Origin of the sequence: Methylocystis sp. MJC1 (genome assembly GCF_026427715.1) — a bacterium.
Lineage (GTDB): Bacteria > Pseudomonadota > Alphaproteobacteria > Rhizobiales > Beijerinckiaceae > Methylocystis.
Window position 1 is genome coordinate 788,271 of sequence record NZ_CP107558.1, and the last position, 454,712, is coordinate 1,242,982.

Below are 454,712 nucleotides of genomic sequence, written 5' to 3' on the forward strand. Positions count from 1 at the left end.
AAGCGACTTGACGCCGTCCGTATTCAGCAGCGTGGCGCCCATGGCGCCGCCCAAAATCACGAATTTGTCGTGATCCTTGGCGAATGCCACGGCGACCTTCGGCGCCGCCACCGGATCGTCCGAATAGGCGATCAGGGTCGGCCCCTTGAGCAAGGGGCTGATGTCGGCGACGCTCGTGCCATCCAGAGCGATCTTGGCGAGGCGGTTCTTGGCGACCTGAACGGTTGCGCCCGCTTCGCGAGCCTGCTTGCGCAGCCTCTGCATCTGGGCGACGGTCAAGCCGGAGTAGTGCGCAACGACAACTGCGCCGGCCTTCGAAAAGACCTGCTGCAGCTCCGCTACGGCTTCTTTTTTCTCCGCTCTATCCACGGTTGCTCTCTTCTAACAGGCGGGAAACCCCGCCAGTTGCGACATGCCGCCCGCGGGAAAGCAGGCGGCGCCGTAGATCCTGTCCCCGAAACGAAGCGCCAGCTGGCGAACCGCTCCGGTTGAAGGGGCGCGAACCAAATTCGAAGGACGGTGACGTTTCCGCCAGCGGCCAAAAAATTCCGGTTTCCCCGTCTGTGCAGGCCGCCTTCGGACGACAGATTGCTCTGAGGCCCTCCGGGCGATTGAGCCGCTTGGAGCTGTGGACAACTCCGCGCCGGCGCCGGCAGTCTCGGACAGGACATGGCCGGACAGGACGCGAGGCTACAGCCCCGGGTCCGCCGGCCTATCCACCGTCTTTCCCTGCATGCCATTGACAAAGCCGAGGTTCGGACGGAAGCTTCAAAACTGAAATCGGGGCCGATTGCGTGTCTAGCCCCGGAACGGCCTATTTAATGGGGCCGCGCGCGTTTGCCAAGAGATAAATTTGGGGTTGTCCGGGCGGATGATGTGATTACCGCCGCCCAGGCGCGAACTCCATGCGTATGCGCCCCGAGCGGGCGCGGAACATATTCCCGCCGTACCCCATTGCTCGGTTGGAGGCGCTGGCTTTCGCCGCGTGGCTCCTGCCAAGGGTTCCCTTTTCGCCTTCGGCCGCAATCCCTGGATAGCTCGCGCCATGTTGGCCCCGCATCGGCCCGAAAGAGGCGAGGCAGAGATTATAGGCGTTGGCGTCCTTGATCGCCTCGCAGTCGTCTATCTTGCGCGGACCGGCGAGGGCGGGAGACGCCAGGAAAAGGGCGAGGATAGCCAAGAGAACGTCGTTGCGAGCGAAGCGAAGCAATCCAGGGGTGGCGCGCCGGCTCTGGATTGCTTCGTCGCTGCGCGCCTCGCAATGACGGCGGGGATCTTCGTGCTCGCTGGACCTCACCGCAGCGTCGCCCCAGTCTTCTTGCTCGCCTCGGCGACGATCTTCTGCGCGACGGCCTCGATCTCGGCGTCGGTCAGCGTCTTTTCGCGCGGCTGGAGCGTTACGGCGACGCCGACGGACTTCTTGCCCTCGGGCACGCCGACGCCCTCATAGACGTCGAAGACGCTGACATCCGTGATGAGCGTTTTGTCTGAGCCCGCCACAGCCTTGACGAGATTGCCCGCCGGCGCCGAGCGGTCGACGATGAAGGCGAAGTCGCGCGAGAGCGGCTGAAGATCGGAGAGGTCGAGCTTCGGCTTGATCTTGGTCGGCTTTGCCTTGGGGGCCGGCAGCACGTCGAGAATGATCTCGAACGCTGCGATCGGTCCCTCGACGTCGAGCGCCTTCAGCGCGCGCGGATGCAATTCGCCGAAATAGCCGACGACGGCCTTGGGGCCGAATTGCAGCGTCGCAGAACGGCCCGGATGGAACCAGGCTGGCCCGCCGGGGACGACCTGCAGGCCGCCGGTCGCCACGCCAAGCGCGCCCAGGAGCGCCATTACATCGGCTTTGGCGTCGAAGGCGCCGGCGCGCTGCGCGGGTGCGGACCAGTGCCGGCCGGCACCAGCAAGACCGCGGCGAATGCCGGCGGCGGCGAGGCGTTGGCCCTTCTCCGAGGGGTCGATGAAGATTTGGCCGACCTCGAAGAGGTCCTGGTCGCCCAGCCCGCGCGCGGCGTTGCGATGGGCGGCGGCGACGAGCCCCGGCAGCAGGCTCGGGCGCATGTCGGAAAGATCGGCCGCGATCGGATTGGCCAGCGCCAGACCCGGCGTCCCGCCGCCGAAAACTTCCGCTTGCTCCTTGGAGACGAAGGACCAGGTGACGGCCTCGACGAGCCCCTGCGAGGCCAGCGCACGGCGGGCGTTGCGGGCGCGTTTCTGCATCAGCGTCAGCACGGCGGCCGCGACGCCCTCTGCGCGCGGCAGTGGCGTCGAAGGCACATTATCGACGCCATAGATGCGGACGATCTCCTCGACGATATCCGCCTTGCCCTCGATGTCCGGCCGCCACGTCGGCGCGGTGATATTGGCGCGCTCCGTTCCGGTCTTTTCGACGGTGAAGCCCAGGCGCTCGAGAATGGCGGTCGCCTCCGCTTGCGTCACGTCGACGCCCGCGAGGCGCTGCGTCTCGCTCCAGGGGAAATCCACGACGCGCGCGTTGCGTGGGACCGCGCCGGCGATAACGAGCTGAGAAGCCTCGCCGCCGCAAAGCTGCAAGACGAGCTGCGTCGCGAGCTCTATTCCCGGGAGAGCGAAGTCGGCGTCCACGCCGCGCTCGAAACGGTAGCGCGCGTCGGTGACGATGCCGAGCTTGCGGCCTGTGTGGGCGATGTTCTGCGGGTCCCACAGCGCCGACTCGATCAGCACGTCGGTCGTGTCGGCGCTGCAGCCGGAAACCTCACCGCCCATGACGCCAGCGATGGATTCGACGCCATTGTCGTCCGCGATGACCACCATGGTCTCGTCGAGCGCATGCGTCTTGCCGTCGAGCGCGAGCAGCGTCTCACCGGCGCGCGCGCGCCGTACGGCAAGATTGCCCTTCACCTTATTGGCGTCGAAGACATGCAGCGGGCGAGCGCGGTCGAAGGTGAGAAAATTGGTGATGTCGACGAGCGCATTGATGGGACGCAGGCCAATCTCGCGCAGACGCTTTTGCAGCCACGACGGACTTGGGCCGTTCTTGACGCCCTTCACCAGGCGCAGGCCGAAGAAGGGCGCGAGATGTCTGTCGTCTTCCGTGAAATCGAGCGTCACTCCGACGGGGCAGGGGAACTTGCCCTCGACAGGGAGAATGTCCTTCTCCTTCAGCACGCCGAGCCCCGCCGCCGCGAGGTCTCGTGCGACGCCATAGACGCCGGCGGCGTCGGGACGATTGGGCGTGAGGTTAATCTCTATGACCGGATCGTCGAGCCCCGCCCATTGCGCGTAGATGGCTCCGACCGGGGCGTCCTCGGGCAGCTCGATGATGCCTTCGCTTTCCGTCGCAAGGTCGAGCTCCTCGAAGGAGCACATCATGCCGAGCGACTCGACCCCGCGAATGACGCCCTTGCCCAGCGTGATCTTTTTGCCTGGAATATATGTGCCCGGGGCCGAGAAGACCGTCTTGAGGCCGGCGCGCGCATTGGGCGCGCCGCAGACGACCTGCACCAGATCGCCAGCGCCTGTATCGACCTTGCAGACGCGAAGCCGGTCGGCGTTCGGGTGCTGCTCCTCCTCGGCGATTTGCGCGATGGTGAAGGCTTTCAGCTGCGCGGCGGGATCGTGCACATGCTCGACTTCGAGGCCGATGCGCGTGAGCGTCTCGACGATCTCGGCGAGCGTGGCGGAAGTGTCGAGATGCTCTTTGAGCCAGGAGAGGGTCAGTTTCATTGTGCCAAATTCCGGTTTTGCGTTCTGCTGGCCCGCCTAGGCTTGCTGATCAGATTGACCGAGAGCAATCGCTTGGTTGCTTCGTCGAGGGTGCGAATCTTTTCTACAGCGTCTCTGGCGCCTGCAACCAATCTACGCACTTCATCTCTGGAATGGCCGGACCATTCTGGGTCGTAATCGGCGCTCTCGCGCGCCTCTTGAAGTTCGAGTATCACGGGGCTGAGATGCTTGACGATTGATCCGAAGGCTTTCTCGTCACGCGCCTGCTGAAAGACTCGGCGCACGGCTTCATGGTCGAGAGCTCGATGTATGACGCGGGACGCCTGCCAATCGATACGAGTTCCAATAAGCGTATCTGCGCACATCCATGCGAGCGTATTGAAGACCGCGTAATATGCCGACGACATAGCGCGCCGTAGGCTGGCTTGTCGTGGCTTTCCTTTGTCTCTTCCCGCGAGTTCTTCCGCAATGTCGAGGAGGTCGTCGATCATCAGTGAGAACGCGTCGAATGTGGCTCGAATGATTCGTCTTCCACAGAGACGTCCTCGGGATGCGTGAATTTCATGTAAGGGAAGCGAGAATCCCTGATTGCCAATAGCGCATCGCTCACGGCAACTCTTGCGTCGATTGACTTATCCGTCGACAGCGGCTGGTCGCTTCGCTTCATAACGACTTCCAGGAACAAAGCTTCTTCGTCAGCGTGATTGAGCTCCTCGCGAATCACCACATGGTCTATCGCAGAGGGGCCGAGCGTTTGAATGAGAGCCCGTTCGATTGCGCATCTCGTCGAGGCTGAGACAGTCATTCGACTTTTCCTCTTCTGCTCAACCGCTCAACCCGCCCGCGAGCGTCGGGAAGTCCAGTGGCCTGAACCCATAATGCTCCAGCCAGCGGGTGTCGGCGTCGAAGAAGGCGCGCAGGTCCGACATGCCGTATTTCAGCATGGCCAGGCGGTCGATGCCCACGCCGAAGGCGAAGCCCTGGTATACGTCCGGGTCGTGCCCGCAGTTGCGCAGCACATTGGGATGCACCATGCCGCAGCCCAGAATCTCCATCCAATCCTCGCCCTCGCCGAAGCGGATTTCGCCGCCCTGGCGCCGGCACTGCACGTCGACCTCCATCGAGGGCTCGGTGAAGGGAAAGAAGGAGGGGCGGAAACGCAGCTTCACGCCCTTCACCTCGAAGAAGCTCTTGAGGAACTCCTCCAGCACCCATTTGAGGTGCCCCAGATGCGTCGATTGGTCGATGACCAGCCCCTCGACCTGATGGAACATGGGCGTATGGGTCTGGTCGAAATCGCAGCGATAGACGCGCCCCGGGCAGATGACGCGGATCGGCGGCTTTTGGGAGAGCATGGTGCGCACCTGCACCGGGCTCGTATGGGTGCGCAGCAGCTTTTTCTCGCCCGCCTCCGGAGAGAGGAAGAACGTGTCCTGCATCTCGCGGGCGGGATGGCCCTCGGGGAAGTTCAGCCTGGTGAAATTATAGTCGTCGCTTTCGATATCCGGCCCCTCGGCCACCGCGAAGCCCATATCCGCGAAAATGACCGAAAGCTCGTCCATCACCTGAGAAATCGGATGGATGCGACCGCGCTCCAGCGGGCTCCGCGCCGCGGGGAGCGTCACGTCGAGCGTTTCGGCCTTGAGCCGCGCCTCCAGCGCCGCCTCGGCGAGCGCGGCGCGGCGGGCGGCGAGCGCCTCGGTCGCCTTGTCCTTCAGCGCATTGATCTTGGCGCCTTCGGTCTTGCGCTCCTCGGGCGACATTTTGCCGAGCGTCGACAGCAGCGCCGAAATCGCCCCCTTCTTGCCGAGCGCGGCGAGACGCACGGCCTCGAGCGCCGGCTCGTCAGCGGCCTCGGCGATCTGGCGGAGCGTGTCTTCTTCGAGTTTCACGATGTCGGTCATGTCGGCGCGTCTGTTTGCGGAATAGGCGGTAAGCGCCCGTCATTGCGAGCGAAGCGAAGCAATCCAGGGCGGCGATGGCGACCCCTGGCTTGCTTGGCGGCTTTCCCCTCGCAATGACGGCGGAAGCCAGAGCCTGCCCCGCTGCCTGAAAGATTTCACAGGCCTTCTGCCACGCGCGGGGGCTTCTGTCGAGGCTAGAGCGCATTCCGCAAAAGTTGACAGACTTTTGCGAAAAGAATGCGCTCCAGCTTTTTGAATCTGCGCGCTTTCTAATCGCTCGCATGATTCCATGCGAGCGGAAAGCGCGCTAGGTCGTCGCCCTCGGCCGGTGGGCGAAAAGCTGGGCCAGGGCCGAGGAGGCGACGCGCGACTTCACGTCGTCGGCGCGGCTGGTCAAAACAATGGGAACACGGGCGCCCAGCACGATGCCCGCCGTGTCGGCGCCAGCCAGAAACACCAGCTGCTTGGCCAGAATATTCCCGGATTCCAGGTCGGGGGCGACGAGGATGTCCGGATCGCCCGCCACCTCGGAGACAATGTGCTTGGCATCGGCGGCGTCGCGGGAAATGGCGTTGTCGAAGGCGAGCGGGCCGTCGAGGATCGCGCCGGCGATCTGGCCGCGGTCCGCCATCTTGCACAATGCGCCGGCTTCCACGGTCGAAGGGATTTTCGGCTCGACCGTCTCGACCGCCGAGAGGATAGCGACCTTCGGGAGCGCTATGCCGATGGCGTGGGCGAGGTCGACCGCATTGCGCACGATGTCGCGCTTGATGTCGAGCGTGGGGCCGATATTGATCGCCGCGTCGGTGACGAGCAGGAGCTTATGATAGGTCGGCGCGTCGATCACGAAGACATGGCTAATGCGCCGATCGGTGCGCAGCCCCGTGCCGTCGCGCACCACGGCCGCCATCAGCTCGTCGGTGTGCAGCGCGCCCTTCATGATGGCGTGAAGCTTGCCGCGCCGCACCAGCTCGACCGCCTGATCGGCCGCTGCGTGGCTATGCGGGGCCTCGACGATGTCGACGTCCTCGAGCGAGACGCCGGCCTCGCGCGCAGCCGCCTCCATTTTCTTGCAGGGGCCGATCAGCGTGGGCACGATCAGCCCCTTGTCACGCGCGGCCAGCGCGCCTTCGAGCGACGGCCGGTCACAGGGGTGAACCACCCCCATGCGGATCGGCGGCAGGGATTGAGCGCGCGTGACGAGCTCTTGCAGCAGCGCCCCGCGCGGCCGGGCAAAGACGGCGCTCCATGGCGGAGGGGCTTTGCCGCTGTCGCACTCGCTCATCTCTTTCGCCCTCTCAGATCGCCGGGTCGCGCGCCAGCCGCTCGGTGAAGAATTTCGCCGCCCGCGCGTAGGACTGGTCGTTGTCGCCGCGGAAGTCGAATCCTTGATGAAAGATAAGCTCGCCAGACGACACCCGCGTGATGGAGACGCCCAGGCTCAATATCAGCGTGCTCACCTTGTTGACGAGGCCGGTCATCACGAGGTCGGCCCCGGCCTCCTTACCGAGCGCTGCGGCGCAATTGCAGGTGCGAATATAGGTCTGGGCCAGGGTCCGATCGAGCGCCTCCTGCACGACTGCGCGGTCGACGATCTCATAGGTTCCCTGCGCCGCGAGCCCCGAGGCGATGGCGTTGCGCACATCCGTGAGCCGCCGCGCGTGATCGGCGCGCTGGTCGATGGGCTCGTTGGAGGTGTCGATAATCTCGAAATCGAGGACGAGAAGACGTTTCCCGGTTTTGATCCCAGCTTGCGCCCGGGCGGCGAACGGAAGAAGCGCCGTCGCGGCGATGAGCCGCCGCCGGTCGAGCATCATCCTTTGGCTCCATATTTATGCAGATGCGCGCCATGCGCCGAGAGCCAAGCTTCGGCGCGATCCGTGTCGGAACAAAGGCGACGCGCGAGCGACCAGAATCGCGGCGAATGGTCGAGATGCACCAGATGCGCAACCTCATGGGCCGCGAGATAGTCGAGCACGAGAGGCGGCGCCATGATCAGCCGCCATGAAAAATTCAGCGATCCCGTCGAGGAGCACGAACCCCATCGGCTCACCGGATCGCGCAGCCCGACGCCGCGAGGCGGCAGCTCCAGCGCCGACGTGTGCCGCGCGACGGCGTCTTCGAGGTCCCGCCGCGCCTCGCGCTTGAAGTGATCCTGCACGCGCCGGTGCACATGTTCGGCTTGGCCCGCAACGCAAATTGCGAGCTGCGTCTCGACATCGTCGCGCTCCTCCACCCACACCGTGCCGCGCCGCTCGGGCAAATGAATGATGGCGTGATCGACTCCGCGCAGCGGAATGAGAGAGCCATGCGCGAAAGGAATCGTTGCCGGGAGCCGGTTCAATCGCGTGGCGATCCATCCGGCGTGGCGCTGGGCGAAAGCGCGCGCCTCGCGAATCGATGCGCGGCTCGGCATGGTGAGAACCGCGTCGCGCGCGGCGAATCGAACCCTTAGGGTAAAACGCCGCGCGGTGGTCGCGCGGCGCAAGGCGACGACGATGGTTTCGCCGGCGTGTTCAAGTGTAATGAGAGACGAACCCTTGCCGGAGGGGCCGTCGCGCAAAAGGCGAAGCATGCGAACATGCTAGCGAAAGGCTGCGTGAGTCGCGAGTTCGAAAAACGCAACTACCGCAAAAAATTTGCTTGGCGTAGACTTGCGAGTCGTCCTGCGCCACGGTGAGGCGCGTCACAGGTAACGCGCGAGTTCCTTCGCCGCTTCCTCGGGCTTCCGGTTGACGTTGAAGGAGGTCACGAAGCGGCCGTTCTTATCCATAAGATAGACGACCGTGGTATGATCCACGGCATAGTCTTCATCCTTGCCGGGCGCACGCTTCGCGTAGATGCGATAAGAGCGCAGCATCGGTTCGAGCTGTGCGCGGGGGCCCGTGAGGCCGGTGATGCGCGGATCGAAACTGGCGAGATAGTCCTTCAACACCTCCTGGGTGTCGCGCTCCGGATCGACGGTGACGAATAGCCCGCCGACCTTCGCGTAGGAACCGAGCGCGCGCAAAATCTCGGACATCTCGAAGAGCGTCGTATGGCACACGTCTGGACAATGCGTGTAGCCGAAGAAGATGAGATAGGGCTTGCCGAGCAAATCCTTCTCATTGATCTGCGCGCCCGTCTGCGACGTGAGCTGAAAAGGACCGCCGATGGCGGACGCCGGCGGCGCGGGAGGCGTGTTGCTCGTCACGGCGACAAAGACGCCGAAGACAAGGGCGAAAACAGCGCCAGCGCCGATGAGCAGGCCTTTCGAGACGCCCGGGCCGCTCGCCGCCTTTTTATCGCCGCGCTTGTTCCTGCCGTTCCCTCTCACCGACCCTCTGGACATGCGTGCCTTCCCTGCGTCTTTTTGGCCGTCTCTTGCGGCGGTTTCTTCTGATTTTGAACTCTTGCGCCAGTCGACAAAAACGATATGCGCTCTTCCACGTTATGCGTGTCACTGCATGGATCGAAGCCGCGCGCCGAGAGCGCCGTCTTCGGCCTCCCCGCGAGGCGTCGCGGCAGTCTCTCCTGCGATGACGGCAGGATGGCCTTGAGTCCAAACAGCGCCGCTGGCTCTTCTTCTCCAGATTGACCGCGGCTGCAAGCTAGAGGGTTGCCGGCCGCGGCTTCGGGCGCTTGCCGCATGCGCCCGGTCGTGCAACGGCGAACCTCTCCGATAACGAATTTAGCTCGCCGGCGCGCATTCGCCAAGCCACGGCTTTTGATCGTCGGCGGTTATGCTGCATTGCGGCGCGGATGCGGGAAGCTCGGGAATGATGTAGCCTCTTTCGCCATTGATTCCCAGTGAAAGCGGCGCCTCATGACCGGAACGAGTGAAAGCTGTCCCACCGCCGTCCCCGGCAAGATTCTCGTGGGCGCGACACATGGGCAGCATGCTCGAGCCTATCGCTATCTGACACTGTCGCTCGGTAATCGCCATGGCCTCATTTCCGGCGCGACCGGCGGTGGCAAAACGGTGTCGTTGCAGCTCCTCGCCGAAGGCTTCTCCAACGCGGGAACCGCGGTCTTCCTCGCCGATGTAAAGGGCGACCTCTCGGGCCTCTCCCAGCCCGGCGACTCCAAGCCTGCTTTCGTCAAGCGCGCCGAGGAAATCGGCCTCGACTATCAGCCGGATCGCTTTCCTGTCGTCTATTGGGACGTCTTCGGCGAGCAAGGGCACATGGTGCGCGCCACCGTCTCGGAAATGGGCCCGCTGCTTATTTCGCGCCTGCTCGACCTCAACGACACGCAGGAAGGCGTCATCAACATCGTCTTCAAGGTCGCGGACGAGCAGGGGCTTTTGCTCCTCGATCTGAAGGATCTTCGCGCCGCGCTCGCCCATGTCGCCGACAACGCAGCCGAATTCAAGGTGAAATACGGCAATATCGCACCGGCGAGCGTCGGCGCGATTCAGCGCCAGCTTCTCGTGCTGGAGACGCAGGGCGGCGACAAGTTCTTTGGCGAGCCGCCGCTGGAGATTACCGATTTCATCCGGACGGATCGCGACGGACGCGGCGTGGTGAACATTCTCGCCGCTGACAAGCTGATGCGCGCGCCGAAGCTCTACGCCACTTTCCTTTTGTGGATGCTCTCGGAGCTTTTCGAGACGCTTCCCGAGGTCGGCGATCAGGACAAACCCAAGCTCGTCTTCTTCTTCGACGAAGCGCATCTCCTTTTCGACGATGCGCCAAAGGCGCTGCTCTCGGCGATCGAGCAGGTGGTCAGGCTCATCCGCTCGAAGGGCGTCGGCGTCTATTTCATCACGCAGAATCCGCTCGACGTGCCGGATACCGTGCTGGGCCAACTCGGCAATCGCATTCAGCACGCGCTGCGCGCCTTCACGCCGCGCGACCAGAAAGCGGTGCGCGCGGCGGCCGAGACCTTCCGCAAGAACCCGTCCTTCGACACGGCGGACGCCATTATGCATCTTGGCGTCGGCGAGGCGCTCGTCTCCATGCTGGGCGACAAGGGCGCGCCGGAGATCGTCGACCGCGTGCTAATCGCGCCGCCCGCCGCCCGCGTCGGGCCCGTGACGCCGCAAGAGCGCGCCGCCGTCATGGGCGAGAGCAAATTCTCCGGCAAATATGACACGCCCATCGACCGCGACTCGGCCTACGAGACCCTGCAAGGGGGCGGACAAAACGCCGCAGGCGGCGGCTTGATCGGGACCATCGGCGGCGTGTTGGGCAAGCTTTTCGGTTCGGCCAAGGGACAGAAGCTCTCGCCCGCCGAGGCCGCGCTGCGCTCGGCGGTCCAAAGCGCGGCGCGCACAGCGGGAAATCGCATCGCCAAGGAAATCTTGCGCGGCGTCCTGGGCGGCATCACTAAATAGAATCTTAAGCTTCGCGAAGTGTCGGAACCTCCCCGGCGACGCTTTCGCCGGGCCTTTATTACGGAATCTTAATCCCGACTTTAGCGAGTTGTCACGTAGCAGTCATTTTCCTGCCCGGCGTTTCCGGCCTATACTATCCTTGTTGCGATCGGCGAATGCGCGATCGACCATCGCGGGCTTGCCGCCCCGGGAGCCCGTCAGGGGAGGGACGAATATGGCGAATGCTTTGCCCATCGTCGCGGAAGGCGGGCTCGCCCGCTACCTTGCCGAAATCCGCCGGTTCCCCATGCTGGAGCCGCAGCAGGAATATATGCTCGCCAAGCGTTGGCGCGAACATGAAGACCCGAAGGCTGCTCAGAAGCTTGTCACCTCGCATCTGCGCCTCGTGGCCAAGATCGCCATGGGCTATCGCGGCTACGGCCTGCCGATCGGCGAGATCGTCTCCGAAGGCAATGTCGGCCTGATGCAGGCCGTCAAGCGCTTCGAGCCGGATCGCGGCTTCCGCCTCGCCACATATGCGATGTGGTGGATCCGCGCGTCCATTCAAGAATATATCCTGCGCTCATGGTCGCTCGTCAAAATGGGCACCACCGCCAGCCAGAAGAAGCTCTTCTTCAACCTCCGCAAGGCCAAGAGCCGCATCTCCGCCTTCGAGGAGGGCGATCTGCGGCCCGAGAATGTCGAGAAGATTGCGACGCGCCTCGGGGTCTCGCAGCAGGACGTGATCGAGATGAACCGCCGTATGGGCGGCGACGCCTCGCTCAACGCGCCGCTGCGGGAGGAAGGGGAAGGCGAATGGCAGGATTGGCTCGTCGACGACAGCGACGACCAGGAGCGCGTCCTCGCCGCGCAGGAGGAGAGCAGCAATCGCTTGAAGGCGCTGCGCGGCGCGCTCGACGTGCTCAATCCGCGCGAACGCCGCATCTTCGAGGCGCGCCGCCTCGCCGACGATCCGGTGACGCTCGAGCAACTTTCCGAGGAGTTCGGCGTCTCCCGCGAGCGCGTGCGGCAGATCGAAGTCCGCGCCTTCGAGAAGGTGCAGGCGGCGGTGAAGTCCGGCGTGGCGCGGATCGAAGAAACCCACGCAGCGGCGATGTGAGGGGGCGCGAGCCCCTTCACCCGCGCTCTCCGTCACTGCGAGCGGAGCGAAGCAATGACGTAAGCGGCGCTAGCCGCAAATCCCCTTCAGCGCCGCCCACTCTTCGTCGCTTAAAAGCGGCGTCGCCGTCTCGCCCTTGTCGGCCGCCTCGAGCGCCTCCAGCCGATCCGCGCTGAGCGGGTGGTCGTGAAGAATGCTCAGGGGCCCGCCGTCGTCCTCCCCCGTGATCCGCACCAGCAATTCACCCATGGGTTTCGCGGGCCGGCCGAGCGCGCCGAGGGTCTTGGCGGCGAAGGCGTCGGCCTGGGCCTCGTTTTCGCGCGAATGGGCGGCGTTGAACAAGGAATTGCCGACGACGACCATGGCCGAGGCCTCGGTCACGTCGCCGAAGACCAGGCCGACAAGCATGGCCGTGCCGCCTGTCTCTATGATGCGGCGCAGATGGTCGCGGTGTTCCAGATGGCCGAGCTCATGGGCGAGCACGCCGATGACTTCGTCCTGCGACCAGGCTTTATCCAACAAGCCCGAGAGCAAGTAGATCTTGCCGCCGGGCAAGGCGAAAGCGTTCGGGGTCTTTGACGAAAGGACCTCGATCGTCGCGGGCAGGCGCAGATGGGCGGCGGCCTCGAGGCGGCGCGAGACTTTCTGCAAGGCCTCCATGCCCTTGGGCGTTTGGCAGCTTTTGCCCGGGAAGGTCTTGCGCGCTTCTTCGTCGGCGCCCGCGCCGAGCTTCTTTTCCCACGCCACGGGAATGGCGGGGGCGATGAGATCGGCCGTGCGCGGCACGCCGCCCCAGAGGAAGGCGCCCAGCATCACGCTTGCGGCGAGGCCATAGATGAGCCTCTTGCGCCCCTCGGGATTGGGCGTCTCCCTCTCGCCCAAGAGCAGGAGGCAGTGGCGCACGACGTCGGTCTGCGTTTGCGGATCGTCCACTTCGAGCCGGGCGCCCTTCGGCCCGCCGAGCGCCATGAGGCGCATGACGCCGCCGGGCGGCGGCACGCGGCGCACGTCCGCATAGGGCCAAGCCGCGAGCAGGACGCCGTCTTCCGTGATTTCGAGCGCGGGGCCGAAGACGAGCTGGACGGCGCGGCGTCTTTCAATAGAGCCGTCGAAATAGCTGGCGTTGCCGGTCGCTTCCGTCGTCACGCGCCCTCCTCGACCAAAGGCTAGCACCGTAAGAGCCAAAGACAAAACGCGGCGCTATATGGAGAAGCGAAGCGCTGCAGGAGATTGGTGATGTCGCATTGGCTCATTGCCGGCGCGAGCCGGGGCATTGGTTTGGAGCTGGCGCGCCAGCTCGCGCTGAGGGGTGAGCGCGTGAGCGCGAGCGTGCGGAGTGAAAACGGCCGCGCGGCCTTACAGGAGGCGCTGGAGCCACTGGGCGACAGGGGGCAAATTCTCATCTTCGACACGCGCGACGACGCACAAATCCGCGAGGCCGCCGCGGAGGTGAGCGAGCCGATCGACGCGCTTGTCGCCAACGCCGGCGCCTATGGGCCGCAGCGCCAATCGGCGCTCGATATGGATTTCGACGGCGTGCTCGATCTCGTCAACGTCAATACGCTCGGGCCTTTGCGCGTCGCTCAGGCGTTTTTGCCGCTCATCAAGCAGGCCGAGCGGCCGCGCATCGCGATGATCTCGAGCGTCTTGGGCTCGATGGCGCTGGAAGGGACCTTCAACGTCGGATACCGCATCTCGAAAGCCGGGCTCAACAAGATCGTCCAATGTCTCGCCGACGATCTGAAGCCCGAAGGCATTCCAGTCATTTCCATGCATCCGGGCTGGGTGCGCACCGATATGGGCGGGCCCAACGCGCCGGTCAGCGCCGAGGACAGCGCCGCGGGCATTATTGGCGTCATCGAGCGGCTGACGCTCGCGGATACGCGCAGATTCGTCGATTACAAGGGCGCGGAAATCGACTGGTGAGCGCGGGCCGATACGCCCCCTCCCCACCCACCCGGCAGGGGTTGGGGCGACAATCTTGGGCGTGATCTCGGCCGGACCCCACCCGACCTCGCTTTCGCGGGGCCACCCCCCCCCCCGTAAAGGGGAGGGATGGGGGCGCCGAGATTGCCGATCGCCGGGGAAACCGCCTTTACAGCCCCACCTGCACCAGCTTGCTGTTCGTTTGCAGCAGGTTGCGGTAGCGCGCCAACGCCCAGAGCGGGAAGAATCTGCGATAGCCGTGGTAGCGCAGGTAGAAGACGCGCGGGAAGCCGGTCGCCGTGAAGCGCGGCTCGTTCCAGAGTCCGTCCTGAGCCTGCGTCGCCTGCAGATAGGCGACGCCGCGTGCGACCGCCGGATGATCGACCTCGCCCGCCGCCATCAGGCCGAGCAGCGCCCAGGCGGTTTGCGAAGAGGTCGAGGGCGCGGGCTCATAGCCCTTGTAGTCGAGCTTGTAGCTCGCGAGATCCTCGCCCCAGCCGCCGTCCGCGTTCTGGATCGAGACGAGCCAGTCCACCGCTCGGTGATAGGATTCGTGCTCATGCGGCAGGCCGACGGCGTTGAGCGCGCAGAGCGCCGACCAGGCGCCGTAGATGTAATTGGCGCCCCAGCGGCCGAACCAGGAACCGTCCTTTTCCTGCTCTTTCAGCAGATAGTCGACGCCGCGCCGCAGGCATTCGCTCGATTCCACCGTGTCGCCGAGTTGCGCCAGCATGGAAATGCAGCGCGCCGAGACGTCCACCGTCGGCGGATCGAGCAGCGCGCCATGGTCGGCGAAGGGGATGTGGTTGAGATAATGATAGACGTTGTCGGCGTCGAAGGCGCCCCAGCCGCCGTTCTTCGACTGCATGCCGACGACCCATTCCTTGGCGCGCGCGATGCGCTCGGCATAGGGCTTTTTCTCTTCGGCGCTGGTGAGGCGGTCCATGGCGGTAGCGACGACGGCCGTGTCGTCCACGTCCGGATAATGCGCATTGGCGTATTGGAACGCCCAGCCGCCGGGCCGCAAACCGGGCCGCTGAACCGCCCAGTCGCCCTTCATATCCAGCACCTGCAGGGGCGCGAGCCAATCGCAGGCGGCCCGCGCCTTCTCGCGCGCGTCCGCGTCGCCGGTCTCCAGCAGCGCATGCGCCACGAGCGAGGTGTCCCACACCGGCGAGACGCAGGGCTGGCAATAGGCTTCCGTTTCATTGACGACGAGCAGCCGCTCGATCGACTCGCGTGCGTGCTTCACGCGCTGGTCGGTCTCGGGGACGCCGAGCGCGTCATACATCAGCAGGCTGTTGACCATCGCCGGGAAGATGGCGCCGAGACCATCGACGCCGTTCAAGCGCTCGGTCGTCCAGCGTTCGGCGAGCTGAACGGAGTAGTCGCGCGAACGCTTCGGCATATGAGGCTCGAGCAGGCGCAGCAGCTTGTCGATCTCGCCGAAAATATGCGCCCAGGGCCAGGTCTGATGCTCGCCCTTCGGCCAGACCTTCACCTCTTCCGGCGGCGTCGTGAAGAGCTCCTGGATATGGACGTTCTTCGGGTTCTTCGCGCACGGCTTATAGGTCATCAGCACCAGGAGCGGCACGAGAACCGTGCGGCCCCAGTAGGAAATCTTGTCGAGATGGAAGGGAAACCACCTCGGCAGCAGCATGATCTCGACCGGCATCACCGGCACGCCGCGCCAGGGGATCTGGCCGTAAAGCGCGAGCAGCGAGCGCGTGAAGACATTGGAGTTCGCCGCGCCGCCATGGGCGAGGATCGCCGCGCGGGCGCGCGCCATGTGCGGGGCGTCGATGTCGTCGCCGATCATCTTGAGCGCGAAATAGGCCTTCACGCTGGCCGAGATGTTGAATGCGCCGTCCTGGAACAGCGGCCAGCCGCCGTGATCGCCCTGCATGCGGCGCAGATAGACCGCGATCTTGCGCTCCAATTCGGCGTCGACCGGCTCGGCGCGGAAATGGCGCATCAGCACATATTCGGCGGGGATGGTGGTGTCCGCCTCCAGCTCGAAGCACCAATGGCCGTCCGCCTTGCCGAGGTCTAAAAGCGCGGCTTTGGCGCTCTGAATGCTCGCTTCGAGCGCATCTGCGGTCGGCGCGTCACTGGCGCGAAGGGCTGCGGTCATGGTTTGTCCTTTTTGCTCAATTTCATAGCGCTATGCGATGCGAAGCGTGGCGGTTTCCGCCGCGTCGCCCTCGCCATGCGGCGTGACGACGATTTCGACGTCCTGGCCCAGCGCGACCAGGAAGCGCAGGAGCCGCTCCAGGGAGAACTGCCGGAAGTCGCCGCGCAGCATCTTGGAGACGTCGGGCTGCCTGACGCCGAAAAGCCGCGCCGCCTCGACCTGTTTGAGGCCGCGCGCCTTCAGAAGCGCCTCGATCTTACGGACCAGCTGCGCCTTGAGGATGTGATCCTCCGCATGTCTCGGCGTCGGCTGGCTTTCACTCATCTTATCAAGCCTGTTCATTCGCCCGGCCCGCGAGCGTGGTTCAACTATAGTGATTTAACCATATGGTCAAGGCGGGGCGCGATGGCGCATCGCTTGCTAACCGAACGGCAACCCGCCTCTTTCGACCGAGGCGCTCGGCATTGTTCGAAAGGGGCAGGCCTATGGACGAGCTTTTTGTGATTTGTCGGACAGTCGAAATCGACGACGCCCAGGCCCACGGCTTCGTGCTGATGAAAGCCGAGGAGAGCGGGGAGACATCGCCCTGGCCGATCGTGGTCACGCGCAAGGGCAACAACTTCTACGGATTCGAAAACGCCTGCCCGCATGAGGGCCTCCGGCTCGACGCGCAGCCGGGCCAGTTCATGGACGAAGAGGGCAATTTCATCGAATGCGGCCGCCATCATGCGCAATTCGATATCGACACGGGCGAATGTTTCATCGGTCCCTGCCAGGGGCGGCGCCTGACTCCCGTCAAGCTCGTTGTCGATGACGGCGACGTCTGCGTGACCGGCGTGATGCTTGCAGACGAGTGAGAAAGGGGACGCTTTCATGACGGATATGGCCGAGCTGCAAAGGCGCAAGAAGCTCATCAATCTAGCGATCGTCTATGTCGATCCCGACGCTTTCATCGCCAATTATGTCCCCTGGCTGGAGATCACGACCTTCATCACGGCGCTGCGCGCGGGCGACGTTCAAGCCCCGGCCGATGGCGTGACGCCGACCCTCACGCCGCAGCAGATGAAGGGCGGCGTCGCGGCCAGCTATGGCAACGACGCCGTCTTCGCCTTTTGCATGACCGCAGCGCTGAAAGGCGACAAGGCGGCGGTGGACAAGGTGGAGGCCGCCTTGGCCGAAAGCCTGGGCAAGGATTTCCCGGGCTCGGTCGCTTTCTGGAACTTCCGTTCGGCGAACGACTCGCCGATGAGCCTCGAAGACCATGTCGGCGCAGCGGCCTATAAAATGCTCGGGGGCGATATTCCGCCGCCGCCCATGCGCGCGCGGGAGAACTGGAACGCGGGGCTGCGCTTCTTCGAAAAGGCGCGGCAATCCAATTTCGTGCAGGAGATCATGTATCCGCTTGCCGTGTGGACGCGAACCAAATGGAGCGAGACGCTGGAGAAGGGCGTCTCCTTTCTCGCACATATCGAGGACAGCGTTCCCGTGTTGCAGGAGGCGCTCGCCGACTCGCGTAACGATCAGGCTTTTATCGCCAACATGCTGCTGAAAATGGCGCCGGCGATCGAGCAGGATTTGAGCGACGATACTCAGGGGTTTTTAAGATCGCTGGCGCGTCGCGCGTAACGCGACAGCACTCACACGCGCGGAGCGTTGCTCCGCGCTCAGATTGCTGACAGAGTGGCGTTGAAGCCCCTCGTGCTTCGAGACGCCTGCTGCGCAGGTTCCTCAGCATGAGGGGCTTCTTTATTTACGTAAAACACTTAGGCCTCATCCTGAGGAGCGAGCGAAGCTCGCGTCTCGAAGGACGAGGCCGCCTCGCAGGTTTGTTGACAAACTACGCGCTGCGCCTGGCTCCGGCTTTTTTGTTTCTATGGGAATTTTTAAATGGCGAGCGCTCCCTGCCCATTCTGCTATCGAGCTTCGCAGCCGATTCTTTGCGAAAACGATCTCGCTTTCGCCATTCAAGACAAATATCCGGTTCGTCCGCTCCACAGCCTGATCTTGCCGAAGCGGCACGCTCTCGATGTCTTCGACACGACGCTGGACGAGCGTGAGTGCATGCATCGTCTTGCCGACGCGTTGCGCGGCAAGATCATGCGCGCCGACCCCAGTGTCGCCGGCTTCAATTTCGGCTCGAATATTGGCGCGGCGGCGGGGCAGAAAATCTTCCACGCCCATTTACATCTCATTCCGCGCAGAGCCGGCGATACGCCGCCGCCTCCTGCTCGGGGGTGACGGAGACTTTAACGTCCCCGCTTCGCTCGGCGAAGGCCACGCCCGGCGCTGGCCAGCCGCGCTCGGGCGACAGGCTTGGCGTTCCGGCCCGCCATCGCCATAATCCCTCCAGGGAGACGGGCAGATATGACAGAAGCCGGAAAAGGCGAAGCGCCCGCGACGGCGGCGGTTCTCATCATCGGCGATGAGATCCTGTCCGGCCGCACGCAGGATGTGAATACGCGCTATATCGCCAATTATCTGGCGCAGATCGGCGTCGATCTGCGCGAGGCGCGCGTGGTCCCGGATGACGAGCCGGAGATCGTCGCGGCACTCAACGCCCTGCGCGCGCGCTATACTTACGTTTTCACAACGGGCGGCATCGGCCCGACCCACGACGACATCACCGCCGACGCCGTGGCGAAAGCCTTCGGCGTAGAGGTTGTGGAACATCCAGACGCCATCGCTTTGCTGCGCGAGCGCTTTACCGAAGAAGAGCTCAATTCCGCCCGCCGCCGCATGGCGCGGGTTCCCGAAGGGGCGGCGCTGGTGCGGAACGCGGCTTCCAAGGCGCCCGGCTTCTGGATCGACAATGTAATCGTCATGGCCGGCGTGCCGGTCATCATGCAGTCGATGATGGACACGGTCGGGCCGCTGCTCAGGTCGGGCCCGCCCATCCAGGTTGAAACCGTAGAAGCGGGCGCGATCCCGGAGGGGACCTACGCATTGAAGCTCGAAGCAATCGCCCAGGCGTATGAGGGGGTGAGCATCGGCTCCTATCCCCATTTCTCCAGCGCCGGAATTCGTAACCAGATCGTGCTGCGCAGCCGCGAGGCCGCCAGCCTCGAGCTGGCGGCGCGGGCCGTACGCGCAATGCTTGCGGAGCTTGCGCTATGAGTCCGGAAAAATGGATGCAGACGGAGAGCGGCCCTGAAAAAATCTTTCCGGTCTCCTGGGACATGTTCCACAGGGACGTCCGCGCGCTCGCCTGGCGGCTTGCGGCAATCGGCGGTTTCTCGGCGATCGTCGCGGTGACCCGCGGCGGGCTGGTGCCGGCCGGCATCATCGCACGCGAATTAGGGATTCGCGTCATCGAGACCATTTGCGTCGCCAGCTATCACGAGGAGACCGAGCGCGATGCGCTCGAGGTCTTGAAACCGCTCACGGAAACCATTCTGGCGCGCCCGAGCGAGGAGGTGCTCGTCATCGACGATCTCGTCGACACCGGGGCGACCGCCAAGGCCGTGCGCGAAATGCTCCCCAAAGCGCATTTCGCCACCGTCTACGCCAAGCCGCAGGGCCTGCCGATGGTGGACACTTTCGTCACCGAAGTCTCGCAGGACACATGGATTTATTTTCCCTGGGACACGGGGCTCTCCTTCCAGGCGCCGATCCACAAGCCGGCGCGGGGGCGGTGAGACTAAAATGAGGCTTGGCGCCGTCGCCGGACCCGCCCTATAACGCGCCTTACACTCCAGATCGCGGGCGTGGCGAAACTGGTAGACGCAACGGACTTGAAGAAATTTGAGTGCTCCACCCGGGAAACCGACGGAGTAGAACCGCTCAAAGTCGGGGAAACCTCGAAAGTGGCGATCCCGAGCCAAGCCCGCCCTTTGGGGCGGGAAGGTGTAGAGACTAGACGGGCGGCGCCTAAGGCGCTTTCGCGCTATGGCGAAGGGATAGTCCAGACCCCAAACCCGCGCGCGCGGGGCGGCGAAAGCCGTAGCGGGTATGAAAATCCGTAGGGCCGCAAGGCCTGTGCCGGTTCGATTCCGGCCGCCCGCACCAGACAACCCAGGGGACGGGCCTCGATCGAGGCCGATAAATTGACGCCCCTTCACTCAAACTTAGCTATGCGAAACCCTGATGTCCGGTGTGTCGGGCAATCCCGTTCGGCTGCCCGATCCGGTTAAATCATTGCAAAGGAACAGAATTTATACAGCCAAGTTGGACTTGCGATCAGTCGAGCTTGGGGGCTATCGGATCATGAATCGAGCGAAACGCTATTTTTCTCGCCTGGCTGGAAGCTTCAGACGGTCGCGTTCGGGCTCGGTCGCGATGATCTTCGCGCTGGCGGCCGTGCCGGTCATTGCCTCGATCGGCGCCGCCTTGGACCTCGCCTCGGCGTCCATGTTGAAGTCGCGTCTGCAACATGCGGTGGACGAGGGGGCTCTCGTGGCGGCGAGGAATGCGAGCCTCACGCAGGCCGCGCGCCAGCAGCTCGCTCAGTCGTCGGTCATGACGAATATGGGCCCCTCCGCGAGCGGCATGAGTTTGACGGTCGCTGAAACAGAGCCATCCTCTGGTCTCTATCAGGTCAATGGGACGCTCACCGTCCCGACGACAATCATGAGGATCATGAATATCAGCTCGACCACGGTCAGCGCGAAGGCCACCGCGAGTCTCGGGACAGCGGGGGCGTCGAGCTCGACCAGCGTTTGCCTTTTAGCGCTCAGCACCATCGCGAGCCCCGGATTGCTGGCGAATTCCAGTGTCGTCATAAACGCGCCGACCTGCGAGATCGACGTCGCCTCCACCGGCTGGCCCGCCGCCACCTTCAACGGCGGCGACAGCTTCTCCGTTTCCAAGCTCTGCGTCGCGGGCACGCAAATTCTCAACAACGCCGGATCGATCCCGGCGCTGAGCACGGGTTGCCCGGTTGCGTCCGACCCATTTGCGGGCAAGCTGCCGGCCGTTTCCGTCGGCGCCTGCGCCGTCAGCAATCAGAACTATTCGGGCAATGTGACGCTCAGCCCCGGCGTCTATTGCGGCGGATTCAATTTCAACGGCAGCGGAACGGTCACCTTCAATCCTGGCCTCTATGTGTTCAAAGGCGCCAGCTGGAACATGAACAGCGGCTGGACGATGAACGGCAATGGCGTGACCTTCTATTTCGCCGATTCGTCTTACATGCAGATCAACAGCGGGGTGACCGCGAATTTGACCGCCCCGACCTCGGGAACCTATGCAAATATCCTGGTGTACGAGCCCACCGGACTTCCGCAGTCGTCGTTCACCATTAATGGACAGGCGGGCCATAGCTTCCAGGGGCTCGTTTATCTGCCGAGCCGCAACATCACTTTCAACAGCATGTCCAACGTGACTTCCGACGCCCTGACGATCGTGGTCAACTCGGTCATACTGGATACGCTCAATTGGAGCTTAAAGAGCTCGGCCTATTCGATAGCAGGCGCCGGCGCCTCCACCGGCAACGCCGTGCCGCGCCTCGTCAATTGACGTTTGAGCGCGCCTGGGGCTGGCTTCCGCGCAACGGAGGCCGGCCAGCGCGAAAGTAAAAATATTTTTGGCCAATAGTTCAGATCGGCTTTCGGCTTACGTTCAATAACCTCCTATTTACGATGAACCTTTGCGCCCTGGTAAGCTTAACGACCGACCTTCGCGAAGCCGTGTGTATGGAGGCTCGCGTCGCGTCGAATGTCAAAATTACTTGGAAAATTCTGTCTGGCGGCCCTTGTTGTCGCGTCCTCTGCAAAAGCTGAAAATCTCGCCGATCCGAAGCCGGTCTCGGGTTGGATCGTCACCGTGAGCGCGCATGGCGGATTCTCGCAGACATGGGAGGGATCGAAAAACCTGTCGCCTTTCCTCCTGCCGGGCTTGTCGATGCGGCGGCCCGGCGCGTCGGTTGGCTTTGCCGCCCCGGACGAAGCGCCCGGCTTTGCGCTTTATGACAACGGCTTTTTGAAAGCGGGCGTTTCCGGCCGGCTGCGCGGCCCGCGCCGACAGTCCTCATGGGGCGAGCTCCATGGCGTCCACGACATCGACTGGACGATCGAAGCGGGCGGCTTCGCGGAGTTCTGGACCTTCCAGAAGCTGCGCGCGCGGGCCGAGCTGCGGCATGGCTTCCTCGGCCATCACGGCACGATTGCCGAGCTTTATCTCGATTGGGTGGAACAGCACGGGGCCTGGACCTTTTCCATCGGTCCGCGCATGACGATCGGCGATCACGCTTACCTGAACAAGCTCTTCGGCGTCACCTGGCTGGATGCGCTCGGCAATGGCTCCGTAGCGCCCTATTCGGCGGCGTGGGGCGTGAAATCCATCGGCGCCATGGCCGCCGTTAAATATGACTGGTCGCAGGATTGGTCGACGACGGCCTTTGTTCGCTACAACCGTCTTGCGGGGAGCGCCGCCGCCAGCCCATTGGTCAAGAATCTGGGATCGCCCGATCAATGGATGCTCGGCCTGAGCGTCTCCTACAGCTTCTATGTGGATGTCTTTTAAGGGGTGCTGGTCCGAGGCTGGAAGGGTTAACAAATGCGGCGCTGATCTGGCGGCGCCCTTAATCTTTGTTAAGCATTCGCCGACAAGACTGGCGTCGCGCGCGATGGTCGCGTCGCCACGATTCGACGAGCACCGATGATCGACGCAGCGAAGCGATTATTGCCGGACGCGGCTTTCGCAAGCGTTGGGGGCGCCGATAAAGACGCGCGTTCAGCCAAGGATTCTCGGCTCGATATGATGCTCGTCTCCGGCGGCGACGAGCGCATCTGGCCCGACCCCGTCACGCGCCGCAATCGCTACGGCGTTCCGGCGGCGCCCGCGCCGGAAGAGCTTTGGTTTTCATCGTCGACCGCGAGCGCCGCGAGCCCTCGCGGCTATGACGCCGCCCGCGAGGCTTTCGAATCCGTCTCGCGGCCGGGCGTCGATCTCTTGGGCTGGTTCGACAAGATCAGGGCGCGGATCGTCGCGCAATTCGGGGAGCCCGGCGTTGAGGTCGTTCTCACGGCTTCGGGCACCGAGGCGGAGCTTGCAGCGCTGGCTGTCGCCAAGGCGCTGCTGCGCCGCCCCATCGCCAACATTGTCGTCGCGCCGGATGAAACCGGCAGCGGCGTGGCTTTGGCCGCGACGGGCGCGCATTTCGCGGGGACGGCGGCTTTCGAGCCGAAAGTCGAAAAAGGCGCCCCGCTCGCCGGCTGGGAAAATGACGATGTGGTGATGCGCCGCCTCGACATTCGCGACCCGTCGGGGCGTCCCCGCGCCGCTGCGGAGATCGACCGTGCAGCGGGCCTCGCTGTCGCCGAGGCCTTGCGCACGGGCCGGGGAGCGCTGCTGCATCTGCTCGACGCCTCGAAGACCGGCCGCAGCGGGCCGAGCCGCGCCGCCGCGCGCGACATTCTGGCCAGCGCGCGCGAGCGGGCGATCATCCTCGTCGACGCCTGCCAGCTTCGTTGCTCCTTCGACGAGATCAAGGCCGATCTCGCGGCCGGCTTTCTCGTGATGATCACAGGCTCGAAATTCGTGGGCGGCCCGCCGTTCTGCGGCGCCTTGCTCATTCCCGCCGACAAGGCCGAAAAGCTCCGCAAGATGACCCTGCCGCCGGGGCTCGCCGCCTATGCGGCGCAATCCGACTGGCCGCAATCATTCGGCCGCGCCTTCGAGGCGGAGAATTTCGCTCCCGCCAATCTCGGCCTCGGGCTGCGATGGACCGCCGCGCTCGCAGAGATCGAGGCTTACGCGAAAATATCCTCGAGCCTGCGCGACGAGATCAAGATGCGCTTCGCCGAGGCGGCGCGCCGCGGCGTCGCCGGCAATGCGGATTTGGATTTCCTCGACGGCGAGAACTGGCGCCTCGGGGGCAAGCCCGCGACGCTCTTTCCGATCCTCACCAATCAGGGAGACCCGGCCCAGGCGCGCCTGATCTACGACTCTCTGCGCGCGACGAGCGGCGCATTTGTGGATGCCGAATATTCGCGCGTCTGTCATGTGGGCCAGCCAGTGCTGATCGGCGGTCGCGCGGCCTTGCGTCTATGCCTTGGCATGCCGCAGGTGACAGCCGTCGCGCAACGTGTGGGGCAGGGCCTCGACCTCGACGCCGCTTTCCTGCCGCTGCGTCGCGACATGGAATTCCTGTTCCGCAAATGGGGCGCGCTGGCCAGGCGCATCGCCGCCAATGGCGGTCCGACGCTCGCAGCGTCCAACTGATCGACCACGCCATGCGGCGTGATGCCGTCGCGTGAAACGGAGCACAGGCCGTGGCCTTTTCTTTTCTGTCTCGCAAACCGAAAGTCGAGCAGCCCGCGCAGGCCGCGAGCTTCGACACCGCGCATGAGCGCGCGCAGGTCCCGATGGCCGAGAGCCTGCAGCGCGCCGCCGCAATGACCGGCTGTTCGCCTATGCAATTGACGCGCGAATATTCGCGTCTCGCCTTCGGGCCGGGGAAGGTCACCTTCGAAGATTACGTGAAATACCGGCTCTTCGACGACGCCTGGCTGGCGGGGGCGGATAAGGCCGATTTCGTCGGCGCGCGGCGCAACCGCGATCTTGTGGTCGAGATCAACTACCGGCACGATTGGCACGGCCTGCTCACCAATAAGCTCGCGTCGCAGAGCTATCTCGCCGCTTACGGCCTGCCGACCATCGCCCCGCTGGCGATCTACGCGCCGGGTCTGGCGATTGCTTCCGACAGGCTCCTGCCGTCGCGCGAGGCGCTGCGCGGCTTCCTTCTGGACGCGCGCCATTATCCGATTTTCGGCAAGCCCGTCGAAAGCTTCCAGAGCCTCGGCGCGCTCGCTCTGCTCGGCTGCGACGCCGCGAACGGCGAGCTGATCGCTGTCGGCGACAAGCGCCTGAAGATCGATGAAGCGCTCGATGACATCGAGCGGCATTATGCGGCGGGCTATCTCTTCCAGAAGATGGTGAAGCCGCATCAGGGCCTCATCCCCAAAATCGGCGAGCGCCTCGCGACTGTGCGCGTGCTGACGATCGCGACGCCCGAGGGCCCGAAAGCGTTTCGCGCCGGCTGGAAAATCCCGGCCGCCGGCAATGTGGCGGATAATTTCTGGCGCGCGGGCAATATGCTCGCCGGTCTCGATTTCGAGACAGGCCGCTTGTTGCACGCGACGACTGGCGTCGGCTTCGAGATGAAGGACGTGACCCGCCATCCCGACACGGGCGCCGAGCTGATCGGCCTGCAGGTTCCCGACTGGCAAAAGATGAAGGCGGTCGCGGTCGAAGGCGCGAAGGTTTTGCGCCATTTCGGCATTGTCGGCTGGGATATCGCCGCGACTGACGATGGGCCGATGATTGTCGAAGCCAATGAGACGCCGGATTTCAGCCTCGTGCAGATTGCCGATCGGCGGGGGATATTGTGCAAGGAATTCAACGATCTCCTTGCGCGGCAGCAGGCGGCGGACGCGGCCTATGTAAAGCGCATGAAGGAGATGCAGGCGCGGATTTGAGTGAGTGAAGCGGGCGGCCATGCGCCTAGAGCGGCTCAACGCCGGCCAGTTCCATCGTGGGCGATTATGCGACAGAAAAAGGGACTGGCCGAAGCCAGCCCCAAAACCTGTTACGCCGATCGCCGCCTAAGTGATCTCGTTAGCGCGCCAATCGTTGGTAAAGCCGCCAGCCGAAGTAAATTACGCGAAAAACCCGATAGGCTCTTATCGAAAGAGCAGGCCGTAATGACGTGGCCAGTTCCTTGATCGCCCATTGGACGGCGGCTTCTTCGCCATCTTTCTCAAGGAGTTCCTGGTAACAGACCAAGAATTCCGGGAGCCAGTAGGCAGCATAACGACCGCCGGCCAGCAAGTTATATAAACTTGTCATCCACTTACGTGGGTGACGGTTCTTCATACTCATTCTCGAATATCCTCGTTGCCGAAGACATCCGGCTAAAGGTCGCCGCCGTTACTTTCAAAGCCTGTGTGCCGGACGCTTGGATGTTGAAGATGCGTCGGCGACGACCACCACGAACAGGCTCTGGTTTGCTTTCTTGAGATTTTACATATCCCTTGTCTTCGAGCCTCTCTAATGTCCCGAAAACTTGTGCAATCGAGACCTGTCGACCAAGTTGTTTCGTTAGACGTCGACTTATCTCTGCAGGATATGCATCATCTCCAATCTGTGAGACAGTCAGAAGTGCTTCATATTCAAAATGTTGAAGAAGTTTAATTCTGTCTGTCTCTTTATCGTCTACGACGCTTGCACTTGTATAGGCATGCATCTTTCCTCCTTCATTCAAATTAAGTCTTGCCAGACGCTGCTCGGACCGCCCGAGGAGCATCGGCCATAACGTTCTACTCGATAACGTTAGCGCCGTCAACGTAATGGTGGGGCGAGGAAACGGCTGCTAAGCCGAGCGTACCAGCCGCGCCTGCCTAAACAGCTAGGCTCATGTCCGTTAAGCGGCTGTCTCGGCTGCCTTTTGCCGTTTGTCTCGAAACTCCTTGGCTTTTCGGAACTCCGGTTCGAGTTCGATGAGACGTTCTCGCAGGCCATCCAGCCGATAGGCGCTAGAAATCTGCTTTTGCTTGCCGCGGTATCGGTGCTCTCGCTTGATGAGACCGGCCTTTTCGAGGCCGTCGAGGTAGCGCAAAACCATGCGCTCGCTCTTGCCCATACGCCGCGCGATTGTCTCGATTTTTGGATGAGGTGCCTTGTCTGCATCCCACCAATGCTGGACGAGATGCAATAAGACGTTGAACTGCGTCGGCGAGATCTTCAAGCGTGCCTGTGCGTAAAGCAGCAGGTTCGGTAGCTGAGTGAAGCCATAGGAGCCGACAACCTGCCGGCTAAAACGATCTTCGAGTTTTCGCTTCTCCTTCTCTTTCGAGGAGGGAGGCGTCGGCATCTTCACAACAGATGCTGTGGGCTTTGGCGCTGTCGTCATAGGGGATGATATGCCGATGATTTGATGCCTTTGGGCACAAGACATTCATAGCCCCGTGTGGGCCGCCATTTCTGACGGGCATCCCTACGTGATGCTACGTGCTGTCCACGATACGTGCTATCCGAAGATGCGCCTTCATCGGCCGCCACTCCTGACGCCCATGATAGCGTCAAAAATGACAGGCCTATATCTGTCATAATTGACGGGCATATTTTTGCAAGTTCCGGTAGGCCCAGCATGGCTGACCGCCGATGCGCAGGCCGCGACGCTGCTCTACGTCTCTCAACAGGAGGCGGACGATAGAATTCCGAGCGCTGCGATTCACATTTTAAACCCCCCTGGTTTTTTTGAGGGAAAGTCGGGCTACCGTGCGTCGGCCTTTGCGCTTGGCAAGCCCCCCTAGGCGGAAGTTGAAATTCAACCTGACCGACGACCCGCGTTGTCTTTATCCAGCCCGTCTTCTATTCTTACGCCCACGGCCCCCGCAGCGGGGCCGTTTGCGCGCCGCAAAACCAAAAAATAACAGCCGCATTCGGGGAAACCGCCCTTGCAGAACGCCAAAGCCTCGCTCGCCGACAGCGCCCGTTTCATCAAGCAATGGATCGAGAATCCGCGGCTCATCGGCGCCGTCCAGCCCTCGGGGCCGGCGCTCGCCAAAACCATGGCGAGCTTTGTCGATCTTTCCCGCGAGGGTCCGATCGTGGAGCTTGGACCGGGTACCGGCCCCGTCACCAAGGCGCTGCTGGCGCGCGGCATTCCCGCCGAGCGGCTGGTGCTGGTCGAATATGAGTCGCGCTTCTGCCATATGCTCGCCGAGCGCTATCCCGGCGTGAAGATCGTGCAGGGCGACGCCTATGGGCTGAAGAAGACGCTCACGGACAAGATCGACGGGCAGGTGGCGACGGTGGTCTCCAGCCTTCCGCTTCTCGTGCGCCCGGAACGCGACCGCGTCGAGTTGCTGCATCAGGCCTTCGAGCTGATGGGCGACGACGGATTGTTCATCCAGTTCACCTATGGCCTCGCCATCTCGCCGATGCCGATCCATGCGCATGGGCTCAAGGGCGCCTATATCGGAAAGGGATCGGCGCCCGTTCTGTTGAACATTCCCCCGGCCCGCGTCTGGCGCTATCGCAAGGCCGGTCACGCCGGGAAGCCCTAATTACCCTCCCCTAAAGGCGGGCAGAGAGTCCGCCGGAGAAAGTGCAAAGTGCCGAAGGAAGCCGCCAGAGACCGCCTCATCGTCGCCCTCGACTTCGAAACCGTCGAGGATGCGCGCGCCCTGATCGCGACGCTCGGCGAGACTGTCTCTTTCTACAAGATCGGCATGGAGCTCGCCTATGGCGGCGGGCTGGCGCTGGCGCATGAGCTCAAGGACGCCGGCAAGCGCGTCTTCATCGATCTGAAGCTCCATGATATCGGCGCCACCGTCGAGCGCGCAACGCGGCAGATCGCGCGCATGGGCGTGGATTTCCTGACCATCCACGCCTATCCGCAGACCATGGCGGCGGCGCGCGCGGGGGCGGACGATCTCGAGCTCCTCGCCGTGACGGCGCTGACCTCCTATGACGACGCCGATCTCAAGGAGGCGGGCTACGCCTATGGCGTCGCCGATCTCGTGGCCCGTCGCGCCGGGCAGGCCAAGGCCGCGGGGGTCGACGGGCTGATCCTCTCGCCCCTGGAGCTTGCGACGATACGGCCGCTCGTCGGTCCGGATATGCTGCTCGTCACCCCTGGCGTGCGTCCCGCCGGCGCCGATGTCGGCGACCAAAAGCGAATCACCACGCCCGCCCAGGCGATTGCGGGAAGCGCCAATCATCTCGTCGTCGGCCGGCCGATCATCCGCGCCGCTGACCCGCGCGCGGCGGCGCAAGCGATCGTGGTGGAGATCGAGGGCGCCTAATACCTTTTCCGCTTGCGGGCTGGAAGCCCGACCGGGAATCCAGAGCCGCGAGAGCATTGGTTTTGCTCTGGATTCCCGATCGCTCGCTTCGCGAGCGTCGGGAATGACAGTCGTTCAGCGCTCAAGCGAAAAACGCCCAAAGGGCGAGGGCGACGGTCTGATTGACAGCCGCCGCCAAAGCGAGGAACTTGCCCAACGTCGCCCGCCGCAGCTTCTGCACCTCGGCGGGCGAGGCCGATCGCGCCGCCATGCGGGCGAGCAGCAGGCGGTCTTCCACGAAATCCGCCGTGCTGAAAGCGACGGGCGCCACACAAAGAACCCAACGGCCGTCGTCGACGCATTGCAGCGATTGGGCGGCCGCAAGCGACCCCGCCGCAAGCGCCGCGCCGAGACAGGCGAGCAGCGCAAAATCGTAGGGCGCGAGCACGCTTCTATAGCCGTCGACGGAAGCCGAGCCGCTGGTGACCCATGCGATGAATTCCTCGTCGCGGTAGAAGACCGAGGTCTCCCAGCGCCGCGCCAGAACCGTCTCGCCATGCTTTTGGGCCTCGCGATTCGCGGCCCAATGCGCGGCGCCGGCGGCGAGAAGAAAGAAAACAGCAAGATAGAACAAGACGGCCTCTCCTTCTGACGCGCGCGCGTCAAATCCAGCAGGCTCCCTATTTTTAGGTTTGAGCCGGGCGAAGACAAATTCCACGGTCGGAGACAAGCTTGCCTTATCGGACGAATGACGATCTGCCCGAAAACCTTCAGCGGCTTCTGCCGCCGCATGCGCAGGATATTTTCCGCGAGGCCTTCAACCATGCTTTCGCCGATCACGAAGGCGATCCCCGTCAGGAGGAGGCGGCCCACAGGATCGCCTGGGCGGCCGTGAAGCGCAGCTATGTGAAGACGGAAGAAGGCTGGCGGCGGCGGGAGGATTGAAGCGCCGCTCTGGCCAGCCGGCGCCCGTGATGGTAGAAACCGCCGCGCCATGGTTTTGACCCTCCTCGCTCTCGCCGGGCTCGCCGCCTGGCTCTATCTCCTGATTTTTAATTCGGGTTTCTGGCGGCTCACCGAGCACGACCGGAGATTCGCGCCAGAGGGCGCGGTTGTTCCCGAGGGCGCCCATGTCATCGCCATCGTCCCGGCGCGCGACGAGGCGGAGGTGATCGCGACCAGCGTCGCCTCTCTGCTGCAGCAGGATTTCCCGGGCCGTTTCGAGATCGTTCTGGTCGACGACGAGAGCACAGATGGCACGGCGGGCATCGCCCGGGCCAAGGCCGCCGAGCTTGGTGCCGCCGAGCGCCTGACCATCCTCCAATCAGGCGGCTTCTCGGACGGCTGGACCGGCAAGATCGCCGCCATGCACCGGGGCTTCACCTATGTGCACGGCCTCGAAAAGCAGCCTGACTTCGTGCTTTTCTGCGACGCCGACATCGCCTTCTCGCCGCCTGTCCTTTCCCGCCTCGTCGCCGGCGCGGCGGCCCGGGGGACGGTGCTGTCCTCGTTGATGGTGAAGCTGCGCTGCGAGAGCGCGGCCGAGAAATGGTTCGTCCCGGCCTTCGTCTTCTTCTTCCAGATGCTCTACCCCTTCCGCGCCGTGAACGACCCCAAGAGCAAGGTCGCGGGCGCGGCCGGCGGCGTGATGCTGGTGCGGCCCGAGGCTTTGGCCGAGGCGGGCGGCTTGCCAGCGATCCGCGAGGCGCTGATCGACGATTGCGCGCTCGGCGCGCTGATGAAGGGCCAGGGACCGATCTGGCTCAGTCTCACCGACGACGTCCACAGCCTGCGGCCTTACCCGCGTCTTGCGGACATCGAAAAAATGGTGACGCGCTCGGCCTATGCCCAGCTTGACTATTCGCCGCTCAAACTCGCCGGCGCGCTGCTCGGCATGATCGTCGTCTATCTTGCGCCGCCGTTGCTCGCCATCTTCGGCGCCCCGCCGGCGCGGGAGATCGGGCTCGTGGCCTGGATGATCATGGCGCAGGCTTATATGCCGAGCTTACGCTTCTACGGCCTGTCGCGGGCGCGCGCCTTCGCTTTGCCGTTAATCGCGGCGTGTTATACGTGGTTTACAGCCGTTTCGGCCTGGCGTCACATGCGCGGCCGCGGCGGCGAGTGGAAGGGTCGTTTCCAGGCGCCCGCCTGAGCGAGAGGCATTATGATCGACATTGCCGATACAAGCTCCGGCAAGACGCACCGCGACGAGAATTTTCCCGTCGCCTCGGTGCTCATCGCGCCGCGCAATCGCGTGCCGATCCTGGCGTTTTATAATTTCGTGCGCGCGGCGGACGACATCTCCGATCACGAGACGCTGGAGCCCCAGCAGAAGCTCGACCTGCTCGACCGCCTCGACGCCGCGCTGATGGGGAAGGGCCCGGACGAGCCCGTCGCCGCGAGGCTTCGTGAGCAATGCCGCGAGCGCGATCTCGATCCGCAGCACGCCCGCGACCTCATCACCGCCTTCAAGCGCGACGTCACTTATCTGCGCTATCGCGATTGGGACGACCTCATGTTCTACTGCCGCTATTCGGCGATGCCGGTCGGCCGCTTCGTCTGCGACGTGCATGGCGAAGACCCCGCCCGCGTCTGGGACGCCAATGACGCGCTTTGCGCCGCTTTGCAGGTGATCAACCATTTGCAGGATTGCGCGAAGGATTATCGGGAGCGCGGCCGCGTCTACATCACCGCCGAGGCGCTCGCCGCCCATGGCGGCGCGGTCGAGATGCTGAACGAGGCGCGCGCGCCCGCGCCGTTCGTCGCCGCCATCCGCGAACTCAACGAGAAGACAGCCGGGCTGCTCGATCAGTCGCGCATTTTCGCCGACCTCATCGACGACACGCGGCTCGCGATGGAAGTCGGCGCGATTCAAACGCTCGCCGAACGGCTCGTCGCGCGGTTGCGGGTCGCCGATCCGCTGTGCGAGAAGGTGCATGAAGGCAAGCTCGGCTTTGCGCTCGCGGGCGCGATGGGCGCAGCCGGGACCTTGATCCGGCGCATGTCACGCCCGCGCCGCAAAACGGCGGACGCCACCCAATGACCATGGACAGCTTGAACGATATCGCACCCTTGAAGACGCAGCCCATCGCGGTCAAAAGCTCCTTTTATCTCGCCATGCGCGTTCTGGAGCCGGCGCGTCGCGACGCCATGTTTGCGATCTACGCCTTCTGCCGCGCCGTGGACGACATTGCCGACGACGAAGGCGATCGCTCGGCGCGCCGCGAGGCGCTCGATCACTGGCGCTACGATCTCGATGAGCTTTATGCCGGCCGCATCCGCCCGCGCAGCGCCTTCCTCGCCGACCCTGTCCGTCGTTACCGGCTCGACCGCGCGGATTTCGAGGCGATCATCGACGGGATGGCGATGGATGTCGAAGAAGACATTTGCGCGCCCGATTGGGAGACGCTCGAGCTTTATTGCGACCGCGTCGCCAGCGCCGTGGGGCGGCTGTCGGTGCGCGCTTTCGGCCTTGTCGAGGGAGATGAAGCCCAATTGCCCACCGGGCCCAAGCTTCTCGCCTATCATCTCGGCCGCGCGTTGCAGCTCACCAATATTCTGCGCGACCTCGACGAGGACGCCGCACGCGGTCGGCTCTATCTTCCGCGCGAGGCGTTGGACGAGGCCGGCGTCACGACGCAGGCGCCGCACGCCGCGCTTGCGAGCCCGGCGCTCGACGAGGTCTGCGCGCCGGTGATGCATCGCGCGCGCGAACATTTCGAGCAGGCGGATCTCGTGATGGCGGGCCTGCCCAAAGCAGCGGTGAAGGCGCCTTATCTGATGGCCGCCGGCTATCGCTCCATCCTCGACGGCCTCACCACGCGCGGCTTTGCGCCGCCGCGCGCGCCCGTGCGCATGTCGAAGTTCAAGCTCGTCGGCGCTCTGGTTCGGCACGCCTTTCTGTGAGCGGCGCGGTTCACATCATTGGCGCGGGGCTCGCCGGCCTCTCCTGCGCCGTGCGCCTTGCGGACGAGGGCAAGAGCGTCAGGCTGTATGAAGCCGCGCGCATGGCGGGCGGGCGCTGCCGCTCCTATTTCGATGCGACGCTTGGCCTGACGATCGACAACGGCAACCATCTGCTCTTGTCGGGCAATACGGCCGCGCGCGATTATGGGGCGCGCATCGGCGCAGCCGACGCGCTTGTTGGCCCTGAACAGTGCCAATTCGACTTCCTGGATTTCGAGACGGGCCAGCGCTGGAAGCTGCGCCCCAACGACTCGAAGCTTCCCTGGTGGGTGTTCTTCGCCGACCGCCGCGTGCCGGGCACGGGACCGCTCGATTATCTCGACGCTGGCAGGCTGCTCTTCGCCAAGCAAGGCGCGACCATCGGCGCGACCATGCGCTGCGACGGCCTGCTCTGGGAAAAGCTTTGGCGCCCGGTGATGCTCTCGGCGCTCAATATCGAGCCGAGCGAAGCCTCGGCCACGCTCGCCGGCGCCGTGCTGCGCGAGACGCTCGCAGCGGGCGGCGCGGCCTGCCGGCCGCTCGTCGCCAAGGGCGGGCTCGGACACGCTTTCATCGAGCCGGCGCTGCGCAAGCTGCAATCGCAGGGCGTTGAGCCGCGCTTTGGGGCGCGGCTGCGGGAGATTGTTTTCGACGGCGCCCACGCCCGCGCGCTGCGCTTCGCGGAGGAGGAGATTGCGCTCGGCGATGAAGATCGCGTCGTGTTGGCGGTTCCGGCCTGGATTGCTGAGGAGCTGATCCCGGGGCTCGTCGCGCCCGACGATCACCGCGCGATTCTGAACGTCCATTTCAAGGTCGCGCCGCCGCCAGGCCAGCCCTTGCTGCTCGGCATGGTCGGAGCGCTTTCCGAGTGGCTCTTCGCCTTCGAGGACCGGCTCTCGGTCACGATCAGCGGCGCCGACCGGCTGATGGACGCGCCGCGCGAGGATTTGGCCGAGAAGATCTGGACCGAAGTGGCGACCGCGACCGGCCTGCCGCGCGAGCTGCCGGCCTGGCAGATCGTGAAGGAAAAGCGCGCGACCTTCGCCGCAACGCCGGCGCAGGAGGCGCGCCGTCCGGGGACGGGGACGCAATGGCGCAATCTGTTCCTCGCGGGCGATTGGACCGCGACGGGGCTGCCGGCGACGATCGAGGGCACGATAAGATCGGGCTACAAGGCTGCGGCGCTGGCCGGGGTGTGAGCGTATCCCTCCCCTTTACGGGCTACCGGTACGGACACATTCTTCATGTCGCTGCCCACGTCATGGCCGGGCTTGTCCCGGCCACCCACGCCGCGCAACGACGGCTAACGCTGGGCATAAGTCGTCATGGAATGTTTGCGTGGGCGTGAGGAAAGGAAACTCGGAGCCTCCAAAGCCCTGCATAACTTTATCCATAGCGGTCACGCGTCACGCTGAGCGGTGCCCCTGGGCGTGGGTGTGGCCGGGACAAACCCGGCCATGACGGCCCCCGAGATTGTGTGACTCCTTTGGCCCTTCGCGCCGTCCTTGCTTTGCGCGCCCAAATCACTACCTTGTCGATAACCATCGACCCCCGAAAACACGAAAACGAGCGCGTATGACCTTCATCGAGTCCCATCTCGCCCCCGCCGGCCGCAAGAGCGGTCAGATCAAGCTGCATGGGCCGGAAGATTTCGAGGGCATGCGCAAGGCTGGCCGGCTGACCGCCGAGGGCCTCGATATGCTCGTCCCTCATGTGAAGCCGGGCGTCACCACGCAATATCTCGACGACCTCGTCTTCGATTTCGCCGTCTCCAACGGCGCCTATCCCGCGCCGCTCGACTATCGCGGCTATCGCAAGTCGATCTGCACCTCGATCAACCATGTCGTCTGCCACGGCGTGCCGGACAACAAGCCGCTGCGCGAGGGCGACATCGTCAATATCGACCTGACCTTCCTCATCGACGGGTGGCACGGCGACGCCAGCCGCATGTTTGCAGTGGGGGAAATCCCCCGCAAGGCGCAGCGTCTGATCGACGTCACCTATGAATCGCTACTGCGCGGCATTGCGGTCGTGAAGCCCGGCGCCACGACCGGCGACATTGGCGCCGCCATCCAGAAATATGCCGAAAGCGAGCGCTGCTCCGTCGTGCGCGACTTCTGCGGCCATGGGCTCGGCCGCGTCTTCCACGACGAGCCGAATATTCTGCATTACGGCGAGCCGGGGCAGGGGGTGGAGCTGCGTCCGGGCATGTTCTTCACCATCGAGCCGATGATCAATCTCGGCCGCCCCCAGGTGAAAATTCTTTCAGACGGCTGGACGGCGGTGACGCGCGACCGCTCGCTCTCGGCCCAATTTGAACATTCGATTGGCGTCACCGAAACGGGAGCGGAAATTTTCACGCTCTCCCCCAAAGGTCTCGACAATCCCACGGCCGCGCCTCGCGCGGGCTCATGAAGCAGCCGAAGGGCAAGCCGGCAGAGGACGCGACGGCAGGCCTGGAGGAGGCGCAAGCCCCCCATTTCCACGGCCATCGCCAACGCTTACGCGATCGCTTCATGGAGGGCGGCGACGCCGCCCTCGCAGACTACGAGCTGATGGAGCTGCTGCTTTTTCGCGCCATTCCGCGACGCGACGTGAAGCCGCTCGCCAAGGCGGTCATCGAGCGCTTCGGCTCCTTTGCGGAGGCGGTCGCGGCGCGGCCCGAGCGTCTGCGCGAGATCGACGGTCTCTCCGAGGGCGCGATCGCCGAATTGAAGATCACCGAGGCCGCGGCGCGGCGGTTGGCTCGGGGCGCGCTGGAGAAGCGCACCGTGCTCTCCTCTTTCCCCGCCGTGACGGATTACTGCCGCACCGCCATGGCCTATGCCGAGCGCGAGGAGTTTCGCATCCTCTTCCTCGATAAGCGCAATGCGCTCATCGCCGATGAAGTGCAGGGCGTCGGCACGGTGGACCACACGCCGGTCTATCCGCGCGAAGTGGTGCGCCGCGCGTTGGAGCTCGGCGCAAGCGCGCTGATCCTCGCGCACAACCACCCCTCCGGCGACCCCACGCCCTCGACGGCGGATATTCGCATGACCAAGGACATCGTGGTTATCGCGCAGCCGTTCGGCATCGCCGTGCACGATCATCTGATTGTCGGACGCAATGGGCAGACGAGCTTCAGGGGGCTGAAGCTGATTTGACGATCAATGCCGCCTTGAAAAGTCCCGCCGTCATTGCGAGGAGCGCAGCGACGAAGCAATCCAGAGCCGCAATGACGCCCTGGATTGCTTCGCTTCGCTCGCAATGACGGAGTTCGACCGTTTGCCCGCCTTCGTCATCACCCCGCTGATCATCGCCACCGCGCTCTTCATGGAGCAGCTCGACGGCACGGTGCTCGCGACCGCTCTGCCGGCGATGGCGGCGGATCTGCGCGAAGATCCCGTCGCGCTGAAACTCGCGCTCACCGCCTATCTCCTGTCGCTTGCGGTCTTCATCCCGCTATCCGGCTGGGCGGCGGATAAATTCGGCGCTCGGCGCGTGTTTCGCGCGGCGATCGGCGTGTTCACGCTTGGCTCCATCCTCTGCGGCTTCTCGGACTCGCTCGCGGCGATCGTCGCAGCGCGCGTGGTGCAGGGCCTGGGCGGCGCCATGATGGTGCCGGTTGGGCGGCTTGTTTTGCTGCGCACGGCGCCGCGTCAGGAGATCGTGCGCGCCATGGCCTGGTTGACCATTCCGGCCCTTGTCGGTCCGCTGATCGGCCCGCCGCTCGGCGGTTTCCTCTCCACCTATTTTCACTGGCGCTACATCTTCTGGATCAATGTGCCGATCGGCCTCATCGGCGCCGCGCTGACGACGCGCTTCATCCCCGATCTCTACGAAGAGAATGTCCGGCCGCTCGACGTGACGGGCGCCGCGCTCTCGGGCGTGGGCCTCTCCTTCATCGTCTTCGGCTTCACGATTCTCGGGCGCGGCTTCGCGCCGCCTGTCGTGGTGGCGGCGATCGTCGCCATCGGCGCCGCTTCGCTCTACGCCTATTTCATTCATGCGCAGCGCGCGGAACATCCGATCATCGATCTTGCGCTGCTGCGCATCCCGACCTTTCGGGCGGCGATCTATGGCGGCTTCCTCTTTCGTATCGGCCTCGGCGCGGTTCCTTTTCTGCTGCCGCTGCTGTTGCAGGTAGGCTTCGAACTCAGCGCCTATGAGTCGGGCCTGCTGACTTTCGTTGCCGCCGCCGGCGCCATGGTCATGAAGACGACGGCGCAGCCGATCTTGAAGCGCTTCGGCTTCCGCCGCGTGCTGATGGTGAATGCGCTGATCTGCGCGGGATTCCTCGCCGCGAACGGCTCCTTCACGCAAGCGACGCCGCATGGGCTGATCATGGCCATGCTGCTTGTCGGCGGCTTCTTCCGCTCGCTGGAATTCACCGCGCTGAATGCGATCTGCTACGCCGACATTCCGCCGGAATCGATGAGCAACGCAACGAGCTTCGCGGCGGTGGGGCAGCAATTGTCGCTCTCGACCGGCGTCGCCATCGGCGCGGCGGCGCTGGAGATCGCGCGGGCGCTGCATGGCGGCGGGGCGTTGGTGGCGCTCGATTTCCCGCCGGCGTTTTTTGTGGTGGCGTCGATCTCGGCTTTGTCGATCGTGAACTTTGTGCGCCTTGCGCCAAATGCGGGCGACGAACTGACGGGGCGGAAGGCTTTGCGCGCCTGAAGGCGCGCGGTCCAAAGCGGCCCCGGACCGCGCGCCTTCAGGCGCGCATATCTTCCGGCTCTTCTCGCTTGCCCCTGAACCCCGTGGCCAGCACGTAAAGCTCCGCCGAATCCGCCCGGCTCGCGGCGGGCTTCACATGGCGCACGGCCGCAAAATCGCGCTTCAGGCGCGTGAGCAGTTGCCCCTCCGTGCCGCCCTGCAGCACTTTGGCGACGAAAAATCCGCCCGGCGCCAGCACGTCCATGGCGAAATCGGCGGCGAGTTCGGCCAGCGCGACGATGCGCAGATGGTCGGTCTGCTTATGCCCCGTGGCGTTCGCCGCCATGTCGGACATGACGCCGTCGGCCTCGCCGCCGAGCATTTCCTTGATGAAATCCGGCGCGTCTTCGTCGTTGAAGTCCTTCACGGCGAATTGCACGCCAGCGATCGGCTCCATGTCGAGGAGATCGACGCCGACGACTTTGCCTCTGCCGTCCTTGGCCTTCACGCGGTCGGCGGCGATCTGCGACCAGCCGCCGGGCGCGGCGCCGAGATCGACGATACGGGCGCTGGGTTTGAGGAGATGGTAGCGGTCGTCCATCTCGATGAGCTTATAGGCGGCGCGCGAGCGATAGCCGTCGCGCTTGGCGCGCGCCACATAGGGGTCGTTGAGCTGGCGCTCCAGCCAGAGGGTGGAGGAGAGCGACCGCTTGCGCGCGGTCTTCACCCGCGTCTTCAGCGAGCGCCCGCCCTCGCGCCCCGATCCCTTGCCTTCGGCCATTTCCATTCGCTCCGCGTGTCATTCCCGGCGCGCGAAGCGCGACCGGGAACCCAGAGGCAAGTAGCACAGTCTTGCGAGTTCTGCTTTGGATTCCCCGATCAGGCCTTCGGCCTGTCGGGAAATTCGTCATTGCGAGCGAAGCGAAGCAATCCAGGGCCCCATCGCGGCGCTGGATTGCTTCGTCGCTTACGCTCCTCGCAATGACGGCGAGCGTCGTGCTGTCGCCGTCCGCCCTGTTACGCCATCACCTTGTCGCGCGGCGCGAAGAGGCCGTCGGCGCTGGCCTCCATCTCGATCTGGCGGTCATGGTAATCGAGCAGCGTCGAGCGGTGGCCGATCGAGACGATCGTCGTCTGCGGCAGGCGCTCGCGCAGCATGCGGTAGATGTCGCCTTCGAGCTTCTCGTCGAGCGCCGAGGTCGCCTCGTCGAGGAACAGCCAGTCGGGCTTGGCGAGAAGCGCGCGGGCGATCGCGACGCGCTGCTGCTCGCCGCCCGAAAGCCGCTGGCCCCAATTATTGCTTTCGTCCAGCCGTTCGACGAAGGGCGCCAGCCGCGCGGCGCGGAGCGCCTCTTCGATGTCGCCCCGCGCGTAATCCTCGAGGTCAGCCGGATAGACGACCGCCTGGGCGAGCGTGCCCATCGGGATATAGGGGCGCTGCGGCGCGAGCATCACCCGCGCGCCTTGCGGCACGACGACCGAGCCCGCGGCATGCGGCCAGATGCCGGCGATGGCGCGGAACAGCGTCGATTTGCCCGAGCCAGAAGGACCTGTCAGCAGCGCCGCCTGACGCGGCTCGAAGGCGAGCGCGTCGATATGGACGATGCGGCGACCGTCCGGCAGCGACAAAGTGAGGTCGTCGAGCGAGAGCCGATTGGAGGGCGCGCGGGAAACGACGTGGGCGCGGGTAGCCTCGGCGGAATCGATCGCGGCGTCGAAAGAGGCGAGACGATCCAACACGGATTTGTACTGCGCGAGCGAGGTGTAATAGGTGATGAAGAAGGTGAGCGCGCTTTCCACCCGCCCGAAGGCGCTCGCCGTCTGCGTCATCACGCCGAGCTGGATCTTCCCTGCGAAATAGAAGGGCGCGGTGATCACATAGGGAATGATGGGCGAAAGCTGGCCATAGGAAGCGGTGAAGCTCACCAGTTGCTTGCGCTTGCGCACGATCGCCAGATAGTTGAACACGATTCCGCGGAAACGCTGCACCAGCGAGCCCTGCTCGGCGTGCTCGCCCGAGAGAAGCGCGACCTGCTCGCTATATTCGCGCAAGCGCGCGAGTGAGAAGCGGAAGTCGGCCTCGCGGCGTTGCTGCTCGAAGAAGAGCCCCGTCAGCGACCGGCCGATGAGATGCGTCACCACCGTGCCCAGCGAAGCATAGGCGAGCGCAACCCAGAACAGGAAGCCGGGAACGCGAATATCCGTGCCGGGCAGCGCATAGGCGCCCGAAAGCTCCCACAGGACGAAGGAGAAGGAGACGAGCGAGCTCATCGTCGAGATGAGCAGGATCGAATAGGAGTAGATGCCGTAGCCTTCCTCACCGCCGTCGATGAAGCGGTTCACGTCCTCGGCGATGCGCTGATCGGGGTTGTCGGCGTCGCCGCCGGCCAGCGTCATGCCGTAATGCGTATGCGAGCTGAGCCAGCGCTGGATGTAATGCTCCGTGAGCCAGCGGCGCCAGCGGATGACCAGCATGGACTTCAGCACATATTCGATCACGGCGATGGCGACGTAAAAGAACGCCCATGGCGTGAAGACGTAGAGAAGCTGGCGCCAGAACTCCGCCGAGTTCCTCTCTTGAATGGCGTTGTACCAGTCGCGGTTGAAGAAGGAGAGGCGCACGGAAATGCCGACCTGTCCCTGATTGATCAGCACGAGAACGACGATCATGGCCATGGCGATCGCCGCCTCGCGGGCCGCAAAGCGCGGGAGGGGCCAGACGCGGGCTTCTCCGCGATCGGGCGCGTCGAAATAGAGATCGGCGATGCGCGTCATCTCCTGGACGACGGCGATGTTGGAGACGGCGTAGACGATGATGGAGAACACCGCGACGGTGACGGCCATGCTCTCGGGCGGGGCGAAATCCGCAAGGCTCTGAGGCCAGAGCTCTTCTGACTGGAGAAGCTTTGTGAGGCCGAAGACGATTGTTTCGGTCGAGAAGATCGCCGCGAAAATCTTCATGAAGGTCGACATCTCGGCCCCGCGCCAGGTGGTGAAGGCGCAGAGTCCGGCGGCGACGGCGAGGATGAAGAGATCGGCGTCCGCCCTATGCGCGCCGATCAGCGCGGCAAGAACGGCGAAGGCGGCGACGGCCGCGCTCAGTGTTCGCATCTTTGGCCCTTTGAAGGAATGGCGGCGTCAGCGCGCGCAGGCGCGGACGCAAAAACGCTCCCCTCACCTATGCACGGCCGGCGCGACTTCTCAATCTTCCTCTATGGGAATGATGGCGTCGCCGTTCACATGCGCGACAAGCACGGGAGACGCCTTGAAAGTGAGCACGCGGCGCGGCGTAATTGTGGCCTCGACGCCAGTTTTTGGATTGCGCCCGACACGCTCCCGCTTGGAGCGCACGTTGAACGTGCCGAATGAACGCAGTTTGACGGGCTCGCCGCGCAGCAAAGCGTCGCCGATTTCCTCGAATGTGGCGTCGAGAATTTTGCGCGCCTCAGCCCGAGACAGAGTGGGGCAGCAGCTATAGACGGCCTCGCGCAAAGAGGCGCGTGTCAACGTGTTGCCGGGGTCGATTTTTCTTACCATGCGGGACGAACACGAAAGGGAGCGTCGGTCACATCATTACGGATCGGCGTAGACACGCTATTCCTCTAATTTCAGGCCAACGCGAGAAACTGATTAGTTTTCGCAAGCAGAACAGCTTACGAGGCCATATAGTAATCAAAAATCAGAGGGATGCAAGGCCGTGGCGCCGCTTCGCCACAATTATGGGGCAACAGCGGCGCACACTCGAGCCGGTTCGGCTAAACGGCGAGCTTCACCCTATGCTGCGCGACGGGGATCATCGCCCGGACTTTGCGGATGCGATCCACGTCGACATGGGTGGAGACGAGGCCTGGCCCGTCCGACGCCTTGGCGACGACATGGCCCCAGGGGTCGGCGATCAGCGAGTTTCCGTAGGTGAAGCGCGTTTCGTGGCCCGCCTTATGAGCGCCGGTTTGCCCCGGCGCGCAGAAATAGGTCTGCGTTTCGATGGCGCGGGCGCGGCAAAGCACTTCCCAATGATCCTTGCCGGTGACGAGGGTGAAAGCCGACGGCAGTGCGATGAGGTCGGCCCCTTTCTCGGCGAGGGCCTGGAACAGATAGGGGAAGCGCAGATCGTAACAGATGGCGCAACCGACAGTGACGCCCTCGCAATCATAGGTCACGACCTCGTCGCCGGGCTTGAAGGCGGCGCTTTCGTGGTATTTTGCGCCATCCGGGGCCGTAATGTCGAACATGTGGATTTTGCGGTAACGCGCGACTTCCTTGCCATCGCGATTAAATGCGACGCTCGTGTTGTGGAGCCGCTCCTCGCCCGGAATCCGTTCGAGGATCGAGCCGGCGTGGATGAAGACCTGATGCTCGCGCGCCAGAGTCCGGCACATTTCATAGGCCGGCCCGCCCGGCAGATCTTCCGCAGCGGCCATTTTCTCGGCGCGCGAGCCGCCGATGAAATCGAAAACCTCGGGCAGGCAGATCCAGTCCGGCTTTTCCTGGGAGACGGCCCGCTCGATGAGGGCGCGGGCGGCGGCGAGATTGGCGGTCTTGTCGCCAATCGAATTCATCTGAACCAGTGTGACCTTCATATGCGCTCTGCTGTTTTCCTGAAGCCGCAAGACTGACGTCTCTTCTCCCGGGGCGAGACATTCTATACAAGCGGCGCGGGTGGCGTATAGGCTAAATCCTCGCCGTCAGGAGCCCACGCCCGCGCGCAAAGCCGTGAGGCAGAAATCGATCATCTGCGCGCTCGTGGGATGCGGGCGATGGGCGAATTCGACCATCAGGTGGGGGTGGCAAAAGCGCACGCAGGCGGTGCGAACGAGCGCGCTGGCGAGCCTGGCGTCGCCCTTGGCGAATTCGCCGCTTTCCATGCCCGAGGCGATGATGCGTTCGAATATCCCGTCCAGCCGGTCGATATGGTCGTCGATCAAGGGCCAGTGTTCGTTCAGCGCCGCCTCGACCATCTCGTGCAGCTTGCGATCGGCCAAATAGCGTTCGGCGTTCATCGCTTCGCTCGCCAGCACCAGCGTCTTCAACCGCTCGGCGGCGGTGCCAGGCCCCGACGCGAGGCGCTCGGCGGCGGCCTCCACTTCGCCCATCAACTGGCGGGCGACGGCCATATGGATTTCCGACTTGGAGCCGAAGAAACGATAGACATTCGCGGGAGACATACGCAGCTCGCGCGCAATATCCGCCACCGTCGTCTTCTGGAAGCCGATCTCGCGGAACAGCCGCTCGGCCGTCGCGACGATCCGCGCGCGCTGTTCGTTCTCACGTGCGTTGGGGACGTCTTCTACCGCGCTCATTCTGCGGCCTCGCCGATGAAGTCCGCTGGCAGGGTCGCGTCGTCGTGCGCCGCGAGCGCGGCGCCCTCGTTGAGATGCTTGCGGAACCAGAACGCATAGAGCGCCGGCAGGAACAGCACGGTGAGGAAGGTCGCGACGAACAGGCCGCCCATGATGGTCAGCGCCATCGGCCCCCAAAAGGCGGAATGCGAGAGCGGGATTATCGCGAGAATCGCGGCAAGCGCAGTCAGCGCCACCGGACGCACGCGCCGCACCGTGGCGCCGATGATCGCCTCGCGATAATTGGCTCCGCTTTCGAGATCCTGCCGGACCTGATCGACGAGGATGATGGAATTACGCATGTCCATGCCTGAAAGCGCGATAAGGCCAAGCAGCGCCACAAAGCCGAAGGGCGCATGCGCCAGATTCAACGCGAGAGAGGCGCCGATAAGGCCGAGCGGGGCGCTCATCATCACAAGCGCGACGCGCGTGAAGTTCTGGAGCTGGAACATCACGATTGTGAGCATGGCGAAAATGACGATCGGGAAGACGGCGAAGATAGAGGTGTTGCCTTTGGCCGACTCCTCGATGGCGCCGCCCATCTCCATCCGGTAGCCCTGCGGCAGTCGCTCGCGGATATCGGCGAGCTTGGGCCAAAGACGCGTCGAGACGTCAGGCGCCTGCACGCCGTCCTTGACGCCCGAGCGGACCGTGATCGTCATGTTCCGATTGCGCCGCCAGAAGATCGGCTCCTCGTGCTCATAGACGATCTTGGCGACCTGCGAGACTGTCACCGGCTTGCCGTCGCGCGAATAAACGACCATATCGCCGAGCCGCCCAAGGTCGCCGCGCTCGCCCGGTTCGGCGCGCGCTACGACATCGATCTGGTCGATGCCGTCGCGCAGCGTCGTCACGGTGACGCCGGAGATGACCATGCGCAGGCGATTGGAGATGTCCTGAGGCGTCACGCCGAGAAGGCGGGCGCGATCCTGATCGATGACGAGACGCACGCTCGGCGTCTGCTCGTTCCAGGAGAGATGCGGATCGTCGACGCCCTCGTCCGTCGCCATCACGTCGCGCACCTGATAGGCAACGGCGCGCACCTTCTCGGGGTCGTCGCCGATGATGCGGAACTGCACCGGAAAGCCTGTCGGCGGGCCGTAGCTGAAGCGTTCGACGCGCGCGCGCGCTTGCGGCACGGCGCCATTGGCGATCGCCGCGTCGAGCTTTTTCTTGAGCCGTTCGCGGGCCGCAATATCCTTGGAGACGATGACGATCTCGGAATAAGCTTCGTTTGGCAGTTGCGGATTGAGCCCGAGCCAGAAGCGCGGCGGCCCTTGGCCGATATAGCTTGTGTAGAACGCCGCGTCTGGATCGTCCTTGATGAGCGCCTCGGCCTGCCGCGCCGCCTCCGAAGAGGCGCTGATCGAGGAGCCCTCCGGCAGCCGCAACTGGAAGAAGAGCTCCAGCCGCTCGGCATAGGGAAAGAACTGTTTCTGCACCACGATCATGCCGGCAATCGACAGAGCGAAGATCCCCGCCGTCGAGGCGATCACGAGAAGACGGTTATCCACCGCCCATGTGACGAGCCGCCTCAGACGCTTGTAGAAAGGCGTCCTGTAGATTTCGTCCGGATCGTGCAGCGCATGCGTCTTGCTGAAATCGGGCAGGAGCTTCACGCCGAGAAAGGGCGTGAACATCACGGCGACGAGCCATGACGCCATAAGGGCGATGAGCAGCACCCAGAACATGGAGCTCGTATATTCGCCGACAGCGGAATTTGCGAAGCCCACGGGCAGAAATCCAGCCGCGGTGATGAGCGTGCCGGTGAGCATGGGAAAGGCGGTCGACTCCCAGGCGAAGGTCGCGGCTTTGATGCGGTTGTAGCCTTGCTCCATCTTCACCATCATCATCTCGACCGCGATGATGGCGTCGTCGACGAGAAGGCCGAGCGCGATGATGAGCGCGCCGAGCGAGATGCGCTGCAGGTCGACGCCCATCAGATTCATGAAGGTGAAAACGAAGGCGAGAACCAGCGGCACCGAGAGCGCCACGACAATGCCCGTGCGAAATCCCAACGAGACGAAGCTGACCCCGAGAACGATGACGAGCGCTTCGAGGAAGGATCGGGTGAACTCGCCAACCGCGTCCTCGACGACCTTTGGCTGATCGGCGACCTGGTCGATGTCGATTCCGATCGGAACCTTTGCGCGCACCTCGTCGACGGCGGCGGTCACAGCCTTGCCGAATTTGAAGACATTGCCGCCCTTCGCCATGACGGCGCCGACGACCATTGCAGGCTTGCCCTTGTAGCGGGAAAGGAAGGACGGCGGGTCCTCGAAGCCGGCGTAGACATTGGCGATGTCGCCGAGGCGGATGACTTTTCCATTGGCTGGAACAGGAATGGCGGCGATCGCGTCGGCGCCTTTCAACTCTTCTGTGACCTTGATGCGGACGCGATTGGAAGAGGTTTCATAAACGCCGGCGTCATTCACGGCGTTCTGCTTGGCGAGCGAGTCGAAAATGGCCTGCGGCTCGACGCCCAGATTGGCGATCTTGGCTTCGCTGAACTCCACGAAGATACGGCGCAACTGCTCGCCATAGACGTCGACCTTCACGACGTCTGGCGTCTCGATCAGCCGCTGGCGCAGAACTTCGACGACCTTGTCCAGCATATTGTAATCGGCGCCGTCGCCGGTGACCGCGTAAAGCACGGCGTCGACGTCGCCATATTCGTCGTTGACCAGCGGGCCCTGGACGCCTGCCGGCAGATCGCCCTTGATGTCGCCGAGCTTCTTGCGCAGCTGATAGAAGAGCTGGGGGATTTCCTTGGGCGGCGTATTATCCTTGAAGGTGACCTGCATCGCCAGGAAGCCTGGCTTCGTGTAGGTGTCGATCTTCTCGAGATAGGGCAGCGTCTGAAGCTTCTTTTCGCAAAGATCCGCAACCTGGTCGCGCATCTCGCTCGCCGTCGACCCTGGCCAGAGCGCGGTGACATTCGCCACCTTGATGGTGAAGGACGGGTCCTCCGCGCGCCCGAGGCGCAGATAGGAATAGCCGCCGGCGACGCCGATCGCCAGCATCAGGAAGAGCATCAGCGCCGGCCGCGACACCGCCCATTTCGATAGGTTGAAGCCCATGGCGCCTGTCTCCTACAGCGACTGGCGCGTCATGACACGCACCTTTCGCCCGGCTTCCAGCTTGTGCACGCCGAGCACGACGATTTGATCGCTTTCGGAAAGGCCCGAGACAAGCGCCGCGTCCGACGCGTAACGGACGAGCTTGACCGGAGCGAGCGTTAGGCGGCTGTCGGCGCCGACCTTCCAAACCGATGGCCCGTCGCCCTGATTGTAGAGAGCCGAGAGCGGCACGCTCATCACCGTCTGGGCGCCCGGCGCCGAGATGGCGAGCGTCGCGCTCATGCCGAGCTGCACCGCCTGGTCCGGGTCGAGAATCGAATAGCGCGCGGCGAAGGTGCGCGTCGCGGCGTCGGCGGCCGGGCTCAGCTCGCGAAGCTTCGCCTGATAGGTCTTTCCCTTGTTGGACCAAAGCGTCAGAGTCGCCGTCCCTTTGTCGGCCAGCGGGACGAAATCCTCCGGCAGCGAGACCGCCGCCTCGAGCTCTCCGGAATGGGCGAGCTTGATCGCCGTCTGCCCGGCAATCATGACTTGACCCGGCTCGATGAGCGTTTGCGTCACCACGCCGTCGCCGTCGGCGCGAAGGGTGGCGTAGTCGATCGAGTTGCGCGACAGCTCCAGCGCGCGCTCGGCCCGTTGCTGGCGCCCGCGCGCCTCCTGGGCGGCGGCGCGAATGCGATCGAGCGCCGCGTCGGTCGTCCAGCCGTTCTTGCGTAAGGCGAGCGCGCGTTTCTCGTCGCCGAGCGCCTGCGCCAGGACCATTTTCGCGGCGGAAAATTCCGCCTCCGCCTGCTCGGCCTGGAGCTTCAGATCGTTTTCGTCCAGCGCTGCGAGCGGGGCGCCGGCCCTCACCTTTTGGCCTGCCTGGACGAATCGCTTCACAACCTTGCCCGTGACGCGGAAACCGAGGTCCGATTCGACGCGCGGGCGGATGGTCGCGACAAATTCCCGCGGCTGCGACTGCGCCGCGAGTCGCGGCTGGGAGACAAGCACAGGCCGGTCATTGGACGCGTCGCCGGGCTGGTCGCGCCGTTGCTCGCAAGCGGCGAGCCCAAGCGCGGCCAAAAGAGCAGCGACGCCCAAGGAAATTGATGAAGCAAGCTTGGTCATTGTATGAGGAGCGCCTCCGCGCGCCTGGAGGAGTAATGACTGACGATTTTTAATATTTATCACTCGTCACCAGCAGTCAAGCCCCGACCTAAGGCATTCGGTCGGAATCTTGCAAGGCCCCGGCCGCCAATTCCATGCCCGCTTGTCGCGGAGGAATCCTTCTTCTATATGCGGCCAACCCTTGCGGCAGGCTTGGGCGAACACAATCTTGGGGAACGATAGCGCTTCTGGATCGCGCGGCGGGCTCATGGCGAGCCGCCGTCCAAGAGCGTCGAAGGGACCGCTTCGGGGTCCAAATTCGAAAGCGAAAGGAACGACATATGGCCAAAATTATCGGCATCGACCTCGGCACGACCAACTCCTGCGTGGCCGTCATGGAAGGGTCGAGCCCCAAAGTCATTGAGAACGCCGAAGGCGCGCGCACGACTCCCTCGATCGTCGCCTTCACCGACGACGGCGAGCGTCTGGTCGGCCAGCCGGCGAAGCGTCAGGCGGTGACGAACCCCGACAAGACCTTCTTCGCCATCAAGCGCCTCATCGGCCGCACCTTCGAAGATCCGATGACCAAGAAGGACATCGGCCTCGTCCCCTATAAGATCGTGAAGGCCAATAACGGCGACGCCTGGGTGGAAGCCGCGGGCAAGCAGTATTCGCCTTCGCAGATTTCGGCCTTCATCCTCCAGAAGATGAAGGAGACGGCGGAGGCCTATCTCGGCTCGACCGTCACGCAGGCCGTCATCACGGTTCCCGCCTACTTCAACGACGCCCAGCGTCAGGCGACCAAGGACGCCGGCAAGATCGCCGGCCTCGAAGTTCTGCGAATCATCAACGAGCCGACGGCGGCGGCGCTGGCCTATGGCCTCGACAAGAAGCAATCCGGCACGATCGCGGTCTACGACCTCGGCGGCGGCACCTTCGACGTCTCGGTTCTCGAGATCGGCGACGGCGTCTTCGAGGTGAAGTCGACGAATGGCGACACCTTCCTCGGCGGCGAGGACTTCGACAACCGGCTCGTCGAATATCTCGCCAGCGAGTTTAAGAAAGAGCAGGGCATCGACCTCACGAAGGACAAGCTCGCCCTGCAGCGCCTGAAGGAGGCAGCTGAAAAGGCGAAGATCGAGCTCTCCTCCGCCACGCAGACCGAGATCAACCTGCCCTACATCACCGCCGACGCCACGGGTCCGAAGCATCTGACCCTGAAGCTGACGCGCGCGAAGTTCGAGGCGCTGGTCGACGATCTCATCCAGCGCACGGTCGAGCCCTGCAAGAAGGCGCTCAAGGACGCCGGCCTCACGGCGGCCGAGATCGACGAAGTGGTGCTCGTCGGCGGCATGACCCGTATGCCGAAGGTGCAGGAGGTCGTGAAGCAGTTCTTCGGCAAAGAGCCCCATAAGGGCGTCAACCCGGACGAAGTCGTCGCCATCGGCGCGGCGGTCCAGGCGGGCGTTCTGCAGGGCGACGTGAAGGACGTGCTGCTGCTCGACGTGACCCCGCTGTCGCTCGGCATCGAGACGTTAGGCGGCGTGTTCACGCGCCTCATCGACCGCAACACGACGATCCCGACCAAGAAGAGCCAGGTGTTCTCGACCGCCGAAGACAATCAGCAGGCCGTGACCATCCGCGTCTTCCAGGGCGAGCGCGAAATGGCGGCGGACAACAAGCTGCTCGGCCAGTTCGACCTGATGGGCATTCCGCCGTCCCCGCGCGGCATGCCGCAGATCGAGGTGACCTTCGACATCGACGCCAACGGCATAGTGAACGTCACGGCGAAGGACAAGGCCACCAACAAGGAACAGCAGATCCGCATCCAGGCCTCTGGCGGTCTCTCGGACGCCGACATCGACAAGATGGTCAAGGACGCCGAGCTGCACGCGAGCGAGGACAAGAAGCGCCGCGAGCTGGTCGACGCCAAGAACCATGCTGAAGCCTCGATCCATACGGCCGAGAAGGCCGTAACGGATTACGGCGACAAGGTCTCCGGCGCCGACAAGAGCGCGATCGAGGCGGCAATCACGTCGCTGAAGAGCGCGCTCGAAGGCGATGATGTCGAGACCATCAAGGCTAAGACCAATGAGTTGGCCCAGGCCTCGATGAAGCTCGGTGAGGCGATGTACAAGGCCCAGCAGGCCGACGCGACCGGCGCCGGCGCAGCCGAGGCCCCGAAGGACGACGTGATCGACGCCGAGTTCAAGGACGTCGGCGACGACCACAAGAAGTAAGCGCGCTCTGGCCCCGAGCGGCCGAATGCGCTAGCCAACGGAAGCCCGGCGTGAGAGCGCCGGGTTTCGTTGCATCCAAGCGAGGCCAGGGAAGGCCCCAAATGAGACCCTCCGCGGCGCTTGAATTACATCGCGAAGCTGTCCGGGCGGCGGTGCATCGCTACCGCACGGCCAATCCGCGCGTGTTCGGCTCCGTTCTGCATGGGGAGGATCACGAGGGCAGCGACATCGACATTCTGGTCGATGCGCTCCCGGGAGCGACCCTGTTCGATCTTGGCGGCCTGCAAATGGACCTGCAGGGCATTCTGGGCGTGCGAGTCGATCTGCTGACGCCGCAGGAGCTGCTTAAGCGCATTCGCGCCCAGGTGATCTCCGAGGCGGAGCCGATATGAGGGACCGGAACGTCTTCTTCGTCCTCGACCAAATATTAGAGGCGAGTCGGCGAGCCACGTCCTTTGTAGAGGGAAGAACAGGATTTTCTCGCCGATGCCCGAACGCAGCAGGCGGTCGCCATGAGCCTTGTCATCATTGGCGAGGCGGCGACGCGGCTCGGACGAGATCAGGGGAGTTTGTCGCGGCGCATCCTAACCTGCCGTTGAATGACATGGTTGGATTGCGCAATCGGATCGCCCACGGCTATACCGAGCTGAACTTTCGCGTCAATTGGCAAACAGTGCTGTCAGGCGCGCCGGAATTGCTTTGTCGCCTCGATACCATTTATGAGGCTGCTGGAGAGCAATTAGGCGGCGCGCCGAACGGACCAACCGAAGACTAAAATGTCCAAACGCGATTATTACGAAGTCCTCGGCATCTCGAAGACCGCGACGGAAGTCGAGATGAAGATCGCTTTTCGCAAGATGGCGATGCAATGCCATCCTGACCGCCATCCGGGCGACGCGGAGGCTGAGGCGCGCTTCAAGGAATTGAACGAGGCCTATCAGACCCTCACCGATCCGCAGAAGCGCTCGGCCTATGACCGCTTCGGCCACGCCGCATTCGAGCAGGGCGGCATGGGGGGCTTCGGCGCGTCGGAAGGCTTCGGCGCCTCCATGGCCGATATCTTCGAGGATCTCTTCGGCGACGTGATGGGCCGACGCGGCGGCCGCTCCGGCGGGCGCGAGCGCGGCTCCGACCTGCGCTACAATATGGAGATCACGCTGGATGAGGCCTATCACGGCAAAACCGCCTCGCTCCAGATCCCGACCTCGGCCACCTGCGAGGCCTGCGCCGGCACGGGCGCCAAGAAGGGCTCCAAGCCCAAAACCTGCACCACTTGCGCCGGCCACGGCCGCGTGCGCGCGCAGCAGGGCTTTTTCGCCATCGAACGCACTTGCCCGACCTGCCAGGGACGCGGCGAGATCATCGAGAATCCTTGCCCCTCCTGCTCGGGCTCGGGCCGCAAGACGGTGGAGCGCTCGCTTTCAGTCAATGTGCCGCCGGGCGTCGAGGACGGGACCCGCATTCGCCTTGCCGGCGAGGGCGAGGCCGGTATGCGCGGCGGACCGCCCGGCGATCTTTACATCTTCCTCTCGGTGAAGCCGCACCCCTTCTTCCAGCGCGACGGAGCCGACCTTTATTGCCGCGTGCCGATCTCGATGGTCCGCGCGGCGCTGGGCGGCGAAATCCAGGTCCATGCGCTCGACGGCTCGGAGGTCAAGATCAAGGTGCCGGAGGGAGCCCAATCCGGCCGGCAGATCAAGGCCAAGGGCAAGGGCATGCCGGTGCTACGCGGGCGCGACAACGGCGATTTGCATGTGCAGCTCAGCGTCGAGACCCCGCAGAAGCTCACCAAGCGGCAAAAAGAGCTGCTGGCGGAGTTCGAGAAGGAATCCTCGCACGAGACGCATCCCGAGGAGCATGGATTCTTCGCGCGAATGAAGGATTTGTTCGGAGGGTAGGGGGCGAGACGCGGCATGCCAGCTTAGACATGCCCTTTTTTACGTCATTGCTTCGCTTCGCTCGCAATGACGGTTTTCGCGCCGAACATTCGATTAAATGCGCGGAGAGTCTTCCGCGCAAGCCAGCCGGCTATGGCGTCGGCTGTAGAGAAAATAAATCGCCAGCCCGATCGCCATCCAAATGAGAAAGCGCTCCCAGGCGATGATCGGTAGCCTGGATAAGAGCCACAGCGAGAAGGCGACGCCGGCCAGCGGCGTGAAGGGCACGAAAGGCGTACGGAAGCTTCTCGGCGCATCGGGCCGGGTCTTGCGCAGCACAATGACGGCGATGCAAATGACCACGAAGGCCGATAGCGTGCCGATATTCACGAGCTCGGCCACTTCCTTGATCGGATAAAGCGCGGCGACGATCGCCGTCAGCGCGCCGGCGATGAGCGTCGGCCGATAGGGCGTGCGAAAGCGCGGATGCAGGACCGCGAACCATTGCGGCAGCAGGCCGTCGCGGCTCATCGCGAACCAGATGCGCGCGCAGCCAAGCAGAAACGCCAGCATCACGCTCGTAATGCCGGCGACAGCCGCAATCGAGACGATGAAGGCCACCCAGGGCAGGCCGATCGAGGCGAAAGCGGCGACGACGGGCGCCGGCGTGTCCAGCGTGTCGAAGCGTGCAATGCCGGTGAGCACCAGCGACATGGCGACATAGAGCGTGAGCGATATAGCGAGCGACAGCAGCACGGCGCGGGGCAGGTCGCGTTGCGGATGGCGCGCTTCCTCCGCCGCCGTCGTCAGCGTGTCGTAACCAAAGACCGCGAAGAACACGACCGCCGCGCCCTCGGCGACCCCCGAGAAGCCGAAGGGCATGAAGGGCCGCCAATTCTCGACGCGCACATAGGGCAGGCCGGCCGCGATGACGAAGAGCACGGCCGCGATCTTCAAAACCACCATCGCCGTGTTGAAGCGCGCGCCCCATTCGATGCGCAAAGTCAGCAGTGCGGCGACCCCGAGCGCGCCGAGCGCCGCGAGAAGATCGACGACATGACCGGGGCCTGTCCCAACCGCGCCGGCCGCCCAATCGGGAAGGGGAATGCCGAGCTGGGCGAGCAGCGCCTGAAAATAGCCCGACCAGCCGATGGAGACGACGGCGACGACCAGCGCATATTCGAGCAGAAGATCCCAGCCAATGATCCAGGCGACAAGCTCGCCGAGCACGGCGTAGGAATAAGTGTAGGCGCTGCCCGCGACAGGAATCAGACCCGCAAATTCCGCGTAGGACAGCGCGGCGGCGCCGCTGGCGACGCCGGCGATCAGAAACGACAAGGCGACGGCCGGGCCGGCCTGTGTCGCGGCGACGACGCCGGTCAGCACGAAAATGCCGACGCCGATCAATCCGCCGAGCCCGATGCTGGTGAGCTGCCACACGCCCAGCACGCGGGGGAAGCCGCCCGCGCGGTCGGCTTCCGATCGAAGGCGCTCGATGGATTTGGCGCGCGCCAGCTCGCGCAGGCTCATGCTTGCCCCCTTCATACCCGAGGCTTCACATAAGCGATCGCGCGAGCGCTGTCATGTTCGACAAAAGAGCGGGCAAAGTCGCCCTTTTGCGCGGCTTATTTCTCCGCCGCCTCGAGATGCGTCAGCGCTTCTTCCGCGTGCTTCGTCGCGGCTTCAGCCTTTTTCTCCTTGCCCGTCTCGATGGCCTTTTCGAGATGGGTGATGCCCTGCTTGATATGCGGGTTTGCCTTTTCCTTCTCTGCCGCCTCGGCGTGCTTCAGCGCTTGTTCGGCGTGGGTCGCGAGGACGTCGGGATGGCCCATCTTGCCATGCTCGATTGCCTGTTTTGTATGCGCGATCGCTTCCGAAAGATGGCTTTCGGCGAAGGCCAGCCGTGGCGCGAAGGCCAATCCGAGCGCCAGGGAAAGCGCGACAGCGAAAACTCTGCGGTCCATGGAACCTCTCCTCAAATAGACGCCGCACAGGCCCATATGGAGCGGCTATGTCGCTCTTCCAGCGTCGCAGCGGCGCGGCCCAGGGTCGCTGCGGGCTTTATTGCCTGTCAGCCGCGTAAAGCGTGCAGCTTTCGCCGAATGCGCCGAGGCCCTCCTCCAGAAGAGAGGCGAGGAGGGGGATGCCCAGGAGATAGGCTGAAGGGGAGCCCTGGCGCCGGTCGCGCGCCTGGCGCAACGCCTCGTTCCAATCCGCCGCTGCGAAGTCGCCGCGCCCGACCCAGGCCAAAGCCACAAGCTCCGCCTGTTCGTCCTCGTCCATGGAGTCGATGAAGGAAGCGATTTCGTTGCGCACAGAGTCGAATGCGTCCTCGGTCATGACGCTGACGAAATTGTCGTCGGTCGCATTGGAGGCGTCGGCCTCCATGCCTTCGTCCTCGCTTTCGAGTTCGCGCGCTTTGACGACGATAAAGCAAACCTTGTCGGTGCTGATGGTGGGCATGGCCGTTCCTCTCCGTGTCATCTGATCCGGCGGCTGAACCGCGACCTTTGTCCGCGAGCGGCGCCCCTTGCATATATTCATCGCGGATAATTTCGGCCGGTCTCGGCGCAATATTTTTGGCGGCGATTCAAAGTGACGTCCGAAAAGGACGCCCCGCCGCGGATGCGGAAACCACGCGCCTGCGATAGTGAAGACCGTGCTATGCAGAAGTAATTCATGCAAAACAAATAATTAACTACTGGAATATTGTTATTAAAATAAAGTATTATATAGTTTTATGTGTGCGCCAATTTTCTGACACTATTGATTTATACTACTATGTAGTGAGTAAAAAGTAGGAGTAAATTGAAATGATGTCTAACGAAAGTTTGCGAATGTTACGCATTGTTTCTCTTCCCGGCTCGAATCCGTCGCCCAGTCAATTGAGCGACTATAAGAGCGCCTACGCCATGTGGAAGATGGTCTGGTCCGAGACATTCAGGGAATTGGATGGGTTGGACAGAATGTTCGCCGACGATTTCTCCCGGCAGGACGAAATCCTCTGCGTTTTTCGCGGGCCCGTGTGTTTGGCGCTGGGCCTTATGCGCTGGAGAGATATCGAGCTCCCGAGCGTGCGTGAGGATTCTTACTTTCAAATGTGGCCGACGGAAGCGATCGATAAGCTGTCCGCCAATGGGAAAGACATCGTCATCTGCTGCAATTTGACCGTCCATCCCATGGCCCGGAGCAACGCGCTCGGCCTGCCGATGAAAGACGTCATGATGGGCCTTCTGATTCAGCGCTTTCTAGAATCGGGCGCCGACGCCATGACCGGCGCCATGCGCGCTGATCGCGGCATGCACACGACGACTTATCGGCTCGGCGCGACCGCCGTGGCGACCGGTTTGGTTCACCACAATTCGCCGGTCGATCTCGTCGCGTTCTTCCCTGAGAATATGACCGGCGGGGAGGCGGAGGTTGCGAGCGCAGTCCGATATCTCTGGGGCGTCAAGCGGCAACATCCCATCCAAAGGGCTCAATACAAGGGGGCGAAAAATGCGTGAAGCGCTCAATGTTCTTTTGAACAACGTGAAAAAGGAAATGTCGGCTTGCCCTTGGGAAAATCCGTACGCCTACGCCGATTTTCTCGCGCAGACTTATTACTACGTCTGCCACTCCACGAGGCTTCTGGGCCTTGCGGCAGGCCTTTGCCGGGTCGACAGAGACCTGCTTCATCGCCGCTTCGTTCAGCATATCGGCGAGGAAAAATTGCATGAGCGCCTGGCGTTGAACGACCTGCGCGGTCTGGGGCTGAAGCTCGAGGACTTTCCCGAACGTTCGATTACAAAGGCGTTTTACGAGGCGCAGTATTACAAGATCGAGCGCCTCGATCCCACGGCGCTCTTTGGTTACATCCTTCTTCTGGAAGGCGTCGCCGTGTCTCTTTGCCCTGAAATTTATCAGCGCATCGCGCGGGCGCATGGCAAGCAGTGCGCAAACTTCTTGAGGGTTCATGTCGAGGAGGACGTCGATCATTTGCCGAAAGCCTTCGCCCAGATCGAGGGCCTGTCGGCGAGTCAGAAAAACGATATCATGATAAATATGGCTCAGACCGCTGATCTTTACGGCAAGATCATCGCGCAGGCGGCTCAAAGCCCGAGCGTCGATGCGCGCGCAAGGGCGGCTTAGCAATATCGGGCTGATAAGCGCGACGCTCGCGTCCCACATGGGCGCGAGCGTCCTAACTGCGCGGCTTTACCGGAGCCCTTGTCCCGGACCGGCGCCCTTTGCATATATTGTTGGAGGAATTTTTCGGAGCGGCGGATGCGTGTCGGCGCGCCAAAGGAAATCAAGGACAATGAATATCGCGTCGGCCTGACGCCCTCTTCCGTCGCGGAATTGGTCCATGCCGGCCATGCCGTGCTGGTCGAGAAAGGCTCCGGCGAGGGCGCAGGCCTGACGGATGACGATTATGCGCGCGCCGGCGCCCGACTCGTCGAAGGGCCGGCGGAAATTTTTGCGAGCGCCGATCTCATCGTGAAGGTCAAGGAGCCCCAGCCGAGCGAAATCGGGCTGCTGCGGCCGGGACAGGTCCTCTTCACCTATCTTCATCTCGCCGCCGACGCCACGCTCACGCGGGCCTTGATGCAAAGCGGCGCAATCTGCATCGCCTATGAAACGGTGACGTCGCCGGGCGGCGGTCTGCCGCTTCTGGCGCCGATGTCGGAAATCGCCGGCCGCCTCGCCCCGCAGGCGGGCGCGCGCTTTCTCGAAAAAGGCGAGGGCGGGAGAGGCGTGCTGCTCGCCGGCGCGCCGGGCGTTCCATCGGCGGAGGTTCTCATTCTCGGCGCCGGCAATGTCGGCTTGCAGGCGGCGGCGATTGCGCTGGGCATGGGCGCGAGCGTGCTCATCGCCGATCGCAACGTCGACGCCTTGCGCCGTCTCGAAGCGAGATTCGGTTCGGCGGTGCGGAGCATCTATTCCACCCGCACATCCGTCGCCGAAACGATCAAGCACGCCGATCTCGTCATCTGCGCCGCGCTGACGCCGGGCGCCCGCGCGCCCATTCTCGTCACGCGCGACATGCTGCACACGATGACGCGCGGCTCCGTCATCGTCGACGTCGCCATAGATCAGGGCGGCTGCTGCGAGACCTCGCGCCCGACGAGCCATTCCGACCCGGTCTATATCGTCGACGGCGTCGTGCATTATTGCGTGACCAATATGCCGGGCGTTGTGCCGCGCACCTCGACCTTCGCGCTCAATAACGCCACTTTGCCTTTCGTTCTCGCAATCGCGAACAAGGGCTGGCGGGCGGCGCTTGCGGACGATCCCCATCTCCGCGCGGGGCTCGAAATCCTGGACGGGCGCGTCGTCTCGGCCCCGGTCGCGGCCGCGCATGAGCTGCCGCTGGCGTCGTTACCCGATCTTTCCTATTGAGCGATAGGCCCGGTCCCGCGACATCGTGGCGGGATGGCGGCGTTGCGACTTCTATGTGATTGTAACAGACCGAGGATATCCTTTCTTCGGCTCCCGAGGGGGCGCGGCGTCGGCGGCTTGTCACTTTTTTGGCCGCCGAAACGGCGATAGACCAAGGGGCGCCCGATCGTTATGGGCATAGCGCCCAGGCCGCCTCAAGCAGCCGCCCGCGGGAAAATTTTGAGGAGAAAGCATGACGGTCACGCGCGACGAAGAGCCTGCGGTCAAGGGGCGGAAGGCTCCGCCAGGGATCGAGGCGACGTCGGAGTCGGCTGAGCACAAGAAGAAAAAGAAGGCCGGGAAAAAAGCCAAGGCGGCGGCCGTCAAGGCAAGTGAGGCGGCGCCGGCGAAAGCGGAGCCTCCCGCGAGCGCCCCGCGCAAGGAGCGGAGAGCCGAGCCGCGGGCCGCCGAGGCCGGCGCGCAATCGATGTTGATGCCGCCGATTCCATCTCCGATGACGAGCGCCGAACTCGAGCTCATGGCCGAGAATATGGCCCAGCTCGTCGATCAAGGTCGCAAGGCCATTGCCGCGGCGATCGGCAATGTCGACGCGGGCGGGCCGCGCAGCGAGCTTGCGGCGAGCGTCGCCGACGCCACCAAGACGCTGGGCGTCGTCGCAGAATATTGGCTTGCGAAGCCAGATCGCGCCGCGCTGGCGCAGGCCGAGCTTTATGGCGGCCTGAGCGAAATCTGGCGTCAGACCATGCGCCGCTACACGGGCGAGAATGTTCCGCCGATCGTGCCGTCCGATCCCGCCGACAAGCGCTTCGCTTCGCCCGAATGGGAGCAAAATCCCTTCTTCGATTGGCTGCGCCAATCCTATCTCTACACCTCCCGCTGGGCGGGCGAGTTGGTCGATAAAGCCGAGGGGCTCGATCCGCAAACGCGCGCCAAGGCGGCTTTCTACACGCGGCTACTCTCGAGCGCCGTATCGCCGTCGAACTTCGTCGCCACCAATCCCGAATTGCTGCGCGCGACGATCGAGAACAAGGGCGAAAACCTGATCCGCGGCCTGAAGATGTTCGCCGAGGACATCAACGCGGGCGGCGGCGTTTTGAAAATTCGCCAAAGCGACGACAGCAAATTCCGCCTCGGGATCGATCTCGCCAACACGCCCGGCAAGGTCATCTGGCGCAATGACGTGATGGAGCTCATTCAATACGCGCCGACGACCGAGGAGGTCTATGCGCGTCCGCTGCTCCTCATGCCGCCCTGGATCAATAAGTTCTACGTGCTCGATCTCAACAAGGAGAAGAGCTTCGTTCGCTGGGCGGTCGAGCAGGGCTTCACCGTCTTCATCATCTCCTGGGTCAATCCCGACGAGAGCAAGGCCGAGATGGGTTTTGAGGCCTATATGCACGAGGGGATTCTCACAGCGCTCGACGTCATCGAGAAGGCGACGGGCGCGCGCAAGGTGACGGCGGCGGGTTATTGCGTCGGCGGCACGCTGCTGGCGCTGACGCTCGCCTATATGGCGGCGAAAGGCGACGACCGCATCGAGAGCGTGACCTTCTTTGCGACGCAGGTGGATTTCAGCGAAGCGGGCGATCTGCAGATCCTGATCGACGAGGCGCGCATGGCGGCGCTCGACGAGGCCATGGCCAAGACCGGCTATCTCGAAGGCGTGAAGATGGCCAACGCCTTCAACATGCTGCGGCCAAACGAGCTGATCTGGACCTATGTGGTCAACAACTACATGAAGGGCGTCGAGCCCGTGGCCTTCGATCTGCTTTACTGGAACTCGGATTCGACGCGCATTCCGCGCGCCAACCACTCCTTCTACATGCGGAGCTGCTATCTCGAGAACCGCATCACGCGCGGCGAGATGGTGATGAGCGGCGTGCCGATCAATCTGCGCCTCGTGAAGATTCCCGTCTATTCGATCGCGACAAAGGAAGATCACATCGCCCCGGCGCGCTCGGTTTTCCGCGGCGACAAATTCTTCGGCGGCGAGGTCACCTATGTGCTCGGCGGCTCCGGCCATATTGCGGGCATCATCAATCCGCCGGCGAAGGGCAAATATGACTATCTGACCGGCGGACCGGTGAAGGGCTCGTTCGACGACTGGGTCGCGAACGCCGAGGCGCATCCCGGCTCCTGGTGGCCGCATTGGCTGGAATGGATCACGGCACAGGCGCCGCGCAAGGTTCCGGCGCGCGAGCCCGGCGGCGGCAAGCTGAAACCGCTTTGCGACGCGCCAGGTGAATATGTGCGGGTGAAGGCGTAACACGCGCTGTATCCCCGACGCTCGCAACGCGAGTGCTGAGGAATCCCGCCGTCATTGCGAGCGAAGCGAAGCAATCCAGGGCCGCGACGTGGCTCTGGATCGCTTCGTCGCTTTGCTCCTCGCAATGACGGCGGTGGTTAGACAAGCGTCGATGTGGGCTGCTCAAGCAGAGTCAGATCCCATGACCGCGCGCGAGATAGGCCAGCCGCGCGGCCATGCGTTCTATCTCCAGCGGATCATAGTCTGTGGGCAGGTCTTCGGGCGGCACGTCGGATTCGCTTGTGCGCGTCTCCATGCCGTCGTCGCGGAAGAAGAAACGGGCGCCGGTGGGGGTGAAGGTCACGACCCACTCGGCATTGTGTTTTTCGACGCGGAAGTCGTCGGTTCTCAGCGCGTTCATTGCAGCCGCTCCGGTTGGCGGCGGCAATTAGGGCAGGGCGGGCGGCGGGCAAGAGCCCCCTCCCCAACCCTCCCCCGCTTTGCGGGAAAGGGAGCAGATCGTCGCCGTCACCGACTTGTGGATCGCAAGCGTCTTCTCTCCCGGGATATCACGCCCCCGGAATGACGCCGATGCGCTGCAGGAACCAGAAGGCTCCGGCGAGCGCGATCAGCCCCGAGAGGGCGTAGACGAGCTTGTCGTGGCGTTTTCCGTCGGTGTGGCGGTCGATGTAGAAGAGGATCGGCAGCACCGCCATGACGATGGCGATCTGGCCGGCTTCGACGCCGATGTTGAAGGCCGCCAGCGCCGGCACGACCGCGCCCTGCGGAACGCCCATCTCCGTCAGCGCCGAGGCGAACCCGAAGCCGTGGATGAAGCCGAAGAGAAAGGTGTTGCGCCAACGCTGGTCGACCTTGTGCGACCAGAAATTCTCGGCGGCGACGAAGATGATCGAGGCGGCGATCAGCGCTTCGGTCAGCGACGAGGGCAGGGTGAAGATATTGAGCGCCGCGAGCGAGAGCGTGATCGAATGCGAGATGGTGAAGGCCGTGACGATCTTCACCACGGGCATGACGCTATGCGCCCATAGGATCAGCGCGAAGAGGAAGCAGAGGTGGTCGTAGCCGGTGACGATATGTTCGACGCCCGCCTCGAAGAATTTCTTCATGAGCTGCGCGGTCGTCTCCATGGGCTGCGAGAGGTCGAGCGGCGGGTTCTGCGGATAGAGCATGGTTTCGCCGGCGTTCTCGCCGAAGAGCGAGACGAGGTGCTTACCCTTCGAGCCCTGAGCGGCGAGAAGCTTGGTCGCGTCGTAGAAGGCCTTGCCAGTCGCCCCCGAGCAGTCGAAGCGCATGACGATGAGGGCGCTGTCCTGGTTCGTTGGGTCTTCGCCGGCTTTCTCGACCTTGGAGAGGCAGGCGCGGCCAGCCTCGTCGCGCATGGCGACGCGCTTGGCGACGAATTTGCCGATCTCTTCCTCCAGCACGCCCGGCGGCGAGAGATCGACGCCGGCGCGCTCGTCCATCGTGTCCTGGAACATGCGCTCGAGGTCGGTTGCGAGGAAGCCGACGTCCACCACATAGACGCGGTTTGGCTGCGGCGTGATTTTGGCGGTGGAAATATCCGGCGTATGCGCCAGCGCCGGCGCGGCAAGCCCGATCCCCATGCAGAAGAGTAGAAGGGCGGCCAGTCTCCTCCCGAACCCGGTCATCTCGACGTTCCTTTTTGTTATGGTTGGCGCGCACCATGCCAAAGGTGGGGAGGGCGGACAAGATCACGCGCATGTGATTCTCTGGCGCGAGCGTGTCGTTGACGCTGTATGATGTATTTATCGAATCATCATACAGCGCCGTTTGCAAGGCGCCGAGGGGAGCAGGCGTCCATGTTTTTGAAATTGGCTATTCTTCCAGTGTGCTTCGTCGCAACTTTGAGCTTCTCGACCCCGGCGGCGGCGCATACCGCCGACATTTCCAGCGCCCGAGTCATCCCGCAAGGCGAGAGCAAATACCGCGTGGATGTCGGCGTGCTGGGAACAGACATCGAGCGCATGTTTCAGGAAACCCAGGCGGAGCGCGCGGGCGTGGATCTTTCCCCGCCAGGCGTGCTGGAGCAGGAGATCGGCAAATTCGTCCAAAGCCGCGTCTCCCTGCAAAATGAGGGGGCGTGGCCTGCAAGAGCCGGGTCGGCTCGGTCGGGGAGGACCCGACCAACCCTTACGACGCCAAAATCGTCCTGCATTTCGACTGCACGGAAGCGCCGGGACAAATCTTCTATCACCCCGAAAAGCCCCTTGCTGCGCAAGGGGCGCGCGGCAAGCATCTCTTCAGCGTCGGCGAAAAGAAAGCGAACGAGCAGCTAACCGAAGCCCAGAAGCGTGGCGCCGAGCCCGGGCCGGGGCAGGAGATGCTGTTTCCCGGCGACGCCCCCGTCGACCTCTCCAAGCCTTTGCTATCGCCTTGGGAGCTCGCGCCCAAATTTTTCGCCGCCGGCGTCGAGCACATCATGACCGGTTACGATCATTTGTGCTTCCTCCTCGCGGTCGTCCTGTGGGCGACGCGCGTGTGGCCGGTCGTGAAGATCGTCACCGCCTTCACGGTCTCGCACTCGATCACTTTGACGCTGGCGGCCTTACAACTGGTCAACCTGCCGAGCTACTGGGTCGAGATCGCCATCGCATTGTCCATCATCTATGTCGCCGTCGAAAATTTCTTCACCCGCAAGACAGAGGGCCGGTGGCGCGACACTTTCGCCTTCGGCTTCATTCATGGCTTCGGTTTCGCCAGCGGCCTGATCGAATTGGGCGTCCCGCAACGCGCCATCGTGCCGGCGCTCGCAAGCTTCAACCTTGGCGTGGAAGCCGGTCAGATCGGCGTGGTGCTTGTCGTGCTGCCCCTGCTTATGGCCATCGACAAGGTCTTCAACAAGGGTGAGCGCAGTCCGCGGCTTGCCTACGCATGTTCCGCGATCATCGCCGCTTTTGGGATGTATTGGCTGCTGGTGCGGGTCGGCGTTGTAAAATAGGGCGCGCGTTGCTAGTTGCTTCGGGGTTCACAAGCCGGAGCAACTGCCTTGCAACGCGTGACGGTGACGATCGACGACGAGCTGATGAGCGCGCTCGATCTCTACATGGAGGCCGGCGGACATCAGAACCGCTCGGAAGCCGTGCGCGACCTCGTGCGGGCGGGGTTGCTCAAAGAGCCCAAGACGGACGACGGCGCGCGCAATTGCGTGGCGGCGCTCGTGTATGTCTATGACCACGAGACCCGGCAGCTCTCCAAAAAGCTCGTTCACGACCATCACAGCCACGCCGATATGTCCATCGCGACGCTGCATGTGCATCTGGACGAAGCCAGCTGTCTCGAGGTCTCGCTGCTGAAGGGGCAGAAATCCGAGGTCGAGCATTTCGCGAGCCATCTCATCGGCGAGCGCGGCGTGCGTTATGGGCAGCTTGTCGTGGTTCCCGCGCAGCCGGAGGATGAGGAGGCGCCGCCGGTTCACGCCAGCCACGGCCATGCGCATCGGTGAGTTTTTTTGCAACGCGGTATTTCTGTTGCAAAAATGTGACGTGGCGCCCAATTCGGTCGCGGCCTCGTTGACAGCCTGAGTTTGGCGTAAGAAACTTTTAAAAAAAGATCACACGCCTAAGTTTGGCTGGGGGGCTAATGAAACACCGTCTCACGTCCGTCTCTGTCTTCGCAATTGGAGCGGCTCTCGGCGTTTCCCCGGCCCTGGCGCAGCAGGCGCTGCCGACGATCACCGTCGGCCATACGCATGCCGTCACCCATACCCATGGCGGCCAGACCCATACCCATGCGGTCTACCACACCCATATCGTGCCGGCGCCGCGTCCGCTGACCGTGGCTCAGCCGGCCCCCGCTGCGCCCGCCGGCCCCACGCCGCCGCCGATCACTTCGTCGAGCGAGAAGTTTTTCACTGGCAAGGAGGTCAACGCCATCCCCTTCTCGCGTCCCGGCGAGGCTCTGGAGATCGTGCCCGGCCTCGTCGTGACCCAGCACTCGGGCGAGGGCAAAGCCAATCAGTATTTTCTGCGCGGCTTCAACCTCGACCACGGCAGTGACCTCGCGCTTTATCTGGACGGCATGCCGCTCAACATGCGCACGCATGGCCACGGCCAGGGCTATGCGGACGCCAACTTCATGATCCCCGAGCTGCTCGGTTATATGGTCGCGCGCAAGGGGCCCTATGACGCGCAGGACGGCGATTTCTCCTCGGCCGGCTCGATCTACCTGCAATACAAGGACAAGATCGATAAGGGGCTCTACCAGGTCACCGGCGGTAGCTTCGGCTATGGGCGCGCGCTCGCCATCGCTCCCTATAAGGATTTCGCCGGCGGCTCCGCCTATGGCGCCGTCGAGTCGCAATATTACAACGGCCCCTGGGAGCGCGGCGACAATCTGCGCCGAATCAACAGCGTGTTCCGCTGGCAGCGGGGCACGCAGGAAGACGGCGCGGCCGTCACCTTCATGGGCTACGCCAACCGCTGGTATTCGACGGATCAAATTCCGGAGCGGGCGGTCAACAGCGGGCTTCTCTCGCTCTGGGGCACATTGAACCCGACGGACGGCGGCGACACCACCCGCTTCTCGCTTTCCGGCCGATGGAGCCAGACCGAGGGCAACCATTCGAGCCGCGTCGAAGCTTATGTCGTGCGGTCCACGCTCGATCTCTACAACGACTTCACATATTTCGTTTCGAACCCCACTCTCGGCGACCAGTTCCGCCAATTCGACCGGCGCTGGATCGCGGGCGTCAATGGCCTGCATACGATCAAATGGGACAGTTTCGGACTGCCGGTCGAGACGCGGATCGGCGTCCAGGGCCGCTATGACGATATTCGCGTCGGCTTGCAGAACTCGTTCCGCCGCACGCCCTATGAGACGGTGCGCAATGACGGCGTGGGCGAGGGCAGCATCAGCTTCTGGACCGACACTAGCGTGCGCTGGACGCCCTGGCTGAAGACGGTCGCGGGCGGACGCTTCGATTACTACAACGCCAACGTCAATTCGCTGCAATCGCTGTGGGGCGCGCCGGTGGTCGCTTCAGCCGCCGGAACGCCGGCCTTCCTTTGGACGGGGCCGTTCAACAGCGGCTCGAAGGACGCGGCGCTCTTCAGCCCCAAGGCCTCGATCATCCTCGGGCCCTGGGCGAAGACGGAGCTCTTCGCCAATTATGGGGAAGGCTTCCATTCGACCGACGCGCGCGGAACGGTGCAGCAGGTCGACACGACGGCGCTATCGGCTCAGGACACGTTCTTGCCCGTGGCGCCCATCCCGCTGCTCGTGAAGTCGCGTGGCGCGGAAATTGGCGCGCGCACCAAGTTCCTCGAAGGGCTCGATTCGAGCGTCAGCTTCTTCTGGCTCAATCTCGATTCCGAGAATCAGTTTCAGGGCGATAGCGGCACGACGATCTTCGGTCGTCCGAGCCGCCGCTACGGCGTCGAGATCGCCAATCATTACCGACCCGTCTCCTGGGTCAATTTCGACGGCGACGTGGCGCTGGTGCATGCGCGCTATCGCGGCGTCGATCAGCAGCAGGCGCTTGCCTACGCCGATCTGCTGACGCCGCAGGCGCTGCCTTACGGGACCTTCCTCGGCAATGCGCCGGGCAATTTCCTGCAAAATTCCGTCGCCATAACGGCGATGGGCGGGCTGGAGCTCGGCGAGGCGACGGGCTGGTTCGGAGCGATCAAATATCGCTACATCGGCCCCCGCCCGCTGACCGAGGACGGCTATCTGAAGTCGCCGGCGACGGGCACGGTCAACGCCAGGCTCGGCTATCGCTGGGCGGACGGCTGGCGCGTGCAGCTCGACGCCTTCAACATCTTCAACTCGCGCTCCGACCAGATCACCTATGGCTATGGCTCGCTGCTGCCGAGCGATCCGCTCTACGGTCAATGCCGCGCGGGCGTCGCGCCGAGCGCGGTTTGCGCCATCGGCGTAATGGACCGCCATTTCAAGCCCGTGGAGCCGCCGGCGGTGCGCGTGACGCTCTCGGGGCCGCTGAGCTTCGACGGCGGGCCGGTGACGACGCTGCCGAATTTTGGGGAGCCGTTTCGGGCATTTGCGAAGAACTGAGAGTTGCAAAACGATTTCAGGAATTGATTTCCTGAAATCGCCCGCCATATGATGTTCCAGATCGGAGCGGGAAATGGCGACGGCTGTTGCAAAAATTATCGACCACCTCCGGGAAGACGGCGGTCTCCAGGGGAAGGACATTGCCAATATCGTCGAGGTCTCCCCCGCCACAGTCTCCCGCTGGTCCAGCGGCAAGGCGACCCCGGATTTACGCACACAGACGGTCATCGCCGAATTGCGCTACGTGGTCGACCGGCTTGGGGATTTCTATACGCCCGAAGAGACGCGCCTCTGGCTGCATACGCCGCATCCAATGCTAAAGGGCGAGCGGGCGATCGACCTCATCAATAGCGGCCGCACGCAAGAGGTGCTCGCCGTGATCGAGGCTTTGGATTCGGGCGCCTATGTCTGAGTCGCGGCGCGCCCGTGACATCGCGCTTCTCGACGCCATCGACGCCTTCAAGCGGGAGCCCTTTGCCCAGCCGGTCTGGCGGATATGCCGGGAGGGACGAGACCCGACGCTTGGCTCCGCTTCAAATAGCCGCTGGTGTAACGGGACCTACGACGTACTCTACACGTCTCTCGAACGCGACGGCGCACTTGCTGAAATCCATGCGCTTCTGAGCCTTCAGCCCGTTTTTCCGTCGAAACTGGTCTCGTACGTGAACAAGCTGAAGGTCGAGGCCAGGGAGACGCTGCGCATCGCCGATCTTCCGACGCTCGCCGCCCTTGGCGTCGATGTCGCGCACTATCGCGAGCGTGATTACGCCCGCACGCAGGAGGTCGCCGACGCTGCTTATTTCCTGGGTTTCGACGGGCTGGTGGCGCCGAGCGCCCGCTGGGAGTGTCTGAACGCCATGCTTTTCACGGACCGGGTTGCGCCGGGGGCGATAGTCGTGGAGCATTCCGAACCCCAGCCTGTGGATTGGCGGGCCTGGCGCGCGACCAAGGCCAAAAGCGGCGCCTAAATCGACGCCCTTCATGCTAAACCCCCCTCATGCGCTTCTCTCCCTCCTTCCTCGACGAAATCCGGGCGCGCGTGCCCGTCTCCGAGGTGGTGCGCAAAAAGGTCAAGCTTACTAAACAGGGCCGCGAGTGGCGTGGGCTCTCGCCCTTCAACGCCGAGAAGACGCCGTCCTTCTACGTCAACGACCACAAGGGCTTCTTCCATGACTTCTCTTCGGGCAAGCACGGCGACGGCTTTGCCTTTCTAATGGAGACGGAAGGGCTGACCTTCCCCGAAGCTGTGGAGCGCCTTGCCTCCCTCGCCGGCCTGCCGATGCCGGTCGAGACCCAGGAGCAGCGGGAGGAAGACCAACGCCGCGCGACGCTCGGCGACGCGCTGGAGTGGGCGGCCGAGTTCTTTCAAAAGCAGCTCGCGGCCCCCGCGGGGCGTGAGGCGCGGGCCTATCTCGACCGCCGTCAGGTCTCCGCCGCCTCGCGCGAGAAATTCCGCCTCGGTTTCGCGCCGGCTGAGCGCCACGCGCTGCGCGATTATCTCGCAGGGAAGGGCGCGGCGGTCGAGATTATGATCGAGGCCGGGCTGCTCATTCACGGCGACGATATCCCGGTTCCCTACGACCGTTTCCGCAACCGCGTGATGTTCCCGATCTGCGACCGGGGCGGGCGGGTCATCGCTTTCGGCGGGCGCGCCATGGAGGCGGACGCACAGGCAAAATATCTAAACTCCCCCGAGACGCCGCTCTTCCATAAAGGGGCCACGCTCTACAATCTCCACAACGCCCGCAAAGCCGCCCATGACGCCGGGACCGTCATCGCCGTCGAGGGCTATATGGACGTCATCGCGCTCACGGCGGCAGGGTTCGCGCATGCCGTCGCGCCGCTGGGCACCGCGCTCACGCCCGAGCAATGCAATCTCCTCTGGCGCATGGCCGAGGAGCCGATTCTGTGCTTCGACGGCGACAAGGCGGGGCTCAAGGCGGCCTTTCGCGCGGTCGATACGGCGCTCCCGCTCATCGGCCCCGGCAAGACCCTGCGCTTCGTGCTGCTGCCGGATGGGCAGGACCCGGACGAATTGCTGCGCGCCGGCGGCCAAAGCGCCGTGCAGCTGGCTTTGAGCCAGACCCTGCCGCTCGTGGATCTACTGTGGATGCGCGAAACCGATGGCGCCGTCCTCGATACCCCGGAGCGGCGGGCCGGGCTGGAGCGGCGCCTGCGCGAGATCGCCGGCCAGATCGGCGACGAGACTTTGCGCCGCTATTACGGAGAGGAATTACGCGATCGTCTTACCCGCCTTTTTGGCCGCGCGCCCGCGGCGCCTTCCAGGGGGCGTGATTTTACGCCGCGGCGCGGCCGCCCCTTCCGTCCCGGCGCGCCCGAGGCGTCGGGGCCGGTGCGGATCAGCCAATCGCTCGCCAATTCGCCGCTCTTTCGCGGCGTCAAGCCGCCAATCGCGCCGCGCGACGCGCTGATTCTCCTGATTTTGATGAATCACCCCGAAGTGCTTGCGGCCCAGGTCGAGGAGGTCGCGGGACTGGAGTTTGCCTCAACCGAGGCGTCCACCCTGCGAGATGCGCTGGTGCGCTGGACCGAAGCGGGGGGCGGCGAACGCGCCGATCTATTGCAAGGCATTGAAGAGTCGGGTCTTAGTGGCTCCGCTTCGCGGCTCGAAGGCATGGTCGCCCATGCGGCGCTCTGGAGCGTGCGGCCGGAGGCGTCGCCCGCCGACGCCGCAGAGAGCTTGCGTCAGGCTTTGGTCTTGCATCGCCGTTTCTGGGCGCTAAATAAGGAGCTTCGCGCGGTGGAAGCCCGACTGGCCGAGAATTCCAGCGAGCAAGATTTGGCGCGTCTGAGGGATATTCAAACGCAACTCTCCGCGCTAGATGGCGCGGAAGCGGCTCTCGAAGGGTTCGGGGCTTCTTCGGGCCGTTCGACGCGTTCGCTTTGACTTTGTGGACCCAGCGCGCAATTTGAGTGTGGTTAGCGGGACGTTAAGAGCCCGCACGGAATGTGGATATGAGTCGGCGCCCAGGCTGTTGCCCGCGCCGGGCAGGGGAAAGGCCGGAGTTCGGGACCTCTGGAGACCATCGACGAATACGAGGTCCTGCAAGCAGCCCCGTGAGGCGCGGCGCTCGGGACCGTGTGGAGCTGTGTATGGCGAAAAAAGATGAAGATAAGGCCGATAACGAAGGCGCCGTGACGGTAGACGCCGCCGACGGGCCGCTTCTCGACCTCAATGACGCCGCCGTCAAGCGGATGATCAAGCTCGCCAAAAAGCGCGGCTTCGTCACCTATGCCGAATTGAACGCCGTCCTGCCGTCTGAGGAGGTTTCCTCCGACCAGATCGAGGACGTTTACGCCATGCTCTCCGAGATGGGCATCACCGTCTCCGAGGGCGACGATCCGGACGACGCCGAGGAAGAGCAGGCCGCCGAGGAAGAGGAAGCCGAGGGTGGCGAGGTCGTCGAGAGCCCGCGCGCGACGGCGGTGGCCACGCGCTCCTCCGAGCCTGCCGATCGCACCGATGACCCCGTGCGCATGTATTTGCGCGAAATGGGGTCGGTCGAGCTGCTCTCCCGCGAGGGCGAGATCGCCATCGCCAAGCGCATCGAGGCTGGCCGCGAGGCGATGATCGCGGGCCTCTGCGAGAGTCCGCTGACCTTCCAGGCGATCATCATCTGGCGCGAGGAGCTCGAGGCCGGAAAGGTCCTGCTGCGCGACATCATCGACCTCGAGGCGACTTACGCCGGGCCGGAGGGCAAGGCGGGCGCGAAACCTGCTGACGAGGAGGGAGAGGGCGACGAGATGGCGCCGGCCACCGCGCCGAGCACGCCGCCGGCGGGCCTTGCCGAGGGCGCTCCGCCTGAGGAAACCTTCGAGGAAGAAGACGACATGGAGAATTCCGTGTCGCTTTCGGCCATGGAGGCGGAGCTGAAGCCGAAGGTTCTCGAAACCTTTGCGCGCGTCGCCGACGCGTATAAGAAGCTGCGCCGCCTGCAGGATCAGAACGTCGAGAACAAGCTCAAGAACGAGACGCTGACGCCCGCTCAGGAGCGCAAATACAAGCAGCTAAAGAAAGAGATCGTCACCGACGTTAAATCTCTTTCCCTGAACCAGAACCGCATCGAGGCGCTGGTCGAGCAGCTCTACGACATCAACAAACGTCTCATCGGCTATGAGACGAAGCTGCTGCGCCTTGCCGACAGCTATGGCGTGGCTCGTGAGGACTTCATCGACAAATTCCACGGCTCGGAGCTCGACCCCAAATGGGTGATGCGCGTCGCGCAGCTGCGCTCCAAGGGCTGGAAGGAATTCGTCGCCGAGGAGAAGGACCGCATCAAGGATCTGCGCGCCGAAATCCATGCGCTTGCGACCGAGACGGGCTTGGAGATCTCCGAGTTCCGCAAGATCGTGCATATGGTGCAGAAGGGCGAGCGCGAAGCGCGTCAGGCGAAGAAGGAAATGGTCGAGGCCAATCTGCGCCTCGTCATCTCCATTGCCAAGAAATACACCAACCGCGGCCTGCAGTTCCTTGACCTCATTCAGGAAGGCAATATTGGCCTGATGAAGGCGGTCGATAAGTTTGAATATCGCCGCGGCTACAAGTTCTCGACCTACGCCACATGGTGGATTCGTCAGGCCATCACGCGCAGCATCGCGGACCAGGCGCGAACGATTCGTATCCCGGTGCATATGATCGAGACGATCAACAAGATCGTCCGCACCTCGCGCCAGATGCTGCATGAGATCGGCCGCGAGCCGACGCCGGAGGAACTCGCCGAAAAGCTCGCCATGCCGCTCGAAAAAGTGCGCAAGGTGCTCAAGATCGCCAAGGAGCCGATCTCGCTCGAAACGCCGATCGGCGACGAGGAGGATTCGCATCTCGGCGATTTCATCGAGGACAAGAACGCCGTGCTGCCGATCGAGGCGGCGATCCAGTCGAATCTGCGCGAGACGACGACGCGCGTTCTGGCCTCGCTGACGCCGCGCGAGGAGCGCGTGCTGCGCATGCGCTTCGGCATCGGCATGAACACCGACCACACGCTGGAGGAAGTCGGCCAGCAGTTCTCGGTGACCCGCGAACGTATCCGTCAGATCGAGGCGAAGGCGCTGAGGAAGCTGAAGCATCCGAGCCGCAGCCGGAAGCTGCGGAGCTTCCTGGATAACTGAGCCCCAGTTAGGGCAGGTGATGCGAGCCTGAAGGGTCGTGGTCCAGAGGCGACAAGGACCGCGAGCCTTCAGGCTCGCTGCATCTTAGAAAAACCACGCCGCCCTGGCGCGCGGCGTGTTATCATCCTCCGCCATGAACCCGCATCTGCGACCAGACGCTTTGCCTCTTGTCACCCAGGCTGCCGACGGCATGCTCCGGCGGCGCTTTAGCGTGGGTGAGATCGAGGAGATGGTCCGCGTCGGCATCATCGACGCGGACGAGCGGTTCGAGCTGATCGGCGGGGAGGTCGTGCCCATGTCGCCAAAAGGCGCTCGGCATGAGTGGTTCAAAATTGAACTCAATCGTTTCTTTCAAAGAGTCGCGCCACAGAATTTGACCGTGGCGCCGGAAACAACACTGCGTCTCGACGCCTCAACTTTCGTCGAGCCCGATTTTTGCGTCTTTCGGCGCGACCTCGATTTGAGGGCGCTCGACGGCCCAGCGGTTTTGCTCGCAATCGAGGTCGCGGATTCGAGCCTGAATTACGACAAGGGCCGCAAGATCGGGATTTACGCCGCCTATGGCATTCGAGAAATCTGGGTCGTCGACGCGATACGAGCGACGATCTGGGTTCATCGCCATCTGGGCGCGGCGGGCTATGCGGAAATCATTGAGGCACCGGCGAGCGCTCTGGTTACGCCGATGCTCGCGCCCGAGCTTGCCGTCCGCTTGGCGGATTTGGGCATAGGGCCGGTTTCGGAGAACGTTTAACTGCCCGTCCCACTAGCTAGTCTAGCTCCGCATCCTCTCCTTCGTCTCCGGCATCGTCGCATAAACAGCAAGCGACACGAAAATCGCCGCGCTCGCATACCAGTAGAACCAGCTTTCATGGCCCTGCGCCTTGAACCACAGCGCCACATATTCCGCCGAGCCGCCGAAGACCGAAACGGTCGCGGCATAGGGCAAAGCGACGCCGGTCACGCGTATCGCAGCGGGGAACAATTCGGCCTTCACCACCGCATTGATCGAGGTGTAGAGGCTGACGATTAGCCAAGCCACGCAGATGAGGGTGAAGGCCGTCCATGCGCTGCGCGCCTCTTGAATGGCGGTCAGCAGCGGCGCGGTGAAGAGCGTTCCGAGCAGGCCGAAGGCGATGAGCATGGGGCGGCGTCCGACGCGGTCGGAGAGCGCCCCATAGATCGGTTGCAGCAGGAGCGCGAAGAGCAGAGAACCTGCGGATATCCAGGTGGTCTCCGCGGCGCTCAGCCCCGCTGAGAGCTTGAGGAACTTCTGCATATAGGTCGTATAGACATAGAAGGCGATTGTGCCGCCCAGCGTCAGACCCACGACTGTCGCCGTCTCGCGCTTATGCAAGAGCAGCGCGTGTAGCGAGCCGCGGGCCTTCTCCGAGCGCGTCGCTTTGAAAGCGGCCGTCTCGACAAGATCGCGTCGCATGAGCAGAGCGACGACGGCGAGAAGCGCGCCGATGGCGAAAGGAACGCGCCAGCCCCATGCGCGTAGCGCATGATCGTCGAGCAAAACATTCTGCAGCACGAGCAGCACCACGAGCGCGAGGAGTTGCCCCGCAATCATCGTGACATATTGGAAACTCGAATAGAAACCGCGTTTCTCCGGCGTCGCCGTCTCGGCGAGATAGGTCGCGCTCGATCCATATTCGCCGCCGAGGCTCGCGCCCTGCAGCAGCCGTGCGAACAGCAACAGCGCTGGCGCCGCGCTGCCGATCGTGGCGTAGGTTGGCGCAAAGGCGATGATGAGTGAGCCTGCGCACATCAGGAGCACGGAGAGCATCAGGGCCGCGCGCCTGCCGCGCCCGTCGCCGATGCGTCCAAAAATATAGGCGCCGATGGGCCGCATGAAAAAGCCGAGCGCGAAGACGCCCGAGGCCGAGAGCATCTGCGCCACGGGATCGTCGCCGGGAAAGAAAGCGTCGGCGAAATAGAGGGAGAACGCCGAATAAACGTAGAAGTCGAACCATTCCACCAGATTGCCGATCGAGCCCACGAGAATGGCGCGGATGCGCGCTTTGTCGTCGGCGCCGAGCATCAGACGAATTGGCTCGAGATATTCACCATCAAGGCGAGGATGGTGGTGTTGAAGAAAAACGAGACAACGCCATGCACGAGCGCCACGGCGCGCATCGGCCGCGAGCAGATATCGACGTCGGCGGTCTGGCAGGCGACGCCAATGACATAAGAGAAGTAGAGGAAGTCGATATATTGCGGCGTCGGCGTCGCGGGAAAACTCAGCCCGCCGCGCGACAGCAGGGCGCTATCCGACGCATGGGCTTCCTCACTGTAATATTCATGCGCGTAATGGAATGCGAAAATCAGATGCATGAATGTCCATGAGGTGACGACGGTCGTCACCGCCAACGCAATATGCGCGCCTTTTTCATCGGCGAAGAGCATCTTCGATTGCCCGAGCTCTGCGATGATGGCGCCGATCGCCACGAAAGTTGTCGTGGCCGTGAGAAAAAGCACGGCGCTGCGGCCTTCGTCGGAAAGCTGCGCGCGACGGCGGATCGACTCATGCGTCGATCGCAGAACGATCCGCGCCGCGGTGAGGAGATAAAGCAGCACGGCGATATCCCAGCCGATCAGCGCGCGCGTCACGAGCGCGAATTCGGTTGGAAGCCAGTCGATGGCGATCGCGGCTCGATCGATCGCTTGCGGGATGGCGAGCCCGGCGGCGGCGCCGATCGCGCCGCAGATGACAAGCCTATAATGCGCGCGCAGAATCCGCCACGGCGCGAGAAACCGCGATCGGCGCGGATTCGTTTCGCGCGTGGGCATGTGGCTTCAGTTGCGCCGCGCGGCGACGAAGCGGGCTGCTTCGGCAAGGATTTCGGTTTTCTCCGCGAGCCCCGTGTCGGCGAGCGCCGTGGTTGCTTCTTTCACGAGCGCGTCGCAACGCGCCTTTGCGCCGTCCAGTCCGAGAAGACCGACCAGCGTCGCCTTGCCGCGTTCGGCGTCCTTGCCCGCGCGCTTGCCGAGCGCCGCGGTGTCGCCTTCGGCGTCGAGGATGTCGTCGGCGACCTGGAAGGCGGCGCCGAGCGCCTTGCCGTAACGGGTGAGCGCCGCCGCCTGCGCGGCTGTCGCGCCGCCGAGAATGGCGCCGGCGTCGACGGCGAAGCGCAGCAGCGCGCCCGTCTTCATCGCCTGCATCTGCAGCGTCTCTTCGATCGTGAGAGGCACCGCCGCCGTCTCGGCCGCGAGGTCGAGCGCCTGGCCTCCAACCATGCCGCCGAGGCCCGCGGCGCGGGCGAGCGCCAGCACCAGCGCGGCGCGCAGAGTGGCGTCGGCGTGAGTCGCGGGATCGGCCACGACGTCGAAGGCGTAGGTCAGCAAGCCGTCGCCGGCGAGAATGGCGGTCGCTTCATCGAAGGCTTTATGCGCGGTTGGGCGGCCGCGGCGCAGATCGTCGTCGTCCATCGCCGGGAGGTCGTCATGGACGAGCGAATAACAATGGATCATCTCCAGCGCGCAGGCCGTGCGCAGCGCGCTCGCGTCTTCGACGCCAAAGAGGCGCGCGCTCTCGATGACGAGAAACGGCCGCAGCCTCTTGCCGCCGCCGAGCGTCGAATAGCGCATCGCCTCCAGCAGGCGCGCGGGGCGGGTAATTTCGTCCGGCAGCGCCGCCGGGCCGAGCAAGGCGTCGAGCGCGGCTTCCGTCGCTTCGGCGGCGGAATCCAGGCGGCGGCGAAACTCTTCGGCGCGGTGGGCGGCGTCCATAGGTTGTCCTTTGCAATCGAGGGGGTGGCGCTTTGCTACCAAATTTGGCTGGCGAGCCCAAGCCCACCCCCCCAAGCCCACCGCGCAAGCCCGCCGCGATGATCGCCGCCGCAAAGGCGCCCGAAAGGCCAAGTTAGAATGGCCCCCGGCGGAAACAAACGGCCTGTTGCATTTTCGCGACAGCGACGCGCGGAGCTTTTCTTTAGTCTCACCGCCACGCCAGAAGCATCGCTGGCGCGTCACCCTCGCGGCGGGTCGATTGAATGTCGCTCAGCCGTGCGGCGGGTTCCTGGGCGTTTGCGTCGAAGACTTGGTTTCGCCGAAGACCTGAAAACTTAGTTTTGGCGAAGATTTGGCGGCCGCCGCGCGAGGCGCGAGCGGGTCATTTCCGAAAGGAGACGGATATGAAAAAGGTTCTGCTGCTGACGGCGGCGATTATTGCGGCGCCGCTGGCTGGCTGCAACTCGCCCGGCGATCGCGCCCTTGGCGGCGCGGCGATTGGCGGTCTGGGCGGCGCCGGCATCGGCGCGCTGGCCTCGGGCGGAAGCGCCACCGGCACGCTCGCGGGCGCTGCGATCGGCGCCGGAACGGGCGCGCTTGTCGGCGCCGCGACGGCTCCGGCGCCGCGCTGCGCGAGATGGGGTTATGATTACTACGGCCAGCGCGTCTGCGTCGCTTATTACAACCAATAAGTTACGAAGGCCGCGCGGCGTTTGTCCGCGCGGCTCTTTTTTATGCGTTTGGCCAGAGGAATTGCGAAAGGCCCGGAATAGGGTCGGTCATCACGCGCAGCTTGGCCTTCCCGATGACGAGCTCGGCGCCGCCGAAAATTTCATGGGCGAGGCGCTTGAGTTGATTCGCCGAGAGGCCGAGCGCTGAAAGCTCGGAGGTCAGCGCGAGCATATCGCCTTTGGCGCCGCCCATCAGCCCGGCCGCCCCGCCCAGCACGCCGCTGAGCAGGCTCTTTTTGCGCGGCGCCGTTTCCGCCTCGGCGATGGCCGCACGGGAGCCCGGGATGGCGTCGATCAATTCGTCGGCGGGGCCGTCGGGATATCGCTTGAGGAGGAAGCCAAAGACATGGCCGACTGCAAGGCGCGCAATGGCGGGGTCGGTCCCGACGGAATTGGCGACATGGGCAATCCATTGATCCATAAAACGCTCCAAGATCGACAGTCTGGGCGCTTTTCGCTTATCGGGACAAGAGGCGCAACCATTGGGCTGGCGAGGGCTCGCAGATCAGACTGCGACTGATATCGCGCCGTTCTCGAACGAAGCTCTGAGCATCCCTGGAGTCGAATAAGCGGCGCCGCAGCCGCCATTGCGATCGACGACGATCAGACCGCCCGAACCTTTCACTTTTCTCACGAGATAAGCGATCGCCGCCGCTGCCGCGTCCGCCGCAGTCATCCCTTGTGCTTCGACAAAGAAGGCGGCGGCGCGCGCCAGCGACGTGCGCAAGAATTGCTCCCCGATCCCCGTGCATGAGACTGCGCAGGATTCATTATCGGCGAAGACGCCCGCGCCGATGACAGGCGAGTCGCCGACGCGGCCGATCATTTGATTGACGAGGCCGCCCGTCGAGGTCGCCGCCGCGACATTGCCGGCGTTGTCTCGCGCCACGGCGCCGACGGTCCCGAGCTTGCCCTCGTCGGTCGCAGCGTGATCGAGCGTCCTTGCGCCACGGGCCTTTGCGCGGGCGAGCTGCGCTTGCCTGTCGGGCGTGAGAAAATAGGAGTCTTCTTCAAAGACCGCGCCCTGTTCGCGGCCGAAGCGTTCGGCGCCTTCGCCGATAAGGAAGACGTGGGGCGTCCGCTCCATCACGAGCCGGGCAAGCAGCACAGGGTTGCGCACATGTCTGACGCCAGCCACGGCGCCGGCCGACAGGTCGCGTCCATCCATGATGGACGCGTCGCAATAGACAGCCCCATCCGCGTTCAGAACGGAGCCTCGCCCCGCGTTGAAGATCGGATCGTCCTCGAGGAGGCGGACGCATTCCGTCACAGCGTCGAGCGCGGAGGCGCCTTTTGTGAGCAGGTCGGCGCCGGTCTCGATGATGGCGCGTAGCGAGGGAGCGAAGCGCTCGGGCGCGCCTATGGCGCCAGCGCCGCCGTGGATCATCAGTGAGTAGCTCATGTCGTAAGAATGGCATTTCACCCGCACACCGGCAATGTCGTTGCGTTTCTGGATGCTGAATAAAAACACAAAGCCAGTCATTGCGTGTGCGAGATTTTGCGTACGATAATACGAGATCCGCTTGCTTGGTTCGGCGTCATTCCCGACGCTCGCAAAGCGAGCGATCGGGAATAGAGAGCAAAACCAGCGTGCCTATGGCTCTGGATTTCCGGTCGGGCTTTCAGCCCGCCGGGGAATGACAAGCCCCCATGCGAGCTGTTCAAACGGAAATGGTATAACTCAATCGCTGGGCCAATTGCCGGGGGCCGCATCAGGCGGAGCGGCGTGCATATATCTTCCATGCTTGGCTCGAGCCTGCCGCCTTATCATGCGCGGCGAGGCGCCAAAACGTTTCTTGAAGCAACGATTGAAGTGGGATTGGTCGGAAAAACCCGCCTGATAGGCAATGTCGCCAATGCGACTCGCGTCGAAATAGGCGGAATTCAGCATGCGGTGGGCGGCGGTCAATCGAAGCTCTTGCAAGCGTTCCGAAAACGACTTCCCGCTCTGCTTGAGAAGTGCGTGAACATATCGAACGGTGATCGACAGACTCCGCGCGATCCTCGACGGGGATAGTTCCGGATCCGTATAGTTCTCCTGAATTTCATTCAGGATATTGCTCATATGCCTCGCGCGCATTCCCGTCAGCCTGGGTGATGCGTCCCGGTCCTCGCAGGCGCTCAGCAGGTAAAAAATGCTGTCGATGACGAACAACTTTAGCATCGAGTTGATCAGAATGTTCGTTTTCTTGCCTATTCTCTCATTCTTGACGCAACTATCCAAGACGCTGTCAATGACGCTGTCGAGCAGTCTGAACAGACACGCAATTTCACTGTCCGAGGCGGACGGGTCGTATTTCTTGTGGAACGTTTGCGAGCTAGTTTTGTTTCTGTCCTCGACGCCGATCACCCGGTACAGGCAGGAACTCCGTGTTCCCACCAAGCGACCTCGCTCTGCGCTCACAATGCGATGCAAATCAGTTGAGAGGTGCACGAGCGTTGCTTGGCTATTCAAGGCTGAAACATACCATATGCGGTTCTTCTCGGACGCGGGAGGCAGGCTGTCGCACAGCTCGGCTTCCCCTCGGGCTATGAAGAAATCCTCATTGTTGGCTTTGCTGAAATAATTCATTGCGTCCGCCGCCGATCGTTTTGTCGCGATGCTCCGAGGCAAAATATTGATGCGCTCCCTGCCGCGAGGGCTGGGTGAGCTGAATTCGTCTGTATCAGCAATTAAATGTGCAGATAAAGCTCAGGTCAACAGAATTGTGATAGTAAACAGCATTTAATCTTCTGCTGGTTGTTGTGTATATATTGACTGTAGACGCTGCGAAGCGCGGTTTTATCTGGCAAGAGCCGGCCGGGTCGGCTTTCGAGATCACAAACAAGGCGCCGACTGCATCGCGCTTCCGCGCCCAGCCGTCGCCCCTCGTCATTCTCGGCGATGACGCTGCGGGCCGGCCTCGCCGTCGTCGGCTGCGCTGTGCATGATCATTTGCGTCGTTCGTGCGATCCTTCGACCATCGGAAGCGGCTTTGCCAAAGGTCCTCCGATACTCGCGCGCAAAGTGGGCCGAATCGAAGAAGCCCGAGGCATGTGCGGCCCTGGTAAGGGAAGCCCCCTCGGCGACGTCGCGCCAAGCGCCCCGCAGCCTGCTCCACGCGCGGTACCGACGAAATGGAACGCCAATCTGCTGTGTAAACAGGTGCTGAAAACGAGAGGCGGATAAGCCGACACTCCGCGCGAGATCGTCCACTGGAGTCAGATCAAAATAACGTTCATGGAGAAAATCGACGACGTCGGAAAGACGGGGATCGATCGGCTCTGCGTGCGATGTCTTCTTGGCAAACATCGTTAGGTCGCACAGCGCATTTTCAACCCACTGCGGACTCGATGAATTTTCATAGAATGAGCGAAACAGCGGGATTTCCGCCGAGTCGCCGAGCAGGACGCCGTCGATTTCTCGAAAACCACGGAGAAGAGGGAACAGGGCATCTAACGCGCCCAGGTTCGGTTCTATGTACAGAGCAGCGAACGGCTCTCCGCCAAAATTCAACTCATGCCATATACCGGAAGGAATGATTGCAGCGCGGCACGCAAGCCAGGAGCCGCCTCGCAAGCGCAAACGAAACTTACCGTAGAGGCCAGCCAAGAGAACCGGGGCGCCTCCTTGGTGGTCTCCGAGATAGGCTGTGGCGCCCGCCCAAAATGCGCACCCCCTCCCGATATGCAGGAGCGGAGCTGGCTGTTCGATCACCGCAGCACGTTTATACAAGCGCGTCTCATCCACCATCGATAATCTCCTTATCGCAATTCGACGCGGAAACGCGCGTCATCATTTAAAGAAGGTCAGGAATGCGCAATACTTTCCTTTTAGCGTTTGCCAGCCTGCTGTTGGCAATCGCCCTTACGATCGCCTGGGTTTTGGCGGTAACCCTGTTCTTCCCGCACGGGCAACTCGCAGGGCTCATTGTCGATCGCAACAGTCTCATCAGAGCGCATATAGACTACCTGATGATGGCCCAATTCATATTTCTCTTTGCGCTGCTTTTTCGGCAGTATTCGATCATTCCGCCGTGGTGGGTGATTGGCGCTAGCTGTTATGGCGCTTTCTTCAATCCTCTGGGATTTCTGAAGAGGGCCTTGATTGCGAAGCCCCCTGCAGATGCGCCGGCGATCGAGCCGTATTTCCCACTTTCCGCAGCGGTGAGTTTCACCTTCATTACTGTCGCATTTCTCGCGGCCGCAGTGCTCATAATCAGAGCTGCATGGCGATCGTCAAAGGCTGTGAGCGAGGCTCTCGCATCGCAAGCCCGCTCGGACGCCAGCTCTAATTTAAACCTGTCCGCTGCCCGGCCAAAGGGTCCGCTTTAATTCGCCGGCCTGCCCGGCGGCATCGGCGCCGCTTCGTAATCGGGCGGCAGCAGCAGCGGCGTTTGCGCGGCCGGCGTAGGCAGGGGTAGTGTTTCGGCGGGCGGCGGGGTTTCGGCGGGCAGGAGATTGCCCCAGTCGGTGCGGTTCATCATGCCGGCTTGCATGATCTCCGGCACGATCGGCTTGCCATTGCGAATTTCCCAACCGCCGCCGAGGGCCTTGTAGAGCGCCACAAGGTTGGTGGCGATGTTCGAGCGCGTGTCGGCGAGCCGGTTGCGCTCCTCCAGCAATCGCGTCTGAGCGTCGAGCACGCGCTGAAAATTTTCCGCGCCTTCGCGATATTGGATGAAGGAAAGCTCGACGGCGCGCTCGGCCGCTTTCACCGAATTTTGCAAACTGGCGGCGCGCTGCTGCGCCTTCAGGAAACCGATGAGCGCATCCTCGACCTCGCGGGCGGCCTTGAGCACCGTATCTTCGTAATTGACCAGCGCCTGCTGGAAGCGCGCGTCCTGCGCGCGGATATTATTGGCGATGCGGCCATAGTTGAGAAGCGACCAGCGGAAGCTCGGACCCGTCGTGAGGAACAGACTGCCGGGCGCAAAGATTTTGCCTAAATCCGACGCCTGCACGCCGATCTCGCCGAAGAGAAAAAAGCGCGGATAGAGATCGGCTTCCGTAACGCCGATGCGCGCGCTCTCCGAGGCTGCGTTCATCTCGGCCTTGCGGATGTCGGGCCGGCGGCGCAGCAGCTCCGCCGGCAGGCCGACGGCGACGCGTGGCGAGGCGGAGGGGATTTGTCGCGGCCCGTGCAGCAATTTATCCACGCCGCCCGGCGGGCGGCCGAGCAGCACGCTCAGCGCATTTTTGGCGCGTTGCAGGCCGGTCTCCAAATCGGGAATGCTGGCGATCGTATTTTCGAGCAGGGCGCGCTGCTGGGCGACGTCGAGCTCCGAGGTCGCGCCATTGCGGAAGCGCGCTTCGGCGATCTGCAGGCCGTCCTTTTGCAGCCTCACGTTCTCGCGCGCGATCTCGATGAAAACCTCGAAGGTCCGTACGCTGACATAGGTGCGCGCGACTTCCGCCGTGAGCGAAACGAACGCATTGTCGTAATCGGCGATCGAACTCGACATTTGCGCTTCCGCCGCCTCGACGTTGCGACGGTAACGGCCCCAGAAATCGATCTCCCAGCTGGCGTCGAAGCCGATCGAATAATCGGCGAAGGCGTGTTTCGGCAGGCTCGCTCTATTCGCGGCCTGCTCGCTGAGCTTGTTCCAGGTCGCGGCCCCGTTGCCCTCCTGCTGCTGCGGGAAGAGTTGGCCGATGGCGATTCCCAACTGGGCGCGCGCTTCGAGAATGCGCAGCCCGGCGATCTGCACGGGAAGGTTCTGCTCGGCGGCGAGATTGACGAGGCGATCGAGCGTCGGGTCCTTGAACGCGCGCCACCAATTGCTCATCACTTGTTTATTGGAAACGCGCTTGTCGGTTTTTTCGATCCAATTGTCCTGGACCGACGCTTCCGGCGGCTGGAAATCCGGGCCGACCGCACAGCCGTTCATCGCGAGCGCCAAGCCCATAAGCGAGAGGGCGTCTTTGTGGGGCAGGCGGGAATAAGCCGCCGAACGCAGCTTTTTCTTTGCGCGCATCATTTCGTCACCGCGATGGATTTTCGAAACAGCGAGAGGCTGTAGCTGAAAAAGGCGAGGCCGATGGCCGCGACCATGACAAATTGCGGCCAGACCGCGCTCAAGCCGCCGCCGCGATAGATGATCTTCTGCGAGAAGCTGACGAAGTGCCGCGACGGCAGAAAGAAGGTGATGTATTGCAGCCAGACCGGCTGGCTTTCGACCGGCGTATTGCCGCCCGAAAGCAGCTCCAGCACGACGACCACGAGAATGATGAGCAGCGCGAATTGCGCCATGGAGCGCGAGACCGTGCCTAAAAATATGCCGAGCGCAGTGGCGAAGAAAAGATAGAGCCCGACGCCGGAGAACCATAAGGCGACAGAGCCAGCGAAGGGAACTTCCAGCGCCTTCATCACGATGAGATAGAGCGAAGCGGCCGTTGCGCAGAGGATCACGAGACTATTCGCCCAGACCTTCGCCATCGCGATCTCGAAGGCCGTCAGCGGCATGACGAGGAGATGCTCCAGCGTTCCATGCTCGCGTTCGCGGATCACCGCGGCGCCGGTGAGAATGATGGTCAGTATCGTCACCTCGTTGATGATGCCGACAATGCTCGCAAACCATGCGGTTACGCCGTTGGGATTGAACAGGCGGCGAATGACGAGATCGATCGGCTGAGGCGTCGCGCCGCTGGCGCGGCTGAAGAAGGAGGTAATGCGCTGATTGACGATATTCTTGATATAGCCCGCGCCGATCGACGCCTGCTGCATGGCGGTGGCGTCGATGCTGAGTTGAATGTCCGGATGGCGTCCGGCGCTCAGATCCGACTGGAAGCGGGGTGGAATAGAAACAACGAACATATATCGGCCTTCGTCCATGGCCGGCTCCGCCTCGTCGGCGGTGATCAACTCGGGCTCCTGGAAGCGGGGCGGATAGAAGGCGTTGATGAGCTCGTTGGAGAGCGCCGAACGGTCCTCGTCCACGAAGGCGATGGAGGCGTTATTCACTTCGCTCGACGTGCCGGTGGCCTGGGCGTAGATCGAGCCCGTGAAGGCGTAGGCGACGAAGAAGAGCATGACGGAGTCGCTCGCGAGGCTGCGAAGCTCCTTCAGTCCAAGCCAGAAAATATTGAGCAGGGACTTCATCGCTACTTCTCCTGCTTTCTGAGCCCGAGCGTGCTCACGGTCCAGAGAACGGGGATGCAGCAGGCGAGGAAGATCACGTCGCGCATGAGAAGATCGGGCCCCAGCCCCTTGGTGAAGGCGCCGGTGCTCGCATGCATGTAGTAGCTGGTGGGCCAGATCGAGCCGATGATCTTGGCGTTGCCGGCGAGCGTCGAAACCGGTTGCAGCATGCCGGAGAATTGGATGGTGGGCAGCAGCGTGACGATGGCGGTGATGAAGACCGCGGCGACCTGGCTGCTCACAAAGGTCGAGATCACGAGGCCGATGCCGGTCGTCGACGTGACATAGAGCAGCGTGCACAGGGTGAGCATCAGGAAGCTCCCCTTGATCGGTATGCCGAATACGGTGACCGCCATGGCGACGAGGATGAGGTAATTCAGCATGCCGATGGCGATATAGGGAATTTGCTTGCCGAGCAGATATTCGATCCGCCGCGTCGGCGTGACGTAGAAATTGATGATGGAGCCCAGCTCCTTCTCGCGCACCACGCTGATCGCCATCAGAATGGCGGGGATCAGGATCAGCAGGATCGGCGGGACGCTCGGGACCATCGCATAGACGCTCTCGAACGTCGGATTATACATGTAGCGTTCCTGGAAATTCGCGCTGTATTTCTGCGGTTTCAGATCGAGACCATTCGCCGGATCGCGCAAAGCGGTGCTCTGCACATTCTGCACATATTGCGACACCGTCTCGCCGCGAAACGTATTGGCGCCGTCGATCTCAGCCATGACCTCGGGCCGTGCGCCTTTGCGTAAATCTCTTCCGAAACGAGGCGGAATTTCCAGAACGAGCGATATGTCGTCGGCCTGGAGCCGCTTCAGAGCCTGCTCGGCGGACTCCACTGCCGGCGTTTCTACGAAATAGCGCGGCGTGCCACGGAACTCGTCGAGATAGGCGCGGCTCTCGAAAGATTGGTCGTGATCGAAGGTCGCATAGCGGACATGCTCGACATCCGTCGTGATGCCGAAACCGAAGACGAGCATGAGCAAGGCCGAGCCGACAAAAGCAAAGGCGAGGCGAACGGGATCGCGCAGGATTTGCATAGCTTCATTGGCGCTATAGGCGCGCATGCGTTCGAGCCGCAGCGCCAGGCCGGAGAGAGGCGCCGGCGCTTTCTTCTCTTGGCGCTCCTCCGCGGATTTGGCGGCCGAGTCGCTCTTGCTCGCGGCGTCAACGCCGATCGCGTCTTCCATATAGCCGATGAAGGCTTCCTCCAGCGTCGCGGCGCCGCGCGCCTCGATGAGCTTCTGCGGGGCGTCGCAGGCCAGCACCTTGCCGGCGTTCATGAGCGAGATGCGGTCGCAGCGCATCGCCTCGTTCATGAAATGGGTGGTCACAAAAATCGTCACGCCCTGATTGCGCGACAGATCGATCAGCAGTTCCCAAAAGCTGTCGCGCGCGACCGGATCGACGCCGGAAGTCGGTTCGTCGAGAATGAGGAGCGGCGGATCGTGCAGAACTGCAACCGCGAGCGACAGGCGCTGGCGCAGGCCCATGGGCAAATCGCCGGCGAGCGCGTCCATGTAAGGACCGAGGCCGAATTTCTCGACGAGGCTATCGATGCGCGCCTGCGCCGTTTCGTCGGGGATATGATAGAGCTTGGCGTCGAGCAGGAGGTTCTGACGCACGGTCAATTCGCCGTAGAGCGAAAAGGCCTGCGTCATATAGCCGATATTGTTGCGCACCTCTATGCTGCCGGCTTCGACAGACTGGCCGAAGAGCGTCGCCGTCCCTTCCGTGGGCGGCAGCAGGCCGGTGAGCATTTTCATCGTCGTCGATTTGCCGCAGCCGTTCGAGCCGAGGAAGCCGAAGATTTCGCCGCGCTCGATGGTCAGCGTCACATGGTCGACTGCAACGAAATCGCCAAAACGACGCGTCAGCCCTTTTGCGTCGATCGCGATTTCCGTCTTGCCTTCCGGGCGCGGCGGGATGGTCAGATCGACATGCCCCGTGCGCTTCTCTTCCGGCAGAAGCTCGATGAAGCATTTCTCCAGATCGCTCACGCCGGTGCGCGCCATCAGCTCGGCGGGCGCGCCGGTGGCGAGCACTTTGCCCGCATCCATGGCGACGATCCAATCCCATTGCTGGGCTTCGTCCATATAGGCCGTCGAGATGATGACGCTCATAGACGGATGGCTGGCGCGGATATCGTCGATCAGAGCCCAGAATTGGCGGCGCGACAGCGGATCGACGCCGGTGGTCGGTTCGTCGAGTATGAGCAGGTCCGGCTCGTGCACGAGCGCGCCGCACAAACCCACTTTCTGCTTCATGCCGCCGGAGAGCTTGCCGGCCGGGCGGTCGGGGAAGGGGCCGAGACCCGTGGCGTCGAGAAGCTCTTTGACTTTATCCGCGCGCTCACCCTTCGAGAGCCCGAAGAGCCGCGCCATGAAGTCGACGTTCTCCTGCACGCTCAGCTCGAAATAGAGATTCTTGCCGAGGCCCTGCGGCATATAGGCGATGCGCGGGCAGGCCTCGCGGCGGTGGCGCGCGTCGGACATATCGCCGCCAAGCGCCATCACCTTGCCTTGCTGAATCTCTTTCGATCCGGCGATCAACGCCAGCAGCGTGGATTTGCCGACGCCGTCGGGCCCGATCACGCCGACCATGCGGCCTGACGGGATCTCGAGCGAGAGATCATCCACGGCGATCGTCGCGCCATAGCGGTGGGTGACGCGCTCGATCGAGACGACGGCGTCAGGCGTTTCGGCCTTTGTGGCGGAGAGCGGCTCTGTGCTCATGGTCTCCGAGCTTCTGCGCGCTTGTCGGTTGGGCGCATCAGCGCCGGCTCACTGGCCGTTGTCTCTGGCGGCGGCCGCCTTGCCGTTGGTCTCGGGCGGTTCCAGCGTCTTCTGCAGCCAGGACGGCCACTCGACGGAGTCGTCGAGCTTCACATAACCGACGCCGCGCACGCCGGTTTTCAAATATTCGATGAAAGCAGAGACGGTCTTCTCGGGCACTTTGATCTTGACGCGGAACATCAACTTTTCGCGCTCGCTGCGCGTCTCGACCTGCTTCGGCGTGAATTGCGCCTCCGGCGAGACGAAGCTCACATAGCCCGCGACGGTACGGCCCTCGACGTGATCGGGGACGATGCGCGCCTGTGCGCCGAGCTTCACATGCGCCGCGTCGGCGGCGGGAAGATAGATTTCCATATAAACGTCTTGGAGATTGACGAGCGTCATCGCCTTGCCGCCGGCCGCCAGCACTTCGCCGACCTCCGCGAGCTTGTAGAGCACGCGCCCGAGCACCGGCGAGCGCAGCGTTGCGTCGTCGATGCGCGTCTGGATCGTCGCAACCTTCGCTTGCGCGACGGCCACCTCCTGCAGGATCGTGCGCAACTTGGCTTCTTCTTCCTGGAGACTCGCGGTCGTGGTCTTCAGTTGCGTATTGCGCACATCAAGCTCACGCTGGGAACCGGCGCGCTGAGCGACAAGATTTTTGCTGCGAACGACCTCGACCTTTGCAAGTTCGATCTGCGCCTTGATCCGCTCGATCGTCGCCTTTTCCACCGCTTCTTTTTCCTGGGTGGCGACGACGTTGAGCTTGGCTTCCTCGAGCTGCGCCTCGATCGTGTTGGTGTCCATTAGAACGCAGATGTCGCCGGGCCTGACGAGGTCGCCTTCCTGAAAGCGGATTTCCTTGACGCGCAAGGATTCCTTCGGCGAGATGTCGACGAGCTTGGCCTCGACGCGTCCATTGCCGGAAGCAATGCCGGCGGGCAGCGCATTCTGCTTGCTAAGCCAATATTGATAACCGAAATAGCCGCCGATCCCGACGACGGCCGCGACAATCACCAAGGTCGTTTTACGAGACATCGGAGCAAATTCCCCGGCCGCCGCCACAACGGAGCGATTCCGCCCGCTTTTCGGACCCTAGCATCTTTTCGGCGAGAGCAGGGCCGTTTGCGCCCTTGTATTCACAGGAGATGGCGCGCCGTCATGTCCCGCTCAAGAACTCTCGGGCGCTTTTCGCGATTTCGAGTTCCTCGTTGGTTTTTATGACGAAAACGGCGACGCGGGACTGTGCGGCCGATATCTTCTGCGCGCCCGTCCGATTCGCGTCGCTGTCGAGTGTGACGCCGAGCCAGGCGCAGCCGTCGCAGACCTCCGCGCGGGTCTCTGTGTCGTTTTCCCCGATTCCCCCCGTGAAAACGATGGCGTCGAGCCCGCCGAGCGCCGCGGCGAGCGAGCCGATCTCACGCAAAATGCGATAGACGAACAGCGCGGTCGCTTCTCTCGCGGCAGGCTCGGATGAGGCGCGCAGCGTTCGCATGTCGGAGGATATGCCGGAGACGCCGAGAAGCCCCGACTTGCGATAGATCAAATCTTCGATCTCGCGCGCGCCGAAGCCGTAATGGTCGATCATATGCAGCAGCACGCCGGGATCGATCGCGCCGCAGCGCGTGCCCATCATCAACCCGTCGACGGCGGTAAATCCCATGGTGCTCGCGACGCTGCGCCCGTCCTTTACCGCACAGAGGCTCGCGCCATTGCCGAGATGCGCGATGATCACGCGGCCTCTGGCGATCTCGGGCGCGATCTCTCTCAATCGACCGCTCACATATTGATAGGAGATGCCGTGAAAGCCGTAACGTCTGACGCCCCCTTCCGAATATTTTCGGGGAATGGCGAAGGCCTGGGCGATCGGCGGCTGAACGCGATGGAAGGCCGTGTCGAAGCAGGCGACCTGCGGCAGTTGCGGGTGCTCGGCGTGCATGGCGCGGATGACCGCAAGATTATGCGGCTGATGCAACGGCGCGAGCGGAATGAAGGAGGCAAGCCTTTCGGCGATCTCTTCGGTCACGATCAGGGGCGCCGCGAAATCCGGCCCCCCATGCACGACCCGATGGCCGACGATGGCGATATCCTTGCCGTCGAGCCAGTCGGCGGCGATGCGCATCATCGTCCTTGTGGCGGCGGCGTGATCGAAGCCTTGGGGCGGCGGGCTTTCCGTCAGAAGCGTCTCGCCGGCCGCGTTGGAGAGCCTGGCGCGCGGCGTCGCGCCAATGCCTTCGATCAGCCCCTTGAGCCGCAACTGTGGGGCGGCCGCCACGTCGAAGACCGCGAATTTGATGCTGGAGGAACCGGCGTTGACGACCGCAATGCTGGACATGTCGTTGATCCGCTAGGCGACGATAAGGGCGCCGCTGTCAGTATAAACTGCGTCGATGGCCGGGTCCGCCGCGAAAACTGTGGCGGATGAGCTGCCTCGGGCTGGTTTTTACCAATCGGCGCGGGCCTGTCATTCCCGACGGGCCGAAGGCTCGATCGGGAATCCAGAGCCACGAGAACGGTGTTTTTGCCCTGGATTCCCGATCGCTCGCTTCGTGAGCGTCGGGAATGACAGCGAAACAAATCAAGCGATTCGGTATGACGGGCCGATTACGAAAACGCGGGTTGTCGCGTTTGCGCTTAATTGGGTGCTTGCTTATTATAAGCTAGCATACTATCTGACGGGCATGCAGAAATCCATGCCCATGAAGCCCGCCACGCGCGAATTGGCCTTCACCCTCAACGACGTCGCCCGACTGCTTCGGACCAGCGCCGACCAGAAGGCGGCGGAATTCGGCATGAGCCGCGCCAAATGGGCGGTGCTCGCTCGTCTCGACCGCTTCGAGGGGTTAAAGCAGGCCGAGCTGGCCGACATGCTCGACCTTCAGCCCATCACGCTGACGCGGCTGCTCGACGGCCTGTGCGAGAACGGATTGATCGAACGCCGCCCGGACCCGGACGACCGGCGGGCGAAGCGGCTGTTCCTCACGCCTGCGGCGCGCCCGCTGCTCGAACGCCTGAGCATCCTCGGCGGAGAAATCATGGATACGGCGCTCGCGGGCTTGGATGAGTCCCGTGTCGCGACGCTGCTTGCTGACCTCTGCGTCATCAAGGAGAACCTGCGCCGCTCCGCGCAGCGCCGCGAGGCCGAGGCGGAGCGGCATCATGGCTGAGGCGACTGCGACCATTTCGAAAACCGAGCGCGTCTCGCCGGCGGGGAGGCTCGTGACCGCCGCGCGCCGGCGTCTGCGGCTCCTGCTCATGGCCGGCGTCCCGGCGCTGGCAGGGCTTGCCGGAGTAGGGCTCTATCTCTCGGGCGGGCGCTATATCTCGACGGACAACGCTTATGTCGGCGCCCAAAAGGTGCTGATCACCCCGGATATTTCGGGAAAGGTGAGCCGCGTCCTCATTCGCGAGGGACAGCATGTCGGGGCGGGCGATGAACTCTTCGACATCGACCCCGTTCCTTTCCAGCTCGTGCTGCGGCAGGCGCAGAGCAAGCTCGAGACGGTGCGCACCGACTTCGCCACCCTGAAGTCGAATTACAAATCGCTCAGCCGGTTGATCGAGCTTGGCGAACAGGCCATCGGCGTCAAGCGGCGCATGTTCGACCGCAAGGCGGCGTTGGCCTCGCGTCAATTCAGCACGCAAAGCGACGTCGATAATGCGAGCACGGCGTTGCTCGCAGCCGAATTGCAGCTGCAGCCGGTGCGCCAGCAGCTCACCGCGACGCTGAACCAGCTGCAGGGAAATCCTGATCTCACGATCGAAGATTATGCGCCATACCGGCAGGCCAAGGCGGCGCTCGACCAGGCGCAGCGCGACCTCGATCACACAATTATCAAAGCGCCGATCTCTGGCGTCGCCACGCAAGTCGACAACATCCAGCTTGGCCGTTTCGTGACGGCGGGCGCGGCCATCTTCAGCGTGGTCGACGACGCCGCGCCATGGGTCGACGCCAATCCGAAGGAGACCGACATCACCCATCTGCGCGTTGGGCAGGCTGCCGCTCTCCACATCGACACATTCCCCGGCCAATCGTTCCATGGCCATGTCGCCTCTGTGGGGCCGGGAACGGGCGCGCAATTTGCGATCCTGCCGCCGCAGAACGCCAACGGCAATTGGGTGAAGGTGGTTCAGCGCGTGCCCGTGCGCATCGAATTCGACGCGGGGCAGAGGCTTTCGGCGTTGCGCGCCGGAATGAGCGTCACGGTCGAGATCGATACGCGCCGCCAGCGCGGCCTCGCCTCTCTCTTCGGCGCACAGGAAAGCTACGCGGAAGAACAGGCGAAATGAGCGGCCCGAAACCCGGCGCCAACCGGACGATGGTGACGATCTGTGCGATGAGCGCCACCATCATGCAGGCGCTCGACACCACGATCGCCAATGTCGCCTTGCCTTATATGCAGGGCAGCCTGTCCGCCTCGCTCGACCAGATCAACTGGGTCCTGACCTCTTATATCGTCGCCGCCGCGATCATGACGGCGCCGATCGGCTGGATCGCGGAACGGTTCGGCCGCAAGCGCCTCTTCATCATCTGCGTCGCGGGCTTTACCTTCGCGTCCGGCCTTTGCGGCTTCGCACAAAGCATCGAGCAGATGGTTCTGTTTCGCCTGTTGCAGGGAGCCTTCGGCGCCGCGCTCGTGCCTTTGTCGCAAGCCGTGCTGCTCGACTCCTATGACGCGCAGGAACGCGGCTCCGCCATGGCGATCTGGGGCGTCGGCGTGATGCTCGGCCCGATCATGGGTCCAACGCTCGGCGCCTGGCTGACCGACAATTACAACTGGCGCTGGGTCTTCTTCATCAACCTGCCGATGGGCGTTATCACCGTTCTGGGCCTTCTCTTCTTCATGCGCGAAACGCCGCTCGACCACAGCCGCCGTTTCGATTGGTTCGGTTTCGCCGCCCTTGCGCTCGGCATCGGCGCCTTGCAGGTGATGCTGGATCGCGGCGAGCAGCAAGGCTGGTTCGAGTCGCACGAAATCGTCACCGAAGCAGCCATTTCCGCTACTGGCTTCTATTTCTTCTTCGCGCATTCGCTGACGACATCAAATCCATTTGTGCGCTTCGAATTGTTCAGGGACCGCAATTTCATTGCCGGTAGCCTGTTCATGCTGGTCATTGGCGTCGTGCTGTTCGCGACCATGGCGCTGGTGACGCCTTATATGCAGAATGTCGTCGGCTATCCTATCCTGACGGCAGGCTTTCTTCTTGCAAGCCGCGGCGCCGGCACGCTGGTCGCAATGCTGATTGTCGGCCGCCTGCTCAAGATCATCGAAGCGCGCTATCTCGTTTTCGCTGGCCTGTCTCTTTCGGCCCTGACGCTGCATCAGATGTCGCTGTTCACTGAGCAGACGTCTTCGGCCGTAATTGTTGCGACGAGCGTGTTGCAGGGCTTCGGGCTCGGCCTGGTCTTCGTGCCGCTGAACACAGCGGCTTTCGCGACCTTGCCGGCCGTGCTTCGCACCGAGGGCACGGCCATGTTGACCCTCCTGCGTAACATCGGCAGCTCGGTCGGCATCTCTCTCGTCATTGCGCGCCTGACCGAGGGGACGATCGAGGCGCATGCGCGCCTCGTCGAATTCGTCACGCCCTTCAATAGCGCGTTGTCTGCTTCGCCTCTCGACGCCGCGACGGACAAGGGACGCGCCATGCTCGAAAACCTCGTATCGCAGCAGGCGGCCATCATCGCTTATGGCGACGATTTCAAGTTCCTGATGGTCCTCGTCGTCGCGTCGCTCCCGCTGGTCGCAATTATCGGCGCTTCCAGGGTGGGAGCGCAGGCTGAAGTCGCGTTCGAGTAAGCGTCTGTCAGGCGCACCTTCAATCCAGGACGGCGCTCAGCGCCTCCTTTTGCGCGGCAAGCGGCAAAGCCGCGATGTTTTCGCCGAGCGGGTCCAGGCCCAAGGAGTTCATTTTGAAATAGAGTACCTTGGAGCCCGCAGCGTTGGTTCGCTCGTGCCAAATCGTAGACCCCCAGAAGACAATCAAATCGCCTGGCCTCGTGTCTATGACAACCGGGTCTATGTCCCTTAACGCGTTTTCGGGCCTCTCCGCTTCGGAAAGCGAGGCGAGGAACAGGTCGTAACTATCGAAGGTGTTTTCGCCAAGCTCGTGATACGGATAAAGAATGAGCCGGGAGTCCGATCCGACTTCCAGCGGGATTCCAATCGAGAGTTGGGTTCCGCGCCTGTCCTTGTGCGGCGGCGGAGTTTGAGGCGCGTCCTCACGATAAACTTTCAGATGCCGTTCCGAGATGATGAGGTCCTCGTAAGGCAGCCCGGTCAACCGACCAATCGTCTCGACAAATTCCGCGACCGTCTCTCGCTGTTCGGGGAACGCAAAGAGATATTCCTGCTTGAGACGCCGCTTCGAGCGGGAGATGTCGCCGCCGTCTATGCATTGCTCGATTTGGGCTTCGGCGTAATCGAGAAACTCGGCGTGTATTCCCTGCTTGATGACGATAAAGCCGTTTTTGTCGAAGTCGGCGGCGTATTCGCTCAGATTATCCCGCCACGAACCGAACAGCTTGATCATAGCTTCAATCCTCTTGTGAACAATGAATAGCTCGCACAAACCGTCATGCAAAGAAATCGGGCATGATGCGTAAGCCGTTTTTTCCGGGCGCTACTCCCCGATACGTCTTTCCTCCGCAAGCCCGGAGGCCCATTTATATGGGCGGCGGAGGAAATACAGGTGACTCGATCTTTTGGAGAAGCCGGGAGAGTTAGGGGGCAAAATGATTTTGCGTGGGGCGTATCTTCTTCGCCGGTTTCTAAACTCGGCCCGTCGTAACGAGAAGCAGGCGCAGGCGGACCGGATTCGCGACCAATTCTATGAGAAATGCTGGAGAGAGGCCGCCCAATCGTGCGGGGGCGAATTTGCGCGCGTGGATGACGGAGCTGCGTGGATCACTCTCAAGGCGGTTCCCCGGCCTATTTATGTCGACCGAAACACGAACGTAATCGACAGTCATGCGTCGGTTCGCGCGACTGATGATAAGCCGGCGACCTACCAATTGATTGAAGAACTTGGGGCGCCTGTTCCTGATCATGTCGTGCTTCGCATAGATGCGCACAAGGCAGCCCTGGATTTCATCGAGTCGCACGGCGGAGCATTCGTTGTAAAACCGGCGTCAGGAACCGCGGGCGGCATCGGCGTGACGGCAAATGTTCGAACGGCGTTTGAACTGAGACATGCGATGGCGTGGGCGGGGGCTTATTGTCCGCGCGTGCTCCTAGAGCGGCAGATCAAAGGAGACACGTATCGGCTCCTTTACCTCAACGGCAATCTCTTGGATTGCGTCCTGCGTAGTTCTCCAAGTCTCGTCGGCGACGGAATCTCAACAGTCCGAAAACTGGTCGAAGAGGAGAACCGTCTCCGTCTTGCCGAAGGGTTCAAACGAAGCCAGTCCCTTCTGAAAATAGACCGAGACATGACGGCGACGCTTTCGGCGCAGAGCCTCAACCTGAACTCCGTCCCGAAAAAGGGCCAAAAATTTATTATAAAGCACGTCGCTAACGATAACGCGGCAAAAGAAAATGTGACGATGATGGACGACCTGTCCGAGTCAACGATCGAGATCGGCCGAAATATATCGGCGAGGTTCGGATTGAGATTGGTTGGAATGGACATAATGACGCCGGATATCAGCAAAACGCTCGAGGATGCGCATGGCGCAGTGATCGACATAAATGGCGATCCGGGTTTTTACTACCATTATTGCAAGGACAGCGGGCGGGTCCGACTTGCCGAACTAATCCTGCGCGAGGTTATAAAATCATCCCAAGCGGCTCGTGAACACGATAAGTTCCACAGAGAGCCGAGCTTGCCCGGCTAGCGGCCCACACGTCGCGAAAGCCCCTATGATACGAGATCCGCTTGGTTGGTTCGGTGTCATTCCCGACGCTCGCAAAGCGAGCGATCGGGAATCCAAAGCAGAACCAGCGCTTTTGTGGCTCTGGATGACAAAGCCCTAACGAGAGCTCTTCAAGCGGAAATGGTATTCTGAGCTAAAGAGCCTGACGTCAGATCGGCTTGCGTTTTTTTGTCGCGAGCCGTCGTATGAAAGCTTGATTGAGAATTCTATGCGCGCCTCAACGCATGATATACGCTAACGGTAAAAACTGACCCCTCGCCTCACGCGGGCATTCCCGACGTTTCCCTTGCGCGGGCAGGATCCACGCTCTCAGACTGAGGCAGGAGGCAAAGCGTGTCGAACTCGAGCTCACTCAAGCGATAGCCTTCCTTTACGAGCCTGTCGTAAAGTTTCTCGAGCGCGGGGCGCGACGAGTGGCAATGTTCGAAATGGATTATTTGCGGCCTCAATCCGCAATCGAGAAATTGGCTGACAATCTCGACATCATAGCCCTGCACGTCGGTCAGCAGCACATCGATTGAGTGAACGCCGTGCTTTTGAAGCAGGGAACGAACCGATAGGCAATTCACTTCGATCGAGCGCGTCTTGGCGTCGAACTCATGCACGCCGCGCTGCAACGCGTCTTTCTTGAGGCTTGCGAAGACAGTGAGGTTAGCCGAGCCGTCCCGCGAATCCGCGACGTGAAGCTGCGCGGTTCCGTCGACGTCGCCAATAGCCGCATTTTCAAATGAGAGCTGCGCCTCGCAGGCGTAGTTCTGCTTGAGCTTTTCGAACACTTTTGGCTGGGGCTCGACAAGCAGGCCGCGCCAGTGATGCTTCAGCACGAAGCGGCGGAGCGGATCGTCCTTGACGCCGTCATTGGCTCCGATTTGCACGAAATAAAAGCCGGGGCGGTCCACCGACGCCTCGCTCAACGCCAATTCGAGGAAATCGATCGGAGCCTCGATGCGACGCCGGATCGGCGCCAGCCGGTAGCCGCAGAGCCCAAGACTTTCTTGAATGAAGGATTTGATTTGTCTCATCATTTATTCCTTCCTCCGGTCGCGACCATTGTCGTCCGCGGCGCTTCGAATAAAAGCGACCTTCCGGGGTAATTCGATTGACCCAGACGGAGCGCAATAAGATGTTGTTGGCTCGTTCATTCTCGCGATTAGTCGTTTCGACTCTTTGACGCCTGAACTAAAGATGTGTGATCTGCGCTTTCATGACATGCGCCAGAAGAAAGGCGCTGGCTCGCCGAAGGGTGAAAGCGCGGCCGAAGCGGAACAAAGCGCAGGCTACCGGCTTTGGGAAGAGCCGGCCTATCCGTCCAACAGAAGGAAGCGGTGATGGAAACAGCTTTGGGACGAGTACTCATTTTGGCGGCCGCCACGGGGCTGGCGATAGCGGGCGTGGGGGCGGTCGCCGCACAGAGTCGGGGCGGTGCGGCAATCGCGGAGGCAGTAGAGAAGGCGACGGGAAAAGGGGTCGTCGAGGCGGTGAATAAGGAGGAGCGGCAGCTCCGGATTACACATGAGGCGATTCCCGCGCTGAAGTGGCCGGGGATGACGATGGCCTTTAAGGTCGCGCCCGAGGTAAGCCTCGAGGGACTGGCGCCGGGCGCCCAGATTACCTTCACCCTCTCCAAATCCCCACATGGAGGCTATGTGATCGACCAGATTCAACGTGTGCAATAAACCGAGCGGCGCCTAAGTTTTTGACTGCGTCAATATTCGCGGTTGAACGCCGGTTCCCGCGCCCCCACTATTTCTGTGAGCAGCAACGCTCGACCTGAAGGGGGATGAAATGCGCAAGATTTTGCTTTTTATCATAGCGTCCCTGTTTGCCTTCACTGCTCCGGTGATGGCGCAGAGCGAAGAGCATAGAGAACATAGCGCGATGCAGCACATCGGCGGTCACTGGCGGCACGGGCACCGCGATTGGAGTGGGCAGGAAGGCCGCCATGTTCACAACGTCTGTTGGGACTGGGACGCGGCTCAGGGCTGGGTCTGGAATTGCCGCTAACGGCGTGCCGCCTCAGGAGAGCCTGCTAGCCGAGTTGGCAAGCTCTCCCGCAATTAGCCGATGCAGCTTGAGCAAGGCAGATACTGCGGTGAGCGCGCTTCAATCGCGCGCTCACGCATGACTAGTCGATGTTGAACCCCGCCGGACGGAACCACGTGGAAAAATCCGGCATGCCGCCTTCATTGCCCGCCAGGAAGATTCCGTTCCCTTTTTGGCCATCCTCGAACTTGTAGCGCATTGCTGCGAAGAAGGTGCGCGGGTATTGGTCGCGGCTGTTGAAGTTGCCGATATTGTCTATGCCGAGATCGAAAGTGAAACGATCGTTCCACTTGTAGTTGATCTTAGCGTCGATCGAGAAAAGACGGTGCTGCAGATTATAGGATTGCGCCAACCCGCAGCACGACACGTCGTTATTCGCCGTCGTTTGCCACGCTAGACCCGCCCAACGGACGTTACCCGCGAAAGACCAACGCGCGTCTGGCGAGTAAATGAAGCCTACCTTCCACCGCCAATCCGGCAAGCCGGGGACGCGCTTGCCGGCGTCGTTCAGCAGCCAGCAGCTCTGCGCCAAATTGGCCGCGCCGGGGCCAGCGACGCCGCAGCTGCTGGCGCTCGCCACGAAATCTCTGTTCGAGACGATGTGAGAGTCGAGATAGACTGCGTTCGCATAGGCCTCCATTCCCTGGAATAAGACGTTGCTCTTGCGCAGGTCGATCTCGACGCCCATGTTGCGGACGCGCTCTATGTTGGCTGGGCCGCTCGCGGGGACTAAGGCGCCCGGAATCGGGATCAGCTGATTGACGATGTAATCGCGGATGTCGTCATGGAAGAGCGACACGCGCATCCATCCCCCCGTCTCGAAATCACGTCTGATCGTGAGCTCCTTGTTGAGCGCGACTTCCGGGCGCAGATAGGGATTTGGCGACACGGGCTGGGAAAAGCCTTGCGGCGTCGTCAGTGCATAGAGCTCCGAAACAACCGGGAAGCGGTTCGCCATACCGACCGAGCCGTATATCGTCCAATGATCGTCGGGCTTCCACTCCAGCACGCCTTTCGGCGAGAAGCGCGTGCTGGCGCGATAGGGCTGGTAGATTGGGACGCCGGGGCGCGTAACGAAACCACCGGACGCAGCCGTTGTGTTGGACTGGTTGAAGCCGTCGGAAGCATTCCAATGCTCGCCGCGAACGCCGACCGTCAATTTAAAGTTGGGATGGAAACGCCAGGCTTCCTGCACCCACATCGCTTGCGTGCGCGTCGTCCCCTTGGCGATGGTCGAATAGAGGTGTCCAATCGTCGATGCTTCGCCCGACGGCCAGCTCATGGAAAGATAGGTCGGCGCGGCTACATGCGCTTCGTCGCCATAAATACCAAAGCTGACCTCATGGGGGCCCTTGGGGCCGAAGGGACGGTAAATCCCTTTCAGGTCCAGCGTTCCCCAATAATCTCCGGTTTCCTTTCGCACGAGGCCGGTCGAGGTGAAGCCGCCGACCGGATTTTTCGCCGACGTCCCGAGATTGGCGAGCGGCGTATTCCAGACGTCGTGCATCAGGTAAAAGTAGGATCCCGACAAATCGAAATCGAAAACCCCGCCGGTGTTTTGCTTGAGCGATAACGCATTGACCAGGACGCTGCTCTGATGGCGTCCATAGAAGCTCGAATAATCGCCGTAGCCGGTGGGGTTCTGCGCCGTGCGCGGACCGAACCATGTGTACCAGCGATTGTTGTTGGGGCCAAAGAGCGTCTCGCCATAGACGTTCCGGTCTTCCGTGAAGACGCCGACCGTGTGCGAGAGACGCAATGTGGGCGTAAAATCATAGGCGATCTTGAGCTTGCTGTTCACAAGATCGGTGTCGAACATGCCGCCGATGCCGACGATCCGTTGCGGAAAACCGGTCCGGTTCCACGCGAGGAACTCGTTATAGACAGGCGGAGCCGCGTTGCTCGCCAGCGGCGTCCATGAGTTCGGGGGAGACTGATAGGTCTGGTAGGATGTCGTCAGGAACTAGGAGAAGTTGCCGATGCGATCGCCTGCAGTGAGTTCGGTGAGCGAACGCGGAAAGGCGCGCTGCGTCTTCGCCCAGTCATAATCCATGACCGACACCGTCTCTTTGGCGGTGAGGCGCAGCTTGTCGGGCATCTTCGTCGTATAGGTCAGGACGCCGCCCATCGAGCGGCCGTCATATTGGGCGGCGAAGGGCCCCGTGATGAAGTCGACGCGGTCGATCTCTTCCGGGCTTACGAGCTTGAAGAAAGTCTGCAAGCCGCCATAAAAGCCGCCCTGGCCGCCGCGCCCGATAAGAGAGTTCAGCGGGATGTTGTCGAGATAAACGAGATTGCGCTCCGTGCTGTTGGCGAATTCGCGCGTTTGAAGCGATCCTTGAGTGCCGCCGCGATTTTCGCTGACATAGAGCGACGGCATATATTTTACTGCATCCTGCGAATTGACGATGTTGATCTGCTTGTCGATCTGCTGATGCGTGACGCTCGACACGACGGCGTTGGGGATCTGGTATTTCTCGATGAAAGCCCATCTTCCGTCAGGCAGCGTTGGATTCCAGATTTGCTCCGCAGTGCGCGCGGTTGGGACAGTCCCCGCGGCGCTTGAGGGGTCGCCAGTTGCAGGCGCCGAGGCGCGCGCGGCGGGGGAGCGTTCGGCATTGCCGTTGGCTGCATGGCTGCGGCGGGCGCCGCCAATATCAATGGTGGGCAGCGACTGCTGAGCGGACGCCGGCGCGAGCCAGGCTGAATGGCAGCATATGATGAGCGCGCAGGCGGAGACGCCGCGCCGTAAGGCGGTACGAGACATGAGAATAGGTTCCCGATTGTGCTGAGACGCAGCGCTGAAGGGCGCTGGAAACATTTGGCCCCAAGGGCCTCTCGACGATCAGGAGAAAAAGGGAGGCGCGCGCGTTGGCGGGCGCAGCGCTTGAAAGGCCGCCGGTTTGAAGTCTTGCCGGACGAATGCGACGATACGCTCGGGGAAATCGCCGGATAAGACCAGCGCGAGGACAACAGCGGTGAGCGCAAGGAAGTTAGCCCCGCAGAGGATGCAGGCCGAGCAATGGTCTTTCAGCGGAGCATTATGCGCCGGAGCGTTGTAATCGCCGGCTCCGCCAGCCTTTGCGCAAGTGAGCGCGAATGTGTCGTCTCCTTGCGCCGTTGTCGCAAGATGCGAATGGTTCAGCCACGCGCCCTGAAAGATGAGGGAGCATGCCACCAGAAGAACGGTGAGCCAACAACGCAACATCTTTTGCTTCCCGCCGCGGATACAATTGCGGCTGTATTTCTAGATCAATGCTAGGAATCGTCAACTATGATTAATTGTTTCTATAATAAAAAACTGCAGAAATATTATTTATATATAGACGTTGTGACAAATATACAACGTTTATAACGCGTAGTATGACCCAATACATGGAATCCGCTATGGAGACGAAAAACACTACGCATGTACCTGCACCAATATTTGGTGCCCGGGGTTGAAAGCCCCGGGCGCGGTTTACTGCTCAAGCCCATTTCTTTCGCCACCAACGGATGAGGCCGGTGACGCTCAGGAAGACAGCGAGGACTGCGAAGACGTCGTTCACCCATTTCCACTCGGACCAGAAGATCGTGCCCACATGCAGGCGCAGGAACCAGGTGAACCATGGCGTGCCCGGGTCGGATGGCATGTTGATGTCCTGCTTGCCGAGCGATTTGCCCTCCCGATCGGTGATCCAGAGTTTGTCGGAACTCTTCCAAAGCAATTTATCGTCAGCCATGGCGACGTCGGACGGCATGAACATATTCTCCATTCCGCCCATGCCCATGCCTGCCAATTGAGCGCGCCTCGAAAGGCTCTGCTCTCCGCCGCCCGTCGCGCCATGATTCACGCCGCCATGGCCGCCTTCCATGCCCATTCCCATGGGGCTGGCTTTGACTTCGCGGTTGACGCCGTCGCTCCCGCGAATGGCCGACGCGCCGCCCATGCCATTGACCATCACGATCCGATCGCCAAATCGACGCATGCGCGCGGCGAGGCGAACGGGCTCGCCTGAAGGATTATCTTCGCGCGCCCAGGTCTGGCCGCCGTCGACCGTCGTAAACATGCCGATGCGATTGCCGATAGTGCAGGCGCCGGGCATGTCCGGATAGGCGACAATGGAATCGATCCAGCCGTCCCAGGAGGAGAGCGCAAAGGCCGGCGTGAGATAGGCCTGCGGGATCTTCACCGACCGCATCCACATGAACAACTCGCGGCCATGGCCAAGGAAGACGCCGGTAATCGACAAATAGAGCATCATGACCACGGAAGCGATGCCCAGCGTGACGCTGTGCAGGCGAAACAGCCAGATGATCGTCGTCTTCTTGGCTTCCTTGGAGGTGCGGGTCGTTGTCGCGGTTCTGCCTTGCCGTTTGCCCTGCGCCTTCCACCATTTTGGCAGCCCCCAATAGAGCAGGCCGGTGATGGACAGGACGAACATGCCGATCCCGCCGATGTCGTTTGCGACGAGCGACGTCGTCGGTCCCGCAAGCGCGCGGCCGAAATGCAAATCGTGGACAAAGCGGTTGAGCGGAGCGTCGAGCGGCCGCGCCGCCTTCTCCAGCGGCGCAAATTCGATCGGCTCGATTTTCCCAGGCGCATCGGCGTCGAAGCGATACACTTTGGCGCGATCGACGATGGCGAGCATGTTTCTGGGCGTCGCATCAGCGGCGAGGCCGGTGACATAATTTCCTTCCAGCGCCGCGAGACGCGCGCTGGCACCGCCGTCTTCCGAAAGATAGACCCCATCGTCGGTCGCAAGCCAAAGGCGCTCCCATCCCTTGGCGCCATCAGGCTCGATCGCCAGCAATTGCGGGTGGTCTCCCTTCTGGAAAACCGTCGGCGTCCACGTCGCGCCACTATCGCGCGAGACCCAGACGCCGCGCGGACCGCCCGCCACCCGGTGGGCGTTGTCGGCTGGGTCGATCTGCAAATAGCGGATCGTGTTGCGTGCGGATTGCTCGTCCAGCGCGCGCGTCGTCAGCCAGCTCGGCGTTTTGGCCTGCATTTGCCAACGCCAGCTGTCGTGATCCAGAAAGAACCCCGTCAGGCCCAAAGCCGCCAGCCAGCCCGCGCCTGCAAGGCCGGTCCATTTGTGGATGACGAAGGACCATCGATAGACCTTCGAGCCGCCCGGTTGGACCTTCTTTGTCGCGTGTTGCAGACGCTTTGTGACGGGCGAGGCGTCACGGGTGACGTCTGCGCCATCGGCCCCGCGCCTTCTGAACATCGTATCGAGAAAGGCCATGATTATTGCCTCCTTGCCGCATCAGGATTTCGATCAAGCGCGTCGACGCACGACCATTGCGAGCGCCAGCTCGAACGCGACGCCTGCGCCGAATGCGCCGAGCACCGCGGCATAGAGCCGCCATTGTGGCGTATCGGGGCTATTGTCGTTCTGCGCCTGCTTTTCGAGCTTCATGCCGGTGACCTGCTGAGAGGATGCAGGCGCCGCGGCCTCGGTTTGCGCAGAGGGCTGCGGCGACGCGGGCAGGGCGGCTGCAAGACCGTAGCCCGCGACTTTCGCCGCGATGAACTCCGCCGCCTTCTCGTTGCTCATGTGGAGATCATGCGCTTTCGCGACCTCCTCATGCGTCTCGACGAGCGTCTTCACGACCTCTTCGGGCGCATCCCAATAGCCCTTGCGCACGGCTTCGAGCATGCGTTCGGAGAGTTGCGCCAGCGCGGCCGGATGGTTCTTCTGGAAATAGTCCTTGAGGCCGAGATTATATTTGTCCTTGACGTAGACCTCGTAGAACTCCTGCCATTGGTCGGCGCGCACGCTCGCGCGGTCCATCACGTTCCAGCCCCAGAAATTATTGAGGCTGTCGACCATCTTGGTTGCGCCGGAATAACGCTCCTTCATCAGCCCTTCGATGTAGCGGGGATGGAACATGCGCGAGCGCAGCTCCTGGCTCACCGCCTCGGCGACCGTCTGGTTCTTGAACTCGCGCGCGTTGCTCAAGTCCGAGAAGTAGAGCGCCGGCGTCTTGCCATCGAGGTGACGCACGGCGAGCCCGATGCCGCCGAGATATTCGAAGAAGTGGTCGAGCGAGACGATGCCGATGGCGTTGTTGGAGCGCGACAGGACGCTGGCCTTCGTTCCGCGAAGCGCCTCCGCAAAGAGATTCAGCCCGTCGATTTTCAGGCTATGGAGATCGGGCTCCAGGCCGTAGGCGTAGCTCAGCCGGTCGAGATAGACCTCGGCCAGCGCGCCCTCCTTGTCCCAGGCGCCGGAAGCGACGGTCGCCTGTGGCAGTTTGCTGCCGTAGACGCCGCTCTCATTGCCGAAGAGACGCACGCGGGCGAGCCGCTTGGCGCGGTCTTCCGGAACGCCTTTGGCGAGCAGCGCCTGCAGAGTCTTCTCGACATTGAGCGCGACGGGATTGTCGTCCTCCTTCAGCGCCGCGACCTTGTTCACCGCGCCCTGCAGCAATTGCATCAGCTCCGGCAGATTGTCGCGATAGCCGCCGGTGATCTGCAACACTGTGTCGACGCGCGGGCGATCCAGCTTGTTACGCGGAATAACATTCACGCCGGTGACGTCGCCGCGCTGGTTCCAGACCGGCTCGACGCCGAGCATATAGAGAATCTGCGCTTCAACCACGCCGAAATGATTGATCGTTTCCGGCTGCCACAGCGAGAAGGCGACCTTGTCGGGGTAGGCGCCTTTGTCCGCCTTGTATTTCTCCATCAGATCGCGCGCGAGCTTGGTTCCTGCTTCCCAAGCCGCTTTCGTCGGGATCTTGCGCGGATCGAAAGCATAGAGATTGCGCCCTGTCGGAATTGCAGCCGGATTGCGCAGCGGATCATTGCCGGTCGACGTCGGTATCGAGCCGCCGGCAAGCGCTTTGGCGAGGTTCTGCAACTCCATCGGGTGGGTGAAGTTGTCGTAGTGCTTGCGCGCTTCCTCGAGGAATGGGCGCGCCTTTTCTGGAAAAGCGCTCAGATCTTCCTTGTCGATCACGGCGCGGCGCAGTGCGACGAAAACCTCGTCCTTCTCCAGCTTGTCATATTGCTGGCTCGTCAGCAGCGTCGGGTTCTTGCCGAAGGCCTTGATGTAGTCCGGCGGCAGCATCTGGATGATGGTGAGCAGGATTTTTTCGGGCTCGACGGTCTTGCCGAAGGTGCGGAAGCCCAGCGGCTGCGGCATGCCCGCCATCGAGTGCAGGAATTTGTCGACGCCTTTGAGAAATTTCTCCTCGTCGGCGGCAACCGCCGCGTCGTCCATGCCAATGTCCTTCAGGATGTTGGTCTTTTTGGCCTTCTCGATGATCTGTTGCGTAAGATTGGCTTTCATCAGGCCGGGCGTCGCCGCCTCGTGCTGATTCATCAGCTCGTGCAGCTCGGTCAGCTCGCCGTAAAGTCCCGAGGGTGCGAAGGGCGGTTCGTCATGCGAGATCGTCACCGCGCGGCCGCGGCGGCGCGCAATGATCGCTTCTCCCGGGTCGTGCACCGCGTAAGGATAAATCAACGGCACATTGCCGATTGTCGTCTGCGTGTCGTTATAGACGGAAGGCGCGCGCTCCTTGCCGACGGAGAATTCCTGCGTGCCATGCGTGCCGATATGCAGAATGGCGTCGACCTTCTCCTTGTGCACGAGGTCGTAATAGACGGCGCGATACGCGTGATGCAGCGGGCGCTTCTTGTCGTGGAGGATGTCGGCTTCCTCCGAGCGCCGCGCGCCGCGCAGCGGCTGCGGCAGGATGAGAAGATTGCCGAGCTTCCAGCGCGGCACGACAAAGTCGGCGCGCGCGCCATCCTTCAAGGTGAGATAGGTGTCTTCCGGCTTTTCCCAGCCCTCGGCAATCTGCTTCTGGGTCTCCGCGGGCAGCTTGGCGATGAAGTCCTTATATTCCGCGACCGGCACGCGCTCGGCGAGCCCGGCGTCGAGAAGCTTGCGCAGCTCGGCGTCATCCTTCGTGCGGTAATAGGGTCGGATCAGCTTCTTGATATTCTCGATCGCCGTCTTCTCGTCGATCTCGGGAATATCGTAGCCCTCGCTGCGTAGGGTCTTGATGATTTCGACGAGGCTTGCCGGAATGTTGAGATAGGAGGCGGCGAAGTTCTCCTCGCCTTCGGGCGTATTCCAGACCAGCGCGGCGAGTTTTTTGTCCTTGTTCGGCTTGTGGCGGAGATTGGCTTGGGCGAGCGCGCGTTCGACCAGCGCCTCCGCCTGTTCCGGAATGGCTACAAGCTGTTCGTCGCCGCGGCGCTTGGCGGCGACGAGCGTATTGTCGATGCGACCCGCCATCTCCGGGAGCGTGTAATAGACGCCCATGCGAAAGACGGGCAGGCCTTCGTCGCTCTTGCGCCAGTCGTCCTCATAGCCCGTGCCATAGGTCATCGCCTGGAGGATCGGGCGCTGGAATTTCTCGGCGAACTTCTTTTGATTATCGACGGAACCGTAAATGCCGGTGAAGGAGATCAAGATGTCCGGCAGAATTTTGTCGCCCTGAGAGAGCAGGGGCCAGACCGCCTCGCCGTCATTTGGGTCCCAGAACGGAAGCGCGAAAGCGCCCTTCTTCTCGATGCGGCGGATAACGTCGTCGATATGCAGCGTCGCGTCATTCGCAAGCTCGATACGGTGGAATCCGACGGCCACGATTTTCTGGCCAGGCTTGGGCGCGCGCCATTTGAGATAGTCGTCGAGAGAAACGAAGGTCTTCTTCGCAGCGTCCGGGTGATAAATCCCTGCTTCCGGCATGATCGCCGGCGCGCCGCCCTTCTTGCCCGGCTTGCCGAAAATATCCGTGCGGATGTAATCGGCGAGATAGCCCTCGTTCTGCGCCCCGCCATTGCGCATATAGGCCATGATGCGCTCGCATTGTTCCGGCGTCAGGCCGCGGGTGAGATCGGGCCGCTTCCACATGGGACCGCCCCAGACCCGCCCGTCGAAATCGCCAAGCAGCGGTTCGACCTTGCCGAGGAGGATCGGGAAGGTCGACTCCATCACCCAGTCGAACATCGCAAGATCACGCCCAGCGAGCTTTTTGCGGATCGCGTCTTCGTCGAGGAGATCGACGAACACATACTCGGCATCCACGCCGCGTTCGTGCGCGAGTTTTTCGATGAGCTTGCCTTTGGCGGGGCTCGACGGCTCGCGCGCGAAAATGACCACGGAAGGCTTGCCGGCGATGGGTTTCGCGACGAAGGGACGAACGTCCTTCGGCTTCTCATCGGCTGGAGATCCACCGTTGGCGCTGCGCCCCATCGGACGGCCCATGCCCTCAGGGGGCGTTCCGGAGACGGTTGCGGCGGCGGGCGGCGCATTGGCCGGCGTTTGAGCGCAGAGCGCTTGTGGTTGCGCGAGCGCGCCGAAGGCCAGCGCTGCGGCAAAAGTGATCCAAAGACGGTTCTGTTTGATCGCCATGTTGCGCGCTCCTACTGCTGGCCCGTTTTTGCAGGCGCTTTTGCGGCGACATCGGCTTCGGGGACATAGACGAAGGAGCCGTCCTTCATCCGGTAGGCGACGCCGGCGCGGGCGCCTTCGCCGCTGCCGATCGAGTCCGTCGCCTTGTATTTTTCGATTTTCTTGCCGTCCTTGACGACCATCTCCATGTCCGGCTGGCCGGGGTTCTTCACCACGACGGCCTTTTCGGAAGCGAAGGGATTGAGCGGATTGGCGGCGATGACCATCATCAGCGCGCCGACCAGGACAAGAAAGACATCGACGAGATTGACGACCGAGAGGATCGGGTCGAGTTCCTCGTCTTCGTTCAAGATTCGCAGGGTCATGCCGCCGCTCCAGATCCGGAGAGGCGGCGACGGATGGAGACGAGCTCCTCCGCGTACCATCGGCGCTTGACGCTGGCGATGCAAAAGCACAGGGAGGCGGCGGCAAGCGCTAGGACCACCGACGAGAAGGCCGAGCGCAGCAACTCGCCCATCTGCGACACGTCGTTCTTGGTCAATGCGACGAGCGCCGGTCCCATGGGAATGAGCGTCGCCATCAATCCCAGCAGCGGCGTCACGCGGGTTGCGATGCGAATGAGCTCCAGCCGTTTCATGGCGGCGACGTCGAGATCGTCGATCGTCAGGCTTTCATCGGCGGCGTGAAGACGCGCAATGGGGTAGGCGTCCCCAGCGTCGTCGAGCGCGCCGAAGCTTTGCGTCCGGAAAGCCTGCCGGCCGCTGAAGCGCAGATAGGCCTGCACCGCCATGCGGCCGGTTTCGAAGAGGGCGTAGACGAAGGCGAGGAGAATGGCCACTTGCACGGGCGCGAGCAGCAGGTCGGCGATATTGGCGAAAAAGGACATAAGGCTCACTCTGCCATTTCGTCGGCTGTCGGGCGCGACGAAGGCTCCAATGGCGAACGCAAAGGCGCGCAAGAGCGCCTTGGCCGCGTCAGTTTTCAGCGATGGGGAAGATGTGCGCGCTCAGCGGCGCGCTAAAAAAAATCAGGAAAGACGCGGGGGCGCGCGTGATCGTAAATCGTCCGGCGCGGCGTCGGATACATGGCCGAAACGCTGCGCGAAATAGATGCGCGCTTTGCGCTCGATTTCGAGACGGGAGAAGCCCGCTTCGAGAGGCGCCAGCCCCGAAGCAGAAATCAGCATACAGGCGTCGCAGCAGGCGTCAGCGGCGCTTTCATCTCCATGCTGAGCCAAGCCAGCACAGAAAGACGCCGTCCCACTTGTTTGAAGCGGTCCGGGCCAGCAGCTTTTATGGAGAGTCGCTTGTCTATGTGATTTTTGAAGATGGCACGGACCTCTACTGGGCGCGCAGCCGCGTGCTTGAATATCTCAGCGGCATGTCCGGAAAGCTGCCCCAGGGAGTTTCGCCCAAACTTGGACCAGATGCGACCGGCGTCGGCTGGGCGCTTGAATATGCGCTGGTCGATACAACGGGCAAACATTCGTTAGCCGATTTACGAACGCTGCAGGATTGGCAGGTCCAGTATCAGCTGCGCGCCGTTCCAGGTGTGGCTGAAGTCGCGCCCATCGGCGGTCTGGTCAAACAATACCAAGTCACGATCGATCCCGATAAGCTCCTCGCTTATAAGGTTCCGATCAACAAAGTCGTAGACCAGGTACGCCGCAGCAATCAGGAAGTCGGCGGACGCGTGCTCGAATTCACGGGCCGCGAGTATATGGTCCGTGGTAGAGGATATATCCTAACACCCGCTGATATAGAAAACATCGCTGTCGGGGCGCAGCCAGATGGAACCCCGATTCTCATTCGCGATATCGGCTTCGTTCAAATCGGCCCGGACATCCGCCGGGGCGTCGCCGACCTAAATGGCATGGGCGACGTAGCGGGTGGGATCGTCGTCGTTCGCTTTGGCGAGAGCGTCTACGGAGTCTTGGACCGCGTTAAAGAGGCGATCAAGACCACTGTTCAGCCCTCTCTACCCGAAGGCGTCGAGCTTGTCGTAACCTACGACCGCTCCGAGCTCATTGCGCATTCTGTCAAAACGCTTCGCGATCGGCTGATCGAGGAGAGCGTCATTGTCAGCCTTGTCTGCCTGGTGTTTTTATTTCATGCACGCAGCGCGCTCGTCGCCATTATCACGCTGCCCCTCGCGGTGTTGATGGCTTTGGTGGCCATGCAATGGATCGGGCTCACGAGCAATATCATGAGCCTCGGGGGCATTGCGATTGCTATCGGCGCCATGGTCGACGCCGCTATCGTCATGATCGAAAACGCTCACAAACACATTGAGCGCGAGGATGCCAAGCCCCTTGCAGAGCGCCTGCCGCGCCTCGAAGTCTTGATTGCGGCGGGGCGTGAGGTCGGGCCGTCGCTGTTCTTCTCGTTGCTGATCATCACCGTGAGCTTTTTGCCGGTCTTCGCCCTACAGGATCAGGAAGGGCGGATGTTCAAGCCTCTCGCCTATACAAAATCTTTCAGCATGTTCTTCGCGGCGATGCTGTCGATCACCGTCACCCCGTTCCTCATGACGCTCCTCATTCGGGGTCGCGTGCCGCCAGAGGAATCGAACCCGATCAACCGCCTTCTGATCTGGCTCTATCGCCCCGTCGCGCAGATGGCGCTCAAATTCCGCTATGGGATGGTGATCTTGGCGGTGCTCGCTATCGCCTCAATAGCCCCTATTTACGCCAGTCTGGGCAGTGAATTTATGCCGCCGCTCTGGGAAGAGTCGCTCCTCTTCATGCCCGCGACGCTGCCGGGGTCGTCGATCCAGACCATGAAGCAAACCATCCAGGAGCAGGACAAGATTCTGATGAGCTTCCCGGAAGTGGCGAGCGTCTTCGCCAAGGCCGGGCGAGCCAATAGTGCGACGGACCCTGCCCCACTCGAGATGGTCGAGACCATTATCAACCTCAAGCCGGCGGATCAGTGGCGCGCTGGCATGACCCCGGAAAAACTCATTGCCGAAATGAACGCGGCGATGAAGCAGGGTATGCCGGGGTTTTCCAACAGCTGGACGATGCCGATCAAGGCGCGCATCGACATGCTTTCTACCGGCATACGCACGCCGATTGGCGTGAAGGTTTACGGACCAAGGCTGAGCGAGATCGGCCGCATCCTGTCGGATGTCGAAGCGGCCATTAACACCGTCCCCGGCACGCGCAGCGCTTTCGCGGAGCGCGTGAGCCAGGGTTATTATCTCGACTTCGACATCAATCGCGCAGCAATCGCGCGATATGGGCTGTCCGTGATGGACGTTCAGGACGTGATCGTCGCGGCTGTCGGCGGTTCGAATTTGACGCAGACCATCGAAGGGCGCCAGCGCTTTCCGGTAAACGTCCGTTATGGGCGAGAACTGCGGGATGACATCAACAAGCTACGGCGGGTGCTCGTCGCGACGCCCACTGAGGCCCAGATTCCCCTGGAAGAGCTTGCAGACATCCGTTTCGTCGACGGTCCCACTCTGATCAAAAGCGAAGCGGCCCAGCTCGTTGGCTATGTTTACGTCGATTTCTCTGGCCGCGATATGGGCAGTTACCTGGATGATGCGCGAAAGGCTGTCGCCGAAATGGTGAAGCTGCCATCCGGTTATCGACTCGAGTGGAGCGGTTCCTTCGAAGGCATGCAACGCGCCGGACAGATGTTGAAATATGTGATCCCGATCACGCTTTTTTTGATCGCGGTGCTTCTGTACTTGAACGCCCGCTCGTTGCCGAAGGTGCTTATCGTCATGGCGGCGGTGCCCTTCTCTCTTGTGGGTGCGTTCCTGCTGCTTTGGGTTCTGGGCTATAACCTCAGTGTCGCCGTCTGGGTCGGGATTATCGCGCTCGCGGGCGTTGATGCGGAAACTGGGATGGTGATGCTGCTTTATCTTGATGTCGCGTACGAACGCTGGAAACGTGAAAACCGAATGAACAGCCTTGCCGATCTGGAAGCTTCGGTGATGGAGGGCGCGGTCCAACGCGTGCGCCCCAAAATGATGACCGTCCTCGCAATTCTAATGGGCTTATTGCCGATCATGTGGGGCGGCGGCGCCGGGTCGGATGTCATGAAACGAATTGCCGCTCCGATGGTCGGCGGGGTCGTTACAAGTTTCATACTGGAGTTGATGATCTACCCAGCGATTTATGTGCTGTGGAAATGGTGGGCGGAGGTGCGTCGCGCCGCAGTCCGCGCACCGGAGCGGGTCTGAAGAAGGCATTGGTACGTGAGCAACCCACACGGTCGCTCTTCACCAGCTCACAGAACAACTCGAAGGATTAAGTGCGCCGTACAATTGGGCTTGTTCGCGCTGCGCAGGGTGCTACGCTCCCATGCGTAGCCTAGTCACAACGATTTGAAGGAGGGCGCTTAGGATGAGGACGGTCCTTTTTACGGCGGCGATCATAGCCGCGACTGCAGGTACGGCGGCTGCGGATTGCAACGCGGAGATCGAGAAGACGAAGGCCGACTGGGCGGCGTTAAAGCTCGAGCCTGGCAGCAAGCCGAGTTCCATCGAGAAGGGAGTTCGCGGTCACGAGCACATAACGGCGGCCGTGACGTCGATGAGGATTCATCTTCATGAAGCCGAGGAGCTTTGCAAAGCCGGAAACGAACATGAGGCTCTGCTTCATGTGAATGTCATTCGCGCCTTCCTCGACTTACCCGAGTTTCAACACCCCAAAAGCCACCTGTATCTCTACAAGAAACAATAAATGCGGAGGTGCGGCGGCTAACCAGCGCGCCGCACCCAATTTGTCTCGAGCCCCGGCGCCCTTCCTACCAAGGCTGCGTCCGGCTGATGCCAATCGAGTAGCGAGCGAAAAGCTTGCCGGAGGCTCAGCAAATTTAGATTGCTTTCCTTTCGTTGGGAGGCTCCATAGATAAGCGTTGGCCAAGGCTCTTAGGATCTCGGCCGTGCCACACTTCCTGTTCGCCACCGGAATAGAGAACAGTAGCCCGACCGTTAACAACGGCCGCAAGCGCATCGATGAAATGGCCTCCTGCCGACATTACGAGCTTTGGCGGGACGATTTCGCCTTGGTGCGGGAACTTGGGGTCGTCGCGCTACGGTATGGTCCGCCTCTCTATAAGACGTTTTTGGGCCCCAACCGGTTCGATTGGGAGTTTGCCGACCTTGCTTTCACTGAACTGAAGAAGCTCGGTCTGATCCCAATTGCTGACCTATGCCATTTCGGCGTCCCCGACTGGATCGGGGATTTCCAGAACCCTGACTTTCCCGAACTCTTCGCGAGCTATGCTGCGGCGTTTGCTCAGCGTTTTCCCTGGGTGCAGCTGTTCACGCCGATCAATGAGATGTTTGTCTGCGCGACATTTTCGGCGGCCTATGGATGGTGGAACGAGCAACTCCATACCGACAAAGCTTTTGTGACGGCGATCAAGCATATCGTCAAAGCAAACGTGCTTGCGATGAAGGCGATTCTGACTGTGCGGCCGGACGCGATTTTCATACAAAGCGAATCTTCGGCGGCAGCTCATAGGCGAAGACCTTCGCTTGCACCCAAACTGTCGCCAAGTCGGCAACAGTGTAAAGTTCGGCTTGAGGCATCACATATTGACCTTCGAACGCCTTTTTCTCCAGAATCGTGCCAGTGATTGGACTTCTCAGGATCAGCGATTTGCTTGGCCGGCCCGTGCGTTCCAACTCGTCGATGGTCGACTTTGGCACGTCCCATAGCGCCAAACGCTGTCGCGTGGTCTCCACCACCGTGCGCTGAGCCTCCGAAGGGGCGGTCCGGTTGTATTGTAGAGCGGCCAGGAACTCGCGTTGGGCGGCGAAGAAAGCGGGGCTGTAGATTGACAGCATCGGGTCCCCGACTTTGACTTTCTGTCCAGTGACGGCGATGAACAGCTTCTCGACCCAGCCTTCCGTTTTCAGATGGATATGGGCGACCTTGGTTTCGTTCGGTCGTACGATCCCGACGGTGCGAATATTCATCATCAACTCGGTCTTCTCGACGCGGCCGGTCGTAACGCCGATGCGCTGCTGAACCTCAGGAGCGATCTGGACCTCGGCGTATCCCGAAGGCAGCGGCGGGCCGGAGGATGGAGACGTAGCCGGCGGCGTGCTCATCCCTGGCATTTGATGTCCGCTATGGTCCTGCGCACCCGCGACGGTGGCGGCGACAATCGCCAAAAACGCAGCCAAACCGCCGAGGCTTAGATATCGCGTCATTGGCAGCATCAGAGTCTCGTTTCTAGGGCTTGTATTGGGGAGCCAGGGGCGGAGGCGGTTCGGTCGTCGCGATAAGCGCCGGTCGTCCAAGTGTTTCTATATCGACGCCAGCGATCGCTTCGAGTTCAGCTAGTCGTTTTTCACGCTCGATTCGCGCCTCTGCGACCAAGCGCCGAATGTTGATGTACGTTCGCTTGCTGTCGATCAGGTCGGCAAAGGCGACCGTGCCTGCGGCATAGGCCTCTCGCGAGCTAACGAGCAATTGCTCGACGAGGGGGGTCAAACGTCGGTGGAAAAAGCTCGTCTGGCGTTCGGCGTTGCGCATGAAATAAAGCGCGGCAACGAAGCTGGCGGCCCGGTCCTTCTCTGTCTGGCGAATGACGGCCTGAGCCGACCGAACCATCGCCCCGGCGTTGTCGATCGCGGCCTGGATCTGCGGCAAAGTTGTCGGCAGCATCACCATCGCTCCGACGGTCTGTGAAATGCTGCCATTGACGCTGAAGGTCGGGCTGATATCCGGCAGATAGGCGAGAAGCGCCTGCTCGACCGCGTTTTCGCGTCCGGCGACCTGATGCGCGAGAGCCGCTAGTTCCGGATTGCGATCCACCGCGATCTCGATCAGCCGCGCGTCATTGCGAATGACCGAGCGCGGCGCCGGCAAGCCGCCGACCTCGAGCGGCGTATTAGGGTCGCGCGCAAGGAGACCATTCAGCACGCTGCGCGCCGCACGCACCTCAGCCTCCAGGTTGCGAAGGTTGTTCTTCGCCAACTCGGAGTCCGTCTCTACTTTCAACAAATCCTGCAACGGCGCGCCCGCTTGCGCGCGAGCCGCCGCAGACGCCGAGAGTTGCTTGAGCAGATTGACATTATCCCGCTCGATGCGCGCCCGCTCCGCGGCGAGCGCGAGATCGAGATAGGCGTTGAGAACGCGTCTTTGAAGGTCGAATTTGGCGACTCTGAATCTTTCGCCAGCTTCTCTCGCCGCCTCGAACGCCACCCGACCCGCCGCCTCGACTTTGACGGGCAGCTGCAAATTCATCGAAGGATCGAAGCCGGCGCTGATCGTCATGCGATCCCAGGCCTTCATGTTCTCCCGCGAGAACATGTAGCTGTAGCTGAGCGCAACACGGCTATTGGGCCAGGCAGCGGCCTGGTTGACCTGGATCAACGCCCCTTTCCAGTTGAAATAAGCCGATTCGAGGTCGCCATTGGCGAGGAAGGCCCGATAAAGAATATCTCGCCAGCTTGGTCGAAGCGGTAGTTCGGGAAGCTCCCGGATTTCCGCAGGAGGCTCGAAGGTCGCGCCAGCCGTCGCCAGCTTTTCCTGCTCTTCGACCATCCCCGGAGGCGCAAGCACGCAACCACTCAGAGTGGGCAGGCCGCCAAGAAGGCAGATCAGAAGCGCACAACGCCGAGAAAGCATTCATGTTTATCGCAATTCGCCTAAAACAAAGTCTAGCGTAAGGCGAGCAATTCAGATTGGCTATTATTGATCTCCACAGAATATTTAGCTGCCCGCGTCGGAAATCAGTTTACGAGCAGCCGCGCCGCCTCGGCAACCTCGTGCGCTTTCGTCTGATGCCGGGGCAGCGTCCCTACTCTGCAACGTTGGTCGCGTCGAAAGCAACGCTGGTTCGACTTTGCTCATTTGAACGGCCACCAGGAACAGCCCACTTAGGACCATGCGAAGCGGCGACAAATAGGCGACTCTCGAGAGAGAAACCGTGGTCAAGCCAACCGAGCGAGAGATCTTGGGTAGGAGAAAACAATGAAGCCTCTCGAGCAGGCGGAAGACGGGGAGTTTTCGAGCGTTCGCTTCGTCCTGACCGACACATGGACGAGACGCTCACTTTTCGCGGGCGATTTAACGCGGCGACATATTCCGCGCTGGAGCGCCTTCGCGACGCCGGACTGGTCGTCATTCCCGTGACCGCCGTGGCGTGATTCAAGCTTGGGATGCATCGCTTCGAATTGAAGGACGCCCAATTGGCGAAGATGGAGCCACTTCGCCCGAGTCCAATATTGAATTGCCAATCGACAGCTGCGACCACTCCGGCTTATACTGCGGGCGCATCGGAGGAATCCACGATTGTCACGCCGGCTCGGGGCCGCACGACAACTTTGGCGGAGCCCGATAATGCGGCCGCTCTATTTTGTTCGCATCGTCCCGAAAGCGATACGAGATAGCCACGAAGTTTTTCATTGCGTGCGATGCCGATAATTTCCCAGACAATGCGAAACGGCGCGTCGGACGTAACGGGTCGAAGAAAACGCACATGCAGCTCCAAACCGAGCGCCTGTCCAAATCTTACGAAATATGTAGCTAGCAATGCGCCGAAAAGCGCCGACGTATGCGGCCCGGAAGCGATGATGTCGTCGAACCCCCAGCCATGCGCTGCTTTATCGTCGACGTGAATCGGATTGGCATCACCGCACGCGTGTGCGAAGTCTGCGATCGACTGACGGCTGAGCGTCATTTCTGCGTCAAAGCGGTCGCCGACGGCGATAGTCGGCGCTCTGGTCGACTCTTCAACGCTCATAAGGATCAGCTATTAACGCAGCAGGAACGGTCAAGCTGCTTACCTCAGCTGCATTTGCATTCTTCAAGTTCATGGACCGTCTGCGTCGATAGAGCATCCCCTGCGCCGAGCGATTTACTGTGCGCAGGATGGTAGGGAGACCAAATAAATTGGCTCCAGTATGACTCAGCCATCTCAATCCATTCGACAAGCCGCTCTCGTGACTCGAGATAGGCGCCCACATTTACCAGCAGCCAGCTGTATACGGCTTGGCTATCACGGCATCCGTCGCAGTGGCCGGACGTGCAGCAGAATTCGACGGATTTTAGATCTGATTTATACGCGTTGAACAGCGGTAATGTCGGGTTTCCGTTCAAGCGCCGCTCGCTATGTCCGGGATGATCGACGCTAACGCTCGGGCAAGAATGATAGCCGAAACTTCCCCGGTCGTTACCACCGGTGACAACGGCGCGAATATGCATCGGATGGCTGACGACAGTCTCTGGGTAGAGGGTTTTGACACGCAGCGCCTCCGACAGAAGTTCTTGCTCATGCGTTTGCCGAATTGGGGCGCGCTTGTCATATTCGCTATAATAGTTGAACGTGACGCGGTTCCCGTTCTCCGCGATGCGCCCGATGGTCTCTTCAATAACGTCTAGTCCGCGCTCAGAAAGCCCATATACGAAGCAGGCGCGGTCGTCGTTGCGATAATTATCGAGCACAGTTTCGAAAAGACCGCTGAAGCGCTGGCCGCCGGGCTTTATGGCGCGCAATTCGTCGTCAAGGGGCCCGCCGCCGAAAAGCGTCAACATGATGTTGACCGTTTCGAAATCGGCATCAAATGGAAGCTTTCTTAAGCCGTTCGACGAAACGGTGACATAATCGAACGCGCGCGCATAGGCGCGCACGCGTTCCGGAAATAAGGTCGGTTCGCCGCCGATTAGAAGGGCCGATGTTATCTGCCGCGACTTTTCTTTATCTATAAAACGGTTTAGCTCCTCGAGCGATTTTTCTTCCTGCGCAGCGGCGTCATGCCCAAATTCGAAAAACCAACAGCCTCGACACCGCAGATTGCATGCGTCGGTTACGTGGTATTCCGACACGCGTATAGAGGAAGAGAAGTTTTTGAGCCGCGCGAGCCGCTCCGCGAGTTTCTGGTCGCCTGCGACAAGGGCCTCGATGGCGCTTTGGCGCCGCGATGGGCGATCCTTGGCAGGCTGTTTATGCAACAATGGTTCGGCCACGGCTCTGCTCCCGATCTTCCTTTACCCGTTGGCTTGCACACCGACGCGGCCTCAAACGAATTTTCGGTTCTCGACATCCGGTGGAACGCGCAGGCCCAATGCCTCGAGACGTGGACGCATGTTCGCACTAAAGGCGAGCCTTAATTCCTCGTTTCCGGTCTTGCGGATTCCCCATTTCAAATACAGCTTTGAGCGCTCGGAATTAGCGCGACCGAACAGGTCGAGAACGGCGGGCCAAAGTCGGTTAAGCGCTGCTTGCGCCTCCGCGCGGCCTTCATCCGTTCGGCATGCGTCGCGCACGATCCGAAAGCCATGCGCGACGTGAATGCGCTCGTCCCGTAGAATTTTCGGGAAAATTTCGGCGAATGGCTTGTAGCTGCATTCAGCGAATTCGGTCAGGTGGTCGAAGACGACCTGTTCGCCAAGGAAGGAATAAATGCCGCGCTCCATCCAAGTGCGAATGTCGCGCACGAGTTCCGTCGTGTAATAGCGACGCTCGTGTATCTTCTGGGTCAGCATATAGCTCGTGTCGACGCCGATCTCGGCTAGCACCGCCGCGCTCAACATATAGTGATCGATTTCCTCAGCCGCGCGTTCGCAGCAAATCATGCGCTCATATGCGTTCGGCGCCAGCGGATAAAAAAGTTGCACGTAATCGTCGGCGCCCGTCAATTCGCCTTCGGTGTGAACCAACATCAGATGCGTTACGACATCCTGATATTCCTTAGGCATATGACGAAGACCGTTCCTATCGACCGCTATTGTCGCGTTTTCTGCCGCTTTAATATTCGCAGCAATGTCCATTCGGCAGTCTCCCTATATAAAACGTATCGAATATCTTTGCAGCCGGTACAACCCCTCGCGGACGTTGCGAGACAGCCGCGCGCCGCTGCCTCATCTGGCGCCTTCAAAATCGTTTAGCGTCGCCAGTATCGCGATACCGCTCGAAACATTAGTCACGTCAGCGCGCAATGCAATGAAGTGCTTCAGCCTCGAACACTCGTCCATTCTGATCAAATCGCAACCGTTCGATCACCACGCGATCACGAGTTACATTCCGATACAGAATTGCGATTACGTCCATTCCGCTGAACACATCCATCAGTTCGAAACGCAAGGACGGCGTTGCCGAAAGGCTCTTTAGCCAATAACTCCGTATCTGCTCTTTGCCGGAGAGTCGGCCGCATTCGACCCCAAGGCGTTCGAGAATGAAAGGGGACGACATTTCAAAGCCATCTGTATAATGCGCGAGTATGCGATCGAGATCGGCGGCATTCCAGGCGTCGATCCATTCGGCGGCAAAGGCGCGCGCCCATTCCTTTTCGATCAGCATTCACCCAAGGTCCGCGACCCCGACCAATTCGTGCTGACAACTTTAAAGGAGCGCCGCGACACGCCGCAGCGCTTCTTAAAGGACAAGGTGCTACCGCTTCGCTAGAAGCGGAGTTGTCACTTCGCGCTGTGAAGCGTCTGCGTGGTCGCTTCGACTGCGTCGTCAGCGACTTTCAGTGAAGCCTGCAGCGCTTTCAACGAACCAGACACCGCCTGAAGCGACGCCGCGACCGCGGAGCGTTCTATGTCTTGAAGCGATTTACCTGCAGCCCGGAGGGTTTCGTTCACTTCGCGCAGACGAGCGATACGTTCGCTCGCCGTTGCAAGCACCTGCCGCATTGAAGCAGCCATTTTCCCGCCTGCATGGACGAGATCTTTCAATTCTTCTTCGGAAAGATCCCGCTTGAAACCACCTTGTTGAGACTCGCTGGCCATGTCGCGACCCCTGTAATTTAATTTGCCTAACGCTTCGACTATGTGGCACACGCGCGCCTGCGTCAAGCACAATTCAATACAATTGTTTGCTCGGTAAGACGATAGAGCTTCGCGTGAATTTTGATTTTGCTGGGCAGAAGGGCGAACGCGGATCGGGGCGCCCTACTACAGTGCTTGGAGCGCGATGGCGCCGCAAGAAACCGGACCACATAAAAATACAAGCACTTGATCTGTCGAGCGCACAAGATCGTCTGAGGCGAGCTTAGTGAGGTTTATGAGCGGATCAAAAGGGATGTGTCCAAATTGTCCGACATTTTTCATAAAGATGCGATCCGGCGAAAAGCCTAGCAGTTTGCCATGAGTCAATGATGTCAAAGCATTATAGTCGCCAAGTAGGATCCAGCGAAACGCCTGGGGCGACAGGGCGCATGCGTCGTAGCAATCCGCAGCCGCATTGCGCATCGCGCGGAACATTTCAAGCAAAGCCTTGGCACGGTCGTCTGCGGCGGTGAATTGCTTATAAGGCGCATTGCCGACATATCGAAGCCTGAAGGCGCGCGGATCACCCTTTTGCGTCGCGCTGACAATACAGGCGGCGGCGCCGTCTCCGGCGATCGAGACGGCCTCTGGCATGAGGCGCGCCCCCGTGGCGCCGAACTTCTCGCCAACTATAATAAGAGCGTTACGACTCAAATCTTTGTTGATCAGCGCTTCCGCCATCAGGAATGAGTGCAAGAGATTCGCGCAGGCGCCGTAAGTGGCGCAGGAAACGGAAGCTTTGCGAATCCCGAGGCTATGGAGAAAAGCAAATATTTGATTGCGGGTGTCGCGAAACGGTCCGACCACCGCATGGCCCTTGTCGTCGAAGAGATATCCAAAGCTCTCGGTGGCGAGGATCACCGCGTCAATGTCCGACGCCGCAATGTCCGCGGCCGCCAGCGACCTGAGAATGCATCGCTCCATCGACTGTGACAGCGGATGCTGCAACACGGACACGCGTACAACACCTTGCTCCAGCAACTGTTTGGCGTCGCCGAGCGTGACGCCTTCGCCGACAAGGTCGGTGATGGATACGCTTTGGCCGACCTCGTAACAAATCGCACTAATTACGACTTCTTTGGATATAAGCATATTTGATTGTCCGCGACGGCACGTTCCCAAAAGAACGCTTCAAATTGGAAACTATTGATTGCATTTGGCCGCCAATCGGGCAAGTTTGACATTCAATGCGATCCATGGCGCGCTCACAGTTGCGGAGCGCTGGGGAATGATTTAGCCTTTTTGTATCTGCCACGCTCCCGCTTTCATGAGAGTGGCGCGATTTTCAACAGCCTCGCGATGGAGGGATAAGCGTTATTACAGTGGGGCCCTGAGCGCCCCGCAAATTTTCAATCGTCCTATCGAAAAGATTTGCTGGAGCACGACTTTGCTCTCCTCAGTCACAAACATTTCGGAATTGGTGCGGGGCGCGCGCGAACGTTTCGGCGAGCGCGCCTATATCAATCCGTTCGAACGCGGCTTGAACGCTGTCACTTATGCGGATCTCGCGCATTTTGTGCGTGGTCTCGACGCTTTTTTTGACGATCATTCGGTTGGCGAGGACGCGGTCGTTGCAGCCGTCTTGCCTAACTGCACTTTAATGGCGCTTTTATTTATCGCCATTCCCGCCGTCGGTCGCCAGTATTTGCCTTTGCACCCTGCGCAAACGCCCTCGGAGCGCTGTTATGCGCTCAGTGCTGCTCCAGTGCGCGCCGTCTTTGCGCGTAGCGCGGACACTTCAAGCGACGGTTTGGCTAGAATCGAGGGCGTCGTCTGGCTGATCGCGGACGACAGTAAGTTCATTCGCGAGATGATCGTTCGCGGCAAGGAAGTGACCGATGCGCCCGCGGCGTCGCCCGATGCGGACAGCGTCGCGGAAATCGTTTTTACGTCGGGGTCCTCAGGAAAGCCGAAAGGCGTATTGCTGTCGCACCGTAATCTGCTTGCAAATTCCGCTGCGCTCGTGACCCGCTACGGGATCCGCGCCGAGGATCGCCTCCTGACCGCCATTCCGCTCGTCCATGCAGGCGGGCAATGCTTCACGACGTTGGGCCCGCTATGGGTCGGCGCCGCGGCGACGGTGGTCCCGCCGGACCTCGCGATGGTCGGGCTGTGGAAGATGGTCGAGCTGCATTCGATCAGCTGGACGGTAGTGATGACCGCCTTTCTCAACGCCGCGTTGGCGCGCAGCGGCGCGCCGCCCGCGATGCGGCTGAAGGGCGTGCTGGCGGGCGGATCGGCGGTGAGCGCCGAGACAATCCGGGATTTCGAGGCGCGTTTCAGCGTCCCCATCTATCAAGTTTACGGGCAGACGGAGATGGCGGCAATCGTCGTGTCAGAGCCAGTCGGCGACGCCGGGCGCCGGGTCGGCAGTGTCGGCAGGACGCTTCCCGGCTTCGAGGTGAAAGTCGTTTGCGAAGACGGTTCCGACGCGGAGCCTGGCCAGACCGGCGAGATTTGGCTTGCGGGCCCCTCGCGCTTCCTCGGCTATCTCAACGCGTCGGAAGAAACGGCGCGCAAATCGGCGGGCCGCTTCGTCCGCACTGGCGACGTCGGGCGTTTCGACGACGCTGGCAATCTTTGGGTCGTCGACCGAAAGGACAATCTGATTATCGTCGGCGGCGAGAACATTTATCCCGCGGAGATCGAAAACGTCGTGCGGACTCTTGGCGCGGTCGAGGACGTGATCGTGACAGCGGTGCCGGACGCCGTACTCGGCCAACAACTGGTGCTGGTTTACAAGGAGCGCGACGCGCAAGGGATCGACGACCGTGCAATCGACATGGCGCTGCGGCGGGAATTGAGCGGCTGGAAGGTTCCGCGCTTGCGCCTCACTCTGCCAGAACTTGGCTTGGACGATTGGCCGCGCACATCGAGCGGCAAGATTGCGCGACCCGAGGTCGCACGGCTAGTGCGCGCGTTTTGCGCGCGGCGCGCTGCTCCGGTCACTTTGGGAAAATAGCCGATTTGGATGCTGCACCCATGGATCTAGCTGACCCCGCGACTTATCAAAACGGCGCGCCCATAGGTTGGTTTGAGCGCGCTCGCGACGGCGGCGCATTGCAATGGCGCCATAGCCCCTATCTCGGACGTGGCTTTTGGGTCGGACTCACAGGGAGTGTGTTTGATCGCGTGTTCAGCGAACCGCAGCTGTTTTCGTCGAGCGAGGGCACGGTGACGCTCGACGATCCCCAGGGACTCGACCTCGAAAAGCGACGGCTGTTCCTGATCAATATGGACCCGCCGAGACATACGGCGTTCCGGAAAATCGTCGCGCGCGCTTTTAAGGATGACGCCGTCGACGTGCTCGGCAAGAAGATCGATGAGTTCACCGACGCTATTTTTCGGGATTTGCCGAACCACGGCGAAATCGACGTCGCCAAGACGATCGCCAACGACCTGCCGCTTCGCGTCATGTGCGAGCTTTTGGGCGCCGATCCCGAGGATCGCTTCCGGCTTGGCGTCGACGCGGAGGTGATGAATTTTCCCGAAGACCCCGATTTACACCCGGATCGTGCGAACCTCCCTGTGTCAGTCGCGCGGCTGTTTCACTATGGGATGAAATTATGCGAGCGCCAGACCGCGAAGCCCTCGAATAACGTCACGCGCCTGCTGTTGGACGGCGAAATTGGCGGAGAGGGACTTTCCAACGACGAATTTTGCTTTTTCTTCCTGTTCATTCTCGTCGCCGCTTTCATCACGACGAAAAGCATGTTGACTAGCGCTTTTCATCTACTCGCTAGCCATCCTAACCAGTTTCAACTGCTCAAGCTTCGACCGGAATCGATCCCCATTGCCGTCGAGGAAATTTTGCGGCTTGAGCCGCCGCACATCTATCATTGTCGCACAGCGTTGCGGTCGGCCTCCCTCGACGACGCGACAATTGAAGCGGGCCAGAAGATCGCGCTTTTCTATCATGCGATTAACCGCGACCGAGCGTTGAACCCGAACCCAAACCAGTTCGATGTAACGCGCGAGGAAGTGCGGCACAGGTCTTTCGGGCGTGGCATCCATCATTGCCTCGGCGGCCTGATAGCGCGACGTGAGATGGTCTCTGTGTTGCGGTATCTCGTCGATCAGGACGTCGAACTTCTCGACTGGCTGCCGCCGGTGCGCGCGCACTCCGCCTTCCTTCACAGTTTCAAGGAACATAAGGTAGTCCTTCGCAAGGGTGCTTCCTGTTAATCAAAAGCTTAATCACAATGCAATACGGCGATGATCTTTGGAGAAATGCATGTCAAAAGCGTCGAACGTTGCGCAAACCGAACACGAATTCATCGATGCGCTTTTGTCCGTCGTTGGTGGGCGCGTATCGCGCGCGGGCATCACGCGCGGGACGCGACTTGTCGATGATCTTGCAATGACGTCAATCGAGCTTTTACAGCTGATCCTCGCCTGCGAACGTGAGATTGGCGCTTCTCCCGCCGACAACGACGATCTCGCGGAAACGCTGTCGACCGTCGGCGCTGCCGTCGATGCACTGCATCGGCTACGCAATGCGCCTGCCGTTGCGGCGAGCGATGCTATTTAACCCGCTGTGATCGGCTGAGTCCGCATGCGCGAAAGCCTCGAGTTTTTCATCGACGGAGCCTGGGTCGCGCCGGTGCGACAAAAGGTCTACGAGACGATCAATCCAGCGACAGAGGCGGTCAGCGGCCGCATTTCACTTGGCTCAGCGGCGGACGTCGACCGAGCGGTCAAGGCTGCGCGCGCCGCCTTCCAAAGCTATTCGCGCTGGGGCCGCGCCGAACGGATCGAGCTGCTCGCATCTATTGTCGCCGAACTCAAGAGGCGACAGTTGGACTTGGCCGAAGCCATCGTCGACGAAATCGGGGCCCCCTTGTGGTTGGCGCAAGGCGCTCAGGCGCCGCTGGCCGCAGCTCATTTCAAGGCAGCGATAGAAGCGTTGGAGACATACGCCTTTCAAGAAAGGCGCGGCTCAACTCTGATTGTCAAGGAGCCTATCGGAGTCAGCGGCTTCATCACGCCGTGGAACTGGCCGTTGAACCAAACTGCGAGCAAGGTCGCGCCGGCCTTGGCCACAGGCTGCGCCATTGTGCTCAAACCGTCCGAACTCGCGCCGTTCTCCGCGCGCATTTTTGTAGAGGCGCTTGCCGCGGCGGGGACGCCGCAGGGCGTCTTTAATCTTGTTTATGGCGACGGGCGGACTGTTGGCGGCGCCATTAGCGCTCATCCAGACATTGATATGGTATCCGTCACCGGGTCGACCCGCACTGGGATCGGCGTCGCGCTGGCCGCGGCGCCAAGCGTGAAGCGCGTATGCCAGGAGCTTGGAGGCAAATGCTCGAATATCATTCTCGCAGATGCCGATCTTAGAGCAGCGGTCGTCGCTGGCGTTCGCGCTGCGATGATCAACTCCGGCCAGAGCTGCAACGCGCCGTCGCGGATGCTCGCACCGAGAGAGCGGATCGACGAGGTCGTCAACCTGGCAAAAGCCGCGGCTGAAGCAACAACTGTAGGGGATCCGAAAAGCTCCGCACATTTGGGCCCGGTGGTCTCTCTGGCGCAATGGACGAGGGTCCAACATTTTATCCAATCTGGCCTCGAGGAAGGCGCGACCCTCGTCGCCGGCGGTCTGGGACGCCCTGAGGGCTTCACGCGCGGCTACTACGTCAAACCGACGGTGTTCGCCGACGTTTCGCGGGAGATGAAGATATCGCGGCAGGAGATTTTTGGCCCCGTGCTCGCGATCCATAGCTATGAATCAATCGACGAGGCGATCGAAATCGCCAATGACACGGACTACGGCCTTGCGGCTTACCTATCCGGAAAGAATGCGGAAACATTGATGAAAGTCGCGTCCCGGCTGCGCGTTGGACAGGTTGTCATTAATAATGCGAGAGCAGATTTGTCGGCCCCTTTCGGCGGATATAAAGCATCGGGGAACGGCCGCGAATGCGGTTCTTACGCATTCGCAGAATTCCTCGAAACGAAATCGATTTTGGGAACATCGTAAGGGCTCGCCGTGCGTGCATGGTACTCGATGTCAAACGCTGCCGACTCACGATCAACACACGGCGGGCTGATCGGTTTTCCTGAGGCGTGCCGCAATTGCTCCCATTAGCTAAACTCAAACGGTTTCTTTACCCGTCTTGAAATCGTGAGCGAGAAAATCTACGAAGCTGCGGACGCTGGTCGCGAGGCCGCGCCGAGACGGCAAGACGGCATGGACGATCCCTGGCCGCGGGGTCCATTCCGGCAATAGCGCCTCCAGCTCCCCCCGCCGTAATTGGTCCTGCACCAGATATTCAGGCAGACGCACGACGCCGATGCCATCGATCGCCGCGTGACGCAAGGCTACCATATCGTCCGAAACGAAGCGGGGCGAAAAGCGGATGATAGCCTTCCGGCCGTCCGCGTTCGTAAAATCCCAAGCGTGCGCGCCATTGTGGATCAGGTCCATACTATCGAAGAGCGTCAGGTCCTCGGGGACGGAAGGCCGCCCTAGCCGGTCCAACAGGGCGGGACGAGCGACGATTAGCTGCGCGCTCGTCGCCAGCGTTCTCATAATGAGATTCGAATCCTCAATCGGTGGGAACCGAACCCGCAGCGCAACATCGATCCCCTCTTCTATGGGGTCGATCCGTCGGTTGGTCGCTGTCAATTGGACAGAGACGCGCGGATTCGCGGAGAGGAACCGCGAGACCGTCCCCGAAACCCTACTCTGCGCCAAAGCGATTGGGCAGCTCACGCGCAGGAGGCCCGAGGGTTCTGCCTGCGCTTGCTCCACGATATGCCGCGTCGCCTCGGCCTCGGCGATCATGGCTTCGCAGCGCCGAAGGCACGCCAGACCGATATCCGTCAGGGTGAATCTGTTGCCGGACCGCTGGAATAGGCGCACGCCCAGCTGCTCCTCCAAAGCGCCGACGCGCCGGCTGAGAGTGGATTTTGGCAGGCCGAGCGCTCGCGCCGCCGCCGAGAACCCGCCATATTCGGCAACTTTCGCAAAATGATAGAGGTCGTTGAGATTTGGCGTCATATGCGTTCCAATTATGAAACGGCTTGTGCCAGCAGGCGACCTTCCTGGCAAGCGCATGTGACGTTAGGGTTCGGCAGTGCGTTTCTCTCCACGGAGCCCTCATGCCTAAAGTACTCATTTTATACCATTCTTCATATGGCCATACCGAGCAGATGGCGAAGGAAATAGCCGCGGGCGCCCGTGAGGTCGGAGCGGAAGCATATGTGAGGCGGGCGCCCGAAACGGTTCCAGAAGCGATTGCCAGCGGCGCCGGATACAAGCTCGACCAGGATGCGCCGGTCGCCGCAGTAGACGAACTCGAGCAATTCGACGCAATCGTCATCGGCTGCGGCACGCGTTAGGGTCGCATGGCGGCGCAAATGGCGAGCTTTCTCGACCAGACAGGCAGCTTGTGGGCGCGTGGCGCGCTCAACGGGAAGGTCGGCTCGGCTTTCGTCTCTACCGCCAGTCAGCACGGCGGCCAGGAGACGACGCTTTTCTCGATTCTCACCAATCTTCTGCACTTCGGGATGGTCGTCGTGGGTTTGCCTTACAGTTTCCAAGGCCAGCTCACTTTGGAGCATGTGACCGGCGGCAGCCCCTATGGCGCGACGACGATCGCCGGCGCCGACGGTAAGCGCCAGCCGAGCGAAAACGAACTTGCCGCCGCTCGATTTCAGGGTCGGCTGGTCGCGGAGACGGCGGCCAAATTGTTCGGAAAATGATCGCCTAAGCGCTTTTGCGCTTCTTTTTGAGGCGCGACGTAGCGTGTCAGCGCTGCTCCGATCCGCTCGGGAGATGCGAAACGCCATGAGAACCAAGTTACGAGTCGCGACTTGTGCAACGGCGATTCTTGCTTTCGCGGCGGCTGGCGCGCTTCACTTCGGCCGCGACGCGAGCGCATCGGCGCCCAGCGCTCCCGAGCCCCCTCTGCCCGCGGTCGCCGTCGAAACGAGCATCGTATCGGACTTGCCATTACGGCACACGGTGACAGCCGTGGGATCTTTACGAGCGATACGCCAGGTCATTCTGTCGTCGGAGATCGGCGGCCGCGTCACCGCCATCCATTTCCGTGACGGAGACTATGTCGCCGCCGGAACGCCGCTCGTCTATCTCTTTAGCGAGCCACAAAATGCCGAGCTGGCGCGCTCTCGCGCGGATGAGGTATTGGCGCGTCTACAACTACAACGTACGACACAGCTAAATCGGCGCCAAGCCGCTGCTCAGGCTGACGTGGACAATCGGCAAGCCGCTTTCGACCGGGCGAAGGCAATGGTCGCCGCGGCAGAGGCCGTCATCGAACAGCACGTCGTGCGCGCCCCTTTTTCTGGTTATCTCGGGATTCGGCGACTTGACCTCGGACAATATCTCAGCCCTGGCCAAGCCGTCGCGACGCTGACCGATCTCGATGAGCTTTTTGTCGACTTCGCTCTACCCCAGCGCTATCTCGCCGATCTCTTCGTCGGCCAAACGGTGGAAATAGCTACCGACGCCGCAGCTGGGCGTTTCACCGCCCGGCTCGAGACGATCGAGCCGCAGGTTGATTCCGGCACGCGCAATATTGTCGTCCGAGCGCGGTTTTCCAACCCGCAGCGACGTCTAAGGCCTGGGCTCTATGCCACCGCGACTGTGATTCTCACGCCAGAGAATGGAACTGTTTCCGTTCCTGAGACGGCCATCGTCGCCAACGCGACGGCGGGCATGGCGTTCGTCGTTCGCGATCTCAAGACAAGTGGCGAAGGCCGCATCGAGCGCGTTCCCGTGAAAGCCGGGCGGCGGGTCGATGGCCGGATCGTTGTTTCCGGACTCGCAAAAGGCGAGATCGTGGTCGTCAGCGGTCAATTGCGGCTCTCGCCCGGCCAGAAAGTCCGGCCCGTCGCCGGAAAGGAGCTAGAGGCTCCGACCGCCGCGAATGTTTTTCGTTGAGAGGAGGGTGTGGGTGGCTTTTACCGACCTCTTCATCCGGCGACCGATCCTCGCAATCGTTCTCGCCTTGCTAATCCTCATCGCCGGCTCCGCATCGCTTGCCTTGCTGCCGGTCCGGCAATATCCAAAGCTGCAAAGTGCGGCAATCACCATTGAGACGAGTTATCCCGGCGCCACGCAACAGCTCATGTTGGGCTTCGTGACCGCGCCTCTCGCACAAGCTGTCGCGACCGCCGACGGCGTCGAATATCTGACCTCGATATCGACGGAGGGCAAAAGCCTGATCAAGGCGCGTCTCAAAATCGATGCAAATCCCGATCGGACGCTGGCCGAGATCATCGCCAAAGTTCAGCAGACAAAATATCTCCTTCCTCGTGAGGTATTCGATCCCATCATCGAGAAGATGACAGATGATCCCACTGCGATCATGTATGTCGCGCTGATGAGCGAAACGCTTTCGGCGCCTGAGATGACGGATTATGCAACCCGTACCGTGCAGCCGCTGGTGGCGTCCATCAATGGCGTCGCTTCGGCTCAAGTCATGGGTGGCCGCAAACTGGCGATGCGTGTTTGGCTCGATCCTGAGAAGCTCGCCGGCCACGATATCACGGCTGCCGAAGTCGCCACGGCTCTCTCCCGCAACAATGTGCAGATCGCGGCGGGAGAGGTGAAAGGGGCGTTCACGGTCAGCCCAATCGCGGCAAATTCCGACGCTCGTGATCCCGAATCGTTTCGCCGCCTCGTGCTGAAGGCGGGTCCCGGCTTGGTGCGTCTCGAGGATGTGGCTGTCGTCGACTTCGGCGAGCAGAACTACGAACAAAGCGCGATGATCAACGGGCGGCCTGCCGTGGTCATCGCAGTGAATGGCACGCCCGCAGCAAACCCGCTGGACATTGTGCGCGACGTGGACACCCTCCTGCCGCAGCTCGAACGCTCCAAGCCGCTGGGGCTGGATATAGAAAATGTCTTCGACGTCGCGCGATTTGTTAAGGCCGCTCTTGTGGAGGTTGAACACACGCTCATTGAAGCGGCGATCATCGTCGTGATCGTCATCTTTTTGTTCCTCGGCTCTGCGCGTGCGGTGTTGATCCCCGTGATGACGATTCCTCTTTCGCTGATAGGCGTCGCCGCCTTGATGCTGATAGCGGGCTTCAGTCTCAATCTCCTTACACTGCTCGCGATGGTGCTAGCGATCGGGCTCGTCGTGGACGATGCGATTGTTGTCGTCGAAAACGTCTATCGGCATATCGAGAGGGGCGCTGACCCATTCGAGGCGTCCCTTCTCGGCGCGCGCGAAGTGGTCGGGCCGGTGATCGCTATGACGGTCACTCTCGCCGCTGTCTACGCCCCGATTGGTCTTATGGGCGGACTGACAGGCTCGCTCTTTCGCGAATTTGCCTTTACCCTGGCTGGAGCCGTCGTCGTTTCGGGACTGGCGGCTCTCTGCGTCTCGCCCGTCATGGGCTCGCTGCTCTTGCAGCCGCAAACTGCGCAAAGCTGGATCGGCGCAGCCACCGAGCGTGGATTTCACCGCCTCGCCGGTGGTTATGTGGCGCTTCTGAAGGCGACGCTCTCGGTTCGGCCCTTGATGATTGTCGTAAGCCTCGCCACCGCCGGGAGCGTTTTTTTCCTTTATTCAGGCGTGAAACGGGAGTTCGCGCCGAGTGAGGATCAAGGCACCGTCATGGAGGTCGCCAAAGCGCCACGTTACGCCAATCTCGATTACACTGAGAGCTACTCGTCGCGGCTGGAGGAAGCGTTTCAGAGGCTTCCAGAGCGGGACACGACCTGGGTGCTAAACGGCTCTAGCCAGACGGAGCCGGGTCCACGCGGGGTCTTTGCAGGCGTCAATCTGATCGCCTGGGGCAAGCGTCAACGCAGCGCCGCGACAATCATGGCCGAGCTTCAAGCCGACGGGGCCCGAAATCCGGGATTGAACGTCTTCGCTTTCCTCTTGCCGGCGCTGCCGACGAGTCCGGGCTTGCCGGTGCAGATGGTGCTGTTCGGCTCCGCCGATTTCGACCAGATCTACGAGGTGAGCCAGAACGTCGCCGAAAGTGCGCGCGGGAGCGGATTGTTCGCCGTCGTCGACAGCGACCTCTCCTGGGACAAGCCTGGCTCGACGCTGACGATCGACCGCTCCAAGGCGAGCGAACTCGGGCTGACCATGGAGGATATCGCCGGAGCGCTCGCGACGCTCGTCGGCGAGAAATACGTCAACCGATTCGAGGTGAGCGGACGATCCTATGACGTCATCCCGCAAGTGGAGAGAAGGTTCCGCGCCGATACCAAGGCGATTGGCCGCTTCTATGTTAGAACTAGCTCCGGCTCCCTGCTGCCGCTCGACGCCGTCCTGGAATCGTCGGAGCACGCCGAGCCCAATCAACTCAGCCAATATAATCAAATGAACAGCGCGACGATCTCCGCGGTCTTGTCACCCGGCGTCACGATGGGGCAAGCCGTCGCTTTTCTACAAAAAAAGGCCGACGAGCTGCCCCCGGGCTTCGGAAACGCTTGGCTCGGGGAATCGCGCCAATACGTCGCCGAAGGCAATCGGCTCATGATCGCCTTTGGCCTCGCGCTGCTGGTTATTTTCCTCGTGCTTGCGGCGCAATTTGACAGCTTCCGCGATCCTTTCGTGATTTTGGTCGGCGTGCCGCTCTCCATGTTCGGCGCGCTCCTGCCGCTCTGGTTCGGATATGCGACCTTGAACATCTTCACCCAGATTGGCCTCATCACGCTCGTCGGGCTCATCTCTAAGCACGGAATTTTGATGACCGCCTTCGCCAACGAATTGCAATGGCGTGACGGCCTCTCGCGCGAGGCCGCCATCGTGGAATCAGCTCGCATTCGCCTGCGGCCAATCCTGATGACGACCGCCGCGATGGTAGCGGGCCTCTTCCCTCTGATCTTCGCCAATGGCGCCGGCGGCGCGAGCCGCTTCGCGATCGGCATCGTCGTAGTGATGGGTATGCTGATCGGCACTTTCTTCACGCTGTTCATCTTGCCGACGATTTATGTACTCCTGGCGCAGGATCATCGAAGACAGCCGACCGCGGCCGTCTGACGGTGACGTACGCTGTCAGCTTCTCAGATTGTTTCTTGGGAGCGTTGCGATGGGACGCGGAGACGGGGGACATGTCCCGGAGAGAGACGGAGGCGGCTGGACGAGCTTCACGCTCCTTCTCGTGGGGGTCTTTCTATCGCCGTTGAGTTTTTTCATCGTCAATATTGCACTGCCGACGATTTGCCTGGATTTGGCCGCGACGCCCGGAGACGTCCAGCTCGTCGTCTCTGGATATCTTTCGGCTTACGCGGTGTTCCTGATCACCGGCGGGCGCCTCGGTGACCTTTATGGACGTAAGCCCGTTTTTCTTGCTGGCGTCGCTGTCTTTGGATTTTCATCGGCCTTGTGCGGCCTCGCCTCATCCCCCGCAACCCTCGTCGCGGGTAGGATTCTTCAAGGGGGCGCCTCCGCCATCATGGTTCCGCAAGCGCTCGGATCGATTCATGATCTCTTTCCGATCGACGAACGGCCTTTCGCTCTTGGCGTCTATGGCGCCGTGCTCGGCCTCGCCGCCATCGGCGGGCAAACATACGGCGGCGCTCTCGTGTCCGCCGATCCTTTCGGCCTTGGCTGGCGCTTGGTGTTTCTGGCTAATATTCCCGTCGTGCTTGTCACGCTCGCATTCAGTCCCTTGCTGAGGGACACGCGCCGTTTGTTTTTGCCGTCGGAGCGACTCGATCTCGTTGGAGTGTCGCTCTTGGCGCTCACGCTCGCTTTGCTGATCGTGCCGCTCATCGAAGGGCGCGCCGCCGGCCGGCCTTTATGGGCCTTCGCTATGCTCCTTGCTTCGCCGATCGTCGCCGCCCTGTTTTGGCGACATGAAGTGCGCGTGCTGAGAGAAGGCGGAGCGCCTCTCGTCGATCCGAGAATCGCATGCACGCCGGGCCTCCATTGGGGCGTTCTCGCCTTGCTGACATTTTACGCCACGTCCATCTTCTTTGTCAGCTTCAGCGTATATCTGCAAAGTGCGCTCGGCAAAAATCCGCTTGCGGCAGGGATGGCGTTTCTGCCTTTTGGCGTCGGTTCCTTCGTTGGCCCCCTCGTATCACCTTATGCGAGCAAAATATTTGGCAGCGCTTCCGCGCCGCTCGCCATGATCCTCGAGACGATCGGATTTTTGAGCCTCGCCGCAATAACGTGGACGACGCCGAACAGTGCGAGCAATCCTGGATCATGTTGATCCGAGCTGGTCGGGACTCGTCTCCGGCGTCATCAACTCGACCTTGCAACTCAGTGGCGCCTTGGGTGTCGCCATTATCGGCGACGTTTTCTACGCCACGCAAGGACAAGCCGCCGACGCCGCGTCGATCGTCCGCTCCTTCACTCTTTCTCTGCTCGGCGTCGCTCTTTGTCTGATCGCTTCGACGATATCGACGTTCGCGTTGACGAGAGTCCGCTCGGCTTGCGGTTCCACGAAGCCCTGCATTGATGTGACGCGATCATAGAATCGAGAGCTTCGGGTTTGCGCTCGCAATCCTTGATAGCGGACTGCGGTGCGGCTCGAGTCCAAAATCAAATTTCGACGCGTGTAATTTAGCTTCGGCCCTATCTTCGTTTACCCCGAATAATATTGAACATGACGATAAAAAATTTTAGCTACGGAAATATCCTTACTCGTGCCATAAGGGCTATGTAATAAAAAGAAGGTAGGATGGATTGTTTGATAGGAGTATCATACAATAAACATATAATGTAGCAACAATTACATAAAAATGCACAAATGTATTGTGCATACCAAATGGTGAATCATGTAGATGACAAGCAGCACATATGGCGGCGGAATCAGTTTCTGACAAACTGAGGAGATAGCGATATGATAGTGGCAGGAATTGACGATATCTCAATATATTCTCCTGGTTTCTTCTATCCTTTGGAGGATTTAGCCCGACGTCATGGCGTCGATCCCGCCAAATACATCGTCGGCATTGGCCAGGAGCGCATGGCGGTCCCCACTCCCGACGAAGACATCGTCAGCATGGCGGCGAATGCAGTCGCGCCCTTATTGGTCAATGAAGTGCGCGAGGAGATCAGCACGGTGATCTTCGCGACGGAGAGCGGGATCGATCAATCAAAATCAGCCGGGCTCTTCGTTCACGGCGTGCTCGGGCTCAATCCCAATTGTCGGGTGGTGGAATTCAAGCAGGCCTGCTACAGCGCGACGGCCGGTATCCAATTGGCCTCCGACCTCGTGCGTCAGAGGCCGAAAGAAAAAGTTCTGGTGATTGCCTCCGACATTGCCCGTTATGAACGTAATTCGGAAGGCGAATGCACGCAGGGGGCCGGGGCTGTTGCGATGATCGTCGCGGCCAATCCCCGCCTACTCGAGATTCACCCGCAAAGCGGCGTGTTCAGTTTCGACGTGATGGATTTCTGGCGGCCTAACCACCGCGAGGCCGCTTATGTCAACGGCAAGCTTTCGATTGACGTCTATCTGCGGTCGCTGACCGAGGCGTGGCTCGACTTTCAACGAAAAGATGGGCTGCCTCTCACATCGATCGACAAGCTATGCTTCCATCAGCCCTTCACAAAAATGTCAAAGAAAGCCTTCGGCGCTCTGCGTGAAGCAGCGGGAGCCGAAGCCGATCATCTCGACGAGAAAAGCTATGCGGAGAGTCAAATCTATGGTCGGCAGATTGGCAACACTTATTCGGCTTCGCTCTACATCGGATTGTCCTCGCTTCTCGATAATTGCGACGAGGATCTAACGGGCAGGAGCGTCGGCCTCTTCAGTTATGGGAGCGGCTCGGTCGGCGAGTTCTTCTCCGTGTCGGTCGTCGAGGGTTATCGCCGACGCCTGCGCTCGCATGCGCATCGTGCGCTTTTGGCGAGGCGTCGCGAGATCGATTACGAGACTTATGTCGCGTGGTTCTACACCTCTGTTAAATCGACGGAAGACCGGATCTCTCCGATGCAGACGACAGGACGCTATCGCTTCGCCGCCATCGCCGAGCAGCGCCGTATCTATGCGGAGGTCGACTGCGCTCGGCTCGGCTCACTCAACGCAGTGGCGTGAGCCATGGAGCGCTCCATCGAGATTACGCGTCGCCTCACTCGCAGCGGCGCCGCCATCGCCGAGCTGCGCCTCGCTCGTCCAGAGCGAGGCAACGCTCTCGACGAAGCCATGCTTCGTGCAATCACGCGCGCCTGCTCTGATCTGGCCCAAGACGAGGCGCTGCGAGCGGTCCTCGTCTCTGGCGAGGGCCGGCATTTTTGCGCGGGCGCCGACCTCGACTGGATGCGGCGCGCGGGATCAATGACCCCGGAAGAGAATCTTCGCGACGCGGAACTTCTCGAATGGGCGCTTAGCAGCCTTGTCGCTCTGCCCGTTCCCGTCGTCGCGAAAACTCAGGGCTGCGCCTATGGAGGAGGAATCGGGCTTCTGTGTTGCGCAGACATCGTTCTTGCTGAAACTGGCTCCCTTTTCCGTTTCAGCGAGCCTCTCCTCGGCCTGGCGCCGGCAGTAATAAGCCCCTACGTCGTTCGGGCGATCGGCGTCCGCCGCGCGCGGCGCCGATTTCTCGCCGCCGAGGTTTTCGACGCCACCGCCGCGGTCGCGGACGGGCTGGTCCATGAAGCGCTCGCCAAGACAGCTATCGAGGCTCGCACCGAGGCGATTTTAGAAAACGTCGCGGCCTGCGGGCCTAACGCATTGCGCGAATGCAAGGCGCTGCTCGACCGTCTGCAGAACCGCGACGGCCTCGAAGCAGAAGCTCTTCCGAATCGTCGGCTGATCGCACGGCTTCGTGTCATGCCAGAGGCGCAGGAAGGCATGGCGGCATTTTGTACAAGCCGTCTCCCTTCCTGGGCCGGAACGCCAGTAAGAGCGGAATGATTTCCGACTTCTCCCTCGAAATTTCCCACACGCACAGAGGAATATGATCATGTGCGGCTTTTTAGCGATCTTTCATACCGGCGGTCACCACGATTTGCGTGCGGCGCTGCTCGATGGCGTATCGGTCATCCGGCATCGTGGCCCCAACGAGCGGGGCATATGGGTCGACCCAAGCGGAAAAGTCGGATTAGCACACGCCCGACTCAGCATCATAGGCCTTGGCAATGGGCGGCAGCCGATCTCTTCTCAAGATGGTTCCGTTCACTTGGTCGTCAACGGTGAATTCTACGATTACGAGCAAATCCGCGATGAGCTGGTCGCGCGCGGCTGCGTTTTTCGCACCGACAGCGATAGCGAGATCGCTCTGCATCTTTATTGCGAATTCGGCGCCGCGGGTCTCGAGCGCCTGCGGGGGGAATTTGCGCTCGTCATCTACGACGCAAACGAGCGGCATATGATAGTTATGCGCGATCGTTTCGGGATCAAGCCTGTCTTTGTCACCGAGCACGATGGGACAATCTATATCGGCTCAGAGATCAAGGCGCTCATCGCGGCCGGCGTACCGGCGATCTGGGACGAAGACGCCTATATTTCCCGCGGGTTCTATCTGGAGAACAAGACGCTCTTTCGCAAAATTCGTAGCGTCACGCCAGGTCATTTTCTCACCGTGTCGTCTAGTGGCCTTCGAGAGCATTCCTATTGGGATCTCGATTTCCCCACGGCCGAATCTCTGGAAAGGGGAACTTTCGAGGAGGAGAATATTGTTCCGGAATTGCGCGAGAAAATCTTGGAGGCGGTAAAGCTGCGCATGCGATCGGACGTGCCGATCGCTGTCTATCTCAGCGGCGGCGTCGATTCCGCCGCCATGCTCGGTTGTGCGACGCATCTGAACGGCGCGCCTCTCGATGCCTTCAATTTGTCCTTCACGGATTCAGAATCCTATGACGAACGAGGCTTCGCCGAGCAGGCTGCGACACACGCCGGCGCGCGCTTCCACGCGATTCCGGTGAATCAGGATGATCTTGCAGACAATTTCTCCGAAGCTCTCTGGCATAATGAAACGCCCTTCTTCAACGCTCATGGCGTAGCCAAATTCATCCTTAGTCGCGCGGTACGTGACGCGGGCGTAAAAGTGGTGATCACCGGCGAGGGTTCCGACGAGATATTTGCCGGTTATCCTCACTTCCGTCGCGACATGTTGCTCTACAATGCGCAACGTCAGGACAAGGAGCTGGTAACAAAGCTACGCGCAAATTTGAACTCGGCAGACGCGACCTATGCTGACGAAGTCCTCCCCCCAGACGCCGCCTGGATGGCTGCGCAGCTGGGTCACGGCGTGTCATGGGTCAACAATCAAGCCTCCTGGCTCGCGCCGCTGCGGGAGCTATACGACGAGGAGACGCGATGGCGTTGGGAAAAGATGGGACCGTATCGACGGTTCTACAGCGGAGTAGCGCAAAGTCGGATCAATGGTCGAGATCCTGTGCATAAATCGATGTATCTCTGGGCGAAGACGTTCCTGCCGAATTTCGTGCTCACGACTCTGGGCGATCGGATGGAGATGGCTCACAGCGTCGAAGGTAGGGTGCCGCTTCTCGATCATCATTTGGCGGAATATGCATGTCGGATTCCCGTCTGGCTTAAAATCAAAGGCGGCGTTGAGAAACATGTCTTTCGAGAAGCCATGCGCCCTTTCATTCCGGACGCACTTTACCGCCGCAAAAAGCATTATTTTCGCGCGCCGCCGGCCATGCTCGGCGAGAAAAATCGTCTGTCTCAACTCGTCGAGGACACGATCCACGGTGACGCTCTTCAGGACATACCGTTCTTCGACACGACGTTGGTCCGCCGCGCATGGTCGGATGCGGCGAAGGAGTCCCCCGCGCGCCGGGCGCTCCTTGATCCGGTGTTCATGGAGATTGCGAGCCTTTGCTCGATACAGCGCAGTTTCCGCATGTCCAGCAACCCTAGCCGGACAGCGCCGGATCGTATCATGGAGGTGACGGCATGAGAATCGGCGTCATCGGCGCGGGACTAAACGGTCTCGCTTTCGCATTGCTCCTGAAGAAATTCGGCATTAACCCCGAAGTCTATGAGCGGGACAATGGACCGCGCGACGCGGGCTCTGGCATTTATGTATGGCCTCAGGGCGTGCAGATTCTGCGCTTCATTTTCGGGGATGACCGCCTCATGTCGGCGGGCCAGCCGATCGAATTCCTCGATACACACGACCGGCGCGGCAATCTGATCTACAGCCAGCCTGTGCGGCTCGAAGGCTTCGATTTCGCTGCGCCGGCCATGATGTTTCTTCGCAAGGAGCTGATTGGCCTCTTGCGGGATGCGCTCGGATCAGAGACCATCGTCCCCAACGCCGGTTGCGTCGCTATTTCGCAGGATTGTCAGGGCGTGTCGGTCGATTTCGCGGATGGGCGCTCGCGTCGCTTCGATCTCGTTGTCGGCGCCGACGGCGTCTTCTCGCGGGTTCGTGAGGTAGTGGCGCCGGACGCGGTCATCGCCGACACGGGTATCGCGGCCTGTCGCGGCGTTGTTGAATTCAATCATCCAACGTTGCGAAACGATCGCTGCCAGATTTTCAGTTATGACCACGCCCGCATGGTGACCTATCCTCTCGACGAGAGTCGATCCTTGCGCTACTGGTTCTACGCCTATCAGCATCGAAACGAGCCGCTGCTCGACAAGAACATGATCAAGACGGCGGCAGCCCACATCGCCGAGCCGTTGACCACGATGATCGAGGCAACTTCAGCAGATTCTATTTTGAACAATCGTCTCCATTCAGTTCGACGAATCGACCATTGGCATCGGGGGCGTGTCGCTCTTCTGGGAGACAGTGCTCACGCTATGCTTCCCACCCTCGGCTATGGCCTCACGCTCGGTCTGGAAAATGGCGTTGCGCTAACTCAGTCTCTTCTGAGCAATTGCGATCCAGATATTACGAGCGGCCTCCGCCGCTATGAGCGCAGGGCCTGCCAGCGATCCAAGGAGATGCTCGACGTGATGAGAGATATCACGGATCTGTTCTATTTCCGGGATGAAGGTTCGGTTACAGGTGAAAGCTTGCAAGAGGGAATGGTCCGCTTCCGTAACCTGGCCGAGACGACGGTGTTCTGATGGACGACGTCGCCTTTCGCAGCACGGTCCGAGCTTTCGTCGCTAATCGCATCAGCCCGCGGATAGAGGCCTGGGAACGCGCTGGAAGCTATCCTGCGGAGCTGCACGCCGAAGCGGGAGCTGCTCGGCTGCTTTCTCTCGGCGAAACGGTCGACTCTCTTCTCCCGGACCGTTCCGAACGTTCGCGGATGCTGATCGAGGAACTCACGCGCGGCGGATCGCAGGGTTTGACGATGGGGCTCGCGTCCCATTTTGTCAGCCTCGCCATTGTTTCTGCATGCGCCGAAACGGAATTAGCCGCCCGTATCACGGTCGACGTATTGTCCGGCAAACGCCTGATCGCCCTCGCCCTCACGGAGCCGGGCGCAGGATCGGATCTCTCTGCGCTCGAGACGCGCGCCGTGCTGACGAACGATAAAGACTGGCGGATCGACGGTGAGAAGCGATTTATCTGCAATGGCGCTCGCGCCGATTATCTGGTCGTCGGCGCGCGCACGCCCGAGGGTTTCGGGCTCTTTCTCGTTGAACGGCCGCAAGGGGAGATCACTAGCGGTAAGCTCGATTCGATCGGGTGGCGGTGCCTACCGCTCGGGGCGCTCCGCCTCGCGAATGCTCACGGGCGATTGATTGCCGGCCCCGGAAAGGCCGGGCGCCTATTGAGAGACGCCTTGACCCGGGAGCGGCTCAACCTCGCGATCATGGCGGTGACCTCCGCCAAGAGTGTGCTCGAGGAGTTGATATCCCACTGCCGAACGCGCATCATTCGTCGATCGCCATTGATTGCCATGAGCCACGTCCGGCAGACTCTCGCAGAGCTGAGCTCCGCAATATCTGTTGCGCGTGACTTCGTGGACCGGACAAATGTCGCGGACGGAGAAGTCCGAGTCGCCATGGCGAAGAATGTCGCCGCGTCCACTCTCGCGCAGACAGCGCGTGCGGCCGTTCAATTGCATGGTGCAGCTGGCTGCATCGCACCGACCCTTGCGGAGCGGATGTTTCGCGACGCGCCACTCGTTGCGATCGGCGGCGGCACAACCGAGGTGATGAACGAGATCATCGCACGCTCTTTCGAAAAGGAAGGTCATCGTGAAAGCGATTCCGAGCCATGCCCGGCAGAATAGCCGCGCCCTTCTCGACCACGTATTCCAACGATATTGCGGCATCGAGCTGATCGAGCAGGAAGCCGGGCGCTGCCGGTGCCGGCTGACGGTCACGCCGGCTGTGGACAACCTCAGCCAATCTCTGCACGGTGGCGTGGCCTACGCCATGATGGATGTCACGAGCATGCTCGCGACCCTGCCTCTTTTGGCTCCTGATGAATATGCGGTCAGCACGAATATCGCAGTCTCCATTCTGACGTCGATGCCGCGCAATTCGGTCGCGGAATTCGAGGCGTCTGTGTTGCGCGCGGGCCGCACGATGATTTTCACCTCCTGCACCGCATTCCGTATTGGCGAAGATAAAACGCGCACGCTCTTTGCCACGGCGCAAATCTCGAAGGCTCGACTACGGAAGGACATCCGGAATCTTGGCGTTGGGGAGGGCTCCTAGCACTCGAAGTTCGGGGCAACACAGAACATTTTCTCGGGCGTCCATTCAGGTTAACGGATGATTCGGGAGCGGCTGAGAGTTAGAATGAAATGTGGTTCATGCCTGTGCGAGATTCAGAAGGTGATTTTACTGGAATGCGGTAGCATTGGAGTAAGGTGTGCGAAATGTTGCAAGCGGCTAGGCGCGCGCGATCTCACTAACTTGAGGCAACCGCGCGCAGGCCGATTTGCTTGTTTCGAGGAGGAAACATATGAAATTGTATTGCGACTGCAAAGGATCTGCGCCCAACCCACGGCGCGTCCGTATATTCGCTGCGGAGAAGAAGATCGACCTCGTTCTCGTGAGAGTCGACCTCGCCGCCGGAGAAAACCGCACGCCTGAGTTCCTTGCGAAGAACTCCTCAGGGCAGACGCCGGTAATGGAGCTCGACGATGGCTCCTGCCTATCGGAATCGGTGGCAATTTGTCGATATCTGGAAGGTCTTCATCCCGACCCCAATTTGTTCGGCGGCGATTTGCGCGAACAAGTGGATATTGAAATTTGGAATAGGCGGATGGAGTTCGAATTGCTCGAACCCGCCACGCGGGCCGTGCTCAACACCAATCCGATTTTTCGAAATCGACTCCATCAATTCGTGGCTTACGGCGAAGCCCAGCAGGCCTCGCTGGAAGATCGCCACGGTCGAATGAATCGAGAGCTCGAAGGAGGGGAGTTCGTCGCAGAAGGTCGTTTTACGATCGCGGACATAACCGCTTTAGTTGCAATCGATGTAGCCATACGAATGTTGAATTTAAAAATTAGCCGCGATCATGAGAATTTGATCCGCTGGAAATTTCGAGCCGGCCGAGCGCCAAGGCGTGAGAACGGCTCGATGGAGACCCACTTGGAATGGGCTTGTTCATCGTGCGATGGAGACGGTGCCATCTTCCAATGTCGAAATTGGCCCGCCACAGCTAGCCGACACTCCTTCTGCTCGCGTTGCCTCGAGTTCGCCCTCCTCCACAGCATCACGAAAAATCGCGACTAAATCGAGGACTTGGCGTGAATGAGCCCAAGTTTCGAGGTAACCAATATGGAGCTGAACGACTCGATTACGGCCGGCACTAAGATTCAGCGGCTTCAACCGTCCAGAAGCGATCTCCATACGGATGCTGTGCTCAGGCAGCCAAGCATAGCCATGCCCATCAATGACAAAAGCGAGCGAAGTGGTAAGATGGCTGACCGTCCAGCGCTGGCGCGAACCCAACCATCCGCTGCTGACGCCTCGTAAGCCAGAATCACTCAGAACGACCTGGCGGTGCTCCTTGAGCATCTCATGGGTTAGTTGACCCCGCTTATGCAGAGGGTGGCTAGCGGTGGCCACGCAAACGAGGTGCACCGCCAGCAGAGGCTCAATCACCGTTCTCGGCGGGAGATGGCTCGCGATGCCGATCTGGGCGCGACCATCCTCCAAGACTTCGCTCGTGCCCGAAAGCGCCGTCTCCTGGATTCGGACCGAAACATTCGGATAAAGAAGAGAATACTGTGCGAGCGCGTCCCGCAAGATTTGACTCGGGAAGATTATGTCGACTGCAAGCGCGATCTCGCCTTCCGCGCTCGGGTCGAAGCCCGCGCAGAATCTTTCCATATGGGTCGCCTGTCCAATGAGTTCCCGGGCACGGGGGAAGATCACTTGCCCCATTCTCGTCAACGTGGCGCGCCGTCCTTCGATAGCGAAAAGGTCCTGACCGAGGCATTCTTCCATCTTGTGGATGGCGTGGCTGATGGCGGATTGTGTCTTGTTCAACCGTTCGGCAGCCTGATGGAAGCTACCGTACTGGGCCGTGGCGACGAACATTCGCCATTGCTCTAGACTGATTTTCATCGTCGCATCCTTGCTCTTAGTCTCATCATTGCCTCGAAATGGCCCGGCACCAGGCGGCTCGGAGATTGTGATTAATTCGGGCTTCCCAAGGGTCTGGGCCACATAATCCAGCTCGCAGTAAAAAACTCAGGTGCTCGGACACAGAGGGGAGCGCGGGCCGTACAACATGAAAGCCTCATTTTGCTCTTATCGCCATGGCAGGAGTATTACATCTGCGATGAGGTTCGTCTTTCTCTCTCAGAGATGATGCGGTCTGTGATGGAGAGAAAGCGAATGCCTCAAATGGCCGCGGCGTATCTAGGGTGGTTATGTACTTTGGTGTTTGGTTGGCTTAATGGAGTCTGATCTGGAGGTGTGGCAGAATCGCAATCTCTGAGGCGGGGCAAATTTCCAGGGAATCACCATCCGCCACAGCAAATACGCCGCTTCCGAAAGCGGAGAGCAGCAAGATTATCGACATAGTGTTGGCGGAAGCGGGCCGGCGGCCAGAATCGGTTTTCGGCATCGTGCAAGGCATCATAACCGCCGTCGCGCATCGCAAGTCTCATCAGGAGATCCGCCTCGAAATGGAAGCGAAGGCAAAAAAATTGCTCGACCGAGCTCGTCCGCTACATAGCGCTGCCGGGCGTCACAGTGAGGGGGCGGCGGGAATGACGGCGCCCGCCTGCAGGACATAGCGTGATGCGGGCGCGGCGAGACGATCGGGGCTCACGGTGCGCCGGTCAGCTGGCGCATTGACGAAGGCGAGCTTGCGATCCTGCATGTTTTGGACGTCGTTGGCGTCGATCGGCGCAGGCTCGATTTGCTACGAAGCTGTTTCGGGGGTGGGGCGCCCGTCGATCTTTGAGCCTCAGCATTGGCGGCGGCCTCTCCCGCGCGCTGGTCGTCGCGAAGAGTTTGGCGGTGCGCGCCGCTTCGCGCTCCTGGCCTATGCGCTGCTCTCGGGGTCTGGGCCGGTCGGCGGCAATTGGCCCTGGGCCGCGAGGATCGGCCGGCCAAGGTTGCCCGGGCGAGGCGGCCGAGCTTGGGGACGTTTCTCGGTAGGCCCGCATAGTCGCGCGGCAGGGACGCAAGTCCGTCGGGCATCGTCTTCGCTTCGGTATTCATGAGCTCCGGCGCGGGGCCCGAGCGCGATCGCCCCTGCAAAGCCCAAAAGGTCATGCCGAGAAGCGCGGCGGAAGCGACGCCCGCGAGCGCGCGGGAGCCTCTCTCTCGGCCTCCATCCCGTCACAAAGCGCAGCGCCGCCCTCTGACTTTGGGGGCGACGCCGGGACATCATTCGGAGATAAAGACGGGGGCAGCGTCCGCCGAAACAGTGGTCCCCGCTGCGCCAGCAGGACTGAATCTAAGCCGCGCGCTCGAAGAGCTTCTTCGCCCGCGTCTCGAAATCGAGCCTTGCGTCCTGATGCATCTTGTCGCGCGCGACGGCGGTAATCCCCTGCACGAAGTCGAAGGCGCTCTCTGGTTTGCGCCCTTCCTCGGTCAGCACGATATCGATAATCTTCGCGGTCTCCGCTTTCGAAAAGCCGCGCTTGCGCAGGAATTCTGTTCGGTCGTCGTCGTTGCGCGCGACGATGCGCTCCCGCGCTGCCTTCACGCCGTTGATGAAAGGCATGGGCGAAGAATCGACGAAGCGCGTCAGTGCCAGCACCGCCTCATTCGCGAAAGGCGACGCGGCGTATTTGGAATGGCGGATTGTGATCTCCTCGAAATCTTCGACGCCCCAGAGGTTCCGGTTCTGGCAAACGGCGCGGAGGTAAAAGCTCGCAATGCCTAGCGTCTTGGCGTCGGCGCGACAGGAGCGTCCGATCCCGGGAGAATGAGGGCCATCTGCTCCGCATCGTCGCGGCTCGCTTCCACGCGGATGGCCGCGCTCTCCACCATTCGCGTTCGGCTGCGCTCGGACCGGTCTTGCACGGCCGCGAACAGCTCCGACAGCGACGGCGCAGAAACCACTCGGAAGACAGGCGGCCAACCTCCGTGCCGCGGCTTGCTGCACCTTGTGGCCGCCGTCGCATCCGCGCGCTGCATCCAGGGTTTCAACCAGGGTCATGGGGCTTCTCCATGACGGGTGCCGGGAGCTTTCTCTCGGTCCTCAACCCGTCACGGAGCCTAGTCCAAGCTCTCGCTCTACTACGCGCGCATGGCGAAGCTAAAGACGCAGTTATTCGGGCCCTGACTCAACAGGCTTGCCCGCAGCGTCCTATAAATTTTCAGTTAGGCGCGAGTGGTCACCATGTGGTCACCAGTCTGTAGCGCGCAGATTTCATGCGACGCTTATGTCATAGATTTATTTGGTGGGCGCACAAGGGCTCGAACCTTGGACCCGCTGATTAAGAGAAAGCGGGGCATAATAGTCTGGATGGATCGCAAGAGCGCATAAGGCGCAATTTATCTTGCATTTGTAGCGATACCCGCTGATATTGGGAAGCTAGAATGGTCAAGAAGCATCATTGCATTGCTTCCCAATTGCTTCCCAGCGTGGCCTATGAAGCTCACAAAGACAACCGTGGAACGCCTCCAACTGCCTGAGGGAAAGAACGAGGCAATTTTCTTTGATGAAAGTCTTCCCGGCTTCGGTCTCCGCATCCGGGCGGGCGGTAAACGCACTTGGATCGCGCAATACCGTCTTGGCACTAAGCAGCGCCGAGTGACGATCGCGCCGGTTGCTTCGCTAGATGCTGATGAGGCACGTAGGAAAGCGCGCGAGACGCTCGCGAAGGCTCACCTTGGAAGCGATCCGCAGTTAGAAAAAGCCGAGGCGCGAGCGCAGGCAGCGGTGACGCTGGGCAGCGTTGCTGAAAATTATCTTACCCGCCACGCGGCTAGTAAACTTAAGCTTGGCACTCTTGAGGATGTGAGACGCTACTTGCGGCGACATTGGGAGCCTTTGGCAGAACTTCCAATAAGCAAAGTGACGCGCGCCACAGTGGCGGCGCGGCTCGCAATCATCGAACAGGAAAACGGGAGGTATGCCGCGAATAGGGCGCGCGCGGCGCTATCACGGCTTTATTCTTGGGCTATCGAAGAAGGCCTAACGGACGCCAACCCGGTGGTAGGCACACGAAAGCCTGCTAATGAGACGGCGCGGGATCGTGTGCTGACGGACGAAGAATTGCGCCTCGTCTGGCGGCACGCGGGCGAGGGGGATTACGGCTCGATCGTTCGCCTGCTGATTATCACCGGCCAGCGGCGCGAAGAGGTTGCCGCGATGACATGGGGGGAGGTGGACCTAGTCGGGGCGACGTGGCGCATTGGCGGCGATCGCACAAAGAATGCGCGGTCCCACGACGTTCCCTTGCCTTTTCAGGCAATTGCCATTCTGCGTGCCATCGCTCGCCGCGACGGCCGGGCGCTCGTCTTCGGGTCCCGTGAGGGGCCATTCTCGGGATGGTCAAAGGCAAAAGCGTCGCTGGATGTGCGCATAAAAGGCGAGCTTGGGCGAGCGCTTCCGCCCTGGAGGCTACACGACGTACGCCGAACGGTGGCGACCCGGCTCGCGGACCTTGGCGTTTTGCCCCACGTCGTAGAAGCCGTTCTCAATCATATTTCCGGACACAAGGCGGGCGTGGCGGGCGTCTACAATAGATCAATCTACGCGGCCGAAAAGCGAGAAGCGTTAAAGCTTTGGGGAAATCATATCGCCTCCGTCTTGCAAGTGGGGGAGTGAGACATGGATCAGCCCGACGAGACGCCATCGCCGGAAATCGCCGAGCGCGCATTTCTGGATGCGTGGGAGCACGCCGTCAAAATAGACGGGCTTGAAGACGAGTTGAAGGCTGAGCGCCATGAAAAGCGGCGCAAGGAAATCCTGCGAGAAATCCGCAGCTTGGAGAACAAGATCACCCCAACGGCGAAGCGGGCGGCAGCAGACCGTAATCGCCCGTTGGTTAGGGCAATGACGGAATATCTCCAGAAGAGCGGCGTGCCATCGAATATCGCGCACCTCCTTGATTGGCTCCGTGGCCAAGGTTTCGTTATTGCGCAAGATAAGGAGCCGAAGCCTGCTGGCGGCGTTACCGCAAGGACGGCGCGCTACATCCTAATGGAGACGTTTGACATCCATGGGGAAAAAGGGCGGAAGCCGACAATTCGCTAGGAATCCCATTTTTCAATTTTCGCCATCCCTCTATTGATGCCTGATGCGCCTTATAGCCGCCTTTTGGTGCGGCGTGTTCGAGGCGAGGCAATGAAGTCCCAAGCTGTCACGAAGAAGAAGCAGCGCGCTGCCAAGGCGATGGCTACCGCTTCCGATATGCGCACACATCAGAAGCAGCGCGCTGAGGAGAAGAGGGCCGCTATCTCAGCGCAGTTGAATAATCTGCCTCCCGATCTCGGTCGCAATCGCGTCCTGGATGCCGAGGCGTCGGCCGCCTTCTGGGGCGTTTCGCTTCCACACTGGCGTCGCCTGTATCGCTCGGGGAAGGTCCCGAGCCCGATCAAGATCGGTGAGCGTAAGCTCGGGTGGCGCGTCGGCGACTTGGCCGACGGTTTAGCGCAGCGTTCCACCACCCCCTCGGCTCTCTGATCCCTGAAAAAACGACGCGCTCAACGCGGCTGGCCTTGGCCAAGGTCAACCTTGCTCAGCACTGAGGCGGGCTTCCCCAGCTGCCTCACATCTCTCGAAGCGAAGTTGCCCAACAACGATCCGTGTGGGCCGGCTCGCCACTTCTAGAAACCAGTGAGGTAAAATGACAAACACCTTCCGCCATCAGAGACCACAAGCGCACGATGAGCTTGCGGCGATGTTGCGTGATGGCCGCGCGCCTTCATTGCAGCTACTTCTCAACCTTGCTCCGCCAGTTGAACTCGAAGCGGATTATCGCGAGCGTGAACGCAAAAAATATAATGAGCCCACGTCGGGCTCGCCCCTCTCCGCATGGGTCCGTCAACTATTAATCACGGCGATGATGCATTGGTCGCGGGACCGCCTCTCGCGGCAACCGGGCGAGCGGACGCCCCAACCCTTCGCGAAATGGCTTATCGGCTATCTCGACACCGAGGTGGGGTGGGCCTTTCAGATGGGCGGCGGTTGGGCGCAGGCGGCGCAATTGCTCCGCATCGCTGCGGGTCATCCTCGCTTCCCAACGACGAAGCAACCGCGCCACCGCTAATCGCCTCGCGTACCAAGACTGGAAATCTCATCGGAGCAAATTCCGCGCGTATATGGGGGCAGAATGTGCAGTGTTACCGAAAACCATGAAAACGAAGAGCCGTGCGAAACGGCTCTTTGCTATCACGCGGCACTCGAATTTCTTAAGCGCGGGTTCAACGTCATTCCGCGCAACCCCCGCGAAAAGCGCCCGGCGGTCAAATGGAAAAGCCTTCAAAATCGTCGCGTCAGTTACGACGAATTGAAAGGCTGGCGGCCTATGTTCGCAGGCGGTGTCGGCTTCATTACGGGCGCAATCAGCGGCGTCATAGTAATCGAAAGTGACGGACCAGAGGGCGAGGCGACCCTCTCGGAATTCGAAGAGACGCACGGCGCTCTGCCGGAGACGTTCACTGTGCGAAGCGGCAGCGGCCGCGGCCTGCATCGGTATTTCGGGCACCCTGGCATACGTGTCACCACTCGCGCAAACAAATCGATCAAACTCGACGTGAAAGGTGATGGCGGGTTCTGTGTGCTTCCACCGTCTTTGCACGAGAGTGGCGGCCGCTATGAAATCGTGTCGAGCGTGCGGCCTGCGCCACTGCCGCAAGGTTTGCTCGAATTCATCGAAGCGAAAGCCGCGAAAGCCATGGGGGAAGCACCAAAGCCGAGTGGCTCAGCGCTGGCTGGCGAGCCGGCTTCACGTGACGACCATGGGCTTGGTCAGAAAGCAAACCGTCTTGAGCCCGTGCCCGTCAATCCGGTGAATGTCGCCATCATAGCGTCGATGCTTGACGCGCTGCCTGACAGCTATGCCAGCGAATACAATGATTGGCTTCACGTCGGCTTCGCGCTGCGCAGCTTCGATGATGGAGAAGTTGGCCTCGCGTTGTGGAAGAAATTTTCGGAACGCTGCCCGAGCAAGGCAAGCGAGACGGATTTCAAGGCGCATTGGAGCAGCTTCGATCAGGAATATACGGGACGCAAGATCACCATTGGTACACTTTGGAGGGCGGCAACAGCGCATGGCTGGCGCATGCCGCGTCATTGGGATCGCCACACCAAAATTAAAGACTGAGAGACACGCCATGACAACGATGGACGAGATTGTTGCTTCGATCGAAGAGAACTCCACGATGGAGGCGATGACGGAGGTGACCTTTGTCTCATTTGGCCCCTTTACGATGGATGAGCGGAGAGGTCTTACAAAACAGCAGCGTAGTGGGCGCGGTAGAGAGGCGACCATCGAGACTGTATGGATTAGCGCTCCCTTTGAAGTGCTAGGCGCGTGCCGCGATCCTCACGGGCGGGCGTGGGGTAAGCTGCTCCAGTTTTACGACGACGATGGTCGCCCCCACACGAAGCACGTGACCGATGCCAATCTGCAAGGCGAGCCCGCCGCGCTGTGTGCGACACTCGCGGATGAAGGATTGCGGATTAACCGTTCGAAACAGAAGGAACTCGCCGAGTATTTGAGCGGGGTCCGCATCGAAGCGCGCGTTACGATCGTCAATCGCACTGGCTGGCACCAGATTGGAAAAGATCATATTTTCGTATTGCCAGGCAAAACCATCACAAGGGAAGGCTCCGAGAGGATCGTTCTCGACGCATCCGCTCACGGGCCTTATGAGACGCAGGGCACAATTGAAGATTGGAAGGAAGGCGTGGGCGCGTTGTCGGCGGACCATGTTTTGCTGACGTTCATGGTAAGCGCTGCATTGGCTGGACCGCTCGCGCATATCGTCGGAGCCGAAGGCGGAGGCGTGCACGTGTTTGGTCCATCGTCTATCGGCAAGTCGTCGTTGCTCTGTGCGGCGGCGTCGGTGTGGGGACGCGGCTCGTCGGTCGGCGGTTATATGCGCACGTGGAGGGCGACGGTGAACGGGCTCGAAGGTGCTGCGGCAAGCGCGACCGATACTTGCCTTGTTCTCGACGAAATCGGCGTCGGCGATGCGCGTGACGTTGCAGCGAGCATTTATCAGCTCGCTAATGGCGTCGGGAAGGCGCGCGCTGGGCGTGGCGGCGAGCTTCGCGAGCCCAAGGCGTGGCGTGTTCTACCGCTTTCGAGCGGCGAGCTTCCAGTCGACGCCAAGATCGATGAAGACCGTGGGCGCAAATCACGTGGTGGCCATCTCGTCCGCCTGTTGGATATACGCGCTGATCGTGAGTTTGGATTTGGCGCGTTCGATAGCTCTGGCTCGTTCCCCGATGCGGGCAAGCTGGCGGACGCCATCAAGGAAGCCGCGGTATCAGCATATGGGACCGCCGGCCCTGCCTTCATTCAAGAGCTCGCGAGCACGGACCGCGATGTGACCGTCACAAAGACCAAGAATTTCATGGTTCGCTTCGTCTCCAAAGTGGTCTCCGCTGGAGCGTCAGAACAGATCAACCGTGCGGCCAAGAAGTTTGCCTTGATCGCGGCCGCCGGGGAAATGGCTTCGGCGGTAGGTATCACGCCGTGGACCAAAGGCAGTGCCGAACGGGCGGCCGTCTCGGCCTTCAAGGCTTGGCTGGACAAGCGGGGCGGAGTGGGCTCGCATGAAGAGCGGCAGGCAGTTGAGCAGGTAAGGCGGATGATCATCCAGCACGGCGAAAGCCGCTTTGAACAAGTGTCTGAAGTCGAGGGCAGCAACCTCGGGGGCGTGCATAACCGCCTCGGCTGGCGCAAAGGCGAGGGCGCCGCTCGCGAGTGGTGGATCCCGTCGGAGGTGTGGAAGGCCGACTTTTGCGACGGATTGGATCCGACCCACGTCGCCAAGACGCTCGCTTCGAAGGGAATGCTGCGGCGGCAGGATGCGAAAAATTTGACAGCGGTTCGCAAAATCGGGGGGCGCAACGCGCGCGTCTACGTACTGGCTGCCAGCATTCTTGGCGGCGAGGACGGGTGAACCAGTTCGCTCTCTTTGGAAACGTGGATTGGTCGTAGCGGTCGTAGCAATCCGAGAAAATCGAGAAAAATCTGTCGTAGCAATTTTATTCCTGCGGTGAGGCCGCTACGGCCCGAAATATTCGGAAACCCAGGTGCGCTACGGCTGCTACGACCTAAAATGCATGAAGCAAAAAAGGCAGACGAAACACGACGCGAAGGCAGCCTTTTCTAAAGGGCTATATGGCTAACCACCAGCAAGGCGAGACGATGATGAGTAGCCATCCGGCGTAGGCCGCAGGCGATGCAGTCGGGCTGTTTCAGCGCCTGAGGAGCGTCGGATCGTTTTTATGCATTTTGATTAGTTCGATTAAATTCTCGACGCCGAAGTCGGTGAAGGCCATCACGGCGTCGTCGCCGATCCCCGACACCCATATGAGCCCGTCCTCGGGCTCCATCTCGGCGGCGACGTCGAACAGCCAATCCTCGTTTTCGCCGAGGTCCGAGGCGACCCGATTGATTGTCGTGACGTGAGAGACTTTGTTGACGTGCATGATCAAGCTGCACGAGCGGAGATTACCGGACCTTGTATCGCCCAGTTCCAGGGCAGCAACTCTTCAAGCCGATGTGCGGGATGGGCGGCGATACAGGACAAAACGTCTGCGAGCCATGCCTGCGGATCGACGCCATTCATTTTGGCCGTGACAATGAGACTATACATGGCCGCAGCGCGCTGCCCTCCGCGATCGGACCCGCAGAACAGCCACGATTTTCTTCCCAGCGCGATGCCTCTTAGCCCTCGTTCTGCAGCGTTGTTGGACAAGCACACGCGTCCGTCTTCAAGGAAAAGCGTGAACGCGGCCCAGCGCTTGAGCATGTAACTGATAGCCTTGACCAGGTCGTGCCCGCGCGAGAGCCTGGCCGCCTGCTCGCGCATATAGATCCGCAGATCATCGACCAATGGACGGCTCAGCATCTGGCGGACCGACAGGCGTTCTTCCGCGCTCTTTCCATTGATGGACCGCTCGATTTCGAACAGCGCGTCGATGCGACGCACCACCTCGATCGCGATGGGCGACAAAGGGATTTCCTTCTTGCCAGCAGCCTTGCGTCGCGCGTTCTCATCCAGATCAGCCATGGCGAAGAAGGGGCGTCGCGCATGGACCCAGCACGCCGCCTCGCGGATCGGGCCCGGCTTGCGGTCCGCTAGGTAGAGCCTGTTGTAGCCGTCATAGGCGTCGGCCTGCAGGATGCCAGCATATCCCGCCAGATGCGCCTGCGGATGTTCGCCTTTGCGGTCGCGTGAGTAATAAAAGATGGCCGCCGGCGGCCCGGCGCCGCCGAAGGGCGCGTCGTCGCGGACATAAACCCAGCACCGACCCGTGTCGGTTTTGCCCTTCGCCAGCACGGGAACCGTGGTGTCGTCGCCGTGTAGGCGCTCGGCGGCCAGGACATGCGCCTCGATGAGACGCCGCAGCGGATCCAGCGCCGCACAGATGGAGCCGACGGCGTCGGCCATGGTCGACAAGGAGATCGGCGCGCCTTCCAACGCATAGCGCTCCGCCTGACGGTTCAGCGGCTGATGTTGGCCGAACTTCTCGAAGGCGATCATCGCCAGAAGGCTTGGCCCCGCCCAGCCGCGCGGAACGGCATGGAACGGCGCCGGCGCCTGTGTGATCTTCTCGCAGTCCCGACAGGAGAATTTCTCTCGCACGGTCTCGATCACTTTCCACTGACGCGGCGTCGTCTCCAGCGTCTGCGTCACGTCTTCGCCGAGCTTCCGCAGCCGCGATCCGCCGCAGCAAGCGCAGCTCGTCGGCGCCTCGATTACGACGCGCTCGCGCGGTAGATGTTCCGGGAATGTGTGGCGCTCGGACCGTTTGCGCGTGAAGCCCGCGACCAGCGTGGTTTTCGTGACCGCCTGCTCCGCCGCGAGCTCATCTTCCGTCGCGCTCGCTTCCAGCTCTTCGAGCTCGAGCGACAACTGATCGATCAGCCGCGCAGCGCGCTCCGACTTTTGCCCGTAGATCTGCCGCTGCAACTTGGCGATCTGAAGCTTTTGCGCGGCGATCAGCGCCGTGTCTTCCGACGCCTTCGCCCGTGCGACGGCCAACTCTGCTTTCAGCGCAGCATTTTCGTCGAGAAGGGCCTGGGCAGCAGCGTCCATAGGCGAAGTGAATCACATATCTTGCGATTTGTGGCGCCCCAAAATGCCTCCGCCCTGGATTTTTTGCGATTCACCCCGCGCTTTGCGGCCGAAAGGTCATTTGCGGATTTCGCCAATCTATCCCTTCGAGCATATAGGCCATCTGCGCCGCCGAGATCGACACCGCGCCCGCCGTCGCCGAGGGCCATATGAACTTTCCGCGATCGAGGCGTTTTGCATACAGCGACAGTCCGACGCCATCATGCCAGAGAATTTTTGCGAGGTCGCCCCTGCGCCCGCGGAAAATGTAGAGATCGCCGGCGTGCGGGTCGCGCTTCAACTGCTCCTGCACCTGAAGGGCGAGGCCCTGCATGCCGCGTCGCATGTCGGTGTGGCCGGTGGCGATCCAGACGCGGCAGCCCGCCGGCAACGGGATCATCGCCGCAGCGCCTTCACGACCCGCGACAGCGCGGCTGCCTCGACATCGGACCACACGAGGATCCGGTCACCCTCGGCGAGGACGATCTCCATCTGGCCGGTCGGCCCCGGAGCGGAATGCTCCCCCACTGTGTCCGGCGTGATCGTCACGGGCAGGATCGGCGCGAGGTCCTGCGGCGCAGCCAGATCGACGCCGAACTGCCGGCGCCAGGTGAAGAGCTGGTTGGTGTTGAGGTCGTGCCGTCGCGCAACCTCGGCGATCGAAGCTCCGTCCTCAAGGCTCTCCTCGACGATCCGGCGCTTCTCTTCGAGAGACCAGGATCGGCGTCGGCGCCGGAGAGCCGGCGGATCGTCATCGTTGCGCGACATCGGCGATAGTGTCCGCTTGTAATAGAAGTGGACACGATCATCGCGCCACCCGTCAGGCAGCTATCTCAAAAACCGCAATCAACGCCAGGCGGCCGCCGCCGGAGGGATACGATGATGAGCGCCTACATCCGACAACTTCAGGAATATGTCGCAGCCCAGTCGCCGCCAGCATCGCGACGCGCGAGCCTTCGTGACCGCCTCTTGGAGTGGTTCACCAGCTTGCCAGCGCCAACGCGCAACCGACCGTTCTCGATGCAGGAGTTTGAAGCGGCGTTAGGAACCTCCGGCCGCTACATCAGCCCGGTGCTGATCGCGCTCGGCTGGGAGCGCAAGCGCATCTGGAGCACGCGTGAGCATTACCACAGATTCTGGGTACCACCAGGGTTCGAGGATAGCTAAGAGACGCGATCATATTTTCACGCGCAAGCCAGTTTACAAAAATCTTTCAGCAAATTCTTTAAGTGCTGTCGCGCTTGTGTACGCCGCATACTTCTGAAACTCGTTGTTCTTATGCGGGTCCGCATAGTCGCAGACTGACTTCATCGAAAAGCACGTGGGCTGGGGCTGAGGGCATTCATCAGCGGCTATAAGAACCCCATATGTTTCCATTTCGACGCCGATTGTTTTTCGGTTCTGAAATTTTATGCCATCAACGATTGACGGATCTTCTATTACTGCGGCTCCTGAGGCCACAGGTCCAAGGCGCATCGATAGAATGGTCTTTGGATCAAATCCATACCAACCACGCCTAATCTCATCAAGAATGGCCCGGTCCTGAGCCATTTTCCCGAGCTTTCCGCGCAGGAAGGGGTCAAGGCTAACCTGATGAGGTTGTGCGGCAAAGACAGGTTTACGGTTTCGGATTGTTCGTTTGCCACTCTCGTAATCCCAGCCCGGATCGGCGACCAGGATGTCTCCAAGTTCACACTCACCCGCAACTCCAGCAGCTATCCCAACCATTGCGAGATATCTAGGACGGAACGTCATTGCCATTTTGGTTGCGAGCACGGCCGAGGCTGCCATGCCCATTCTTGGCGCCGAAGCTGCAATAACCTTGAAGGACTGATTGTCTCGCCCAAAGCTACCTTCCTGATAAACGGAAGGGTCGTTGGGGAGGATAAGAGGTTTCCATGCCCACGGAAGGCGCAGTACGGCTTCGAGTTCAGGGGTGGCGAGAGCCGTCAATATGCAAAGGTGCGTTTGGTAATCTGGAGTCGACACCGGATTGCTCTCCGATTGCACGACACGCTTTGCAATCCGATGAAGTTTTTCTTCCCATTCGCGAGATGCTGGGTCATAAAATACAAGCTGCAAAACGTCGCGCTCAAAACTCGGAAGAGCTAATTCTCGTGCGTCCTCGTACGCTGTAAGTCCGATAATATGCTTAGGAACCGCGTAAATATCGCGCTCGAGCATTTCGCTCAGCAAGGAGATGCCTGAAGAGTGCGCGGGAGCCTGATCAGCGCGTTCCGGCAAAGAAATATCTAAAACAAGCAAATCATATTGCTTCTCACGCAGCAGGCGCTTCGCCGACACGACGTCGCGGGCGTCCTCCATTGTTTCTATGGCGATGCCGGGCACCGCTAATAGACACTGGCATACACGCCGCAATTTTTCGGCATCGTCCTCGACGATTAATACCTTGACCATCTTCAATCTCGGGAGTTCATAGGTCGATTGCAAGTGCACGCTTCATAGCGTCTCTAAGTTTCTCGCGCCAGTCATGAATAGATGCGTGGTAGTAGACCGCTCCCTGGTAGATGGGTGCATGATCGCGGCGGAGCTGGGCGTCCAGCTCGGGTAGGCGAAGTGCTTTGGGCTCTTGACCGAACGTCTCGAACTGCGTCACGACAATCACGGGGACGTTGATTTGAAATCGTTCCATCTGTTTAAGAAATTCGCGACCGCCAAAGCTATGGGTTGTTCCTCCGCCGGGTTCATCGGGGCCAGCGTCGTAATTTGGCAGTGTCATATCGAGTAAAACAATGTCAGCATGGTTTTTGCGAATATATCGGACGGCACTCTGAAGGGAACGGACCAATTCGATATTGGCGTCGGGGAACTGGTCCTTAATGAAATTAACCAGTTGAGTCCCTTTATTTTGGTCATCTTCCACGAGCAAAACATTCATCGTTGAATGACCTTCTTAGCCAGTTCCAGTTCCACGTAGAAAGAGTTAGCGCCTTCGAAGCCGAAATCCAATCTCATACGCCGCGCCCCACCTTTGCTGATAAGCTTGCTAAGCTTAATGAGACCAGTGCCACCCTCTGAAATCACGGCTCTTTGATAATCGCCGCTTGCGATAAGCGTCCTGATCCTGTCGATTTTCTCTAAGCTAGCTTGATTGCAGACGCTTGCTCCAACTTCGCTTGTTGTCCTGATGATCATGTGGTCTTCGTGTTCAGTGATATGAATGTTAACGTTTGGTCTCGACCCTACGCCTGAATGACGCCTAACGTTCTCGAAGATTATGAAGAATATGTCGGAGAACAACACCAACGCGTGAGCAAAAGGAGGAAGAGGTGGAACGTCGCGAGTAACAATGGGGTCGAACTCGTGGTGTATTGTGCGAACGCATTGCAGGCCCACATCGATAAGGTCCTGAATTGGAAAAATCGGCTCAGTAAGTGGCTGTGGGAGTTGAAACCAATCTTTCACGTGGTCTAGCGCCTGTTGAACCCCCGTTTGTGCGATACGAATTGCCCTGTCTAAGTCTGTCGTAGAGTAGCCATTAGCGATACGCTCGATATCCGTCTCTAGATCTGTGAAGATTGCCGTGACGTACGGCTTCAACTCATCATCGATAACTGATCGTACGTTTTTCATGCAGTGCGCGACTTGGGTCCAAAATAAATCAATGCAGCTATCGAAGAAAGCATCAAAAGACATCTCGCTGCTAAGCTCGGAGGCCCAAAACTGGAATAAAACGGGTCTTACTTCGATTTTAAATAAGCCACGGGGCTTCTGAGGGCTTTGGATTTGGATCAATTCGTTTGCTACCCGGCCGATGAGCGCATCATAATCGGCCGAAAAGCGAGTAAGGCGAGTGCTAACCTGAAAATTGACTTCTGGATCGATATTGGACAAGTGATCCAACCAAAATTGATTTGGCTCATATTCGTCCGTGTCGGCGGCACGTTGGGTTATAACCCGTTCAACCTCCAACGGAGTTCGCATCTGACCAGAAAGAGTGCCGTGCCTAATTCGCATGCTTAAGTAGCAGTCCAATCCGTATTCAGGACTGGTTGTACATTCATTGAAGAGCCAAGACAACATCTCCACGAGCAGGTCTGTTGCTTCGTCCTTTGGAACTTGTAGCAGCTCCGCTGGAAACTGCTCCCCAGAAAGTGCAGCTTTAAGCAGCTCATCTATCTTTGCGTTGTCTACGCCAATTCCTGCTTTAGCTAGTGATTGATAGCGTAGAAAATTTTCCTTATGTTTCTTCTCAAAAAGCCTCTTTATGGCGAGAACGTCAACGTAGATTTTGCTCTGCTCGACATGACGTACGCCGCGGTGAATTAATTGAGCCCGCGCAACGTTCCTCAGTTCAGTTTCATACTCATTTGAATTGATTGGGTCTATCTTAACTAAAATAGACAGTACATTTTTCCGCTCGTCTTCTAGTTCTCGTGTTCCTGTGAAAGCGGATGACATCTGCATTACGCGCGGAATGCACACATAGCGAAGATAATATATCAGTAAATCAGTATCAAAGTTTTCGATGTGCTCAATCTCAGACGGGCGTTCAATTCCGTGCGCAAATAAAAAATCTTCGTAGGCGTATGCACGGATGTCATCTAGGCTGTCGTCTACATTTTTTGAATAAAGATCTAGGACAACAGGTACCGATATTTCGCTCGCGAGTTGCCTTCTGATTGTTTTGTCGAGCTTCTTTGCGCAGCTTGCGATGGGAAGAACATGGGATAGAGTAGGATCTTTCGCGCAGCATTCGCCAACAAAATTGGTGAGGTCTCTTGTTCGATCTAACATAAGCAAGCAGTGTGCAATATAGCGGATCGCGGATAGCCTAAAGATGGGGTCCTGCGATGGTTTTAGCTGTTCTGCTGTTTCTAGCGCGGTTTGGTAGTCGCTCTCATTCAGTGATCGGCAGATCTCCAAGTCCCGTAAAGCCTCGGTTGAAAGGTCGTGGGCGGGAACAACAGAAATTGGGAGGTTTGCGCGGAAAATCTCCGCATAAAACGAAGTTGTCGAGGCAAACTTGTTTTCGAGCATTGTAGCCAAAGCCATGCAGTGGTGTCTGCTGGGCAAACGAGAAAGGTCGGATGGTCTCAGAAATCTACCTTGAATGAAGGCAATTCCTGCTAACGGGAAAGTGCGATTGAGGGAACTATCCATCTCCTGCCAAATTAATTGCTCTAGTGTCGATGAAAACGACAGTAGCTTAAAATTCAACGCGTCTCTTAAAAGATCGACAACTGCACTGTCTCGGTCAGCGCTATTGCCTATCAGAGCACTGAGGTTTAACACTGATTTTGAAAGTAGAGAGTTACTGGCTTCCTGGTCGCGCGCGATCCTTAGAGAACTCTCGGCAATGGAAATCCAAGCTCCAAAATCCAGGGGATCTTTTTCGATATCCGTCAAGGCACATGAGTAGGCCGAGTTGTGATCGCCAATCAGGGTCGAGTCGATTGTTGATGCGTCGCCAAAATGTGAGTTGTGAAGCCACGTCTCATCCGCTGTAATTACAAAGAGGGTTCGGTTGAGGCGTTCATCATTGACAATTGCAGCCATCGCTGCCAACTCGGGGGCCAATAACGTCTTAATGTCATCAGGCCCAAAAATAGCGAGTTGTTGTGCGACTCGAACAAATGTCTCATATTGATCTACGAGGGCATTGCAAGTTTCGAATCGTAATACACTTGCGGCAACCTCCGGGCTCGCTACAGGTCGCCCGGTCAATTTGAAAATCAAATAGGCTTTTAGGTCAGTATGTGTGTCCAAACGAGAGAGGCGATCTTCTATCTGGCGATTGAAGAGCGGCGACGTCGTCGTGGGTTCATTTCGGCGACTAAAAAAGTGGGCGAGGTATGCTACGATATCGTTCCTCCCTCGTTGCGCACGGACTAATTCCGCGTATTTTTTCTGACCCTCTAAGCCCTCGGAAAGCTGGAGTAAGGCTATTCGGATTTCAATGCTCCATAAGGAAATCCCATATCCTTGCTCGATGCCGGCTAGAAGGGCTTCGCATTCTTCTAGTTGCCCTTTCAGCAACGTCCTTTCGAGGTCAGCCGCACGTTGCACAAACGATGTGAGCGGCGCAGCCTTTCGTCGTAGGATCGCTCCAGCCCAAGATAACTCGTGAGCAAACCCAACGGGCTGCAAGGGCGCGTGTTTTGCTAGGTCGTTTACAGTCTTCGGGTGGTGTCCGGCAAAAATGCCTTCCCGGTCTCGGTGAAGAGCCGTCAGCCATTCAACCAGTGCTGGCATATCCTTCGCAGTTATCTGCGTTCGCGCTCTCGAAATTGCGCTAATGGGATGGCCGCTGCCGCGTATGATATTTTTTGCTTGCACCAGTTGTGATGGTGCAGAACGCTTTTTGCTCATATGATCGGTCTATGTTCGTTGGTGGAATACAGCGACGAGTGACTGGATCTTCGGCTCAAGCCCTTCCGCCCCATGCCTTGTTTTTCGTGCAGCTAAGCTTTGTTTGCGGTGTTGGCAATGCCCAAGGATCGTATGGTGAGCGGGTCGGCGCAAACGGGCAATAAAAAACTGGCTGAGTCGGGGCAGGCTCCGGTACGCAACATTGCCTTCCCATCTTGAGCTTAACTATTCGAAAAAATCCGAGAGATTTGCGCGTTACCCTCGAAGACCTATCAGGCCTATGGCGACGCGGCCCCCGCCCCCTGGGGGGCTCCTCTGGCGAAAGAATTCTTATCCCTAGTCGGTAGGCGCGGGTGAAGGACCGAGACTTTAAGAACCCACTCCGCTCCAGGACCCTAATAAGGCGGCGTGTTTTGCAGGCGAGTCGGAGTGGCGTCTGCGTAGGAGGCGCGTCGCTTCCCATACGCTTCCCAAACTCATTTTTGGGAAGCATCCCCTAGGGCGGTTTTATCGCAACCTTTTGATTTTAGTGGTGGGCGCACAAGGGCTCGAACCTTGGACCCGCTGATTAAGAGTCAGCTGCTCTACCAACTGAGCTATGCGCCCGTCCGGCGGGCTGACGCCCTCGGAACGAGGGTGCGAATAACAAATGCCCGCGCCCCTGTCCAGCGTCGTCTTGCGTCCGCCGTCAAATTTCTGTCGTCTGCGCTCTTATCCCCTATTTTTGCGCCGGCCAGCCATGGATGGCGCGCGCCTTGGTGACGAGATCGGCCCAGGGACCCTTATAGGCGTTGCCGGCCTCCGCCGTCGCCGCCGATTGCTTCTGCACGCAAACGTCCTTGGCCGAGGCCGATTTGGGGCCCTCCACGAAGAAATAGATGACGTTCAGCTTCAGCGCGGAATAATGCTGGTCGAGCACCGTGCCGCGCTTCAGCACATTCACGCCCCAGACCGTATTTTTGCGTTCCGCCGGGGCGACGCCAGGCTTGAAGCCATAGCCATAGTCGCCTTCGCCTTTCACAAGGTCGAAGCGCACATAGCAAAGCTCGCCCTTGGGCGGGGCCGGCTGGAATACCAGCTCGCGCGTGACGATGGAGTCCTGATTATTGTAACGCACGGCCGTATCGACCGTGAAATGCCAGACATCGACCTTGTCGAACTGCCGCAGAAGCTCCCCCTCGTCCTTGTCCTGCGCGGCCACGGCGGAGCCGGCGACCATCAGAGCGGCGGCGATAATAAGGCTGCGAAAAACAGAAACGCCCATTTTTTGATCCCCTCCAGGCGCTGCGAAACGCGCTTCTTGGCAGGTGGGAAGCGTCGCTTGCGCCTGCAAGCCCTGCAATCATGCGTCCCGGAGCCTGCTGCGCGGGATTGAGGCGCCGTCTCCGGGGCGCCATGGATTTGGGCGATTTGCGGTAGAGTTGGGCCCTTTGCTCCGCATGGGCTTTCTCGTGTCGAAAAAGCGGTCCGCGCGTCTTCCATCTGGCGCCAAACCGCGCTAGCAGTTTTCGCGAAGATCACAGCACGAGATTGATTATGTCGCGAAAGAAAATCGCTCTGGTCGGCGCCGGCAACATCGGCGGAACGCTCGCCCACCTCGCGGGCCTGAAGGAACTTGGCGATATCGTGCTCTTCGACATTGTTGATGGGGTCCCCCAGGGCAAGGCGCTCGACATCGCCCAGTCTTCGCCGGTCGCCGGCTTCGACGCGCATCTCTCTGGGGCGTCCGACTACTCCGCCATCGCGGGGGCCGACGTCGTCATCGTCACTGCGGGCGTGCCGCGCCAGCCGGGCATGAGCCGGGACGACCTGCTGAGCGTCAATCTCGGCGTCGTGTCGAAAGTCGCCGGCGGCATCAAGCAATATGCGCCGGACGCCTTTGTCATCTGCATCACCAATCCGCTCGACGTCATGGTCTGGGCGCTGCAGAAAGCCTCGGGCCTCCCGACCAACCGCGTCGTCGGCATGGCTGGCGTGCTCGATTCTGCCCGCTTTCGCTATTTTCTGTCCGAGGAATTCAATGTCTCGGTCGAGGACGTCAGCGCCTTCGTGCTGGGCGGCCACGGCGACGACATGGTGCCCTCGGTTCGCTACTCCACCGTCGGCGGCGTCCCGTTGCCTGATCTCATCGCGATGGGCTGGACGACGCAGGAGCGTATCGACGCCATCGTCGACCGCACGCGCAAGGGTGGCGGCGAGATTGTCGGCCTGCTGAAGACCGGCTCGGCCTATTATGCGCCGGCGACGTCCGCCATCGACATGGCCGAGAGCTATCTCAAGGACAAGCGCCGCGTGCTGCCCTGCGCCGCCTATCTCAATGGCGAATATGGCGTGAACGGCCTCTATGTCGGCGTGCCGACCATCATCGGCGCCAATGGCGTCGAGAGGGTCATGGAGATCAAGCTCGACGGCGCCGAGCAGGCCATGTTCGACAAGTCGGTGAACAGCGTGAAAACGCTGATCGAGGCCGCGAAAAAGCTCAACCCGGATTTTGCCTGAGGCGCGTCAATGGGGGCGTGAGGCGCGCCCCCATAGAAAGGCCCCCGTCAGCAATCCCAGCCCCGCCATGACGGCGCCGCCGCGCAAATGCGCCGGATCGACCGCCATGACGTGATCCTTTGCCCTTTGCGTAAAGCGCCCGCGCGGACCATGGTCGCGATGGTCGGGGCCGATGAGCTCGTCCGGGTCACCCGGTAAAACCGGGTCGCTGGAGATCTGCTTCTCGTAAGCGTTCCAGGCGAGATAGTGGTCGAGAAAGCCCGGCGCGACCATCTGCCCGATAATGCTCTGCACCGTCGGCGCGCCGAGCCACAATTCGCGTGGCGCACGCCGGGCGTGCGCGGCCTCGACAATCGCCTGTGCGATGGCTTCCGGTTCATAGACGCTCCCGATCGGCTGGTGCCGATTTGGAAAATGCGTGTGCGACCAATCGAACTGCGGCGTATTCACGCCGGGAAGCTGCGCCATGGTCAGGCGGATGTTGCTGCGATCGTGAATAAGCTCGGCGCGCAGCGAATCGGTAAAGCCGCGGATGGCGAATTTGGCGGCGCAATAGGCCGATTGCAGCGGGATGGCGCGATAGGAGAGGGCAGAGCCGATCTGAATGATGTGGCCCTGGTCGCGCTGGCGCATGTGGCGCAGCGCCGCGAGCGTCCCGTGAACGTAGCCGAGAAAGGTCGCCTCCATCACGCGCCGATATTCTTCGGGGGTGATCGCATCGACGGGGGCGACAACCGTTTCCATGGCGTCATTCACCCAGACGTGAATATGGCCCCAGCGCGCGACGACTGCTTCCGCCGCGGCGAAGACGTCGTCGGCTTTGGCGACATCCGCCAGAAGCTCGAAGGGCTGGCCGCCCGCATGGGCGACGTCGTGAAAGGCGCCGTCCAGGCCTTCCGGGCTTCGCGCAAGCAGCGCCACACGGTAGCCGCAGCGCGCGAAGGCGACGGCCACTGCGCGGCCGATTCCGGCCGAGGCGCCGGTGACGACGACGACGGGCGCTTCCCCATCTGGGGCAGAATTTCTCGACATGCGGGCCTCTCTCTTCAGCCGCCCGTGGCTGACATTTGAGACGCGCGCCGCGCCCGGCAACCGGCGCGGCGCTTTTTCGGCGCGCCTACCGCTCTTCCGATGTTTCCGCCTCCTGCTCGGCGGCGCGGGCCTCGGCGCGTTTGGGGCCATAGGGCGCGAGCGGCACCTTGAGGCAGACGCTTTGCGCCGGCAGCACCTCGCGCCAGTCCTTGATAAGCTGCTTATAGGCTTTTCCGACCGCTCTGGGCCGGCGGTTGAGATCGTAGAGACCGAGCGGATTCACCCTGCCGCGCGCTTCGCGCAAGGCGATGTCCCAGTCGATCTGATCGATCAGCGAATACCAGGTGAAGCCGACGATCGGCATGCCGGAGTTTCTTACGCGCAGCACATTCGCCCATTCCTTGCGAAGCCAGCGCACGGCCTCGTCGCCGCGCGGACCTTCGGCGGTGTTCGTCTCGGTATGCATCACCGGCAGGCCGTAGCGCTCGTAATATTGGCGCGTGATCTCATTGTAGCCGAAGATCTCGCCGGAGGAGGCGGTCTTGCCGTCCTTCGTCACGGTGTGCTCGTTGCGCCAGTAGTAGTCATTGCCCATGATGCAATGACTCTTGAGATGCTCGCGCATGAAGAAATCGTATTCGTCGACGCTCATTCCGTTATCCATCAGGAAACGGAACATCTCCGAGTTGACGCGCCGGCCATAGTTGAGATCGAGCGAGAGAAAACGTCGCTCGTTGAGCCGCTCGGCGTGATCGAGCGATGCCGGATTTTCCGCATGGAAATATTCGGTCGATTCGCTCTGGATGAAAATCGCGTCCGGCCGCACGGCGAGAATTGCGTGCATGGCGAGCACATTGGCTTTCACAATGTGCTTGAGCGCCGTGACGAAACCGCGATCGGTCGTGAGCTGCTCGTTCCACCAGCCATAGGCGGCGGAATAGGTCGCGCAGACGAACATCTCATTGACGGGCGTATAGAGCTGCACGGCGGGGAAGCGCTGCGCGAAGGCGCGGGCGTAGCAGGCGAAGAGCTCGGGGAAGTCGGGGTTCTGGAAATTGCCGATCCAATTCGGCACGCCGAAATGGCAGAGATCGGTGATCGGAATCAAACCACGTTTCTCGAGATCGCCGAAGGTCAGATCGGCGAAGTTCCAGTCGTAGCGATCAGGTCCCAGCCAGGTGATATGCAGCGGCACGCCGTAGCGCAGCGTTTTCACGCCGAGATCCTGGGTGAGATCGAAATCCTCCCGCCAGCGGCGGTAATGGCCGCAGATTTCCATCTCGTCGATTCGCTTGCGGCCGCCCGCGATTGTCGGGCTGCTATTTTCGATTCCCGTGCTGAACATGAAATGCGTCATCGCGCGCCTCGCCGACCGCCGCCCTGACGATTAGCTAAGGGTGCCGTCGCGGATGAACAGCCGTGACAAAACAGGAAAACCCCGGCGCCGGAGGCGACGGGGTTGCATCGCGAGCGGTCAGGCTCGCAATATTGGAGCGAGCCTGACCGCTCGCGATCCGTCTTTTAAGAAGATCAGGCCGTAGCGGCGGCGGCCTGCTTCTTCGCGATCTCGCGCTTGAGCACGCGGGCGCCCTGCGACAATTCCTCGTCGCGCGCCTTCGCCAGGAAGGCGTCGAGGCCGCCGCGATGCTCGACCGACCGCAGCGCCGCGGCCGAGATGCGCATGCGCACCGAGCGGGCGAGAATGTCGGAGGCGAGCGTCACATTGACGAGATTGGGCAGGAAACGCGTGCGCGTCTTGCGATTGGAGTGGCTGACGAGATTGCCCGTCTGCACGCCCTTGCCGGTCAGCTCGCAACGCCGGGACATGGAACTTCCTTTCGAACCGTTTCAGTGCTTCCAAACGCCGAGAAGGGCCCGAGGCCCAATTTCCGCCGGCGATGGGGAAAAACGACAAAAAAGCTCGCTGCTCTCGCGCCGAGCCTGGTCAGAGACCTTATAAGAGCAAAGCCCGCCGAGCGTCAACCGGGCCAAATGAATTGGTTTGCGGCAGCGCACGTCGCGTCCCGCTGCGCCGCACTCGCCTCTGGACATTGGCCTCGTTCTGGGCTCTAAGCCTGTCGTCGCTCCGGGCGGGACCAGGCGCGCCCGCGTTTATCACGCCCGGATTAAACTTAAGAAATCGACAGCGCCAGAGCCTGTCCTCCCGTCACGTCCGTCTCGCCAGGGCGTCGGGCCAGACTGACAAAGGTTGGGGATCTTCCGATGGCCAAAGCAATTCTGCATATGCTTAGCACTTTGAAGCATATGAGTCCTTTCGACGTGAACATGGCCCTCGACGCCGGCTATGACGCGGCCATTCCCTATACTAATGTCACCCTCGACGAAGTCACCGCGCTGGTGCAGGACGCCATGTTCTCCCGCGCCCCCTCCGCCGCGCTGAAGACGGGCATTTTCTTCGCCGGCCGCGACGCGGTTCTCGCGCTCGACATGCTGGAAGCGGCCAAGAAGGCGCTGCTCAAGCCCTTCGAAATCTCGCTCTTCGCCGACCCCTATGGCTCCTTCACCACCGCCGGCGCGATGGTCGCCTGCACCGAGAAGGTGCTGAAGGAGAAGAAGCAACGCGACCTCAAGGGCGCCAAGATCGTGATCTACGGCGCGACCGGCGTCGTCGGCTACTCCTCGGCTGTGATCGCGGCGCTCGAAGGCGCCGAGGTGACGATCGTCGGCTACAGCGGCCTCGAGCGCGTCACGGTCCAGGCCGAGGAGATGAACAAGCGCTTCAACATCAAGGTGGCCCCTGCCGACGGCAGCAACCAGGACCTCGTGCGCGCCCTGTTGCTCGATCATGAGATCGCGCTCTGCTGCGCCCGCGCCGGCGTTCAGGTGCTCTCGAAGCAAGACCTCTCCGCGGCCAGCAACCTGCTCATCGCCGCCGACGTCAACGCCGTGCCGCCGCTCGGCGTCGAGGGCCTGGGCCTGCACGACAATGGCGTCGTGATCTCGGAGCATGGCGCGCTCGGCATCGGCGCGCTCGCCATCGGCAATGTGAAATACGGCGCCGAATCGGGCCTCTTCAAGCAGATGGTCACCTCCGACAAGCCCCTCTGCCTCGATTTCCGCCACGCTTTCGCGCTGGCTCGTGAGCTCGTTTAACATGCCGTGCGTCCGCGGATTTTCCGCCTTGGCAAGGACGCGCGAAACTGATTGAGTGCGCGCCGCGGAAGGGCCCGCGGCGCTTCTCAAGGCCGGCGCAATTTTGCGCACGGCCCCTTCCCGAAACGCCTGCCGTTTAGGCAGGGCGTAGGTTTCTTCGAAAGGAAACGGACAATGGCCAAGATCACCAAGATGCTGGTCGGCGAGTCGCTCGTCGGCGAGGGTAACGAAGTCGCTCACATCGACCTCATCATGGGTCCGCGCGGTTCGGCCGCCGAGCTCGCTTTCGCGAACGCTCTCGTCAACAACAAGGACGGCTTCACGACCCTTCTCGCGGTTGTTGCGCCGAACCTGCTCTGCAAGCCCAACACGATCCTCTTCAACAAGGTCACCATCAAGGGCGCCAAGCAGGCCGTCCAGATGTTCGGCCCGGCTCAGCACGGCGTCGCCAAGGCAGTCGCCGACTCCGTCGCCGAGGGCGTGATCCCGGTCGACGAAGCTGACGACCTCTTCATCTCCGTCGGCGTGTTCATCCACTGGGACGCCAACGACGACAAGAAGATCCAGGACTATAACTACCAGGCCACCAAGGAAGCCATCGCCCGCGCCGTCGCCGGGGAGCCGAAGGCTGCCGAAGTCGTCGCCAAGCGCAACGACGCCAAGCACCCCTTCGCTCCGAACTGAGTTCGGGCCTAGGCTTGGAATTGGAGGGGAGCCGATGGGCTCCCCTTTTTTGTTGTATGGAGCCGTGGCGTAGTGGATGCCGGGCGTATGGGCGCCCTCCATCCTCCGCAAGGCATTAAACATGACCGCGATCATCGGCTGGGACATTGGCGGCGCCCATGTGAAGGCGGCGCGCGCGGAGAATGGGCGGCTCGTCGCCGTAACGCAGCGCGCCTGTGCGCCGCATCTCGGGCTCGCGAATCTCGAGGCGCCGATCCGCGAGACGCTGAAAGAACTGGGGCAGGCGACGCATCATCGTGTGACGATGACCGCCGAGCTCTCGGACGCTTTCGAGGACCGTATGAGCGGCGTCGTTTCAGTGGCGGCGATTGCGGCGCGAGAGATCGGTGGCGATGCGCTCTTCTACGCCGGAGCGCGCGGCTTCGTTGCGCGCCAGCAAATTCGCGTTGCGGCGGAAGCCGTCGCCTCGGCCAATTGGCGAGCCAGTGCGGAGCTTGTCGCGCAAAATTGCGCCGAATCGCTTTTTATCGACATGGGCTCGACAACGACCGACCTTGTCCCGATTCGTGGCGGGCGCGTCTGCGCTCAGGGCGCTACCGACGCCGAGCGGCTCATGAGCGGCGAGCTGTCTTATGCAGGGTTCTCGCGCGGCGCGCCCCAGGCCTACGCCACGCGCGCGCCGATCAGTGGCCAATGGACGCCGCTCGTTAATGAAGCCTTCGCCTCGATGGCTGACGTCCGCCGTATCCTCGACGATCTCCCGGAAGGAGACTGCGGCGCAGATTTGTCGCCGACAGCGGATGGCAGGCCCAAGACAGTCGCGGCGTCTCATGCGCGCCTCGCGCGTCTTGTCGGTCTCGACGCGGGGCAGCTTACGCAATTACAAGGGCGCGCGCTTGCAGCGTATTTCTCACGCGCGCAGATGCGCGCCATAGAGGATCAGATCGCTCTGCTTGCGTCCCGCGAAGCCGTCGCGCCCGACGCGCCCTTCATCGGCGCCGGCGTCGGCCGCGCGCTTGTTGCGCGTCTCGCACAGGCGCAGGGTCGCGCCTATCTGGATTTCGCCGACTACATCGCAGCGCCAGACGAGCTGCGCGCGGCGGCAGCCAATTGCGCGCCGGCGGCGGCGCTGGCGCTGCTTGCAGTTTAATACGCGACCGCCCCCTCCCCAGCCCTCCCCCGCTTCGCGGGAGAGGGAGCAGGCTAAGGCCTTCATCGAGACTGCTGATCGTGAGCGCCTCCTCTCCCGCGTCAGCGGGGGAGGGTTGGGGAGGGGGCCGCCGCAGCTTTCTCCAAATGCGCGGCGATCTTCTGCATCACCATTTCCCAGGCTTCGCGCTCGGCCTCTCCCGCCGTCTTGTCGATCGCGATCTTGAGATAGGCGATCTCGCTGTCGATCTTCTCGCGCGAGAGCCTATCGAGGCGCGTCGCGAGAATCGCCGCTTCCAACACAGCGGCGCGCGCGCGATTCATGCCAAGGAAAGGTTGATGCGATTCCGTGTGCGTCACGCGGCAAAAGAAGCGTGGGCGCACAGCATCCGCTTCGATGCGCTCCACCTCGAGCGCTGCATGCGCGAGCGCCGCCGACAGGCGCGGCGTCGGCCAGCCATTCACATCCGTCAGAGGAAAATTACGCACGCCCGTCACAAGACTGGCGAAGATGCGCGCGTCATCGGTAAAGCTCGCCGTGAGCTTCCCACTGCGTTCGAGATTGCTCAGCGTCGTCGAGGGACGGAAGGGCGCGGCGATCCAATAGCCGCCTTCTTCGATCAGTCCCAGAGGTGCCACATGCGGCAGGCCTTCCGCCGTCAGCGTTGTGACGACGCATTCATGAATCAGAGGCATTGCCTTTTTCCTCGCGCGCCTTGCGCATGGTATGTCCCATTTCCTTGAATCGGGCCGCGTCTTCTTCGTCCTTGTCGATGGCGGCGCCGAAATCGAGCGGCTCATCCTGCCGGTAGCGCTTGCCGAGCTTATAGGCGAGCTCCGCCTTCATCAGCTCCGCGCCGAGATAGAAAGCATGCGCGCCGTCTTGCTCGACTTTCAAATGCGGAAAGAGCGACATGGCTTCCGTCTCGACACAGTGGAAGTTCTTCGCGAAGACATGCACGCCGTCGCGCGTCACATCTATGCGGTAGTTCACATCGCGCAATTCACGCGCCAGCTCGGCGATCTCTTCCGGCGTCGCAGAATAAGGGCGCTTGTCGTGCACTTGCAGCAGCGCGTCGCTGTAGCCTTTCGGCAAAGCGCGATCGGCGCGCGCGGCATACATCAGGCGCCGCGCCGCATCGTGCTCCTGCAACGTGCGGCGCGTGTGCGGGCTCACCTGCACGGTAAGCAAATGGCGGATGTTCAGCTCGGAGCAAATGCCGAGCATGGCGGCGGTGACGCCCGCCGAATCGGCGTCGGTGAGTTCGGTGAGATTGCCCGTGCCCATCATGATCTCGGCGTCGGGCTCGCGCGCGCGGATTTCGACATAACGCGCGATCGAGGCGGCGAAGCCGAAATGGATGGGATCGAGAATCGGATCGAGAATAAAGTCGATCCCGCGACGTCGTGCGATGCGCGCGGCGCGTTGCAGCGAATCGAGATCGCCATGCGGGCGCGGCACGAGGATCGGCACGAGCGGGGAGTTGTCGGGTAGGATCGACAGCGTCTCTTCGTCGAGGCTCAAGAGATGATCGACGCCGGCCTTCGCGGCGCGCGTCAGCTCCGCAACACTCGCCGAATCGACCGAGACCTTGAAGCCTTCCGACTTAAGCGCCGCGATCGTTTCTTCCATATGGTCGAAGGGCGTGTCCGGCAGGCAGCCGAGGTCGATCACATCGGCGCCGGCGCCCCTAAGGTCCCGCGCCTTGGCGACCACCTCTGCGACGCTCATCTTCGAGGCGTCGACGATCTCCGCGAAGATGCGCATGTCGTGCCGCGAGAGATCGGGCTTGGCGCCGCCGCGGCCCAGATAGGCGGGGAGGTCGGCGACCTCCTCGGGCCCGCGCTCGAAGGGCACGCCGAAGCGCTGCGAAAGCGCGTCGAGATCAGCCCGGCAGCGGCCCGGCAGGATAACGCGGTCGGCCTCGACTGGGCGGGGCAGGCGGCGCTCGATGATCTCTTGCGTCATCAGAGCAGCGACCTTCACGCCGATGTTGTGGATGCGCCAGCCGCGCGCCGCCTCGCCGAAGCCGGCGACCATCCGCTCCAGTCGCGGATAGGCCAGATGTCCGGTGAGAAACAGCAGGCGCTCGCTCATGCTTGGGCTTTCTTGGCAGGTCTTTAAAGTTACGCGCGGGCGATATGGTCGCTGGGCGTGAGCTCATCCCTCCCCTTTACGGGGAGGGTGGCGCGCGAAGCGCGACGGGTGGGGTAAAACCCAACCGCTGTCATTGCTGCGCGAACCCCACCCGGCGACCTTTGGCCGCCGACCTCCCCGTAAAGGGGAGGTAAGGGGATCAACCACGCCAGATCGCCATTTGCCCAACTACCTTACGATCCGATTTAGCATGAAGTAGGGGCTTTACCCCAACCCGGCCTGCTTTGCGGGCCGATCCTCCGTCTCGAGGGCTAAGGGAGTCGTACCGTTTCCATTTGAACGGCTCGCATGGGGCGCTGTGATTCCCGGCGGGCCGAAGGCCCGACCGGGAATCCAGAACCACAAAAGCGCTGGTTTTGCTCTGGATTCCCGATCGCTCGCTTTGCGACACCGGCCCGATGACGGCGCCACACCACGGATCGACGGGTTCAGCTCTGCCCTGTCAGCTCGCGCTTGCGCCGCTCCACAGCCTCCTGCAGCGCGGCGAGGCTTTCGGCGACCTGCGTCGCCTCGAAGGACTTCAGCCGGTCGGTGTTCTCCAGATCGATGCGGCGCGGATAGACCATCACCATGCCCTTGGGGGCGCGGGTCTCCAGCTCCGGCGCGGTGTCGCAGGCGAAGACGATGGTCGGCACGCGGCATTTGCCGGCCTGCGCGAAGACGTTTGTGGCGAGATTGTCCGAGATGCCGGCGACTGCCTTGGCGACCGTGTTCGAGGTCGCGGGCGCGACGACGAGCGTGTGATAGACGTTGTAGTAGAAATTGCCGACCGGCGCGGCGCTCGCGGTCGTGTCCTTGAAGATGCGGATCGTGTCCGGCAGATCGAGGTCGTGCTTATACATCCGCACGACTTCCGCCGCCGCCTTGCTGACGAAAAGGTCGCAATGATCGAGGCCGCGGATCATCTCGAGACATTCCGTGAAGAAATGCCCCGAGCCCGTGAGCGCCCATCCCCAACGCGGCGAAACGACGTCTTTCTTTTTTGTCATGAAGCAATCTTCTGTGTTGCGGAAGCGACAGGCGCGCCGGGCAGGGCGCCGCCAGCCATGAGCGCGCCCGCATTGGCGAGCGCGCGTGGGCCGGCGACGTAGACAGGCATGCCGTCGACATAGTCATGAAAGGCCGCATCCACAATGCCGGCCGAAACGATGCATTCCAAAGCAGAATCGGCGCCGATATCGATGCTTTTGACCATCAGCAGGGCATCCGCGCCGGTTCGTTGCGCAAGCCAGGCGGCGAGGCTGTCGGAGGTGACATCCCAGCCGGGCGTGATGTCGGCGGCGTCCGCGACCATGTTCGAAGGGCGCCACAAAGCGATCTGGCCGCGCCTATGCGCCGCGTCGATCTCCTCGCGCGTCGCCGCGAGCGCGAGGCCATAGAGGTCGGAGAGCGCCAACGCATATTGCTCCATGGCGAGAATCGCCATGGCGTGCGCGGCTCCTTCAGAAAATCCGAGCGTCGGCTGCGTGGCGCGCACGGCGTCGGCGAAAGGGCCGCCGCCGCAAACGAGCGTCAGACGATGCGGCCAGCGCTTCAACGCGTCGATCCAGCGCGCGAGATTGGGCGAGTCATGGAGACTGCCGCCGATCTTCGCGACGAGGAGGGGCGCGCGCGTCGTCATGTCAATCCGGCAGCGCGCGTCGATGGTCATGACGCTCACGGCGGATTTTCACGCCGACCGCGCCCGGCGCGACGTCGAGCTTCTCGACCTGCACGGTCACCGTGCGCACGCGTTCGTGCAGCAGCACGCTTTCGGCGAGGCGTTCGGCGATCGTTTCCACCATGGCGACATGGCCGCTGGCGAGGATCATTTTGATCGCGTCCATGATCACGTCATAGGAAAAGACGGCGCGCATGTCGTCGGAGATTTCGGCGCGCGTCACCTCGGCGTCGACGTTGAAGCGCACGCGCTGCGTATGGCCATATTCATGCGCATAGGCGCCGACTTCCATCGGCACGACATAGTCGTGCAGGAAGACGCAATCCGTGTCGTTGGCTCCCGGCGGCTGCATGAAGCCGCGGGCGATGAGCGCCCATTCGGCCGCCATCTCCTCCACGACATCGGGGCGCGTCGGGATGAGGTCGCGCAGGAGGGCGACAGCTTGTGCGGAGAGCGCGCCCTGCCGGTCGCCATGGTCGCAGAGCGCGCCGCGAAAGCCGATGACGTCGGCGCCGGTGACAAGAAGGCGCGGGACGTCCGGCGGCTCCAGCGCGCCGGCGAGGCCCGCAGCCAAACGCAGCTCGTGGCAGCTGGCGGTGAATTCGGAAAGCGCGCCGACCGTCATGATGTCGATCAAACGGCCGTTGTTCTTATGCGCCGTGTCGAGCATCGCGCCGTGGAAGCCGGCTCTGGCGAGCGCGGGCAGGCGCTCGAAATCCGGGCGCAGGTCGGCGAAAAGCACGGCGACGAGCTTCACGCGCTTGGCGATCGGCGCGAGGGCGGCAATGATCTCGTCGGCGTCGGGCGTCGCGGGCAGGGCGAATTTCACATAATCGACGCCGGTCTCGATTGCTTCCTCGAAGGCCTCGCGGGCGTGGGCCACGTCATGCGGCAGATCGACGACGGCGCTGACCGGGCGCCGGCCTGCCACAGCGGCGACGATCTCCTTGACCTGCGCCAACGGCAGCGCGCCCAGCGCGCCGCGGATAGGGTCCTTGCAGTCGATGATGTCGGCGCCATAGGCGAGGGCGGTCTCCGCCTCCTCTCGCGACAGAACGCTGGCCAACATCAGGGTCATTTATTCGGGCTCCGGTAGAAACTATTCGCGGCAGCTTTCTCCCCTCTCCCGCTTGCGGGAGAGGGTGGCCCCTGCGTCAGCAGGGGTCGGGTGAGGGCCGCCCTCATCTGTCACCGCTTCGCGGCGACGCCTTCTCCCGCAAGCGGCAGAAGGAAGAACTCCGCGCGCGGCGGATTCTCCATATACGCTCTTGTCACTTCTGTGAATTGCCGCGCGGGCTACTCGATCTGCGACCCATTGGCCGAGAGCACCGCCGCCGCCAGATAGAGCGAGCCGGCGATCAGCACGCGCGGCGGCTGGTCGAAGCTGTGCGAGGCGAGGATTTGCAGCGCCTCCTCGACATTGTTGGCGTAGGCCGCCACAGCAATGCCTTCGGCCCTGGCGAGCGCGGCGACTTCTTCCGGCGGCCAGCTCTTGTGCTCGCCCTCGACCGGCACGGCGACCATCTCGCGGGCGAGGCCCGAGAAATGCCGCAGCAAGGCGCGGACGTCCTTGGTCGTCTGCGCGCCGCAGATCAGCGCCAGCGGGCGGGGGGAGCGGTCGTGGAACTCGGCCATGGCTTCGGCCAGCACGCGGCCGCCGTCTTCATTGTGCCCGCCGTCGAGCCAGATTTCCGCATTGACGGGCGCGAGATCGACGATATGGCCGCGCACCAGCCGTTGGAGCCGCGCCGGCCATTCGGCGCGGGTGAGGCCGGCCTCGATGGCGGAGGTCGGGAGATCGGGCGCGACGGCGCGCAGCGCCGCGATCGCGTTGGCGGCGTTCTGATGCTGGTGGCGTCCGGGGAGACGGGGCAGGGGCAAATCGAGCAGCCCGCGCTCATCCTCGAAGACGAGTCTTCCATTCTCCTCGCGGATGTAGAAATCCTGTCCGGCGACACAGAGCGGGGCGCCGACGCGGCGCGCTTCGCGCTCTAGCACTCTCTCCGCCCCCTCCGGCTGGAAGCCGACGATGGCGGGGGCGCCGCGCTTGAAAATGCCCGCCTTCTCATAGGCGATTTTCTCGACGCTATCGCCCAGGAACTCCATGTGGTCGAGCGACACCGAAGTGACGATCGCCGCCTTGGGGTTCTTGATGACGTTGGTCGCGTCGTAGCGCCCGCCGAGTCCGGTTTCGAGCAGCAGCCAGTCGGCAGGATTATCCGCAAAGAGCGAGAAGGCGGCCGCCGTCGTCACCTCGAAGAAGGTGATGGGCTGGCCGCCATTGACGTCCTCGCAGCGCTCCAGAATGGCGTTGAGGCGTGCGTCGTCGACAAGCTTGCCGCCGCCCTCCGCGCCGAGCCGGATGCGCTCGTTGAAGCGGATGAGATGCGGCGAGGTATAGACATGCACGCGCTGTCCGGCCGCCTCCAGGATGGCGCGCAGAAAGGCGATGGTCGAGCCCTTGCCATTGGTGCCGGCGACATGGATCGTCGGCGGCAGACGCAGGTCCGGACGGCCGAGCGCCTCCAGCAGCCGCTCGGTGCGGCCGAGCGACAGGTCGATCTTCTTTGGATGAAGGGTGAGGAGTCGCGACAGAATCGCGTCCATGGTGCCGCGCCTTTCGTATATCAGGCGGCGCGGCGCGGCGGCGTCTTGGTGAGCAGGCCGCACAGGCGCGCGAGCGTATCGCGCATCTCCTGGCGCGGGGTCACCATGTCGACCATGCCGTGATCACGCAAATATTCCGCGCGCTGGAAGCCTTCGGGCAGCTTCTCGCGAATGGTCTGCTCGATGACGCGGGCGCCGGCGAAGCCGATGATGGCGCCTGGCTCGGCGATCTGCACGTCGCCCAGCATGGCGTAGGAGGCGGTGACACCGCCTGTCGTCGGATTGGTGAGCACGACGATATAGGGCAGGCGCGCGTCGCGCAGGCGCTGCACGGCGATCGTCGTGCGCGGCATCTGCATCAGCGAGAACATGCCTTCCTGCATGCGGGCGCCGCCGGAGGCGGTGAAGATGATGAAGGGCGTGCGCTTGGCGAGGGCGTGTTCGGCCCCCGCGACGATCGCCTCGCCGGCCGCCATGCCCAGCGAGCCGCCAAGGAACTCGAAGTCCTGAATGGCGACCGTCACCTGTGAGCCGTCGAGCCGGCCCGTGGCGAGCGTCACGGCGTCCTGGGCGCCGGTCTTGAGGCGATATTCCTTCAACTTGTCGACATAGCGCTTGATGTCGCGGAACTTCAGCGGGTCGACCGGCGCTTCGGGCGTCGGCAGAAGCTCCAGTTCGCCATTGTCGAAGAGATTGGTCAGCCGCACGTCGACCGGGCAGCGCATATGATAGCCCGAACTCGGCACGACATAGAGATTGGCCTCGATGTCCTTATGGAAGACGAGCTGGCCGCTCTCGGGGCATTTCACCCAAAGATTTTCCGGCGCCTCCCGCTTGATGAGGGCTTTGATCTTCGGCGGAACGACGTTGGAATACCAGTTCATGCCCAAAGCCTCTTGAGCCAGGAAAATGCGCCGCCGTTCTTGGCCGGGGACGCGCCGGGCGCCGCCCGTGCGCTCCGTACTCCGGCCGCAATGCTCGCAACGAGAGAGGTCACGGCCTCGACGCTTTTTTCGGTTGCCTTGCCGCCCTCGTCGAGCGACGCCTTCAACGCCTCGACCAGCGCCGAGCCGACCACGACGCCATCCGCGTAACGGGCGATTTCGGCGGCGTTTTGGGCGTTCTTGACGCCGAAGCCCACCGCGATCGGCAGCTTCGTATGTCCCTTGATCCGCTTCACGGCCTCGCTCACGCCGGCGTAATCCGCGAGCGCCGCGCCGGTGATGCCAGTCAGCGACACATAATAGACGAAGCCTGAGGTGTTTGCGAGCACCTTGGGCAGGCGCTTGTCGTCGGTCGTGGGGGTGGCGAGGCGGATGAAATTCAACCCTGCGTCGCGTGCCGGGACACAGAGCTCGGCGTCTTCCTCCGGGGGCAGATCGACGACGATCAGCCCGTCCACGCCCGCCGCCTTGGCGTCGGCGAGGAACTTATCGACGCCGTAGACATAGATCGGATTGTAATAGCCCATCAGCACGATGGGGGTGGCGTTGTCCCCGGCGCGGAAATCCTTGACGAGCTGCAGCGTCCCCTTCACCGTCGCGCCGGCCTTGAGCGCCCTGAGCCCCGCCGCCTGGATCGCCGGGCCGTCGGCCATGGGGTCGGTGAAGGGCATGCCGAGCTCGATGACGTCGGCGCCGGCGGCCGGCAGCGCCTTGAGGATGTCGAGCGAGGTCACGGGGCCAGGGTCGCCCGCCATCACGAAAGTCACGAGAGCGGCGCGCCCTTCGGATTTCAGGGCGGCGAAACGGTCGTCGATACGGGTGGACATATTGGCGGCGATCTCTCGGTTCCCCCCTTCTCCTGCCGGAGAAGGCGCCGCGCGGATGCGCGGCCGATGCGGGCTCTCACCGGCCCCCGCTCACGCTGGGGCCACTCTCGCCCGCAAGCGGGAGAGGAGAGAGCGTGGGTGCTGATTATTCCGTGGCCAGCGTTCCGTCCACCTCTTTATGACGAGGAGGGAGGGGCCCCAATGGTTGGCGACGCCTCGATTTTCCCGGCTGGCTTAAGGCCCGGCACGTTATTTCCACAGAGTTGAAAGGATTCACGGCGGGGAAATTGAGCCGGGTTGGACAGGCCCCTGTGAAATTAAGGGCTCAGACGACGATACAACGTCGAAAGCCTCCTCACCAATAAACAATATGTAATGCTTTACCCCCTCAAAATCACGAGTGCAAAGGCTTTCCTGTCGAAGCCAGTCAGTCAAGTCGCTCTGCTCGTCCAAAAAAGCGATAGCACGTTTCGCTCCCAAATCTCTCTGCAATTTAAGGCGTATTCCCTCGTCAGTTATGCGAACAAGCAGCACTTCTTCAAACAAAAATTCAATGAGGACAGATCCTGACTGGTCACGTCCTTCGATCCGCAGAGATCCATCATCATATATTAGCCTAGAGGACGATATCCTGCCGGGCAGACAATAGTATTGCTTGTATCTGTTCTTCATATCGAACTTCGCCCTGAGTTCTGTTGCCAGACTGAGGCCTCGTTTACCATGTCTGCATTAACTCAGATCGTTACCTGCGCCCCGAGCTCCACCACGCGGTCCGACGGGATCGAGAAGAAGTCCGTGGCGTTCGCCGACTGTTTTGTCAGCGCGACGTAGAGCTTGTCCTGCCAGGGCGGCATCTCCGACGAGGGGCTTTCCTTGATCGTCCGTCGGCCGAGGAAGAAGCTCGTGGTCATGATGTCGTATTTGTAGCCGGCCTTGCGCATCAGGGCGAGCGCGGCGGGCACGCGCGGGCTTTCCATGTAGCCGAAATGCAGGATCGCCATATCGAAGTCGTTCGAGACCTTCGTCAGCTCGAAGCGCTTCTGTGGCGGCACGCGCGGGCAGTTTTCCGTGCGCACGCACAAGATCAGCACGCGCTCATGCAGCACCTTGTTGTGCTTGATATTGTGCATGAGGGCGGTCGGCGCGACATTCGGGTCGTTGGTGAGGAAGATCGCCGTGCCCGGCGCGCGCATCGGCTTCGATTTCTCGAGCATCGGGATGAGCTCGGCCAGCGGAATCGAGTCGCGGTGAGTCTTCTCGATCAGCAGCCGCGTGCCGCGCACCCAGGTCCACATCACGATCATCGAGCAGGCGCCGAGCGCCAAAGGCGCCCAACCCCCATCCACGATCTTGAGGAGATTGGCGGCGAGGAAGGCGAGATCGACGGTCAGGAAGGAGGCGATCACGCCGACGCTCAGCCACAGCGGCCATTTCCAGTCGCGCCAGACGACGATGAAGGCGAGGCTGGTCGTCACCACCATCGTGCCCGTGACGGCGATGCCATAGGCCGAGGCGAGCGCCGAGGAGCTGCGGAAGACGATGACGAGCAGCAGCACGCCCAGCAGCAGCAGTCGGTTGACGCGCCCGATGTAGATCTGCCCTTCCTGCGATTCCGAGGTGTGGGTGATTTCGAGGCGCGGCAGCAGGCCGAGCTGAATCGCCTGACGCACGATGGAAAAGGCGCCGGTGATCACCGCCTGGCTGGCGATGACGGTCGCGACGGTCGAGAGCAGAACGAGCGGCAGCAGCGCCCAATCGGGCGCGAGCAGGAAGAAGGGATTATTGACCGCTTCCGGATTCGACAGAATGAGCGCGCCCTGGCCCAGATAGTTCAGCAGCAGCGCCGGCAGCACGAAGCCTAGCCAGGCGGCTTGAATCGGAAAGCGACCGAAATGGCCCATGTCGGCGTAAAGGGCCTCGGCGCCGGTCACGCCGAGGAACACCGAGCCGAGGATCGCGAAGCCGAGCCAGCCGTGGTTGAGGAGGAAGCTCACGCCGGTGCGCGGATCGAAAGCCCAGAGCACCTGCGGCGCGTCGCCGATATGCATGGCGCCCAGCGCGCCAATGGCGGCAAAAAAGACCACCATGATCGGGCCGAAGAGGGTCGCGACGCGCGCCGTGCCATGGCTCTGCACCCAGAAGAGGGTGATGAGGATGAATAGGGTAATCGGAAGCACATAGTCGCTGAAGCGATGGGTGACGAGCTCCAGACCCTCGACCGCCGACAGAACCGAAATGGCCGGGGTGATGATGGCGTCGCCCGAGAAGAGCGCCGCGCCGGCGACGCCCAGCAGGAAGATCGCGAGCGAACGCCCGCCGACGGAAGATTCAGCGAGCGCCATCAGCGACAGCGTGCCGCCCTCGCCGCGGTTGTCGGCGCGCATCAGGAAGAGGACGTATTTCAGCGTGACAGTGAAGACGAGCGCGAGAATGAGGAGCGAGATCGCGCCGATCACCGCTTCTTCGGTCAGAGCGTCGGCCTTCACGCTATGCGAAAGCGACTCGCGCAGGGCGTAGAGCGGGCTCGTGCCGATGTCGCCGTAAACGACGCCGATGGAGCCCAGGATCAGCGCTGAAGTCGAATGCTTGCCATGCTCGGCGCCTTCCGCGCCGGCCGGTTGAGCTTCGGCCGCGCCGATCTGGATATGCTTTGTCATTTACCGTCTCCGATAAAAAGCGGATCAGATGGTTAATTGCGCGCCGAGCTCGACGACCCGGTCGGAAGGAATTGAGAAGAAGTTCGTTGCATTCGCGGACTGTCTTGTCAGAGCGACGTAAAGCTTGTCTTGCCAGGCCGGCATTTCGGAGGCGGGGCTCTCCTTGATGATGCGCCGGCCCAGGAAAAAGCTCGTGGTCATGATGTCGTATTTGAACCCCGCCTTGCGCATGGCGGCGAGCGCGGCGGGGACGCGCGGGCTCTCCATGAAGCCGAAATGCAGGATCGCGCTGCAGAAGTCTTCCGAGAGGCTCGTGAGCTCGTAGCGTTTTTCGGGCGGAACGCGCGGGCGGTTTTCGGTCTTGACCGAAATGATCAGCACGCGCTCGTGCAGCACTTTATTGTGTTTCAGATTGTGCAGAAGCGCCGCCGGCGCAACATTGGGGTCGCTTGTCAGAAAGACCGCCATGCCGGGAACGCGCGTGGGCTTCGACTTCTGCATCATGGTGATGAGATCCATGATCGGAATGGAGTCGCGGCTCGTTTTCTCGGCGAGGAGGCGCGTGCCGCGCACCCAGGTCCACATCACGATCATGGCGCAGGCGGCGAGGGCGAGCGGCGCCCAGCCGCCTTCGGCGACCTTCAGAAGATTGGCCGCGAGGAAGGTGAGATCGACCGTGAGGAAGGCCGCGACGACGAGCCCCGCAAGCCAGACCGGCCAGCCCCATTTTTTCCACACCACGACGAAAGCGAGGGCGGTTGTGACGACCATCGTGCCCGTCACCGCGATGCCATAAGCGGAAGCCAGCGCCGAGGAGCCGCGAAACGCCACAACCAGCAGCAGCACGCCGACCAGAAGCAGGCGGTTCACCTTGCCGATATAAATCTGCCCTTCCTGCGACGCGGAAGTATGGGTGATCTCGAGACGCGGCAGCAGGCCAAGTTGCACAGCTTGTCGCGAGATCGAAAAAGCGCCGGTGATGACGGCCTGGCTGGCGATGACCGTCGCGACCGTCGAGAGGATGACGAGCGGCAACACCCCCCATTCCGGCGCCAGAAGGAAGAAGGGATTGCCGATCGCCTCGGGCCGCGACAGGATCAGCGCGCCTTGGCCGAGATAATTGAGCAGCAGCGCCGGCAGGATGAAGGTGAGCCAGGCGACGCGGATCGGGCGGCGCCCGAAATGTCCCATATCGGCGTAGAGCGCCTCGGCGCCGGTGACGCCCAGAAAGACCGAGCCGAGCACGGTGAAGCCGAGCCAGCCGTGCTCTGCGAAGAAGGCGACGCCCAGCGCGGGATTGAAGGCGCTCAGCACCTGCGGCGCGTCTTGAATATGGGTCGCCCCCAGCGCGCCGATCGTCACGAAGAAAATCATCATCACCGGGCCGAACAGCGCCGCGACCCGCGCCGTGCCGTGACTCTGCGCCCAGAACAGGGTCACAAGGATGAAGATCGTGGCCGGGATCACGAAAGCGCTGAAACGATGGGTGACGAGCTCCAGCCCTTCGATCGCCGACATCACGGAAATCGCCGGCGTGATGATCGCGTCGCCGGAAAACAGCGCGGCGCCGGCGACGCCCAGCAGAAACACGAGGAGCGATTTTCCACCGATCGACGATTCCGCCAGCGCCATGAGCGCGAGCGTACCGCCCTCGCCGCGGTTGTCCGCGCGCATCAGAAAGACGACGTATTTTATGGTGACGGTGAAGATCAGCGCGAAAATTAACAGCGAGAGCGCGCCGATGACGGCCTCTTCGGTCAAAAGGTCGGCTTGCACGATATGGGCGAGCGACTCCCGCAAGGCATAAAGCGGGCTCGTGCCGATGTCGCCGTAGACGACGCCGATCGAGCCGACGATAAGGCCGATGAGCCGACCCTGGCGCCGTTCGTGCACGTCATCCGCCCGCGCCTCTTGCGGCGCGCCAGGGGGCTCTTGGCGAGGTGGCTCCTGGGTAGGCGGGAGCGTCCGCATTTCCGCGCCCGATTGCTGCGTCATGAAACGTCCCTTCGGGAAAGCGGATATAGCGCGCAGAGCGGCGCCCTGGGAGCGGCTCGACCATGAGCTTTCGGATAAACGCGAACTCGGCCCTCACGCCGCGAAAGGTCTCCCTCCCTCAAACGGCGCCGCGATATACGCCCTTTTGTAGTCGAAGAGAAGGCTTAGTTTCGCCGTGCGAAAGGGCCCCTTGCAGGGGGGAGCGCCGGCGCGCAATTTGGCGTGGGCAAGAAACGGAGCGTTGATGAAAGACAAGCATGGCCATGGCTTCGCCGCCGCTGCGGGATCGGCTTCTGAGCACACGATCCGTACGGATTCCGAGGGTCTCGAGACCGGCCTTGCGCGGCTTCCTGGTGACGCCCCCGCCTATTTCGCCAAGCCCCAGGGCGGCGAGAGCCTGCCGGTTGTTCTCATCGCCGAGGAGATATTCGGCTTGCACGAGCATATTCGCGACGTCGCGCGACGCCTCGCCAAGCTTGGTTTTTTTGCAATCGCGCCGGATTACCTCGTTCGCTATGGCGACCCCATGGCGGCGCCTGACATCGACGCCCTTCGCGCGATTGCCGCCAAAGTCCCCGACGCGGAAGCAATGACGATCTTCGATGAAGCGCTGGCTTTCGCCATGGGCAAGGGCGCCGATGCGGCGCGGGCCGCCGTCACGGGCTTCTGCTGGGGCGGGCGCATCGCCTGGCTCTACGCCGCGCATAATCCTGCGCTTTTGGCATGTGTTCCCTGGTACGGGCGCCTCGATGGGCAGCGCACGGCCGAGCAGCCGCGCTGGCCGATCGACATTGCGGGAGAGATCAAGATTCAAACGCTCGGGCTCTATGGAGGCGAGGACCCGTCCATCCCTCGCGATGTCATCGAGCAAATGCAGAAAAAGCTCGCGGCGGCCGGCGCGCCGGCGGATATCATCGTTTACGACGACGCGCCGCATGGCTTTTTTGCCGACTATAGACCGAGCTATCGCGAGAGCGACGCGCATGACGCCTGGGGACGCATGCTCGCCTTTCTCCGAGCGCAAGGTGTTGGCTAAAGGCGTTGGCTAACGGAGGATGGGCTCGAATTTTGCCTTTCGGTAAAGCGGAGCGCTCGATCGCGTCGGCGGCTCCCCTCTTGCGGCCGGGTCCGCATTCCGGCAATTAAGAGGTTTGACGCGAATGGGGTCGCGGGGGCGGCGAAACGCGACGAAGCTTATCGCGGGAGCAGGAATTTGGCAGGGACCGAGCGGCCCGCTTATGCGGGGCCAGGTCTGGAGGCGGCTAGCCACGCGGCGCGGGCGCAGGCTGCGTTTTCGGTTGACGTCGCCAGCGACGGTCACGCCGCGCATGGCTACGGCCACACCTACGCCGCCCTCGATCTCGGCACCAATAATTGCCGCCTGCTGATCGCTCGGCCAGAACGGCGCGCCCGCCGGCGCGCCTCTGAATTCCTGCGAATCATCGACGCCTTCTCGCGCATCGTGCGCCTTGGCGAGGGTCTCGGCCGAGCGGGCCGCATCAGCGAGGCGGCGATCGAACGCACCATCGTCGCGCTGGAAATCTGTCGCGACAAGATGGAGGCCCGCGGCGTGACGCGCGCGCGGCTCGTCGCCACCCAGGCCTGCCGCGGCGCCGCCAATGGCGAGGAATTCGTCGCCCGGGTCCGCGAGCGCACCGGCCTCGAGCTGGAGGTGATCGACCGCGAGACGGAGGCGCGCTTCGCCGCGCGCGGCTGCGGCTCGCTCGCTGATCCGCAAGCCGCGAGCGTTCTCCTTTTCGATATTGGCGGGGGGTCGACCGAGCTCGTCTGGCTGACCCGCGCGTCGTCCCCCACGGACAATCGTGAGCTTCACAGCTGGACCTCGCTGGAGCTCGGCGTCGTCACGCTCGCCGAACATTTCGGCGGCCGGGTGGTCGACGCGGCGACCTTCGTGGCGATGAAAAATTACGCCCTGGATGCCCTGGAGCATTTCGTGCGCGAGACAGCCGAGGTGCGGCGCTGCTCCCGTTTCCATCTGCTCGGCACCTCGGGCACCGTCACCACCCTCGCCGGCGTGCATCTGGGGCTCGAACGCTATGACCGCTGGCGGGTCGACGGGCTGTGGATGACCGACGCCGAGGCGACCAGGGCGATCGAACGCCTGCGCGGCATGGATTTCGAGGCGCGTGTGGCCAATGGCTGCATCGGCCCGCAGCGCGCCGATCTCGTGCTTGCCGGCTGCGCGATTTTCGAGGCGATCCGCGAGATGTTCCCGGCCGCGCGCACGCGCATCGCCGATCGCGGCCTGCGCGAGGGCATGCTTTTGGAGCTGATGGAGGCGGATGGGGCGCTGTGAGCGTCTCGACGGGTTGCGGCTCAGCCGTCACAATGTAGGCAAGATGATTCGCCCCGCGAGCGCCCGCCTTTATGACCGATGAATTGAACCAGCCCCTTGGGCGGGAGACGCCCCGGCCTGCGAAGCGCGACCTGCGGCGCCCGCTTGCTTACGCGGCTGGCGCGCTGGCGGCGGCGGGCGCCGCAGCGCTTTACCTCCTCCCGCGCGATCCTTTTGGCGGCGAACCCTACGCCGTCGCCAGGATCGAGCCCTACAAGCCGCCGGAGCCTGCGCCCGTCGCGCCGCCGTCCCAGCCGCAAACAGCCGCGGTCGAGCAGCCACAGGGGCAATTCTCTGACGACGCGGGGATCAGCGAGATCGAGCAGCTCTCCGGCGTCAAGGTCACCCGCCATGGCGGCGAGGGTTCGACGGCGCGAATCATCCGGGTCGAGCCCGCCTCCGGGGTGCGGCTCGCGCCGGCGCCGGACCGCCGCGTGACTGAGAAGGGGCCCTATGGCCTGCTGCCCAAGATCGGCGCCGAAGGCGCGCGGCCGATGGACGTCTATTCCCGTCCCTTCGTCACTGCGGCGACGATCAAGCCGGGTGCCCCCCGCATCGCGCTCGTCATCGGCGGTGTCGGGCTCAACGCGCAATCGTCGCTGGAGGCGATCGACCAGCTTCCCGAGGGCGTAACGCTCGCCTTCGCGCCCTATGGCGCAAACCTGGACCGACTCGTGGCGCAGGCCCGCGCGCGCGGCCATGAAGCGCTGCTGCAGGCGCCCATGGAGCCCTTCGACTATCCGCAGAACAACCCCGGCCCCCATACGCTCGTCACGAGCGCGCAGGATGGCGGCCTCGACGATCTGCGTTGGCTGATGAGCCGCTTCGCGGGTTATGCGGGCGTGATGAACTATCTCGGCGGACGCTTCATGGCGGATGAGACGGCGATCTATGGCGCCTTGAGCGAGCTGGCGCAGCGCGGCCTGTTTTTCCTCGACGACGGCGCCGCGCCGCAATCGCTCGCCGCGAAGCTCGCGCCCAAGCTCTCGCTGCCCAACGCCAGAGTCGACGTCATCATCGACCAGCGCAACACGCCGCAAGCCATGGACGCCGCTTTGTCGCAGCTCGAAGCGGCGGCGCGCGACAAGGGCGCGGCCATCGGCTTCGCCAACGCCACGCCTGCCGCAATCGTGCGCGTCGCCCGCTTTGCGCGCGATCTGGAGCGGCGCGGCATTGCGCTGGCGCCGGTCTCGGCCGTGCTGTCGCAGAAAACATTGAACGGAGCCGCCGCAGATATGGGTCAAATCCGATGAACGCGGCCGATAGCCGTTACCGTCCTTGCGTCGGCGTGACGCTCATCAACGCCGAGGGCCTCGTTTTCATCGGCCATCGCAAGGCCAAGGGGACCTTCGACCAAACGGCGGAGCCCTACCTCTGGCAGATGCCGCAGGGCGGCATAGACGAGGGCGAAACGCCTTATGAGGCGGCGCTGCGCGAGCTGCAGGAGGAGACCAACGTCTCCAGCGTCGAATTTCTCGCCGAGGCGCCACTGTGGCTTTCCTACGATCTCCCGCCCGAGGCCAATAAGCGCTGGAGCGGCAAATATATCGGCCAGACCCAGCGCTGGTTCGCGCTGCGCTTCGTGGGGCCGGAGAGCGAGATCGACATTCATGCGCCGGGTGGCGGCAAGCACAAGCCGGAATTCGACGACTGGCGCTGGGAGAAGCTCGCGACGCTTCCCGATTTGATCGTGCCTTTCAAGCGGCAGGTTTATTTGGACGTCGTTGAGGCGTTCAGGCCATTTGCGACGGAGTGATCGACGGGTGCAAGGGACTCCGGTGCCCGCATTCACATGGCAACCTAACCAGTATGAGTGACGCTTCCGAAGCAATTATCGGACTCTACCAGAGACACGCACAAGCTTGGGCAAAGAAGCGGGGGCGTGCAGCTAAACAGCTCATGGAGGCGGGCTGGCTCGATCGTTTTATCGGTCTAATGCCCCGCCAGCCTGCCGTTCTCGACATCGGTTGCGGGTCCGGCGAGCCGATAAGCCGCTATTTGGTTGAGCGCGGCTGCGCCGTAACGGGGATCGATTCTTCTCTCGAGATGATCGCTTTGTGTAGAGGCGCATTGCCCCACCAAAGCTGGCGGGTGGCCGACATGCGCTCCCTGTCGCTGTCCGTGCGTTTTGACGGACTTCTTGCATGGGACAGCTTTTTCCACCTGTGTCCTGACGACCAAAGAAGGATGTTTCCTATCTTTCGTGATCACGCATCGCCACGAGCCGCCTTGATGTTCACCTCGGGACCCAGCCACGGCGTTGCAATGGGAGCATTCGAAGGCGAACCTCTGTTTCACGCGAGCTTGGACGCCGACGAATACCGAACTCTGCTCGACGAGAATGGATTTCGCGTCGTCGCGCATGCGGTCGAGGACGAGGCCTGTGGACGTCATACAATTTGGCTAGCTCAGCGTATTTAGCTGGGGCGGCAGAGAGCGCTATAAGGACGTGGCGCTATACCAGACCAAACACTTGTTTGATTTTTATATCAGGTATCTCCTGTCCGGATCTGTAATCCATTATTCTACGACGACAGCTATTTGTGTAATAATGTAAGTGTATTAAAACGCCATACTTGTCATCGAGTTCCATTTTTGAGATGATAAATCCACGTTTTAGCTTGGGAATTATAACGTCGTTATTCGTGGCGCAATGTCTAGAATAAATCAGTTGGAAACCGGCCTTCGAAAGTCTCTCGATGCAATGTGCGATCAAGGCGCTATAAAGTCCTTTACGCCTATGTATTTTGAGAATGGCGGAACTGACCATGTAGAACGTAGACGCACTTTCCTGCTTCCCCCAACTCCAACCGACAAATTCGTTATTGATGTCGAAAACACCGAGGTAGAGCTTGTAGGGTGTGCCCAGATTTTCCTCTAGCTCTTTGATTCGCTGTTGTTCGGCGTCAGTTAGAATGTGCTGCATGTCATAACTGTGGACGTCCGCGAACATCGAAAATTTGTGTTTGTCGAACAGTGGCTTAAACTCTTCCTCGCTCAGCTCCCGTATCGAATAAGACTCGTCCATTTCTGTTCCATAAGCATTTTGAGGGTATGCAGCCTAATTCAACCAAAATAGCGCTAGACGTTTAAAACGCAATTTGCACCCCGCCCGTCGCGCTATGAATGGCGGCGCTGCTCGCGACCATGCCGTCATAACGGACAAAGATATTTGCGCTGTCTACCGGCAGGCTCAAACGAGCGCCGACCGCCGCCGAATCTCGCGGCCAGCGCGCGCCGTTGACGATGAAGTTCGAACCCAAGGCGCCTTGGAAATTCGCCATCACGCTGCGACGGACGTCCGCATAATCATGCATCCAGCCGGCTCTCGCCGAAAAGCTCAAAGGCTTCGCCAGCGTCAGCGGCAAATCATAGGTGAGCTCGGCGCCGAGCGTGCTTTGGGCGGATGCTGCGGTTCGGCCGGCCACATTGAGATTGATAGCGCCCGCCCCATTCTCGGCGAAGCCGTTCTGTGCGGCCATAATGCCTTGCAACGACGCGAAGGGGGTTGCGCTTATCCGCTCGCTGAACGGCAAGCGATATCCGGCCTCGATGCGCGACAGAAGAACATTGTCAAAGACGCTCGCCGAAGCGCCGCGCGAAACGCCTGGAAAGACAATGTTACGTCCCACGCCAAAACGATTGTAGGAATATCCAAGCGCGCCGTCGACATAGAAAGGCCCGGCCGCGTAGCCGGCGTATGAAGTGACAGCGAAACTATCCAGCCCGCCGCTTCCCGAAGCCCCATTGAGGCCGAAGGAGCTGCGCATATAGCTCAAGGCGACGCCTGCCAAAAGTTCGGGCGTCAGGCGATAATCCGCGCCGACGGCGACGCCGCCGCCGCTGAAGCTGACGCCGTGGAGGTCGCCATTGCCATAGACCGCGCCGCCGCCGCCCAAACCGCTGATCCAGGTCCGCAGCCCTCCGACGCCGGTGACTCGGGCCAAATGGGTCTGGGCGCGCACCATGTCGAGAAACATCCGCGAAACGCCGATCGAGACCGACGGCAGATCGGCGTAGACCTCGCCGTCGAGTTGAGTGAGAGCCGAGCGCAGCGCTGCGGGATCGCCGAAATTCAGCAGGTCGAGCGCGTTGTAGATCGAGTCCATGTCGCTGAACAAAGGCGGCGGAAGCGCGTGATCGAGCGCGAAGGCGACCGCTCCGGCGTTGCCAGCGCCGGCGCGCGGCACATAGGCGAGAGCGAAGGCGCCGATCGGCTGCCCATTGACGAAACTGCTGGCGGACAGGAACACGGGCTGAGCGCCTGGCCCGCATCCGGGGACCGCGCTTTTGCCGATGATGAATTCCTGCAGCGCGCCGCCGCGTCCCCAGACGCCGATCGGGCTTGCCGGAGGTTGCGCATTGAGAATCGGCCCCGCCGTTCCGACGAGAAGGCAGGTTCCAGCGGGGACCTGCACGATCGTCTGCATCGTGGGCGTGCCGGGCAGCGCAAGCACATCCCTTACTTGCTCGGGGGTCAGTCCGCGCACCGCATTCGTGCCGGCGATAAAGTTTCCGAGAACGCTGTTTCCTGAATAGAAACGCACATATTGCGTGGGGGCGGTGGTCAAGACGACCACCGCCGGCGACGATGTGGATTCGGTGTAAGAGAGCGTCGACGGCGTCACGAGCGGATTCACGATCGGCGGGTTGCTATTGAGCAAATATTGATTTGCGTCGAAACCATTCGAGATGGAGGGCGACCCGATCATGCCGACGCAAGCCTTGGTCGTTCTGCAGAAGGCTTGCCCCAGCACGATCGGCCCTGTGACGATTTGGCCGGGAGGCAAGGCTAATCCAGCGCTTTGAGCCGATGCTTTGTCTGCCAATCCGATCGCCAGCGCCGAGGAGCCGCAAATGAGCAAATTGCGAAATAGGCGCATCGCGTGGCCCTCATAAAGTTAGCGTGATTTTTATACTGTAATTGCGACGACAAATATCTCGCCCACCTCGCGCTTTACGCCTCGCCCGCAGGGTGGTTCGAGTTACTTCCGAATTTGCAAAATTTTAGCCGCATAAATCCGGGGCTGTCAACGCAATGCGCAGCTAATCAAAGTGTTTTTTATTGAAATTATTCCCAGTCTTCGGTGAATAGAGACTTCTCTATCCTGAGTTTTATAATTCTCAGCAAGCCAAAGCTTGTGCTGGAAATCTATCTTGCGGGGACCTTTAACTTGACCTTAAATTCCTTGGCCTCCGCCGTGGCGCCCTGATTTCTGAGGATCAATGATGGTAACGCCTCCCCAAACGATACTGATTACGGGTGCTTCCAGCGGGATAGGGAAGGCGCTCGCCGTCTCATACGCGCAGCGAGGAAAGACGCTCATTCTGGTCGGACGAGATGTGCGTCAGCTTGAGGAGGCGGCCGCGGAGTGCCGTTCATTCGGCGCTACTGTCGAGATCGGCGCCATCGATGTTCGACACGCGGAGAAATTGTGCGAGTTCATTTTGAAAATGGATCGACAGTACAATGTTGACCTTTTGATCGCCAATGCAGGAGTTTCTGCAGTCGTATCTGAAGGAGAAATAATGGAATCGGTGGAAATAACGGCTTCAATTTTCGAGATAAATGTCTTTGGCGTCTTAAGTGCCGTGCAGGCGATCGCGCCCCAAATGTGCACCAGAGGGAAAGGACAGATTGCGCTGATGGGGTCCATGGCTGCCCTTCGAGGCTTGCCTTATGCTCCTGCTTATTGCGCAACAAAATCTGCGATTCACATTTACGCCGAATCTCTGCGCGCCTCGCTCAACAAGCATGGCGTGTCGATCACGTTAATCGTACCTGGTTTTGTAGAAACGCCTTTCAACGCGGGGTTGTCGTCGCCCAAGCCAATGGCCTTGAGCGCCAAGCGCGCCGCTGCGATTATCCGGCGAGGACTTGAAAAAGGAAAATGCGAGATTGTTTTTCCTCGCCTGCTGTACTTCTTGATCCGTGCTGGATCGCTGCTCCCGGCCCGGCTTGTCGATGCAATCCTAGCTCGGATCCCGGTAGAGAATTTGAGGTGACGCTCAGCTGACTCGAACGCCAAGCAAGGAGTGGCGACCGCCGCAAAATTAGTTGTGCATGCCTCAGCTTTCGCCATTCACTTTCCGCGAAGCCGATTGTGCGGCGGATATTGCTGCCGTTACTGCGTCCCGTGCTTGTGGGCTGTTCTTCTCACAGATCGCTAACGCATCCTGCTTCGCAAGCTTCTGCAGCGTATGGATTCCGAGTTGCTCGAACCGCTCCACGACCTTCGGGCCAACCCCTTTGACACCAAGCAACACATCCCTTTCAGCGGCGGGAAATTTCTCGATCATTTGCGCTTCTCACCCTGTCGAAGAAGCTCATGCGCCGGCGCCAAAGCCCCTCGCGCCGAGGAGGCCGCAAAGCGGCCGTCTCGGCGGGCGAGAGGCTTGCGTCGGCTTTACATCAATGCGGCGTGAAGCGCGTTTCGATGAAGTAGCTGTAGCCGATCTCCGGTCCGAAGCGCACGAACACCGAATCGAGATTGAGGAGACGCGTGTCGGTCAGCGGCACGTCCCTCACGACGCGCGAATTGATCGTCACCTGCACCTGATCGGCGATCGGATTGCCGGGGTGGAAGGCGTAGAGCGTATAGGTCACGGGCGCCGTCGTGCTGGAGAGAGCATTCGTCGCGAAGAGCTTCAGCCCCGTGAGATCGAAGGTCTTGCCGGGCAGCTTGAAATAGCCGCCGATGCGATTGGCGATATAGAGCCCGCTGCTGCTGGTCTTTACGTCCCACCCATTCGGCAGCAGCGTGCCATTGGCGTAGACGACGAGGCCGGTCGTATCCTTGGCGGTGCAGTCGGGGCAGCCTGAGACCGGCGCCGCGGTGAAGGTCGCCGTATCGGCCAGGGCGCTGCCCGGCAGCGTGGCGAGAGCGGCGAAGCAGACGTAAGCAATTAACCTTGTGGCGTGAATATTCGTCGTCATGTGAACTCCATCCGGCCAAGTCTTGCCTATTCGACTCGGCGCGGAGCGGAAGCTAGGTCGCATATTTGTTGGGAATGAGTCCTTTTGTGTATCTCTATACAGTCTCGGGATTTTCTAACACGGGGGCAACTCTTTCCCCTGCGTTTTCTCGGCCTGCGACAAGGAGAGGCGACATCTGCTCCTCTCACCGCTTGCGGGGAGAGGCCGGGTGAGGGGCCGGGGGATGAGCCCGGGCGTGGACCGCGCACTCAAGGGGCCCTGCGGCGTTTTTCGTTTCCACTCATCCCCACGCCCCTTACCCAACCTCTCCCCGCGCACGCGCTGGGAGAGGGGTAGAGCGCTGCCGTCATCGAGTATCCACTCCGTGGGGGGGAAGAAGCGGCGCCATTAGTGATCACCTTGGCAATCTGGGGCGCGAGCCGCCTCCCTCCCCCTTGCGGGGAGGGATCAAGGGTGGGGTCGTTTCAGTGATGAGATTGATACATGAATTTCACACGCGCCGCCGCCTAGGCCTGCCGCACCAGCCGCGCCGCGAAAAAGCCGTCGATCCCCGCAAGCCGCGGATCCTCATTCGGCCAGAAGCTCGGCAAAGTGCGCAGGTCGCCGTCGCGGTTGATGAACTCGGCGGGGATCCCCTCAGCGGTCGTCACCGGCTCGCGGCGGAAATCCGGGTTGCGGCGCAGGAAGGCGGCGATCTGCTGCTCGCCTTCCTCGGGCTCCAGCGAACAGGTGCAATAAACGAGGCGGCCTCCCGCCTTTGTCAGCAATGCCGCGCGGGCAAGCATTTTGGCCTGCAAGGCGAAGAGCGTCTCTATATCGCCGGGCTTCTTCGTCCAAGGCACGTCCGGGTGGCGCCGCGACGTTCCGGTCGCGGAGCAGGGCGCGTCGATGAGGATCGCGTCGAAAGGCTGCGCCTGATAGCCGGTGGCGTCGGCCACCGCGACATCGGCATGGAGGTCGAGGCGCGAGAGATTGGCGGCCAGAAGCTTGAGCCGCTCGGCGGAACGGTCCAGCGCAACCACATGGGCGCGGGTGAGAGCGAGCTGTGCGGTCTTGCCGCCTGGCGCCGCGCACATATCGAGCACGCGTTCGTCGGGCTTCGTCGCAAGCAGCCGCGCCGGCAGAGCGGCGGCGGCGTCCTGCACCCACCATTCGCCGTCGCTGTAGCCGTCGAGCTCCGTGATCGGCGTACGGGTCTTGAGCCGCACTGAGCCCGTCGGCAGCACGACGCCGTCGAGGCGCTCGGCCCATCCTTGAGGATCGGATTTCACCGATACGTCGAGCGGCGCCTCCTGCATATGCATGGCGATGATCGCCCGGGCGCCCGCCTCGCCATAGGCCTTGCGCCAGCGCTGCGCGAGCCAGGGCGGCGCGTCATGCTCGCCGTTCGCGGCGAGCGCAAGAAACTCGTCGCGCCGGCGCACGAGATTGCGCAGCACGCCATTGACCACGCCGGCAAAAGCGCCGGTCTTGGGCTCGAGCTTGGTCGCCCGCACGGCGAGGTCGATGGCCGCATGGTCGGCGGCCTCCAGAAAGAGAAGCTGGGCGGCGGCGGCGATCAACGTATATTCGAGCCGCCCGGCCTGACGCGGCAGTCCCTTTTCGAGAAGCTCGCCCAACGCGTGGCGGATGACGCCGAGCCGGCGCAGCGAGACGGTGGCGATCGAGCGCGTCAGCGCCACGTCGCGCGGCTCGAGGCCCGCGAGGCGGTTGGGCACGGCCTGCGGCGAAAAACATTCGTCCAGCCGGTGGCCGCCCTGAATGACGTCGCCGATGATGCTGGCGGCGGCGAGACGCGCGGGGAGGCCGGGGGTCCTTGCCGCCTCGGCTTCGCGGGCCGCCTCGGCCGGCACGAAACCCTGACGTGAGGAGTATCGCGATGGTTTCGACCGCCCGAATGATCTACTGTCGCTCAAACGGTCTCTCCGCTGCCCCGCTTTGCGAATCATAGCACAAGGCGCGGTCGAGGGGCGAGACGCTCAGGAGCCGGATATGTCTCAGGCCAAAGGGACGGGCGGCGACGTGAAGCCTGCCCAAGCAATAAAAGATATGCCGCCCGCCGCGCAGCGGGCGCTCGCCGAGGCGCAGGCGCGTGAAAACGCCGCAGCTACGGAAGCGGCCGCTCGAGAGGAACGCGGCGGCCGGGGCGGCCTCGATCCGGCGCGATACGGCGACTGGGAGGTCAAAGGGGTCGCGAGCGACTTTTAGCGTCGCTACGCCGCTGCGGCCTCGCGCGCCTCTCTCTTGATCCGCTCCACCATGGAGCGCAGCCCATTGGCGCGTTGGGGCGTCAGATGCTCGGCAAGCCCAAGCTGCTTGAACAGCGGCGCGGCGTCGGTGTCGATGATTTCCTGCGCCCGGCGTCCGGAATAGAGCGCCAGCACCAGCGCCACGAGGCCGCGCACGATATGGGCGTCGCTGTCGCCGCGGAAGGTGAGCATCGGCGCGCCGGCGGCGTCCTGCCCCTGCGTGGTTTCCAGCCACACCTGGCTGGCGCAGCCGCGCACTTTGTTTTCGTCCGTATAGGCTACCTTCGGCAGCGGCTCGAGCGTGCGGCCGAGCTCGATGAGATAGCGGTAGCGATCCTCCCACTCGTCGAGCAGCTCGAAATTGCCGATGATGTCGTCTATAACCATAGCTGTTTCCTTCTCAGACCATTCTAAACGAAACGCGCGCCCTTTTCATGCTTTTGACGAGCCCTTAAGTTTGCGCCTGTCGAAGCATGCGCGGGCGGCGCCTCGCCCCGACTTTACGGAGATGCATATGAGCCTCACGTCCCGGTGGCGCGCCCTCGTCGTCGCGATTGTCGCCGCCCTGTCGCTTTCGGGCTGCGGCTACAATACGATTCCGACGCTTGAGGAAAACGCCAAAGCCAAGTGGTCGGAGGTGCAATCCCAGTACCAGCGCCGCGCCGACCTCATCCCGAACCTCGTCGCCACCGTGCAGGGCTACGCCAAGCAGGAGAAGGACGTGCTCACCTCCGTCGTCGAGGCGCGCGCCAAGGCGACCTCGGTGAAGATCGACGCTTCGACCCTCACGGACCCGGAGAAAATGAAGCAGTTCCAGGACGCGCAGGCGCAGTTGACCGGCGCGCTGGGACGGCTGTTGGCGGTGAGCGAAGCCTATCCGGACCTCAAGTCCAACCAGAACTTCCTGGCGCTGCAGTCGCAGCTCGAAGGCACGGAAAACCGCATCAACGTCGCGCGGCGGGACTACATCGAGGCGGTGCGCGAGTTCAACCTCTCGCTGCGCACCTTCCCGACGCTACTTTGGGCCAAGACCTTCTTCGCGGGGACGAAGCCCATGGCGGAGTTTTCTGCAAGCGACGCGGCCCAGCAGCCGCCGCAAGTGAAATTCTAACGGAGTGACGCCCTCGATGGAGCCGCGCCCGCCCGAAGAGCTCTCCGCCCTTTGCGCGCGCGGCGACGCCATGTGGGCGCATATGCGACAGGAGGCGGAGGATGCGCTGCGTCTCGATCCGGCGCTCGCTCCTCTGTTTATCGGCGAGCTTCTGAACCGCCATAGTCTCGAGGAGGCGGTGATCCATCGGGTTAGCGGCCGGCTCGGGGCCTCGGCGCTCGACGCCGCCGCCATCGCCGACGCCTTTCTTGCGGCGCTGGAGAGCGAGCCCGGGCTTGGCGAGGCCTTTCGCCTGGATGCGGCGGCATATGTCGAGCGCGATCCGGCCTGTCGGCGGCTCATCGAGCCTCTGCTCTATTTCAAGGGCTATCACGCGATCCAGGCGTCGCGCCTCGCCCATGCCCTGTGGCGCGCGGGCAAGCGCGACTTCGCTTTCTATATCCAGAGCCGGACCTCGGACGCGCTCGCGGCCGACATTCATCCGGCGGCGCGCTTTGGCAAGGGCGTCTTCCTCGATCACGCAACCGGATTCGTCGTCGGCGAGACGGCTGTGGTCGAGGACGAAGTGTCCATCCTCCACGGCGTGACGCTCGGCGGCACCGGCAAGATCGCCGGCGACCGGCATCCCAAGGTCAGGCGCGGCGTCATGATCGGCGCGGACGCGAAGATTCTCGGCAACATCGAGATCGGCGCTTGTTCGCGCATCTCGGCGGGCTCGGTCGTGTTGCATCCCGTGCCGCCGAATTCCATCGTGGCGGGCGCGCCGGCGAAGGTTGTCGGCGTCGAGCCCAGGGCCTTGCCGGCGCGGGACATGGACCAGCTCCTGCGCGGCCTGGCTTATGATTCCTTCGATTACGTGATCTAAAGGCGCCGATGACTTCGCCCTTCGCTCTGCTCGCCCGGGGCTTGATCCTGCTCTATCGCGTCACTTTCTCGGCCTTTGCCGGACGAAGCTGCCGCTATGCGCCGACCTGCTCGGAATATGCCGACGAAGCCATTGCGCGCCATGGCCTATGGGCCGGCGGCTGGATGGGGTTTGCGCGCATCTGCCGCTGCCGGCCGGGCGGCGGCGAGGGGTTCGACCCCGTGCCCGAAAAATTGCCGGAAGACGCCGGCGCGTTCACGCCCTGGCGCTACGCCCGGTGGCGCGGGCCATTCCGCTGCGAGGAGATCGAGGAAGAGTAGCGCCTCTCTACGACCGCGCCATCAACTCCAGCGCCAGCCCATAAATCCGCGTGCGCGGGGCCTCGGGCAAGGTCCGCAAGACTTCGAGATAGGTCTGCCCCGCTGCGCACATTTTGGCGTCTTCGAGCGGCGGGTCCGGCATTTTGCCGTCGAGCAGGGCGTCGATCTCGGGCTTGGCGAGGCCGCGCGCGGCGAGCGCCGTCTCCAGCGCCTTGAAGTCGGCGTCGGTCGGTTGGTCGCGCGCGATGTTCTTCGCCTGGCCGTCGACCATGGCCTCGAGGCTTGCGCTCGCCATATCGGCGACGAGCGGGCGCCGCGAGGCGGCGAAACGCTGGAAATCGAGATTATTCGCGCCGTAGAGGAAGGCGACGCACAATTTTTTGTCTTCGCGCGCGATCGCCTGCAGAACAGCGAGCTGCTTGGCGAAGACGCGCAACATGACCTCGGGTTCGGCTTTGGCGGCGAGGGCGCCGCGCGACTGGCGCAGGCGGCGCATCGCCTCGGACAGGTAATAGTCGGCGCTCTGATCAGCCTTCGTCTGCGAGAGACGCGACGCGAATTCCTTGATCGTTCCCTCATAGTCCTGCGTGAAGGTCTCGCGCAGCCTGGCGAAGAAACGCGCATATTCCGGCGTGGAAGCGATCGTCGTCTCCACAGCTTGCCGTGCGCTGCCCTTGTCAGGGGGGCTGGTTACCGCGCTCAGCGCGCCGCGCGCGGGCGGCGGCGGCGACATGGCCATCAACATCAGGCCGACGCCGAGCGCGACGGCGACGACGGCGGCGGCGGCGAGGGCCAGAATTCGTTCGATCAGCATCGTTAGCCCTGGGCGCGGCAGAATGAAGCTCGCAATTTAAGCAAAACGAGGCTGTGTGAAAAGCGCTCTCATCCATTGGGTTTGCCGATGCCCGCGAGACGGGCGGTTTCGGCGCGATGCGCCACGAGCAGGGCGATATGGCGGTTGAGATCATAGGTCCAATGGCCGCGCCTGGCGCGCTCCTTTCGTAACGCCTGCTCGATTTCGCGGAGCACGGCGCGCGCCGCCTCGGGCGTTTCGCTGAGAATGATTTCCTGCGAAAGCCGATGAAAGCGCGAGAGCGCAACTAGGCGGTCGTAGCCGGTGAGACTGGCATTAAGAGCAGCTTCGACGGCAGGGCGGGCGTGGGCTTTCAGGCGTTGAGCGGCGCGGGATTTGGCGGCGGCGGGATGGGCGACGAACATGGCATGCTCCTCATTTGCGAGGAGCATGACAGGCGCCGCGTCACTGGGGATAGAATTTTTTCCCTTGAATAGGATTATTTTCCGACTTAGCCTGATCGATATTCATCGGAGGTCCCATGCCCATTGCCATTTCGATACGAAACCAGCTCTTTCCAATTTCCGGTTTGAGCATTGCGGCTGCCGCAGCTGCGTCGAGCGTCCCTGCGGCTTCCCTGGCGGCGCCCGGCCGCAGCCTGGCGCGGATCGCCCGGGCGCGCCAACTGGCGGTCTATCTGCACCATGTCGGCTTGGGGGCGAGCCTTTCTGCTTGCGCGCGGCAATTCCGGCGCGACCGCGCCACGGTTCGGCATGCCTGCGCCGTGATCGAACATCTCAGAGACGACCGGCGCTTCGACCAAGCGGCGGCGCGATTGGAGAGCGCGGTCCGGGCGCAGCGCGACATGGTTCTGGCGTTGCTCGCCGACTTTGAAGGAGCGGCGCAATGAGCAAGGCCGAACGAAAAAGCGAAACCTCGGCGCGCGCGCTGCGGCGCCTCCTGAAAGCCCTGAACGAGCCTGGCGCCCGCGCCGCGCCGAGCGGCCTGGACGACGGCGCGCTTGTCGTGGCGGCGCCTCGAAACGGAATCACCCTCGTGCGCGCGCGTCTGCCTGTGGCGACGGGCGAGGCCGCGTTGGCCGAGGGGCTCGTCGAAGGGGATCGAGAAAGCCGGGGCGGGCGCCTGCGCCTGACCGAGGCTGGCCGCGCCTATTTGCGTCGCGCCGCCGCAGCCGAGGTGGCGCTCGACCCGTTCCGCGCCCAGCATGGCGAATTCGAGAAACGCCCGGGGGAGGAAGGCGCGCGACCGGCGTTCGTCAATGACGCGGAAAGCCCGCTCGCCTGGCTGGCTAGACGAAAAGGCGCGAATGGCCGGCCCTTTCTGGATTGGGCGCATGTGGAAGCCGGCGAGCGCTTCAGGCGCGACATCGAGCAGGCGCAAATCCTCCAGCGCGTCACCGCAAATTGGGAGGTTTCCGCCGCCGGGACGCGACGCTGCGGCGAGGCCGGCGTCGTCGTGACGGAAATCGCGATGGACGCCCGCAGCCGCCTCGCGCGCGCTTTTGACGCCGTCGGCCCGGAGCTTGCGGGCCTTCTCACCGACGTCTGCGGCTATCTCAAGGGGCTTGAAGTTGTCGAAAGCGAACGCGGCTGGCCCGCCCGCTCCGGGAAGGTCGTCTTGAGAATCGCGCTCGATCGGCTGGCCCAGCATTACGGTCTCGCCAGCGCGGCCGTCGGGCCGGCGCAGGCGAAAGGGTTGCTGCATTGGGGGGCGGAGGACTACCGGCCGACCGTTTGAGGCCTTCCGAGATCGACCCCCGTCATTGCGAGCGTAGCGAAGCAATCCAGGGCCGTAACGTGGCTCTGGGTTGCTTCGTCGCTGCGCTCCTCGCAATGACGGAGCGGCTCAGGCCGCGCTCACCGGCCGGCGTTCAAATGCGCCCGGGAGTTCTCCGTAAGCCTCGTCTGACGCGGCTGTCCCTGGGTGGTTTGCGCCAGCAGCATCGCCAGGTCGAGCTGGCGGGCGCATCCGGTCTTTGCGAGGAGGGATTTGATCTGCGTCCGAACCGTCTCTCTGGAAACGTCGAACTCGGATGCGATTTCCTCGACCGTTTTCTGCTGCGTGACGGCGCGCGCAACACGCGCTTCGGCGGGCGTCAGATCGAACAGGCCCTGGATGAGCGCGGCATCGGGCGCAGCTGGCGCTGCGACCGGCGTGACGGTGATTAGGCTGAGGCCGCCACCGAAAAGATCGCGCGCCGCGCCGCTGATCGGAATGAGGTGAACGACAGCCGGATCGCCCCCGGCTCCCTTCGAGGGGAAGGACCGCGCCGACGCCGCGGTTGGAAAAGCCATGCCCGTGACGGCGCGGTTCAGCATCCCGTCGGCGGCGGGATCGAGAAGAGCGATACGATCCTTGGGCAGCCAGGAGATGTGCGGGCGCATGGCTTCGATCAGCTCATTCGCTGCGACGACTCTGCCGCTCGCGTCGAGGACCGCAGCGGGAAGGCCGATGATGGCGAGCGCTTGCGCCGCGGCGCGCAGCCGCTCCAGCCGCCAGCGCGCTGCAAGCAATCCAGCCCGCGCGAGATGCGGGCGAAACCCGTCGAGGCGGGCGATGTCCGATTGATCGAACGAGCGTTTGCCTTTGCGGCGGTTGAGCTGGACCAGGACAAGGTCGCCCGTCGGCACGGGAATCGCCGTCGCGGCGCAATGGTGCAAGCCAAGGGGCCCGCACCATTCGCTCATCACGGAATCCTCGAGCCACTCCTGCTCGGTGAAGCCTTCATTCTCGGCGACGAAGCCAGCACGGTCGAAGGCGATGAGCCGGGAGGTCGCCTTGGTGCGGCCCGCGCCGCCGCCTGGCCCCATCCAGGCGTCGGTCGTCCGCGAGATCATCAGATCGGAACAGCGCCAACCCGTCCATGAGTCGGCGCGGCGGGTGAGAATAATGCCGCCCGCCGCATCGACCAACTCGCCAAGCTCGTGCAAGACGCTCGGCCATAAATCCGGCTCGGCGGCGGCTTCATAAATGCGAGTGACGGTCGACTCGAAGTCCATGGGCGAATCGCGCTTTGACGGGTCTCAAAACGGCCCTAGAGGAAAATATTTCAAAAAGAGTTCTCCCAAAACGCCCCTTCTGTCTAGCCGGGCCAGAGCATAATCGAGCGCGCGGCGCAGCGGCGTATTGCCCTTCTTGACCGCGATGCCGACGCCCTCGCCGAAATAGCGCGGATCAGTGAAAGGGCCGTCCTTGAAGGCGCAGCATCCGCCCGCCTCAGCGCCATTCAGCCAGAAGGACGTGCTGATTGCATCGCCGAAATAAGCCGCGACCTTGCCAGTCCTGAGCGCGTTACGGGCGAGAGCGGTCGTCTCGAAGGTCACGCGTTCTGCGCGCGGATAGAACGTCTTTAGAAAGGCCTCGTGGCGGGAGCCGGCGACGGCGGCCACCTTGCGGTCGTCGATCGCCTCCGGCGAAGCGGCGGGAAGCGTCGTGTCCGCCAGCATGGCGAAGCGGCCCGGGGTCAGGAAATAAGGCGCCGTGAACTCGACCTGTTTGCGCGTCTCGTCGTTGATCGAGAGAGAAGCGATGACGGCGTCGCCGCTATTGTCGTTGAGCGACGGCGCGAGGAGGTCCCAGCTGCGTCTTTGGATCGTGCAGGGCAGCTCGAGCTCGCCGCAAATCGCGCGGGCGAGGTCGACGTTGAAGCCCGCGAGGCTCCCATCGGCCAGGAGAAAATTGAAAGGCGGATAGTCGTCTTCCGTGAGGAAGCGTATCTGCTTTATGTGCGAGAGGTCGGGCTTCGGCAGGGCGTGATGCGGATCGAAGAGGGACGGTGGCGCTGGTGGCGCCGCGGCCGGCGCAGCCGCGGGCGCAAGCGCCAATGCGAGCGCCACCATAACGCGCATCGCTGATCGCCGCGACAACGCCTCGACCCGAAGCGAAAGATTCGAATCAAATTTCTTGCGCAACCGACGCTTCTCGCCGATAGTCAAGCTCGTGTATTTTTTCATGCATTGAGTCATAGTTCATGAGCAAGGCGTCGGTCGACTATTTTTCCTTCGATCCTGACCTGCGCAACCGCGACGATCAGCGCTCGGCCCCACTCTTTCGGCGTCCCAAAAGCCCCCCAGATGAAACATCTGCGGACGGGCGTCGGGCCTCCCATAGGGCGCAAACGGCGTTGCGCGCGCCGCCCGTCGAGATCTCGTTTTTACTCGATCACGGCGTCTCGTCGCGCGATACGTTGGATGAAGCTGCCGCATTGGCGCGTCGTCAGGGCGTCTCGGCAGACGCCGCGCTCCTTGCCGAAGGCGTCATCGAGGAGAAGCTTTTCTATCGCGCGCTCGCCCAAACTCTCGGCGTCGCGTTCATCGACGATGATATAGAACTCGCGCCTGGCGCGCTTGCGACGGCGGGGCTCGGTTATATGCGACTGCGCGACCGCCGCGATGGCGTCCGTTGGCTCTTCGCGCCTTCGGGGACTCAAATCTTCCGCTTGAAGAGCGTGGCCCGCGCCGCAAAGGGGCGACCGCTTTTCGGGATCACCACGCGCACGCGCTTCTCGGAAGCGCTACGTGAGGCCTACCCGCGCGTTGCTGTATATGCCGCAAGTCACTCGGTCGAACAGATCGACGGGGATCTTTGCGTGCGGGGTTCGCTGACGCGAAAGCCTCTCGCCTGCGCGACGGCGGCGTTGATCTGCATTGTCGCTAGCCTGTTCGCGCCTTTCGAAGCTGCGAATTTGGCGGTCGCCTTCATCCTTGCCGCGGCTTTCCTTGCGAGCGTCGTTTTGCGCCTCGGCGCCTGCGTCTCGAGCGCTTCGGCGCAAGAGGACGAGCGTTGGATCGAGGATGCGCGGCTTCCCGTCTATACGGTTGTCCTCGCGCTCTACAAGGAGGCGGCTGTCGCGCCGCAACTCGCGCGCGCCATCGACCGTTTCGATTATCCGCGCGCCAAGCTCGACATCAAATTCGTCATCGAGGCCGACGACGAGGAGACGGCGGCTGCCTTGCGCGCGCATCCGCCGCGCGCGCCGCATGAGATCATCGTCGCGCCCGACGGCGCCCCTCGCACCAAGCCGCGCGCGCTCAATATCGCCATGCCGCTGGCGCGCGGCGCGCTCGTTGCGGTGTTCGACGCGGAGGATATTCCCGACGCGCGTCAGCTCCGCCGCGCCGCCGCGCTTTTCGCCGCCGCGCCACGAGACGTCGCTTGCCTGCAGGCGAGTCTTGTCATCGACAATGGCGCGCTCAACTGGATGACGGGCATGTTCGCGCTCGAATATGCGGCGCTTTTCGATGTCTATAATAAGGGGCTCTCCCGTCTCGGCCTGCCGCTCTTTCTCGGCGGCACGTCTAACCATTTCCGCCTCGACGCCTTGCGCGAAATCGGCTTCTGGGACGCTTACAATGTCACCGAGGACGCCGATCTCGGCCTGCGTCTCGCGCGCGCGGGCTTCGCGGTGCGCACTTTCGACTCCCACACATTCGAGGAGGCGCCGGCCGTCTTTCGGGCGCTCGTCAAGCAGCGCACGCGCTGGTTCAAAGGCTGGATGCAGACGGCGATCGTCCATTGCCGCCATCCCGCGCGGTTCTTCGCCGATCTTGGCGCGAAGCGGGCATTTGCTGTGCTTGCGATGTTCGCGGGCGGCGTTCTGGGGCCGCTGCTCGGTCCGCTCTTGATGTGCCGACTGGCCTGCGACGCCGTTTTCGGCGCTCTGCTGCGGCCGACGACGCTCTTCGAAACGGCTTGCTGCGGGCTGTGGTGTTTTCTCGCGCTGTCAGGGGCGGCGGCGCTGCTTTGGCCGCTTCTCGCCGGAATGAGGCGGCGGCGCCTTTCCTTTCTCCAAGGTTCGCTACCCTATCTGCCGCTCTGGCTTTTCATGCTCAGCATCGCCTGCTGGCGCGCCTTTTTCGAGCTCTGGCTGCGGCCCTTCCATTGGGAGAAAACCGAGCACGGCCTCACCATGCGCGGCCATCCGGACGGCTTAGGCGAACAGCCATTGTTTGAGCATGAAGCCGGCGCTTAGCGCCTTGCTGTAATGCTCATGCAGCATGATATGCGTCATGCCGGCGCGCGGCAGATCGCTCTTCTTCAGCCGGCGGAAGAAGGGGACGAGCACTTCCTCGAAATTGCGCACGGTATATTTGCCGCCATGCCGGTCGGCGACGCGCCCGGCGACATTGGTGAACAGCAGCATCAGCGCCTTGAACAGAACCGGATTGGCAATGTTCTGATCGATTGCGTGTAGCCCCAAGCCGTGGCGGCAGGCGAGGATATAGGCGTTGAGAACGACGTAGACTTCCTCGGCCGGCGCGCCGTCGAAGGCGCCTTTGATCGACCGCAGCGCCGCGTTGAAGGTCACGCGCGAGATCATGCCCTTCTTGCGTTCAGCTGGGCTGAGGAAGCCCGCGAGCGCGGAATCCTCACGCGTAAGGAAGGCGTCGAAAACATTATGCAGCAGCGCCTCGGTTTCCGTCTCCATTTCGGAGAGACGGCGGATATCGAGCAGGAGCTCGTTCGGCACCGGCCGCTGCTTGGTGTTGATGTCCATGAACAGCCGGCATTCCTGCGCGCGCGTCAGCCTGTTGTAGATCACAACCGGCACGCTCACCGAGGATTTGGCGAGCTTGAAGCCGAAAACGCGATGCTGCCCGTCGATGATGAGAAAGGCTTTCGGGTCCTTGCGAAAGGCAAGCGCGCCTTGGTCCTTGTCATAGGAGAGATGCGCGCGCGTCTGCGCCGAGAGCACCACGGCGCCGGGAACCGTGCCGAAGCCCGCGTCGATATAGCGCGCAATGGATCTTGCACGCCGCTCGTCGAGCAGGCGTTGGAAGCCGTCGGTCGGATTTTCGGCCCGAGCCTCGACCGTGCAGGTCTGGGCGAGAAGATCGCTCGGGAGCACGAGCGAATAGAAACGATGCTTGCCCTGGGTGACGATGAGGGCGCGCTCCGAGACCGTTTTGACCTTGGCTGTTTCGCGCGGGCTGGCGGCGTGTTCGGCGCCGTCGTCAGCCAAAAGGGTGGAATCGGCCAGATCGCCTATGGTGTCCCGATCCATTATCGTGATCCCATCGAAACGCGAACTTGACAGCGTTCGCGAAAGGCTGACTCGACGAATCAAAAATCGGTACTTGCGCGGAAGGCTAGGCGTGAATGACGACGGGAACAAGACCGGAATGCTGCGGAATAGCCGGAAACTCCGCTCTCTGCACCCTTAGGAATTGTTCGCGCTTCCTTTGGCGCCCACGTGGTTGTAGAATTTCCGCCAAATTGGCCGGCCGGAGGGGGCGACGCCCATGAGGTCGATCATCTCGTCGATCCGACGACTGACAGGTCAGCCGCTGACGCGGCGCTTCAACAGAAGATATCGAATGAACCGCTACGAACGCACGCCGCAACCGGCCGGGGAAGCCGAGATCGAATATCTCGACGGCGAATATCGCATCCGCAAGCCCGGCGCCTATGTGCGCTGCGCCGTTACGGGCGAGCCGATTCCACTCGAGGATCTGCGCTACTGGAACGTCGACCTTCAGGAACCCTACGCCGGCCCGCACGCCAAGCTCCTGAAGCTCGGGGTCAAGAAACCCGACTGAGGCGCGCGCGGGAAAGCGCGGCGTCGAGCGTCGCCTTGAGCGCGCCCGGCTCGGTAAAGGCGAGGCTGATCGGCAATGTCTCGCTGTCGAGCGCAGGCGGGAGGCGGACAGCGTCCTTCTCTGTGGTCACGAGCGTGGCGTCATGCCGGCGTGCAAGCGCCATCAACTCGGCGAGGTCGAACTCATCGAAGCGATGATGGTCGGGGAAGCTGCGCGCCGCAACGACCTCGGCGCCCGTTTCGGCCAGGCTCCGGAAGAATTTTTCAGGGCGCCCGATGCCGGCGAAGCCAATGACGCGCTTGCCCGTCAGGGCCTTCGCTGCTTTCGGCTCAGGAGCGATTTGCGCCTGGAAAACCGGCTTCGCACACGACGCTGCAAGCCTCCGCCCGGCGGCGCCCGCGCCGATCACGATCAGAGCGTCGGCAGCTGCGATTTGCGCCTCGAGCGGCGCGCGGAGCGGGCCGGCGGGAAGGCAGCGGCCATTGCCCGCGCCATAGTCCGAGTCGATCACGAGCAGAGACAGGTCTGGCGAAAGCCTCCGGCTCTGCAAGCCGTCGTCCAGAATGAGAAGCGTCGCGCCCAGCTCTCGCGCCAGCGCCGCGCTTGCAGCGCGATCCGAGCCGACGATGGCGAGCGCATGGCGCGAGAGCAGCAGCGCCTCATCGCCCACTGTGGCCGCATCGTCGTCAGCTGAAACAGCGAAGGGCTCGCAGCGCCCGCTTCGTTTGCCATAGCCCCGCGTGAGCAGCGCGGGGCGTTCGCCTTCCGTTACGAGCATTTTCGCCAGCGCGATGACGAGCGGCGTCTTGCCGTCGCCGCCAGCCGTCAAGCCCCCGACGACGATCGTCGGCAGTGAGGCGCGCGGCGCCTTGCGGGCCAGACGGACGCGCGTGAGCGCCCCATAAACAAGGCCAAAGGGAGACAGCAGGCGAGAGGCGACCCCTTCCGTGCGCCAGAACTGGGGAGCGCGCATGAGCGCTCAGCGCCCAGAGGCGGCGACTTGCGCGAGGAAAGGCTCGACCGCCGTCATGATCGCGCGCGACGCGCCGCCAAGCTTGTCGACCGCCTCGGCGCCGGCGCGGCCCATGCGGCGCATGCGGGCGGGTTCGGAGAGGAGATATTGCGCGGCGCGCGCGAGCGCGGCGGCGTCGGCGACGCGCGCCGCAGCCTTGGCGGCCGCGAGCTCCGTGTAAATCTCGTTGAAATTGTCGATGTGCGGCCCATAGAGCACTGCACAGCCGAGCTTCGCTGGCTCGATCGGGTTTTGCCCGCCGCCGGGAACAAGCGATTTGCCCATGAAAACAACGCCTACGCTGCGAAAGAAGAGGCCGAGTTCGCCGATCGTATCGGCGACATAGACCTGCGTCTCGCGGCGCGGCTCGCCGTCGCGCGTGCGCAGCGCGGCCGCGAAGCCTTGCGCTTGCGCCAGTTCCGCGACTTCAAGGCCGCGCTCTCGATGGCGGGGCGCGATGATGGTCAATAGATTGGGGATTTGTTTGCTGATCTCGACATGGGCGGCGAGGATCAATTCCTCCTCCCCGGCATGCGTCGACACCGCCGCCCAGACCGGACGGGCCCCGACCGCGCCGTTGAATTCCGCCAGCCGCGCGGCGTCCACCGGCGGCGGCGCCACGTCGAATTTCAGATTGCCGGCGATGCGCACGCAGCGCGCGCCCAGCGCCAGAAAACGCGCCGCATTCTCGGAATCCTGCGCCAGGCAAAGATCGATGGCGCCGAAGACCCGGCGCGCGGCGCCCGGCAGGCCGCTCCAGCGCTCGGCGGATTTTCGCGAGATGCGGGCGTTGGCGAGCACTAACGCCACCCCCCGCGCGCGTAGCGCGGCGACCATATTGGGCCAAAGCTCCGACTCGGCGAAGACGGCGATGTCCGGGCGCCAGTAATCCAGGAAACGGTTCACAAATCTCGGCGCATCCAGCGGGAGATATTGATGAAAGGCGCCCGCCGGCAGTCGCTGTGTGAGAATATGCGCAGAGGAGACCGTCCCGCTCGTCACCAGCACTTCCGCGCCGCGCTGGATGAAGCGCTCGACGAGCGGCAGCAGCGAGACCGTCTCGCCCAGGCTCGCGCCATGCAGCCAGATCAGGCGCCCTTCCGGCCGCTCCCGCGAGGCGACGCCCAGCCTTTCGCCAAGCCGCTCGGGATCTTCCTTGCCCTGGGATGCGCGCCAGCTGAGGGCGGCGCCAGCCAAGGGCGTCGTGGCGATGGTCGCCAATCGATAAAGCTTCAGGAGCGGCATATTTACCGTGCTACGCGAACGCTTTGGGCCAGAGGCGGCGCCGGCCGGCAAAGCGGCCGCGTTTCCCCGACGAGTATAAGTTCCCAAAACCGGCGGATTTGGGAAACGACCAAGCTCGGTCAGAGCCTGTCGTGCTCGGGGTCGAGAAGCTTGTACAGGTGGACGACGAAGTAACGCATATGGGCGTTGTCGACGGTCGCCTGCGCCTTCGCCTTCCAGGCGGCGACGGCGCTGTCATTGTCGGGATAGACGCCGACGATGTCGAGCTTCGAAGGATCGCGGAAGGTCACGCCGTCGAGCGCCTCGAGCTCGCCGCCGAAGACGAGATGCAGCAGCTGCTTGTCCTGTTTCGCGGGCGTCGCCTTCTTTGTCATGACCAGTTTATTCCTTTCGAAACATCGATGGCTATCGTTCGAGTTTCCTCGATGAGGGGCTTGGGCGCGGCGACGAGCATGCCGCGCTTCGAGGAGCTGCGATTGTAGGTGATCTCGCCCCCCTCGACTTCCTCGAGTGCGACGCCAGCTTCCTCGAGAATTACGTCGGCCGCGGCGATATCCCAATCGCGTGCATTGGGCGAAGAGATGACGAGATCATGACGCCCGGCGGCGATATCGACCAGTCTCAGCGCCAAGGACGGCGTGCGCGGGGCGATCGCGATATTCTGCGGCAAGGCGGAGATACGGGCATGCAGCGGACGCGGCGCGATGACCATGGCGCCTGCGAGAGTCCCGCGGATGAGCGGCGAGAGACGCTCGCCATTGAGAAAAGCGCCGAGCCCGCGCGCGGCGGTAAAGGTTTCGCCGCGCGCCGGCGCATGGACGACGCCGATGGTCGGCCGGCCGCGCTCGACAAAGGCGAGAGAGACGGCCCAGCGCTCGTCGCCCCGGGTGAAAGCCTGTGTGCCGTCGATCGGGTCGACGACAAAGATGGCGTCGCGCGACAGGCGCGCGTCATTGTCGGCGGTTTCCTCGGAGAGCCAGCCGGCCTCGGGCGCGAGTCGGCGCATCTCCTCGAACAGGAAGCGGTCCACCGCGAAATCGGCCTCGGTCACCGGCGAGCCGCCGCCCTTGTAGGAGATCGCCGCCGCCGTGCGGGCGCCCGGGCGAAAATAGGCCATGGCGATCTCCCCCGCCTCACGGGTGATCGCTTCAAGGCGCGCAAGGAAGGCGGGGCGGTCGGTTTCGGCGAGCGACATCACGAAAAGCAGTAGGGGAGGCGCGGCTTGCCTGCAAGACATTCGCGGACGCCAATTGCCGACAATTTGATCAATTCCGTTTCTCTCCATTTACCTTGGGGACGTAATGACACATGAAAAGCAATGGTTTACAGCGCATTCACCAGGGTTTTTAGCAACTTTGCCGGGGCCTGCGCGGCAGGATCGTTGGGACAAAAGCGATGAAGGCCAGAGCCCGAGGAGTTAGACCATGTTCGAAGCCGGCAATGCGCGCAAGATCGAGCAGGAGTTTCTCGTTCAACGCGACTGGCGTGCGGATGGCGGCGTGCGCCGCGTGCGCGTCACCCGCAGCGACATCCTGATTTCGCGGCGCTTCAACGGCGTCGATATGATGATCTCCGTGCCGGCGCCAGCCTATCACGGCGTCGTGCTGGACGTGGTCGAGGGGCAGGATGGGGCGCCCTGCTATCGCCTTTCGCTCGCCCATCGCGACGGCGATCTCGATGTCGTGCTGGTCGAGACCCAGGATAGCGGCGACGCCGCGGCGGACTGGAAATATTGGGCGAGCTGGCTCAGCCTGCCGCGCCTCGCGGCGGAGGGTGGCAAGCTCGCCAGGGTGGATGCGGCCGGTTCGTCGCTCGCAAGCTTCCCCCGGCGAGGCGCCTCCAGCCTGGGTCAGCGTCGCCCGCGTTTTCTCGCGCGCCGCAAGGCAGGCGTTGCTGCGCGCATGGCGGAAGTGTTTACCGGCGAGCGCGAGATCATCTGCTACGAGTGATACCGCTTCCGATCGAACGGCTCGCATTGGGCTTTTGTCATTCCCGGCGGGCTGAAAGCCCGACCGGGAATCCAGAGCCACAAGAACGCTGGTTCTGCTCTGGATTCCCGATCACTCGCTTCGCGAGCGTCGGGAATGACACCGAACCAACCGAGCGGAATTCGTAAGAGCCGCAAGATGAGATAAGCTTGCGGCTCCCTTCTGCTGTCGAGCGATAAGAGCGTGCGCTTAGGCCTAATGCGCGCCGGTGTGGACGAGCGTCCCCACATGCTCGCCGCGTAAGGCGGCCGTGAGCCGTCCGGGAACGAGCCCGTTTACGACCTGCACCCGCTCGATGTGGCGCGCGGTCGCCATGACCTCGAGGAGCGCGCGGTCGAAGGGCAGCGGTCCCTTGAGCTTTGCGAGGTCAGCGGCGCTCGCCTCACGGATCAACTCGGCCTGCTCCCCACCGGGGCCTTTGGGGTCGGTCGTATAGACCCCATCCACATCCTCCACGATCGTGAGACCGGCCGCGCCGAGCGCGTCAGCGAGCAGGAAGGCGCCCGTGTCGGCCCGGTGCGTCGGGATGCGCGAGGCGGGAAATTCGTGGTGGTGATAGGGGGGAAAGCCGCTTCCCACGACCGCGCGGGCGGCGGAGAGATGGATGGCGAGCTGGTTCGCGATGGTCGGGTGCTCGACATAGGAGACGCCCTCGGGCGCGAGCAGCGAGGCGAGGATGTGGCCGTTCTGGCCAGCTTCGCTCGCCGCAAGCGGCGCCAGCGACCCCACCGGCAGGCCGAGGTCGAGGCCCACGCCGTAGAGGTGCCGGGCGCGCACGCCTGCGCCGGTCAGGATCAGCAGACGGTGCTCGGGCAGGAGCTTGCGGAGCTCGTCTACGATCGGGAGAATGGCGTCCGCGCCGCGATCCATGATCGAGCGGCCGCCGATCTTCACGACCTGCAGCCAGGGGAGGAGCCGGATCGGGCGGCGGCCGGCGACCGGGCGGGTAAGGTCGCCATCGAGGAGCGTCTGGCGCGCGAGCGGCGAGGCGACGTGCTTGATGCTATTGGCGTCGGTCATAGCGGAAACTCTTTCAGCTCGCGGTGATGATCGTGCCGACATGTTCGCCGGCCAGCGCACGGGTCAGATTGCCGGGGACGAGGCCGTTCACGACCTGCACCTGGCGGACGTGGCGCGACGTCTTGAGCAAATCGAGCATGGGGAACTCGAGGATCGAGTCGTGCAGCCCCTGCGCCTTCATCTCATCGACCGAGATTTTGGGGATGAATTTGGCGTCCTTCGACGTCTTCGGATTGGCGGTGTAGAGGCCGTCTTCGTCCTTTACGAAGATCATCGCCTTGCAGCCGAACTGCTCGGCGACGAGGAAGCATCCGGCGTCGGTGCGGTAGGGCGGGATGACGCCCTCGGGAGCGGGACGCATCCAGACATTGTAAGGCGGCATGCCGCTGAAGACGACGGCGTTCACTTCGGCGAGGTAAAGCGGCACCGCTGAGAGCGCGGCTCCATTGACCGCCGAGACGCCGTGTTTCGCGAGAAGCTGCCCCAGCATCGCGGCGTTCTGATCGGCGACCGACGCGCCGAGCTGCGACAGCACGCCCGCCGGCAGGCCGAGCCCCGCCGCGATCGAATAGAGGTGCCGGGCGCGCGTTCCCGCGCCTGTCCCGATGAGCAGCTTATGGGCTTTGCGGGCGGCGACAATCTCGTCAACGAGCGGGTAAACGGCCGCGCGGCCACGATCGATGACGCTTTGCCCGCCGATCTTGATCACGGTCGCGTCCGGCAGAATACGGAAATCCGCGGCGGCTTCCGCCGCCGCCAGAAGCTGCGCGTCGGTCAGCGACCGCTGCATGAGGAGCGCGTCGAGCTCCGCCGTTGTATTGGCCATAGTGGCGACCTTTCGTGGCGACTACAGATTTTGTTTTTTATGTCACCGCTTGGGTACAGCTTAGAAAACTGCCTCGCAACATGTAAGAATTCCGCTTTTCTTGCTCGGACGGAAAAAGCTAACGCGTCATGGAAAAAACGACAAAAAATACGCACGGTTGACCAAATAGGCAGCGTCACGGCGCCAGATGGGAGAACAATATTTTTCTGTCGATCCTCCCGAGGCGAGGCCTCAAAATTGCATGATCGCGCTGCCGGGCGCTGCCGGACGTCGAACGACATCCTGCGCTGCCCAAAATCTGAGACGGGCTTTGTTCGTCCGCGTGATGAAGAAGCCGAAGACCACTCGAGTGTTGGGCAGTCGAGAAGATGCAAGTGACATTTATCAGAACGACGTCCGATGGCCGCGCGATCGAAGTCATCGGTCCCTATATATGCATCGCCCGCGACCCGGTTGCGGATGGTATCGTTGAAATCGCGAACCATCCCAATCGCAATGCAATTCTGTCGGCTGTGCCCAACGCCACGCATATGGCGGGGCCGCTCGTCTTGACCGCGGAAGAAGCCTCGGCGGTCCGCGGCGCCCTCGCGGCGGCGCAACCGGCGCCCACCGAGCCGAGCGAAATCGATAAGCGCCTTCGCGAGGCTGTGAATACCCGCAACCGCAACGCCGGCATCGAGTAAATGGCGACGCGCTGCCGTCAGCGGTCGGCGCTGAGGCGGAAGCTCATCTCGATCTTCGAGGGGGACGCATTGTCAGGTAAGCGCCAAGGCGAATAGTCCGGGGTGGGGTCGGGATCGCTCGAGAGGGAGAGCCGCCAGATTTGCTCCGGAAGGCCGGGAAGCTCTAAACGCACGACCCTCTGGCGCGTCTTCAGGCTGAGCGTCGCCGTGGCGAGGATCGCCTTGCGGTCTCCGTCATGGGCGCGCCACCCTTGGCCGAGCATGACGCCAGCGTGTTGTCGGCCTTCTTCCACGGCGACATGGACATCCGTCGCCTCCTGGGGCAGGCCCATGCCGGCCGGAAGCCTGAATTGCAGCTCGAGCGTCATGAAGCCGTGCGTGAGATAAGGCGAACGGATCAGTTCGTACCAGCCCCAAAAAGCGAGACCTCCCGCGACAACCAGAACGGACACGGCGAAGGGTCGGGAAATGCGCGTCTGGGTCGGAGCCGCCGCTGCGCTGGAGCGCCGTGCATCTGGTGATGTCGCGCTTTGAGTGACGACGCCCTTCCTGCTGAACAGCCAGGCGCCCGTGATGAAGCCAATAAGAGCGCCGATGGGTCCGATGTTGAAGAAAGCGCCCATCGCGACGCCGCCATCGCGATCCGGGCCCGCGAGCGTAATCACAAGAAAGGCGAGGCCGAACCAACCGGCAAGCATGCCAATAAGGCCGGACAGAAGGCCGAGGATGATGCGCATGAGCGTAAATTTCATCGTGAGGCGTTGAGCCAGGACGATATCACGCGCAGCTTGCCTTGGGATGAATGCGACAAGGCCGCCGCTCGGTTGCCGGAGCGGCGGCCCTGCTGGATCTACGCCGGACGGCTATTCGTTCTCGTGTTCAACCTCGGCGGATTTGACATGCTTGCCGCCGTTCGCGCCGAAGGCGGGATCGCTGACGCTGTCCTTACCGTTTTCGATATGGCCCGCGAGACGGCGCTCGAAGCTCTTGTCCTCGTCGACGGTGATCAGCAGGTCGTACCAGCCGAAGCTGGCTTCCAGCGGCCAGGATTTCTCGAAACGCTCCCCCGGCGAAAGACGCCGCTTCGCCGTGTGGCCGGTATAGGCGTTAAAGATCGTGACGGTGCGGGCGCTCGCTCCGCGGTTTGCGACGATGATCTCGAAATCGCGATGCGCCTCCTCCTCCGCGTCCTCATAATGGGCACCGACATAGAGGTCGGCCGACCCAGCCGCGACGCCGCCCTTGAAGGTGCGAAGGAAGCCGTTCGGCCCATAAACCGAGAAGTCGTACAGACCGCTGACCGGGACCTTCAGGCTGTCGGAAAGCGACTTGCCGGCCTCGACCGTATAGCTCCACGGGCCAGAGGCGGCGTCGCCCGAACGCAGCTGTAGCCAGGCCCCCGCCTTGCCTTTGTTGGCAATCTCGAGGTGAAACGTCTTTGCGAGATCGAGGGCGCCTTTCACATCGAGCGCGTAGGGCAGGGGGCGGGCGTAGCGCGCGCCGGTTTCCTGTTTCGGCATCGCCTGCTGGGTCGGCAGGGTTGGGATATAGCTGGGATGCCGCTGCCGATCCGGCGGCGCGTAAGACGCCGTGCTCGGCAGCGCGACGAAGCTTTTCTCGGGCCGCGTGAAATCGAAGGCCGAGGTCAGATCGCCGCAGATAGCGCGGCGCCACGGCGAGATTTGCGTTTCGACAACGCCGAAACGCCGCTCGATGAAGCGAATGACCGAGGTGTGGTCGAACAGTTCGGAGCAGACGTAGCCGCCTTTGCTCCAGGGCGAGACGGCGAACAGCGGCACGCGCGCGCCCAGGCCGTAGGGGCCCGCGGCATATTTCGCGCCGCCCGCATAAATCTCGTTCGTCGTGGCGACCGTGGAGAGACCTTGAGAGGGCGATTGCGGCGCATAAGGCGCAACAATGTGATCGAAGAAGCCGTCGTTCTCGTCGTAATTGATGATCAGGACGGTCTTGCTCCAGACTTCCGGATTGGAGGTCAGCGCGTCGAGAACCTGCGAGATGTACCAGGCGCCGTAATTGACCGGCCAGTTCGAATGTTCGGAATAGGCCTCGGGAGCGGCGATCCAGGACACTTGCGGCAGCGCATTGCGACGCACGTCATCGCGAAGAACGTCGAACAAAGTGCCGCTAACGGCGATGTTCGTGCCGGTCTTTGCCTTGTCGGCGAGCGGCGTGCCCGGCTGTGCGTTTTGATACTGATGGAAATAGAGCAGCGAATTGTCGCCGTAGTTGCCGATATAGGGATCGTTCGTCCAGCCCCACGATCCGGCGTCGTTCAGCCCCGTTCCGATGTCTTGATAGACCTTCCAGGACACGCCGGCTTTTTCCAGGAGCTCCGGATAGGTGCGCCAGTCGTAGCCGGCCTCGGAATTGTCGAGGACAGGCCCGCCGTTGGCGCCGTCATTGCCGACCCAGCCGGTCCACATGTAATAGCGGTTGGGATCAGTCGCTCCCATGAAAGAGCAATGATAAGCGTCGCAAATGGTGAAGGCGTCGGCCAATGCGTAATGGAACGGGATGTCCTCCCGGGTCATATACGCCATGGTCAGCGGGCCCTTGGCCGCGACCCACTGGTCGTATTGCCCGTTATTCCAGGCCTTGTGGGCATCCGGCCAGTTGTGCGGCGTGCCGGCCAGGAACTGCGATCCCACCGGGCGCGCGTCGGGACGATATGGCAAGAGTTCGCTGGCGCCATAGGGCTGATGAAACACTGACTTCTTGGACGGCAGAAAGGCCGCACGCGGATCGCCAAATCCGCGCACGCCGCGCAGGCTGCCGAAATAATGATCGAAGGAGCGGTTCTCCTGGGTCAGGACGACGATATGTTCGACGTCCTGGATCGTGCCCGTCCGCTTATTCGCCGGCAGCGCCAGCGCGCGTTCGATGCTCTGCGGAAAACTCGTGGCGAGCGCTGCGCTACCAGCAAGGCGCATAAAGTCGCGGCGATTACTCGTTGTCATTGTGTCGGCCCCCCAAGGCTGTGCTTGTGGGGCTCGACTAACAAGGGTCAGCGACACACCGGTGACGGAGCGTTTACAGATTCACGACGGCGCCTATGAAGCCCTGAAGCCTGTCCCGGATTATTTGACGGACGGCTTCTGATAGGCCACGCCCTTTGTGAGGAATTTCCGCTCGCCCGATGGCGCGCGCCTCGAAGCAGAGGGGCCGCCTTCGCCGGTTCCTTTGGGCTGCCAACTCGGCACGAGCTGGTGCTTGCCGGGGCCGATGAGGTCGGCGCGGCCCATGGCCTTGAGCGCCTCGCGCAGCATCGGCCAGTTCTCGGGGTCGTGATAGCGCAGAAAGGCCTTGTGCAGGCGCCGTTGCCGCAGGCCCTTCACCGCGTCGACTTTCTCGGACGCCCCGCGCCGCACCGGTTTCAGCGGGTTGAAGCCCGAGTGATACATGGCCGTCGACAGCGCCATGGGCGACGGTAGATAGGTCTGCACCTGATCGGCGCGATATTTATTACGCTTCAGCCATAGCGCCAGATTCATCATGTCCTCATCCGTCGTACCCGGATGCGCCGCGATGAAATAGGGGATGAGATAATATTCCTTCTTCGCCGCGCGCGCCGCCGCGTCGAATAATTGCTTAAAGCGATCGTAGGAGCCGATGCCCGGCTTCATCATCTTGGAGAGCGGGCCGCTTTCCGTATGCTCGGGCGCGATCTTCAAATAGCCGCCGACATGATGTTCGACCAGCTCGCGTATATAGGCCGGGCTCTTCACCGCGAGGTCGTAGCGCACGCCCGAGGCCACCATCACCTTTTTCACGCCGGGAATCGCGCGCGCCTTGCGATAGAGCTCGATCAGCGCGTCGTGGCTGGTGTTCAGGTTCTTGCAGATGTCCGGATAGACGCAGGACGGGCGCCGACACAGCGCTTCGGTCTCTTTGTCGCGGCAGGCCATGCGATACATATTGGCGGTCGGCCCGCCGATGTCGGAGATGATGCCTGTGAAGCCTTCCGTCTTGTCGCGGATGATCTCGATCTCTTTGAGAATCGAGCCTTCGGAGCGCGATTGAATGACCCTGCCTTCGTGCTCGGTGATCGAGCAAAAGGAACAGCCGCCGAAACAGCCGCGCATGATCGTCACCGAATGGCGGATCATCTCCCAGGCGGGGATTTTGGCGCCGTCGTAAGAGGGATGCGGCGCGCGCGCGAAGGGTAGGTCATAGACGGCGTCCATCTCCGCCGTCGTCAGTGGAATGGGCGGCGCGGTGAGCCAGACGTCCTTGTTGCCATGCCGCTGCGTCAGCGGGCGGGCGTTGCCGGGATTGCTCTCCTTGTGCAGCACGCGCGAGGCGCGGGCGTAAGCTTCCGGATCGCTCGACGCCTGTTCAAAAGAGGGCAAGCGGATGACGACATCGGCGCCGCTGCGCGCGTCGTCCTTGCGCAGACGCCCCTCGTCGGCGCTGTCGATATCTTCGGCCGAGGCTTCAACCCACCCTTCCGGCGTCGCGTCGCGCAACAGAGCGAGGCCGCGAATGTCGGAGAAGTCCTGCGCCAATCCGCGCTTGGCGATGCGGTGCGCGACCTCGGCTAGCGCCCGCTCGGCGTTACCGTAGAGCAGCAGATCGGCCTTAGCGTCGAGCAGGATGGAGCGGCGCACCTTGTCGGACCAATAGTCGTAATGGGCGATGCGGCGCAGCGAGGCCTCAATGCCGCCCAGCACGATCGGCGTTTCGGGGAAGGCCTCGCGGGCGCGCTGGGCATAGACGATGACCGAGCGGTCCGGCCGTTTCCCACCCTCTCCGCCCGCCGTGTAGGAGTCGTTCCTGCGGATGCGACGGTCCGACGTATAGCGGTTGACCATCGAATCCATATTGCCGCTGGTCACGCCGAAGAAGAGGTTCGGCTTGCCGAGCTTTTTGAAGTCGGCGGCGTCGCGCCAGTCGGGCTGCGAGATGATCCCGACGCGAAAGCCCTGCGCTTCCAGAAGGCGCCCGACAATCGCCATGCCGAAGCTCGGGTGGTCGATATAGGCGTCGCCGGTGACGAGGATGATGTCGCAGGAATCCCAGCCGAGCGCCTCCATCTCCGCCCGCGACATGGGCAGGAAGGGCGCGACGCCGAAACGATGCGCCCAGTATTTCCGGTAGGAAAAAAGGGGCTTGGCGCTTTGCAGGGTTGGGGTCGTAGATGCCATGGCGGTACTAGGCGGTTTTTTCCTGGGGCGTCAACGGGGAACGCGACGGCGGGCGGTTACTCTCTTCTTTAAGCCTCGTCCCTCGGCCCCGCTTCATCAGACGTCTTTTTTTCCGCCTGCCCGGAGATCGTCACCCTGTCGGAGAAGGCGAAGAGGAAGGTCGAGACCACGAATGTGATGTGAATGGCGATGTAGTAATTGAGGTCGCGGGCGTCCAGCTTCGGCACGTCCATGAAAACTTCGAGGAGCTTGATCGCCGAGATGGCGACGATGGTGGTGAGTAGCTTCAGCTTCAGCTGCGTGAAGTCGATGCCGCCCATCCAGTCCGGCCAGCCTTCGCGCGTCGTCGCAGGGGCGCCTGAGACGAAGTTTTCATAGAGTGAAATCGTCACGATCATCACCAGCGCGCCGGTGAGCGTGAGGTCGATGAGGCCGAGCAGCTCGAGAATGACCCTGTCCTCGCTGGTCGAGCCCAGAGAGGTCAGGATCGAGATGAGATGGCGCCCGGCGTTCACCATCAGGGCGAAGAGGCCGAGCGTCAGCATGATGAAGAAGGGCGCGAGCAGCCAGCGCGACAGGAACAGATAATGCTCCAACAGGCGCTTCAGCATGGCGGCTCCGGGCGCGGCCGGCGCGCCGCTCCCGTATGGATTTAGAGGCTGAGGGGAGGGCGGCAACGCCACCCGCACTATCAGAGCCCGAGACAGCCGTGGCTGCTCTGGATTCCCGGTCAGGCCTTCGGCCTGCCGGGAATGACAGTCGCCGGTGGTTCAGGAGACGACCGCCTCGAAACCGTTGCGGATCACGTCTTCCTTGAGCTTCCGGCCGATAAAAACGAGGCGCGACTCGCGCTTCTCGTCGTCCTTCCATTCGCGCTGCAGATCGCCGTCGAGGATCATATGCACGCCCTGGAAGACGAAGCGGCGCGGCTCGTTTTTGAAGGCGATGATGCCTTTGCAGCGTAGAATATCCGGCCCCTCTTTCTGAACCAGCTCGTTGAGCCAGGGCACGAAACGCTCGGGATCGACCTCACCCGCATGGCGCAGCGAGATCGACTGCATCTCGCTGTCGTGAATTGCTTTCAGATGGCCGTGATCATCGTGGTCATGATGGTGATGCTCATGCCCGCGTTCCGGCCCGCACTCATGGTCGTGATCGTGGTGATCATGCGCATGTTGTTCATGGTCGTGATCGCACTCGGGACCGCATTCGTGATCGTGACCATGGTGATGATGGTCGTGATCATGTTCCTCCGCAACGAGGAAATCCGGCTCGATTTGCAGGATGCGGTCTAGATCGAAAGCGTTGCGCTCCAGCACGGCCTGTAGCGGCACATCTGCCCTCACGGCGCGATGCAGGCTGGCGTAAGGATTGATGCCGCGGATGCGCGCCTCGGTTTCTTCGAGCTCTTCCGGCGTCACGAGATCGGTCTTGTTGAGGATGACGACGTCGGCGAAGGCGATCTGCATCTTGGCTTCGGGCGCATCCTTCAGGCGCTCGCTCAGCCATTTGGCGTCGGCCACGGTGATGACGGCGTCGAGCCGCGCGGCATCCTTCACGTCGGCGTCGACGAAGAAGGTCTGGGCGACGGGGGCGGGGTCGGCGAGGCCCGTGGTCTCGACGATGATGGCGTCGAACTTGCCGCGCCGGCGCATGAGGCCTTCGATTATGCGAATGAGATCGCCGCGCACGGTGCAGCAGATGCAGCCGTTGTTCATCTCGAAGACTTCTTCGTCGGCGCCGACGATGAGGTCGTTGTCGATGCCGATCTCACCGAATTCATTGACGATGACGGCGTAGCGGCGGCCATGCTGCTCGGTGAGGATGCGGTTGAGGAGAGTGGTCTTGCCGGCGCCGAGATAGCCGGTGATGACGGTCACGGGAATTTTGTCGGTCAATGCCGGGTGCTCCAAATGCTGTCGCCCCCTCCCTGTCCGGCCTCCGCTACAGAGGGGACGCTGAGAGTCGGGGCGCGCGAACTTGATGAAGGCCGCAGTCTGCTCCCTCTCCCACGAAGTGGGGGAGGGGTGGGGAGGGGGAAGCCTACGGCGCCAGGGCTTTGGTCAATTCTCTAACATTGTGGCGCATCATGTCGATATAATTCGCGCCGCCGCCCTCGGGCCCCGAGAGGGCGTCGGAATAGAGCGTGCCGCCGATCTTTGCGCCGGTTTCGGCCGCGATGCGCTTGGCGAGGCGGGGGTCGGCGATATTCTCCAGAAACACTGCGCCAACCTTGTGTTGTTTCACGGAATTGATGATGTGGGCGATGTCGCGGGCGCTGGCCTCGGCCTCGGTCGAGACGCCCTGGGGGGCGATGAAAGCGACGCCATAGCGCGCCGAGAAATAGCCGAAGGCGTCATGCGTCGAGACGACGCGGCGGCGCTCCTTCGGTAGGGCGTCGAGCGCCTTGACGATCTCGGCGTCAAGCACGTCGAGCCTGGCGAGATAGGCGGCGGCGTTGGCCTGATAGGCCTCGGCGCCCGCCGGGTCGGCGGCCGCGAGCGCGTCGCGTATTTCAGTCACGTAAATCTTGGCGTTGGCGACGTCCTGCCAGGCGTGCGGGTCGGTCCCTTCCTCGCCGGGCCGGGCGGCGATGCCCTTGCCGAGCGTGACGATGGTTCCCTTGCTCTTGGCTGCGGCGACGAGGCGTTCGAGCCAGCCTTCGAAACCGAGGCCGTTCACGAAAATGAGCTTGGCCTGAGCGATTTTGCGGCCGTCGGCTGGCGTAGGCTGATAGACATGGGCGTCGCCGTCCGGGCCCACGAGGGTCGTCACAGCGACGCGATCGGCGCCGACCTGCCGGACGAAATCGCCGATGATCGAGAAGCTTGCGACGACGGGGAGCCCGTCCGTTTCGCCGTAAGCTGGGGCCGCCAGCGCGGCGGCGATCGTCAAGACAAAGGCGCGGCGAGTCGGCATGAAAATCATCCTTCGAGATGCCGGCGCGGCCGTTTGAGCCGCAGCGCGCCGCCGGCTGAGCCGAAAATAAGCGAGGCGAAATAAACGAGGCCGGCTGCAAGAATGATCGCCGGGCCGGTGGGCGCGCCCGTTTCGTTGGAAAAGACGAGACCCGCATAGACGCAGAGCGCGGCGACGGCAGCCGCGAGCGGCAAAGCGACGGCGAGTTCATGGGTCCAGAGCCGCGCGGCGGCCGCAGGCAACATGATGAGGCCGACCGCCATCAGCGTGCCGAGCGCCTGAAAGCCCGCGACGAGATTGAGCACCACCAGGCCGAGGAACAGAAAAGGGATGAATTCGCCGAGCCGGCTCGTCTGGCGCAAAAACAGCGGGTCGAGCGTATCCATGGCCAGCGCGCGGTAGAAGACGGCGAGCGCAACGAGCGTCAGCGTCGAGACGCCGGCGAGCATGATGAGCGCGGAATCGTCGAGGCCGAAAACCGAGCCGAACAGCACGTGCAGCAGGTCGACGCTCGAGCCTTTCAGCGACACCAGGACCACGCCGAGCGCGAGCGAGACGAGGTAGAAGGCGGCGAGGGAGGCGTCCTCGCGCAGCGTTGTGAAGCGCGATGCGGCGCCCGTGGCGATGGCGACGAGGAGCCCCGCGACAAGGCCGCCGAAGGTCATGGCCGGCAAGGAGAGGCCGGCGATGAGATAACCGATCGCCGCGCCCGGAAGCACAGCGTGAGAGAGCGCGTCTCCGGCAAGCGACATGCGGCGCAAGATGAGAAAGACGCCGAGCGGCGCCCCGGAAACGGCAAGCGCCAGCGAGCCCACGAGCGCGCGGCGCATGAATTCATAGTCGAGGAAGGGCGAGACGAGGATCTCAGTGAGCATGAGCCGCTTCTTCGTCTCTCAGGCACTCGCGCGCGCGTCGATCATAGGCTTCCGACATGGCTCGCGCGCGGGCGAGGTTTTCCTCGCAGAGCGTCGCGCGGGTTTCGCCCCAGGCGATGCGCTCGCGGGCGAGCAGCAGCGTCTCGGGAAAGGCGCGGCGGGCGAGGTCGAGCTCATGCAGCACGGCGACGATGGTGCGTCCCTCGACGCGCCACTGCGCGATGAGGCCAAGGAGATCGTCCGTCGTCGCTTCGTCGATCGCGCCGAAGGGCTCGTCGAGCAGGATGACGCGCTGGTCCTGCACGATAAGCCTCGCAAACAGCACGCGCTGCATCTGTCCGCCGGAGAGCGTGTCGATCGGTCGGTCTTCCATGCCGGCGAGGCCGACGCGGTCGATCGCCTGCGCGGCGCGCTCCCGCTCTTCGGCGTGGAGGCGGCCGAACAGCCCGACGCGGCGCATGGCGCCCATGGCGACGAAATCGCGCACATTGATCGGGAAGGAGCGGTCGATCTCGACGAGCTGCGGCAGATAGGCGATTTCCCGCCCCGTCGCGCCGTCGCGCTCGATGCGCCCGCCAAGCGGCGGGAGGAGGCCCGCAAGGGCCTTCAGCAAGGTCGATTTGCCGGCGCCATTCGGGCCGCAGACGGCGAGCGCCGCGCCCGGCGCGATCTCCCCTTCGAGGTGATGGACGGCGGGGCGGCGGTCATAGCCGAGCGTGAGATTGACGAGGCGAATCGGCCCCGGCGACGCCATCCCCCTCAATGGAGCGCCCAATAAACGCCGGCCCAAAGCGCGGCAATGACAAACGAAACGCCGAAAACCCGCGCGGCGGCCGAGGCCTCAAGCAGCGACGCGCGTTCGGGAGCGGCTCGGCTTACAAATTGGGCACGCCCTTGCGCGTGCAGGACCGCGTGGTCGTGGGCGTGGCGGTGGCCTTGGGTCGCGTCGGTCATGCTAGATGTTATAATATAACGCCCGATAAGGACAAGGGCTGCTTTCGCTTAGCGGCTCCCCTCTCCCGCATGCGGGAGAGGGGAGTTCCGCAGCGTTCGTGGCGCGATTTTCTCGAGGCGCTCTAAGCGCAATTTGCGCGCTCTCGGGCATGGACAGCGCCCGCCAACTCTGCTATCTCCCGTTCTCACGGGTCAGGCGCTCCGTCAGCGCCCGGCAACCTATTCCCATTTCGGACAGGCTCACGGTGCATCCGCGGGCGGCCCCAACCAGCAGGATGGTTTCGTGCAAGTTCTCGTTCGCGACAACAATGTCGATCAGGCTCTGAAGGCGCTGAAGAAGAAGATGCAGCGCGAAGGCATCTTCCGCGAAATGAAACTGCGCGGCCACTACGAGAAGCCCTCCGAGAAGCGCGCCCGCGAGAAGGCCGAGGCCGTCCGCCGCGCCCGCAAGCTCGCCCGCAAGAAGCTGCAGCGCGAAGGCCTGCTGCCGGTGAAGGCCAAGCCCGCCGGGCGCTGAGCCTGTCGAATTCCTGCCATATCGAGACGCTTTTTTAATCGCGTCCGGCAAGTAATGGCCAAGTTCTAGACGGTCGAGAGGAATTTCAGGCATGGGCTTCCGCCTTGCGGCGACGTCGTTTCGCTTGTGTCCTTTCTCCCGTGGATTTCTGCTGAGCGGCGCGGCGCTGGCCGCGCTGGCGCTCGCCGGATGCGAGACGGCGACAGGCATTCGTCCGCCAGGGCGCGGCATCGCCGAGATTGCCGACACCGATCCCAAAGCCGCCTCGGTCAATATCGATTCGCTTTCCGAGGTCATCCGGCGCAATCCATCGAGCGCCGAGGCTTATAATACGCGCGGCGTCGCTTATGCCCGCGTCGGTCGCTTCCAGGAAGCGACCGCCGATTTCTCCCAGGCGATCAAGATCGATCCCAACAACGCCGCCGCTTACACCAATCGCGCGCTGGCGAGCCGGCAAACGGGGCAGAACGATCTTGCCCGCGCCGATTTCGATCACGCCATCCAGGTCAGCCCCAATCACGCCCCGGCCTATATTGGCCGCGCCAATCTGTTGCGCGCGCAGGGCAATCTCGACCTGGCGCTGTCCGACCTCGACACGGCGATCCGTCTCAACCCCGAAAACGCGCAGGCTTTCCACTCGCGTGGGCTGATTCATCAGAAGAATGGCGACAACGCGCGCGCGGTCACCGATTTCGACAACGCCATCGACCGCGATCCTTTCGCCGCCGCTCCCTATCAGGCGCGCGGCGAGAGCCTTGTCGCCCTGGGCAAATATGACAAGGCGGTCGAGGACTTCAATGCGGCGCTGAACGTCGACAACAAGAGCGCGCTTGCCTGGGCCTGGCTCGGCGTCGCCTATGACAAGAGCGGCAATAGAGGCAAGGCGCAGGACGCCTATCAGCGCGCCTTGCAGCTGGACCCGCAGCAGCCGCTCGCCAAGCAAGGCATGCGCGGCTGATCTTTTTGTCTCAGCGGCTTTTGATAGGCCGGGCTGAGTTGGCGGCTCACCCCTCGTGCTTTTCCTGATCGCGTCTGTCCTCACGCCATTGCCGGTAAGCTTTTACCGCAAAGGCGATGACAAGCACGATCGCGGCGCCGCCGATCGCTAAACCGCGCTCGAGCGCCGCATGGTCGGCGATGTGCAGACGCTCGACCACGGCGGAGTCGGACGCCGCCATTTCCCCGGAGACCCAACCGAGCAAAGCCGCACCCGCCCAGACGAGAATGGGAAAGCGCTCCAGCGCCTTGAGCAAAAAGCCTGCGCCGAACATCACGATCGGCACGGACAGCGCCAGGCCGAAGACGACGAGATAGGTCGAGCCGTGCGCGGCGGCCGCGATGGCCAGCACATTGTCGAGCGACATCACGGCGTCTGCCATGATGATGGAGGTCACGGCGCCCATCAGATTGGGCTTCGCTTTGACGTCGCTATGTTCGGTTTCGTCGATGAGAAGCTTCACGGCGACGAACAGCAGCAGCAATGAGCCGAAGGCTTTCAGAAACGGAACGCTCATAATCTGCACGACGAGCAGCGTGAAGACCACGCGTAGAAAAACGCCGCCGAGCGCGCCGAGAAACACGCCCCAGCGCCTTTGCGTCACTGGCAGTTGCCGGCAGGCGAGGGCGATGAGAATCGCATTGTCGCCGGAGAGCAGGATGTTGATCCAGATGATCTCCAGGACCTCCCAGCCGACGGTGATTTCCGAGTCCATTTCCTTTTCCTGATTAACGCCGCGTTACAGGCTTGCGTTGCCTTAAACTGTTTTGCGTCCCCGCGATAGCGCGCCGCTTGCGACGAGTCCTCGCGCGAACAGGCTTTCTTGCCTCGTCGAGCGGAACATTGGCGGCGCCAATTTGTTCTCCAGGCTCAGCGGACCAAAGGTTCGATGGTTTCGAGGAGGCGACGATGGGTATGGCGGCGCAAGGCAGCAATCTGATTTCCAGTGAAAATGTCGAAGGCACGGCCGTGTATGATCCCTCGGGGAATAAAATCGGTCAGATCGACCATCTCATGATCGATAAGGTCTCAGGCGTGATCCGCTACGCGATCATGACTTTCGGCGGCTTCCTTGGTATTGGCGAAGGCGAGCATCCTCTGCCGTGGAAGGCTTTCAAATATGACACCAACCTCGGCGGCTATGTGACAGACGTCACCGAAGAGCAGTTGAAGAACGCGCCTGAATACACCGAGCAAAGCTGGACGGATCGCGACTGGGAGTCGCGCCTGCATCAGCACTTTGGCTCGAAGCCCTATTGGGAAGAGGGCGCCGCGGGCTCGAGCTCCGGCATCGGCTCGACGACGCGCGGGACGGATCAGACGGCCGGGTTCTGATAATACAACCCGCCGTGCACGCTTGCAGCGGGGCCGCAATCGCGGCTCCGCTTTTCGTTTTGAGGGGCCTAAATCGCCGGGGTCTCTTGCACGGCCAGGTAGCTGCCTTCGCCATAGTGCAGTGTGTTGCGGGCCAGATAGGGCGGCCCCGGCAAGTCGAAATGCACGTAACCGTTACTGACGTTGCTGCGCAGCAGGTCCAGCCGGCTCCCCACGTCGAGCCGCAGCCGGTCGCCTGGACGAAGTTCGGTAGGTCCGGGGGTGAGGCTGAAGGCGAGATCGACAGCGACGCCGGGCTCCAGCGGGGCGCGCACGGAAGTGTCGTGCACGATCTCGCAGGCGGTGTCGCGCGCGGGATCGCGTTGGCGCCGCGCGGGGCTGATGGCGCCGAGCGAGAGCAAATGATAGCCGCCGTCCGCCGCGACGCGCCCGAGCCGGGCGACGACGTAAGAATCGATTTCGTTCGAGCTGAAGGAGAGATGCAGAGACACAGGGCCAGCAAGCCGCATCGTGCGCTCGATCGGCAATTCGAAGGTGAGGATCTGATTGGCGACCTCGTCGAATCCGCCGAGCAACGGTAGGCCCAGGGGCACGGCGGCCCAACGGCTTTCGCCGCTCCTGGACGCGGTTTCGGCCAGCGAATGGGGGGCTGCATCGGGCCCATTGGGGGCGAGAAAAAAGCGTCGCTCCACTGCGCCCGGCACGGGAAAATCCGCAGCGCCCTCGAAACGCGCTGCTCCTTCCAGCCAGTAGCGCACTGGGGGCTGGCCGGCATAGCCATTGTCGGCGCCATGGAGCACATGGTCGAAGAAGGCGAGCGCTTCATATTGCCAGGCGTAGACCGGCAACTCGTAGCGCGGCGGCGCGAGGATCATCCATTTGCGGTCACGGGGCGTCGCGGCGTTCTGGAAGAGGTCATAGGCGCCATATTGGTGCAGATTGAAGTAGCCGAGGTTTTGCACCACGACGAAAGGAATATCGATCCGGCCCAACTCCTTCGAGGGGCCGGGCGCAAGCGTGCTCGTCTCGCGCGACTTCGCGTCGAGCGTCCAATTGGCGTACCATTCGCGCACGGGTTTTGCGGGCGTCTTCGCCATGAAGCTGCGAAAGAGGGCGTCTGCGCGTTTCATCAGGAAAGGTTGCCAGAATCGCTTCAAAGGCGAGTTCGTTACGTGGCTCAAAAGCGCGCGAACGACCGGCGGAACGCGCAGGGAAAACAGGGCCGGCGTGAAATTCGCGCCCATCCAGAGATTGCAGAAAAACAGATTGAACACGCCGCCGAAGTTGAGGAGATGGCGGAAGTAATCCGTGCAGATTTCGTTGCAGAAGAAGGCCTTCAGCGCCTCGGGCCGGCGCACCGCGACCAGAGGCTGCGTCATGCCGTAATAAGACGTGCCGAACATAACGACGCGCCCGTCGCACCAGGGCTGCTCAGCGGCCCAGGCGATGCAGCGTTCGAGATCGTCCACGTCCTGCGAATTGAGAAAGACGCCTGCCTCACCATCGGAGCGCCCCATGCCGCGACGCGTGGCGACCACTTGCGCATAGCCGCGATTGGTGAAGACGGGCGGGCAGCCGATCTCATTGCTGCCGGTGGGAACGCCGGCCGTGTGCAGTTCGCGCGTATAGGCGGCGCATTGGACAATTGCCGGATAGCGGCCGGGCGTGCGTGGGACATAGACGTCCGCCGAGAGCGAGACGCCCGGCTCCACCTCGATGCGCTGGTCGGCGAGCAGGCGGCAGCCGAGGCCCTCGGCCGCCTTTCGCGTCGGGCGCCAACCCGCGAGTTGCTCATGCTCGAGGGGCGGAACTTTCAACGGGATGAGATTATCCAGCCACTCGCTCATGGACGGTCCTTAATTTGCCAGTGCAAAATCCATTGTCGTGATCAGGGCTTTCCCATCGTGCCCGGCGACGCGGCCGTCGATCATTCGGCCCGCTTCTATGCCGGGCGTGCGCGCCAGGGTGAAATCCGCCGCCCGCGCGGCGCCGCCGCGCTCGGTCAAGAAACGCAGCATCTTTCCTTTCTGCGCATCGAGATGACGCGCAAGCGCGCTTTCTCCGACGTCGCGCAAGCGCGCCGCCCGTTCCTTCGCGACTTCTCGCGCCACCTGCGGCATGCGCGCCGCCGGCGTGCCGGGGCGCGGCGAGAAGGGAAAGACATGAAGATGCGTAAGCCCGCATTCCGCGACGAGCGCCAGCGTCTGCGCGAACATCTCTTCGGTTTCGGTTGGAAAGCCCGCAATGAAATCGGCGCCGAAGACGATGTCCGGTCGGGCCTTGCGCAGCTCCTCGCAAAATCGGATCGCGTCCGCGCGCGCGTGGCGGCGCTTCATGCGCTTGAGAATAAGATCGTCGCCCGCTTGCAAGGAAAGATGCAGATGCGGGCAGAGGCGCTCTTCCTCGCTCATTGCAATGAGGAGATCGTCGTCGGCTTCAATGCAATCGATTGAAGATAGGCGCAGGCGCGCAAGTCCCTGCAATTCGCGCAGCAGCAGGCGCACGAGCGAGCCGAGCTTGAGCCCATTCGCGTCATAGCTCGTGAGATCGACGCCGGTGAGCACGATCTCCTGCTTGCCGTTTTCAACGAGCGCGCGCGCTTGCGCGAGGATCTCATTAGGCGGCGCCGAGCGCGCGGCGCCGCGTCCAAGCGGGATGATGCAGAAGGTGCAACTGTGATCGCAGCCGTTCTGCACCGCGAGAAAGCCGCGCGTGCCTTCTTCCGCCGCGAGCGCGCGATTTTCCGGCTGCTCGGCGATGACGCGCGAGACGCCTTCCATCGTCTCGAAGCTTTTGGGGTCGATGCGCGCCGCACAGCCTGCGACGACGATCCGAGCCTCCGGGCGCTCGCGATGCAGCCGGCGGATTGCCTGGCGCGCCTGGCGCGTGGCTTCGTTCGTCACGGCGCAAGTGTTGATGACGACCGTGTCGCTCGCATTCTGGCGCGCGAGTTCTTCCGAATCCACCATGTTCAGCCGGCAGCCGAAGGTGAGGACTTCGACTTTCGGCGGCTGCGCGCTCACGCGGCGCCTTCGAAGAGCTTCGACGTCAGCCGCGTCTCGAATTCGAATTCGACCGGCCCCGTCATCATCACATGGTCGTCGGCGCGCCATTCAATGTGCAGATCGCCGCCGGGCAGCCGCACGCGCGCGCGTCTATCGGTGAGGCCGGCGCGCGCCGCCGCGACCAGAGTCGCGCAAGCGGCCGAGCCGCAGGCCTTGGTCGCGCCCGTGCCGCGCTCCCAGACGCGCAGGAGAATATCGTCGCGCGCAACGATCTGCGCGAAGGAAATGTTGGCGCGCTCGGGGAAGAGCGGGTGACGTTCGAGCCGCGCGCCGAGATCTTCGAGCGTAATCGCTGCGGCGTCCCCGACGAAGAAAACCGCATGAGGATTGCCCATGCTGACGGCCGAGAATTGGGCCGGCGCGCCCTCGACCGGCGGATCGAGCGCGACAGAGCGGGTATCGGCCGCGCGGGCGAGCGGAATCTCGCGCCAGTCGAGCCGCGGGCGCCCCATATCGACGGTGAAGACAGTCTCGGCCTCGCGCCGCGTTTCGATTCGGCCGGCCTGGGTCGCGAGCGAGAGCCGTTCCTTGCCTTCGCGCGCCAGCGCATAGGCGACGCAACGCGTGCCATTGCCGCAGGCCCCCGACAGCGAGCCGTCGATATTGTAGATGCGCATATAGGCGTCGTCGCCCGGCTCGAGAGGATCGTGCAGGGCCATGAGCTGGTCGAAACGCAGGCCGGGCGCGGCGGCGATGGCGCGCGCCTCCTGCGGCGCCAGCACATGCCCAAGCCCACGCAGGTCGAGCACGAGGATTTCATTGCCGGCGCCGTTCATGCGCAGGATGGTATGATTATCGAGCGGATGGCGCATTGGTTTTTCCATCGGGACGCGGTCGGTATATAGAGACTGCGCCGCTTTAGCGCCACAGTTGCGCCGCCTGACGCCTGTCGCAATTTCGCGCAAGAACCGGTCATGAGAGATCGCATCTCCAAAAGGACGCTTCGAGGATGGACGAGGAACCCGGTCTGATCGACAGCCTGCGCACCCATTGGCGGGCGCTGGCGATTTTCACGCTGATCGTCGTTTCGGCCGCCATTCTCGCCGAACGACGCTTCCTGCCGGCTGGCTCCGACGACGAGGCGCCGGCCACGCCCGCCACGACGGCGCCTGCGACCCCGGGGCCCACAAAGCCTGACGAAAAGGCCGAAGCCGCCAAGCCCGGGACCCCCGATTTGGCGCCCTCCGTCATGAGCGAGACAGTCGACGTCGATGCGCGTCCCGCTCTCGTAATGAAAGGGCAGGGAAAATGGGAGGACGCCGCCAAGGCGCTCTCCGAGGCGCTGAAAAAGCTGAGCGGCGCCGTCGCCAAGGCGGGGCTGGCCAGCAATGGGAGGCCGATCGCCGTTTTCACTAAGACCGACGACGCAGGCTTTTCCTTCGAGGCGATGGCCCCGCTCTCTGTGGCGCCGGAAGGCAAAGCGAAGCTCCCCGAGGGGGTGGAAATCGGCGCGTCTCCCGCCGGCAAGGCGCTCAAATTCCAGCATCGCGGCGCCTACGACGAGATAGACGCCACTTACGAGGCGATCGCCGCCTATCTCGACGAAAAGGGTCTCGACACCAAAGACCTCATCATCGAGGAGTACCTCACGGATTTCAAAGCCGACGACGCCAGCGTGGACGTGGATATCTACGTCTTCCTCAAGTGAGACGCGGCAGGAAAGGGCCATCTATCAGCCATTGCTAAGGTCTCGCAGAATAGGCTAATCCGCGAGGCTTGAGCCCATCCGGGCGCGATTTCGCACGGGTCGATTCTCATGAGACGTCTTGGATTCACATGTGCTCTGGCTTTCGCGCTCGGCGCGAGCGAGACCGCCCTGGCCCACGCTATTGTGCTCTCCTCGACGCCGCGCGCCGACCAGACGATCAGAGGCGAGGAGCTCGCGATCGAGATCCGTTTCAATAGCCGGATCGACGCCGCGCGCTCGCATATGAAGCTTTTCAAGATCGGCGGGGACGCAGTCGCGCTCCCCATTCTCGATGCGGCGTCGACCGACACGCTGAACGCCAAGGCGACGGGACTCGAACCGGGCGCCTATCGCCTGCATTGGCAGGCGTTGAGCCTGGACGGGCATATCACGCAAGGCGACATTTCCTTCGTCGTGAGCCGCTGACATGCAGCTCTTCATCGAGATCTATGGCTTTCTGAGCGTCGTGCTGCGCGGATTCATCCTCGCGGCGCAGTCGGTCGCGGTCGGCGGGCTTGCCTTTCTGCTGCTGCTCGTCTGGCCGCTGGGCCCGAGGCTCGCCGGCGCCGGCGAGGCGCTGGAGCGGCGGGCGTTGCGGCTGATTTTCCTCGCCGCCAGCGGGCTCCTTGCCGCCGAGCTGCTCGCGGCCGCCGCGCTCACGGCCATGTTGGTCGGCACGCTGGAGATTCCTGCTCAAGAGGCCGCCGGCGCGCGCGCCGTGGCTGTCGCTCTTGTTGCAGGCGTCATCGCCACGATCATCGCCGTCTCGGCCCGGCGCGCGCAGCGGGGCGGGGCGGCGATCCGTCGGGCTGCGCCCGTGCTCGCCGCGCTGCTGATCGGCGTCCAGGCGGGCTCCACCCACGCCGCGAGCCAGTTCGACGGGGCGGCGGTTCTCGCTTGCGCCGAATTCCTGCATATGGCTGGCGCCGCGGTCTGGATCGGCGGCATTCCCTATTTTCTGATGGCGCTGACCGATGTCGCCGACTCCACCGCCCGTGCGCGGGTCGCGGCCCGCTTTTCGGCCATGTCCGTGGGCGCTGTGGCGGCGCTTCTCGCTGGCGGCGGGCTGATGGCGGTGTCTTATGTGGGCGCCGCGCCCGCCATGTATGGCACGTCCTACGGGGTCATGCTCAGCGCCAAGATCGTCCTGCTTTTGGGCCTGCTCCTCCTCGGCGGACTGAATTTCCTGGCCGTGCGCAAGCTGAGACAGGAGCCCGCCGGGCCGCTGCTGCGCACCCGGCGATTCGCCGAGACGGAGATCGGCGTCGGCCTCACCGTTCTCTTCTGCGCCGCCTCGCTCGCCTCGCTGCCGCCGGCGCGCGACCTGGCGAACAACCAGGCAAGCTTCGCCGAGATCGTCGACCGCCTCGAGCCACGCCTGCCCGTGCGGCTGGACAGTCCTGATTTCGAGGCGCTTTCGGCCGCTCTGCCGCCAGAAGCCTTGAAGAATCTGCTGCCCGGCGCCCAGCCGCCGCGCTCGCCCGCCGATATCGCCTGGTCGGAATATAATCACCATTGGGCGGGGCTGTTCGTTATCGCCATGGGCGTGATGGCGCTTCTGGAGCGCGTCAGCCGCCGTCTCGCGCCGGTCATGCGGCATTGGCCGCTCGTCTTCGTCGGGCTGGCGGGCTTCTTATTCCTGCGCGCGGATGAGGCGGTCTGGCCGCTGGGGCGGCTGGGGCTGATCGAGAGCCTGCGCGATCCCGAGATTGCCCAGCACCGCCTGCTGACGCTGCTGATTGTGATCTTCGGCCTGTTCGAATGGCAGGTGCGGCAGGGCCGCATCAAGGCCTGGTGGGCGGCCTATGTCTTCCCTGTCAGCACGGCGACGGCGGCGGCTTTTCTCCTCACCCACTCCCATGCGCTCGCCAATCTCAAGGAAGAGACGCTGATCGAGATCACCCATACGCCGCTGGCGCTCGTCGGCGTTGCGGCGGGATGGTCGCGCTGGCTGGAGCTGCGGCTCGATGGCGGGGCGAAGCGGATGGCGGGCTTTGTCTGGCCAATCGGCTTTATTCTCGCCGGGTTGATGCTGGTGTTTTATCGCGAGGCGTGAGCGGCGGCGTCATTGTGAGTGAAGCGAAGCAATCCAGGGCGCAACGTGGCTCTGGATTGCTTCGTCGCTACGCTCCTCGCAATGACGGCGGGAGCGGAAGCGGCATCAATCCTTCGCGGACTCGTCCGGGCGATATTCGAGTATGTCCCCCGGTTGGCACGCGAGCGCCTCGCAGATTTTTTCCAGCGTATCGAAGCGCACGCCCTTCACCTTGCCCGATTTCAGCAGACTCACATTCTGCTCGGCGATGCCGATCAGTTGCGCGAGATCGCGCGAGCGCATCTTACGCTTGGCGAGCATGACGTCGAGATTGACAATAATGGCCATCAGACGATCTGAGCGTTTTCGTCGGCGATGTCGGCCGCGGTTTTCTGGATATGGGCGAGGGCGAGAAGCATCAGGACCAGGATGATGTGGACGATGTCTTCCGATCCGATGAAGATATGTTTGGCCTTCGCCGACGCCGGCAGATGCGCGGCAAGCGTATAGATGACCGCCGAGCGCTCGACGAAATCGGCGACGATCGCCACCAGCCCCGCAATTCCGATCCGTCGCAGCCAAACGGCGGCTTCAAGAGAAAACACTTCGCCGGCAAGATAGATCGAAAAGAGCCGCCAGATGGAGAAGGTGAGGGCGGCGACGCATAACCACAACGCCAGGCTCATCGCCAGCACAGCGTTCCATTGGGATGCTGACGCTGCGGAAACGTCGAGCCCGAACATATCCATCGCTTTTGTTTCGTAAGGCGAGCGCGTCGCCCATGCGTCGCAAAAAACCCATAGCAAGAGCGCCGCGTAGCCCAAGGCGAGCAACCGGATTGTCTGACAAAGCCAGCCGATCTTGGCGCGCAAGGTCGAGAGCCGCGGATTCGCCGGCGAAGCGAGGGCGATCGAATCGGTCATTGTTTTTTCTCCATGGTCGCGGCATGGGGCCGGCTGAAACTCAGACGATCTGGGCATATTCGTCGGCAATCTCGGCGGCAGCCTTGAATATCGCGGACAGAGCGAGGAAGAACGCGCAGCCCACCGCATAAAGCAGATCCGTCGGACCCACCCAGGACCAGAGCGGCGCCTTCGCGAAAATCGCTGTCGTGAGCAGCGCCGCGCTGGCGATCGCAAGGAAGATGCTCGCCACGATCGCGGCGAAACCGAAGAGCGCCACCGCGCGCAAACGGTGGGCCGCGGCGGCTGAAAAAATATCGCCGCGCAAATAGCCGCCCATCAACCGCCAAACCGCGACGGCGAAGGCGACCGCAAAGCCTTGGTCGATCAGCCCGAGCGCGAAGGCCATCCAATAACCGTCGCGCGAGATCAGCGCGGGATCGAAGTCGACCGCGGCGGCCAGCTGCGTGATGTATTCCTCGGCTGGAAGTCTTGTCCGAAGGAAGACGAGGACGGCCCAGAACGCCCAGGCGACGGCGGCGAAACGCGCGAGATGGCACAGCCAACCCACGCGCGCGCGCAGCGACGCGATCTCGGCGTCTTGCAATGGCGTCGGCGTGATGAAAACCGACTCGGTCATATTCGCCTCCATCAGATGAACTGGCGGTGCTCGGCCGCGATTGTCGTCGCGGTCTTGAAGATCGTGGCCAGAATCAGCACGAAGGCGGCGAACAAGGCGAGCAAAAGGTCGAAGGGCGGGACCCATACATAAAGGGGCAGCTTGCCGAAGAGCGCCGGCGCAAGCGCCGCGATGGCCATGGGCCGCAGCAGAATATCCGCCACGACGACCGCGATGGCGGCGAATGCGACATGACGCATGCGCGTTGCGCCGCTAATCGAGAAAATCTCGCCGGCCAGATAGCCGCGCGTCAATCTCGAGATCGCCCACGCCAGCGCGCCGATCAGCAGCCAAACGAGGATGCCGAGGACGAAAACCGTCCGGAGGCCGAATTCTGTGACCGACGCCGGATCGAGTTGATACTGGCGCGCAAGCTGGCTCACGCTGTGCGCACGGTCGCTCCAGGCCAGGCAATGCAAGCCGATTCCCCATGCGGTCAGCAAAACCGCGCCGACATTGACCGCCTTGCATATCCAGCCGATGCGCGCGCGCAAGGCGGCGGCGCGAGGATCGAAGTCCGAGTCCCGTTGAATCATTTCAGTCTCCAAAAATGACGCGTCGAAAACTTGCGACGCGGCGAAAGAGCATGCCCGCCGCTATGCGGGCAAGCTTTCTCTGCGCGCCAATATTGACGCATAAAAAATTTAATGTAATACATTAAAAAATAATCGTGGAGGATGATCGTTATCATGCGACTCATAGGTTTGATTTTCATCGCCTTTTCCGCCGCTTTGCTCTCGGGGTGCAGTTGGGACGTCCCCATCGCCACCCAATGGAAGCTCCACGCCTTCAATTTGGGGACGGCCGATTTGACGAAGTTGCGCTTCGCGTTGCGAACGCCGGAATGGGCGGCTCCCACGCCGGACAAGACGGTTCTCCTGACGACGCTCGCGTCCGAGGGAGAAAAGGACGGCGAGCGCAACGTCGAGATACACCTGCATCGCGCCGCCTATGCCAAAGATGCGGAAGACATCGCCAAACTCTCGCAGAAGACCGGCCCGCTCGACTTCTATGAAATCGCGCCACGCGATCTGGCGGCGGCGCAGGCGTTGCAGGCAGAAGCGCGCAAGTTGAAGGCCGAGGGGCGCCAAGGTCATAGCCGCGTCAAGATCGACCGCGGGGTCGCCTGCCGCAAGGCGAATGTGCCCGACGGCGCCATACCCATCGACGTCTTTATTCACCCCGACGACGAGATCGGCTGGCAGCCGCTTCTCGAAAATTTCGACGTGCGCGCCCTGCTCAAGACGCCCGAGGATCTGCGCAAATTCGAAGAAGGCGCGCCGCTCTGCGACAAGCACGTCCAACGCGTCTCCCAATGACGACGCGAAAGCCGATCCGCGCGCCGCCGCGATGACGACGCGCTGAGTCAACCGAAAGGACAATCGCCTTCCCCAACGCCGGAGCCCTCGCTCCGGCGAACAGAGCTTCTTTGTCTTCAAACTGGAGATCGATCAATGAAACGCTTCGTTCCTGCCATTCTGGCGCTCGGCGCCTCTAGTGCGGCGGCCGCCGCCGATCTGCCCTACCGCAGGGCGGCTCCGCCCTTCGTTCCGCCGCCTCCGCCCCCGGCGCTCTTGTTCCAGGGGCTTTACGCCGGCGTGCAGGCGGGCTTCGTCGGCTTTGCCGATCGCTCGCGCGATTATCTGGCCGTCAACAATGCCTTGCTGTTCACGAGCAAGACCGGCCATGGCGGCGGGTTTCAGGGCGGCGCGCATGTCGGTTACGATTGGCGCTTCGGCTCCTTTGTCGGCGGTGTCGTCGCCGATGTGACGGGCGCGCGGGCGGTCAATGATTTCTACGATCCGCTCGGGCAATATTCGGTGCGCAATGTGCTCGGCATGTCAGGCTCCCTTCGCGGGCGTGTCGGCGTCGTCGCCTTGGATCGGCTGTTGGTCTATGCGACAGGCGGTCTCAATGTCGCCGACGTGCGCCATGAGTACAGATCCGTTCTCGGCTTGAGGTCGAACAAGAATTATCTTCTGGGGTCGCCCACGGTCGGCGTGGGCTTGGAATATGCGATTTCCGACCGCTGGAGCGGGCGGGTCGAATATCGCATCACCGGCCTTGGAACGTCACGGGAGACGACGCCTGTCGCTTGGGGGTTGAAGACGGCGCATCAGGCAGGCTCGGGCGCCATCACCGCGGGCGTCAGCTATCGCTTCGGCAACTGACGCAAGATGGATAGCGCGCCTTGGGGCGCGCTTCCGATTGTTGACAAACCTCCGAGGCGGCCTCGCCCTTCGAGACGCGAGCTTCGCTCGCTCCTCAGGATGAGGCCTAAGTGTTTGGCAAAGTTGCAGAAGCTCCTCATGCTGAGGAGCCTGCGCAGCAGGCGTCTCGAAGCACGAGGGGCGTTACCGCCACTTTGTCATACGAGATCCGCTTGATTGGCTCGCTGTCATTCCCGACGCTCGCGCAGCGAGTGATCGGGAATCCAGCGCAAAACCAGCGCTTTTTGGGCTCTGGATTCCCGGTCGGGCTTTCAGCCCGCCGGGAATGACAAGTCCCCATGCGACCTATTCAAATGGAAATGGTATCAGTAGTCCGAGCGCGCCTGAAGGCGCGCGGTCCGGAAAGTCGGCGTTACGCCGCCTTCGCCTTTTCCATCATCTCGACGAAGCGCTTGAAGAGATAATGGCTGTCCTGCGGGCCGGGCGAGGCCTCGGGGTGGTGCTGCACCGAGAAAGCCGGGCGGTCGGTGAGCGCGATGCCGCAATTCGAGCCGTCGAACAGCGAGCGATGCGTCTCGACGGCGTTCGCCGGCAGGCTGTCGCGGTCGACGGCGAAGCCGTGGTTCATCGAGACGATCTCGACCTTGCCAGTAGTGAAGTCCTTCACCGGATGGTTCGCCCCGTGATGGCCTTGCGGCATCTTCTGCGTTTTGGCGCCGACGGCCAGCGCCATCATCTGATGGCCCAGGCAAATGCCGAACACAGGCACTTTCTTCGCGAGCAGATCGCGGATCACGGGCGTGGCGTATTTGCCCGTCTCGGCCGGGTCGCCCGGGCCGTTGGAGAGGAAGACGCCATCGGGCTTCAACGCCAGAATCTCAGCGCTGGTCGCCGTCGCCGGGGCGACGATCACTTCGCAGCCTTCCTCAGCCAGCAGGCGCAGAATATTGCGCTTCACGCCATAGTCGATGGCGACGACGCGAAACTTCGCTTGGCCGTCCCGCGCGCCATAGCCCGCGCCGAGGCGCCAGGGGGTTTCCGTCCAGTCGTAGCGCTCCTTGGCGCCGACGCTGGGGACGAGGTCCATCCCGTCGATGCCAGGCCAGGCGGCGGCCTTGGCCTTGAGCGCGTCGATGTCGAACTTGCCGTCCGGCGCATAAGCGATGACGGCGTTGGGCATGCCGCGCTCGCGAATGAGCGCCGTGAGCGCGCGCGTGTCGATCCCATAGAGCGCCACAATGCCGCGCTTCGCCAGCCAGTCGGTCAGCGACGTCTCGGAGCGGAAATTGGAAGGGGCCGTCACCGGCTGGCCGAAGATCGCGCCGACGGCGCCGGCGCTACGGGCGAGGTCGACCGTCTCTATGTCCTCGTCATTGGCGCCGACATTGCCGATATGCGGAAAGGTGAAGGTGACGATCTGCGCGGCGTAGGAGGGGTCGGTGAGGATTTCCTCATAGCCGGTCATCGCCGTGTTGAAGCAGACTTCGCCCACGGCCTCGCCGACGGCGCCGAGGCCATAGCCCTCGATCACTTCGCCGCTTGCGAGCACCAGCACGCCGGTATGCACCGGCTTCGTCCAGCCATTGTCTTGATCGAGGGTCATCTTCCGTCCGTTGCGCTCGGGTGGGGCGAGCCGTTATGACAGCCGCTTCACCGCGCGTCATGCCCGCGCTTGACGCGGGCATCCGTCTGGATGCTTGCTCATATGCATCGCTTTGCCCGGAGGGCTTCGCAGCCCCGGGGCGTGGATGGCCGGGAGCCCGGCCATGACGCGAGAAATTCACTTGCGGTGGATGTAATCCATCCGCCGCCGAAATGGAAACCCCCAAGAAAGTCCCCCATGCGCGAGAAGATCAACCAGGACCTCAAGGACGCCATGAAGGCCCGCGACAGCGCCAAGGTCGACGCGCTGCGGCTCATCAATGCGGCGCTCAAGGACAAGGACATCGAGGCGCGCGGCGCGGGCAAGACCCTGACCGGGGACGACGTGCTCGCGCTCCTTCAGAAGATGATCAAGAGCCGGCAGGAGTCGCTCGACATCTTTGAGAAGGCCGGCCGCGCCGATCTCGCCGACAAGGAGAAAAGCGAGATCGCGGTGATCTCGAGCTATCTCCCGCAGCAGCTCTCGCAAGAGGAAGTGGCCGAGGCGGTGAAGGCGGCGATCGCCGAGGCGGGGGCGACGTCGATCAAGGACATGGGCAAGGTCGTCGCTGCGCTAAAGGCGAAATACACCGGCCGCATGGATTTCGCGAAAGCGAGCGCTGCGGTGAAGGCGGCGCTGGGGGGCTAAGGCGCCTTATCCGAAAGAGCCCCCTCCCTGTCCTTCCCCCGCTTTGCGGGAGAGGGGACGCTCACGATCAGCTTTGCTGATGAAGGCCACAATCTTCCCCCTCTCCCGCGAAGCGGGGGAGGGTCGGGGAGGGGGCGTCTCAGCGCCACATCCCATAAAAATGGTTCGGCGGCCCCCGGCCCTCACCTAGCTCCAGCGCCTCCGCCGCTTCCAGCGCCCCCTCCAGCCAGACCTTCGCCGCCGCAATGGCGTCGATGAGCGACGCGCCCTTGGCGAGGCCGGCGGCGATGGCGGAGGAGAGCGCGCAGCCGGTGCCATGGGTGTGCCGGGTCGCGATGCGGCGACCATGGAAGAGGCGGGTCTCGCCGTCGGCGACGAGCACATCGACCGGCTCGCCGGAGAGATCGCCGCCCTTCACCAGCACGGCCTTGGCGCCGGCGTCGACCAGCATGCGGCCTTGCGCGATCATGTGATCCGTCGTGCGGGCGGGAGGCGTCTCCGACAGAGCCGAGGCCTCGAAGATATTGGGCGTCACAAGGCGCGCGAGCGGCAGCAGCTCTGAAATGAGCGCGCGCTCCAGCCCCGCCGCGGCGAGGCTCGCGCCTTGCGTCGGAACCAGCACGGGGTCGAGCACGACATTCTGCGGCGCCGCGCCCAGCGCCCCGGCGATCGCCGCTGCGATCTCAGGCGTCGCGACCATGCCGATCTTGACGGCGTCTGGCGGAAGGTCGGCCATTACTGCGGCGATCTGCGCCGCGACGATATCAGGCGCGACCGGGAAGGCGGCGATCACGCCCCGCGTATTTTGCGCGGTGAGCGCGGTGATCGCCGCCATGCCGTAGCAGCCGAAGGCGGAAAAGGTTTTCAAATCCGCCTGTATGCCGGCGCCGCCCGAGGGGTCCGAGCCGGCGATCGAGAGGAGCTTGCGCGTTTTGTTCAAATCCCGCTTGCTCCTCACGCGTCTCAGCTATGCAATTCGCGCCCGCCGGGCCAGGCGGGCTCCTTCTTCTCGTCGTAGTCGCTATAGGCCTTTTTGAGTCCGCTCAACACTTCGGCTGAAGTTTCGAACATGGCCTTGAGCTGCGGCTCGTCGACCTTCTCGATGTCCTCGTGCAGGCGGTTGATCGTCTCCTGGAGATAGGCGGCCATCTGGCGGATATGCTGGTGAGGATCGCTTTCGGCTTTGTTGGTCATGGCGGTGGCTCTTTGACGCAGGTTCATCGGGATAGCACTTAAACCCGAAGGGAGCGGGGGCGTTCCTGCAGATTTTGGCGATGGAGGGGAGACTGCATGAGCAAGGCGCCGCGCAACGCCCGCTCCTTCGAGATGATCGACATCGCTGACCTGCATCGGCTGGCCGATATCGCGCACGCGCGGCTCGAAAAGGCGTTCGTCGCGCATCCGCCCAAGCGCGCGCTTTACGACGGCCATCTTCTCGTGATCTGCCTCTGCCAGGGCGCCGCCGATCATTTTCTCGCCCCCACGGCCAGCGACGGGGTGCAAGACTTCGACATGTGGGCTTTCTTTCGCCGGCGCCCCGGCGCGCGCCTGTGGAACCGCAAGCCTTTCACGGCGGATTTTGGGCCGTCGCGATTTGACCGCAACCCGCTGGACCCGCCGAAATACGCAGGCCGGCGGGTGGACGTTTTATGGCGCGACATCCCTTGCGAAGCGGGCGCCGTGGAGGCGGTCACGGCCTATTTCCGTGCCCCGCAAACCGAAAGCGCGCGCGCCCTGCGCAAGAGGGCGGCCGTTGTGGCCTGGCCCTCGGAAACAGCAGGTTTCGTGATCTGGCGGCCTGCTACCGGATAAAGGAAGCGGCGCCGCTACTGCTTTGGCAGCGTCAGCAGGCCTGCGTCGCCGTTGTCCGCCCCGAACAGCAGGCGCGCGCCTTTGGCGTCCCAGGCCAGCGTGCTGATGCGGGCGTTCTTGGCCTCGTCCGCCGGGCGCCGCACGAGGATCTCCGAGCCGTCCGTCACGCGCGCCAGCAACACCATCCCGTCCTCGTAGCCGATCGCGACGACCAGCGCGCCGGGGTGGAAGGCGACGCGGGTCACCGGCACATTCGTGCGCACGCCGCATTCGCGCGGGCTTTGGCCCATCGGTCCGTCCTTGCCCGAGAAGGGCCAGAGGATGCAGGCGTCGGCGCCCGAGGTGGCGAGCCATTTTCCGTCGAAGGACCAGGAGAAGCTGCGGGTTTTGCCGGGATAGCCCGCCATGCGCATATGTTTGGCGTCGGCGATGCGCCAGCCGTGCAGCATGTTCTCCTGCATGGAGGTGACGAGAAAGCGCCCGTCGGGCGAGATCGTTGCGTCGAGATGCGAGCCGCTCCAGGAGAGGACCTCGGGCTTGCCGGCGTTGGGGAACCACAGCGTCGCGCCATTGTAATGGGCGGCGGCGAGGCGGTAGCCCTTGGGGAAGAAAGCGAGGCCCCGGCAGGTCGAGGGCAGATCAATCGATTTGACCTCTCCCTTGGCCGAGCGGGCGCGGGCGTTGCGGCCGGCCGACCACGCGATCGCGCCTTCATGCAGGGCGAGCGCGTCGATCCATTTACCGTTCTCGTCGGCGATGGCCTCGGTTTCGCCATTGGCGTCGATCGCGACCACGCGGCCGTCGTCGCCGCCGGTGACAAGCCGCCGGCCGTCGCTCGACGCCGCGAGTATGGCGGCGTCCGGATGCGCGAGCACCCGGCAGCCTTCCTCGGCGTCGCCTAGAAAAACATTTCCGTCGGCCAGCGCGAAGGCGGGCGTATCGGCGAGCCAGGCGCCGGCGACGACGGAATCGCCGAGCGCGAGCGGCTCGACCGCGGAGGTCAGCGACGGATATTCAGCCAAGTAAAAACTCTCTTGTCAGGCGGCGTCGTCAGCCGGGCGCCCGCCAAGGCCGATCGGCAGGACCGGGCGGCGCTTGCGGAATTGACCGCGCATTACCAGAGCGAATGCGATCGCGTCGAGCCCCGCGAGCGTCAGCCACCAGAGCTGCTCGGCGGCCGGCCCCAGCAGGCAGATGACGAAGCCGGCCGCCACGCCCCCGAGCAGAAAGGGCGCGAGGGCCGCGCGCGCCTGGCCGACGACGAGGCTCGCCCGGGCAAGGGCCAGTGTAAGCGCGGCCGCGCCCAGAGCCCCGAGATCGAACCAGATCTGGAAGATCAGGCTGCGGGGGGTCGTGGGCGGCAGATAGCCGCCGAGCACGCCCCAGGTCGCAGCGCCGAAGCCATGGCCGAGCAGCGTGCGCGGCCCATCGCTGGCGATCATCCGCCCCCAGAAGGCAAGATGCTTGAAGAAATCAGGCGAGTGCTCAGGCCAAACCGCATGCGCCGCGACCGCGGCCAGAGGCGCAAGGAGCGCGACCGCCGCCATGAAACCGGCCAGCACGCGCGATCCGATTCGCGGTCGGCCGAAGGCGAATCCGAAGACGATCGCGCCGCCGATGAGGGCCGGCAGCGCGTTCGGCGCGCCTGCGAGGAAGCAAGCAAGGAAGGTGGCAAATCCCAAGCCGCCCGCCATGACCCAGCGACCGCGCACCGCCAGGGCGCCCATCGCCGGCCAGACAAGCAGCGCGAGGCCGAGACCGGCGCGCCCGAGCGGGCTCACGTCCAGAATGTCCTCGACCGAATATTTCGGGGCAGTCAGCAAGGTGATCGCGACGAGCGCGACGGCGGAGGCCGCAACGCCGATCGGCAACAGATTGAGGTTGGAGGTCTTGGTGCGCAGCGGCATGAAGCTCGCCGCGGCCGCAACGAGCGCCATGGTCGCCGCCGCCTTGCCAAAGCGCTCGGCCGGCCCCTCGAAAGGCGTCCAGACAAGGGATACGCCGGCCCAGAACGCAAGGAGCAGCGCCGCCCAGACCGGCGGCGAGGCCAGGAGCGCTTTCAGCGAGCTTCCAGAATGGTTGGTGCTGGACAGCAGGGCCGAGGCGAGGAGCAGCGCCGCGCCGACCGGCAGCAGGATATAGACCGTCTGCCGCGCGAGGATCGGCGCAAGCAGCGAGATCACGAAGAGCATGAACACGCCGATCCTGAGCAGAAGGCGCGCGGCCTCCTCGGATGGGTCGTCTGCAGGTCCTCGTGAAAAACTGGTCATTGGCGCGCCGGCTGGCTCGATCGGGTCTGTAATATTCAGATTAGATCGAAACGCTGATCGGCAAGTGTGCTGCGGCGCACGAATTTGATCCTTTGAGCTATTTTTTTCTGAAGTGTGTCTCTTTTGCCCATTCGTTTCGCACCCCTTCGTCCTGCTCCAAGGCGCAAAGCTGCCGCAATGCAACGAGACGTTGTGGCGCGAGCTTGGCGAGAGCCCAGACCGCGGCGCCGCGCACGAGCGAATCGGCGTCGGAGAGCAGCCGCTCCGCGTGATCGGCAAGCGAGGCCGCGCCGCTGTTGCCAATGGCGACGAGAACATTGCGGATGAAACGCGCACGGCCGATTCGCTTGATCGGCGAGCCGGAAAAGAGGGCGCGAAAGTCGGCGTCGTCGAGCTGAGCGAGTTCGGCGAGGGCGGGGCTTTCCAAATCGGGTCGGGCGGCGAGCTTCGCCTCGCGCGCGACATGGGCGAATTTGTTCCAGGGGCAGACGGCGAGGCAATCGTCGCAGCCATAAATCCGATTGCCGATGGCGTCCCGGAACGCGCGCGGGATCGGGCCCTTGTGTTCGATCGTCAGGTAGGAGACGCAGCGGCGCGCGTCGAGCTGGTAGGGCCCGGTGAAGGCGTTCGTCGGGCAGGCGTCGAGGCAGTTGCGACAGGAGCCGCAATGGTCGCGCTCGGGCGCGTCGGGCGCAAGCGCGAGATCGGTGAAGATTGCGCCGAGAAAGAGCCAGGAGCCGAAATCGCGGGAGACGAGGTTGGTGTGCTTGCCTTGCCAGCCGAGTCCCGCCTGTTGCGCGAGCGGCTTCTCCATGACCGGGGCGGTGTCGACGAAAACCTTAACGTCGCCGCCTCCGGCGCGCTTGAGCATGAAGGCGGCGAGCTGCTTCAGACGCCCTTTGACGATGTCGTGATAGTCGCGGTGGCGCGCATAGACCGAGATCGCGCCCGCCTCGCGATCTGCAAGCAAGGAAAGCGGATCGGCGGATGGCCCGTAATTGAGGCCGAGCATGACGACGCTTCTGGCTTCGGGCCACAACGCCTTCGGGGAAGAACGGCGGTCGGCGGTCTCCGCCATCCAACCCATATCTCCATGCGCGCCAGACGCGAGCCACGCGCGCAGGCGTTCGGCCAATAGCGGATCAGCCTCTGCGGTTGTGAAGCGGCAGGCGTCGAATCCGAGGCTGAGGGCGTGGGCGCGGATGGCGCTCTCGATTGTCATTGGGCGGCAGATATAGCGCACGCAGGGACCGCGAGCCTTGGCTCGCTTCAGAAAAATGCGCGCCCGAAGGCGCGCGGTCCGGGCAGCCTTAGAAATCCAGCTCGGCGTAATAGGGTCCGGGAGTCATGCCTGGCGCGCGATCGGCGAGCAGCGGGCGGAAGGCGGGCCGCGACTTGATGCGCTGATACCAGTGTTTGGCCGCCTCGTCCTCCTCCCAGGGGGCGTCGCCGAGATAGTCGACGCAGGAGAGATGCGCGGCGGCGGCGAAATCCGCATAGGTGAGGCGATCGCCCGCGATCCAGTTTCGCGCGCCCGTCAGATAGCCGATATAGCGCATGTGATGGCGGACATTGGCGCGCGCGACTCGCACGAGGTCCATGTCCGGCGCGCCGCCCTGCGGCGAAAAGCGCTTGTAGACCTTCTCGTTGACCAACCAGCCGGTCACTTCCTCGAAAAATTTCACGTTGAACCAGTCGACCAGCCGGCGCGTCTCGATCCGAGCGTGCTTCTCCTGGGGCAGGAGGCGTTGCGGACCGTGCTGGGGGCCGTAGGTTTCGTCCAGATATTCGGCGATCACGGCGCTTGGAACGATTGTCCCGTCATCGTCGATGAACAGGGGCGTCCGACCGGCGGGATCGAGCGAGAGGAATTCCGGCCGGCGGTCTGTGGCGCGTTCCTCGATCAACTCGGCGGTGACGCCATATTCCGCGAGGATCAGCCGGATGAAGCGCGAATGCGGGCAAAGCGGGTAATGGTAAAGAAGGGGCATGAGGCCTATTCGCGGTGCGCGGGACGACCACGCTCGGTTCCTGTATGGTTGAACTCGGCTAAAGCCGCAAGCGGGCGCTTTTGCGGCTGCACTTGGGCGCAAGGATATGCCATGATTCGTTTCATCCTCGCAGCGACAATGATCTTTTGCGGCTTTGCTCGGGCAGAATCCCTCAGGGACACGACGCCCAATGTCTCTGTCATCGGCGAGGCGTCGGAGGAGGTGGCCCCGGACCGGGCCGTCTTGCATTTCGGCGTCGTAACCGAGCGTCCGACGGCGGCGGCGGCGTCTTCCGACAACGCCCAAACCATCGGGGCCATCCTTGCGCAGCTCAAGACCATGGGCGTCGCCGAGGCCGACGTGCAGACGCAGGGCGTCTCTCTGTCGCCGACCGAGGAGCGGGACGCGAAGGGCAAGCCCAAAACCATCCAGATCTACAGGGCGAGCAACAGCTTGGCGGTTTTCGTGAAGCCAGCCGAAAAAGCCGGCGACGTCATTGGCGCGGTGATCGACAAGGGCGCCAATAGCCTCGACGGGGTCGATTACGACAGCTCGGACCTGACCGCGAAACGGGACGCGCTGCGCGCCGCGGCCGTGAAGGACGCCGAGCGGCGCGCGCGGGTTTACGCCGAAGCCGCCGGCCTGAGGCTCGCCCGCGTCTTGGAAATTCGCCCGCTAGACGAAACCGCGCCAACGCCCCTGGCGGAGGCCCGAGTCGCGGCGGCTCGCGGCGCGACTTCCGTGCCGCTGCGGCCGGGGTTGCAGCGCGTCACCGAGCGCGTCTTCATCACCTGGGCGCTGGCGCGTTGATTTCTCAAGCCTTGGGCAGGCTGCGCGAAATTAAAGCGAGGTGCCTAGCTGCTTGCATGTCATTCAGGCGCCGCATTGCGGGATTACACGCTATAATGCGTGGCGCGATAGGCTAAAGCCATATCGCCGTCTCGTAGTGAGGCTGCCCATGGCGAATGTCATTTTCTATGAAAAGCCCGGCTGCGCCAGCAATGCAAAACAAAAGGCGCTGCTGCTCGCCTCCGGCCATCAAGTAGACGTCCGTGATCTCCTGCACGAACCTTGGAGCGCATCGAGTCTACGTCCTTATTTCGCGGCGAAGCCCGTGCGTGAATGGTTCAACGCCGCTTCCCCGCGCGTGAAATCGGGAGAGGTGAATCCCGACGGCGTCAATCCGCAGGAAGCGATCGTAATGATGATCCTCGATCCTGGCCTGATCCGCCGGCCGCTCATGCGAGTGGGGGATCACTGCGAGTCGGGCTTCGATCCGGCCGCCGTGAATCGTTGGATCGGGCTAAAGCCCGACGCAGATGGCGTTTCGGATCGCTGCGCAATGGACGCCGCCTGAGGTAACGGGAACCGAACGGCGTCTTGCGCATTTCTTCCCAAACGGAACGAGAGGGCGAGCGCTGATGCCGCTTGAGCACATTGAGTCCGAAATCGTGCGGGAGGACAATGGTTTCTCCTTCTCGATGCGCATTAGAGGCGCCCAGCAGACTGTTCGGGTGTTTGTCTCCGATGACGCCCTGGAGGGCGATTCCGCGCTCCCGGACGACGAGGAGCTGAGAACGCAGCTCGAGACCGACCGTGCGGCGCTGGAGGCGGTCGCCAGCGAGAAATACGCCCGGGGCCAAGTGGCCGCCGATGGCGTCGTCGCGATCACCCTGACCGATGTGGTGAAATTCATCGATTAGACGGTGAAAAACTCCGAAACCACCGCGCGGCGGAAAATGGCGCTTGCCAAATAGTCTATTCCAACTATAGACTTTCTAGGTCTAATAGATGGAGTAGAGATATGCATAAGGGTAGGGGGAAGCTCAACGCGCTTCTTCGCATGCTGGCGGTGGCTGGGGCTTTTGGCGTTTTCGGCGGGGTTTCGGCTCATGCGGGCCAGGCCCTCTTGAACGTATCCTACGATCCCACGCGCGAGCTCTATAAGCAGATCAACCCCGCCTTCGCGGCGGACTGGAAGGCCAAGACCGGCGAGACCATCGAGCTGCAAGCCTCGCATGGCGGCTCCGGCGCGCAGGCGCGTGCGGTGATCGACGGCCTCAACGCCGACGTGGTGACTTTGGCGCTCGCCGCCGACATCGACGCCATCGCGACGAAAACCGGCAAAGTCCCAGCCGATTGGCAGAAGCGCCTGCCGAATAATTCCTCGCCCTACACGTCGACGATTGTTTTCCTTGTTCGCAAGGGCAATCCGAAGGCGATCAAGGATTGGGACGACCTCGCCAAGCCCGGCGTCGCGGTGATCACGCCCAATCCCAAGACCTCCGGCGGCGCGCGCTGGAACTTCCTCGGCGCCTGGGGCTATGGACTGGATAAATTCAAAGGCGACGAGGCCAAGACCAAGGATTTCGTCAAGGCGATTTACAAGAACGCCCCTGTGCTCGACACCGGCGCGCGCGGTTCGACCATCACCTTCGCGCAGCGTGGATTGGGCGACGTGCTGATCGCCTGGGAGAACGAGGCCTTCCTTGCGCTCCAGGAGTTCGGCGCGAATAAGTTCGAGATCGTCGCGCCGAAGATCTCGGTGCTGGCCGAGCCGCCGGTCGCGGTAGTGGAAGCCAATGCGGAGGCCAAGGGCAATAAGAAAGTCGCCGAGGCCTACGTCAACTTTCTCTATACGCCGCAGGCACAGGCGATTATCGCCAAGAACTTCTATCGCCCGGCGCATCCTGAAGCCGCGGCGAAGGAAGATCTGAAAAAACTGCCGAAGATCGAGTTTTTCACGGTCGATAAAACCTTCGGCGGCTGGGCGTCTGCGCAGAAGAAGTTCTTCGCCGATGGCGGCGTCTTCGACGATATCCAGAAACAAGAGCCTGCGAAGTGACCTCCCCGACTTTCGCAGGACGCAACGCTCGGCGCTTCAAAGCGCCGAGCGTCATCCCCGGTTTCAACCTCACCTTCGGCTATACGCTGCTCTATCTGGGGCTCATCGTGCTGTTTCCCCTGGCGACGCTGGTGTGGCGCTCGTCAGGGTTGGGTTTTTCCGGCCTCTATCGGATTGCGCTCGAGCCGCGCGTGGCCGCGTCTCTGCAGACAACCTTTCTGATCTCCTTTCTTGCGGCGGTGATCGATCTCTTTTTTGGCCTGATCGTCGCGTGGACGCTGACGCGCTACAATTTCCCCGGCCGACGCCTGCTCGACGCCTTTGTCGACCTGCCTTTCGCCCTGCCGACGGCGGTCGCGGGCATCTCGCTCGCCGCGCTCTATGCGCCGAATGGCTGGTTCGGCGCGCCGCTCGCCGATTTCGACGTGAAGATCGCTTTCACGCGCTGGGGCATTCTCGTCGCGCTCGTCTTCATTGGCCTGCCCTTTGTGGTGCGCACTGTGCAGCCGATCATCTCCGAGCTGGAAGTCGAACTTGAAGAAGCCTCCGGCACGCTTGGCGCATCGCGCCTGCAGACAGTGGTGCGCGTGCTTTTGCCGCCGCTCGTGCCCGCGCTTCTGACCGGCTTCGCGCTCGCCTTCGCGCGCGGTGTCGGCGAATATGGTTCAGTGATCTTCATCTCGGGCAACATCGCTTATGTCTCCGAGATTGCGCCGCTTCTGATCATCGTGAAGCTGGAGCAATATGACTACGCCGGCGCAACGGGCATCGCGACCATCATGCTCGCCATTTCTTTTGTCGCGCTTCTCGTCATCAATCTGATCCAGGCCTGGAGCCGGAAGAGGTTCGGTCATGTCTGAGACCGCCATCGCGTCTCTCCCGCACGCCCGCAGGGGCGCGAAAGTGCGTCCCGTGACGCAGGATGCGCCCGTCGCGCGCTCTCTGCTGATTGCGACGACCTTCGCCTTTCTGCTGATCTTTCTCTTCGCGCCGCTCGCCGTGGTTTTCACCGAGTCGATCGCCAAGGGCTTTCCAACTTTTCTGGAAACTTTCAGCGAGCCCGACGCAGTCGCGGCCATCGAGCTGACGCTGATGGTCGCTGCCATCGTTGTGCCCGCCAATCTGGTCTTCGGCCTCGCCGCCGCCTGGTCGATCGCCAAGTTCTCTTTTCCTGGAAAGAGCCTCTTGGTCACGCTGATCGATTTGCCCTTCTCCGTGTCGCCTGTCGTTTCGGGTCTTGTCTATGTGCTGGTCTTCGGCGCGCAGGGGCTCTTCGGGCCTTGGCTCTCGGCGCATGGTTTTCAGGTGATTTTCGCCGTGCCGGGCATTGTGCTCGCGACGGTCTTCGTCACCTTTCCCTTCGTCGCGCGCGAGCTCATTCCGCTGATGCAGGAGCAGGGAACTTTGGAGGAGGAAGCGGCGCTGACACTCGGCGCCTCGGGCTTCACGACCTTCCTCACAGTGACGCTGCCAAACATCAAATGGGGCCTGCTCTATGGCGTGCTTCTGTGCAACGCCCGCGCGATGGGCGAATTCGGCGCAGTCTCCGTCGTCTCGGGCCACATTCGCGGCTCAACCAACACAATTCCGCTGCAGGTGGAGATTCTCTACAATGAGTACAACAACGTCGCCGCTTTCGCGCTCGCGGTTCTCCTTGCAAGCCTGGCGCTCGTCACGCTCGGAATCAAAACTTTCCTCGAATGGCGGCACGCCGACGCTCTCGCAGGGCGCGGAAGGCGGCACTGACATGAGCAAGCAAGGTTTCGCCATTCGCGTCGAAGACGTCGCGCAGGATTTCGGCGCCTTCGCGGCGTTGCGCGACGTCAGTCTCGACATTCAGCCGGGCGAGCTCGTCGCGTTGCTCGGTCCTTCGGGGTCGGGCAAGACGACTCTTCTTCGGGTGATCGCAGGGCTGAACGCGCCCGATCGCGGCCATGTCTATTTCGACGGCGAGGATGCGACCAATCTTCCCGTGCAGGACCGACGCGTCGGCTTCGTGTTCCAGAATTATGCGCTCTTCAAGCACATGACGGTGGCCGACAATATCGCCTACGGCCTCAAGGTGCGTCCGCGGCGCTCGCGGCCGTCGCGCAGCGAGATCGCGGCGCGCGCTGAAGAGCTCTTGAAATTCGTGCAGCTCGAGGGGCTCGGCGGCCGTTATCCGGCGCAGCTTTCGGGGGGCCAGCGCCAGCGCGTGGCGCTCGCCCGCGCGCTGGCGATCGAGCCGCGCGTGCTGCTGCTCGACGAGCCCTTCGGCGCGCTCGACGCGCGCGTGCGCAAGGATCTGCGCCGCTGGCTGCGCGAGGTGCACAAGGAGACGGGGCTCACCACGGTTTTCGTTACGCATGACCAGGACGAAGCCATGGAGCTTGCCGATCGCGTCGTCGTGCTGAACGAGGGACGCATCGAACAGATCGGCACGCCCGCCGATCTATATGATCAACCGGCCTCGCCTTTCGTGATCTCCTTCGTCGGCGAAGCGGTGGCGCTTCCTGTCAACGTCGACGCTGGCCATGTGACCTTCGGCGCCAGAACGCTGCATATCGACACGCATGGCCTGCGCAGCGGCCCTGCGCGCGTGTTCTTCCGCCCCGCCGATATTGCCGTTGCGGCAGATGGCGCAGGCGAGTTGGAAGGGCGTGTCGAAAGCCTGCGCCGCACGCCGGCCGGCGTGCGCGCGACGATTGCGATCGACGGCTATGATCAGACGCTCGAAATCGACTCGCCGCTCGACCGGGCGGCGGCGCTCGGCGATCGCGTGCCGCTGTCGCTTGCAAAAGCCCGCATCTTTCCGTCGAGCGACAGAGAGGCAGTCGATTTCGTCGAGGCGGGGGAGGGCATTTGAACGCCTCCTTGGCCGATGTTTCGCAAACGTCACGCGCCCCGCCGGGCGAGTGGAACTCGGATCTCTATCTTAAATTCGAGGAGGAGCGCACACGCGCGGCGCGGGATCTGCTTGCGCGCATCCCATATTGCGAAACGCGGCTCGTCTACGATCTTGGTTGCGGGCCCGGGAACAGCACGGAGCTGCTGACCCGAAGCTTTATGGGCGCCGAGGTCGTGGGCGTCGACAAGTCCGACAATATGCTCGCAGTGGCCCGCGCGCGCGTGCCAAGCGCGCGTTTCATCAAGGAAGACATCGCCAATTGGGCGCCGCCCGCGCGCGCCGACGTCATTTTCGCCAACGCCGCTCTGCATTTCCTTCACGACCATCGAAAGCTGATGGAGGCGTTGCTCGATTCGCTGTCTTCTGGCGGGCGCCTCGCGGTGCAAATGCCCGACAATACGCATGAGTTCTCCCATGCGGCCATGCGCATGGTGGCGGCGGACGGACCTTGGGCCGATCGGCTGGTGCCTGTCGCAAAATCGCTAACGGTGATCGGACAGGCCGACGAATATTATGATCTATTCGCGCCCTTCTGCCGCCACATCGACATTTGGCGGACGGTCTATATCCATCCGCTCGATGGTCCCCAAGGCGTCGTTGATTGGTTTGAAGGTTCGGGGCTTCGGCCATTTTTAGATTTGCTGAATGCGGAAGAGAGCGCCGATTTTCTATCGCGCTACCGCGATCGCCTTGCGCAGGCTTATCCAAGGCAACCGAACGGCAAGGTGCTTCTGCGCTATCCGCGACTCTTCTTCGTGTTGCAAAAATAGCCAACAGCGGCGCTCTTGCAGTGCGCGCGGCGTGCAAGCACGCAATTTGCATTAAATTTTGCCTTGTCGCGAAACGAGCGTCAGCTTAACTGCTGCTTCTTCTTTTCTCCGCGCAGCTCGCCGGCGGGTCGCCAAGTCCAAATGTGACTTTACGGCAACGGTTGAGAATCAAAGTTTACATAGTCTATTAAATCAATAGACACTGGCATTTTGGTGCGGTTTGAATGGCGATCAGGAACGCTGGCGAGGTGTGGCGCCGGCCTGGACCATGCAGTTGAAGGACGAGGGGTGGGGATGTTGAATTTGCAGCGGCAGTTGAAGCTTGGCGTCGCGGTTGCGGCGCTTATGGCGATCGCGCCCGCTTGGGCTTTTGCCCAAGAAAAGGCCGCCGCCAACGCGGTCGAAACGAAAAGCCAAGAGACAAAAAAGAAGGGGGCAAAGGCGGACAAATCACTGAAGCCAGCTGTTGGTCAGTCCGCCGAAGCCAAGCCCCAAGAGCCGAAAAGCTACTATGTGCCCACGCGCGCCTATCGTCTGGAGCCGCAGCCCGACATCCCGCCCTACGTGCGCAACCTTGGGAAGACCTATAAGGAATTCGAGGGAATCGACTGGCTGAACGTCGGCCTCGATTCGCGCGTGCGCTTCGAGTATCGCCAGAACGACTACCGGCCCTGGACCGACACGACGCAAAACCCGCCGTCGTCCCAACGTAAATACTATCCCAACTCGCTCTGGTTGTCGCGCACGCGCGTCTATCTCGGCGTCCAGAATATTCTCGACCCGTTCCGCGCCGTCGTCGAATTCCAGGATTCGCGCGCTTTCAACAGCATCTATCAGTATCAGGGTCAGGAGATAAACCAGACCGATCTGATCTCGGCCTATGGCGAGCTTTACTTCAAGGACGCCTTCGGCAAGGACGATCGCGGCAACGACCGTCCCTTGGTTGCGCGCGCCGGCCGCTTCCATTTCGAACTGCTCGACCGTCGTCTGATCGCGGAAAACGAGTTCCGTAACACGACGAATAATTTTGACGGCTTTCGCATCAAGATCGGCAAGAAGGACAACGACTGGGATCTCGACAGCTTCCTGGTGCGCCCGGTCATCCGTAACCCTTACGAGTTCGACCGGCCCGACTGGCAGAACTGGATTTACGGCAGCGTGCTCAGCATTCGCCGTTGGTCGGAATATGCGACGATTCAGCCGTACTTCCTCGGTCGCAAGCAATTCGCCGACCCCTTCAACACATCGAATGCGCTCAAGGTCGCGCGCGAGACCTACGCCCCGGGCGTGCGCATTTACGGTGTGCTCGGCAATTTCGACTATGATTTCGACATCAACAAGCAGCTCGGCTACACGGGCGAGTTCGCGCCGATTGGTTCGAATACGACTGCCGTGCAGAGGACGGTGCAACTGGACGCCATCGCCTATGGCGTCGAGGCGGGCTATACATTCGCTGATCATCCTTGGAAGCCGCGCGTCAGCCTCGTTTACACATATGGCTCCGGCGACAAGAGCCCCTATAGCAGCGTCAGCCAGAACTTCGATATTTTCTACGGCTTCAACCAGCCTTTCTCTCGTAACGACTATATGGCGTGGAACAATCTGAAGGCGCCCAAGGCGCGCCTCGAGTTCACGCCAGCCAAAAACCTGCAGATCGACACCGCCTTCAGCGCCTATTGGCTGGCAAGCGCCGCCGGGCCGTGGGAGCGCGCCAATCTCTCTGCGCCGCTGGGCAACAGAGGGACTTTCGTCGGCACGGAGTTCGACATCCGCGCCCGCTACAAGCTTTCCCAGTTCATCAATCTGTCGGCGAGCTACGCCCGATTCTGGCCGGGCTCATTTACGTCGAGCTTCGCGCAGGCGGTGGCGCTGCAGCCCTATTATCCGCAGTCTTTCCCCGGTCAGACGGGGACGACGAACGGGCTGACGGCGAAGCCGACCGACTTCTTCTACCTCGAAGCGAGTGTGAACGCCTTTGGCGACGGCAACCCGATCACAAAGGATCCGGTGTCGCAGTTCAAAGAGAGCTTTGGGCAGGCGAAAGCGCCGAGCTGGCGCGACGTCTATGTCGGTCTGAACGCGGGCGGGGCGTGGTCGAGCCCGTTCTGGAATGGCGCTGTCTATCCCATCAGCAATGCGGCCGCGAGCACGCCCGTGGCGCTCGCCTCGACGATGCCCGCCGGCAGTAGCAATCTTGCCGGCTTCGTCGGCGGCCTCCATCTCGGCACGAACTGGAAATTCGACAACAACGTCGTCGCGGGCCTGGAGGCGGATCTTCACGGGGTCTCCGGCAATACGGCGATGAAGTGGCAGGCGAACTGGGTCCCCGTCGGCTTGAACGCTTTCATCAACTATGACCAGCGCACGGCGACGCTCAACTATCTCGGCACGATCCGCGGCCGGCTTGGCTATCTGGTGACGCCCACCGTTCAGCTCTACGGCACGGGCGGCATGGCCTATGGCGGCGTGACCTCCAATACGGCGCTGTTCACGCGGCGCGCGGCGGGCACGAATATCACCAATGCCACGGCGACGTTCGACGATTCGCGCATTGGTTGGACGGCGGGCGGCGGCGTGGAGTGGATGTTCATGCCGAATTGGTCGGCGAAGGCCGAGTATCTTCGTTACGACCTTGGATCAGTCTACGCCCGCGGCGCCGCCGTTCAGCCTAACGGCTTCTATGCCGTGGCAACGAATACGCGCACAACATTCGACGGAAATCTCATCCAGGCTGGGATCAGCCGGCATTTCGATATGCTGGCCAAAGATTGAGCTGGGCGCGCTGACAGCGATCTAGAAAAGGCCCGCGGGAGCTCTCGCGGACCTATTTTTGGCTTCAGCCATATCTGCGATCGGCAAGACGGCGGCTTCGGTGACGCGAAGAGGGGGCGTCAGCTCGAGCCCAGGAAGAGCTGCCGATCCTTCTCGAACATTTTTTGAGCCAGCGCGAAATCGTCTGGCCGGCCGATATCGAGCCAAACGCAATCGTCCTGGAAGCAGCGGATGTCTTTTCCCGCCATTTGCATTCGCAGTAAAAGCTGCGGCATATCGAGATGCTCGTTCGCCTGCAGATGCGGCCTGACAGCATTCGCGTTGAGAATGTAAATGCCCATGCTGATCAGATAGCTGTCCTGTGGCTTTTCGTAATAGGCGATCATTCGGCGCTCGCCGTCGACCTCGACAAGGCCGAATTCGTGCTTGACGTTGCGTTGGAAGACGCCGACGGAAGCATCCGCCCCTGTCTCCCGATGCTGCCGCACCATGCCGTCGAGGTCGAGCGTCGTCAGGAGATCGCCATTCGTAACGAAGAAATCGCCGTCGAGTTCATCAACTATGGCGCCGAGCGCGCCAGCGGTGCCGAGCGGATAGTCTTCGCCTTTGTAGCGAATATTGACGCCGAGAGACGCGCCGTCTCCGAAATAGGCCTCGATCAGATGACGCAGGTGACCGACGGCCAGAACGATGTCGGCGACGCCGGCAAACTTCAGCCGCCTCAGCAGCAGCTCGAGGATCGGCATATCACCCAAGGGGATGAGGGGTTTGGGAAAATGCGCCGAATATGGATAGAGGCGCGTTCCCTTCCCTCCCGCCATCACGACGGCCTGTTGGATAGGTCGGGGGGCGTGGGCTTTGGCGTCTGATCGCGGAGAAAACGCGCGCTCGAGCGCCTCCGGCTGAGGGGGCTCGAAGCCAATGACGTCGGGATGAGAATGACGATCCATTGCGAACTCCCTATCGAGCCAACGTGGGCGTGACACTCTTCCTCTCTCCGGTTGAGTTTCCTTTCCAGCTCGCGCACAACGCTCCTTTCTAAGGGTGGGAAGGAGAGGCCGGCAATTTGGCGATTCGGCTTAAGCGATTGCCACGACGCGTCGGGGCGGGCTCCGACGCCACTTTGCACCCAAAAAAACACCAAACGTGGCTGAAACACACGCTGGATCGGAGCGTTAGGACCCATCTTCCACATTGGAGACCGTGGTCATGACCATGCCAAGAATCAATCGACACGCGGCCGGCTTTACGGCGCTGCTCGCGCTAATCGCCGGACTCGGCCTGATTGGAGGGACAAGGTTCGCCCGCATGTCGGAGAGCCTGGACGAAGGGGCCGATGCGTCAAGCTTGCTGTCTGCTGTTCAGCGCGCGCCTCAGGAAACTTATGGGTTCGCGGCGCCCATACAGCCGGCTGCGCCCGCAAAGCCAGACGCGACAAATTGGGCCGCCGATGAGTGGCGTGCAGCCGTCAGTGCGGTCGAGAAGCTTCGCTCCACCAGAAACGGGCAGGGAATGACGCCCGCGTCCGCCTCGAAAATCGTGTGGCAGCCGCCGGAAGAAATCTCTGGCAAGAGCCGCAATGAGCAGGAGAGCCAACCGCGCAAGTGAGCCGACGCAAGGCTCCAAGTTGAGACGCGGCACGAAGGGCGCTGGATCGATCCGGCGCCCGCTTCCGTTTTCAGGGCACCGGGAAATTTCGGTGGCGGGTGAGCGCGCCGTGGTAGGCCTGGAGGTCCCCTAACCTATTGTCCGGCTCGGTCCATCGGCATTTGCAAAAAGGTAATAAAACGTTGGTTTTTGCTTTATCATCTCTTTCTTAGTCCGCTCATATCCGCTACTGTCCGCGTCAGATTGTAAGACTAATTGTAAGACCAGGGCGCGCATGGCAGCGGGGAAGTTGACGGCAAAAGCCGTCGAGAAAGCGAATCCGGGCAGACACGGCGACGGGGCGGGGCTTTATCTCGTCGTGAGCGCTACAGGCTCCCGCAAATGGGTCTATCGCTTCTCTTGGGGCGGCAAAGTCACAGAAATGGGACTTGGATCTGCCGACGTCGTGGGACTGGCCGAGGCCCGCAATCACAGGGATGAGCAGCGGAAGGTTCTGGCTTCGGGGCGTAACCCTATCGAAGCCCGCCGGGCGGGTAGCCGAACCGTCCCGACGTTCGGCGCGCTGGCAGATGAGTTCTTCGAAACCAAAAAGCCTGAATGGCGACACCAGCGGCATGTTTATCAATGGGAATGGGCGCTAAAGGTTGGCTGCGCTCCTCTCCGGGGTAAGCCGGTGGACGCCATCGAAGTTACCGAAGTTCTAAGTGTTCTCAAACCGCTGTGGCTTAAGACCCCAAGCACGGCATCGCGCCTGCGCCAGCGTATTGAGGCTATCTTAAACGCGGCCAAGGCGCGCGGCTTCCGTTCTGGGGAGAACCCGGCAGCGTGGCGCGGTCATTTAGAACATCTGCTTCCAAAGCGAAAAAAGCTCTCTCAAGGTCACTATCCAGCAATGCCATACGAGCAGGTGCCATATTTCATGGCTCGACTGCGCGCGGAGGAGGCGCTTTCCGCGAAGGCGCTTGAGTTCACCATTTTAACAGCTTGCCGTTCGAATGAGGTCTTCGGAGCGCGCTGGAAAGAAATCGACAAGACGTCAAAGGTTTGGGTGATTCCGAAAGAGCGCATGAAGGGCGGTATTGAGCATCGGGTCCCGCTCAGCGCTCGGGCTATGGAAATTCTCAAAGATCTTGCTGCCGCCCGCACGGGCGAGTTCGTGTCCCCCAGCCCGCGGGGTGATAAGCCTCTTTCGCATGTCGCAATGCAAAGGGTTTTAGGAAGAATGGATGTAACGGGCGTTACCGTGCATGGCTTTCGCTCCTCTTTCCGTGATTGGTGCGGCCATGAAACCAATTTCTCTCGCGAGATTGCCGAGCAGGCTCTGGCCCATCGCCTGGGAGACGAGGCCGAATTGTCCTACAAGCGCGGCGACTTTCTGGAAAAGAGGCGCGGCTTGATGGAAGCGTGGTCAGGATATTGCCAGCCCATTGGTGCCGATAACGTTCTGAAATTTACGAAATCGGGCGGCGCTCCCGCCTGAAAGCGGCTGGGCAAGGCTGTAAGGGAGCCAAGCCCAGCCTAACCACCGCGAGAAAGGATCTTCTTCGCCATGGCTGAAAGCACTGTTACCACAACAAGCCTGTCCGACATCATCAAGGAACTGCAAGAGCATGGGGTCGGCAGCACAACCATCAACAACTTGGTAGCCTACATGGCCAGGGGTCGTTGGGAAGCGACGAAGCAGGCAAGTGCTGACGGCGAGTGGCCCACTACAAAGACAGGATTTGCGGACGAACTGGGCAAGCACAAAGATCGGCTCTGCGGCCTGAGCGCGGCCATTGTTGGGATGCGGCAAGCTATCGGTAGAGAGGACATCCGTATCGACGGAGTCCAGCGGATCGCCCTTGACGCCGAACTGAGCGCGATGAAGTTGCAGCACATTTACAGCGCGGTTTTTGATAGGGCTACTGGGTAACATCTGCTGATCTATAGAGACGCCTCGGAATAGGACGGCCATCCGACAAGCCGGGACGCATCGCCCGGTTTCCCGAGGTTCCTCCGATGCTCGCGGGTGCGCGCGATGAATGACGAAAAACGGGATATTGGCTTGTTCGGTCTTGGCGGCCCTATAACCACCGGCAAGCCGCTTACTGGAAAGCTTAACGGATCTGAGAGCCGACGCTCGAAGGAGTTTAGAGAGGCGCTAGCGGAAGCCTTACTAACCTACCGCCGCCGCCGGGGCGCTCCGCTAAGGCTTTGGCGGCAACACTGGGAGCCGGTAGTTCGGCAAGTGTTTGAATGGCGGCCAGACGCGAAGACTGAGGAAATCGCGTAACTGATTTTCGAGGACGATCCGGCGCAGGGCTGGCAAGGTTTGATGCGTGAGAGTGTCACTTTCCCCACGGTGCGGAATTTTGTTTCTGCTATTCGGAATGGGCGTCCTGTGACCAGGCGACGAATTGTTGTGAAGTCTCCCTGAATTGTTATGAAGGACTAAATCGGACTTCGGCGCTTACCTTCGGGTGCATAGCTTTAATGCAACCCGGTGGTGTCCATGACGCAACACAACAAGCCGCAAGAATTTGAGCCGCTCGCCTATCCCTTCCGCCCTTGGTGCCGGATGGTAGGGATCAGCCCTTCCAATGCCTATGAGAAGATCAGGCAGGGCAAGATCAAAGTCCTGAAGCTCGGCAAGCGCACGCTTGTCCCGCGCGCCGAAAGCGAGCGCATCCTTCGGGAGGGATTTTGAATGACCCTTCCTGAAAGCCAAAACCCGGCCCGCGTTGTCACGCGGAACCGGGAAAGCAATATCAACAGAACGCTTCGGATTGTATCCGAAAATCCGAATCCTCGCCGGCGTTGGCGCGCTCGTCCTCCCATTCGCCGTATCAAGATTTCCGCCGAATTGTGCGCGGACCTCGTTGCTATGGGGGGAGCCGCGCCATGACTGAGAGAAACCGCGACACTGAGCTTTTGGCTTTAGATTTCATCGGTGAGTGTGGCGAGTTTCTCGCATCGTTCGGTGCGGCGATCTGCGCGGCTGCGGCGGCTGAGAACCGCGAAGTGCTTGAACTGGCCCTGCGCCATGCGCGCTCGACACTCCTTGAAGCCATCGCAGAATTTAAGGCGCTTGGCCAGCAGGGAGGCGGAAAATGACCGACTACCAGATGCCTATAACCTCAGATCGGCTGCGCATGCTCGCTTACGTCTATCGCCGAGAGGCTCGTGGACTGCCGCTTCTTGGTAACGAGGATTTGTTGCGTCCCGTCATTGAGGAGATGGAGGCGAAGAGTGCCGCGCTCCTCATTGTCGCGGACATTCTACTGGCGTTAGAAACTGTAGAGGTGTCGTTTTGAGCTTCCTCCACGACATGTCTGCGGACGAGTGGAATGACTATTTCGCTCAAGAGGCGCGCCGTTACCGGGAACGCAAAGCGGCGGGAACTTCCGCGCCCCCTGACTGGCCTGAATCAAGGCCAATCACCTCTCGCCTACCGGCGGTTAAAGTCTTCGAACCGGAACTGCTGCCAACTTCGCTGGGGAATCACATTTTCGACATATCGGACCGGCAACAGTCTCCAGCGGATTTTGCCGCAGTGGCCTGTCTTTGCGGACTCGCCGCAATCGTTGGGAATGACGTTCGCATTAAGCCCAAATCGTCTGATGATTGGGAAGTCGTTGCGAACCTTTGGGGCGCGAACATCGGTCGGCCTAGCGCCATGAAAAGCCCAGCCATGCGTGCAGCCCTCGCGCCGGTTTATGCGATTCAAGAGGTCGCTCGCGATAACTGGGACGCGGCGAGGAAGGAGGCGGAAATCGATGCCGCACTTAATGAACTGGGTGCAAAGGATGCGGCCAAGGAGGCGGCTAAGGCTATCAAAACTGGTGACCGGGACCGTGCGCGCCAAATCCTTGCCGCCCACATTCACGGTGATGGCGCAGATCAACCTTGCCCACGTTGGGTCGTCAATGACGCGAGTGTCGAAAAGTTGGGTGAACTGCTTAACCAAAACCGTCATGGACTCTTGCTTATCCGGGACGAGTTGGCGGGCTTCCTGAGCAAACTCCAGGGGGAAGACAATCAATCCGAACGGGCGTTCTACCTCGAAGCTTTCAACGGCGATGGCGCTTTTACCTATGATCGGATCGGACGCGGCACGGTCCATATCGAGCGCGCGACGGTTTCTATAATTGGGGGCATCCAACCCTCACGGATCGCTCCTCTTGTTCGCGGTACAATGACGGGGGCCGCAGATGACGGGCTTCTGCAGCGCTTTCAGCTAGCTGTCTGGCCGGATGATCCAAGGGACTGGGCATGGGTTGATCGCGCACCGAATGCCAGCGCCCGTCTAGCGTATGAGGCAGTATTTGAGGAAATTAAGGTGTTTGCCCCGAATCTCGACGCGCCGCATGTGATCGGTTTCGAGTCCCATGCGCAAGAAATGTTCCGCGCGTGGATGATCGAACTTCAAGACGAGGCTCGGTCAGGCAAGCTTCCTGCTTAAAAAGCCATGCGATGCGCGTCTATGGCGCCGGGGCTGTTGCTGCCGAAAGCGGCGCGCGGCTAATTGCTAAGCGGCGTGACATGCCTCCAGCTAAGTTTACGGCGAGAGACATACAAAGGCGAGCTTGGGCGGGCCTTGCTGATCGAGACTCGGTTGGAGACGCTCTCGATCTGTTGGAGCAAACGGGCCATGTGCGTGGAGAGCTTCAGCCGACCCGAGAAGAAGGCGGCAGGCCGTCCGTCGTCTACGAGTGGAATCCGAAACTGTGCAACGGAGGCTGATATGGGGCGCTGGCTGACGGCAGCTCGCGAAGCCGAGAAATTGTCGAAACCGGTTCAAGGAGGAACTGACAAAACTGACAAAACCGGTCGCGGTATGGTTTTGTCGGTTTCGTCAGTGCGCCAAGAGGGCAGTTCCGAGGAATTTTTCCCAATACATCGGTGTGGGTGTGGTGCCGTGGGCATCGTTGGCGTTGGCTGGTTCCTACGAAAGCCGATTGGAGCGCGCTGGTATTGTGCGCCATGCTTCAAGCGGCTTCCCCCGGATGGGAGGGCCTGATGGTGGTGGATGAGACGCGAAACAACGTGGCGAGAACGCGAGGACGACCGTTCGAACAAGGTAACCCTGGACGGCCTAGGGGAGCTAGGAACCGGGCGACTTTGGCGGCAGAGGCGCTTCTCGACGGGGAGGCGGAGGCGTTAACCCGTAGAGCAATTGAACTCGCGCTAGCAGGCGACGGACCTGCGTTGCGGCTGTGTCTCGAAAGGCTCGTTCCGGCACGGCGGGATAGGCCGGTGTATTTAGCACTCCCGGCTATCGAGACTGCGAGCGGCGTCTCACGGGCGATGGCGGCAATCCTCGCGGCTGTTGCGGCTGGCGACGTTACGCCGAGTGAGGCCGAGGCCGTCAGCAAGCTGGTTGAAACGCATCTGAGGGCGCTAGAGGCGACTGAGTTCGAAAGACGGCTTAAGGCGCTGGAAGGAGAAGGCAACAATGAACCGGATACTATCCACGCGGCTTCAAAAGCTCGAAAATGACGCCGCAGGGGGCAGGCCCGCCTTGCTGATCTACGGGGATAGAAATGCGCTCGAACGCGAGACGCAGGCGTTGGCAGAGGGACGGCAGGTGATATGGGTCCGCACAGGTGTCCCGCGTGCTGGCGAGAAAGGGGGCGGGAATGAATAAGACGAGGCTGGAAAGCGTTCTCACTGTTTGAGCGGTTGGCCCAGCATAGAAAAGGCCCACCGCGCACCTTTATATTGACGTAGGGGTTGAGATGGGACGCAGCTAATAATGCTTGAATTCCACTAACTCCTCGACATACCCAGGGTGCAGCCAATCTGGGTGACGAGTGTAACCTGATACACTCGAAGACATCGCCATATCCCTAATTCGATAGCCATTACTCTCATGGTTGATGCTCAGGAATTTTGAGCAAGATCGGCTAATCATGTCCCAGTATTTCTTTGCTACTGGGCTCCCAACCTCGGTTAGCGAGTCCATGTTGACGATCAGGTCATAGTAACCAGTCCCGGCATAAAATGTTTCTGGGTCTATGATCCTAATTTTACTTTCATCTGCATTTTCTCCCAAAAGCTGAACCTTTTCGGAGCCAAGCGTGCGCATCAAATAGTAAGATTGGACCACCCCTGCTGGAAACGGCAAATCTACGCATGTGTAGTCTTCAATGCCCAATCGATGGGCGTAATAAACTGATCTTCCAACGCCTGGGCCAATTTCAAGCACGCGTGGATTTTCGATTCCTCTGCATAATTGACTGACTCTAAATGCCAAGTAGATGGCGCTAATGGATCGAAAGCAGCAAACACCTCGGTCGGTTTTCAGTCCGTACTCCCCCGGAAACGGGTTAGGAAAATCGATTGTTACGCCGACTGCGCTGTCTATGTGCGTTAGGATATCGTTCGTCCTTGTTGCCGAAAATCGGCACCAGTCTGGTGCGCTTGGAATGTCAAGCCACATCCCTCCAAGGCCCTCGGCAAGCCGCAAAAGATTGTCCTGACAAAGGTAGATATACTTCTGAAGTATATCAGGCTGCGCAAAGCCGACCGTTCCAGCTGAGCATAGATTATCCATTCCATAAGTGAGCATGTTATCTTTTAGATTGCGTAATATAGAGGCGACAGAGCTGGCCCCGGTCGCTTGGACGGCTCCCCGCGGATTTTGAGTGGATCTCTGCCGGGGTTTGCTGAACGCGGGGTTCTTCGATTTATCGCGGCGCCGGGAGGGCCGTAGGCCCGACCAGAGGTGCGATAAATCGAAAGGCGATATCATGCGGCATCGCCGTCTCCTTGATGCCAAAGTAGGCCTCGTCTGGCGTGCGCCCGTCAAGCGACGAATGCGGGCGCCGCTCGTTGTAAAAGGCCAAATACCGCCCGATCGACGCGCGCGCCTCGGACACGCTGTCGTAGGCGCGCAGATAGACCTCCTCATATTTCACGCTGCGCCACAGCCGCTCGACAAAGACATTGTCGCGCCAGGCGCCCTTGCCGTCCATGCTGATGGCGACGTTCGCATCGAGCAGCACGCTCGTGAAGTCGAGGCTGGTGAACTGGCTCCCCTGATCCGTGTTGAAAATCTCAGGCTTGCCATGTTTCGCCAGCGCCTCTTCGAGCACTTCGACGCAGAACGCCGCCTCCATCGTGATCGACACGCGATGCGACAGAACGCGGCGGCTGGCCACGTCGACGACCGCCGCGAGATAGACAAAGCCACGCCGCATGGGGATGTAGCTGATGTCCATCGCCCAGACATGATCCGGCCTCTCGATCGTCACGCCGCGCAGGAGATACGGGTAGACCTTGTGGCCCGGCGCCGGCTTGCTCGTATTTGGCCGCCGGTAGATCGCCTCGATCCCCATTCGCTTCATCAGCGTCGCCACGTGCCGGCGACCGATGACGGCGCCCTCGCGCCGCAAGAGATCGCGAAGCATCCGCGCCCCGGCGAAGGGATAATCGAGATGCAGTTCGTCGAGACGCCGCATCAGCTTGAGGTCCTCGGTCGAGACCGGCCGAGGCTTGTAATAGACCGTGCTGCGGGCGAGGCCGAGCATCTTTGCTTGCCCTTTGATCGGGAAGGCGTGGCTGCGATCGATCATCGCTTTGCGCTCAGCAGGCCGGCTTTGCTGAGCGCGCCCTCTAAAAAATCATTGGCCAGGGTCAGCTCGCCGATCTTGGCGTGAAGCGACTTCAAATCCACGGCTGCCTCTTTCGGCTCCGCCTTCTCCTGCCCGAACACGCCCGCCGCACCTTCGAGCAACTGGCTCTTCCACGTCGTGATCTGGTTCGGATGCACGTCGAACTGCTGCGCCAGTTCGGCCAGAGTCTTCTCCCCCTTGATCGCGGCCAAAGCTACTTTCGCCTTGAACGCCGGAGAATGCGTCCGGCGGCTCCTCTTCGTCATCGAATCCTCCTGATTCGCGGCGAGAATCCTCGCCGCTGTCAGGCAGAAAATCCACTCAAGCTACCGTCCGAATTTGCGAGGCCAGCTCTGACGTCTTCTATTGATCCGCTCTTGAGTGCAGATAGCTCTTGGCTGTTATGTTTGGTTTGAAGCTGCTCCCACATTGACGTGGCTTTGTTCTGCTCTTTTTCGTGATAGCGGCGAAAACACCCAACAATACGTGAGACAACCTCCAAATCGTCCCCTTCAGGAATAGGTGATACAGCCGCTTCAGCATCCAATGAGAGATGAGGACGATGCCGTGACCTGATTTCACGCTCGATTTCGTGCAAGTTATTCATACCAATTTCCCTTAAAATTGAAATTCGACACCGTTTCGGAAGGCGGCAAACCTAGAACTGACGATACATAATACTAATCGAATCCTCTCGAAAGTTAGATTCAATCGGATTTGTTTCTGCCTTCTAACCGGCCAAGTTACACATGTCAAAGGCAGGTGTTGGCCCCTGGCGAGGTCCGCTATGAGTCCGCCGGCTTGCCAGTTTCAACAACTATATGATTTTAATGGTGATCGTGCCGAGGCTCGAGCCCGGGACCCCCTGATTAAAAGTTTGACGGCCTATCTGTTCTGCAAGTGGCGACGCACGAACCTAGCCCGCGCAGACGGTTCTCTAGTTCCCGATGATTGGTGCTTGGTTGACGCAAAGCTTGGCGCGATTGCGCAAATCTAGAGAATGCGGGCGGCCCACAGGACGGGCGCTGGTTCTGGGCGGTGCAGATTGACGCCCAGGGGCGTCCTTACAATTCCGGCTAGGGAACATGCGTAAGCGCAGTAGTCGCCAAGGCGACTGTTGAGCGGATTATTGAGGGCCTCGGTCGAATAGATAATGAACAGTGATGCTGGCGCATTGAAGGACCAATTGTAAGACTTACGATGTTTCTCTTTTCAAAAGCATATGATTTTATTGATTAAAATGTTATTTATTGGTAGGCCGGGAGGGACTCGAACCCCCAACCAGACCGTTATGAGCGGTCGGCTCTAACCATTGAGCTACCGGCCCCTGTCGTCCCGGGGACGTTACGTCCTATACAGCAATCCGCCGGGCGGGCAATATCGTCGCGCGAAATGGGGCGGGGATGACGGAAGCCGAGAAACGACGGGCCATCGTGGAGGGGGCGCTGGAGCTGGAGCGCCTCGGGCTCAACCACGGCTCCGCCGGCAATCTGTCGCTGCGCGACGGCGCGGCGGCGCTCGTGACGCCGAGCGGCGTGCCGGCGCGGGAGCTCGCGCCCGAGGCGATCGCTCGCATGACGCTCGCCGACGAAAGCGGCGCCTATGAGGGGCCGCTGCCGCCGTCGAGCGAGTGGCGTTTTCATCTCGATATTTATCGCGCCCGGCCGGACGTCGGCGCCGTCGTCCATATGCACTCCACCTACGCCACGACGCTTGCGACGCTGCGGCGGGAGATTCCCGCCGTCCATTACATGATCGCGGCCTTTGGCGGGCCGACCGTGCCCTGCGTCGGCTACGCCGCCTATGGCACGGCGGAGCTTTCGCGGCTCGTCGTCGAGGGGCTGAGAAATCGCGACGGCGTGCTGCTGGCGAACCATGGCGCGATCGTCACGGGGCCGGACATGCGCAAGGCGCTGTGGCGGGCGGTGGAGCTGGAGGCGCTGGCGCGGGTCTATTATCTCGGCGCGCTGGCGGGCGCGCCGGTCATCTTGCCGGATGACGAGATTTGGCGGACCGTGGAGCGGTTCAAGACTTACGGGCCGCGCGAGAACTAGGCAGCGTGTCAGACCTCGACCTGGCTGCCGAGCTCGACCACCCGGCCCGGCGGAATCTGGAAGAATTCCGTCGCCGGCAGCGCGTTGCGATGCATGATCTGGAAGATCCGTAGCTTGAATTTGCGCCATCGTGACAGGCCGACGGCGACGACCGAAATCCGGCCGACGAAAAAGGACGTCTCCATCATATTGAAGATGAAGGGCAGCGACAGCGACTCCAGAAGCAGCGCGCGGGGGATGTTGGGCTGTTCCATGAAGCCGTAGCGAATGTTCACGGCATGGAAGCCGCCCTCCAGCGGCGCCGATTGGACGCGCTCGACAGGGTCGAGGCGCGGCAGATGCTCGGTCTCGACGTGCAGCAGCACGATGCGCTCGTGCAGCACCTTGTTGTGCTTGAGATTGTGCAGGAGTGGGACGGGAACGACGTCGGTGCGGCTGGAGAGATAGACCGCCGTGCCTTTCACGCGCGTCTTATCGGCCATGCTCGCCACGAATTGCCCGATCGGCAGCGTATCGCGCTCCAGCGCGGCGACCATGGCCGCATAGCCTTGCGCCCAGCAATGCATCACGAAGAAGATGACGGAGGCGGTGACGAGCGGAATCCATCCCCCCTCGAAGAACTTCACCAGATTGGACGCGACGAAGGCCCCGTCGACGACGACGAACAATCCCGCAAGCGACAGGCTGAGGCCGAGGCTCCAGCGCCAGACCTCGCGCATGGCGATGAACATCAGCGCGCTGGTGAGCATCATCGTGAGCGAGACGGCGATGCCGAATGCGGCGGCAAGGCGCTCCGAGGATTGGAAGGAGATGGTGAGCGCGAGAGTCAGCGCCATCAGGCTCCAATTGACGAAGCCGACGTAAATCTGGCCGTAGCTTTCTTCCGATGTCTGCAGAATATGGAGGCGGGGCAGCAGGCCAAGCTGGATCGCCTGCCTTGTCATCGAATAGGCGCCGGTGATGATCGACTGGCTGGCGATCACGGTGGCCACGGTCGCCAATGCGACCAGGGGGAGCTGCAGAGCCTCGGGGCAAAGGTCGAAGAAGGGATTGGCGCCGGCTGCGGTCGGGCCCTCGACCAGCAGGGCCGTCTGGCCGGCGTAGTTGAGCAGCAGGGCCGGCAGAACGAGGCTATACCAGGCGAGGCGGATCGGGCGCGGGCCGAAATGGCCCATATCGGCGTAGAGCGCCTCGGCCCCGGTCGCGCAGAGGAAGACCGCGCCCAAAAGCAGGAAGCCCGCCGTTCCGTGCTCGAAGAGATAGCTGAGGCCGACGAGCGGATTCAGCGCGCGCAGCACTGCGGGGTGAAGGGCGACGCCTTTCAGGCCGAGCAGGGCAATGACGACGAACCATATGGTCATCACCGGCCCAAAGAGCTTGGAAATGCGCGCCGTGCCCTGCGACTGGAGGGCGAAGAGCGCGACGAGAATCGCGACGGAAACAGGCGCGATATAGGGCGTTATCGACGGCATGGGCGTCTTGAGGCCTTCGAGCGCGCTCAGCACCGAAATTGCCGGAGTGATGGCGCCGTCGCCGAAGAGCAGCGCTGCGCCGAGCATGCCGAGCCCGATGACGAATGGGCGCCGTGTTCCCTTGACGCCGAGCAGCGACATGAGGGCGAGAATGCCGCCCTCGCCGTCGTTGTCGGCGCGCATGACGACCGCGACATATTTGAACGAGGTGATGATCAAAAGCGTCCAGGCGATCAGGGAGAAGATGCCCAGCGCTTCTTCCGGCGCGACGGCGCCGCCGGCCCAGTCGACGATGGTTTTGACCGTATAGAGTGGGCTCGTGCCGATATCGCCATAGACGACGCCGAGCGCCCCGAGCGCGAGCGCGCTCGCGCTCGAAATATGCGGCTGCGCCTGCGTCGTCTTGTTCATCAACTTTCCTTCGAAATGGATTGAACCCTGAACTTTAGTGGGGGGCGGTATAAGGATGATATGAGGAATTTCGAGCGATCAACGGCCCGCGCTGTCAGGGAACAGGCCCTGCAACCCTGCCTCAGACGCCGCGCAGACCCCACGCTCCGTGATGAGCCTGGTGACATAGCGCGCCGGCGTCACGTCGAAGGCCCAGTTGCGCGCGGGAGACCCGGCGGGCGTGAGCCGCACCTCTGAAACAGCGCCGTCGGCGCCGAGGCCGGCGATATGCGTCACCTCGCGCGCGTCGCGTTCTTCGATAGGAATGTCGGCGACGCCATCCGCGATGCGCCAGTCGATCGTCGAGCTGGGCAAAGCGACATAGAAGGGCACGCCATTGTCATGCGCCGCAAGCGCTTTGAGATAGGTGCCGATCTTGTTGCAGACGTCGCCGGCGCGCGTCGTGCGGTCCGTGCCGACGATGGCGAGATCGACGCGCCCATGCTGCATCAAATGGCCGCCGGCGTTGTCGGCGATCACCGTATGGGGAACGCCCTCGCTCAGAAGCTCGAAGGCGGTGAGGCTCGCGCCCTGATTGCGCGGGCGCGTCTCATCGACCCAGAGATGAAGCGGAATTCCCGCCCGCGCCGCTTTGTAGATCGGCGCCAGCGCCGTGCCCCAATCGACCGTCGCGAGCCAGCCGGCGTTGCAATGGGTGAGGATATTCACGGGGCGGCCGGGGTTCTTCTCTGCCACCGCGCGGATGAGCGCCGCGCCATGGTCGCCGATCGACTCGCAGCAGGCGACGTCCTCCTCGGCGATGCGCCCTGCCTCCGCATAGGCGCGCGCCGCGCGCGTCTCAGGAGGGGCGGTAAGAAGCAGCGCTTTCACGCGGTCCAGCGCCCAGCGCAGATTGACCGCGGTCGGGCGCGTGGCGAGCAATTGGGCGTAGGCGGCCTCGATTGCGGCGTCGCTGGCGTCTCTCGCGGCGGCGAGCGCGAGGCCATAGGCGCCGGTGACGCCAATCAACGGCGCTCCGCGCACGACCATGTCGCGGATGGCGCGCGCGGCGTCGTCAAGATTTTCGAGCGCCAGCGTCTCGAAGCGGTGCGGCAGGCGGGTCTGGTCGACGACATGGACTCGCCGCCCATCCGCGTCCAGCCATATCGTTCTATAGTCGCGGCCGTCGATACGCATCTTCCGCCCCTGCATTCGATGCCCTTGCTTTCGGCCCTTGTGCCTCCAGGTCGGGAGCTTGTAAACCGGGGCGACCGCGAGCGTCGCGGCGTCGCTGGGGAGCTTCCATGACCTATTGCTGCGGCATTCTGGTGCGCGACGGGCTGGTGATCATCGCGGATACGCGCACCAACGCCGGCCTGGATAATATCGCGACCTTCCGCAAGCTTCACGTCTTCGAGAAGCCGGGCGAGCGCGTGCTGATGCTCGCCACGGCGGGCAATCTCTCCGTGACGCAGGGCGTGGTGAATTTCCTCAATGAGGGGTTCGAGAACCCGGAGACAGGCGAGATCGAAAGCGCCATGACCCCGCAAACCATGCTGCAAGCGGCGCATCTCGTCGGCCGCGCCGTGCGTCGCTCGTTGCAGGAGGCGTCGCCGTCGGGCGAGCAAGCGGCCGGCGTCAGCTTCGATGTTTCCCTTCTGCTCGGCGGGCAGATCGCCGGCGCCGCGCCGCGCCTCTTCATGATCTACACGGCGGGCAACGCCATCGAATGCACGCGGGACACAAATTATCTGCAGATCGGCGAGCACAAATACGGTAAGCCAATTCTCGACCGCGCGGTGAACTATGAGAGCGACCTTTATGAAGCGCTCAAGATCGGGCTGATCTCGATGGATTCGACCATCCGCTCCAATCTTTCGGTGGGTTTGCCGATCGATATCGCGCTTCTGCGCAGAGACGACATGAAGCTCGAAGTCTCGACGCGCATCGACGCGAACGACGAATATTTCCGCGACCTTCGTGAAAGCTGGTCGAAGGCGCTGCGCGCGGCGCATATGGCAATCCCCGCGCCACCCTATCGCGGCCGCGAGCCGTGACCATTCTCGCGCCCGCAGACGCCGCTCAGATTGCGCGCGGCGCGGAGATTTTGCGTGCCGGCGGGCTCGTCGCCTTTCCGACCGAGACGGTCTATGGGCTCGGCGCCGACGCCACGAGCGCTTGGGCCGTCGCACGCATCTATGACGCCAAGGGGCGGCCCTCCTTCAATCCGCTGATCGCTCATGTCGCAGATTTGGAGGCGGCGCGGCGCGAGGCGTTGCTGCCGGAGGCGGCGATCCGGCTGGCGGAAGCCTTTTGGCCGGGGCCTCTGACGATCGTGGCGCCGGTCGCGCCGGGCGGCTCTGTTTGCGAGCTGGCCCGCGCCGGCCTGCCGAGCGTCGCGCTGCGCATCCCAGACCATCCGGTGGCGCGGGAGCTGATCTCGGCGCTGGGCAAACCCGTCGCCGCGCCCTCGGCCAACCGCTCCGGCCATGTGAGCCCGGTGACAGCCGCGCATGTGGCGGAAGATTTATCCGGGCGGGTGGACATGATCCTCGACGGCGGCCGCGCGACGGCGGGGCTAGAATCGACCATTGTCTCCTTCTGCGACGCATCGCCGGTCCTGCTGCGGCCGGGCGCCGTTGCGCGCGAGAAGATCGAGAAGGTTCTGGGCGCGAAGCTCTCCGCGCCGACGCGCGCCGAAGTGATGGCGCCGGGCATGACGGCCTCCCACTATGCGCCGAATGCGCGGCTGCGGCTCGAAGCGCATGAGGTGGAGGCGGGGGAGGGGGCGCTCGATTTCGGCGGGCGGCTGACCGCGCTTGCCGCGCCGGGCGCGCTGGTCCTCGATCTGTCGCCGCGGGGGGACCTCGTCGAGGCGGCGGCCAATCTCTTCGCTTACTTGCGGGACCTCGACGCGCGCTGCGTCGAGAAGGTCGCCGTCGCGCATATTCCTGAGAGGGGGCTCGGAGAGGCGATCAATGACCGTTTGAGGCGGGCGGCGGCCCCGAGGGTCTGAATGGACCGCGCGCCTTCAGACTCACAAAGAAATGCGCGCCTGAAGGCGCGCGGTCCAGTTATAACGAGATCCGCTTGATTGGTTCACTGTCATTCCCGATCGCTCGCGCAGCGAGCGATCGGGAATCCAGAGCAAAACCAGCGCTTTTTGGGCTCTGGATTCCCGGTCGGGCTTTCAGCCCGCCGGGAATGACAAGTCCCCATGCGAGCTATTCAAACGAAAATGGTATTAAGCCGCCAGCGCCATCGGGCTCGCCGCGCGCAAGTGGAAATCCTGCGTCACCGGATGCGGCGAACCTTTCAGCAGCGACCGGCTTTCATAGCCGCGGGCGACGAAATCGCCCGCGCCGACCGAGCACATTTCCACCGCCAGCCGGGTCAATCTGTTCAGCACCGGCTCGGTCACCCAGGAGAAACGCGGCGCGTCGGGCGCGACGCTGCGCATCAGCGATACGCGGGCGTCATTGTTCGCCTGGCTCATGCGCGCCTGCCAGCCGGGCTGCGGCTCCTGCCAGTTGTTGGCCACGATCACCGGCCCGCGATAAATGCGCGCCTCGCGCTCCGTGCGCTCGATCAGCGCCATTTCGCCGGGTTTGACGCCGGCGAGCGTGAACAGCGTCGGCCGCGCGAGCGGCTCGCGGGCGATGAGCTGAACGGCCTCCTCGAAGGTCTCGCAGGTTTCGAAAGCGTAGCGCAGCAGATGGTCGGGCGGCCAGCCGCCTTCGCTCGTCAGCGCATGGTGCAGATTGATCGCGGCGTCGAGGGCGAAGCCAAGGTTTCCCTTCATCCGCCGTAGCATGGGCGCCTGATTGATGACCGCGCAGAAGCGGCCCGGCGCCATGGCGCTCAGCACGCCGACGGCGCCCGGCCAGGTGGCGTTGTAGAAATCACCGGCCGGCCCTGACTGCCAAGCCATCTCAACGGCCTCGCCCAAGCCGCGAAAAGGCCAGTCGAGCGTGCGGCGGATGCGCGGCAGACCGTCCGGCCCCTCATAGGCCTGGGTCGTGCAGGCGAAGAGATAGGACATGTTGAGCGTCACCGCGCCGGGGAAACCCAATATCGCAGCGATATGCTCGAGCTCGGTGCGATAGGTCGACGCGGACTTACGCAGCCAGTTCGACGCCAGCTGGTCGATCGGCGACAAGCAGCGCGCGAGCGGGGCGACCGCGCCGAGACAGGCGTCGCGCAGCGCCACAGCGGCGTGCACCCGCGCCTGAGCATGGGCCACGGGGCCGCCGTCGCGCACGTCTAGGAGCGGGATCGGGTTCATCGTCGTCCTTTTGTCAAAAAACATTCATTGAACGGAGATCGTTCCCACATCTAGTTGTCATAATACAGTAAAAAATTCCGTGAGCTTCGCCGCGCTGCAATAGGCTTGGCTTTTATGTAAATTTCCGCCGCCCGAGGGCCGCCGATTCGGCTGTCCGCGCAATGCACCGAGACTCGTAATGACCCACGCTGTCGCCGCCGCCTTCCTCGCCCTCGAGACCCACGCGCCCTCGCTCGATGACGTTCGCACGCTCGACTTGTTCGAAAAGGACGGCGCGCGCTTCGAGAATTTCAGCGTTTCGCTGGACGATTTCCTCTTCGACTTTTCCAAGCACAAGGTTACGCGCCAGACGATCGATCTGCTCGTAGCGCTTGCCAAGGCGCGCAAGGTCGAAGCGCGGCGCGACGCGCTCTTCGCCGGCGAGCCGGTCAACAACACCGAGAAGCGCCCCGCCATGCATATGGCGCTGCGCGACCTCTCGTCGCGGCCGCTGGTCATCGGCGGCGAGGATATGCGCCCCGCAATCGAGGCTGAGCGCGAGAAGGTCTTCGCCTTCGCGTGCGCCATTCGCAGCGGCGAGGCCAGGGGTGCGACGGGGCTTCCTTTCACCGACATCGTCAATATCGGCATCGGCGGTTCCGATCTCGGGCCGGTCATGGCCGCGCGCGCGCTTTTCCCCTATGGGGAAAATGGCCCGCGCGCACATTTCGTCTCCAATGTCGACGGCGCCGATCTCGCGGATACGCTCGCGGGGCTCGATCTCGCGCGCACGCTTTTCATCGTGTCGTCAAAGACTTTCACCACGCAGGAAACCATGGCCAACACCGCGAGCGCCCGCGCGCGTGTCGTTGCGGCGCTCGGCGAAGCGGCGGTGAACAAGCATTTCGCCGCTGTTTCCACCAAGCTCGACAAGGTGGCGGCCTTCGGCATCGACGCCTCGCGCGTCTTTGGCTTCTGGGATTGGGTCGGCGGCCGTTACTCCATTTGGTCGTCCATCGGGCTCGCGCTCGTGATCGCCATCGGGCCGGAGAACTTCACGCAGTTTCTGCAAGGCGGCTTCGATATCGACGAACATTTCCGTACGGCGCCCCTCGACAAGAATATCCCTGTGCTGATGGGCCTGCTCGGCGTCTGGCATCGCAACATGCTCGATCGCCGCGCCCATGCGGTGATTCCTTACGACCAGCGCCTCGCGCGTTTCCCTGCTTATTTGCAGCAGCTCGACATGGAGTCGAACGGCAAGTCGGTGACGCGCGACGGCCGTTTCGACACGCACCGCACAGGGCCAATCGTGTTCGGCGAGCCGGGCACGAATGGGCAGCACGCTTTCTTCCAATTGCTGCATCAAGGCACGGACGTTACGCCGATCGACTTCCTCGTCGCCGCCGAGCCGACCGCCGCCGACGCGCATCATCACGCGCTCTTGTTCTCCAATTGCCTCGCTCAGTCCGAAGCTTTTATGCGAGGACGCACGCTCGACGAAGCAAAGGCGCAATTGCACGCGCAGGGGCTCGACGCGGACGAGGTCGAAAGGCTTGCATACCATAAGGTTTTCTCCGGCGATCGTCCGACGAGCGTGCTGCTGTATCGCCGACTCGATCCGCGCACCCTGGGGCGCCTCGTCGCGCTCTATGAGCACAAGGTTTTCGTGCAATCGGTGATCTGGGACATCAATCCCTTCGACCAATGGGGTGTCGAACTCGGCAAGGAGCTCGCGAATAAGCTCGGGCCGATCGTGGAGAACGCCAGCGCGTCCACGGCGGGGCTGGATGGCTCGACAGCGGGATTGATCGCGTGGCGGCGATCGAAACAATAGGAGCCGCTCGTCATTGCGAGGAGCGCAGCGACGATGCAATCCAGAGTCGCTACTGCCGCCCTGGATTGCTTCGCTCCGCTCGCAATGACGGGAACGCTAAACCGCCTTCGCCACAAGAACGCTCGTCAGCGTTGGCAAGGCGTTGTCGAGCAGTCTGAACCCGCCGAACCCCGCCTGGCGCAGCAGCGCCTCGATCTCCGCCACTCGGCGCGGCTCGCCGCGGCCCATGGCGAGCGTGTAGAAGCCGTAATAGGCGTCGAGCGGCTCGGCGCCCGTCACGCCGGACATCGCCTCGATAATCAGCAGAGTCGCCCCCGGCTCGAGCGCGCGACGGATGTTGCGCAGGAGCATCAGCGCCCGTCCGTCGTCCTGATCGTGCACGATGCGGATCAGCGTGACGGCGTCGGCGCCTTTCGGCAATTCGTCGCGCAAGAAATCGCCGCCATGTATTTCCGCGCGCGCCATGAGGTCGGCAGCCTCCAGCCGCGTCCGCGCGCGATCCGCGACAGCAGGGAGATCGACGAGCGCGAGTTGCAAATCGGGCGCGCGCGCCGCCGCGGCGCAAAGGAAAACGCCCTCGCCGCCGCCGACGTCCATGAGGCGCTTGTGCTGCGTTATGTCATAGGCGTCGAGCGCCTCCGCGGCCACCATGGGCTGCGAGGCGGCCATCAGCGCGCTATAGGGCGCGACATCCCCGGGGCCCAGCGCCTTGGGTTGCTCGAGATCCGAATAGGGCCAGTAATCCGCCAGCGCCGCGCGCTTCTCGCCGCGCAACAGCGCCACCGGGTCGGCAATGTCGGCGTAAAGCAGGGGCTGATGCTCGACCAGCACGCGCGCCGCCGGATTGCCGAGAAAAGCCGCGCCGAGCTGGCCCAGCCCGTAGCGCCCGCCCGTGCGTCGCTCGGTGAGGTCGAGCGAGGCGGCGGCGTCGAGCAGCCGCCGGGTCGCCGCTTCGGAAAGCGCAAGGCGCGCGGCAAGATCGGAAACCGTCAGCGGCCCGTCGGAGAGCGCCTCGAAAAGCTTCAGCCGAGCACAAGCGAAAAGCACTTGCGAATAGACGAAGCCAGCCGTGAGATCGAGCGCCGCCCGCGCGCGCCGCCGGGCGATCGGCCGGGTGAACGGATTGGCGAGCGACCAGCGCTGGAATTTGGGATCGACGATCAGCCTGTCGCGACGAGCCCGCAGATCGTCCAGCCAGCGCCCGAAAAGACCTGCCATTTCCCCCCCCCCCCGCTTCCGACCGCGCCCCGATAGCATGAGCCCCGAGGCGCGCGAAGAGGGACGCCGCCGTTGCGGGCGCGTCCGTGTTAATGTAGAAGGAAGGCGCGTCGACTCGCGACAGGCGCCCGTAGCTCAGCTGGATAGAGCGCTGCCCTCCGAAGGCAGAGGTCAGAGGTTCGAATCCTCTCGGGCGCGCCACTAGAGCCAAATTGTCGATTTTCGCTGCTGGCATGATGCGCTCGCTGGGCTCGTGCAGAAGGCGCTCGGCCCCGATCCGCATTTTGGGCTGATTGTGATTTGCCGGATTAAGCGGTCGGATCGGTTGATGATCCTGCTTTGGGACGGCACGGGAATGATGCTGGTCTCCAAGGGTCTCGGCGAAGGCAGTTTCGCATAGCCTAAAGCGCGCGACAGTGTGATGTGTCTGATGCGAATTCAGTTCTTCCTGTTCTCTGCTGTTGAAGGCGGAGGCACAGAACGAACTTCCGAGCAGATCATACGCCGTTCAGCCAGAAATCTGGGAAAAAGCAGCCCCGCTCGCTATAGTTCCGCGGGCGGCATAATCCGCCAACCTCAACGACGTCGTCTCGCCCCCGGCGGGCGCACCCTGCTTCGACATCTTCTCGCCGCCGTCCGGCGACAGCGAGGTGATCAGCCAGGCAGGGCATTAAGGCAAATCCGCGCTATCGGCGTTCCCGAACGCACGAATGATCTTTTCGTCTCCAATATTTCTCGCGATATCTACCGCGGTTTCACGTTTTTTGTTACGCAAATTGGCGTTGGCGCCGCTGTCGAGCAACGTTTGGACAATCTTCAATCGCCCTTCATGGACAGCAAGCATCAGCGCGCTGTACCCCTGTCGATTCCTGACATCTGGATTGACATGCCGCGCAAGCAGCTCGCGAACAATTTCAGCCATACCGTGATGGGATGCTAGCATAAGCGGTGTGTTGCCCAACCCCGTCGTCTGCGAGATGTCGGCACCATTTTTCAATAGCGTTTCCGACGCCGGGGTATTGTTACGCTCCAAAGCCCTCAAGAAGGGTGTGCAGAGCGCGATGTCGGCCGCATTTGGTTTGGCGCCTTTGGAAAGCAGCGCTGTTATCGCCGGTAGATTTCCGCTATCCACCGCATGCCAAAGCGCTGTCCGCCCCAATTTGTCTGCGGCGTCGATCGCAGCGCCATTTTCGATTATTAAATCGATGACGTCCGGCGAAGACGTTTCGGAGGCGAAAATGAGAGGCGTACGACCGTCGCTGGCGGCAGTATTGACGTTCGCCTTGGCCATGAGAAGAAGCGCTATCGTCGCATCATGGCGGCTTCTGATTGCAGCAATAAGCGGCGTTACGCCAGTTTCATAGACGACCGAAGGATCGGCGCCTCCTTCCATTAGACGTTCGACGATGTTGCTATAGCCGTTTGCCGCGCTTGCGGTAAGCGCGGTCTCCCCTGATCGGTTGCGAGCATTTACGTCAGCGCCCGCTGCAAGGAGAATATTGACGGATTCCAGACGTCCGGCTTTGGCCGCAAGAATTAAAGCGGTGTTTCCAACGTCGTCGGTCACGGAAAGATTCACGCCTGCCTTGACGAGGTTGCTTAAGGCGGTGTTTTGCCCGCGAAGTGCGGCGTCGATTATCGCTGGATGGCCGTTGCGTATCGCCGCATCTGGCGAAATCTTGAGCGTTGCCTGAGGCGGGGCGGATCGGGTGGGTTTGGTGGTTCCACTTCTGGGGCGATCCACGGCAGGTTGGCTCGTGCTAACGTTGCTCAGCAGGAGCTTCGCGCGTGCGTCGCCTTGCGCCGCTGCCTTCTGTAGCCAATTTTGCGCCTGGACGACGTCGAGCTGCGTGCCGTGACCCAATAAGTACATAATCGCGAGGGAATATTGCGCCTTTTCGAGCCCGGCCTCCGCCGCTCGTTGCATCCAAGTGAATGCGGCGGTTAGATCCTGCGTGGTTCCACGGCCCAATCGAAAATACGAGGAGAGCCTGTATTGAGCTTCTAGATCACCATTGTCGGCGTATTTTTGCGTGCGTCGGAAAATTTCCTGATCTGCGACGCTGACAGGTCGAACAGGCTCAACGATCTTTCTCGATGGCTGCTGGACGGAGGGCGCGGAAGGCGTCGCCTGTAACATCGCAGCCGTTGACGCGCTAAGAGCACGATCGAGATGGGCGTCAAGCGCCCCGACCCCAATGAGGACGGCGATTTTCGCGACGCGCAATTTAAGCGGTGCCATATTTGGTTTCGACCTCAATACCAATGCTCTTCAGAAATGGCATCGGCAGAATGCCTCCAACACATACGATCACCGCGTCGTTTGCAAACGAACGCTGCTCGCCATTCCATTTCAAATTTACGTCGCGGACTCCAATGCTTTCCACCGTAGATGAAAAAATGACCTCGACGCGGCCGGCTTGCTGCGCTTGCTTGATTCGTTCGCGGTTCTTTTGCTTCGCGCGGCCGAAGGATTCGCTGCGGTGCGACAGCGTGACGACTGTCCCAGGTTGTTCGGCGATTTCGCAGGCGGCTTCAAGCGCGCTGTCGCCGCCACCGACGACGAGCACATGCTGGCCGCGATACTGCTCAGGATCTATCATCCGGTAAACGACCTTCGGCTGTTCTTCGCCAGGAACGTCCAAACGGCGCGGCGTGCCACGTCGACCGATCGTCAATAGAACAGAACGCGTTTTATAGGACCCTTGTGTCGACTTGACTTCGAAATGCCCATCCACCCGCGCAATACTGTCAACGCGCTCCCCAGTGTTGACCTTCAGCCCCGTCTTTATGACGATGTCCTCGAAGAAGGCAATCAACTCTTCCTTACTTAATTCGCCGAAATCGAATGTGCCAGCGAGGGGAAGCGTAAAGGGCTGAGTCATAACCAATTTACCACGTGGGAAGTGCGCGACTGTACCACCGAGTGTATCCTGCTCCAGCGTCACGAATCGCAACTTGTGCTGCAAGGCGGCAAGACTGGCCGAGAAACCGCCTGGACCACACCCGACGATCACGACGTCAAGCATGTCCGGCGCCCCAAGCCCATTCAGCTTGCTGATGGAGTCGATGGCTTGTCGACCCTGCTCGATGGCGTTGCGAACGAGACCCATGCCACCGAGTTCACCGGCAATAAAAATGCCTGGCACATTTGTTTCGAAATTCGGCGATACGTTAGGGATGTCGACTCCACGCCGATCGGTGCCGAATACAAGCGTGATCGCATCGACGGGACAGACGGCCTTGCACATGCCGTGGCCGATGCAATTTGCAGGCTCCACAAGTGTGGACCTGCCGTCAATGAGACCGAGTATTTCGCCTTCATGGCAGGCGCGGACGCAGGAGCCGCAGCCGATGCATCTTGCGGGATCAATTATTGGATGGAGCGATGCGGGCTCAAGAAGGCCGGCATCGGTAGCGGCGGCGAGTTTTTCGACGGCACGCAGCTCCAGCCTTTTCCGCACCGGCAGATAGATAGACCAGATGACCATCAAAGGGAGCGCGTAAGCGAAGATCATGTCGATTTGCATGAATGCTTCCGTACCTCAGGTTTTAAAGCGCCTAGGAACCCCAAAGCAGATAGGAAGCCGCTTTGCAGCGGCCCGGTCGCGGCCTTGGAGCGGTAATCGACGAGGAATGAACTACATAGCATGGTCGAACGAAGGAATAAGATCCGAAAGTGATGAATTTATGTTTCAACCTGAACTGAAAATGAAAGCAACGAGTCCGGTTGCCGCGGATCCTGGTAGATGGCCAATGAGTATATTAGCAGTCTGACGAGCCGCATTTGAATATTTCCCGAAAAATGCGCTTAATTCTCGATGCCGCAGTTGGATTCGGATCGGAAAAGCACTGCTCAAAATAGCCCCTGTGCTCCTCGTCTGTTGGCTGGAGCCACAACGCAAAGGCGCTCGGAAAGCAATGAATCACTGCATTTAAGCTTCCGTTCAGGTTACCGTCGCGGCGTACAGCTATAGTGTAACTATCGAGGCCTGTTTGGATGAGAGCATGGGCGCTATGGCGGTGAGCGGACGAAATTATCGTTATGTTGCGCGTCCGATTGGTTATGCGACTCCCGTCGTGATTGCCGCCTTGATCTTTAGCGTGGTTTCCATAGGCTGGCTGCAGAGCGAAGAGGGATATCTAACTCCGAAAAATGGTCTCGGTTACTGGCTCGGGATTGTGGGCAGCCTGATGATGCTCGCGCTGCTGACGTACTCCTATCGCAAGCGCTCAAGTGCGACGCGGGGATTATTCTCCATACCAACCTGGTTTCGGATCCATATGGTATTGGGCGCACTCGGGCCATCGCTGATCTTGTTCCATTCCAATTTCAGCCTCGGCGCGTTGAACAGCAATGTAGCGCTTTTCACGATGCTGGCGGTCGCGACCAGCGGGGTAATTGGAAGATATATTTACGGCAAGATTCACATAGGCCTTCATGGCCGGCGAGCGGTAGCGAAGGAGATATTCGCTGACGTCGACGAGTTGCGCCGGGAGCTTGCCGAAGAGATGCGAGGCATCGATACGATTTTCGCGGACCTTGACCTTTTCGGGCGTCAAATTCTGGAGCATGACGCCCAAGGTCCGGCTCATAGCCACTTGCTCAACGCCATCACGGCCGTTCGATCGCGTCTGCAGGGGGCTCGGAAGCGGCGCCAGGTCCTACAGGCCATCGAGACGGAAGGTCGCCGAAACGGTTGGGCGCTAAACTATCTCCGACAACGCATCGCCGAGATCGACCTCGCGGTTTCGGCTTATTTGAACGCAGTTTTAAAGGCGGCGGAACTGCGATTTTTCGAGCGTCTATTTAGTTTGTGGCATGTGCTGCATCTGCCTTTGTTCTTCTTGATGGTCATGGCGGCGCTTGTACACGTCTGGGCCACCCACCGATATTGAGCGGAGAGAGAAAATTGCAGCGGTGGGAGAAGGGAGCAATAGCATTTGTGAGCCTAATATTGGTCGCCACCCTTGTGTATCCGGAGGCGCGCCGATTTCTCGAAAGGCTCGTGATTCCCGGCCCTGTTATCGAGGGGCACGTGAAGTTCGAACGTCAGTGCGAAAAGTGTCACGAACCTTTTTCTCGCGCGACCCAATCGAATCTCTGCCTCGAATGTCATAAGGAGATTGCAAGCGATCGACGGACGCGCTCACGCTTTCACGGAAAGCAGTCCGACGCGCTAAATCTTGATTGCCGGGCGTGTCATACGGAGCACAAGGGCCGCACCACGGACATCATGCAACTCGATCCCGAAAGATTCGACCACAATCTGACGAACTATCGCCTGGTCGACAGCCACAAGACGGTGGAGTGTAACGCCTGCCATGCACGCGGGAAGCCATTTCACAAGACGGGTTCACAATGCGTCGATTGTCACAAGAAGGCTGATCCGCACAAGGGACGGCTGGGAGACCGTTGCGAAAATTGTCATTCACCCACAATCTGGCGAAACGTAAAGGCCTTCGACCATGGAAAAACTAAGTTTCCGTTGATTGGAGCGCATAAGGACGTCGCGTGCGCCACTTGCCACACTGGTGAGCTGTATAAGGATTTGTCCCAAGCCTGCGTCTCCTGTCACCGGATCCAGGATATTCACGCCGATCGTTACGGTTCGAAGTGCGAAACCTGCCACAACCAGCTCAAGTGGAAAGAAGCAAAATTCGAGCACGACAAGACCAAGTTTCCGCTTCATGGAGCACACGAAAAGGTGAAATGCGACGTCTGTCATACTGGATACATCTATAAGCAGAAGCTTGAGACCACGTGCGTCGCCTGTCACAAGGAGCAAGATCCTCACAAAGGGCAGCTCGGCGACCGTTGCGAGCGGTGCCACAATGACGTCGACTGGCGCAAGAATATCACTTTCGACCACAGTCAGACACACTTTCCACTAATCGGTGAGCATGTTTCTGTTCCTTGCGAAGGTTGTCATAGTTCGTCCAATTACAAGGACGCGCCTATAGCCTGTGAGAGTTGCCATCGGGACAGTTTCCATCAAGGGAGGCTCGGCGTTGGCGCGCGATGCGGGAACTGCCATAACCCGTACGCATGGAGTAGATGGACGTTCGATCATGCACGGCAGACTCGCTACCCGCTTACTGGAATGCACCAGCGACTGACTTGCGAGAGCTGCCATTCAACCAAGAACGCTACAACTCTTAAATTGCCGATAACCTGCGAAAGCTGCCATAAGGATTATCACAACGGTTTATTAGGGGCTCAGCCAAAATGTGGGTCTTGCCATGACACAAGCGCATGGTCGCATTGGCGCTTCGACCACGGCCGACAAACAGGCTATCCGCTGGTTGGGGCGCATGCTCGGCTCAGGTGCGAGCGGTGTCATACCACGCCGAATACGCCGACTCTTAAGATTGCTTCGGATTGCGCTAGTTGTCACCGTCGGGATGATCCGCATGTAGGCCAGTTCGGGCGGTCCTGCGAGAGATGCCACAATCCTGTGAGTTGGCGAAAAGCCGATATTCGTAACTAGAGGGGGTTATGTACTTTGGTGATTGATTGCCTTAGTAGAACGGGAAGTCTCCCATTCGCAAACCGTATCCGTCTGACGTCGGCGGCGAAGAGTAGTCGCTGGTTGCGCCTTATCTGACGCTCATGGACGAAGGCGCGCCGCAGCGTCAACATTCACTATGCGAGCTGGTCAACGGTCCTCGTTACGTGCTGCGCTACGGCATTGCGTGGCGCGCCATGCCCAAGGATCTGCCGCCGTGGTCCCCCGTGTATCAGCAATCGAAGCGCTGCTGGCGGCGGGCGTATTCGAGGCGCTGGCGCAGGGTCTGTGTGCCCTGTTGCGCGTCGCCTTCGGTCGCGCCCCGGAGCGGATGGCGGCGATCATCGACAGCCGCACCTGGCTCTCGACCTCGGAGAACGACTGCGGGGAGATTATTACGGGGCAAAGCGAAGGCGCGGCTCGAAGCTGCATATGGCGGTCGACACATTGGGCCATTTGCCGGGGCTGCATGTCATGTCGGCCAATGTCGACGACCGCGCCGCGGTCGGCACGCTCGCCGCCGACGTGCAGGAGGCGACGGTCGATAGCGTCGAATTCATCTATGTTGATCAGGGCTACACCGGCGAGAACGCCGCAAAAGCGCATGGAGTTGAAATTTGCGTCGTCAAACTGGCCGAAGCGAAAAAGGGCTTCGTGCTGTTGCCCAAGCGATGGGTGGTCGAGCGTCCATTCGCCTGGGCGACACGATTCATAACACGGCGGCGCTTTTTAGGCGGAGTCTCTTCTTCGGATATATCATGCGCCCGTCTGCCAGGCAGACCGATTTAAAGGGCGAGAAAGTTTGGCTATTTCAGGTGATTTTCAGGTCGATAGTTTAGATAGACGCCATCACATTGGCTTCAGAGTGAGAATCGCCAATTTCCAAAACAAACCAGGAAATCGGAATGCTCGGTGAGCGGCTCGATACAAATGTTTCGGGACGTTGATTCTGTAGTCGATCGCCGTGCGAACGACGGTTGGTGAATCGCCTCGTGCGATCCACCTCCTGCGGTCGAGCGTCTTGCGAGCGTTGGGGTAGGGCGGTTTCGAGCATTAGAGATTCGGTGTTGGAAGACGAAATGAAGTGCACGAACGAGCAACCTTGGAGCGGTGGTTGAAAGGGGGCGTGCGCCATCCATCCTTATACCTGCGCTTCGTGCGGTCCGCGTTTTTTACCCTGGCCATTGCGGCCGGGGCCGTAATTGCTTGTCTTTCTCTTGGCGTCGCTCAGACCTCGACGCCCGCCGGCACTTTCAATCCGACGTTTGGGCAGCCTTTACATGGGAAGTTCGACCACGCACGAACAGGATTCCTGCTGACAAACAGCCACGTGTCAATGGCGGGGACAAAATGTGCATGATGGCGGCGCAAAAGTGTACCGGTCTGGTTTCGAGAAAAGGGCCCTGTGGCCCTTGTAGTTTGCGTTGCCGCGCGCGTTGAGGCGCGCGGAGCGTAGCGAAGCGCGGCTCAACGCGCGCGGCGGCGTTCAGTTCTTCGTGTCGGCGTCTCCTTTGTCGATGGCGGGCGCGTCGGCGAGATCGCGGCCGCGGCGCTGTGCTTTCCTTGCGGTCGCGAGGCGATAGCTCTCGCCGTTCATTTCCAGAATGTGTACGTGATGGGTGAGCCGGTCGAGCAGCGCGCCGGTGAGACGTTCCGACCCAAAGACGGACGTCCATTCATCAAAGGGCAAATTGCTGGTCACCAGCGTCGCGCCGCGTTCATAGCGCTGGCTGAAGACCTCGAAGAGCAGCTCGGAGCCGACCGCCGTGAACGGCACATAGCCCAGTTCGTCGACGATCAGCAGTTTGACGGTGTTGAGATGCTTTTGCAGCGCGCGCAGGCGGCGCTCGTCGCGCGCCTCCATCAGTTCGTGCACAAGAGCCGCGGCGGTTGTGAACGCGACGCTGAACCCTTTCTGGCAAGCGGCGAGCCCCAGGGCGAGCGCGACGTGAGTCTTCCCGGTCCCGGATGGACCGAGAGCGATGCAGTTCTGCCGCTTCTCGATCCATTCGCACCGCGCCAGCTCCAGCACCAGCGGCTTGTTGAGTGAAGGCTGGGCGGTAAAGTCGAAAGTGTCGAGGCTCTTGACCTGCGTAAAACGCGCCAGCCGGATGCGGCGCTCGACATTGCGCCGCTCGCGATCAATGCGCTCCAGTTCGCACAGGCGCAGCAGATAGCGGGGGTAATTGGCGCGGTCCTGCGCCGACTCCAGCGCGACTTTCTCATATTCGCGCGCGAAGGTGGGAAGCTTCAGCGCCTTGAGGTGATTGCCCAGTAGCACCTGCGGCGCGACGATCGTTTGCGAGCCCGGCTCATGCGAGGTGGTCATGCCGGACCTCCCGCGGTCGTCTCCATGACGCCCACAATGACGCTCGCGCCGGCGACGAGCCCGAGATAGGCGCGCGGATCCGTCGCGCCGACCGTGGCCGCCGGCAGGTAGGGGTAGAATGTCAGATCGAGCCGCGCGGGCCGGTTCTCCAGCTTGGCCAGCAGCAGCATCTTCACCGCGTCGAAGCTGATCGCGCCAAGACGCAGCGCCTCCGCAACCGCCTGTTCGACTTGATGCTGGTGAAAATCCTCCATCAGCCGCAGCACCTGGATGAACTCGCGACGCCCGCTATTCCCCATGCGCGCCTCCATCAGCCGCCGCAAGCGATGCACACAGTCGGCCAGACGCCAGTCGTCGAGCGGCGCGGCCTGATCGAGCGCGCGGCTCTTGTGTTCGAGCAAGGCGAGATAATGCAGCGGGTTGTAGATGAACTCGGCCTTGTCGTAGCTGCGCGCATGCACGGCGATCGTCTCCCCGCCGCAGACAATCTCAACCCGATCGACATAGCCCTTCGCCAGCACCTCCCGATGGCCGTAACGCGTCGGGACCGAGTAATCATTGTTGCGGTAGCGCACCAGCGCCATCGACGACACGCGCGTCGCGACTTTGTGGCAGGCGTCATAGGGCGCCGGCGGCGCCGGCAGGAATGCCGCCATATCCGCCTGCATGCGTTCGCCGATCGGCGTCGAATGACCACGCAGGATCGCCTGCCGGCGTTTCGTGCAGGCGTCCAGGAACCTCGCGTTCAGCGCCTCGAAACTCTCCGCCACGGGCAGCGGCGTCATGAAGTTGCGCCGGACATAGCCGACAAGCCCCTCGACCTTGCCCTTGTCGTTCCCCTTACCAGGCCGGCCAAAGCGATCGGCAAAAAGATAGTGGCTCTGGAGTTCCGCAAACATTTGCGAACGCAGACGCTCTCCACCCTTCACGATCCTCGCGACCGCGAGACGCGTATTGTCATACAGAATGGACTGCGGGACGCCGCCGAAAAAGGCGACCGCCGCGACATGGCCGTCGCAGAAGGCTTCCGCCGTCTCTGCCGGATAGGCCTTGACGAAGCAGCCGTCCGAATGCGGCAGGTCCACGCAGAAATAATGAAAGCGGACCTTCCTGCCGGCGATGTAACCGTCCGCCTCGCCAAAATCCGCCTGCGCATGCCCCGGGCGATGGCTGAGCGGAATAAACATCTCGCGCGACCGCAACTGCGCCTGCGCGACATATTCCCGGACGATCGTGTAGCCGCCAGAAAACCCTTCTTCGTCCCGTAGCCGTTCGAATATCCGCTGCGCCGTGTGCCGCTGCTTGGCGTGAACAAGCCGGTCACCCGCCAGGACCTTGTCGATCCAGGCCATATAAGGCCCCAGCTTCTTCGAAATCGGTCGCTCCCGGCGCCGATATCCCGGCGGAACCGAATATTGGAGCATCTTCGTGATCGTATTGCGGTGCACGCCAAAGCGCCTCGCCGCTTCCCGGCGGCTCAGCCCTTCCGCCATCACCGCGCGTCTCACCCGGGCATAGAGTTCCACTGTGAACATCCTTTCGGCCTCTCCATGCCAGTCGATGACATCAAGTTCGGCCTATCAGGACCGGTACAATTTTGCGCCGCCGTCACAGCTGCCCGCAAAGCCGGTTCAGTGGTACACTTTGCCGCCGCTGTTCATACCACGGACAGGCTGCCTGCGAATCGTGCCATATAGCCGGGCGATTCAAAAATACGCCGCGACTTTGCTACGCCTGCCACAATGGCTCCGTAACCATTGGAAAGTCAAAAACGCATCCCCCAACAACGGAAAAGTGTGAGGGCTGCCATCTAACGACGCTGTTCACCGACATTCGGGTGATTGATCACACGCAAGCGTCGGTTATTTGCGCGGCCTGCCATAACGGGCAGATCGCGCGAGGCAAGCCAGCGTTTCATATTCGAACGGCCGCGCCCTGCGAACTCTGTCACAAAACCACGACGAATTTCATGGTCGCCGTGAAGATGGATCACACGGGCATCGTGAGCGGTTGCGCGACCTGCCACGATAATGTGCGTGCCCTCGGAAAACCGCCGAGACATATCGCGACCAACCTACCTTGTGAGGTTTGTCACAAGAGCACGGTGACGTTCGCTGGAGCAAAATATCAGCACCAGGCGTCGGACACCAACTGTTCGTCCTGCCACAATGGGACGACGGCGACCGGGCAGACGACGCCGCCGCACATCCCGGTCGCCGGCGTGCAGTGCTCGAACTGCCACAGCAACACGGCGTCGAGCTTCAAGACCTATACGATGAGCCATGCGGCGGTGAGCGCGGCGCGCTGCGACAGCTGCCACAACGGCTCCTATGTCGGCGAGGGAACGAAGGGGGCGCAGGGCACGGCGTCCTATCCCGGCCACGTCGCCGTCGCCGGGCGCGACTGCAAGAGCTGCCACGCCACGGCCGCGACGACCTTCACGAGCTGGGCGGGCGGCGTCTATCAGCACCAGGCGTCGGACACCAATTGTTCGTCCTGCCACAACGGCACGACGGCGACCGGGCAGACGACGCCGCCGCACATCCCGGTCGCCGGCGTGCAGTGCTCGAACTGCCACAGCAATACGGCGTCGAGCTTCAAGACCTATACGATGAGCCATGCGGCGGTGAGCGCGGCGCGCTGCGACAGCTGCCACAACGGCTCCTATGTCGGCGAGGGAACGAAGGGGGCGCAGGGCACGGCGTCCTATCCCGGCCACGTCGCCGTCGCCGGCCGCGACTGCAAGAGCTGCCACGCCACGGCCGCGACGACCTTCACGAGCTGGGCGGGCGGCGTCTATCAGCACCAGGCGTCCGACACCAACTGCGCCTCCTGCCACAACGGGACGACGGCGACCGGCCAGACGACGCCGCCGCACATCCCGGCGGCGGGCGTGCAGTGCTCGAACTGCCACAGCAATACGGCGTCGAGCTTCAAGACCTATACGATGAGCCATGCGGCGGTGAGCGCGGCGCGCTGCGACAGCTGCCACAACGGCTCCTACACGGGCGAGGGAACGAAGGGGGCGCAGGGCACGGCTTCCTATCCCGGCCACGTCGCCGTCGCCGGGCGCGACTGCAAGAGCTGCCACGCCACGGCCGCGACGACCTTCACGAGCTGGGCGGGCGGCGTCTATCAGCACCAGGCGTCGGACACCAATTGTTCGTCCTGCCACAATGGCACGACGGCGACCGGCCAGACGACGCCGCCGCACATCCCGGCGGCGGGCGTGCAGTGCTCGAACTGCCACAGCAACACGGCGTCGAGCTTCAAGACCTATACGATGAGCCATGCGGCGGTGAGCGCGGCGCGCTGCGACAGCTGCCACAACGGCTCCTATGTCGGCGAGGGAACGAAGGGGGCGCAGGGCACGGCTTCCTATCCTGGCCACGTCGCCGTCGCCGGCCGCGACTGCAAGAGCTGCCACGCCACGGCCGCGACGACCTTCACGAGCTGGGCGGGCGGCGTCTATCAGCACCAGGCGTCGGACACCAATTGTTCGTCCTGCCACAATGGCACGACGGCGACCGGCCAGACGACGCCGCCGCACATCCCGGCGGCGGGCGTGCAGTGCTCGAACTGCCACAGCAACACGGCGTCGAGCTTCAAGACCTATACGATGAGCCATGCGGCGGTGAGCGCGGCGCGCTGCGACAGCTGCCACAACGGCTCCTATGTCGGCGAGGGAACGAAGGGGGCGCAGGGCACGGCTTCCTATCCTGGCCACGTCGCCGTCGCCGGCCGCGACTGCAAGAGCTGCCACGCCACGGCCGCGACGACCTTCACGAGCTGGGCGGGCGGCGTCTATCAGCACCAGGCGTCCGACACCAACTGCGCGTCCTGCCACAACGGCACGACGGCGACCGGGCAGACGACGCCGCCGCACATCCCGGCGGCCGGCGTGCAGTGCTCGAACTGCCACAGCAACACGGCGTCGAGCTTCAAGACCTATACGATGAGCCATGCGGCGGTGAGCGCGGCGCGCTGCGACAGCTGCCACAACGGCTCCTACACGGGCGAGGGAACGAAGGGGGCGCAGGGCACGGCGTCCTATCCCGGCCACGTCGCCGTCGCCGGCCGCGACTGCAAGAGCTGCCACGCCACGGCCGCGACGACCTTCACGAGCTGGGCGGGCGGCGTCTATCAGCACCAGGCGTCGGACACCAATTGTTCGTCCTGCCACAATGGCACGACGGCGACCGGCCAGACGACGCCGCCGCACATCCCGGCGGCGGGCGTGCAGTGCTCGAACTGCCACAGCAACACGGCGTCGAGCTTCAAGACCTATACGATGAGCCATGCGGCGGTGAGCGCGGCGCGCTGCGACAGCTGCCACAACGGCTCCTATGTCGGCGAGGGAACGAAGGGGGCGCAGGGCACGGCGTCCTATCCCGGCCACGTCGCCGTCGCCGGCCGCGACTGCAAGAGCTGCCACGCCACGGCCGCGACGACCTTCACGAGCTGGGCGGGCGGCGTCTATCAGCACCAGGCGTCGGACACCAACTGCGCGTCCTGCCACAACGGCACGACGGCGACCGGCCAGACGACGCCGCCGCACATCCCGGTCGCCGGCGTGCAGTGCTCGAACTGCCACAGCAACACGGCGTCGAGCTTCAAGACCTATACGATGAGCCATGCGGCGGTGAGCGCGGCGCGCTGCGACAGCTGCCACAACGGCTCCTATGTCGGCGAGGGAACGAAGGGGGCGCAGGGCACGGCGTCCTATCCCGGCCACGTCGCCGTCGCCGGCCGCGACTGCAAGAGCTGCCACGCCACGGCCGCGACGACCTTCACGAGCTGGGCGGGCGGCGTCTATCAGCACCAGGCGTCCGACACCAACTGCGCGTCCTGCCACAACGGCACGACGGCGACCGGGCAGACGACGCCGCCGCACATCCCGGCGGCGGGCGTGCAGTGCTCGAACTGCCACAGCAATACGGCGTCGAGCTTCAAGACCTATACGATGAGCCATGCGGCGGTGAGCGCGGCGCGCTGCGACAGCTGCCACAACGGCTCCTATGTCGGCGAGGGAACGAAGGGGGCGCAGGGCACGGCGTCCTATCCCGGCCACGTCGCCGTCGCCGGCCGCGACTGCAAGAGCTGCCACGCCACGGCCGCGACGACCTTCACGAGCTGGGCGGGCGGCGTCTATCAGCACCAGGCGTCCGACACCAACTGCGCCTCCTGCCACAACGGGACGACGGCGACCGGCCAGACGACGCCGCCGCACATCCCGGCGGCGGGCGTGCAGTGCTCGAACTGCCACAGCAATACGGCGTCGAGCTTCAAGACCTATACGATGAGCCATGCGGCGGTGAGCGCGGCGCGCTGCGACAGCTGCCACAACGGCTCCTACACGGGCGAGGGAACGAAGGGGGCGCAGGGCACGGCTTCCTATCCCGGCCACGTCGCCGTCGCCGGGCGCGACTGCAAGAGCTGCCACGCCACGGCCGCGACGACCTTCACGAGCTGGGCGGGCGGCGTCTATCAGCACCAGGCGTCGGACACCAATTGTTCGTCCTGCCACAATGGCACGACGGCGACCGGCCAGACGACGCCGCCGCACATCCCGGCGGCGGGCGTGCAGTGCTCGAACTGCCACAGCAACACGGCGTCGAGCTTCAAGACCTATACGATGAGCCATGCGGCGGTGAGCGCGGCGCGCTGCGACAGCTGCCACAACGGCTCCTATGTCGGCGAGGGAACGAAGGGGGCGCAGGGCACGGCTTCCTATCCTGGCCACGTCGCCGTCGCCGGCCGCGACTGCAAGAGCTGCCACGCCACGGCCGCGACGACCTTCACGAGCTGGGCGGGCGGCGTCTATCAGCACCAGGCGTCGGACACCAATTGTTCGTCCTGCCACAATGGCACGACGGCGACCGGCCAGACGACGCCGCCGCACATCCCGGCGGCGGGCGTGCAGTGCTCGAACTGCCACAGCAACACGGCGTCGAGCTTCAAGACCTATACGATGAGCCATGCGGCGGTGAGCGCGGCGCGCTGCGACAGCTGCCACAACGGCTCCTATGTCGGCGAGGGAACGAAGGGGGCGCAGGGCACGGCTTCCTATCCTGGCCACGTCGCCGTCGCCGGCCGCGACTGCAAGAGCTGCCACGCCACGGCCGCGACGACCTTCACGAGCTGGGCGGGCGGCGTCTATCAGCACCAGGCGTCCGACACCAACTGCGCGTCCTGCCACAACGGCACGACGGCGACCGGGCAGACGACGCCGCCGCACATCCCGGCGGCCGGCGTGCAGTGCTCGAACTGCCACAGCAACACGGCGTCGAGCTTCAAGACCTATACGATGAGCCATGCGGCGGTGAGCGCGGCGCGCTGCGACAGCTGCCACAACGGCTCCTACACGGGCGAGGGAACGAAGGGGGCGCAGGGCACGGCGTCCTATCCCGGCCACGTCGCCGTCGCCGGCCGCGACTGCAAGAGCTGCCACGCCACGGCCGCGACGACCTTCACGAGCTGGGCGGGCGGCGTCTATCAGCACCAGGCGTCGGACACCAATTGTTCGTCCTGCCACAATGGCACGACGGCGACCGGCCAGACGACGCCGCCGCACATCCCGGCGGCGGGCGTGCAGTGCTCGAACTGCCACAGCAACACGGCGTCGAGCTTCAAGACCTATACGATGAGCCATGCGGCGGTGAGCGCGGCGCGCTGCGACAGCTGCCACAACGGCTCCTATGTCGGCGAGGGAACGAAGGGGGCGCAGGGCACGGCGTCCTATCCCGGCCACGTCGCCGTCGCCGGCCGCGACTGCAAGAGCTGCCACGCCACGGCCGCGACGACCTTCACGAGCTGGGCGGGCGGCGTCTATCAGCACCAGGCGTCCGACACCAACTGCGCGTCCTGCCACAACGGGACGACGGCGACCGGGCAGACGACGCCGCCGCACATCCCGGCGGCCGGCGTGCAGTGCTCGAACTGCCACAGCAACACGGCGTCGAGCTTCAAGACCTATACGATGAGCCATGCGGCGGTGAGCGCGGCGCGCTGCGACAGCTGCCACAACGGCTCCTACACGGGCGAGGGAACGAAGGGGGCGCAGGGCACGGCGTCCTATCCCGGCCACGTCGCCGTCGCCGGCCGCGACTGCAAGAGCTGCCACGCCACGGCCGCGACGACCTTCACGAGCTGGGCGGGCGGCGTCTATCAGCACCAGGCGTCGGACACCAATTGTTCGTCCTGCCACAATGGCACGACGGCGACCGGCCAGACGACGCCGCCGCACATCCCGGCGGCGGGCGTGCAGTGCTCGAACTGCCACAGCAACACGGCGTCGAGCTTCAAGACCTATACGATGAGCCATGCGGCGGTGAGCGCGGCGCGCTGCGACAGCTGCCACAACGGCTCCTATGTCGGCGAGGGAACGAAGGGGGCGCAGGGCACGGCGTCCTATCCCGGCCACGTCGCCGTCGCCGGCCGCGACTGCAAGAGCTGCCACGCGAACGCGGCGACGACCTTCACGAGCTGGGCGGGCGGCGTCTATCAGCACCAGGCGTCGGACACCAACTGCGCGTCCTGCCACAATGGCACGACGGCGACCGGCCAGACGACGCCGCCGCACATCCCGGCGGCCGGCGTGCAGTGCTCGAACTGCCACAGCAATACGGCGTCGAGCTTCAAGACCTATACGATGAGCCATGCGGCGGTGAGCGCGGCGCGCTGCGACAGCTGCCACAACGGCTCCTATGTCGGCGAGGGAACGAAGGGGGCGCAGGGCACGGCGTCCTATCCCGGCCACGTCGCCGTCGCCGGCCGCGACTGCAAGAGCTGCCACGCCACGGCCGCGACGACCTTCACGAGCTGGGCGGGCGGCGTCTATCAGCACCAGGCGTCGGACACCAACTGTTCGTCCTGCCACAATGGGACGACGGCGACCGGCCAGACGACGCCGCCGCACATCCCGGCGGCCGGCGTGCAGTGCTCGAACTGCCACAGCAATACGGCGTCGAGCTTCAAGACCTATACGATGAGCCATGCGGCGGTGAGCGCGGCGCGCTGCGACAGCTGCCACAACGGCTCCTATGTCGGCGAGGGAACGAAGGGGGCGCAGGGCACGGCGTCCTATCCCGGCCACGTCGCCGTCGCCGGCCGCGACTGCAAGAGCTGCCACGCCACGGCCGCGACGACCTTCACGAGCTGGGCGGGCGGCGTCTATCAGCACCAGGCGTCCGACACCAACTGCGCCTCCTGCCACAACGGGACGACGGCGACCGGCCAGACGACGCCGCCGCACATCCCGGCGGCCGGCGTGCAGTGCTCGAACTGCCACAGCAATACGGCGTCGAGCTTCAAGACCTATACGATGAGCCATGCGGCGGTGAGCGCGGCGCGCTGCGACAGCTGCCACAACGGCTCCTATGTCGGCGAGGGAACGAAGGGGGCGCAGGGCACGGCGTCCTATCCCGGCCACGTCGCCGTCGCCGGCCGCGACTGCAAGAGCTGCCACGCGAACGCGGCGACGACCTTCACGAGCTGGGCGGGCGGCGTCTATCAGCACCAGGCGTCGGACACCAACTGTTCGTCCTGCCACAATGGGACGACGGCGACCGGCCAGACGACGCCGCCGCACATCCCGGCGGCCGGCGTGCAGTGCTCGAACTGCCACAGCAATACGGCGTCGAGCTTCAAGACCTATACGATGAGCCATGCGGCGGTGAGCGCGGCGCGCTGCGACAGCTGCCACAACGGCTCCTATGTCGGCGAGGGAACGAAGGGGGCGCAGGGCACGGCGTCCTATCCCGGCCACGTCGCCGTCGCCGGCCGCGACTGCAAGAGCTGCCACGCGAACGCGGCGACGACCTTCACGAGCTGGGCGGGCGGCGTCTATCAGCACCAGGCGTCGGACACCAACTGTTCGTCCTGCCACAATGGGACGACGGCGACCGGCCAGACGACGCCGCCGCACATCCCGGCGGCGGGCGTGCAGTGCTCGAACTGCCACAGCAACACGGCGTCGAGCTTCAAGACCTATACGATGAGCCATGCGGCGGTGAGCGCGGCGCGCTGCGACAGCTGCCACAACGGCTCCTATGTCGGCGAGGGAACGAAGGGGGCGCAGGGCACGGCGTCCTATCCCGGCCACGTCGCCGTCGCCGGCCGCGACTGCAAGAGCTGCCACGCGAACGCGGCGACGACCTTCACGAGCTGGGCGGGCGGCGTCTATCAGCACCAGGCGTCGGACACCAACTGTTCGTCCTGCCACAATGGGACGACGGCGACCGGCCAGACGACGCCGCCGCACATCCCGGCGGCCGGCGTGCAGTGCTCGAACTGCCACAGCAATACGGCGTCGAGCTTCAAGACCTATACGATGAGCCATGCGGCGGTGAGCGCGGCGCGCTGCGACAGCTGCCACAACGGCTCCTATGTCGGCGAGGGAACGAAGGGGGCGCAGGGCACGGCGTCCTATCCCGGCCACGTCGCCGTCGCTGGCCGCGACTGCAAGAGCTGCCACGCCACGGCCGCGACGACCTTCACGAGCTGGGCGGGCGGCGTCTATCAGCACCAGGCGTCGGACACCAACTGTTCGTCCTGCCACAATGGGACGACGGCGACCGGCCAGACGACGCCGCCGCACATCCCGGTCGCCGGCGTGCAGTGCTCGAACTGCCACAGCAACACGGCGTCGAGCTTCAAGACCTATACGATGAGCCATGCGGCGGTGAGCGCGGCGCGCTGCGACAGCTGCCACAACGGCTCCTATGTCGGCGAGGGAACGAAGGGGGCGCAGGGCACGGCGTCCTATCCCGGCCACGTCGCCGTCGCCGGCCGCGACTGCAAGAGCTGCCACGCGAACGCGGCGACGACCTTCACGAGCTGGGCGGGCGGCGTCTATCAGCACCAGGCGTCGGACACCAACTGTTCGTCCTGCCACAATGGGACGACGGCGACCGGCCAGACGACGCCGCCGCACATCCCGGTCGCCGGCGTGCAGTGCTCGAACTGCCACAGCAATACGGCGTCGAGCTTCAAGACCTATACGATGAGCCATGCGGCGGTGAGCGCGGCGCGCTGCGACAGCTGCCACAACGGCTCCTATGTCGGCGAGGGAACGAAGGGGGCGCAGGGCACGGCGTCCTATCCTGGCCACGTCGCCGTCGCCGGCCGCGACTGCAAGAGCTGCCACGCCACGGCCGCGACGACCTTCACGAGCTGGGCGGGCGGCGTCTATCAGCACCAGGCGTCGGACACCAATTGTTCGTCCTGCCACAACGGCACGACGGCGACCGGGCAGACGACGCCGCCGCACATCCCGGTCGCCGGCGTGCAGTGCTCGAACTGCCACAGCAATACGGCGTCGAGCTTCAAGACCTATACGATGAGCCATGCGGCGGTGAGCGCGGCGCGCTGCGACAGCTGCCACAACGGCTCCTATGTCGGCGAGGGAACGAAGGGGGCGCAGGGCACGGCGTCCTATCCCGGCCACGTCGCCGTCGCCGGCCGCGACTGCAAGAGCTGCCACGCCACGGCCGCGACGACCTTCACGAGCTGGGCGGGCGGCGTCTATCAGCACCAGGCGTCCGACACCAACTGCGCCTCCTGCCACAACGGGACGACGGCGACCGGCCAGACGACGCCGCCGCACATCCCGGCGGCGGGCGTGCAGTGCTCGAACTGCCACAGCAATACGGCGTCGAGCTTCAAGACCTATACGATGAGCCATGCGGCGGTGAGCGCGGCGCGCTGCGACAGCTGCCACAACGGCTCCTACACGGGCGAGGGAACGAAGGGGGCGCAGGGCACGGCTTCCTATCCCGGCCACGTCGCCGTCGCCGGGCGCGACTGCAAGAGCTGCCACGCCACGGCCGCGACGACCTTCACGAGCTGGGCGGGCGGCGTCTATCAGCACCAGGCGTCGGACACCAATTGTTCGTCCTGCCACAATGGCACGACGGCGACCGGCCAGACGACGCCGCCGCACATCCCGGCGGCGGGCGTGCAGTGCTCGAACTGCCACAGCAACACGGCGTCGAGCTTCAAGACCTATACGATGAGCCATGCGGCGGTGAGCGCGGCGCGCTGCGACAGCTGCCACAACGGCTCCTATGTCGGCGAGGGAACGAAGGGGGCGCAGGGCACGGCTTCCTATCCTGGCCACGTCGCCGTCGCCGGCCGCGACTGCAAGAGCTGCCACGCCACGGCCGCGACGACCTTCACGAGCTGGGCGGGCGGCGTCTATCAGCACCAGGCGTCGGACACCAATTGTTCGTCCTGCCACAATGGCACGACGGCGACCGGCCAGACGACGCCGCCGCACATCCCGGCGGCGGGCGTGCAGTGCTCGAACTGCCACAGCAACACGGCGTCGAGCTTCAAGACCTATACGATGAGCCATGCGGCGGTGAGCGCGGCGCGCTGCGACAGCTGCCACAACGGCTCCTATGTCGGCGAGGGAACGAAGGGGGCGCAGGGCACGGCTTCCTATCCTGGCCACGTCGCCGTCGCCGGCCGCGACTGCAAGAGCTGCCACGCCACGGCCGCGACGACCTTCACGAGCTGGGCGGGCGGCGTCTATCAGCACCAGGCGTCCGACACCAACTGCGCGTCCTGCCACAACGGCACGACGGCGACCGGGCAGACGACGCCGCCGCACATCCCGGCGGCCGGCGTGCAGTGCTCGAACTGCCACAGCAACACGGCGTCGAGCTTCAAGACCTATACGATGAGCCATGCGGCGGTGAGCGCGGCGCGCTGCGACAGCTGCCACAACGGCTCCTACACGGGCGAGGGAACGAAGGGGGCGCAGGGCACGGCGTCCTATCCCGGCCACGTCGCCGTCGCCGGCCGCGACTGCAAGAGCTGCCACGCCACGGCCGCGACGACCTTCACGAGCTGGGCGGGCGGCGTCTATCAGCACCAGGCGTCGGACACCAATTGTTCGTCCTGCCACAATGGCACGACGGCGACCGGCCAGACGACGCCGCCGCACATCCCGGCGGCGGGCGTGCAGTGCTCGAACTGCCACAGCAACACGGCGTCGAGCTTCAAGACCTATACGATGAGCCATGCGGCGGTGAGCGCGGCGCGCTGCGACAGCTGCCACAACGGCTCCTATGTCGGCGAGGGAACGAAGGGGGCGCAGGGCACGGCGTCCTATCCCGGCCACGTCGCCGTCGCCGGCCGCGACTGCAAGAGCTGCCACGCCACGGCCGCGACGACCTTCACGAGCTGGGCGGGCGGCGTCTATCAGCACCAGGCGTCGGACACCAACTGCGCGTCCTGCCACAACGGCACGACGGCGACCGGCCAGACGACGCCGCCGCACATCCCGGTCGCCGGCGTGCAGTGCTCGAACTGCCACAGCAACACGGCGTCGAGCTTCAAGACCTATACGATGAGCCATGCGGCGGTGAGCGCGGCGCGCTGCGACAGCTGCCACAACGGGTCCTATGTCGGCGAGGGAACGAAGGGGGCGCAGGGCACGGCGTCCTATCCCGGCCACGTCGCCGTCGCCGGCCGCGACTGCAAGAGCTGCCACGCCACGGCCGCGACGACCTTCACGAGCTGGGCGGGCGGCGTCTATCAGCACCAGGCGTCCGACACCAACTGCGCGTCCTGCCACAACGGCACGACGGCGACCGGGCAGACGACGCCGCCGCACATCCCGGTCGCCGGCGTGCAGTGCTCGAACTGCCACAGCAATACGGCGTCGAGCTTCAAGACCTATACGATGAGCCATGCGGCGGTGAGCGCGGCGCGCTGCGACAGCTGCCACAACGGCTCCTATGTCGGCGAGGGAACGAAGGGGGCGCAGGGCACGGCTTCCTATCCCGGCCACGTCGCCGTCGCCGGGCGCGACTGCAAGAGCTGCCACGCCACGGCCGCGACGACCTTCACGAGCTGGGCGGGCGGCGTCTATCAGCACCAGGCGTCCGACACCAACTGCGCCTCCTGCCACAACGGGACGACGGCGACCGGCCAGACGACGCCGCCGCACATCCCGGCGGCGGGCGTGCAGTGCTCGAACTGCCACAGCAATACGGCGTCGAGCTTCAAGACCTATACGATGAGCCATGCGGCGGTGAGCGCGGCGCGCTGCGACAGCTGCCACAACGGCTCCTATGTCGGCGAGGGAACGAAGGGGGCGCAGGGCACGGCGTCCTATCCCGGCCACGTCGCCGTCGCCGGCCGCGACTGCAAGAGCTGCCACGCCACGGCCGCGACGACCTTCACGAGCTGGGCGGGCGGCGTCTATCAGCACCAGGCGTCGGACACCAATTGTTCGTCCTGCCACAACGGGACGACGGCGACCGGCCAGACGACGCCGCCGCACATCCCGGCGGCCGGCGTGCAGTGCTCGAACTGCCACAGCAATACGGCGTCGAGCTTCAAGACCTATACGATGAGCCATGCGGCGGTGAGCGCGGCGCGCTGCGACAGCTGCCACAACGGCTCCTACACGGGCGAGGGAACGAAGGGGGCGCAGGGCACGGCTTCCTATCCCGGCCACGTCGCCGTCGCCGGCCGCGACTGCAAGAGCTGCCACGCCACGGCCGCGACGACCTTCACGAGCTGGGCGGGCGGCGTCTATCAGCACCAGGCGTCGGACACCAACTGCGCGTCCTGCCACAACGGCACGACGGCGACCGGCCAGACGACGCCGCCGCACATCCCGGTCGCCGGCGTGCAGTGCTCGAACTGCCACAGCAACACGGCGTCGAGCTTCAAGACCTATACGATGAGCCATGCGGCGGTGAGCGCGGCGCGCTGCGACAGCTGCCACAACGGCTCCTACACGGGCGAGGGAACGAAGGGGGCGCAGGGCACGGCGTCCTATCCCGGCCACGTCGCCGTCGCCGGGCGCGACTGCAAGAGCTGCCACGCCACGGCCGCGACGACCTTCACGAGCTGGGCGGGCGGCGTCTATCAGCACCAGGCGTCGGACACCAATTGTTCGTCCTGCCACAACGGCACGACGGCGACCGGGCAGACGACGCCGCCGCACATCCCGGTCGCCGGCGTGCAGTGCTCGAACTGCCACAGCAATACGGCGTCGAGCTTCAAGACCTATACGATGAGCCATGCGGCGGTGAGCGCGGCGCGCTGCGACAGCTGCCACAACGGCTCCTATGTCGGCGAGGGAACGAAGGGGGCGCAGGGCACGGCGTCCTATCCCGGCCACGTCGCCGTCGCCGGGCGCGACTGCAAGAGCTGCCACGCCACGGCCGCGACGACCTTCACGAGCTGGGCGGGCGGCGTCTATCAGCACCAGGCGTCCGACACCAACTGCGCCTCCTGCCACAATGGCACGACGGCGACCGGGCAGACGACGCCGCCGCACATCCCGGTCGCCGGCGTGCAGTGCTCGAACTGCCACAGCAACACGGCGTCGAGCTTCAAGACCTATACGATGAGCCATGCGGCGGTGAGCGCGGCGCGCTGCGACAGCTGCCACAACGGCTCCTATGTCGGCGAGGGAACGAAGGGGGCGCAGGGCACGGCGTCCTATCCCGGCCACGTCGCCGTCGCCGGCCGCGACTGCAAGAGCTGCCACGCCACGGCCGCGACGACCTTCACGAGCTGGGCGGGCGGCGTCTATCAGCACCAGGCGTCCGACACCAACTGCGCCTCCTGCCACAATGGCACGACGGCGACCGGGCAGACGACGCCGCCGCACATCCCGGTCGCCGGCGTGCAGTGCTCGAACTGCCACAGCAACACGGCGTCGAGCTTCAAGACCTATACGATGAGCCATGCGGCGGTGAGCGCGGCGCGCTGCGACAGCTGCCACAACGGCTCCTATGTCGGCGAGGGAACGAAGGGGGCGCAGGGCACGGCGTCCTATCCCGGCCACGTCGCCGTCGCCGGCCGCGACTGCAAGAGCTGCCACGCCACGGCCGCGACGACCTTCACGAGCTGGGCGGGCGGCGTCTATCAGCACCAGGCGTCGGACACCAACTGTTCGTCCTGCCACAATGGGACGACGGCGACCGGCCAGACGACGCCGCCGCACATCCCGGTCGCCGGCGTGCAGTGCTCGAACTGCCACAGCAATACGGCGTCGAGCTTCCAAACGGCGAATATGAATCACGGGTCCGTGACGTCGATCCGCTGTGACAGCTGCCACAACGGGTCTTTCACAAGCCAGGGGGCCCGGGGTAAACCGAGCGACCATCCGAAAACCACCGCGGATTGCGGTTGCTGCCATTCGACGAACAGCTGGGAGAATCCGAAGCGGAGCGCGGGAACGTGCACAACGACGACCACAGGGGCGGCTTCTCCCGCGGCGCCCGCGGTTTCGCCGGCTCTTCGATCGGTGTTGAGGGCCCTGACTGGTAACGCAGCTGGGCCAGTTGGTCGACCCGGTTTGTCTGCCGATAGCGTGGTACAGCCGGCGCCTCTGCGTCCGAGCATTGGGGCGCCGATCCTTGGCGTCGGGCTTGCTCCGCCGGCCGCCTCAGCTGTTGCTCCGGCTTTGGGCGTCCCTCCGAGGGGGAACGGGAACTTCGGATCAGTGATCGCCGGCCGTCAGACAGGCCCGGTTGGAGTCAAATTCGACCATCTGACCGCAATCGGACCATGCGCGCGCTGCCACAACGGAAGAGAGGCGCTTGGCAAGCCGCCGATACATGTTCCCACCTCCGCGGCTTGTGACGCCTGTCACAAGACCACGCAGACATTCCACGGCGCCCGCTTCGAACACAGTCTTATCGCGGCGCCTTGCGCGAACTGTCACAATGGACGAGACGCTCAGGCGAAGCCCGCAAAGCACATTGTGACGACCGCGGGATGTGAAACCTGTCACAAGAGCACCAAGTCATTCGGCGGCGCACACTTCGAGCACATGGCCGTGGCGGCGCCATGTTCAAGTTGCCACAACGGTCGGGATGCGCAGGGCAAATCCGCTAACCACGTTTCGACGACGGCGGCCTGCGATACGTGCCACAAGAGCACGAAAACATTCGGCGGCGCGCGGTTTGATCACGGAGCCGCGGCGGCGCCATGCGCAAGCTGCCATAACGGCAAGGATGCGCCGGGCAAGCCCGCGAAACATGTTCCGACATCGGCGGCCTGCGATACGTGCCACAAGAGCACGAAGACATTCGGCGGCGCGCGGTTTGATCACGGAGCCGTGGCGGCGCCATGCGCAAGTTGCCATAATGGCAGGGATGCGCCGGGCAAGCCGGCGAAACATGTTCCGACATCGGCGGCCTGCGATACGTGCCACAAGAGCACGAAGACATTCGGCGGCGCGCGGTTTGATCACGGAGCCGTGGCGGCGCCATGCGCCAGCTGCCATAATGGCAGGGATGCGCCGGGCAAGCCGGCGAAACATGTTCCGACATCGGCGGCCTGCGATACGTGCCACAAGAGCACGAAGACATTCGGCGGCGCGCGGTTTGATCACGGAGCCGCGGCGGCGCCATGCGCAAGTTGCCATAACGGCACGGATGCGCCGGGCAAGCCCGCGAAACATGTCCTTACGATGGCGGCCTGCGATACGTGTCACAAGAGCACGAAAACATTCGGCGGCGCGCGGTTTGATCACGGAGCTGCGGCGGCGCCATGCGCAAGTTGCCATAACGGCACGGATGCGCCGGGCAAGCCCGCGAAACATGTCCTTACGATCGCGGCCTGCGATACGTGCCACAAGAGCACGAAAACGTTCGGCGGCGCGCGGTTCGATCACGCAGTCGCGGCGGCGCCATGCGCCAACTGCCATAACGGCAAGGACGCGCCGGGCAAGCCCGCGAAACATGTTCTTACGATGGCGGCCTGCGATACGTGCCACAAGAGCACGAAGACATTCGGCGGCGCGCGGTTTGATCACGGAGCCGTGGCGGCGCCTTGCGCCAGCTGCCATAACGGCACGGATGCGCCGGGCAAGCCCGCGAAACATGTTCTTACGACGGCGGCCTGCGATACGTGCCACAAGAGCACGAAGACATTCGGCGGCGCGCGGTTTGATCACGGAGCCGTGGCGGCGCCTTGCGCCAGCTGCCATAACGGTCTGGACGCGCCGGGCAAGCCTGCGAAACATGTTCCAACCTCGGCGGCCTGCGATACGTGCCACAAGAGCACGAAGACATTCGGCGGCGCGCGGTTTGATCACGGAGTCGTGGCGGCGCCTTGCGCCAGCTGCCATAACGGTCTGGACGCGCCGGGCAAGCCTGCGAAACATGTTCCAACCTCGGCGGCCTGCGATACGTGCCACAAGAGCATCAAGACGTTTGGGGGCGCGCGCTTCGATCACGCGGGCGTCACGGCTCCTTGCATCAGCTGTCATAACGGTCGGGATGCGACCGGAAAGTCTTTGAAGCACATCGTAACAATGGCCTCGTGCGAGGAGTGCCACAAGAACACGATGAGCTTCGACATCGTTCGCCCGACCCTGCGCGATCGCGGATTCTGATCAGGATCGCCTGAATTCTCGACAATGCTGGCGCGATCGCGCGCCGTTCGTTGGGGATTGTCGCAGGCCCCGGAGCTCGTTCCAAAGAACAGATCTTCCCGATGCGGTGCGTCTGATCACAAAATCAAGGTTTTTCAGTCTCATTTAAGCACATCGCGCTTCATTTGCTTTAGTAAAGAGCCTGATTCGATGGCGACTCAAAGCAGCACTCACGTGCCCGCGAGATGCCTGGTTCCGTTCTTCCTCTCTTCGACTGTCATCGTCGTGATCGTCGAGATCTCCAGAGACGTTCTGCACAAATTCCCGAGCGCGCTTCGTTCATAGAACAACAGGAATCTCACATGAAACGAGAATGAAACAGCATTAATCGAAGCTGAATTCGAGAAGTAGGAAATCGTTGTTTTGACGGACCGAGGTCATATTCCGGTCCAGAAACGCCAGTGTTTTCGGTCTGCCATTCCTGCGCCCATTTAACCTCTGGAAACGAATGCGTCGAAGCAGATTACATCTGAGGCTTTCATCGCGTCACGTTTGGATTCTATCGCTTGCGACGGCGATAGCGGCTACTTCGGCGCGTGCGGAGCCGATAATTGACCAGTTCGCCGCTGGTGCGCGCGTGAGCGCAGCAAACGGTTGTGCATTATTGAAAGTGGATTTTCACTACCGTGTCCGATATATCGGTCATTTTCCGCAGGATCGCAGCGATGAACTGCGGATAAATCTGCAGACGATTGATCCGACGACGCTTGACCAGCTTCGCCTCGTTAAGCGAGAGGGCGTGCCCGTCGACGACATGGCCGTCGCCGGCGTTACGGCTGTAACGGTGGATCTGGATCGCGCAGTGGGGCCGATCCTGCGCATACAGTTCAATCGCGCTGTTTCGTATGACGTCGCGCAGTTCGGAAGCTTCGACAGCATTTCAGTCGCGCTTCCGACACCGGGTTCGACGGCGAACTGCAAAGCGGCCGACTTCGCAATCCGACAGGATCAGTCGCTGGGAAACACGCCGACAGTTGCGCCTGCTCCACGTCCGAACATAAATCGACAGCGAAAAGCCAGCGTGGCAGAGATAAAATTCGTCGAGGCGTCGATGGACGAAGCACGCTATGCGATCAAGAAAGGCCGTCTCAATGATGCGATATCGCTCTTGAAAAAGGCGCTGGCGATCCCGGAGAACCAGTATACAGCTGATGCGTTGGAGCTGCTTGGCGAAGTACGTCAGAAAGCTGGACAGAACGACCAAGCGCGTGACGATTTCAAAGAATATTTGCGGCGTTACCCGACTGGCGAGGGAGCCGCGCGCGTGACCCAGCGCTTGGGCGGTTTCGGCGCCGGCCCAAGGCAGCCGCCGCCGCCCGCGTTCTTGCGCGGCAGTCTCTCGCCGGAAGCGGCAAAGCTCGGCGGTGAGCCGACGGAACGCTCGGACAGGTCGATATGGTCGATGTCCGGCAGTATTTCGAGCTTTTACATCCGTGACGACAGCTACAACGTCATAAAGGATATCTCGGTCGCGCCAAATCCAAACGCCGATCCGGATGCGCATCGGCTGCACCAGGACACGTTCCTTACCAATTTCGATCTTTACGGCACGATCAACAACGAACAGTCCAAAACCAAATTCAAGATTGCCGGTGCAGACGAACATAATATGCTGCCGGACCGTCCCGATATCGACCGCTATGGCATCTCCACAGCCTACATTGAATCAACACTAATGGAATATGATCTGATGGCGCGAATAGGTCGTCAGACGCGTAACACGGGCGGCGTCATCGGGCGCTTCGACGGCGGCCTGTTGAGCTGGCAGGCAAATCAGATGTTTCGCCTGAACGCCGTGGGCGGCTCTGCGAACTGGAGTCGCTTCGACGCGCCCTTCAAGGGTAACCGATATCTTGCGGGCGCCAGCCTCGACATCGCAAATCTGGCTGATGGACTAGGACTCAGTCTGTTTATCATTCAGCAAAATGACCGATGGCTTCTCGACCGGCGCGCTGTCGGCAGCGAGTTCCGCTACTTTGACAAAAACAAATCGGCTCTAGGTATGATCGATTACGACGTCCACTTCCAGCGTTTGAACGCTGCGGTGCTGTCTGGTTCGTGGACGTTCGACGACAAGTCGGTGCTGTCGGGAACGTTCGATCATCGTCGCGTGCCGTATCTGTCGAGTTGGAACGCACTGCAAGGACAGCCGTTTTTGACGCTCTTCGACATGTTGAAATTCAACACGCGAGACGACATCCGGCGGTTCGCAATCGACCGAACGCCGGTATTCGAGTCGGCGATGGCGAGCTATTCCCGGCCACTGAACGACAATTTTCAAGTCAATTTAGACGCGACGGTGACGCGGCTAAGCGGCACGTTTCCATCGGGCGGCGTCGACGGAACATTGCCGAGCGGGACGGAGTACTACTTCTCCGGCCAGGTTATGGGCTCGAGCCTGTTCACGTCGGACGACATGTACTCAGGCGCGTTTCGGTTTGCGCGTCTTGCCGATTCCAACGTCTATTTTGTCGACGTCAATGCGCGCTATCCATGGAGTGAAACTGTTCGGCTGAGCCCCCGGTTTCGCGCCGGCTATCGCGACGGCCGCTACGCGCGGCTCAAAGAAACCACGGTGCTTCCGTCGATCCTTGTGGACTACATGTGGTCGAAGAATCTGGCGGTGGAGGCAGAGATTGGTACCAAATGGATCTGGTCCGACGCCTTGGGTATAAGGTCGACCACGAAAAATTTGTATGTGACGATGGGCTTGCGATCGGATTTCAGCACAGACGGTTTGTATCGCTGCGCCGGCCTGCTAACCCCCTGCGTCGGAATGTTGCTCGGACCACCCACCGCCGACGCCCAGGTGAAGCATGACGAGGTCTATTATCGCGATGTGCTGCTTCGAGCCGATTCTCCGCCGGTGACGTCAGCCTTCGTCATGCAGGGGGGGCTTCGGTATTGGTATAATCGCGGCAATAATAGATATGACTATTTTTCAGATGCCTCGACGGACACGCGGGTATCGCGATTGAACTATGCGAGACTGTCCTCGCACGCCGGCGAACTATTTTTTCGCGCCGATGCGCGGCGCGGACTCATTCGCAATTTTTTCTTGAAGGGATACGTTGGAGGCGGCGGCATTGGATCTGGACTGCTTTATAACGAGGATTTCGTGCCATTTGTTGATCGCTACTCCAAAACGGAGAGCGCCGTTTCAGGTAAGTTGCACTATGCAAGTATAGATCTGGGATATAATGTGTACGCTAATGAAACGTTCCGCCTTGGCGCGTTTGTTGGATTTCACAGTTGGCTCGAGAAAGTTAATGCAAGCGGGTGCATGCAAACAGGCCTAAGTTCAATATGCGCTCCGCCATTGCCAGAAAGCATGATGGTAATATCTGAAAAGGACAGGTGGAATTCATTCCGGGTAGGCGCAGTGGTCGATGTAAACATTACAGACAGGCTGAAATTAAATTGCGATATAGCTCTTGTATCCACGTCTCAGCGACCGCAGGATACACATTACTTTACGTTTGGAGCTGACCCCGCCAAAGGTTTCGGCGGCGGATTTCAGGCGGAAACCGGGCTGTCATATCAACTCACGGATAGGCTTGGCGTTGGTGTGGGGTTCCGCTGGTGGCGTCTCAACACCAACGCTATCGACATGTATGGCCAGCTTCTTAGATACCGTACCGATCGATATGGGTTATTCGGGCAGGCGAACTACAGGCTGAGCTGGGGCGATTATCCGCTCGAGCCGATAGCGCAACAAGAGTAAACTCCATCAGCTGAGGCTGCGGTCGACCTCGGGGATGTTGGGGACCAATTCGTATAGGATGCAATCCTTGTCGGAACAGTGAGTGCATTCTCCGCTTGGCGGTGTTGACCTTGAGATGGCGATCCTTACCGACCCTCTCGGCGCGCCGAGCAGCGTCAACAACACGAAGGCGAAGGAGTTTAAGAGAAGAGAAGGCTGTCGCGGTGATGTGGATCTGGCAACGCCATTCGGATGCCTTGCTTTCCTCGCCCGAAAGCCGGACCCGGGGGATCGAAATCCGTATCTTGCAAAAAGTCCCCATCCGCGCCCACTTGTGATGGCTGTGGCGGCGGCCGACGACCAGAAGACTGGAGTCGTCTTCCATCGTCTAGCGCCGCCTAGCGGGGAGGAGACTGCCTCTGGTTTCCACGATTGAGCATCGCTTCGACAAATGCAGCGCGCCTTCGCGCAAACGCCTTCCTCGGGGGCGTCATTCGTAACCGCTGTTTTCAGGCCACCTCTTTGAAGGCCGCGGCGGATTGTGCATAGGCCCAAGGCATCAGTTCGTCGAGCTTACTGGCGAGATGGCCGTTGACGATCTTAGAAAGAGCGTCAGCGATGTAGGCCAGCGGATCGACGCCATTGAGCTTGCAGGTCTCGATGAGCGAGGCGACGATCGCCCAGTTTTCGCCGCCTCCGTCCGAACCCGCGAAGAGAGCGTTTTTCCGATTGAGGGCGATGGGACGGATTGCACGTTCGACGACATTGGAGTCGATCTCGATGCGCCCGTCGTCGATGAAGCGTGTCAGGCCGTCCCAGCGCGAGAGCGCGTAGCGGATCGCCTCGGCGAGCTTGGTCTTCTGGCTGATCAGCGCGAGTTTTTCACGCAGCCATGGCTCGAGCGCGTCGAGGATGGGGCGGGATTTCTCCTGCCGCGCGTCCCGACGTTTGCCGGCGCTTTGGCCGCGGATGTCGCTCTCGATGGCGTAGAGTTCGCCGATGCGCGCCAGAGCCTCGCTGGCGATCGGCGCGGGACCTGCTGCGGCGAGTTCGTAGAAGCGCCGGCGGACGTGAGACCAGCAGAAGGCGAGCGACACGCTGTTCTTCTGCGTCAGCGCGCGATAGCCGGCGTAACCGTCGACCTGCACGACGCCCGTGAAGCCAGCAAGATGCGTGAGCGGCTGCTCGGACTTTCGGTTTTGCGCATAGACATAGACTGCGATTGGCGGATCGGCGCCGCCCCATGGCCGGTCGTCACGCGCATAAGCCCAAAGTTGGCCAGTCTTGGTACGCCCGCGCCCGGGGTCGAGCACCGGCGCCCTTGTCTCGTCAGCGAAGATTTTCGTCGACGATCTGATGTGTTCCAGAAGCCGCTCGTGCACGGGCCGCAAATGCCAGGCGGCGCGACCAACCCAGTCGGCGAGCGTCGAACGGTCGAGGGCGATCCCCTGCCGGGCGTAGATCTGTGCTTGGCGATAAAGCGGAAGATGATCGGCGTATTTGGAAACGAGCACATGTGCGACTGTCACCTCCGTCGGCAAGCCGCCTTCGATCAGCCGCGCCGGGGCCGGCGCCTGCACGACCGCGCCCTCGCAGGCGCGACAAGCGTATTTGGGTCGACGCGTCACCAGCACGCGGAACTGCGCTGGCACGACGTCGAGCCGCTCAGAGACATCTTCGCCGATCTGGTGGAGCGCGCCCTTGCAGCAAGGACAGGCTTTATCCTCGATGTCGATGATGGTTTCGATGCGCGGGAGATGGGCAGGTAGCGCGCCACGGTTCGTGCGGCGCTTTCTGGCCGCCTTTTCACGTTCGGCGGCGGACTTGGCTTCCCCCTCCGCCGCGGCGCCCGCTTCCGTCTGCTCGACCTCTTCGAGCGCGAGCAGCATCTGGTCTTCGGGAAGGGTCTCGGCGCGCCGTCCAAAGCGATGGCGCTGCATCTCCTTGATGATCTGAACGAGACGCTCGTTGCGCGCCCGCTCGGCAAGCAGCATCGCCTTCAGTTCGTTTGGATCGTCGGGAAGCGTCTCGATCGCCTGCGCCATAGTCGCAGAAGACCATATTTTCCGCCGCCTTTCGACGTTCTTCGATGCCCTGATTCACTGTGTCGCGGCTTATCCCGGCAAGGTCGGCGCCGCCGTCTCTTTCGCCGCGCGCACGCGGCGAAAGTCGAGCCCCTCCAGCAGCGCCGAAAACTGCGCCGCGGACAACCGCATCACCCCGTCTTCGATCTTCGGCCAGCGGAACTCGCCATCTTCCAGCCGCTTGGCAAAGAGACAGACGCCCGTGCCGTCCCAGAACACCAGTTTGATGCGATCAGCCCTTTTCGCGCGGAACACATAAACAGCGCCGTCAAAAGGATCTGCCTGCATCGTCTCTCGGACCAGCGCAGCCAAGCCCTCGGCGCCCTTTCGGAAGTCGACGGGCTTCGTCGCCACCATGACGCGGATCGCGCCTGTCGGCCCGATCATGAACTCGCCTTCAAGGCGTCGATAATCGCCGTGACCATGCCCATGGGCGCGTCACGCCAGATCCAGACGCTTGCACCGTCAATTGCGAGCTCAATCACGTGCGGGCGAGCAACCGGTCTGCTCTCCGACCCCAGAGCGACGGGCGCTTCCTCTCGTCGCTCGACAACAACCGGCGCAAATGAAACAGCATCGAGTTCCGCTTGCCGTCGCGCCTTTCGTCGCCACGAAAACAATTGCTGCGGCGCCAGCCCATGCCGTCGCGCGACAACTGAAACCACCGCGCCAGGCGCAAGCGACTCTTCGACGGCTTGCGCCTTCTCCGCAACCGACCATCGTCGACGACGTTCGCCGCCGCCCGTGATCACTTCGATCCGGCGCACCGCTCCGCCATTAGGCTCAAGCGTAGGGTCAAGTCTGGACACAAGCCTTATCTCCAAATCAGGAGATCAGACTCGCTGCTTTCAGCATCGGTTGGAAGGTGGGACCGCAACAGCGCTTACCGTCATTCCAATCATTGGAAGGGAAATTGTCGTCGGTGACAGCCGTCGCTTTGATGCTATCGTCGGCCATGGCATGGTCTTCTTTCCAGCGAGACAACGCTGGAATCACTCGAGTTCGGAAGCCCCGAGACTGCGCCAGTAGATTTCAACCCGTCCCCGACGGGCTGTGTCTGAGTTCCGGAGTCGAGAACCCTAATTGCCCATTCGATATCCCATGCCACGGACCGTTCGAATGGTTTCGCGCCCGAGTTTTTTGCGCAGGCGCGCGATATAAACTTCGATAGTATTCGAATCGCGCACAGTTTCGATCGAATAGACGTGATCCATGAGTTCGTTCTGCGACACGATCCGTTCCGGGCGATACATCAGGTAACTAAGGATGCGCAATTCGAGCGTCGTCAGTTCGACATCGGCGCCACACTTGCGCACGAGGCCGGAGGTCGAGTCGACTTCAATGCCCATGTGCGACAGAATCGGATGCGACTTTCCATGCGAACGACGCACCAACGATCGCACGCGCGCAATTAATTCCTCGGGCTGAAAGGGTTTCTCCATATAGTCGTCCGCGCCGGCGTTTAGCGCATTTACACGGTAACGCCAGCCAATCAGGCCGGTGAGGACTAGCACTGGGAAATCCTGGCTGGACGCTCGCCATTTTTTAAGAACCTCTAAACCAGGAAGCCGAGGCAAACTCAGTTCGAGGATCGCTGCGTCGAAGGAGTGGCTTTCTCCCAACGCACAGCCTTTTTCGCCGTCGCGGACGATATCCACGACGAATGCAGCATCGACAAGAACACCCCTGATACAATCCGCCATCGCGGCGTTATTTTCGATTACGAGGATACGGATGGTGGCCTCCCAACATCGTTTACGCAAGGAATGGCAAGAAAATTGTACCGGCAGATTCGCGTTCTCGGACTATCGACGTTATTTGTTCAGACCAAGTTCCTCGGCAGTCGCCGTAATGCGCTTATGCTCGGCGGTCTCCGTTGCGAAGGCCTTTAGCGCCTTTTCGAAGGCTGACTTCGCCTTGTCCCGATCGCCGAGAGTCGAGCGTGACCTGATCAGCTTGATCCAGCCGTCTGCGTCATTTGGCGACTGCTCGAGCCGGTTTTCAAGTGAATCTACCATGTGTTGGATCATGGCTTGCCGGTCTGCCGGCGTCATCGCTTCTGCATTGCGGATGTCCTCGCGCCGCGGGCCTTTTTCGCCTGTCGGTGCGAAGGGCGCGGACGGACCGGCGTCGGCTATGACGGCGGACGTTGTGGCGACGGCCGCATTTTGCTGGGCGATTTCGGGATCGAGCTCCTTTCCGCCGCGCGCTATCCTTTGGCGAATGTCCTGAGCATATGGGTCATTATTATCGAGTTCGCGGAGCAGTTCGTCCCAGACTTTCTGGGCGGCTTCCTTATCGCCAGATTGTTCGATCGCCAGGCCCCGGATGAATCGCGCGCGGGAATCCTTTGGGTGTCCCTTAAGTGTCTCGTCGTTTGCTTCCTTGGCCTGCGGCGTGACGACGCCTTTCGCGGCGTGAATGAGCGCGTCGACGCGCGAGTCACGGAAGTCGACGGAATCGGGATTGATTTCGATCGCCTTGGCGTAAGCTGCAGCTGCCTCGGTGTAATGTTTCATATTGACGTAGGACCAGCCAAGCATTCGCCATCCTTCGACGTCTTTTGGATTGCGCTGTAAGCGCGTCACCAGCCGTTGAATCATCTCCTCAACTGGTGGCAAGGGCTCTCGTGCTCGCGCGCTCATTGGGGATGCGGTCTCGCTAGTGGCGGGCGCGAGCATCGGCGACGGAGTGGTCTCCGATGCGCCAGCCATCTTGGCGCCCTGTTTTGCGAATGCTGGGACCTGTCCCGCGAGGGGCGTATCGGATAGTTGTTCGAAATGGCCGGTGAGCGCATAGAGTCCGACGGAACCGGACACCACCACGCTGGCGACGCCGATCGCTGCGAAAGAACGTTCGCCGCTCGACAATGGGGGGAGGGCGGACGCTTCCGCCTCGCTGGCGGCAAGTAAGCGCCGCTTGATTTCGGTGCGCGCCATTTCGGCCTGTGCGGGATCGATCAGACCGAGGGAGGCTTCGTGTTCAACTTCCGCAAGCTGATCGCGAAAGACTGCAATATCGCCCGCGGAATCCAGTCGGCGTCGCTCCATCCGGCGGATAAAGGGCGCAGATACGAAGACGGTGGCGATAGAGATCATCGCCGTCAATACAAACCACAAGATCATTTTTGTCCTCTCGTATCGAGGAGCGCGTCGAGCCTGCTCTGCTCTGTGGCCGATAGAGGCGACAGACTGTCGACGGGCGAAATTGCCGCGCGCTTGCGCGCGAAGCGGGAGAACGCGAATAGAGCGAAGAGGAGGAACAGAGCGGGGCCAAACCACAGCAGGGCAGTGTTCACTTGCATTGGCGGCTTGAGCAGAACAAAGTTGCCATACCGGGCAACGATGAAGTCGACCGCCTGCTTGTCGGTATCGCCCGCGGTCAGCCTTTCCCGCAACAACATACGCAGATCATGTGCGAGTGGGGCGTTGGAATCATCGATGCTCTGGTTTTGGCAAACGACGCAGCGCAGATCTTGGCTAAGGATACGTGCGCGCAACTCCATCGCAGGATCGGGTAACATTTCGTCTGGTGTCACCGCACAGGCAGGCCCTCCGGATAGGATCAGAGGGAACACCACCACGACGTACAAATGGCGCAGTATGATTGAGAACCTTATCACGGCGAACCCCGCAGATGTGTCAGAAGCGGTTCGAAGGTCTCCCGCCACACCTCTTCTGTGAGAGGGCCGGCATGGCGGTAACGCACCCGTCCACTACTATCGATAACGAAAGTTTCCGGCACGCCAGTGACACCGAAGTCGATGCCGACGCGTCCGCTCTCATCGGCGCCCACGCGCGCGTATGGATTCCGGTGTTCCTCCAGCCAGCGAGACGCTTTCTCCCGATCGTCTTTCCAGTCCAGTCCCACGACCTTGATGTCGCGCCGCTCCGCAATGCGCATGAAAAATGAATGTTCGAGGCGACACGCGGGACACCAAGAGGCAAAGACATTCAGCAAAAAGATGTCACCCCTTAGGTTTTCGCTGGAGAGACCATTGCCGTCTTCAAGCCCCGCAAGCTCAAATGTTGGGGTGGTCTTGTCGATCAACGTCGACGGCATATGCTGTGGATCGTTGGTGAGGCTGAAGGCGAGGGCGCCCATCACGATGAAGAACGCGATGAGAGGCGCAAGTGAGGAAAGGCGCGACTTCATCGGATTTATTCCGCCGGCACGGGCAACGCGTGGCGGATCGCGCGTTGCGGAACGCCGACGCGTAGGCGTCGGTCGGACAAGGACACAAGTCCACCCAGCGCCATCGTCAGAGCGCCGATCCAGACGAGCGGCATGAATGGATGATAATAAAACCGCACGGTCCAGGCGCCAACGCCGTCTGGCTCTCCAAGCGCGACATAAAGATTGGAGACGAGATCGGTGCGGATTCCGGCGGCAGTGGTTTGCTGCTGACGTACCGGATAAAAACGTCGCTCGCTGTGGATCTTCGAGATGAAGCGCCCATTGCGCAAGATATCGAAGCTCCCTCGCTCGGCTTCGTAATTCGGGCCTTCCACATTGTCGATCGAGCGAAGCCGCAATTCGTAGCCGGAAAGCTCAATGCTCGCTCCAGGCCGCATCAGGTCGATCTTTTCCGTCGCCCAACTCGACATGCCGGCTATGCCAGCGACGAGCACGCCCATTCCGGCATGAGCGACTACCAGTCCGAAAAACGCCCTTGGCGTCGTGCCGAGCAGCCTTACGGACGTCGAGAGTGGGGCCGAGCCGAATCGGACACGTTTGGCGAGAATGAGCGCCGACCCCGCGATGAGCCAGAAGGCAATCGCCATGAAAGAGGCGGCCAGAAAATCGCGTCCGAACGTGGCAATGAGAACGGCAATCGCGGCGAGGGAGCCAACAATGGCGGCGATGTTAAGCCGGTTGAGAGCGGCGCGTAGCTCGTCACGTTTCCATTTAAGCGCGGGACCGACCGCCATGGCAATAAGCAAGGGTGTAAGGATCGGCACGAAGGTTCGATTGTAATAAGGTGGGCCGACGGAAATTTTGTCTCCTCCGATCAGATCGACGACGAGCGGATAGAAAGTGCCGAGAAAGACCGTGAAGGCGGCTGCGCTGAGCAGCGCATTGTTGAGAGCGAGCCCGCTCTCTCGGCTTACCATCCCGAACGAAGAGCCGGTTTTCAGTATTGGCGCACGGATCGCGTAAAGCACCAGGGCGCCGCCGGTCGAAAGCGCAATCAGCAGCAGAATGAATTCGCCGCGCGCGGGATCCTGTGCGAACGCATGCACGCTTGTAAGCACGCCGGAGCGCACCAGAAACGTGCCGATGAGGCTGAGTGAGAAGGTGAGGATGCCAAGTAGAATCGTCCAGCTGACCAGAGCGTTACGACGCTCGACGACCAGCGCGGAGTGCAACAGGGCAGTTCCTGCCAGCCAAGGCATCAGCGAAGCGTTTTCGACCGGATCCCAAAACCACCAGCCGCCCCAGCCAAGCGTATAATAGGCCCAAGCGCTTCCAAGAGTGATGCCGATCGTTAGAAAGCTCCAAGCTGCGAGCACCCATGGCCGCACCCAACGGGCCCAGCAGGCGTCGACCTTTCCCTCGATGAGCGCGGCGACCGAGAACGAGAAGGCCATCGAGAAGCCGACGTAGCCCAAATACAGAAAAGGGGGGTGAAGAGCCAATCCGGGATCTTGCAAAATCGGGTTGAGGCTCGCGCCGTCCGCAGGCGGATTCGGTAGAATCGCAAAGGGATTCGACGTTAGGACGATGAAGCTGAGAAAGCCGACGCCGATCATCCCATGGACCGCGAGCGTTTTGCTGCGCAATCCGTCGGGGATGTTTTCGCCAAATAGGGCGACCGCGGCTCCAAAGATTGCAAGGATCAAGACCCACAGCAGCATAGAGCCTTCGTGGTTCCCCCAGACTCCGGAGATCTTATAGAGCAGCGGCTTGGTGGTGTGCGAATTTGCAGCGACCACTTGCAGCGAAAAGTCTGACGTAACGAACGCGTAGGTGAGACTCGCGAAGGCGATGACGACGAAGACCAGTTGTCCCAGCGCGGCTTGGTCTATGAGCGATGCAATAGCCGCGTCACGGCGCCTCGCGGCAACGAACGGTGCGACCGCCTGCACGAACGAGAGCGCCAAAGCTAGCAAGAGAGCAAAATAACCGACCTGGGCTGACATAGTTAGGAACCCTTCCAAAGTAAGAGTATTAACGAGCTAAAATGTGGCTTTAGTGAGCCGTGTAATTATCTGATTTCAAAAATCGACAAGTATGACAAGTGGAATGAGATCGTGCAACGAAATCTCTGAAATTACTGCAGCTCGTGATACGCAGATGCAGGCTATAATGCGGCAATCAGGGTGTTTTAAGGCATACATTAAACGAAGCTGAACTTAGAAATATGCCCTGCGCGCAATTTAAACAACATTCAACTGTAAAACGCTTTCCGGCATGTGCGAGTCCTGCTTCTTGTGAACGGAATAATAAGCGTTAAGGGCTCTAGCCCGTAAAAGAATGCAAAGGTCTGCTATGATGTATCGGCGATATTTCGAGGCCGCCGTCACCCGTCTTAAAGACGAGCGTCGCTATCGCGTCTTCGTGCATCTCGAACGCGATGTAGAGAGCTTCCCGCTCGCCCGCTGGCACCGCGACGACGGTGGCGTCGAGGATGTGACCGTTTGGTGCTCCAACGACTATCTCGGCATGGGCCAGCACCCCGAGGTGATCTCCGCCCTAATCGGCAGCGCTGGCAGGATTGGCGCGGGGTCGAGCGGCACGCGCAACATCTCCGGCACCAGTCTCGCTATCGTTGAGCTCGAGCGTGAACTCGCGGACCTCCATGGCAAGGAGGCCGCACTGGGCTTCACCTCCGGCTGGATCTCCAATCTCGCGGCGATTTCGACGATCGCCGATCTCCTGCCCAATTGCGTTATCCTTTCGGACGCCTTGAATCACAATTCGATGATTGAGGGGGTGAAACGCTCGCGCGCCGAGCGGAAGATCTTCCGCCACAATGATCTCGCCCATCTCGAAGAGCTGCTGATCGAAGCGGGCGACCGGCCCAAGCTGGTCGTCTTCGAGAGCCTCTACTCGATGAACGGCGATATCGCCCCGGTCGCCGAAATCGCTTCCCTGGCCGAGAAATTCGGCGCGATGACCTATGTCGACGAGGTGCATGCAGTCGGCATGTATGGCGCGCGCGGCGGCGGCATCTGCGAGCGGGAAAACATCATGGGGCGCATCGACGTGATCGAGGGCACGCTCGCAAAGGGCTTTGGCACGATGGGTGGCTATATCGCCGGCGACGCAGTGGTGATCGACGCGGTCCGTTCCTATGCGGCGGCCTTCATTTTCTCCACCGCAATGCCGCCGTCGGTCGCCGCGGCTGCCTGTGCGGCCGTGCGTTTCCTGAAGCGCCGGCCGGATCTGCGGGCGGCGCATCAACGCGCGGCGCATATCACCAAGCATGCGTTGTCGACCGCCGGCCTGCCGGTGCTCGACAATGGCTCGCATATCGTGCCCGTGATGGTGCGCGACGCGGAGCTGTGCAAGGCCGCGAGCGACTTGCTGCTCACGTGCCACGGCGTCTATATCCAGCCGATCAACTATCCGACCGTGGCCAAGGGCTCAGAGCGCCTGCGCATCACGCCGACGCCGCGCCACACGCAGGCGCATATCGTGCAACTCGTCGAGGCGCTGGTCGATGTGTGGCATAAGCTCGGCATTGCGTTTGAAGAGCCGGCGCATCTTCACGTCGACGAAAAGGGGGACGGCCACTGCAACTATCCAAAGATTGATTTTGCGGCTCTGTGAATCGACGAACTTTGTGATCGATTGAGGGACAACGTGAGATTGCTCTCGCGCGCCGCGCCGACAAAGTAGAGTTCACCAACGCGCTCGAATATTCATCGGCGATCGGGATTATCGACGCCGCTAAGGAACGAAGTGAAGTTGAGGTAACAATCCATCGAGAAGGAAAAAACCGATGCGTTCGCTAGGATTCGCGTTTCTGCTGCTTTCAAGTTCAACGGCGATGGCCCAGCTCTCGATTCAAGATCCTTCATTGTCCAATTACAACAAGTGTCTGAACGAGGCTACCGAGGATAACGAACTGAGGAAGGTCGGGACTCAGACTTCCTATAGCTGTTATGGGAGCACAGCGCGCAGCTGGTATGAGGCTTTGTCTGGTGATAAGCAGGTTCACGACAAAAATGGCCTCTTTGTTGCCCGCTATTATGGGGAGACGGGATATTGCGCTCACCAGATAGAGGACGCGACAGGTAAACCGCTTTCGACTTATATCTGCGAAATAGTCACAGATGCGCCAAGATAGGCATCGGCCATCGTGGGTCTGTCTGAAATTTTTGCGTTGGCGGCTCCTTGCGGGATGTTCAGACGAACAGGTCTAGCGGAACGGCGAAATGATGGAGTTCAAGGGAAGCCATTTTTGACGGGAAGTGGTCCGTTTGGGCGTGCGCTAGTCCGTGGCGTATTCCGCACGAGCGCATCGTACCCGCAGCAAAATCGACAGGCTGGACTGTGACGACAATTCGCAAACCCTGCGACGGAATGATCCCGCCCTTGTCTTGGGCGCCGTCACGATCCCGGCGATCCGCGTCGCCGATGAAAGGCCCGAAGCCGCACGACGACCGCCCCACGATGATCTTGATCGCATCGTCAGCCGGCGCCGACTGGGGGACGGCCGGCCCCGGCACACTCTCGATCATCGGCACGCGAACGAAGTCCCCGCCTTTCGCGGAGCCAGCCTCGAGCCGACCTTCGCGATCGGCGCGGCGCCATCTCGTCAGCTGCTGCGGATGGACGCCATAGCGCCGGGTGCCAGACAAGCGTCGACGGCCTCGCGCTTCAGCGCTTCCGGCCACACCCTGGCCCCGCCGCGCGTGCGCTCGATGTCCGCGCCGCCTTGCTCGGCTCCGACGCCGCAGGCCGGCCAGCCAGAGCCGCAGGCCGAGCCCAAGCGCCGCGGCGAGCGTGCTGTTCAGGATGGCGTTCGACCTCGGCGCGCGAGAAAGATCGGCTCGGTGAGCGCCCGTCGGACAGGAACGCGGAAGCCTCCGACAGCGACGTCGATGGAAGGATCTCGTTCTCAATCAGATCAGCGCTCCGTCGCCGAAGGAGAAGAAGGACAAAAAGAAGCTGGAGGCGGCGAAGGCGATCGACAGGCCGAAGACAATTTGCACCAGCCGCCGGAAGCCGCTCGAGGTGTTGCCAAAGGCGAGGGTCAGTCCGGTCGTGATCATGATGATCACCCGATGATCTTGGCGACGGACCCTTCGATCGATTGCAGGCGCGGACGCAACAAGGCGTCGATTTGAAACCTATTCATGGACGTCTCCAAAGGGGACGGCCTGGACGGTGGTGAGTTCGATCAGCCGTCGCTCTCTCCCGCAGCCCGGCCAGAACAGCGATGATCTGGATAGTTTCGGAGATCAGGGCGCGCGGAACCGTCACGACGGCTTCCTGAATGAGTTGTTCGACGCGGCGTAGCGCACCCAGCGACGATCCGGCGTGAATGGTGCCGACGCCGCCGGGATGTCCCGTGCTCCAGGCCTTGAGAAAATCGAGCGCTTTGGTGCCGCGCACTTCCCCGATTGGAATGCGGTCAGGGCGAAGCCTCAAAGGCGGTCCTTGATGCGCATGGACACGAGATTGGGGGCGGCGCATTGCAGTTCGCGCGTGTCTTCGATCAGGACGACGCGGACGTTTTTCCTCTCAGAGACCGACGCGCGAAAACTTGCCGCTTGATTTTTCGCCATGACGCCTGCTGCAACGTAATCGTCGAGCGAGAACACTGCGACCGCCGGCTTGCGGATGGTAAGGCCTGGGCGTCATCGGGCGAGACGATGAACCGGAAATGATGTCGGTCGCTCTGGCAACGCCCCGCGAAGTTGCGCGCATCCGCCTCGTCGCCATTGGCGCCAAACATTCTTCCGGGGGCGCCGTCGCGGGTGACGCTATCGCGTTGCAGATAGGTAAGATGCGCTGGGAGCGGTGCCAATTTCGGACCGTGGCGCGCGACGCGCGCTTTGATCACAACGCCGCGGGAATGGGAGGTCAGGCCGTGCAGCGCCGAGAGGCCCGCCGCGCGCCCGTGGCCGAAGGTGCCACACCCCTTTCCGCGCGCGGCCGAATGATGCAGACCGCCCGCCTTCTGCGTGGCGGTCAGCACTCGCGAGACGAAGCTCCTTGTTCTTCCCGGCTTCGTCGAGCGGATACGGCCCGGCCGGACACGAATGTCGTCGTCACGCAATATGACGAAGCGCAGACGAGGTGAAAATTTTGGAGTCTCCTCAAAGACATATGCAAAATGACAGGCTGCGCCCCAAAAGCACAGCCTGTGACAATGCATTGAAGCGCAACGACAACGGCCTCCGGACCAAGCCACAGGCTGTCCCTTTTATCCTGCCTTAGCTCGGTCGCTTGCGCTCCCTCGGCGGAACTGTCGCGCAAAGGCGCGAGGACGTTCTCTATGCTGCGAAAATGTGAGAGGGAGGTCATCGGGACGCTTGCGGGACTTGGCGAGCGACGAAAAGGCCGCCGGGGCGCAAGAGAACAGCAAGCGATGATGCATATCTGTCGCAAAAATACTGACGTCTCGTTGCGCTGAAAGGAGAAGGTGACGCACCGCCTTCTCTGTTCTCGGAATATCCTCGACGCTATCCGTCGAGCCCTTATACGCTCGATCATTTGACGCTTCGCATGCTACAAAAATTTGCGAATGAGCGGCATCGGGTGGCAGGGTAACATACCTTGTGGGAAGCTCATTGAAGTGGAGCTCAGACGAAAGTTGCGCGACATAATCCGTCGTCTCGGTTGGTAAGGAACGACCACGAAGATAGTCTTCGCAACGCTTCGGGCCGGCGTTGTAAGTCGCCAGAAAGCCGCGTTCGCCGTATCGGTCGAGCAATTCGCTGAGATAGGCCGCGCCGGCATGAATATTGTCATGCGGATTGAATGGATCCGGACCGAGTGAGTAGCGCACCTGCAAAGGGGCGCTGCTCATCAAGCGGATCGCCGCGTTGCCCGGGCAGAAAGTCTGCCGGGGGGATCGCATGATCTCGGTCGATGGAAGCGTCGTCGCCGAAGCAAACGCGTGCGACCACGCTGGCTGCGATCTACCGCGTTGGAACGGATGTTTCACACTCCTTCCCGGCGAAATTTTCCTTCTCAATTGGGACCGGCCTGCATCGCTCGACGGCCGTTACTTTCTCGCGTTTCCTGTCAAAGCCATTGTCGGGCGCAAAGCCCATTTGGACCGAAGAGGAACGACTGATAATCAATCAATTCTTTTGCGTCAGGCTAAACGTGCACACAACGAGTCTGGGCCGACCGGCGAGTTTGCGGGCGATTGTCGTGGTCTCGCTCCGCGCCCTGATGGCTACCCCCGTGCAGGGCGAAACGTCACGCCGCGCACCTACGGCGCATGAGACCTCGCTACGTCTCGTTATCTCCAATTCGATGATTGAAGCCTCTCAGCGCTTCCATCTCCCGGTTCGTTGGCTCCGCGCCGTAATGCGCGCCGAGAGCGACGCCGATATCGGAGCGGTCTCCAAAAAAGGCGCGATCGGGCTTATGCAAATCATGCCGGAGACCTATGCCGGGTTGGGCAATTATCCACGCGCCGCGAGCCAGTCGGCGAGAGGCTCCGGCGGTCCGGCGACAACGAGATCGGCGATTGCGAGCGCGCTGTACGGACGGGCGGCGTAGAGTCCGACGGACGCGCTGGCCGAAGCATTCTAGACGAGAAGCGGCTGACGGGTCCCTGTGAAGGTCGACGCGATTGCGCAGAGTGAAGCGAGCGCGAGGGCGAGCGTTCTCATGAGCATCGCTCCATCGCCGCGCGCAGCAGCCAGGCGCGATGACGTTCGCGCGAATTGGCCCGTGGCAGCAGCCCGGCCGCAAGGTGGTTGTGCACATGCCGCCAATGGTCCGGACAGACCTCGTGCGGGAAGTAGCCGAGCGCTTCGACGGCGTCGATGGCGCGAAGGACACGTTGCATCTTTTCCCAACCGACGGTCCTCAGCAAAATCTCCGCCCCCGGCTTTACGCCCGGGATAGTCGAGCAGGGTTCCCTGGCGCCGGGCCAAGGCGGTCGGAGTGGCACAGAGCGTAAGCGTTACATTGGAAGGCGACGCCGCTTTCGGCCAGATGGCGCCTATTGCACGCGTATCGCGCGTGAGGAGTCGTGGGCGTTCTTTCTTCTCTTAACGGCTGGCTGTTTGCCCTATCGGCAATGGTTGGATGAAGGGCACAGGACGTTAGAAGGAATCCGAAGGATTCCGAAGTTAGTACGTTAGGAGCGCCGTGAATAACGCAGTGACAATGGCTTAGGCACCATTTTCTTTGTGAGTTCCTTGACGCGCCGGGTGCCGACGAGCGGGATGATGTGTCGGTGAATACGGCCTGTGTCGGTGCCGATCGTGGTCGGCCTCTTCGGGCGACCGCCTTTGCCGAGGATCAATCCGGCTTCCAGATCGCGCAGATACAACGCGCAATGCTCCTTGACCGTGATCGCCTTGTGATCGAGCTGCCGCTCTTCCGCAGGGTTGCGGCCTTTGGCGATGCGGCCGAGTTGAATCTTGGCTTCCTGGCGGGCCGCTTCTGGTGTCCATACCCCATGCAGGCCGAAACCTGGAAGCTCGTCGTCCTAGATGAAATAATCCCTGTCGCGACTAACCGCAGCGTCGACGATTCTCTTGGTCAGCTTGACCATAAAGCACTTTCGGAATGATTCCTACCCTGCTTTCGCGGAAGCACCACGGAAGCGTGCGGATGGAAAATCTCGGTTGGCGCAGCGTGCTCTCGGCGATGATCTAATTCAAGAAAAACCAACAGTCATAGTGGCAGAGGTCAGAGGTTCGAATCCTCTCGGGCGCGCCATAAACAAGGGCGTGTGTCGGTTCTCCCCAACATCTTCGGCCGGGTGGTCGCGCTCGGCGACCGCGGGGGCTTTTCAAAGGGCGCGCGGGTTTAAGGGCGCGGCCGGAGATTTGAGGCGCCGAGCCTGTCGACGAGCGCGTGACCGACCGAGGCGGCCTTGGAGGCGACGCCGCCGGCGAGGTCGTCGCCTATCGGCGCAGCGAAGCTCTTTTCCGCTTTGGCCGCCGCCTGCCGCGGTTCCGTCGTTTGCCCGACCGGCGTCCAGTGAATAAGAAGCGCCGCGATCAGGCCGAGAGCGGCATTGGCAAAAGCAGCGCGCAACAGCGCGGCGAGGGCGACCGTTTGCCGGATAAGGCTTTCAAACATGATGAACGTCCATTTCAAACAAGCGTATTAAATTCAAGCAATCGGTTGAAGCAAAAATAAGGCAAAGATCGAGCCCGCCGGTCACTCGGTCGATAACGTCGCCGCACGGCGCGCGGCGACCTCGGACACTCCGTCGAGATCGGCGCCACGCCTTCGACAAGGCGCAGCGGCGACGAACGGATTATTACTTCTGCTTTCTCACACAAGTGTCGAAAGCATCATCTGCTTCTCGGGCCATATTTGGGTTTGCGTAGATTCGCAGCGCCAAGAAATCGCTCGCTTGTCCCGTAAGGCCATGACGTCGAGCGACGGCCGTTTGCGACTCATAGGCGCACATCGTCACGTGCCTGTCGGCGCCGCGAACGCGCCTCTGTGAGGCTGCCACCGATGGCTGTGCCGCCGACAGAGTGAAAAAGACGGCGAGGCCGCGAAACGTCAAATCCAGTGGTCGAAGCGGTCGCGTATGCAGCATGCCTATCGCACTCCTTACCAACTACAGGCGCTCTCTTTTAGCAGACACAAAGAAGCGCCTGGTTTTCAAGCCAGGCGCTCGAGTTGGGAGGGAGTAATGAGATCTAATCAACCTGCTGGTCTTTTGATTGTTCCAGAAATGGGCCTTTTGTCGTGGATGGCCTTCTCTGGCAAACCTTCCCCTAAAATGGCGCGCCCGGACATTGCCGGGCGCGCGATCGGCTAACGGCCCGTTCCCGTGCCGGCGCCCGTTCCTGCGCCAGTATCGGTTCCGGCGGATCCGTCCGTTCCGGGGTTCCCGGCGCCGGAATTCTTCTGACCACCCATCGTTCCGCTCGAGAGCCTGTCCCGCTGCCGCCAATGCTCGAACCGCCGGCGCTCCCGCCCCCGGAGCCCATTCCGCCGGCTCCGCCACCCTTGCGCATTCGCGAATGAGGCGCACGCGGCGATCGCAGCCGCTATCGTCATGGCCCTGATGACGCGCTTCCTTGTTTTCCTCCTCCAGACGGTCCGATCCGGCGTCAGACGGCCGGCAGATAGAAACGGTTTTTCCAGGAACAATCGTGGGGAGAACGTATCTCGGAGGGGAATGTGGGCGAGTCGTGATGGAGCTGAAGGCGGAGAGACTTCGACTCGCCGCGCAGGGAACATTGCTTATTTATCCGGTTCACTGGCGTGTTTCGCGCGCATCGCGGCCTTAAATTTCGATCTCGTGCGCGCAGCAAACGCACTGCATCGACGCCGATGGCGTCGATGCCCCTCACTCCGTTGGGAGCAAATCACCCATTTCCACGCTGAGCGGAGACGCCATTTTCAAAACCAGCCCTTGTCAACCCGGGATCGACGCGTGCTCGGCGCTCTGCTGTTCCTTGTCCATTGCTCAGTGCGTTACAGCCGCACGGCGATCCTGCTTTGGCTGGCGCTCGCGGTCGCGGCTGGCGTCTTTTCTTACGCGATGTTTGCGATCGATACGGACGTCAATAATCTGATCTCGCGGGACCTGCCCTGGCGGCAGAGAGAACTGGCTTATCAGGCCGCTTTTCCTCAAGGGAGAGATACGATTCTCGCGGTTGTCGAAGCGCCGACGCCCGAGCAGGCGGGCGCGGCGTCGCATGCTCTTGCGACTGCATTGACCGAGCAGCCGGCGCTTTTTCGAACCGTCGAGGAGGAGGGAGGCGGGCAGTTTTTCACGCGCAACCGTTTTATTTTTCTGCCGACAGAGGATGTCCGGCAGATCATGGATCGGCTGACGAGCGCAAAGCCCATCCTCACCTTCCTTGTAAGCGACCAGAGCTTGCGAGGTCTCGCAAAAACGATCGTCTATGTTCTGCACGGGTTGCAGGCCGAGGGCTATTCGCTCGACTATCTCGCCAAATCCTTCAACGAAGCTTCTGACACGCTGGAAAGGCTTGCGCGGTCTCAGCCCGCGGCCTTCTCCTGGGCGGATATCCTTCAGAGCGCTTCGGAGCCATCCGGACGCCGGCGATTGATCCTGGCGCAACCAAAGCTCTTCACCAAGGAGCTTCAGCCCGGAAAGAAAGCAAGCGACGCCATTCGCAAGGCTGTCGCGGATCGCGATCTGCATTCGAAATACCAGGCCGATATACGACTCACGGGACCCGTGCCGCTTTCCGACGAGCAGTTCGCCAGCGTGCAGGAGGGAAGCGCCGTCAACGGCGCCATTACAGGGGCGATCATTATCGCCATCCTTTGGGCGGCGCTGCGATCCTGGCGGCTTACGGTCGCCGTCGTCGTCTCTTTGTCCTTGGGCCTCGTTGTCACCGCTGGATTGGGGCTTCTTGTCGCTGGCGCGCTCAATCCAATCTCCATCGCCTTCGCCATGCTTTTCGTGGGTCTCGGAGCGGATTTCGCGGTTCAATATACGGTTCGATATCGCGCTCAGCGCCACGAGGCGGCGCAATTGACCGAGTCCTTGATGCAATCGGCGGAAATTGTCGGCGTGCCGCTGACGCTGGCAGCAGTTTCGGCGGCCGCTGGCTTTCTTTCGTTCATGCCGACGCATTATCGGGGGCTAGCGCAGCTTGGGGAGATCGCCGGCCTCGGCATGATCGTGGCCTTTGCATCGACCTTCACGCTTTTGCCGGCGCTCGTCAAAGCGCTCAATCCGCCAATAGAGCCGCGCGCCATCGCGCAGCCAAGGCTTGCGCCAGTGGATCGCGTTTTGAGACGGAGGCGTGACGCCATTATCGGCGGAACGGCGTTGCTCGTCACCGCAGGCTCGTTTTTCATCCCTTCCCTAGTGTTCGACTTTAATCCGCTTCACCTCCAGCGGAAGACATCGCAAGCCGTCACAACTTTCCTCGAACTGAGCCGCGATCCGATGATAGACGCCAACTCTGCGCAAGTCGTTGTGGGTCCGCATGAAGACGCTCAGGCTGTCGCCGCCAGAGTCGCCGTGATTCCGCAGGTCCTGGACGCGCGAACGATAAAGAGCTTGATCCCCACCGATCAGGCGGCCAAGCTGGATATCATCCGCAGCGCCAATGAAACGCTCGCCCCAGCCTTCAGCCCCAAGATGAAGCCGAAGCCGACCGACCAGGACAGTGTTTCGGCGCTCGAGACGGCGCGCGGAGAGCTCGAGAGCGCCGCGGACCGGGAGCATAGCCCGGGATCGCAAGCCGCTCGACGTCTGGCCAATGACCTCGGCGCGCTGGCTGGCGCGGACGCATCGGCGCGCGCGAGAGAGGAGACCGCATTTCTCACGCCGCTTGGGGAAGACCTCGACGCCTTGCGGCTTTCGCTCGATCCGACTCCGGTCACGCTCGAAACGCTGCCGCGCGCGTTTCTGCGCTCCTGGATCTCCGAGGATGGGCGCCAAAGAGTCGACATCTTGCCGAAAGGCGATCCGAACAGTGAGGAGACGATCCGCAGCTTCGCGAGCGCGGTGCTGGCCGCCGAGCCCAACGCGACAGGGCGGGCGGTCGCTATCCTGATGTGGTCCCGGACGATGATCACGGCGCTGGTCGAGGCGGCCGCGATCGCTTTCTGCGTGATTGCGGTTATCCTCTGGATTCCGTTGCGGAGGATCGGCGATGTTTTCCTGACGTTGATTCCGCTGGTCGTTGCGGCGATCGTCACGCTCGAGATTTGCGCACTGAGCGGGTTCAAACTGAACTACGCCAATATCATCGCCTTCCCGGCGCTGCTCGGCGTCGGCGTCGCGTTCAAAATCTACTACATTACAGCTTGGAGGCGCGGCGAGATGGCGTTCCTCCAATCGCCGCTGACGCGCGCCGTGTTTTTCAGCGCGCTGCTGACGGCGACGGCTTTCGGCAGCCTGTCGGTGTCGAGCAATCCGGGAATGTCCAGCATGGGCGAGCTGCTCGCGCTCTCGCTGGCTTGCACGTTGGCCTCGGCTGTCCTGCTCCAGCCGGCGCTGATGGGCGAGCCGCGAGAGGGGGAAGCCGAGGACGGGGACGCTCGGTAATCGCGGTATTGAGGAATTGCCGCTGGGGCTGCTGCAGCAGCGCAAGCCGGCTAAGCTCTTCGCCGAGCCGCGCTGCTCGCGTACAGGAATATGGCGGCTGCCTGAAGCTCACAAGTCAGCCGCCAGGTCGAGCTGGCCGTCGTTGGGTCTCCCTCTTGAGGGAAACCTCGGAGCTTTCCGTTCGCTCGATCACAACGCCCGAGAGCGTTGCATCGATTCAATCTTTTGAACGTCTTGCGGTTCGCCGGTTGCGCGAAAATTTTTTGGGCAAGCGCGCTCGGATCGAGCCAGCCGCAAATGAGATCCAGAAAGCAGACCCCCGCGCGCCGCTTGGCCGGCCTCTATCCAGGGACAGGCGCGCATTGCATTTGGTCCCATTCAATCCCGGACTACTATTTCGCGGGACGCCTGTTTTACAATCTGTGAAGGCGAAGTCTGTTGCGATGATTTGCAGATAGGGAGGCTTGATGGAAGAGCATACGATCAAGCGGTTTCTGCCTTGGGTGGTCGCGACGGCGCTTTTCATGGAGCAGCTCGACGCGACGATCGTAAATACAGCCGTCCCCGCCATGGCTGAAAGCTTGCAAGTGAGCCCGCTGAGCTTGAAGGCGGTCGCCGCGAGCTATGTTTTGAGTCTGGCCGTCGGCATCCCGGTGAGCGGATGGATGGCGGATCGCTACGGAACAAGAAAGGTTTTCGCCGCCGCCATCGCCGTTTTCACAGTCTCGTCGATTTTGTGCGGATTGTCTCAAAACGCCGGGCAAATGGTCGTCGCCCGAATTCTTCAGGGCGCCGGCGCAGCTTTGATGACCCCGGTCGGAAGATTAACCGTCGTACGGACCTTCGAAAAGGCGGAACTGCTGACGGCGATGAACTTCGTCATCATACCGGCGCTTGTGGGGCCTCTTCTCGGCCCTACGGTTGGCGGCCTCATCGTGCATTGGTTCTCGTGGCGCGACATATTCTTCGTGAATGTCCCCATCGGGCTGATCGCGCAATGGCTGGTCCATCGCTACATGCCCAATTATGTGGAAGACACGAGACGTCCTTTCGACTGGGTGGGCCTCGCCCTGTTTGGATCGGGGACGGCGCTTCTTTCCTGGCTTCTCGAAATATTTGGAGAGCATCAAATCCGCCCCGCCTTCGGCGCTGGGCTTTTTGCAATAGCGATGGCGCTTCTTCTCGCCTATTGGGCGCATGCGCGGCGCGCCGCTTTTCCATTGCTCGATCTTGCCTTGTTCAAGAAGCGGACATTTCGCGTTTCGGTAACCGGCGGCTTCGTCACGAGACTCGGCGTCGGTGGATTGCCCTTTCTGACGCCTCTGTTGTTTCAGGTGGGCCTTGGGCTTCCAGCGTGGGAATCGGGTCTGCTGATGATGCCGACGGCGGCGGCCGCCATGGGCATGAAATTCATCTCGGCGCCCATACTCGCGCGATTTGGCTACCGCACCATCCTGGTCACCAACACTGTGATGATCGGCGTGACGACCGGCCTGTATTCCCTGGTGACCGCGAACACGCCTCTCGAGGCCGTGGTCGCAATCGGTTTTGCGCTGGGCTTTTTCAATTCGCTTCAATTCACAAGTATGAACAGCCTGGCCTACGCAGACGTCGAGCCGCTGGAGTCGAGCATGGCCGCCACCATCGCCAGCTCGTTCCAGCAAGTATCGATGAGCTTCGGTCTTGCGATCGGATCGCTGGCGGCGGCCTGGTTTCTCGGCGCAGCGCCGCAGTCCAATCCCCAGGCGGTCATTGGCGCCCTTCACAACGCTTATCTATTTCTTGGCGGGCTGACTGTCCTCTCGTCTCTGTCTTTCTGGAGATTGCGCGCATATGACGGCGCGAGCGTTAGCGGCGCGCAAGCGGAAATGGCTTGAGACCCAAACGCGCCGCCAACCGCCTCCATGTCTGTAACAATATGATTTTGATTGATTTTATCCTTTGATAATGCTCAGGGAAGGCACGCAACCCAGGGAGACGGCATGCCCTCCATCGCTGAGCTTGAAGAACAATTTGCGAAGGCCCTCGGCAAGAGCTTCGACGATTTGACCGACGAAGAGCATGAAGCCTTCGGCGTCATGATCGCGCAAGGCTTACGGGAGGCCGCGGTGAACAAGGCCCAGAAAAAGGAATAGAACGGCAGGGCGGGGCGAGGTCGCCAAGGCGCTTAGCGCGCTTTCTGCTCGCAGAAAATCACGCGAGGAGAGATCACGCTTAGACCGGGAGTGTCGAGCGCATTTTGTTTCGGAATGCGTTCTCGACTATCGCACGCCGTCGGGCGCATTCGCCTAGTGCCAGCCCAACAGGCAGACATTGGTCCAGATCTGCTCGAACCCGTTCCAGACGTTCTGGAAGCAATCGCGGCCGAAATCGTGTCCCTTGTAGCACGTCGGGCACTCTCGCCAGGCGTAGGGCGGTGGCCGCACGGCAATTGAAGGGCCAACATAGATTGCGGTTGCGGCCGCCGGCTGCGCGATCGTTTGGCCAACAAGGAGCGCGGCGGCGGCCGCAAAAATCAGACGCTTCGCAGCCATGGCGTTTCCTCCTGGTCGAACCAGCTATGGCGCCCGAGGAGCCTGGCAAGCGCGCTCTGTCAGGGATTTTGGGGCCGCCTGTCGGAGCGCATGCTGGTCCGCAACTTGCGAGTCGGAGGGTCGATATCTTTCTTTGAGAAGGCGACCCCGATGGCGTTCACCTTTATCTGTCAGACAAGCGCCGTAAGCGAAGGGGACATGGGCCTCTTCCAGGCCGGTCGCAAAAGCGTGCTCCTGGTTTGGCCAATGGGTGGCGAGCTCAAGGCGTATCGCGGGCGCTGCCCGCATGCAGACATGCCGCTGAGCGAGGCAACCTTTAACGGGCAGACGGTATCCTGTCCGCACCACCAGTGGGGATTCGACGGCGCCAGCGGCAAATGCGTGACGCATCTCGTGCGTAATGCTCTCCATCCTTACGAGCTACGCGTGGAGGGCGACGAGATTCAGGTCGACGTCGGCCCGGCCAAGGCGGCGCGTGCGCCGGCGTGATCCTTACCCGCCGGGGTGGCCAAAGGGTCGAGCCTGTCGCCGAAGCTGACCGAGCAGCTTGGGCGGCCGGCGCCTGTCGAGGGAGGGACGGCGCCGGCCGGACGACGTGCGCAGGGTTTATGCGCGCATCGTCAATCAGCGTCGGAGCAAAGCTTCAACGACTTCTTTTCCAAGAAGCTGACGGAGCCGTCCGAGGATCTGCAACGTCACGCCGAAGACGCCGAGCGACATCCATCCGAAAAAGACGAAGCCCCAATGCAGAGGGCCCGCGAAGCCCTCGTCCATCGCCCAGGAGGTGTGGCCCCATTCATTGAACCCGACGTTCGGGATTGTCATGAAGACGCCGCCGACCAGCACAAGGAAGGCGAGCGAGTAGCCCTGGGCAAAAAAGGGCAGCCGCGTCTTCGCATAGAAGAAAGCGCCGAGCCCGATGATCGCGAACAGCGGGTAGGAAATATAAAAGGTGACGATGTTGCTGGGGGTGAAATCCGTGTCGCGCACCGCGGTCATGTGCCAGACGGCGGTCTGCTCGGAGAAGAAGCTTAGGCCCCAATACAGGGCCAGCGCAAAGACGACCAGCCATTGCACGAGATAGAGAAGCCGCTGCGTCTCCCGAGCGGGCGAAAGCTTTTCGAGCTCGCGGTCGCGTGTGCGCCAGAGGTAGCCCGCAAGGAGCGTTGCGCTGGCAATAGAGAGGACGATCGCGGCCTTGAGCAGATTGCCCCAATAAAGCTGGAACTCTGGGTCGAAGGAGTCGAGTCCGGCGGTCCAGCCGAAAGCTTGCTCGAAGATGCGAAGCAAGGCGACGAAAATGGTCAAGGCCAGAACGCCAAAAAGGAGCGGCTTGATATTGACGATCCGCGTGGCGCGCTGTGCGGCGCCGGCGGCGTGCGTGTCGGTGATGCTCATCGATTATCTCCATAAAATTGCTATCGATCGCGCGGAGGGCTTTTCCGCGCGGCTGCTATCGGGGCGCAAAGGCCCGGCAAGAGGCTGGCTTTGCTCAAGCGTCTTGAAACGAAAGGGGGGCGCTAATCGGCGCGCCGCGACGCGGTTCTTCTCGCGATCCGTGATCGCCTCTGCGGCGGAAGTCGCAAAGGGATGATCTCAGGCGGAAACCGCTCGGGCCTGGGAAGGGGGCGCGCGTGGAGACTGCGGCGCTCTTTTAGGCTCCATCCGACGTTCTGGAGCAGATCGCGTCGGCGGCAATTCAATCGTCGTCGCGGGCGAAATTGGAACTCTGATGGCGGCGTATGTTTTCGGCGGCGGCGCGCCCAACGACCCGCAATGCAAGATGCAGCACAGGCCGTGACGATGGCCGCCATGAGGAACGGCTGGCCATCCGTTGTCGATTGGCGCATCTTGAGTCGAGCAGATGACATCAAGATTGGCAGCCGCGAGAGCCGGCGCGCTCGCGAAAGAAAGCTGCAAGAGCAGCAAGCTGGCGACGATTGTCGCCAGCAGCCGCGTAAAGCTGCTCTCTCGCTTGAGGTTTGGATCCACCGCCGCCGCCTTTGGTTCCAGGACGAGAGGCTAGAGAGGGACACGAAGGCGGTCAAGCAAACCCCTATCGAGCCCATATGCGGCGAAACGCCGCGCAGGATCTGTGTCATGCGGGCGAAGCGCGGCCCGCTCGCTGTGAAGTTCGCCCGTCGCCGAACCAGCCGGGCGGTGGGGCTACAGGCCGCGCGCCCAGGCCGGCCGTAACGGCGCCGCCTCCGGCGCGGAGATTGCCCGGCGCAATTCTTCGAGCAGACGCGTTTTGTCAGCGCCGAGCGTTCCCTTGAGAACGAGCCAATTCGAGGCGTGGTCGCTGCGGAAGACCGTCCTCTTCAGCTCCAGCGCCGAAAGGAACAGCTCCATTTCTTGCATCAGCTCCAGAATGTCGAGCGGCTCCCAGCCCGGGAAATTTCCGCGCAGCCGAGCGTCGCCGTAAGGAAAGCTCACGACGAGCGTGGCGAGGAATTCCGGTTGCGCGGCATTCATCAGCGCCGCGGAGTTGAGCGCATGCTGGCGGGATAGCGCTTTGCCGCCCAGGCCATTGAGGATCATGACCGAGCGCTTGACGCCTGCCTCCTGCAACTTTTCGAGCGCTTCTCGTGTGGTTGCGAAAGTTTCGCCTTTGTCGACCCGCGCCAGCACTTCATCGTCGCCCGATTCCGCTCCGACATAGACGAGCGAAAGACCGAGCTCCTTGAGCTCTCTAAGCTCCGCCGCCGATTTCTTTCGGACGTTGCGCGGCAGGCAATAGCTCGACACCCGACGCACTCCCGGCAGGTCGCGGCGGATCGCCTCGAGCACGGAGACGAGGCGGCGGGTCGAAAGCGTCATTGCGTCCCCATCCGCCAGGAAAACGCGCTTAGCCTCTCCGCCGAATTGGTCGCCGCAGCGTTTGATGCTCTCCAGCGTTTCGCGCTCGTCTCTAGGGCGGAAGCGCTTCTGCGGAGCGGTGTACATCTCGCAGAATGTGCAACGGTTCCATGAGCAACCATTGGTAATCGGCAGGATCAGCGAGTCTGCTTCGCTCGGCGGGCGGTAGACGGGCTCGACATAGTGAATGGGGGCGTTCGTCATGTGGGGCGGCAGAGCGTTGGATGGGGTGGCGGAGCTTAACGCAACTGCGGCGCCAGCCGAAACGTCTTTTTCTAAGCGCTCAGGAGCGAGACGCTTTGTTTTGGCGGCCAGTCATGGGCGGCTCCTCGGCGTCTGCAGGAGCGGGCTCCCAGCCCGATACGCTTCGCCCGCCATATTCGTGCGAGCGTCGCCTTTCCTCCGTGACGAACTCCGGCAGGGAGGGGCCTGTGGCGCTACGCTCGAGGCGCCTGGCGCGCTCATCGAGCCGGCGAAGGGCGTCGAGCCTGTCGGCGTTTCCGAGCTTGGCCTTGCTGATCGCGCTCCTCAATACATCGATCGTCTTGTCATACACGTCGAGGGGAACCGGATAGGGATGGCGGTCCTTGCCGCCGTGAGCGAGTGAGAAGCGCGCGGGGTCCGCGAAGCGGCAGGGCGCGCCATGGACGATCTCGGCCACCATCGCCAATGACCGAACCGTGCGGGCGCCAACGCCCGGGACAAGCAGCAAATCCGCAAAGTCTTTCGGTCCCTGATCAGCCGCGGAGGCAAGGGCGCCGTGCAACCTGCGGAGCATCACATCCTTGGGGCGGACATCATGATGGGCGGGCATGAAAAGGTGTGGGAGCGTCGCCTGTGCGGGCGGCGGCTCGGTTCTTCCTTCGGTGGCGGCGATCTCGCGCAGAAGGCCATCCGGTCCAAGATCCCGCAGAAGATCGAGCTGGCGCGTGCGCGAGGCGTTGGCCCTGTAGTCGGTGAGGTTGACGATTTCCCCCTGGTTCTCGCCATCGATCGCCGCGTGAGGGGCCTCTATAAAGTCTTTGAGCCCTTCGGAAAGCCAATGGTAGCGGCGGGCATAGCGCGTCTCGCCGTTCATCCCCTGCTGAACGACCACCCACTTGCCGTCGTCGGCCACGATGAAGCCATGCAGATAGATATCGAATCCATCCTGCACGGCGGCGCTATCCACCTTGGCGACCAGCCGGCTGGCGCGCGCAAGCGCCTCACCGTCGAAGCCGACGCGTTCGCCGATGGTCGTCAGCTCGAGCGGGGTTTGCCGAGAGCGTGCGCCTCGGCCGCCGCAGACATGGACGCCAAGCTCTCCTGCAAGCGGCTCCAGGCCGCGTCTGAGCGCGCCGATGACGCTGGTGGTGACGCCTGACGAGTGCCAATCCATGCCCATGACCGCGCCGAAGGATTGGAACCAGAATGGGTGGGCGAGACGGCGCAGGAACTCGTCGCGACCGTAATGATGCACAATCGCTTCGGCGATCACCGCGCCGAGGCTCGCCATGCGTCGGCTGAGCCACGCCGGAACGCGGCCGTAGTGAAGCGGCAGATCGGCGCTGCCTGAACGTCGTGTCACGCGAGAATCCCGGAAAACCGACTTGTACAGGCAGGATGTATCCGCTCGAGCCCGACATGCAAGGCCGTTATAGCTCTTCGCGCCCCGCCTGCGAAGTTTTCGCCGGAACGGCGCCAAGATTGGCGGGTCCGGTCGGCGCTTCGCCCGGTAGCGCGGTCCGCTCGCCGAGCGAGTCTCGAACATATAATTTCTTGACGAGAACAAACAGGGTGACGGTCAGCGGGGCTGCGAAGATCGTTCCGACCAAGCCGAAAAGCGAGCTGATCGCCGCAATGCTGAGCACCATGACCGCTGGGGGGATATAGACCATCTGCCGCTGTATCAGGGGCATGACGAGGTGACCCTCCGTTTGATGAATCAAAACATAGGCGGTGACTGTCCAAGCGATTGCCGAAGGAGTGAGAGTCACGGCGACAAGGACCGCCGGTATGGCGGCGACAATCGGCCCCAGATAAGGGATGAATTCGCATGCGCCGGCGATTACCCCAAGCGCGACAGGCGAGGGGAGACCGATGACCCAAACTGCAAGGCCCGACAGCAACCCGATGATCGCCATCTGCATCAATTGGCCCTGCAACCATAGTCTCAAGCCGTCCGCCAGATGATCGATTGTTTCATCGACCGTGCTGCGCATTTCAAAGGGGAACAGCATGCTGACGCCGTCGCGATAAAGCGTCGGCTGCGCCGCCAAATAAACCCCGGCGAAAAAAGTCACGATGACGGCGAGCAGGAAGGTCGCGCTTATTCGGAAGATGCCGCCCACAAGCTGCGCAAGGGGAACGTTGGCGTTGCTTATGTGAGACAATAACAGATTTCCGAAGGCGGACTCGTGTAGCGCTTTGTCGATGCTCTGCCTCGCCTCCTCTATGCGCCGAAACACCTCCTGCATTTCTGAGCCGACGCCAGCCCCGAACAGATAGCCAACGCCGCCGATTACCCCGATGATAAGAAGGCCCGACGCCAGCAGCGCAACGGGCCGCGGCGCTGCTAGGCGTTGAAAGGGACGTGCGCACAGATCGAGCAGCGTTGCGGTGAGAATCGCCCCGATCACGACAACGATCACGTCGAAAAGCCACCAGACGAGTATCGGCGTCAGCGCCAAAGCGATAAAGATCGCCGATCGCTTGGTAAATTCTGCGTCTGTCACCCGGCCTCCTTTCTCTCCGTCAACAAAAGAGCGTGAAGCGCCGCAGTTGGAACGCGCTGTAAGAGGCCCAGTTCCGCCGGACCACGCTTGCGCGTCCCTGTGCGGTTGGAACCAACGCGTCACTTGTTTCGTTCGTCTTCGACTGCGCGGAGACTCTCATGGAGCTTATCATTTCGTGCATATGGGCGAGCATTGTTGCATTGCTGATCGGCCGCGCCGCTTCGCAACGTCGCTTGTTATCGATGGCGCAACCGAGCCCGGCGCCACCGGCGGCGACTGCCGAGAGCGTGCTTGTCGTCATCCCGGCACGAGACGAAGCCGCCAACATCGCTGCCTGTATCGGCGGATTATCGCGACAAACCTACCCACGGTCGCAGTTCCGCGTGTGTATCGTAGATGACCACTCGACGGACGGCACAAGCGACATAGCTTCGGCACTCGCGGCAGAGCTTGGAAATTTTGTCGTCCACGCCAGTCCGCCGCTTCCTCACGGTTGGGTCGGAAAATCCCACGCCTGCTGGATTGGCGCGACGCAAGCGCTATGCGAGCTTCCATATTGGATATGCTTTATCGATGCGGACGTGGTCGCGGAGCCGCAGCTGTTGGCGAGCGCCGTTCGAGAAGCCAAATCGCATGACCTCGATCTCCTCTCGCTTGCGCCCAGGCAAAATCTCGGGACATGGGCAGAGCGTCTCGTTATGCCTTGCGGGCTCTACTGCCTCGCCTTTTCGCAAAGCCTGCAGGAGCTGCAGTCGCAGCGACATCCCGACGCGATCGCTTCCGGCCAGTTTCTGCTCATCCGCGCGGAGTCATACCTATCGGTCGGCGGGCACAAAGCAGTCGCCGACGCCATATGTGAGGACGTCGCTCTCGCGCGACGCATAAAGCAGCAGGGCGGGCGCGTCGCGCTTCTCGACGGACGCCTATTGCTTTCCGCCCGTATGTATCAGAACTGGGCAGGGCTGAGATCGGGCTTTGCCAAAAATCTCGTCGAGACCTTCGGCGGGCCACGCCGCACGCTCGGCGCCGCGACGAGCGCGCTGATCCTCGCCTGGGCCGCTATCGTGATCCCTTGCATCGACGCGATTGCTTGCGATCAAAGCGAAGCATTTGCGTGCTTGGCGCTTGCCATTGCGCTGATCGCCTCCGCATCGGCCTTTGGATTTCATCTCGCCGGTGCGCGTTTCTTTGCAATTCCCTTTTGGTACGGGCTTCTCTTCCCGCTAGGCTACACTTTGGGGGCCCTTATCGCGGCCGACAGCCTTCGATGCCGTTTTACGCGCCGCGTAAGCTGGAAAGGGCGGGTCTATCGATGACGACCCGGGCCCCTGAGAGCGCAGCAGGCTTGGCTCCTCGGAGCCCTAGCGCACTTACACTGATCGTGAGCGCCGCGGTCCTTGGCGTCGTCTTCCATGAATTGAGATGGGCGCTCTTGCCTTTCGTCCTTGCCAGTCTGTTGGCTTATCTCTGCAACCCGCTCGTGGAGCGGCTTTCGGTCAAGTTCCAGGGCTCCCGCCTGGGCGGCGCCGTTGTGGTCTTCCTTGCAATTCTGGCATCTGCGCTCGTCATCGCGTCACTGGGCTTACCGCCTCTGCTGCGGGAAATGGAGCGGTTGGTCACAGACCTCCAATCCGTCTTCAGCAAGCTCGCGCATAGTTTCGTCGATGACAGGACGGTGATGGTTCTAGGCAAGAGCATGAATGCGGAGCAGCTAGCCGAAGCTGCGGCGACGGCAGTGCGTGACTGGACGGGCCAGGCTGGGCGCGTCACAGAGCTTGGGACGATCAGCTTTGCGGTTTTCTTTGGGTGCGTCCTCGTCCTTGTGCTTCTCTTCTATCTTCTCCTGCAGGGGCCCGAGATTTGGGAAAGCCTCCTTTGGCTTGCGCCAGCAGAAAAACGGCCTGTAATTAGAAAAATATGGTCGCGTCTTGGGCCGCTGCTATGGAGGTATATTCTCGGCGTTCTCATCGTCGTCGCTTATGCGATCCTTGCCGCCTACATCGGACTCGGCCTCGTTCTCGGCTTGCGACACGCTCTTTTTCTGGCCTTGATCACAGGCGTGCTGGAAATGATCCCCGTGATTGGGCCCGGCGCCTCTGCGCTGATCGCCGGGCTTGTCGCGATCCGCAACGCGACTGGCATCGGGCCGGTGATTGGCTATGCAATTTACGCGATTGTGCTGCGCCTCTCCATCGATCAGCTTCTCGGTCCCTTGGTGCTTGGCGCGGCTGCGACTGTCAGTCCGGTGGTGATCATCTTTTGCTTTCTTGTCGGCGGGGCCTTGTTCGGCATTCCGGGGATTGTTCTTGCGGTCCCAGCGGCGATCGCCGTGAAAACCTCACTGGCCGTGCTGCGTGACGAGCCGCCACCAATTCGCAATGGATGACACATGGACCCCTTCCGGCGCCGAGCTCTCGTGGTCCTCAAAGCGGTTTTCGCGGATGGTTCGTTGCCGTTGCGTCTGATTTTCTGGGACGGCGACGCATTCGACTTCGCGGCCGCGCCGACGGTGGCGATCGTGTTTAGCAGGCCAGGCCTCTGGCGCGCGCTTCTCAAAGGCGATTTCGCTCTGCTGGGAGACGCACATGTGAAGGGCGAGCTTGTTGTCGAAGGGGATTTGACGGATCTCATAGAAATCGGCGTCAGGCTTTCCAAGCGCTTGGAGGCGTTGTCGGCCTTCCGCGCCCTTAAATTCCTCGCAAGCTTGCGGCTGCGGCGACGGTCCTTGGAAAGGGACGCCGCCAATGTAAGGCGCCACTACGATGTCTCGGATGCGTTTTATTGCCTCTGGCTGGACAAGCGTCTCGTTTATTCCTGCGCTTATTTTCACGACGGCGACGAAGATATCGATCGAGCGCAGGAGCAGAAGCTCGATCACATCTGCCGCAAGCTGATGTTACGGCCGGGCGAGGCTCTTCTGGACGTAGGCTGCGGTTGGGGCGCCCTTCTGCAATGGGCCGCAGAGCGTCACGGCGTGACCGGTCATGGCGTAACGCTCAGCCAATGTCAGTTTCATCATGCGAAAGAGCGGCTGTCGTCCCTCCATGGCAAGGCGACTGTGGCGCTGCGGCATTTCGCCGAGCTCGAGGATAGCGCCGCTTTCGACAAGATTGCGTCGGTGGGCATGTATGAGCATGTCGGAGCCGATGCTATTGCGAGCTACCTCAAGAAAATCACCCGGCTGTTGAAGCCCGGCGGCGCCTTTCTCAATCATGGGATCATATCGCCGGGTGGCGCCCGCCGCGGTCCCAGCGGCGGCGACTTCATCGAACGTTACGTCTTTCCCGGAGGTTCGGTGTCCTCTCTTGCCGTCCTCGTCGAGGAAATGGCCAAAGTTGGATTGGAGGTAATCGATATAGAAGATCTACGGCCACATTATGCGCGAACGCTTATGCTTTGGTCCGATGGACTGGAGAAGAACCGAGAGCACGCGATCGAATTGGTTGGAGCCGAGACGTTTCGAATTTGGCGCGTCTATCTCGCGGGCATGGCCTATGCGTTCGATCACGGCTTTCTCTCGATTGCTCAAGTGCTCGCTGTAAAGCCGGAAGGCGGCAGGCCAGCACGGCGCCCATGGACGCGCGCTCACCAATATATTTTCTGATGGCCGCCGCATCTGCGCGCCAAGCGCCGACCGCTATTGCGGGAATTACGGATAGCGCGAGAGGCAGGCGTGCTTATCCTGCTGTGTATGTTTTCTACGAGCGACGCTATGGCCAAGCAAATGGGGCGTGCGTATTTGGCGGCTTTGACGCCAATGGTGGAGGCGATCGATCGCCGCCTACGCGACCGCCTGCAGGTCATAGAATATTCGAATTCGCCGGATTGCGTGTTTCGTCTGCAGATCATCAACTGCGAAGGCGATCTGCAGCTGGATGACGGGACCAGGTTGCGGCGTGGCGATCGCGTGATCGATCTCCATTTGTGGAATGAGCAAATCCCACGCATGCCAGATGGCGCGCCGACGCTTGCTTTTGCCCGAAGGATCGAGCGCTGCGTCGAGCTTTCACTTTCGGAGCTCGCGAAATTTCTTGCGGCGCGGCGCGACCTCGACGACATCCGAGCGATCCGCGGGAATATGAGTCTCGGCGCGCAGCATCGTTCTGATCAAAGCGCGCGGATTGCCGCGAGATACGGGTTTGAAAGAGTCTCCCAACTGGAACCGCCGTCGTTCGCTCGAACTCTCCATCGGCTGGGTGAGAATGTGCTCGTCACCATGCTCGCACTGGCGCGTAATCCGGGCTCGGTAAGAGGCGATACGCTCTGGCGTGATCGAACCTTGACCTATCTTTCGCGGCGCACGCTCGAAAATAGATACGCCGGCTGAAACGCTTGCGCCAAGTCGAGGGACGCCTCGCGAGACCATGCGGAGCCGCCCGCTGTGTTTGTCCTCGAATGAAGATGATCTCCGATGCAGAACATGCTGAGCGTATTTTCTGCCCTATGCGAATCCAGTGCAATGCTCGGTTGTGTTTATTTGGTCGTCGCGATCTTCTCCGTTTGGCGATTTTCGCGACGGCGCGATCCCGAAGCCTTTTGCCAGGCGCCGGTCAGCCTGTTGAAGCCGCTGCACGGAGACGAGCCTGGGCTGTTCCTCCGGCTTTTAGGCAATTTCGAGCAGGCTTACGAAGGGGCGATTCAAATGGTCTGCGGCGTCAGGGACGACGCCGACGCGGCGGCGGCGCGCGTGCGTCAGATTCAGAAATCCCGCGGCGACGCGGTCGATTTGATCGTGAACGCCAGGCAGCACGGGCTCAATAAAAAGGTTTCCAACCTCGCGAATATGGTCCGGTCGGCCGAGAACGATCTGCTGGTCATCTCGGATAGCGACATAGAGGTCGGACCGAATTATCTAGGGAGGGTCGTCGCCCATCTGCATCGCAATAATGTCGGGGCCGTCACCTGCCTCTACCACGGGGTTCCTGCCAGCGGCTTATGGGCGCGCTATGCAGCGCTTGCGATCAACAGCCACTTTCTGCCGAGCATGATTGTTGCGGTTACATTCGAGCTCGACCAACCCTGCTGTGGGTCGACGATCGCAATTCGAAAGCAGACATTGCAGGCGCTTGGCGGCTTCGAGCGTTTCGCGGAACATTTGGCGGATGACTACGAAATTGGACGAGCAGTTCGGCGCGCGGGTTACGATGTGGCGATACCGACATTCACAGTCGCGCACCATTGTTTTTCGGAAACTCTGGGATTGCTCCTGACGCAGGAGCTGCGCGCGGCTAGAACGGTAAAGTGCATCAATCCGATTGGCTATGCCGGGGCGTTTATCACGCATCCATTTCCCTTAGCTCTGGGAGGCGCGCTCCTGGAGGGGGGAGAAAATGTCGCCTTGGTCGGGTGCAGCTTGGTTCTGCGCGCGTTGCTGTGCGTCGCCGTGGAGCGAACATTCAGGCTGCCGAGGCAGCCTTACATGCTTTTGCCCTTCAGGGAGCTTCTTTCTTTTCTGGTCTTCTTCCTGAGCTTTTGCGGAACCCAAGTTAATTGGCGAGGGATGGATTTCGATGTGACAGGCTCAGGGGTTCTGAAGGCGTCGAAATGGCGTGAGAGACAAGAGCAAGGACAGTCTTGAACCACGACGACGCTGCAGGAGGCTTTGTTCGTAGTTGATAAGGCGGGATTACAACGAAAAACACATCGTCTGGCCGTAATGTCTTGCATTCCGCCCAACCTAAGTAGTTATACATATAATCGACTGAACTATTGCATGTAGCTTGGCGGTGTAATTTAGCTGTTAATGACCTTTTCTCGGACTTGACGGATTCGTTAAATTTATCTTGCAACGAAAACTAATCTGGCTAAAGTTTAAATCCGCGTTGTGTTGTCGTTTGCGTAGGGGGTTGCCCATGATTGGAGAAGCTCAAGACGAGATCTTTTCGCGTGAAGAGATTTTCGCGAGCCAGAACTTATCCGACGCCTTCTCGCCGTCCGTCGTCATCATCGAAACGAGGGCGCTCATTCGAGAGTGCTTGGCCATGTGCCTGCAAAAGAAGCTCGGATTGCCAATTCTCACCTTTCCCGACGTCGCAGCCTGGAGTCAGGATCCGACAGGCGCCGCCGCCTGTGTCATTATCCTCAGCGGCGTCGACAAGCAGATCGAGAGCGAGCAATCGGAGCTGATCCGGGAATTGGCGCAATGGGAGAAGGATGTTCCGGTTATCCTCTTCTCGGATAACGAAAACCGAAGCCAGATCGCCAACAGCCTGCGGTGTGGCGCCAAGGGATATATTCCGAGCGATACGCCGCTCGAAGTTGTCGCCAGGGCGATCAAGCTCGTGCTCGTGGGCGGCGTGTTCGTGCCCGCGAATGTCCTGATGGAAACACGGCAGGAAGAGTCGCACGACAGCATTCGCTGCGACGCGAAGTTCGATTTCACAGCACGCGAAAATGATGTCGTAAAGGCGCTGCTCAAAGGCAAATCCAACAAGGTCATCGCCTATGAGCTCAGCATGAGCGAGAGCAGCGTGAAGGTCCATATCCGCAACGTCATGCGCAAGCTGCAAGTGCGCAACCGCACCGAAGCGGTGATCCGGATCGCGGAGATTGTTCGCGGCCAGCCGGGGCAGCAGGAGGAATCGCCGCCGCCTTTATGCGCGTGACATGGCCTGCAACGAATAAAAGCCGCGGCGCAAATTGCCCGCGGTTTTTTCGCGTGTGATGCGGGTTACTGATTGAAGGTCGGTAGCGCCTTGGTGGGGTCGAAGTGGTAATTCAGACCAAGCCTCGCCATTTCTCCGCCAAATCGCGTGCTCGCCGATAGGGCGGCTTTGTTGGCGAGGGCCCCGAAGAACTGGGTCGAAATCGCGCCGGCCGCATATTGAACCCGCCCAAGGTCGTAATGGAGATATTCGGCCTTCAAGCTTATGTCTGGAGCGAACTTCCACTCGAGGCCCGCGCCGAGCGTCCATCCAACTCGGCCAGCCGAAAAATTTCCGGCAGAGCCCATCGACTGGAGGAAAAGAACGGACGAGTCGCTTTGATGCGCGATCCAGTTTTGAACTGTCGCGCCGCCATAGGCCAGGCCGCCGGTTCCATAGGCGAGAAACGAGGGCGTCAGCAGGAACCCGCCGCGTATTCGTAAGGTGCCGAACCAGTCGAGCGTTTTCTCGTTCTGGACCGCCGTGCTGGAGACGCCGGACGGGACGCCGACGACTGAATTGGGGGCCAAACCAATGAAGCCGCCGCGGCCTTTTTGGCTCGCTCCCTGCATGTCGGCTTCGACGCCAAGAAGATAATTGCCGATCAACCAATTGTAGCCAGCTTGGCCACCGCCCAGCGCGCCATTGGCGGGCGCGCTCGAAACGCCTGTCGCGCTTGCGGCCATGGGGCCGACGAGATTGGCAAAAACCGTCCGGTCAATATCAGCCTGCACCGGGGCGGCAGCCATTGCTACGGTTGGGTGCGCGTCCCAAGCGTAGCCGGCGTTGAGCCCGGCATAGAAGCCTTGCGTGAACGCCGCCGGAGTCTTGGCCGGAGATTCGCTCGCTGCCCGGCCGAAGAAATAATTGAGGCCCAGGCGCGCGACGTCGCCGCGAAATTGCGTGTGCGCGCCAGGCAGGATGACATTGCGATCGCCAGTTACAGTGAGGTTGGTGACGAGAGGAGAGAGCGCGTAATTCACGCTTCCAAGATCGTAATGCAGATACTCGGCCTTCACGCTTACGTTGGGCGCGAACATCCATTCGAGACCTGCGCCGATCGTCCATCCAACCCTGAAGCCTGAGTAGCCGCCGGTTGCGCCGGCGGATTGCAAAAACGGGCCGAGCGGCGCGAAGGGCGCCCAGTTCTGCCGAACGAAAGTGCTCGCGCGCGCGTCGCCGTAAGCCAAACCGCCTGTCGCATAGGCGAGGAACGTCGGCGTAATGAGATAGCCGAGCCGGCCGCGCGTCGTTCCGAGCCAGTCGACGTTCTTCGTGTGGTCGATGCGCGTTGCCAAAGGCTCGATGGCGAAGAGCTGATTTCTTGTATCGATCTCGAAATAGGACGCCGTGGCGTTTGAGAGGCCGTGCCGGGTCCGCGCGTTCGATCCTTGGATGTCCGTCTCCAGACCGGCGACGACTTTGCCGAATTGTAAATTATAGCCTGTCTGCGCGCCGCCGATGAAACCGCCTCCGGCTTCGATCGCTCGGCCCCTCAGGCCATTTGCCGATGCGAGCCAATGGGGCGTTATCCCGGTAAAAAAGGAGTCGATGCCCGTCCAGAGCGGCGCGCCAGCCGTGGCGATCTCGGGCATTGGGTCCCAAGTGTAGCCAGCATTCAGACCTGCGTAGAAGCCTTCCCATAAGGCGGGCGCCGGCTTTTCCTCCGGCGAGCCTTTTTTGAAGATGCCGGTAGGGGAAGCCGGCGTCGCCTCGGGCGCGAAGGGGGCACCCGCGAAGCGCATGTTGTAATTCACATTGGTTCGATAGCCGCGTTCGCGGAACGGTATGTTTGACAGGTCGCGGCCAAATTCGATCGACAGCGACTCGCCGAAGGGCGTGCCTGTGAAATTTGTATCGGTCCGTACGCCGCCGCCAAAGGTCTCCGCCCAAAGATGCCGGAAGAATCCGGGTGGCCGGTCTTCTCGCACGCCGCTGCCCCAGGCGCCGAAGATGTAAGGCGCCACCAGATGATTATAGCCGAGGAGGGCGAGATTGACCGGCCTAGACAGTTCCGCGCGGGCGGTTGCGCCGCGGTCGACGTTGAGCGTGCCGGACGCATAGCCCGACACCGCCTCGGGCCCGTCCATCAGAAAATTCTCCGGGAGCATGAGCGGCTTGCCGAAGCTTGTCTGCATGCGGCCGATCGCGGAGAAGATGAAGTTTTCCGGCAGGCCGACGTCCAGGCGGCCTTTCAGGTTCAGCCGGTTGAAACTGGGGCTCGCGCCCAGGTGCGATAGCGGCGGGCCAAAGGCAATGTCCGTGCTATCCAAACGCCCGCCCAGCCCCCGCGCATATGCGACAAGTCCGGTGAAGGTGGCGTTCTCAAACCAGGGAAGGCGATATTTCGTGTCGCTGGACAATCGAAGAACGCTGTAGCGGTCTCTGAAAATGTCCTGGAGCGGAGAGGGAGTGGGAGTCCAGACCGGGTAAACGAGACCGAGGGGCAGGGGCCCGTAACGGTAGCGGTTGTTGATGTGCTCGGCGTCCGCTTGAACGCGCAGCGTGAGATCCGTCGTGAGGAAGAGCGGATAGGCGACGCGCGCATAGACGCGGTCGAAGCGGCCCGTGACTCGCTCCCCCGCAAAGAGAAGGTCGTCTGGAAGAGTAGAGAAATAGGGGGAAGGGCGGGACCGCGCCATGAGATAGCCTGCGCCAAAGGCCAGACCGTCGGCGCCGATCGGCACGAAAATATCGGTGCTATAGGCTTCGCTTTTCGAGGTTCCGCTAAAATAGCGGTCGAAATCCGGGGTCGACGACACAGCGCCGGAGATTTGTTCGCCCCAACCCAGGGCGTTGTTCAGTGCGAAGGACTGGGCGAATTCCCAAGTCCCATATTCGCGCGGCAGACGATTGGTGATCGCGCTCGCGCCGGCGACGCGGGTTTCCGCCACCGAGACAATCAGCGCGTAACCGTCGGAGGAGTCGAGCGGCGTTGTTGCTGCCTGACCGCTGACGCCAGCGATCGCTCCGATGAGCAAGGTGCGCCGCTGATATTCCGCGGCGGCCAGATGGCGCTGGCCGACGAGCGGCTGTAGCCGCGCGCGCACAAGCTCCCGAGTGCGTTCGGAAACCGCGGAGAGATCGAGTTTCTCGATAAAGCCGTCAGTTACCTCGAGCTTTACATCGCCATTGGCGAAATCCGGCCGCGGCGCTGAAAGCGTCGCGAGTGGAAAGGCCTTCGTATAGGCTGCCTGAAGCTCAGCGGCCGCCTGATAAATCTCGGCGAGGCTCAGCCGTTTGCCCTGGAGCCTCTGGGCGAGCGCGGCATTCTGCTCGCCAAGCTCAGGAAATGCGCCGGTGATCGTGACGGCGCGGACGGTGACGAATTTCTTTTCCGCCCCTTTGGGCGCTTGAAGGCCGCCTCGTCCACGCGAGGCGACCGTTTGCACCTCGCGCTCTTGCGGCAGTTTTGCCGCTGGCGCGAGCACTGTCGGGTTCAATACTTGCGCTCGAGCCATGGACGCAGGCCATGCGACGCTCGCAGCGCAAGCCGCCAGGCAATAAGCGCCAGGACCAAGGCGTGGATGCTTCGACCACTTCTTGTGCTTAGCCAAAGGTTTCTTTGCCTATTTGCGGGAAGGGAATTGCCGGGTGGGGGAGCGCATTGCCTAAATTTAAGCGCCGTGGCAGCGATCGTGCCAGTATTCGATTCGATATCGATGGCTGTTTTCAGGCAATGCGATGTTTTTACAACACATAAAATACGTAATCATACGTATTTCTGCGTATTATTACTTATATAGGCGCAACCGTGCGGCTTTGCGCTTCCTTGTGAAGCTGAGGTAGTCGTTTCGGGAATGAACTTCGCAGCTACTTATTTTAAGTTAAGCCAAAAGGGCGCCTATCAGGACAGCGCTTTCGATCATAGGATTTTATCGAGCGACCGAAGTAAAACTGCCAAGTGTACAAGTAGTTCTGGAGGGTGCGTTCATGAGAAAAATGCTGGCTTCTCCCGTGGCTTTTTTCCTTTCCTCCAGCTTCGCTTTGGCAAGCCCGCAAAGCATTCCAAATGTCGCCGTGGTCACGCAGATGGCTGGCGACATCAATGGCGCCTTCGCGCTTCAACAGGCTCAAATCGGGCAGAATACGGGCAGACACACAAGCAATGTCGCGCAAATCGGCCAATATATCTTTGGCGCCTCTCAAGGCTCGTTGGTCTACCAGAGCGCCACGATCAATCAAATTTCGATCCTTCCGCTTTCCTCTTTCTCGGGCGGCTTTTGAGCGTTTCGAGAAGGAGGCTTTGGCGCAAGGGGCCTGGCAAGCAAGTCGCCGGCGCTTTTGCTGCGGATAAGTATTTATGAGCAGGAGCAAAGCATGCGCTGCGTCACAATTTCCGCCGTTTTTTGCGCTGGAACGCTCGCGGCGGGCGCTGAGCCCTTACAAGTCAATCAAATTTATGGGTTCGACTCGCCGCAGATCAGCGTCATAGCCGCCGTGCAAATCGGTCAAAATACCGGCGTCGCCGCACACCAGGGGAGCGCGGTCAATATCTTCCGAGCCAATCAGATCGGCCCGGTCGCCTCTGCCGACGTAACCCAAAGCGGCTATGTCAACCGCGCGGCCATTCTCCAGATCGGTACAACGTCACCCTTTATCGCGTCGGGCCAATAATCTTCAGCCAGGGCGTCGACGCACAGAAAAGCAATGAAATGAAAAAGCGGCGAGGCTCTGTTTGGAGCGCGGGGCGCAACCTTTGGGGTTGTTCGCCCCGCAACCGCATTGGCAAATTCATCTCCGACAGGCAATCTCATTAACCTCCTGCAGGATGATGGAGAACGAGGCGATGAGGCGGCTTCTTCAGAAAACATTGCTCGGATTGGCGCTGTCCGCTGCGGCGCTCTGCGGCGCATATGCGCAGGTTATCGACCTCTCCGCGTCGAAGGTGGTGGACTTGAGCCACCCCTATGACGCCAACACCATCTATTGGCCGACCGAGCCTACTGGGTTTGAGCTCAAGCAAGAGCACAAGGGCGTCACCAAGGGCGGCTTCTTCTATTACTCGAACGCTTTCTGCTCTCCCGAACATGGCGGCACCCATATCGATGCGCCGATGCATTTCGCCGAGAACCGCTGGACCAATTCGGAGATCCCGCTCGATCGCTTGATCCGCCCGGCGGTGATCATCGATATTTCCCGGAGCGCGGCGAAAAACCCCGACTACGCCCTCACTCCCGCGGACATCGCCGCATGGGAGGAGGCAAACGGCCGCATTCCCGACGGCGCGATTGTTCTCTTGCGTACGGGATGGAGCGCGCGCTGGCCCGATCGCAAGGCATATCTCGGCGACGATACGCCGGGCGCCGTCGACCATCTCCATTTCCCGTCTTTCGGCGTGGAGGCCGCGACCACGCTGATCGCTGAACGGCATGTGTCGCTGATCGGCGTCGATACGGCGAGCGTCGACGTCGGCGCGTCGAAGGAATTCCTCGTGCATCGCGTTATCGGCGCGGCGAACGTTCCCGGCCTCGAGAATTTGACAAATCTCGATCAGCTTCCAGCGACAGGGACGATCGTCATGGCAATGCCGATGAAGATTGCGCAGGGTTCAGGTGCGCCAGCGCGAGTCATCGCTTTCGCGCCGCGCTGACGAAGCGATCTATTCGTGATGGAAGTTTCGCAAAACCGCCGTCAACGGATGCGTCTCGACCGAAACCTCGCCCGTGAAGGGGTGATCGTAGCTGACGATGACAAAGAGGCCGAGAAAGACGATGGACGCGAGGCCCCCGGTCATCGTCACTTGTGAACGCAGATTCTCCACGCCGAAATAATAGGTGAAGCCGACTGTCAGCAACGCGCCGAAGACGAGCATCGTCCAGAGCGCCGGCGGGACGACGCCCATAGCCAAGTGCAGCCGGCCGCGCCGCGCCTGGGTAATATTGCCGAGCTCCCTCATGATCTCGACGCCGATCGCAGACGGCTTGCTGTCGCCCAGCCGCATCGCGGCGGTGTAGACGTCATCGAGCGCCTTGGCGGTCTCGCGACTTTCCCCGCCCTCGGCCATGCGCGGCCACTCGTCTTCGATCACCGTTTTTAGATATGTGTCTACTGCGGTTCGCGTCGCTGCGGCGGCTTCGTCAGCGCCCGCCGAGAGGCGGTAGAGTGTCGCAGAGGATCCGGCCTCCTGCAGCACGAGAAGCTCGGCTTCGCTGAACTTCTCCCAGACGGAGACGATCGCGAAAGCAAGGATCACGGCGTAGATCACGCCGACGGTTGCGAATTTGAAGCCGGCCACCTCATTGTTCTTGACGAGGACCGAAAGCGGATAGCGCTTTCGTACGACGACCGGGCCCATCATGGCGATTGCCGTCGGCAGCAGCACCGTGAAAAAGGCCCCGAGCCACAGGGGAAGCGAGCACAGGAAAAGCAACAAGTTTTCTCTCCGGGCCAAAAAAATCAGGTGATCAAGGCCAATTCAGGCGAGGCGGGGCAGGTTGTCAAATAGGAAACGCCGCTGGGGCCGGAACGTTAGTGGTTAATTAATTATTTTCAATTTGAATTGAGTGCACATGATTCGCTTCCGCCCAGACGGAAGCGCTCACATCAGCAACTTCCGAGGCGCAACAATGAGCCGCTTGGAATCCCGAACCTTAGTCGGCCGCGCTGACATCGGTGGCGGCGGACGAAGCGCGCGTCCTATCTATGACGATCTCGCCGGCTCAGCGTTGCTGCGCCGCGCGGGTAAGGCAAGCGGCGCCCCCGCGCTCCGTGGCGATCAGGGGACGGCGCTTCTCGCTTCTCGTCGGAAAAGCGAACCCGAGGATCGAGTCACCGCTCAACTGCGCGATTTCTACCAGACGATCTTGCGCGAACCTGTTCCAGAGCGTCTCACGGCCCTGGTCAAGGCGCTCGAAGCCGGGGGCCGTTAGTCCTCGGCGCGCTTAGAGCACGACGACTCGCGTTCCTTTCGAAACCCGGCCGTAGAGGTCGATCACATCCGCGTTCAGCATGCGGATGCAGCCCGACGACACAGCCTTGCCAATCGTCTCCGGCTCATTGGTGCCGTGGATGCGAAAAAGCGTGTCTTTGCTGCCCTTGAAGAGATATAGCGCCCGCGCGCCGAGCGGGTTTTCCATGCCGCCCTCCATGTGGTCGGGAAGGTCTGGGCGTCTCAGAAGCATTTCCTTCGGCGGGGTCCAGCCAGGCCAATAGGCCTTGCGTCCTACTTGCGCGCTCCCCTTCCAGGCGAAGCCTTCGCGCCCCACGCCGACCCCATATTCATAGGCCTGGCCCCGGCCTAGCGACAGGTAGAGCTTGCGCGTCTTCGTATCGATTGTGATCGTGCCAGCCGACTGGCCCGTCGGATCGTCTACGACATTTTTCGTCGAGACGCCGGGGTCGACCTGTCCATCGAAATCGAGCGGCGTCGAATAGGCGGGGTCGGCGTCTGGCGGCAGCGCGGCCAATCGCACTCCGCCGCGCCTTTGCGCCCGGGATGGTGGTTGTTCAAGCTCTCCTTCGGGCCCGTATGCGCCATAGTCACGCTCGTCCTGCCGCAGTTTTCGCCTCGGCAGCGCCCGCCTCGGGCGATCGAATTCGCCGCTGTAAAGGTCAGGCTCGGCATAATTGTCGCCCCAGCCGCCGCGGTCGTAGAGATAGGGGTCGCCCGGGTCGCGCGTGTAAAATTGAGCCATCGCCTGGGGACTTTGGCCGAGGAAGAGCGAAAGACCGGCGAGAACCTGCATGAGTGAGTTGCGGCGTCTCAAGATCCATATCCGTTTCATGGAGCAAGCGCGCGGCGCCCGCTGAGCGTCGCACGCTGCATTTATCTCTGAAATAGCGGCAAAAAGGGGACGAGCCCCTAACGGCTCCAGCGGATGTGCGCGCACGCACGTCGAGCGGAAATGCGGCAAATTATAAGATTCGACGAAATGTGTTTTTGCGTTGTTTCGCTCATCCTCCTAACTCATGCGTAATCATACCTTCGGCGCGCCGCCATTAGTCCTTACCATCGCCAACAAGAGGAATATCCTTGCCTTCCTCTATTCGCTCGGAGACAAGTAGATGCCCGAGGACGTCGATCTTCCCCATTATCTGCGGATGATCGCAGCGGCCATCGCGGCGCTCGCGGGCCTTTACTATCTCCTATCTCGCCGCGGAAAGGATGCTTTCACATCCGCGGATACGGAGGCGTCAATTTCTAGCTCGGATTGGCGGCCGGCGTTGGATCGACATTCGTCTGTCCCGCGGCATTTGCCGGAGAATCCGTTTTCCGGCTCGGAGAATTTGGCGGATTTCTGCATCGAAATCGAGGACGCCGCCAAGGCGAGCGCGCTGATGAGCCGCGCGGTGGGCCTCATCTATTTCGAATTTCCGAAGCTCGTCTCGGGCGCCGCTACAGGAGAGGCGTCAATTGGCGCTCTCGCCGACGATTTCCGACTCGCCTTGCGCCCAACCGATCATGTCGCCCTATTGGGGCAGGACCAGATAGTGGTCGTCGTCTGCCTGCTCGCGTGCAGGAAAGATCTGGAGACAGTTGCGTCGCGCTTGAGCGCCGCGGCGCGTCGGCGCGGGGCCATCGAGGAGGGCGCGCCGTCGCTTCCTGTGGGGCTAGCCATGTATCCGTCGGACGGCCTCGAGGGCCAGGCTTTGATCGATGCGGCAAGAAAGCATTATCGGGACCTGTGGCCCACGAAGGAGAAACCGGAGACGCCTGCTGCGGGTGGCTAGAAGCGGCCAACGGCGACGGCCGTCGTGCAGTTAAGATCGGGCGATCGTGACCGGCAAAGGGGTTTTCTCGTCTCCGTCGCTAAGCGCGCGCAAGGCGCTTGCCTCGCTGCGTCAGCCCCTTTTTGTCCGCGGGCGAGGAACAACCCCGGGCGCCTCCGGTTGATCCGTCACGGGAAATGGGGGGCTCCAACCGAGGGTCTATAGATGCCGCTCTTTAGACGAAACAAGGATTACGCGAGCAGCCTCAACTCCGCCGCCAGGCAGGCCATCTCGGCTTCCGATCAGCTCGGGCGCATGGCGGAGGAAGGCGTCGATCAGGCCTCTGCGGCCCTCGCCAATGTCCGCGAGCAAAGCCAACAAGCAGTAGAAAACGCGAGCGAAACCTTCTCGGACCTGCGCTCGACGGTCGAAACGTCGGTCCGCGCTCAGCCTATAACAGCCCTCCTGATCGCGGCGATCGCCGGGATGGCGGTCGGGGCTCTTTTGAGGCCAGGGAAATAGGGGCGACAAGCCAGGTCGCGGATTGTTGCACTTTTCGGGCGCGAGGCGGCGAACGCCTCGCGCCGAGTTTTCGTACGTAAGCGCGCGTCAGATCCCGCCGGCGAGGCTCTGCAAGATAAAGCCGCCGAACAACAGAAGACCCGCGTCCCGGTTCGAGCGGAACAGCTTCAGCGCGATCGCCGGCGGGGCGTCCTCGCGCGTCAGCGACGTCTGCCAAGCAAGATGCGCCACATAGGCCGCGACGCCGAGATAAGAGAAAACGCCGCCGCCGCTCCCATAGGCCGCGAGCGTCGCGCAGAGCGCCGAGCCGGCATAAAGCCCACCGACCGCCATCTTCACATGCGCGCCGAAGAGCCGCGCCGTCGAGCGCACGCCCGCGATGGCGTCGTCGCGCACGTCCTGCAAAGCGTAGATTGTGTCGAAGCCGATCGTCCAGAGAATGCAGCTCGCATAAAGAAACAGGGCCGGCAGGCCAAGCGCGCCGGTCTGCGCCGTCCAGCCGAGCATCGCCCCATAGGCGAAGGCGAAGCCGAGGATCGCTTGCGGCCAGGACGTGAAGCGCTTGGCGAAGGGATAGACCGCCACAATCAAAAGCGAAAGAAAGCCGAGCGCGATTGTGTAGCCGTTGAAGGAGAGCAGCACCGCAAGGCCGATGAGACATTGCGCGACGATGAACCAGAGCGCCGCGCGCGGCGAGACGCGACCGCTGGCGAGCGGGCGGTTACGGGTGCGCTCGACCTTGGCGTCGATCTTGCGGTCGACATAGTCGTTATAGGTCGAGCCGGCGCCGCGCATCACGACGGCGCCGACGAAGAAAAGCGTCAAATGCCAAAGATTGGGCGCTTGGCGCAGGGCCGCCGAGGCCATAGCGCTCGACTCCCAGCAGGGAAGCAGCAGGAGCCACCAGCCAATGGGCCGATCGAGCCGCGCGAGCTGGACATAGGGCCGCAGCCATTCGGGCGCGTAGCGCCAGAGCGGATGGCTTGTCTGAGCGTCGGGGAGGGCGGTTCCCGCGCCGCCGTCTTGCTGCGCAAGGCTCACAGCGGGCCGGCGGGGAGCTTGGGCGGCGCGCCCATGCCGCCGCCACTTGCCGCCTGCTCGCGCTGCTGCTCCATCATCTGCTTCATTTTCGCCGCGGCGGTGCAGGCCTGGGATGCGAAAGTCTTCGTCTTGGCGCCGGCCTGCTTGAAGCCGTCCACGACATTATCCGGAATGTTGCACCATTCCTTGTTCTTGCTCATGTAGCCGAGCATCTCGCTCTCGACGGCGACAAGCTTTTTGGCGGCGGGGCAGGCGGCGTTCGGGTCCATCTTACCCTTGCCGGCCTTCCCGATATTGTTGAGCGCTTGGATTTGCGCCATGCGGCGTTCCGTCAGCTTCTGGAAGTCCTCCTGGCAGGATTGCGCATTGGCGACGCCAGCGCCGGCGAGCAGCGCCAGGGCGGAGAGGCCCGAAACCGAGCGCAAGAAGGTGGAGGGGCTGAACTTCATTCGTTTGGACCCGCTTTCAAAGCAGCTTTCTGTTAACAGCAGGCTTGCCGCCCGCGCAAGTTTTGGTCAACCTGTCCGCGCACAAAGCGGCGCCTTCATGGCGGCGGCGCTGCGGCGGAACACCGCGCGCGCCAAATCCAGACGCCATCAAGTCGGGACTCCATCTTGTCACATTATGATTTTTCCGCGCAACGGCTCTTCGTGGAGGCGGCGCTCGCGCCGGGCGCCGACATCGTCCCGCCGCCCGAGGCGCTCAATTACCTTCTCAACGTGCTGCGGCTTCGCGAGGGCGACGCCATTCTTTTGTTCAATGGGCGGGATGGCGAGTTTCTCGCGCATCTTTCTGCCGTAACGCGGCGTTCCGCGACGTTGCGGGTCGGCAGGCTTCTGCGGGCGCAGACGCCGATCGCCGATCTTGATTACTGCTTCGCGCCTTTGAAGCAGGCGCGCCTCGATTATATGGCGCAGAAAGCGACGGAAATGGGGGCCGGGCGGCTTGTTCCCGTCATTACCAACCGCACGCAGGTTCGGCGCGTCAATTCGGCGCGGCTGCGGGCGAACGCCATAGAGGCCGCCGAGCAATGCGGCGTGCTTGCCGTGCCCGAATCGCTGGAAGCGGTTGACCTCGCCGATTTCTTATCCGGCTTTCCCGCGCGGAGGCTGCTCGTTTTCTGCGACGAGGATGCGCCGATCGCCAATCCCTTCGCCGCGCTCTCGGGGCGATCGGGGGAGGGCGTCAGCGTGCTTATCGGCCCTGAGGGCGGGTTCGACGAACACGAGCGCGCCGCCATCGCGCGCGTCTCGAATGTCGCTCGAATCTCACTCGGGCCGAGGGTGCTGCGCGCGGATACCGCAGCGGTCGCGGCCCTAGCGATCGTGCAGGCCGCTATCGGCGATTGGGATAGTAACGTGCTGTAACGAGACCTTAATCAAATCTGTCGGCGTAAACGGAAAATAAATGTCAATGTGTTGTTTTTCCACAACAGCGAAAGGGCGCCAAAGATTGGGACACGATGCTGCCACGATGTTTAGGTCTAGTGTCCAGATCGCGGGAGCGAGTCGCATTGAGTGCGCTCAGATCCCTTCTGCTGAAATTATTCCGGCTCGAGATTGTGACGGCCCACTTGTCGTCCAATCTGAAGAGAGGCTGATCGCCTGATGATGTTCGCCAATTTCCGCACCTTTGCGCCACTCGGCCTTACCGCGGGTCTGGCAATTGTCGTGTCTCTAAATGTTTCTCCCGCAAAAGCTGAAACGCAGAATCATTGCGCGCGCTATGGCGCGGATTATGTCGCCGTTTCGGGCTCGAATGGTTGTGTGAAGATCGGCGGTCATGTGCGCGTTGATATCCCGCGCGCCCCAGCCGCGCCGATGGGCTATGCGGCATTGGGCGACAGCGTGCAGCGCGCTTCGCACCTTCAGCCGATGGCGCCATTCGGCCTCAACGATCTCTTCCCGCGCTGAGCAGGGAAGACCATCCCGCGCTTGGCCGCGGGATGTTTTATGTCAGAGCGGTATGACGCAATCCCTGAAGGCGCCGTCGACCGAGCCGCCCCAAGGGCCATGAAAGGCCTCCAGCCGCTCCTGCGCCAAAGTGCGACCTTCCGAGATTATCTTTTCGAGAGGCGCGAGATAGATCGTCTCGTCTTCCCCTTGTGCGTTCACGCGCGCCCGCTGCTCGAGGCCCGCCTTCGCGAGAGCGAGTATATCCCGCCCGATCTCCCGCAAGCTGCGACCGTCGATTGTCGCGTCGAGGGCGAGGGTGGGAACGTCCTCGCGCAGCCGCTGGCGCGCCGCCGCGCTCCACCCCTTGGTGAGCTGGAGCGCCTGGTCGAGCGCAACGCTGTCATAGAAGAGTCCGGCGAATAGCGCAGGCAGGGCGGTCATATGGGCGCGCGGGCCGCCGTCGGCGCCGCGCATTTCGAGATAGGTCTTGAGCCGGACCTCGGGAAAGATCGTCGAAAGGTGGTTCGCCCAGTCGGATATGACGGCGCGCTCGCCCGGCAACTGCGGCAGGCGGCCTTCGAGCAGGTCGCGGAAGCTTGCGCCCGCGACATCATGATAGATGTCGCCGCGCTTGACGAAATACATCGGCACGTCCAGCGCGTAATCGACATAACGCTCGAAGCCGAAGCCTTCTTCGAAAGCGAAAGGCAGCATGCCCGTTCGGTCGGCGTCGGTGTCGAGCCAGATCGTGGAGCGTTCGGATAGCCGGCCGGTGGGCTTGCCGTCCAGGAAGGGCGAATTGGCGAAAAGCGCCGTGACCAGCGGCTGCAGCGCGAGGCCGACCCTGACTTTCTCGACCATGTCCTTTTCGCTGACGAAGTCGAGATTGGCCTGGATCGTCGCGGTGCGAAACATCATGTCGAGGCCGCGCGAGCCGACCTTCGGCATATAGGCGGCCATGATCTTGTAGCGCTGCTTCGGCATGGCCGGCGTCTCGGCGCGCGACCACTTCGGGCTTGCGCCAAGATCGAGAAATTCGACCCCCAGAGAATGCGCCACGCCCGCCAGCGCCGAAAGATGCGCGTCGAGCTCGGCCGCCGTTGCGTGGATATCGAGTAACGGTGCGCCGGAAAGCTCGAATTGCCCGCCTGGCTCTATGGAGATCGCGCCGCCGCCTTCCGTCTGGGCGAGACCGATGAGCGCCTCGCGGTCCATGATGGGCTCCCAACCGGTCGCTTCCTGGACGCCCTCGAGCAGGCGGCCGACGCCACAGCGCCCGCCGTCACAGCCATAGGGAACCGGCGCCAGCAGATCGGAGTAGAAGGCGATTTTTTCGTGTTCCGTGCCGACGCGTAACGGCGCGCCGGAGCCTTTGCAACCGGCTGCGAGCCATTCCACCAGCGCGTCTCGGGACGCAATCGGCGTCGAATCAGTTACGTCGCGAGCCATTTTTTGACTTATTTTTCCGTTTGATAGCGGTCGTAGCGACCAAAAGAGCGCGCGGTGAAGGAAGGCAGGGCCGCGCCAAGTTCTAGGATACGCGAGAGGCTGGCGTGGCGCCAAGCGGTCGGCGCAGATGGATGCCGGAAAAGCAGACTGGATGCAAGAGCGGGCCGCCAGCGCCGTTGGCGCCTTGCTTGCTTTTAGGGATGCCCAAGTGGAGGCGCGCCTCCTCGATCGGGAGCGTCGCCGTTAAGCGTTTGGAGAGTTTTCTGGCCTTATCTTTTTCGCGTGGAGGCCCGATGCGCAGCTTGTTTCATCGTTTCATCGCGAACGAAGGCGGGGCGACCGCGATCGAATACGCAGTGATCGCGTCGCTTGTTTCAATCATCATCGTCGGCGCGACGACGGCCATCGGAACGCAGATGTCGACCTTGTACTTTGGCAAGCTCGGCTCTAAATTCAATTGAAATCTGACGCCCGCAGCAAGGCGCCGTAACGAACCGCCCATTGTCGCCTAAGGGCCATCTTACTCGGCCGAGGACGCGCGGGGGCGCCGCCGCCTTCATCCGGCTGCCAAGGGCAGCCTCCCGCCCAGCGCTTTGGCAGGGCGCTTGACAGACTCGGACCGGCGCCACATTCCTTCGAGCCAATCGACGCCAAATATGGGCGGACGTCCAGACGGGCGAGACGCCACCCGAGCCGCCGGCGAAGCCGCGCGGCGCCCATTGCCGAAGGCGCCCAAATGAATGCTCAGCCACGCGGGATGAAACCGCCGCTCAAGATTCTCCTTTGCTCGCCGCGCGGATTCTGCGCCGGCGTGGTGCGCGCGATCGACGCCGTCGAGCGCGCCCTCGCGAAATATGGACCGCCGGTTTATGTGCGTCACGAGATCGTCCACAATCGTTACGTCGTGGAGTCGCTGAAATCCAAAGGCGCGGTTTTCGTCGAGGAGCTCGATGAAATTCCCTCGACCGACGCGCCCGTGATCTTCTCCGCTCATGGCGTGGCCAAATCCGTTTCCGCGGAGGCGCAGGAGCGCAAGCTTCTCGCCATCGACGCGACCTGCCCGCTTGTCACCAAGGTGCATCGCGAAGCGGAAATCCACTGGAAGCGCGGCCGGCGCGTGCTGCTTGTCGGCCACTCGGGCCATCCGGAGGTCGTCGGGACAATGGGGCAGTTGCCCGAGGGCGCGGTGGTGCTCGTGGAATCCATCGACGACATCCAGGCGTTGAGTTTCACGGACGAGAATAATCTCGCCTATGTCACTCAAACCACCCTGTCGCTTGACGACTCTCAGGAGATCGTCACTGCGCTGACGAAGCGCTTTCCAGGGATTGTGGGCCCTCACAAGGAAGACATCTGCTACGCGACGACGAATCGCCAGGCTGCGGTGAAGCAAGTCGCGCCGACCGTCGACGCGGTGATTGTCGTGGGCTCGCCGAATTCGTCGAATTCGCAGCGGCTGCGCGAAGTGGCGGAGCGAGCCGGCGCCCCGGCCCAGCTCGTGCAGGGCAAGCGTGAAATCGACTGGTCGATCTTCGGCTCCATTGGCTCGCTGGGCATCACCGCCGGCGCCTCTGCGCCGGAAGTGCTCGTTGAGGAAATCATGGACGCTTTCGCAGAGCGCTATGATATCTCGGTCGAAACGGTCTCGACCGCCGACGAAAGCGTCTCCTTCCCACTGCCGAAGGAGCTGCGGGCGCTCGCCTGATGGGGCGTCGCTCTCGGAAAGAGACCCATGGCCGTTTACACGCAGGTTGACGATGCGGAGCTGCTCGCTTTCCTCGCAACCTATGACATCGGCGACCTCCTCTCCTGCAAGGGCATTGCCGAGGGGGTCGAGAACTCGAACTACTATCTGCACACGAGCGCCGGAAGCTTCATCCTCACGCTGTATGAAAGGCGCGTGGCGGAGGCGGACCTGCCATTTTTTCTCGGACTGATGGAGCATCTCGCGCGGCGCGGCGTCACGTGCCCGCAGCCCGTGCCCAACCGGGCCGGCGAGCCGCTTGGGCGCCTCGCGGGTCGGCCGGCGGTCATCGTTACTTTCCTGGACGGCTATTCGGTGCATCGGCCCGAGGTCGCCCATTGCGCGGCGCTCGGCGCGGCGCTGGCGCAGCTGCATCTCGCCGGCGCGGATTTTCCGTTGCGGCGTCTCAACGCGCTTTCGCTCGGGGCCTGGCGCCCGCTTTTCGCGCCCTCCGCCGTCCACGCCGACGAGGTGGAGCCGGGGCTGCGCGAGACCGTCGAGGCGGAGCTCGACTATCTTGAACAAAACTGGCCCCGCGATCTGCCCAGCGGCGTCATCCATGCAGATCTTTTTCCGGACAACGCCTTTTTCCTGGGCGACAAGATGTCGGGCGTGATCGATTTCTATTTCGCCTGCAATGACGCCTACGCCTACGATCTTGCGATCTGCCTGAACGCCTGGTGTTTCGACGAGGCTCATCGCTTCGAGATGGAGAAGGGCGCCGCGCTTCTTTCTGCCTATCGCCGCGTCCGGCCCTTGGACGACGCGGAGCTCGACGCTTTCCCGACGCTCGCCCGCGGCGCGGCGATGCGTTTTCTTCTCACGCGCTATGTCGATTGGCTGAACGTGCCGAAGGGCGCCTTGGTGCGGCCCAAGGACCCGCGCGAATATCTCGCCAAGCTTCGCTTCCACCAGACGGCCGGCGCCTTTCTATGACGCGCCGCGTCGCGATTTGGACCGACGGGGCCTGTTCCGGCAATCCCGGCCCCGGCGGCTGGGGCGCGATATTGCGCTTTGGCGATGTCGAGAAGGAGCTTTCCGGCGGCGAGCCGCTGACGACTAACAACCGCATGGAGCTGATGGCGGCAATCATGGCGCTGGAGGCTCTGACGCGTCCCTGCGCAATTGACCTCTACACGGACTCGCAATATGTGCGCGGCGGCGTCACCTCTTGGATCAAGAACTGGAAGACGCGCGGCTGGAAGACAGCGGACCGCAAGCCGGTGAAGAACGTCGAGCTTTGGCAAAGGCTCGAGGCCGCTGAGGAGCGGCACGACGTCGCCTGGCATTGGGTGCGGGGCCATTCGGGGGATGAGATGAACGAGCGCGCGGACGCGCTGGCGCGCGCCGGCATGGCGCCTTTCCTTCGGTCGCGGCGCGCTCCGGGCTGAGCCGGACTTGTAAGGCGTTCATCCACGCCTATTTCTTGATTAAACCCAGGTATTCTCTTCTCTGGACCCTAAGGGCGCGGCGCGTAGCCGCGCCCCTTTTTTGGCCCATGCGGCGCGAGATCCACGCGCGCCCAGATTTCGCTGCGAACAATCCTGCTGTTAATCTGTAGCCAGGCGCAGAGCTGCGTCGGGATGGAGCGAGTATGAACAGGCATTTTCTGGCGCGCGTTGCGGTCGCGGCGCTTCTCATTGCAACCCCGCTTCATGCCCAGGACATGCTTCAGGGCGTCGATCTTTCGCAGCCGGCCTATTCGCAGGCCGAGATGACGCGCGCCGAGGTCGAGGCGGCGCTTGACGCCCAGAAGACCGATTTCTCGGGAAAGAGCCTCAACGGCCTCGACCTCTCCCGTCTCGATCTTTCGGGAGCAAATTTCCGCGCGGCGCGTCTCAACAAGGTTCGGCTTTCTGGCGCCAAGCTCGATGGCGCCGTTCTCGATCAGGCTTGGCTGATGGAGGCCGATCTTACCGGCGCTTCGCTGAAGGGCGCGCACGCCTTCGCAGCGCAGATGCAGCGCATGAACGCCGATGGCGCCGATTTCTCCGGCGCGCGCCTCGCTGGCGATCTGACGGGCGCCTCGCTACGCGGCGCCAGGTTCGATCACGCGGATCTCTCCGCCGACATGAAGAACCAGTCCATGGGGCTGATGCGCGCCGTCTTGCGTTCGGCGCATCTTGAAAACGCTCTGCTTCGCAAAGCCAATCTGATGAGCGCGGATTTGCGTTTCGCGCATGCCGCCGGCGCCGATTTCACGGATGCAAATCTGATGAACGCCGATGGGGCCGGGGCAGATTTCACCGGGGCGATTTTCGCCGGCGCCAACACCAAGGACCTCGATCTCGACTCCGCGCAAATCGACGCGGCGACGGAAGGCGCGCTGCAGAAGGCGCAGCATCTCGACCGCGCGCGTCGCCAATGAGCGACGAACCCATGCGCATCGGCGTCGATCTTGGCGGCACAAAGATCGAGGCGATTGCCCTCGACTCGGCCGGCGCAATTCTCGCCCGCAGCCGTGTGGCGACGCCCGCGCATGATTATGACGCGATTATCAGAGCCGTCGCGGCACTCGTCGGCGACATCGAAACTCAGACGGGCCGCCGCGGGACAGTCGGCGTTGGCGCGCCCGGGTCGATCTCCACCCACACAGGGCTGGCGAAAGGATCGAACACGCAATGCGTCAACGGAAAGCCGTTGGTCGCGGATCTTTCGCAGTCGCTCGATCGGCCGGTGCGTGTCGAGAATGACGCCAATTGCTTTGCGCTTTCGGAAGCGGTCGATGGGGCGGGGCAGGGCGCGCGCGTGGTCTTCGGCGTCATCATCGGCACGGGGGTCGGCGGCGGCGTCGTCGTGGACGGCAAGATTATCGCGGGTCCTAACCATATCGGCGGAGAATGGGGCCATACGCCGCTCCCTTGGATGCGCCGCGACGAATATCCCGGCGCCCGCTGTTTCTGCGGACATGACGGCTGCATAGAGACCTTTCTCTCGGGGCCGGGACTTTCGCGCGATTATGAGCGGCGCGCCGGCGCGTCCGTGACAGGTCAGGAGATCGTCGCGCGCGCCGAGCGCGGGGAGGCGGCGGCCCTTGCTGCGCTCGACGCTTATCAAGATCGTCTTGCCCGCGCCCTCGCCATGGTGATCGACATTCTGGACCCCGACGTGATCGCGCTCGGCGGCGGCGTCTCGAATATCGCGCGCCTCTACGATGGGCTAACCGCACGTGTTGCCCAACATGCCTTCACCGACGCGCTGGATACGAAAATTCTCCGCAATGTCCACGGCGACTCCGGCGGGGTACGCGGGGCTGCCTGGTTGTGGCGGGACGACTGAGGACATGCGGGGCATTGCCATTAGGCGGCAAAAAACCTATTGCCTCGCTCAGCGCGCCGCTGGGGCGGAGGGCAGAAACGTGACGCTCTCAAGCTTTTAGGAAAATCAGCAGAGATGGCCGCCGGCGGCGATGCCCCCAATCCGTTCAAAAAACTGGCTTTCCTCTCGTCCGGCACGCCGCAGGCCGAGGAGGCGCGGGGGCGGCTCGTCGAAAAATACGGCGACATTCCGCCGGAGGACGCCGATTGCATCGTGGCGCTCGGCGGCGACGGCCTCATGCTGCGGACGCTGCACAATTACATGGATTCCGGCAAGCCGATTTACGGCATGAACCGCGGCTCGGTCGGGTTTCTGATGAACCAATATCGCGAAAGCGGCCTGCGCAAGCGCCTCATCGAGGCCAAGGCCTCGATCATCCACCCCTTGCTGATGAACGCCACCAATGTGCGCGGGGACGAGTTTTCCGCCCATGCGATCAATGAGGTCTCGCTGCTGAGACAGACCTCGCAGGTCGCGAAGCTGCGCATTCTCATCAACGGCCAGGAGCGGATGCCCGAGCTCATCACCGACGGCGTGCTGCTGTCGACGCCCGCGGGCTCGTCGGCCTATAATCTCTCCGCCAATGGGCCGATCCTGCCCCTCGACTCGCCCTTGCTGGCGCTCACGCCGATCTCCCCCTTCCGTCCCCGCCGCTGGCGCGGGGCGCTGCTGCCGGATGCGGCGAAGGTCCGCATAGAAGTCCTCGAGCCTGAAAAGCGTCCTGTTTCCGTCGTGGCGGACCACGACGAATTCCGTGATCTTGCTTTCGTGGACATAGAGATGGATCACGACGCCGATCTCGTGCTGCTACACGACCCCGGACATTCGTTGGAAGAGCGGATTTTGCGAGAGCAGTTCGGCTATTAGGGCTGACCGGCGAAAGCCGCCGACCCAGTGTTTTCCCGGGTTTGGCGGGGGTCAGAGAACAGTCACAAAGGCAAGCTTGATAGGCCTTGACTTGGACTGCTGGCGCGACCTATATCGCTCGCATCTCAAGACTGCTCCGAGACAGTCTGGGGCGGAGTAGCTCAGTTGGCCAGAGCAGGGGAATCATAATCCCTGTGTCGGGGGTTCGAATCCCTCCTCCGCTACCATCCTCCGCTTAACCTCCCTGACCTATCCGGATAAGCTACGCTGGTTTACTGCGGCTTGCGTGGCTCAAGGCTGGCTGCGTTTGCCGCTGGGGCGCTTTTCCAGAACGCAACGCCTGATAGCCTCGTCCTTCTCACGCCCACGAAGACTGGCAATCTTAGCCTCGCGCTTGCACTCGCCCCAAAGACGCCGCGCGGCGATATGGAGCTCGAAGCAATGGCGAAGGTCTTTGCTCGCGTTCGAGTCGGCGACCTGGTCCCGGCAACGGCGGCGAATGCGTCGCGCCTCGAATTTGGACAAGGAAGGCGCTGACTGTAGCCTATCCGCCTGCATATCCTTGGCGCGATCCGCTTGAACGCGGTCAGTATCCGAAAAAGCGGTGCTTGTTTGAGCGGCTGCAAAAGCAAAGGTCAAGATCGCAAAAAGACAAGCTCGCGCCAGGCGATTCGCTCTTAAACGCTGTTCTATTTCTGCATTCTCAAACGGTAGCTCTTGCATAGCGTCCCCGCTCGCCTTAGCAACGGATGATAGCGCGTCTGAGCCCCAAGGGCACGCGAATGCTCCACGATAGGTTCCGCAAAGCATGAATGATAGGCCTTTCGTCTTGGGGACTGCCGAGACTGCGCGCTTGGCCGCGCCAGCCTATTCCGTCGCCCTGGGGACCAAAGCCGAACATCTGCTTCGCGACGAGTTGCTCTGTGAAATTTTCGCAGAAACCGTGAAGCGCCATCCCGACGCCAGTGCTCTGAAAAGCTTACGTCATTCCGTGAGTTATCAGGAGCTTGACGCCCGTTCGGACGCGCTCCGGCGAGGCCTGCTCGCCCTTGGCGTCGGCCCTGGCGACGTCGTCGGTCTTTGGATGGCGCGAGGGATCGACTCCCTTGTTGCGCAGCTCGCAATTGCAAAAACCGGCGCTGCCTGGTTGCCGTTTGATGCGGAAGCGCCGGTCGACCGTATCGCGGCCTGTTTAGAGGACGCCGAAGCGCGTTTCTTGCTCACAAACCAGGAATTTGCCGCGAAGGCTTCAGACCGTGTCCCAGTTCAGCTCATCATCGCCTCGGAGGCCAGCGTCGAAGGACAGGATGAGCTTCCAACTGCAAGAGAATTAGGCGCAACGCCCGAGCATCCAGCCTATATCATTTACACATCCGGCTCCACCGGGAAGCCGAAAGGCACAATAATCACGGGCAGAAATATTTGCCATTATTTGCGTTCTGCCAATGAAATCTACGGATTTTCTTCGTCCGACGTGGCATTCCAAGGGGCTTCGCTCGCCTTTGATCTTTCAATGGAGGAGATCTGGGTCAGCTATCTTTCGGGTGCGGCTTTGTTTGTCGCGACCTCGGAGGTTCTGGCCGACCTCGAGGCTTTGCCCGGCGTTCTCGAGCAGGCAGGCGTCACCGTGCTGGATACGGTTCCGACCTTGCTGAATGCGCTCCCGCGCGACGTCGCGACGTTACGGACGATCATCCTCGGAGGCGAGGCGTGCCCTCCAAGCGTCGCGGCGCGGTGGTCGCGCGAAGGCCGGGTCATCTACAACAGCTATGGCCCTACTGAAGCAACCGTCGTGGCGACGATCGCCGAGGTGTCGCGCGGCGAGACCGTGACCATCGGCAAACCCATCCCGAACTATTCCTGTTACGTCGTCGACGAGTCGCTCGCTCTGCTGCCTCCCGGCAAAGAAGGCGAGCTTCTGATCGGCGGGCCGGGCGTTGCAAGGGGGTATCTGAAGCGAGATAGCCTCACCGCAGAGAAGTTTATCGAAAACCCTTACTACGAAGGTGGCCTCGACCCCATCCTGTATCGCTCCGGCGACGCCGTTGCTTTGAACGAATCCGGCGACCTCGTTTTTCGTGGGCGCGTCGACGATCAAGTCAAAATTCGCGGTTTTCGGGTCGAGCTGGGGGAAATCGAAGCCGTAATCGCCACACACATCGAGGCGCGGCAGACGGCGGTCGTTCTGCGCAACGACAACGGCCTCGACGAACTGGTCGCCTTTATTGTGACGGACGCTCCCTTGCCTGGCGAACGCGATTTGCGCGCTGCGCTACGCAAGGCGTTGCCGTCCTATATGGTGCCATCGAGGTTCGAGGCGATTTCCTCGTTGCCAACGCTGACGTCGGGCAAAGTCGATCGCAAAAGCCTCCAGACCATGGCGCTGTTGCAGCCCGCGGCGCGCCCGGACGAGGAGCAGGATGAACCTCGCAGCGAGATCGAGGCGCGCCTCCTGGACGCCGCGAAGCGGGTCTTATCGGTCCCGACGGTTCCGCTCGAGGCGGACTTTTTCATGGATTTGGGCGGTCATTCGCTGATTGCTGCGCGCTTTGTTTCGATTGTTCGGGAAACGCCGAGTCTGGCTTCGATCACCTTGCACGACTTGTACGCGCATCGAACCTTGCGTAATCTCGCCGCCCATTTGAGGCAGAGCGAAAATGAGCCAGCCAAGGATCTGGCCTTCGAGCCGCCGCCCCTTAAAAGGCGCGTTCTCTGTGCTTTGGCGCAGCTCTCGGTCCTGCCGTTTCTCCTGTCGATCTCGGCGGCTCAATGGCTCGCCATCTTCATTTCTTACACCCTGATTACACCCGACAACGCAAGTTTCGCCGACGAGGCGCTCAGCCTGTTCGGCATCATTCTCAGCATCACCTTATTGACCCTAGTGATCTCGGTTGCCGGCAAATGGCTTGTCATCGGGCGCACCAAGCCGGGGCGGTACCCCCTGTGGGGCGTCTATTTTTTCCGATGGTGGCTTTCCCAACGGCTCCTGGGCCTGACGAACGCTAGGCTGCTGCAAAATTCGCCGCTGATGCCGTTGTACCTCGCCGCGATCGGCGCGAAGATCGGTCGAGATGTGCAAATCAGCGATCTGGAGGCTGGCGCCATCGACCTCATATCGATCGGCTCGGGCGCATCTCTGGGCGCCAAACTCAAGATCGCCAACGCCCGGGTCGAAGGAAACGAACTTGTCATCGGACCGGTTGAAATTGGAGCGGACGCTTACATCGGCACCGGCTGCGTGATCGAGGAGGGCGTCTCTGTCGGCGATGGCGCAGCGCTGGAAGATCTTACCTCCCTGCCGAGCGGATCGCGCGTCGAGCCGAATGACATATGGGACGGCTCGCCAGGCCGGCGCATCGGAGCCGTCGATCCTGAGGCGCTCGAAGCGCCAGCTCAGGCGACCATCGCCACGCGCATTGCGGTGTATCTGGTTTCCGCTGTGTTGGCGCTCATTCTCCCGATAATTGGACTGCTGCCTATTTTTCCAGCATTCTGGGCATTCGATACGATCGAAGCCGCGATGAAGTTTTCCGAGTCCGAATACCATTACTACCTTGCGGCGATTCCGCTGCTTGCATGGCCGACCGCCTTCGTCCTGGTGTTGGCGACGATTGTTCTGGTCGCTATTTTCCGCTGGACGGTGCTGCCGCGCGCGGCGGCGGGAAGATATTCGGTTTGGTCAGGGTTTTATCTGCGCCGCTGGGCGGTGTGCTTAGCGACTGAGGTTGCGCTCGACACGCTGTCTTCGCTTTACGCGACGCTCTACATGCGAACCTGGTACCGACTGATGGGCGCCCGTATCGGCAAGGGTTCCGAAATCGCAACCAATCTTGCCGGCCGCTATGATGTCGTCTCCGTGGGCGATAACTGCTTCATAGCTGATGAGGTAGCGCTCGGAGACGAAGATATCCGCAGAGGCTGGATGCATCTAAAGCCGGTCGAGGCGGGCGATCGGGTGTTCATCGGCAATGACGCCGTCGTGCCGCCCGGCGCTATACTGCCGTCGGACGCCCTTATCGGCGTCAAGTCCAAGCCGCCGGCGGGACAAAAGGTGGAAAGCGGAGACACATGGTTTGGCTCGCCGCCAATCCTGATGCCGGCGCGGCAGAGAGTGGATTCGGCCGATGCGACTCTCACCTTCAATCCGACGCGACTGAGACGCTTCGGCAGGGCCGCTTATGAAGCGCTGAACATCTCGCTGCCGTCGATGCTTTATATCACGCTCGGCACCTGGGCCGTTGAAGTCTTCGGCGATAAGCTTATTGCGAAAGACTACCTTGGCTTCGCCGGGCTCTTCATCCTTGCCTCGACCTTCATCCCCTTCGCCGTCATGCTCGTGGCCGCAGCGGTGAAGTGGACGACCATGGGAGGCTACAGGCCTCAGGTGCGGCCGATGTGGTCCTTCTGGGCTATTCGCAACGAGACCAGCACGGTTTTGTACTGGGGAATGACGGGCCGCATATTGCTCGACTACTTGCGGGGAACGCCTTTCCTGCCCTGGGTCCTGCGGGTGTTTGGCGCAAAATTCGGCAAGGGCGTCTATATGGACATGACCGACCTCACCGAATTCGACTGCGTGAAAGTCGGCGATTACTGCGCGCTCAACATGGGCAGCGCGCTGCAAACGCATTTATACGAAGATCGGCTGATGAAGATCGGATCGATCGACGTCGGCAAAGGCGTGACATTGGGGCCCGGATCGACTGTCCTGTATGACACCCATGTCGGCGATTATGCGCGCCTCGGTCCGCTGACTGTCGTCATGAAAGGCGAGACGATTCCGCGCGCTTCGGAGTGGGTCGGGTCTCCGGCGGAGCCCGCTCGATCGTAATTTACGCGGGATCGGCGGGCACCCGCTTAGTTTTCGATGGTCTCTTTGGCCACGAGGAACGCCGCCTGAAACGCGAGGACTGTGTCAAGGCAATCGAGAAAGATCTGCGGGCCGCCGGCTGTCGGCGAGCGAAAGACGAGCGACACCGCCGCTCCGGCGAGCGCGATCGCCGCAGAGTTTCGGGCGGAAACCCAAGTCGCGGTCATCAAGGATTCCCCTGCTTTACGAAATTTGAACAGCAGAGCCGCTTCGAGAATGGCGCCGGTCGCGAAGATCATCGTGGAAAATGGCGTATCGACGGAGACATCGTGGCCCCTGCGGGCGATCTCGCTCCAAACGTCGTAGGAGCCCTGACAGCCCGCGGCAGTGAGGACCAGCGAGAGCATAAACGCCGCCGCTCGTTCGAAAAACGCTCCCCTGCCAAAAGAGAGCGCCACCACGCCATAGATCGCGCTATCGTATATCCAAGTAGCTCCGTCCTCCAAATACTTCCCGGAGGCGGAAAGCCAATCAAAGGCCACGCTCAAAATGCTCATTGCAAGAGCCAAGATCGAAATCAGTCGAAGCGCCCTCAAAAAGCGTTTGCCGTGATCTGATTCTCTAATGCTTGCCGTCTGCCGTGTTTCAGTCATTGGCAGCTTCCCCAGCACCGCGCTTTGGAACGCCTTTGAGACAACGCTGACCCGTCCCGCTCGCGCAGGAGTTCGCTCAAGACATACGCCTACTTTCTTTTCTAGCAAGCTTGGGACCACCCCTGCGCGCGCAGATCTCGGCAGTGCCTAAGTTAGCGTTTGCGCTTGCGCGCCGACGGCGCGCTCGACCGCAAGTATCACAAGATAGAGAACTGCTCTGAGAAGCTCAACGCGGGGTGATGTGGCGCGCCTGTTGCGCTTTAGGGTTGAACCCGGCCTGAGCTTTGTGCGCTTAATAGTATCGTTTTGCCTGCATCTAATTACGAGATGGCGCAAGCGTTACATTTTATTACCCTAGATGGCCGGATTTGTTTCACGATTGTTTTGTTTGATGTGCGTTTTTAACAATTGATTAATGCCTCCTGAAAATGATGCGCGCGACGTGTTTCGCCGAGCTGGGCCAGGGCTCAAGGATGAAGCCGCCAATATCCTTCGGGCGCTCAATCGATTCACCCCGATCCGGAGCGCGGCCATATTAGATAAAACCTTGAGGAAACCATAAACTATGTCCCAGACCCAGGTTTTTCTCGACGCCATCATAAACAACCTTCCGATGATGGTAACGGTGGTGGACGCAAACACGCAAAAGTTTGTGCTGGCGAATAGAGCTACGGAAAAGGTATTCGGGACGCCAAGCGCCATTCTCGGGAAAACGCTGCATGATTTGCTCCCTCGCGAAAAAGCGGACGAGTTTGCCCTCAGGGACCAGGCCGTTATCAAATCAAGAAAAGCTGTAACATTCGAATGTGAGTATGAATCTGCCATCGATCCGAAACTGAGCCTGTTTGCGACCTTAATTCCGCTGTACGACGAGCGCGATAATCCCCAATATCTACTCAGTATTTACGAGGATGTAACTGAAAAGAGAAAGGCGGAAAATGACATAATGTACCTTGCGCACCATGATTGTCTTACTGGTATTGGCAATCGCGCAACATTTTATACAAACTTGCAAGACTCATTTGCTTACTACAAGCACGGCGGAATATTTGCGCTGGTGTACCTCGATCTCGATAACTTCAAATCGATCAACGACTCTCTTGGGCATCCGGTCGGAGACCTGGTGCTCATGTCTGTGGCAGAGCGGCTGAGAAAAGTTATTCTCGAGCCGCATCACGTCGCGCGCCTTGGCGGCGATGAATTCGCAATCATCTTTAACGGCGTCCCCAGCGTCGAGGCGCTTCATGCTGCGATCGATAGAATTGTTTCGGCTATCGCCGCGCCGATCGAGGCCTCTGGCGGCCGAGTAATCACAACTGCGTCGATCGGCGTAGCGATAGGGCCCGACGATGCAAGCGATCCAGACGCTCTGCTGAGAAACGCCGACATCGCCCTCTATTGCGCCAAAAAGGAAGGGGGGAATACGCAGCGCTTTTTCGATGTCCAGATGCTGAAGGATTTCAACGCCCGTCACGCCTTGGAAAATGATCTTCGGCATGCGCTCGAGAACAAGGAACTCAAGCTTTACTATCAACCGCTCGTTGGCCTGTCGGACGGCCGCGTAAACGGTTTCGAAGCGCTGATGCGTTGGGACTCGCCCACTCGCGGGCTCGTCTCTCCGGTGGATTTTATCCCATTGGCGGAAGAGACAGGCTTGATCCGAACCATCGGCGCGTGGGCGCTCAAGCGCGCATGTCTCGACGCGGCTGATTGGCCTGAAGACGTTGGCGTTTCCGTGAATATTTCAGCCTGCCAATTCCGCGATCAATCCATCCTGCTCGATGTCGCGGCGGCGTTGGCGGTATCGAACTTGAGGCCGAGCCGGCTCGAGTTGGAGATCACCGAAAGCGTTATGCTCTATAATACCGAGGGCGCCATCGCCATTCTCGAGAAGCTCAGAAACATCGGCGTCAAAATCGCGATGGACGACTTTGGGACAGGATATTCTTCCCTGGCCTACCTCACGAAATTCGCCTTCGACAAGGTGAAGATCGATCGCGCTTTTGTGAGCGGCGTTGCCGAAAATCCTGATTGCCTGGCGATCATACGCGCGATCACTGGCTTGTGCGAAAGCCTGAATATACCCACAACAGCTGAAGGCGTCGAAACCGAAGACCAGCTCCAATGGCTCCGTGCGGAGCGCTGCAACTCGGTGCAAGGCTATCTGTTGGGTCGTCCCAAGCCGATAGAGGCGATCGCAGAAATCCTGGCTGGCCACGCGACAGCTGACGCTACGCTCGAGGCTGTCGCTTAAACTGGCGAGCAGAGACTTAAGTTGTGGGTGGGACCACGGCATGGTGGCCCACTCCCCGCTTCGGGACTCAGCGGAGGCGCAGCAGCTCGCCACCTATCAGCTCTTGACTCTTCTCGCGAAAAACAAGCATTTTACATACCTAAATTAACGGCGCCTCGCCGAACTAGACCTGTCGAGATCGAGCAAAGTCAGAAATGAGGGAGCCCACAATGCCGTGTCATCGATACGAGTGGGCCCCATCGATGTCTACGGTGACTCAGCTACTCGCTAGGAGTCGCTTGAATAAGGGGTTCCGGATTCCAGTTATGTCCGGTTGTTCTGTCGCCATGCGCATGTTCCGGAAATAGGCATGGCGCATGACAAGGAAGATCGCCTAACCGGCTGGCGCTTTGTTCTCTTCAACGCCGCGCTTGCTGGCGGGAACATCATCGTTCTTTCCAACATCCCTGGATACACAGTCCTTGCGCCTTACGCGGCGGGGAACCTCCAGGGCGTTACGCTGAGCTTCGGCGTTTGGGCGACGACAGACCATATGATGGGGATCGTGCTGGGGCTTCCCTTAGCGCGCTGGCTTTCAGGACGGTACGGCGACAATCGGGTTTACGCAGCGGCTTTTGTCGCTTACGCGATTTTTTCCTTTGCTTGCGCCTTGGCGGAGACCATCTGGTTCTTCGTGCCCGCGCGCTTTCTTCTCGGCCTGGCTGGCGGTGTGATCCTCCCGTTGGGGCAGGGACTCGTCCTCAAAGAAATTCCAGAGAAGTACCGGCCCTATGGCGTCGCATGGTGGGGCGTGCTCAGCATGACCCCCTTTACGCTCGGCGTTTTCATGGGCGGATTTTGGGCCGAGTATTTCACTTGGCGAATGCTCTTTTACTCCAATATTTTCTTGGGTCTGCCGATTGCGGGCGTCGTAAGCGCTTTGCTCTATGGCCGGCCCCACACGAGGCGGATCGCCCGGTTCGATCTGGTCGGGTTCCTCTTGATCGGGGTCGTATTCGTCGGCACGCAGACGATCCTCAATCAAGGCAACGATTTCGACTGGCTGGGGTCGACGGCTCTCACGCTATTGACGGCGGCCGTGGTCATCGCCCTCCCGACGTTCATTGTTTGGGAGCTGGGAGAGCGCAACCCCGTGCTCGATATACGGCTCTTCAGTTGTCGCAACTACGCCGTCGCGACTTTTTGCTCGGTCGTCGGTTTCCTTTTCATTCTGGGCACGCTGTCCGTGTTCGTCGGGCAACTGCAGCTATTGCTCGGCTACACATCTTCCGGGGCAGGGGCCGTTTATCTATCGATGGCGCTATTGGCGGCGCCTGTCGCCTGGACTGTGCATTTCCTCGTTCGCCATATTGATATGCGCCTTTTCGCGAGCCTGAATTTTCTCGGCTTCTCGGTAACGCTGACTTGGCTCGGTCTCTTCGATAAACTTGCGTCATTCGATCAAATCACTGTGCCGATGATATTCTTCGGCTTCTTCCTGGCGGCTTTCTTTGCGCCGTTGGCGGCCATCGCCGTCCAAGGCCTCGAGAGCACGAAGCTTATTCGCGCGGCCGAGGAGCTTGCGATGTTGCGCACGGCGGCCGGCGCCTTTGGCATCGCCTTGCAGAGCGTCGTTCAGTTCCGTCGAACGCCATTTCACCAACTCGGCCTCGCGGATCAATACGGAGGCCGCGGCTTTCCGTCGCTCGACCTGCTCTCACAGCTGACAGACAAGCTGGAGGGGAGCGGCATGAGCGAAGCGGTTGCCCGAGCGCAAGCCGCGCGCCTCATTCGCCAGCAAGCATTGCTCATGGGGCTCGATGATGCATTCTTGCTTGCGGCCGTCGCCTTTTTCTGCCTTGCCATCTTTGTCTGGCTGGCGCGCGGCGTCCCGCGGAAGAAGCCGGAGCCAAAGCCGAGCTTCGAGCTGCTACGCGCCGAAGAATTAATGGAGCAGCCTTGATGCCCGCACATAATGTCGGCGCCACATAGGATGATCGTCCGATTGCAAAGGTATGTCTCCTTCGCGGTGGCGTTGGCGTCCTTGGGTGGATGCGCGCCGACGCAGGCCGATCGCGCCGAGTTCCTCGCGACGCCCGCGATGAACCGCACGATCGCCGTCTCCGGCGCCAAAACGGCCAATAACGGATTTGGATGGCCCGGCCAGCAGTGGTGGCGCGCCTTTGGCAATTCCGAGCTCAGCGCGTTTGTCGAAAAGGCGCTCGATGACAATCAGAGCCTCAGGAAAGCGGCGGATACGCTCAAAGCAGCCGAGGCAAATGTCGAGATCGAAGGTTCGCGTTTGACGCCATTCATTGAGGCCGATCTCTCCTACAAGCAGCTTCGTTATGCTGAACACGGGGTCGCCGCAGGGTTCAACCCCCTACAGGCTGGCCGCGAAAAATCAGCCGCTTTTCTCAATCCGCTGTCCGCGAAATGGGAGCTGGATTTCTGGGGAAAGAATCGGGCCCTGTTGGAGGCGTCGATCGGCGAGGCGCGAGCGAAGGAGGGAGAATTGGCGCAAGCCCGTCTTTTGCTCACGACCAGCGTCGCTCGGGCCTATCTTCGCGGTTATATTCTGGCCAATCAGCTGAAGCTCGCCACAGAGCTCGTCGGGCTGCGGCGCGAGGTGCGGTCCCTCTCGGAAACACGCTATCAGACAGGCCTCGATACGCTGGACAGCGTGCAGATCGCCCGCGCCAATGAGGAAGCGGCCGTCCGGCGCGTCGCTTCGCTGAAAGCCGCGATTTCCATTCAGGAGAACGCGCTATCTCGCTTGATCGGCGAAGGTCCAGACGCTGCTCAGAATCTCTTCGCAGGAAAGAAGAGCGTCGTGCTGGCCCAGCCCGGGCTTCCAAAACGCCTTCCAATCGAATTGCTGATCCATCGCCCGGATCTTGCGGCGGCGCTTCACAGGGCCGAGGCTGCCGCTGAACGAATCCACGTCGCGAAGACCATGTTTTTGCCGTCGATCGATCTCTCGGTCTCGGCGGGCTTGGAGGCGTCCGTCAACTCGAGCCGGTTCGCGCTCCTTGGCGGCTATCTCTTCAATCCGGGGGCAATGGTTTATAGCGTCACGCCGGGCCTCCATTTGCCGATCTTCCAGGGCGGCAGGCTTGCCGGAAATCTCGAGGCGCAGCGGTCTGAGTTCGATCAAGCGGTCGACGTCTACAACGAGACGCTCCTTGCAGCGGCGCAGCAAGTGGCGGACGCTCTAGCGAACCTAAAACGCAGCCGCACCGAATATGAATCCCAAGCGCGCTTCGTCCAACAGCATCGAACCGCGGTCCAACTGGCGCGTACGAGATTCCACGAGGGACTGAGGGATCGCAGAGAGGCCGTCCAAGAATCGGCGGATCTTTTGGACGCCCTCTTCATCCAGCGCGGGCTGGAAGGCGAGCGGTTGATCGCCGCCGTGGACCTCTATCAAGCGCTCGGCGGCGGTTATGCGGATGGGCCGCCGCCCACCGCGCCCAAGCCTGCCCCGGAGATGGATCCGATCACCCCTGTCGTCGACACGGTCCAGTCCGTTACTGGCGGCTAACGGCTCAAGCAAACCAAACAGGCGCCTGTTTCATGCCAACCTCTCGCAAGACCATCCGAGCGAAACGGAATTTCTTGCTCAAGCTTGTCTTCGTCGGCGTCATCATTGGCGTGGCGGCCGCGTTTTTTAACTGGTTCACATATGACCGGAACTGGGTGACGACCGACAATGCCTTCGTGGTCGGCAATATTATTCCCGTGCAGTCCGACGCCACAGGCGTCGTGGCGCAGGTGCTGGCCGAAGAAACGCAAATGGTGAAGAAGGGCGACGTTCTGGTTCGCCTCGATGCGCAGCGCGCTGGCGCGGCGCTTGGGCAGGCCGAGGCGGAGCTTGGCCGCGCGGTCAGGAATGTCGCCGTTCTCTTTGCCTCCCGCCGTCAGGCTTGTCAGAAGATCATCGCCCGAATGGCCATCCGTGACCGCGCGCTTCACGATCTCGCGCGCTATCGGCAAGCGTCGGTGAGCGGGGCTGCGTCTCGACAGCTCCTGCAGAACACCGAGGATCAGCTCGCGGCGCAGGAAGCCGATGTGCGCGAAGCGCGGGCGGAATTTCAGGCGGTCGAGGCGCGGATCGGCGGCGTCGCGCCGCTGAATCATCCGGATATCGAGGCGGCGAAGGCCCGCTTCGACGACGCCTATCTCGAGTTCATCCGTCAAAACATACGGGCGCCGGCGTCTGGCTATGTCGCCAAGCGTCGGGTCCAGGTCGGCCAAAGGGTGCGTCCGGGCGATCACATAATGAATATCGTGCCGCTCGACCATCTTTGGATCGAGGCCAACCTCTGGGAAAATCGCATGGGAAAAGTGCGGCCCGGCCAGGCGGCGGTCATCAAGACCGACCTTTATGGATCGAGCGAGACCTATCATGGCGTGGTCGAGGGCCTCGTCCCAGGGGCGGGGAGCGTTTTTGCGACGCTGCCGCCGGACAACGCCACGGGAAACTTCATCCGCATCGTTCAGCGGGTTCCGGTCCGGATTTCGATCGATCCGGACGAGCTGAAGCAGAAACCGTTGCGGCCGGGCCTGTCCACGGTGACTTCGATCGATATCGGCGGCGGCAAGGAGACGCGCGGCCTGTTTGCGACGACGGCGACGGGCGAGTATGCGACGGAGGTCTTCGACAAAGATCTTGCGGAAGCCAAGGCGCGCGCCGAGGAAACGGTCAGAAAGAATATCGCCCACGGTCTCGACGACGCCGGCTCGCCATGCGAGTCGGCCAATGGCGCAGCCTCGCGATTATAAAAGAACATGACCTGAAGCGCCTCAATCGCAGGGCAAGCGCCGCGACATGTCGCATTCAGAAAGTCTTGCTAACCTGATAAATTCTCCGTATGCGCCTAACCAGCTTCACCGATTTCGGCCTCAGGGCCCTTATCCTCCTCGCCGACCGCGAAGGAGAAACGCTTTCCGCTTCTGAGATCGCCGATCATTTCGGCGTGTCCCGCCATCACATGGCCAAGGTGCTTCAAGAGCTCGCGGCGGCGGGATACCTCGTGGGGATACGCGGCGCCCAGGGCGGCGTTCGGCTTGCGCGCGACCCGCGCGACATCCGGATCGGCGAGGTCGTACGCACGCTCGACAACCAGCCCCTGGTCGAGTGTTTCAGCGCCGAGGGCAGCGCCTGCAAGCTTTTGCCCCGCTGCCGTCTCAAGGCGATGCTTGCGCGCGCCCAGCAGGGATTCATGCGGGAGCTCGACCGCTTCACCCTGAGCGATTGCCTCGAGCAATCCGCCGCTCTTCCCGCCCTCGACCTATCTGACTGATAAAACCGGGCTTTGCATAGTCGCCAGCAAGGGACTGCGCGACAGGACCTTTCACCCCCAATCCTGAGTTACGCCATCTGGGGAGCAAAAGCTCAATCAGGGAGTTGCAGCTATGGTGGCGGTGGAGAGTCTCTATCTTGCGGCGCTTCTCAGCGCATTCATTGGGTTGATTGCACTGCTCGTTTTGGCCGGGCCAGAGATCGCGCGGCCGGCGCGCTCGAAAAATTTTCTGGCCGGGGTCATCGTCGCGACGGCGATCATGTCCGTCGGGTCGTTCTTTCTTTACGCCTTGAGCCCCCACGCGGTCGCCCGCGCCGTTTACGGCGCCTCTTTGGCGCGGCAGGTCCAACTCTGAATCGAGGCTGGGAGGCAGGCGCGAGCCACGCATATTGCCGTAGCGCCTGCCAAACCTAATTGTTGCGAGTAGGCTCTCGTGAAAGGTCACGGCGGATGCTTGTCGCTGCGATTATGGCCCTTGTTGTCGTCGCCTCGTTGCTCTTTCATTTTCTAAGCCCGTGGCGACCGACACAGATCGCGTCCAACTGGGGCTTCATCGACGATACTCTGGCGTTGACCTTCATCGTGACGAGCATCGGATTTGTCGCCGTCGTTCTATTCATGTCGTACTGCCTCTACAGGTTTCGCCACCAACCTGGCCGACGCTCCACCTATGAGCCCGAAAACCGAAGGCTCGAGCTTTTGCTTGGCGGAATAACGACTGTCGCAGTGATCCTTCTGCTCGCGCCAGGGCTTTCGGTTTGGGGGCGGTTCATCACGCCGCCGGAGGGCGCGATGGAAGTAGAAGCGGTCGGCGCGCAATGGAGCTGGAGCTTTCGCTTGCCGGGCGCCGACAAGCACTTCGGTTCGACCGACGTCCGCTTTATCGACACAGCCAATGCCCTGGGCGTAAATCCGGCCGATCCAAGAGGGCGCGACGATCTCATCGTCGCCAATGGCGAGCTGCACCTGCCCGAAGGCCAGCCGATCAAGGTGCTGCTGCGCTCGATCGACGTCCTGCACGACTTCTACGTGCCGGAGCTTCGCGCCAAGATGGATCTCGTGCCTGGCATGGAGACCTATTTCTGGTTCACGCCGACCAAAACAGGCCAGTTCGAGATTCTGTGCGTGGCCTATTGCGGCATCGGCCACCCGCAAATGCGCGGCACGCTTTTCATCGATTCGGACAGCGACTATCGCAAATGGCTCGCGGCGCAAAAGACCTTTGCGCAAACGCGCAAAGCCGAAGCTTTTTGAGGCGCGTCCCGGGGGAGGGGGATCAACAATGACCGATGTCTCGATAGAGGACGACGGCGTTCCATCTCAGGAAGTCGAGGATGTCGAACTTTACCACGCCACGTCCTGGCTTACGAAATACGTTTTTTCGCAGGACGCCAAGGTTATCGCCATTCAATATGCCTGCACGGCGATCGCGATCGGGCTCGTCGCCCTCGTTCTGTCGTGGCTGATTAGATTGCAGCTCGCCTTTCCCGGCGCCATCCCCTTCATCGACGCCAATGTCTATTACCAAGCCGTGACCATGCATGGGATGATCATGGTGGTCTATATGCTTACCGCGATCTTCCTCGGGGGCTTCGGTAATTACCTTATCCCGCTCATGATCGGCGCGAGGGACATGGTGTTTCCCTTCGTCAATATGCTGAGCTACTGGGTCTATCTGCTCGCGACGCTCATTCTCGCGGCAAGCTATTTTGTTCCCGGCGGCCCGAGTGGCGCGGGCTGGACGCTCTATCCGCCGCAAGCGATCCTTACGGGAACCCCAGGCCACGAATGGGGCATCATATTGATGCTCGCCTCGCTCATTCTGTTTATCGTTGGCTTCACGATGGGTGGCCTGAACTACGTCGTGACTGTGCTTCAGGCGCGCACGCGCGGCATGACGCTCATGCGCATGCCGCTCACTGTTTGGGGGATTTTCACCGCCGCGGTTATGGCGCTTCTCGCTTTTCCGGGCTTGTTCGTCGCCTGCGTGATGCTGCTGCTCGACCGCACGCTGGGCACGAGTTTTTTCGTTCCAGCGATCGTGGAGATGGGAGAACGTCGCGACTACAGCGGCGGCAGTCCGATCCTTTTCCAACATCTCTTCTGGTTTTTCGGGCACCCCGAAGTTTACATCGTCGCACTGCCGGCGTTCGGCATGGTTTCCGACCTCATCAGCGTCCATGCGCGCAAGAACATCTTCGGCTATCGCATGATGGTCTGGGCGATTCTTGCGATCGGCATTCTGAGCATGGTGGTTTGGGGCCACCATATGTATGTGAGCGGCATGAACCCGCTCTTCGGCTTTTTCTTCGCTGTCACGACGCTCGCCATTGCTGTTCCGACTGCGATGAAGGTCTATAATTGGGTGGTGACGCTCTGGCGCGCCGACATTCATTTTACGACGCCGATGCTCTTCGCGCTCGGCTTCCTCATTACATTCGTCAATGGCGGCATCACCGGTCTTTATCTCGGCAATGTGATCGTCGATGTTCCGCTGTCGGCGACGTTGTTCGTTGTCGCGCATTTCCACATGGTCATGGGCATCGCTCCAGTGCTCGTGATCTTTGGCGCGATCTACCATTGGTATCCGAAGATCACCGGGCGAATGATGGACGAGCGTCTGGGTAAGATCCATTTCTGGATCACCTTCCTCGGCGCCTATGCTGTGTTCTTCCCGATGCATTATCTCGGGCTCGTTGGCGTGCCACGCCGCTTCTACGAGATGGGCGAGACCGCTTTTGTTCCGCACTCGGCCGTTGGGCTGAACATCTTCATGACGGTGATGGCGCTGATCGTCGGCTTCTCGCAACTCATCTTCTTCTACAACGCCTTCAAAAGCCTCAAGCATGGCGCGCTCGCCGGCGGCAACCCCTGGCGCGCGGCGTCGCTTGAGTGGCAGACGCCTGAGACCCCGCCGGGCCACGGCAACTGGGGCAAGCAACTGCCTATCGTCTATCGCTGGCCTTACGGTTACAGCATCCCTGGCGCGCCGGACGATTTCTTGCCGCAGAACGCGCCGCCGCAGAGAGGAGAACATGCGACATGAGCGTTATGGGGCTCTTCTTCATCTGCGTTTTTTCCGTCGCGATCACCTATCTGTGGCGCGAAGGAATATTGGAAGCGTCCTGGCTGCAAGAGGGGGAAATTGCGGCTTATCGCGGGAAGGACGGCCGCCGGCCCAATGCGGCGAAAACGGGCCTCGTCGTCTTCCTCGCGGTGGCTCTCTGCCTGTTCTCATTGCTCGCCGCGGCCTTCTTCATGCGGATGGGCTCTTACGATTGGCTCTCCGCGCCTCTGCCGCGAATCCTTTGGTTCAACACGGTCGCGCTCATTGCCGCGAGCGGCGCTTTGCATGTCGCGAGCACGGCCGCGACGACAGGCGCTCGAGAGCGAATGAGGAATGCCCTATGGGCGGGCGCCGTCGCGAGTCTGGCTTTTCTCTCCGGGCAGCTATGGGCTTGGCGAGATATGATAGCGGGCGGCTTTTATGCATCTCAGAACCCCGCCAACGCTTTCTTCTTCCTGCTCACGGGCGCACACGCGCTACATCTGATGGGAGGGCTTTTCGCCCTCTTCTGGACGATCGCGCAAGCGTCGCGGAAGGAAGCGGAAAATGCCTTGGCCAAGACCGTCGAACTCTGCGCCATATACTGGCATTTCCTGCTGGCGGTCTGGCTACTGGTTTTCGCGTTGCTTGTCGGATGGGCGGACAACCTTGGGGTGGTTTGTCGTCGTCTTCTTTCGTGACCGAAGGATCGTCGCATGACAGTCGAGTCTGTGAGTCACAAGACATCGATCGGGGCGCAGCGCCCCCCCGGCTTGAACGGCGTCGTCGCGGACTGGGCCTCGGATCAGCGCTCTTTCAAGAGCGCCTCCTGGGGCAAGGCGATGATGTGGATTTTCCTCGTCAGCGACACGTTCATTTTCAGCTGTTTCCTCATCTCGTACATGACCGTTCGCATGTCGACGACGGTCCCCTGGCCAAATGCAAGTGAAATCTTTGCGCTCGACATCGGTGGGAGGAAAATCCCTCTCATCTTGATCGCGATCATGACATTCGACCTGATCACAAGCTCAGGCACGATGGCGATTGCGGTCAATTGCGCCTATGCGCGGCAGCGCAAGAAGGCGGCGCTCATGATGCTGGCGACGGCATTCTTCGGCGCGACCTTCGTCGGCATGCAGGCATTCGAATGGACGACGCTTATTCGAGAAGGGGTGCGCCCTTGGGGCAATCCTTTCGGCGCTGCGCAATTTGGATCATGTTTTTTTATGATCACGGGCTTTCACGGCTTCCATGTCTCGATGGGCGTGCTCTTCCTTCTCATCATCGCCAGAGCCGTCTGGCGCGGCGACTACGATCGAGCGAAGCCTGGTTTTTTCACAGGCCGGAAGGGTCGTTATGAGATCGTAGAGATCATGGGGCTGTATTGGCACTTTGTGGACCTAGTCTGGGTATTTATTTTCGCCTTCTTCTATCTCTGGTAAGCGAGGGACAGGAAATGGATGCTGCCGACCACAAAATGACAGCGCTTACGCATGCTTCCCCCACTAGCACGCGTGGCGCGTCAGGCGCTGGCGTTCATGGCCAACAGCACCCCATCGGGCTTTATCTCCTGGTTTGGGGCTTGCTGTTCATCTTGAGCGCATGCTCCTATCTGGTCGATTACTTCGACTTTCACGGCGAGCTTCGTTGGGGATTAATCATCCTTTTCATGCTGCTCAAGGCTGGGCTGATCGTCGCCGTCTTCATGCATATGGCATGGGAGCGCCTTGCGCTCGTCGCCGCCATCCTTGTTCCGCCGCTCGCAGTGCTCGTGTTCGTCGCGACAATGGCGCTCGAGGGCGACTACACGAGGTTCACGCGCTCGGCCTTTTTTGCGCCAACGGCGGTGGAGTCACACGCTGTTGAGCATTAGCGCAGGACAAGAACCGGACAAGCGGCGTGCCTCACAATCGCGCTGGCGTTTGAGCCGATAAGAAACCGGTCCATGCCTGGGCGGTGCGAACAAAGAACGATGAGGTCAGCTCCCCAACGTGTCGCCTCCGCCAGGACCGTCTGATACACGGGACCGAACAGGAGCACCGTAGAAATGCGTTCAGCTGGGCGCTCGATGTCGGCTGCGACCTTCGCTAATTCGCTTTCAAATCCCCGCTTGATGTTGTCGTCGAAATCTCGAGGGAGGTAATCGAGAAACTTGATCGGCGTGAGGGATTGCACATTGGCCAGCCGAATGTCCGCGTCGAAAGCTTTGGCGAGCGTTTCTGCGTAATCGACGGCCAGTTTGGTCATCTGCGGCTCTGCAAGATCGATGGGCGCGAGGATTCTTGTGAGCATCGCTCTGTTTCCCCAATTTGCTCGCACAAACGCCAATCACATATAGGGCTCGGATGGCACGCCGGCGCGTCGCCGCTCCCGCCGAGGGGCGTCACGATGCATAGGTAGCGCCTTACCTTCCGGGAAACAGTGAAAAGATCCGTTTTGATCGGTCTTGCGGATTTACAAAAACAGTCGCCGTTCGGCCGGCCACGAGGCGGATATCCGACGGCGGGCGATCGAGAGCGACCCGGACCGGAACACGCTGAGCCAATCGCACCCAATTGAAGGTGGGGTTGACGTTGGCCAGAAGATTGGCGCCGCTACTGCGGTCGCGGTCCTCGATGCCGCTCGCGATCCCCTCGACATGGCCGAAGATCGCCTGGCGCTCGCCCATCAGATGCACTGCGACGGGGTCGCCGACATGAATCATAGGAAGCTTCGTCTCCTCGAAATAGCCGTCCACGTGAAGGCTATCTTCATCGACGAGCGCCGCGACGCTTTTGCCTGCTGTCACATAGCTTCCCGGTCGCAGCTCGAAATTCGTCATCGCGCCATTGACGGAGGCGCGCACTTCGGCGCGCTCCAGATTGAGGCGGGCCAGATCGCGGTCGGCAACCGCCTGATCATAAGCGGCGCGCGCCTGACCGTGCTGGCCCGTCACATTTTCGAACTGTTGCTTGGAAACGGCGATGTTGTTTTTGGCGTCGAGCGTGCGATAGCGCGTGAAGTCTTGCGAAGCGACCTCGAGCGCAGCAACGCGGCCGGCAAGGGTGGCCTCGGCCTGGCGCAGCGCAAGTTCGAAACGCTTCCGGTCGATGCGGAACAGGATGTCTCCCTTTTGGACCCGTTGGTTGTCGTGCACGAGAACCTCGCTCACGAGGCCCGACACGTCGGGGGCGACGGCGACGACCTCCGCGCGAACTCGACCATCGCGCGTCCACGGCTCCTCTTCGTAATAGGCCCACAGACGCCATCCAACGAAGACAGCCGCTAAAGTTATGACCGTCGTTACTGCGAATCCAAGAGATTTCGCCAACGCTTCCTTCATAGCGAGGTCCTCGAAAGAAAGTGGAGGAGGACGCCGAGCAGACAAACGAAGATGGCGACGTTGAACAGGCCGCGGTGCCAGAGAAACCGATAAATCCCCAAGGCGGTCAGCGCCAATCTCAAGAGTGACGCGAGTATGTAGGCGAGCGGCGCGCAGACGAGAAGCCCCGGCGCATAGAGTCCGAAGAAACTGACCTCCGCATTCATTGATGTCCTCCAAAACCTGCGAGTTGAAGCGGCGCCGCTTGTGGAAAGAGGCATCGACGCAAACCCGCGAGCGCAAGGAGCGCCGCCCGATCCGCAGCCTCGTCGGGACGCAGCGCCTGAATGGCGCGATCGAGCGCTTCGAGCGCTCGGTTGTCGAGCGGCGCATGCCGCCGATAGTTTCGTCGCAGGCGCAACAACGCAGCGTCGAGTCGTCTGCGCGCCCTATGCGGCAGGCTCTTGCGGGTTTTGCGGGCTTCGACCATGTTCAGCCCCGCCCGCAATTGCCGCATGGCGTCCGGCATGTCTTCATCTGCCGTTTGCACGATGGGCGCAATCGTCGACAGCCTGTCGAACATGAGTCCCAGCAGATAGGCGTCATTGCGCCGGCTTTGGATATCGGCAACCTCCGCGAGGCTGCGGTTATTCGCCCGAACAAATTGCGCTACGCGCCATTCGGCGCCGATGACGCGCAACACCGCCGTTGTGGCTGCCGCAATCGCCATGCCCATGACCATTGCTAGACCGGTGTTCAAGAAGGCTTTGGCGTCTACCTCATAGGCGCTCTGGAGCGCCATGGTCGTCGGCATGATGATGCCAAGGGCGATGCCGATTACGAATGTCTTCGGTTCCGCAATAAGCAGGCCGAAGGTAAGCAAAGCCGGCGCAAGCACAAGCGCAAGAGTCTCGAAACTATGAACCTTCGGGAGAATGAAGAAAACATAGACGCCGGCGACGGCGACGGCGATTGCGCTCCACACCCCGAATTTCCGGATTGAAGGCACGGGGTCGTCCTGTGTTGCGAAGAGACTGCCGGCGACGGCCGCCATCATCGCCGCGGCGGCGCCTTCCTGCCAGCTCGTGAGAATCCAGAATGTGCAGCAGAAGATGAGAGCTAGTGAGAGCGTTGCGGCTGCAATAAGCGCCCGGGCATGCTCGTCGTGGCGAACGCGCGGCGCATCTGCATCGATCGGAAAAGCGAAAGGGATGTCGACGCTCTGCGTATCGGAGGCGAGGGCGCGCGCGAGGGCGTCATTATCTGAAAAAAGCGCGACGAGGTCGCGTAGGCGAACAGCGAGGTTGAGCTCGACGAACGCCCGCCAGGACGTGATCGGGCCACGCGCTCCGGCATAGGCTTCTATCGCTTCCAACAGCGTGGCGTCCGCGCGAGGGGCTTGGGCCGCGAAGGCGCGATCGACGCGCGCGAGCAGGGGCGCCATCTCAGGCGAGGCACCGCCGAGCGTCCTGAGTTCGCTCATCAGGTCCCTGACCGCCGATATCAGTGGCAAGGTCATGAGCATGCGCGGAACAAGGCTGTGCACCAAAGGTAAAACAGCCCGATTTGCGGTGGCTTCGAAAGGCAGGTGCTCGGCAAGCGCTTCGATCTTTGTCGTGTCGGCGGCAAGCTGCAACCAATGCGCTTCTCGGGCGCCGGGATCAGTTTTGCGCAGCGAGTCGCGCCCAGCGGCGCGTGCATCGCTCAACCAAAGCGCCACGCGCTCCGCCACGACCGGCCCAACGCTACGCGGGAAAAGAAGGCTCGAGACCAGGGCGGCGCAAAAGATTCCGACCAGGATCTCTTCGGTCCGCGCGAGGGCGAGGTCGAAGATCTCGATTGGCGCATCGACTGCCGGGAATCCGATGATCGCCGTCGTATAGCCCGCGAGCATGAAGGCATATCCGCGCGGGCTGCGATCAAGAATCGAAGCGTAAAGGCAGAGGCCTGACCAAATCGCGATCGCGAGGATGAGCACGGGCGGCGCATTCACGAGGTTCGGAACCACCGCAATGGCCATGGCCGCTCCCGCCAGGGTTCCAATCGCCCGGTAGAAGGACTTCGAGAATGTTGCGCCCGTCAGCGGCTGAGCGGTGATGTAAACCGTCGCGAGCGCCCAGTAGGGCCGCGGCAAGTCCAGCCAGAAGGCCACTGCCAGCGCAAGGACTCCGGCAAGAAACGCCTGGATTGAGAAAAGCCAATGCTCGGGGCGGGGCAGCACGTTGTTTCCTTCGTGAAAACGAAGTCGCTCATCGGGCCGCTTCTCCGACCCTCTTGATTTTATAAAAATGACCCGTTAGTCATTTCATGTCAAGAGAGGGAGCAGGCAAGATGGCGGCTGGCGCTCAACAGGGAGGCGATGCCGGAAAGACGCAGCTTCGACAGCGGGCGAGGGGCCCGAGCGTTGAGAAGACCGCGCAGACGCGGAGCGCGATCGTTTCAGCGGCGCTGGCGGAGTTTCTGGAGAGAGGCTTTGCGCGCGCGACGATGGATGCGGTCGCTAGGCGCGCGGGCGTCGCAAAGGGCACGCCTTACCGCTATTTCCCGACGAAGGAAGCCTTGTTCGAGGGCGTGGTTCGGCAGGAGATTGCCGGAGCGGTCGTCAATGTGAACGCCGCCAACCGGGCGCCGGGCGAGAAAGTGGGAGCGTTTCTCAGACGCACGATGTCCCCCGCAATGCAGGTGGTCGAGCGTCAGGGACGCGCGGCCTTGGCGCGGCTCGTCCTGACGGAGGGTGTTCGATTTCCCGTGCTCGTCGAAATTTATCGCCGCGAGATGTTCGACCCTTTGTTGAACCAGCTTCGCAATCTCGTACGGTCAGCGCGAGCGGAGGGCGAGTTGAAATCAGATGCGCTGGTGGACAACCCGGAATTGCTGATCGCCCCGATCTGGTACGGGATCGTGCATAACGGCTTGCTCGACAGGTCCCAGCCTCTCGATATCGGGGCGCTTTTCGAAGCCAATCTCGATCTCCTCTTTGACCGGTAGGGAATAAGAAGAGCCGTGAAAAACAGGAGAGCAACCGCGCGCTCGGGCGGCCCGGCGAGGCGTCCTTTCCTTGTTGGCGCGGTTTTGTGCGGCTCGATATTTGCCGGCGCAATTGAGGCTCACGCGGAGAGTCTGAAATCGGCTTTGGCGCGCGCCTATAGGGAAAACCCCGATCTGAACCAGAGTCGGGCAAGCGTTCGCGTACAGGATGAAGAGGCGCCTAAAGCGCTTGCCGGCAAGCGTCCGAAAGCCAGTATCCAGGCGACGGCAGGGTGGCAGGTCGGCGCGATCAAAATCCCGGCGGGCCGTTCCGCGACAGGACAACGGCAATCTGTCGATGACGCCTTCTCGAGCTATCCTCGCGGGGCGACGCTTGCTGTTTCCCAAACCCTCTTCGATGGCGGCCGCACGGAGAGCGCCTTCAGGCAGGCGGAATCGAATGTCTTCGCCGCGCGCTCGACATTGCGTCTCACCGAGCAGGCCGTCCTTCAAAACGGCGCCGCCGCCTATATGAACGTCCTGCGCGACGCGGCGATCAGAAACCTGCGCAAGAATAACATTTCGGTGCTTGAGCAGCAGCTCAGAGTCACCGCCGATCGCTTTGGCGTTGGCGCGGTGACGCAGACCGATGTCGCGCAAGCGCAGGCGTCTTTGGCGCAGGCGCGGTCGCAGCTCTATGGAGCGGAGGCGCAACTTAAAACCAGCGTCGCCGCCTATCGCCAGATTATCGGCGATGAGCCACGGCGTCTCGAGCCGGGCCGCTCTGTCGAGCCTTTGCTGCCAAAGTCCCAGAACCAAGCGATCGACATAGCGCTTGCCGAACACCCGGGCGTGACGGCGGCTCTGCACCAAGTCGATGCAGCGGAGCAGGCCGTCAAGACAGCCGAAAGCGCTCTTTCCCCAACCTTGTCGGTTGGCGCTCAACTCACCAATCAGCGCGATGCGGTCTTAGGGGTGCCGGGCACGCGCCAGTTTGCCGGCGCCGTAATCGGGCAGCTCAATGTGCCGCTCTATCAAGGCGGCGCTGAATATGCGTCTATTCGTCAAGCCAAGGAGCAACTTGGGCAGGTGCGGCTGAACGCCGATCTGCAACGCGACAGCGTAAGAGCGAGCGTCGTCTCGAGCTACGGGCTTCTGGAGACGGCGAAGGCGTCTTTGACGTCATGGCGGGCGGCGGAGAAGGCGGCTGAGACGGCGCTCATTGGCGTGCGAGACGAGGCGAAGGCCGGAGCGCGTACGACGCTCGATGTCTTGAATGCTCAGCAAGCTCTCCTGAACGCGCGCGCCGCGATCGTTGTTACGCAACGAGACTTGGTTGTCGCGTCCTATGCGGTTCTCGGCTCCATCGGTCGGCTTTCAGCGGACACTCTTGATCTCGATGTAACGATTTATGATCCGAGCCTCCATTACGACCAAGTTAAAACCCAATGGTTCGGCGTCGAAACGCCTGACGGGCGGTAGAATCACGTTCAGCAATCGGGACGCCCGGAGACGCCCCGAATCGGGCTTCGTCGACCGGTCTTATTGGGCGGCCGGACCTAACTCGGTTCGCGCATCAGGCCAAGGACTGTTGCGCTCAGCGAGCTACCCGTCAGCACGAGTGCGCCTCCGACCGCAACCAGGGCCGCGAGATTGACCGTCAAGTCGTTTTCGTGGCCGGCCAAAGCGATCAATCCGAGCACGATTGCGGCAATGCCGGCAAGCGCCTGTATTCCCGCCGATCCCGAAGCAATTTCGTTCGCCAGCATTTCGCGGCTCAGCCGAGCGCTAGTTGCGACTGCGCTTCGCCTCACTGCATAAACGATCCAGAGCGAGTTGCTGCTGAGAAGCAGACCAACACCAAAAGAGATCATTGCGATGGCGCTGAGGACCGTCGTATGAACGCCAAGGATTCCCAGGACGCCCAGGACAATGCCCGCGGCTCCGGCTAGAAACAACGCGACCAAGCCGCTGCCGCCCAGTTGCGCCGATGATGCTTCTGTGGGGACGCTGACCTGCGCATAATCGGAAAGCACGGTCCCGCCCTGGATCATCAACGACACGCCGAGGACGATCGTCGCGATTGCCGTCATAAGCTGCGGATTAATGGCTGCCAGCCCGCAAATGGCAAGAGCGACAGTGGCGATCCCTCCGGTCGCATCGACCAGGCCGCCATAGGCCGCGGTGTCTCGGGACTCGACCGTTCGAGTTGTGATTGACATGGCTTCTCTCGCGTTTGCGTTAAAGCGGCCGACAGCCCCGACCGTTTCGCAAACTTTCTTTCAAACCCTCGTGTTCCAAAAGTTGCGTGCGCGCGGGGCTAACGTCGTCAGCTTCGTTAAGAGCCTGACGCCTAGGGAAGGCGTTGAAGAACGAGGACCGAGCCGACCAAAAGAAAGAGCGCCGCACCCGCCAAAAGCCTCGGAAACGTCAGGACCGGCGACGGGCGGTGATTTTCGCCTTGTCCTGTAATCGGCAGGGCCTGGCTCGCGCGTTCGACCATGCGCAGCTCCATTTGCGTGGGCGGCGTTCCTGCCGCCTCCGCGTCTGTCCCCAAGGGCGCTGCGGCCGGGTCGGGGAACGCTACTTTGTCGCCCATCAGGCCTTTGTCGATGCGGCTCCGAATCTCGTCCGTCGTGGGCGTTCTTTTTCTCATGGGGACCTCCCGGGCGAACAGACGGATCGAACGCGAGCTTTCGGCTTTTCGTTCCGTCGTCGGCGCGCATGAGCGGGATGACTTGTCGCTTTGCCACAGCCGAGCGAAGTTTTCGGAGTCGTTCAATACGCGGAGGCCGCATTCGCAACTCGTCGTGCGTTTCATAAAGCTCTTGGCCATCACGTCCTTGATCGCGATTCGTGCGCTCAACCTGCGTAGAGCTTGCCTTCGGCAGATTGCACCACCAAACCATGGGATCAAACATCTAGGTAGCCTTTCGCTTGCTCGGCCCACCCCCTGCGTGCGCGAACTTGCGGGATTCGCCTGTCTTGGCCAACTCCCTCACGAGGCCGGTTTCTAATTTTACGAAATCCAGGTTTTTGCGGGGCGTCGCATTGAGATCGACCCCCTGCGCACGCGCGTGATCGATGACTCTTTCCAGCGGCGCTGGATCGGCCTTCGGCCAAAACGGGCGAAGCTCGCGAAGGAAAATATTCGCCGTCACTGGCCCCACTCCGGGAAACCCCCTCAAAAGAGCCTCCAAATGGCGAGGGCTTTCGGCTGCGTCATGCAGTTTTTCGAGGCTGCCACCATACATATCGAGCAGCCTCTGAGAGGCTTTCACGAGCTGGCTTGATTTCGCTTTGGCAGAGCGGACGTAGCCGGCCTGGAGCAGGAGCTCGTATATTTCTTTCTCCCCGGCATTGCTGATTTGTCGAGGCGTGAGGAGCTTGTTACGCGCGAGCGCGAAGTAGCCTTGCTTTGCGATGATAGGCGTGACCCGGGCGCCGAAAAGCAGGCTGGCGATGAACCATTTGAAAAGCTCCCGGTCACAGATCCTTTCGATCCGTATGCCAAGTTCTTCGGAGTAGAGTTGCGCGTTTTCCGGCGCCGGGGGGCGTTCTATCAGCGTTCCGCCCATACCTGCACTCGTCAGTGTTGGCCCTCGACCAGCTTCCGCGCTGCATCGCGTATGCCCGCGCGCGACTCGTCGTGCAGGTAAGGCATATGGCCGCCCTTCATCACGATGAGGCGGACACGGTCGGCATCCCCATAGGCCGGCAGCTGATCGAGCATCAGCTTGGTGGCGAAATAGGGCGTTACGAGATCCGCGACTCCATGGACGACGACAACCCGCAGTCTCGGATCGAGCGCCAAGGCGTCGCGCAGATCGGAGAGGACCTCGGCATTCTCGCGGCCGCCATGGCCGTAATCCCAGTGACGCGCGATTCGCTCGTTGAGGATGAAATAGCGCGCGCTGCCGATCGGCCAGGCGAGCTTGTCCTGTGTGAGTCGCGTCATCGCGCTGCCGAGCGGCGTGCGCCATGTTTCGAGAACCGGGTCGGCCCAGTCGCTCACTGGCGCAAATGGCCTAGGGTCATATCCCTCGATATCGCCGTCATAGACGCTGCCGACCCGCTGCCGGCTACGATCGCGTTCGCGGCTGAAGCTTTTGGCGTCGATGCGGGCGCCGAGCCGCGACACGAAATGGGCGTCGAGCGAGGTGAAACGCGCGACGGACTGGCTCATGCGCGTCAGCGCTTGTCCATCCTTGGCGCCCTTGAGCAGGTCGACGACATAGTCGCCGGTAGCGTAGGTTTCGACGTCCGCAAGCTCGGTCCGCGCATTGGCGCCGCGCGCGATTGCAGTCATGGAGGGCAGCAGCCCCGCGTAGGACAAGAGATTGCGTCCGCCTTGCAGCCAAGCGAAATCCAGCGCGGGCGAGACCAGGAAAAGACCATCGACGCCGATATTCTCGCGCTCTCTCAGAGGCTCGAGCATTTTTATGGCGCGGAAAGCGCCATAGCTTTCGCCGACGAGGAATTTCGGAGAGAGAAAGCGTCCGCGCTCCGTGATCCATTTGCGCATGACGACGGCAAGCGCCTCTGCGTCGCCATCGACCGAGAAAAAGCGCTTTTCTGCGTCGTCGCTTTCGGAGAGGAATTTGCTGTAACCCGTCCCGGGCGGATCGACCAGGACGAGATCAGCAAATGCAAGCCATGTTTCCGCATTATCGGCAAGGGCGGGCGCTCGCGAAGGGGAGGGGGAATCCGCCGGAAAGCGCAGCCTCCAAGGCGAAAGGGCGCCGAGCCCCAACCAAGCCGAGGCGGCGCCTGGCCCGCCGTTGAAGACGAAGACGATCGGGCGCGCGGTGGCGTCGGCGCCGCTGCGCTCATAGGAAACATAAGCGACGTCGGCCTGTGGCGCGTCGCTCTTTGCATCCCGTAGCCGGATGGCCCCCGCTCGCGCGGTAAACGTAACCTGCTCGCCTTGCAGCGAGATTGTGTGAGATGTCACGCTCTCGGCCGGCAGCCCGCGCACGGCAGACTGTTCCTCCGGGTGTTTCTGATTGGCTTCCGGCGAGTCGGCTGAAGCGGGATGAGACGCGCCGAGCAGGGCCGTCGCCAGAACTATCGATGCAAATTTCATCATGCCGAATCCTCTTGTGAGATCGTCCCCAAAGCTGCGCCTATGAAGCAATATAGTCGAAGAGAAACGCAGCCGGTTTTTCGGCGGCGCCGCTCTACGAGGACCGCCCGCTTTCCGCAATTCGCGGCGCGCCCTCCAAAGCCCTATATTATCCGCGCAGGCGGGCGGTCAGGAGGCCTCAGTGCGACCAATTCCACTCTTTCTGACGATTCTACTCCTGAACCAACAAGCTGGCGCGCCGGTTGCGGAGGAGGCGCAGCCAAAACAAGAGTCGCCTAGGGCCAACGAAACCCTGAGCGAGCGGCTCAGTAAGCAGCAAGGCGTCTTGAAGCCAAAGCGGGACGTCGATCCCGGCCTGGTAAAACCTGCGCCAGAGATGAATCCTCGCTCGACGCCGGAAATTAAGCCGCCAAGCCCCAACGCGAAATAATTGGTAGGAATCGGCGCCTTTCCGTGAATTTCGGCAAGACCGGGCGACGTGGGCCTGCTTCTAGATCGAAGCTGTCGGTTTGAGGCGCAATCCGCGCGGCACGAGGAAAAGCTCGACAAGCGCAAAGAAACCCTGGGTGAAAAGCGCCAGCATCGCCGCCGGCACGGCGCCTTCCAAGATCAATCCAAAATTATCCAGGCGCACCCCGGTGAAAATCGGTTGCCCATAACCTCCCGCGCCAATCAAAGCTCCCAGCGTCGCCGTGCCGACATTGATCACCGCCGCTGTTTTGACGCCGGCGAGGATCACGGGAGAGGCGATCGGGAGTTCGACCAGCTTGAGGCGTTGCAGAGGCGTCAGCCCCAGCGCGATCGCGGAGTTGCGGATGGTGAGCGGAATATTCGCCAATCCCGACGCTGTATTTCGGACGATCGGCAATAGGCTATAAAGGAATAGCGCGGCTATGGCGGGCGCTGGACCGATGCCAAGGATCGGTATCATAAACACCAGAAGCGCGAGTGAGGGGATCGTTTGCACGACGCTCGTTGCCGCAAGGATTGCTTTGCCGAGAGCGCGATATTTGGCGGCGGCGACGCCGAGGGGCAAAGCGACGAGGATTGCCGCGCCGAGTGACAGAACGGTCAATCGGAGATGTTCGATCGTGCGTCGATAGATCCGGCTAGCTAGCCCATCTGCAGCCTTCGAATCGATCAGGCCGAATTTGGCCGCGAGGAACTGAGCCGCGACAGCGGCTTCTGGGTACCGTTCGAACTTCGCGGCACGGTTCATCGCAAGCATCGATCCTTCGTCGATCTCGCCTTCCAGCCGAAGAATGGCGGATAACGCCTTTGGCGCGCGGCGCTCCAGTTCGGCGTGATAGAGAAACACCGCCTTATTGTCGCGGAAGACATGATGATCATCTTCAAGAATCTGAAGGTGGTAAACAGCGATTTCAGCGTCGGTCGAGTAAAGCTCCATTACGTCGATCGAACCCTGGGCCAGGCCCTTATAGGCGACGTCGTGATCCAACCCGCGTGGCTCCGCGGCGTTAAGACCGTAGACGGCTCGTAGCGCCGGCCAGCCATCCGCGCGGTTGAGAAATTCGTCGCTGAACCCGAAGCGCAGCGACGGATGGTGCGTGAGATCAGAAATCCTCCTGATGCCGAGCCGCTCCGCTTCTTGCGCCAACATCCCCAGCGCGTAACGGTTGCTGAAGCCAAGAGGCCTGCTCATGCGCAGGCCGCGTTTGGCCAGGGCCGCGGAGAGCGTCGCTTCGTCTCCGACGCCTTCGCTCACCAGAATCTCGCCGATGAGTGTGCCCGTGTATTCAGGGTAAATGTCTATCTCGCGCGCCAACAAGGCGTCCCACAGCAGCCGGGTTCCGCCCAGTTCCGGGCGCTGTGACACTCTCGCTCCCGTGGCGGCCGAAAGCCTTGCGGCGAGGTCTGCGAGGATGACCGATTCTGTAAACTTCTTGGAACCGAGACGAATTTCCTCGCTCGCATTTGCGACGCAGGACGGCAGCGTCGCAATGAGGGCCATCCAAAGAAAACATAGGAGTTTCGTGCGGGCGGATTTCACCTAAAGCCCATTCGCCGGAAGCATTCTAGATTCACCGAGCGTCGCAAGACGTCTCATTTGCGCATGAACGAACCGAGTGACAAAGGGATCGCTCGGGCGGGTAACTAGATCACGAAATTCTCCCTGTTGGATGACGCGGCCGCCTTGCATAAGGATGATGTTTTCTCCAAAGAACGCCGCCTCGGCGAGATCGTGAGTCACGAACGCAACGGTCTTTGCCAAGCGTCGAAAAATCGCTTTGAGCTCGTCTTGCAGCTCTGTACGGATCATAGGGTCAAGCGCGCCGAGCGGCTCATCCAGAAGGAGGATGTCGGGATCAAGCATCAACGCGCGCATGAGAGAAACACGCTGGCGCTGACCGCCGGATAATTCGCCCGGATAACGATCCAGCGCGGGAGGCGGGAAGGACGCGAGCGCGGCTAACTCGTCCATTCGCCTGAGCCGCTTTTCCGCTGACCAGCCGACTTCTTTTGCCATGAGCTCGACGTTCTGTCGGGCTGTCAAATGCGGGAAAAGCCCGCCGTCCTGTATGACGTAGCCCATCCGACGGCGCAGGAGAACCGCTGATCGAGAGGTGAGCGGGTTGCCATCGATCGTTATGGCGCCGCGATCTGGCAAGGCAAGACCTATGATCAGTGACAGGAGCGTAGACTTTCCCGAACCGGATGGCCCGATCAGAACTGTCGTTTTGCCGCGATCGATTGTCACGCTAACTCCCTCGATCGCGGCTGAGTCGCCATAGAATTTGCTGACATTCTCCAGCTTGATCATCACGCTCGGCCTTCCACGCATCGGCAACTGGATTTTAGGGCGGCGGAACAGCGCGAACACGGCTGGGCGCAAGCTGGCGAGGCATGCGAGTCAGAAAAGTGGACAAAGCGGCTAACTAGAAAGGGCAGTTCCTGAAGCAGCAACAGCGGCCCTATATGAAGCTTATGGCTGCAAGTCGGCGGGAGCGCGCCCGGCCAGAGGGACCGACGATGGATCGATCAGCCTTCGTTTCCTTGGCTCCGTCATGCGCGGACAACCACGGCCTCGCTGAGCGATTGCTCGAGACGCGAAAGCTTTCGGTGGAGCTTGCAGCGCCGCTGAGCGCCGAGGATATGGCCGTCCAGGCCATGGACGACGCCAGCCCGATCAAATGGCACCTTGCCCATACGACCTGGTTTTTCGAAACCTTTATCTTGGCGCCGCATCTTTCTGGATATCGCCTGTTCGATGAAGCATTCAATTATTGTTTCAACTCCTACTACGAGCGCCTGGGGCCTCGTCAGCCAAGGCCCAAGCGCGGGCTTCTCACACGGCCGTCAATCGAGCGTATTCTCGCTTATCGTGAGCATGTCGATCATGCGCTTTCAAAGCTCATGGTTCAAAGCGCGGCCACAAAGCCGATCTGGGCGCATCAACTGGAGGTCGGCGTCAATCACGAACAGCAACACCAGGAGCTAATGCTCACGGACATCCTTGCCTTGTTTGCGGCCAATCCGCTTCGTCCAGCCTATCGGGCCGTGCAATCTCGCGCCGCGCCACAGCGGCGGCGCGAGTCGCTGCGTTGGATCGATTTCCCCGGCGGCGTCCATCAGATCGGGCTGGTCGACGGCAGCTTCGGTTGGGACAACGAAACACCGCGACACCAAGCGTTGATCCACCCGTTCAGACTCGCCGATCGCCTTGTCACGAACGCAGAATGGCTCGAATTCGTCGAAGATGGCGCATATGGCGCTGCAACTTTATGGTTATCGGACGGCTGGGCCGCAGTGAACCGTGAAAACTGGCGTGCGCCACTCTATTGGGAGCAAAGCGACGACGGGTGGCGCGAAATGTCGCTCGAAGGCGTGCAGCCGCTCGAGCTCGCCGCGCCTGTTGCGCATGTGAGCTATTACGAAGCCGACGCTTTCGCGCGATGGGCCGGCAAGCGCTTGCCTACCGAATTCGAGTGGGAGGTCGCCGCGACGTCGCTGCCTTTGACAGGAAACTTCCTCGCCTCTGACGCGTTGCGCCCCGTGCCAGCGGAAGGCGCGTTGAAAGATGGGCTGCTGCAGATGTTCGGCGATGTCTGGGAATGGACCCAAAGCGCTTATCTGCCCTATCCAGGCTATCGCCCACCCGAAGGCGCGCTCGGCGAATACAATGGCAAGTTCATGGTCAACCAACACGTCTTGCGCGGCGGCTCCTGCGTAACGCCGGCACATCATATGCGCGCGAGTTACCGCAACTTCTTCTATCCTCACCAGCGCTGGCAATTCACGGGCCTGCGCTTGGCTTCGGATATAAACTGATGCCCGAGAGAGCCGAGCACGCCTTCGCCCCCGCGCAAAAAGATGACGACTTCGCGGCCAGTGTTTTTGACGGGCTGTCGCGGCCGCTCAAAAGCCTCCCCTGCCGTTTTTTCTATGACAGCATCGGGAGTGCTCTCTTTGAGGAAATCACGCGCCAACCTGAATATTACTTAACCCGAGCCGAGATTGCCATTCTCGAGGCCAATGCGCCTGAGATGTTGGGCGGAGAGTTAAGCGGCGGCATTCTTATTGAGTTCGGGTCAGGCTCCAGCATCAAGACCGAGATTCTCATCCGGCTGATGCCTCGATTGCGGGCCTATGTGCCCATCGACATCTCAGAAAGCGCTCTCTTAGAGGCTAAGAGACGTCTAACGTCACGGTTTCCCCGGCTCGACGTACGACCAATCTTGGGCGATTTTTCTCACCCCGTTGCTTTGCCTCCGGAGTTCGAGCGCCTACCGAAACTCGGATTTTTCCCCGGATCGACCATCGGCAACTTCCCTCCAGCGGAGGCGGCGCAGATGCTGCGCATGATGCGGCTGACGCTTTCGTCGGGTGGTCGGCTCCTCATTGGCGTCGATCTAAAAAAGGACGCCCGCCAGCTGGTTAGAGCCTACAATGACGCGAAAGGCTTCACCGCCGCCTTTAATCTGAATTTGCTGGCGCGCATCAATCGAGAGCTTGGTGGAACGTTCGACCTAAACGCGTTTCGCCATCGAGCGACCTACGAGCCCCTCGAAGGACGAATTACGATGCATCTTGTTAGCACGAAGGAACAGGCTGTCGAGTTGGACGGCGCTCGGATTCAGTTTAGCGAGGGCGAGACCATCCACACTGAGAGCGCTTACAAATACACGATCGATGAATTCCGGAGAGTCTCCCGGTCTGCGGGCTGGCTTCCGCAGCGGGTTTGGACTGACCCCGACAATTTGTTCAGCGTTCGCGAGTTGGTGTGAGCGCATGTCATCGGCGATCTGAGACAGCGGATTATACCACCGCCGTCATTGCGAGGAGCAAAGCGACGAAGCAATCCAGAGCCATGTCACAGCCCTGGATTGCTTCGCTTCGCTCGCAATGACGGCAATGGCCAAAGGAGGCGCGCCATGACCCAGAGCTTCGTCGAAACGGCGGTCGTCATTGGCCAACAGGGCCTCGAAGGCGTGCTGCGGAAACCCAGTCAGCCGCAGGGTCTCGTGATCTTCGCCCATGGCAGCGGCTCTTCGCGGTTGAGTCCGCGCAACTCCTTTGTTGCGGAGGAACTCTCGAAGCGTGGCTTCGCGACCTTGCTGTTCGACCTGCTTACCGAGGAAGAAGGACGAGATCGTCGCAACGTGTTCGATATCCCTTTGCTCGGCGACCGGGTTGTCGAGGCTATCGAATGGGCGTCGCGCAATGTCGCTCTGCGGGAGTTACCGATCGGTCTCTTTGGCGCAAGCACGGGCGCCGGGGCGGCTTTGGTTGCTTCGGCCGCGACGCCTGCTCTGGTCAGCGCTGTGGTCTCGCGCGGGGGGCGGCCGGACCTCGCCGAAGAAGCGCTGCCGTTGGTGAAAGCGCCGACTCTGTTGATCGTCGGAGGTCTGGACGACGAGGTCATAGAACTAAACCGCGCTGCGCTTGGCATGCTGAGGTGCGAGGCGCGTCTCGATATCGTGCCGGGCGCCACGCATCTCTTTGAGGAGGCGGGCGCGCTGGAGACAGTCGTCAGCCTTGCCATCAAATGGTTCGGCAGCCATTTGAGCGCAGGCTGAAGCAGCCCTATTGGCTCCGCTCCCGAGGAAGATCTGCGCTGCCGTGGCGGTGCTGTGTGATTTTGCCTGCCGCGAAGAGTGCTATTTCAGTTCTAAGAACGGGCCCATCGGCGCGCCACGCCATCTTCCAAAGGAGGCCTTTCATGCAAAGCGAAACCTTCCATCGGTGGTTGGCAGAGGGGGGCCAAGTGCTCAACTTGAAAACCACGAGTTTAGCGGCGGCGCTTTGCGCCACAGTTGCCGCCTCCCTCGTCCCCGCCTCGGCAGTTGGCGGGACGGTCAGCGTCATCGATAAGGCGAGCATCGGCTTGCCGCCGCCCACCGCCCAGGCTGATTGGCGAGCGTATCCGCATCGCCATCATCGTTGGCATATGGGCGGGCACTATGGGTGGCTGCGCGGGATTGGAGCCTATGCTTCTTCCGCGCCCCCAGCGGCCGATGGAGCCGCTTCTTCGGCATGTACTAACTGGGGCGTTTTGGGAGCCGCGTCCCCCACCTGCGATAGCTGGGGCGTTTCCAGCGCGGGGTACCCCGCGTGCAGCTGTTGGAGCGTCTATAACCCATATTGAAAGCGACCAACGCCTAAGCTTTCCTCAGGCAGGCGCGTTCAACGGCCAACTTTATGCATTGAAGTCTCTGGCTCCTGCGCAGAGGTCACGGACCCCTGAGGGTTAAGCTGAGATCGCGGGATGCTGCAGTATTTTGGACAACCGTTCGGATCAACGATCTGGCTTGGCGGAGGCGTATAGTTGTACGGAGCATAGGGAGTGACATACGGGTTTTGCTGGGCCTCTGCAGCACTCGATAAAACGAACGCAATTGCCGCCATTGCAAGCTTTTTCATGCTCTCGCGCCTGATCTGTTGAGGGCGGGGCCGACGGCCCGGCGACGCACTATGATAAGCGAAAAACTTCCGGAGCTGCACCCACGATCTAGCCCTTCGTACAGGCGTGCGTGGCGAGACGCCTCTGTTCTCGGAGCCGCCTTCCGTCACGCGTGTGAGGGCTCAAGAGAGGTCGGCCTCGTAAAGCGCTTTTATTATATGGTCGTGCAGATCGGCGTCCTCCACCATAGAGGCGCTCACCGTCTCGTCCCCGAGTCTGCCGGCTTCTGATACGCCCCGGCGCAAATCCTTGGCGCCGAGATGCCCTTGGCCAATGCGCATCAAGGCGTGAAGCTCGCAGCGTGCCTCGGGAGAGAGGTCAGCGATCGCGTCTCGCAGCGCGGATATCTGCGGCGCGTTCGGAGGAAGCGGTTCAAATCCGAGAGCGCCCGTCGGGTTATGTTCGCCGCGCGCCGGCTGCGTTTCGCCGAGGTCCTCCTCGGCGACATTGCCGAGCAATTCATCGCGCTGACGGCGCGCCGCCTGTGCGAGTATTGCAATGAACTGGGCTTGGCGGACTTCGAGATCCTCGAGCTTGATCATATGGGCACCTCTCGCCGGCACGATGAGCGGTCGAGCGTCAGCGGTGATGCGCGGATACGGCTTTCATCACTTCCGCCGCGAGATCGCGGGATCCAGAATGGGATATGTCGCCCAAGGCGATAATGCCGACCATGCGCTTGTTTTCGTCGATCACTGGAAGACGTCGTATCTGCTTGCTTTCCATGATCCGTATTGCGTCGCCGACATCTTCCGTGTCGCGGCAATAGATGATGCCGCTCGTCATGACGTCGCGCACCGAGAGCTCGGCGATGTCCCTATCTCCGGCAACCGCCCGGATTGTTATGTCGCGGTCGGTGACCATGCCGACAAGCCGATCATTTTCGCCGACAGGAATTGCGCCGACGTCGTGCTCCCGCATCTTTTTTGCCACATCCGCGACCAGCGTGTCGGGCGAAACCCATTCGACGCCCGTGTGCATCACGTCCTTTACCTTCATGGCGAAGCTCCCATGCAGCGGCGAAATTTTTCTTAGGGCGCTCGGTGTTCATCCCCACGCCCGCTCGACGCTATTTGGTTCGCCGATCAGAGCGCGCAATCCCCTTGCTCCAGGTCGAGATCGAGACAGGGCTCGAGAGGCGCGCTTGACAATGCCGCTTCTTCGCCTTGACTGCCGCTGCTTGTCTCGAGCCGGAATCGTCATGCGCCTCGCCAAACTCTATCGCTATCCCGTCAAGGGCCTCTCGCCGGAACCGCTCGTCGTCGCCGATCTCCCGGCCGATGGCTATTTCCCTTGCGATCGGCTCTTCGCGTTGGAGAACGGGCCTTCCGGCTTCGACCCCGCTGCGCCGGAGCATCAGCCCAAGATCAAATTTTTGATGCTCATGAAAAATGGCGCGCTCGCCGGGCTGGCGACCCGCTACGACGAAGACAGCGGGACGCTCGCGATCTCCAAGGACGGGCGTGAGGCCGTACGCGGCGATTTGCGCGCGCCGGAGGGCCGTACAGCGATCGAAGCGTTTTTGAGCAATTATATCGGCGAAGCGGAACTCCGCGGCCCGGTGAAGCTGCTCGAGGCTCCCATGGGCTTTCGTTTCACGGATTCGAAATCTGGCTTCGTTTCGCTCATCAATCTCCAAAGCGTCGCGGAGATCGAGAAGGCGCAAGGGGCGCGGGTCGATCCGCTGCGCTTCCGCGGCAATCTCTATATCGAGGGCGCAGAAGCGTGGGCGGAATCGGCCTGGCCGGGCAGGAAGCTGCAAATCGGCGCCGCGACGCTTTCAGTGCTGAAGATGACCGATCGCTGCGCGGCTACCGGGGTCGAGCCCGGCACGGGGCGGCGGGACATGGATGTCGTACAAACGCTGAGAACCAATTTCGACCATATCGACTGCGGCGTTTATGCGCGGGTCGAAAAAGGCGGGCGCGTAGCGGTCGGCGACGCGCTGACGCTTCTCTGAAACGAAAAGAGCCGCCTCGTTCAAGGCGGCTCTTTCGGTTTCGATAAAGCTCAGAGACGATCCGGCTCCAACGGGAGCTCCGTCGATTGCGTCGCTTCCTCGCGGGCTTCGCTGGTCGCTTCGTCGAGCTGCGCGCGTGGACGGCGCCGGCGGCGCGGATTGAGGTGGAAATTCACTCCCTCATGCTCGCGCGCCTGCGGGCGCTCGGCGGGCGCAAAACCGGCGTCGGGCGCTTCGTTTTCCGCCGCGACAGCCGTGCGGGCGGGCGGCGCGGTGATAAAGGAGGGCAGGCCGGGCGGCGGCTCGTCATTGGTCTCGGGCCGCTGGAAGCGACGATCCCGGCTGCGTTCGAAGCGGCGAGGTTCGCCCTCGGCGCCGCGCTCGCGGAAGGGGGGGCGCTCCGGCCGCGGCGGTCGCTCGCCGCGCTCTGTCCGCTCTTGCCGTTCCATCCGCTCCGGGCGTTCGGCGCGTTGGGGACGATCGACGCGCATCTCGCCGATCGGTCGCTCCTCATAGGGCTGCGGCTGGGGCTGCTGCACGAAGTGGGGCTGCGGCTGCTGCTGCGGTTGCGGCTGGGGCGTGAAAGGCTGCTGCGGCTGCCCTTGATAGACCGGCTGCGGCAAACGCTCTGAGAGCGGCGCGAAGCGATCGGGCAGGGCGGCGAAATCGTCATCGTCCTCCAGTTCGACTTCCGCCTCCATCGGCGGGCGGCCGTAACCGCTCGCCTGCTGCTGCGCCAGCTGCGCGGCGGCGATGAGCCGGAAATAATGCTCGGCGTGCTGCAACAGGCTCTCGGCCATGATCGTGTCGCCGGAAGACTGCGCATCGCGGGCGAGCTGCAAATATTTCTCGGCGACATGCTGGGCGGTGCCGCGGATTTTGACGTCTGGACCGTTCGACTCGTAAGAGCGCGTCAGTGGGTTCGGCCCTTTCCGGCCGCTGCGCCCTCGCATTCTCTTGTTTTGTCCTGGTCTCATAATTCCCCCGAAAGCTTCGCGCAATTCATGCGCAAATGACGCAAAATGGCAGGTCTTCGCCATGCCGTTCCTTCCGCCGAAGGAAAACTCGCTCTGATCGCTCCGCAGGCGCGCGTGTTGACAGATCCTTGCCGGGGCGTTGGTCGCGCCCGCATGTGATCCTGTTTGCTGCCGCTTAGCCCTGCGCGATTCCCTGTATCGCCTGACGACTCGCCTGGCCTCCCGGCGCGGTCGTCTCATGCCAACCAAACGAACATCGAAGGTCGCACATCTTCAAGGGAGGCGCGCCGTGATGATCAGCGTGGCTTTATCCGCCGGGATCATGCAGCTTACACGCCAGCCTCGCCGGCCTGTCCTGAGGCACCGCTCGCGAAGCGGGCCTGGAATGTCGAGATCCCATCTCGATTTCGTTTAGCTGATATAGTTCAGACTATAGAGACTGCATCCCCTCGAGCCAAGTCCGGCGGCGCGTTTAAATCATCAAATTGAGGGCACTGTAGCCAATATGTCACGTCGGCGCCTAAGCCGGACGCGCCGCGACGACGCGCTCGTGGCCGCCGGCGTCTCGCCCCACGCGCGCGATGGCGAAACCCTTGGCCCCAAGGAGCGAGGCCACGCTCACGGCCTGATCGCAGCCGACCTCGAATGCGACAAGCCCGTCGGGTTTCAGCAATCGCGACAGATCTGAGACAATCTCGCGGTAGCAGGCCAATCCATCACGGCCGCCATCGAGCGCGAGAGCCGGATCATAGAGGCGGACCTCCGGATCGAGGGCGGGAATATCGCCGGCGCGCACATAGGGCGGGTTGGAGACGATCACATCGAAGGGACCAGCGAGCGATTCGCCCCATCTCCCCCGCACCACTGTCGCGCGGTCCGAGAGGCCGCAGCGCGCGAGATTTTCGGCCGTCGCCGCGCAGGCGAAAGGCGACAGGTCGACCGCCACCGCGTGCGCCATCGGCAATTCGCTCAGCAGGGCGCAAGTAATTGCCCCCGAGCCTGCGCCGAGATCAAGAATTGCAAGCGGCGCGTCGCTCTTGTCGACGAGCGCCAGAGTGGTTTCGACGAGAGTTTCCGTGTCGGCGCGCGGGTCGAGAACATGGGGAGAGACGACGAGATCGAGCGTCCAGAAGCCACGTTCCCCAAGAATGCGCGAGACTGGCTCGCGCGCGGCCCGGCGCGCGGCGAGGCGCGAAAGCCGGTCGGCTTCCTCGTCGGAGATCGGCGCCTGGGGAGACATCGCCAGCTCCAGGCGCGAGAGCCCAGCTGCGGCGCGCAGCAGGGCTCTCGCGTCGTCCTGGGCTTGCGTGGCCTCCACGCCGCTGTCGTTCAGATAGGCCGCGACCTGCGCGATCGCCTGAGCCCTGGAGGGCGGCGCCTCCTGCGCGGCAGGCGCTGGCGCTGGGTCGCGGCGCATATCCATCTAGGCGCTCTGGGCGATCAGCGCCGACAGGCGCTTGGCGAAGGCGGCCGGGTCGACCGGCGCCTCGCCGTCGGCGACGCGCGCGAGATCGAGCAGGAGATATAGCCGATCGGCCGCGCCCTCACGGCCCTTGTCACGCAAGCTCGTCACAAGCGCCGCGACGGCGGGATGCTTCGCGTTGATCTCCAGCACCGGCTTGCCGAAGAGCCCCTTCTGTCCGGTTTCGGCCAGAATGCGCGCAAGCTGCCGGTCGAGTCCCTTTTCGGATGCGACGAGACATGCGGCGCTTTCGGTCAGCCTCGTCGATACGCGCACGTCTTCGACCGAGTCCGCCAGCGTCTCCTTGAGCGCAGCGACCAGATCGCCGACGTCGGCGACTGGCGAGGTTTCTTCCTTGTTGTCTTCAAGAAGCGCAACAGCGTCGATGTCGGCCGCGCCTTGCGTCACGGATTTGAATGGCTTGCCATCGTAGCCGAGCGCGCTCGTCACCCAGAAGGCGTCGACGGCGTCATCGAGCAGCAGAACTTCGACGCCTCTTGCGCGGAAGCCTTCGAGCTGTGGGCTCGAGGCAAGGCGCTTCGTGTCGTCGCCGGTGATGTAATAGATGGCGGTCTGATTCTCCCGAAGATCGGCCACGTAATCCTTCAGTGTGCGCGTCTCGCCATCGGATTTCGTCGAGGTAAAGCGCGCAATTGCGAAGAGATCATCGCGGCGGCTGGGATCTTCGTGCAGGCCTTCCTTCAGAACGGAACCGAAGTTCTCCCAGACTTTCGCAAACTTCTCGGGCTCGCTCTCGGCGAGCTTCTTGAGTTCCTGCAGGAGACGCGTCGCGACCGCCTTGCCGATCGAGGCGATGACAGGACTCTTCTGCACCATCTCGCGCGAGACATTGAGGGGAATATCCGCGCTGTCGACCACGAGCCGCACGAAGCGCAGCCAGGCGGGGAGAAGCTCGACGTCGCGCGAGATGAGCACGCGGCGCACGTAAAGCTTCGACTTGCTCTTGCGCGCGGGCTCGAAGAGATCGAAAGGACGCGAACCCGGCACGAAGGCGAGGACCGTATATTCCGTCCGGCCCTCCGCGCGCCAATGCACCGTCAGCGCCGGCTCGTCGAAGGAGCCCGAGAGCTGGCGGTAGAAATCCGTATACTGCTCCTCAGTGATCTCCGACTTCGGCTTGGTCCAGAGCGCCAAGCCGTCCGCGATTCGGCGTGGCTCCTTGCCGGGCTCCTCGATGAGGTCGATCGGCGTCGAGACCGCGCCCGAATGTTCGCGCACGATATTCTCGATACGCCACGGCTCGAGAAATTCGTCGGACTCGGCGTTCAGATGCAGCGTCACGCGCGCGCCGACTTTCGGCGCATCGTCGAGCGCGAGCGGCGCGATCGAATAGGTTCCCTTGCCCTGGGATGACCATAGCCAGGCTTTATCGTCGCCCGCGCGTCGCGTCGCGACCTCGACCAGATCGGCGACCATGAAGACCGAATAGAAGCCGACGCCGAATCGCCCGATCAACGACGCGCCTTCGCCGGCGCCCTCTTGGCCGAGCTTATCCAGAAAAGCGCGCGTGCCGGAATTGGCGATGGCGCCGAGCGCGCTGATGAGCTCGTCATGTGACATGCCGACGCCATTATCGGCGACGGTGAGCTGGCGCTTTTCCTTGTCGAGCGAGATGGTGACGAGCGGCGCGCCGGCCTCGGCCGCAAGCCTTTCGTCTGAGAGCGATTCGTAGCGAAGTTTTTCGCAGGCGTCGGCAGCGTTCGAAATCAGCTCGCGAAGGAAAATCTCGCGCTCCGAATAGACGGAGTGGGTCATCAGTTCGAGGAGCTGCGAGACATCAGCCTCGAAGCCGAACTGAGTGCCTTGCGGCGCTTCGGCTGTAACAGCGTCTTTGGTCATGAGGGCTCCAAATCGGTCAGGCTCCGGCGCGGGAGTCCCGATTAAAAAGGAAAAATTGGCGGCCTTGCGGCGCGCTGCTTGAGTTTGTCATTTGTCCGAAAATTGCAAGTGGAGAGTGGCTAAAGACAGGGCCGGCGCGGGATCTCTCCCGGCCGGCCCGTCATCGCCGGACCTGTTGCGACTTGGAAACGCGCGATCCCGGGGGGCTGGGGGGCTGACGAAAACCGGAAAAGCGCGCCAAAGCCGGTCGCGGCAATGAAGTGAAATATTGGGCTGTCGGTTTGACGAGCAAGGGGCCCAATGCAGGCTAAATTGTGAATAATCGTTGTAGCCGCTGAGGTTGAGGTGAGGGAGGCTCGGTGTGTCAGGCTGATGACAAAGAATGCTTGCCCCGAAGCCCGCATCGCGCGAACATAATGGCAAGCTTGGAGAACATGCATGGCGGAGTCGGAGACGACGGAGCCCAGCCATTCCCGCCCAGCCCTTGTGGTGGTTGCCGGCTCCGGACGCTCGGGGCAGGGAGACCACGCTAAGGGGTGGGAGAACCGGGCAGCGTTACAGGTCTCGTTCGACCGGCGCGAGCTCAACATTCTGTTCAATCTTTACGGCGCGAAGGTCGCCGCCGGCGAATGGCGGGATTACGCGCTCGACTTCACGCCTGCCAAGGCGGTCTTTTCGATCTTCCGCCGAAGCAGCGAAGCGCCTCTCTATCGAATCGAAAAGAATCCCGAGCTGGCGCGCAAGCAGGGCGCCTATGCGGTGATCGCCGCGGGCGGGCTCGTCATGCGGCGCGGGCATGACCTCGCGCGCGTCCTGCGCGTGCTCGACAAGAGCCTGCGAATCGTCGGCGCCGAATAGATAAAAAAAGCCCCGCTCGAGGCGGGGCTTTTCCGGAGCGGGCTAAGGCCCTTGCAACGTTATTAGTCGTTGCGTTGCCCGAAGAGGTAAAGCAGCGACTGGAACATGTTGATGAAGTCGAGGTAGAGCGACAGCGCGCCAAAGACGCTCTTCTTCTGCGCGACTTCGTAACCGTCGCCTTCGTAGTACATGTCCTTGATGTTCTGCGTGTCCCAGGCGGTGAGGCCCGAGAAGATCAGCACGGACAGGATCGACAGCGCGAACTGAAGGCCGCTCGACTGCAGGAACAGGTTGACGAGGCCGGCGATGACGAGACCCCAAACGCCCATGACCAGGAAAGAGCCGAAGGCCGAGAGGTCGCGCTTCGTCATATAGCCGTAGATGCTGAGACCGCCGAAGGCCGCCGCCGTGATGAAGAAGACGCGGGCCACCGATACGCCGGTGTAGACCAGCAGGATCGACGACATGGACAGGCCCATCACCGCCGAGAAGGCGAGGAACAGGTTACGCGCCGTAGCCCCCGACATGGCCTGGGCGCGCGCGCCGATAAAGAAGACGAAGGCGAGCGGCGAGAGCATCACCACCCAGCGAAGCGGCGAGAGATAGAGCGCCTGCCCGAAGGGCGACAAGGCCACCAGCTTGCCCCCGGCAAACTGCGGATTGGCAAGCATGAAGGTGCCGAGCGCCACAAGGCCCGTCACGGCCAAGCCGAGCGTCATATAATTGTAGACGCCAAGCATATAGGCGCGCAGGCCCGCGTCGATCTCGGCCGTGGTCGACCGGGCGACCCCGCGGCCGTAGCCGAAGTTCGAGTTACGGTCGTAATAAGACATAGCGATCCTCTCGATCTCCCAAGGCGGGCGCGGACGGATTTCCGACCATCGCTCGTAGCCTCAACCATTATGGCTCACTGCAATATGGCTTGGCCCGATTTGGGTGGCAAGGCGCGCCTGGATGAACTCTTGTTAAGGTGGTGCGAGGATTAATGGAAAGTAGAGAACGAGCTGGCGTCGCGCCCCTCGTCAGGGGACGCCCCGGATCCGTCATTGCGAGCGGAGCGAAGCAATCCAGGGCAGCGATCGCGGCGCTGGATTGCTTCGTCCTTTGCTCCTCGCAGTGATGGTTGTGCCGCCAGTTCTGGCGTTTTTTGTGCGGGCGCGAAGGCAGCAAGCCCCGTGCCAGGAACCCGCGACTTTCCTCGCAAGCCCGCGCGTCCTGGCGGTTTCAGCACGAAAAACGCGCGGTCGGCCATGGTGCGAAGCCGCATAGATGACCGATTGTCGCACCCTTGCCGTTCAACCGGATTACGCTAACATCGAGGTAAGGGCGTCGCCCGGCTTCCCGCCGGGGCGGCGGGGATTGCGCGGCGCAATGCAGATATCCCGAGGCGCGTGTCCTTGCCGCATGAAGATCAGGAGGAGTAGATGAGTGACGACGCTTCGACCTCGTTGCACTGCTACATGAAGCCGCTCAGACTTCTGGCGGCTGTCGGCGCTTTGGCTTTCCTGGGGCTCCCCGCTGCGCCGGCCGAGGCGCATGGGCGCCTTGGCGCCGCCGAAGGCCGCTGCCGGCTGTTCATCGGCCCCGACATCATGAACTTCACCGGCTACTTGCCGGAGGCCTCGAAAAACGAGTTTTGCGAGGACATCCCCGCGACTGGCCCGATGATCATGGTGCTCGACGCGGAGCAGCAAGAGCTCCGCGACATGAAGATTGAATTACGCATCGTCAAGGATGTGGGCGGTGCGGAGAAGGAGAGCGAGAATCTCGACGCCGTGACCGTCGCCTACCAGCCGCCCAAGGTCTATCCGACCGGCACGGTGAACTTCGAGCACACGTTCAAGGAGGGCGGCTATTTCGTCGGCATCGTCACTGTGACCGGCGACCATGGCGAGCAATGGATGTCGCGCTTTCCTTTCTCGGTGGATCGCAGCTTCATGCGGGATCTGCCCGTCTATCTGACGCTTGGCCTTGGCGTCGTCGCGGCTTTCCTCATCTATCTCGTGCATCGCGGCCGCAAGCCGCCGCCGCAGATCTTGACGGCCGCTGCGGCTTTCAAGACGCCGCCGCTACCGGCGATGGACGGCCCCGAGCCCGAACTCGAAACTGACCCATCCCCGGAGGCTTCCGGCGAGGAGGCGACGGCGGAAACCAACGGGAAAAAAGCCGAGGACGGCGACGACCCCGATAAATACAGAACCGCCGCCGAATAAGGCCGCAAGCAATTGAGAAGTCCGCCGTTAGACGGCGGGCTTTCCACGCCTATTCGTCGCCGCCGTCGATCTGCCGGCCCATGATGGCGATGGCTCTTTCATAGACTGAGGCGGCGTTCCAGGCCTGAATCGCCGCGAAGTTCGGCTCTCCCGGCTGATAGCCCGCTCCTGCGCGCCAGCCATGCGCATGCAGAAAATTCGCCGTGGACGTCAGCGCCGCCGAAGCGTTGTCGAGATTGCCGACGCCATATTGCAGGATATTCTTGGGCAAGAACTGCGTCTGGCCGATCTCGCCATGCATGGAGCCGCGGGCGCTGGGGGACAATCTTCCATTGTCGATCAGCTCCAGGGCGGCGTAGAGCTGGTCGGTGAAATATTCCGACCGGCGGCAGTCATAGGCGAGCGTCGCCACGGCGGAGAGCGCATGCTGATTGCCATGCACGGCGCCGAAACCCGTCTCCATGCCCCAAATCGCCAAAAGTGGCCCCGGCGGCACGCCATAGCGGCTCTGGATCGAGGAGAAGAGGGCGGCCTGCGAACGCTTGAGCTGCCGTCCGCGCGCGACGATGGCCGAGGCCCCGCGCTTCGTCATGAAGGCTTCAAGCGATAGATGAAAGCTCTTCTGGCCCCGATCGGCGCCGATCGTCGCGGAATTGTAGTGGGTGTCCATGAGGGCGTCGACGCCCGAGGCGCCGACGCGTCCGCGCGCTTCCTCGGCGAACGCCTGTTTCCACGACTCGAAGCCGCCCGCGCCATTGCCGCATCTCGCCGCCTGAGCCGGCGCGGCTGCGGCGAGCGCGCCAAATACAAGCGCCGCCGCCAAAAGCTTTGCGGCGGCGCGGCTTGTCGGTAAATTCTTCATCGGCCTCCTCCTCGGGCTCTCCGAAAACGTCAGGAGCCTAATCAATTTTGACAATGCGGCAAGCTTACGAGCATGCGCTCGAATGTTCGTATATTGTTCTTGCACGATCAAGCCCCGATCGTTAATTTGGCTCCGTTTCAGGCAGGTTTTTTAGGAGCCTTGCTCATGGCGGTCAGGTTAGCGACGGTCGCTTTTGAAGGCGTCGAGGCGCGCCCGGTCGATGTCCAGGTGCAGATTGCCCCCGGCTCTGTGGTGTTCAATGTCGTCGGCCTTGGCGACAAGGCCGTGGCCGAATCGCGCGAGCGGGTGCGGGCGGCGCTCATCGCCTCCGGCCTCGCTCTGCCCGCCAAGCGCATAACCGTGAATCTTGCTCCCGCCGACATGCCCAAGGAAGGCAGTCATTATGATCTGCCCATTGCGCTCGGGGTCATGGCGGCCATCGGCGCCATCCCGCCCGATGCGCTGGAAGGCTTTGTCGTCCTTGGCGAGCTTGCGCTCGACGGGACGCTCACCCCCGTCGCCGGCGTGCTCCCTGCGGCGGTGGCGGCCAATGCGCGCGGGCAGGGGCTGATTTGCCCCAAGGAATGCGGGCCGGAAGCGGCCTGGGCCTCGGCAGAGATGGAGGTGCTCGCGCCACGCTCGCTCATTCAACTCGTCAACCACGTCAAAGGAACGCAGGCGTTGGCCCGGCCCGAGCCGGCAGTGCGCGCGCTCGCCAATGATCTTCCCGACCTCGCCGACATCAAAGGGCAGGAGAGCGCGAAGCGAGCGTTGGAGATCGCGGCGGCGGGGGGGCACAATCTACTCATGAGCGGTCCGCCGGGCGCCGGCAAATCGATGCTGGCCGCAAGGCTCCCGTCGATTCTTCCCCCTCTCACGCCTCGAGAGCTGCTCGAAGTCTCGATGATCCATTCCATAGCGGGCCAGATCGCCGGGGGGGAGCTCACCGATCGGCGGCCGTTCCGGGCCCCTCATCATTCCGCCTCCATGGCCGCTCTGGTCGGCGGCGGGACCCACGCCAGGCCTGGCGAAATCTCGCTCGCCCACAATGGCGTGCTCTTCCTCGACGAACTGCCGGAGTTTCAGCCGCAGGTTCTCGACAGTCTGCGCCAGCCGCTCGAAACCGGCGAGGTCGCAGTGTCCCGCGCCAATCACCGCGCGGTCTATCCCGCGCGGTTCCAGCTCGTCGCGGCGATGAACCCTTGCCGTTGCGGCCATGCCCTCGAACCCGGCTTCGCCTGTCGCCGGCAGCCTAATGAACGCTGCGTCGCGCAATATCAGGCGCGGTTGTCGGGGCCGCTGCTCGATCGCTTCGATGTTCAAATCGAGGTGCCCGCCGTCACCGCTGCGGATCTTGTCCTGCCGCCGCCGGCGGAGGGGTCCCGCGAGGTTGCGGCGCGCGTCGCACGCGCCCGCGCATTGCAGCGGGAGCGTTACGAGGCGCTGGGCCTCCCGGGCGTCCTCGCCAACGCCGCCGCGCCAGCTTCGGTCATCGAGCGGGTAGCGCAGCTCGACGGCCCGGGGACGGCGCTCATTCGGGAAGCGTCCGATCGTTTTGCCCTGACAGCGCGCGGCTTCCACCGGGTTTTGAAACTCGCCCGCACCATTGCGGATCTCGATAGCGCCGAACGGATAGCGCGCGCGCATCTTGCCGAGGCGCTTTCCTATCGGGCTGGCCTCACTGCGGGGCGGGTTGCGGCATGAGCGCTACAGAGCTTGCAGTCTTGGTTGCGATCCTACTGCTTGCGGCGGCGATTTTCTTTGCTGTGCGAAGGGAAAAGCGCAGTGAGATCGAGGCCGAGCTCGAAAGGCTGCGCGACGAAATCTCGGAGCTGCGCGCCGCTGCGGCTGCGCGCGAAAAGGCTGAGGCCGCGAGTCTCGCCAAATCCCGCTTTCTCGCCACCGTCAGCCATGAAATTCGCACGCCTCTCAATGGGGTGATGGGCCTCGCGCAGCTTCTCGCGATGACGCGGCTTAACGCCGAGCAGGCGACCTACGTCGAGGCGATCGGCGATTCGAGCCGCGCGCTTGCTCAGATCATCGAGGACATTCTCGATTTCTCCAAGATCGAGGCAGGCAAATTCGACTTGCGCCATGAGACGTTCGCCCTGGCCCCCCTCATCGAAGGCGTCGTCGAATTGCTGGCGCCCCGCGCTTTCGCCAAGGGGCTTGAAATCGCAAGCCTTGTCGGCAAGGACGCGCCGCGCGTGATCGAGGGCGATCCGTCGCGGCTGCGGCAGGTCTTGGTCAATCTTGTCGGGAACGCGATCAACTTTGCCGAACGTGGGGGCGTCGGCGTGCGGGTCGCGCGTGACGGCGATTTATTGTGGTTCGAGGTGCGCGACACGGGGCCTGGCGTCCCGGAGGCGGCGCGCGAGGCGATATTCGAGGAGTTCGAGCAGGGCGACGCGTCGGCGACGCGGCGCCAGGGCGGCACGGGATTGGGGCTCGCCATCTCACGCCGCCTCATGAGCCTGATGGGGGGCGCGCTATCGCTCGCGCAGACATCGAGCGATGGATCGACCTTCGCCTTCACGCTGCCAATAAGTGTGGGCGCTCAGGAAGCGCCCCACAAGCCGCTTGCCGGTCTGCGGGTCCTGATCGTCGGCGATAGCCTTTTCGAAGCGCCTTTTCTTGCCGAGAACCTGAAATCGGCTGGCGGAGTCGCGGAGATCGCCGCAAATTCCCAGGCAGGGTTGGCGCTCGTCTCGCAGACAAGGCCCATGTTCGATGCGATTATCGTCGATTGCGCGCTTGGGTCCGAAAGCGTCGCGCAGCTTGCGGCGCACGCGCGCGAAGCGGGGATCGGGCGACGCTTTCTCCTCTTCTCGCCCTTGGAGCGGCGCACTTTCGGCGAAGCGGCGCTAGGCGATTTCGACGGCTGGCTGGTCAAGCCCGTGCGCAGCGCCTCTCTTGTCGCGAGGCTCTCGAGGGAGCGCGCCGACGCGCCAAAGCCTCCCGCGGCGGAGCCCGTTCGCGCGCTCGAAGGCGTAAGAGCGCTCATCGCCGAGGACAATGACATCAACGCCCTGATCCTCACGCGGCACCTCTGGATGCTTGGAGCGGAGGCGATGCGCGCGCGTCATGGCGTCGAAGCGGTCGCGCTTGCGGCGGCAGCCATCGACGGCGGAGCGGCTGGCGCTTATGACGTCATCATCATGGACCTCTTCATGCCCGATCTCGACGGGCGCGAGGCGACGCGGCAAATTCGCGAGGCCGAAGCCCGCGCGCGGACGCCTCGCACGCCGATCCTGGCCTTGACGGCGAGCGCGCAGGAAGAAGACGCCCGCGCGGCCCGCGCCGCCGGCGTCGACGCCTTTCTCACCAAACCGGTCGATTTCGCCGCGCTCGCCGCGACGATCGAAGAACTCCGGCTTGCGCCGCGCGATTTCGAGCGACGCTGGGGCTGATCGACCGAGACGAACTTTCGAAGCGCTCTCGCGACCTGCCCCTTTACGGCATGGCTCCGAAACGACCAGCGCGATAATCTGAGATGGCTTGCTGGATCTCCGCCTGCGAGTTCATCACGAAAGAGCCCTCCTGCACGACGGGCTCGTCGATGGGCTCGCCGCTGAGCAGCAGAAGTTTCGCATCCGCTTGCGCGGAGAAGATGACGTCGCCGCCCTCGCGCTCGAAGATGATTGTCTCTCCCGCGCGCACATGCGCCTGGCCATCGACGACGACCGGCCCATCGAGCGCGACGACGACAAGATTATGCCCCTCCGGCAAGGAAAAGGCCGAAGTCCCGCCTTCCTTGATGCGAACGTCCCAAACATTCATCGGCGTCGATGTGCGCGCCGGTCCCTTCGCGCCCTGCAGCTCGCCGGCGATGACGTATGCGACGCCGGCGCCGTTGCGCAGTTCGACGCGTGGGATATCGGCGGCGCGCAGGGGCTGATAATGCGGCGCCGTCATCTTCACGCCCGCCGGCAGATTGACCCACAGCTGAGCGACTTCGAGGCGGCCTCCTCTCTGGGTGAAGGCGTCGGAGTGATACTCTTCGTGCAAAACGCCCGCGCCTGCCGTCATCCATTGCACGTCGCCGGGCCCGATGAGGCCACCGGCGCCGGTCGAGTCGCGATGCGCAACTTCGCCCTCATAGACGATCGTGACTGTTTCGAAGCCCCGATGCGGATGCGGCCCAACGCCCCGACGAACATCGGATGGCGCGAAATATTCTGGTTCGGCGTAATCCAACAACAGAAATGGACTCACCTGCGCCTCATGCCGATGATGCGAGAAAAGCGTGCGCACAGGAAAGCCGTCGCCGACCCAATGCACGGCCTCGGGCGCGGCAAAGACGCCGATAATCTTGCGCATCACAAATCTCCTTGGCGCTTGGGCGGTAAATCCTTTTGACAATATGTTGGGACCAATCACGCCAATTCAAACGAAAAGGCTCGGCTCTCGGCGCCCGCTTGACGACGGCCGCTCGAGCGCCAACAAGCCATCGAGACGTTCTGCCGGAAGGGATTATCGAAAAATGGCCTGGTTCATTCTCTTGGTCGGAAGCCTTTGCGAAGTGGGCTGGCTCGTCGGCATGAAATACGCCGACGGCTTCACGCGCCTGTGGCCCACGGTGATCATGCTGTTTTTCATGATCGCGAGCGTTGGCTGTCTGGGCATCGCGATAAAGACGATACCCGCCGGAACAGCCTATGCCGTATGGACCGGCGGCAGCATCGCGGCCGTAGCGGTCGTCGGCGTATTTCTCCTGGGCGAGCCCGCCACCCCGATGCGCCTGGCGTCCTTCGCCTTGATAGTCATCGGCATGGTCGGGCTCAGATTGAGCGGCGTGAGCTAAAAATAGCTCTCCAGCGTCCCGCGCCGGCGCACGTCGAGCGTCGCGCAATGGTAGGCTCCACCGAAAGCCGCATAATGCAGGAAGGGAACGGGGATCGGCTCGAACCCCCATTTCTCGACCTGCCGCATCATATTGACGTGATGCGGATCGACGATCATGCGCTTCTCGTCGATCATCAGAACGTTCATGCTCAGCCATTTACCGCACAGGGACGTGATGGCGAGAATGCGGTCGTCGATCGGCGTCGGGTCGGGCGCGACGAGAATGTCCCATTTCTTGAGAATGTCGGGCAGCTCGTCCGGGTGAATATATTCCGGATTGATGAGGATCTTGCCGGGGCCGAGCGGCAAGATGGTCGTGTCGATATGCATCGGGTTGGGGCAGCGGCTCTTGATCTCGTGGATGCGATAGCCTTCGCCCAAATGCCGGCGCAGCCAGTCGACGCCCATTTTGTTCGTCACATTGGAGCGCGTGACGAAAATATCCCGGCCGCAGCGGAAGAAATCGGCGGCGTCGAAAACCGGCTCGAATTCGGTGAGGATATAGCGGATGGGTTCGCCCTTTTCCGGCAACTGGAAATTCGGGTCGAATAGCTCGTCGGTGAGCTGCGGCTTCGGCGCCGACGTCCAACGCGCGCCTCGGCGGAAATAGTCTTTGAGGATGGGGCGGTATGAGTGCGTCTCGAAATAGCGGCAGGGCCACGCCATCGGCGTTTCGAGAATCTCGTCGCCGATAACCAGCATCGAGTCGCGCGGGCAAGAATTGCAGAAGCCGCGCGAGGACCAGTAGGGCGTCGAGAATTTCGCGTGGTGATCGAAGGGCTCGGGGCGCGTGACGGTGACGCCGAGCGATTCGAGCACCTTGATGAAATTGTCGAGCTCCTCCTGGGCGGGCTCGACCATGAATTTGGGAAAGCGGAAGCCCGCCGCCATGGCCTGGGCGCGCGCCGTCATGCCGGGGATGTTGCACGTGACGACCGGGTGGTTGGAGGGGATGGTCGACCCTTCGAGGCGCCCGGCGATGATTTCCTCCAGCGGGTCCCATTCATTATGGGAGTTCACCGGGCAGGGGGCCGCGGTGGACTCGGGCGAAGGCGCGTGAAAGTTCATGCTGAAAATCCCAGTGTTTCCTCGCTATTATTCTTGGCCGATGCTCGAAAGACGACCATCGTTCAATATGTCGCAGGAACGGCTCCGGTCCAACGCTCTTGCAAGTCGGGCTGGTTTCGCTCTATAAGCCGCGCTTCCGAACCGCCCGGCCAGTGATGGGCTGCCGTGGCGGTTCTTTTCGCTCGCGCGAAGCGCGCTGGTTCGCCGGCGCGAAAAACAATAGGGCCATGGCCCAGGAGAGCAAAATGCCCAAGCTGAAGACGAAATCCGGCGCCAAGAAGCGCTTCAAGGTCACCGGGACCGGCAAGGTGGTCTATGCCCAGCAGGGCAAGCGCCACGGCATGATCAAGCGCACGAACAAGCAGATCAGAAATCTGCGTGGGACGAATGTTCTGTTCAAGACCGACGGCGACAACGTCAAGAAATACTTCCTGCCGAACGCCTGATCGTCCCCTATACACGCAGAATTCTGAAGGAGTTTCGTCATGGCTCGCGTCAAACGGGGCGTTACGTCCCACGCCAAGCACAAGAAAACGCTGAAGGCCGCCAAGGGCTTTTATGGCCGCCGCAAGAATACGATCCGCACCGCCAAGGCGGCCGTCGATCGCTCGATGCAATACGCCACGCGCGACCGCAAGGCCAAGAAGCGCGTCTTCCGCGCCCTCTGGATCCAGCGCCTCAACGCCGCCGTGCGTGAGCATGGCCTGACCTATTCGCGCTTCATCGACGGCCTCGCCAAGGCTGGCGTGATCGTCGACCGCAAGGTTCTGTCGCAGCTCGCCATCGAGAAGCCCGAGGCTTTTGCTGCGATCGTCGCTCAGGCCAAGGCGGCGCTGCCGCAGGCTGCCTAATCTTCTGATAAGGCTAGATTTACTGAAGCGCTCGCCGTTCACGGCGGGCGCTTTTTTTGATTTATTCCAAATTTGTCCGGATCAATCCGGCTTCTTCGAGTGTTGCTCCTCCCTGGGAAAGGAGAACAGGAGACACGCTCATGAAAGGCAAGCAGAAAGACGGAGTTGCGGCTAATTTGGGCAAATTGCTGGAGGCTGTACGTGGCGCCTTCGCCGGCCCGCCGGCGCCCGTATTGCGACCGATTCCCGTTCGCCGGCCGGTTGCTCCCCAACGCCATGACTAGGCGCGTTGGGCAAGACATTCCCGCCTGCGTCGGTGAGTCCTATCTTTTGCTACAGCAGCGAAAGATTTAGGCAGAGGCCCAATGCCGGCGCAGGCGCTTTTAAGATCAGGAAAATTTCTCGGAGAGGCGGTGCGGGAGACGCCAAGACTCGCGGTCGATCTCGCCGCGCGGTTGCAAGACCATCGGCGGATCGCCGACATGGCTTATGGCGTCGGCGCCCGCCAGCGGCTCGATGTTTATCTCCCGACGCGCCTCGCGGCGCCCCGCGCCATCATCGTCTATCTCTACGGCGGCAGCTGGTCCTCGGGCGCTAAGGAAATCTACCGCTTTCTCGGCGCGTCCCTGGCGGCGCGGGGCTTTCTCGCCGTCATCCCTGATTACAGCATCTACCCCGCCGTGCGCTTTCCGGCATTTATCGAGGACGCCGCCGAGGCGCTCCGCTGGGCCCATATTCACGCCGCCCGCTTCGGCGCGGACCCGAAGCGCCTTTTTGTCATGGGCCATTCGGCCGGAGCCCATATCGCCTCCATGCTCGCATTCGAAAAACGCTGGCTTGCGGCCGTTGGCCTCGACAGCGGCGCCGACCTTGCCGGCGTGATCGGCCTTGCCGGCCCCTATCACTTCGAGATCGACACGGATTTGCTGCGCGGCGTCTTCGGCGCACCGGAAAACAAGGGGCGCACCCAGCCCATGGCTTATGTGACGCGCGACGCGCCGCCTCTGCTGCTGGCGACGGGCGAGGTCGATAAGACGGTCCTGCCGCGCAATACGCATGATCTCGCCGCCGCGGTGCGCGCGGCGGGCGGCGATGTCGAGACGATCTTCTATCCGCGGCTGGGGCATCGTGAGATCATCGGCGCCTTTTCTCCGATCTTTTCCTTCCTGGCGCCCGTCGCCGCCGACGTAACGGCCTTCATCTCGACTAAAACCGCGCGCGCCGCTAACACTGGGCGAAGCGGCGGAAGCGAGCGGGGCCGGCATGAGCCAGTCATATGATGTCATCGTCATCGGCGGCGGACCGGGCGGCTATGTCGCCGCCATACGCGCGGCGCAGCTAGGGCTGAAGACGGCGGTCGTCGAGCGCGAGCATCTCGGCGGCATCTGCCTCAACTGGGGCTGCATCCCGACCAAGGCGCTGCTGCGCTCGGCGGAGGTCTATCGGCTGGCGCGGGACGGGGCGCGCTACGGGGTGACGGGCGCCGAGCCGGGATTCGACGCAACCCGCATCGTGGCGCGCTCGCGCGAGGCGGCAGGGCGGCTCAACGCCGGCGTCGGCTTTTTGCTGAAGAAGAACAAGGTCGACGTCATTTGGGGCGAGGCGCGGTTCGGGCCCAAGGGCGAAGTGCAAGTCGGCGCGCCGACGAAACCGGCCGTGACGCCGCAGCTTCCCGCGCCGAAGGCGACGCTGGGGGAGGGCGTCTATCAGGCCAAGCACGTCGTCGTCGCGACAGGGGCGCGGCCGCGTGTCCTTCCGGGGTTGGAGCCTGACGGGCGGCTGGTGTGGACGTATTTCGAAGCGCTGAAGCCCGAACGCTTTCCCAAGTCGTTGCTCGTCGTCGGGGCCGGCGCCATCGGCGTCGAATTCGCCTCCTTTTATCGAACCTTCGGCGTCGAGGTGACGCTGGTCGAGGCGCTGCCGCAAATCCTTGCCGCGGAAGACGCCGAGATCGCCGCTTTCGCGCGCAAGAGCTTCGAAAAACAAGGGATTATCATAGAGACGGCGACGACCGTCGCCGGGCTGGAGAAAAAGGCCGACAGCGTCGTCGTCACGTTGAAGGGCGCCGACGGCGGGACACGCACGCTGGAGGTCGAGCGCGTGCTCTCGGCCGCGGGCGTGGTCGCCAATGTCGAAAACCTGGGGTTAGAGGCGCTGGGCGTCGCGCTGGAGCGCGGCGTCATCAAGACGGACGGGCTCGGGCGCACCAATGTTCCGGGCGTCTACGCCATCGGCGATGTCGCGGGCGGTCCGATGCTCGCGCATAAGGCGGAGCACGAGGGCGTCGCCTGCGTCGAGGCGATCGCGGGGCTGCCGGCGCATCCGCTGGATAAATCGCTCGTTCCGGGCTGCACCTATTGCCATCCGCAGGTGGCGTCGGTCGGACTGACCGAGGAGAAGGCGAAGGCTGCGGGCTATGAGGTCCGGGTCGGGCGCTTCCCCTATCTCGGCAACGGCAAGGCCGTTGCGCTCGGGGAACCCGAGGGTCTCGTGAAGACGATCTTCGACGCCAAGACTGGCCGCTTGCTCGGCGTGCATCTCGTCGGCGCCGAGGCGACGGAGCTGATCCAGGGCTTCGTCATCGCGATGAATTTGGAGACGACGGAAGAAGAGCTGATGCAGACGATCTTCCCGCACCCGACGCTCTCCGAGACGATGCATGAGAGCGTGCTGAACGCGTTTGGGCGGGCGATTCATATTTGACCCCCTCCCCAACCCTCCCCGGCTAAAGCCCGTCGAAAAACGGGCGTCTTTTCGACGCCCTATGGCGGGAGAGGGAGCAGATTGGCGCCTTTACCGAGAACGCTGATCGTGAGCGTCCCCTCTCCCGCCATAGCCCGTCGAGAGACGGGCGTCTTGCAGACGCCATATGGCGGGGGAGGGTCAGGGAGGGGGCCTTTCAGAGATAAACTCTCTTGCAAGCAGAGCGCGTGACCGTCTCTATTGTGAAGGCGAAGCGGGGAAGGGAAGACATATGGCCAGCGATCGCGCTCCCGAGTCCAGCGAAGCGATGCGGCGCATGCGCGAAATCGCGCATCCCCTCGGGCATTTTCTCTCGGAGAGCTTTCACTTCCTGGGGCTGTTCGCCATCGGCGGCGCGACCGTCTGGGCGGCGGCCAAAGCCTTTATTGAGATGACCGGGAAGGGCCATGCGTCGATCGAGGATCTGCTTCTGCTCTTTATCTACCTCGAGGTCGGGTCGATGGTGGGCATTTATTTCAAGACAAATCACATGCCCGTGCGTTTTCTGCTTTACGTCGGCATCACGGCGCTGACCCGCCATATGATCGGCTATGTCCAGAAGGATGCGCCGCCGGACTTCGGGATTCTCATCCTCGCCGGCGGCACGCTGATCCTGGCGCTTGCGGTCTTCATCGTCCGCTATGCGTCGTTCCACTATCCGTCGTCCGAGGCGAGCGACCCCGGGCGCGAGACGGCGTAGACGGGGGCCTTACGCCCCCTTCTCGGCCGGCAGATTCAGCCTGATGTGCAGCTCGCGGAGCTGCTTCATCGTCGCCTCGCTCGGCGCGCCCATCAGCGAGTCTTCGGCGCGCTGGTTCATCGGGAAGAGCGTCACCTCGCGCAGATTTTCTTCCTCGGCGAGCAGCATCACGATGCGGTCGACGCCCGGCGCAATGCCGCCATGCGGCGGGGCGCCATATTGGAAGGCGCGATACATGCCGCCGAATTTCTCGAGCAGCACATCCTCGCCATAGCCCGCGATCTCGAAGGCCTTCTTCATGATCTCGGGGCGATGGTTACGAATGGCGCCCGAGGAGAGCTCCACGCCGTTGCAGACGATGTCGTACTGATAGGCGAGGATGTCGAGCGGGTCTTTCGTCTCCAGCGCCTCCATGCCGCCCTGCGGCATGGAGAAGGGATTGTGCGAGAAGTCGATCTTCTTGTCCTCGTCGTTCCACTCGTACATCGGGAAGTCGACGATCCAGCAGAATTCGAAGACGTCGGTTTTCGACAGGCCCAGCTCATTGCCGATGCGCAGACGCGCGGCGCCGGCGAGCTTCGCCGCCGGCGTCTCCTCGCCCGCCGAGAAGAAGACGGCGTCCCCCGCCTTCACGCCGGCCTTGGCGGCGATCTTCATCTGGACGTCCTCAGGGATGAATTTCGCGATTGGTCCCTTCCCAATCAGTTTTTCTTCAACTCTGTATGTATTTTCATTAATCAGCCCCGATGTGACTTCCCCTTCAAAAACTATGTAGCCGAGGCCCGGCGCGCCTTCGGAACGCGCCCAATCGTTGAGCTTGTCGAAGAAACTGCGGGGCTGCGACGCTGCGCCGGGCGCCGGGATGGCGCGCACGGTCTTGCCCTTGAAGGCTTTGAAACTGACATTCTCGCCTTCGAACTCTTCCGAGACGTCGACGATCACCAGCGGATTGCGCAGATCCGGCTTGTCCGAGCCATATTTGAGCATGGCCTCGCGGAAGGGGATGCGCGGGAATTTTTGCGTGACGGGCTTGCCCTTCGAGAACTCCTCGAAGACGCCGCGCAGCACGGGCTCCATCGCCTCGAACACGTCTTCCTGCGTGACGAAGCTCATCTCGACGTCGAGCTGGTAGAATTCGCCGGGCGAGCGGTCGGCGCGCGCATCCTCGTCGCGGAAGCAGGGCGCGATCTGGAAATAGCGGTCGAAACCCGCGACCATCAGCAACTGCTTGAATTGCTGGGGCGCCTGCGGCAGCGCATAGAACTTGCCGGGATGCAGGCGCGAGGGCACCAGAAAGTCGCGCGCGCCCTCGGGCGAGGAGGCAGTCAGGATCGGCGTCTGGAACTCGAAGAAGTTGCCGGCTTTCATGCGCGAGCGGATCGAGTCGATGATGCGGCCGCGCAGCATGATGTTGGCGTGGAGCTTCTCGCGGCGCAGGTCGAGGAAGCGATATTTGAGGCGGATGTCTTCCGGGTAGTTCTGGTCGCCAAAGACTGGGAGCGGCAGCTCGCCCGCCGGGCCGAGCACCTCGATCTCATTCACATAGATTTCGACGTGGCCCGTCGGCATGTCCGGGTTCTCGGTGCCGGCCGGGCGCTTGCGCACCTCGCCGTCGAGCCGCACGACCCATTCCGAGCGCAGCTTCTCGGCCTGCGCGAAGGCGGGCGAATCGGGGTCGACCACGCATTGGGTGAGGCCGTAATGGTCGCGCAGGTCGATGAACAGCACGCCGCCATGGTCGCGGATGCGGTGGCACCAGCCGGAGAGGCGGATTTTTTGACCCGCGAGCGCTTCGGTGGGCTCTCCGCAGGTATGCGAACGGTAGCGATGCATGGGCCGCTTTCGGTTGGAAATATCGGGGGCGCCGGAAGGGCCCGGCGTTTGCGCGCCAAGAAGCGCAATGGGATTGTCCCTGTCAAGCCGGGGAGGGAGGCGTTCTGGCTGGGACGTTTGGCGTTACTGCGTTACCCCCTCCCTGTCCCTCCCCCGCTAAAGCGGGAGAGGGGACGCTCGCGATCAGCATTGTCGATGAAGGCCACAATCTGCTCCCTCTCCCGCGAAGCGGGGGAGGGTCGGTGAGGGGGCAATCCAGCGCCACAAATCCTGCCGCCGTTTCCGATGACGGCCGCGCTCCGCCCCTCTCCCCGCGCGTGAGCGGGGAGAGGTTGGGTGAGGGGCGTGGGGGATGAGTGGTAACGAAAAACGCAGCAGGAGCTCGCAATGCACGTCCGGGCTCCACCCCTGGCCCCTCACCCAGCCTCTCCCCGCAAGCGGGGAGAGGGGCGGACGTCGCCTCCCTACGTAGGAGAAGGCGCGGCGGGCGGCGCTTATTTTCGGAAGAACGCCTCGGCCGCGGACGTCGCTGCGCGTTTGGCCTGTGCGGCCGCCTCGAGGCGGGCGATCTCTTCTTTCAGCAAGAGGATTCGAGATTCGAGTTCCGCAATCGACAAAAGATCGAGAGGCTGGCCGATGTCATAGGCAGGGCGGGGGCGGGGCGCGTCTTCGTCCGTCATGAGCTTTCCTCTCGAGGGTCATCGACAACAAATGATGCCGAAAGGCGTGCTCGGAAAAGTAACACACGCGGGGGAGACTCCAATTCTCGCAAATTCCAACAAGACCGCTCCGGGGCTCTATTTTTAACCCAAGCGTATGTATTTATTGGAGTAGTTCGCATGAACCGCATCCTTTTCGGGGTATTGACCTTGCTGCCCGTCATTTTCGGGCGAAAGCTCCTGGGGCTGGTTTTCGCGCCGGAGGAAAGCGGCGAGTCCGGCGTCCGCGCGGCCACAATCCGCGGCCTGGCGAAAATGGCCGGCGCGAGCGGTCTGGATGAGCGCGGCTTCGGCGTTCTTAGCCTGCTGGCTGTCGCCTATTCGGCTGTTTTCGGCCTCGCCACGGATTTGATGCTCAGGGACAAGGGATTCGGCGCCAACCTCAATGGGCTTTTGGGCTTTCTCGGCGGCGGGGCGGTGGTGGCGGTCTGGCTCGCTATCTCGCCGAGAGCCGCTTTGGCCGCCCTCTCCGGCGTCCTGGTCACCACTATGGCCGGCTCGACCCTTCTGCTCGTGGCCTTCTGCGTCATCAAGGCGATCGTGCACGCCAGCGTGGATGATGTCCTGAGCGGCGCGAATGCGCCGGCGCGCAGGGAGTCGACACCCGCGAGTCGCTTGCCGGCGTCCCGCATCGCAGCCGTCATCGACCGCCAGCGCTAGCGCGATAACCAATCTCGGCAAATAAGAATCCGAGACCCGCGCCTCGGCGGGGCCGGTTGGAGCGCCAGCTGAAAAATCAGCCCTCGTCGCGACAATTGTTCCGGCCTATCTGCTATTGTGCGCCCGCGAAGCCGAACGGGGTTCGTCCGGCCACGGCAAAGACCGGCATTCGACCGTCATTGGCGGAAAGACGAGAGCGATGACGAAGTGGGTTTATAGTTTCGGCGGCGGCGCGTCCGAGGGCTCGGCGGCCATGCGAGACCTTCTGGGCGGCAAGGGCGCCAATCTCGCCGAGATGGCGGCGCTTGGGCTGCCTGTTCCGCCGGGCTTCACCATCACCACTGAGGTCTGCGCCCATTTTTACGCCAAAGGCCGCGGCTTCCCGGCCGATCTCGAGGCGCAGGTCGAGGCCGCACTGGCGGAGATCGGGCGCGTCGCCGGCCATGCCTTCAACGATCCGAATTGGCCGCTGCTCGTCTCCGTGCGCTCCGGGGCGCGCGCCTCCATGCCCGGCATGATGGATACGGTGCTCAATCTCGGCCTCAATGACGAGACCGTCGAGGCGCTCGCCAATTACTCGGGCGACGCGCGTTTCGCCTGGGACTGCTACCGGCGCTTCGTCGAGATGTATTCCTCGGTCGTGCTCGGCGTCGAGCACCATATTTTCGAGGATGCGCTGGAGGAGCTGAAAGAATCGAAAGGGCTGACGCTCGACACGCAGCTGACGGCCGACGATTGGCGCGCGGTGGTGAAGCAGTTCAAGGCGATCATCGAAGCCAATGCCGGCGTCGCCTTTCCGCAGGACCCGCGCGCGCAGCTCTGGGGCGCGATCAAGGCGGTCTTCTCCTCCTGGATGAACCACCGCGCCATCGTCTATCGCCATCTGCACAATATCCCGGAGAACTGGGGCACGGCCGTCAACGTGCAGGCCATGGTCTTCGGCAATCTCGACGCCAATTCCGCGACCGGCGTCGCCTTTACGCGCAATCCCTCGACCGGCGTGAAGGAGCTTTACGGCGAATATCTCTTGAACGCTCAGGGCGAGGACGTCGTCGCCGGCCTGCGCACGCCGCAGCCGCTGACCGAAGTCGCCAGCCGCGCCTCGCCGGGCGAGAAGATCTCGCTCGAAGCGACCATGCCGAAAGTCTTCGCGGAGTTCGTGCAGGTCGCCGACCGTCTCGAGCGCCATTACCGCGACATGCAGGACATGGAGTTCACGATCGAGCGCGGCAAATTATGGATGCTGCAGACGCGCTCGGGCAAGCGCACGGCGCGCGCCGCCTTGAAGCTCGCGGTCGATATGGCGAAAGAGGGCCTCATCACGCGCGAGGAGGCGCTGCTGCGCGTCGAGCCGACCTCGCTCGATCAATTGCTGCACCCGACGATCGACCCTGCCGCCCGACGCGACATTCTGGCGACCGGCCTGCCGGCCTCGCCCGGCGCGGCTTTTGGCGAAATCGTCTTCAACCCGGAAGAAGCGGCGGCGCTCGCGGCCTCGGGACGCAAGGTCATTCTGGTGCGCACCGAGACGAGCCCGGAAGACATCCATGGCATGCACGCCGCCGAAGGTATTCTGACGGCGCGCGGCGGCATGACCTCGCATGCGGCGGTCGTTGCGCGCGGCATGGGCAAGCCCTGCGTCACAGGCGTCGGCGCCTTGCGCATCGATTATGAGGAGCAGTGCTTCACGATCGTCGGCAAGCGTTTCGTGAAGGGCGACAAGCTCACGATCGACGGTTCGGCGGGCCATGTCATCGCCGGCGAAGTGAAGATGCAGCGCCCTGAGCTTACCGGCGAATTCGCCGTGCTGATGGGCTGGGCCGATCAGGTTCGCCGCCTCAAGGTGCGGGCCAACGCCGAGACGCCGTCGGATGCGCGCGCAGCGCGCCGCTTCGGCGCCGAGGGCATCGGCCTCGCGCGCACCGAGCACATGTTCTTCGAGGGCGAGCGCATCGTTGCGGTGCGCGAGATGATCCTGGCCGACGACGCGGAGGGGCGGCGCGCGGCGCTCGCCAAGCTGCTGCCGATCCAGCGCGAGGATTTCAAGCATCTCTTCGAGATCATGGCCGGGCTGCCGGTGACGATCCGCCTGCTCGATCCGCCCTTGCACGAGTTTTTGCCGCACACGGATTCAGAGCTTGCGCAGGTGGCGCGCGCCATGGGCGCAGACCCCGTGAAGCTGCGCCGCCGCGCGCTGCAGCTTTCCGAATTCAACCCGATGCTGGGTTTTCGCGGCGTGCGTCTCGCGGTGGTGTTCCCCGAGATCGTCGACATGCAGGCGCGCGCGATTTTCGAGGCGGCGATCGAGGCGAGCCTCTCGACCGGCGCGCCCGCGCAGATCGAGATCATGGCGCCGCTCGTGTTTTCCCGGGCCGAGCTCGATCTCGTCAACGCCCGCGTCGACGCCATGGCGAAGCTCGTCGAGGACGAGACGGGTCTTCGCCCGCGCTACCACATCGGCACGATGATCGAGCTGCCGCGCGCCGCGCTGCGGGCCGGCGAGATCGCGCCATCGGCGGATTTCTTCTCTTTCGGCACGAACGACCTCACTCAGACGACCCTCGGCATTTCGCGCGACGATTCGGGCTCGTTCCTCGGCGCCTATATCGAGAAGGGCGTGCTGCCGCATGATCCCTTCGTGTCGATCGACCAGGAGGGCGTCGGCGAGCTTGTCGCGCTAGGCTGCCAGCGGGCGCGCGCATCGCGCCCCGACATCGCGCTCGGGGTCTGCGGCGAGCATGGCGGCGATCCGGCGTCGGTCGCCTTCTTCGAGAAGATCGGCATCGACTATGTGTCGTGCTCGCCCTTCCGCGTGCCGATCGCGCGGCTCGCCGCGGCGCAGGCGGCTCTGGGCAAGACCGCCGAAGGAACCGCGTAGCGCGCGCGGCCTGCGTTGGCCGGACCGTTCGTCAGGCCTGCGCCGGCTCGGGCGCAGGTTGGAGAGGGGCTCCCTCCATGTCGTCCTCGATATGGTTTGCCTCGAACCGCCGCACGATCAGCCGCACGAGGTAAAGCCCGAATTCGGGGTTCTGAAAATAGAGCTGCTCGAACTGCTCATAGGTGATCGCGAGCAGGCGGACGTCCGTCGCGCATCTCGCGCTCGCCGTGCGCTTTCCGGTCTTTGTGAAAAGCGCCATCTCGCCGAAGAGCGCGCCGGGTCCGATCGTCACGCCGCGCTCGATGATCTCGATCTGGCCTTCGACCACAACATAGGCTTCCCCGCCCACGTCACCCTTCCTGAAGATAAAATCCGTCGCGGGCAGGCTCTCCGGGTGCATGAAGGGCTTCAGCCATTCGACGTTGAGGTCGTTGGCGTTGGCTTCGCGCACGCTGTCGATCAGGCGGCGCATCTCCCGCAGGCGCGAGTAGTTCAGCGGCAGGTTGATCGCATGCTTGGCGATGGTGGGGAGCGCTCCGGTCAGCAGCCCATAGGTCAGGCCGAGGCAATTGCACGCCATCGCGGTGATCCGCAACGGGATCATGCGTTTCATATAGGCGCTGCCGATGACGCTCGTGGCTTCCGCCCAGGCAAGGGCGGCTAAGGCGATCCCGCCGGCGGTCTTGCTGGCGTCGGAGGTCGCCCAGGTCGTGACGGCGTCGATCAGCTCGGACATTCTGGCTCCCCGCGGTTGCGCCCGCGCTTACCCGTTGCGCCGGTCAGTGACAAGCGCTCATGACGCCTTCGGCTGCTGGACTTTCCCGCGCGCTTACGCACATCTCCCGTCATGCGACAGGCGACGAGAATCCTCAAAATCGAGACAGGCGGGCGCGGCTTTTATGAATTCACGCCGGCGCTTGCCGATTTCGTGCGCAGCGCGCGCATGGGCGAGGGGCTGCTGACGGTCTTTTGCCGGCATACATCGGCGTCGCCGCTTATTCAGGAGAACGCCGATCCGAGCGTTTTGCGCGATCTGGAGAATGTCTTCGCGCGGCTCGCGCCCGAGGGCGCTGATTACGCGCATGATACTGAGGGCCCAGACGACATGCCCGCGCATATTCGCGCGGCGTTGACGCAGACGCAGTTGTCGATCCCGATCATCGGCGGCGCGCTGGCGCTCGGCACATGGCAGGGCGCCTTTCTCTTCGAGCACCGGCGGCGGCCGCACCGGCGCGAGATCGCGTTGCATGTGATCGGGGAATAAAGGCGACTGTCATCCCCGACGCTTCGCGTCAGCGAAGTGCTCGGGAATCCAGAAATGGAAACAATGCTATCTCGGCCCTGGATTCCCCATCGGGCCCTTGGCCCGTCGGGAATGACGCGGCTCCAAGTCGGGCGCTCAACCCGCGTGCGCGCGCACGGGGTGGCGCATCATCCGGGGCAGCACGAGATGGGGCAGCACGCCCTCGCGGATCACCGCGCGGCGGAGCGGTCCGAGCGCCGCCACGGCGATGAAGCTTGCGCCGCGGAAGAGATCGACCGGCAGATAGGGAATGATAAGCGAGCGGTTCAGCACGTCGACGCCATTGGTGCGGAAGCCGATGTCGGCGCGGCGGTGCCGGTCGTAGCGGATAAGCGCGCGCGACAGCTCGCGCTCGTTGCGCAGATCGACGCTCGCGAGGCAATCTTCGAGATCGGCGACGTCGCGCAGGCTGAGGTTCAACCCCTGTGCGCCGATCGGCGGGAAGATGTGGCAGGTCTCGCCGACGAGCGCCAGGCGCCCCTTGGCGTGCTCCGACACCTGCATCCCGCCCATGCGGAACTGGCCGATGTCGCTTTCGATCTTCATCGCGCCGAATTCGGACTTGGCGTAGTCCTCGATCTCATATTCCAGCTCCTCGCGCGGCTTGGCGAGGCGCCGGCGCGCGTCGTCGACGCTCATCAGCCAGACGAGGCTCGAGCGATGCGGCGCGTCCTCGCGCGCGGGCAGCGGCACCAGCGTGAAGGGGCCCGAGCGGGTGTGCCACTCGGTCGAAATATTGTCGTGCGGGAACTCGTGCCGCAGCATCATGGTGAGCGCAACCTGCGGATAGGTCCATTCTTTCACATCGATGCCGGCGACGGCGCGCGCGCGGCTGTTGCGGCCGTCGGCGGCGACGATGAAATCCGCCTCCAGCCGCCGTCCGTCGGCAAGCAGGGCCGCGGCGGAAGCGCCATTGACCTCATAATCAGCGATGTCGGCGTCGATGAACTGGATCTCGGGAGACGCGCGCACGAGGTCGAGCAGCACGCCGACGAGTTCGTCGTTGGAGATATTGACGCCCAGCGCCGGCAGGTCGATCTCGCTCGCGCGCAGCGCCAGCTCTGGCACGGGGAAGAGCTGATCCGTGTCGTCGATCATGCGGATGCCCTCGATCGGGCAGGCCAGCGCCTTCACCCGCTCCAACGCGCCGAGCGCGTCGAGGAACCGGACGGACGCCTCGAAGAGCGCTATGGTGCGGCCGGGCAGGGGCGGCGGAATGCGGCCGACCAGCGTCGTCTTGAGCCCCGAGCGCGCAAAGGCCAGCGCCGCCGCGAGCCCGGTCGAGCCGGCGCCGGCCACGAGAATATCGGTCTTCGTCGTCTCGCCGGTCGGCGCGGAAGGCTGGGTCATCGCTCATGATCTCCTTGATCTCGGCGCTCTCTATAGCGGGGGAGGCGCGCAAGGGCGAGGGCGGTTGCGTGCGCCAAAGGTTGCGGCTTTGAGCTTTGCGAGTTTGGGCGGTAAATGGGGCGACAGGCGGGACGGTCTCTCCGGTTTTTCCCGCCATTTGCATTGGCGAGTGGAGGTTTCGATGGTCAAGGCGATTCGCGTGCACCACCCGGGCGGCCCCGAGGCGCTGCAGCTCGAAGAGGTCGACCTGCCGGCGCCGGGGCCGGGCGAGGTGCAGATTCGCCATCGCGCCATCGGCGTGAACTTTATCGACATCTATCGCCGCACGGGAGCATATCCGGCCCAATATCCCTTCATTCCGGGCCATGAGGGGGCGGGACAGATTGTCGCGGTCGGCGAGGGCGTGACCGACTTCGAGGAAGGCGACCGCGTCGCCTATGTGGGCGCGCTCGGCGGCTACAGCGAGGCGCGCAACATCGCCGCCGACTCGGTGATCCACTTGCCGAAGTCGGTGAGCTATGAGCAGGGTGCCGTGATGATGCTCAAGGGCCTCACCGCGCAATATCTCCTGCGCCGCACCTTCCGGGTGAAGAAGGGCCATCGCGTGCTGGTGCATGCCGGGGCGGGCGGCGTCGGCCAGCTTTTGTGCCAATGGGCCGACGCGCTCGGGGCCAAGGTCATCGCCACCGTGGGCTCGCCCGAGAAGGCCGAGATTGCTCTCAAGGCCGGCGCGCGGGACGTGATTCTCTACCGCACGGAGAAATTCGAGGAGCGCGTGAAGGAGATCACCAAGGGGAGGCTGTGCGACGTCGTCTATGATGGCGTCGGACGCGCGACCTTCCCGGCTTCGCTCGACTGCCTTGCGCCCTTCGGCATGTTCGTGAGCTTCGGCTCGGCTTCCGGGCCGATCGAAAGCTTCGACATCGGGCTCTTGGCGCAGAAGGGCTCGCTCTATGCGACCCGGCCCTCGCTGTTCAACCATATCGCCAAGCGCCGCGACTATGAGGATATGGCCGAGGATATGCTCCACGCCATGAAACGGGGTTATCTGACGATCGAGCCGCCGCAAAGCTTTCCGCTGGCCGAAGCGGCGCAGGTCCATGCGGCGCTCGAATCACGCCAGACCACGGGGTCAATCGTGCTGATCCCCTGATTCGGGGGCCGCTAGCCCGATTGGATGACCTCCGAATTACAATTCATGCTTGTGTTGCCGATCGGCCACGCGCGAATAGACGTCAACTGCGCCTTGCTTACAACTTATTGAAAATACGCCTGCTCGCGCTTTTCTTGGCTTGCGTGGCGCGGACAAGCTTGGCCAAAAAAGACAGGTTTTCGGCGCCCTAGCTCGAGCCTGCGACGAAAAAGGCGCGAGCATTTTTCCCAAAATGGGCTATCTTGGAGCTGTTCCGGCTTTGAGGTTCCTCCCGCCTCTCGATTAGCCCGAACCGCCTCAATGACCCGGCCTTCGACGCCGGGTTTTTTTCGGCTCCCGCCCGGCAACCGGGCACGCTTTCATGTTGCAATCGGGGACAAAGAGTCCCATCCTTTAGATGCGGCCGAGAATTGGCCGTGAAGCATGAGGGTTGCAACGCTGTCGACAAGTGTTCATCCGGGGGCGGGCATCGCCTCCCAGCCGAAAATCGGCGCGAGAGCGCCGCTTGGCGGCTCGATCGTGCAAAATGTCCTCAACGCCCTGGACGAGACGAAGGCCGAGGACATTATCTCCATCGATCTGCGTGGGAAGACGGCGCTCGCCGATGAAATGATCATCGCGACGGGCCGCTCGACCGTGCATGTCGGCGCCGTTGCCGACAAGGCGATCAAGGCCCTCAAGGAGGCGGGCGTTTCGGCGCGCGTCGAGGGCCTGCCCCAGTGCGACTGGGTGTTGATCGACGCCGGCGACATCATCGTCCACATCTTCCGTCCCGAGGTGCGCCAATTCTACAACCTCGAGAAGATGTGGGGCGGCGATCGACCGGTGGAGATGCGGCTGGTCTGACGCATCATCCCCAAAAGTGCGCAGCGGTTTTGGGGTAAGATGATGCGAGAAAGATAGCCGCGTGCGATTGGGCATTATTTGCGTGGGCCGGTTGAAGGCCGGCCCCGAGCGCGAGATTTACGCGCGCTACGCCGAGCGCATCGCCGCGCTGCGGCGCATCGGGCTCGAAGGCCTCGACCTCAAGGAAATCGACGAAAGCAAAGCCAAGAGCTCGGCCGAGCGCATGGCGCGCGAGGGCGAGGAGATGCTCGCGCTGCTGCCGGAGGATTCGGCGCTCATCGTGTTCGACGAGCGTGGCAAGGCGGCGGATAGCGCGGCGTTCGCCGCCTTCATCGGCCGCGAGCGCGACGCCGGGCGTAAGGCCATGTGGTTCGCGATCGGCGGTTCGGAGGGGCTCCACGCGAGCGTGCGGGCGCGGGCGACGGCGGTGTTTTCCTTCGGCGCGATGACGCTACCGCATCAGATCGTTCGCATATTGGCGGCGGAGCAGATTTACCGGGCGATGACGATTTTATCGGGTCATCCGTACCATCGAGCGTGAGCCCCCCGCCGTCATTGCGAGGAGCGCAGCGACGAAGCAATGTGTGGCCGCCCTGGATTGCTTCTCTTCGCTCGCAATGACGGGTTCCATAGGGCGTGGATTGCGCCCCTACACCCGCTGCTCATGCATCGTCTTCTGCAGCCGCCCCATGGCCTGCTCGACCTTTTGGAAATCGCCGCGCAAAGCTTTCAGCGCGTATCGCTCCTGGTCGATCTCATGCTGGGTGCGGAAACCCAGCCGGCGCAGCAGCGGCAGCGGCGGACACCAGCCTTGTAAGGCATGCTGGAAGAGGAAGCCTGCGACGAAGACCGGCAGGGCGAGCCAGCGGCGGTCGGCGACGATCCCCAGCCCGAGACCCGCGAGGGCGAGCGTCGAAGCATTGGCTTCGAGCGCCCGCTCTATGTCCCATTCGCGATCGAGCTCGTCGAGGCGCTCGTCGATCTTGTCGGGATGCAGCGCGAAATAGACGAGCCGCTCGGTCATCGCCTCATGGATCATGCGGTTGACGGCATCGCTCGTGTGGTTCTGGACGCGATCGACGGCTGCGGCTGTGGCCATGGCGGGGACCTCTCCTGACCAAGCGCCAACCGGTGAGCCGCCGAGAAGTTCCCCGAGGCGCGCCATCGGCGACGGGGGATTCCGGTCTTTACCGCCCGGCCGTCCTGCGCTAAACCTCACCCGTAACGAGCCCTTCGCGTTACCGCGTGGGGCTTTTGCCGTTTTAAGAAGCGTGAAGACAAGATCATGACGAATGTGGCGGTGGTCGGCGCCCAATGGGGCGACGAGGGCAAGGGCAAGATCGTCGACTGGCTGTCGCTGGAGGCGGATGTCGTCGTGCGCTTCCAGGGCGGCCACAACGCCGGCCATACGCTCGTCATCGACAGCACGACCTATAAGCTCGCGCTGCTCCCCTCGGGCATCGTCCGGCCGGGCAAGCTCTCTGTCATCGGCAATGGCGTCGTGGTCGACCCCCACTTTCTGGTTGGCGAGATCGACCGGCTGCGGGCGCAGGGCGTCGAGATCACGCCGGAGAATTTCAAGGTCGCCGAGAACGCACCGATCATCCTGTCGCTGCATCGGGAGCTCGACGCGCATCGCGAAGAGGCTTCGGGCGGGGGCGCCAAGATCGGCACCACCAAGCGCGGCATCGGCCCCGCCTATGAGGACAAGGTCGGCCGTCGCGCCATCCGACTGATGGACCTCGCCGAGCCGGATACGCTCGACGACAAGATCGAGCGCGTTCTCGCCCATCATAATCCGCTGCGCCGGGGCCTCGGCCTGCCGGAGGTCGCGCCGGAGACGCTGCGCGAGGAGCTGCTCTCCGTCGCGCCGAAAATCCTGCCCTTCATGGACGCCGTCTGGGACCTCCTCGACGAGCAGCGCCGCGCCGGCAAGCGCATTTTGTTCGAGGGCGCGCAGGGCGTGCTGCTCGACGTCGACCACGGCACCTATCCTTACGTCACCTCGTCCAACACCGTCGCGGCCTCGGCGGCGAGCGGCTCGGGCCTGGGGCCGGGGGCGATCGGCTATGTGCTCGGCATCGCCAAGGCCTATACGACGCGCGTCGGCGGCGGGCCGTTCCCGACCGAGTTGACCGACAGCATCGGCGAGCTGATCGGCGACCGCGGCCATGAGTTTGGCACCAATACCGGCCGGCGGCGGCGTTGCGGCTGGTTCGACGCGGTGCTGACGCGCCAGGTGGTGAAGACCTCCGGCATCAATGGCATTGCGCTCACCAAGCTCGATATTCTCGACGGCTTCGACGAAATCAAGATCTGCACGCATTACATGCTCGACGGCAAGCGCATTGACCGCCTGCCGGCCTCACAGTCGGCGCAGGCGCGGGTGACGCCCGTCTATGAAAGCTTCCCCGGCTGGAAGGAGACGACGAGCGGCGCGCGTAGCTGGGCGGAGCTTCCGGCGCAGGCGATCAAATATGTTCGCCGCATCGAGGAGCTGATCGGCGCGCCCGTGGCGCTGCTCTCGACCAGCCCCGAACGCGACGACACCATATTGGTGCATAATCCTTTCCAGGATTGAGCTTAAGCCCGGCGTCGATGGCGTCCGCCGGGCTTTTCACCGGCCGGACCGCTTCGCGGCAAGAGGTGATTCAGCGCGGCTGGCGCGCCATGCTGCACGAACAACCCCTCCATGGCCGAGGCGTCGATGGGGCGGCTGAATAGAAAGCCTTGCGCTTCATCGCAGCCCAATTCTCTCAGGAACTCGGCCTGAGCAGCCGTTTCGATTCCTTCCGCGAGAACCTTCAAATGCAGGCTGTGGCCGAGCGCCACGATCGCGCGGGCGATCGCCGCTTCATTCTCTCCGCTCGGAAGATCGGAGACGAATGACCGGTCTATCTTGAGCTTGTTTACGGGCAGGCGCTTTAAATAGGCCAAAGACGACTGCCCCGTTCCGAAATCGTCAATCGCCAAGGAAACGCCGAATGAGCGAAGGCCGTCGAGGACATTTACGTTCTCTTGGGCTTGCCGCATCACATAGGTTTCGGTGATCTCCAGCTCCAGGAATTCCGCCGGCAATCCCGTTTCCGCCAGAATATCCGCTACCGCGCCAACGAGATCCGAGCGCTCGATCTGAACGCCGGAAATATTCACGGCAATGGGATGCAAGCCCAATCCTTTGTGCATCCATTCCATCGCCTGGCGGCAGGCGGTGCGCAAGGCCCATTCGCCCAGCTGAATGATCAGCCCGGTTTCCTCGGCGATCGGAATGAATTTATCCGGTGCGATGACGCCGCGTTCGGGGTGGCGCCAGCGCAAGAGCGCCTCCGAGCCGACGAGCCTTCCGTCGGCCAGATCGACTTGCGGCTGGTATTGGAGGAACAGCTCGCTTTGTTCCAGCGCCTTGCGCAGCTCGCCTTCCAGGAATTGCCGCTCCTGCGCCTGATCGGTCAAATGCGATTTGTAGAACAGGAACTTGCCGCGCCCTTCCTCCTTGGCTTGGTACATGGCGAGATCGGCGTTCTTGATCAGCGTCGCCGCATCTTCGCCGTCGCCGGGGTAACAGCTGACGCCAATCGACGCGCCAACCTCCAGCCGATGGCCTTGCACGACGAAGGGCCTCGACAAGACCGCGATAATTTTGGCGGCGACCTCCTGGCCGTCCTCGGGGCCGCGGGCGTTTTGCAGCAGCAGGACGAATTCGTCGCCGCCCAGCCGGGCGATTGTGGCGCCCTGGCGCAGGTTCTGCACCAACCGTTGCGCAACGGCGCGCAGGAGCGCGTCGCCGACCGGATGGCCCAGGCTGTCGTTGATATATTTGAACCGGTCCAGGTCGAGAAAGAGCAGACACATCCTTCTCCCGGTCCGCTGCGCCATCTTCATGGCCTGTTCGCAGCGTTCGTTGAACAGCTGGCGGTTGGGAAGATCGGTGAGGGAGTCGTAGTAGGCCAGGTGGTGGATATGCGCGGCCGAACGCTTCTGCTCAGTGAGGTCGTAAAAGACGCTGATGTAATTCTTCACGCTGCCGCGCTTATCGCGCACGGCGGAAATATTCTGCCAAAGTGGGATGCTCTCGCCATCCTTACGGCGATCCCAGATTTCGCCGTGCCATTCGCCTTCGCTCGACAGCTTGGCCCACAGTTGCTTGAAGAAGGTGGGATCATGCCGCTTCGATTTGAAGATGCTCGTTTTCTTCCCGATGACCTCATCGGGCTCATAACCGAGAATACGGCTGAAGGCGGGATTGACCCTGATGATCCTGGCCTCTGCGTCGGTGATCACGACGCCGTTCAGGCTGGTTTCAAAAACGCTGGCGGCGAGGCTCAGCTGTTCGTCGGTTTGCCGCTGGGCCGTGACGTCCTGCAGCGTTCCGTTTGCCCGTAACGGCCTTCCGTTTTCGCCGCCAAGCATTACGCCCCGGAGCTGCACCCATTTTATCCGGCCGCCCGCCAGAAGCAGACGGCAGCTCGCGCTGAAAAGGCGGCGATCACGGATCGACTCCTGGAAGGCCTCGTCCACCGCCTGGCGGTCGTCTGGATGGATGAGGGCCAGACAATCCTCATATCGGCGCGGCGGCTCGCTCAACTCCCAGATCTGAAGCAATTCGTCGGACTGTTGGATCACCTCGCCAGTGGTCAGATCCAGCTCCCAGCGGCCGATTTGGGCGATGCGTTGCGCTTCCTTGAGCTGCCGCTCGCTGTCGAGCAGCGCGTCGTGTTGCTTCTTGATCGCGGTGATGTCGGTGGCGCAGACGACGGCCCCTTCCTCCTTGCCCTTGGGATCGTGCTGGAGGGTCGCTTCCACCCAATAGAAACGATACTGCCCATCTTTTGCGAGCAGCCGATGTTCGGCCGCATAGGAGCCCGAGCAGCGCACGCGCTCGAACAAGGGCGAATGCGCCGGCCAGGGCAGGCGGGCAAGCGACTGCTCGAGACGGTTTCTTTCCTCCAGCGGCAGCCAGTCGTCGAGAACGCGGCCCGCGATTTCGCCCTCCGGGGCGCGCAGGTCGACGCGGAAGCGTCGATTGACCTGGCTGATCCGCCCCTCGGGTCCCAGAACGATCATCAAGGCGCTGGATGTGTCCATGACGCGCTGGGTGAAATCAGCCTGATTGGTTTGGCGCCGGTTGGCTTCCTGCAAGGCTTCCGCCTGCGCCTCCATCATGCGCAGCATCTTGTCCGTCCGCGCGGCGTCGATGCTCATCTGCTCCTGAATGGCGGCGTTGGCCAGGCGAAGCGCCTCGACTTCGGCGCGCAGACGCTCGGCTTCAGGTGAGAGCGAAAAATCAGGCATGGCCACCTGCCTCGAAATAGCGTCCGAGAAACGCTGTGACCTCGTCGACGGCGCGCGTTACCGGCTGAGAAAGTCCGATGTGAAATGGCGTGAGGGTCTCGACTTCCGCCCCGATGATCTCGATGGCCGGCATCGTCTCGGGAAGCGCGGCGAGCGCGCGCAGGACATAGCCGAGGCCGAGGCCGTGAGCCGCCGGCGTGGCTTCTTCCACGACCGAGGCCAGGGAGGGCCGATGCACGCGCCCCGGGCTCCCTGCGGGCGCCAGCGCGTCGACGATGACGACTTCGTCGCAGTCTTGAAACAGCGCCAACGCCGCTGGGCCGGGGACGCCTGCTTCCGTCAGGCGCAGGCTGGCCGGGCGCTTGCGCGCCGCAAGTCGTTCATAGACAGCCGGGCCGAAGCCGTCGTCGCCATGCAGCGGATTGCCAAAGCAGACGATATGGCGCCGCCTCGTGAAAGGGCTTTCATTCATGCGCCGAAATGAACCTTCCTTCCGGTGTCCAGCATATGGACCGTGCAAACGAGGCAAGGGTCGTGGGATCGGATGATATGACCGATCTCGACGGGATCGTCAGGGTCGCGCACCTCGACGCCGACCAGGCTCTGTTCCCAATGGCCGGGCTGGCCGGCGCTGTCGCGCGGCGAAGCGTTCCAGGCGGTCGGCGTGACGATTTGATATTTCTCGATGACGCCGTCCCTGATCTTGATCCAATGGCCGAGCGCGCCGCGCGCCGCCATGATCAGGCCGTAGCCGTCGCCATCTGATTCATTGGCGGGCGGAACGAAATGCTCGCCATCGAGATCGGCGGCAAGTTGGTCGAGCATGCGCCGCGCATGCAGGAATTCATGGGCGATGCGCCGCGCCCGCGCGAATTGCCGCAACCAGGCGCCGCCGCCTTCCAATGCGTTGAGCGAGGCGATCAGGGGATCGCCGCCGATCAGCAATTCGGCGAGCGGGCCCGTCTGGACGACCTTGTCGCCATAGCGCGGCGCCTTGGACCATGTGTAGCGATCGCCGCCGGGCTCGTAATTGGGGATGGTTTCGCCGTTCCATGGATGGCGGCCGCCTTCATAGTGCCGGAACCAGGAATGGCGCACATGCTCGTTGATCTGCGTCTGATCGAGCGGCGCGATCGCCCCCGTTTCGCCGTCGTAAAAGCCCGACGCCAGGAGAGTGGCGTCGGCGTCGATCGTCGAAGGATCGCGCCACGCTCCATAGCTCAACATATGTTTGGCGCCCGCCGCGGAGCGATGCAGCCCCAACGCGCGCACGCAGCGGCTGAGCATGCCGAGCGCGCTCGCCGCATGGGCGGGCGCGTCGAGCCAGGCGAAATAGTCCTCCGCCTTGTCGAGCGCCAGCCAGCGCTCGAGCGGCGCGCCGATGATGCGCTGCTCATACCAGCGTTGCGCTTCGTCCAGCACGGCGCGGCAGGCGGAAATCCGGCGCAGATCGGCCGGAAGCGTCACGCCGCCGGGGGCCATGTAGGAGGAGTGCGGCCACTGCCCGCCGAAATGCGCCACGATCTGCACGACCTTCCGCGTCACCGCGAGGGTCTCGAGATAGATCGCTCCGCGAAACGGCTCGAAGGCCGCCATCATTTCGTCGAACCAGGGTTCGGCGGCGTAGCGTGGATTGCAGAAGTCGGGCGTGAAGAACAGGAAGGTCTGGCGCAGGTCGTTCTGAATGCCTTCCGCCATCAGGCAGAGATTGCGGATGCGCGTGGCGTTGGGCGGCGGAGCCGCGCTCCAGGCGCGCTCCAAAGCGAGCGCAGACGAATAGAGATGCGCCGTTCCGCAAATGCCGCAGACGCGCGGCGTGATCACAAGGGCGTCGCGCGGCGCCCGGCCGATGAGAATCTGCTCGAAGCCACGGTACATCGTGCCGATGGTGCGGGCTTCCGCCACCACGCTATCGTCCAGAGTCACGGCGAGTTCGAGATCGCCCTCGACGCGATTGAGGCTGACATTGAGCTCGACGCGCGCCATGTCAGACGTCCATCTTCTTGTCCCGGACGCGCGCGGGCGCGGCGGCGCGGGCGAGATTCTTATAAGCCATGTAGCGGGCGCGCTCGACGCCGACAGGCAGGCGCAGCGGAATGTCGCCGATCTTCGCCGTTGCGAAGAGGTCCGTTTCGCGGGGGAAATTGGGCGCCGTGCAGCCGAAGCAGGGGACGCCCGCCCGCGTCTTGCTGTTGACGCCGTTCCAAAGATCGCTGTTGCAGACCGCCTGGGTCAGCGGGCCCTGGCAGCCGAGATTGTAGAACAGGCAGGCGCGGCCGCCGAGCTCCAAGTCCTCAACGTCGTATTCGTGGTATTCGTTCCGCGTACAGCCTTGGTGCGCCAAAGTGCTGAAAAAGGCGCTCGGCCGGTTCAGCGCATCGAGGGCGAGCGGCAGGTCCTGGGCAATCGCCGCCAGCGTCTGGGTCATGGCGTGGGGATGCGCCGGGCAACCGGCGATATTGATGACGGGCAGGCCCGAACCTGCGCGCCAGTCCGCGGGGAAAAGGCCGCCCGGCGTCTCCCGGTCGAATTGCAGGCCGATGCAATCGGCGGGGTTGGGGCTCGCCGCGTGGACGCCGCCGAAACTGGCGCAAGTGCCCATGGCGACAACGAAATTCGCGCGCTGGGCGAGCGCGCGCGCGATCTCCATGCGCGCCCGGCCCCGGTAGCTGTCGAAAAGGCCGGTGCCGCGCGGGGCGGTGATGATGCTGCCCTCGACGCACAGGATGTCGAGCTTTTGGACGCCCGACGCAATGCCGTCGATCAGCGCGTCATAACGCTTCATCGGCGCATGCGAGATGGAGGGATGCCAGAGCAGCTCGATCCCGCAGGAGGCGAAAAGCTGCTCGAAGCTCGGGGCTTCAGCGCTCAGAATCGCAAGCGAATCCCCGCCGCAAGCCCCGGTCTGCAACCAGAACAAGGTTTTCACGAGCGCCCCTTTCCATCCCGCGCACGCCGCGATTAGGCGCTTAAAAGCTTGAGACTTCTTGAATGGTTTAGCTAGCCCGAAAATTCGCGGCGTGGTTGAGTGACGGCGTTCGGCTGCTGGCGGGCGCATTGGCGCCCTGGGGCCATTCGGACCTTTAAAGCGGGCCGGCCGAGGCGTTCAACGAAGACGCGCGCCGGCGAACGTCGTTCTTTGAAAAATTACGCGACCCCGTCGAAAAGCGCGGCGGCCTCGCCAAGGTCGAATTCAGCAATGAGCGCGGGAGATAAAGGGTCTTCGCCGCCGAGCCAGGCCTCGATCGCCGTGGGCGCCCGCAAGGCGATCTCCAGCGCTGTGGTAACCTCGTATAGTCCCCAGGCGAGGCCCGACTGGCGCAAGGCGTTCATCATGGCGTTTTGGACGAGGCTGCGCACGACCAGATGCGGCGTCGATATGGTCGCCTCGTCTCCCTCGCCCTCGGCCGCCGCAACGCAGGCCAGCTTATCCAACGCGGCATGACCGCGGCATGCAAGCGGACGGAGCCGATAGGCGATGCAGAGGTCTTTCTCGATCAGCGGACAATAGTGCTTGGCCGCCAAGCGCGACGCTTCATCCAGGCTCCCGACCGTTTCCGTCGCCTCGGCGATGCGGCGCGGGAGGTCGATCCCCCGCGCCTCGAATGCCCGGGCATTGACGTCGACGAAACGGGCCAACAGGAAAACTTCGGGCGCCGTCGCGACGACGCGAAGACGGCAGCACGCCGCGCATTCGCCATGACAGGCGATCGCTGGCGCGCCTTCCGCCTGGATGACGACATTTTTCTCGAAAAGGTCGAAAGCCTGCGCGCAAAGGGCGCCGATGAGATCAGCCTGATTGCGGTGCACGGCGACCGTATCGCCGAACGCACGGCTTGTCGCCCGGAAGAAGGAAGCGGGCCCGTCCTCGCGCATGTTTTCGAGTTCCTGTTGTTAGGCGCCCATCCTCAAAATCTATATCCCAATTTGGCGACGACCGTGCGCGGCGCGCCGGGGAAGTAAATTCCGGAGCTGGATGTCTGCTGATAATAGCTGTTGCTGATCTGGCCAATATAGGCCGTGTCGAAAACATTCAGCACCGAAAGGCTGGCGTTGAAGGTGCCGAAAGCGAGCTTGCGCTCATATCCCAGATGGAGATCGAGCGTCGCATAGCCGGCGATGGGCTGGAAACCCGACGTGTCGCCCGAACGCGAGCCGACGATGTGGACAATGGGGGTAAAGACGAAATCCGAGAAGCGCAAATTGCCGCCGGCCGTCGAGATCCAATAGGGCACGTCGGGGAGCTGGCGCCCCTTCACCTGATTGTTCAAACGGGTGAGCAAGGGCGCCATTGCGAAGGTCGGGAGATCCTGAACGAAAGTTGCGCGCTGATAGCCGATCGACCCAAAGAGATCGATGCCATCGACGGGCGTGTAATGGCCGATCGCCTGGGCGCCGTAACTCTCGCTTTCGCCGACATTCTGCGAGTAGGAAACGCCGATGCCGGGATCGTAGGCCACGCCCTTATTGTGGTTGCGGGAGTAGTAGAACGTCGGCTGAATGTAGCCCGAGCCGAACGACTCATTGAAGGACCAGCGGGCGCTGACGTCGACCTGCGCGGATGTTTCCGGGCGAATCTGGCTCCAGGCCTGATCGGCGGTGATCCCGTTCTTGAGAAAGGCGGCGAAGTTCTGCTGATAAGCCGGCCAGACGTCGAAAGAGGGACCGCCATAGCCGCCGGCCGCGCTCACTTTGAGCTGCAAATCCTTGTTCACGTCATAGGCGAGCGAGCCGAACGGCAGGAATGCGCCGACCGTGAAGCTGTTCACGCTCCGCGTCGTGAGGACGCCGGGCGAGAGCGCCAGCGCCATATCATAGGAATAGGCGCCGAGCCCCGTCGCGCTGCGCGCGTCGATGCCGGCCATCGTCTCCCAATTGTAGCGAACGCCTCCCGTCGCATGCAGCGGCCCGAAGTCGCGTGACGCAATGCCATAGACCGAATTGTTGACGTGGGACCCGGTTTGCTGCGCGAGCAGCGACCAGTTCGGCGCCGTCAGTCCGCCGAGAACATTGGGCGTATACATTTTCCACGCCGACGGCGGGCCGGGCAGATTCTGCACGCCATACCAATGGCCGAGCGTGACGTCCGTGTCGTAGAGCCGCGACTTGATCTCGCTGGTGACGCCCCAGCTATCGTGATTGATCAGCCAATTGCGAATCTGGCCGTTGGCCATGCCGTCGAGATAATAGCCGTCTTCGCGGAAATAATACGGCTTCACCACCACGCTTGTCGTGTCGTTTACGTGGAGCGTAAATTCGCCGAGCGCCGTCCAACTGTCGAAAGATTGGACATTGTAGTTGTAGTAATTGGCGGCGAGCGCCGGAACCCGGTTCGAAACCGGCGAGAAATTGTAATAGCGATAAGAGTTGAGCTGCCGAACCTGATCGTAATTCAGGCCGGCATAAGTGTTCGCGTCATAGCTGCTTTTGGCGATGAAAACCTTCGCGTCGACATAGTCGGTGGGTTTGGTCTCGATTCCAACCGCAAATCCCGACTTCCCTTGCGGCGCCTTGCCGGGGCCGCGCCATTGATGCGCGTCGGTCCAGGAGCCCGACAGGAACACTTTCGTCGTGCCGTTGAGGAAGGCGCCGGTGTCGACGCGGGCGAAGGTTCTCAGGAAGCTCGACGAGCCGACCGATTGCGACACTTCTGCGCCGAATTTCTCCGCGCCCCATCTGAGGCGGCTGTCGATGACGCCCGGAATGGTGAGATAGGAGTTGATGTTCGACGGAATCGGGCCCTGATAGAGATCAATCGACTCGAAGTTTTCGTTGTCGATGATAAAGGTCGATCCGGGGCCGGGATTAATGCCGTTGATCGGCAGGCCGTCGACGAGGACCATGCCAGCGCCATGGCTGCTGACCTCGCCGCGAATGCGGATGCCTTTCAAGCCGCCCGGCAGATTGACGAGACCATAGGCGTCGATCGGCGGCGCATCGACCGAGGGCAGGAAGGAGACCGCGCGGAGCGGGTTCGCGCCGCCCGCGCCGGTTGCGAGCTGAATGCCCCGTTGATCGACGCGATAGGTTGTGGATGGCGTGTGCGGGACGGCGCCGATGATGGGGCCCGAAAGTTTCTCCTGCGATGCCGCGCGCGCGGGATCGGGATTTGAAGGGGCGCCGGCGTTTCTCGCGCGGCTGCGGGCGCTCGCATTTGTCCCCTGCGCGCCCACCTCGATCGACGGGAGCGTGGTCTGGGCGACGGCGTCATGCGCAAGCAGAAGCAGTAAAGGGATGGAGGCGCCGGCCTTCAGGGCCGACAACTTGCGCGTGTGGTTGATGATGCGGAGAACCATTTGAGCCCCTTCGCCGTGGTCCGATATATATTGCAACTATCGAACCGATTCAGGGGCTTCCAAGCAAGTCCATAATATAGCCGCTTTTTTACTATCTGCCGAAGCGTTGCAATTACGCCACAATTTGATTTCCGAACGCGCAAAACGGCCAATCCATGGGCGCCGTGATCCGCACGCCGTAAAGGCGTTCGAGCATTTCGGCGGTGATGACAGTTGTCGAGGGGCCGTCGGCGATGATGCGCCCATTCATGAGCACCGCGGCGCGGCTCGCGCATCGGAGCGCATGCTCAGGGTGATGCATGCTGAACAACACCCCGAGGCCCTTCGCCGCGAGGCTGGAGAGCAGTTGAAGAACCCGTATTTGATAGCCGAAGTCGAGCCCGGTGAGCGGTTCGTCGAGGAGCAGCAGGCGCGCGCCTTGCGCGAGGGCGCGGGCAAGAAGCACGAGCTGCCGTTCGCCGCCCGATATCTCCGTATAGGGCCGCGACAGCAATGGCGTCAGACCGAGCAGCGCCGCAATCTCTTCGACTGTTTCCCGATCCTCGGGACGCGGGGCGGCGAACAGTCCGGAATGCGGCAAGCGGCCGAGCAGGATGACATCCGAGACAAGATAAGGGAAAGGCGTCGTATGCCCTTGCGGGACATAGGCGACGTGCTTCGCGAGCTGACGACGCGCCAGTTGCGCCAAGGGGCGGCCGTCGAGTTCGACGCCGCCGCTTTGCGGCTTCAACAGGCCGAGTAGAATCCGGAACAATGTGCTTTTGCCAGCGCCATTCGCGCCGAGAAGCGCGACAATCTCTCCGGGAGCGACCGACATATCGACGCCCGCGAGCACCGAGCGCTCGCCGCGCGAAAAGACAATCTCACGGGCAATCAACGCAGCAGTTGGCGACGTCACAACCAACCCCTCCGCGCATGCCGCAGGACAAGGATAAAGGCCGGCACGCCGAGGAGTTCCGTGATAACTCCGATGGGGATTTCCGCATAAGCGATCGTGCGGGAGAGACAATCGGCGAGAATGAGAAAGATCGCGCCGAGCAAAGCGCTCGCGGGAATGAGGCGACGGTTGAGCGGTCCAATCAAGAGCCGCGCGACATGCGGCACGACAAGGCCGATCCAGCCGACCATGCCGGCGAGAGAGACCGACAGCGAAGAGATGAGCGTGGCAAGGCCAATCACGCCATATCTCACAGCGGTCACGGACACGCCGAGCGAGGCGGCCTCGTCGTCGCCCATGGTCATCGCATCCAGCGCACGACCGAGCGCGCAGAGAAGCGCGACACCCACAAGAATCGGCGCGGAGGCAAAGGTAAGCTGCGAAAGATCGAGCGCGCCGAGACTGCCCATCAGCCAATAGACGATGGCGGGCAGGCGATCGGCGGGGTCCGCGGCATATTTCACGAGCGACAGAAGCGCGCTGAAAAAAGCCCCCGAGATCATGCCGCCGAGAACCAGCACGATGATCGAGGCCCGCCCATAGAGATTGGCGATGAGCCCGCCAAGAAAGACGGCGGCGACGCCCATCACGAAAGCCGCGAGCTGCACGACGAGCCAATGGCCCGAAATCAGCACGCCCAATGCGGCGCCAAAGCTCGCGCCGCCGAGCACGCCGAGAATCCCCGGCGAGACGAGCGGATTGCGGAAGATTGCCTGGAAAGACGCGCCCGAAGCCGACAGAGCGGCGCCGATGAGCGCGGCGCCGAGCACGCGCGGCAGACGGATTTCGACAAGGAGATTGTGCAGGAGATCAGCGCGCTCGGGCGGGAGATCGACAAGGCCGAGCATCGACGCGAGGTAGGCAAGAATATCGACTGGCGGGAGCGGATAGCGCCCGACGCCGAGCGCCAACAGCAGCGTGGCGAGCAGGGCGGGGACGAGAAGAAAGAGGGGGCTCAACTTTAGTCCTTGCCGAGGATTCGCTCGACATCCGCGTCGTCTATGTCCACGCCGAGAAAGAGCGCGTAGAATTTCTTCGTCTCGCTCTTCACGTCGAATGGGTAGCGCGACGGATAGAAAAGATTGGCGAGCCATTGAATGCCGAGCGCGCGCATATAGCTCGGCGGCCGATCGAGCCAGTTGAAGGGGTCATGCGGGACGTAGAAAACGCGCCCCGACTTTGCCGCCGGCACGTTTCGCCAGGCGGGATTGGTTTTGGCGGCGGTTGCAAAGCCCTTATCCTGGGAAAGGATGATCGCGGGCGCCAGGGCGACGATCTGCTCGAGACTGATCTTCTCCATGCCCATATGGGTCGCCTGCTCGCAGTGATAGACATTGTCGCCGCCCGCGAGAAGGATGGGCTCCGCGTGGAAGCTCTTGTCGCAATCGGTGGCGAGCCCGTCGGCGCTTTCGGCGCAATAGACCCTTGCCTTTTCTGCGGCTGGAATATCCCCAACGGCTTTACGCACGCGCGTTTGCGCATCTTCAATATAGGTCGCAAGCGCTTCGGCTTTTTCCTTTCGTCCGAACAGATCGCCAAGGAAGCGAAAAGCGGCAGGATAATCGGCGAGCGTGTCGAGCCGCACGAAGACGACCGGCATGCCCATTTTCGCAAAGCTAGCTTCGGCCTTCGCGTTGTCGACGAAGCGGTCGAGCCAGGCGATCACAAGGTCCGGATGGCGGCTCATGACTTCTTCGGGATTCAACGCCCGGCCGAATCCGGCCTGGCTGCCGAGCGTCGGTAGAGCCGCAATCTCCTTGCGAAGAAGTGGTTTTTCTCCGGCCTGATAGGGCGTGTTGAGCCCGATCATCAAATCCGGGGCCAAAGCGTAGAGCGTGAGGGTTGCGGGTGGAGACGAACCATAGACCCGCGCGATCTTGTTGGGGATGACAACGTGGCGGCCCGCCATATCGACAATCTCGCGCGCCGCCGCCAAACAGGGCAGCGTTATCATCAGCAGCGACAAAAGGATGATATGGATTCCGCTCGATCGGTTCTTTGTCATTCCCGACGCTCGCGAAGCGAGCGATCTGGAATCCAGAGCAGAACCTGCGCTCTTGTGACTCTGGATTCCCGGTCGGGCTTCCAGCCCGCCGGGAATGACACGCTCGAATGCGTGCTGCACAAGCGTGAGAGAGCTGTCTTGGCGGATCATGAAATCGACTGCCCTTCGAGCGTCTCTGCACATGCCTTCACATAAGGTCGAATACGGTCGGCAAAACAATCGAGCGCGCGCAGATTGCGGTCTTCGTCAAGTGACGCCGGTTTGAGAATCAGAGAGCGACAACCCGTGCGTTCGCGCAGCTCTTCGATCTTGTCCCTTACCTCGGTGATGCTTCCGATCAGCGAGCGCTCGATCAGATCAGTTGGATCGAAGGCTGGACCTTTTTCGCCGCGCGCGAGTAAAATGCCCTGCATACGCTCGGAGAAGCGATGGATGAAGGGCAGGGCCTCGGCGAGGGCCTCTTCCCGTGTTGGCGCGGCAAAATAGAAACGCGCGAGAACGAGGCGCGGGTCTGCGTCGGAGACGCTGCGATAGGCCTTGACGGCCTGCACGATGCGTTCGATCGGAAAAGGCGAGGCGCCCATGATGCCAAAGCCGTTCCTCGCCGCATAAGCGATCGCATCCCGCGTCCTAATAGGCGCCCTGGAAGCTGACGCACTCGTCATAGAGAAGGCGATTGATCAGCTCCAGCGCCTCTATTGTCATGGCGCGCGTGTCTGCCTCCGCCACGGCAAAATGCTTGTTCTGGCGCCAGAACGGGCCGCCCTTTGCGACGCCGAAGTCGAAGCGCCCATTAGTGAGAAGATCGACGGTCGCGACGTCTTCCGCGACCTGGATGGGGTTGCGGAAGGCGAGAAGAACCGCTGCGGAGCCACGACGAATATGCGTCGTGACGCCTGCGAGATAGCCGATCAGGGGAAATATCGACGGGCTTGCGGCGTCCGGGTCGAAGTGGTGTTCGGCGACCCAAGCCTCGTCGAACCCCAAGAATTCGGCGCGCCGCACGATGCGCGACTGCGCCGCATAACAACGGACATAGTCGCCGGCCGGATTTTCATAGGTGCAGAAAACGCCAAATTTCATTTCCAACCCAGACGCCGCTTCACGTCGCAGTGGGAGGGAAGTCCCTGCTGACGATATGTAATAGATACATATAGCGAAAGCATAGCCCGAGGGTAACGAAGCGCAAGCTTGAAACTTAGGCAGCAGCGCAGCCTTGCGTCGGCATGGCGCCGAAGGCGCATGCAAACATCGACGCCGAGCCTCGAAGAGGCTGAGCGCCGCCCTACTTAACAGCCGCCCCCAGAATGGAGGCTGGCCCGATCAGGCCGCGACGTTGGAGGGAGCAGATGAAGATTTCCGCGCGCAACGCGCTCGACGGCACGGTCAAGGACATCAAGAAGGGCGCGACCACCTCCCATGTCACGATCGACGTCGGCGGGCAGACAGTCACCGCTTCGATCACCAATGAGTCAGTCGACGAGCTAGGCTTGAAAGCCGGCGCGAAGGTCAAGGCCGTCATCAAATCGTCAGACGTGATGATCGCCACCCTTTAACGGGCATGCGCCCGGGCCAGACCTAAAATCTGAAGCGCCTCTTCAGCAACGCCGCTCGACGCTGTTACGAGCCGCGCGGCGTCAATGCGCTTTGTCGTGCGCGTTGTCGGGATCGTTACGCATCCAGTCGGCGAGCTTGGCGAGCGCCTCTGCAATCGATCCTCGCGGCGCCGGGTCGGTTATGCACTCTTCCAGTGCCGCGTTCATGCAGATGAGCCAGGCGTCGCGTTCCGCGGGGCCGATGGGGAAACGCGCGTGCCGCATTCTGAGCCGCGGATGGCCGCGCTTCGCCGAGTAGTTCTTGGGGCCGCCAAGCCATTCGGTGAGATAGAGCTTCAGGATCGCCTTGGTCGGGCCGAGGTCTGTCGTATGCATGGCGCGTATCCCACGCGCCGCCTCCATCGTGTCCATGTTGCGGTAGAACGCTTCGACGAGCCGGTCCACCGTGGGCGCGCCGCCGATATGGTCGTAGAGGGTGGTCGCGTTCTGCGCGTTATTCGTCGTCATATCCGACTTCCAGCAACATGGGCGCCAGGGCGAGGCTCTCTTATGCGTCAGCCATGCCTACAATCAAGCAACGGCACAAGGCGACGGAATGAGGGCAATTTGCTCCCCTAAAAGAAAAACGGATCGAGACCCTTGTCTCGATCCGTATCTTTAGTGCGCTTTGCGCGCGCATTTCGTCATGCGAGCGGCTGCGGCGTTCGGCTTACCAGTGGCCGCCGTGATGACCGCCGTGCCCGCCCCCTCCGTGGTGGCCGCCATGTCCGCCCCAGCCACCATGGCCTCCCCAGCCGCCGTGATGGCCCCATCCGCCGTGATGGCCCCAGCCATAACCGCCGCCCCAGCCGTAGCCGCCGTGGTAGTGGCCGGAATGGCTCCACCAACATCTGCCGTAGCGGCAGACCCAGACCGCATGAGCCTGTTGCAGTCCCGTAGCGTCGTTCGACTGCGCGACCGCGTCCTTGGAGGCCGCGGGCATGGCCGAGGCGGTGAGCGGATTGCCGGCGAGCGCCGCGATCGCGATAAGCGGCGCAGCCATCTTTTTGGCGTAAGCGTTCATGTAAATCCTCTCGGTTACGGGGTTGAAAAAAGCAGAGCCGTCCGGCCGCTAGTTGCAGCCGTTGCGGCTTTCCCACATCTGGATTTCATTCACCCTGCGACGCTCCCATCCGCGCAGGTCGCCATAGGGCGGGAAACAGCCGCGGCCGAATTCGGCGCGGGCTCGTTCGGTCTTGAAGCAGTATCCATTGCGCGCATAAATCTTGTTGCGCTCATGCCAGAGCTGGCCGCAGGACATTTCTGACGGATGCTGCGCTTTCGCCGGCGCCATCGCCGCAACGAGCGCCGCTCCGGCGACTACGGCCGCAAAGCTCACGCGCGCGCAAGAGAACCAAAATCTCTTCATGCTTGCTCCTTCATGCGCCCCCGAAGAGCAGCCAAAGGACCATCGTAACTCTATATTTCTAAAGCATTTTCTTCTGTCGCGGCCTGTGGGGGCATGACCGGACGACGCAATAGTATATCACGCAATGCTAACGAATGGTTTAAAAACCTCAGCTGTTTTGAACATTGCCCACAAGAGATCGCAGCCCTGCACGAGGCGGAGAGCTGCGCACGCATGCGCGAGATCCGGAGATGGAGAAGGTAATTGGCGCTCCCTAGGGCCGGCGAGCTATTTAGCTGAGTTGCGGACCCGCATGATCACTGTGTGAGAAACTAATACCGCCCTCGGGAGCGAGAGCGTGTATTGCTTTCCATCTTTGAAGAAGTGGGTTATTCCCCCGAAGCTATCTGTTGACAACGGATACCTCGCATTGGGGTTGTGGAATATTTATAGCTCGTCGGACCAGAATTCTTCATAGCCATCAGCCGTCACCTCCTCAGAGAACGGAATGCCGTGGATAACATTCGGGTCTGGATTTTGGCGAAGGCCGTAGCGCAAGTATCGATGGTCCTCAAGGTCGAAGCCCGCGATAACTCCCATCCTGTCGAATTTCGCTAGCGTTCCGGCATTTGAGAAAATGACTGCAGAAACATTTTCGGCTCCCGGAAGATCAAAGAAACCCGATGGGATGGTCTTGTCGCCAAACGTGTGAAACTCGTTCTTCACTGCGCGTGTAATCAACTCTCCGTCAACGATCTCAAACTCAATCCTATGTCCATATAGGTATGGCCAGAGAGCTGATTGCGTGTAGGTCATCGAGCCAAGCTCTTCCTCGCTGCTCGGCTTGTGATAGTCAGCAACCGCAATAATGAATGGCTTGTTCGCTGTCTTTCCGCGCTCCCAGTAATTCTCGCCGTTTTTGTTCTTTTTGTGCAGTTTGCTCGTGAGGGCAGAACCGAACTTCATCGGCATGTAGTCAGCCAAGAACGCCCTCATTTCTTCAGGCGTCTTTGGATTGGGATGCTCGGCGAGGACTCCTGATGTCGACGGGGCGGTTGTGGTCGCCTCGACTGTGAATGTAATCCCTGGCGCAGAGCAGAGAAAGTCCGGCGCTTCTGGTTGCTCGATATCGAAACCAAGCTCTCTGAAGCTCGCCCACAGATATAGCTCCCAGAGGCGCTGGTCGAAAGCACTCCGTTGGAATTCTTTAACGAAATGCGGGTCGCTCGGTGTCAGCCATGGGCCAATCTCTTTAAAAACCGCACGCGCAGGCTCTCGCCCTGGTGTTTCGATCAATAGCTTGAAATACGGATGCAGGACGGCTGGGTCCGTTCCATCAGGAACTCGTAACAGGTCGATGGGATAATTAGTCTCGTCGCCTTGATCCCCAAGCGCAACGAAGTCGCCTTCCTCGACGGCGCGCGCGATCCGCTCTCGCAGCGCCTCGGTCGCTCGTGGCTGGGTTTGGATGCTTGCGTGAATATCGGAGCAACGAAATCGTCCGATTTTGTCCCTGGCAAAGAGCACCCAACCGAAGTCGTTGTCGACACGGTCTCTGAACACAAGGCCCAGCACTCGCTCTTCCGGATCGCTCCAGCAGGAAAGCTCGTCCGAAAGAAGCCGGACATACGCCAGCCGGGCTCCTATCGAAAAGAGATCAAACCTAGCCGGGTTCATAGGTTGGCTGAATTTGGCGATCTTAGCGAGACGCTTCGCGCGCTGCTGCGCCTCTCCCATATCCCACCCATTTACGCTTTTTCGGATTGGCGGCATCCGATGGCGTGCGCCGATGCCTTTTCCGTATAATTTCCGTATGGGTAGAGATTCCCTACCGAGATCTATTTAATCTCTTGATTTTAATGGCGCTCCCTAGGGGACTCGAACCCCTGTTTTCGCCGTGAGAGGGCGACGTCCTAGACCGCTAGACGAAGGGAGCGGGGAGCCGCTCTATAGACCGCCGAGTGCGGCTCGGCAAGGGCCTCGCAACGACTTTCGCGCTTTCTTTCGTCGTGATAGCCATCGGGCCTGATTTTGGGACGATGACGATGATAGAGATCCTGACCAAAGAAACGCCCGAGGCGCAAAGCCTTGAGACTGCGCTTGCCGCCCTGGGGCGCGCCGCCCGCAAGGCCGCGCGGGCCGTGGCGCTTGCGCCAGCGCAGGTCAAGGATGAGGCGCTGCGCGTCGCGGCGAGCGAAATCCGTCGTCAGAGCGGCGCGATTCTCGCCGCCAACGCCCTCGACGTCGCGGATGCGCAGGCGCGCGGAACGGCGGGCTCCTTCATCGATCGGCTGACGCTCGACCCTAGCCGCGTCGAGGCCATCGCGCGGGGCGTCGAGGAGATCGTGGATTTGCCGGACCCGGTCGGCCGGCTGCTCGCGCGATTCGAGCGGCCGAACGGCCTTGTCATCGAGCGCGTCGCGACGCCGCTCGGCGTCATCGGCGTGATCTATGAGAGCCGACCCAATGTCACCGCCGACGCCGGCGCTTTGTGCCTCAAGGCCGGCAACGCCGCGATTCTGCGCGGCGGCTCGGAGAGCCTGCGCACGTCGCGGGCGATCCATGCCTGTCTCGTCGCGGGGCTGAAGGCCGCCGAGCTGCCGGAGGCGTCGATCTCGCTCATCGAGACCAGCGACCGCGCCGCCGTCGGCGCCATGCTCGCCGGCCTCGACGGCAATATCGACGTGATCGTGCCGCGCGGCGGCAAGAGCCTTGTCGCGCGCGTCCAGCATGAGGCGCGCGTGCCGGTCTTCGCGCATCTCGAAGGCATTGTGCATGTCTTCGTCCATAAGGACGCCGATCTCGACATGGCCAAGCGCGTCCTGCTCAACGCCAAGATGCGCCGCACCGGCGTTTGCGGCGCAGCCGAGACGCTGCTCGTCGACAAGGCTTGCGCGGGGACGCATCTCGCGCCGCTTATTGCCATGCTGATCGACGCCGGCTGCGAAGTGCGCGGCGACGCGGCGGCGCAGGCCGGGGATGCGCGCGTGAAACCGGCGACGGAGGAGGACTGGCGCGCCGAATATCTCGACGCGATCATCGCCGCGAAAGTGGTCGACGGCGTCGAGGCGGCGATCGAACATATCGAGACCTATGGCTCGCATCACACCGACTGCATCATCACGCGCGACAACGCTGTGGCGCAGCGTTTCATGCAGGAAGTCGACTCCGCGATCGTGCTGCACAACGCCTCGACGCAATTTGCGGATGGCGGCGAGTTCGGCTTCGGGGCGGAAATCGGCATCGCGACGGGCCGTATGCATGCGCGTGGGCCGGTGGGCGTGGAGCAGCTGACGTCGTTCAAATATCGCGTGCATGGCGAGGGGCAGGTGCGGGGGTAGGAGGCGATCCTGCGGCGACGGCGGTAGGATCTCTACTTCGGGGCAAGCCGCAGCTGCCCTGGATTCCCGGTTTCGCGGGAATGACATTCAGGCTCTTTTGCGGGAATGTCGCTGTGGGCCGCTGTCATTCCCGGCGCGCGGAGCGCAACCGGGAATCCAGAGCCGCAACGGCCGCCCTGGAGGTTGAGGCGGTTCCCGATCGCCCGCGAGTGGCGGGCGCGTGAGCAGCGTGATGGAACGAATCTATTTTGTCTATATGCTTGCCAGCCAGCGCAACGGGACGCTCTATATTGGCGTCACAAATGATCTCGCGCGACGGGTTTACCAACACAAGACGAAGCAGCTTCCCGGTTTTACGTCCAAGTATAACGTGCACATGCTTGTTTGGTACGAGACCTATGCCGACATCAACGAAGCCATCACCCGAGAGAAGCAGCTGAAGAAATGGGAGCGCCGCTGGAAGCTCGAACTCATCGAGAGGATGAATCCGGTGGGGCGGGATCTGTATCTGGATCTCAATTGCTGAGCGTGGCGTTGCGGCTCTGGATTCCCGCTTTCGCGGGAATGACAGCGGGCGTTTTTCGCGGGTATGGGGCCGGGCGCGCCTGTCATTCCCGGCGGGCCGAAGGCCTGACCGGGAATCCAGAGTCGCCACGACGATCTCAGAGATTGCTCTGGATTTTCGAACGCGCGCTGAAGCCGGCAAAGGGACTGAAGAGATTCCAATTTCCGAGCGTGGCGTTGCGGCTCTGGATTCCCGCTTTCGCGGGAATGACAGGGGGCGTCTTTCGCGGGTATGGCGCTGGGGGCGCCTGTCATTCCCGGCGGGCCGGAGGCCCGACCGGGAATCCAGGGCCGCGACGACGATCCCAGAGATTGTTCCCTAGTCCCCGAGCGCCGGGCGCGGGGCTGTAAACTTTGAGCCCGCCGCCTCGCCTCCCACCCCACACGCCCGGCATGCGCATAGGCCTCTTCGGCGGCTCCTTTGACCCGCCGCATGAAGGCCACGCGCTTGTTTCCCACATTGCTCTGACGCGGCTGCGGCTCGATCGGCTGTGGTGGCTCGTCACGCCCGGAAATCCGCTGAAAGACACGCAGGGGCTGGCGTCGCTCGACGCGCGCATGGCGGCGGCGCGCAAGACCGCGCGCGATCCGCGCATCGTCGTCACGGGACTCGAGGCGGACATCGGCGCGCGCTACACCGCCGACACGCTGCGCTTTCTGCACAGGCGCTGTCCCGGCGTGCGGTTCGTCTGGATCATGGGGGCGGATAATCTCCTGCAGTTCCATCGCTGGCGGCGCTGGGAGGAGATCATGCGCACGACGCCGGTCGCGGTGATCGACCGGCCGGGCGCAACGCTGAAGGTCGCCAACGCCAGGGCGGCGCAGCGCTTTCCCGGCGCCCGCATGAAAGAGCGGGAGGCGCCGCTGCTCGCGAAGGCGACGCCGCCGGCGCTCGTCTATCTGCACGGGCCGCGCAGCCCGTCCTCCTCGACGGCGCTGCGGCGGAAGGCCGGGCGCTGATTACTTCTTCTCGAAGAGCGGCAGAATCCAGCGCTTATAGGCCCAGAAGCTCGCCGGGATGCCGACGAAGATCGCGAGCCACATCATGGCGGAATTGTCGATGCCGTTCTCGTAGAAGCTGCCGCCTTCCTGGACAGATTGCGTGTAGGGATTTCGGACGAAGAGCGTTAGCACGAAAGAGCCGACGATGATCGCGCCGGTGACATAGAAAAAGCTTTTCGGAATGAGGAGCGTCGGCGGCGGATTGCGTCCGGGCTTTTGGTTCTGCTGCGGCTGCGGCCGCTCGGCCTTGGGGTCTTCCGACATTTTCTTTTGCTCCCTGAGCGTTTTCCTCACGCTCTCAATATGGGCCAGGGCGCAGGCTTACGCCATAGGCCCGCCCGCGGCTCAGCCGGCTGCGCCGTAGACATCGTAAGCGTCGGCGCGCTCGACCTTCATCGTCACAATGTCGCCCGGCCGCAGGGGGCGGCGGGCGGCGACGAAGGCGGTTCCGTCGATCTCCGGCGCGTCGGCCTTGGTGCGGCCCTTGGCGAGCACGCCCGCGGGGCCGCCGCCCGCCTCGTCGATGATGACCTGAAGGCGCTTGCCAACCTTGCGCTTCATCAGCCGGGCGGAGACCGCCTGCTGCTTCTCCATGAAGCGCTTCCAGCGGTTTTCCTTCACCTCGTCCGGCACGGGCGTAAGGCCGAGGTCATTCGCCGGGGCGCCGGCGACGGGCTCATATTTGAAGGCGCCGGCGCGGTCGATCTCGGCCTCGTCCAGCCACTGCAGCAGCGTTTCGAAATCCTCCTCGGTCTCGCCGGGGAAGCCGACGATGAAGGTCGAGCGTAGCGTGAGGTCCGGGCAGGCGGCGCGCCAGCTTTTTATGCGCGCGAGCGTCTTCTCTTCATTGGCGGGGCGCTTCATGGCCTTCAGAACATTGGGCGCGGCGTGCTGGAAGGGAATGTCGAGATAGGGAAGGACTTTTCCCTCCGCCATCAGGCCGATCGCCTCGTCGACATGGGGGTAGGGGTAGACGTAATGCAGCCGCACCCAGATCCCGAGCTCGCCGAGCTCCTTGGCAAGATCGAGGAAACGCGCGCGCACGGCGCGGTCGCCGAACATGCTTTCCGCATAGCGCAGGTCGCGCCCATAGGCGCTCGTGTCCTGCGAGATCACCAGCAATTCCTTCACGCCGGCGCGCGCGAGCTTCTCGGCCTCGCGCAGCACATCGGCGGCCGGGCGCGAGACGAGCGGCCCACGCAGATGCGGAATGATGCAGAAGGAGCAGCTGTTGTCGCAGCCCTCGGAGATTTTCAGATAGGCGTAATGGCGCGGCGTGAGCTTCACGCCTTGCTCGGGCACGAGATCGACGAAGGGATCATGCGCGGGCGCGGCGGCGCGGTGCACGGCCTCGACGACGCTCTCATATTGCTGCGGGCCGGTGACGGCGAGAACGCCGGGAAAGCGCTCGGTGATGGCCTCGGGCTCGGCGCCCATGCAGCCCGTGACGATGACCTTGCCGTTCTCGGCGAGCGCCGCACCGATCGCCTCGAGCGACTCGGCCTTGGCGCTATCGAGAAAGCCGCAGGTGTTGACGACGACGACATCGGCGCCGGCGTGATGGCGCGCGAGCTCATAGCCCTCGGCGCGCAATCTGGTGACGATGCGCTCGCTGTCGACGAGCGCCTTGGGGCAGCCCAGCGAGACGAAGGAAACGCGCGGGGCGGCGGCCGGTTTCTGGTTTTCCTGCATCGCGCCCGATTGCCATGGCGCGCGGCGGAAGGCAATGAAAACCGCGCGCCTTTGGGCTCGCTGGAAAAATGCGCGCCGGAAGGCGCGCGGTCCGAAGGATCAGACCGTCAGGGCGCCGACGAGGGCGTAAATGGCGACGAGCGCGAAAACGAGGGCGTGGATCATGGACGCAAACTCCTACTGGCGCGCGGAAAGCTGCGCGGCAAGGCGATCGAAATTTTCTATTATGGGAACCGGACGGCGGCGCGCCGCTCTGGCTTCTTGTTAATAGTTTCAGGAGCTTAAGAAAAAGTTTCCATGGGGCCGAATTGAGGGGGTGAAAATTGGACGTCTGCGCCCGCGATGCCGCGTCAAAAACTTTTTTATCTCGCTGAAACAATAGCTTGATAAGCCTCGGCAAAAATCCTTTGCGCTTCTTGCGCGCGCCACTATGAATAGCCGCGCCGGAGCCTTCCGGGCGCGAGGGACGCCTTGGCTCGTTAACGCTTGGCGCGCCGCCTCAGCCTTTCAGAAAGACCTGACCTTGCCGAATTCCATTGTTCTCGGGACTGGATCCTATGCGCCCGAGCGCGTCCTCTCCAACGCCGATCTGGAGAAGATGGTCGCCACCAACAGCGAGTGGATCGTCAGCCGCACGGGCATCAAGGAGCGGCATATCGCCGCCGACCATGAGGCGACCTCTGACCTCGCAGCGGCGGCCGCGCGCAAGGCGCTGGATTTTGCGGGCGTCAGCGCGGCTGAAGTGGATATGATCGTCGTCGGCACAGTCACCGGCGACACGCCGACGCCCTCTTGCGCCGCCTATGTGCAGGAGCTGCTCGGCGCGCGGAACGCCTTCTGTTTCGACGTCGCCGCCGCCTGCGCGGGCTCGCTCTATGGGCTCACCATCGCCGACCAATTTATCCGCACCGGCATGGTCAAGCGCGCGCTGGTCATCGGCGCCGAGACACTGAGCCGCTATGTGGACTGGACCAACCGCGAGACCTGCGTGCTCTTCGGCGACGCGGCGGGCGCGATCCTGCTCGGCGCGACGGAGGAGGCGGGCCACGGCCTGTTGGCGGCGACGCTCCGCACGGATGGCTCTTTGACGAAAATTCTCGGCATCCCCGGCGGCGGCAGCCGTCTTCCGCTGTCGGAAGAGATGCTCGCGACCAAAGACAGCAAGATCAAAATGCGCGGCCGCGAAGTCTATAGGGTCGCAACAAGGCTGCTGCCAGAGGTGGTGGCGGAGACCCTGGCCAAGGCCGGGCTTTCTCCGGATGACGTGACCCACGTCATCGCGCACCAAGCCAATCAGCGCATCATCGAGTCCGCGCTCGACAATCTCGGCGTGCCCCGCGACAAATGCTGGATCAACATCGACCGCTTCGGCAATACGTCGAGCGCCTCCATGCCGATCACGCTGGACGAGGCCAATCGCGCCGGCAAGCTGAAGAAGGGCGACATCATCGCCATGATGGCGATCGGCGCCGGCATGACCTGGGGCGGCGCCGTTCTGCGCTGGTGAGAAGGCTCGGGCAGGCGAACTTTTACGTCCGCCCGCCCTCGAAGGGCCATACGGCATACACGCCGCCGCAACGCGCCCCCGTAACATCTAGGCGCGCGCCTACTTGAAAAAAGCTTGGCATAGCAACTATTTAAAGTGAAGTTTGCAATATTGGCGTAATCAGTTCGCGTCCTGCTGGCCCTTTATGCCCGACTGGTGTAGGCATTTTGCCAACTGAGGGACGCATGAGCACGGACGCAGACGGGTCTAAAAAGCGGGGCATGTTCGCCCGCCTCTTCGGCAGGGGCGGCGCGGAGCCGACGGCGGAGGCGCCCGAGGCGCCGGTTGAGGAGAAGGCGCCCGAAGAAGCGCCGAAGCGCTCCTGGTGGCAGCGGCTCACCGGCGGCCTTTCCCGAACCTCGCAGGCGATCAGCCAGGGCGTCGCCGACATCTTCACCAAGCGCAAGCTCGACGCGCTGAAGCTCGAAGAGCTGGAAGATGTGCTGCTGCGCGCCGACCTTGGCGTCGGGGCCACGTCGCGCATCATCGAGGCTGTGGGCAAGGCCCGTTACGAGAAGGACATCGCGCCCGACGAGGTGCGCGCGATCCTCGCCCGTGAGGTCGAGGCGGTTCTCACGCCCGTCGCCCAGCCCCTGGACATCGACGAGACGAAGAAGCCTTTCGTTTTCCTGGTTGTGGGCGTCAACGGCTCGGGCAAGACGACGACCATCGCCAAGCTTGCCGCGAAATGGCGGAACGAGGGCAAGAAGGTGGTGCTCGCGGCGGGCGACACGTTCCGCGCCGCCGCCGTCGACCAGCTCAAGATCTGGGGCGATCGGCTTGGCGCCGAGGTCGTCGCGGGCAAGGAGGGGGCGGACGCCGCCGGCCTCGCGTTCGACGCCATCAAGCGCGCCCGCGAGACAGGCGCCGATATTCTCCTGATGGACACCGCGGGGCGCTTGCAGAACCGCGCCGAGCTGATGGCCGAGCTTGAAAAAATCGTCCGGGTCATGAAAAAAGCCGACCCGGAAACCCCACATTCGGTGCTGCTGGTGCTCGACGCCACCGTGGGCCAGAACGCGCTCCAGCAAGTCGAAATCTTTGGTCGCATCGCCGGGGTCACTGGCCTTGTGATGACAAAGCTCGACGGCACTGCCCGCGGCGGCATATTAGTGGCGATCGCCGAGGCCCATGGGCTGCCGATCCACTTCATCGGCGTCGGCGAAGGCCAGGACGACCTCGAGCCCTTTACCGCCCGCGATTTCGCCCGCGCGATCGCCGGCCTGAATGAGGAAGACGCGCCTGAGGCGGCGCCGGAAAGCTGACAGGAATGACGCAGGAAACGACGACCGCACCCGGCCTGGAACAGCCGGCGGCTCCAAAGAAGAAGCTTGACCCGAGATTGAAAGTCGCCCTGGAGCTTGGGCCTCTCATCATCTTCTTCATCGTCAACAGCAAGTTCGGGATCTTCTACGCCACCGGCGTGCTGATGGTCGGCGTGCTGGTGACGCTCGCCGTCTCCTGGTCGGTGACGCGGCATCTGCCGGCCATGCCGGTTGTGACGGCCGTATTGGTTCTGGTCTTCGGCGGGCTGACCGTCTTCCTGCAGAACGAGACCTTCATCAAGCTGAAGGTGACGATCCTCTATTCGATGTTCGGCGCGACGCTCATCGGCGCGCTCTACTTCGGCAAGCTCCTCCTGCCGATCGTATTCGACATGGCGATCCATATCGACGACGCGGGGTGGCGCAAGCTCACCTGGCGCTGGGGCTTTTTCTTCTTCTTCCTCGCCGGCCTCAACGAGGTGGTGCGGCGTGTCGTCACCACGGACGAGTGGGTGAACTTCAAGGTCTTCGGCATTCTGCCGCTGACGCTTCTCTTCGCCATCGCCCAGGCGCCGCTGATCTTGAAGCACCAGATTCCGGAAGAAGAGGATACGCCGGAATCGGAGTCGCATTTCTAGACCCGCGCTGCAGGAGACCAGAACGGGCGCGTGCAGTTGCGCACGGATTTGGTCCGCGACACTCCCTAACGTCTCTCCCGAGAAAAGGGAGGGTTCGATGTTCAAAGGGACAGCCAAACGCGGCGCGCTTATCGGCGCCGCCGTTCTTGCTCTGTCGAGCGTTGCTATATCGGCGGCGTCCGCCGAAGACGATCACGGCGGCGTGGCCCGCAGCATCGCTCTGGCGAAAGCGTTGAAGTCTGTCTGCGCGACAGAGTTTCACGTCAACGGGCGCGAGATCGATCAGATGATCTGGATGCTCAAACACGCATTTCCGCCCAAGGACGCGACCGCTTTTCAAGCAAGCCTCGCAGGCGAGGAAGCAAAGGTTCGCGCCGAAATCAATGCGGCCGGCGCCGGCGATTGGTGCGCCGCTCAAAAGGACAAATTCACGCGCGCCAATGGCGGGCGCACGCCTTTAATGTTCCGATAAGCCGCGGTTCCTTTCCGGCCGAACGGCTCGGATTGGGGCGCGTCATTCCCGGGGCTGGAGGCCAGACCGGAAATCCAGAGCGGAAAGAGTGTTGGTTTTGCTCTGGATTCCCGATCGCTCGCTTTGCGAGCGTCGGGAATGACAGCCGACCCCATCGAGCGGACTCCGTCTCAACCCATTTTTCACTATTAATATTCACTGGCGCCTAACCAAGTATTGGTTGACGTTTTCTCATTGATAACCACGAGAACTGGTTAGTATTTACCGTAAAATTTGATGGTATATCATCATGACCGTCGCCAATCGCGTCATCTGAAAAGCAATGACGCGCTCGCAGTGGTTTTTCGTCATGCGTAAACGCACCTTCTTTTTCGGCTGCGCGGTTTGGGCCGCGTCCGCCGCGCTTCTTGTCGCCTCGGCTCGGGCAAATCCGGTCATTACCGCCGCGCCGCCCTATCCCGGCTATTATCAGCAGCAGAGTCCGCTCGGCGGCGGTCTGATCGAGGCGCTTGTCGGCGGCGACCCGAGGCCGGTGCGCTACGCCGCGCCGCCGGCGGCCTATCCGAACCCGCGCACGCAAACGGCGGCTTACGCGCCGCAGTCCGTGGAGATGGAGCGCGCGGCCGACCCGAGATATATGCGGGCCGACGTCGAATACAGCGGCGCCGAGGCGCCCGGCACCATCGTCGTCGATACGTCGAACAAGTTCCTCTATCTGGTTCACGGCCGAGGCCACGCCACGCGTTATGGCATCGGCGTGGGCCGGCCGGGCTTCGAGTGGTCTGGCGTCAAGACCGTCAGCCGCAAGGCGGAATGGCCCGATTGGACGCCGCCGGCCGAAATGCTCGCCCGCCGTCCCGACCTGCCGCGTCATATGGAGGGCGGCCCGGCCAATCCGCTCGGCGCCCGCGCGCTCTACCTCGGCTCGTCGCTCTACCGTATTCACGGCACCAATGAGCCACATACGATCGGCCAGAACGTCTCGTCCGGCTGCATCCGCATGATGAACGACGATGTGGTCGACCTTTATAATCACGTGGGCGTGGGCACGCGGGTGGTCGTCCGTTGATCCGAGAGCAGGACTTCCTCGTTCTGAGGAGCCGCCGAAGGCGGCGTCGCGAAGGGCGCGGGAGTCCGTTCGCGGCTTGTTTTCCGCTTCTTCGTCCTTCGAGACGGCCTCTTCGAGGCCTCCTCAGGATGAAGAAGCGGAAAACAAGCGTTTGCCGATTGCCCAGGTCCGCTGAGCGCCCACGGTTGCAATCGCAGGCGCTTCGGGCGATAGCTCGGAGCAATCATTGACCAAGAGTCGCCGCCTTGCCGAGCCTCATCCGCTTTCTCGTGATCGTCGCCGCCCTCGTCGCGCTGGTCTATGGCGCGATGATCGCGGTCGTCTCCTTTGTCACGCCGCAGCCGCGCGAGATGACCTATTCGATCCCGGCGCAGCGCCTGAACAAATAGGCTTGCGCCAATGAGCGCTCCGTCCGCCGCGCTTCTGCTCGACGCCTTCCTCGACATGCAGGCGGCCGAACGCGGCGCGGCGCACAACACGCTGGACGCCTATCGGCGCGATCTGACGGACTATACCGATTTCCTTCGCGACCAGGGCCGGGGTCCGGTCGGCGCCACCATCGAGGATTTGCGCGCCTATCTCGTGGCGCTCGACGCGCGCGGTATGGCGCGCGCCACAGTGGCGCGGCGGCGCTCGGCGCTGCGGCAGTTCCACAAATTCCTCTATGTCGACCGCCATCGCGGCGATGATCCGGCCGCTGCGCTGGAAGGTCCCCGGCTGGTGCGCAATGCGCCCGGGGTGATGTCGGTCGACGAGGTCGACCGCCTGCTCGCCACGGCGCGTGAGGGATTGGATGACGAAAAGCGCCCCCTGCGCGAGCGGCTGCGCGCCGCGCGTCTCTACGCGCTTCTGGAGACGCTTTACGCCACCGGACTGCGCGTGTCGGAGCTGGTGTCGCTGCCCAAAAGCGCGGCGCGGGCGCGCGATCCCTTTGTCACGATCAAGGGCAAGGGCGGGCGCGAGCGGCTGGCGCCCTTGACCCAGCGTGCCAAGCGCGCGCTCGTCGATTACCGCAAGCTCCTTGAGGCCGTTTCGCCTGCGCTCGCGGAAGGGCCTTTTCTCTTCCCGGCCGACAGCGACAGCGGTCATCTGACCCGGCAGGCTTTCGCGCGCGAGCTCAAAACGCTCGGCGTCGCGGCCGGATTATCCGCGGCGCAGGTCCATCCGCATGCGCTGCGCCATGCTTTCGCCAGCCACCTGCTGCAGAACGGCGCGGATTTACGGGTGGTGCAGGAGTTGCTCGGCCATGCCGATATTGCGACCACGCAAATCTATACGCATGTGCTCGACGAAAGAATGCGGGCCATGGTTCGCGACCTGCATCCGCTCACTGATGAGTCTCGTTCAGAGTAAGGGTAGATTCGTCAGCTTTGTTGGTAAGACGAACGGCCGACAAGCGTAGTCACGCTTGGCGCCGCTTCTCGGCCTAATTGTCGTCAGCCCATTTTTTATTGTGGTAAGGCTTCTGTTAACGTATGGTCGCCGCAAGCCAATATTATGGCTCAGCTTCAGAGGGACGGAAATGGCTGCCAACGCGATTGCCGGTTTCAGGCCGGAGCAGGAAAACGTCGTCTATATCGGCGCCGGCGTGACGGTGAAGGGCGAGTTCTCCGTTCCCGACCTGCTCGTCGTGGACGGCGTGGTCGAGGGCGACGTCACGGCGCGCGGCGTTGTCGTGGGACAATCGGGCGTGATCCGCGGCCATGTCGCTGCCGAAGAGGCCGACGTTAGCGGCTCGATCAGCGACCATGTCGAAATCTCGGAGCTTCTCACCGTCCGGTCGACCGGCCGCGTCGAGGGGCGGGTGATCTATCGGGAGATGGAGCTGGAGAAGGGCGCCGTCGTCACGGGCGATCTTTCCGCCATGAATGAGGAGCGCGCCGTCGCCAGGCCCACTCCCGCCGCCAAGATCGTGCCGCAGGCTCGCGCCGAGCCGGTTGCGGTTGCGCCGGTCGGGAAGACGAGCGCTTCCCTCGAACGGCTGAGCGAGGCGGCGCGCGCCGCCAGAAAAAGCGCGGCGAAGAGCGTTGCGAGTGAAATCGCCGCCGAGCGCCGCAATGTCTTGCGCGCGCCGATGTCGAGCCGCAAAGGCCGCGGCTGATTTTTTTTGCCGGTCACGACAAGAACAACGCTCGCTTTTCTGAAGCGGGCGTTTTCTTTGTGGGCTTCTGCGAAGCCTCTGCGCATCGCGCATGGCGCCTTATGTAAAGGCCATCCCAAACTGCGCGTGCAGGAGCGAGTGATGGCCGAGTCGGCGCGCACCTTCTGGAAGGGCTATTTGCGTCTGGCCCTTGTCTCCATCCCCGTCCGGCTGGTGGCGGCGGAAAAGGCCGAGTCGGAGATCCGCTTCCACCAGGTCGACCGCAACTCCAAGCAACGCATCCGCTACCTCAAGGTCGCGCCCGGCAAAGGCGAGGTCAAGAAGGAGGACATCGTCCTCGGTTACGAGGTCGAGCCGGGAAATTACGTCTTCATGGAAGACGAGGAGCTTGATTCACTGAAGCTTTCGACGCGGCATACGATCGACCTCCTGCAATTTGTCGACGCCGAGGAGATCGAGCCGCTTTACTTCAATCGGCCTTACTATGTTCTGCCGGACGGCGAAGTCGCCGAGGAGGGCTATCGCGTCCTGCGCGACGCGCTCTGGGCCAAGCATAAGGTCGGCATCGGTCAGCTCACCCTGCGCGGGCGGGAGCATCTCGTCGCCTTGTTCCCAATGGGCGAAGGGCAGGGGCTCGTGCTCGATACGCTGCGCTATGACAGCGAGTTGAAAAACGCAGACGACATCTTCTCCGCGATTGGCCGCGAGAAGCCGCGCGAAGACATGGTGCAGATGGCCGAGGATCTGATCGAACGGCGCAGCGAGCCTTTCGATCCGGCGAAATTCCGCAACCACTATGCCGAAGCCTTGCGCGAGCTTGTGAAGGCGAAGCTCGGGCGCGGCGAGAACGTGCCGGTCGAGGAGCAGGTCGAGCCGGGCGCCAAGGTGCTCGATTTCATGGAGGCGCTGAAACGCTCGGTCGCCGCGAGCGGTGGTGGCGGGGGCGAGGCGCCGCCGGAGCCGCCGAAGAGGGGCAAGCGGCCGGCTTCCCCGCCGGCGAAGAAACCCCCGGCCGCGAAATCCTCCAAGGCTGCGAAGGCGCCGGCGCGGCGTCGGACCGGATAAATGCCGACGCGCGCCAGGAAGGACGATAGCGCGCTCGCCGCCTATCGCGCCCGGCGCGATTTTTCGGTCACGCCGGAGCCGAAGGGAGGGGTTTCGCAGGGCGGCGCGGCGCGTCTCGTCGTGCAGCGGCATTTCGCGCGGCGCGAGCATTTCGACCTGCGGCTCGAGATGGATGGCGTGCTCAAGAGCTGGGCCGTCGCGCGCGGTCCGTCGTTAAACCCGGCCGACAAGCGTCTGGCTGTCCGCACCGAGGACCATCCGCTCGATTACGGCGATTTCGAAGGGCTGATCCCCAAAGGCGAATATGGCGGCGGGACGGTGATGCTGTGGGAGGACGCGACTTTCACGCCGCAGAATGGCGATCCGCTCGAGGCGCTGGAGAAGGGGGAAATCAAGTTCCTGGCCCAGGGCGCGCGCATGAAGGGCGGCTGGGTTCTGGTGCGCATGAAGACGCGCGACAAAGGGGAAAACTGGCTCCTGATAAAGGAGCGGGACGAATACGCCGATAAGGACGAGGACCTCGCCGGGCAACATGTGACGAGCGTCACGACCGGCCGCACGCGCGAGGAGATCGAACGAGGCGCGAAGGCGAAGCGCGTAAATCGAGTAAATGGGGATGCGGCGTCATTAGCCACCCATACCTCCCCTTTACGGGGAGGTCGGCGGCCGAAGGCCGCCGGGTGGGGTCCAAGCCGCGACGACGATGACGGGGCCGGGCCCCACCCGACCCCGCTTCGCGGGGCCACCCTCCCCGTAAAGGGGAGGGATAAGAGCCCCGAGGTTCCTCGATCACGGGCCAAGGCGGCCTATTGGTCGGACAAGCCCATCGCCTCCGCGCCCACGCCGAAATTCATCGCGCCACAACTCTGCGAGACAGCCGAACAGCCCTCCTCCGTGGGCGACTGGATTTTCGAACTGAAATATGACGGCTACCGGCTGGAGCTTGCGACCGGCGTCGACGGCGCGCGCGTCTATACGCGCACGGGGCTCGACTGGACCGAGCGCTTTTCCGGCCTGGCGCGCGCGGCTTTCGCGCTGCCCTGTCGCAATGCGCTTCTCGACGGCGAGGCGGTCGTCTTCGACGAGAAGGGGCTCTCCGATTTCGCCATGCTGGTCTCGGCGCTGGAAGCCGGACGCAGCGAGCGCGTCGAGTTCGTCGCGTTCGATCTGCTGATGCTGGACGAGAAGGATCTGCGCCGCGAACCATTGCGGAAACGCAAGGAGCAGCTCGAGCAGCTTCTCGCCAAAAGCGACGGCGCCATTCGCTATGGCGATTATATCGAAGGCGACGGGCAGACTGTCTTTGCGCAGGCGACGCGCGCCGGCGCGGAAGGGATCATCGCAAAACGCGGGGACAGGCCCTATCGCAGCGGGCGCTTTTCGGATTGGCTGAAGATCAAGGGCGACTTTCGCGAGGACGTGCGGATCGTCGGCTACCGCCCTTCCGAGAAGGGCGAGTCATTCGCCTCGCTCGTCGCCGCGAAAGAAACGCCGGAGGGGCTGCGTTATGTCGGACGCATCGGCACGGGCTATGACGCGGCCACAAGGCGCAGGCTCGCGCCTCTATTGGCCAAGCGCGCGAAAAAGGGCAACGGCCCAAAGCTCCTTGCGGCGGACAAGATTCCAAAAGGCGTCGTGCTGCTCGAAACGCCTTTTCCGGCGGAAGTGCGCTTCGGCGGCTGGACGTTGGATGGGCAATTGCGGCAGGCGCGCTTTCTCGGCGTGCGGGAAGACATGACGACGCAAGCGCCCTCGCAAAAGGAGCCGCCGAAGCTCTCGCGCATCACTCATGCGAGCCGCGTCGTCTTTCCCGCCGATGGGATCACCAAGGGCGAGATCGCCGCCTATTACGACGCCGTTGCGCCGCGCATGGCGCCCCATCTCGCCGATCGGCCGATCAGCCTGTTGCGCGCGCCGGAGACGGTCGAGGAGCTGTTCTTCCAGCGCCATCCGCTGAAAGGGATGAGCAAGGGCATTCTTACCGTCGAGAATGAAGACGAGCCCTATATTGCGCTCGACGGCGCGCTTGGCCTGCATACGGCGGCGCAATTCGGCGCCATTGAAATTCACGGCTGGATGTCGCTTGCAAGTGATCTCGACCGCCCGGATCGGATGGTTTTCGATCTCGATCCGGATGAGGACCTGCCCTTTCGCGACACCTGCAAAGCCGCTGCGGATATTCGTGATTATCTGAAGTCGATTGGTCTGCAATCCTGGCCGCTGCTGACGGGGGGCAAGGGCATTCATATCGTGCTGCCGCTCGATCGCTCGCTGACTTACGCCGATACGGAAGTCTTTGCGGCGGGCTTTGCACGCGGCCTCGCGCGTCAGGAGCCTCAACGCTTCGTCGCGACAATGAGCAAGCGGCGCCGGGCTGGGCGCATCTTCATCGATTGGCTGCGTAACAAAAAATCGGCGACGGCGATCCTGCCGTGGTCGCTGCGCGCCCGCCCCGGCGTGACGGTGGCGGCGCCTCTGTCATGGAAGACGCTGACGGACGCAGATAGCGCCAGCGACTTCGACATCAAAACCGCGCTCGGCTTGAAGGATGAGTGGCGCGGGTTCTTCGAGACGCGGCAGATGATTGCGCCTGGGGCGCTGGATTTTATAAAGGCGAGCGGCGCCTGACGCGATTTCTGCTACCGCTTGCGCTGGGGCTTTTGTCATTCCCGGCGGGCTGAACACCCGACCGGGAATCCAGAGCCAAAATAAGCGTGTTTGCTCTGCATTCCCGATCGCTCGCTGCGCGAGCGTCGGGAATGACAGCGAGCCGATGCACTGTTCCAAACACCATTAGTCGTCACACGTCGGTTGACACCGATTCCAATCCGAACAGCATCCGCTGCATGTGCAATCGTCGTTGCTGTTGCAGACGATTGGCAACTGAACGCAGGCCACCTTGTTCTTTTGCAGCCGTATCGAGCTGCTCGATTTCGCGCAGCACTTTACGCATTCGCCCGTGCCGCCGATGTCATGCCGGCAGCACCATTGGTCCGACCCGCATGTGATGGCGTAAGCGGCATTGGCCGCGCCAATGAATGCAAGCGCCATCAATAAACGCATCCATCTCATGAAATTGCTCCTTCGCGATTCCACGCGCTGTTAACGCGAAGATCGCGGCGGGAGTTCCATTCAAGCCAAATCGTTTTTCTTTGCGCGCGCCTTTGCCACGCGCGCTATTCTTGAACATTTTGAATAGAAGACTTGAACGATGCGACGACATGCCGCGAATTTCCGGCTGGTCCGCTTGCCGGCATGGAACCTAAATTAGCGCCAAGCGCTAATGCATTGTGGCGCACGCCTGACCAGAAGGAAGGGCAAAATGAAAGCCAATAACGTCGACATTGGATGGTTGTTGAACGTACATGCCGCAGAGACCGTTATGGCGATGGTTGCCGCCGCTATATTCTTCGGTGGCGCCCAGGCGGATGCATCGCAGGCTTGTTTTTTGCGCTGCGAGGCTATTCGAGCAGAAACATGCGCGGGGCTGGACGAAGCTTCCAACAATTTTTGTCTTATGAGCAAGGAGCCAAGATACGCCGATTGCCGGGCGCGTTGCCAGATCGAGGAAGGAAGCCGAAAGACCGAGCGCCACCGGTCCGATCGACGTGATGGCAGGCGGTAGTTTCGGTTTCTTTTCCTATGGCTCGGTTTCGTTTGTCTAGGAGGGGCCAATGCATTCTATGAAAACGATCAGCACAATCTCGCTGTGCGTCGCCATGGCGACACTCGCAACAGGCGCCGCTGCGGCGCTCCCTTCGGCCGGTCCGCTAAAGGCCGAAAACGCGCAAATCCAGAGAATAGATTATTGGACGTGCTACGATAACTGCAACAACCAGCGCCTTCGGTGCGACGCCGGTTGTCCCTATGACGATCCAAACACCAGCTGGGATGAAAACCAGATTTGCGTGGATAGATGCGAATCCGCTGGCGAGGCTTGCGAGGCGCGGTGCCAATAATCATTCCCGACGCTCGCGCAGCGAGCGATCGCGAATTCAAAGCAGCATTACGTTATTTTGGCTCTGGATTCCCGGTCGGGCTTTCAGCCCGCCGGGAATGACAACCCCCATGCGAGCACGGAAAGCCTTACGCCGCCAAATCCGCCACCACTGCGTCGAGCACCGGAAAGCCTTCCGAGCTCACGCGGAGCCTGTTCTCGCGCGTGACCTCGACGAGCCCGTCGCCGATCAGCTCGGAAATGCGCGACTGCGAGAGCTTCTTTCCCGTCAGCAGGAAATAACGCTGCGGATCGACGCCTTCACGCAGGCGCAGGCCCATCAGCAGGAATTCGTCGCCCTCCTGCTCCGGATTGAGCAACTCGTCCTCGACGAGGCCATGACCTTCGGTCTCGACGCAGGTGAGCCACATTTCCGGGTGGCGCTCGCAGGCCTGGGCGCGGCGGCCGCGCGTCGTGACGATGCGGCCATGCGCGCCGGGGCCGACGCCAATATATTCGCCGTAGCGCCAATAGACGAGATTATGCCGGCATTCCGCGCCGGTTCGCGCATGGTTGGAGACCTCATAGGCCGGCAGGCCGTGGCGCGCGGTGACTTCCTGCGTCACGTCCCACAACGCGCGCTGCGTATCGGGGTCGGGAAGCGTCATCTTGCCCGTGTTCACCAGGCGCTCGAACATGGTCTCCGGCTCGATGGTGAGCTGATAGAGCGAAATATGCTCTGGCGCGCGGGCCAGAGCGAGGTCCAGCTCCTTGCGCCAGGCGGCGGGCGTCTGGCCGGTGCGGCCGTAGATGAGATCGAAAGAGGCGCGCTCGAAGACGGAGGTGGCGACGTCGAGCGCCATCAGCGCCTCGGCCACCGAATGCTGGCGGCCAAGCGCCTTGAGGTCGATGTCGTTCAAGGCCTGCAGGCCGAGCGAGACGCGGTTGATCCCCGCCGCCTTGAAGCCCTTGAAGCGCGACGCCTCGACGCTCGTCGGATTGGCTTCGAGCGTGATCTCCACATCCTTGGCCATGGTCCAATGCTTGGCGATCTCGCCGAGGATCGCTCCGGCCGTCGAGGGAGACATCAGCGAGGGGGTGCCGCCGCCGAAGAACACCGAACGAACCTCCCGGCCCGGGACCAGCCGCGCGCGATGCTTGAGCTCCACCGCGAAGGCCTCGACAAAGCGATCCTCATCCACGTCGCCGCGGCGCACGTGGCTGTTGAAATCGCAATAGGGGCATTTCGACAGACAGAACGGCCAATGGATGTAAACGCCAAAGCCGGGGTCGAATGCATTACGAATCGTCGCCATGCCTCTTTATCGCACGAATCGGCCTAAAACGCAGGGCCGGGCCGCGCCAGTTTCCTATATTGTTGGCGGCGGAGTGCTTGCTTGCTGAAACGGAGGGCGCATTTGGCCCGCATCCTGATCGTCGGCGGGACCGGCTTCATCGGCCGGCATATCGCCGGGCGGCTCATCGCTGAGGGGCATGCGGTTACGGCCGCCGGGCGCGCCGAGGTGGACCTCGCCCGCGACGACGTCGAAAAGCTGGAGATCAAGCTGGCCTGCTTCGAGGTCGTCGTCAATTGCGCCGGCCTCGTCCGAAATCAAGGCGCCAACACCATGGACGCCGTGCACGCCGAGGGCCCCGTGCGGCTTTTCACGGCCTGCATCGACGCCGGGGTAAAGCGCTTCATCCATATCTCGGCGCTGGGCGCCGCGCCCCAGGGCGAGACCGACTATCAGCGCAGCAAAGGGACGGCGGAGGCATTCTTCGTCGACGCCGACCCTTATGGGCGCCGCCTCGACTGGCGCGTGCTGCGCCCCTCCGTGGTGGTCGGCCGAGGAGGGGCGAGCACGACCTGGCTTCTGGCCTCGGCGGCGCTGCCCATACTGCCTCGTATCGGCGCCGATGATTGGCGGTTTCAGCCCATCCATGTCGACGATCTCGCCGAGGTCGTGGCGCGGCTCGTCGAGGGCGTAGAGTCGGCGCGCATGATCGACGCCGTGGGCCCGGAGCCGATGACGGCCTATGAGCTGACCCGCATCTTGCGCAGCTGGCTTGGGCTGCAGCCGACGGGCGCCATCCGCATCCCCGACCGCCTGTTGGCCCTCGTCACGGAGATCGGCGGACGGTTCACCAGCGGGCCGCTCAATCCGGACGTGATGAAAATGCTCGCGCGCGGCAATGTCTCCGATCCCGGCCCGCTGACGATGGCGCTCGGCCGCCCGCCGCGCGATCTGCGCAGCGCGTTGGCGCGGGAGCCGGCGTCATACGCGGACCGTGTGGCGGCGCGGCTCTTCTTCGTGCGGCCTGCGCTGCGCTGGAGCCTCGCGCTGCTATGGATCGTCACCGGGCTGCTTTCCTTCGGGCTTTACCCGATCGACAAGAGCTACGAACTGCTCGCCGCTATCGGTCTTTACGGGCCGCTCGCCTCCGCAGCGCTCTATGGCGGCGCGGCGCTCGATCTTGCGCTCGGCGCGGCACTATTGGGCGGCTTCCGACCGGTCCTCGTCGGTTGGCTGCAGCTCGCGAGCATGGCCGCCTTCACGCTTCTCGCGCTTGGCCTTCCCGCCGATTATTGGTTACATCCCTTCGCCCCGATCCTGAAGAATTTGCCGATCGCGGCGGCCGTTCTCGTCATGATCGCCATGGAGGCGGGGTGAATGTTCGATCCCACGTTTCTCAAATGGATTCATATCATCAGTTCGACGGTTCTGTTCGGCACCGGGCTGGGCACGGCTTTTCACGGTCTCGCGACCAATATTCGCGGCGATCTGCGTGGCATCGTCGCCGGCAATAAGAATGTGGTGCTGGCGGATTGGATCTTCACTACGCCGGCCGTGATTATTCAACCCGCGACAGGCGTAGGACTCATGCTCGAAGAGGGCTGGCCGTTCGACACGCATTGGATATTGGCGTCGGTCGCGCTTTACATTTTTGTCGGCGCCTGCTGGCTTCCGGTAGTGTGGCTGCAGGTGAGGATGGCGCGCATCGCCGAGGAATGTCTTGCCGCCGGCCAATCCTTGCCGCCGCAATATAAGCGCTATTTCTGGTGGTGGTTCGCGCTCGGCTGGCCCGCCTTTATTTCCATGCTCGTGATCTTCTGGCTGATGGTGGCGAAACCGGATTTCTAAAGGGCCGTACCGTTTGAACGGCTTGCATTGGAGGTTGTCATTCCCCGCGGGCTGAAAGCCCCACCGGGAATCCAGAGCCACAGAAGCGCTGGTTTTGCTCTGGATTCCCGATCCCTCGCTTTGCGAGCGTGGGGAATGACGCCGAACCAATCAATCGGATTTCGTATCACCTGCGGCGCGCGCGCTGATGCTTTCCATGCGCCGGCGGCCGCGCGCCCTTGTCGAGGTTATAGATATCGTGGCGGAAATAGGCGGGGCCGTCGTCCTCCGCCCAACCTGTCATATAGACCCAGACGACGGGGACAGGCTTGCGCAGCCTGATCTTTTCGCTACGGCCGTTCTCGACCTCGTCGCGTAGCGCGGCGGCACTCCAATCGCGCGAGGTTTCGTCGAGAAGCCAGGCGGCGAGATCGTAGACGCCCTCGACGCGCACGCAGCCATGCGAAAGGAAGCGGTAGTCCCTGTCGAAAAGCTTCTTGTTCGGCGTGTCGTGCATATACACGTCGTGATTATTTGGCATGGAGATGCGTAGGGAGCCCAATGCGTTTTTCGGTCCCGGCTCCTGACGGAAAGTGAAATGCGCCGCGCGCTTATTCGAGACGCGCCGCAGTTTCAGCGGATCGATTTCATGGCCGCGTGCGTCGAGAATGCGGATGTTTTCGCGCTCGAAATAATGCGGATTGCGTTTGAGCTTCGGCGCAAGCTCCTTCTTGATGATCGAGGCCGGCACCGTCCATGTCGGATTGATGTCGATCGCAATGATCCTTGCGACCACTTGCGGCGAGGGGTGGCGGCGTCCGCCGACGAC

412 protein-coding genes, 5 tRNA genes and 11 pseudogenes (2 of these 428 cut by a window edge) are annotated in these 454,712 nt (G+C 62.2%); 215 read left to right on the forward strand and 213 right to left on the reverse strand.

Annotated elements, in window-relative coordinates:
* From rplJ to OGR47_RS03910, 9 genes are all read right to left on the reverse strand, one after another.
* Positions 1-369, reverse strand: the 5' portion of a protein-coding gene (gene rplJ, locus OGR47_RS03870) for a 50S ribosomal protein L10 (protein ID WP_165051056.1). Its footprint begins 147 nt before the window's first position; 369 of the gene's 516 nt are visible here — the first part of the coding sequence; it begins with the start codon at positions 367-369; its stop codon lies beyond the left edge, outside the window.
* Between the two features lie 511 nt (positions 370-880).
* Positions 881-1,180 carry a hypothetical protein gene (locus OGR47_RS03875; protein WP_165051054.1) on the reverse strand — a complete coding sequence of 100 codons (300 nt, stop codon included), beginning with the start codon at positions 1,178-1,180 and terminating at the stop codon, positions 881-883.
* Between the two features lie 113 nt (positions 1,181-1,293).
* Positions 1,294-3,705 (reverse strand): phenylalanine--tRNA ligase subunit beta, encoded by a 2,412-nt coding sequence (gene pheT, locus OGR47_RS03880; RefSeq protein WP_165051052.1) that lies wholly within the window; start codon positions 3,703-3,705, stop codon positions 1,294-1,296.
* Positions 3,702-4,196, reverse strand: a complete 495-nt coding sequence (locus OGR47_RS03885) for a hypothetical protein (protein WP_165051049.1) — start codon at positions 4,194-4,196, stop codon at positions 3,702-3,704. The genes pheT and OGR47_RS03885 overlap by 4 nt, the downstream gene beginning before the upstream one ends.
* A gap of 333 nt (positions 4,197-4,529) precedes the next feature.
* Entirely contained in the window at positions 4,530-5,609 is a 1,080-nt protein-coding gene (gene pheS / locus OGR47_RS03890; RefSeq protein WP_165051045.1) for a phenylalanine--tRNA ligase subunit alpha, read from the reverse strand.
* A gap of 307 nt (positions 5,610-5,916) precedes the next feature.
* Positions 5,917-6,894: a bifunctional enoyl-CoA hydratase/phosphate acetyltransferase gene (locus tag OGR47_RS03895; RefSeq protein ID WP_165051043.1), complete on the reverse strand. Its 978-nt coding sequence runs from the start codon at positions 6,892-6,894 to the stop codon at positions 5,917-5,919.
* Between the two features lie 13 nt (positions 6,895-6,907).
* Positions 6,908-7,426 carry a DUF3280 domain-containing protein gene (locus tag OGR47_RS03900; protein WP_246729644.1) on the reverse strand — a complete coding sequence of 173 codons (519 nt, stop codon included), beginning with the start codon at positions 7,424-7,426 and terminating at the stop codon, positions 6,908-6,910.
* Entirely contained in the window at positions 7,423-8,184 is a 762-nt protein-coding gene (locus OGR47_RS03905) for a M48 family metallopeptidase (protein ID WP_165051040.1), read from the reverse strand. The genes OGR47_RS03900 and OGR47_RS03905 overlap by 4 nt, the downstream gene beginning before the upstream one ends.
* A 111-nt stretch (positions 8,185-8,295) precedes the next feature.
* A complete protein-coding gene (locus OGR47_RS03910) occupies positions 8,296-8,940 on the reverse strand; it encodes an SCO family protein (protein ID WP_165051038.1) in 645 nt (214 codons plus the stop codon).
* Between the two features lie 474 nt (positions 8,941-9,414).
* On the opposite strand from OGR47_RS03910, the gene OGR47_RS03915 reads away from it, so the two are divergent.
* Both OGR47_RS03915 and rpoH read left to right on the forward strand, forming a co-directional pair.
* Positions 9,415-10,926, forward strand: a complete 1,512-nt coding sequence (locus OGR47_RS03915; protein WP_165051036.1) for a helicase HerA-like domain-containing protein — start codon at positions 9,415-9,417, stop codon at positions 10,924-10,926.
* A 214-nt stretch (positions 10,927-11,140) separates the two neighbouring features.
* Entirely contained in the window at positions 11,141-12,025 is an 885-nt protein-coding gene (gene rpoH / locus OGR47_RS03920) for an RNA polymerase sigma factor RpoH (protein WP_165051034.1), read from the forward strand.
* Positions 12,026-12,094: 69 nt separating this feature from the next.
* Here the strand turns inward: rpoH and OGR47_RS03925 are convergent, their stop codons facing one another.
* Positions 12,095-13,171, reverse strand: coding sequence for a M48 family metallopeptidase (locus tag OGR47_RS03925; protein ID WP_165051032.1), 1,077 nt, complete (start codon positions 13,169-13,171; stop codon positions 12,095-12,097).
* Between the two features lie 90 nt (positions 13,172-13,261).
* Here OGR47_RS03925 and OGR47_RS03930 point away from each other — a divergent pair, with 90 nt between their 5' ends.
* Positions 13,262-13,951: an SDR family oxidoreductase gene (locus OGR47_RS03930; protein WP_165051029.1), complete on the forward strand. Its 690-nt coding sequence runs from the start codon at positions 13,262-13,264 to the stop codon at positions 13,949-13,951.
* 169 nt (positions 13,952-14,120) lie between these two features.
* Here the strand turns inward: OGR47_RS03930 and shc are convergent, their stop codons facing one another.
* Both shc and OGR47_RS03940 read right to left on the reverse strand, forming a co-directional pair.
* Positions 14,121-16,085 carry a squalene--hopene cyclase gene (shc, locus tag OGR47_RS03935; RefSeq protein WP_165051027.1) on the reverse strand — a complete coding sequence of 655 codons (1,965 nt, stop codon included), beginning with the start codon at positions 16,083-16,085 and terminating at the stop codon, positions 14,121-14,123.
* 30 nt (positions 16,086-16,115) lie between these two features.
* Positions 16,116-16,409: a helix-turn-helix domain-containing protein gene (locus OGR47_RS03940; protein WP_165051025.1), complete on the reverse strand. Its 294-nt coding sequence runs from the start codon at positions 16,407-16,409 to the stop codon at positions 16,116-16,118.
* A 161-nt stretch (positions 16,410-16,570) separates the two neighbouring features.
* On the opposite strand from OGR47_RS03940, the gene OGR47_RS03945 reads away from it, so the two are divergent.
* The 9 genes from OGR47_RS03945 to OGR47_RS03985 all read left to right on the forward strand — a co-directional run bounded on the left by OGR47_RS03945 (position 16,571) and on the right by OGR47_RS03985 (position 25,501).
* On the forward strand, positions 16,571-16,942 hold the full coding sequence (locus tag OGR47_RS03945) for a Rieske (2Fe-2S) protein (protein WP_165051023.1): 372 nt from the start codon (positions 16,571-16,573) through the stop codon (positions 16,940-16,942).
* A gap of 16 nt (positions 16,943-16,958) precedes the next feature.
* On the forward strand, positions 16,959-17,711 hold the full coding sequence (locus OGR47_RS03950) for a hypothetical protein (protein ID WP_165051021.1): 753 nt from the start codon (positions 16,959-16,961) through the stop codon (positions 17,709-17,711).
* Between the two features lie 261 nt (positions 17,712-17,972).
* A complete protein-coding gene (locus OGR47_RS03955; protein WP_165051018.1) occupies positions 17,973-18,323 on the forward strand; it encodes an HIT family protein in 351 nt (116 codons plus the stop codon).
* Positions 18,324-18,449: 126 nt separating this feature from the next.
* The gene (locus OGR47_RS03960; RefSeq protein WP_165051016.1) at positions 18,450-19,199 is read left to right on the forward strand and encodes a competence/damage-inducible protein A; all 750 of its coding nucleotides are present in this window, start codon (positions 18,450-18,452) and stop codon (positions 19,197-19,199) included.
* The gene (gpt, locus tag OGR47_RS03965) at positions 19,196-19,720 is read left to right on the forward strand and encodes a xanthine phosphoribosyltransferase (RefSeq protein WP_246729643.1); all 525 of its coding nucleotides are present in this window, start codon (positions 19,196-19,198) and stop codon (positions 19,718-19,720) included. Before OGR47_RS03960 ends, gpt begins: the two co-directional genes overlap by 4 nt.
* A 568-nt stretch (positions 19,721-20,288) precedes the next feature.
* Positions 20,289-21,539 (forward strand): TadE/TadG family type IV pilus assembly protein, encoded by a 1,251-nt coding sequence (locus OGR47_RS03970; RefSeq protein WP_165051014.1) that lies wholly within the window; start codon positions 20,289-20,291, stop codon positions 21,537-21,539.
* Between the two features lie 198 nt (positions 21,540-21,737).
* Positions 21,738-22,544: a MipA/OmpV family protein gene (locus tag OGR47_RS03975; protein ID WP_165051012.1), complete on the forward strand. Its 807-nt coding sequence runs from the start codon at positions 21,738-21,740 to the stop codon at positions 22,542-22,544.
* Between the two features lie 135 nt (positions 22,545-22,679).
* The gene (locus tag OGR47_RS03980; protein WP_165051010.1) at positions 22,680-24,245 is read left to right on the forward strand and encodes a hypothetical protein; all 1,566 of its coding nucleotides are present in this window, start codon (positions 22,680-22,682) and stop codon (positions 24,243-24,245) included.
* 50 nt (positions 24,246-24,295) lie between these two features.
* A complete protein-coding gene (locus tag OGR47_RS03985; protein WP_165051006.1) occupies positions 24,296-25,501 on the forward strand; it encodes a sugar-transfer associated ATP-grasp domain-containing protein in 1,206 nt (401 codons plus the stop codon).
* A 139-nt stretch (positions 25,502-25,640) separates the two neighbouring features.
* Here the strand turns inward: OGR47_RS03985 and OGR47_RS03990 are convergent, their stop codons facing one another.
* The 3 genes from OGR47_RS03990 to OGR47_RS04000 all read right to left on the reverse strand — a co-directional run bounded on the left by OGR47_RS03990 (position 25,641) and on the right by OGR47_RS04000 (position 26,934).
* Positions 25,641-25,904: a hypothetical protein gene (locus tag OGR47_RS03990; protein WP_165051004.1), complete on the reverse strand. Its 264-nt coding sequence runs from the start codon at positions 25,902-25,904 to the stop codon at positions 25,641-25,643.
* Positions 25,876-26,268: a PadR family transcriptional regulator gene (locus OGR47_RS03995; protein ID WP_165051002.1), complete on the reverse strand. Its 393-nt coding sequence runs from the start codon at positions 26,266-26,268 to the stop codon at positions 25,876-25,878. The genes OGR47_RS03990 and OGR47_RS03995 overlap by 29 nt, the downstream gene beginning before the upstream one ends.
* Before the next feature lie 177 nt (positions 26,269-26,445).
* Positions 26,446-26,934: a helix-turn-helix domain-containing protein gene (locus OGR47_RS04000; RefSeq protein ID WP_216697886.1), complete on the reverse strand. Its 489-nt coding sequence runs from the start codon at positions 26,932-26,934 to the stop codon at positions 26,446-26,448.
* 547 nt (positions 26,935-27,481) lie between these two features.
* Here OGR47_RS04000 and OGR47_RS04005 point away from each other — a divergent pair.
* Both OGR47_RS04005 and pyrF read left to right on the forward strand, forming a co-directional pair.
* Positions 27,482-28,093 carry a class I SAM-dependent methyltransferase gene (locus OGR47_RS04005; RefSeq protein ID WP_165050998.1) on the forward strand — a complete coding sequence of 204 codons (612 nt, stop codon included), beginning with the start codon at positions 27,482-27,484 and terminating at the stop codon, positions 28,091-28,093.
* Between the two features lie 48 nt (positions 28,094-28,141).
* Positions 28,142-28,834 carry an orotidine-5'-phosphate decarboxylase gene (gene pyrF / locus OGR47_RS04010; protein ID WP_165050996.1) on the forward strand — a complete coding sequence of 231 codons (693 nt, stop codon included), beginning with the start codon at positions 28,142-28,144 and terminating at the stop codon, positions 28,832-28,834.
* Between the two features lie 121 nt (positions 28,835-28,955).
* On the opposite strand, the gene OGR47_RS04015 is transcribed toward pyrF, so the two are convergent.
* Positions 28,956-29,447, reverse strand: a complete 492-nt coding sequence (locus tag OGR47_RS04015; RefSeq protein ID WP_165050994.1) for a hypothetical protein — start codon at positions 29,445-29,447, stop codon at positions 28,956-28,958.
* A gap of 98 nt (positions 29,448-29,545) precedes the next feature.
* Here OGR47_RS04015 and OGR47_RS04020 point away from each other — a divergent pair, with 98 nt between their 5' ends.
* The 8 genes from OGR47_RS04020 to OGR47_RS04055 all read left to right on the forward strand — a co-directional run bounded on the left by OGR47_RS04020 (position 29,546) and on the right by OGR47_RS04055 (position 37,417).
* Positions 29,546-29,758 carry a ChaB family protein gene (locus OGR47_RS04020; RefSeq protein ID WP_165050992.1) on the forward strand — a complete coding sequence of 71 codons (213 nt, stop codon included), beginning with the start codon at positions 29,546-29,548 and terminating at the stop codon, positions 29,756-29,758.
* A 49-nt stretch (positions 29,759-29,807) separates the two neighbouring features.
* Complete coding sequence (locus OGR47_RS04025; protein WP_165050990.1) at positions 29,808-30,965, forward strand: glycosyltransferase; 1,158 nt, start codon at positions 29,808-29,810, stop codon at positions 30,963-30,965.
* A 12-nt stretch (positions 30,966-30,977) separates the two neighbouring features.
* Positions 30,978-31,856 carry a squalene synthase HpnC gene (gene hpnC / locus OGR47_RS04030; RefSeq protein WP_165050988.1) on the forward strand — a complete coding sequence of 293 codons (879 nt, stop codon included), beginning with the start codon at positions 30,978-30,980 and terminating at the stop codon, positions 31,854-31,856.
* A complete protein-coding gene (hpnD, locus tag OGR47_RS04035; RefSeq protein WP_165050986.1) occupies positions 31,853-32,719 on the forward strand; it encodes a presqualene diphosphate synthase HpnD in 867 nt (288 codons plus the stop codon). The genes hpnC and hpnD overlap by 4 nt, the downstream gene beginning before the upstream one ends.
* Positions 32,716-33,957, forward strand: a complete 1,242-nt coding sequence (gene hpnE, locus OGR47_RS04040) for a hydroxysqualene dehydroxylase HpnE (protein ID WP_165050984.1) — start codon at positions 32,716-32,718, stop codon at positions 33,955-33,957. Before hpnD ends, hpnE begins: the two co-directional genes overlap by 4 nt.
* 376 nt (positions 33,958-34,333) lie before the next feature.
* Positions 34,334-35,173, forward strand: a complete 840-nt coding sequence (gene map / locus OGR47_RS04045) for a type I methionyl aminopeptidase (protein ID WP_165050982.1) — start codon at positions 34,334-34,336, stop codon at positions 35,171-35,173.
* Entirely contained in the window at positions 35,170-35,901 is a 732-nt protein-coding gene (gene radC, locus OGR47_RS04050) for a RadC family protein (RefSeq protein ID WP_165050980.1), read from the forward strand. The genes map and radC overlap by 4 nt, the downstream gene beginning before the upstream one ends.
* A 103-nt stretch (positions 35,902-36,004) precedes the next feature.
* The gene (locus OGR47_RS04055) at positions 36,005-37,417 is read left to right on the forward strand and encodes a DHA2 family efflux MFS transporter permease subunit (protein WP_165050977.1); all 1,413 of its coding nucleotides are present in this window, start codon (positions 36,005-36,007) and stop codon (positions 37,415-37,417) included.
* Positions 37,418-37,454: 37 nt separating this feature from the next.
* Here the strand turns inward: OGR47_RS04055 and OGR47_RS04060 are convergent, their stop codons facing one another.
* From OGR47_RS04060 to OGR47_RS04090, 7 genes are all read right to left on the reverse strand, one after another.
* Positions 37,455-38,177 carry an RlmE family RNA methyltransferase gene (locus OGR47_RS04060; RefSeq protein ID WP_165050975.1) on the reverse strand — a complete coding sequence of 241 codons (723 nt, stop codon included), beginning with the start codon at positions 38,175-38,177 and terminating at the stop codon, positions 37,455-37,457.
* A gap of 236 nt (positions 38,178-38,413) precedes the next feature.
* The gene (locus OGR47_RS04065; protein ID WP_165050973.1) at positions 38,414-40,507 is read right to left on the reverse strand and encodes an ABC transporter ATP-binding protein/permease; all 2,094 of its coding nucleotides are present in this window, start codon (positions 40,505-40,507) and stop codon (positions 38,414-38,416) included.
* A 90-nt stretch (positions 40,508-40,597) separates the two neighbouring features.
* Positions 40,598-40,933, reverse strand: a complete 336-nt coding sequence (locus tag OGR47_RS04070) for an integration host factor subunit alpha (protein WP_165050970.1) — start codon at positions 40,931-40,933, stop codon at positions 40,598-40,600.
* 218 nt (positions 40,934-41,151) lie between these two features.
* Complete coding sequence (locus OGR47_RS04075; protein ID WP_165050968.1) at positions 41,152-41,976, reverse strand: carbon-nitrogen hydrolase family protein; 825 nt, start codon at positions 41,974-41,976, stop codon at positions 41,152-41,154.
* Between the two features lie 105 nt (positions 41,977-42,081).
* Positions 42,082-42,696 (reverse strand): TetR/AcrR family transcriptional regulator, encoded by a 615-nt coding sequence (locus OGR47_RS04080; RefSeq protein WP_165050966.1) that lies wholly within the window; start codon positions 42,694-42,696, stop codon positions 42,082-42,084.
* Entirely contained in the window at positions 42,693-45,815 is a 3,123-nt protein-coding gene (locus OGR47_RS04085) for an efflux RND transporter permease subunit (RefSeq protein ID WP_165050964.1), read from the reverse strand. The genes OGR47_RS04080 and OGR47_RS04085 overlap by 4 nt, the downstream gene beginning before the upstream one ends.
* 12 nt (positions 45,816-45,827) lie before the next feature.
* Entirely contained in the window at positions 45,828-46,922 is a 1,095-nt protein-coding gene (locus tag OGR47_RS04090; RefSeq protein ID WP_165050962.1) for an efflux RND transporter periplasmic adaptor subunit, read from the reverse strand.
* A gap of 320 nt (positions 46,923-47,242) precedes the next feature.
* Here OGR47_RS04090 and dnaK point away from each other — a divergent pair, with 320 nt between their 5' ends.
* The 5 genes and pseudogenes from dnaK (at position 47,243) to dnaJ (ending at position 51,039) form a co-directional block, all read left to right on the forward strand.
* The gene (gene dnaK, locus OGR47_RS04095) at positions 47,243-49,141 is read left to right on the forward strand and encodes a molecular chaperone DnaK (protein WP_165050959.1); all 1,899 of its coding nucleotides are present in this window, start codon (positions 47,243-47,245) and stop codon (positions 49,139-49,141) included.
* Positions 49,142-49,242: 101 nt separating this feature from the next.
* Complete coding sequence (locus OGR47_RS04100) at positions 49,243-49,533, forward strand: nucleotidyltransferase family protein (protein WP_165050956.1); 291 nt, start codon at positions 49,243-49,245, stop codon at positions 49,531-49,533.
* 117 nt (positions 49,534-49,650) lie between these two features.
* Positions 49,651-49,740, forward strand: a pseudogene (locus OGR47_RS21775) (hypothetical protein); the annotation flags it as partial.
* A 5-nt stretch (positions 49,741-49,745) separates the two neighbouring features.
* Positions 49,746-49,916 (forward strand): HepT-like ribonuclease domain-containing protein, encoded by a 171-nt coding sequence (locus tag OGR47_RS04105; protein ID WP_246729651.1) that lies wholly within the window; start codon positions 49,746-49,748, stop codon positions 49,914-49,916.
* Between the two features lies 1 nt (position 49,917).
* Positions 49,918-51,039: a molecular chaperone DnaJ gene (gene dnaJ / locus OGR47_RS04110; protein ID WP_165050953.1), complete on the forward strand. Its 1,122-nt coding sequence runs from the start codon at positions 49,918-49,920 to the stop codon at positions 51,037-51,039.
* A 93-nt stretch (positions 51,040-51,132) separates the two neighbouring features.
* Here the strand turns inward: dnaJ and OGR47_RS04115 are convergent, their stop codons facing one another.
* The 3 genes from OGR47_RS04115 to OGR47_RS04125 form a co-directional block, all read right to left on the reverse strand.
* A complete protein-coding gene (locus tag OGR47_RS04115) occupies positions 51,133-52,548 on the reverse strand; it encodes an amino acid permease (protein WP_165050951.1) in 1,416 nt (471 codons plus the stop codon).
* 95 nt (positions 52,549-52,643) lie between these two features.
* Positions 52,644-52,982, reverse strand: coding sequence for a small metal-binding protein SmbP (gene smbP / locus OGR47_RS04120; RefSeq protein ID WP_165050948.1), 339 nt, complete (start codon positions 52,980-52,982; stop codon positions 52,644-52,646).
* Positions 52,983-53,079: 97 nt separating this feature from the next.
* Positions 53,080-53,481 (reverse strand): DUF3775 domain-containing protein, encoded by a 402-nt coding sequence (locus OGR47_RS04125; protein ID WP_165050946.1) that lies wholly within the window; start codon positions 53,479-53,481, stop codon positions 53,080-53,082.
* 374 nt (positions 53,482-53,855) lie between these two features.
* Between OGR47_RS04125 and OGR47_RS04130 the strand changes: the two genes are divergently transcribed.
* The 4 genes from OGR47_RS04130 to phaC all read left to right on the forward strand — a co-directional run bounded on the left by OGR47_RS04130 (position 53,856) and on the right by phaC (position 58,666).
* Entirely contained in the window at positions 53,856-54,524 is a 669-nt protein-coding gene (locus tag OGR47_RS04130) for a hypothetical protein (RefSeq protein ID WP_165050944.1), read from the forward strand.
* Positions 54,517-55,149: an iron-containing redox enzyme family protein gene (locus OGR47_RS04135; protein WP_165050941.1), complete on the forward strand. Its 633-nt coding sequence runs from the start codon at positions 54,517-54,519 to the stop codon at positions 55,147-55,149. Before OGR47_RS04130 ends, OGR47_RS04135 begins: the two co-directional genes overlap by 8 nt.
* Positions 55,150-55,284: 135 nt before the next feature.
* A complete protein-coding gene (gene ald, locus OGR47_RS04140; RefSeq protein WP_165050938.1) occupies positions 55,285-56,400 on the forward strand; it encodes an alanine dehydrogenase in 1,116 nt (371 codons plus the stop codon).
* Between the two features lie 232 nt (positions 56,401-56,632).
* Positions 56,633-58,666, forward strand: coding sequence for a class I poly(R)-hydroxyalkanoic acid synthase (gene phaC / locus OGR47_RS04145; RefSeq protein WP_206527428.1), 2,034 nt, complete (start codon positions 56,633-56,635; stop codon positions 58,664-58,666).
* Between the two features lie 172 nt (positions 58,667-58,838).
* Here the strand turns inward: phaC and OGR47_RS04150 are convergent, their stop codons facing one another.
* From OGR47_RS04150 to OGR47_RS21780, 3 genes are all read right to left on the reverse strand, one after another.
* The gene (locus tag OGR47_RS04150) at positions 58,839-59,066 is read right to left on the reverse strand and encodes a hypothetical protein (protein WP_165050937.1); all 228 of its coding nucleotides are present in this window, start codon (positions 59,064-59,066) and stop codon (positions 58,839-58,841) included.
* Positions 59,067-59,214: 148 nt separating this feature from the next.
* Positions 59,215-60,315, reverse strand: coding sequence for a HupE/UreJ family protein (locus OGR47_RS04155; protein WP_165050935.1), 1,101 nt, complete (start codon positions 60,313-60,315; stop codon positions 59,215-59,217).
* Positions 60,316-60,432: 117 nt separating this feature from the next.
* Complete coding sequence (locus OGR47_RS21780; protein ID WP_306792331.1) at positions 60,433-60,738, reverse strand: hypothetical protein; 306 nt, start codon at positions 60,736-60,738, stop codon at positions 60,433-60,435.
* Between the two features lie 29 nt (positions 60,739-60,767).
* On the opposite strand from OGR47_RS21780, the gene OGR47_RS04160 reads away from it, so the two are divergent.
* From OGR47_RS04160 to OGR47_RS04195, 8 genes are all read left to right on the forward strand, one after another.
* Positions 60,768-61,625 (forward strand): HupE/UreJ family protein, encoded by an 858-nt coding sequence (locus OGR47_RS04160; RefSeq protein WP_306792330.1) that lies wholly within the window; start codon positions 60,768-60,770, stop codon positions 61,623-61,625.
* Between the two features lie 48 nt (positions 61,626-61,673).
* On the forward strand, positions 61,674-62,129 hold the full coding sequence (gene nikR, locus OGR47_RS04165; protein ID WP_165050933.1) for a nickel-responsive transcriptional regulator NikR: 456 nt from the start codon (positions 61,674-61,676) through the stop codon (positions 62,127-62,129).
* Positions 62,130-62,266: 137 nt separating this feature from the next.
* Positions 62,267-64,699: a TonB-dependent receptor gene (locus tag OGR47_RS04170; RefSeq protein WP_165050931.1), complete on the forward strand. Its 2,433-nt coding sequence runs from the start codon at positions 62,267-62,269 to the stop codon at positions 64,697-64,699.
* Positions 64,700-64,772: 73 nt separating this feature from the next.
* Positions 64,773-65,111, forward strand: coding sequence for an antitoxin Xre/MbcA/ParS toxin-binding domain-containing protein (locus OGR47_RS04175; protein WP_165050929.1), 339 nt, complete (start codon positions 64,773-64,775; stop codon positions 65,109-65,111).
* Positions 65,104-65,667, forward strand: a complete 564-nt coding sequence (locus tag OGR47_RS04180) for an RES family NAD+ phosphorylase (protein ID WP_165050927.1) — start codon at positions 65,104-65,106, stop codon at positions 65,665-65,667. The genes OGR47_RS04175 and OGR47_RS04180 overlap by 8 nt, the downstream gene beginning before the upstream one ends.
* A gap of 29 nt (positions 65,668-65,696) precedes the next feature.
* Positions 65,697-67,607: a DNA primase gene (dnaG, locus tag OGR47_RS04185; RefSeq protein ID WP_165050925.1), complete on the forward strand. Its 1,911-nt coding sequence runs from the start codon at positions 65,697-65,699 to the stop codon at positions 67,605-67,607.
* 206 nt (positions 67,608-67,813) lie between these two features.
* Positions 67,814-69,829, forward strand: a complete 2,016-nt coding sequence (gene rpoD, locus OGR47_RS04190; protein ID WP_165050923.1) for an RNA polymerase sigma factor RpoD — start codon at positions 67,814-67,816, stop codon at positions 69,827-69,829.
* Positions 69,830-69,944: 115 nt separating this feature from the next.
* A complete protein-coding gene (locus OGR47_RS04195; protein WP_246729642.1) occupies positions 69,945-70,580 on the forward strand; it encodes a Uma2 family endonuclease in 636 nt (211 codons plus the stop codon).
* 21 nt (positions 70,581-70,601) lie between these two features.
* Here the strand turns inward: OGR47_RS04195 and OGR47_RS04200 are convergent, their stop codons facing one another.
* Genes OGR47_RS04200 through OGR47_RS04210 form a run of 3 tightly spaced genes read right to left on the reverse strand, consistent with a single transcriptional unit; the run spans position 70,602 to position 73,561 of the window.
* Positions 70,602-71,873 carry an MFS transporter gene (locus tag OGR47_RS04200; RefSeq protein ID WP_165050921.1) on the reverse strand — a complete coding sequence of 424 codons (1,272 nt, stop codon included), beginning with the start codon at positions 71,871-71,873 and terminating at the stop codon, positions 70,602-70,604.
* Entirely contained in the window at positions 71,873-72,622 is a 750-nt protein-coding gene (locus OGR47_RS04205; RefSeq protein WP_165050919.1) for a DUF1345 domain-containing protein, read from the reverse strand. The genes OGR47_RS04200 and OGR47_RS04205 overlap by 1 nt, the downstream gene beginning before the upstream one ends.
* A 6-nt stretch (positions 72,623-72,628) precedes the next feature.
* Complete coding sequence (locus OGR47_RS04210) at positions 72,629-73,561, reverse strand: polyprenyl synthetase family protein (protein WP_165050917.1); 933 nt, start codon at positions 73,559-73,561, stop codon at positions 72,629-72,631.
* Positions 73,562-73,965: 404 nt separating this feature from the next.
* Here OGR47_RS04210 and OGR47_RS04215 point away from each other — a divergent pair, with 404 nt between their 5' ends.
* Positions 73,966-74,253: a hypothetical protein gene (locus OGR47_RS04215; RefSeq protein WP_165050914.1), complete on the forward strand. Its 288-nt coding sequence runs from the start codon at positions 73,966-73,968 to the stop codon at positions 74,251-74,253.
* 40 nt (positions 74,254-74,293) lie between these two features.
* On the opposite strand, the gene OGR47_RS04220 is transcribed toward OGR47_RS04215, so the two are convergent.
* From OGR47_RS04220 to OGR47_RS04235, 4 genes are all read right to left on the reverse strand, one after another.
* On the reverse strand, positions 74,294-74,713 hold the full coding sequence (locus OGR47_RS04220) for a DUF2267 domain-containing protein (RefSeq protein WP_165050912.1): 420 nt from the start codon (positions 74,711-74,713) through the stop codon (positions 74,294-74,296).
* Positions 74,714-74,797: 84 nt separating this feature from the next.
* The gene (locus OGR47_RS04225; protein ID WP_246729641.1) at positions 74,798-75,775 is read right to left on the reverse strand and encodes an isoaspartyl peptidase/L-asparaginase family protein; all 978 of its coding nucleotides are present in this window, start codon (positions 75,773-75,775) and stop codon (positions 74,798-74,800) included.
* Positions 75,776-75,973: 198 nt separating this feature from the next.
* Complete coding sequence (locus OGR47_RS04230; RefSeq protein WP_165050910.1) at positions 75,974-76,864, reverse strand: helix-turn-helix domain-containing protein; 891 nt, start codon at positions 76,862-76,864, stop codon at positions 75,974-75,976.
* A gap of 300 nt (positions 76,865-77,164) precedes the next feature.
* Positions 77,165-78,025 carry an AraC family transcriptional regulator gene (locus tag OGR47_RS04235; RefSeq protein ID WP_165050907.1) on the reverse strand — a complete coding sequence of 287 codons (861 nt, stop codon included), beginning with the start codon at positions 78,023-78,025 and terminating at the stop codon, positions 77,165-77,167.
* Positions 78,026-78,087: 62 nt separating this feature from the next.
* On the opposite strand from OGR47_RS04235, the gene OGR47_RS04240 reads away from it, so the two are divergent.
* Positions 78,088-78,606: a hypothetical protein gene (locus OGR47_RS04240; protein ID WP_206527427.1), complete on the forward strand. Its 519-nt coding sequence runs from the start codon at positions 78,088-78,090 to the stop codon at positions 78,604-78,606.
* Here the strand turns inward: OGR47_RS04240 and OGR47_RS04245 are convergent.
* The 5 genes from OGR47_RS04245 to OGR47_RS04265 form a co-directional block, all read right to left on the reverse strand.
* Complete coding sequence (locus OGR47_RS04245; protein WP_246729640.1) at positions 78,603-80,252, reverse strand: efflux transporter outer membrane subunit; 1,650 nt, start codon at positions 80,250-80,252, stop codon at positions 78,603-78,605. The two genes, OGR47_RS04240 and OGR47_RS04245, sit on opposite strands and share 4 nt — an antisense overlap.
* Positions 80,249-81,373, reverse strand: a complete 1,125-nt coding sequence (locus OGR47_RS04250) for an ABC transporter permease (protein ID WP_165050905.1) — start codon at positions 81,371-81,373, stop codon at positions 80,249-80,251. The genes OGR47_RS04245 and OGR47_RS04250 overlap by 4 nt, the downstream gene beginning before the upstream one ends.
* A 2-nt stretch (positions 81,374-81,375) precedes the next feature.
* Complete coding sequence (rbbA, locus tag OGR47_RS04255) at positions 81,376-84,153, reverse strand: ribosome-associated ATPase/putative transporter RbbA (protein WP_165050903.1); 2,778 nt, start codon at positions 84,151-84,153, stop codon at positions 81,376-81,378.
* 48 nt (positions 84,154-84,201) lie between these two features.
* Positions 84,202-85,230, reverse strand: a complete 1,029-nt coding sequence (locus tag OGR47_RS04260) for an HlyD family secretion protein (protein WP_165050901.1) — start codon at positions 85,228-85,230, stop codon at positions 84,202-84,204.
* A 121-nt stretch (positions 85,231-85,351) separates the two neighbouring features.
* Positions 85,352-86,527 carry an acetate/propionate family kinase gene (locus OGR47_RS04265; protein WP_165050899.1) on the reverse strand — a complete coding sequence of 392 codons (1,176 nt, stop codon included), beginning with the start codon at positions 86,525-86,527 and terminating at the stop codon, positions 85,352-85,354.
* 364 nt (positions 86,528-86,891) lie between these two features.
* Between OGR47_RS04265 and OGR47_RS04270 the strand changes: the two genes are divergently transcribed.
* Genes OGR47_RS04270 through OGR47_RS04280 form a run of 3 tightly spaced genes read left to right on the forward strand, consistent with a single transcriptional unit; the run spans position 86,892 to position 89,990 of the window.
* Entirely contained in the window at positions 86,892-87,359 is a 468-nt protein-coding gene (locus OGR47_RS04270; protein ID WP_246729639.1) for a MarR family winged helix-turn-helix transcriptional regulator, read from the forward strand.
* Positions 87,352-88,482 carry an HlyD family secretion protein gene (locus tag OGR47_RS04275; RefSeq protein WP_165050894.1) on the forward strand — a complete coding sequence of 377 codons (1,131 nt, stop codon included), beginning with the start codon at positions 87,352-87,354 and terminating at the stop codon, positions 88,480-88,482. The genes OGR47_RS04270 and OGR47_RS04275 overlap by 8 nt, the downstream gene beginning before the upstream one ends.
* A complete protein-coding gene (locus tag OGR47_RS04280) occupies positions 88,479-89,990 on the forward strand; it encodes a DHA2 family efflux MFS transporter permease subunit (protein ID WP_165050892.1) in 1,512 nt (503 codons plus the stop codon). The genes OGR47_RS04275 and OGR47_RS04280 overlap by 4 nt, the downstream gene beginning before the upstream one ends.
* Before the next feature lie 19 nt (positions 89,991-90,009).
* Here OGR47_RS04280 and OGR47_RS04285 read toward each other — a convergent pair whose 3' ends face one another.
* Complete coding sequence (locus tag OGR47_RS04285; RefSeq protein WP_165050890.1) at positions 90,010-90,723, reverse strand: hypothetical protein; 714 nt, start codon at positions 90,721-90,723, stop codon at positions 90,010-90,012.
* A 202-nt stretch (positions 90,724-90,925) separates the two neighbouring features.
* On the opposite strand from OGR47_RS04285, the gene OGR47_RS04290 reads away from it, so the two are divergent.
* Complete coding sequence (locus tag OGR47_RS04290; RefSeq protein WP_165050888.1) at positions 90,926-92,026, forward strand: hypothetical protein; 1,101 nt, start codon at positions 90,926-90,928, stop codon at positions 92,024-92,026.
* Between the two features lie 299 nt (positions 92,027-92,325).
* On the opposite strand, the gene OGR47_RS04295 is transcribed toward OGR47_RS04290, so the two are convergent.
* The gene (locus OGR47_RS04295; protein ID WP_165050886.1) at positions 92,326-93,090 is read right to left on the reverse strand and encodes an FkbM family methyltransferase; all 765 of its coding nucleotides are present in this window, start codon (positions 93,088-93,090) and stop codon (positions 92,326-92,328) included.
* 303 nt (positions 93,091-93,393) lie between these two features.
* Between OGR47_RS04295 and OGR47_RS04300 the strand changes: the two genes are divergently transcribed.
* A complete protein-coding gene (locus tag OGR47_RS04300; RefSeq protein WP_165050884.1) occupies positions 93,394-93,741 on the forward strand; it encodes a copper-binding protein in 348 nt (115 codons plus the stop codon).
* A gap of 109 nt (positions 93,742-93,850) precedes the next feature.
* Positions 93,851-94,069, forward strand: a complete 219-nt coding sequence (locus OGR47_RS04305; RefSeq protein ID WP_165050882.1) for a hypothetical protein — start codon at positions 93,851-93,853, stop codon at positions 94,067-94,069.
* Between the two features lie 121 nt (positions 94,070-94,190).
* Here OGR47_RS04305 and OGR47_RS04310 read toward each other — a convergent pair whose 3' ends face one another.
* From OGR47_RS04310 to OGR47_RS04345, 8 genes are all read right to left on the reverse strand, one after another.
* On the reverse strand, positions 94,191-95,927 hold the full coding sequence (locus OGR47_RS04310; protein ID WP_165050880.1) for a TonB-dependent receptor: 1,737 nt from the start codon (positions 95,925-95,927) through the stop codon (positions 94,191-94,193).
* A gap of 144 nt (positions 95,928-96,071) precedes the next feature.
* Positions 96,072-96,875, reverse strand: a complete 804-nt coding sequence (locus tag OGR47_RS04315; protein ID WP_165050878.1) for a TonB-dependent receptor plug domain-containing protein — start codon at positions 96,873-96,875, stop codon at positions 96,072-96,074.
* 78 nt (positions 96,876-96,953) lie between these two features.
* Positions 96,954-97,316: a DUF2946 family protein gene (locus OGR47_RS04320; RefSeq protein ID WP_165050877.1), complete on the reverse strand. Its 363-nt coding sequence runs from the start codon at positions 97,314-97,316 to the stop codon at positions 96,954-96,956.
* A gap of 259 nt (positions 97,317-97,575) precedes the next feature.
* On the reverse strand, positions 97,576-99,339 hold the full coding sequence (locus tag OGR47_RS04325) for a PepSY domain-containing protein (RefSeq protein ID WP_165050875.1): 1,764 nt from the start codon (positions 99,337-99,339) through the stop codon (positions 97,576-97,578).
* A 33-nt stretch (positions 99,340-99,372) separates the two neighbouring features.
* Positions 99,373-103,464 (reverse strand): cobaltochelatase subunit CobN, encoded by a 4,092-nt coding sequence (locus OGR47_RS04330; RefSeq protein WP_165050873.1) that lies wholly within the window; start codon positions 103,462-103,464, stop codon positions 99,373-99,375.
* Between the two features lie 11 nt (positions 103,465-103,475).
* Complete coding sequence (locus tag OGR47_RS04335; RefSeq protein WP_165050870.1) at positions 103,476-103,829, reverse strand: DUF2149 domain-containing protein; 354 nt, start codon at positions 103,827-103,829, stop codon at positions 103,476-103,478.
* A complete protein-coding gene (locus OGR47_RS04340; RefSeq protein ID WP_246729650.1) occupies positions 103,826-104,350 on the reverse strand; it encodes a MotA/TolQ/ExbB proton channel family protein in 525 nt (174 codons plus the stop codon). The genes OGR47_RS04335 and OGR47_RS04340 overlap by 4 nt, the downstream gene beginning before the upstream one ends.
* A 141-nt stretch (positions 104,351-104,491) precedes the next feature.
* Entirely contained in the window at positions 104,492-104,650 is a 159-nt protein-coding gene (locus OGR47_RS04345; protein WP_165050866.1) for a hypothetical protein, read from the reverse strand.
* A 77-nt stretch (positions 104,651-104,727) separates the two neighbouring features.
* Between OGR47_RS04345 and OGR47_RS04350 the strand changes: the two genes are divergently transcribed.
* The 3 genes and pseudogenes from OGR47_RS04350 to OGR47_RS04360 form a co-directional block, all read left to right on the forward strand.
* Entirely contained in the window at positions 104,728-107,658 is a 2,931-nt protein-coding gene (locus OGR47_RS04350) for an efflux RND transporter permease subunit (protein ID WP_246729638.1), read from the forward strand.
* Between the two features lie 163 nt (positions 107,659-107,821).
* The gene (locus OGR47_RS04355) at positions 107,822-108,160 is read left to right on the forward strand and encodes a hypothetical protein (protein WP_165050864.1); all 339 of its coding nucleotides are present in this window, start codon (positions 107,822-107,824) and stop codon (positions 108,158-108,160) included.
* Positions 108,161-108,440: 280 nt separating this feature from the next.
* A pseudogene (locus OGR47_RS04360) lies at positions 108,441-108,845 on the forward strand (family 1 glycosylhydrolase); the annotation flags it as partial.
* 67 nt (positions 108,846-108,912) lie between these two features.
* On the opposite strand, the gene OGR47_RS04365 reads toward OGR47_RS04360, so the two are convergent.
* Together OGR47_RS04365 and OGR47_RS04370 are read right to left on the reverse strand one after the other, a co-directional pair.
* The gene (locus OGR47_RS04365) at positions 108,913-109,650 is read right to left on the reverse strand and encodes an efflux RND transporter periplasmic adaptor subunit (protein ID WP_306792329.1); all 738 of its coding nucleotides are present in this window, start codon (positions 109,648-109,650) and stop codon (positions 108,913-108,915) included.
* 13 nt (positions 109,651-109,663) lie between these two features.
* Positions 109,664-111,064, reverse strand: coding sequence for a TolC family protein (locus OGR47_RS04370; RefSeq protein WP_165050862.1), 1,401 nt, complete (start codon positions 111,062-111,064; stop codon positions 109,664-109,666).
* Between the two features lie 345 nt (positions 111,065-111,409).
* Between OGR47_RS04370 and OGR47_RS04375 the strand changes: the two genes are divergently transcribed.
* On the forward strand, positions 111,410-111,571 hold the full coding sequence (locus tag OGR47_RS04375; RefSeq protein WP_246729637.1) for a hypothetical protein: 162 nt from the start codon (positions 111,410-111,412) through the stop codon (positions 111,569-111,571).
* Between the two features lie 127 nt (positions 111,572-111,698).
* Here OGR47_RS04375 and OGR47_RS04380 read toward each other — a convergent pair whose 3' ends face one another.
* From OGR47_RS04380 to OGR47_RS04405, 6 genes are all read right to left on the reverse strand, one after another.
* The gene (locus tag OGR47_RS04380; RefSeq protein ID WP_165050860.1) at positions 111,699-112,181 is read right to left on the reverse strand and encodes a MaoC family dehydratase; all 483 of its coding nucleotides are present in this window, start codon (positions 112,179-112,181) and stop codon (positions 111,699-111,701) included.
* A gap of 44 nt (positions 112,182-112,225) precedes the next feature.
* Positions 112,226-113,404, reverse strand: coding sequence for a radical SAM protein (locus tag OGR47_RS04385; RefSeq protein ID WP_165050858.1), 1,179 nt, complete (start codon positions 113,402-113,404; stop codon positions 112,226-112,228).
* A gap of 51 nt (positions 113,405-113,455) precedes the next feature.
* On the reverse strand, positions 113,456-114,136 hold the full coding sequence (locus OGR47_RS04390) for a Phenylacetic acid catabolic protein (RefSeq protein WP_165050856.1): 681 nt from the start codon (positions 114,134-114,136) through the stop codon (positions 113,456-113,458).
* A 229-nt stretch (positions 114,137-114,365) separates the two neighbouring features.
* Positions 114,366-114,737 carry a nuclear transport factor 2 family protein gene (locus tag OGR47_RS04395; RefSeq protein ID WP_165050854.1) on the reverse strand — a complete coding sequence of 124 codons (372 nt, stop codon included), beginning with the start codon at positions 114,735-114,737 and terminating at the stop codon, positions 114,366-114,368.
* 116 nt (positions 114,738-114,853) lie between these two features.
* Positions 114,854-115,171 carry a hypothetical protein gene (locus tag OGR47_RS04400; RefSeq protein WP_165050852.1) on the reverse strand — a complete coding sequence of 106 codons (318 nt, stop codon included), beginning with the start codon at positions 115,169-115,171 and terminating at the stop codon, positions 114,854-114,856.
* Between the two features lie 165 nt (positions 115,172-115,336).
* Positions 115,337-116,302 carry a hypothetical protein gene (locus OGR47_RS04405; RefSeq protein ID WP_165050849.1) on the reverse strand — a complete coding sequence of 322 codons (966 nt, stop codon included), beginning with the start codon at positions 116,300-116,302 and terminating at the stop codon, positions 115,337-115,339.
* A 295-nt stretch (positions 116,303-116,597) separates the two neighbouring features.
* On the opposite strand from OGR47_RS04405, the gene OGR47_RS04410 reads away from it, so the two are divergent.
* From OGR47_RS04410 to OGR47_RS04425, 4 genes are all read left to right on the forward strand, one after another.
* Complete coding sequence (locus tag OGR47_RS04410) at positions 116,598-118,172, forward strand: class I adenylate-forming enzyme family protein (RefSeq protein ID WP_165050847.1); 1,575 nt, start codon at positions 116,598-116,600, stop codon at positions 118,170-118,172.
* A gap of 170 nt (positions 118,173-118,342) precedes the next feature.
* Entirely contained in the window at positions 118,343-119,395 is a 1,053-nt protein-coding gene (locus OGR47_RS04415; RefSeq protein WP_165050845.1) for a cytochrome P450, read from the forward strand.
* A gap of 49 nt (positions 119,396-119,444) precedes the next feature.
* Positions 119,445-119,741 carry a hypothetical protein gene (locus OGR47_RS04420; RefSeq protein WP_165050843.1) on the forward strand — a complete coding sequence of 99 codons (297 nt, stop codon included), beginning with the start codon at positions 119,445-119,447 and terminating at the stop codon, positions 119,739-119,741.
* A gap of 24 nt (positions 119,742-119,765) precedes the next feature.
* Positions 119,766-121,187 (forward strand): aldehyde dehydrogenase family protein, encoded by a 1,422-nt coding sequence (locus OGR47_RS04425; protein WP_165050840.1) that lies wholly within the window; start codon positions 119,766-119,768, stop codon positions 121,185-121,187.
* Positions 121,188-121,301: 114 nt separating this feature from the next.
* Here the strand turns inward: OGR47_RS04425 and OGR47_RS04430 are convergent, their stop codons facing one another.
* Complete coding sequence (locus OGR47_RS04430) at positions 121,302-122,210, reverse strand: LysR substrate-binding domain-containing protein (RefSeq protein WP_165050838.1); 909 nt, start codon at positions 122,208-122,210, stop codon at positions 121,302-121,304.
* Between the two features lie 101 nt (positions 122,211-122,311).
* On the opposite strand from OGR47_RS04430, the pseudogene wrbA reads away from it, so the two are divergent.
* The 11 genes and pseudogenes from wrbA to OGR47_RS04485 all read left to right on the forward strand — a co-directional run.
* Positions 122,312-122,914, forward strand: a pseudogene (gene wrbA, locus OGR47_RS04435) (NAD(P)H:quinone oxidoreductase).
* Positions 122,915-122,999: 85 nt separating this feature from the next.
* A complete protein-coding gene (locus OGR47_RS04440; RefSeq protein ID WP_165050836.1) occupies positions 123,000-124,115 on the forward strand; it encodes an efflux RND transporter periplasmic adaptor subunit in 1,116 nt (371 codons plus the stop codon).
* A gap of 13 nt (positions 124,116-124,128) precedes the next feature.
* A complete protein-coding gene (locus OGR47_RS04445; RefSeq protein WP_206527425.1) occupies positions 124,129-127,182 on the forward strand; it encodes an efflux RND transporter permease subunit in 3,054 nt (1,017 codons plus the stop codon).
* A gap of 49 nt (positions 127,183-127,231) precedes the next feature.
* Positions 127,232-128,362, forward strand: coding sequence for an MFS transporter (locus OGR47_RS04450; protein WP_165050832.1), 1,131 nt, complete (start codon positions 127,232-127,234; stop codon positions 128,360-128,362).
* A gap of 633 nt (positions 128,363-128,995) precedes the next feature.
* The gene (locus OGR47_RS04455; protein ID WP_165050828.1) at positions 128,996-130,195 is read left to right on the forward strand and encodes a hydroxymethylglutaryl-CoA synthase; all 1,200 of its coding nucleotides are present in this window, start codon (positions 128,996-128,998) and stop codon (positions 130,193-130,195) included.
* A gap of 3 nt (positions 130,196-130,198) precedes the next feature.
* On the forward strand, positions 130,199-131,014 hold the full coding sequence (locus tag OGR47_RS04460) for an enoyl-CoA hydratase-related protein (RefSeq protein WP_165050826.1): 816 nt from the start codon (positions 130,199-130,201) through the stop codon (positions 131,012-131,014).
* 49 nt (positions 131,015-131,063) lie between these two features.
* Positions 131,064-133,025: an asparagine synthase (glutamine-hydrolyzing) gene (asnB, locus tag OGR47_RS04465; RefSeq protein WP_165050824.1), complete on the forward strand. Its 1,962-nt coding sequence runs from the start codon at positions 131,064-131,066 to the stop codon at positions 133,023-133,025.
* Positions 133,022-134,146 (forward strand): FAD-dependent oxidoreductase, encoded by a 1,125-nt coding sequence (locus OGR47_RS04470; protein WP_165050822.1) that lies wholly within the window; start codon positions 133,022-133,024, stop codon positions 134,144-134,146. Before asnB ends, OGR47_RS04470 begins: the two co-directional genes overlap by 4 nt.
* Positions 134,146-135,267, forward strand: coding sequence for an acyl-CoA dehydrogenase family protein (locus tag OGR47_RS04475; protein ID WP_165050820.1), 1,122 nt, complete (start codon positions 134,146-134,148; stop codon positions 135,265-135,267). The genes OGR47_RS04470 and OGR47_RS04475 overlap by 1 nt, the downstream gene beginning before the upstream one ends.
* Positions 135,233-135,697, forward strand: a complete 465-nt coding sequence (locus OGR47_RS04480) for a PaaI family thioesterase (RefSeq protein WP_165050819.1) — start codon at positions 135,233-135,235, stop codon at positions 135,695-135,697. Before OGR47_RS04475 ends, OGR47_RS04480 begins: the two co-directional genes overlap by 35 nt.
* A 250-nt stretch (positions 135,698-135,947) precedes the next feature.
* Positions 135,948-136,133: pseudogene (locus tag OGR47_RS04485) on the forward strand (glutathione S-transferase N-terminal domain-containing protein); the annotation flags it as partial.
* 462 nt (positions 136,134-136,595) lie between these two features.
* Here the strand turns inward: OGR47_RS04485 and OGR47_RS04490 are convergent.
* The gene (locus tag OGR47_RS04490; protein WP_165050815.1) at positions 136,596-137,561 is read right to left on the reverse strand and encodes a LysR family transcriptional regulator; all 966 of its coding nucleotides are present in this window, start codon (positions 137,559-137,561) and stop codon (positions 136,596-136,598) included.
* 431 nt (positions 137,562-137,992) lie between these two features.
* Between OGR47_RS04490 and OGR47_RS04495 the strand changes: the two are divergent.
* Positions 137,993-138,163 (forward strand): annotated as a pseudogene (locus OGR47_RS04495) (DUF932 domain-containing protein); the annotation flags it as partial.
* Positions 138,164-138,189: 26 nt separating this feature from the next.
* Here the strand turns inward: OGR47_RS04495 and OGR47_RS04500 are convergent.
* Together OGR47_RS04500 and OGR47_RS04505 are read right to left on the reverse strand one after the other, a co-directional pair.
* The gene (locus tag OGR47_RS04500) at positions 138,190-138,324 is read right to left on the reverse strand and encodes a hypothetical protein (RefSeq protein WP_256367626.1); all 135 of its coding nucleotides are present in this window, start codon (positions 138,322-138,324) and stop codon (positions 138,190-138,192) included.
* A 582-nt stretch (positions 138,325-138,906) separates the two neighbouring features.
* A pseudogene (locus tag OGR47_RS04505) lies at positions 138,907-139,614 on the reverse strand (hypothetical protein).
* Positions 139,615-140,049: 435 nt separating this feature from the next.
* Between OGR47_RS04505 and OGR47_RS04510 the strand changes: the two are divergent.
* The 6 genes from OGR47_RS04510 to OGR47_RS04535 all read left to right on the forward strand — a co-directional run bounded on the left by OGR47_RS04510 (position 140,050) and on the right by OGR47_RS04535 (position 145,541).
* The gene (locus OGR47_RS04510) at positions 140,050-141,231 is read left to right on the forward strand and encodes a tyrosine-type recombinase/integrase (RefSeq protein WP_165050812.1); all 1,182 of its coding nucleotides are present in this window, start codon (positions 140,050-140,052) and stop codon (positions 141,229-141,231) included.
* Between the two features lie 3 nt (positions 141,232-141,234).
* Positions 141,235-141,660 (forward strand): hypothetical protein, encoded by a 426-nt coding sequence (locus OGR47_RS04515; RefSeq protein ID WP_165050810.1) that lies wholly within the window; start codon positions 141,235-141,237, stop codon positions 141,658-141,660.
* Positions 141,661-141,750: 90 nt separating this feature from the next.
* On the forward strand, positions 141,751-142,089 hold the full coding sequence (locus OGR47_RS04520) for a helix-turn-helix transcriptional regulator (protein WP_165050808.1): 339 nt from the start codon (positions 141,751-141,753) through the stop codon (positions 142,087-142,089).
* Between the two features lie 163 nt (positions 142,090-142,252).
* Complete coding sequence (locus tag OGR47_RS04525) at positions 142,253-142,675, forward strand: hypothetical protein (RefSeq protein ID WP_165050806.1); 423 nt, start codon at positions 142,253-142,255, stop codon at positions 142,673-142,675.
* Between the two features lie 63 nt (positions 142,676-142,738).
* On the forward strand, positions 142,739-143,731 hold the full coding sequence (locus tag OGR47_RS04530; protein WP_165050801.1) for a bifunctional DNA primase/polymerase: 993 nt from the start codon (positions 142,739-142,741) through the stop codon (positions 143,729-143,731).
* A gap of 10 nt (positions 143,732-143,741) precedes the next feature.
* Positions 143,742-145,541 (forward strand): DUF927 domain-containing protein, encoded by a 1,800-nt coding sequence (locus OGR47_RS04535; protein WP_165050798.1) that lies wholly within the window; start codon positions 143,742-143,744, stop codon positions 145,539-145,541.
* Positions 145,542-145,839: 298 nt separating this feature from the next.
* Here the strand turns inward: OGR47_RS04535 and OGR47_RS04540 are convergent, their stop codons facing one another.
* From OGR47_RS04540 to tnpA (OGR47_RS21850), 4 genes are all read right to left on the reverse strand, one after another.
* Entirely contained in the window at positions 145,840-146,073 is a 234-nt protein-coding gene (locus OGR47_RS04540; RefSeq protein WP_165056343.1) for a hypothetical protein, read from the reverse strand.
* Between the two features lie 2 nt (positions 146,074-146,075).
* Complete coding sequence (gene tnpC, locus OGR47_RS04545) at positions 146,076-147,686, reverse strand: IS66 family transposase (protein WP_165056342.1); 1,611 nt, start codon at positions 147,684-147,686, stop codon at positions 146,076-146,078.
* A gap of 70 nt (positions 147,687-147,756) precedes the next feature.
* Entirely contained in the window at positions 147,757-148,104 is a 348-nt protein-coding gene (gene tnpB / locus OGR47_RS04550) for an IS66 family insertion sequence element accessory protein TnpB (RefSeq protein WP_165056340.1), read from the reverse strand.
* Positions 148,101-148,472: an IS66-like element accessory protein TnpA gene (gene tnpA, locus OGR47_RS21850; RefSeq protein ID WP_165056339.1), complete on the reverse strand. Its 372-nt coding sequence runs from the start codon at positions 148,470-148,472 to the stop codon at positions 148,101-148,103. Before tnpA (OGR47_RS21850) ends, tnpB (OGR47_RS04550) begins: the two co-directional genes overlap by 4 nt.
* 111 nt (positions 148,473-148,583) lie before the next feature.
* Between tnpA (OGR47_RS21850) and OGR47_RS04560 the strand changes: the two genes are divergently transcribed.
* Positions 148,584-148,871 (forward strand): hypothetical protein, encoded by a 288-nt coding sequence (locus OGR47_RS04560; protein WP_165054835.1) that lies wholly within the window; start codon positions 148,584-148,586, stop codon positions 148,869-148,871.
* Between the two features lie 33 nt (positions 148,872-148,904).
* Here the strand turns inward: OGR47_RS04560 and OGR47_RS04565 are convergent, their stop codons facing one another.
* From OGR47_RS04565 to OGR47_RS04585, 5 genes are all read right to left on the reverse strand, one after another.
* On the reverse strand, positions 148,905-150,155 hold the full coding sequence (locus OGR47_RS04565) for a response regulator (protein ID WP_165054834.1): 1,251 nt from the start codon (positions 150,153-150,155) through the stop codon (positions 148,905-148,907).
* Positions 150,139-150,603 carry a response regulator gene (locus OGR47_RS04570; RefSeq protein WP_165054833.1) on the reverse strand — a complete coding sequence of 155 codons (465 nt, stop codon included), beginning with the start codon at positions 150,601-150,603 and terminating at the stop codon, positions 150,139-150,141. The genes OGR47_RS04565 and OGR47_RS04570 overlap by 17 nt, the downstream gene beginning before the upstream one ends.
* The gene (locus OGR47_RS04575; RefSeq protein WP_165054832.1) at positions 150,600-154,037 is read right to left on the reverse strand and encodes a hypothetical protein; all 3,438 of its coding nucleotides are present in this window, start codon (positions 154,035-154,037) and stop codon (positions 150,600-150,602) included. The genes OGR47_RS04570 and OGR47_RS04575 overlap by 4 nt, the downstream gene beginning before the upstream one ends.
* Before the next feature lie 530 nt (positions 154,038-154,567).
* A tRNA-Lys gene (locus OGR47_RS04580) sits at positions 154,568-154,643 on the reverse strand.
* Positions 154,644-154,755: 112 nt separating this feature from the next.
* Positions 154,756-155,301 (reverse strand): hypothetical protein, encoded by a 546-nt coding sequence (locus OGR47_RS04585; protein WP_165054831.1) that lies wholly within the window; start codon positions 155,299-155,301, stop codon positions 154,756-154,758.
* Between the two features lie 272 nt (positions 155,302-155,573).
* On the opposite strand from OGR47_RS04585, the gene mdh reads away from it, so the two are divergent.
* Positions 155,574-156,536, forward strand: a complete 963-nt coding sequence (mdh, locus tag OGR47_RS04590; protein WP_165054830.1) for a malate dehydrogenase — start codon at positions 155,574-155,576, stop codon at positions 156,534-156,536.
* A gap of 6 nt (positions 156,537-156,542) precedes the next feature.
* On the opposite strand, the gene OGR47_RS04595 is transcribed toward mdh, so the two are convergent.
* The 3 genes from OGR47_RS04595 to rpmB form a co-directional block, all read right to left on the reverse strand.
* Positions 156,543-157,568: an SDR family oxidoreductase gene (locus tag OGR47_RS04595; protein ID WP_165054828.1), complete on the reverse strand. Its 1,026-nt coding sequence runs from the start codon at positions 157,566-157,568 to the stop codon at positions 156,543-156,545.
* Positions 157,569-157,653: 85 nt separating this feature from the next.
* Positions 157,654-158,925 (reverse strand): family 1 glycosylhydrolase, encoded by a 1,272-nt coding sequence (locus OGR47_RS04600; RefSeq protein ID WP_165054826.1) that lies wholly within the window; start codon positions 158,923-158,925, stop codon positions 157,654-157,656.
* Positions 158,926-159,098: 173 nt separating this feature from the next.
* The gene (rpmB, locus tag OGR47_RS04605; RefSeq protein ID WP_165054825.1) at positions 159,099-159,395 is read right to left on the reverse strand and encodes a 50S ribosomal protein L28; all 297 of its coding nucleotides are present in this window, start codon (positions 159,393-159,395) and stop codon (positions 159,099-159,101) included.
* Positions 159,396-159,791: 396 nt separating this feature from the next.
* Between rpmB and OGR47_RS04610 the strand changes: the two genes are divergently transcribed.
* The 3 genes from OGR47_RS04610 to OGR47_RS04620 all read left to right on the forward strand — a co-directional run bounded on the left by OGR47_RS04610 (position 159,792) and on the right by OGR47_RS04620 (position 162,516).
* The gene (locus OGR47_RS04610; protein WP_165054823.1) at positions 159,792-160,682 is read left to right on the forward strand and encodes an NAD(P)-dependent methylenetetrahydromethanopterin dehydrogenase; all 891 of its coding nucleotides are present in this window, start codon (positions 159,792-159,794) and stop codon (positions 160,680-160,682) included.
* 174 nt (positions 160,683-160,856) lie between these two features.
* The gene (gene fae / locus OGR47_RS04615) at positions 160,857-161,366 is read left to right on the forward strand and encodes a formaldehyde-activating enzyme (protein WP_165054822.1); all 510 of its coding nucleotides are present in this window, start codon (positions 160,857-160,859) and stop codon (positions 161,364-161,366) included.
* Positions 161,367-161,487: 121 nt separating this feature from the next.
* On the forward strand, positions 161,488-162,516 hold the full coding sequence (locus OGR47_RS04620; RefSeq protein ID WP_165054820.1) for a hydantoinase/oxoprolinase family protein: 1,029 nt from the start codon (positions 161,488-161,490) through the stop codon (positions 162,514-162,516).
* 101 nt (positions 162,517-162,617) lie between these two features.
* On the opposite strand, the gene OGR47_RS04625 is transcribed toward OGR47_RS04620, so the two are convergent.
* The 10 genes from OGR47_RS04625 to OGR47_RS04670 form a co-directional block, all read right to left on the reverse strand.
* Positions 162,618-163,211, reverse strand: a complete 594-nt coding sequence (locus tag OGR47_RS04625; RefSeq protein ID WP_165054818.1) for a DUF447 domain-containing protein — start codon at positions 163,209-163,211, stop codon at positions 162,618-162,620.
* On the reverse strand, positions 163,195-164,613 hold the full coding sequence (locus tag OGR47_RS04630; RefSeq protein ID WP_165054816.1) for a DUF6513 domain-containing protein: 1,419 nt from the start codon (positions 164,611-164,613) through the stop codon (positions 163,195-163,197). The genes OGR47_RS04625 and OGR47_RS04630 overlap by 17 nt, the downstream gene beginning before the upstream one ends.
* Before the next feature lie 488 nt (positions 164,614-165,101).
* Positions 165,102-165,662 (reverse strand): flavoprotein, encoded by a 561-nt coding sequence (locus OGR47_RS04635; RefSeq protein ID WP_165054814.1) that lies wholly within the window; start codon positions 165,660-165,662, stop codon positions 165,102-165,104.
* The gene (locus OGR47_RS04640; protein WP_246729794.1) at positions 165,659-166,324 is read right to left on the reverse strand and encodes a uridylate kinase; all 666 of its coding nucleotides are present in this window, start codon (positions 166,322-166,324) and stop codon (positions 165,659-165,661) included. Before OGR47_RS04640 ends, OGR47_RS04635 begins: the two co-directional genes overlap by 4 nt.
* Complete coding sequence (locus OGR47_RS04645; protein WP_165054813.1) at positions 166,296-167,411, reverse strand: (5-formylfuran-3-yl)methyl phosphate synthase; 1,116 nt, start codon at positions 167,409-167,411, stop codon at positions 166,296-166,298. Before OGR47_RS04645 ends, OGR47_RS04640 begins: the two co-directional genes overlap by 29 nt.
* Positions 167,412-167,629: 218 nt before the next feature.
* Complete coding sequence (locus OGR47_RS04650; protein ID WP_165054811.1) at positions 167,630-168,940, reverse strand: bifunctional folylpolyglutamate synthase/dihydrofolate synthase; 1,311 nt, start codon at positions 168,938-168,940, stop codon at positions 167,630-167,632.
* 20 nt (positions 168,941-168,960) lie between these two features.
* On the reverse strand, positions 168,961-169,824 hold the full coding sequence (accD, locus tag OGR47_RS04655; protein ID WP_165054809.1) for an acetyl-CoA carboxylase, carboxyltransferase subunit beta: 864 nt from the start codon (positions 169,822-169,824) through the stop codon (positions 168,961-168,963).
* Positions 169,821-170,711, reverse strand: coding sequence for a tryptophan synthase subunit alpha (gene trpA, locus OGR47_RS04660; protein WP_165054808.1), 891 nt, complete (start codon positions 170,709-170,711; stop codon positions 169,821-169,823). The genes accD and trpA overlap by 4 nt, the downstream gene beginning before the upstream one ends.
* Before the next feature lie 734 nt (positions 170,712-171,445).
* Positions 171,446-173,368 carry a potassium transporter Kup gene (locus tag OGR47_RS04665; protein ID WP_165054806.1) on the reverse strand — a complete coding sequence of 641 codons (1,923 nt, stop codon included), beginning with the start codon at positions 173,366-173,368 and terminating at the stop codon, positions 171,446-171,448.
* Between the two features lie 24 nt (positions 173,369-173,392).
* Positions 173,393-175,363, reverse strand: a complete 1,971-nt coding sequence (locus tag OGR47_RS04670; RefSeq protein WP_165054804.1) for a potassium transporter Kup — start codon at positions 175,361-175,363, stop codon at positions 173,393-173,395.
* 244 nt (positions 175,364-175,607) lie between these two features.
* Between OGR47_RS04670 and OGR47_RS04675 the strand changes: the two genes are divergently transcribed.
* From OGR47_RS04675 to OGR47_RS04695, 5 genes are all read left to right on the forward strand, one after another.
* Positions 175,608-176,399, forward strand: a complete 792-nt coding sequence (locus OGR47_RS04675; RefSeq protein ID WP_165054802.1) for a dienelactone hydrolase family protein — start codon at positions 175,608-175,610, stop codon at positions 176,397-176,399.
* Positions 176,400-176,576: 177 nt separating this feature from the next.
* Positions 176,577-177,680 carry a Ppx/GppA phosphatase family protein gene (locus OGR47_RS04680; RefSeq protein ID WP_165054801.1) on the forward strand — a complete coding sequence of 368 codons (1,104 nt, stop codon included), beginning with the start codon at positions 176,577-176,579 and terminating at the stop codon, positions 177,678-177,680.
* Positions 177,681-177,751: 71 nt separating this feature from the next.
* Positions 177,752-178,972: a divergent polysaccharide deacetylase family protein gene (locus OGR47_RS04685; protein ID WP_165054799.1), complete on the forward strand. Its 1,221-nt coding sequence runs from the start codon at positions 177,752-177,754 to the stop codon at positions 178,970-178,972.
* Positions 178,969-179,475 (forward strand): RNA pyrophosphohydrolase, encoded by a 507-nt coding sequence (locus OGR47_RS04690; RefSeq protein WP_165054797.1) that lies wholly within the window; start codon positions 178,969-178,971, stop codon positions 179,473-179,475. The genes OGR47_RS04685 and OGR47_RS04690 overlap by 4 nt, the downstream gene beginning before the upstream one ends.
* Positions 179,476-179,528: 53 nt before the next feature.
* Entirely contained in the window at positions 179,529-180,140 is a 612-nt protein-coding gene (locus tag OGR47_RS04695; protein ID WP_165054795.1) for a class I SAM-dependent methyltransferase, read from the forward strand.
* 34 nt (positions 180,141-180,174) lie between these two features.
* Here the strand turns inward: OGR47_RS04695 and OGR47_RS04700 are convergent, their stop codons facing one another.
* Positions 180,175-180,747 carry a GNAT family N-acetyltransferase gene (locus OGR47_RS04700; RefSeq protein ID WP_165054793.1) on the reverse strand — a complete coding sequence of 191 codons (573 nt, stop codon included), beginning with the start codon at positions 180,745-180,747 and terminating at the stop codon, positions 180,175-180,177.
* Between the two features lie 61 nt (positions 180,748-180,808).
* Positions 180,809-182,509 (reverse strand): autotransporter outer membrane beta-barrel domain-containing protein, encoded by a 1,701-nt coding sequence (locus tag OGR47_RS04705; RefSeq protein WP_165054792.1) that lies wholly within the window; start codon positions 182,507-182,509, stop codon positions 180,809-180,811.
* Positions 182,510-182,945: 436 nt separating this feature from the next.
* Between OGR47_RS04705 and OGR47_RS04710 the strand changes: the two genes are divergently transcribed.
* Positions 182,946-183,725 (forward strand): SDR family NAD(P)-dependent oxidoreductase, encoded by a 780-nt coding sequence (locus tag OGR47_RS04710; protein ID WP_165054788.1) that lies wholly within the window; start codon positions 182,946-182,948, stop codon positions 183,723-183,725.
* A 63-nt stretch (positions 183,726-183,788) separates the two neighbouring features.
* Here OGR47_RS04710 and OGR47_RS04715 read toward each other — a convergent pair whose 3' ends face one another.
* From OGR47_RS04715 to OGR47_RS04725, 3 genes are all read right to left on the reverse strand, one after another.
* Positions 183,789-184,019 (reverse strand): helix-hairpin-helix domain-containing protein, encoded by a 231-nt coding sequence (locus OGR47_RS04715; protein WP_165054785.1) that lies wholly within the window; start codon positions 184,017-184,019, stop codon positions 183,789-183,791.
* Positions 184,020-184,131: 112 nt separating this feature from the next.
* Complete coding sequence (locus tag OGR47_RS04720; RefSeq protein ID WP_165054782.1) at positions 184,132-184,656, reverse strand: hypothetical protein; 525 nt, start codon at positions 184,654-184,656, stop codon at positions 184,132-184,134.
* Between the two features lie 506 nt (positions 184,657-185,162).
* The gene (locus OGR47_RS04725; protein WP_246729793.1) at positions 185,163-186,509 is read right to left on the reverse strand and encodes an RsmB/NOP family class I SAM-dependent RNA methyltransferase; all 1,347 of its coding nucleotides are present in this window, start codon (positions 186,507-186,509) and stop codon (positions 185,163-185,165) included.
* A gap of 139 nt (positions 186,510-186,648) precedes the next feature.
* Between OGR47_RS04725 and OGR47_RS04730 the strand changes: the two genes are divergently transcribed.
* Positions 186,649-186,864 carry a DUF1674 domain-containing protein gene (locus tag OGR47_RS04730; protein WP_165054777.1) on the forward strand — a complete coding sequence of 72 codons (216 nt, stop codon included), beginning with the start codon at positions 186,649-186,651 and terminating at the stop codon, positions 186,862-186,864.
* Positions 186,865-186,869: 5 nt separating this feature from the next.
* On the opposite strand, the gene OGR47_RS04735 is transcribed toward OGR47_RS04730, so the two are convergent.
* Positions 186,870-187,292: a SufE family protein gene (locus OGR47_RS04735; protein ID WP_165054774.1), complete on the reverse strand. Its 423-nt coding sequence runs from the start codon at positions 187,290-187,292 to the stop codon at positions 186,870-186,872.
* 127 nt (positions 187,293-187,419) lie between these two features.
* Between OGR47_RS04735 and OGR47_RS04740 the strand changes: the two genes are divergently transcribed.
* The 3 genes from OGR47_RS04740 to yidD are packed head-to-tail and all read left to right on the forward strand — an operon-like array spanning position 187,420 to position 189,201.
* Positions 187,420-188,016 carry a LemA family protein gene (locus OGR47_RS04740; RefSeq protein WP_165054771.1) on the forward strand — a complete coding sequence of 199 codons (597 nt, stop codon included), beginning with the start codon at positions 187,420-187,422 and terminating at the stop codon, positions 188,014-188,016.
* Between the two features lie 16 nt (positions 188,017-188,032).
* Positions 188,033-188,881: a serine O-acetyltransferase gene (gene cysE, locus OGR47_RS04745; protein ID WP_165054768.1), complete on the forward strand. Its 849-nt coding sequence runs from the start codon at positions 188,033-188,035 to the stop codon at positions 188,879-188,881.
* 8 nt (positions 188,882-188,889) lie between these two features.
* A complete protein-coding gene (gene yidD, locus OGR47_RS04750) occupies positions 188,890-189,201 on the forward strand; it encodes a membrane protein insertion efficiency factor YidD (protein ID WP_165054765.1) in 312 nt (103 codons plus the stop codon).
* Positions 189,202-189,208: 7 nt separating this feature from the next.
* On the opposite strand, the gene OGR47_RS04755 is transcribed toward yidD, so the two are convergent.
* Positions 189,209-190,015 carry a hypothetical protein gene (locus tag OGR47_RS04755; protein WP_165054762.1) on the reverse strand — a complete coding sequence of 269 codons (807 nt, stop codon included), beginning with the start codon at positions 190,013-190,015 and terminating at the stop codon, positions 189,209-189,211.
* Between the two features lie 68 nt (positions 190,016-190,083).
* Complete coding sequence (locus tag OGR47_RS04760; protein ID WP_246729789.1) at positions 190,084-190,446, reverse strand: DUF6477 family protein; 363 nt, start codon at positions 190,444-190,446, stop codon at positions 190,084-190,086.
* 89 nt (positions 190,447-190,535) lie between these two features.
* Between OGR47_RS04760 and OGR47_RS04765 the strand changes: the two genes are divergently transcribed.
* Both OGR47_RS04765 and OGR47_RS04770 read left to right on the forward strand, forming a co-directional pair.
* Positions 190,536-190,904, forward strand: coding sequence for a helix-turn-helix domain-containing protein (locus OGR47_RS04765; RefSeq protein ID WP_165054759.1), 369 nt, complete (start codon positions 190,536-190,538; stop codon positions 190,902-190,904).
* The gene (locus OGR47_RS04770; RefSeq protein WP_165054755.1) at positions 190,901-191,752 is read left to right on the forward strand and encodes a DUF6456 domain-containing protein; all 852 of its coding nucleotides are present in this window, start codon (positions 190,901-190,903) and stop codon (positions 191,750-191,752) included. Before OGR47_RS04765 ends, OGR47_RS04770 begins: the two co-directional genes overlap by 4 nt.
* A gap of 119 nt (positions 191,753-191,871) precedes the next feature.
* Here the strand turns inward: OGR47_RS04770 and OGR47_RS04775 are convergent, their stop codons facing one another.
* Positions 191,872-193,014 (reverse strand): helix-turn-helix transcriptional regulator, encoded by a 1,143-nt coding sequence (locus OGR47_RS04775; RefSeq protein WP_165054752.1) that lies wholly within the window; start codon positions 193,012-193,014, stop codon positions 191,872-191,874.
* A 24-nt stretch (positions 193,015-193,038) separates the two neighbouring features.
* Complete coding sequence (locus OGR47_RS04780) at positions 193,039-193,863, reverse strand: transporter substrate-binding domain-containing protein (protein WP_165054749.1); 825 nt, start codon at positions 193,861-193,863, stop codon at positions 193,039-193,041.
* 122 nt (positions 193,864-193,985) lie between these two features.
* Between OGR47_RS04780 and OGR47_RS04785 the strand changes: the two genes are divergently transcribed.
* Positions 193,986-195,986, forward strand: a complete 2,001-nt coding sequence (locus OGR47_RS04785; RefSeq protein WP_165054746.1) for a glycosyltransferase family 2 protein — start codon at positions 193,986-193,988, stop codon at positions 195,984-195,986.
* Here the strand turns inward: OGR47_RS04785 and OGR47_RS04790 are convergent.
* Positions 195,945-197,018, reverse strand: coding sequence for a DGQHR domain-containing protein (locus OGR47_RS04790; RefSeq protein ID WP_165054743.1), 1,074 nt, complete (start codon positions 197,016-197,018; stop codon positions 195,945-195,947). The genes OGR47_RS04785 and OGR47_RS04790 overlap by 42 nt on opposite strands.
* A 313-nt stretch (positions 197,019-197,331) precedes the next feature.
* Here OGR47_RS04790 and OGR47_RS04795 point away from each other — a divergent pair, with 313 nt between their 5' ends.
* On the forward strand, positions 197,332-197,553 hold the full coding sequence (locus tag OGR47_RS04795) for a DUF2093 domain-containing protein (RefSeq protein WP_165054845.1): 222 nt from the start codon (positions 197,332-197,334) through the stop codon (positions 197,551-197,553).
* Here the strand turns inward: OGR47_RS04795 and lpxK are convergent.
* From lpxK to OGR47_RS04815, 4 genes are all read right to left on the reverse strand, one after another.
* A complete protein-coding gene (gene lpxK / locus OGR47_RS04800; RefSeq protein WP_165054740.1) occupies positions 197,537-198,526 on the reverse strand; it encodes a tetraacyldisaccharide 4'-kinase in 990 nt (329 codons plus the stop codon). The genes OGR47_RS04795 and lpxK overlap by 17 nt on opposite strands.
* A gap of 6 nt (positions 198,527-198,532) precedes the next feature.
* Positions 198,533-199,810, reverse strand: coding sequence for a 3-deoxy-D-manno-octulosonic acid transferase (locus tag OGR47_RS04805; RefSeq protein ID WP_165054737.1), 1,278 nt, complete (start codon positions 199,808-199,810; stop codon positions 198,533-198,535).
* 119 nt (positions 199,811-199,929) lie between these two features.
* Positions 199,930-200,184: a DUF4170 domain-containing protein gene (locus OGR47_RS04810; RefSeq protein WP_165054734.1), complete on the reverse strand. Its 255-nt coding sequence runs from the start codon at positions 200,182-200,184 to the stop codon at positions 199,930-199,932.
* Entirely contained in the window at positions 200,181-201,047 is an 867-nt protein-coding gene (locus OGR47_RS04815; RefSeq protein ID WP_246729788.1) for a 3'(2'),5'-bisphosphate nucleotidase CysQ, read from the reverse strand. Before OGR47_RS04815 ends, OGR47_RS04810 begins: the two co-directional genes overlap by 4 nt.
* A 187-nt stretch (positions 201,048-201,234) precedes the next feature.
* On the opposite strand from OGR47_RS04815, the gene OGR47_RS04820 reads away from it, so the two are divergent.
* Positions 201,235-201,759 carry a DUF6101 family protein gene (locus tag OGR47_RS04820; protein WP_165054731.1) on the forward strand — a complete coding sequence of 175 codons (525 nt, stop codon included), beginning with the start codon at positions 201,235-201,237 and terminating at the stop codon, positions 201,757-201,759.
* 234 nt (positions 201,760-201,993) lie between these two features.
* Here the strand turns inward: OGR47_RS04820 and OGR47_RS04825 are convergent, their stop codons facing one another.
* Both OGR47_RS04825 and OGR47_RS04830 read right to left on the reverse strand, forming a co-directional pair.
* Entirely contained in the window at positions 201,994-202,818 is an 825-nt protein-coding gene (locus OGR47_RS04825; protein ID WP_165054728.1) for a molybdenum storage protein subunit alpha, read from the reverse strand.
* Between the two features lie 13 nt (positions 202,819-202,831).
* Positions 202,832-203,644 carry a uridine kinase gene (locus OGR47_RS04830; RefSeq protein WP_165054725.1) on the reverse strand — a complete coding sequence of 271 codons (813 nt, stop codon included), beginning with the start codon at positions 203,642-203,644 and terminating at the stop codon, positions 202,832-202,834.
* Positions 203,645-204,012: 368 nt separating this feature from the next.
* Between OGR47_RS04830 and OGR47_RS04835 the strand changes: the two genes are divergently transcribed.
* On the forward strand, positions 204,013-204,327 hold the full coding sequence (locus OGR47_RS04835; RefSeq protein WP_165054722.1) for a hypothetical protein: 315 nt from the start codon (positions 204,013-204,015) through the stop codon (positions 204,325-204,327).
* A gap of 17 nt (positions 204,328-204,344) precedes the next feature.
* Here the strand turns inward: OGR47_RS04835 and OGR47_RS04840 are convergent, their stop codons facing one another.
* The 8 genes and pseudogenes from OGR47_RS04840 to OGR47_RS04875 form a co-directional block, all read right to left on the reverse strand.
* Positions 204,345-205,079 (reverse strand): hypothetical protein, encoded by a 735-nt coding sequence (locus OGR47_RS04840; protein ID WP_246729787.1) that lies wholly within the window; start codon positions 205,077-205,079, stop codon positions 204,345-204,347.
* Between the two features lie 111 nt (positions 205,080-205,190).
* Entirely contained in the window at positions 205,191-207,305 is a 2,115-nt protein-coding gene (locus OGR47_RS04845) for a phosphocholine-specific phospholipase C (protein ID WP_165054718.1), read from the reverse strand.
* Between the two features lie 120 nt (positions 207,306-207,425).
* Positions 207,426-209,492: a YgiQ family radical SAM protein gene (locus tag OGR47_RS04850; protein ID WP_165054715.1), complete on the reverse strand. Its 2,067-nt coding sequence runs from the start codon at positions 209,490-209,492 to the stop codon at positions 207,426-207,428.
* A gap of 68 nt (positions 209,493-209,560) precedes the next feature.
* Positions 209,561-210,103, reverse strand: coding sequence for a YqhA family protein (locus OGR47_RS04855; RefSeq protein WP_165054712.1), 543 nt, complete (start codon positions 210,101-210,103; stop codon positions 209,561-209,563).
* 159 nt (positions 210,104-210,262) lie between these two features.
* Complete coding sequence (locus OGR47_RS04860) at positions 210,263-211,390, reverse strand: CobW family GTP-binding protein (RefSeq protein WP_165054709.1); 1,128 nt, start codon at positions 211,388-211,390, stop codon at positions 210,263-210,265.
* A gap of 145 nt (positions 211,391-211,535) precedes the next feature.
* On the reverse strand, positions 211,536-212,411 hold the full coding sequence (locus OGR47_RS04865; protein WP_165054706.1) for a metal ABC transporter solute-binding protein, Zn/Mn family: 876 nt from the start codon (positions 212,409-212,411) through the stop codon (positions 211,536-211,538).
* 5 nt (positions 212,412-212,416) lie between these two features.
* Positions 212,417-213,286: a metal ABC transporter permease gene (locus tag OGR47_RS04870; RefSeq protein ID WP_165054703.1), complete on the reverse strand. Its 870-nt coding sequence runs from the start codon at positions 213,284-213,286 to the stop codon at positions 212,417-212,419.
* Positions 213,276-213,956 (reverse strand): annotated as a pseudogene (locus tag OGR47_RS04875) (metal ABC transporter ATP-binding protein); the annotation flags it as partial. The pseudogene OGR47_RS04875 and the gene OGR47_RS04870, both read right to left, overlap by 11 nt.
* A gap of 567 nt (positions 213,957-214,523) precedes the next feature.
* On the opposite strand from OGR47_RS04875, the gene rpsU reads away from it, so the two are divergent.
* Both rpsU and OGR47_RS04885 read left to right on the forward strand, forming a co-directional pair.
* Complete coding sequence (gene rpsU, locus OGR47_RS04880) at positions 214,524-214,757, forward strand: 30S ribosomal protein S21 (RefSeq protein ID WP_165054697.1); 234 nt, start codon at positions 214,524-214,526, stop codon at positions 214,755-214,757.
* A gap of 91 nt (positions 214,758-214,848) precedes the next feature.
* Entirely contained in the window at positions 214,849-215,715 is an 867-nt protein-coding gene (locus tag OGR47_RS04885; protein WP_165054694.1) for a tetratricopeptide repeat protein, read from the forward strand.
* Between the two features lie 46 nt (positions 215,716-215,761).
* On the opposite strand, the gene OGR47_RS04890 is transcribed toward OGR47_RS04885, so the two are convergent.
* Complete coding sequence (locus tag OGR47_RS04890; protein WP_165054692.1) at positions 215,762-216,469, reverse strand: TerC family protein; 708 nt, start codon at positions 216,467-216,469, stop codon at positions 215,762-215,764.
* 194 nt (positions 216,470-216,663) lie between these two features.
* Between OGR47_RS04890 and OGR47_RS04895 the strand changes: the two genes are divergently transcribed.
* Complete coding sequence (locus OGR47_RS04895) at positions 216,664-217,089, forward strand: PRC-barrel domain-containing protein (RefSeq protein WP_371824414.1); 426 nt, start codon at positions 216,664-216,666, stop codon at positions 217,087-217,089.
* 68 nt (positions 217,090-217,157) lie between these two features.
* Here the strand turns inward: OGR47_RS04895 and OGR47_RS04900 are convergent, their stop codons facing one another.
* The 3 genes from OGR47_RS04900 to dapF are packed head-to-tail and all read right to left on the reverse strand — an operon-like array spanning position 217,158 to position 220,966.
* Entirely contained in the window at positions 217,158-218,936 is a 1,779-nt protein-coding gene (locus tag OGR47_RS04900; RefSeq protein ID WP_165054689.1) for a CocE/NonD family hydrolase, read from the reverse strand.
* Positions 218,937-218,945: 9 nt separating this feature from the next.
* The gene (locus tag OGR47_RS04905; protein WP_256367647.1) at positions 218,946-220,112 is read right to left on the reverse strand and encodes a MiaB/RimO family radical SAM methylthiotransferase; all 1,167 of its coding nucleotides are present in this window, start codon (positions 220,110-220,112) and stop codon (positions 218,946-218,948) included.
* Positions 220,109-220,966 carry a diaminopimelate epimerase gene (gene dapF / locus OGR47_RS04910; RefSeq protein ID WP_165054683.1) on the reverse strand — a complete coding sequence of 286 codons (858 nt, stop codon included), beginning with the start codon at positions 220,964-220,966 and terminating at the stop codon, positions 220,109-220,111. Before dapF ends, OGR47_RS04905 begins: the two co-directional genes overlap by 4 nt.
* Positions 220,967-221,103: 137 nt before the next feature.
* On the opposite strand from dapF, the gene OGR47_RS04915 reads away from it, so the two are divergent.
* The 3 genes from OGR47_RS04915 to OGR47_RS04925 all read left to right on the forward strand — a co-directional run bounded on the left by OGR47_RS04915 (position 221,104) and on the right by OGR47_RS04925 (position 223,897).
* A complete protein-coding gene (locus tag OGR47_RS04915) occupies positions 221,104-221,802 on the forward strand; it encodes a GyrI-like domain-containing protein (protein WP_165054680.1) in 699 nt (232 codons plus the stop codon).
* Positions 221,803-221,910: 108 nt separating this feature from the next.
* Positions 221,911-222,267, forward strand: coding sequence for a copper resistance CopC family protein (locus OGR47_RS04920; protein ID WP_165054677.1), 357 nt, complete (start codon positions 221,911-221,913; stop codon positions 222,265-222,267).
* A 1-nt stretch (position 222,268) separates the two neighbouring features.
* Positions 222,269-223,897, forward strand: a complete 1,629-nt coding sequence (locus OGR47_RS04925; RefSeq protein WP_165054674.1) for a copper resistance D family protein — start codon at positions 222,269-222,271, stop codon at positions 223,895-223,897.
* Positions 223,898-224,002: 105 nt separating this feature from the next.
* On the opposite strand, the gene OGR47_RS04930 is transcribed toward OGR47_RS04925, so the two are convergent.
* Genes OGR47_RS04930 through OGR47_RS04945 form a run of 4 tightly spaced genes read right to left on the reverse strand, consistent with a single transcriptional unit; the run spans position 224,003 to position 225,993 of the window.
* Complete coding sequence (locus tag OGR47_RS04930) at positions 224,003-224,224, reverse strand: helix-turn-helix domain-containing protein (RefSeq protein WP_165054671.1); 222 nt, start codon at positions 224,222-224,224, stop codon at positions 224,003-224,005.
* Positions 224,224-224,799 carry a DUF2975 domain-containing protein gene (locus OGR47_RS04935; protein ID WP_165054668.1) on the reverse strand — a complete coding sequence of 192 codons (576 nt, stop codon included), beginning with the start codon at positions 224,797-224,799 and terminating at the stop codon, positions 224,224-224,226. Before OGR47_RS04935 ends, OGR47_RS04930 begins: the two co-directional genes overlap by 1 nt.
* A 40-nt stretch (positions 224,800-224,839) precedes the next feature.
* Positions 224,840-225,418 (reverse strand): DUF2975 domain-containing protein, encoded by a 579-nt coding sequence (locus OGR47_RS04940; protein WP_165054666.1) that lies wholly within the window; start codon positions 225,416-225,418, stop codon positions 224,840-224,842.
* An 11-nt stretch (positions 225,419-225,429) separates the two neighbouring features.
* A complete protein-coding gene (locus OGR47_RS04945) occupies positions 225,430-225,993 on the reverse strand; it encodes a hypothetical protein (protein ID WP_165054663.1) in 564 nt (187 codons plus the stop codon).
* Between the two features lie 153 nt (positions 225,994-226,146).
* On the opposite strand from OGR47_RS04945, the gene OGR47_RS04950 reads away from it, so the two are divergent.
* Together OGR47_RS04950 and OGR47_RS04955 are read left to right on the forward strand one after the other, a co-directional pair.
* The gene (locus tag OGR47_RS04950) at positions 226,147-226,776 is read left to right on the forward strand and encodes a hypothetical protein (RefSeq protein ID WP_165054660.1); all 630 of its coding nucleotides are present in this window, start codon (positions 226,147-226,149) and stop codon (positions 226,774-226,776) included.
* Between the two features lie 135 nt (positions 226,777-226,911).
* Positions 226,912-227,628, forward strand: a complete 717-nt coding sequence (locus OGR47_RS04955) for an outer membrane protein (RefSeq protein ID WP_165054658.1) — start codon at positions 226,912-226,914, stop codon at positions 227,626-227,628.
* A gap of 412 nt (positions 227,629-228,040) precedes the next feature.
* Here OGR47_RS04955 and carA read toward each other — a convergent pair whose 3' ends face one another.
* Complete coding sequence (gene carA, locus OGR47_RS04960; protein WP_165054655.1) at positions 228,041-229,231, reverse strand: glutamine-hydrolyzing carbamoyl-phosphate synthase small subunit; 1,191 nt, start codon at positions 229,229-229,231, stop codon at positions 228,041-228,043.
* 237 nt (positions 229,232-229,468) lie between these two features.
* Here carA and OGR47_RS04965 point away from each other — a divergent pair, with 237 nt between their 5' ends.
* A complete protein-coding gene (locus OGR47_RS04965; protein WP_165054652.1) occupies positions 229,469-229,918 on the forward strand; it encodes a GatB/YqeY domain-containing protein in 450 nt (149 codons plus the stop codon).
* A 139-nt stretch (positions 229,919-230,057) separates the two neighbouring features.
* Here OGR47_RS04965 and thiD read toward each other — a convergent pair whose 3' ends face one another.
* Both thiD and OGR47_RS04975 read right to left on the reverse strand, forming a co-directional pair.
* Complete coding sequence (gene thiD, locus OGR47_RS04970) at positions 230,058-230,858, reverse strand: bifunctional hydroxymethylpyrimidine kinase/phosphomethylpyrimidine kinase (protein WP_165054649.1); 801 nt, start codon at positions 230,856-230,858, stop codon at positions 230,058-230,060.
* Between the two features lie 23 nt (positions 230,859-230,881).
* Complete coding sequence (locus OGR47_RS04975) at positions 230,882-231,112, reverse strand: hypothetical protein (protein WP_165054647.1); 231 nt, start codon at positions 231,110-231,112, stop codon at positions 230,882-230,884.
* 96 nt (positions 231,113-231,208) lie between these two features.
* On the opposite strand from OGR47_RS04975, the gene OGR47_RS04980 reads away from it, so the two are divergent.
* Positions 231,209-231,730, forward strand: a complete 522-nt coding sequence (locus tag OGR47_RS04980; protein ID WP_165054644.1) for a hypothetical protein — start codon at positions 231,209-231,211, stop codon at positions 231,728-231,730.
* Positions 231,731-231,744: 14 nt separating this feature from the next.
* Here the strand turns inward: OGR47_RS04980 and OGR47_RS04985 are convergent, their stop codons facing one another.
* The 4 genes from OGR47_RS04985 to OGR47_RS05000 all read right to left on the reverse strand — a co-directional run bounded on the left by OGR47_RS04985 (position 231,745) and on the right by OGR47_RS05000 (position 235,991).
* Positions 231,745-232,752 carry a WD40 repeat domain-containing protein gene (locus tag OGR47_RS04985; RefSeq protein ID WP_165054642.1) on the reverse strand — a complete coding sequence of 336 codons (1,008 nt, stop codon included), beginning with the start codon at positions 232,750-232,752 and terminating at the stop codon, positions 231,745-231,747.
* A 15-nt stretch (positions 232,753-232,767) separates the two neighbouring features.
* Positions 232,768-234,000, reverse strand: coding sequence for a hypothetical protein (locus tag OGR47_RS04990; RefSeq protein WP_165054639.1), 1,233 nt, complete (start codon positions 233,998-234,000; stop codon positions 232,768-232,770).
* A gap of 97 nt (positions 234,001-234,097) precedes the next feature.
* On the reverse strand, positions 234,098-235,222 hold the full coding sequence (gene queG, locus OGR47_RS04995) for a tRNA epoxyqueuosine(34) reductase QueG (protein ID WP_165054838.1): 1,125 nt from the start codon (positions 235,220-235,222) through the stop codon (positions 234,098-234,100).
* A gap of 88 nt (positions 235,223-235,310) precedes the next feature.
* On the reverse strand, positions 235,311-235,991 hold the full coding sequence (locus OGR47_RS05000) for a glutathione S-transferase family protein (protein WP_165054636.1): 681 nt from the start codon (positions 235,989-235,991) through the stop codon (positions 235,311-235,313).
* A 111-nt stretch (positions 235,992-236,102) separates the two neighbouring features.
* On the opposite strand from OGR47_RS05000, the gene OGR47_RS05005 reads away from it, so the two are divergent.
* The 9 genes from OGR47_RS05005 (at position 236,103) to OGR47_RS05045 (ending at position 245,265) form a co-directional block, all read left to right on the forward strand.
* Positions 236,103-236,801 (forward strand): SIMPL domain-containing protein, encoded by a 699-nt coding sequence (locus OGR47_RS05005; protein WP_165054633.1) that lies wholly within the window; start codon positions 236,103-236,105, stop codon positions 236,799-236,801.
* A gap of 148 nt (positions 236,802-236,949) precedes the next feature.
* Positions 236,950-237,348, forward strand: coding sequence for an ArsC/Spx/MgsR family protein (locus OGR47_RS05010; protein WP_165054631.1), 399 nt, complete (start codon positions 236,950-236,952; stop codon positions 237,346-237,348).
* Between the two features lie 64 nt (positions 237,349-237,412).
* Positions 237,413-237,694 carry a hypothetical protein gene (locus OGR47_RS05015; protein ID WP_165054628.1) on the forward strand — a complete coding sequence of 94 codons (282 nt, stop codon included), beginning with the start codon at positions 237,413-237,415 and terminating at the stop codon, positions 237,692-237,694.
* A gap of 140 nt (positions 237,695-237,834) precedes the next feature.
* Positions 237,835-238,836: a sulfate ABC transporter substrate-binding protein gene (locus OGR47_RS05020; RefSeq protein WP_206527476.1), complete on the forward strand. Its 1,002-nt coding sequence runs from the start codon at positions 237,835-237,837 to the stop codon at positions 238,834-238,836.
* A complete protein-coding gene (gene cysT, locus OGR47_RS05025; RefSeq protein WP_165054622.1) occupies positions 238,833-239,696 on the forward strand; it encodes a sulfate ABC transporter permease subunit CysT in 864 nt (287 codons plus the stop codon). The genes OGR47_RS05020 and cysT overlap by 4 nt, the downstream gene beginning before the upstream one ends.
* Entirely contained in the window at positions 239,689-240,582 is an 894-nt protein-coding gene (gene cysW / locus OGR47_RS05030) for a sulfate ABC transporter permease subunit CysW (protein ID WP_165054619.1), read from the forward strand. Before cysT ends, cysW begins: the two co-directional genes overlap by 8 nt.
* Position 240,583: 1 nt before the next feature.
* Positions 240,584-241,681 (forward strand): sulfate/molybdate ABC transporter ATP-binding protein, encoded by a 1,098-nt coding sequence (locus OGR47_RS05035; RefSeq protein ID WP_165054617.1) that lies wholly within the window; start codon positions 240,584-240,586, stop codon positions 241,679-241,681.
* A complete protein-coding gene (gene tam, locus OGR47_RS05040; RefSeq protein WP_246729786.1) occupies positions 241,678-242,493 on the forward strand; it encodes a trans-aconitate 2-methyltransferase in 816 nt (271 codons plus the stop codon). The genes OGR47_RS05035 and tam overlap by 4 nt, the downstream gene beginning before the upstream one ends.
* 213 nt (positions 242,494-242,706) lie before the next feature.
* On the forward strand, positions 242,707-245,265 hold the full coding sequence (locus OGR47_RS05045; protein ID WP_267270097.1) for an alginate export family protein: 2,559 nt from the start codon (positions 242,707-242,709) through the stop codon (positions 245,263-245,265).
* Positions 245,266-245,384: 119 nt separating this feature from the next.
* Here OGR47_RS05045 and OGR47_RS05050 read toward each other — a convergent pair whose 3' ends face one another.
* A complete protein-coding gene (locus tag OGR47_RS05050) occupies positions 245,385-246,215 on the reverse strand; it encodes a sugar phosphate nucleotidyltransferase (RefSeq protein WP_246729785.1) in 831 nt (276 codons plus the stop codon).
* 259 nt (positions 246,216-246,474) lie between these two features.
* On the opposite strand from OGR47_RS05050, the gene OGR47_RS05055 reads away from it, so the two are divergent.
* The 8 genes from OGR47_RS05055 (at position 246,475) to OGR47_RS05090 (ending at position 252,354) form a co-directional block, all read left to right on the forward strand.
* Entirely contained in the window at positions 246,475-246,873 is a 399-nt protein-coding gene (locus OGR47_RS05055) for a hypothetical protein (protein WP_165054611.1), read from the forward strand.
* A 289-nt stretch (positions 246,874-247,162) separates the two neighbouring features.
* Positions 247,163-248,353 carry a tyrosine-type recombinase/integrase gene (locus OGR47_RS05060; RefSeq protein WP_246729784.1) on the forward strand — a complete coding sequence of 397 codons (1,191 nt, stop codon included), beginning with the start codon at positions 247,163-247,165 and terminating at the stop codon, positions 248,351-248,353.
* Positions 248,354-248,422: 69 nt separating this feature from the next.
* Entirely contained in the window at positions 248,423-248,788 is a 366-nt protein-coding gene (locus OGR47_RS05065; RefSeq protein ID WP_165054605.1) for a hypothetical protein, read from the forward strand.
* A 579-nt stretch (positions 248,789-249,367) separates the two neighbouring features.
* A complete protein-coding gene (locus tag OGR47_RS05070) occupies positions 249,368-249,562 on the forward strand; it encodes a helix-turn-helix domain-containing protein (protein WP_165054601.1) in 195 nt (64 codons plus the stop codon).
* A gap of 194 nt (positions 249,563-249,756) precedes the next feature.
* Complete coding sequence (locus OGR47_RS05075; RefSeq protein WP_165054598.1) at positions 249,757-249,969, forward strand: hypothetical protein; 213 nt, start codon at positions 249,757-249,759, stop codon at positions 249,967-249,969.
* Positions 249,966-250,169: a hypothetical protein gene (locus OGR47_RS05080; protein ID WP_165054595.1), complete on the forward strand. Its 204-nt coding sequence runs from the start codon at positions 249,966-249,968 to the stop codon at positions 250,167-250,169. Before OGR47_RS05075 ends, OGR47_RS05080 begins: the two co-directional genes overlap by 4 nt.
* Entirely contained in the window at positions 250,166-251,317 is a 1,152-nt protein-coding gene (locus tag OGR47_RS05085; protein WP_246729783.1) for a DUF3987 domain-containing protein, read from the forward strand. Before OGR47_RS05080 ends, OGR47_RS05085 begins: the two co-directional genes overlap by 4 nt.
* A gap of 659 nt (positions 251,318-251,976) precedes the next feature.
* Positions 251,977-252,354: a hypothetical protein gene (locus OGR47_RS05090; protein ID WP_306792342.1), complete on the forward strand. Its 378-nt coding sequence runs from the start codon at positions 251,977-251,979 to the stop codon at positions 252,352-252,354.
* Positions 252,355-252,604: 250 nt separating this feature from the next.
* Here OGR47_RS05090 and OGR47_RS05095 read toward each other — a convergent pair whose 3' ends face one another.
* The 4 genes from OGR47_RS05095 to OGR47_RS05110 all read right to left on the reverse strand — a co-directional run bounded on the left by OGR47_RS05095 (position 252,605) and on the right by OGR47_RS05110 (position 255,798).
* Positions 252,605-253,426: a putative sugar O-methyltransferase gene (locus tag OGR47_RS05095; RefSeq protein ID WP_165054589.1), complete on the reverse strand. Its 822-nt coding sequence runs from the start codon at positions 253,424-253,426 to the stop codon at positions 252,605-252,607.
* Positions 253,427-253,544: 118 nt separating this feature from the next.
* Positions 253,545-254,737 (reverse strand): IS3 family transposase gene (locus OGR47_RS05100; protein WP_371824415.1). Its coding sequence is split into 2 segments (ribosomal slippage): positions 253,545-254,482 and positions 254,482-254,737, totalling 1,194 coding nucleotides; the frame shifts between segments, so codons are not numbered across the junction.
* Positions 254,738-254,775: 38 nt separating this feature from the next.
* The gene (locus OGR47_RS05105) at positions 254,776-255,078 is read right to left on the reverse strand and encodes a hypothetical protein (RefSeq protein WP_165056136.1); all 303 of its coding nucleotides are present in this window, start codon (positions 255,076-255,078) and stop codon (positions 254,776-254,778) included.
* 644 nt (positions 255,079-255,722) lie between these two features.
* Positions 255,723-255,798, reverse strand: a tRNA-Ile gene (locus tag OGR47_RS05110).
* Positions 255,799-255,874: 76 nt separating this feature from the next.
* On the opposite strand from OGR47_RS05110, the gene OGR47_RS05115 reads away from it, so the two are divergent.
* Positions 255,875-256,525: a class II aldolase/adducin family protein gene (locus tag OGR47_RS05115; RefSeq protein ID WP_165056138.1), complete on the forward strand. Its 651-nt coding sequence runs from the start codon at positions 255,875-255,877 to the stop codon at positions 256,523-256,525.
* A gap of 8 nt (positions 256,526-256,533) precedes the next feature.
* On the opposite strand, the gene OGR47_RS05120 is transcribed toward OGR47_RS05115, so the two are convergent.
* Complete coding sequence (locus OGR47_RS05120; RefSeq protein ID WP_165056140.1) at positions 256,534-258,408, reverse strand: potassium transporter Kup; 1,875 nt, start codon at positions 258,406-258,408, stop codon at positions 256,534-256,536.
* A 78-nt stretch (positions 258,409-258,486) separates the two neighbouring features.
* Entirely contained in the window at positions 258,487-259,584 is a 1,098-nt protein-coding gene (gene mtnA / locus OGR47_RS05125) for an S-methyl-5-thioribose-1-phosphate isomerase (protein ID WP_165056142.1), read from the reverse strand.
* A gap of 107 nt (positions 259,585-259,691) precedes the next feature.
* Here mtnA and OGR47_RS05130 point away from each other — a divergent pair, with 107 nt between their 5' ends.
* Both OGR47_RS05130 and OGR47_RS05135 read left to right on the forward strand, forming a co-directional pair.
* Entirely contained in the window at positions 259,692-260,444 is a 753-nt protein-coding gene (locus OGR47_RS05130) for a peptidase (protein WP_165056144.1), read from the forward strand.
* The gene (locus tag OGR47_RS05135; protein WP_165056146.1) at positions 260,441-261,403 is read left to right on the forward strand and encodes an L-threonylcarbamoyladenylate synthase; all 963 of its coding nucleotides are present in this window, start codon (positions 260,441-260,443) and stop codon (positions 261,401-261,403) included. Before OGR47_RS05130 ends, OGR47_RS05135 begins: the two co-directional genes overlap by 4 nt.
* Before the next feature lie 228 nt (positions 261,404-261,631).
* Here OGR47_RS05135 and OGR47_RS05140 read toward each other — a convergent pair whose 3' ends face one another.
* Positions 261,632-262,672: a hypothetical protein gene (locus tag OGR47_RS05140; protein WP_165056147.1), complete on the reverse strand. Its 1,041-nt coding sequence runs from the start codon at positions 262,670-262,672 to the stop codon at positions 261,632-261,634.
* A 178-nt stretch (positions 262,673-262,850) separates the two neighbouring features.
* Between OGR47_RS05140 and pgi the strand changes: the two genes are divergently transcribed.
* Complete coding sequence (gene pgi / locus OGR47_RS05145; protein ID WP_165056149.1) at positions 262,851-264,488, forward strand: glucose-6-phosphate isomerase; 1,638 nt, start codon at positions 262,851-262,853, stop codon at positions 264,486-264,488.
* 96 nt (positions 264,489-264,584) lie between these two features.
* On the opposite strand, the gene OGR47_RS05150 is transcribed toward pgi, so the two are convergent.
* Complete coding sequence (locus tag OGR47_RS05150; protein WP_165056151.1) at positions 264,585-265,706, reverse strand: methyltransferase; 1,122 nt, start codon at positions 265,704-265,706, stop codon at positions 264,585-264,587.
* A gap of 124 nt (positions 265,707-265,830) precedes the next feature.
* Between OGR47_RS05150 and OGR47_RS05155 the strand changes: the two genes are divergently transcribed.
* Both OGR47_RS05155 and tnpB (OGR47_RS05160) read left to right on the forward strand, forming a co-directional pair.
* Positions 265,831-265,907, forward strand: a tRNA-Arg gene (locus OGR47_RS05155).
* 52 nt (positions 265,908-265,959) lie between these two features.
* Positions 265,960-266,106: an IS66 family insertion sequence element accessory protein TnpB gene (gene tnpB / locus OGR47_RS05160; protein WP_246729895.1), complete on the forward strand. Its 147-nt coding sequence runs from the start codon at positions 265,960-265,962 to the stop codon at positions 266,104-266,106.
* Between the two features lie 270 nt (positions 266,107-266,376).
* Here the strand turns inward: tnpB (OGR47_RS05160) and OGR47_RS05165 are convergent, their stop codons facing one another.
* On the reverse strand, positions 266,377-267,948 hold the full coding sequence (locus tag OGR47_RS05165; protein ID WP_165056152.1) for an ankyrin repeat domain-containing protein: 1,572 nt from the start codon (positions 267,946-267,948) through the stop codon (positions 266,377-266,379).
* A complete protein-coding gene (locus tag OGR47_RS05170) occupies positions 267,935-269,236 on the reverse strand; it encodes an NAD(P)-binding domain-containing protein (protein WP_165056154.1) in 1,302 nt (433 codons plus the stop codon). Before OGR47_RS05170 ends, OGR47_RS05165 begins: the two co-directional genes overlap by 14 nt.
* A 466-nt stretch (positions 269,237-269,702) precedes the next feature.
* On the opposite strand from OGR47_RS05170, the gene OGR47_RS05175 reads away from it, so the two are divergent.
* The 4 genes from OGR47_RS05175 (at position 269,703) to OGR47_RS05190 (ending at position 273,004) form a co-directional block, all read left to right on the forward strand.
* Entirely contained in the window at positions 269,703-270,605 is a 903-nt protein-coding gene (locus OGR47_RS05175; RefSeq protein ID WP_246729896.1) for a pyridine nucleotide-disulfide oxidoreductase, read from the forward strand.
* Positions 270,606-270,943: 338 nt separating this feature from the next.
* Positions 270,944-272,197 (forward strand): cytochrome c3 family protein, encoded by a 1,254-nt coding sequence (locus tag OGR47_RS05180; RefSeq protein WP_246729897.1) that lies wholly within the window; start codon positions 270,944-270,946, stop codon positions 272,195-272,197.
* 122 nt (positions 272,198-272,319) lie between these two features.
* On the forward strand, positions 272,320-272,763 hold the full coding sequence (locus OGR47_RS21855; protein ID WP_206527517.1) for a transposase: 444 nt from the start codon (positions 272,320-272,322) through the stop codon (positions 272,761-272,763).
* Complete coding sequence (locus OGR47_RS05190) at positions 272,648-273,004, forward strand: transposase (RefSeq protein WP_206527518.1); 357 nt, start codon at positions 272,648-272,650, stop codon at positions 273,002-273,004. The genes OGR47_RS21855 and OGR47_RS05190 overlap by 116 nt, the downstream gene beginning before the upstream one ends.
* Positions 273,005-273,701: 697 nt before the next feature.
* Here the strand turns inward: OGR47_RS05190 and istB are convergent.
* Complete coding sequence (gene istB / locus OGR47_RS05195; RefSeq protein ID WP_165056347.1) at positions 273,702-274,544, reverse strand: IS21-like element helper ATPase IstB; 843 nt, start codon at positions 274,542-274,544, stop codon at positions 273,702-273,704.
* On the reverse strand, positions 274,541-276,079 hold the full coding sequence (gene istA / locus OGR47_RS05200; RefSeq protein WP_165056345.1) for an IS21 family transposase: 1,539 nt from the start codon (positions 276,077-276,079) through the stop codon (positions 274,541-274,543). Before istA ends, istB begins: the two co-directional genes overlap by 4 nt.
* A gap of 434 nt (positions 276,080-276,513) precedes the next feature.
* On the opposite strand from istA, the gene OGR47_RS05205 reads away from it, so the two are divergent.
* Positions 276,514-291,918, forward strand: a complete 15,405-nt coding sequence (locus tag OGR47_RS05205) for a hypothetical protein (RefSeq protein WP_216697888.1) — start codon at positions 276,514-276,516, stop codon at positions 291,916-291,918.
* Between the two features lie 616 nt (positions 291,919-292,534).
* Positions 292,535-295,681, forward strand: a complete 3,147-nt coding sequence (locus OGR47_RS05210; RefSeq protein WP_165056269.1) for a tetratricopeptide repeat protein — start codon at positions 292,535-292,537, stop codon at positions 295,679-295,681.
* Positions 295,682-296,169: 488 nt separating this feature from the next.
* On the opposite strand, the gene tnpC (OGR47_RS05215) is transcribed toward OGR47_RS05210, so the two are convergent.
* The 8 genes from tnpC (OGR47_RS05215) to OGR47_RS05250 form a co-directional block, all read right to left on the reverse strand.
* Complete coding sequence (tnpC, locus tag OGR47_RS05215) at positions 296,170-297,705, reverse strand: IS66 family transposase (RefSeq protein ID WP_216697874.1); 1,536 nt, start codon at positions 297,703-297,705, stop codon at positions 296,170-296,172.
* Between the two features lie 69 nt (positions 297,706-297,774).
* Positions 297,775-298,131, reverse strand: coding sequence for an IS66 family insertion sequence element accessory protein TnpB (gene tnpB, locus OGR47_RS05220; RefSeq protein ID WP_165056354.1), 357 nt, complete (start codon positions 298,129-298,131; stop codon positions 297,775-297,777).
* Entirely contained in the window at positions 298,128-298,553 is a 426-nt protein-coding gene (gene tnpA, locus OGR47_RS21860; RefSeq protein ID WP_371824408.1) for an IS66-like element accessory protein TnpA, read from the reverse strand. The genes tnpB (OGR47_RS05220) and tnpA (OGR47_RS21860) overlap by 4 nt, the downstream gene beginning before the upstream one ends.
* A 270-nt stretch (positions 298,554-298,823) precedes the next feature.
* A complete protein-coding gene (locus OGR47_RS05230; RefSeq protein ID WP_165047561.1) occupies positions 298,824-299,447 on the reverse strand; it encodes a response regulator transcription factor in 624 nt (207 codons plus the stop codon).
* Positions 299,448-299,558: 111 nt separating this feature from the next.
* Entirely contained in the window at positions 299,559-300,869 is a 1,311-nt protein-coding gene (gene ccmI / locus OGR47_RS05235) for a c-type cytochrome biogenesis protein CcmI (protein WP_165047563.1), read from the reverse strand.
* Complete coding sequence (locus OGR47_RS05240) at positions 300,866-301,249, reverse strand: cytochrome c-type biogenesis protein (protein WP_323809335.1); 384 nt, start codon at positions 301,247-301,249, stop codon at positions 300,866-300,868. The genes ccmI and OGR47_RS05240 overlap by 4 nt, the downstream gene beginning before the upstream one ends.
* Positions 301,250-301,362: 113 nt before the next feature.
* Entirely contained in the window at positions 301,363-301,899 is a 537-nt protein-coding gene (locus OGR47_RS05245; RefSeq protein WP_165047564.1) for a DsbE family thiol:disulfide interchange protein, read from the reverse strand.
* 5 nt (positions 301,900-301,904) lie between these two features.
* A complete protein-coding gene (locus tag OGR47_RS05250) occupies positions 301,905-303,887 on the reverse strand; it encodes a heme lyase CcmF/NrfE family subunit (protein WP_165047566.1) in 1,983 nt (660 codons plus the stop codon).
* Between the two features lie 349 nt (positions 303,888-304,236).
* On the opposite strand from OGR47_RS05250, the gene hemA reads away from it, so the two are divergent.
* Positions 304,237-305,520: a 5-aminolevulinate synthase gene (gene hemA / locus OGR47_RS05255; RefSeq protein ID WP_165048368.1), complete on the forward strand. Its 1,284-nt coding sequence runs from the start codon at positions 304,237-304,239 to the stop codon at positions 305,518-305,520.
* Positions 305,521-306,098: 578 nt separating this feature from the next.
* Here hemA and OGR47_RS05260 read toward each other — a convergent pair.
* The 4 genes and pseudogenes from OGR47_RS05260 to OGR47_RS05275 all read right to left on the reverse strand — a co-directional run.
* Positions 306,099-306,434 (reverse strand): hypothetical protein, encoded by a 336-nt coding sequence (locus tag OGR47_RS05260; RefSeq protein WP_216697889.1) that lies wholly within the window; start codon positions 306,432-306,434, stop codon positions 306,099-306,101.
* A gap of 216 nt (positions 306,435-306,650) precedes the next feature.
* Positions 306,651-306,799: pseudogene (locus OGR47_RS05265) on the reverse strand (conjugal transfer protein); the annotation flags it as partial.
* A 19-nt stretch (positions 306,800-306,818) separates the two neighbouring features.
* Positions 306,819-307,018, reverse strand: a pseudogene (locus OGR47_RS05270) (TrbC/VirB2 family protein); the annotation flags it as partial.
* Positions 307,019-307,046: 28 nt separating this feature from the next.
* Positions 307,047-307,553 (reverse strand): annotated as a pseudogene (locus OGR47_RS05275) (ATPase, T2SS/T4P/T4SS family); the annotation flags it as partial.
* A 29-nt stretch (positions 307,554-307,582) separates the two neighbouring features.
* Here OGR47_RS05275 and OGR47_RS05280 point away from each other — a divergent pair.
* On the forward strand, positions 307,583-308,002 hold the full coding sequence (locus tag OGR47_RS05280; protein WP_165047568.1) for a hypothetical protein: 420 nt from the start codon (positions 307,583-307,585) through the stop codon (positions 308,000-308,002).
* A gap of 123 nt (positions 308,003-308,125) precedes the next feature.
* Here the strand turns inward: OGR47_RS05280 and OGR47_RS21785 are convergent, their stop codons facing one another.
* Complete coding sequence (locus OGR47_RS21785; RefSeq protein WP_306792318.1) at positions 308,126-308,731, reverse strand: lytic transglycosylase domain-containing protein; 606 nt, start codon at positions 308,729-308,731, stop codon at positions 308,126-308,128.
* Between the two features lie 16 nt (positions 308,732-308,747).
* On the opposite strand from OGR47_RS21785, the gene OGR47_RS05290 reads away from it, so the two are divergent.
* Positions 308,748-309,155, forward strand: coding sequence for a S26 family signal peptidase (locus OGR47_RS05290; protein ID WP_323809336.1), 408 nt, complete (start codon positions 308,748-308,750; stop codon positions 309,153-309,155).
* Positions 309,082-309,435: a transglycosylase SLT domain-containing protein gene (locus OGR47_RS05295; protein WP_246729498.1), complete on the forward strand. Its 354-nt coding sequence runs from the start codon at positions 309,082-309,084 to the stop codon at positions 309,433-309,435. Before OGR47_RS05290 ends, OGR47_RS05295 begins: the two co-directional genes overlap by 74 nt.
* 109 nt (positions 309,436-309,544) lie before the next feature.
* Here the strand turns inward: OGR47_RS05295 and OGR47_RS05300 are convergent, their stop codons facing one another.
* The 3 genes and pseudogenes from OGR47_RS05300 to OGR47_RS05310 form a co-directional block, all read right to left on the reverse strand.
* Positions 309,545-309,832 (reverse strand): DUF2840 domain-containing protein, encoded by a 288-nt coding sequence (locus tag OGR47_RS05300; RefSeq protein ID WP_306792319.1) that lies wholly within the window; start codon positions 309,830-309,832, stop codon positions 309,545-309,547.
* Positions 309,833-310,048: 216 nt separating this feature from the next.
* A pseudogene (locus OGR47_RS05305) lies at positions 310,049-310,441 on the reverse strand (integrase); the annotation flags it as partial.
* Between the two features lie 257 nt (positions 310,442-310,698).
* Positions 310,699-310,974: a hypothetical protein gene (locus OGR47_RS05310; RefSeq protein ID WP_165047569.1), complete on the reverse strand. Its 276-nt coding sequence runs from the start codon at positions 310,972-310,974 to the stop codon at positions 310,699-310,701.
* Between the two features lie 1,318 nt (positions 310,975-312,292).
* Here OGR47_RS05310 and OGR47_RS05315 point away from each other — a divergent pair.
* From OGR47_RS05315 to OGR47_RS05325, 3 genes are all read left to right on the forward strand, one after another.
* On the forward strand, positions 312,293-314,893 hold the full coding sequence (locus tag OGR47_RS05315) for an MMPL family transporter (protein WP_165047571.1): 2,601 nt from the start codon (positions 312,293-312,295) through the stop codon (positions 314,891-314,893).
* A gap of 467 nt (positions 314,894-315,360) precedes the next feature.
* Entirely contained in the window at positions 315,361-316,770 is a 1,410-nt protein-coding gene (locus OGR47_RS05320; protein WP_165047572.1) for an MFS transporter, read from the forward strand.
* A 105-nt stretch (positions 316,771-316,875) separates the two neighbouring features.
* On the forward strand, positions 316,876-317,028 hold the full coding sequence (locus OGR47_RS05325; RefSeq protein ID WP_165047575.1) for a hypothetical protein: 153 nt from the start codon (positions 316,876-316,878) through the stop codon (positions 317,026-317,028).
* Between the two features lie 153 nt (positions 317,029-317,181).
* On the opposite strand, the gene OGR47_RS05330 is transcribed toward OGR47_RS05325, so the two are convergent.
* On the reverse strand, positions 317,182-317,427 hold the full coding sequence (locus OGR47_RS05330) for a hypothetical protein (protein ID WP_165047577.1): 246 nt from the start codon (positions 317,425-317,427) through the stop codon (positions 317,182-317,184).
* Positions 317,428-317,577: 150 nt separating this feature from the next.
* Here OGR47_RS05330 and OGR47_RS05335 point away from each other — a divergent pair, with 150 nt between their 5' ends.
* Positions 317,578-317,916, forward strand: coding sequence for a Rieske (2Fe-2S) protein (locus tag OGR47_RS05335; RefSeq protein ID WP_165047579.1), 339 nt, complete (start codon positions 317,578-317,580; stop codon positions 317,914-317,916).
* A gap of 135 nt (positions 317,917-318,051) precedes the next feature.
* Here the strand turns inward: OGR47_RS05335 and OGR47_RS05340 are convergent, their stop codons facing one another.
* The 5 genes from OGR47_RS05340 to OGR47_RS05355 form a co-directional block, all read right to left on the reverse strand.
* Positions 318,052-318,825 carry a methane monooxygenase/ammonia monooxygenase subunit C gene (locus OGR47_RS05340; RefSeq protein WP_165047581.1) on the reverse strand — a complete coding sequence of 258 codons (774 nt, stop codon included), beginning with the start codon at positions 318,823-318,825 and terminating at the stop codon, positions 318,052-318,054.
* Between the two features lie 198 nt (positions 318,826-319,023).
* A complete protein-coding gene (locus tag OGR47_RS21865; protein ID WP_368856430.1) occupies positions 319,024-319,419 on the reverse strand; it encodes a DUF2946 family protein in 396 nt (131 codons plus the stop codon).
* 174 nt (positions 319,420-319,593) lie between these two features.
* Positions 319,594-320,490, reverse strand: coding sequence for a radical SAM protein (locus tag OGR47_RS05345; protein WP_165047583.1), 897 nt, complete (start codon positions 320,488-320,490; stop codon positions 319,594-319,596).
* A 79-nt stretch (positions 320,491-320,569) separates the two neighbouring features.
* Positions 320,570-321,853 (reverse strand): DUF763 domain-containing protein, encoded by a 1,284-nt coding sequence (locus OGR47_RS05350; protein WP_206527373.1) that lies wholly within the window; start codon positions 321,851-321,853, stop codon positions 320,570-320,572.
* Between the two features lie 67 nt (positions 321,854-321,920).
* A complete protein-coding gene (locus OGR47_RS05355) occupies positions 321,921-323,000 on the reverse strand; it encodes an AI-2E family transporter (protein WP_165047587.1) in 1,080 nt (359 codons plus the stop codon).
* A 158-nt stretch (positions 323,001-323,158) separates the two neighbouring features.
* Between OGR47_RS05355 and OGR47_RS05360 the strand changes: the two genes are divergently transcribed.
* The 6 genes from OGR47_RS05360 (at position 323,159) to OGR47_RS05385 (ending at position 329,605) form a co-directional block, all read left to right on the forward strand.
* Positions 323,159-324,316, forward strand: coding sequence for a glycosyltransferase (locus OGR47_RS05360; RefSeq protein WP_165047588.1), 1,158 nt, complete (start codon positions 323,159-323,161; stop codon positions 324,314-324,316).
* Between the two features lie 65 nt (positions 324,317-324,381).
* A complete protein-coding gene (locus OGR47_RS05365; protein WP_165047590.1) occupies positions 324,382-325,386 on the forward strand; it encodes an AI-2E family transporter in 1,005 nt (334 codons plus the stop codon).
* Positions 325,387-325,389: 3 nt separating this feature from the next.
* A complete protein-coding gene (locus OGR47_RS05370; RefSeq protein ID WP_165047592.1) occupies positions 325,390-326,604 on the forward strand; it encodes an SAM-dependent methyltransferase in 1,215 nt (404 codons plus the stop codon).
* 108 nt (positions 326,605-326,712) lie between these two features.
* Complete coding sequence (locus OGR47_RS05375) at positions 326,713-327,327, forward strand: YkoP family protein (RefSeq protein ID WP_165047595.1); 615 nt, start codon at positions 326,713-326,715, stop codon at positions 327,325-327,327.
* Between the two features lie 132 nt (positions 327,328-327,459).
* Positions 327,460-328,578, forward strand: coding sequence for a bacteriohopanetetrol glucosamine biosynthesis glycosyltransferase HpnI (gene hpnI, locus OGR47_RS05380; protein ID WP_165047597.1), 1,119 nt, complete (start codon positions 327,460-327,462; stop codon positions 328,576-328,578).
* Between the two features lie 274 nt (positions 328,579-328,852).
* Complete coding sequence (locus OGR47_RS05385; protein WP_165047599.1) at positions 328,853-329,605, forward strand: response regulator transcription factor; 753 nt, start codon at positions 328,853-328,855, stop codon at positions 329,603-329,605.
* A 65-nt stretch (positions 329,606-329,670) separates the two neighbouring features.
* On the opposite strand, the gene OGR47_RS05390 is transcribed toward OGR47_RS05385, so the two are convergent.
* Positions 329,671-333,105: an outer membrane beta-barrel protein gene (locus OGR47_RS05390; protein WP_165047602.1), complete on the reverse strand. Its 3,435-nt coding sequence runs from the start codon at positions 333,103-333,105 to the stop codon at positions 329,671-329,673.
* 472 nt (positions 333,106-333,577) lie between these two features.
* On the opposite strand from OGR47_RS05390, the gene OGR47_RS05395 reads away from it, so the two are divergent.
* The 3 genes from OGR47_RS05395 to OGR47_RS05405 all read left to right on the forward strand — a co-directional run bounded on the left by OGR47_RS05395 (position 333,578) and on the right by OGR47_RS05405 (position 335,237).
* Positions 333,578-333,871 (forward strand): hypothetical protein, encoded by a 294-nt coding sequence (locus tag OGR47_RS05395; RefSeq protein WP_165047604.1) that lies wholly within the window; start codon positions 333,578-333,580, stop codon positions 333,869-333,871.
* A 93-nt stretch (positions 333,872-333,964) separates the two neighbouring features.
* A complete protein-coding gene (locus OGR47_RS05400; RefSeq protein ID WP_165047606.1) occupies positions 333,965-334,261 on the forward strand; it encodes a hypothetical protein in 297 nt (98 codons plus the stop codon).
* 172 nt (positions 334,262-334,433) lie between these two features.
* On the forward strand, positions 334,434-335,237 hold the full coding sequence (locus OGR47_RS05405; protein ID WP_165047608.1) for a cyclase family protein: 804 nt from the start codon (positions 334,434-334,436) through the stop codon (positions 335,235-335,237).
* Positions 335,238-335,246: 9 nt separating this feature from the next.
* Here the strand turns inward: OGR47_RS05405 and OGR47_RS05410 are convergent, their stop codons facing one another.
* The gene (locus OGR47_RS05410; RefSeq protein WP_165047610.1) at positions 335,247-336,020 is read right to left on the reverse strand and encodes a DUF4239 domain-containing protein; all 774 of its coding nucleotides are present in this window, start codon (positions 336,018-336,020) and stop codon (positions 335,247-335,249) included.
* 193 nt (positions 336,021-336,213) lie between these two features.
* On the opposite strand from OGR47_RS05410, the gene OGR47_RS05415 reads away from it, so the two are divergent.
* Positions 336,214-336,516 (forward strand): NepR family anti-sigma factor, encoded by a 303-nt coding sequence (locus OGR47_RS05415; protein WP_165047612.1) that lies wholly within the window; start codon positions 336,214-336,216, stop codon positions 336,514-336,516.
* Between the two features lie 12 nt (positions 336,517-336,528).
* Here OGR47_RS05415 and OGR47_RS05420 read toward each other — a convergent pair whose 3' ends face one another.
* Complete coding sequence (locus tag OGR47_RS05420) at positions 336,529-337,353, reverse strand: L,D-transpeptidase (protein ID WP_246729499.1); 825 nt, start codon at positions 337,351-337,353, stop codon at positions 336,529-336,531.
* Positions 337,354-337,651: 298 nt separating this feature from the next.
* On the opposite strand from OGR47_RS05420, the gene OGR47_RS05425 reads away from it, so the two are divergent.
* Positions 337,652-338,317, forward strand: a complete 666-nt coding sequence (locus OGR47_RS05425; RefSeq protein WP_165047615.1) for a hypothetical protein — start codon at positions 337,652-337,654, stop codon at positions 338,315-338,317.
* Between the two features lie 204 nt (positions 338,318-338,521).
* A complete protein-coding gene (locus OGR47_RS05430) occupies positions 338,522-338,818 on the forward strand; it encodes a hypothetical protein (RefSeq protein WP_165047617.1) in 297 nt (98 codons plus the stop codon).
* A gap of 87 nt (positions 338,819-338,905) precedes the next feature.
* Here OGR47_RS05430 and ubiA read toward each other — a convergent pair whose 3' ends face one another.
* On the reverse strand, positions 338,906-339,859 hold the full coding sequence (ubiA, locus tag OGR47_RS05435; RefSeq protein WP_165047619.1) for a 4-hydroxybenzoate octaprenyltransferase: 954 nt from the start codon (positions 339,857-339,859) through the stop codon (positions 338,906-338,908).
* Positions 339,856-340,308: a hypothetical protein gene (locus tag OGR47_RS05440; RefSeq protein ID WP_165047622.1), complete on the reverse strand. Its 453-nt coding sequence runs from the start codon at positions 340,306-340,308 to the stop codon at positions 339,856-339,858. Before OGR47_RS05440 ends, ubiA begins: the two co-directional genes overlap by 4 nt.
* 165 nt (positions 340,309-340,473) lie before the next feature.
* Here OGR47_RS05440 and OGR47_RS05445 point away from each other — a divergent pair, with 165 nt between their 5' ends.
* Positions 340,474-341,226, forward strand: a complete 753-nt coding sequence (locus tag OGR47_RS05445; protein WP_165047624.1) for a 16S rRNA (uracil(1498)-N(3))-methyltransferase — start codon at positions 340,474-340,476, stop codon at positions 341,224-341,226.
* Positions 341,227-341,466: 240 nt separating this feature from the next.
* Positions 341,467-341,772, forward strand: a complete 306-nt coding sequence (locus OGR47_RS05450; protein ID WP_165047627.1) for a hypothetical protein — start codon at positions 341,467-341,469, stop codon at positions 341,770-341,772.
* Between the two features lie 42 nt (positions 341,773-341,814).
* On the opposite strand, the gene OGR47_RS05455 is transcribed toward OGR47_RS05450, so the two are convergent.
* Positions 341,815-343,203, reverse strand: a complete 1,389-nt coding sequence (locus OGR47_RS05455; protein WP_165047629.1) for a glutamate--cysteine ligase — start codon at positions 343,201-343,203, stop codon at positions 341,815-341,817.
* A gap of 131 nt (positions 343,204-343,334) precedes the next feature.
* Here OGR47_RS05455 and OGR47_RS05460 point away from each other — a divergent pair, with 131 nt between their 5' ends.
* From OGR47_RS05460 to OGR47_RS05500, 9 genes are all read left to right on the forward strand, one after another.
* Positions 343,335-343,664: a Flp family type IVb pilin gene (locus OGR47_RS05460; RefSeq protein WP_246729500.1), complete on the forward strand. Its 330-nt coding sequence runs from the start codon at positions 343,335-343,337 to the stop codon at positions 343,662-343,664.
* A gap of 275 nt (positions 343,665-343,939) precedes the next feature.
* Positions 343,940-344,908 (forward strand): 4-hydroxy-3-methylbut-2-enyl diphosphate reductase, encoded by a 969-nt coding sequence (gene ispH, locus OGR47_RS05465; protein WP_165047631.1) that lies wholly within the window; start codon positions 343,940-343,942, stop codon positions 344,906-344,908.
* Positions 344,909-344,935: 27 nt separating this feature from the next.
* Positions 344,936-345,883, forward strand: a complete 948-nt coding sequence (gene thrB / locus OGR47_RS05470; RefSeq protein WP_165047633.1) for a homoserine kinase — start codon at positions 344,936-344,938, stop codon at positions 345,881-345,883.
* Positions 345,880-346,338, forward strand: a complete 459-nt coding sequence (gene rnhA / locus OGR47_RS05475) for a ribonuclease HI (RefSeq protein WP_165047635.1) — start codon at positions 345,880-345,882, stop codon at positions 346,336-346,338. The genes thrB and rnhA overlap by 4 nt, the downstream gene beginning before the upstream one ends.
* 203 nt (positions 346,339-346,541) lie before the next feature.
* Complete coding sequence (locus OGR47_RS05480) at positions 346,542-347,315, forward strand: pentapeptide repeat-containing protein (RefSeq protein WP_165047637.1); 774 nt, start codon at positions 346,542-346,544, stop codon at positions 347,313-347,315.
* On the forward strand, positions 347,312-348,226 hold the full coding sequence (locus OGR47_RS05485) for an ROK family protein (protein ID WP_165047639.1): 915 nt from the start codon (positions 347,312-347,314) through the stop codon (positions 348,224-348,226). Before OGR47_RS05480 ends, OGR47_RS05485 begins: the two co-directional genes overlap by 4 nt.
* Positions 348,227-348,340: 114 nt before the next feature.
* Positions 348,341-349,132, forward strand: coding sequence for an NAD kinase (locus tag OGR47_RS05490; protein WP_165047641.1), 792 nt, complete (start codon positions 348,341-348,343; stop codon positions 349,130-349,132).
* Between the two features lie 150 nt (positions 349,133-349,282).
* Positions 349,283-349,359 (forward strand) — tRNA-Met (locus OGR47_RS05495).
* 581 nt (positions 349,360-349,940) lie between these two features.
* Positions 349,941-353,963, forward strand: a complete 4,023-nt coding sequence (locus tag OGR47_RS05500) for a Pls/PosA family non-ribosomal peptide synthetase (protein ID WP_165047643.1) — start codon at positions 349,941-349,943, stop codon at positions 353,961-353,963.
* Positions 353,964-353,989: 26 nt separating this feature from the next.
* Here the strand turns inward: OGR47_RS05500 and OGR47_RS05505 are convergent, their stop codons facing one another.
* Positions 353,990-354,499, reverse strand: a complete 510-nt coding sequence (locus OGR47_RS05505; protein WP_165047645.1) for a hypothetical protein — start codon at positions 354,497-354,499, stop codon at positions 353,990-353,992.
* Positions 354,500-355,160: 661 nt separating this feature from the next.
* Between OGR47_RS05505 and OGR47_RS05510 the strand changes: the two genes are divergently transcribed.
* The 11 genes from OGR47_RS05510 (at position 355,161) to OGR47_RS05560 (ending at position 367,053) form a co-directional block, all read left to right on the forward strand.
* Complete coding sequence (locus OGR47_RS05510) at positions 355,161-356,849, forward strand: putative bifunctional diguanylate cyclase/phosphodiesterase (protein ID WP_165047647.1); 1,689 nt, start codon at positions 355,161-355,163, stop codon at positions 356,847-356,849.
* A gap of 349 nt (positions 356,850-357,198) precedes the next feature.
* Positions 357,199-358,791, forward strand: a complete 1,593-nt coding sequence (locus OGR47_RS05515) for an MFS transporter (RefSeq protein ID WP_165047650.1) — start codon at positions 357,199-357,201, stop codon at positions 358,789-358,791.
* Positions 358,792-358,821: 30 nt separating this feature from the next.
* Positions 358,822-360,372: an efflux transporter outer membrane subunit gene (locus OGR47_RS05520; RefSeq protein ID WP_165047652.1), complete on the forward strand. Its 1,551-nt coding sequence runs from the start codon at positions 358,822-358,824 to the stop codon at positions 360,370-360,372.
* Between the two features lie 74 nt (positions 360,373-360,446).
* Positions 360,447-361,613, forward strand: coding sequence for an HlyD family secretion protein (locus tag OGR47_RS05525; RefSeq protein WP_267270096.1), 1,167 nt, complete (start codon positions 360,447-360,449; stop codon positions 361,611-361,613).
* Positions 361,614-361,702: 89 nt separating this feature from the next.
* On the forward strand, positions 361,703-362,134 hold the full coding sequence (locus tag OGR47_RS05530) for an Rrf2 family transcriptional regulator (protein ID WP_165047657.1): 432 nt from the start codon (positions 361,703-361,705) through the stop codon (positions 362,132-362,134).
* Between the two features lie 112 nt (positions 362,135-362,246).
* Entirely contained in the window at positions 362,247-362,489 is a 243-nt protein-coding gene (locus OGR47_RS05535; RefSeq protein WP_165047659.1) for a hypothetical protein, read from the forward strand.
* Positions 362,490-362,584: 95 nt separating this feature from the next.
* Positions 362,585-363,388, forward strand: a complete 804-nt coding sequence (locus OGR47_RS05540) for a cytochrome c oxidase subunit II (protein ID WP_165047661.1) — start codon at positions 362,585-362,587, stop codon at positions 363,386-363,388.
* Between the two features lie 28 nt (positions 363,389-363,416).
* Complete coding sequence (locus tag OGR47_RS05545) at positions 363,417-365,180, forward strand: cytochrome c oxidase subunit I (RefSeq protein WP_165047664.1); 1,764 nt, start codon at positions 363,417-363,419, stop codon at positions 365,178-365,180.
* On the forward strand, positions 365,177-365,881 hold the full coding sequence (locus tag OGR47_RS05550) for a cytochrome c oxidase subunit 3 (protein ID WP_165047667.1): 705 nt from the start codon (positions 365,177-365,179) through the stop codon (positions 365,879-365,881). Before OGR47_RS05545 ends, OGR47_RS05550 begins: the two co-directional genes overlap by 4 nt.
* A 15-nt stretch (positions 365,882-365,896) precedes the next feature.
* Positions 365,897-366,622 (forward strand): heme-copper oxidase subunit III family protein, encoded by a 726-nt coding sequence (locus OGR47_RS05555; RefSeq protein WP_246729501.1) that lies wholly within the window; start codon positions 365,897-365,899, stop codon positions 366,620-366,622.
* A gap of 35 nt (positions 366,623-366,657) precedes the next feature.
* Entirely contained in the window at positions 366,658-367,053 is a 396-nt protein-coding gene (locus tag OGR47_RS05560) for a cytochrome C oxidase subunit IV family protein (RefSeq protein ID WP_165048383.1), read from the forward strand.
* On the opposite strand, the gene OGR47_RS05565 is transcribed toward OGR47_RS05560, so the two are convergent.
* The 4 genes from OGR47_RS05565 to OGR47_RS05580 all read right to left on the reverse strand — a co-directional run bounded on the left by OGR47_RS05565 (position 367,050) and on the right by OGR47_RS05580 (position 370,702).
* Entirely contained in the window at positions 367,050-367,472 is a 423-nt protein-coding gene (locus OGR47_RS05565; protein WP_165047669.1) for a universal stress protein, read from the reverse strand. The genes OGR47_RS05560 and OGR47_RS05565 overlap by 4 nt on opposite strands.
* A gap of 112 nt (positions 367,473-367,584) precedes the next feature.
* Positions 367,585-368,502 (reverse strand): HlyD family secretion protein, encoded by a 918-nt coding sequence (locus OGR47_RS05570; RefSeq protein ID WP_165047671.1) that lies wholly within the window; start codon positions 368,500-368,502, stop codon positions 367,585-367,587.
* Positions 368,499-368,708: a DUF1656 domain-containing protein gene (locus tag OGR47_RS05575; RefSeq protein WP_165047674.1), complete on the reverse strand. Its 210-nt coding sequence runs from the start codon at positions 368,706-368,708 to the stop codon at positions 368,499-368,501. The genes OGR47_RS05570 and OGR47_RS05575 overlap by 4 nt, the downstream gene beginning before the upstream one ends.
* Positions 368,705-370,702, reverse strand: a complete 1,998-nt coding sequence (locus OGR47_RS05580) for an FUSC family protein (RefSeq protein ID WP_165047676.1) — start codon at positions 370,700-370,702, stop codon at positions 368,705-368,707. Before OGR47_RS05580 ends, OGR47_RS05575 begins: the two co-directional genes overlap by 4 nt.
* A 110-nt stretch (positions 370,703-370,812) precedes the next feature.
* Between OGR47_RS05580 and OGR47_RS05585 the strand changes: the two genes are divergently transcribed.
* Positions 370,813-371,469 carry a TetR/AcrR family transcriptional regulator gene (locus OGR47_RS05585; protein ID WP_165047678.1) on the forward strand — a complete coding sequence of 219 codons (657 nt, stop codon included), beginning with the start codon at positions 370,813-370,815 and terminating at the stop codon, positions 371,467-371,469.
* A gap of 84 nt (positions 371,470-371,553) precedes the next feature.
* The gene (locus OGR47_RS05590) at positions 371,554-372,930 is read left to right on the forward strand and encodes a TolC family outer membrane protein (protein ID WP_246729540.1); all 1,377 of its coding nucleotides are present in this window, start codon (positions 371,554-371,556) and stop codon (positions 372,928-372,930) included.
* A gap of 77 nt (positions 372,931-373,007) precedes the next feature.
* Here the strand turns inward: OGR47_RS05590 and OGR47_RS05595 are convergent, their stop codons facing one another.
* The 6 genes from OGR47_RS05595 to OGR47_RS05620 form a co-directional block, all read right to left on the reverse strand.
* The gene (locus OGR47_RS05595) at positions 373,008-373,541 is read right to left on the reverse strand and encodes a hypothetical protein (RefSeq protein WP_306792320.1); all 534 of its coding nucleotides are present in this window, start codon (positions 373,539-373,541) and stop codon (positions 373,008-373,010) included.
* 260 nt (positions 373,542-373,801) lie between these two features.
* On the reverse strand, positions 373,802-374,104 hold the full coding sequence (locus OGR47_RS05600) for a hypothetical protein (protein WP_165047556.1): 303 nt from the start codon (positions 374,102-374,104) through the stop codon (positions 373,802-373,804).
* A gap of 265 nt (positions 374,105-374,369) precedes the next feature.
* Positions 374,370-375,026: a hypothetical protein gene (locus OGR47_RS05605; protein WP_165047685.1), complete on the reverse strand. Its 657-nt coding sequence runs from the start codon at positions 375,024-375,026 to the stop codon at positions 374,370-374,372.
* 11 nt (positions 375,027-375,037) lie between these two features.
* The gene (locus OGR47_RS05610; protein WP_165047687.1) at positions 375,038-376,537 is read right to left on the reverse strand and encodes a S10 family peptidase; all 1,500 of its coding nucleotides are present in this window, start codon (positions 376,535-376,537) and stop codon (positions 375,038-375,040) included.
* 487 nt (positions 376,538-377,024) lie between these two features.
* Complete coding sequence (locus tag OGR47_RS05615) at positions 377,025-378,506, reverse strand: glycine betaine ABC transporter substrate-binding protein (RefSeq protein ID WP_165047689.1); 1,482 nt, start codon at positions 378,504-378,506, stop codon at positions 377,025-377,027.
* A gap of 39 nt (positions 378,507-378,545) precedes the next feature.
* Complete coding sequence (locus OGR47_RS05620) at positions 378,546-379,376, reverse strand: ATP-binding cassette domain-containing protein (RefSeq protein ID WP_246729502.1); 831 nt, start codon at positions 379,374-379,376, stop codon at positions 378,546-378,548.
* 149 nt (positions 379,377-379,525) lie between these two features.
* Between OGR47_RS05620 and egtB the strand changes: the two genes are divergently transcribed.
* The 3 genes from egtB (at position 379,526) to OGR47_RS05635 (ending at position 382,572) form a co-directional block, all read left to right on the forward strand.
* The gene (gene egtB / locus OGR47_RS05625; RefSeq protein ID WP_165047691.1) at positions 379,526-380,824 is read left to right on the forward strand and encodes an ergothioneine biosynthesis protein EgtB; all 1,299 of its coding nucleotides are present in this window, start codon (positions 379,526-379,528) and stop codon (positions 380,822-380,824) included.
* The gene (gene egtD / locus OGR47_RS05630) at positions 380,824-381,780 is read left to right on the forward strand and encodes an L-histidine N(alpha)-methyltransferase (RefSeq protein WP_165047694.1); all 957 of its coding nucleotides are present in this window, start codon (positions 380,824-380,826) and stop codon (positions 381,778-381,780) included. Before egtB ends, egtD begins: the two co-directional genes overlap by 1 nt.
* A 147-nt stretch (positions 381,781-381,927) precedes the next feature.
* Positions 381,928-382,572 carry a dienelactone hydrolase family protein gene (locus tag OGR47_RS05635; RefSeq protein WP_165047696.1) on the forward strand — a complete coding sequence of 215 codons (645 nt, stop codon included), beginning with the start codon at positions 381,928-381,930 and terminating at the stop codon, positions 382,570-382,572.
* A 1,006-nt stretch (positions 382,573-383,578) separates the two neighbouring features.
* On the opposite strand, the gene OGR47_RS05640 is transcribed toward OGR47_RS05635, so the two are convergent.
* Entirely contained in the window at positions 383,579-383,998 is a 420-nt protein-coding gene (locus OGR47_RS05640) for a DUF3775 domain-containing protein (RefSeq protein WP_165047699.1), read from the reverse strand.
* A gap of 37 nt (positions 383,999-384,035) precedes the next feature.
* Positions 384,036-384,455 (reverse strand): CBS domain-containing protein, encoded by a 420-nt coding sequence (locus OGR47_RS05645; protein ID WP_165047701.1) that lies wholly within the window; start codon positions 384,453-384,455, stop codon positions 384,036-384,038.
* 202 nt (positions 384,456-384,657) lie between these two features.
* Here OGR47_RS05645 and OGR47_RS05650 point away from each other — a divergent pair, with 202 nt between their 5' ends.
* On the forward strand, positions 384,658-385,416 hold the full coding sequence (locus OGR47_RS05650) for an MOSC domain-containing protein (protein WP_206527376.1): 759 nt from the start codon (positions 384,658-384,660) through the stop codon (positions 385,414-385,416).
* A 50-nt stretch (positions 385,417-385,466) separates the two neighbouring features.
* On the opposite strand, the gene OGR47_RS05655 is transcribed toward OGR47_RS05650, so the two are convergent.
* The 3 genes from OGR47_RS05655 to htpG form a co-directional block, all read right to left on the reverse strand.
* Positions 385,467-386,369 carry a DUF4167 domain-containing protein gene (locus tag OGR47_RS05655; RefSeq protein ID WP_246729503.1) on the reverse strand — a complete coding sequence of 301 codons (903 nt, stop codon included), beginning with the start codon at positions 386,367-386,369 and terminating at the stop codon, positions 385,467-385,469.
* Positions 386,370-386,913: 544 nt separating this feature from the next.
* Positions 386,914-387,816, reverse strand: a complete 903-nt coding sequence (prmC, locus tag OGR47_RS05660) for a peptide chain release factor N(5)-glutamine methyltransferase (protein WP_246729504.1) — start codon at positions 387,814-387,816, stop codon at positions 386,914-386,916.
* The gene (gene htpG, locus OGR47_RS05665) at positions 387,817-389,715 is read right to left on the reverse strand and encodes a molecular chaperone HtpG (protein WP_165047707.1); all 1,899 of its coding nucleotides are present in this window, start codon (positions 389,713-389,715) and stop codon (positions 387,817-387,819) included.
* A gap of 438 nt (positions 389,716-390,153) precedes the next feature.
* On the opposite strand from htpG, the gene OGR47_RS05670 reads away from it, so the two are divergent.
* The gene (locus OGR47_RS05670; RefSeq protein WP_165047709.1) at positions 390,154-390,573 is read left to right on the forward strand and encodes a DUF2794 domain-containing protein; all 420 of its coding nucleotides are present in this window, start codon (positions 390,154-390,156) and stop codon (positions 390,571-390,573) included.
* Between the two features lie 62 nt (positions 390,574-390,635).
* Here OGR47_RS05670 and OGR47_RS05675 read toward each other — a convergent pair whose 3' ends face one another.
* Positions 390,636-391,406 (reverse strand): Bax inhibitor-1/YccA family protein, encoded by a 771-nt coding sequence (locus tag OGR47_RS05675; RefSeq protein WP_165047712.1) that lies wholly within the window; start codon positions 391,404-391,406, stop codon positions 390,636-390,638.
* 591 nt (positions 391,407-391,997) lie between these two features.
* On the opposite strand from OGR47_RS05675, the gene OGR47_RS05680 reads away from it, so the two are divergent.
* Positions 391,998-392,786: a hypothetical protein gene (locus tag OGR47_RS05680; RefSeq protein ID WP_246729505.1), complete on the forward strand. Its 789-nt coding sequence runs from the start codon at positions 391,998-392,000 to the stop codon at positions 392,784-392,786.
* A gap of 49 nt (positions 392,787-392,835) precedes the next feature.
* Here OGR47_RS05680 and OGR47_RS05685 read toward each other — a convergent pair whose 3' ends face one another.
* Positions 392,836-393,648, reverse strand: coding sequence for a lytic murein transglycosylase (locus OGR47_RS05685; protein ID WP_165047714.1), 813 nt, complete (start codon positions 393,646-393,648; stop codon positions 392,836-392,838).
* Positions 393,649-393,813: 165 nt separating this feature from the next.
* On the opposite strand from OGR47_RS05685, the gene OGR47_RS05690 reads away from it, so the two are divergent.
* Both OGR47_RS05690 and OGR47_RS05695 read left to right on the forward strand, forming a co-directional pair.
* Positions 393,814-395,352: a YifB family Mg chelatase-like AAA ATPase gene (locus OGR47_RS05690; protein WP_165047716.1), complete on the forward strand. Its 1,539-nt coding sequence runs from the start codon at positions 393,814-393,816 to the stop codon at positions 395,350-395,352.
* A complete protein-coding gene (locus tag OGR47_RS05695) occupies positions 395,349-397,058 on the forward strand; it encodes an ATP-binding protein (protein ID WP_165047718.1) in 1,710 nt (569 codons plus the stop codon). Before OGR47_RS05690 ends, OGR47_RS05695 begins: the two co-directional genes overlap by 4 nt.
* A 43-nt stretch (positions 397,059-397,101) precedes the next feature.
* Here OGR47_RS05695 and OGR47_RS05700 read toward each other — a convergent pair whose 3' ends face one another.
* Positions 397,102-397,968: a pirin family protein gene (locus OGR47_RS05700; protein ID WP_165047722.1), complete on the reverse strand. Its 867-nt coding sequence runs from the start codon at positions 397,966-397,968 to the stop codon at positions 397,102-397,104.
* Positions 397,969-398,131: 163 nt separating this feature from the next.
* Between OGR47_RS05700 and OGR47_RS05705 the strand changes: the two genes are divergently transcribed.
* The gene (locus OGR47_RS05705) at positions 398,132-398,452 is read left to right on the forward strand and encodes a DMT family transporter (RefSeq protein ID WP_165047724.1); all 321 of its coding nucleotides are present in this window, start codon (positions 398,132-398,134) and stop codon (positions 398,450-398,452) included.
* On the opposite strand, the gene OGR47_RS05710 is transcribed toward OGR47_RS05705, so the two are convergent.
* Complete coding sequence (locus OGR47_RS05710) at positions 398,449-399,561, reverse strand: amidinotransferase (protein ID WP_165047726.1); 1,113 nt, start codon at positions 399,559-399,561, stop codon at positions 398,449-398,451. The two genes, OGR47_RS05705 and OGR47_RS05710, sit on opposite strands and share 4 nt — an antisense overlap.
* Before the next feature lie 245 nt (positions 399,562-399,806).
* Between OGR47_RS05710 and rpmI the strand changes: the two genes are divergently transcribed.
* From rpmI to OGR47_RS05735, 5 genes are all read left to right on the forward strand, one after another.
* Positions 399,807-400,007: a 50S ribosomal protein L35 gene (gene rpmI, locus OGR47_RS05715; protein WP_165047728.1), complete on the forward strand. Its 201-nt coding sequence runs from the start codon at positions 399,807-399,809 to the stop codon at positions 400,005-400,007.
* Between the two features lie 39 nt (positions 400,008-400,046).
* Positions 400,047-400,412 carry a 50S ribosomal protein L20 gene (gene rplT / locus OGR47_RS05720; protein ID WP_165047731.1) on the forward strand — a complete coding sequence of 122 codons (366 nt, stop codon included), beginning with the start codon at positions 400,047-400,049 and terminating at the stop codon, positions 400,410-400,412.
* Between the two features lie 413 nt (positions 400,413-400,825).
* Positions 400,826-401,692, forward strand: a complete 867-nt coding sequence (locus OGR47_RS05725; protein ID WP_206527377.1) for an alpha/beta hydrolase — start codon at positions 400,826-400,828, stop codon at positions 401,690-401,692.
* Complete coding sequence (gene lpdA / locus OGR47_RS05730; protein ID WP_165047735.1) at positions 401,676-403,115, forward strand: dihydrolipoyl dehydrogenase; 1,440 nt, start codon at positions 401,676-401,678, stop codon at positions 403,113-403,115. The genes OGR47_RS05725 and lpdA overlap by 17 nt, the downstream gene beginning before the upstream one ends.
* Before the next feature lie 271 nt (positions 403,116-403,386).
* A complete protein-coding gene (locus tag OGR47_RS05735; protein WP_165047737.1) occupies positions 403,387-403,854 on the forward strand; it encodes a phosphate-starvation-inducible protein PsiE in 468 nt (155 codons plus the stop codon).
* 9 nt (positions 403,855-403,863) lie between these two features.
* Here OGR47_RS05735 and aspS read toward each other — a convergent pair whose 3' ends face one another.
* Both aspS and OGR47_RS05745 read right to left on the reverse strand, forming a co-directional pair.
* Complete coding sequence (aspS, locus tag OGR47_RS05740; RefSeq protein ID WP_165047740.1) at positions 403,864-405,687, reverse strand: aspartate--tRNA ligase; 1,824 nt, start codon at positions 405,685-405,687, stop codon at positions 403,864-403,866.
* A 494-nt stretch (positions 405,688-406,181) separates the two neighbouring features.
* Complete coding sequence (locus OGR47_RS05745) at positions 406,182-406,367, reverse strand: DUF1192 domain-containing protein (protein WP_165047742.1); 186 nt, start codon at positions 406,365-406,367, stop codon at positions 406,182-406,184.
* Positions 406,368-406,526: 159 nt separating this feature from the next.
* On the opposite strand from OGR47_RS05745, the gene OGR47_RS05750 reads away from it, so the two are divergent.
* Positions 406,527-407,066 (forward strand): hypothetical protein, encoded by a 540-nt coding sequence (locus tag OGR47_RS05750; RefSeq protein WP_165047744.1) that lies wholly within the window; start codon positions 406,527-406,529, stop codon positions 407,064-407,066.
* A 199-nt stretch (positions 407,067-407,265) separates the two neighbouring features.
* A complete protein-coding gene (gene ppdK, locus OGR47_RS05755) occupies positions 407,266-409,944 on the forward strand; it encodes a pyruvate, phosphate dikinase (protein WP_165047746.1) in 2,679 nt (892 codons plus the stop codon).
* A 31-nt stretch (positions 409,945-409,975) separates the two neighbouring features.
* Here ppdK and OGR47_RS05760 read toward each other — a convergent pair whose 3' ends face one another.
* Entirely contained in the window at positions 409,976-410,680 is a 705-nt protein-coding gene (locus tag OGR47_RS05760) for a cyclic nucleotide-binding domain-containing protein (RefSeq protein WP_165047749.1), read from the reverse strand.
* Positions 410,681-410,791: 111 nt separating this feature from the next.
* On the opposite strand from OGR47_RS05760, the gene OGR47_RS05765 reads away from it, so the two are divergent.
* Positions 410,792-411,208 (forward strand): secondary thiamine-phosphate synthase enzyme YjbQ, encoded by a 417-nt coding sequence (locus tag OGR47_RS05765; RefSeq protein ID WP_165047751.1) that lies wholly within the window; start codon positions 410,792-410,794, stop codon positions 411,206-411,208.
* A gap of 135 nt (positions 411,209-411,343) precedes the next feature.
* On the opposite strand, the gene OGR47_RS05770 is transcribed toward OGR47_RS05765, so the two are convergent.
* Entirely contained in the window at positions 411,344-412,597 is a 1,254-nt protein-coding gene (locus OGR47_RS05770; protein WP_165047753.1) for an FAD-dependent monooxygenase, read from the reverse strand.
* Between the two features lie 181 nt (positions 412,598-412,778).
* Here OGR47_RS05770 and OGR47_RS05775 point away from each other — a divergent pair, with 181 nt between their 5' ends.
* From OGR47_RS05775 to rlmH, 3 genes are all read left to right on the forward strand, one after another.
* Positions 412,779-413,750 (forward strand): quinone oxidoreductase family protein, encoded by a 972-nt coding sequence (locus tag OGR47_RS05775; protein WP_165047755.1) that lies wholly within the window; start codon positions 412,779-412,781, stop codon positions 413,748-413,750.
* A gap of 423 nt (positions 413,751-414,173) precedes the next feature.
* Positions 414,174-414,596, forward strand: coding sequence for a ribosome silencing factor (gene rsfS, locus OGR47_RS05780; RefSeq protein ID WP_165047758.1), 423 nt, complete (start codon positions 414,174-414,176; stop codon positions 414,594-414,596).
* A gap of 61 nt (positions 414,597-414,657) precedes the next feature.
* Positions 414,658-415,137: a 23S rRNA (pseudouridine(1915)-N(3))-methyltransferase RlmH gene (gene rlmH / locus OGR47_RS05785; protein ID WP_165047761.1), complete on the forward strand. Its 480-nt coding sequence runs from the start codon at positions 414,658-414,660 to the stop codon at positions 415,135-415,137.
* 108 nt (positions 415,138-415,245) lie between these two features.
* Here the strand turns inward: rlmH and OGR47_RS05790 are convergent, their stop codons facing one another.
* Positions 415,246-415,695 carry a DUF2892 domain-containing protein gene (locus tag OGR47_RS05790; RefSeq protein ID WP_165047763.1) on the reverse strand — a complete coding sequence of 150 codons (450 nt, stop codon included), beginning with the start codon at positions 415,693-415,695 and terminating at the stop codon, positions 415,246-415,248.
* Positions 415,696-415,881: 186 nt separating this feature from the next.
* On the opposite strand from OGR47_RS05790, the gene OGR47_RS05795 reads away from it, so the two are divergent.
* Complete coding sequence (locus tag OGR47_RS05795; protein WP_165047765.1) at positions 415,882-417,177, forward strand: adenylosuccinate synthase; 1,296 nt, start codon at positions 415,882-415,884, stop codon at positions 417,175-417,177.
* A 2-nt stretch (positions 417,178-417,179) separates the two neighbouring features.
* Here the strand turns inward: OGR47_RS05795 and OGR47_RS05800 are convergent, their stop codons facing one another.
* The 11 genes from OGR47_RS05800 to OGR47_RS05850 form a co-directional block, all read right to left on the reverse strand.
* Entirely contained in the window at positions 417,180-419,888 is a 2,709-nt protein-coding gene (locus OGR47_RS05800) for an EAL and GGDEF domain-containing protein (RefSeq protein WP_165047767.1), read from the reverse strand.
* Positions 419,881-420,360, reverse strand: coding sequence for a hydrogenase maturation protease (locus OGR47_RS05805; protein ID WP_165047769.1), 480 nt, complete (start codon positions 420,358-420,360; stop codon positions 419,881-419,883). The genes OGR47_RS05800 and OGR47_RS05805 overlap by 8 nt, the downstream gene beginning before the upstream one ends.
* Entirely contained in the window at positions 420,357-421,874 is a 1,518-nt protein-coding gene (locus tag OGR47_RS05810; protein ID WP_165047771.1) for a nickel-dependent hydrogenase large subunit, read from the reverse strand. The genes OGR47_RS05805 and OGR47_RS05810 overlap by 4 nt, the downstream gene beginning before the upstream one ends.
* A 1-nt stretch (position 421,875) precedes the next feature.
* Positions 421,876-422,817: an NADH:ubiquinone oxidoreductase gene (locus OGR47_RS05815; protein WP_165047773.1), complete on the reverse strand. Its 942-nt coding sequence runs from the start codon at positions 422,815-422,817 to the stop codon at positions 421,876-421,878.
* 218 nt (positions 422,818-423,035) lie between these two features.
* On the reverse strand, positions 423,036-423,764 hold the full coding sequence (locus OGR47_RS05820) for a YkgJ family cysteine cluster protein (protein ID WP_165047775.1): 729 nt from the start codon (positions 423,762-423,764) through the stop codon (positions 423,036-423,038).
* 32 nt (positions 423,765-423,796) lie between these two features.
* Entirely contained in the window at positions 423,797-426,184 is a 2,388-nt protein-coding gene (locus tag OGR47_RS05825; protein ID WP_165047777.1) for a TonB-dependent receptor, read from the reverse strand.
* Positions 426,185-426,296: 112 nt separating this feature from the next.
* Positions 426,297-427,082, reverse strand: a complete 786-nt coding sequence (locus OGR47_RS05830; protein WP_246729506.1) for an ABC transporter ATP-binding protein — start codon at positions 427,080-427,082, stop codon at positions 426,297-426,299.
* Positions 427,079-428,080 (reverse strand): FecCD family ABC transporter permease, encoded by a 1,002-nt coding sequence (locus tag OGR47_RS05835; protein WP_165047779.1) that lies wholly within the window; start codon positions 428,078-428,080, stop codon positions 427,079-427,081. The genes OGR47_RS05830 and OGR47_RS05835 overlap by 4 nt, the downstream gene beginning before the upstream one ends.
* Before the next feature lie 2 nt (positions 428,081-428,082).
* Positions 428,083-429,126 (reverse strand): ABC transporter substrate-binding protein, encoded by a 1,044-nt coding sequence (locus OGR47_RS05840; RefSeq protein ID WP_165047781.1) that lies wholly within the window; start codon positions 429,124-429,126, stop codon positions 428,083-428,085.
* Between the two features lie 146 nt (positions 429,127-429,272).
* Positions 429,273-429,710 (reverse strand): hypothetical protein, encoded by a 438-nt coding sequence (locus tag OGR47_RS05845; protein ID WP_253948090.1) that lies wholly within the window; start codon positions 429,708-429,710, stop codon positions 429,273-429,275.
* Positions 429,711-429,756: 46 nt separating this feature from the next.
* Positions 429,757-430,209: an LLM class flavin-dependent oxidoreductase gene (locus OGR47_RS05850; RefSeq protein WP_253948092.1), complete on the reverse strand. Its 453-nt coding sequence runs from the start codon at positions 430,207-430,209 to the stop codon at positions 429,757-429,759.
* 266 nt (positions 430,210-430,475) lie between these two features.
* On the opposite strand from OGR47_RS05850, the gene OGR47_RS05855 reads away from it, so the two are divergent.
* The gene (locus OGR47_RS05855) at positions 430,476-430,682 is read left to right on the forward strand and encodes a TOBE domain-containing protein (protein WP_165047784.1); all 207 of its coding nucleotides are present in this window, start codon (positions 430,476-430,478) and stop codon (positions 430,680-430,682) included.
* An 81-nt stretch (positions 430,683-430,763) separates the two neighbouring features.
* Here the strand turns inward: OGR47_RS05855 and OGR47_RS05860 are convergent, their stop codons facing one another.
* The 5 genes from OGR47_RS05860 to OGR47_RS05880 all read right to left on the reverse strand — a co-directional run bounded on the left by OGR47_RS05860 (position 430,764) and on the right by OGR47_RS05880 (position 434,005).
* A complete protein-coding gene (locus tag OGR47_RS05860) occupies positions 430,764-431,189 on the reverse strand; it encodes a group II truncated hemoglobin (RefSeq protein WP_165047786.1) in 426 nt (141 codons plus the stop codon).
* A 202-nt stretch (positions 431,190-431,391) separates the two neighbouring features.
* A complete protein-coding gene (locus tag OGR47_RS05865; protein ID WP_165047558.1) occupies positions 431,392-431,745 on the reverse strand; it encodes a hypothetical protein in 354 nt (117 codons plus the stop codon).
* 48 nt (positions 431,746-431,793) lie between these two features.
* A complete protein-coding gene (locus tag OGR47_RS05870; protein WP_165047789.1) occupies positions 431,794-432,090 on the reverse strand; it encodes a YARHG domain-containing protein in 297 nt (98 codons plus the stop codon).
* A 426-nt stretch (positions 432,091-432,516) separates the two neighbouring features.
* Entirely contained in the window at positions 432,517-433,806 is a 1,290-nt protein-coding gene (locus OGR47_RS05875) for a hypothetical protein (protein ID WP_246729507.1), read from the reverse strand.
* A gap of 123 nt (positions 433,807-433,929) precedes the next feature.
* Positions 433,930-434,005: transfer RNA gene (locus OGR47_RS05880), tRNA-Glu, on the reverse strand.
* Between the two features lie 109 nt (positions 434,006-434,114).
* On the opposite strand from OGR47_RS05880, the gene OGR47_RS05885 reads away from it, so the two are divergent.
* From OGR47_RS05885 to OGR47_RS05895, 3 genes are all read left to right on the forward strand, one after another.
* Positions 434,115-435,410, forward strand: a complete 1,296-nt coding sequence (locus tag OGR47_RS05885) for a glutamate-5-semialdehyde dehydrogenase (RefSeq protein ID WP_165047791.1) — start codon at positions 434,115-434,117, stop codon at positions 435,408-435,410.
* A 232-nt stretch (positions 435,411-435,642) separates the two neighbouring features.
* A complete protein-coding gene (locus OGR47_RS05890) occupies positions 435,643-435,936 on the forward strand; it encodes a GIY-YIG nuclease family protein (protein WP_165047793.1) in 294 nt (97 codons plus the stop codon).
* A 431-nt stretch (positions 435,937-436,367) separates the two neighbouring features.
* Positions 436,368-436,934, forward strand: a complete 567-nt coding sequence (locus tag OGR47_RS05895) for a nicotinate-nucleotide adenylyltransferase (protein WP_165047795.1) — start codon at positions 436,368-436,370, stop codon at positions 436,932-436,934.
* Here the strand turns inward: OGR47_RS05895 and OGR47_RS05900 are convergent, their stop codons facing one another.
* Complete coding sequence (locus tag OGR47_RS05900) at positions 436,935-437,240, reverse strand: hypothetical protein (protein WP_165047797.1); 306 nt, start codon at positions 437,238-437,240, stop codon at positions 436,935-436,937. It abuts the gene before it with no gap.
* Between the two features lie 81 nt (positions 437,241-437,321).
* The gene (rimO, locus tag OGR47_RS05905) at positions 437,322-438,668 is read right to left on the reverse strand and encodes a 30S ribosomal protein S12 methylthiotransferase RimO (protein ID WP_165047799.1); all 1,347 of its coding nucleotides are present in this window, start codon (positions 438,666-438,668) and stop codon (positions 437,322-437,324) included.
* Between the two features lie 523 nt (positions 438,669-439,191).
* Here rimO and OGR47_RS05910 point away from each other — a divergent pair.
* The 10 genes from OGR47_RS05910 (at position 439,192) to ligD (ending at position 449,452) form a co-directional block, all read left to right on the forward strand.
* Positions 439,192-440,175, forward strand: coding sequence for a beta-ketoacyl-ACP synthase III (locus OGR47_RS05910; protein ID WP_206527378.1), 984 nt, complete (start codon positions 439,192-439,194; stop codon positions 440,173-440,175).
* A gap of 224 nt (positions 440,176-440,399) precedes the next feature.
* On the forward strand, positions 440,400-441,479 hold the full coding sequence (gene ftsY, locus OGR47_RS05915) for a signal recognition particle-docking protein FtsY (protein ID WP_165047803.1): 1,080 nt from the start codon (positions 440,400-440,402) through the stop codon (positions 441,477-441,479).
* A 5-nt stretch (positions 441,480-441,484) separates the two neighbouring features.
* Positions 441,485-442,117, forward strand: a complete 633-nt coding sequence (locus OGR47_RS05920) for a septation protein A (RefSeq protein WP_165047805.1) — start codon at positions 441,485-441,487, stop codon at positions 442,115-442,117.
* Positions 442,118-442,214: 97 nt separating this feature from the next.
* Positions 442,215-442,589: a hypothetical protein gene (locus OGR47_RS05925; protein WP_165047807.1), complete on the forward strand. Its 375-nt coding sequence runs from the start codon at positions 442,215-442,217 to the stop codon at positions 442,587-442,589.
* A gap of 349 nt (positions 442,590-442,938) precedes the next feature.
* Positions 442,939-443,658 carry a L,D-transpeptidase gene (locus tag OGR47_RS05930; protein ID WP_165048395.1) on the forward strand — a complete coding sequence of 240 codons (720 nt, stop codon included), beginning with the start codon at positions 442,939-442,941 and terminating at the stop codon, positions 443,656-443,658.
* 245 nt (positions 443,659-443,903) lie between these two features.
* Positions 443,904-444,047, forward strand: a complete 144-nt coding sequence (locus OGR47_RS05935; RefSeq protein WP_165047809.1) for an oxidoreductase — start codon at positions 443,904-443,906, stop codon at positions 444,045-444,047.
* A 10-nt stretch (positions 444,048-444,057) separates the two neighbouring features.
* Positions 444,058-445,011 carry a tyrosine recombinase gene (locus OGR47_RS05940; protein ID WP_165047811.1) on the forward strand — a complete coding sequence of 318 codons (954 nt, stop codon included), beginning with the start codon at positions 444,058-444,060 and terminating at the stop codon, positions 445,009-445,011.
* A 169-nt stretch (positions 445,012-445,180) separates the two neighbouring features.
* Complete coding sequence (locus OGR47_RS05945) at positions 445,181-445,759, forward strand: bactofilin family protein (protein WP_165047815.1); 579 nt, start codon at positions 445,181-445,183, stop codon at positions 445,757-445,759.
* Between the two features lie 141 nt (positions 445,760-445,900).
* Positions 445,901-446,824 carry a Ku protein gene (locus OGR47_RS05950; RefSeq protein ID WP_165047817.1) on the forward strand — a complete coding sequence of 308 codons (924 nt, stop codon included), beginning with the start codon at positions 445,901-445,903 and terminating at the stop codon, positions 446,822-446,824.
* Entirely contained in the window at positions 446,825-449,452 is a 2,628-nt protein-coding gene (gene ligD, locus OGR47_RS05955) for a DNA ligase D (RefSeq protein WP_165047819.1), read from the forward strand. It abuts the gene before it with no gap.
* Positions 449,453-449,624: 172 nt separating this feature from the next.
* Here the strand turns inward: ligD and OGR47_RS05960 are convergent, their stop codons facing one another.
* Positions 449,625-449,777 (reverse strand): hypothetical protein, encoded by a 153-nt coding sequence (locus OGR47_RS05960; protein ID WP_165047821.1) that lies wholly within the window; start codon positions 449,775-449,777, stop codon positions 449,625-449,627.
* Between the two features lie 18 nt (positions 449,778-449,795).
* Positions 449,796-450,047 carry a hypothetical protein gene (locus tag OGR47_RS05965; RefSeq protein WP_165047824.1) on the reverse strand — a complete coding sequence of 84 codons (252 nt, stop codon included), beginning with the start codon at positions 450,045-450,047 and terminating at the stop codon, positions 449,796-449,798.
* A gap of 99 nt (positions 450,048-450,146) precedes the next feature.
* Here OGR47_RS05965 and OGR47_RS05970 point away from each other — a divergent pair, with 99 nt between their 5' ends.
* Positions 450,147-450,449, forward strand: coding sequence for a hypothetical protein (locus OGR47_RS05970; RefSeq protein WP_165047826.1), 303 nt, complete (start codon positions 450,147-450,149; stop codon positions 450,447-450,449).
* A gap of 461 nt (positions 450,450-450,910) precedes the next feature.
* On the opposite strand, the gene hemW is transcribed toward OGR47_RS05970, so the two are convergent.
* Positions 450,911-452,077 (reverse strand): radical SAM family heme chaperone HemW, encoded by a 1,167-nt coding sequence (gene hemW / locus OGR47_RS05975; RefSeq protein ID WP_165047828.1) that lies wholly within the window; start codon positions 452,075-452,077, stop codon positions 450,911-450,913.
* A gap of 102 nt (positions 452,078-452,179) precedes the next feature.
* Here hemW and OGR47_RS05980 point away from each other — a divergent pair, with 102 nt between their 5' ends.
* Together OGR47_RS05980 and OGR47_RS05985 are read left to right on the forward strand one after the other, a co-directional pair.
* Positions 452,180-453,433: an SDR family oxidoreductase gene (locus OGR47_RS05980; RefSeq protein WP_165047831.1), complete on the forward strand. Its 1,254-nt coding sequence runs from the start codon at positions 452,180-452,182 to the stop codon at positions 453,431-453,433.
* Positions 453,434-453,904, forward strand: a complete 471-nt coding sequence (locus tag OGR47_RS05985; RefSeq protein ID WP_165047833.1) for a DUF2269 family protein — start codon at positions 453,434-453,436, stop codon at positions 453,902-453,904.
* Positions 453,905-454,070: 166 nt separating this feature from the next.
* Here the strand turns inward: OGR47_RS05985 and OGR47_RS05990 are convergent, their stop codons facing one another.
* Positions 454,071-454,712, reverse strand: partial view of a L,D-transpeptidase family protein gene (locus OGR47_RS05990; protein WP_165047835.1) — the end only. 675 nt of this gene lie beyond the right edge of the window; 642 of the gene's 1,317 nt are visible here — the last part of the coding sequence; the start codon falls outside the window, past its right edge; its stop codon occupies positions 454,071-454,073.

What these genes read in the sequence shown, in the direction of transcription:
- pheT (WP_165051052.1), bottom strand. Translation starts at nt 3,705, where the DNA reads ATGAAACTGACCCTCTCCTGGCTCAAAGAGCATCTCGACACTTCCGCC.
- OGR47_RS03885 (WP_165051049.1), bottom strand. Translation starts at nt 4,196, where the DNA reads ATGATCGACGACCTCCTCGACATTGCGGAAGAACTCGCGGGAAGAGAC.
- pheS (WP_165051045.1), bottom strand. Translation starts at nt 5,609, where the DNA reads ATGACCGACATCGTGAAACTCGAAGAAGACACGCTCCGCCAGATCGCC.
- OGR47_RS03895 (WP_165051043.1), bottom strand. Translation starts at nt 6,894, where the DNA reads ATGAGCGAGTGCGACAGCGGCAAAGCCCCTCCGCCATGGAGCGCCGTC.
- OGR47_RS03900 (WP_246729644.1), bottom strand. Translation starts at nt 7,426, where the DNA reads ATGATGCTCGACCGGCGGCGGCTCATCGCCGCGACGGCGCTTCTTCCG.
- OGR47_RS03905 (WP_165051040.1), bottom strand. Translation starts at nt 8,184, where the DNA reads ATGCTTCGCCTTTTGCGCGACGGCCCCTCCGGCAAGGGTTCGTCTCTC.
- OGR47_RS03910 (WP_165051038.1), bottom strand. Translation starts at nt 8,940, where the DNA reads ATGTCCAGAGGGTCGGTGAGAGGGAACGGCAGGAACAAGCGCGGCGAT.
- OGR47_RS03915 (WP_165051036.1), top strand. Translation starts at nt 9,415, where the DNA reads ATGACCGGAACGAGTGAAAGCTGTCCCACCGCCGTCCCCGGCAAGATT.
- rpoH (WP_165051034.1), top strand. Translation starts at nt 11,141, where the DNA reads ATGGCGAATGCTTTGCCCATCGTCGCGGAAGGCGGGCTCGCCCGCTAC.
- OGR47_RS03930 (WP_165051029.1), top strand. Translation starts at nt 13,262, where the DNA reads ATGTCGCATTGGCTCATTGCCGGCGCGAGCCGGGGCATTGGTTTGGAG.
- shc (WP_165051027.1), bottom strand. Translation starts at nt 16,085, where the DNA reads ATGACCGCAGCCCTTCGCGCCAGTGACGCGCCGACCGCAGATGCGCTC.
- OGR47_RS03940 (WP_165051025.1), bottom strand. Translation starts at nt 16,409, where the DNA reads ATGAGTGAAAGCCAGCCGACGCCGAGACATGCGGAGGATCACATCCTC.
- OGR47_RS03945 (WP_165051023.1), top strand. Translation starts at nt 16,571, where the DNA reads ATGGACGAGCTTTTTGTGATTTGTCGGACAGTCGAAATCGACGACGCC.
- OGR47_RS03950 (WP_165051021.1), top strand. Translation starts at nt 16,959, where the DNA reads ATGACGGATATGGCCGAGCTGCAAAGGCGCAAGAAGCTCATCAATCTA.
- OGR47_RS03955 (WP_165051018.1), top strand. Translation starts at nt 17,973, where the DNA reads ATGGCGAGCGCTCCCTGCCCATTCTGCTATCGAGCTTCGCAGCCGATT.
- OGR47_RS03960 (WP_165051016.1), top strand. Translation starts at nt 18,450, where the DNA reads ATGACAGAAGCCGGAAAAGGCGAAGCGCCCGCGACGGCGGCGGTTCTC.
- gpt (WP_246729643.1), top strand. Translation starts at nt 19,196, where the DNA reads ATGAGTCCGGAAAAATGGATGCAGACGGAGAGCGGCCCTGAAAAAATC.
- OGR47_RS03970 (WP_165051014.1), top strand. Translation starts at nt 20,289, where the DNA reads ATGAATCGAGCGAAACGCTATTTTTCTCGCCTGGCTGGAAGCTTCAGA.
- OGR47_RS03975 (WP_165051012.1), top strand. Translation starts at nt 21,738, where the DNA reads ATGTCAAAATTACTTGGAAAATTCTGTCTGGCGGCCCTTGTTGTCGCG.
- OGR47_RS03980 (WP_165051010.1), top strand. Translation starts at nt 22,680, where the DNA reads ATGATCGACGCAGCGAAGCGATTATTGCCGGACGCGGCTTTCGCAAGC.
- OGR47_RS03990 (WP_165051004.1), bottom strand. Translation starts at nt 25,904, where the DNA reads ATGAGTATGAAGAACCGTCACCCACGTAAGTGGATGACAAGTTTATAT.
- OGR47_RS03995 (WP_165051002.1), bottom strand. Translation starts at nt 26,268, where the DNA reads ATGCATGCCTATACAAGTGCAAGCGTCGTAGACGATAAAGAGACAGAC.
- OGR47_RS04000 (WP_216697886.1), bottom strand. Translation starts at nt 26,934, where the DNA reads ATGACGACAGCGCCAAAGCCCACAGCATCTGTTGTGAAGATGCCGACG.
- OGR47_RS04025 (WP_165050990.1), top strand. Translation starts at nt 29,808, where the DNA reads ATGGTTTTGACCCTCCTCGCTCTCGCCGGGCTCGCCGCCTGGCTCTAT.
- hpnC (WP_165050988.1), top strand. Translation starts at nt 30,978, where the DNA reads ATGATCGACATTGCCGATACAAGCTCCGGCAAGACGCACCGCGACGAG.
- hpnD (WP_165050986.1), top strand. Translation starts at nt 31,853, where the DNA reads ATGACCATGGACAGCTTGAACGATATCGCACCCTTGAAGACGCAGCCC.
- map (WP_165050982.1), top strand. Translation starts at nt 34,334, where the DNA reads ATGACCTTCATCGAGTCCCATCTCGCCCCCGCCGGCCGCAAGAGCGGT.
- radC (WP_165050980.1), top strand. Translation starts at nt 35,170, where the DNA reads ATGAAGCAGCCGAAGGGCAAGCCGGCAGAGGACGCGACGGCAGGCCTG.
- OGR47_RS04055 (WP_165050977.1), top strand. Translation starts at nt 36,005, where the DNA reads ATGACGGAGTTCGACCGTTTGCCCGCCTTCGTCATCACCCCGCTGATC.
- OGR47_RS04060 (WP_165050975.1), bottom strand. Translation starts at nt 38,177, where the DNA reads ATGGCCGAAGGCAAGGGATCGGGGCGCGAGGGCGGGCGCTCGCTGAAG.
- OGR47_RS04065 (WP_165050973.1), bottom strand. Translation starts at nt 40,507, where the DNA reads ATGCGAACACTGAGCGCGGCCGTCGCCGCCTTCGCCGTTCTTGCCGCG.
- OGR47_RS04070 (WP_165050970.1), bottom strand. Translation starts at nt 40,933, where the DNA reads ATGGTAAGAAAAATCGACCCCGGCAACACGTTGACACGCGCCTCTTTG.
- OGR47_RS04075 (WP_165050968.1), bottom strand. Translation starts at nt 41,976, where the DNA reads ATGAAGGTCACACTGGTTCAGATGAATTCGATTGGCGACAAGACCGCC.
- OGR47_RS04080 (WP_165050966.1), bottom strand. Translation starts at nt 42,696, where the DNA reads ATGAGCGCGGTAGAAGACGTCCCCAACGCACGTGAGAACGAACAGCGC.
- OGR47_RS04085 (WP_165050964.1), bottom strand. Translation starts at nt 45,815, where the DNA reads ATGGGCTTCAACCTATCGAAATGGGCGGTGTCGCGGCCGGCGCTGATG.
- OGR47_RS04090 (WP_165050962.1), bottom strand. Translation starts at nt 46,922, where the DNA reads ATGACCAAGCTTGCTTCATCAATTTCCTTGGGCGTCGCTGCTCTTTTG.
- dnaK (WP_165050959.1), top strand. Translation starts at nt 47,243, where the DNA reads ATGGCCAAAATTATCGGCATCGACCTCGGCACGACCAACTCCTGCGTG.
- OGR47_RS04100 (WP_165050956.1), top strand. Translation starts at nt 49,243, where the DNA reads ATGAGACCCTCCGCGGCGCTTGAATTACATCGCGAAGCTGTCCGGGCG.
- OGR47_RS04105 (WP_246729651.1), top strand. Translation starts at nt 49,746, where the DNA reads ATGGTTGGATTGCGCAATCGGATCGCCCACGGCTATACCGAGCTGAAC.
- dnaJ (WP_165050953.1), top strand. Translation starts at nt 49,918, where the DNA reads ATGTCCAAACGCGATTATTACGAAGTCCTCGGCATCTCGAAGACCGCG.
- OGR47_RS04115 (WP_165050951.1), bottom strand. Translation starts at nt 52,548, where the DNA reads ATGAGCCTGCGCGAGCTGGCGCGCGCCAAATCCATCGAGCGCCTTCGA.
- smbP (WP_165050948.1), bottom strand. Translation starts at nt 52,982, where the DNA reads ATGGACCGCAGAGTTTTCGCTGTCGCGCTTTCCCTGGCGCTCGGATTG.
- OGR47_RS04125 (WP_165050946.1), bottom strand. Translation starts at nt 53,481, where the DNA reads ATGCCCACCATCAGCACCGACAAGGTTTGCTTTATCGTCGTCAAAGCG.
- OGR47_RS04130 (WP_165050944.1), top strand. Translation starts at nt 53,856, where the DNA reads ATGTTACGCATTGTTTCTCTTCCCGGCTCGAATCCGTCGCCCAGTCAA.
- OGR47_RS04135 (WP_165050941.1), top strand. Translation starts at nt 54,517, where the DNA reads ATGCGTGAAGCGCTCAATGTTCTTTTGAACAACGTGAAAAAGGAAATG.
- ald (WP_165050938.1), top strand. Translation starts at nt 55,285, where the DNA reads ATGCGTGTCGGCGCGCCAAAGGAAATCAAGGACAATGAATATCGCGTC.
- phaC (WP_206527428.1), top strand. Translation starts at nt 56,633, where the DNA reads ATGACGGTCACGCGCGACGAAGAGCCTGCGGTCAAGGGGCGGAAGGCT.
- OGR47_RS04150 (WP_165050937.1), bottom strand. Translation starts at nt 59,066, where the DNA reads ATGAACGCGCTGAGAACCGACGACTTCCGCGTCGAAAAACACAATGCC.
- OGR47_RS04155 (WP_165050935.1), bottom strand. Translation starts at nt 60,315, where the DNA reads ATGACCGGGTTCGGGAGGAGACTGGCCGCCCTTCTACTCTTCTGCATG.
- OGR47_RS04170 (WP_165050931.1), top strand. Translation starts at nt 62,267, where the DNA reads ATGAAACACCGTCTCACGTCCGTCTCTGTCTTCGCAATTGGAGCGGCT.
- OGR47_RS04175 (WP_165050929.1), top strand. Translation starts at nt 64,773, where the DNA reads ATGGCGACGGCTGTTGCAAAAATTATCGACCACCTCCGGGAAGACGGC.
- OGR47_RS04180 (WP_165050927.1), top strand. Translation starts at nt 65,104, where the DNA reads ATGTCTGAGTCGCGGCGCGCCCGTGACATCGCGCTTCTCGACGCCATC.
- dnaG (WP_165050925.1), top strand. Translation starts at nt 65,697, where the DNA reads ATGCGCTTCTCTCCCTCCTTCCTCGACGAAATCCGGGCGCGCGTGCCC.
- rpoD (WP_165050923.1), top strand. Translation starts at nt 67,814, where the DNA reads ATGGCGAAAAAAGATGAAGATAAGGCCGATAACGAAGGCGCCGTGACG.
- OGR47_RS04200 (WP_165050921.1), bottom strand. Translation starts at nt 71,873, where the DNA reads ATGCTCGGCGCCGACGACAAAGCGCGCATCCGCGCCATTCTCGTGGGC.
- OGR47_RS04205 (WP_165050919.1), bottom strand. Translation starts at nt 72,622, where the DNA reads ATGCCCACGCGCGAAACGAATCCGCGCCGATCGCGGTTTCTCGCGCCG.
- OGR47_RS04210 (WP_165050917.1), bottom strand. Translation starts at nt 73,561, where the DNA reads ATGGACGCCGCCCACCGCGCCGAAGAGTTTCGCCGCCGCCTGGATTCC.
- OGR47_RS04215 (WP_165050914.1), top strand. Translation starts at nt 73,966, where the DNA reads ATGAAAAAGGTTCTGCTGCTGACGGCGGCGATTATTGCGGCGCCGCTG.
- OGR47_RS04220 (WP_165050912.1), bottom strand. Translation starts at nt 74,713, where the DNA reads ATGGATCAATGGATTGCCCATGTCGCCAATTCCGTCGGGACCGACCCC.
- OGR47_RS04225 (WP_246729641.1), bottom strand. Translation starts at nt 75,775, where the DNA reads ATGACTGGCTTTGTGTTTTTATTCAGCATCCAGAAACGCAACGACATT.
- OGR47_RS04230 (WP_165050910.1), bottom strand. Translation starts at nt 76,864, where the DNA reads ATGAATTATTTCAGCAAAGCCAACAATGAGGATTTCTTCATAGCCCGA.
- OGR47_RS04235 (WP_165050907.1), bottom strand. Translation starts at nt 78,025, where the DNA reads ATGGTGGATGAGACGCGCTTGTATAAACGTGCTGCGGTGATCGAACAG.
- OGR47_RS04240 (WP_206527427.1), top strand. Translation starts at nt 78,088, where the DNA reads ATGCGCAATACTTTCCTTTTAGCGTTTGCCAGCCTGCTGTTGGCAATC.
- OGR47_RS04245 (WP_246729640.1), bottom strand. Translation starts at nt 80,252, where the DNA reads ATGATGCGCGCAAAGAAAAAGCTGCGTTCGGCGGCTTATTCCCGCCTG.
- OGR47_RS04250 (WP_165050905.1), bottom strand. Translation starts at nt 81,373, where the DNA reads ATGAAGTCCCTGCTCAATATTTTCTGGCTTGGACTGAAGGAGCTTCGC.
- rbbA (WP_165050903.1), bottom strand. Translation starts at nt 84,153, where the DNA reads ATGAGCACAGAGCCGCTCTCCGCCACAAAGGCCGAAACGCCTGACGCC.
- OGR47_RS04260 (WP_165050901.1), bottom strand. Translation starts at nt 85,230, where the DNA reads ATGTCTCGTAAAACGACCTTGGTGATTGTCGCGGCCGTCGTCGGGATC.
- OGR47_RS04265 (WP_165050899.1), bottom strand. Translation starts at nt 86,527, where the DNA reads ATGTCCAGCATTGCGGTCGTCAACGCCGGTTCCTCCAGCATCAAATTC.
- OGR47_RS04270 (WP_246729639.1), top strand. Translation starts at nt 86,892, where the DNA reads ATGAAGCCCGCCACGCGCGAATTGGCCTTCACCCTCAACGACGTCGCC.
- OGR47_RS04275 (WP_165050894.1), top strand. Translation starts at nt 87,352, where the DNA reads ATGGCTGAGGCGACTGCGACCATTTCGAAAACCGAGCGCGTCTCGCCG.
- OGR47_RS04280 (WP_165050892.1), top strand. Translation starts at nt 88,479, where the DNA reads ATGAGCGGCCCGAAACCCGGCGCCAACCGGACGATGGTGACGATCTGT.
- OGR47_RS04285 (WP_165050890.1), bottom strand. Translation starts at nt 90,723, where the DNA reads ATGATCAAGCTGTTCGGTTCGTGGCGGGATAATCTGAGCGAATACGCC.
- OGR47_RS04290 (WP_165050888.1), top strand. Translation starts at nt 90,926, where the DNA reads ATGATTTTGCGTGGGGCGTATCTTCTTCGCCGGTTTCTAAACTCGGCC.
- OGR47_RS04295 (WP_165050886.1), bottom strand. Translation starts at nt 93,090, where the DNA reads ATGATGAGACAAATCAAATCCTTCATTCAAGAAAGTCTTGGGCTCTGC.
- OGR47_RS04300 (WP_165050884.1), top strand. Translation starts at nt 93,394, where the DNA reads ATGGAAACAGCTTTGGGACGAGTACTCATTTTGGCGGCCGCCACGGGG.
- OGR47_RS04305 (WP_165050882.1), top strand. Translation starts at nt 93,851, where the DNA reads ATGCGCAAGATTTTGCTTTTTATCATAGCGTCCCTGTTTGCCTTCACT.
- OGR47_RS04310 (WP_165050880.1), bottom strand. Translation starts at nt 95,927, where the DNA reads ATGTTCGACACCGATCTTGTGAACAGCAAGCTCAAGATCGCCTATGAT.
- OGR47_RS04315 (WP_165050878.1), bottom strand. Translation starts at nt 96,875, where the DNA reads ATGTCTCGTACCGCCTTACGGCGCGGCGTCTCCGCCTGCGCGCTCATC.
- OGR47_RS04320 (WP_165050877.1), bottom strand. Translation starts at nt 97,316, where the DNA reads ATGTTGCGTTGTTGGCTCACCGTTCTTCTGGTGGCATGCTCCCTCATC.
- OGR47_RS04325 (WP_165050875.1), bottom strand. Translation starts at nt 99,339, where the DNA reads ATGGCCTTTCTCGATACGATGTTCAGAAGGCGCGGGGCCGATGGCGCA.
- OGR47_RS04330 (WP_165050873.1), bottom strand. Translation starts at nt 103,464, where the DNA reads ATGGCGATCAAACAGAACCGTCTTTGGATCACTTTTGCCGCAGCGCTG.
- OGR47_RS04335 (WP_165050870.1), bottom strand. Translation starts at nt 103,829, where the DNA reads ATGACCCTGCGAATCTTGAACGAAGACGAGGAACTCGACCCGATCCTC.
- OGR47_RS04340 (WP_246729650.1), bottom strand. Translation starts at nt 104,350, where the DNA reads ATGTCCTTTTTCGCCAATATCGCCGACCTGCTGCTCGCGCCCGTGCAA.
- OGR47_RS04345 (WP_165050866.1), bottom strand. Translation starts at nt 104,650, where the DNA reads ATGCTGATTTCTGCTTCGGGGCTGGCGCCTCTCGAAGCGGGCTTCTCC.
- OGR47_RS04355 (WP_165050864.1), top strand. Translation starts at nt 107,822, where the DNA reads ATGAGGACGGTCCTTTTTACGGCGGCGATCATAGCCGCGACTGCAGGT.
- OGR47_RS04365 (WP_306792329.1), bottom strand. Translation starts at nt 109,650, where the DNA reads ATGCTGCCAATGACGCGATATCTAAGCCTCGGCGGTTTGGCTGCGTTT.
- OGR47_RS04370 (WP_165050862.1), bottom strand. Translation starts at nt 111,064, where the DNA reads ATGCTTTCTCGGCGTTGTGCGCTTCTGATCTGCCTTCTTGGCGGCCTG.
- OGR47_RS04375 (WP_246729637.1), top strand. Translation starts at nt 111,410, where the DNA reads ATGAAGCCTCTCGAGCAGGCGGAAGACGGGGAGTTTTCGAGCGTTCGC.
- OGR47_RS04380 (WP_165050860.1), bottom strand. Translation starts at nt 112,181, where the DNA reads ATGAGCGTTGAAGAGTCGACCAGAGCGCCGACTATCGCCGTCGGCGAC.
- OGR47_RS04390 (WP_165050856.1), bottom strand. Translation starts at nt 114,136, where the DNA reads ATGCCTAAGGAATATCAGGATGTCGTAACGCATCTGATGTTGGTTCAC.
- OGR47_RS04395 (WP_165050854.1), bottom strand. Translation starts at nt 114,737, where the DNA reads ATGCTGATCGAAAAGGAATGGGCGCGCGCCTTTGCCGCCGAATGGATC.
- OGR47_RS04400 (WP_165050852.1), bottom strand. Translation starts at nt 115,171, where the DNA reads ATGGCCAGCGAGTCTCAACAAGGTGGTTTCAAGCGGGATCTTTCCGAA.
- OGR47_RS04405 (WP_165050849.1), bottom strand. Translation starts at nt 116,302, where the DNA reads ATGCTTATATCCAAAGAAGTCGTAATTAGTGCGATTTGTTACGAGGTC.
- OGR47_RS04420 (WP_165050843.1), top strand. Translation starts at nt 119,445, where the DNA reads ATGTCAAAAGCGTCGAACGTTGCGCAAACCGAACACGAATTCATCGAT.
- OGR47_RS04425 (WP_165050840.1), top strand. Translation starts at nt 119,766, where the DNA reads ATGCGCGAAAGCCTCGAGTTTTTCATCGACGGAGCCTGGGTCGCGCCG.
- OGR47_RS04430 (WP_165050838.1), bottom strand. Translation starts at nt 122,210, where the DNA reads ATGACGCCAAATCTCAACGACCTCTATCATTTTGCGAAAGTTGCCGAA.
- OGR47_RS04440 (WP_165050836.1), top strand. Translation starts at nt 123,000, where the DNA reads ATGAGAACCAAGTTACGAGTCGCGACTTGTGCAACGGCGATTCTTGCT.
- OGR47_RS04450 (WP_165050832.1), top strand. Translation starts at nt 127,232, where the DNA reads ATGGGACGCGGAGACGGGGGACATGTCCCGGAGAGAGACGGAGGCGGC.
- OGR47_RS04455 (WP_165050828.1), top strand. Translation starts at nt 128,996, where the DNA reads ATGATAGTGGCAGGAATTGACGATATCTCAATATATTCTCCTGGTTTC.
- OGR47_RS04460 (WP_165050826.1), top strand. Translation starts at nt 130,199, where the DNA reads ATGGAGCGCTCCATCGAGATTACGCGTCGCCTCACTCGCAGCGGCGCC.
- asnB (WP_165050824.1), top strand. Translation starts at nt 131,064, where the DNA reads ATGTGCGGCTTTTTAGCGATCTTTCATACCGGCGGTCACCACGATTTG.
- OGR47_RS04470 (WP_165050822.1), top strand. Translation starts at nt 133,022, where the DNA reads ATGAGAATCGGCGTCATCGGCGCGGGACTAAACGGTCTCGCTTTCGCA.
- OGR47_RS04475 (WP_165050820.1), top strand. Translation starts at nt 134,146, where the DNA reads ATGGACGACGTCGCCTTTCGCAGCACGGTCCGAGCTTTCGTCGCTAAT.
- OGR47_RS04490 (WP_165050815.1), bottom strand. Translation starts at nt 137,561, where the DNA reads ATGAAAATCAGTCTAGAGCAATGGCGAATGTTCGTCGCCACGGCCCAG.
- OGR47_RS04500 (WP_256367626.1), bottom strand. Translation starts at nt 138,324, where the DNA reads ATGCAGGATCGCAAGCTCGCCTTCGTCAATGCGCCAGCTGACCGGCGC.
- OGR47_RS04510 (WP_165050812.1), top strand. Translation starts at nt 140,050, where the DNA reads ATGAAGCTCACAAAGACAACCGTGGAACGCCTCCAACTGCCTGAGGGA.
- OGR47_RS04515 (WP_165050810.1), top strand. Translation starts at nt 141,235, where the DNA reads ATGGATCAGCCCGACGAGACGCCATCGCCGGAAATCGCCGAGCGCGCA.
- OGR47_RS04520 (WP_165050808.1), top strand. Translation starts at nt 141,751, where the DNA reads ATGAAGTCCCAAGCTGTCACGAAGAAGAAGCAGCGCGCTGCCAAGGCG.
- OGR47_RS04525 (WP_165050806.1), top strand. Translation starts at nt 142,253, where the DNA reads ATGACAAACACCTTCCGCCATCAGAGACCACAAGCGCACGATGAGCTT.
- OGR47_RS04530 (WP_165050801.1), top strand. Translation starts at nt 142,739, where the DNA reads ATGTGCAGTGTTACCGAAAACCATGAAAACGAAGAGCCGTGCGAAACG.
- OGR47_RS04535 (WP_165050798.1), top strand. Translation starts at nt 143,742, where the DNA reads ATGACAACGATGGACGAGATTGTTGCTTCGATCGAAGAGAACTCCACG.
- OGR47_RS04540 (WP_165056343.1), bottom strand. Translation starts at nt 146,073, where the DNA reads ATGCACGTCAACAAAGTCTCTCACGTCACGACAATCAATCGGGTCGCC.
- tnpC (WP_165056342.1), bottom strand. Translation starts at nt 147,686, where the DNA reads ATGGACGCTGCTGCCCAGGCCCTTCTCGACGAAAATGCTGCGCTGAAA.
- tnpB (WP_165056340.1), bottom strand. Translation starts at nt 148,104, where the DNA reads ATGATCCCGTTGCCGGCGGGCTGCCGCGTCTGGATCGCCACCGGCCAC.
- tnpA (WP_165056339.1), bottom strand. Translation starts at nt 148,472, where the DNA reads ATGTCGCGCAACGATGACGATCCGCCGGCTCTCCGGCGCCGACGCCGA.
- OGR47_RS04560 (WP_165054835.1), top strand. Translation starts at nt 148,584, where the DNA reads ATGATGAGCGCCTACATCCGACAACTTCAGGAATATGTCGCAGCCCAG.
- OGR47_RS04570 (WP_165054833.1), bottom strand. Translation starts at nt 150,603, where the DNA reads ATGAATGTTTTGCTCGTGGAAGATGACCAAAATAAAGGGACTCAACTG.
- OGR47_RS04575 (WP_165054832.1), bottom strand. Translation starts at nt 154,037, where the DNA reads ATGAGCAAAAAGCGTTCTGCACCATCACAACTGGTGCAAGCAAAAAAT.
- OGR47_RS04585 (WP_165054831.1), bottom strand. Translation starts at nt 155,301, where the DNA reads ATGGGCGTTTCTGTTTTTCGCAGCCTTATTATCGCCGCCGCTCTGATG.
- mdh (WP_165054830.1), top strand. Translation starts at nt 155,574, where the DNA reads ATGTCGCGAAAGAAAATCGCTCTGGTCGGCGCCGGCAACATCGGCGGA.
- OGR47_RS04595 (WP_165054828.1), bottom strand. Translation starts at nt 157,568, where the DNA reads ATGTCGAGAAATTCTGCCCCAGATGGGGAAGCGCCCGTCGTCGTCGTC.
- OGR47_RS04600 (WP_165054826.1), bottom strand. Translation starts at nt 158,925, where the DNA reads ATGACGCATTTCATGTTCAGCACGGGAATCGAAAATAGCAGCCCGACA.
- rpmB (WP_165054825.1), bottom strand. Translation starts at nt 159,395, where the DNA reads ATGTCCCGGCGTTGCGAGCTGACCGGCAAGGGCGTGCAGACGGGCAAT.
- OGR47_RS04610 (WP_165054823.1), top strand. Translation starts at nt 159,792, where the DNA reads ATGGCCAAAGCAATTCTGCATATGCTTAGCACTTTGAAGCATATGAGT.
- fae (WP_165054822.1), top strand. Translation starts at nt 160,857, where the DNA reads ATGGCCAAGATCACCAAGATGCTGGTCGGCGAGTCGCTCGTCGGCGAG.
- OGR47_RS04620 (WP_165054820.1), top strand. Translation starts at nt 161,488, where the DNA reads ATGACCGCGATCATCGGCTGGGACATTGGCGGCGCCCATGTGAAGGCG.
- OGR47_RS04625 (WP_165054818.1), bottom strand. Translation starts at nt 163,211, where the DNA reads ATGCCTCTGATTCATGAATGCGTCGTCACAACGCTGACGGCGGAAGGC.
- OGR47_RS04630 (WP_165054816.1), bottom strand. Translation starts at nt 164,613, where the DNA reads ATGAGCGAGCGCCTGCTGTTTCTCACCGGACATCTGGCCTATCCGCGA.
- OGR47_RS04635 (WP_165054814.1), bottom strand. Translation starts at nt 165,662, where the DNA reads ATGACAAAAAAGAAAGACGTCGTTTCGCCGCGTTGGGGATGGGCGCTC.
- OGR47_RS04640 (WP_246729794.1), bottom strand. Translation starts at nt 166,324, where the DNA reads ATGACCATCGACGCGCGCTGCCGGATTGACATGACGACGCGCGCGCCC.
- OGR47_RS04645 (WP_165054813.1), bottom strand. Translation starts at nt 167,411, where the DNA reads ATGACCCTGATGTTGGCCAGCGTTCTGTCGCGAGAGGAGGCGGAGACC.
- OGR47_RS04650 (WP_165054811.1), bottom strand. Translation starts at nt 168,940, where the DNA reads ATGGACGCGATTCTGTCGCGACTCCTCACCCTTCATCCAAAGAAGATC.
- accD (WP_165054809.1), bottom strand. Translation starts at nt 169,824, where the DNA reads ATGAACTGGTATTCCAACGTCGTTCCGCCGAAGATCAAAGCCCTCATC.
- trpA (WP_165054808.1), bottom strand. Translation starts at nt 170,711, where the DNA reads ATGTCCACCCGTATCGACGACCGTTTCGCCGCCCTGAAATCCGAAGGG.
- OGR47_RS04665 (WP_165054806.1), bottom strand. Translation starts at nt 173,368, where the DNA reads ATGACAAAGCATATCCAGATCGGCGCGGCCGAAGCTCAACCGGCCGGC.
- OGR47_RS04670 (WP_165054804.1), bottom strand. Translation starts at nt 175,363, where the DNA reads ATGACGCAGCAATCGGGCGCGGAAATGCGGACGCTCCCGCCTACCCAG.
- OGR47_RS04675 (WP_165054802.1), top strand. Translation starts at nt 175,608, where the DNA reads ATGAAAGACAAGCATGGCCATGGCTTCGCCGCCGCTGCGGGATCGGCT.
- OGR47_RS04685 (WP_165054799.1), top strand. Translation starts at nt 177,752, where the DNA reads ATGACCGATGAATTGAACCAGCCCCTTGGGCGGGAGACGCCCCGGCCT.
- OGR47_RS04690 (WP_165054797.1), top strand. Translation starts at nt 178,969, where the DNA reads ATGAACGCGGCCGATAGCCGTTACCGTCCTTGCGTCGGCGTGACGCTC.
- OGR47_RS04695 (WP_165054795.1), top strand. Translation starts at nt 179,529, where the DNA reads ATGAGTGACGCTTCCGAAGCAATTATCGGACTCTACCAGAGACACGCA.
- OGR47_RS04700 (WP_165054793.1), bottom strand. Translation starts at nt 180,747, where the DNA reads ATGGACGAGTCTTATTCGATACGGGAGCTGAGCGAGGAAGAGTTTAAG.
- OGR47_RS04710 (WP_165054788.1), top strand. Translation starts at nt 182,946, where the DNA reads ATGATGGTAACGCCTCCCCAAACGATACTGATTACGGGTGCTTCCAGC.
- OGR47_RS04715 (WP_165054785.1), bottom strand. Translation starts at nt 184,019, where the DNA reads ATGATCGAGAAATTTCCCGCCGCTGAAAGGGATGTGTTGCTTGGTGTC.
- OGR47_RS04720 (WP_165054782.1), bottom strand. Translation starts at nt 184,656, where the DNA reads ATGACGACGAATATTCACGCCACAAGGTTAATTGCTTACGTCTGCTTC.
- OGR47_RS04730 (WP_165054777.1), top strand. Translation starts at nt 186,649, where the DNA reads ATGTCTCAGGCCAAAGGGACGGGCGGCGACGTGAAGCCTGCCCAAGCA.
- OGR47_RS04735 (WP_165054774.1), bottom strand. Translation starts at nt 187,292, where the DNA reads ATGGTTATAGACGACATCATCGGCAATTTCGAGCTGCTCGACGAGTGG.
- OGR47_RS04740 (WP_165054771.1), top strand. Translation starts at nt 187,420, where the DNA reads ATGAGCCTCACGTCCCGGTGGCGCGCCCTCGTCGTCGCGATTGTCGCC.
- cysE (WP_165054768.1), top strand. Translation starts at nt 188,033, where the DNA reads ATGGAGCCGCGCCCGCCCGAAGAGCTCTCCGCCCTTTGCGCGCGCGGC.
- yidD (WP_165054765.1), top strand. Translation starts at nt 188,890, where the DNA reads ATGACTTCGCCCTTCGCTCTGCTCGCCCGGGGCTTGATCCTGCTCTAT.
- OGR47_RS04755 (WP_165054762.1), bottom strand. Translation starts at nt 190,015, where the DNA reads ATGCTGATCGAACGAATTCTGGCCCTCGCCGCCGCCGCCGTCGTCGCC.
- OGR47_RS04760 (WP_246729789.1), bottom strand. Translation starts at nt 190,446, where the DNA reads ATGCTCCTCGCAAATGAGGAGCATGCCATGTTCGTCGCCCATCCCGCC.
- OGR47_RS04765 (WP_165054759.1), top strand. Translation starts at nt 190,536, where the DNA reads ATGCCCATTGCCATTTCGATACGAAACCAGCTCTTTCCAATTTCCGGT.
- OGR47_RS04770 (WP_165054755.1), top strand. Translation starts at nt 190,901, where the DNA reads ATGAGCAAGGCCGAACGAAAAAGCGAAACCTCGGCGCGCGCGCTGCGG.
- OGR47_RS04775 (WP_165054752.1), bottom strand. Translation starts at nt 193,014, where the DNA reads ATGGACTTCGAGTCGACCGTCACTCGCATTTATGAAGCCGCCGCCGAG.
- OGR47_RS04780 (WP_165054749.1), bottom strand. Translation starts at nt 193,863, where the DNA reads ATGCGCGTTATGGTGGCGCTCGCATTGGCGCTTGCGCCCGCGGCTGCG.
- OGR47_RS04785 (WP_165054746.1), top strand. Translation starts at nt 193,986, where the DNA reads ATGAGCAAGGCGTCGGTCGACTATTTTTCCTTCGATCCTGACCTGCGC.
- OGR47_RS04790 (WP_165054743.1), bottom strand. Translation starts at nt 197,018, where the DNA reads ATGGATCGGGACACCATAGGCGATCTGGCCGATTCCACCCTTTTGGCT.
- OGR47_RS04795 (WP_165054845.1), top strand. Translation starts at nt 197,332, where the DNA reads ATGAACCGCTACGAACGCACGCCGCAACCGGCCGGGGAAGCCGAGATC.
- lpxK (WP_165054740.1), bottom strand. Translation starts at nt 198,526, where the DNA reads ATGCGCGCTCCCCAGTTCTGGCGCACGGAAGGGGTCGCCTCTCGCCTG.
- OGR47_RS04805 (WP_165054737.1), bottom strand. Translation starts at nt 199,810, where the DNA reads ATGCCGCTCCTGAAGCTTTATCGATTGGCGACCATCGCCACGACGCCC.
- OGR47_RS04810 (WP_165054734.1), bottom strand. Translation starts at nt 200,184, where the DNA reads ATGACAAAGAAGGCGACGCCCGCGAAACAGGACAAGCAGCTGCTGCAT.
- OGR47_RS04815 (WP_246729788.1), bottom strand. Translation starts at nt 201,047, where the DNA reads ATGTCTTGCAGGCAAGCCGCGCCTCCCCTACTGCTTTTCGTGATGTCG.
- OGR47_RS04820 (WP_165054731.1), top strand. Translation starts at nt 201,235, where the DNA reads ATGTTCGAAGCCGGCAATGCGCGCAAGATCGAGCAGGAGTTTCTCGTT.
- OGR47_RS04825 (WP_165054728.1), bottom strand. Translation starts at nt 202,818, where the DNA reads ATGACCGACGCCAATAGCATCAAGCACGTCGCCTCGCCGCTCGCGCGC.
- OGR47_RS04830 (WP_165054725.1), bottom strand. Translation starts at nt 203,644, where the DNA reads ATGGCCAATACAACGGCGGAGCTCGACGCGCTCCTCATGCAGCGGTCG.
- OGR47_RS04835 (WP_165054722.1), top strand. Translation starts at nt 204,013, where the DNA reads ATGCAAGTGACATTTATCAGAACGACGTCCGATGGCCGCGCGATCGAA.
- OGR47_RS04840 (WP_246729787.1), bottom strand. Translation starts at nt 205,079, where the DNA reads ATGAAATTTACGCTCATGCGCATCATCCTCGGCCTTCTGTCCGGCCTT.
- OGR47_RS04845 (WP_165054718.1), bottom strand. Translation starts at nt 207,305, where the DNA reads ATGACAACGAGTAATCGCCGCGACTTTATGCGCCTTGCTGGTAGCGCA.
- OGR47_RS04850 (WP_165054715.1), bottom strand. Translation starts at nt 209,492, where the DNA reads ATGGCATCTACGACCCCAACCCTGCAAAGCGCCAAGCCCCTTTTTTCC.
- OGR47_RS04855 (WP_165054712.1), bottom strand. Translation starts at nt 210,103, where the DNA reads ATGCTGAAGCGCCTGTTGGAGCATTATCTGTTCCTGTCGCGCTGGCTG.
- OGR47_RS04865 (WP_165054706.1), bottom strand. Translation starts at nt 212,411, where the DNA reads ATGCCGACTCGCCGCGCCTTTGTCTTGACGATCGCCGCCGCGCTGGCG.
- OGR47_RS04870 (WP_165054703.1), bottom strand. Translation starts at nt 213,286, where the DNA reads ATGCTCACTGAGATCCTCGTCTCGCCCTTCCTCGACTATGAATTCATG.
- OGR47_RS04885 (WP_165054694.1), top strand. Translation starts at nt 214,849, where the DNA reads ATGGGCTTCCGCCTTGCGGCGACGTCGTTTCGCTTGTGTCCTTTCTCC.
- OGR47_RS04890 (WP_165054692.1), bottom strand. Translation starts at nt 216,469, where the DNA reads ATGGACTCGGAAATCACCGTCGGCTGGGAGGTCCTGGAGATCATCTGG.
- OGR47_RS04895 (WP_371824414.1), top strand. Translation starts at nt 216,664, where the DNA reads ATGGGTATGGCGGCGCAAGGCAGCAATCTGATTTCCAGTGAAAATGTC.
- OGR47_RS04900 (WP_165054689.1), bottom strand. Translation starts at nt 218,936, where the DNA reads ATGAGCGAGTGGCTGGATAATCTCATCCCGTTGAAAGTTCCGCCCCTC.
- dapF (WP_165054683.1), bottom strand. Translation starts at nt 220,966, where the DNA reads ATGCGCCATCCGCTCGATAATCATACCATCCTGCGCATGAACGGCGCC.
- OGR47_RS04915 (WP_165054680.1), top strand. Translation starts at nt 221,104, where the DNA reads ATGGACGAGGAACCCGGTCTGATCGACAGCCTGCGCACCCATTGGCGG.
- OGR47_RS04920 (WP_165054677.1), top strand. Translation starts at nt 221,911, where the DNA reads ATGAGACGTCTTGGATTCACATGTGCTCTGGCTTTCGCGCTCGGCGCG.
- OGR47_RS04925 (WP_165054674.1), top strand. Translation starts at nt 222,269, where the DNA reads ATGCAGCTCTTCATCGAGATCTATGGCTTTCTGAGCGTCGTGCTGCGC.
- OGR47_RS04930 (WP_165054671.1), bottom strand. Translation starts at nt 224,224, where the DNA reads ATGGCCATTATTGTCAATCTCGACGTCATGCTCGCCAAGCGTAAGATG.
- OGR47_RS04935 (WP_165054668.1), bottom strand. Translation starts at nt 224,799, where the DNA reads ATGACCGATTCGATCGCCCTCGCTTCGCCGGCGAATCCGCGGCTCTCG.
- OGR47_RS04940 (WP_165054666.1), bottom strand. Translation starts at nt 225,418, where the DNA reads ATGACCGAGTCGGTTTTCATCACGCCGACGCCATTGCAAGACGCCGAG.
- OGR47_RS04945 (WP_165054663.1), bottom strand. Translation starts at nt 225,993, where the DNA reads ATGATTCAACGGGACTCGGACTTCGATCCTCGCGCCGCCGCCTTGCGC.
- OGR47_RS04950 (WP_165054660.1), top strand. Translation starts at nt 226,147, where the DNA reads ATGCGACTCATAGGTTTGATTTTCATCGCCTTTTCCGCCGCTTTGCTC.
- OGR47_RS04955 (WP_165054658.1), top strand. Translation starts at nt 226,912, where the DNA reads ATGAAACGCTTCGTTCCTGCCATTCTGGCGCTCGGCGCCTCTAGTGCG.
- carA (WP_165054655.1), bottom strand. Translation starts at nt 229,231, where the DNA reads ATGACCCTCGATCAAGACAATGGCTGGACGAAGCCGGTGCATACCGGC.
- OGR47_RS04965 (WP_165054652.1), top strand. Translation starts at nt 229,469, where the DNA reads ATGCGCGAGAAGATCAACCAGGACCTCAAGGACGCCATGAAGGCCCGC.
- OGR47_RS04975 (WP_165054647.1), bottom strand. Translation starts at nt 231,112, where the DNA reads ATGACCAACAAAGCCGAAAGCGATCCTCACCAGCATATCCGCCAGATG.
- OGR47_RS04980 (WP_165054644.1), top strand. Translation starts at nt 231,209, where the DNA reads ATGAGCAAGGCGCCGCGCAACGCCCGCTCCTTCGAGATGATCGACATC.
- OGR47_RS04990 (WP_165054639.1), bottom strand. Translation starts at nt 234,000, where the DNA reads ATGACCAGTTTTTCACGAGGACCTGCAGACGACCCATCCGAGGAGGCC.
- queG (WP_165054838.1), bottom strand. Translation starts at nt 235,222, where the DNA reads ATGACAATCGAGAGCGCCATCCGCGCCCACGCCCTCAGCCTCGGATTC.
- OGR47_RS05000 (WP_165054636.1), bottom strand. Translation starts at nt 235,991, where the DNA reads ATGCCCCTTCTTTACCATTACCCGCTTTGCCCGCATTCGCGCTTCATC.
- OGR47_RS05005 (WP_165054633.1), top strand. Translation starts at nt 236,103, where the DNA reads ATGATTCGTTTCATCCTCGCAGCGACAATGATCTTTTGCGGCTTTGCT.
- OGR47_RS05010 (WP_165054631.1), top strand. Translation starts at nt 236,950, where the DNA reads ATGGCGAATGTCATTTTCTATGAAAAGCCCGGCTGCGCCAGCAATGCA.
- OGR47_RS05015 (WP_165054628.1), top strand. Translation starts at nt 237,413, where the DNA reads ATGCCGCTTGAGCACATTGAGTCCGAAATCGTGCGGGAGGACAATGGT.
- OGR47_RS05020 (WP_206527476.1), top strand. Translation starts at nt 237,835, where the DNA reads ATGCTGGCGGTGGCTGGGGCTTTTGGCGTTTTCGGCGGGGTTTCGGCT.
- cysW (WP_165054619.1), top strand. Translation starts at nt 239,689, where the DNA reads ATGTCTGAGACCGCCATCGCGTCTCTCCCGCACGCCCGCAGGGGCGCG.
- OGR47_RS05035 (WP_165054617.1), top strand. Translation starts at nt 240,584, where the DNA reads ATGAGCAAGCAAGGTTTCGCCATTCGCGTCGAAGACGTCGCGCAGGAT.
- OGR47_RS05050 (WP_246729785.1), bottom strand. Translation starts at nt 246,215, where the DNA reads ATGGATCGTCATTCTCATCCCGACGTCATTGGCTTCGAGCCCCCTCAG.
- OGR47_RS05055 (WP_165054611.1), top strand. Translation starts at nt 246,475, where the DNA reads ATGACCATGCCAAGAATCAATCGACACGCGGCCGGCTTTACGGCGCTG.
- OGR47_RS05065 (WP_165054605.1), top strand. Translation starts at nt 248,423, where the DNA reads ATGGCTGAAAGCACTGTTACCACAACAAGCCTGTCCGACATCATCAAG.
- OGR47_RS05070 (WP_165054601.1), top strand. Translation starts at nt 249,368, where the DNA reads ATGACGCAACACAACAAGCCGCAAGAATTTGAGCCGCTCGCCTATCCC.
- OGR47_RS05075 (WP_165054598.1), top strand. Translation starts at nt 249,757, where the DNA reads ATGACTGAGAGAAACCGCGACACTGAGCTTTTGGCTTTAGATTTCATC.
- OGR47_RS05080 (WP_165054595.1), top strand. Translation starts at nt 249,966, where the DNA reads ATGACCGACTACCAGATGCCTATAACCTCAGATCGGCTGCGCATGCTC.
- OGR47_RS05095 (WP_165054589.1), bottom strand. Translation starts at nt 253,426, where the DNA reads ATGCTCACTTATGGAATGGATAATCTATGCTCAGCTGGAACGGTCGGC.
- OGR47_RS05105 (WP_165056136.1), bottom strand. Translation starts at nt 255,078, where the DNA reads ATGAATAACTTGCACGAAATCGAGCGTGAAATCAGGTCACGGCATCGT.
- OGR47_RS05115 (WP_165056138.1), top strand. Translation starts at nt 255,875, where the DNA reads ATGACGGAAGCCGAGAAACGACGGGCCATCGTGGAGGGGGCGCTGGAG.
- OGR47_RS05120 (WP_165056140.1), bottom strand. Translation starts at nt 258,408, where the DNA reads ATGAACAAGACGACGCAGGCGCAGCCGCATATTTCGAGCGCGAGCGCG.
- mtnA (WP_165056142.1), bottom strand. Translation starts at nt 259,584, where the DNA reads ATGCGTATCGACGGCCGCGACTATAGAACGATATGGCTGGACGCGGAT.
- OGR47_RS05130 (WP_165056144.1), top strand. Translation starts at nt 259,692, where the DNA reads ATGACCTATTGCTGCGGCATTCTGGTGCGCGACGGGCTGGTGATCATC.
- OGR47_RS05140 (WP_165056147.1), bottom strand. Translation starts at nt 262,672, where the DNA reads ATGAACCCGATCCCGCTCCTAGACGTGCGCGACGGCGGCCCCGTGGCC.
- pgi (WP_165056149.1), top strand. Translation starts at nt 262,851, where the DNA reads ATGACCCACGCTGTCGCCGCCGCCTTCCTCGCCCTCGAGACCCACGCG.
- OGR47_RS05150 (WP_165056151.1), bottom strand. Translation starts at nt 265,706, where the DNA reads ATGGCAGGTCTTTTCGGGCGCTGGCTGGACGATCTGCGGGCTCGTCGC.
- OGR47_RS05165 (WP_165056152.1), bottom strand. Translation starts at nt 267,948, where the DNA reads ATGGCACCGCTTAAATTGCGCGTCGCGAAAATCGCCGTCCTCATTGGG.
- OGR47_RS05170 (WP_165056154.1), bottom strand. Translation starts at nt 269,236, where the DNA reads ATGCAAATCGACATGATCTTCGCTTACGCGCTCCCTTTGATGGTCATC.
- OGR47_RS05180 (WP_246729897.1), top strand. Translation starts at nt 270,944, where the DNA reads ATGCAACTCGATCCCGAAAGATTCGACCACAATCTGACGAACTATCGC.
- OGR47_RS21855 (WP_206527517.1), top strand. Translation starts at nt 272,320, where the DNA reads ATGGACGAAGGCGCGCCGCAGCGTCAACATTCACTATGCGAGCTGGTC.
- OGR47_RS05190 (WP_206527518.1), top strand. Translation starts at nt 272,648, where the DNA reads ATGGCGGTCGACACATTGGGCCATTTGCCGGGGCTGCATGTCATGTCG.
- istB (WP_165056347.1), bottom strand. Translation starts at nt 274,544, where the DNA reads ATGACCACCTCGCATGAGCCGGGCTCGCAAACGATCGTCGCGCCGCAG.
- istA (WP_165056345.1), bottom strand. Translation starts at nt 276,079, where the DNA reads ATGTTCACAGTGGAACTCTATGCCCGGGTGAGACGCGCGGTGATGGCG.
- OGR47_RS05205 (WP_216697888.1), top strand. Translation starts at nt 276,514, where the DNA reads ATGGTCGCCGTGAAGATGGATCACACGGGCATCGTGAGCGGTTGCGCG.
- tnpC (WP_216697874.1), bottom strand. Translation starts at nt 297,705, where the DNA reads ATGGCGCAGGCGATCGAGACGCTTCCCGACGATCCAAACGAACTGAAG.
- tnpB (WP_165056354.1), bottom strand. Translation starts at nt 298,131, where the DNA reads ATGATCGGGCCGACAGGCGCGATCCGCGTCATGGTGGCGACGAAGCCC.
- OGR47_RS05230 (WP_165047561.1), bottom strand. Translation starts at nt 299,447, where the DNA reads ATGGCGGATTGTATCAGGGGTGTTCTTGTCGATGCTGCATTCGTCGTG.
- ccmI (WP_165047563.1), bottom strand. Translation starts at nt 300,869, where the DNA reads ATGATCTTGTGGTTTGTATTGACGGCGATGATCTCTATCGCCACCGTC.
- OGR47_RS05240 (WP_323809335.1), bottom strand. Translation starts at nt 301,249, where the DNA reads ATGGAGTTGCGCGCACGTATCCTTAGCCAAGATCTGCGCTGCGTCGTT.
- OGR47_RS05245 (WP_165047564.1), bottom strand. Translation starts at nt 301,899, where the DNA reads ATGAAGTCGCGCCTTTCCTCACTTGCGCCTCTCATCGCGTTCTTCATC.
- OGR47_RS05250 (WP_165047566.1), bottom strand. Translation starts at nt 303,887, where the DNA reads ATGTCAGCCCAGGTCGGTTATTTTGCTCTCTTGCTAGCTTTGGCGCTC.
- hemA (WP_165048368.1), top strand. Translation starts at nt 304,237, where the DNA reads ATGATGTATCGGCGATATTTCGAGGCCGCCGTCACCCGTCTTAAAGAC.
- OGR47_RS05260 (WP_216697889.1), bottom strand. Translation starts at nt 306,434, where the DNA reads ATGATCGAGAGTGTGCCGGGGCCGGCCGTCCCCCAGTCGGCGCCGGCT.
- OGR47_RS05280 (WP_165047568.1), top strand. Translation starts at nt 307,583, where the DNA reads ATGATGTCGGTCGCTCTGGCAACGCCCCGCGAAGTTGCGCGCATCCGC.
- OGR47_RS21785 (WP_306792318.1), bottom strand. Translation starts at nt 308,731, where the DNA reads ATGAGCAGCGCCCCTTTGCAGGTGCGCTACTCACTCGGTCCGGATCCA.
- OGR47_RS05310 (WP_165047569.1), bottom strand. Translation starts at nt 310,974, where the DNA reads ATGTTTGAAAGCCTTATCCGGCAAACGGTCGCCCTCGCCGCGCTGTTG.
- OGR47_RS05320 (WP_165047572.1), top strand. Translation starts at nt 315,361, where the DNA reads ATGGAAGAGCATACGATCAAGCGGTTTCTGCCTTGGGTGGTCGCGACG.
- OGR47_RS05325 (WP_165047575.1), top strand. Translation starts at nt 316,876, where the DNA reads ATGCCCTCCATCGCTGAGCTTGAAGAACAATTTGCGAAGGCCCTCGGC.
- OGR47_RS05330 (WP_165047577.1), bottom strand. Translation starts at nt 317,427, where the DNA reads ATGGCTGCGAAGCGTCTGATTTTTGCGGCCGCCGCCGCGCTCCTTGTT.
- OGR47_RS05335 (WP_165047579.1), top strand. Translation starts at nt 317,578, where the DNA reads ATGGCGTTCACCTTTATCTGTCAGACAAGCGCCGTAAGCGAAGGGGAC.
- OGR47_RS05340 (WP_165047581.1), bottom strand. Translation starts at nt 318,825, where the DNA reads ATGAGCATCACCGACACGCACGCCGCCGGCGCCGCACAGCGCGCCACG.
- OGR47_RS05345 (WP_165047583.1), bottom strand. Translation starts at nt 320,490, where the DNA reads ATGACGAACGCCCCCATTCACTATGTCGAGCCCGTCTACCGCCCGCCG.
- OGR47_RS05360 (WP_165047588.1), top strand. Translation starts at nt 323,159, where the DNA reads ATGGAGCTTATCATTTCGTGCATATGGGCGAGCATTGTTGCATTGCTG.
- OGR47_RS05370 (WP_165047592.1), top strand. Translation starts at nt 325,390, where the DNA reads ATGGACCCCTTCCGGCGCCGAGCTCTCGTGGTCCTCAAAGCGGTTTTC.
- OGR47_RS05375 (WP_165047595.1), top strand. Translation starts at nt 326,713, where the DNA reads ATGGCCAAGCAAATGGGGCGTGCGTATTTGGCGGCTTTGACGCCAATG.
- hpnI (WP_165047597.1), top strand. Translation starts at nt 327,460, where the DNA reads ATGCTCGGTTGTGTTTATTTGGTCGTCGCGATCTTCTCCGTTTGGCGA.
- OGR47_RS05385 (WP_165047599.1), top strand. Translation starts at nt 328,853, where the DNA reads ATGATTGGAGAAGCTCAAGACGAGATCTTTTCGCGTGAAGAGATTTTC.
- OGR47_RS05390 (WP_165047602.1), bottom strand. Translation starts at nt 333,105, where the DNA reads ATGGCTCGAGCGCAAGTATTGAACCCGACAGTGCTCGCGCCAGCGGCA.
- OGR47_RS05395 (WP_165047604.1), top strand. Translation starts at nt 333,578, where the DNA reads ATGAGAAAAATGCTGGCTTCTCCCGTGGCTTTTTTCCTTTCCTCCAGC.
- OGR47_RS05400 (WP_165047606.1), top strand. Translation starts at nt 333,965, where the DNA reads ATGCGCTGCGTCACAATTTCCGCCGTTTTTTGCGCTGGAACGCTCGCG.
- OGR47_RS05405 (WP_165047608.1), top strand. Translation starts at nt 334,434, where the DNA reads ATGAGGCGGCTTCTTCAGAAAACATTGCTCGGATTGGCGCTGTCCGCT.
- OGR47_RS05415 (WP_165047612.1), top strand. Translation starts at nt 336,214, where the DNA reads ATGAGCCGCTTGGAATCCCGAACCTTAGTCGGCCGCGCTGACATCGGT.
- OGR47_RS05425 (WP_165047615.1), top strand. Translation starts at nt 337,652, where the DNA reads ATGCCCGAGGACGTCGATCTTCCCCATTATCTGCGGATGATCGCAGCG.
- OGR47_RS05430 (WP_165047617.1), top strand. Translation starts at nt 338,522, where the DNA reads ATGCCGCTCTTTAGACGAAACAAGGATTACGCGAGCAGCCTCAACTCC.
- OGR47_RS05440 (WP_165047622.1), bottom strand. Translation starts at nt 340,308, where the DNA reads ATGAAGTTCAGCCCCTCCACCTTCTTGCGCTCGGTTTCGGGCCTCTCC.
- OGR47_RS05450 (WP_165047627.1), top strand. Translation starts at nt 341,467, where the DNA reads ATGATGTTCGCCAATTTCCGCACCTTTGCGCCACTCGGCCTTACCGCG.
- OGR47_RS05455 (WP_165047629.1), bottom strand. Translation starts at nt 343,203, where the DNA reads ATGGCTCGCGACGTAACTGATTCGACGCCGATTGCGTCCCGAGACGCG.
- OGR47_RS05460 (WP_246729500.1), top strand. Translation starts at nt 343,335, where the DNA reads ATGCCGGAAAAGCAGACTGGATGCAAGAGCGGGCCGCCAGCGCCGTTG.
- ispH (WP_165047631.1), top strand. Translation starts at nt 343,940, where the DNA reads ATGAATGCTCAGCCACGCGGGATGAAACCGCCGCTCAAGATTCTCCTT.
- thrB (WP_165047633.1), top strand. Translation starts at nt 344,936, where the DNA reads ATGGCCGTTTACACGCAGGTTGACGATGCGGAGCTGCTCGCTTTCCTC.
- rnhA (WP_165047635.1), top strand. Translation starts at nt 345,880, where the DNA reads ATGACGCGCCGCGTCGCGATTTGGACCGACGGGGCCTGTTCCGGCAAT.
- OGR47_RS05480 (WP_165047637.1), top strand. Translation starts at nt 346,542, where the DNA reads ATGAACAGGCATTTTCTGGCGCGCGTTGCGGTCGCGGCGCTTCTCATT.
- OGR47_RS05485 (WP_165047639.1), top strand. Translation starts at nt 347,312, where the DNA reads ATGAGCGACGAACCCATGCGCATCGGCGTCGATCTTGGCGGCACAAAG.
- OGR47_RS05490 (WP_165047641.1), top strand. Translation starts at nt 348,341, where the DNA reads ATGGCCGCCGGCGGCGATGCCCCCAATCCGTTCAAAAAACTGGCTTTC.
- OGR47_RS05500 (WP_165047643.1), top strand. Translation starts at nt 349,941, where the DNA reads ATGAATGATAGGCCTTTCGTCTTGGGGACTGCCGAGACTGCGCGCTTG.
- OGR47_RS05505 (WP_165047645.1), bottom strand. Translation starts at nt 354,499, where the DNA reads ATGAGCATTTTGAGCGTGGCCTTTGATTGGCTTTCCGCCTCCGGGAAG.
- OGR47_RS05510 (WP_165047647.1), top strand. Translation starts at nt 355,161, where the DNA reads ATGTCCCAGACCCAGGTTTTTCTCGACGCCATCATAAACAACCTTCCG.
- OGR47_RS05515 (WP_165047650.1), top strand. Translation starts at nt 357,199, where the DNA reads ATGGCGCATGACAAGGAAGATCGCCTAACCGGCTGGCGCTTTGTTCTC.
- OGR47_RS05520 (WP_165047652.1), top strand. Translation starts at nt 358,822, where the DNA reads ATGATCGTCCGATTGCAAAGGTATGTCTCCTTCGCGGTGGCGTTGGCG.
- OGR47_RS05530 (WP_165047657.1), top strand. Translation starts at nt 361,703, where the DNA reads ATGCGCCTAACCAGCTTCACCGATTTCGGCCTCAGGGCCCTTATCCTC.
- OGR47_RS05535 (WP_165047659.1), top strand. Translation starts at nt 362,247, where the DNA reads ATGGTGGCGGTGGAGAGTCTCTATCTTGCGGCGCTTCTCAGCGCATTC.
- OGR47_RS05540 (WP_165047661.1), top strand. Translation starts at nt 362,585, where the DNA reads ATGCTTGTCGCTGCGATTATGGCCCTTGTTGTCGTCGCCTCGTTGCTC.
- OGR47_RS05545 (WP_165047664.1), top strand. Translation starts at nt 363,417, where the DNA reads ATGACCGATGTCTCGATAGAGGACGACGGCGTTCCATCTCAGGAAGTC.
- OGR47_RS05550 (WP_165047667.1), top strand. Translation starts at nt 365,177, where the DNA reads ATGAGCGTTATGGGGCTCTTCTTCATCTGCGTTTTTTCCGTCGCGATC.
- OGR47_RS05555 (WP_246729501.1), top strand. Translation starts at nt 365,897, where the DNA reads ATGACAGTCGAGTCTGTGAGTCACAAGACATCGATCGGGGCGCAGCGC.
- OGR47_RS05560 (WP_165048383.1), top strand. Translation starts at nt 366,658, where the DNA reads ATGACAGCGCTTACGCATGCTTCCCCCACTAGCACGCGTGGCGCGTCA.
- OGR47_RS05565 (WP_165047669.1), bottom strand. Translation starts at nt 367,472, where the DNA reads ATGCTCACAAGAATCCTCGCGCCCATCGATCTTGCAGAGCCGCAGATG.
- OGR47_RS05570 (WP_165047671.1), bottom strand. Translation starts at nt 368,502, where the DNA reads ATGAAGGAAGCGTTGGCGAAATCTCTTGGATTCGCAGTAACGACGGTC.
- OGR47_RS05575 (WP_165047674.1), bottom strand. Translation starts at nt 368,708, where the DNA reads ATGAATGCGGAGGTCAGTTTCTTCGGACTCTATGCGCCGGGGCTTCTC.
- OGR47_RS05585 (WP_165047678.1), top strand. Translation starts at nt 370,813, where the DNA reads ATGGCGGCTGGCGCTCAACAGGGAGGCGATGCCGGAAAGACGCAGCTT.
- OGR47_RS05595 (WP_306792320.1), bottom strand. Translation starts at nt 373,541, where the DNA reads ATGACGGCAATCGCGACGATCGTCCTCGGCGTGTCGTTGATGATCCAG.
- OGR47_RS05600 (WP_165047556.1), bottom strand. Translation starts at nt 374,104, where the DNA reads ATGAGAAAAAGAACGCCCACGACGGACGAGATTCGGAGCCGCATCGAC.
- OGR47_RS05605 (WP_165047685.1), bottom strand. Translation starts at nt 375,026, where the DNA reads ATGGGCGGAACGCTGATAGAACGCCCCCCGGCGCCGGAAAACGCGCAA.
- OGR47_RS05610 (WP_165047687.1), bottom strand. Translation starts at nt 376,537, where the DNA reads ATGATGAAATTTGCATCGATAGTTCTGGCGACGGCCCTGCTCGGCGCG.
- OGR47_RS05615 (WP_165047689.1), bottom strand. Translation starts at nt 378,506, where the DNA reads ATGGCCCTCATTGCGACGCTGCCGTCCTGCGTCGCAAATGCGAGCGAG.
- egtB (WP_165047691.1), top strand. Translation starts at nt 379,526, where the DNA reads ATGGATCGATCAGCCTTCGTTTCCTTGGCTCCGTCATGCGCGGACAAC.
- egtD (WP_165047694.1), top strand. Translation starts at nt 380,824, where the DNA reads ATGCCCGAGAGAGCCGAGCACGCCTTCGCCCCCGCGCAAAAAGATGAC.
- OGR47_RS05635 (WP_165047696.1), top strand. Translation starts at nt 381,928, where the DNA reads ATGACCCAGAGCTTCGTCGAAACGGCGGTCGTCATTGGCCAACAGGGC.
- OGR47_RS05640 (WP_165047699.1), bottom strand. Translation starts at nt 383,998, where the DNA reads ATGATCAAGCTCGAGGATCTCGAAGTCCGCCAAGCCCAGTTCATTGCA.
- OGR47_RS05645 (WP_165047701.1), bottom strand. Translation starts at nt 384,455, where the DNA reads ATGAAGGTAAAGGACGTGATGCACACGGGCGTCGAATGGGTTTCGCCC.
- OGR47_RS05650 (WP_206527376.1), top strand. Translation starts at nt 384,658, where the DNA reads ATGCGCCTCGCCAAACTCTATCGCTATCCCGTCAAGGGCCTCTCGCCG.
- OGR47_RS05655 (WP_246729503.1), bottom strand. Translation starts at nt 386,369, where the DNA reads ATGCGAGGGCGCAGCGGCCGGAAAGGGCCGAACCCACTGACGCGCTCT.
- prmC (WP_246729504.1), bottom strand. Translation starts at nt 387,816, where the DNA reads ATGGATATGCGCCGCGACCCAGCGCCAGCGCCTGCCGCGCAGGAGGCG.
- htpG (WP_165047707.1), bottom strand. Translation starts at nt 389,715, where the DNA reads ATGACCAAAGACGCTGTTACAGCCGAAGCGCCGCAAGGCACTCAGTTC.
- OGR47_RS05670 (WP_165047709.1), top strand. Translation starts at nt 390,154, where the DNA reads ATGGCGGAGTCGGAGACGACGGAGCCCAGCCATTCCCGCCCAGCCCTT.
- OGR47_RS05675 (WP_165047712.1), bottom strand. Translation starts at nt 391,406, where the DNA reads ATGTCTTATTACGACCGTAACTCGAACTTCGGCTACGGCCGCGGGGTC.
- OGR47_RS05680 (WP_246729505.1), top strand. Translation starts at nt 391,998, where the DNA reads ATGAGTGACGACGCTTCGACCTCGTTGCACTGCTACATGAAGCCGCTC.
- OGR47_RS05685 (WP_165047714.1), bottom strand. Translation starts at nt 393,648, where the DNA reads ATGAAGAATTTACCGACAAGCCGCGCCGCCGCAAAGCTTTTGGCGGCG.
- OGR47_RS05690 (WP_165047716.1), top strand. Translation starts at nt 393,814, where the DNA reads ATGGCGGTCAGGTTAGCGACGGTCGCTTTTGAAGGCGTCGAGGCGCGC.
- OGR47_RS05695 (WP_165047718.1), top strand. Translation starts at nt 395,349, where the DNA reads ATGAGCGCTACAGAGCTTGCAGTCTTGGTTGCGATCCTACTGCTTGCG.
- OGR47_RS05700 (WP_165047722.1), bottom strand. Translation starts at nt 397,968, where the DNA reads ATGCGCAAGATTATCGGCGTCTTTGCCGCGCCCGAGGCCGTGCATTGG.
- OGR47_RS05705 (WP_165047724.1), top strand. Translation starts at nt 398,132, where the DNA reads ATGGCCTGGTTCATTCTCTTGGTCGGAAGCCTTTGCGAAGTGGGCTGG.
- OGR47_RS05710 (WP_165047726.1), bottom strand. Translation starts at nt 399,561, where the DNA reads ATGAACTTTCACGCGCCTTCGCCCGAGTCCACCGCGGCCCCCTGCCCG.
- rpmI (WP_165047728.1), top strand. Translation starts at nt 399,807, where the DNA reads ATGCCCAAGCTGAAGACGAAATCCGGCGCCAAGAAGCGCTTCAAGGTC.
- rplT (WP_165047731.1), top strand. Translation starts at nt 400,047, where the DNA reads ATGGCTCGCGTCAAACGGGGCGTTACGTCCCACGCCAAGCACAAGAAA.
- lpdA (WP_165047735.1), top strand. Translation starts at nt 401,676, where the DNA reads ATGAGCCAGTCATATGATGTCATCGTCATCGGCGGCGGACCGGGCGGC.
- OGR47_RS05735 (WP_165047737.1), top strand. Translation starts at nt 403,387, where the DNA reads ATGGCCAGCGATCGCGCTCCCGAGTCCAGCGAAGCGATGCGGCGCATG.
- aspS (WP_165047740.1), bottom strand. Translation starts at nt 405,687, where the DNA reads ATGCATCGCTACCGTTCGCATACCTGCGGAGAGCCCACCGAAGCGCTC.
- OGR47_RS05745 (WP_165047742.1), bottom strand. Translation starts at nt 406,367, where the DNA reads ATGACGGACGAAGACGCGCCCCGCCCCCGCCCTGCCTATGACATCGGC.
- OGR47_RS05750 (WP_165047744.1), top strand. Translation starts at nt 406,527, where the DNA reads ATGAACCGCATCCTTTTCGGGGTATTGACCTTGCTGCCCGTCATTTTC.
- ppdK (WP_165047746.1), top strand. Translation starts at nt 407,266, where the DNA reads ATGACGAAGTGGGTTTATAGTTTCGGCGGCGGCGCGTCCGAGGGCTCG.
- OGR47_RS05760 (WP_165047749.1), bottom strand. Translation starts at nt 410,680, where the DNA reads ATGTCCGAGCTGATCGACGCCGTCACGACCTGGGCGACCTCCGACGCC.
- OGR47_RS05765 (WP_165047751.1), top strand. Translation starts at nt 410,792, where the DNA reads ATGCGACAGGCGACGAGAATCCTCAAAATCGAGACAGGCGGGCGCGGC.
- OGR47_RS05770 (WP_165047753.1), bottom strand. Translation starts at nt 412,597, where the DNA reads ATGACCCAGCCTTCCGCGCCGACCGGCGAGACGACGAAGACCGATATT.
- OGR47_RS05775 (WP_165047755.1), top strand. Translation starts at nt 412,779, where the DNA reads ATGGTCAAGGCGATTCGCGTGCACCACCCGGGCGGCCCCGAGGCGCTG.
- rsfS (WP_165047758.1), top strand. Translation starts at nt 414,174, where the DNA reads ATGAGGGTTGCAACGCTGTCGACAAGTGTTCATCCGGGGGCGGGCATC.
- OGR47_RS05790 (WP_165047763.1), bottom strand. Translation starts at nt 415,695, where the DNA reads ATGGCCACAGCCGCAGCCGTCGATCGCGTCCAGAACCACACGAGCGAT.
- OGR47_RS05795 (WP_165047765.1), top strand. Translation starts at nt 415,882, where the DNA reads ATGACGAATGTGGCGGTGGTCGGCGCCCAATGGGGCGACGAGGGCAAG.
- OGR47_RS05800 (WP_165047767.1), bottom strand. Translation starts at nt 419,888, where the DNA reads ATGCCTGATTTTTCGCTCTCACCTGAAGCCGAGCGTCTGCGCGCCGAA.
- OGR47_RS05805 (WP_165047769.1), bottom strand. Translation starts at nt 420,360, where the DNA reads ATGAATGAAAGCCCTTTCACGAGGCGGCGCCATATCGTCTGCTTTGGC.
- OGR47_RS05810 (WP_165047771.1), bottom strand. Translation starts at nt 421,874, where the DNA reads ATGGCGCGCGTCGAGCTCAATGTCAGCCTCAATCGCGTCGAGGGCGAT.
- OGR47_RS05820 (WP_165047775.1), bottom strand. Translation starts at nt 423,764, where the DNA reads ATGCGCGAGGACGGGCCCGCTTCCTTCTTCCGGGCGACAAGCCGTGCG.
- OGR47_RS05825 (WP_165047777.1), bottom strand. Translation starts at nt 426,184, where the DNA reads ATGGTTCTCCGCATCATCAACCACACGCGCAAGTTGTCGGCCCTGAAG.
- OGR47_RS05840 (WP_165047781.1), bottom strand. Translation starts at nt 429,126, where the DNA reads ATGACAAAGAACCGATCGAGCGGAATCCATATCATCCTTTTGTCGCTG.
- OGR47_RS05845 (WP_253948090.1), bottom strand. Translation starts at nt 429,710, where the DNA reads ATGGGCGCCTCGCCTTTTCCGATCGAACGCATCGTGCAGGCCGTCAAG.
- OGR47_RS05850 (WP_253948092.1), bottom strand. Translation starts at nt 430,209, where the DNA reads ATGAAATTTGGCGTTTTCTGCACCTATGAAAATCCGGCCGGCGACTAT.
- OGR47_RS05855 (WP_165047784.1), top strand. Translation starts at nt 430,476, where the DNA reads ATGAAGATTTCCGCGCGCAACGCGCTCGACGGCACGGTCAAGGACATC.
- OGR47_RS05860 (WP_165047786.1), bottom strand. Translation starts at nt 431,189, where the DNA reads ATGACGACGAATAACGCGCAGAACGCGACCACCCTCTACGACCATATC.
- OGR47_RS05865 (WP_165047558.1), bottom strand. Translation starts at nt 431,745, where the DNA reads ATGAACGCTTACGCCAAAAAGATGGCTGCGCCGCTTATCGCGATCGCG.
- OGR47_RS05870 (WP_165047789.1), bottom strand. Translation starts at nt 432,090, where the DNA reads ATGAAGAGATTTTGGTTCTCTTGCGCGCGCGTGAGCTTTGCGGCCGTA.
- OGR47_RS05875 (WP_246729507.1), bottom strand. Translation starts at nt 433,806, where the DNA reads ATGGGAGAGGCGCAGCAGCGCGCGAAGCGTCTCGCTAAGATCGCCAAA.
- OGR47_RS05885 (WP_165047791.1), top strand. Translation starts at nt 434,115, where the DNA reads ATGATAGAGATCCTGACCAAAGAAACGCCCGAGGCGCAAAGCCTTGAG.
- OGR47_RS05890 (WP_165047793.1), top strand. Translation starts at nt 435,643, where the DNA reads ATGGAACGAATCTATTTTGTCTATATGCTTGCCAGCCAGCGCAACGGG.
- OGR47_RS05895 (WP_165047795.1), top strand. Translation starts at nt 436,368, where the DNA reads ATGCGCATAGGCCTCTTCGGCGGCTCCTTTGACCCGCCGCATGAAGGC.
- OGR47_RS05900 (WP_165047797.1), bottom strand. Translation starts at nt 437,240, where the DNA reads ATGTCGGAAGACCCCAAGGCCGAGCGGCCGCAGCCGCAGCAGAACCAA.
- rimO (WP_165047799.1), bottom strand. Translation starts at nt 438,668, where the DNA reads ATGCAGGAAAACCAGAAACCGGCCGCCGCCCCGCGCGTTTCCTTCGTC.
- ftsY (WP_165047803.1), top strand. Translation starts at nt 440,400, where the DNA reads ATGAGCACGGACGCAGACGGGTCTAAAAAGCGGGGCATGTTCGCCCGC.
- OGR47_RS05920 (WP_165047805.1), top strand. Translation starts at nt 441,485, where the DNA reads ATGACGCAGGAAACGACGACCGCACCCGGCCTGGAACAGCCGGCGGCT.
- OGR47_RS05925 (WP_165047807.1), top strand. Translation starts at nt 442,215, where the DNA reads ATGTTCAAAGGGACAGCCAAACGCGGCGCGCTTATCGGCGCCGCCGTT.
- OGR47_RS05930 (WP_165048395.1), top strand. Translation starts at nt 442,939, where the DNA reads ATGCGTAAACGCACCTTCTTTTTCGGCTGCGCGGTTTGGGCCGCGTCC.
- OGR47_RS05940 (WP_165047811.1), top strand. Translation starts at nt 444,058, where the DNA reads ATGAGCGCTCCGTCCGCCGCGCTTCTGCTCGACGCCTTCCTCGACATG.
- OGR47_RS05945 (WP_165047815.1), top strand. Translation starts at nt 445,181, where the DNA reads ATGGCTGCCAACGCGATTGCCGGTTTCAGGCCGGAGCAGGAAAACGTC.
- OGR47_RS05950 (WP_165047817.1), top strand. Translation starts at nt 445,901, where the DNA reads ATGGCCGAGTCGGCGCGCACCTTCTGGAAGGGCTATTTGCGTCTGGCC.
- ligD (WP_165047819.1), top strand. Translation starts at nt 446,825, where the DNA reads ATGCCGACGCGCGCCAGGAAGGACGATAGCGCGCTCGCCGCCTATCGC.
- OGR47_RS05960 (WP_165047821.1), bottom strand. Translation starts at nt 449,777, where the DNA reads ATGCGTAAAGTGCTGCGCGAAATCGAGCAGCTCGATACGGCTGCAAAA.
- OGR47_RS05965 (WP_165047824.1), bottom strand. Translation starts at nt 450,047, where the DNA reads ATGTCGTCGCATCGTTCAAGTCTTCTATTCAAAATGTTCAAGAATAGC.
- OGR47_RS05970 (WP_165047826.1), top strand. Translation starts at nt 450,147, where the DNA reads ATGAAAGCCAATAACGTCGACATTGGATGGTTGTTGAACGTACATGCC.
- hemW (WP_165047828.1), bottom strand. Translation starts at nt 452,077, where the DNA reads ATGGCGACGATTCGTAATGCATTCGACCCCGGCTTTGGCGTTTACATC.
- OGR47_RS05985 (WP_165047833.1), top strand. Translation starts at nt 453,434, where the DNA reads ATGTTCGATCCCACGTTTCTCAAATGGATTCATATCATCAGTTCGACG.